General features: G+C 43.8%; 420 protein-coding genes, 5 tRNA genes, 6 pseudogenes, 4 riboswitches and 1 other annotated feature (2 of these 436 only partly in view). Of the genes and pseudogenes, 76 read left to right on the top strand and 355 right to left on the bottom strand.

Annotation, left to right across the window (positions count from 1 at the left end; all coding sequences use genetic code 11):
* Positions 1–336, top strand: the 3' portion of a protein-coding gene (locus tag AC6I1H_RS16745) for a hypothetical protein (protein WP_497738653.1). Its footprint begins 30 nt before the window's first position; the window shows 336 of its 366 coding nt (coding positions 31–366); its start codon lies beyond the left edge, outside the window; the stop codon is at positions 334–336.
* Between the two features lie 390 nt (positions 337–726).
* On the opposite strand, the gene AC6I1H_RS16740 is transcribed toward AC6I1H_RS16745, so the two are convergent.
* The 20 genes from AC6I1H_RS16740 to copZ form a co-directional block, all read right to left on the bottom strand.
* Positions 727–2,424, bottom strand: coding sequence for an Rne/Rng family ribonuclease (locus AC6I1H_RS16740; protein ID WP_497738652.1), 1,698 nt, complete (start codon positions 2,422–2,424; stop codon positions 727–729).
* Between the two features lie 33 nt (positions 2,425–2,457).
* Positions 2,458–3,129 (bottom strand): TIGR03936 family radical SAM-associated protein, encoded by a 672-nt coding sequence (locus AC6I1H_RS16735; protein ID WP_497738651.1) that lies wholly within the window; start codon positions 3,127–3,129, stop codon positions 2,458–2,460.
* Positions 3,107–4,963, bottom strand: coding sequence for a TIGR03960 family B12-binding radical SAM protein (locus tag AC6I1H_RS16730; RefSeq protein WP_497738650.1), 1,857 nt, complete (start codon positions 4,961–4,963; stop codon positions 3,107–3,109). Before AC6I1H_RS16730 ends, AC6I1H_RS16735 begins: the two co-directional genes overlap by 23 nt.
* A gap of 101 nt (positions 4,964–5,064) precedes the next feature.
* Positions 5,065–5,931, bottom strand: coding sequence for a site-2 protease family protein (locus AC6I1H_RS16725; protein ID WP_497738649.1), 867 nt, complete (start codon positions 5,929–5,931; stop codon positions 5,065–5,067).
* A gap of 13 nt (positions 5,932–5,944) precedes the next feature.
* Positions 5,945–6,595, bottom strand: a complete 651-nt coding sequence (locus AC6I1H_RS16720; RefSeq protein WP_497738648.1) for a M23 family metallopeptidase — start codon at positions 6,593–6,595, stop codon at positions 5,945–5,947.
* An 86-nt stretch (positions 6,596–6,681) separates the two neighbouring features.
* Complete coding sequence (rodA, locus tag AC6I1H_RS16715) at positions 6,682–7,779, bottom strand: rod shape-determining protein RodA (RefSeq protein WP_497738647.1); 1,098 nt, start codon at positions 7,777–7,779, stop codon at positions 6,682–6,684.
* Between the two features lie 73 nt (positions 7,780–7,852).
* On the bottom strand, positions 7,853–9,619 hold the full coding sequence (locus AC6I1H_RS16710) for a cell division FtsA domain-containing protein (RefSeq protein ID WP_497738646.1): 1,767 nt from the start codon (positions 9,617–9,619) through the stop codon (positions 7,853–7,855).
* 16 nt (positions 9,620–9,635) lie between these two features.
* Positions 9,636–9,917, bottom strand: a complete 282-nt coding sequence (gene minE, locus AC6I1H_RS16705; RefSeq protein WP_497738645.1) for a cell division topological specificity factor MinE — start codon at positions 9,915–9,917, stop codon at positions 9,636–9,638.
* A complete protein-coding gene (gene minD, locus AC6I1H_RS16700) occupies positions 9,905–10,744 on the bottom strand; it encodes a septum site-determining protein MinD (protein WP_497738644.1) in 840 nt (279 codons plus the stop codon). Before minD ends, minE begins: the two co-directional genes overlap by 13 nt.
* On the bottom strand, positions 10,741–11,388 hold the full coding sequence (minC, locus tag AC6I1H_RS16695; RefSeq protein WP_497738643.1) for a septum site-determining protein MinC: 648 nt from the start codon (positions 11,386–11,388) through the stop codon (positions 10,741–10,743). The genes minD and minC overlap by 4 nt, the downstream gene beginning before the upstream one ends.
* A 105-nt stretch (positions 11,389–11,493) precedes the next feature.
* A complete protein-coding gene (mrdA, locus tag AC6I1H_RS16690; protein ID WP_497738642.1) occupies positions 11,494–13,572 on the bottom strand; it encodes a penicillin-binding protein 2 in 2,079 nt (692 codons plus the stop codon).
* A 16-nt stretch (positions 13,573–13,588) separates the two neighbouring features.
* Positions 13,589–14,086 (bottom strand): rod shape-determining protein MreD, encoded by a 498-nt coding sequence (gene mreD / locus AC6I1H_RS16685; protein ID WP_497740842.1) that lies wholly within the window; start codon positions 14,084–14,086, stop codon positions 13,589–13,591.
* Positions 14,087–14,088: 2 nt separating this feature from the next.
* A complete protein-coding gene (gene mreC, locus AC6I1H_RS16680) occupies positions 14,089–14,943 on the bottom strand; it encodes a rod shape-determining protein MreC (RefSeq protein ID WP_497738641.1) in 855 nt (284 codons plus the stop codon).
* Positions 14,944–14,957: 14 nt separating this feature from the next.
* Positions 14,958–15,992, bottom strand: coding sequence for a rod shape-determining protein (locus AC6I1H_RS16675; RefSeq protein ID WP_497738640.1), 1,035 nt, complete (start codon positions 15,990–15,992; stop codon positions 14,958–14,960).
* A gap of 42 nt (positions 15,993–16,034) precedes the next feature.
* Positions 16,035–16,730 (bottom strand): RadC family protein, encoded by a 696-nt coding sequence (gene radC / locus AC6I1H_RS16670; RefSeq protein WP_497738639.1) that lies wholly within the window; start codon positions 16,728–16,730, stop codon positions 16,035–16,037.
* 19 nt (positions 16,731–16,749) lie between these two features.
* On the bottom strand, positions 16,750–17,328 hold the full coding sequence (locus AC6I1H_RS16665; protein ID WP_497738638.1) for a Maf family protein: 579 nt from the start codon (positions 17,326–17,328) through the stop codon (positions 16,750–16,752).
* Between the two features lie 11 nt (positions 17,329–17,339).
* The gene (locus tag AC6I1H_RS16660) at positions 17,340–17,588 is read right to left on the bottom strand and encodes a DUF4321 domain-containing protein (protein WP_497738637.1); all 249 of its coding nucleotides are present in this window, start codon (positions 17,586–17,588) and stop codon (positions 17,340–17,342) included.
* Positions 17,569–18,123: a Gx transporter family protein gene (locus AC6I1H_RS16655; protein ID WP_497738636.1), complete on the bottom strand. Its 555-nt coding sequence runs from the start codon at positions 18,121–18,123 to the stop codon at positions 17,569–17,571. Before AC6I1H_RS16655 ends, AC6I1H_RS16660 begins: the two co-directional genes overlap by 20 nt.
* Positions 18,124–18,149: 26 nt before the next feature.
* The gene (locus tag AC6I1H_RS16650; RefSeq protein ID WP_497738635.1) at positions 18,150–18,533 is read right to left on the bottom strand and encodes a NusG domain II-containing protein; all 384 of its coding nucleotides are present in this window, start codon (positions 18,531–18,533) and stop codon (positions 18,150–18,152) included.
* 151 nt (positions 18,534–18,684) lie between these two features.
* Positions 18,685–18,924 carry a copper chaperone CopZ gene (gene copZ, locus AC6I1H_RS16645; RefSeq protein WP_497738634.1) on the bottom strand — a complete coding sequence of 80 codons (240 nt, stop codon included), beginning with the start codon at positions 18,922–18,924 and terminating at the stop codon, positions 18,685–18,687.
* A 283-nt stretch (positions 18,925–19,207) separates the two neighbouring features.
* Here copZ and AC6I1H_RS16640 point away from each other — a divergent pair, with 283 nt between their 5' ends.
* Positions 19,208–20,689, top strand: coding sequence for a ThiF family adenylyltransferase (locus AC6I1H_RS16640; protein ID WP_497738633.1), 1,482 nt, complete (start codon positions 19,208–19,210; stop codon positions 20,687–20,689).
* A gap of 94 nt (positions 20,690–20,783) precedes the next feature.
* On the top strand, positions 20,784–21,725 hold the full coding sequence (cysK, locus tag AC6I1H_RS16635; RefSeq protein WP_497738632.1) for a cysteine synthase A: 942 nt from the start codon (positions 20,784–20,786) through the stop codon (positions 21,723–21,725).
* Positions 21,726–21,869: 144 nt separating this feature from the next.
* On the opposite strand, the gene AC6I1H_RS16630 is transcribed toward cysK (AC6I1H_RS16635), so the two are convergent.
* Both AC6I1H_RS16630 and AC6I1H_RS16625 read right to left on the bottom strand, forming a co-directional pair.
* On the bottom strand, positions 21,870–22,796 hold the full coding sequence (locus AC6I1H_RS16630) for an ArsA family ATPase (RefSeq protein WP_497738631.1): 927 nt from the start codon (positions 22,794–22,796) through the stop codon (positions 21,870–21,872).
* Between the two features lie 24 nt (positions 22,797–22,820).
* Positions 22,821–23,108, bottom strand: coding sequence for a DUF7990 family protein (locus AC6I1H_RS16625; RefSeq protein ID WP_497738630.1), 288 nt, complete (start codon positions 23,106–23,108; stop codon positions 22,821–22,823).
* A gap of 336 nt (positions 23,109–23,444) precedes the next feature.
* Here AC6I1H_RS16625 and AC6I1H_RS16620 point away from each other — a divergent pair, with 336 nt between their 5' ends.
* From AC6I1H_RS16620 to AC6I1H_RS16610, 3 genes are read left to right on the top strand one after another with little or no spacing between them, the layout of a single operon-like run.
* Positions 23,445–23,615: a spore coat associated protein CotJA gene (locus AC6I1H_RS16620; RefSeq protein WP_497738629.1), complete on the top strand. Its 171-nt coding sequence runs from the start codon at positions 23,445–23,447 to the stop codon at positions 23,613–23,615.
* Between the two features lie 21 nt (positions 23,616–23,636).
* Entirely contained in the window at positions 23,637–23,891 is a 255-nt protein-coding gene (locus AC6I1H_RS16615; protein WP_497738628.1) for a spore coat protein CotJB, read from the top strand.
* An 18-nt stretch (positions 23,892–23,909) separates the two neighbouring features.
* Positions 23,910–24,482 (top strand): manganese catalase family protein, encoded by a 573-nt coding sequence (locus AC6I1H_RS16610; protein WP_497738627.1) that lies wholly within the window; start codon positions 23,910–23,912, stop codon positions 24,480–24,482.
* 154 nt (positions 24,483–24,636) lie between these two features.
* Here the strand turns inward: AC6I1H_RS16610 and AC6I1H_RS16605 are convergent, their stop codons facing one another.
* The 3 genes from AC6I1H_RS16605 to lipB form a co-directional block, all read right to left on the bottom strand.
* On the bottom strand, positions 24,637–27,048 hold the full coding sequence (locus AC6I1H_RS16605) for a heavy metal translocating P-type ATPase (protein WP_497738626.1): 2,412 nt from the start codon (positions 27,046–27,048) through the stop codon (positions 24,637–24,639).
* A 163-nt stretch (positions 27,049–27,211) separates the two neighbouring features.
* Positions 27,212–28,063 carry a lipoyl synthase gene (lipA, locus tag AC6I1H_RS16600; RefSeq protein ID WP_497738625.1) on the bottom strand — a complete coding sequence of 284 codons (852 nt, stop codon included), beginning with the start codon at positions 28,061–28,063 and terminating at the stop codon, positions 27,212–27,214.
* 11 nt (positions 28,064–28,074) lie between these two features.
* Positions 28,075–28,737, bottom strand: a complete 663-nt coding sequence (gene lipB, locus AC6I1H_RS16595) for a lipoyl(octanoyl) transferase LipB (RefSeq protein WP_497738624.1) — start codon at positions 28,735–28,737, stop codon at positions 28,075–28,077.
* A gap of 381 nt (positions 28,738–29,118) precedes the next feature.
* Here lipB and hydE point away from each other — a divergent pair, with 381 nt between their 5' ends.
* Positions 29,119–30,168, top strand: a complete 1,050-nt coding sequence (hydE, locus tag AC6I1H_RS16590) for a [FeFe] hydrogenase H-cluster radical SAM maturase HydE (RefSeq protein ID WP_497738623.1) — start codon at positions 29,119–29,121, stop codon at positions 30,166–30,168.
* A 42-nt stretch (positions 30,169–30,210) separates the two neighbouring features.
* Here the strand turns inward: hydE and AC6I1H_RS16585 are convergent, their stop codons facing one another.
* From AC6I1H_RS16585 to AC6I1H_RS16445, 29 genes are all read right to left on the bottom strand, one after another.
* Positions 30,211–31,092 carry an NAD(P)-dependent oxidoreductase gene (locus tag AC6I1H_RS16585; protein ID WP_497738622.1) on the bottom strand — a complete coding sequence of 294 codons (882 nt, stop codon included), beginning with the start codon at positions 31,090–31,092 and terminating at the stop codon, positions 30,211–30,213.
* Positions 31,093–31,322: 230 nt separating this feature from the next.
* Entirely contained in the window at positions 31,323–31,460 is a 138-nt protein-coding gene (locus tag AC6I1H_RS16580) for an LDCC motif putative metal-binding protein (RefSeq protein WP_463052554.1), read from the bottom strand.
* Between the two features lie 29 nt (positions 31,461–31,489).
* Positions 31,490–31,792, bottom strand: coding sequence for a YHS domain-containing protein (locus AC6I1H_RS16575; protein ID WP_497738621.1), 303 nt, complete (start codon positions 31,790–31,792; stop codon positions 31,490–31,492).
* Between the two features lie 269 nt (positions 31,793–32,061).
* Positions 32,062–32,799 (bottom strand): prolipoprotein diacylglyceryl transferase, encoded by a 738-nt coding sequence (gene lgt, locus AC6I1H_RS16570; RefSeq protein ID WP_497738620.1) that lies wholly within the window; start codon positions 32,797–32,799, stop codon positions 32,062–32,064.
* 15 nt (positions 32,800–32,814) lie between these two features.
* Entirely contained in the window at positions 32,815–33,156 is a 342-nt protein-coding gene (locus tag AC6I1H_RS16565; RefSeq protein ID WP_497738619.1) for a hypothetical protein, read from the bottom strand.
* A 36-nt stretch (positions 33,157–33,192) separates the two neighbouring features.
* The gene (locus tag AC6I1H_RS16560; RefSeq protein WP_497738618.1) at positions 33,193–33,423 is read right to left on the bottom strand and encodes a DUF2933 domain-containing protein; all 231 of its coding nucleotides are present in this window, start codon (positions 33,421–33,423) and stop codon (positions 33,193–33,195) included.
* A gap of 348 nt (positions 33,424–33,771) precedes the next feature.
* A complete protein-coding gene (locus AC6I1H_RS16555; protein ID WP_497738617.1) occupies positions 33,772–34,956 on the bottom strand; it encodes a trans-sulfuration enzyme family protein in 1,185 nt (394 codons plus the stop codon).
* A 17-nt stretch (positions 34,957–34,973) separates the two neighbouring features.
* A complete protein-coding gene (locus tag AC6I1H_RS16550; protein ID WP_497740840.1) occupies positions 34,974–35,105 on the bottom strand; it encodes an alanine:cation symporter family protein in 132 nt (43 codons plus the stop codon).
* A gap of 38 nt (positions 35,106–35,143) precedes the next feature.
* Positions 35,144–35,250, bottom strand: a riboswitch (SAM riboswitch).
* Positions 35,251–35,357: 107 nt separating this feature from the next.
* Positions 35,358–36,038, bottom strand: a complete 681-nt coding sequence (locus AC6I1H_RS16545) for an amino acid ABC transporter permease (RefSeq protein ID WP_497738616.1) — start codon at positions 36,036–36,038, stop codon at positions 35,358–35,360.
* Positions 36,038–36,880, bottom strand: coding sequence for an amino acid ABC transporter substrate-binding protein (locus AC6I1H_RS16540; protein ID WP_497738615.1), 843 nt, complete (start codon positions 36,878–36,880; stop codon positions 36,038–36,040). Before AC6I1H_RS16540 ends, AC6I1H_RS16545 begins: the two co-directional genes overlap by 1 nt.
* Positions 36,881–36,994: 114 nt before the next feature.
* Positions 36,995–38,131, bottom strand: coding sequence for a bifunctional cystathionine gamma-lyase/homocysteine desulfhydrase (locus AC6I1H_RS16535; protein ID WP_497738614.1), 1,137 nt, complete (start codon positions 38,129–38,131; stop codon positions 36,995–36,997).
* Between the two features lies 1 nt (position 38,132).
* Positions 38,133–39,059, bottom strand: coding sequence for a cysteine synthase A (gene cysK / locus AC6I1H_RS16530; protein ID WP_497738613.1), 927 nt, complete (start codon positions 39,057–39,059; stop codon positions 38,133–38,135).
* A gap of 134 nt (positions 39,060–39,193) precedes the next feature.
* A complete protein-coding gene (locus AC6I1H_RS16525) occupies positions 39,194–40,219 on the bottom strand; it encodes a uroporphyrinogen decarboxylase family protein (protein ID WP_497738612.1) in 1,026 nt (341 codons plus the stop codon).
* Positions 40,194–40,832, bottom strand: coding sequence for an ASKHA domain-containing protein (locus AC6I1H_RS16520; protein ID WP_497740838.1), 639 nt, complete (start codon positions 40,830–40,832; stop codon positions 40,194–40,196). The genes AC6I1H_RS16525 and AC6I1H_RS16520 overlap by 26 nt, the downstream gene beginning before the upstream one ends.
* A gap of 86 nt (positions 40,833–40,918) precedes the next feature.
* Positions 40,919–41,506 carry a corrinoid protein gene (locus AC6I1H_RS16515; protein ID WP_497738611.1) on the bottom strand — a complete coding sequence of 196 codons (588 nt, stop codon included), beginning with the start codon at positions 41,504–41,506 and terminating at the stop codon, positions 40,919–40,921.
* A 374-nt stretch (positions 41,507–41,880) separates the two neighbouring features.
* Entirely contained in the window at positions 41,881–42,879 is a 999-nt protein-coding gene (locus AC6I1H_RS16510; RefSeq protein ID WP_497738610.1) for an ABC transporter permease, read from the bottom strand.
* Positions 42,860–43,825, bottom strand: a complete 966-nt coding sequence (locus AC6I1H_RS16505) for an ABC transporter ATP-binding protein (protein WP_497738609.1) — start codon at positions 43,823–43,825, stop codon at positions 42,860–42,862. Before AC6I1H_RS16505 ends, AC6I1H_RS16510 begins: the two co-directional genes overlap by 20 nt.
* A gap of 2 nt (positions 43,826–43,827) precedes the next feature.
* Complete coding sequence (locus tag AC6I1H_RS16500; RefSeq protein ID WP_497738608.1) at positions 43,828–45,006, bottom strand: NEW3 domain-containing protein; 1,179 nt, start codon at positions 45,004–45,006, stop codon at positions 43,828–43,830.
* A gap of 266 nt (positions 45,007–45,272) precedes the next feature.
* The gene (locus AC6I1H_RS16495) at positions 45,273–46,286 is read right to left on the bottom strand and encodes an RnfABCDGE type electron transport complex subunit B (protein ID WP_497738607.1); all 1,014 of its coding nucleotides are present in this window, start codon (positions 46,284–46,286) and stop codon (positions 45,273–45,275) included.
* 59 nt (positions 46,287–46,345) lie between these two features.
* Complete coding sequence (rsxA, locus tag AC6I1H_RS16490) at positions 46,346–46,933, bottom strand: electron transport complex subunit RsxA (RefSeq protein WP_497738606.1); 588 nt, start codon at positions 46,931–46,933, stop codon at positions 46,346–46,348.
* A 15-nt stretch (positions 46,934–46,948) separates the two neighbouring features.
* Positions 46,949–47,560 carry an electron transport complex subunit RsxE gene (rsxE, locus tag AC6I1H_RS16485; protein WP_497738605.1) on the bottom strand — a complete coding sequence of 204 codons (612 nt, stop codon included), beginning with the start codon at positions 47,558–47,560 and terminating at the stop codon, positions 46,949–46,951.
* Complete coding sequence (locus AC6I1H_RS16480; protein WP_497738604.1) at positions 47,560–48,102, bottom strand: RnfABCDGE type electron transport complex subunit G; 543 nt, start codon at positions 48,100–48,102, stop codon at positions 47,560–47,562. Before AC6I1H_RS16480 ends, rsxE begins: the two co-directional genes overlap by 1 nt.
* Positions 48,099–49,022 carry an RnfABCDGE type electron transport complex subunit D gene (locus AC6I1H_RS16475; protein WP_497738603.1) on the bottom strand — a complete coding sequence of 308 codons (924 nt, stop codon included), beginning with the start codon at positions 49,020–49,022 and terminating at the stop codon, positions 48,099–48,101. The genes AC6I1H_RS16480 and AC6I1H_RS16475 overlap by 4 nt, the downstream gene beginning before the upstream one ends.
* 110 nt (positions 49,023–49,132) lie before the next feature.
* Positions 49,133–50,449 carry an electron transport complex subunit RsxC gene (gene rsxC / locus AC6I1H_RS16470; RefSeq protein WP_497738602.1) on the bottom strand — a complete coding sequence of 439 codons (1,317 nt, stop codon included), beginning with the start codon at positions 50,447–50,449 and terminating at the stop codon, positions 49,133–49,135.
* Between the two features lie 313 nt (positions 50,450–50,762).
* Positions 50,763–52,493, bottom strand: coding sequence for an NADH-dependent [FeFe] hydrogenase, group A6 (locus AC6I1H_RS16465; RefSeq protein WP_497738601.1), 1,731 nt, complete (start codon positions 52,491–52,493; stop codon positions 50,763–50,765).
* Positions 52,480–55,524, bottom strand: a complete 3,045-nt coding sequence (nuoF, locus tag AC6I1H_RS16460; protein ID WP_497738600.1) for an NADH-quinone oxidoreductase subunit NuoF — start codon at positions 55,522–55,524, stop codon at positions 52,480–52,482. The genes AC6I1H_RS16465 and nuoF (AC6I1H_RS16460) overlap by 14 nt, the downstream gene beginning before the upstream one ends.
* 11 nt (positions 55,525–55,535) lie before the next feature.
* Positions 55,536–55,847, bottom strand: coding sequence for a (2Fe-2S) ferredoxin domain-containing protein (locus AC6I1H_RS16455; RefSeq protein WP_497738599.1), 312 nt, complete (start codon positions 55,845–55,847; stop codon positions 55,536–55,538).
* 85 nt (positions 55,848–55,932) lie between these two features.
* Positions 55,933–56,520, bottom strand: a complete 588-nt coding sequence (gene nuoE, locus AC6I1H_RS16450; RefSeq protein ID WP_497738598.1) for an NADH-quinone oxidoreductase subunit NuoE — start codon at positions 56,518–56,520, stop codon at positions 55,933–55,935.
* Between the two features lie 294 nt (positions 56,521–56,814).
* On the bottom strand, positions 56,815–59,442 hold the full coding sequence (locus tag AC6I1H_RS16445) for a sigma 54-interacting transcriptional regulator (RefSeq protein WP_497738597.1): 2,628 nt from the start codon (positions 59,440–59,442) through the stop codon (positions 56,815–56,817).
* A gap of 286 nt (positions 59,443–59,728) precedes the next feature.
* Here AC6I1H_RS16445 and AC6I1H_RS16440 point away from each other — a divergent pair, with 286 nt between their 5' ends.
* Both AC6I1H_RS16440 and ltrA read left to right on the top strand, forming a co-directional pair.
* On the top strand, positions 59,729–60,364 hold the full coding sequence (locus tag AC6I1H_RS16440; protein WP_497738596.1) for a hypothetical protein: 636 nt from the start codon (positions 59,729–59,731) through the stop codon (positions 60,362–60,364).
* A 612-nt stretch (positions 60,365–60,976) separates the two neighbouring features.
* Positions 60,977–62,233: a group II intron reverse transcriptase/maturase gene (gene ltrA, locus AC6I1H_RS16435; protein WP_497740708.1), complete on the top strand. Its 1,257-nt coding sequence runs from the start codon at positions 60,977–60,979 to the stop codon at positions 62,231–62,233.
* A 128-nt stretch (positions 62,234–62,361) separates the two neighbouring features.
* On the opposite strand, the gene AC6I1H_RS16430 is transcribed toward ltrA, so the two are convergent.
* The 14 genes from AC6I1H_RS16430 to AC6I1H_RS16365 all read right to left on the bottom strand — a co-directional run bounded on the left by AC6I1H_RS16430 (position 62,362) and on the right by AC6I1H_RS16365 (position 75,040).
* The gene (locus AC6I1H_RS16430) at positions 62,362–64,110 is read right to left on the bottom strand and encodes an NADH-dependent [FeFe] hydrogenase, group A6 (RefSeq protein ID WP_497738595.1); all 1,749 of its coding nucleotides are present in this window, start codon (positions 64,108–64,110) and stop codon (positions 62,362–62,364) included.
* A gap of 25 nt (positions 64,111–64,135) precedes the next feature.
* Positions 64,136–65,929: an NADH-quinone oxidoreductase subunit NuoF gene (nuoF, locus tag AC6I1H_RS16425; protein ID WP_497738594.1), complete on the bottom strand. Its 1,794-nt coding sequence runs from the start codon at positions 65,927–65,929 to the stop codon at positions 64,136–64,138.
* 31 nt (positions 65,930–65,960) lie between these two features.
* Positions 65,961–66,326, bottom strand: coding sequence for a (2Fe-2S) ferredoxin domain-containing protein (locus AC6I1H_RS16420; RefSeq protein ID WP_497740837.1), 366 nt, complete (start codon positions 66,324–66,326; stop codon positions 65,961–65,963).
* Positions 66,327–66,337: 11 nt separating this feature from the next.
* Positions 66,338–66,886: an ATP-binding protein gene (locus tag AC6I1H_RS16415; protein ID WP_497738593.1), complete on the bottom strand. Its 549-nt coding sequence runs from the start codon at positions 66,884–66,886 to the stop codon at positions 66,338–66,340.
* Positions 66,887–66,891: 5 nt separating this feature from the next.
* Positions 66,892–67,380 (bottom strand): NADH-quinone oxidoreductase subunit NuoE, encoded by a 489-nt coding sequence (nuoE, locus tag AC6I1H_RS16410; protein WP_497740836.1) that lies wholly within the window; start codon positions 67,378–67,380, stop codon positions 66,892–66,894.
* Between the two features lie 54 nt (positions 67,381–67,434).
* Positions 67,435–68,181 carry a PHP domain-containing protein gene (locus AC6I1H_RS16405; protein ID WP_497738592.1) on the bottom strand — a complete coding sequence of 249 codons (747 nt, stop codon included), beginning with the start codon at positions 68,179–68,181 and terminating at the stop codon, positions 67,435–67,437.
* On the bottom strand, positions 68,175–68,525 hold the full coding sequence (locus tag AC6I1H_RS16400; protein WP_497738591.1) for a DRTGG domain-containing protein: 351 nt from the start codon (positions 68,523–68,525) through the stop codon (positions 68,175–68,177). Before AC6I1H_RS16400 ends, AC6I1H_RS16405 begins: the two co-directional genes overlap by 7 nt.
* Positions 68,522–69,856 (bottom strand): [Fe-Fe] hydrogenase large subunit C-terminal domain-containing protein, encoded by a 1,335-nt coding sequence (locus AC6I1H_RS16395; RefSeq protein ID WP_497738590.1) that lies wholly within the window; start codon positions 69,854–69,856, stop codon positions 68,522–68,524. The genes AC6I1H_RS16400 and AC6I1H_RS16395 overlap by 4 nt, the downstream gene beginning before the upstream one ends.
* A gap of 23 nt (positions 69,857–69,879) precedes the next feature.
* Positions 69,880–70,689, bottom strand: a complete 810-nt coding sequence (locus tag AC6I1H_RS16390; protein ID WP_497738589.1) for an ATP-binding protein — start codon at positions 70,687–70,689, stop codon at positions 69,880–69,882.
* Positions 70,686–71,318 carry a redox-sensing transcriptional repressor Rex gene (locus AC6I1H_RS16385; RefSeq protein ID WP_497738588.1) on the bottom strand — a complete coding sequence of 211 codons (633 nt, stop codon included), beginning with the start codon at positions 71,316–71,318 and terminating at the stop codon, positions 70,686–70,688. The genes AC6I1H_RS16390 and AC6I1H_RS16385 overlap by 4 nt, the downstream gene beginning before the upstream one ends.
* 111 nt (positions 71,319–71,429) lie before the next feature.
* Positions 71,430–72,179: an ABC transporter permease gene (locus AC6I1H_RS16380; RefSeq protein ID WP_497738587.1), complete on the bottom strand. Its 750-nt coding sequence runs from the start codon at positions 72,177–72,179 to the stop codon at positions 71,430–71,432.
* Positions 72,176–72,916, bottom strand: a complete 741-nt coding sequence (locus tag AC6I1H_RS16375) for an ABC transporter ATP-binding protein (protein WP_497738586.1) — start codon at positions 72,914–72,916, stop codon at positions 72,176–72,178. The genes AC6I1H_RS16380 and AC6I1H_RS16375 overlap by 4 nt, the downstream gene beginning before the upstream one ends.
* A gap of 51 nt (positions 72,917–72,967) precedes the next feature.
* A complete protein-coding gene (locus tag AC6I1H_RS16370) occupies positions 72,968–73,921 on the bottom strand; it encodes an ABC transporter substrate-binding protein (protein ID WP_497738585.1) in 954 nt (317 codons plus the stop codon).
* 72 nt (positions 73,922–73,993) lie between these two features.
* Positions 73,994–75,040 carry an FAD:protein FMN transferase gene (locus AC6I1H_RS16365; protein ID WP_497738584.1) on the bottom strand — a complete coding sequence of 349 codons (1,047 nt, stop codon included), beginning with the start codon at positions 75,038–75,040 and terminating at the stop codon, positions 73,994–73,996.
* A gap of 421 nt (positions 75,041–75,461) precedes the next feature.
* Here AC6I1H_RS16365 and AC6I1H_RS16360 point away from each other — a divergent pair, with 421 nt between their 5' ends.
* Together AC6I1H_RS16360 and AC6I1H_RS16355 are read left to right on the top strand one after the other, a co-directional pair.
* Entirely contained in the window at positions 75,462–76,181 is a 720-nt protein-coding gene (locus AC6I1H_RS16360; protein WP_497738583.1) for an NAD(P)/FAD-dependent oxidoreductase, read from the top strand.
* A 4-nt stretch (positions 76,182–76,185) separates the two neighbouring features.
* The gene (locus AC6I1H_RS16355) at positions 76,186–76,497 is read left to right on the top strand and encodes a hypothetical protein (RefSeq protein WP_497738582.1); all 312 of its coding nucleotides are present in this window, start codon (positions 76,186–76,188) and stop codon (positions 76,495–76,497) included.
* Positions 76,498–76,543: 46 nt separating this feature from the next.
* Here AC6I1H_RS16355 and AC6I1H_RS16350 read toward each other — a convergent pair whose 3' ends face one another.
* The gene (locus tag AC6I1H_RS16350) at positions 76,544–77,791 is read right to left on the bottom strand and encodes a DUF1015 domain-containing protein (protein WP_497738581.1); all 1,248 of its coding nucleotides are present in this window, start codon (positions 77,789–77,791) and stop codon (positions 76,544–76,546) included.
* Between the two features lie 396 nt (positions 77,792–78,187).
* Between AC6I1H_RS16350 and AC6I1H_RS16345 the strand changes: the two genes are divergently transcribed.
* Entirely contained in the window at positions 78,188–79,045 is an 858-nt protein-coding gene (locus tag AC6I1H_RS16345) for a hypothetical protein (protein ID WP_497738580.1), read from the top strand.
* 37 nt (positions 79,046–79,082) lie between these two features.
* Here the strand turns inward: AC6I1H_RS16345 and AC6I1H_RS16340 are convergent, their stop codons facing one another.
* The 13 genes and pseudogenes from AC6I1H_RS16340 to AC6I1H_RS16280 form a co-directional block, all read right to left on the bottom strand.
* A complete protein-coding gene (locus tag AC6I1H_RS16340; protein WP_497738579.1) occupies positions 79,083–80,057 on the bottom strand; it encodes an ABC transporter ATP-binding protein in 975 nt (324 codons plus the stop codon).
* The gene (locus AC6I1H_RS16335) at positions 80,057–81,046 is read right to left on the bottom strand and encodes an ABC transporter ATP-binding protein (protein ID WP_497738578.1); all 990 of its coding nucleotides are present in this window, start codon (positions 81,044–81,046) and stop codon (positions 80,057–80,059) included. Before AC6I1H_RS16335 ends, AC6I1H_RS16340 begins: the two co-directional genes overlap by 1 nt.
* Positions 81,047–81,058: 12 nt before the next feature.
* A complete protein-coding gene (locus AC6I1H_RS16330) occupies positions 81,059–81,979 on the bottom strand; it encodes an ABC transporter permease (protein ID WP_497738577.1) in 921 nt (306 codons plus the stop codon).
* Positions 81,980–81,993: 14 nt separating this feature from the next.
* Positions 81,994–82,920: an ABC transporter permease gene (locus AC6I1H_RS16325; RefSeq protein ID WP_497738576.1), complete on the bottom strand. Its 927-nt coding sequence runs from the start codon at positions 82,918–82,920 to the stop codon at positions 81,994–81,996.
* A gap of 88 nt (positions 82,921–83,008) precedes the next feature.
* A complete protein-coding gene (locus AC6I1H_RS16320) occupies positions 83,009–84,691 on the bottom strand; it encodes an ABC transporter substrate-binding protein (RefSeq protein ID WP_497738575.1) in 1,683 nt (560 codons plus the stop codon).
* Between the two features lie 340 nt (positions 84,692–85,031).
* The gene (gene gatB, locus AC6I1H_RS16315; protein WP_497738574.1) at positions 85,032–86,459 is read right to left on the bottom strand and encodes an Asp-tRNA(Asn)/Glu-tRNA(Gln) amidotransferase subunit GatB; all 1,428 of its coding nucleotides are present in this window, start codon (positions 86,457–86,459) and stop codon (positions 85,032–85,034) included.
* Positions 86,456–87,916, bottom strand: coding sequence for an Asp-tRNA(Asn)/Glu-tRNA(Gln) amidotransferase subunit GatA (gatA, locus tag AC6I1H_RS16310; RefSeq protein WP_497738573.1), 1,461 nt, complete (start codon positions 87,914–87,916; stop codon positions 86,456–86,458). The genes gatB and gatA overlap by 4 nt, the downstream gene beginning before the upstream one ends.
* Positions 87,917–87,947: 31 nt before the next feature.
* Positions 87,948–88,238, bottom strand: coding sequence for an Asp-tRNA(Asn)/Glu-tRNA(Gln) amidotransferase subunit GatC (gene gatC, locus AC6I1H_RS16305; protein ID WP_497738572.1), 291 nt, complete (start codon positions 88,236–88,238; stop codon positions 87,948–87,950).
* An 85-nt stretch (positions 88,239–88,323) separates the two neighbouring features.
* Complete coding sequence (locus AC6I1H_RS16300; protein WP_497738571.1) at positions 88,324–89,154, bottom strand: NlpC/P60 family protein; 831 nt, start codon at positions 89,152–89,154, stop codon at positions 88,324–88,326.
* A 252-nt stretch (positions 89,155–89,406) separates the two neighbouring features.
* Positions 89,407–90,288, bottom strand: a complete 882-nt coding sequence (locus AC6I1H_RS16295; protein WP_497738570.1) for an HAD family hydrolase — start codon at positions 90,286–90,288, stop codon at positions 89,407–89,409.
* Positions 90,289–90,320: 32 nt separating this feature from the next.
* The gene (locus AC6I1H_RS16290; protein ID WP_497738569.1) at positions 90,321–91,121 is read right to left on the bottom strand and encodes a response regulator transcription factor; all 801 of its coding nucleotides are present in this window, start codon (positions 91,119–91,121) and stop codon (positions 90,321–90,323) included.
* Complete coding sequence (locus AC6I1H_RS16285; protein ID WP_497738568.1) at positions 91,114–92,844, bottom strand: sensor histidine kinase; 1,731 nt, start codon at positions 92,842–92,844, stop codon at positions 91,114–91,116. The genes AC6I1H_RS16290 and AC6I1H_RS16285 overlap by 8 nt, the downstream gene beginning before the upstream one ends.
* An 85-nt stretch (positions 92,845–92,929) precedes the next feature.
* Positions 92,930–93,406, bottom strand: a pseudogene (locus AC6I1H_RS16280) (ABC transporter permease); the annotation flags it as partial.
* Between the two features lie 163 nt (positions 93,407–93,569).
* Between AC6I1H_RS16280 and trpS the strand changes: the two are divergent.
* On the top strand, positions 93,570–94,547 hold the full coding sequence (gene trpS / locus AC6I1H_RS16275) for a tryptophan--tRNA ligase (RefSeq protein WP_497738567.1): 978 nt from the start codon (positions 93,570–93,572) through the stop codon (positions 94,545–94,547).
* A gap of 47 nt (positions 94,548–94,594) precedes the next feature.
* On the opposite strand, the gene AC6I1H_RS16270 is transcribed toward trpS, so the two are convergent.
* The gene (locus AC6I1H_RS16270; protein ID WP_497738566.1) at positions 94,595–95,275 is read right to left on the bottom strand and encodes a DUF6391 domain-containing protein; all 681 of its coding nucleotides are present in this window, start codon (positions 95,273–95,275) and stop codon (positions 94,595–94,597) included.
* A 312-nt stretch (positions 95,276–95,587) separates the two neighbouring features.
* Between AC6I1H_RS16270 and AC6I1H_RS16265 the strand changes: the two genes are divergently transcribed.
* Positions 95,588–96,094 carry a nitroreductase family protein gene (locus AC6I1H_RS16265; RefSeq protein WP_497738565.1) on the top strand — a complete coding sequence of 169 codons (507 nt, stop codon included), beginning with the start codon at positions 95,588–95,590 and terminating at the stop codon, positions 96,092–96,094.
* A 60-nt stretch (positions 96,095–96,154) separates the two neighbouring features.
* Positions 96,155–97,558 carry a CCA tRNA nucleotidyltransferase gene (locus AC6I1H_RS16260; protein ID WP_497738564.1) on the top strand — a complete coding sequence of 468 codons (1,404 nt, stop codon included), beginning with the start codon at positions 96,155–96,157 and terminating at the stop codon, positions 97,556–97,558.
* A gap of 6 nt (positions 97,559–97,564) precedes the next feature.
* On the opposite strand, the gene purD is transcribed toward AC6I1H_RS16260, so the two are convergent.
* From purD to purC, 9 genes are all read right to left on the bottom strand, one after another.
* Complete coding sequence (gene purD / locus AC6I1H_RS16255; protein WP_497738563.1) at positions 97,565–98,824, bottom strand: phosphoribosylamine--glycine ligase; 1,260 nt, start codon at positions 98,822–98,824, stop codon at positions 97,565–97,567.
* Between the two features lie 38 nt (positions 98,825–98,862).
* The gene (gene purH / locus AC6I1H_RS16250; RefSeq protein ID WP_497738562.1) at positions 98,863–100,446 is read right to left on the bottom strand and encodes a bifunctional phosphoribosylaminoimidazolecarboxamide formyltransferase/IMP cyclohydrolase; all 1,584 of its coding nucleotides are present in this window, start codon (positions 100,444–100,446) and stop codon (positions 98,863–98,865) included.
* A 145-nt stretch (positions 100,447–100,591) separates the two neighbouring features.
* A complete protein-coding gene (gene purN / locus AC6I1H_RS16245) occupies positions 100,592–101,215 on the bottom strand; it encodes a phosphoribosylglycinamide formyltransferase (protein WP_497738561.1) in 624 nt (207 codons plus the stop codon).
* Entirely contained in the window at positions 101,203–102,306 is a 1,104-nt protein-coding gene (gene purM / locus AC6I1H_RS16240) for a phosphoribosylformylglycinamidine cyclo-ligase (protein ID WP_497738560.1), read from the bottom strand. The genes purN and purM overlap by 13 nt, the downstream gene beginning before the upstream one ends.
* A 20-nt stretch (positions 102,307–102,326) precedes the next feature.
* A complete protein-coding gene (gene purF, locus AC6I1H_RS16235; RefSeq protein WP_497738559.1) occupies positions 102,327–103,772 on the bottom strand; it encodes an amidophosphoribosyltransferase in 1,446 nt (481 codons plus the stop codon).
* Positions 103,754–105,967: a phosphoribosylformylglycinamidine synthase subunit PurL gene (gene purL / locus AC6I1H_RS16230; RefSeq protein ID WP_497738558.1), complete on the bottom strand. Its 2,214-nt coding sequence runs from the start codon at positions 105,965–105,967 to the stop codon at positions 103,754–103,756. Before purL ends, purF begins: the two co-directional genes overlap by 19 nt.
* Positions 105,957–106,670, bottom strand: coding sequence for a phosphoribosylformylglycinamidine synthase subunit PurQ (gene purQ / locus AC6I1H_RS16225; RefSeq protein WP_497738557.1), 714 nt, complete (start codon positions 106,668–106,670; stop codon positions 105,957–105,959). The genes purL and purQ overlap by 11 nt, the downstream gene beginning before the upstream one ends.
* A gap of 2 nt (positions 106,671–106,672) precedes the next feature.
* Positions 106,673–106,927: a phosphoribosylformylglycinamidine synthase subunit PurS gene (gene purS, locus AC6I1H_RS16220; RefSeq protein WP_497738556.1), complete on the bottom strand. Its 255-nt coding sequence runs from the start codon at positions 106,925–106,927 to the stop codon at positions 106,673–106,675.
* A 35-nt stretch (positions 106,928–106,962) separates the two neighbouring features.
* Positions 106,963–107,670, bottom strand: a complete 708-nt coding sequence (gene purC, locus AC6I1H_RS16215; RefSeq protein ID WP_497738555.1) for a phosphoribosylaminoimidazolesuccinocarboxamide synthase — start codon at positions 107,668–107,670, stop codon at positions 106,963–106,965.
* A gap of 385 nt (positions 107,671–108,055) precedes the next feature.
* Here purC and AC6I1H_RS16210 point away from each other — a divergent pair, with 385 nt between their 5' ends.
* Positions 108,056–108,604, top strand: a complete 549-nt coding sequence (locus tag AC6I1H_RS16210) for a Uma2 family endonuclease (protein ID WP_497738554.1) — start codon at positions 108,056–108,058, stop codon at positions 108,602–108,604.
* Between the two features lie 100 nt (positions 108,605–108,704).
* On the opposite strand, the gene AC6I1H_RS16205 is transcribed toward AC6I1H_RS16210, so the two are convergent.
* Entirely contained in the window at positions 108,705–109,868 is a 1,164-nt protein-coding gene (locus tag AC6I1H_RS16205; protein ID WP_497738553.1) for a pyridoxal phosphate-dependent aminotransferase, read from the bottom strand.
* 165 nt (positions 109,869–110,033) lie between these two features.
* On the opposite strand from AC6I1H_RS16205, the gene AC6I1H_RS16200 reads away from it, so the two are divergent.
* Entirely contained in the window at positions 110,034–110,882 is an 849-nt protein-coding gene (locus tag AC6I1H_RS16200; protein ID WP_497738552.1) for a phosphatase PAP2 family protein, read from the top strand.
* Here the strand turns inward: AC6I1H_RS16200 and nth are convergent.
* Genes nth through AC6I1H_RS16185 form a run of 3 tightly spaced genes read right to left on the bottom strand, consistent with a single transcriptional unit; the run spans position 110,820 to position 113,457 of the window.
* Entirely contained in the window at positions 110,820–111,578 is a 759-nt protein-coding gene (gene nth / locus AC6I1H_RS16195; protein ID WP_497738551.1) for an endonuclease III, read from the bottom strand. The two genes, AC6I1H_RS16200 and nth, sit on opposite strands and share 63 nt — an antisense overlap.
* A 36-nt stretch (positions 111,579–111,614) precedes the next feature.
* On the bottom strand, positions 111,615–112,442 hold the full coding sequence (locus AC6I1H_RS16190; protein WP_497738550.1) for a deoxyribonuclease IV: 828 nt from the start codon (positions 112,440–112,442) through the stop codon (positions 111,615–111,617).
* 16 nt (positions 112,443–112,458) lie between these two features.
* Complete coding sequence (locus AC6I1H_RS16185; protein ID WP_497738549.1) at positions 112,459–113,457, bottom strand: dipeptidase; 999 nt, start codon at positions 113,455–113,457, stop codon at positions 112,459–112,461.
* A 215-nt stretch (positions 113,458–113,672) separates the two neighbouring features.
* Between AC6I1H_RS16185 and AC6I1H_RS16180 the strand changes: the two genes are divergently transcribed.
* Positions 113,673–114,947 carry a glycosyltransferase family 4 protein gene (locus AC6I1H_RS16180; RefSeq protein ID WP_497738548.1) on the top strand — a complete coding sequence of 425 codons (1,275 nt, stop codon included), beginning with the start codon at positions 113,673–113,675 and terminating at the stop codon, positions 114,945–114,947.
* Between the two features lie 34 nt (positions 114,948–114,981).
* Here the strand turns inward: AC6I1H_RS16180 and AC6I1H_RS16175 are convergent, their stop codons facing one another.
* Complete coding sequence (locus tag AC6I1H_RS16175; RefSeq protein WP_497738547.1) at positions 114,982–116,409, bottom strand: S41 family peptidase; 1,428 nt, start codon at positions 116,407–116,409, stop codon at positions 114,982–114,984.
* A 308-nt stretch (positions 116,410–116,717) separates the two neighbouring features.
* On the opposite strand from AC6I1H_RS16175, the gene AC6I1H_RS16170 reads away from it, so the two are divergent.
* Positions 116,718–117,812, top strand: a complete 1,095-nt coding sequence (locus tag AC6I1H_RS16170; protein ID WP_497738546.1) for an NAD(P)H-dependent flavin oxidoreductase — start codon at positions 116,718–116,720, stop codon at positions 117,810–117,812.
* Positions 117,813–117,814: 2 nt separating this feature from the next.
* Here AC6I1H_RS16170 and AC6I1H_RS16165 read toward each other — a convergent pair whose 3' ends face one another.
* The 31 genes from AC6I1H_RS16165 to AC6I1H_RS16015 all read right to left on the bottom strand — a co-directional run bounded on the left by AC6I1H_RS16165 (position 117,815) and on the right by AC6I1H_RS16015 (position 150,999).
* Entirely contained in the window at positions 117,815–119,215 is a 1,401-nt protein-coding gene (locus tag AC6I1H_RS16165; protein ID WP_497738545.1) for an ATP-binding protein, read from the bottom strand.
* A 119-nt stretch (positions 119,216–119,334) separates the two neighbouring features.
* Positions 119,335–120,678, bottom strand: a complete 1,344-nt coding sequence (lpdA, locus tag AC6I1H_RS16160) for a dihydrolipoyl dehydrogenase (protein WP_497738544.1) — start codon at positions 120,676–120,678, stop codon at positions 119,335–119,337.
* A 35-nt stretch (positions 120,679–120,713) separates the two neighbouring features.
* Positions 120,714–121,895, bottom strand: coding sequence for a dihydrolipoamide acetyltransferase family protein (locus tag AC6I1H_RS16155; RefSeq protein WP_497738543.1), 1,182 nt, complete (start codon positions 121,893–121,895; stop codon positions 120,714–120,716).
* The gene (locus AC6I1H_RS16150; RefSeq protein ID WP_497738542.1) at positions 121,895–122,899 is read right to left on the bottom strand and encodes an ATP-NAD kinase family protein; all 1,005 of its coding nucleotides are present in this window, start codon (positions 122,897–122,899) and stop codon (positions 121,895–121,897) included. The genes AC6I1H_RS16155 and AC6I1H_RS16150 overlap by 1 nt, the downstream gene beginning before the upstream one ends.
* An 81-nt stretch (positions 122,900–122,980) precedes the next feature.
* Positions 122,981–123,286: a DUF6506 family protein gene (locus tag AC6I1H_RS16145; protein ID WP_497738541.1), complete on the bottom strand. Its 306-nt coding sequence runs from the start codon at positions 123,284–123,286 to the stop codon at positions 122,981–122,983.
* 32 nt (positions 123,287–123,318) lie between these two features.
* Entirely contained in the window at positions 123,319–124,290 is a 972-nt protein-coding gene (locus tag AC6I1H_RS16140; RefSeq protein WP_497738540.1) for an alpha-ketoacid dehydrogenase subunit beta, read from the bottom strand.
* Entirely contained in the window at positions 124,287–125,243 is a 957-nt protein-coding gene (gene pdhA, locus AC6I1H_RS16135) for a pyruvate dehydrogenase (acetyl-transferring) E1 component subunit alpha (RefSeq protein ID WP_497740834.1), read from the bottom strand. The genes AC6I1H_RS16140 and pdhA overlap by 4 nt, the downstream gene beginning before the upstream one ends.
* Before the next feature lie 49 nt (positions 125,244–125,292).
* Positions 125,293–125,646, bottom strand: a complete 354-nt coding sequence (locus AC6I1H_RS16130; protein WP_497738539.1) for a Lin0512 family protein — start codon at positions 125,644–125,646, stop codon at positions 125,293–125,295.
* Between the two features lie 409 nt (positions 125,647–126,055).
* Positions 126,056–127,981, bottom strand: coding sequence for a sigma-54-dependent Fis family transcriptional regulator (locus tag AC6I1H_RS16125; RefSeq protein WP_497738538.1), 1,926 nt, complete (start codon positions 127,979–127,981; stop codon positions 126,056–126,058).
* A 272-nt stretch (positions 127,982–128,253) separates the two neighbouring features.
* Positions 128,254–128,655: a hypothetical protein gene (locus tag AC6I1H_RS16120; RefSeq protein WP_497738537.1), complete on the bottom strand. Its 402-nt coding sequence runs from the start codon at positions 128,653–128,655 to the stop codon at positions 128,254–128,256.
* A 54-nt stretch (positions 128,656–128,709) separates the two neighbouring features.
* Positions 128,710–129,447 (bottom strand): GntR family transcriptional regulator, encoded by a 738-nt coding sequence (locus AC6I1H_RS16115; protein WP_497738536.1) that lies wholly within the window; start codon positions 129,445–129,447, stop codon positions 128,710–128,712.
* Positions 129,448–129,786: 339 nt separating this feature from the next.
* A complete protein-coding gene (locus AC6I1H_RS16110) occupies positions 129,787–130,794 on the bottom strand; it encodes an SIS domain-containing protein (protein ID WP_497738535.1) in 1,008 nt (335 codons plus the stop codon).
* Between the two features lie 23 nt (positions 130,795–130,817).
* Positions 130,818–131,654 carry a carbohydrate ABC transporter permease gene (locus AC6I1H_RS16105; protein ID WP_497738534.1) on the bottom strand — a complete coding sequence of 279 codons (837 nt, stop codon included), beginning with the start codon at positions 131,652–131,654 and terminating at the stop codon, positions 130,818–130,820.
* A gap of 12 nt (positions 131,655–131,666) precedes the next feature.
* Positions 131,667–132,545, bottom strand: coding sequence for a carbohydrate ABC transporter permease (locus AC6I1H_RS16100; protein WP_497740833.1), 879 nt, complete (start codon positions 132,543–132,545; stop codon positions 131,667–131,669).
* Between the two features lie 58 nt (positions 132,546–132,603).
* Entirely contained in the window at positions 132,604–133,923 is a 1,320-nt protein-coding gene (locus tag AC6I1H_RS16095) for an ABC transporter substrate-binding protein (RefSeq protein ID WP_497738533.1), read from the bottom strand.
* A gap of 20 nt (positions 133,924–133,943) precedes the next feature.
* Entirely contained in the window at positions 133,944–134,756 is an 813-nt protein-coding gene (locus AC6I1H_RS16090; RefSeq protein WP_497738532.1) for a PfkB family carbohydrate kinase, read from the bottom strand.
* 325 nt (positions 134,757–135,081) lie between these two features.
* The gene (locus AC6I1H_RS16085; protein ID WP_497738531.1) at positions 135,082–135,456 is read right to left on the bottom strand and encodes a hypothetical protein; all 375 of its coding nucleotides are present in this window, start codon (positions 135,454–135,456) and stop codon (positions 135,082–135,084) included.
* Entirely contained in the window at positions 135,434–135,802 is a 369-nt protein-coding gene (locus AC6I1H_RS16080; protein ID WP_497738530.1) for a hypothetical protein, read from the bottom strand. Before AC6I1H_RS16080 ends, AC6I1H_RS16085 begins: the two co-directional genes overlap by 23 nt.
* A gap of 310 nt (positions 135,803–136,112) precedes the next feature.
* Entirely contained in the window at positions 136,113–137,138 is a 1,026-nt protein-coding gene (locus tag AC6I1H_RS16075) for a tripartite tricarboxylate transporter substrate binding protein (RefSeq protein ID WP_497738529.1), read from the bottom strand.
* Positions 137,139–137,348: 210 nt separating this feature from the next.
* The gene (locus AC6I1H_RS16070; protein ID WP_497738528.1) at positions 137,349–138,860 is read right to left on the bottom strand and encodes a tripartite tricarboxylate transporter permease; all 1,512 of its coding nucleotides are present in this window, start codon (positions 138,858–138,860) and stop codon (positions 137,349–137,351) included.
* Positions 138,861–138,891: 31 nt separating this feature from the next.
* A complete protein-coding gene (locus tag AC6I1H_RS16065; protein ID WP_497738527.1) occupies positions 138,892–139,386 on the bottom strand; it encodes a tripartite tricarboxylate transporter TctB family protein in 495 nt (164 codons plus the stop codon).
* Positions 139,367–140,368, bottom strand: a complete 1,002-nt coding sequence (locus tag AC6I1H_RS16060) for a hydroxyacid dehydrogenase (protein ID WP_497738526.1) — start codon at positions 140,366–140,368, stop codon at positions 139,367–139,369. The genes AC6I1H_RS16065 and AC6I1H_RS16060 overlap by 20 nt, the downstream gene beginning before the upstream one ends.
* Positions 140,369–140,428: 60 nt before the next feature.
* Positions 140,429–141,589, bottom strand: coding sequence for an iron-containing alcohol dehydrogenase (locus AC6I1H_RS16055; RefSeq protein ID WP_497738525.1), 1,161 nt, complete (start codon positions 141,587–141,589; stop codon positions 140,429–140,431).
* A gap of 17 nt (positions 141,590–141,606) precedes the next feature.
* On the bottom strand, positions 141,607–142,482 hold the full coding sequence (gene dapA / locus AC6I1H_RS16050; protein WP_497738524.1) for a 4-hydroxy-tetrahydrodipicolinate synthase: 876 nt from the start codon (positions 142,480–142,482) through the stop codon (positions 141,607–141,609).
* A gap of 25 nt (positions 142,483–142,507) precedes the next feature.
* Entirely contained in the window at positions 142,508–143,542 is a 1,035-nt protein-coding gene (gene pdxA / locus AC6I1H_RS16045) for a 4-hydroxythreonine-4-phosphate dehydrogenase PdxA (RefSeq protein WP_497738523.1), read from the bottom strand.
* On the bottom strand, positions 143,539–144,807 hold the full coding sequence (locus tag AC6I1H_RS16040; protein WP_497738522.1) for a four-carbon acid sugar kinase family protein: 1,269 nt from the start codon (positions 144,805–144,807) through the stop codon (positions 143,539–143,541). Before AC6I1H_RS16040 ends, pdxA begins: the two co-directional genes overlap by 4 nt.
* 208 nt (positions 144,808–145,015) lie before the next feature.
* The gene (locus tag AC6I1H_RS16035) at positions 145,016–146,908 is read right to left on the bottom strand and encodes a sigma 54-interacting transcriptional regulator (protein ID WP_497738521.1); all 1,893 of its coding nucleotides are present in this window, start codon (positions 146,906–146,908) and stop codon (positions 145,016–145,018) included.
* 292 nt (positions 146,909–147,200) lie between these two features.
* Positions 147,201–148,355 carry a pyridoxal-phosphate-dependent aminotransferase family protein gene (locus AC6I1H_RS16030; protein WP_497740832.1) on the bottom strand — a complete coding sequence of 385 codons (1,155 nt, stop codon included), beginning with the start codon at positions 148,353–148,355 and terminating at the stop codon, positions 147,201–147,203.
* 56 nt (positions 148,356–148,411) lie between these two features.
* Positions 148,412–148,831, bottom strand: a complete 420-nt coding sequence (hepT, locus tag AC6I1H_RS16025; protein ID WP_497738520.1) for a type VII toxin-antitoxin system HepT family RNase toxin — start codon at positions 148,829–148,831, stop codon at positions 148,412–148,414.
* Positions 148,824–149,249, bottom strand: a complete 426-nt coding sequence (mntA, locus tag AC6I1H_RS16020) for a type VII toxin-antitoxin system MntA family adenylyltransferase antitoxin (RefSeq protein ID WP_497738519.1) — start codon at positions 149,247–149,249, stop codon at positions 148,824–148,826. The genes hepT and mntA overlap by 8 nt, the downstream gene beginning before the upstream one ends.
* Positions 149,250–149,703: 454 nt before the next feature.
* Complete coding sequence (locus AC6I1H_RS16015; protein WP_497738518.1) at positions 149,704–150,999, bottom strand: CdaR family transcriptional regulator; 1,296 nt, start codon at positions 150,997–150,999, stop codon at positions 149,704–149,706.
* 287 nt (positions 151,000–151,286) lie between these two features.
* Between AC6I1H_RS16015 and AC6I1H_RS16010 the strand changes: the two genes are divergently transcribed.
* The gene (locus AC6I1H_RS16010) at positions 151,287–152,321 is read left to right on the top strand and encodes an IS110 family RNA-guided transposase (protein WP_497738517.1); all 1,035 of its coding nucleotides are present in this window, start codon (positions 151,287–151,289) and stop codon (positions 152,319–152,321) included.
* Between the two features lie 492 nt (positions 152,322–152,813).
* On the opposite strand, the gene AC6I1H_RS16005 is transcribed toward AC6I1H_RS16010, so the two are convergent.
* Positions 152,814–154,199: a GntP family permease gene (locus tag AC6I1H_RS16005; protein ID WP_497738516.1), complete on the bottom strand. Its 1,386-nt coding sequence runs from the start codon at positions 154,197–154,199 to the stop codon at positions 152,814–152,816.
* Complete coding sequence (locus tag AC6I1H_RS16000; RefSeq protein WP_497738515.1) at positions 154,196–155,407, bottom strand: glycerate kinase; 1,212 nt, start codon at positions 155,405–155,407, stop codon at positions 154,196–154,198. Before AC6I1H_RS16000 ends, AC6I1H_RS16005 begins: the two co-directional genes overlap by 4 nt.
* A 228-nt stretch (positions 155,408–155,635) precedes the next feature.
* Here AC6I1H_RS16000 and AC6I1H_RS15995 point away from each other — a divergent pair, with 228 nt between their 5' ends.
* Positions 155,636–155,881, top strand: a complete 246-nt coding sequence (locus AC6I1H_RS15995) for a hypothetical protein (RefSeq protein ID WP_497738514.1) — start codon at positions 155,636–155,638, stop codon at positions 155,879–155,881.
* Positions 155,882–155,966: 85 nt separating this feature from the next.
* Here AC6I1H_RS15995 and AC6I1H_RS15990 read toward each other — a convergent pair whose 3' ends face one another.
* The 5 genes from AC6I1H_RS15990 to AC6I1H_RS15970 form a co-directional block, all read right to left on the bottom strand.
* Positions 155,967–156,323 carry a carboxymuconolactone decarboxylase family protein gene (locus tag AC6I1H_RS15990; RefSeq protein ID WP_497738513.1) on the bottom strand — a complete coding sequence of 119 codons (357 nt, stop codon included), beginning with the start codon at positions 156,321–156,323 and terminating at the stop codon, positions 155,967–155,969.
* A 116-nt stretch (positions 156,324–156,439) separates the two neighbouring features.
* A complete protein-coding gene (locus AC6I1H_RS15985) occupies positions 156,440–156,862 on the bottom strand; it encodes a MarR family winged helix-turn-helix transcriptional regulator (protein WP_497738512.1) in 423 nt (140 codons plus the stop codon).
* Between the two features lie 44 nt (positions 156,863–156,906).
* The gene (locus AC6I1H_RS15980) at positions 156,907–157,782 is read right to left on the bottom strand and encodes a UbiA-like polyprenyltransferase (RefSeq protein WP_497738511.1); all 876 of its coding nucleotides are present in this window, start codon (positions 157,780–157,782) and stop codon (positions 156,907–156,909) included.
* Entirely contained in the window at positions 157,766–159,280 is a 1,515-nt protein-coding gene (locus tag AC6I1H_RS15975) for a UbiD family decarboxylase (protein WP_497738510.1), read from the bottom strand. The genes AC6I1H_RS15980 and AC6I1H_RS15975 overlap by 17 nt, the downstream gene beginning before the upstream one ends.
* Positions 159,281–159,291: 11 nt before the next feature.
* Complete coding sequence (locus AC6I1H_RS15970; RefSeq protein WP_497738509.1) at positions 159,292–160,257, bottom strand: polyprenyl synthetase family protein; 966 nt, start codon at positions 160,255–160,257, stop codon at positions 159,292–159,294.
* A gap of 202 nt (positions 160,258–160,459) precedes the next feature.
* Between AC6I1H_RS15970 and AC6I1H_RS15965 the strand changes: the two genes are divergently transcribed.
* The 6 genes from AC6I1H_RS15965 to AC6I1H_RS15940 all read left to right on the top strand — a co-directional run bounded on the left by AC6I1H_RS15965 (position 160,460) and on the right by AC6I1H_RS15940 (position 167,298).
* Positions 160,460–161,164 carry an ABC transporter ATP-binding protein gene (locus tag AC6I1H_RS15965; RefSeq protein ID WP_497738508.1) on the top strand — a complete coding sequence of 235 codons (705 nt, stop codon included), beginning with the start codon at positions 160,460–160,462 and terminating at the stop codon, positions 161,162–161,164.
* 63 nt (positions 161,165–161,227) lie between these two features.
* Positions 161,228–162,937: an efflux RND transporter periplasmic adaptor subunit gene (locus AC6I1H_RS15960; RefSeq protein WP_497738507.1), complete on the top strand. Its 1,710-nt coding sequence runs from the start codon at positions 161,228–161,230 to the stop codon at positions 162,935–162,937.
* An 11-nt stretch (positions 162,938–162,948) separates the two neighbouring features.
* A complete protein-coding gene (locus AC6I1H_RS15955) occupies positions 162,949–164,313 on the top strand; it encodes an ABC transporter permease (protein ID WP_497738506.1) in 1,365 nt (454 codons plus the stop codon).
* A gap of 177 nt (positions 164,314–164,490) precedes the next feature.
* Positions 164,491–165,561 (top strand): ABC transporter substrate-binding protein, encoded by a 1,071-nt coding sequence (locus AC6I1H_RS15950; protein ID WP_497738505.1) that lies wholly within the window; start codon positions 164,491–164,493, stop codon positions 165,559–165,561.
* Positions 165,562–165,599: 38 nt separating this feature from the next.
* Positions 165,600–166,517, top strand: coding sequence for an ABC transporter permease (locus AC6I1H_RS15945; protein WP_497738504.1), 918 nt, complete (start codon positions 165,600–165,602; stop codon positions 166,515–166,517).
* A complete protein-coding gene (locus AC6I1H_RS15940) occupies positions 166,504–167,298 on the top strand; it encodes an ABC transporter ATP-binding protein (protein WP_497738503.1) in 795 nt (264 codons plus the stop codon). Before AC6I1H_RS15945 ends, AC6I1H_RS15940 begins: the two co-directional genes overlap by 14 nt.
* Here the strand turns inward: AC6I1H_RS15940 and AC6I1H_RS15935 are convergent.
* From AC6I1H_RS15935 to AC6I1H_RS15870, 14 genes are all read right to left on the bottom strand, one after another.
* A complete protein-coding gene (locus AC6I1H_RS15935; protein WP_497738502.1) occupies positions 167,295–168,989 on the bottom strand; it encodes a B12-binding domain-containing radical SAM protein in 1,695 nt (564 codons plus the stop codon). The genes AC6I1H_RS15940 and AC6I1H_RS15935 overlap by 4 nt on opposite strands.
* 41 nt (positions 168,990–169,030) lie before the next feature.
* Positions 169,031–170,518, bottom strand: coding sequence for a UxaA family hydrolase (locus AC6I1H_RS15930; RefSeq protein ID WP_497738501.1), 1,488 nt, complete (start codon positions 170,516–170,518; stop codon positions 169,031–169,033).
* Positions 170,519–170,731: 213 nt separating this feature from the next.
* On the bottom strand, positions 170,732–172,252 hold the full coding sequence (locus tag AC6I1H_RS15925) for a tagaturonate reductase (RefSeq protein WP_497738500.1): 1,521 nt from the start codon (positions 172,250–172,252) through the stop codon (positions 170,732–170,734).
* A 93-nt stretch (positions 172,253–172,345) separates the two neighbouring features.
* Positions 172,346–173,596 (bottom strand): ROK family transcriptional regulator, encoded by a 1,251-nt coding sequence (locus AC6I1H_RS15920; RefSeq protein WP_497738499.1) that lies wholly within the window; start codon positions 173,594–173,596, stop codon positions 172,346–172,348.
* A 230-nt stretch (positions 173,597–173,826) separates the two neighbouring features.
* Positions 173,827–174,528 (bottom strand): aspartate/glutamate racemase family protein, encoded by a 702-nt coding sequence (locus AC6I1H_RS15915; protein ID WP_497738498.1) that lies wholly within the window; start codon positions 174,526–174,528, stop codon positions 173,827–173,829.
* A gap of 12 nt (positions 174,529–174,540) precedes the next feature.
* Positions 174,541–175,734, bottom strand: a complete 1,194-nt coding sequence (locus tag AC6I1H_RS15910) for an NAD(P)/FAD-dependent oxidoreductase (protein WP_497738497.1) — start codon at positions 175,732–175,734, stop codon at positions 174,541–174,543.
* The gene (locus AC6I1H_RS15905; protein ID WP_497738496.1) at positions 175,731–175,994 is read right to left on the bottom strand and encodes a (2Fe-2S)-binding protein; all 264 of its coding nucleotides are present in this window, start codon (positions 175,992–175,994) and stop codon (positions 175,731–175,733) included. The genes AC6I1H_RS15910 and AC6I1H_RS15905 overlap by 4 nt, the downstream gene beginning before the upstream one ends.
* A 2-nt stretch (positions 175,995–175,996) precedes the next feature.
* The gene (locus AC6I1H_RS15900) at positions 175,997–176,506 is read right to left on the bottom strand and encodes a 4Fe-4S binding protein (RefSeq protein WP_497738495.1); all 510 of its coding nucleotides are present in this window, start codon (positions 176,504–176,506) and stop codon (positions 175,997–175,999) included.
* Positions 176,503–177,597, bottom strand: coding sequence for an NAD(P)/FAD-dependent oxidoreductase (locus tag AC6I1H_RS15895; RefSeq protein ID WP_497738494.1), 1,095 nt, complete (start codon positions 177,595–177,597; stop codon positions 176,503–176,505). The genes AC6I1H_RS15900 and AC6I1H_RS15895 overlap by 4 nt, the downstream gene beginning before the upstream one ends.
* Complete coding sequence (locus AC6I1H_RS15890; RefSeq protein WP_120766217.1) at positions 177,594–177,911, bottom strand: (2Fe-2S)-binding protein; 318 nt, start codon at positions 177,909–177,911, stop codon at positions 177,594–177,596. Before AC6I1H_RS15890 ends, AC6I1H_RS15895 begins: the two co-directional genes overlap by 4 nt.
* Before the next feature lie 368 nt (positions 177,912–178,279).
* Positions 178,280–179,437 (bottom strand): tRNA uracil 4-sulfurtransferase ThiI, encoded by a 1,158-nt coding sequence (gene thiI / locus AC6I1H_RS15885; protein WP_497738493.1) that lies wholly within the window; start codon positions 179,435–179,437, stop codon positions 178,280–178,282.
* 17 nt (positions 179,438–179,454) lie between these two features.
* Complete coding sequence (locus tag AC6I1H_RS15880) at positions 179,455–180,684, bottom strand: cysteine desulfurase family protein (RefSeq protein WP_497738492.1); 1,230 nt, start codon at positions 180,682–180,684, stop codon at positions 179,455–179,457.
* A complete protein-coding gene (locus AC6I1H_RS15875) occupies positions 180,677–181,033 on the bottom strand; it encodes a winged helix-turn-helix domain-containing protein (protein WP_497738491.1) in 357 nt (118 codons plus the stop codon). The genes AC6I1H_RS15880 and AC6I1H_RS15875 overlap by 8 nt, the downstream gene beginning before the upstream one ends.
* 103 nt (positions 181,034–181,136) lie before the next feature.
* Positions 181,137–181,400: a YgaP family membrane protein gene (locus tag AC6I1H_RS15870; protein ID WP_497740831.1), complete on the bottom strand. Its 264-nt coding sequence runs from the start codon at positions 181,398–181,400 to the stop codon at positions 181,137–181,139.
* Between the two features lie 205 nt (positions 181,401–181,605).
* On the opposite strand from AC6I1H_RS15870, the gene AC6I1H_RS15865 reads away from it, so the two are divergent.
* From AC6I1H_RS15865 to AC6I1H_RS15850, 4 genes are read left to right on the top strand one after another with little or no spacing between them, the layout of a single operon-like run.
* Entirely contained in the window at positions 181,606–181,818 is a 213-nt protein-coding gene (locus AC6I1H_RS15865; protein WP_497738490.1) for a ferritin family protein, read from the top strand.
* Positions 181,819–181,870: 52 nt separating this feature from the next.
* Positions 181,871–182,095: a spore coat protein gene (locus tag AC6I1H_RS15860; RefSeq protein WP_497738489.1), complete on the top strand. Its 225-nt coding sequence runs from the start codon at positions 181,871–181,873 to the stop codon at positions 182,093–182,095.
* On the top strand, positions 182,073–183,455 hold the full coding sequence (locus AC6I1H_RS15855; RefSeq protein WP_497738488.1) for an FAD-binding protein: 1,383 nt from the start codon (positions 182,073–182,075) through the stop codon (positions 183,453–183,455). Before AC6I1H_RS15860 ends, AC6I1H_RS15855 begins: the two co-directional genes overlap by 23 nt.
* Positions 183,456–183,752: a ferredoxin family protein gene (locus tag AC6I1H_RS15850; RefSeq protein WP_497738487.1), complete on the top strand. Its 297-nt coding sequence runs from the start codon at positions 183,456–183,458 to the stop codon at positions 183,750–183,752. It begins immediately after the preceding gene.
* A gap of 17 nt (positions 183,753–183,769) precedes the next feature.
* Here AC6I1H_RS15850 and AC6I1H_RS15845 read toward each other — a convergent pair whose 3' ends face one another.
* The 9 genes from AC6I1H_RS15845 to AC6I1H_RS15805 form a co-directional block, all read right to left on the bottom strand.
* Complete coding sequence (locus AC6I1H_RS15845) at positions 183,770–184,630, bottom strand: HIRAN domain-containing protein (protein WP_497738486.1); 861 nt, start codon at positions 184,628–184,630, stop codon at positions 183,770–183,772.
* A gap of 79 nt (positions 184,631–184,709) precedes the next feature.
* Complete coding sequence (gene queG / locus AC6I1H_RS15840) at positions 184,710–185,855, bottom strand: tRNA epoxyqueuosine(34) reductase QueG (RefSeq protein ID WP_497738485.1); 1,146 nt, start codon at positions 185,853–185,855, stop codon at positions 184,710–184,712.
* A 20-nt stretch (positions 185,856–185,875) separates the two neighbouring features.
* Positions 185,876–186,391, bottom strand: coding sequence for a cysteine hydrolase family protein (locus tag AC6I1H_RS15835; RefSeq protein ID WP_497738484.1), 516 nt, complete (start codon positions 186,389–186,391; stop codon positions 185,876–185,878).
* A 142-nt stretch (positions 186,392–186,533) separates the two neighbouring features.
* Complete coding sequence (locus AC6I1H_RS15830) at positions 186,534–189,326, bottom strand: BPTD_3080 family restriction endonuclease (RefSeq protein WP_497738483.1); 2,793 nt, start codon at positions 189,324–189,326, stop codon at positions 186,534–186,536.
* Between the two features lie 9 nt (positions 189,327–189,335).
* On the bottom strand, positions 189,336–191,849 hold the full coding sequence (locus AC6I1H_RS15825) for a site-specific DNA-methyltransferase (protein WP_497738482.1): 2,514 nt from the start codon (positions 191,847–191,849) through the stop codon (positions 189,336–189,338).
* A 29-nt stretch (positions 191,850–191,878) separates the two neighbouring features.
* Positions 191,879–192,397: a hypothetical protein gene (locus AC6I1H_RS15820; protein ID WP_497738481.1), complete on the bottom strand. Its 519-nt coding sequence runs from the start codon at positions 192,395–192,397 to the stop codon at positions 191,879–191,881.
* 158 nt (positions 192,398–192,555) lie between these two features.
* A tRNA-Leu gene (locus tag AC6I1H_RS15815) sits at positions 192,556–192,639 on the bottom strand.
* 105 nt (positions 192,640–192,744) lie between these two features.
* Entirely contained in the window at positions 192,745–192,966 is a 222-nt protein-coding gene (locus AC6I1H_RS15810) for a hypothetical protein (protein ID WP_497738480.1), read from the bottom strand.
* A 41-nt stretch (positions 192,967–193,007) separates the two neighbouring features.
* A complete protein-coding gene (locus tag AC6I1H_RS15805; protein ID WP_497738479.1) occupies positions 193,008–194,630 on the bottom strand; it encodes an ABC transporter substrate-binding protein in 1,623 nt (540 codons plus the stop codon).
* A 230-nt stretch (positions 194,631–194,860) separates the two neighbouring features.
* On the opposite strand from AC6I1H_RS15805, the gene ndk reads away from it, so the two are divergent.
* Positions 194,861–195,271: a nucleoside-diphosphate kinase gene (gene ndk, locus AC6I1H_RS15800; RefSeq protein WP_497738478.1), complete on the top strand. Its 411-nt coding sequence runs from the start codon at positions 194,861–194,863 to the stop codon at positions 195,269–195,271.
* 4 nt (positions 195,272–195,275) lie between these two features.
* On the opposite strand, the gene AC6I1H_RS15795 is transcribed toward ndk, so the two are convergent.
* The 6 genes from AC6I1H_RS15795 to AC6I1H_RS15770 form a co-directional block, all read right to left on the bottom strand.
* Positions 195,276–196,310 (bottom strand): nicotinate phosphoribosyltransferase, encoded by a 1,035-nt coding sequence (locus AC6I1H_RS15795; RefSeq protein ID WP_497738477.1) that lies wholly within the window; start codon positions 196,308–196,310, stop codon positions 195,276–195,278.
* Positions 196,311–196,338: 28 nt separating this feature from the next.
* Positions 196,339–196,884, bottom strand: coding sequence for a lytic transglycosylase domain-containing protein (locus AC6I1H_RS15790; protein ID WP_497738476.1), 546 nt, complete (start codon positions 196,882–196,884; stop codon positions 196,339–196,341).
* A complete protein-coding gene (gene coaE / locus AC6I1H_RS15785) occupies positions 196,878–197,480 on the bottom strand; it encodes a dephospho-CoA kinase (protein WP_497738475.1) in 603 nt (200 codons plus the stop codon). The genes AC6I1H_RS15790 and coaE overlap by 7 nt, the downstream gene beginning before the upstream one ends.
* 25 nt (positions 197,481–197,505) lie before the next feature.
* Positions 197,506–200,091, bottom strand: coding sequence for a DNA polymerase I (gene polA, locus AC6I1H_RS15780; protein ID WP_497738474.1), 2,586 nt, complete (start codon positions 200,089–200,091; stop codon positions 197,506–197,508).
* A 69-nt stretch (positions 200,092–200,160) separates the two neighbouring features.
* Positions 200,161–201,318, bottom strand: coding sequence for a DUF4349 domain-containing protein (locus AC6I1H_RS15775; protein ID WP_497738473.1), 1,158 nt, complete (start codon positions 201,316–201,318; stop codon positions 200,161–200,163).
* A gap of 23 nt (positions 201,319–201,341) precedes the next feature.
* Positions 201,342–201,914, bottom strand: coding sequence for an RNA polymerase sigma factor (locus tag AC6I1H_RS15770; RefSeq protein WP_497738472.1), 573 nt, complete (start codon positions 201,912–201,914; stop codon positions 201,342–201,344).
* 296 nt (positions 201,915–202,210) lie between these two features.
* On the opposite strand from AC6I1H_RS15770, the gene AC6I1H_RS15765 reads away from it, so the two are divergent.
* The 5 genes from AC6I1H_RS15765 to AC6I1H_RS15745 all read left to right on the top strand — a co-directional run bounded on the left by AC6I1H_RS15765 (position 202,211) and on the right by AC6I1H_RS15745 (position 206,942).
* The gene (locus AC6I1H_RS15765; RefSeq protein ID WP_497738471.1) at positions 202,211–202,549 is read left to right on the top strand and encodes a DUF3870 domain-containing protein; all 339 of its coding nucleotides are present in this window, start codon (positions 202,211–202,213) and stop codon (positions 202,547–202,549) included.
* A gap of 267 nt (positions 202,550–202,816) precedes the next feature.
* Positions 202,817–204,448, top strand: coding sequence for an ABC transporter substrate-binding protein (locus AC6I1H_RS15760; RefSeq protein ID WP_497738470.1), 1,632 nt, complete (start codon positions 202,817–202,819; stop codon positions 204,446–204,448).
* A 65-nt stretch (positions 204,449–204,513) separates the two neighbouring features.
* The gene (gene nikB / locus AC6I1H_RS15755) at positions 204,514–205,446 is read left to right on the top strand and encodes a nickel ABC transporter permease (protein ID WP_497738469.1); all 933 of its coding nucleotides are present in this window, start codon (positions 204,514–204,516) and stop codon (positions 205,444–205,446) included.
* Positions 205,446–206,363 (top strand): nickel transporter permease, encoded by a 918-nt coding sequence (nikC, locus tag AC6I1H_RS15750; RefSeq protein WP_497738468.1) that lies wholly within the window; start codon positions 205,446–205,448, stop codon positions 206,361–206,363. The genes nikB and nikC overlap by 1 nt, the downstream gene beginning before the upstream one ends.
* A gap of 186 nt (positions 206,364–206,549) precedes the next feature.
* The gene (locus AC6I1H_RS15745) at positions 206,550–206,942 is read left to right on the top strand and encodes a helix-turn-helix domain-containing protein (RefSeq protein ID WP_497738467.1); all 393 of its coding nucleotides are present in this window, start codon (positions 206,550–206,552) and stop codon (positions 206,940–206,942) included.
* A 34-nt stretch (positions 206,943–206,976) separates the two neighbouring features.
* Here the strand turns inward: AC6I1H_RS15745 and iolB are convergent, their stop codons facing one another.
* From iolB to AC6I1H_RS15675, 14 genes are all read right to left on the bottom strand, one after another.
* Positions 206,977–207,780, bottom strand: a complete 804-nt coding sequence (gene iolB / locus AC6I1H_RS15740) for a 5-deoxy-glucuronate isomerase (RefSeq protein ID WP_497738466.1) — start codon at positions 207,778–207,780, stop codon at positions 206,977–206,979.
* A 48-nt stretch (positions 207,781–207,828) separates the two neighbouring features.
* Positions 207,829–208,761: a transketolase family protein gene (locus AC6I1H_RS15735; RefSeq protein WP_497738465.1), complete on the bottom strand. Its 933-nt coding sequence runs from the start codon at positions 208,759–208,761 to the stop codon at positions 207,829–207,831.
* Complete coding sequence (locus AC6I1H_RS15730) at positions 208,761–209,576, bottom strand: transketolase (protein ID WP_497738464.1); 816 nt, start codon at positions 209,574–209,576, stop codon at positions 208,761–208,763. The genes AC6I1H_RS15735 and AC6I1H_RS15730 overlap by 1 nt, the downstream gene beginning before the upstream one ends.
* Positions 209,577–209,603: 27 nt before the next feature.
* Positions 209,604–210,437, bottom strand: coding sequence for a carbohydrate ABC transporter permease (locus AC6I1H_RS15725; RefSeq protein WP_497738463.1), 834 nt, complete (start codon positions 210,435–210,437; stop codon positions 209,604–209,606).
* A 1-nt stretch (position 210,438) separates the two neighbouring features.
* The gene (locus AC6I1H_RS15720; protein ID WP_497738462.1) at positions 210,439–211,320 is read right to left on the bottom strand and encodes a carbohydrate ABC transporter permease; all 882 of its coding nucleotides are present in this window, start codon (positions 211,318–211,320) and stop codon (positions 210,439–210,441) included.
* A 204-nt stretch (positions 211,321–211,524) separates the two neighbouring features.
* Positions 211,525–212,835, bottom strand: a complete 1,311-nt coding sequence (locus tag AC6I1H_RS15715) for an ABC transporter substrate-binding protein (RefSeq protein ID WP_497738461.1) — start codon at positions 212,833–212,835, stop codon at positions 211,525–211,527.
* Between the two features lie 23 nt (positions 212,836–212,858).
* Positions 212,859–213,551: a FadR/GntR family transcriptional regulator gene (locus AC6I1H_RS15710; protein WP_497738460.1), complete on the bottom strand. Its 693-nt coding sequence runs from the start codon at positions 213,549–213,551 to the stop codon at positions 212,859–212,861.
* Positions 213,552–213,798: 247 nt separating this feature from the next.
* The gene (locus tag AC6I1H_RS15705; protein ID WP_497738459.1) at positions 213,799–221,316 is read right to left on the bottom strand and encodes a 5'-nucleotidase C-terminal domain-containing protein; all 7,518 of its coding nucleotides are present in this window, start codon (positions 221,314–221,316) and stop codon (positions 213,799–213,801) included.
* A 568-nt stretch (positions 221,317–221,884) separates the two neighbouring features.
* Positions 221,885–222,556: a class II aldolase/adducin family protein gene (locus AC6I1H_RS15700; RefSeq protein ID WP_497738458.1), complete on the bottom strand. Its 672-nt coding sequence runs from the start codon at positions 222,554–222,556 to the stop codon at positions 221,885–221,887.
* A gap of 13 nt (positions 222,557–222,569) precedes the next feature.
* The gene (locus AC6I1H_RS15695; RefSeq protein ID WP_497738457.1) at positions 222,570–223,514 is read right to left on the bottom strand and encodes a 1-phosphofructokinase family hexose kinase; all 945 of its coding nucleotides are present in this window, start codon (positions 223,512–223,514) and stop codon (positions 222,570–222,572) included.
* Between the two features lie 14 nt (positions 223,515–223,528).
* Complete coding sequence (locus AC6I1H_RS15690) at positions 223,529–224,896, bottom strand: PTS galactitol transporter subunit IIC (protein ID WP_497740829.1); 1,368 nt, start codon at positions 224,894–224,896, stop codon at positions 223,529–223,531.
* A 21-nt stretch (positions 224,897–224,917) separates the two neighbouring features.
* On the bottom strand, positions 224,918–225,202 hold the full coding sequence (locus AC6I1H_RS15685; RefSeq protein ID WP_497738456.1) for a PTS sugar transporter subunit IIB: 285 nt from the start codon (positions 225,200–225,202) through the stop codon (positions 224,918–224,920).
* Between the two features lie 66 nt (positions 225,203–225,268).
* Positions 225,269–225,751 (bottom strand): PTS sugar transporter subunit IIA, encoded by a 483-nt coding sequence (locus AC6I1H_RS15680; RefSeq protein ID WP_497738455.1) that lies wholly within the window; start codon positions 225,749–225,751, stop codon positions 225,269–225,271.
* Positions 225,752–225,810: 59 nt separating this feature from the next.
* Positions 225,811–226,011, bottom strand: coding sequence for a helix-turn-helix domain-containing protein (locus AC6I1H_RS15675; RefSeq protein WP_497738454.1), 201 nt, complete (start codon positions 226,009–226,011; stop codon positions 225,811–225,813).
* Positions 226,012–226,198: 187 nt separating this feature from the next.
* Between AC6I1H_RS15675 and AC6I1H_RS15670 the strand changes: the two genes are divergently transcribed.
* The 3 genes from AC6I1H_RS15670 to AC6I1H_RS15660 all read left to right on the top strand — a co-directional run bounded on the left by AC6I1H_RS15670 (position 226,199) and on the right by AC6I1H_RS15660 (position 228,957).
* On the top strand, positions 226,199–226,495 hold the full coding sequence (locus AC6I1H_RS15670) for a helix-turn-helix domain-containing protein (RefSeq protein ID WP_497738453.1): 297 nt from the start codon (positions 226,199–226,201) through the stop codon (positions 226,493–226,495).
* Between the two features lie 442 nt (positions 226,496–226,937).
* Positions 226,938–228,053: a carbohydrate kinase gene (locus tag AC6I1H_RS15665; RefSeq protein WP_497738452.1), complete on the top strand. Its 1,116-nt coding sequence runs from the start codon at positions 226,938–226,940 to the stop codon at positions 228,051–228,053.
* The gene (locus AC6I1H_RS15660) at positions 228,037–228,957 is read left to right on the top strand and encodes a pseudouridine-5'-phosphate glycosidase (RefSeq protein WP_497738451.1); all 921 of its coding nucleotides are present in this window, start codon (positions 228,037–228,039) and stop codon (positions 228,955–228,957) included. The genes AC6I1H_RS15665 and AC6I1H_RS15660 overlap by 17 nt, the downstream gene beginning before the upstream one ends.
* 110 nt (positions 228,958–229,067) lie before the next feature.
* Here the strand turns inward: AC6I1H_RS15660 and AC6I1H_RS15655 are convergent.
* Positions 229,068–229,154: transfer RNA gene (locus AC6I1H_RS15655), tRNA-Leu, on the bottom strand.
* Positions 229,155–229,303: 149 nt separating this feature from the next.
* Between AC6I1H_RS15655 and hcp the strand changes: the two genes are divergently transcribed.
* Positions 229,304–230,947: a hydroxylamine reductase gene (hcp, locus tag AC6I1H_RS15650; RefSeq protein WP_497738450.1), complete on the top strand. Its 1,644-nt coding sequence runs from the start codon at positions 229,304–229,306 to the stop codon at positions 230,945–230,947.
* A gap of 48 nt (positions 230,948–230,995) precedes the next feature.
* On the opposite strand, the gene AC6I1H_RS15645 is transcribed toward hcp, so the two are convergent.
* Complete coding sequence (locus AC6I1H_RS15645; RefSeq protein ID WP_497738449.1) at positions 230,996–232,747, bottom strand: sigma 54-interacting transcriptional regulator; 1,752 nt, start codon at positions 232,745–232,747, stop codon at positions 230,996–230,998.
* Between the two features lie 334 nt (positions 232,748–233,081).
* Here AC6I1H_RS15645 and AC6I1H_RS15640 point away from each other — a divergent pair, with 334 nt between their 5' ends.
* Positions 233,082–233,885 carry a L,D-transpeptidase family protein gene (locus tag AC6I1H_RS15640; protein WP_497738448.1) on the top strand — a complete coding sequence of 268 codons (804 nt, stop codon included), beginning with the start codon at positions 233,082–233,084 and terminating at the stop codon, positions 233,883–233,885.
* 41 nt (positions 233,886–233,926) lie between these two features.
* Here AC6I1H_RS15640 and AC6I1H_RS15635 read toward each other — a convergent pair whose 3' ends face one another.
* The 32 genes from AC6I1H_RS15635 to AC6I1H_RS15480 form a co-directional block, all read right to left on the bottom strand.
* Positions 233,927–234,577 (bottom strand): HAD family hydrolase, encoded by a 651-nt coding sequence (locus tag AC6I1H_RS15635; protein ID WP_497738447.1) that lies wholly within the window; start codon positions 234,575–234,577, stop codon positions 233,927–233,929.
* 143 nt (positions 234,578–234,720) lie between these two features.
* Positions 234,721–235,671 carry a sugar-binding transcriptional regulator gene (locus AC6I1H_RS15630; protein WP_497738446.1) on the bottom strand — a complete coding sequence of 317 codons (951 nt, stop codon included), beginning with the start codon at positions 235,669–235,671 and terminating at the stop codon, positions 234,721–234,723.
* A 74-nt stretch (positions 235,672–235,745) separates the two neighbouring features.
* On the bottom strand, positions 235,746–236,069 hold the full coding sequence (locus AC6I1H_RS15625) for a hypothetical protein (protein WP_497738445.1): 324 nt from the start codon (positions 236,067–236,069) through the stop codon (positions 235,746–235,748).
* Entirely contained in the window at positions 236,038–237,423 is a 1,386-nt protein-coding gene (gene lpdA, locus AC6I1H_RS15620) for a dihydrolipoyl dehydrogenase (protein WP_497738444.1), read from the bottom strand. The genes AC6I1H_RS15625 and lpdA (AC6I1H_RS15620) overlap by 32 nt, the downstream gene beginning before the upstream one ends.
* Before the next feature lie 14 nt (positions 237,424–237,437).
* On the bottom strand, positions 237,438–238,754 hold the full coding sequence (locus AC6I1H_RS15615; RefSeq protein ID WP_497738443.1) for a dihydrolipoamide acetyltransferase family protein: 1,317 nt from the start codon (positions 238,752–238,754) through the stop codon (positions 237,438–237,440).
* Positions 238,755–238,974: 220 nt separating this feature from the next.
* Positions 238,975–239,952: an alpha-ketoacid dehydrogenase subunit beta gene (locus AC6I1H_RS15610; RefSeq protein WP_497738442.1), complete on the bottom strand. Its 978-nt coding sequence runs from the start codon at positions 239,950–239,952 to the stop codon at positions 238,975–238,977.
* Between the two features lie 14 nt (positions 239,953–239,966).
* Positions 239,967–240,926 (bottom strand): thiamine pyrophosphate-dependent dehydrogenase E1 component subunit alpha, encoded by a 960-nt coding sequence (locus AC6I1H_RS15605; protein ID WP_497738441.1) that lies wholly within the window; start codon positions 240,924–240,926, stop codon positions 239,967–239,969.
* Between the two features lie 185 nt (positions 240,927–241,111).
* On the bottom strand, positions 241,112–241,798 hold the full coding sequence (gene rpe / locus AC6I1H_RS15600) for a ribulose-phosphate 3-epimerase (RefSeq protein ID WP_497738440.1): 687 nt from the start codon (positions 241,796–241,798) through the stop codon (positions 241,112–241,114).
* A gap of 14 nt (positions 241,799–241,812) precedes the next feature.
* A complete protein-coding gene (locus AC6I1H_RS15595; RefSeq protein WP_497738439.1) occupies positions 241,813–243,360 on the bottom strand; it encodes an FGGY-family carbohydrate kinase in 1,548 nt (515 codons plus the stop codon).
* A gap of 39 nt (positions 243,361–243,399) precedes the next feature.
* A complete protein-coding gene (locus AC6I1H_RS15590) occupies positions 243,400–244,371 on the bottom strand; it encodes an ABC transporter permease (RefSeq protein WP_497738438.1) in 972 nt (323 codons plus the stop codon).
* Positions 244,371–245,879 (bottom strand): sugar ABC transporter ATP-binding protein, encoded by a 1,509-nt coding sequence (locus AC6I1H_RS15585; protein WP_497738437.1) that lies wholly within the window; start codon positions 245,877–245,879, stop codon positions 244,371–244,373. The genes AC6I1H_RS15590 and AC6I1H_RS15585 overlap by 1 nt, the downstream gene beginning before the upstream one ends.
* 82 nt (positions 245,880–245,961) lie before the next feature.
* Positions 245,962–247,068, bottom strand: coding sequence for a sugar ABC transporter substrate-binding protein (locus tag AC6I1H_RS15580; RefSeq protein ID WP_497738436.1), 1,107 nt, complete (start codon positions 247,066–247,068; stop codon positions 245,962–245,964).
* 573 nt (positions 247,069–247,641) lie between these two features.
* Positions 247,642–247,729 (bottom strand) — tRNA-Leu (locus tag AC6I1H_RS15575).
* Positions 247,730–248,030: 301 nt separating this feature from the next.
* The gene (locus tag AC6I1H_RS15570; protein ID WP_497738435.1) at positions 248,031–249,170 is read right to left on the bottom strand and encodes an ISAs1 family transposase; all 1,140 of its coding nucleotides are present in this window, start codon (positions 249,168–249,170) and stop codon (positions 248,031–248,033) included.
* A gap of 297 nt (positions 249,171–249,467) precedes the next feature.
* A complete protein-coding gene (locus AC6I1H_RS15565) occupies positions 249,468–250,373 on the bottom strand; it encodes a glycyl-radical enzyme activating protein (RefSeq protein WP_497738434.1) in 906 nt (301 codons plus the stop codon).
* A gap of 110 nt (positions 250,374–250,483) precedes the next feature.
* Positions 250,484–252,922 carry a trans-4-hydroxy-L-proline dehydratase gene (hypD, locus tag AC6I1H_RS15560; RefSeq protein WP_497738433.1) on the bottom strand — a complete coding sequence of 813 codons (2,439 nt, stop codon included), beginning with the start codon at positions 252,920–252,922 and terminating at the stop codon, positions 250,484–250,486.
* Positions 252,923–253,694: 772 nt separating this feature from the next.
* Positions 253,695–255,146 carry a sodium:solute symporter family protein gene (locus AC6I1H_RS15555; RefSeq protein ID WP_497738432.1) on the bottom strand — a complete coding sequence of 484 codons (1,452 nt, stop codon included), beginning with the start codon at positions 255,144–255,146 and terminating at the stop codon, positions 253,695–253,697.
* Between the two features lie 244 nt (positions 255,147–255,390).
* Positions 255,391–256,404: a 4-hydroxyproline epimerase gene (locus AC6I1H_RS15550; protein ID WP_497738431.1), complete on the bottom strand. Its 1,014-nt coding sequence runs from the start codon at positions 256,402–256,404 to the stop codon at positions 255,391–255,393.
* Between the two features lie 216 nt (positions 256,405–256,620).
* Complete coding sequence (gene hypD, locus AC6I1H_RS15545) at positions 256,621–259,059, bottom strand: trans-4-hydroxy-L-proline dehydratase (RefSeq protein WP_497738430.1); 2,439 nt, start codon at positions 259,057–259,059, stop codon at positions 256,621–256,623.
* 262 nt (positions 259,060–259,321) lie between these two features.
* The gene (locus tag AC6I1H_RS15540; RefSeq protein WP_497738429.1) at positions 259,322–260,284 is read right to left on the bottom strand and encodes an ABC transporter ATP-binding protein; all 963 of its coding nucleotides are present in this window, start codon (positions 260,282–260,284) and stop codon (positions 259,322–259,324) included.
* Positions 260,274–261,299 (bottom strand): ABC transporter ATP-binding protein, encoded by a 1,026-nt coding sequence (locus tag AC6I1H_RS15535; RefSeq protein WP_497738428.1) that lies wholly within the window; start codon positions 261,297–261,299, stop codon positions 260,274–260,276. The genes AC6I1H_RS15540 and AC6I1H_RS15535 overlap by 11 nt, the downstream gene beginning before the upstream one ends.
* A 32-nt stretch (positions 261,300–261,331) precedes the next feature.
* Positions 261,332–262,270, bottom strand: coding sequence for an ABC transporter permease (locus AC6I1H_RS15530; RefSeq protein WP_497738427.1), 939 nt, complete (start codon positions 262,268–262,270; stop codon positions 261,332–261,334).
* Positions 262,271–262,283: 13 nt separating this feature from the next.
* Entirely contained in the window at positions 262,284–263,204 is a 921-nt protein-coding gene (locus tag AC6I1H_RS15525) for an ABC transporter permease (RefSeq protein ID WP_497738426.1), read from the bottom strand.
* A gap of 133 nt (positions 263,205–263,337) precedes the next feature.
* Entirely contained in the window at positions 263,338–264,993 is a 1,656-nt protein-coding gene (locus AC6I1H_RS15520; RefSeq protein WP_497738425.1) for a peptide ABC transporter substrate-binding protein, read from the bottom strand.
* Between the two features lie 32 nt (positions 264,994–265,025).
* On the bottom strand, positions 265,026–266,099 hold the full coding sequence (locus tag AC6I1H_RS15515; protein WP_497738424.1) for a M24 family metallopeptidase: 1,074 nt from the start codon (positions 266,097–266,099) through the stop codon (positions 265,026–265,028).
* A gap of 45 nt (positions 266,100–266,144) precedes the next feature.
* A complete protein-coding gene (locus AC6I1H_RS15510) occupies positions 266,145–268,481 on the bottom strand; it encodes a S9 family peptidase (protein ID WP_497738423.1) in 2,337 nt (778 codons plus the stop codon).
* Positions 268,482–268,920: 439 nt separating this feature from the next.
* Positions 268,921–270,024: a M24 family metallopeptidase gene (locus tag AC6I1H_RS15505; protein WP_497738422.1), complete on the bottom strand. Its 1,104-nt coding sequence runs from the start codon at positions 270,022–270,024 to the stop codon at positions 268,921–268,923.
* Positions 270,025–270,272: 248 nt separating this feature from the next.
* Positions 270,273–271,703, bottom strand: coding sequence for a sigma-54 interaction domain-containing protein (locus tag AC6I1H_RS15500; protein ID WP_497738421.1), 1,431 nt, complete (start codon positions 271,701–271,703; stop codon positions 270,273–270,275).
* A gap of 36 nt (positions 271,704–271,739) precedes the next feature.
* Positions 271,740–274,661 carry an excinuclease ABC subunit UvrA gene (uvrA, locus tag AC6I1H_RS15495; protein WP_497738420.1) on the bottom strand — a complete coding sequence of 974 codons (2,922 nt, stop codon included), beginning with the start codon at positions 274,659–274,661 and terminating at the stop codon, positions 271,740–271,742.
* Positions 274,662–274,772: 111 nt separating this feature from the next.
* The gene (gene uvrB, locus AC6I1H_RS15490; protein ID WP_497738419.1) at positions 274,773–276,794 is read right to left on the bottom strand and encodes an excinuclease ABC subunit UvrB; all 2,022 of its coding nucleotides are present in this window, start codon (positions 276,792–276,794) and stop codon (positions 274,773–274,775) included.
* 350 nt (positions 276,795–277,144) lie between these two features.
* Positions 277,145–277,342 (bottom strand): hypothetical protein, encoded by a 198-nt coding sequence (locus AC6I1H_RS15485; RefSeq protein ID WP_497738418.1) that lies wholly within the window; start codon positions 277,340–277,342, stop codon positions 277,145–277,147.
* Between the two features lie 262 nt (positions 277,343–277,604).
* Entirely contained in the window at positions 277,605–278,348 is a 744-nt protein-coding gene (locus tag AC6I1H_RS15480) for a fumarylacetoacetate hydrolase family protein (RefSeq protein WP_497740827.1), read from the bottom strand.
* Positions 278,349–278,503: 155 nt separating this feature from the next.
* Positions 278,504–278,620: riboswitch (SAM riboswitch) on the top strand.
* Between the two features lie 71 nt (positions 278,621–278,691).
* On the opposite strand from AC6I1H_RS15480, the gene AC6I1H_RS15475 reads away from it, so the two are divergent.
* The 4 genes from AC6I1H_RS15475 (at position 278,692) to AC6I1H_RS15460 (ending at position 282,061) form a co-directional block, all read left to right on the top strand.
* Entirely contained in the window at positions 278,692–279,717 is a 1,026-nt protein-coding gene (locus AC6I1H_RS15475) for a methionine ABC transporter ATP-binding protein (RefSeq protein ID WP_497738417.1), read from the top strand.
* A 2-nt stretch (positions 279,718–279,719) separates the two neighbouring features.
* On the top strand, positions 279,720–280,373 hold the full coding sequence (locus AC6I1H_RS15470) for a methionine ABC transporter permease (RefSeq protein ID WP_497738416.1): 654 nt from the start codon (positions 279,720–279,722) through the stop codon (positions 280,371–280,373).
* A gap of 34 nt (positions 280,374–280,407) precedes the next feature.
* Positions 280,408–281,262: a MetQ/NlpA family ABC transporter substrate-binding protein gene (locus tag AC6I1H_RS15465; protein ID WP_497738415.1), complete on the top strand. Its 855-nt coding sequence runs from the start codon at positions 280,408–280,410 to the stop codon at positions 281,260–281,262.
* 142 nt (positions 281,263–281,404) lie between these two features.
* Positions 281,405–282,061 carry an aspartate/glutamate racemase family protein gene (locus AC6I1H_RS15460; protein WP_497738414.1) on the top strand — a complete coding sequence of 219 codons (657 nt, stop codon included), beginning with the start codon at positions 281,405–281,407 and terminating at the stop codon, positions 282,059–282,061.
* A 12-nt stretch (positions 282,062–282,073) separates the two neighbouring features.
* On the opposite strand, the gene AC6I1H_RS15455 is transcribed toward AC6I1H_RS15460, so the two are convergent.
* From AC6I1H_RS15455 to AC6I1H_RS15415, 9 genes are all read right to left on the bottom strand, one after another.
* Entirely contained in the window at positions 282,074–283,315 is a 1,242-nt protein-coding gene (locus AC6I1H_RS15455) for a PDZ domain-containing protein (protein ID WP_497738413.1), read from the bottom strand.
* Positions 283,316–283,326: 11 nt separating this feature from the next.
* Positions 283,327–284,574, bottom strand: a complete 1,248-nt coding sequence (locus tag AC6I1H_RS15450) for a S41 family peptidase (RefSeq protein ID WP_497738412.1) — start codon at positions 284,572–284,574, stop codon at positions 283,327–283,329.
* A 110-nt stretch (positions 284,575–284,684) separates the two neighbouring features.
* Complete coding sequence (locus tag AC6I1H_RS15445; RefSeq protein ID WP_497738411.1) at positions 284,685–285,827, bottom strand: murein hydrolase activator EnvC family protein; 1,143 nt, start codon at positions 285,825–285,827, stop codon at positions 284,685–284,687.
* Positions 285,828–285,856: 29 nt separating this feature from the next.
* Positions 285,857–286,729, bottom strand: coding sequence for a permease-like cell division protein FtsX (gene ftsX, locus AC6I1H_RS15440; protein ID WP_497738410.1), 873 nt, complete (start codon positions 286,727–286,729; stop codon positions 285,857–285,859).
* Positions 286,719–287,405 carry a cell division ATP-binding protein FtsE gene (ftsE, locus tag AC6I1H_RS15435; RefSeq protein WP_497738409.1) on the bottom strand — a complete coding sequence of 229 codons (687 nt, stop codon included), beginning with the start codon at positions 287,403–287,405 and terminating at the stop codon, positions 286,719–286,721. The genes ftsX and ftsE overlap by 11 nt, the downstream gene beginning before the upstream one ends.
* A 397-nt stretch (positions 287,406–287,802) precedes the next feature.
* Positions 287,803–291,366, bottom strand: a complete 3,564-nt coding sequence (locus AC6I1H_RS15430; protein WP_497738408.1) for a glycoside hydrolase family 130 protein — start codon at positions 291,364–291,366, stop codon at positions 287,803–287,805.
* Positions 291,367–291,378: 12 nt separating this feature from the next.
* The gene (locus AC6I1H_RS15425; RefSeq protein ID WP_497738407.1) at positions 291,379–292,401 is read right to left on the bottom strand and encodes a hypothetical protein; all 1,023 of its coding nucleotides are present in this window, start codon (positions 292,399–292,401) and stop codon (positions 291,379–291,381) included.
* Positions 292,402–293,553 carry a glycosyltransferase family 4 protein gene (locus AC6I1H_RS15420; RefSeq protein WP_497738406.1) on the bottom strand — a complete coding sequence of 384 codons (1,152 nt, stop codon included), beginning with the start codon at positions 293,551–293,553 and terminating at the stop codon, positions 292,402–292,404. It lies immediately after the preceding gene.
* A 264-nt stretch (positions 293,554–293,817) separates the two neighbouring features.
* Positions 293,818–294,303, bottom strand: coding sequence for a hypothetical protein (locus AC6I1H_RS15415; protein ID WP_497738405.1), 486 nt, complete (start codon positions 294,301–294,303; stop codon positions 293,818–293,820).
* 285 nt (positions 294,304–294,588) lie between these two features.
* Here AC6I1H_RS15415 and AC6I1H_RS15410 point away from each other — a divergent pair, with 285 nt between their 5' ends.
* The 3 genes from AC6I1H_RS15410 to AC6I1H_RS15400 all read left to right on the top strand — a co-directional run bounded on the left by AC6I1H_RS15410 (position 294,589) and on the right by AC6I1H_RS15400 (position 297,344).
* A complete protein-coding gene (locus AC6I1H_RS15410; protein ID WP_497738404.1) occupies positions 294,589–294,957 on the top strand; it encodes a DUF2294 domain-containing protein in 369 nt (122 codons plus the stop codon).
* Between the two features lie 243 nt (positions 294,958–295,200).
* Positions 295,201–296,205, top strand: coding sequence for a Nif3-like dinuclear metal center hexameric protein (locus AC6I1H_RS15405; RefSeq protein WP_497738403.1), 1,005 nt, complete (start codon positions 295,201–295,203; stop codon positions 296,203–296,205).
* Positions 296,206–296,255: 50 nt separating this feature from the next.
* Positions 296,256–297,344: a hypothetical protein gene (locus tag AC6I1H_RS15400; RefSeq protein WP_497738402.1), complete on the top strand. Its 1,089-nt coding sequence runs from the start codon at positions 296,256–296,258 to the stop codon at positions 297,342–297,344.
* Between the two features lie 57 nt (positions 297,345–297,401).
* Here the strand turns inward: AC6I1H_RS15400 and AC6I1H_RS15395 are convergent, their stop codons facing one another.
* From AC6I1H_RS15395 to AC6I1H_RS15300, 20 genes are all read right to left on the bottom strand, one after another.
* Positions 297,402–298,334 (bottom strand): transketolase family protein, encoded by a 933-nt coding sequence (locus AC6I1H_RS15395; RefSeq protein ID WP_497738401.1) that lies wholly within the window; start codon positions 298,332–298,334, stop codon positions 297,402–297,404.
* A gap of 41 nt (positions 298,335–298,375) precedes the next feature.
* A complete protein-coding gene (locus AC6I1H_RS15390) occupies positions 298,376–299,197 on the bottom strand; it encodes a transketolase (RefSeq protein ID WP_497738400.1) in 822 nt (273 codons plus the stop codon).
* A gap of 33 nt (positions 299,198–299,230) precedes the next feature.
* Positions 299,231–300,103 (bottom strand): YitT family protein, encoded by an 873-nt coding sequence (locus AC6I1H_RS15385; protein WP_497738399.1) that lies wholly within the window; start codon positions 300,101–300,103, stop codon positions 299,231–299,233.
* Positions 300,104–300,221: 118 nt separating this feature from the next.
* Positions 300,222–300,965, bottom strand: a complete 744-nt coding sequence (locus AC6I1H_RS15380) for a WecB/TagA/CpsF family glycosyltransferase (RefSeq protein ID WP_497738398.1) — start codon at positions 300,963–300,965, stop codon at positions 300,222–300,224.
* On the bottom strand, positions 300,962–302,086 hold the full coding sequence (gene csaB / locus AC6I1H_RS15375) for a polysaccharide pyruvyl transferase CsaB (RefSeq protein ID WP_497738397.1): 1,125 nt from the start codon (positions 302,084–302,086) through the stop codon (positions 300,962–300,964). The genes AC6I1H_RS15380 and csaB overlap by 4 nt, the downstream gene beginning before the upstream one ends.
* Complete coding sequence (locus tag AC6I1H_RS15370) at positions 302,055–303,980, bottom strand: DUF5693 family protein (protein WP_497738396.1); 1,926 nt, start codon at positions 303,978–303,980, stop codon at positions 302,055–302,057. The genes csaB and AC6I1H_RS15370 overlap by 32 nt, the downstream gene beginning before the upstream one ends.
* Positions 303,981–303,983: 3 nt before the next feature.
* Complete coding sequence (locus AC6I1H_RS15365; RefSeq protein WP_497738395.1) at positions 303,984–305,081, bottom strand: glycosyltransferase family 4 protein; 1,098 nt, start codon at positions 305,079–305,081, stop codon at positions 303,984–303,986.
* Positions 305,078–306,982 (bottom strand): O-antigen ligase family protein, encoded by a 1,905-nt coding sequence (locus AC6I1H_RS15360; protein WP_497740826.1) that lies wholly within the window; start codon positions 306,980–306,982, stop codon positions 305,078–305,080. Before AC6I1H_RS15360 ends, AC6I1H_RS15365 begins: the two co-directional genes overlap by 4 nt.
* A 36-nt stretch (positions 306,983–307,018) precedes the next feature.
* Positions 307,019–307,504, bottom strand: a complete 486-nt coding sequence (locus tag AC6I1H_RS15355) for a DUF4330 domain-containing protein (RefSeq protein WP_497738394.1) — start codon at positions 307,502–307,504, stop codon at positions 307,019–307,021.
* Positions 307,501–308,634, bottom strand: a complete 1,134-nt coding sequence (locus AC6I1H_RS15350; protein WP_497738393.1) for a glycosyltransferase family 4 protein — start codon at positions 308,632–308,634, stop codon at positions 307,501–307,503. Before AC6I1H_RS15350 ends, AC6I1H_RS15355 begins: the two co-directional genes overlap by 4 nt.
* A gap of 67 nt (positions 308,635–308,701) precedes the next feature.
* The gene (locus tag AC6I1H_RS15345; protein WP_497738392.1) at positions 308,702–309,154 is read right to left on the bottom strand and encodes a hypothetical protein; all 453 of its coding nucleotides are present in this window, start codon (positions 309,152–309,154) and stop codon (positions 308,702–308,704) included.
* Between the two features lie 164 nt (positions 309,155–309,318).
* Positions 309,319–310,623: a hexokinase family protein gene (locus AC6I1H_RS15340; protein WP_497738391.1), complete on the bottom strand. Its 1,305-nt coding sequence runs from the start codon at positions 310,621–310,623 to the stop codon at positions 309,319–309,321.
* A gap of 191 nt (positions 310,624–310,814) precedes the next feature.
* On the bottom strand, positions 310,815–311,558 hold the full coding sequence (locus AC6I1H_RS15335; protein WP_497738390.1) for a 2Fe-2S iron-sulfur cluster-binding protein: 744 nt from the start codon (positions 311,556–311,558) through the stop codon (positions 310,815–310,817).
* Positions 311,549–313,372, bottom strand: a complete 1,824-nt coding sequence (locus AC6I1H_RS15330) for an NADH-ubiquinone oxidoreductase-F iron-sulfur binding region domain-containing protein (RefSeq protein WP_497738389.1) — start codon at positions 313,370–313,372, stop codon at positions 311,549–311,551. The genes AC6I1H_RS15335 and AC6I1H_RS15330 overlap by 10 nt, the downstream gene beginning before the upstream one ends.
* Entirely contained in the window at positions 313,359–313,841 is a 483-nt protein-coding gene (gene nuoE, locus AC6I1H_RS15325; RefSeq protein WP_497738388.1) for an NADH-quinone oxidoreductase subunit NuoE, read from the bottom strand. Before nuoE (AC6I1H_RS15325) ends, AC6I1H_RS15330 begins: the two co-directional genes overlap by 14 nt.
* A 4-nt stretch (positions 313,842–313,845) precedes the next feature.
* On the bottom strand, positions 313,846–314,115 hold the full coding sequence (locus tag AC6I1H_RS15320; RefSeq protein WP_497738387.1) for a ubiquitin-like small modifier protein 1: 270 nt from the start codon (positions 314,113–314,115) through the stop codon (positions 313,846–313,848).
* A 118-nt stretch (positions 314,116–314,233) separates the two neighbouring features.
* Positions 314,234–316,036: an aldehyde ferredoxin oxidoreductase family protein gene (locus AC6I1H_RS15315; protein ID WP_497740825.1), complete on the bottom strand. Its 1,803-nt coding sequence runs from the start codon at positions 316,034–316,036 to the stop codon at positions 314,234–314,236.
* Entirely contained in the window at positions 316,036–316,515 is a 480-nt protein-coding gene (locus AC6I1H_RS15310; RefSeq protein ID WP_497738386.1) for a 4Fe-4S dicluster domain-containing protein, read from the bottom strand. The genes AC6I1H_RS15315 and AC6I1H_RS15310 overlap by 1 nt, the downstream gene beginning before the upstream one ends.
* 65 nt (positions 316,516–316,580) lie before the next feature.
* Positions 316,581–316,694, bottom strand: a riboswitch (molybdenum cofactor riboswitch).
* 85 nt (positions 316,695–316,779) lie between these two features.
* Complete coding sequence (locus AC6I1H_RS15305) at positions 316,780–317,100, bottom strand: hypothetical protein (protein WP_497738385.1); 321 nt, start codon at positions 317,098–317,100, stop codon at positions 316,780–316,782.
* 94 nt (positions 317,101–317,194) lie between these two features.
* Entirely contained in the window at positions 317,195–317,578 is a 384-nt protein-coding gene (locus AC6I1H_RS15300; protein ID WP_497738384.1) for a VOC family protein, read from the bottom strand.
* A 312-nt stretch (positions 317,579–317,890) separates the two neighbouring features.
* Here AC6I1H_RS15300 and AC6I1H_RS15295 point away from each other — a divergent pair, with 312 nt between their 5' ends.
* The 3 genes from AC6I1H_RS15295 (at position 317,891) to AC6I1H_RS15285 (ending at position 321,405) form a co-directional block, all read left to right on the top strand.
* Positions 317,891–319,015 carry an aminotransferase class I/II-fold pyridoxal phosphate-dependent enzyme gene (locus tag AC6I1H_RS15295; protein WP_497738383.1) on the top strand — a complete coding sequence of 375 codons (1,125 nt, stop codon included), beginning with the start codon at positions 317,891–317,893 and terminating at the stop codon, positions 319,013–319,015.
* Positions 319,016–319,104: 89 nt separating this feature from the next.
* Positions 319,105–320,034: a class II fructose-1,6-bisphosphate aldolase gene (gene fba / locus AC6I1H_RS15290; protein ID WP_497738382.1), complete on the top strand. Its 930-nt coding sequence runs from the start codon at positions 319,105–319,107 to the stop codon at positions 320,032–320,034.
* Positions 320,035–320,049: 15 nt separating this feature from the next.
* The gene (locus AC6I1H_RS15285) at positions 320,050–321,405 is read left to right on the top strand and encodes a transglutaminase-like domain-containing protein (RefSeq protein WP_497738381.1); all 1,356 of its coding nucleotides are present in this window, start codon (positions 320,050–320,052) and stop codon (positions 321,403–321,405) included.
* Between the two features lie 68 nt (positions 321,406–321,473).
* Here the strand turns inward: AC6I1H_RS15285 and AC6I1H_RS15280 are convergent, their stop codons facing one another.
* From AC6I1H_RS15280 to AC6I1H_RS15190, 19 genes are all read right to left on the bottom strand, one after another.
* Positions 321,474–322,019, bottom strand: a complete 546-nt coding sequence (locus AC6I1H_RS15280; protein WP_497738380.1) for a BMC domain-containing protein — start codon at positions 322,017–322,019, stop codon at positions 321,474–321,476.
* Between the two features lie 14 nt (positions 322,020–322,033).
* Positions 322,034–323,359, bottom strand: coding sequence for a 4Fe-4S dicluster domain-containing protein (locus AC6I1H_RS15275; protein WP_497738379.1), 1,326 nt, complete (start codon positions 323,357–323,359; stop codon positions 322,034–322,036).
* 14 nt (positions 323,360–323,373) lie between these two features.
* Positions 323,374–324,762: an aldehyde dehydrogenase family protein gene (locus AC6I1H_RS15270; RefSeq protein WP_497738378.1), complete on the bottom strand. Its 1,389-nt coding sequence runs from the start codon at positions 324,760–324,762 to the stop codon at positions 323,374–323,376.
* 16 nt (positions 324,763–324,778) lie between these two features.
* A complete protein-coding gene (locus AC6I1H_RS15265) occupies positions 324,779–325,759 on the bottom strand; it encodes a cob(I)yrinic acid a,c-diamide adenosyltransferase (RefSeq protein WP_497738377.1) in 981 nt (326 codons plus the stop codon).
* A gap of 5 nt (positions 325,760–325,764) precedes the next feature.
* On the bottom strand, positions 325,765–326,040 hold the full coding sequence (locus AC6I1H_RS15260; protein ID WP_497738376.1) for a EutN/CcmL family microcompartment protein: 276 nt from the start codon (positions 326,038–326,040) through the stop codon (positions 325,765–325,767).
* 12 nt (positions 326,041–326,052) lie between these two features.
* A complete protein-coding gene (locus AC6I1H_RS15255; RefSeq protein ID WP_497738375.1) occupies positions 326,053–326,838 on the bottom strand; it encodes a hypothetical protein in 786 nt (261 codons plus the stop codon).
* 4 nt (positions 326,839–326,842) lie between these two features.
* Positions 326,843–327,673 (bottom strand): ethanolamine utilization protein EutJ, encoded by an 831-nt coding sequence (gene eutJ / locus AC6I1H_RS15250; RefSeq protein WP_497738374.1) that lies wholly within the window; start codon positions 327,671–327,673, stop codon positions 326,843–326,845.
* A gap of 15 nt (positions 327,674–327,688) precedes the next feature.
* The gene (gene pduL, locus AC6I1H_RS15245; RefSeq protein ID WP_497740824.1) at positions 327,689–328,261 is read right to left on the bottom strand and encodes a phosphate propanoyltransferase; all 573 of its coding nucleotides are present in this window, start codon (positions 328,259–328,261) and stop codon (positions 327,689–327,691) included.
* A gap of 85 nt (positions 328,262–328,346) precedes the next feature.
* A complete protein-coding gene (locus AC6I1H_RS15240) occupies positions 328,347–328,973 on the bottom strand; it encodes a BMC domain-containing protein (RefSeq protein WP_497738373.1) in 627 nt (208 codons plus the stop codon).
* Positions 328,974–329,107: 134 nt separating this feature from the next.
* Entirely contained in the window at positions 329,108–329,464 is a 357-nt protein-coding gene (locus AC6I1H_RS15235) for a glycerol dehydratase reactivase beta/small subunit family protein (protein ID WP_497738372.1), read from the bottom strand.
* Complete coding sequence (locus AC6I1H_RS15230) at positions 329,461–331,275, bottom strand: diol dehydratase reactivase subunit alpha (RefSeq protein ID WP_497738371.1); 1,815 nt, start codon at positions 331,273–331,275, stop codon at positions 329,461–329,463. Before AC6I1H_RS15230 ends, AC6I1H_RS15235 begins: the two co-directional genes overlap by 4 nt.
* Positions 331,276–331,289: 14 nt before the next feature.
* On the bottom strand, positions 331,290–331,811 hold the full coding sequence (locus tag AC6I1H_RS15225) for a diol dehydratase small subunit (RefSeq protein WP_497738370.1): 522 nt from the start codon (positions 331,809–331,811) through the stop codon (positions 331,290–331,292).
* Between the two features lies 1 nt (position 331,812).
* Positions 331,813–332,478 (bottom strand): propanediol/glycerol family dehydratase medium subunit, encoded by a 666-nt coding sequence (locus AC6I1H_RS15220; RefSeq protein WP_497738369.1) that lies wholly within the window; start codon positions 332,476–332,478, stop codon positions 331,813–331,815.
* 3 nt (positions 332,479–332,481) lie between these two features.
* Entirely contained in the window at positions 332,482–334,161 is a 1,680-nt protein-coding gene (locus tag AC6I1H_RS15215) for a propanediol/glycerol family dehydratase large subunit (RefSeq protein ID WP_497738368.1), read from the bottom strand.
* Positions 334,162–334,182: 21 nt separating this feature from the next.
* Positions 334,183–334,968 (bottom strand): propanediol utilization microcompartment protein PduB, encoded by a 786-nt coding sequence (gene pduB, locus AC6I1H_RS15210; protein WP_497738367.1) that lies wholly within the window; start codon positions 334,966–334,968, stop codon positions 334,183–334,185.
* A 29-nt stretch (positions 334,969–334,997) separates the two neighbouring features.
* Entirely contained in the window at positions 334,998–335,276 is a 279-nt protein-coding gene (eutM, locus tag AC6I1H_RS15205) for an ethanolamine utilization microcompartment protein EutM (RefSeq protein ID WP_497738366.1), read from the bottom strand.
* A 202-nt stretch (positions 335,277–335,478) separates the two neighbouring features.
* On the bottom strand, positions 335,479–337,056 hold the full coding sequence (locus AC6I1H_RS15200; protein WP_497738365.1) for a response regulator: 1,578 nt from the start codon (positions 337,054–337,056) through the stop codon (positions 335,479–335,481).
* Between the two features lie 4 nt (positions 337,057–337,060).
* The gene (locus AC6I1H_RS15195; protein WP_497738364.1) at positions 337,061–338,272 is read right to left on the bottom strand and encodes a sensor histidine kinase; all 1,212 of its coding nucleotides are present in this window, start codon (positions 338,270–338,272) and stop codon (positions 337,061–337,063) included.
* A gap of 67 nt (positions 338,273–338,339) precedes the next feature.
* Positions 338,340–338,462: a hypothetical protein gene (locus AC6I1H_RS15190; protein WP_497738363.1), complete on the bottom strand. Its 123-nt coding sequence runs from the start codon at positions 338,460–338,462 to the stop codon at positions 338,340–338,342.
* A 215-nt stretch (positions 338,463–338,677) separates the two neighbouring features.
* Between AC6I1H_RS15190 and AC6I1H_RS15185 the strand changes: the two genes are divergently transcribed.
* Both AC6I1H_RS15185 and AC6I1H_RS15180 read left to right on the top strand, forming a co-directional pair.
* Positions 338,678–338,926, top strand: a complete 249-nt coding sequence (locus AC6I1H_RS15185) for a hypothetical protein (RefSeq protein ID WP_497738362.1) — start codon at positions 338,678–338,680, stop codon at positions 338,924–338,926.
* Positions 338,923–339,327: a type II toxin-antitoxin system VapC family toxin gene (locus AC6I1H_RS15180; RefSeq protein WP_497738361.1), complete on the top strand. Its 405-nt coding sequence runs from the start codon at positions 338,923–338,925 to the stop codon at positions 339,325–339,327. The genes AC6I1H_RS15185 and AC6I1H_RS15180 overlap by 4 nt, the downstream gene beginning before the upstream one ends.
* 249 nt (positions 339,328–339,576) lie before the next feature.
* On the opposite strand, the gene AC6I1H_RS15175 is transcribed toward AC6I1H_RS15180, so the two are convergent.
* The 20 genes and pseudogenes from AC6I1H_RS15175 to AC6I1H_RS15080 form a co-directional block, all read right to left on the bottom strand.
* Positions 339,577–339,652 (bottom strand) — tRNA-Glu (locus AC6I1H_RS15175).
* A 9-nt stretch (positions 339,653–339,661) separates the two neighbouring features.
* Positions 339,662–339,735: transfer RNA gene (locus AC6I1H_RS15170), tRNA-Gln, on the bottom strand.
* Between the two features lie 340 nt (positions 339,736–340,075).
* On the bottom strand, positions 340,076–340,564 hold the full coding sequence (locus AC6I1H_RS15165; RefSeq protein WP_497740823.1) for a sodium/proton-translocating pyrophosphatase: 489 nt from the start codon (positions 340,562–340,564) through the stop codon (positions 340,076–340,078).
* A 122-nt stretch (positions 340,565–340,686) separates the two neighbouring features.
* Positions 340,687–342,114, bottom strand: coding sequence for an acetate--CoA ligase family protein (locus tag AC6I1H_RS15160; RefSeq protein WP_497738360.1), 1,428 nt, complete (start codon positions 342,112–342,114; stop codon positions 340,687–340,689).
* The gene (locus AC6I1H_RS15155) at positions 342,115–343,347 is read right to left on the bottom strand and encodes an AsnC family transcriptional regulator (RefSeq protein WP_497738359.1); all 1,233 of its coding nucleotides are present in this window, start codon (positions 343,345–343,347) and stop codon (positions 342,115–342,117) included.
* A 250-nt stretch (positions 343,348–343,597) separates the two neighbouring features.
* Positions 343,598–345,568: a sigma-54-dependent Fis family transcriptional regulator gene (locus AC6I1H_RS15150; protein ID WP_497738358.1), complete on the bottom strand. Its 1,971-nt coding sequence runs from the start codon at positions 345,566–345,568 to the stop codon at positions 343,598–343,600.
* Between the two features lie 69 nt (positions 345,569–345,637).
* On the bottom strand, positions 345,638–345,973 hold the full coding sequence (locus AC6I1H_RS15145; protein WP_497738357.1) for an SPASM domain-containing protein: 336 nt from the start codon (positions 345,971–345,973) through the stop codon (positions 345,638–345,640).
* Positions 345,974–346,165: 192 nt separating this feature from the next.
* A complete protein-coding gene (locus tag AC6I1H_RS15140) occupies positions 346,166–346,369 on the bottom strand; it encodes a 4Fe-4S cluster-binding domain-containing protein (RefSeq protein ID WP_497740822.1) in 204 nt (67 codons plus the stop codon).
* 81 nt (positions 346,370–346,450) lie between these two features.
* Positions 346,451–346,963, bottom strand: coding sequence for an ECF transporter S component (locus tag AC6I1H_RS15135; RefSeq protein WP_497738356.1), 513 nt, complete (start codon positions 346,961–346,963; stop codon positions 346,451–346,453).
* Between the two features lie 120 nt (positions 346,964–347,083).
* Positions 347,084–349,218 (bottom strand): annotated as a pseudogene (locus tag AC6I1H_RS15130) (aldehyde ferredoxin oxidoreductase family protein).
* A gap of 42 nt (positions 349,219–349,260) precedes the next feature.
* Positions 349,261–349,653 carry a 4Fe-4S binding protein gene (locus tag AC6I1H_RS15125; protein ID WP_497738355.1) on the bottom strand — a complete coding sequence of 131 codons (393 nt, stop codon included), beginning with the start codon at positions 349,651–349,653 and terminating at the stop codon, positions 349,261–349,263.
* Between the two features lie 45 nt (positions 349,654–349,698).
* Positions 349,699–351,016 (bottom strand): annotated as a pseudogene (locus AC6I1H_RS15120) ([Fe-Fe] hydrogenase large subunit C-terminal domain-containing protein).
* Positions 350,970–351,839: an ATP-binding protein gene (locus tag AC6I1H_RS15115; protein ID WP_497738354.1), complete on the bottom strand. Its 870-nt coding sequence runs from the start codon at positions 351,837–351,839 to the stop codon at positions 350,970–350,972. The pseudogene AC6I1H_RS15120 and the gene AC6I1H_RS15115 overlap by 47 nt, the downstream one beginning before the upstream one ends.
* On the bottom strand, positions 351,836–352,681 hold the full coding sequence (locus AC6I1H_RS15110) for an ATP-binding protein (protein ID WP_497738353.1): 846 nt from the start codon (positions 352,679–352,681) through the stop codon (positions 351,836–351,838). The genes AC6I1H_RS15115 and AC6I1H_RS15110 overlap by 4 nt, the downstream gene beginning before the upstream one ends.
* 33 nt (positions 352,682–352,714) lie before the next feature.
* A complete protein-coding gene (locus AC6I1H_RS15105) occupies positions 352,715–353,083 on the bottom strand; it encodes a NifB/NifX family molybdenum-iron cluster-binding protein (RefSeq protein WP_497738352.1) in 369 nt (122 codons plus the stop codon).
* A 160-nt stretch (positions 353,084–353,243) separates the two neighbouring features.
* Positions 353,244–353,600 (bottom strand): NifB/NifX family molybdenum-iron cluster-binding protein, encoded by a 357-nt coding sequence (locus AC6I1H_RS15100; protein WP_497738351.1) that lies wholly within the window; start codon positions 353,598–353,600, stop codon positions 353,244–353,246.
* A gap of 228 nt (positions 353,601–353,828) precedes the next feature.
* Complete coding sequence (locus tag AC6I1H_RS15095) at positions 353,829–354,227, bottom strand: DUF5320 domain-containing protein (RefSeq protein WP_497738350.1); 399 nt, start codon at positions 354,225–354,227, stop codon at positions 353,829–353,831.
* Between the two features lie 98 nt (positions 354,228–354,325).
* Positions 354,326–355,165, bottom strand: a complete 840-nt coding sequence (locus tag AC6I1H_RS15090) for a P-loop NTPase (RefSeq protein WP_497738349.1) — start codon at positions 355,163–355,165, stop codon at positions 354,326–354,328.
* 140 nt (positions 355,166–355,305) lie between these two features.
* Positions 355,306–355,752: a Fur family transcriptional regulator gene (locus AC6I1H_RS15085; protein WP_497738348.1), complete on the bottom strand. Its 447-nt coding sequence runs from the start codon at positions 355,750–355,752 to the stop codon at positions 355,306–355,308.
* Positions 355,753–355,777: 25 nt separating this feature from the next.
* Entirely contained in the window at positions 355,778–356,137 is a 360-nt protein-coding gene (locus tag AC6I1H_RS15080; protein ID WP_497738347.1) for a DUF134 domain-containing protein, read from the bottom strand.
* A 175-nt stretch (positions 356,138–356,312) separates the two neighbouring features.
* Between AC6I1H_RS15080 and AC6I1H_RS15075 the strand changes: the two genes are divergently transcribed.
* Positions 356,313–356,687, top strand: coding sequence for an iron-sulfur cluster assembly scaffold protein (locus tag AC6I1H_RS15075; protein ID WP_497738346.1), 375 nt, complete (start codon positions 356,313–356,315; stop codon positions 356,685–356,687).
* Positions 356,688–356,708: 21 nt separating this feature from the next.
* On the opposite strand, the gene AC6I1H_RS15070 is transcribed toward AC6I1H_RS15075, so the two are convergent.
* The 5 genes from AC6I1H_RS15070 to AC6I1H_RS15050 all read right to left on the bottom strand — a co-directional run bounded on the left by AC6I1H_RS15070 (position 356,709) and on the right by AC6I1H_RS15050 (position 360,421).
* Positions 356,709–357,647, bottom strand: coding sequence for a radical SAM protein (locus AC6I1H_RS15070; RefSeq protein ID WP_497738345.1), 939 nt, complete (start codon positions 357,645–357,647; stop codon positions 356,709–356,711).
* A 14-nt stretch (positions 357,648–357,661) separates the two neighbouring features.
* Positions 357,662–358,525 carry a damage-control phosphatase ARMT1 family protein gene (locus tag AC6I1H_RS15065; protein ID WP_497738344.1) on the bottom strand — a complete coding sequence of 288 codons (864 nt, stop codon included), beginning with the start codon at positions 358,523–358,525 and terminating at the stop codon, positions 357,662–357,664.
* Positions 358,526–358,530: 5 nt separating this feature from the next.
* Positions 358,531–358,989 (bottom strand): MOSC domain-containing protein, encoded by a 459-nt coding sequence (locus AC6I1H_RS15060; RefSeq protein ID WP_497738343.1) that lies wholly within the window; start codon positions 358,987–358,989, stop codon positions 358,531–358,533.
* An 83-nt stretch (positions 358,990–359,072) separates the two neighbouring features.
* A complete protein-coding gene (locus tag AC6I1H_RS15055) occupies positions 359,073–359,312 on the bottom strand; it encodes a thioredoxin family protein (protein WP_497738342.1) in 240 nt (79 codons plus the stop codon).
* 41 nt (positions 359,313–359,353) lie between these two features.
* On the bottom strand, positions 359,354–360,421 hold the full coding sequence (locus tag AC6I1H_RS15050) for a permease (protein WP_497738341.1): 1,068 nt from the start codon (positions 360,419–360,421) through the stop codon (positions 359,354–359,356).
* A 444-nt stretch (positions 360,422–360,865) separates the two neighbouring features.
* Between AC6I1H_RS15050 and hydG the strand changes: the two genes are divergently transcribed.
* Complete coding sequence (gene hydG, locus AC6I1H_RS15045; RefSeq protein WP_497738340.1) at positions 360,866–362,278, top strand: [FeFe] hydrogenase H-cluster radical SAM maturase HydG; 1,413 nt, start codon at positions 360,866–360,868, stop codon at positions 362,276–362,278.
* Positions 362,265–362,651, top strand: a complete 387-nt coding sequence (locus tag AC6I1H_RS15040; RefSeq protein ID WP_497738339.1) for a hypothetical protein — start codon at positions 362,265–362,267, stop codon at positions 362,649–362,651. The genes hydG and AC6I1H_RS15040 overlap by 14 nt, the downstream gene beginning before the upstream one ends.
* A 99-nt stretch (positions 362,652–362,750) precedes the next feature.
* Here AC6I1H_RS15040 and AC6I1H_RS15035 read toward each other — a convergent pair whose 3' ends face one another.
* Entirely contained in the window at positions 362,751–363,386 is a 636-nt protein-coding gene (locus AC6I1H_RS15035; protein WP_497738338.1) for a DUF1847 domain-containing protein, read from the bottom strand.
* 317 nt (positions 363,387–363,703) lie between these two features.
* Here AC6I1H_RS15035 and AC6I1H_RS15030 point away from each other — a divergent pair, with 317 nt between their 5' ends.
* Entirely contained in the window at positions 363,704–364,534 is an 831-nt protein-coding gene (locus AC6I1H_RS15030) for an MBL fold metallo-hydrolase (protein WP_497738337.1), read from the top strand.
* Positions 364,535–364,693: 159 nt separating this feature from the next.
* On the opposite strand, the gene feoB (AC6I1H_RS15025) is transcribed toward AC6I1H_RS15030, so the two are convergent.
* The 15 genes from feoB (AC6I1H_RS15025) to AC6I1H_RS14955 form a co-directional block, all read right to left on the bottom strand.
* Positions 364,694–366,673 carry a ferrous iron transport protein B gene (feoB, locus tag AC6I1H_RS15025; protein ID WP_497738336.1) on the bottom strand — a complete coding sequence of 660 codons (1,980 nt, stop codon included), beginning with the start codon at positions 366,671–366,673 and terminating at the stop codon, positions 364,694–364,696.
* Positions 366,674–366,710: 37 nt separating this feature from the next.
* Positions 366,711–367,016, bottom strand: coding sequence for a FeoA family protein (locus AC6I1H_RS15020; protein WP_497738335.1), 306 nt, complete (start codon positions 367,014–367,016; stop codon positions 366,711–366,713).
* Positions 367,017–367,227: 211 nt separating this feature from the next.
* Entirely contained in the window at positions 367,228–367,374 is a 147-nt protein-coding gene (locus AC6I1H_RS15015; RefSeq protein WP_497738334.1) for a hypothetical protein, read from the bottom strand.
* A 46-nt stretch (positions 367,375–367,420) separates the two neighbouring features.
* On the bottom strand, positions 367,421–369,475 hold the full coding sequence (gene feoB, locus AC6I1H_RS15010; protein WP_497738333.1) for a ferrous iron transport protein B: 2,055 nt from the start codon (positions 369,473–369,475) through the stop codon (positions 367,421–367,423).
* Between the two features lie 49 nt (positions 369,476–369,524).
* Complete coding sequence (locus tag AC6I1H_RS15005; RefSeq protein WP_497738332.1) at positions 369,525–369,767, bottom strand: FeoA family protein; 243 nt, start codon at positions 369,765–369,767, stop codon at positions 369,525–369,527.
* The gene (locus AC6I1H_RS15000; protein ID WP_497738331.1) at positions 369,757–370,428 is read right to left on the bottom strand and encodes a metal-dependent transcriptional regulator; all 672 of its coding nucleotides are present in this window, start codon (positions 370,426–370,428) and stop codon (positions 369,757–369,759) included. The genes AC6I1H_RS15005 and AC6I1H_RS15000 overlap by 11 nt, the downstream gene beginning before the upstream one ends.
* A gap of 208 nt (positions 370,429–370,636) precedes the next feature.
* Positions 370,637–371,539: a metal ABC transporter substrate-binding protein gene (locus AC6I1H_RS14995; protein WP_497738330.1), complete on the bottom strand. Its 903-nt coding sequence runs from the start codon at positions 371,537–371,539 to the stop codon at positions 370,637–370,639.
* A 144-nt stretch (positions 371,540–371,683) separates the two neighbouring features.
* On the bottom strand, positions 371,684–373,315 hold the full coding sequence (pruA, locus tag AC6I1H_RS14990) for an L-glutamate gamma-semialdehyde dehydrogenase (RefSeq protein WP_497738329.1): 1,632 nt from the start codon (positions 373,313–373,315) through the stop codon (positions 371,684–371,686).
* Positions 373,316–373,390: 75 nt separating this feature from the next.
* Positions 373,391–373,507, bottom strand: a riboswitch (molybdenum cofactor riboswitch).
* 67 nt (positions 373,508–373,574) lie between these two features.
* On the bottom strand, positions 373,575–373,790 hold the full coding sequence (locus tag AC6I1H_RS14985) for an FmdB family zinc ribbon protein (RefSeq protein ID WP_497738328.1): 216 nt from the start codon (positions 373,788–373,790) through the stop codon (positions 373,575–373,577).
* Positions 373,791–373,864: 74 nt separating this feature from the next.
* Complete coding sequence (gene smpB, locus AC6I1H_RS14980; protein WP_497740821.1) at positions 373,865–374,338, bottom strand: SsrA-binding protein SmpB; 474 nt, start codon at positions 374,336–374,338, stop codon at positions 373,865–373,867.
* A gap of 303 nt (positions 374,339–374,641) precedes the next feature.
* Positions 374,642–377,056 carry an ABC transporter permease gene (locus tag AC6I1H_RS14975; RefSeq protein WP_497738327.1) on the bottom strand — a complete coding sequence of 805 codons (2,415 nt, stop codon included), beginning with the start codon at positions 377,054–377,056 and terminating at the stop codon, positions 374,642–374,644.
* Positions 377,053–377,736, bottom strand: coding sequence for an ABC transporter ATP-binding protein (locus AC6I1H_RS14970; RefSeq protein WP_497738326.1), 684 nt, complete (start codon positions 377,734–377,736; stop codon positions 377,053–377,055). The genes AC6I1H_RS14975 and AC6I1H_RS14970 overlap by 4 nt, the downstream gene beginning before the upstream one ends.
* Positions 377,737–377,821: 85 nt before the next feature.
* Complete coding sequence (locus AC6I1H_RS14965) at positions 377,822–379,069, bottom strand: sensor histidine kinase (RefSeq protein WP_497738325.1); 1,248 nt, start codon at positions 379,067–379,069, stop codon at positions 377,822–377,824.
* Between the two features lie 10 nt (positions 379,070–379,079).
* On the bottom strand, positions 379,080–379,763 hold the full coding sequence (locus tag AC6I1H_RS14960; protein ID WP_497738324.1) for a response regulator transcription factor: 684 nt from the start codon (positions 379,761–379,763) through the stop codon (positions 379,080–379,082).
* Positions 379,764–379,931: 168 nt separating this feature from the next.
* A complete protein-coding gene (locus AC6I1H_RS14955) occupies positions 379,932–380,069 on the bottom strand; it encodes a putative holin-like toxin (RefSeq protein ID WP_497738323.1) in 138 nt (45 codons plus the stop codon).
* A gap of 418 nt (positions 380,070–380,487) precedes the next feature.
* Here AC6I1H_RS14955 and AC6I1H_RS14950 point away from each other — a divergent pair, with 418 nt between their 5' ends.
* Positions 380,488–380,631, top strand: a complete 144-nt coding sequence (locus AC6I1H_RS14950; protein ID WP_497738322.1) for an Rdx family protein — start codon at positions 380,488–380,490, stop codon at positions 380,629–380,631.
* A gap of 100 nt (positions 380,632–380,731) precedes the next feature.
* Here the strand turns inward: AC6I1H_RS14950 and AC6I1H_RS14945 are convergent, their stop codons facing one another.
* The gene (locus AC6I1H_RS14945; RefSeq protein WP_497738321.1) at positions 380,732–381,409 is read right to left on the bottom strand and encodes an Rpn family recombination-promoting nuclease/putative transposase; all 678 of its coding nucleotides are present in this window, start codon (positions 381,407–381,409) and stop codon (positions 380,732–380,734) included.
* Positions 381,410–381,423: 14 nt separating this feature from the next.
* Here AC6I1H_RS14945 and AC6I1H_RS14940 point away from each other — a divergent pair.
* Positions 381,424–381,591, top strand: a pseudogene (locus AC6I1H_RS14940) (hypothetical protein); the annotation flags it as partial.
* A 13-nt stretch (positions 381,592–381,604) separates the two neighbouring features.
* Here the strand turns inward: AC6I1H_RS14940 and AC6I1H_RS14935 are convergent.
* Positions 381,605–381,772, bottom strand: a pseudogene (locus tag AC6I1H_RS14935) (family 1 glycosylhydrolase); the annotation flags it as partial.
* Between the two features lie 225 nt (positions 381,773–381,997).
* On the opposite strand from AC6I1H_RS14935, the gene AC6I1H_RS14930 reads away from it, so the two are divergent.
* The 3 genes from AC6I1H_RS14930 to AC6I1H_RS14920 all read left to right on the top strand — a co-directional run bounded on the left by AC6I1H_RS14930 (position 381,998) and on the right by AC6I1H_RS14920 (position 384,817).
* Positions 381,998–382,564: a sigma-70 family RNA polymerase sigma factor gene (locus AC6I1H_RS14930; RefSeq protein WP_497738320.1), complete on the top strand. Its 567-nt coding sequence runs from the start codon at positions 381,998–382,000 to the stop codon at positions 382,562–382,564.
* Positions 382,551–383,612 (top strand): DUF4179 domain-containing protein, encoded by a 1,062-nt coding sequence (locus AC6I1H_RS14925; protein WP_497738319.1) that lies wholly within the window; start codon positions 382,551–382,553, stop codon positions 383,610–383,612. The genes AC6I1H_RS14930 and AC6I1H_RS14925 overlap by 14 nt, the downstream gene beginning before the upstream one ends.
* 335 nt (positions 383,613–383,947) lie before the next feature.
* The gene (locus AC6I1H_RS14920) at positions 383,948–384,817 is read left to right on the top strand and encodes a metallophosphoesterase (protein WP_497738318.1); all 870 of its coding nucleotides are present in this window, start codon (positions 383,948–383,950) and stop codon (positions 384,815–384,817) included.
* A 509-nt stretch (positions 384,818–385,326) separates the two neighbouring features.
* Here the strand turns inward: AC6I1H_RS14920 and AC6I1H_RS14915 are convergent.
* The 4 genes from AC6I1H_RS14915 to AC6I1H_RS14900 all read right to left on the bottom strand — a co-directional run bounded on the left by AC6I1H_RS14915 (position 385,327) and on the right by AC6I1H_RS14900 (position 389,457).
* Positions 385,327–385,542 (bottom strand): hypothetical protein, encoded by a 216-nt coding sequence (locus AC6I1H_RS14915; RefSeq protein WP_497738317.1) that lies wholly within the window; start codon positions 385,540–385,542, stop codon positions 385,327–385,329.
* A gap of 42 nt (positions 385,543–385,584) precedes the next feature.
* Positions 385,585–386,007: an MFS transporter gene (locus tag AC6I1H_RS14910; protein ID WP_497738316.1), complete on the bottom strand. Its 423-nt coding sequence runs from the start codon at positions 386,005–386,007 to the stop codon at positions 385,585–385,587.
* A gap of 327 nt (positions 386,008–386,334) precedes the next feature.
* The gene (gene rnr, locus AC6I1H_RS14905; protein ID WP_497738315.1) at positions 386,335–388,467 is read right to left on the bottom strand and encodes a ribonuclease R; all 2,133 of its coding nucleotides are present in this window, start codon (positions 388,465–388,467) and stop codon (positions 386,335–386,337) included.
* Between the two features lie 78 nt (positions 388,468–388,545).
* Entirely contained in the window at positions 388,546–389,457 is a 912-nt protein-coding gene (locus AC6I1H_RS14900; RefSeq protein WP_497738314.1) for an N-acetylmuramoyl-L-alanine amidase family protein, read from the bottom strand.
* A gap of 135 nt (positions 389,458–389,592) precedes the next feature.
* On the opposite strand from AC6I1H_RS14900, the gene AC6I1H_RS14895 reads away from it, so the two are divergent.
* The 5 genes from AC6I1H_RS14895 to AC6I1H_RS14875 all read left to right on the top strand — a co-directional run bounded on the left by AC6I1H_RS14895 (position 389,593) and on the right by AC6I1H_RS14875 (position 392,616).
* Positions 389,593–390,243: a coenzyme F420-0:L-glutamate ligase gene (locus tag AC6I1H_RS14895; protein WP_497740819.1), complete on the top strand. Its 651-nt coding sequence runs from the start codon at positions 389,593–389,595 to the stop codon at positions 390,241–390,243.
* A gap of 19 nt (positions 390,244–390,262) precedes the next feature.
* Positions 390,263–391,012 (top strand): N-acetylmuramoyl-L-alanine amidase family protein, encoded by a 750-nt coding sequence (locus AC6I1H_RS14890; protein ID WP_497738313.1) that lies wholly within the window; start codon positions 390,263–390,265, stop codon positions 391,010–391,012.
* Between the two features lie 68 nt (positions 391,013–391,080).
* A complete protein-coding gene (locus AC6I1H_RS14885; protein WP_497738312.1) occupies positions 391,081–391,542 on the top strand; it encodes a pyruvoyl-dependent arginine decarboxylase in 462 nt (153 codons plus the stop codon).
* Between the two features lie 70 nt (positions 391,543–391,612).
* Positions 391,613–392,293, top strand: coding sequence for an AzlC family ABC transporter permease (locus AC6I1H_RS14880; protein WP_497738311.1), 681 nt, complete (start codon positions 391,613–391,615; stop codon positions 392,291–392,293).
* Entirely contained in the window at positions 392,290–392,616 is a 327-nt protein-coding gene (locus AC6I1H_RS14875; protein WP_497738310.1) for an AzlD domain-containing protein, read from the top strand. The genes AC6I1H_RS14880 and AC6I1H_RS14875 overlap by 4 nt, the downstream gene beginning before the upstream one ends.
* 77 nt (positions 392,617–392,693) lie before the next feature.
* Here the strand turns inward: AC6I1H_RS14875 and AC6I1H_RS14870 are convergent, their stop codons facing one another.
* A complete protein-coding gene (locus tag AC6I1H_RS14870) occupies positions 392,694–393,827 on the bottom strand; it encodes an MFS transporter (RefSeq protein ID WP_497738309.1) in 1,134 nt (377 codons plus the stop codon).
* A complete protein-coding gene (locus tag AC6I1H_RS14865; protein WP_497738308.1) occupies positions 393,828–394,370 on the bottom strand; it encodes a Chromate resistance protein ChrB in 543 nt (180 codons plus the stop codon). It abuts the gene before it with no gap.
* Positions 394,371–394,546: 176 nt separating this feature from the next.
* On the opposite strand from AC6I1H_RS14865, the gene AC6I1H_RS14860 reads away from it, so the two are divergent.
* Together AC6I1H_RS14860 and AC6I1H_RS14855 are read left to right on the top strand one after the other, a co-directional pair.
* Complete coding sequence (locus tag AC6I1H_RS14860; protein ID WP_497738307.1) at positions 394,547–394,828, top strand: AbrB/MazE/SpoVT family DNA-binding domain-containing protein; 282 nt, start codon at positions 394,547–394,549, stop codon at positions 394,826–394,828.
* Position 394,829: 1 nt separating this feature from the next.
* Positions 394,830–395,228: a type II toxin-antitoxin system VapC family toxin gene (locus AC6I1H_RS14855; protein ID WP_497738306.1), complete on the top strand. Its 399-nt coding sequence runs from the start codon at positions 394,830–394,832 to the stop codon at positions 395,226–395,228.
* A 42-nt stretch (positions 395,229–395,270) separates the two neighbouring features.
* Here AC6I1H_RS14855 and AC6I1H_RS14850 read toward each other — a convergent pair whose 3' ends face one another.
* From AC6I1H_RS14850 to AC6I1H_RS14805, 10 genes are all read right to left on the bottom strand, one after another.
* On the bottom strand, positions 395,271–397,277 hold the full coding sequence (locus AC6I1H_RS14850) for a sodium-translocating pyrophosphatase (protein ID WP_497738305.1): 2,007 nt from the start codon (positions 397,275–397,277) through the stop codon (positions 395,271–395,273).
* A gap of 66 nt (positions 397,278–397,343) precedes the next feature.
* Entirely contained in the window at positions 397,344–397,571 is a 228-nt protein-coding gene (secG, locus tag AC6I1H_RS14845) for a preprotein translocase subunit SecG (RefSeq protein WP_497738304.1), read from the bottom strand.
* A 328-nt stretch (positions 397,572–397,899) separates the two neighbouring features.
* On the bottom strand, positions 397,900–399,186 hold the full coding sequence (gene eno / locus AC6I1H_RS14840) for a phosphopyruvate hydratase (protein WP_497738303.1): 1,287 nt from the start codon (positions 399,184–399,186) through the stop codon (positions 397,900–397,902).
* A gap of 85 nt (positions 399,187–399,271) precedes the next feature.
* Positions 399,272–400,813, bottom strand: a complete 1,542-nt coding sequence (gene gpmI, locus AC6I1H_RS14835) for a 2,3-bisphosphoglycerate-independent phosphoglycerate mutase (protein WP_497738302.1) — start codon at positions 400,811–400,813, stop codon at positions 399,272–399,274.
* Between the two features lie 12 nt (positions 400,814–400,825).
* Positions 400,826–401,587 carry a triose-phosphate isomerase gene (tpiA, locus tag AC6I1H_RS14830; RefSeq protein WP_497738301.1) on the bottom strand — a complete coding sequence of 254 codons (762 nt, stop codon included), beginning with the start codon at positions 401,585–401,587 and terminating at the stop codon, positions 400,826–400,828.
* Between the two features lie 66 nt (positions 401,588–401,653).
* Positions 401,654–402,838, bottom strand: a complete 1,185-nt coding sequence (locus tag AC6I1H_RS14825; protein ID WP_497738300.1) for a phosphoglycerate kinase — start codon at positions 402,836–402,838, stop codon at positions 401,654–401,656.
* On the bottom strand, positions 402,819–403,871 hold the full coding sequence (locus tag AC6I1H_RS14820) for a sugar-binding transcriptional regulator (protein ID WP_497738299.1): 1,053 nt from the start codon (positions 403,869–403,871) through the stop codon (positions 402,819–402,821). The genes AC6I1H_RS14825 and AC6I1H_RS14820 overlap by 20 nt, the downstream gene beginning before the upstream one ends.
* A gap of 47 nt (positions 403,872–403,918) precedes the next feature.
* Positions 403,919–404,932: a type I glyceraldehyde-3-phosphate dehydrogenase gene (gene gap / locus AC6I1H_RS14815; protein ID WP_497738298.1), complete on the bottom strand. Its 1,014-nt coding sequence runs from the start codon at positions 404,930–404,932 to the stop codon at positions 403,919–403,921.
* Positions 404,933–405,224: 292 nt separating this feature from the next.
* A complete protein-coding gene (gene rpoN, locus AC6I1H_RS14810) occupies positions 405,225–406,616 on the bottom strand; it encodes an RNA polymerase factor sigma-54 (protein WP_497738297.1) in 1,392 nt (463 codons plus the stop codon).
* A 252-nt stretch (positions 406,617–406,868) separates the two neighbouring features.
* Entirely contained in the window at positions 406,869–407,381 is a 513-nt protein-coding gene (locus tag AC6I1H_RS14805; protein ID WP_497738296.1) for a hypothetical protein, read from the bottom strand.
* 161 nt (positions 407,382–407,542) lie between these two features.
* Between AC6I1H_RS14805 and AC6I1H_RS14800 the strand changes: the two genes are divergently transcribed.
* Positions 407,543–408,130: an exonuclease SbcC gene (locus AC6I1H_RS14800; protein WP_497738295.1), complete on the top strand. Its 588-nt coding sequence runs from the start codon at positions 407,543–407,545 to the stop codon at positions 408,128–408,130.
* A 93-nt stretch (positions 408,131–408,223) separates the two neighbouring features.
* Here the strand turns inward: AC6I1H_RS14800 and AC6I1H_RS14795 are convergent, their stop codons facing one another.
* Entirely contained in the window at positions 408,224–409,756 is a 1,533-nt protein-coding gene (locus tag AC6I1H_RS14795; protein ID WP_497738294.1) for an FG-GAP-like repeat-containing protein, read from the bottom strand.
* Positions 409,757–409,816: 60 nt separating this feature from the next.
* Here AC6I1H_RS14795 and AC6I1H_RS14790 point away from each other — a divergent pair, with 60 nt between their 5' ends.
* Positions 409,817–409,990 carry a hypothetical protein gene (locus tag AC6I1H_RS14790; protein ID WP_497738293.1) on the top strand — a complete coding sequence of 58 codons (174 nt, stop codon included), beginning with the start codon at positions 409,817–409,819 and terminating at the stop codon, positions 409,988–409,990.
* Here the strand turns inward: AC6I1H_RS14790 and AC6I1H_RS14785 are convergent.
* The 10 genes from AC6I1H_RS14785 to AC6I1H_RS14740 form a co-directional block, all read right to left on the bottom strand.
* Entirely contained in the window at positions 409,987–411,000 is a 1,014-nt protein-coding gene (locus AC6I1H_RS14785) for an aspartate-semialdehyde dehydrogenase (protein ID WP_497738292.1), read from the bottom strand. The genes AC6I1H_RS14790 and AC6I1H_RS14785 overlap by 4 nt on opposite strands.
* 618 nt (positions 411,001–411,618) lie before the next feature.
* A complete protein-coding gene (locus tag AC6I1H_RS14780; protein WP_497738291.1) occupies positions 411,619–412,539 on the bottom strand; it encodes a phosphate ABC transporter substrate-binding protein in 921 nt (306 codons plus the stop codon).
* A gap of 226 nt (positions 412,540–412,765) precedes the next feature.
* The gene (locus tag AC6I1H_RS14775; RefSeq protein WP_497738290.1) at positions 412,766–413,785 is read right to left on the bottom strand and encodes an aspartate kinase; all 1,020 of its coding nucleotides are present in this window, start codon (positions 413,783–413,785) and stop codon (positions 412,766–412,768) included.
* Between the two features lie 29 nt (positions 413,786–413,814).
* Positions 413,815–414,828 (bottom strand): aspartate-semialdehyde dehydrogenase, encoded by a 1,014-nt coding sequence (locus tag AC6I1H_RS14770; RefSeq protein WP_497738289.1) that lies wholly within the window; start codon positions 414,826–414,828, stop codon positions 413,815–413,817.
* 500 nt (positions 414,829–415,328) lie between these two features.
* Entirely contained in the window at positions 415,329–416,675 is a 1,347-nt protein-coding gene (gene aroA / locus AC6I1H_RS14765; RefSeq protein ID WP_497738288.1) for a 3-phosphoshikimate 1-carboxyvinyltransferase, read from the bottom strand.
* 4 nt (positions 416,676–416,679) lie between these two features.
* Complete coding sequence (locus AC6I1H_RS14760) at positions 416,680–417,567, bottom strand: prephenate dehydrogenase (protein ID WP_497738287.1); 888 nt, start codon at positions 417,565–417,567, stop codon at positions 416,680–416,682.
* Positions 417,568–417,592: 25 nt separating this feature from the next.
* The gene (aroF, locus tag AC6I1H_RS14755) at positions 417,593–418,618 is read right to left on the bottom strand and encodes a 3-deoxy-7-phosphoheptulonate synthase (protein WP_497738286.1); all 1,026 of its coding nucleotides are present in this window, start codon (positions 418,616–418,618) and stop codon (positions 417,593–417,595) included.
* A gap of 66 nt (positions 418,619–418,684) precedes the next feature.
* A complete protein-coding gene (pheA, locus tag AC6I1H_RS14750; RefSeq protein ID WP_497738285.1) occupies positions 418,685–419,665 on the bottom strand; it encodes a prephenate dehydratase in 981 nt (326 codons plus the stop codon).
* A 145-nt stretch (positions 419,666–419,810) separates the two neighbouring features.
* Positions 419,811–420,091 (bottom strand) — a binding site (T-box leader).
* Positions 420,092–420,177: 86 nt separating this feature from the next.
* Entirely contained in the window at positions 420,178–420,678 is a 501-nt protein-coding gene (locus AC6I1H_RS14745; protein WP_497738284.1) for a gamma carbonic anhydrase family protein, read from the bottom strand.
* Positions 420,679–420,712: 34 nt separating this feature from the next.
* Complete coding sequence (locus tag AC6I1H_RS14740; protein ID WP_497738283.1) at positions 420,713–421,399, bottom strand: YjjG family noncanonical pyrimidine nucleotidase; 687 nt, start codon at positions 421,397–421,399, stop codon at positions 420,713–420,715.
* Between the two features lie 243 nt (positions 421,400–421,642).
* On the opposite strand from AC6I1H_RS14740, the gene AC6I1H_RS14735 reads away from it, so the two are divergent.
* Both AC6I1H_RS14735 and AC6I1H_RS14730 read left to right on the top strand, forming a co-directional pair.
* Positions 421,643–421,906: a putative Se/S carrier protein gene (locus AC6I1H_RS14735; protein ID WP_497738282.1), complete on the top strand. Its 264-nt coding sequence runs from the start codon at positions 421,643–421,645 to the stop codon at positions 421,904–421,906.
* Positions 421,907–422,158: 252 nt separating this feature from the next.
* Positions 422,159–425,590: a stalk domain-containing protein gene (locus AC6I1H_RS14730; RefSeq protein WP_497738281.1), complete on the top strand. Its 3,432-nt coding sequence runs from the start codon at positions 422,159–422,161 to the stop codon at positions 425,588–425,590.
* 163 nt (positions 425,591–425,753) lie between these two features.
* On the opposite strand, the gene AC6I1H_RS14725 is transcribed toward AC6I1H_RS14730, so the two are convergent.
* From AC6I1H_RS14725 to AC6I1H_RS14710, 4 genes are all read right to left on the bottom strand, one after another.
* Positions 425,754–426,110 carry a hypothetical protein gene (locus tag AC6I1H_RS14725; protein WP_497738280.1) on the bottom strand — a complete coding sequence of 119 codons (357 nt, stop codon included), beginning with the start codon at positions 426,108–426,110 and terminating at the stop codon, positions 425,754–425,756.
* 129 nt (positions 426,111–426,239) lie between these two features.
* A complete protein-coding gene (locus AC6I1H_RS14720; protein ID WP_497738279.1) occupies positions 426,240–427,460 on the bottom strand; it encodes a Druantia anti-phage system protein DruA in 1,221 nt (406 codons plus the stop codon).
* A gap of 7 nt (positions 427,461–427,467) precedes the next feature.
* Positions 427,468–429,504, bottom strand: a complete 2,037-nt coding sequence (locus tag AC6I1H_RS14715; RefSeq protein ID WP_497738278.1) for an ATP-binding protein — start codon at positions 429,502–429,504, stop codon at positions 427,468–427,470.
* Complete coding sequence (locus AC6I1H_RS14710) at positions 429,497–430,678, bottom strand: hypothetical protein (protein ID WP_497738277.1); 1,182 nt, start codon at positions 430,676–430,678, stop codon at positions 429,497–429,499. The genes AC6I1H_RS14715 and AC6I1H_RS14710 overlap by 8 nt, the downstream gene beginning before the upstream one ends.
* A gap of 522 nt (positions 430,679–431,200) precedes the next feature.
* On the opposite strand from AC6I1H_RS14710, the gene AC6I1H_RS14705 reads away from it, so the two are divergent.
* Together AC6I1H_RS14705 and AC6I1H_RS14700 are read left to right on the top strand one after the other, a co-directional pair.
* Complete coding sequence (locus AC6I1H_RS14705; RefSeq protein ID WP_497738276.1) at positions 431,201–431,344, top strand: type II toxin-antitoxin system HicA family toxin; 144 nt, start codon at positions 431,201–431,203, stop codon at positions 431,342–431,344.
* Between the two features lie 47 nt (positions 431,345–431,391).
* The gene (locus AC6I1H_RS14700; RefSeq protein WP_497738275.1) at positions 431,392–431,802 is read left to right on the top strand and encodes a type II toxin-antitoxin system HicB family antitoxin; all 411 of its coding nucleotides are present in this window, start codon (positions 431,392–431,394) and stop codon (positions 431,800–431,802) included.
* An 874-nt stretch (positions 431,803–432,676) separates the two neighbouring features.
* On the opposite strand, the gene AC6I1H_RS14695 is transcribed toward AC6I1H_RS14700, so the two are convergent.
* The 21 genes and pseudogenes from AC6I1H_RS14695 to AC6I1H_RS14595 form a co-directional block, all read right to left on the bottom strand.
* Positions 432,677–433,243 (bottom strand): hypothetical protein, encoded by a 567-nt coding sequence (locus AC6I1H_RS14695; RefSeq protein ID WP_497738274.1) that lies wholly within the window; start codon positions 433,241–433,243, stop codon positions 432,677–432,679.
* A gap of 661 nt (positions 433,244–433,904) precedes the next feature.
* Positions 433,905–434,318 carry a transposase gene (locus AC6I1H_RS14690; protein WP_497738273.1) on the bottom strand — a complete coding sequence of 138 codons (414 nt, stop codon included), beginning with the start codon at positions 434,316–434,318 and terminating at the stop codon, positions 433,905–433,907.
* Between the two features lie 220 nt (positions 434,319–434,538).
* Complete coding sequence (locus AC6I1H_RS14685) at positions 434,539–435,435, bottom strand: IS3 family transposase (RefSeq protein ID WP_497740818.1); 897 nt, start codon at positions 435,433–435,435, stop codon at positions 434,539–434,541.
* A gap of 17 nt (positions 435,436–435,452) precedes the next feature.
* On the bottom strand, positions 435,453–435,734 hold the full coding sequence (locus tag AC6I1H_RS14680; protein WP_497737358.1) for a transposase: 282 nt from the start codon (positions 435,732–435,734) through the stop codon (positions 435,453–435,455).
* Positions 435,653–436,297 carry a hypothetical protein gene (locus AC6I1H_RS14675; protein ID WP_497738272.1) on the bottom strand — a complete coding sequence of 215 codons (645 nt, stop codon included), beginning with the start codon at positions 436,295–436,297 and terminating at the stop codon, positions 435,653–435,655. The genes AC6I1H_RS14680 and AC6I1H_RS14675 overlap by 82 nt, the downstream gene beginning before the upstream one ends.
* Before the next feature lie 35 nt (positions 436,298–436,332).
* Entirely contained in the window at positions 436,333–436,602 is a 270-nt protein-coding gene (locus AC6I1H_RS14670) for a hypothetical protein (protein ID WP_497738271.1), read from the bottom strand.
* Positions 436,603–436,636: 34 nt separating this feature from the next.
* Positions 436,637–438,784: a substrate-binding domain-containing protein gene (locus AC6I1H_RS14665; RefSeq protein ID WP_497738270.1), complete on the bottom strand. Its 2,148-nt coding sequence runs from the start codon at positions 438,782–438,784 to the stop codon at positions 436,637–436,639.
* Between the two features lie 137 nt (positions 438,785–438,921).
* Positions 438,922–443,400: a glycoside hydrolase family 2 TIM barrel-domain containing protein gene (locus tag AC6I1H_RS14660; RefSeq protein ID WP_497738269.1), complete on the bottom strand. Its 4,479-nt coding sequence runs from the start codon at positions 443,398–443,400 to the stop codon at positions 438,922–438,924.
* 58 nt (positions 443,401–443,458) lie between these two features.
* Positions 443,459–444,115: a sugar-binding domain-containing protein gene (locus AC6I1H_RS14655; RefSeq protein WP_497738268.1), complete on the bottom strand. Its 657-nt coding sequence runs from the start codon at positions 444,113–444,115 to the stop codon at positions 443,459–443,461.
* A 31-nt stretch (positions 444,116–444,146) separates the two neighbouring features.
* Positions 444,147–445,391 (bottom strand): S-layer homology domain-containing protein, encoded by a 1,245-nt coding sequence (locus AC6I1H_RS14650; RefSeq protein WP_497738267.1) that lies wholly within the window; start codon positions 445,389–445,391, stop codon positions 444,147–444,149.
* Positions 445,392–445,696: 305 nt separating this feature from the next.
* Positions 445,697–451,888, bottom strand: a complete 6,192-nt coding sequence (locus AC6I1H_RS14645; RefSeq protein ID WP_497738266.1) for a glycoside hydrolase family 2 TIM barrel-domain containing protein — start codon at positions 451,886–451,888, stop codon at positions 445,697–445,699.
* Between the two features lie 96 nt (positions 451,889–451,984).
* Positions 451,985–452,989 (bottom strand): galactose/methyl galactoside ABC transporter permease MglC, encoded by a 1,005-nt coding sequence (mglC, locus tag AC6I1H_RS14640; protein WP_497738265.1) that lies wholly within the window; start codon positions 452,987–452,989, stop codon positions 451,985–451,987.
* 74 nt (positions 452,990–453,063) lie between these two features.
* Entirely contained in the window at positions 453,064–454,578 is a 1,515-nt protein-coding gene (locus tag AC6I1H_RS14635) for a sugar ABC transporter ATP-binding protein (RefSeq protein WP_497738264.1), read from the bottom strand.
* 78 nt (positions 454,579–454,656) lie between these two features.
* Complete coding sequence (locus tag AC6I1H_RS14630; protein ID WP_497738263.1) at positions 454,657–455,727, bottom strand: galactose ABC transporter substrate-binding protein; 1,071 nt, start codon at positions 455,725–455,727, stop codon at positions 454,657–454,659.
* 24 nt (positions 455,728–455,751) lie between these two features.
* Entirely contained in the window at positions 455,752–456,681 is a 930-nt protein-coding gene (gene pfkB / locus AC6I1H_RS14625; protein WP_497738262.1) for a 1-phosphofructokinase, read from the bottom strand.
* Positions 456,682–456,712: 31 nt separating this feature from the next.
* The gene (locus AC6I1H_RS14620; RefSeq protein WP_497738261.1) at positions 456,713–457,786 is read right to left on the bottom strand and encodes a bifunctional phosphoglucose/phosphomannose isomerase; all 1,074 of its coding nucleotides are present in this window, start codon (positions 457,784–457,786) and stop codon (positions 456,713–456,715) included.
* 119 nt (positions 457,787–457,905) lie between these two features.
* Positions 457,906–458,763, bottom strand: coding sequence for a class II fructose-1,6-bisphosphate aldolase (fba, locus tag AC6I1H_RS14615; RefSeq protein WP_497738260.1), 858 nt, complete (start codon positions 458,761–458,763; stop codon positions 457,906–457,908).
* Between the two features lie 16 nt (positions 458,764–458,779).
* The gene (locus AC6I1H_RS14610) at positions 458,780–459,739 is read right to left on the bottom strand and encodes an ROK family protein (RefSeq protein ID WP_497738259.1); all 960 of its coding nucleotides are present in this window, start codon (positions 459,737–459,739) and stop codon (positions 458,780–458,782) included.
* 2 nt (positions 459,740–459,741) lie between these two features.
* A pseudogene (locus AC6I1H_RS14605) lies at positions 459,742–460,931 on the bottom strand (ROK family transcriptional regulator).
* 209 nt (positions 460,932–461,140) lie between these two features.
* Positions 461,141–461,350 (bottom strand): type II toxin-antitoxin system HicB family antitoxin, encoded by a 210-nt coding sequence (locus tag AC6I1H_RS14600; RefSeq protein ID WP_497740816.1) that lies wholly within the window; start codon positions 461,348–461,350, stop codon positions 461,141–461,143.
* Positions 461,350–461,373: the 3' end of a type II toxin-antitoxin system HicA family toxin gene (locus tag AC6I1H_RS14595; protein ID WP_497738258.1), read on the bottom strand. It continues 231 nt past the right edge of the window; 24 of the gene's 255 nt are visible here — the last part of the coding sequence; the start codon falls outside the window, past its right edge; the stop codon is at positions 461,350–461,352. Before AC6I1H_RS14595 ends, AC6I1H_RS14600 begins: the two co-directional genes overlap by 1 nt.

Genomic DNA, 461,373 nt, shown 5'->3' with positions numbered 1-461,373 from the left:
GACCTTTTGACCACGATAATGGATGTCATTCACGGAAGGCATGGTCAGAGTATAAATGAGCTTGTGAGCTTGCTGGCCTTGAGCAACTTGCTGGGTATTATAAGTTTCCTTAATTCTCAAGACATAAAACTTGACATCGGTTCTTCTTCAAAATCCAGCAGTGCAGACCTGAAAGAAATAGCCATGAACCTTTTAGGTTCTATGGGCGGCGGTTCTCCCGACAAAAAGATAAACCCCGCCATGCTTTTAAATCTTTTAAAGACAATGTCTTCCGGGGAAGGATCCTCCTCGGAGGCGAAAAACGGTGAAAAAAGCGAAAACAAGCCGAAGAATTAAAAGATGAAGCCGTGCTTTACACACGGCTTCATTTCAAGTTTAGTTCATCAGTCATCAGAGAAGAACAGGAGAATCAGTATTAAAAATAAGGCAAATGCCATTCTGCTGTCAAATCCGCCAAAGCCTCCCATCTCTATCCTCCTTTCTCTGTTTATTCCGCTTTATTCATATTAATCATCGCCAAAGAAGAGGAGTATCAATATCAGGAACAGTGCAAATGCCATTCTTCCTCCAAAGAATCCATCTGCCATATTTGAAAACCTCCTTTGATTTTAGCTTAATATAATATATGCACTATATATGGAGGCGGTTACTAATGCCTTGTATTTAGACTGAAATCGACCGCATATAAAAAAGCGGTACCTTGTATAACGGTACCGCCTTAAAAAATCATATTAGTCTTGCTCTGGCGTACGTCCGAAAGGTTTTATATATTTCCACCCGAACTTTTTCTCCAATTAGGTCCGCTCCTTCTTCCACATCTATGACATAACCGTCGACCCTAGCAATGCCGTCGTTGGGGTTTGATACATGAACTTCTTCTATGACTACGTCCATGATTTGACCTTCTCGCACCGGCATCGCTAGGTTTTCAAGCTTCGTCCTGCTTCCTACGGCTTTTATCCTGATTTCTTCAGGGTGAAGACTATCATTGCCTTTAATAAAAATATACTTTTCATATCGGCTTTCCATCTGAGATAGCCGGTTCCCACCGCTTCCAATCACCACCGCCGCCACCGAAGGGTGCACTTCCAATAATACCGCTTCTCCTTTCCGTTCACGGAATACTCTGTCAAGTTCCCTTTCCACTTTTTTTGCGACTGTGTCTTCAGATAAGATCCTGCCTCTGCCTTCACAATAAGGACAGATTTTTTCAAGCACTTCGTCCAGACTCTGGCGCACCTTTTTCCGGGTTATCTCCACAAGACCCAGTTGAGTCAGGCCAAGTATGTGAGCCCTGGTCCTGTCTTTTTTTAATTCTTCTGCCAGTGCAGAAAGCACCATTTTTTGATGTTCCTGGGAAGTCATGTCAATAAAATCGATTATTATAATACCGCCGATGTCACGCAACCTCAACTGCCTTGCTATTTCACGGGCCGCTTCAAGATTTGTCTTTAAAACAGTATCTTCCAGATCTACACTTCCTACAAACTTGCCGGTATTGACATCTATTGCGGTTAATGCTTCCGTCCTGTCTATCACAATATATCCGCCGCATTGAAGCCATACTTTACGCTGGAGAGCTCTATCAATCTCCGATTCGATATTAAAATATTCAAAAATTTCTTCCTGGCCTCTGTAAAAGATTACCCTGTCTTTTAATGTCGGTGAAAGTACTGACAACAGTTCCTGAACCTTTTCGTATTCATAGGAACTGTTTATGTAGAACTTGCTGATTTCGGGAGTAAAGAGGTCTCTTACTATTCTCGATATCAGATTCATATCTTTATAAATAAGTTTCGGAGAAGCACATTTTTTTTGTCTTTGCAGTATATCATCCCACTGCTTCTTTAAAAAATCTATATCGGCTTTTAACTCGTCTTTACCGATGCCTTCAGCAACGGTTCTTACTATAATGCCCATATGAGGGGGCCGAATACTTTCCGCCAGGAATTTGAGACGGTTTCTTTCATCATCTTTTTCTATGCGTCTTGATATACCAACATAGTCTACAGTCGGCATAAGCACAACATAGCGACCGGGGATTGTAATGTTTGTTGATACTCTCGCACCCTTGGTCCCGATAGGTTCTTTTACGACCTGTACCAGCACATCCTGCCCCACTTTAAGCATATCCTTAATGGATACTTTTTTTAAGCCTTCTATCAGCTCTTCATCTTCTGGCCCAGACGCCTCGAAGTTTAAATTTATATCCCCGGCATATAGAAAGGCATTCTTGCCCAGACCGATATCTATAAATGCGGCTTGCATCCCTGGCAAAACATTTGCCACCTTTCCCTTATAAATATTTCCGACCACACGTTCATTATTGATTTTCTCCACATAGATTTCCGAAAGTTCCCTTTCTTCCAGCACAGCCAAACGGATCTGGTCTCTGTTTACATCTACAACGATCTCCTTTGACATGAATTTTCAGCTCCTCAAAATGGCAAAAATTTATCATAACGGGGGAAAAGCTTTTCCTTCTTTTAATAAATATAAATCTTCCCTGTGGACATGTTTTACTTTTAATTCTTTCGAAAGATATTTACCCAATTCTTTTACTATCAAATCGGGAGATACGCCGCCCCCCTGGCCTATCGCCATTTTCATCACAAGTAAAATCTCATCGGCATTATTACTCAATACTTCAATGCTATAAATGAGTGGGGCTATATTCACTTTTTTTATTCCTTTTTTTGAAACTTTTTCTACGATTATTTCCTTTTTCTTCATGAGCTCGTCCGCCGCCCTCACTATATCTTCTTTTATAAAATTTCCCGATATTGTTACAGTATATAGTGCGGCGTTAATTTCTGAAAGAGCGTATTTTCCATCGGAACTACCGGTTTTTAATATCTTCAGTCCCTTCGGCAAACTGGAATTTAAACGGTTCAATACCTCCTGGGCAGGAATATCTTCATAAAACTCCGCATCCATGTATTCGCTGCTGCTGGTGACCCCGACGGATAACGCCGGAGAAAAGGTCAATCTGGGATGGGGAGTAAATCCTTCCGAATACGCAAGGGGAAGCTTCGCTCTGCGGAATGCTCGTTCAAACGTGCGCATCATATCAAGATGTGAAATATATTTTACCGGGTCAGCCTTTTCAAATTTTATTCTGAGCTTCACAAAAACCACCACCTTTCAATCTCATTATACCGCAGGCATGACACCGGTTAAACCTGCAATCCGGAGTGGTTACTCCATTTTTTGATTTTTCGCGTTCCTTCAGCAGATATTCTCTATCAATACCGGCATCGATTATTTCCCATGGGAACAGTTCGTCCGTTTTTCTTTCCCTGTTTGCATAAAACTCTGGAGAAATGCCGGCTTCATTAAAGGCAGACAACCACTTTTCAAAGGAAAAAATCTCGTTCCAGCCGTCAAACCTGCAACCTTTCTCATGGGCTAGCTTTAATACCTTCCCCAATTTTCTGTCCCCTCTTGAAAAGACCGCTTCAAGAAAACTCAACCTGCCGTCGTGCCAGCTGTAGGATATGTTCTTTAATTTTAACAATGTTTTTAACAATTTCTGTCGCCTTTCAATCTCGGGAAGTGAAATCTGGGGTTCCCATTGAAAAGGTGTGAATGCCTTGGGAACAAATGTAGATGTGCTCACGGTCACTCGCAAGCCGCCAGTCGACCCTTTAACCTGCCTGTAGACATCGACCACACCCTGAGCAAGCTTTGCTATGCCCTCAATATCTTCATCGGTTTCTGTAGGAAGTCCTATCATAAAATATAGTTTCACAGAATTCCACCCGCATGAAAAGGCATCTTTCACGGAAGCCATCAGGTCTTTTTCGGTAACCCCTTTGTTGATTACGTCTCTCAGCCTTTGGGTCCCGGCTTCCGGCGCAAAGGTAAGCCCGCTCTTTCTTATTTCCTGGACCTTCCTGGCAAGCTGAACAGAAAAAGCATCAATTCTGAGAGACGGCAGCGAGAGCCCGACCTGGCAGTTTCGGAATTCATCGGTCAGGATTTCCGTAAGTTCCTTCAATGAAGAATAATCGCTGGTACTCAACGACGCAAGTGAAATTTCCCCGTAACCGGTCTGTTCAATGATGTTTTTTGCCAGTTTCGTCAGCCGCCCCACAGATTTTTCCCTGACCGGCCTGTAAATCATCCCCGCTTGACAGAATCGGCAGCCGCGGGTACATCCCCTGAAAATTTCCAGCATAGCCCTGTCATGTATGATATCCAGATAAGGGACTATAAATTTTGTAGGGTAATATACCTCATCTAAATTTCTTATGACTCGTTTCTGAACTCTATCAGGAATACCGCTTTTATTAGGAAAAATATTATCTATGGTCCCATCATCATTATATGATACATCATACAATGATGGCACATAAACCCCGGGAACGCAGGCAACCGCTTCAAGAAACTTTCTGCGTTTTTCACCCCTTTCCATGAAATTCTTGTACAAGTCGATTATTTCAAGAATTGCTTCCTCCGCTTCCCCTATAACGAAAAAATCTATTATATCGGCCAGCGGTTCAGGATTATATGCGCATGGACCGCCTGCGATAACAATAGGGTGCTCATCGGATCTATCCTTTGAAAAAATCGGGATACCCGACAGGTCAAGCATATTTATTATATTGGTGTAGCTCATCTCATACTGGAGTGTAAACCCCAAAAAATCAAATTTTTTTAAAGGAGTCCTGCTTTCAAGGCTGAAAAGCGGTATTCCATTTTTCCTCATGAGCTCTTCAAAGTCCACCCACGGTGCAAAAACCCTCTCTGCATAAACATCTTCTTGTTCATTGAGAAGATGATATAGTATTTTAATACCGAGATGCGACATCCCCACTTCATAGATGTCGGGAAAAGCCAGAGCAATATGAACTTTCATTTTCTCTACCGATTTATGGACGCTGTTATATTCGTTGCCTGTATAACGGGTTGGTTTTGATACCTTCAATAGATTTTCTTCTAGCCACCGGTTTATTTCCAAAGTTATGCCTCCCAAAAATTTATATGTATGATTTTGGTGTTAAAAGTTACTCTCCTGCCGGAGATTGCCCGGCACCTCCATTTATTATATATCTATTATTATTATATCAGGTCTTCTAATCTTATGTCCAATCCTTTCCGTATTATTTTGTCAAATATTTCCGTTTCAGTCACATAATTTTTTATTTTCATACTGCTATCCAGTATATAAACAAAATAATATTTGTGAGGCATAAACTCGTAAAGCAGTCGCTTTACCGGAGTATTCCCTACAGCCGCAAAGGCTTCTATGGGTAAAAATCCTTTTTTAAACAGCATTTCTTTTTTTCCTGCAATGTGTTTTATGAAAAATAAAGGAGCCTCCTTTTGTTCTTTTGAAGCATAGGCCAATAAAAAAAATCCGGCGATGACAAAATTGATAAAAAATCTTCCCATGAACAAACCTGTAACAGCAAAGAGAAACATCGCCAGCGCCAGATCCTTGCTGAGACCGGCAGCAATGCGTACCGCCGAAATAAAGTTCATATGCTGTCTGAGCCATAAAACAAAAACCCTTCCGCCATCTAAAGGAAGGGCTGGCAGCATGTTAAAAAAACCTATCATCAACTGATAGTCGATAAAATTTTTGCCAATTTTTGATATTATTTCATTCTGACTAAATAAAAACAATAAAAAGACCGATACAGCAAAATTCGTCATGGGACCTGCCAGTGCAGTTAGCATTTCGGCTTCAGGAGAGGCCTCATCGAGGTTTGCTATCTTTATTCTTCCGCCAAATGGTAAGATGTCTATCTTTTCCACCTTAAGGCCCAAAGCTCCGGCTGCTGTCACATGCCCCAGCTCATGAAACCCAAGGGCCGTCATGGCGGCAAACACATCGGACCACAATCCTGCCATTATGGAAGATAAAATCAATAAGATAAAAAAAAAGTCAATCTTTACTTCTATTTCCAGAATTTTAACAGTCATGTTATCACCTTAATCAAGGTATTTTCAACCATTTCTCAGGGTCTTGGGGAACACCGTTTTTTAGTATTTCGAAATGTAGATGGGGTGACTCCGCCAGGCCGGTTTTGCCCACAGTCCCGATTATATAGCCCTGTTTAACAGGTTCATTCCGACTCACGTAGATATCCTTCAAATGTCCATATACGGTTGTCAAATCGTCATCGTGATTGATTTTTATAACATGCCCGAGTTCTTGGTCTTGTCCCACAAAGAAAACAACACCATCAAGAACAGCTTTCACCGGAGTCCCTTCTGTTTGGGCAATATCGATACCATTGTGCATCCTTTCAACCTTTAAAATGGGATGCAGCCTGCTGCCAAAATGAGATGTTATTTCACCTGACACCGGTAAAATTAAAGATGCGGAGGTCATTTGTTTGAAAGCTGGAATGCTTTCTGCAACCTTTGGGATACCTTTGAGTGTGTCGGCAAGATCACTGAAATCATATGTATATTTAAAGACATAATAGTCTATTCGCAAAAGTGTCGATTTTGTAAAAGGGGTGTCAATTTTCTTAAGTAAAAGGACCATTATCAGGATTAATATACATATCAGTATTTTTTTTAAATCCAGCCAACTTGCCCAATTTTTTTTTGAATTTTGTTCATAATAATTATAATACATTGAAACACCCCCCATACAATTCTTATATATATCTATTTTGGAGAAGGCTCGTTTATTACAAAAAAATGCTCTTTAAAAGAGCATCTTTAAAACAATATTTTCTGTCGTCTCATACCAACATTCAATACAAGACCGACTGCCATCATGTTCATTAGAAAGGAGCTTCCCCCATAACTCATAAAAGGTAGAGGTATGCCTGTCACCGGCATTATTCCCAGTGTCATGCCAATATTTACCAGAATCTGAAAAGTCCACATTGTCGCTATGCCTACCACCATATAAGTCCCCAGCAGGTCCCTGGCTTTAAAAGCCACCTGGATAGTACGGTACAATAACAGGAAAAATAAAATTAGCAGCAACATTCCACCTATAAACCCAAGTTCTTCTCCAAGAACGGCGAAAATAAAATCGGTATGTCGCTCAGGGATAAAATCCAGCTGATTCTGGGTTCCATGGAATAAACCTTTTCCCAGGAGTTTGCCCGAACCGATAGCAATCTTTGATTGAATCACATGGTAACCGGCTCCCAGAGGGTCCAGATTCGGATTTAAAAAAACCAGAATCCTATTTTTCTGATAGTCATGAAGAAAACGCCATAACAGCGGTAAAGACAGTATGCCGCTTCCTATTATGGCGCCGAAAAGCTTGTAACTTATACCCGCCACAAAAATCATTCCAAAAAGTATTGCCAGCAAAACCAGGGAAGTGCCAAGATCCGGCTGTTTCATAATGAGAACCAGGGGCAGACCCACGTGCAAAAATGCCAGAGCCACATCCTTTAAGTTGTTTAAAACTTTTTTCCTTTCCAGATACTTTGCAAGGGTTATAATTACGGCCAGTTTCGCAAATTCCGATGGCTGCAGTCCAAAAGGCCCTATTGAAAACCATCTCTGAGCACCCATGCTTTCCTTGCCAAAAAACATTACTGATATAAGCAATAGAATGTTTACGATATATATTACATTCGACCAATGAGCTATCGTATGATAATCCATGGACATTATAAAAAACATGGCCGTAAGGCCAATACAAAACCATAAAAACTGCATTTTTGCATAATGAAAATTGCCTCCCGGAGAGGTGGCATGAGTGGCACTGCTTATTATCAAAATGCTGATAGTTGTTATAAACAATATCACTATCAATATGGGATATTCTATATACTTCAATAATTTGCGATTCATATATAAGCCTCCCGAAAACTCGATGACCATTATATCATAAAATGCAGGTGATTATAAGCCCTCTTTTTTCCTTTCAAGAGGGTATGTTTTTCCAGTAAATATCTATCTCATCACCGTCTTTTACCGTGCTTGCAAAGCCGGCTTCACATCCGTTTATTTTCATGACAATCTTGCCTGTCATGCTTTCGGGTTTAAAATCGATGATATTAAAAATGTCGCTTAAAATAATATCTTTTGTCTTCATGGTTATCGAGGCATTGTCGACTATGTCTTCTTCGGGAGAAACAGGTTTCCCATTCATGATTATGTCCGGGTCTATGCTGAAATCACGTCCATTTATTTTTATTTTCACTCTATCGGTATCGGAAATAAAATCTGCCAATTTTGCCCTACCGGGTTCTCCGTCGACTGCAGGCTCAAACGTAATTACATCACCATCGGAAATCAGGGAATCAGTCTCAGCTTTTTTACCGTTTACCATGATTTTTGCAGGTTCTGCCATTTTGCCTTTAACTACTTTTAATTCTCCATTAATTTTAAATGTTAATGCCATACCGGGCATGCCATAAACTAAAGCCGGTGTAAAACCGGCATGAAGCAATGCTTTTAGCACCGTCGGCTTGTCCTGCCCAAGAAGATTTACAGTCAAATCATTTACTTTAACATTAATAAAAGAAAGGGTAGTGCCTTCTAGCGCATTGACGGCAATGCCCAGCGGAGTCACGGCAAATGGACCCGAAAGTTCTTCTTGACCGCTTATGAAGGTAATGCTCTCTCTACTTCTTATGCCCACCCGTTCTTTCGGCAGATCCAGTTGAGATGCTATACTTTCCGTAAGGCCGGGCAACAGGCTCCCGCCTCCGACACATATAACCGCCGCCGGAGCTCTGCCGTTAAGACTTATTATCTTCCGGGCTATCTCGGAGGATAGCTGGTATGTAGATGTTTTTATCGTATCGAGAATATCTTTTGCGTCAAGCTCATGATTCTGCCCCAGAATATCCTGAAAATGTACTTTTTTCATTGTCAGAAGTTCCCGTTTAACCCTCTCGCCCTCACTAAAATCAAGAAGGTACGTTTCGCAAATCTTCTCGGTTATTTCATCGCCGGCTAAAGGGACCATACCGTAAGCAAAAATGCTCCCTTCTTTTGATATGGCGATGTCCGAAGTTCCCGCGCCGATATCCACAAGGGCTATATTGAGCTTCTTCATTCCCGGAAGAATGACAACGGATCCCGCTGCTATCGGCTCCAGCGTAATGCTGAAAAGCTCAAGCCCGCACCTTTTTAATACGGTCAGTAGGCTTTCTACCACAGACCTGGGAAGGAACGTCGCCACGATTTTTACCGAAATCGATCTGCCCTTCTGACCTATAAGATTATCCAGTTCTTCGTCTTCCAGAAACCATTTCACAATGCTGTATCCTACACAATGATAATCCGAAAAAGATTCCGTAACATTTTTTCCGGATAGTGATTTTATGGCATTGGCAAGAGCGTCGGCTTTCAGGCTGTCAATATCCTGCCGGGTAATTTCTACAAAAGGCGACGTGTTTTTAACCGCTACGGCTTCCACGGTATAAAGGGCTCTACCTGCAGCCGCAACCGCAGCTTTTTCCAATTTTTTGCCCAATTTTTTTTCAAGAGAATCCTTTATTTGCCTGACGCTGTCCGCCACAGCCTCCACGTCATGTATCTGCCCGTCGTACATAGCCCTTCCCTTATGTTCCAGGACGTTATGGGCGACAATTTCATAGCCCTTTTCATGTTTTCTCACCACCACTCCCACTACTGTCCTGGTCCCAATATCCAGGGCGAAAACTTCCTGTCCGATCTTCACGAAAAAATATCCTCCTTCAAATTTTGGCCAGGTGTTTCATCCTTCTTATGGGGATATTTGCCACCAGGGCCGGCACTGTTATTTCTTCATCTTTCTTCATTCGTGTAAGCTTAATCTCCATACCCTCTTCTTCGATCTCCATGTAATCGGAAATGATGTTTATCAACTGGCTTTTAATCATTTCAAGAAATTTTGGCGATACATTTGCTCTGTCATGTACAAGAATCAAGCGCAGTCTTTCTTTGGCAATGTCTTTGCTGGAAACATCTTCCCTGCCAAAAATTTTTAAAAAGTCCATTTGGCTCCCTCCCCTTTTGCTGTACGGGTTTTTAATCCGAACAACATGCGAAGCTTATCCATAAAAGTGGGTTCAACTTCTTCTATTGTCATCAGAGGCACTTCTTCTCCCTCGATGCGCCGTGTAATATTCCTGTAAGCCTGACCCGCTCTTGAAGATTCGTCAGCCACAGCGGGTTCTCCGCGATTGGTGGATACCACTATCTTCTCATCTTCGGGAACTACCCCCAGTAATTCTATCGCCAGAATGTCTATCATATCGTCGATACTCATCATGTCTCCGCGCTTCACCATATCGGGTCTTATTCGGTTTATCAACAACCTGGGCTCTTCAAAACCCGACGCTTCCAGCAGTCCCACTATTCTGTCCGCATCTCTCACGGCGGACACCTCAGGGGTTGTTACAATTATGGCCTTGTCCGCTCCGGCTATGGCATTTTTGAAACCCTGTTCTATTCCGGCGGGACAGTCTATCAGCACATAATCAAAATCCTTGCGAAGTTCGTCACACAGCTTTTCCATCTGCTCCGGCGTCACAGCCGTTTTATCCTTCGTCTGGGCTGCCGGTAAAAGATAGAGGTTTTCAAAGCGCTTGTCCTTTATAAGCGCCTGTTTTAACCTGCATAAGCCATGAGTCACATCCACCAGGTCATACACTATCCTGTTCTCCAATCCCATTACGACATCCAGATTTCTCAGCCCGATATCCGCATCCACCATTACAACCTTTCTTTGTTTGTAAAGAGCAAGTCCTGTCCCGATATTTGCGGTGGTAGTTGTTTTGCCAACCCCTCCTTTTCCCGAAGTAATTACCAATACCTGACTCATTTAATCCCCTCCTGTTTTCGTTTTATGTTATCAAAACTTAATTGGTAATATGGTTCTATAACAATGGTTTTGTCTTTCAAACGCGCAATTTCCGGAAACCGTGGTATTTCCTGGTTTTCCTCCGGAGGCCTGGATATGACGCCCGCAATGCGGAGTTGAGTTGGTTGAAGGCGAAAAGCCGCTACAATTGCCGAAACATCGCCGTCGGCTCCCGCATGTGCCATTCCTCTCAAAACACCCATTACCAGGATGTCCCCGCACGCTACGATCTCGCTTCCCGGATTCGCGTCTCCCAGAATTACGACGGTTCCTTTATAGGATATTTTTTGGCCGGATCTTACGGTCCTCTTTAAAAGTAATATGGGATTTCGGGATTGTCCTGGAAATATGTATGTTTTTGGAAGCGGTTGCTTTTTCAGGCTCATATTAAAATCTTCAAGAAGCCGTTCAAGCTCCAGATATTCCTCATCGCTCAAAGAGCCGTTTTTCACTTTCACGCGCGCCATGCCCCCGGCAAAGAAATCTTTACCGTTTTCCAGTTTTTCATAGATGAAGTTTTTGACTTTTTCAAAATCGGCATATCTTTCTATTATTATAGTAATACCATCCCGGGTGCCTTTTATTATAACCGGTTCTAGAGCCATAGCAATTCCCTCCAACGCTCATATAACATAATTATTCTTCAAAAAACAGGCAAATCCTTCTTTTTTAAATGAAAAAAACCAGAATCTGTAAAGATTCCGGTTTTTTTACGGCTGAACCAGGAAATCTTCTTGGTTGGTATTTACATTAAGATGAAAGTATGTTTCCAATATCGCTTTTGCTACGGGACCGCCCGTATTTCCACCGGAACCAGCCTGCTCTATAAATACGACTATGGCAATTTCGGGATTATCAAAAGGGGCAAAAGTAACAAACCAGCCATGGGGATCTTTCGTCACATCCCATTGAGCCGTCCCGGTTTTCCCGGCCAGCGGGATAGGAAAGTCGGCAAATACCGAATAAGCGGTGCCTCCAGGCGATACGACTCCCTTCATGCCCTTTTTTATTATTTCAAAGGTTTTTGCCGATACGTCCAGCTTTCCCGCAATTTCCGGTTTCTTTTCCAGCACCACTTTACCGTTGGCGTCCACAATGGATTTAATTATGTGAGGCTTCATCCAGTAGCCGTCGTTCGCTATCGCTGCTACATAGTTGGCGATCTGCAGCGGCGTGTAACTATGAAATCCCTGCCCTATAGCCGCATCCAGGGTTTCGGCGGGGTACCATACTTTATCTTCCACCCTTTTGAAAGCGCCGGCTTTATAATCTCTGCCTGCCACGGTTCCAGCCTTTTCTCCCGGAAGTTCAATTCCCGTCAGCTTTCCCAAACCGTACATCCTGGCGTAATTTTCTATATTGTCTATCCCTAGGCGTCTTCCCATTTCATAAAAAAATATGTTGCACGACTGGGCAAGAGCTTTCACGATATTTACATTGCCATGTCCGCCGGGTTTCCAGTCTTTTTTGGGAGCTATGGTCCAATAGACGCCAGTATCATAAATATATTCGTTTTCTGTTGTTACTTTTTTTTCCAGAGCAGCCGTGGCAGTCACCATTTTAAATACAGAACCCGGAGGATACGTCCCGGATATGGCTGTATTGACCATAGGTCTCAACGGATTGTTGACAAGGCTCTGCCATTCTTTCTGGGTAATCCCCCTGGCAAACATATTGGGGTCAAAATCCGGAACGCTCACCATCGCCAGAACTTCTCCGGTTTTTACATTGAGAACCACCACAGCGCCTTTTTTTGCATTCGGAAATGGGTGAACTTTATCTGTCTGCAGTTTTATTAACTGCCCTTGCAGGGCGTTTTCAGCCACCTGTTGCAACCTTGCATCGATGGTAAGATTTACCGTATCTCCGGGAACCGGCGGTTCTTCGCCCAAAACTTTTATGGGTTTGCCAGTCGATGTCACTTCTACCTGTTGACCACCGTCTTTTCCCTTTAAATAATGCTCCAGCTCTTTTTCAAGCCCCATCTTGCCCACCAGGTCACCCGGCCTGTAACCTTTATCTTTAAGGGATTGAAGTTCTTGCTGATTGATTTCTCCCACATATCCATATATGTGAGAACCTATATTTCCATATAAATAGTTGCGGATCGGCTCCACTTCAATAACTACTCCAGGCAGACGGCTTTCCTCTATCATTGAAATGGTTTGAAAATCCACGTCGGTTTTCAAACGCACAGGCATATATTTTTTATATCCCTGGTCCCTTATTTTATTTCTAAATGTGTCAAAACGATATGTGACAAGCACCTTGGTACCCGGTTTCAGGTTCAAACTTATTTTACCGGTAGAAAAATCTATTTTATGCGGTTTTACCTGTTTGCCCGAAACCTCTTCAACGACCTTGATATCATTTTCATCTCGTTTTCCGTCGCCGTTCAAGTCTACCACGGGTATCTGATTCAATATAAACTCTCCGTTATTGTCAAGTACATATTGTTCGTTTGAAACATCAGTGAAAAGAGGTATCTTTAAAATCCTGCTCAATGTTTGAAAAACATTGTCCTGTTCATCTGGTTTTGAATTTACATTCATATAAGATACCGTAAAACTGGGGCGGTTGTTGACAAGTTCCCTGCCGTACCTATCTTTAAATACTCCCCGAGGAGCCGTAACAGGAATTAGCCTTATTCGGTTTTCCTGAGCCAGTTTTTCATATTCGTCACCCCTGACGATCTGAAGCGTAGAAAGGCCAGCAGCCAAAAATAAAAATACACATACTACGGCGCCTATGAAAATATATAAACGTTTTTCCAGTTTCTTAACATCCACAGGTATCCCCTCAAGCTCAGTATTTCACATTAAAATAATAATCAAAAAATTTTTCTATTTTAATAACCGCACAATATACAAAGGGTGAAACAACCATATTAAAAAGAGCCGAAGGCAGAACAATCGGCATTAAAAAATACCATGGGTTTGCAATCTCCCCGAAGATTAAACTTAAAAAAATAAAAATGATATTGTAAATCAGAGTTCCCAGAAAAGTAAAACTCATGGTTAAAATGACAGGCCCCTTGAATATATCTCTGGTAATATATCCCTGAATATAACCGGTGAGGAATTTTATAAGGGCAGCAAAACCCAAAAACCTTCCATATATTATATCTTCCAAAACACCGTTGATAAAACCCATAAAAGCGCCCATACTTTCCCCTTTTACAAGTGCTGTACATAAAGCAAAAACTAAGGGTAAGTCCGGTTTTATTCCACCTATTTTTAAAAGTTCCATCGCAGTAGATTGAAAAACCACAAGTACACACATAATTAAAACATATGCCGCCATTCTCAAGGATTGTTACCTCCCTGATTACCATCATGGCTTTTTATTACGAATACCTGTTCAAGCTTCTGAAAGTCAACCTCGGGTCTTACAATGGCGTATTGCATCAGATCATAAGGTTCCTTCCGGGCCTCGATTACTTCTCCTATTATAATGCCCTTTGGAACGAGCCCGCCCAAACCCGAAGAAATTACCACATCGCCCTTTACGATATTTGCTTCCTGGGGCAGGTAAACCATTTTTATATATCCCCTGGGAGCCGGATCTATGGTCCCTTTCAATATGCCGTTGTCACGGGTGCGTTCTATCATGGCGCTGACAGAGCTCCGATCATCGGTAATAAGTATCACTTTTGCAAAATTTTTCCCCACACTCAGGATATACCCGACCAGCCCCTGGTCAGTAATAACGGCCATGTCTTTTTTTATGCCGCTTTCTTCTCCTTTGTCAATCAAAATCACATTAAACCAGTTCCCTGGATCCCGGCCTATAACTTCCGCCGCTTCCAGCTCGTATTGAAAATTGCGCTGTTTTAAGCCCAGCATACTTCTAAGATTTATGTTTTCTCTCTGGTATTCCAGAAACTTTTGTTTGTATTGTTCTAGTTCTCTGACCTGTTTTTGGAGCTCTTCATTTTGTTTTTTCAGGGTGAGCATATCGGGAATGGTGCTGAAACCCTCTTTTATGGTAACACTCACTGAGGATAAGACTTTTTGCGCGGGGCTCAACACCGTTATTACCGGAAACCCCAATCTGTTTAAAAAATATTCATTCTTAGCTGTATAATTAATAGTAAATATAAGCACAGACAAAACGATGCCCAGAAGCCATAATCTTTTGCTTCTGAAAATATTAAACAAAAATACCACGTCCTCTAACCTACTTTTTTAGGAGAAATAAGCGCCCTTCTCCATGTGTCCAGGCCTTCCAGCACCTTCCCCGTTCCCATGGCCACACAATCCAGAGGTTCTTCGGCAATATGCACCGGCATTCCTGTTTCTTTGCTCACTCTTTTATCCAAACCTGACAGGAGGGAACCGCCACCGGTTAGAACTATGCCCCTATCCATTATATCCGCCGCCAGTTCCGGAGGAGTCTTTTCCAGAGTTACTTTTATGGCATCAATAATATTATTGACGGGTTCTGCTAGAGCGGCCCTTACTTCTTCGGAAGTAACCTTGATGGTTTTAGGAAGTCCCGTTACAAGATCCCTTCCTCTGACTTCCACGGATTCTTCTTTTTGCCTGTCCGCAGCGGAACCGATTGAAATCTTGATTTCTTCCGCCGTGCGCTCGCCAATCATAAGATTATATTCCTTTTTAATGTAATATACAATGGATTCGTCCATCTCATCTCCGCCAATGCGAATGGACTTGCTGGTAACTATGCCGCCCAGTGAAATAATAGCCACTTCGGTAGTCCCGCCGCCTATATCAACTACCATATTCCCGGTAGGTTCGTTTACTTCAAGCCCGGCACCGATGGCTGCGGCCATCGGCTCTTCAATAAGATAAGCCTCTCTAGCACCCGCTTGAAGCGTAGCGTCAATTACCGCTCTTTTCTCCACCTCGGTTACACCGGAGGGAACCCCTACCACTACTCTCGGTTTTATAAATGTCCTGCTTTTGAGTGCCCTTGAAATAAAATATTTTAACATGCTTTGAGTCGTATCAAAATCAGCAATAACTCCGTCTTTCATGGGGCGGATAGCTATGATATTGCCCGGCGTACGGCCAATCATCTGCTTTGCCTCATCGCCCACAGCCAGAATGGCTCCAGTATCTCTCTGGATGGCCACGACTGAAGGTTCCCTCAGGACTATGCCCTTTCCTCTAACATGAACCAGCGTATTTGCGGTCCCCAAATCAATACCCAGATCTCTTGACAGCATATTGAAAAAAGAAACCATGAAAAATTTTTCTCCTTTCTACTCGCATCATGTTTTTATTTATTATATTATTCCTTTTTCTCTTAGGCTAATATAAATCCCGTTGCCTATTATAATATGATCAACAACCTCGATCCCCAGTATTCTGCCTGCTTCCACCAATCTTCTGGTTATATCCACATCCTCGCGGCTTGGCGTAGGGTCACCGCTGGGGTGGTTGTGAACCAGAATTATGGCGGCACTGCTTCTTCGAATGGCCGGTTTAAACACTTCCCGGGGATGCACGATGGAAGAATTAAGGCTTCCTATGGATATGTCTTCCACTGAAATAACATGATTTTTTATATTCAGCAAAATAACTTTGAAATGCTCTTTTTCTAAAAATCTCATCTCTTCCATGAGCAAATTTTTAACATCAACAGGGGTGTTTATAATGGTCGGATTGTGCCCCGCATATGAAGAAATCCTGCGGCCTAGCTCTACGGCAGCTTTTATCTGGACGGATTTTGCCAGCCCGATGCCGCGAATTTCGGACAGTTCTTCGATACTGCTCTCTGCCACAAAAGCTAGACCGGATTTTGCTCCATTTCCTTTTAATATCCTCTGGGCCAGGACCAATGCCGATTCGGAAGGCGTACCGGTCCTAATCAAAACCGCCAGAAGCTCTGCATCGCTTAATACCTGCGCTCCATAACGTTCCATGCGCTCCCTTGGGCGTTCTTCTTTTGGTAAATCTTTTATTGTAAAACTTTCCGTCAATTATGACTTCCTCCCGATATTAAAGTATTTCTATTCCGAATTTCAAAAGCATGGAGTTCAATTTGAACAGAGGCAACCCCACAATATTATAATAACATCCTTCAATTTTCTCAACAAGCAGCGAACCTTTCCCCTGAATCCCGTAAGCTCCGGCTTTATCAAAGGGTTCACCGGTATTGATATAGTTTTTTATTTCTCTTGCTGAGAGATATTTAAATTTTACCTTGCTTTCTTCATAATCCTTGATTTGCCTTCCAGTTTCGGCATCAATAAGGGCAACTCCGGTATAAACGGAATGCCACCTTCCACTCAGAAGGGAAAGAATCTCCATCGCCTGTTCGCTATCTCTGGGTTTTCCAAGAATTCGGCCATCTATTACTACTATTGTATCGGCGCCAAGGACAAGGCTGTCATTATGTCTCAATGCAACATTCCTGGCCTTGTTTTCCGCCAGGTTAACCGCTACAACAGCTGGCGGCAGGTTAATATCGATATTTTCTTCACCGATGCTGGGCTCTACAGTAAAATCAATCCCAAGTTGCGATAAAAGAAACTTCCGTCTTGGTGATGCCGATGCAAGAATCAACTTTTTCGACACGTTTATCGCCTCTACATGCGCTGATACAAGATTACGCCAAGAATCAGACCTATGGCCGCCGCAAGATTCAGGGTAATGTTGAAGCCAAAAGTAAGCGTAGCAATGCCCAGATCCAGTTTTGCAGGGGAAAGGCCTATACTTTTTCCATAAGCAAGAAAGGGCGCATATTTGCCTAGGACCTGCCCCAGAACACCTCCTATTATCATACCTACCATTAATATTATAACCAGCAAGGCAGTACTACGATAACTTCGTCTCATTGTTTATCCTCTCCTCTCCCGGCAAATTGAATTTTGTAAGTACAACAAAAAGGTTTTGACATATAAATGTGGCTGCAATGCCTGTGAAAAAACCGGTAAAAAGCCCGATTATCATTAAAAACGGCAAGTACACGTATAATCCAAAAGTGGAAAGAACAATCCCTGCCACGGTTACCTGAGTAAAATTATGTGTAACCCCACCGACAATGCTTATCCCCACCAGGCTGAAAACTTTTTTAAAATATTTATAAAACAGGGCCATCATCAAGGTGCTCAGGATGGCTCCCGACAGACTGTATAAGAGACTTGCCATGGAACCCGTCAGCAATGCCCCTATAAGGCATCGAAGGATATTTACCGTCAAGCCTTCTTTAACACCATACATCACTATAGCCAGGAGTGAAATAATATTAGCCAGGCCAAGTTTTGCACCGGGGATTGGAAAAGGCACAGGTATCATGTTTTCTATGACGTGAAGCGCAAGGCCAAATGTCACAAGAAGGGAAAGATATATTATCTTCCGGTGTTTAATCAAGTGTATTCATCCTTTATATCTATGTTTTAAAAGCTCACACCGTCCAGGTCGTTTTTAGTTCTGTCGCTTTCAATTTTAATCACGACTCTGTTCGGCAGACATACTATCATCTGACCGGATCGGCTTACCCAGCCCTGGCGCTCGCAATCTTTATCGGGACATGGCGAATAAAGCATCCTTACCTTATCCTTATCGATTTCCACTATACTTTCCCCTAGGATTCCCGGAACCTTAACCTGGAATTCCGGGCCGTCCTGCCCCAGGGATATCTTCTGGTAAGGTTGTCCATTTACCTCTATGACAGCATAGGTTTTGTCGCTGCCAAAGCCGCACACTTGAAATCCGGCAAATATTAAAGCGGCACTGATCAGTATAAACACTATGAGTACCTTGTCACCTTTTGTAACCATGAAATACTCCTGCCTGCTTTAATCTAAACATAGTGTAACATTTTATTCCAACCAAAACAAGTGGAAAAATTCCCTAAGGAGACAATATAAAAAAAGATTTTATGAAGTAAACCAAAAAACTCCATAAAATCTTCTCATGCATCCCCTGAACCTATTCTTTCACATCATACCCTGCGTCTTGAATTGCTTTTTTTATATCGTCCAAATTTACTTTTGAAGGATCGAAAGATACATTTACTTTGCCAAGACTAACTTCAGCTTCCACTTTGGATACGCCGGGCAAAACTCCAACTGAAGTTTCTATGGCCTTCTTGCAGTGGGCGCAGGACATACCTGCCACATTGAGGGTAATATCCGACCTGATCGGATCGTGACCACAGCAATGAGACATTTTCCCATACCTCCAACATTTTAAATTTATGATTTTAATATCCCCAAAGTAAAAAATTAAATTCAATATACTCTATGGGGGTATATTAATTTTAATTCAATTTAATGACGAAGTCAAGTTGATTATTGTGATTACTTAATCTTGGGAGGAATTTTGATTGTTTATAGCAGTAGCATTTCATTTCAAAGATTTCATTTCAAGCTGTTGAAAAAAATGTTGCACAGGTATAAAATAATGTACAGTAAATCTATCTATTAAATATATTTTTGTGGAGGAGGTTGAATTGATACTTCCTGAAGAAAAGATTTACAGGTACATGAGGCACATTATAATGCCGGAAATCAGCGGTTCGGGTCAGAAAACCCTGTTGGAATCAAACGTGGCTGTATTCGCAAAGTCGGCCCGGTTTGCGGCTACGATGATGTACTACCTGGTATCTTCCGGTATAGGGGGTATAAAATGTTATTTTGATGACTATGAAGATATGGAGCCTCTCATGGAAAAGTTGCGAGATTTAAACCCGGATGTATTGATTGAAAGGATGGAGTTCTCGGAGATAACCACAAAATTTCAAAATACTTATGAAGGCCCCGAAAAAAAGCTGTCGTGCCGTATAATCTTTGGAGATTGTAATTTTATAAAAAACATGATTGACATTACAATGGAGCCATTCAATATTCGTACAAGTTTCACCGCTAAACCACATTATATTCCGACCATTTTTGCCGCAACAGAAAATTGGCGGGGAGTTATACAGACCGTTAAAAATCCCGAAAATGCTTCTCCATTCAACAGCTTATTTTTTGGGCAGACCATTATTTCAACAGACGGGGAAAATAGTCCGACTCTGGGATATTTGTTTTCCTGCTTTCTTGCAGGCACCCTGACCGCAATTGAATCCATTAAACTCTGTCTGAATCTGGGCAATTTGTCGGAAAAACCGCTTTATTTTGATCTCCTGACTATGAATTTTGAGAGGCTCAAAGACAATGACAGTATGGTTTTTAACGGCCCTGCACATCTTCCGTCGGAAAAAAAGACGGATGATATTCAAAAGAAAATGTCCGACGCAAAGATACTCATTGTGGGCACCGGCGGTCTCGGCTCTCCTGCGGCTTATGCATTGGCTCTGGCCGGAGTGGGCACTTTAGGACTTGTGGACAGCGACAGCGTGGAAATAAGCAACCTTAACCGACAGATACTTCATTCCACTTCCCGTATAGGAACTCCCAAAGTAAAATCCGCGGAAGTATTTATCAGAAAGTTGAACCCTGCAGTCAATGTAATTACATATGAAACCCGTTTTACAAAATCCAATGCCCTGCAAATAATAAGGGATTTTGACGTGATAATAGACGGTGTAGACAATCTCCCCACGCGATACCTTTTAAACGACTCCTGCTTTTTTGCAGGAAAACCGCTGGCCGAAGCAGGAGTTCTCAGGTTTGACGGCCTGGGCACGACAGTAGTTCCAAAAAAAGGCCACTGTTATCGTTGTATTTTCCCCGAAATACCGCCGGCCGGCAGTATTCCGTCCTGCTCCGAATCCGGTATACTTGGACCCGTGCCCGGAGTGATGGGATTTATTGAAGCGGTTGAAGCCGTTAAACTATTGACAGGTATAGGAAACACTTTACAGAACCGTTTAATAATATTTGATGCAATGGATCTGGATTTTCGACTCACAAATGTGCGCCGGGATGCAAATTGTCCGCTATGCGGCGAAAATCCTTCGATAAAAGAGCTCATAGAATATGAAATATAAAACTATGCAGCATCATTTGCTGGTGCAGTGGTCTTTCACTCGCATCATCTTTAAATAGTAATTCTTTTTAAAACTATTAAAGGAGATGAGGTAAATGAATAATAAATACAGCAGTATCAATGATTCCATCCTCGATCTCGTCGGTAAAACGCCCATGGTAAAACTGTCCCGTCTTTCGCCGGAAGGAGGCGCCATTATAGCCGGAAAACTTGAATCCTTCAATCCCGGCGGCAGTGTTAAAGACCGTATAGCTCTTAATATGATAAATGCCGCAGAAAAAAAGGGCATTTTAAAGCCCGGTTCCACTGTGGTGGAGCCTACCAGCGGCAACACAGGAATCGGTCTTGCCATGGTTTGTGCGGTGAAGGGGTATAAACTTTTACTTGTTATGCCGTCATCCATGAGCATCGAACGCAGGAAACTTCTAAAGGCTTACGGCGCCGATTTCGTCCTGACGCCTCCAGAATTGGGGATGAAGGGTGCCGTTGATAAGGCAATGGAACTCGTAAGTCGGAACAAAGACTATTTTATGCCCCAGCAGTTTGAAAATCCTGCAAATCCCGCCATACACGAAAAAACTACAGCAATGGAGATTCTGGAACAGACCGGCGGCAAGATCAACGCCTTTGTAGCCGGCGTTGGAACCGGCGGAACTTTGACAGGAGTTGGAAGGGTTTTAAAAAAACAGATTCCGGGTATTAGAGTTATCGCTGTAGAACCTGCCGCTTCTCCCGTGCTTTCCGGAGGAAAGCCCGGCCCTCACAAAATTCAGGGTATAGGCGCAGGTTTTGTACCCGGGGTTATGGATCTTTCGTTGGTAGATGAAGTTGTTACTGTCAGCAACGAAGACGCCTATGAAACCGCCCGTAAACTTGCCGTCACCGAAGGCATTCTGGCAGGCATATCCTCTGGAGCCGCGGTTTTCGCCGCGCAAAAAACGGCGAAAACTTTGAAACCAGGCGATCTGGTAGTGGCCGTACTTCCGGATACGGGAGAAAGATATCTGAGTGTGGAAGATCTATTCTATGAAGAGTAAGATTATGATGCCACTTCATTAATAGTGCGCAGAATTTCTTTTTGGTTCCAGGTTATAACCAAAATGCGCAGGTTGAATAACTTAGAGAATGACCGCGGCAGAAACTCGCCCATAACATGGCATGTTTTCTGCCGCTTTTTTTCATCAGACCATATTTTTGAAATAATCGGCGATTCGTTGGATGTCATGTACCCTTACATCCGAGTTTAATAAAGGCAGATAGATGATAGTTTTTGTGGGAAAGGTGGACTTTATTTCATCCAGGTATTTTTCCTCAAGGGCTTTTCTTGATACCCAGAATTCATCCTTAAAAGATTCAGGCATCACTTTATTTACCACCAAGTAGTTCACCGGTATTTTATATTTATCAAGTATGTTTACAGCTTTTTTCGTCTCTTCGATAGGCAATTTCTCCGGATTCAGCACAAAGACAAAGCTTATCATCCTGTCATCTATCAATATTTTTCTGACTTTCTCCAGGTTCTCCTTTCTTGTACTCAGAATTTTAATGATGGGGTCATCTATCAATTTCCTGGACTTGTCAAAGTTCGCCATTTGCTTAAGTTCCAGCGCTCTTCTGCGCTTGTCCAGCAAACGGTCGAGCCATCCGCCGAGAAGTTCCGGAAGGGATAACAGTCTCAATGTATGACCCGTAGGGGCAGTATCAAAGACTACAGTGTCAAATTCATTTCCATAAGAATTTATTATTTCCACAAATTTATCAAAGATGGCTGATTCCTCGGAACCTGGTGATACTGAAGCCGCATCCAGTTGTTTTTCCACTTCGTCGATTATGACCGGGCTCAAAATAGTGGACATGTTGCATTTGATTTTTTCAATATATTTTTTACTTTCCTGCTCCGGATCGATCTCCAGTCCATACAGGTTCTTTTGTATTTCTTTTATTTCCGGGCCTAAAGGAATTTCAAAAATATCCCCTAAAGAGTGGGCGGGGTCTGTGGAAACAGCCAGGATCTTTTTACCCTTTTGTGCGCAGAGCCACGCAAATGAAGCTGAACATGTTGTCTTTCCCACTCCGCCCTTGCCACCGAAGAACACAAATTTATTCATAGAACCCCCCTCTACAAGCTTATTTTAACAGCAAAAATCTCCCCACCTGTCTCCCAGGACATCTTTCCTCCTTAAAATCCTGTTCTCCCAGCCATCCAGTTCTTGAGCAACATAAGGCAGGATCTCTAAAGTATAATAAGACGTAGGGGTAGGCAAACCCAATAAATCTGGAAACAATAAGAGATAGAAATTATCCGACTCATCCATAGCTTTCTTTTTCAGATGAAAGGTGGCCTGATTTTCCAGGTCAAAAGCCCCTTTAAAGAATAACTTTATATTTTCCAACGAAGTTTTTATTCTGTCAGACTTCATGGTTATTCCACCCCTCCCGGAAAAATTACAGGATTTTGGTGTGTAGTTCTTATTACTCATAAGATAGTTTTCTGTCTAATTTGAATTCTTAGCATAATTATATACCTTTATTTCTTTTATAAGTTAAAACTTTCCCTGAACGGCCTTGTTTTGGCTTTGTCCGGTCAAAAATCAACTCTGAATGGAAGCAGACCGTTTATCCGATCATTTTATAAAAATGGCAATCCAAGGCAGGATGCATACTCATTTGTAGAATGATTTCTGGAACCGAAAAAAATATCACAGCATAATATACTATTGAAAACAGGTATAAATAATGTGATGGGAGGAATCGGTATGAGCAATTTGGATGATTTAAATAGAGACTACCACATGGATATGAAACTTGCCGAGGCCTATGTGCCCATGCAGATATATGGCGACATTTTTGATTTGAGGACAGCGCTATGTTACGGCACGCTTTTCCCCGAATTATACAGGCCGTATCCGAGAAGAACTACAGCGTAAAATAATCTGGAGGTGGACAATATGCCGGGCAACAATATGGTGGAGATGATAAAAGAGATACAGGCAGTGGATTTTGGAGTATACGAACTTGCTCTTTTCCTGGATACCCATCCCGAAGACCGCCAGGCTTTAGACGAACATAATAAACTGGCCAGGATGTCTTATCAGTTAAAGGCCAGTTACGAAGAAAGATACGGGCCGCTGCGGCTGGATTCCTTATCTCAATATCCTTATCAATACATCAATGAACCTTGGCCCTGGGAAATAGTCTATTAAAGATCGGAGGGAAACCGAATGTGGTATTATGAAAAAAAGCTGGAATACCCGGCCAATGTTTCCAGGACGGATATGGCTATGGCCAAATATCTCTTTGCCCAATACGGCGGCCCTGACAGCGAACTTTCCGCTGCAGTAAGGTATCTCACTCAGCGATACACCATGCCTATCCCCCAGGCAAAGGCAGTTTTAACCGATATAGGCACCGAAGAGCTTGCCCACTGGGAAATCATAGGCACTTTAATATATAAGCTCACCGACGGCGCCACGCCGGAACAGCTTCGCAGAGCCGGCATGGGCGACCATTACGCCCAGCACGATCATGCTCCGTATCCCCATGATGCCGCCGGTGTCCCATGGACCGCCGCATATATACAGGCGACCGGTGACCCCATAGCCGACCTGCATGAAGATCTGGCCGCAGAACAGAAGGCTCGCACCGCTTACGAGCACCTGATAAATTTAACCGACGATGCTGGTGTCATAGCTACACTATCCTTCCTGCGCGAACGGGAAGTGGTGCATTTCCAAAGGTTTGGTGAAACTCTCATGCTGGTGAGGGAATATATGAATAATAAGCATATATATTAAACTGAAAGTAAAAATATAAGTATATATACATGTAAAACCGCCGAATTGTCGGCGAACCCCTAACAATCAGATGCAGAACGCCAGATGTCAGATTAGGTTGGAATTTGCGGCTCGCAAATTCCTTCTATTTTTTGATTCTCGACCTTCGCTCCTTTCATTTTGCGGTTTCGGGTTTAAACCTTCTGAGCCTTAGAGCGTTTGTTACCACTGACACCGAACTGAAGGCCATGGCACCCCCGGCTATGGCGGGGCTTAAAAATCCTAATGCTGCAAAGGGGATACCCACAGTGTTGTATATAAATGCCCAGAACAGGTTTTGTTTGATATTCCTCATGGTTGCCCTGCTCAGTTTGATGGCGGTGACGATCCCCCTGAGGTCCCCGCTCATAAGGGTAATATCGGCAGTCTCCATGGCCACATCAGTGCCTGTGCCTATGGCTATGCCCACATCGGCAGCGGCCAGTGCCGGGGCGTCGTTGATGCCGTCTCCCACCATAGCGGTTATCTTACCCTCTTTCTTGAGCTTCTCCACTTCTTTAGCCTTATTCTCCGGGAGTACTTCAGCCAGCACGTGTTCTATACCTACCTGTCTTGCAATGGCACTGGCGGTTCGTTCATTGTCACCGGTAATCATCCATACTTCAATGCCCAGTTTCTTCAGTTCATCTATGGCCTCTTTAGAATGTTCCTTCACGGTATCAGCCACAGCAACAATGCCTTCAATCCTCCCGTCAATGGCCATTATCATGGCGGTCTTGCCTTCGTCTTCTAATTTTGTAAGCAGGTTTTCGATGCCCTCTGTAGGAAGGTTTTGTTTTGCCATAAGCCGCCGGTTGCCGAAATATATCTCTCTACCCTGTATTTTTGAATATATTCCATGGCCGGGTATGGCCTCAAAACTCTCAGGGTCCGGAATATCCATATTTGTAGCCTTCGCTCTGCTTACAATTGCTTCACCCAGAGGATGTTCGGAATTCTTCTCGGAAATGGCTGCGAAGGTTATGAGTTCTTCGGGTTTCATATCTCCCAGGGATATTATATCGGTAACTTCTGGTTTTCCTTTGGTGATGGTTCCCGTTTTATCCAGGACAATGGCCTTTATTTTATGGGAACGCTCCAGATGTTCACCGCCCTTGATGAGCACACCGTTTTCCGCCCCCTTGCCGGTGCCCACCATGACTGAAGTAGGGGTAGCCAGTCCCAGTGCGCAGGGGCAGGCTATGACAAGAACCGAAACCGCATTGATAAGGCCTGCAGTGAAGTTACCAAAGATAAAATACCATACCCCGAAAGAAATGGCAGCGATAACTATTACTATCGGAACGAATATTCCTGAAATCTGATCTGCCAGCTTCTGTATGGGAGCCTTGGAACCCTGAGCGTCTTCCACCATCTTTATTATCTGGGATAGTGCCGTATCCTTTCCGACTTTGGTTGCCTCAAACTTGAAAGTGCCGGTCTTGTTCAACGTGGCACCCACCACTTCGTCTCCCACCTTTTTCTCCACCGGTATGCTCTCACCGGTTAGCATGGACTCATCCACCGATGAATAACCTTCTATTATTTTGCCGTCAAGCGGTATTTTCTCCCCGGGCCTTACCACCACTATGTCTCCCACTTCCACTTCTTCCACTGGAATATCCATTTCCCGATTATTCCTTATTACCCGGGCGGTCTTGGCTTGCAGGCCCATGAGCTTTTTGATGGCCTCGGAAGTCCTGCCCTTGGCCACCGCCTCCAGATATTTACCAAGGGTGATTAGAGTAATGATGACTGCAGATGCTTCAAAGTACAGGTAATTATGAATCATTTCCATAGGCTGTGTAAACACATTATACAGGCTGTAGAAAAATGCCGCCGTGGTACCCATGGCAATCAAAACATCCATATTGGCGTTGCCGTTTTTTAAGTTGTGGTACGCACCCCGGTAATACCTGTAACCTATGAAGAACTGAATAGGAGAGGAAAGTGTTATCTGAAACCACGGATTATCGAGGATCCCTCCAGGTTTTCCCATTATCCTCAAAATCATGGACATGACCAGCGGAGCCGAAAGTATAGCTGAAATAACCACCAGTCGTCCCAGGGTTTTTATTTCCCGATCCCGCTCCTGCTTTTCCCGGTCCGTATTTGCTTCGGTTTTTTCGTAGGCATCATATCCTATATTCCGCACGGCTTTTATCAGATTTTTTACATCTATCTCACTGCTGTTGTATTCTACTGTGGCAGTCTCGGCAGCAAAATTGACGGAGGCATTGTAAACCCCTGGTTGTTTTGCAAGGATTTTTTCGATTCTTGCAGCACAAGAGGCACATGTCATATTTTTTAGACCCAGTTCTACTTTATCCAGGATGACATCATATCCTACATCTTTTATCTTCTGGATAAAGTCACTCGCCGCTGTTCGGCACGAATCATATGTTATATTGGCCTTTTCGGCCGCAAAATTCACATTGACCTGCAAAACCCCAGGCATTCTGGAAATGGCCTTTTCTATCCTGGCGGCACAGGCTGCACAGGTCATGCCTTTTATTTTAATCCCCGTCTTACTTGGTGTATCAGGCATAAAAATCTCCTCCTCCATATACCCCCATGGGGTATTTATTGATTATATTATATTCTTTTTTTATTTTTTGTCAAGGGATGTAAAAATATTATATGTATACTTTAGAGCATTTGATAGTAGATTGATAACAGCCTGGCTGATTTTGTCTTTATCCGCATCAAAATTATAAAGGATGTAACATGTTCATCCCTTCCGACGCATGATAAGAACTCCGTACAAGAGGACCGGAAGCAATATATTTGAACCCCAAATTATATCCTATTTCCTTATACCTTTCAAACTGTTCGGGGATTATATATTCAGCCACTTCTATGTGCTTTTTTGAAGGTCTTAAGTATTGACCTATTGTCATCATGTCGCAGTTTACTTTTCTTAAGTCTTTCATGACATTAATGACTTCGTCCTCGGTTTCACCCAAGCCCACCATGATTCCCGATTTTGTATGAATCTTTTCATCTAATTCTTTTACTCTCTTTAAAAGGCTCAGTGACCTATCATAACTGGCCTGAGGCCGAACTTTCGGGTAAAGCCTCGGAACTGTTTCAACATTGTGGTTTATAATTTCCGGTCGGGCCTTGACCACGGTTTTTATAGACTCCTCATTCCCCCTAAAGTCAGAGACGAGTACTTCTACCGTAAGACCCGGTATTTTTTTTAGTTCATCGATGGTCTTTGCAAAATGAGATGCACCGCCGTCGGATAAATCGTCCCGTGTTACGCATGTGACTACAACATGTTTTAATCTCAGTTTCTCCGCTGCCTCTGCCACTCTCTTTGGTTCATCTTCATCAAGAGGCTCCGGTTGCCCCTTACTTACCGCGCAGAACCTGCAGCCGCGGGTACAAATATTTCCCATGATCATAAATGTTGCCGTCTTTTTGGCAAAACACTCACCGATATTGGGACAATCGGCGCTCTGGCATACGGTGTTTAAAGACATGTCTTTCAAGAAGTTCTGCATCAGCTTTAATTCATCGTGAGAAATCTTAACTTTTAGCCATTCAGGTTTTTGCATCCATATACCTCCTATCCCAAATCTTTCAGTGTTATTTCCTCAATTTCAGTGTTAAATACCTGCTTGAATTTATCAATCATTCTATTCAACACTTCGTCTATACCGACTTTTACTCCCAGTTTTTCCAGTGAAGTTACGCCAAAATTCGTTATCCCACACGGATTTATGAATTTAAAATAGGTTAGGTCTGTATTTACATTAAAGGCTATACCATGCCATGTTATCCATTGGTTTATGGCCGCTCCTACGGCACAAATTTTTTCATCCCTTACCCATACTCCTCTGTATTTATCCTTCCTTCCGGCATCAATTGCATAATCCGCAAGAAGCCTTATAATTACCTCTTCAAGCATATAAACATAAAGATGCACATCTTTCTTCCATTTGTTAAGGTTAAAAATTGGGTATACCACAATCTGGCCCGGACCATGAAATGTAATATTCCCTCCCCTTTCCGTCTGATATATCTCAGCTTTTTTCTCAAGTTCGCCAATCGATATTAATATGTTTTCAAAACCTCCAGCTCTCCCTACAGTATATACGGGAGGGTGCTGCAAAGTTATCAATATTCCATCGGAAAAACCATGTTTTACCTTTTCCCTGGCTTTAATCTGCAAATCCCTTGCTTCCATGTAAGGTGTAAGGCCTAATTTCAATAGCTTGACATCATGCAAGTTTAACCATCTCCTAAAAAATAAATATTTTTTTGTTATCTTTTACGATTACCAGCATGGCCAATCCCATAAGCAACAGATATTCCTACATCATTTCTATGATTAGAAGAATGATCCATTATCCTCTCATTAATGCATTGAATTGTAACCTCCTGCCTGTAAATAATAATTATTAATATTCTGCATTCTTGTAAGTATGCCTTGATATCTCTCGAATTAAATATATTTTTATACTGAACTAAAGTCAAGATATTTTATTTACTTTAATGCAAAAAGTGACCGATTATTTATCGAAGCACTTCACAAAAAATATAATAGCTTGAATGCAATTTAAATCTATGTTAAAGTTTATTAGGAGGTTTATATGCAGGGGGTATTCATGTGCTCGAAAACATATGGGAAAAAATAGACTCCGAACAGGATCTTAACCAGCAGGAACTTTGCAGTTTACTGGCGCTGGAAGATACTGAACAGCTGGAACTTCTATACCAAAAAGCGGATAAAATAAGAAAAAAATACGTTGGAGATGAAGTTCACCTTAGGGGATTAATAGAATTTTCCAATTACTGCAGGAACAACTGTCTCTATTGCGGGATCCGCCGGGACAACAAAAAGATAAAGCGTTACCGCATGGAAATCGACGAAATCCTGGATACCGCCGTTCTGGCAGCAAACATGGGCTATAAGACCGTGGTGCTGCAATCGGGCGAAGATATGTATTACACCACGGATAAGCTGGTGGAACTCATAAGGCTCATAAAAAGCAATGCGGATCTCGCCATTACATTGAGCATCGGCGAGCGCTCCTATGATGACTATGTAAGATTCTTTGAAGCCGGAGCAGATAGGTACCTCATGAGATTCGAAACTTCAAACCCTGAACTTTATGCCAAACTCCACCCTGATTCCAGTTTTGAAAATCGCATGAACATATTGAAATGGCTAAAACAAATAGGTTATCAGACCGGCTCTGGTATAATGATAGGGCTCCCCGGCCAAAGCATTGAAGATTTAGCACAGGATATCCTCAAGTTTAAGGAACTGGACCTTGATATGATAGGGGTGGGGCCATATATTTGCCATCAGGACACCCCTCTGGCGGGAAATCCCAATGGAACTGTGGAGATGACCCTCAAGGTCATCGCATTGACAAGGATAGTTACTAAAAATACTCACATACCGGCGACTACGGCCCTTGCCACCTTAAGGCCTGCTGACGGCAGGGAAAAAGCCCTTCAAGCCGGAGCCAATGTAATAATGCCGAATGTGTCTCCGGTGAAATATCGTGAGTTTTATGAACTATATCCCAACAAAATATGCATCCGGGAAAATGCAAAGCAGTGCAACAACTGCATAAAAAGAAGGATTTTCTCCATAGGTCGGACCATAAGTAAAGGGTATGGACATTCTTTAAAGAAAAAAAATGGATGATGTTGCAGAAAGCCGTTGACCTTGAGCCAACGGCTTTTACTTTTACTTATCATATAATTTGAAAAGTGCCTGGGTACCGCTGTTTTCTTCCCCTTCGGCGGCAAGTTTCTCATATAAAGACAGAGCAAGTTCAAGGCCTGGAACTTCAAGCCCCATCTCTTTTGCCGATTCCAGGGCAATCTTCATGTCCTTTATAAAGTGTTTTATATAAAATCCCGGAGTAAAATCACCCTTTATCATCCTGGGGGCAAGATTGCTCAAAGACCAACTGCCCGCCGCTCCCGACTCTATGCTCTTTAATACCGTCGTCGGATCAAGGCCTGCCTTTTTGGCATAGGCCATGGCTTCGCAAACTCCTATCATTCCTGATGCGATGGCTATTTGGTTGCACATCTTGGTATATTGCCCTGCACCTGGACCCCCCTGTAACACTATATTTTTGCCCATGGCATCAAATACAGGTTTTACCGCTTCAAAAGTCTCCGGATCTCCTCCTACCATGATGGAAAGCCTGGCTTCCCGGGCGCCGATATCACCGCCGGACACCGGTGCATCCAGGGCGTATAGGCCTTTATCTTTGGCCGCATTATAAATCCTTTTTGCGAGCATGGGACTTGACGTGGTCATGTCTATCAGATATGACCCGGGTTTTGCATTATTTATAATTCCCTTTTCGCCCAGGTAGACTTCTTCCACATCCCTTGGGTACCCTACCATTGTTATAATGACATTTGCCTCTTTTGCCACGTCAGCTACCGTATCTTTCCATAGGGCGCCTTGTTTTATCAAATCTTCCGCCTTGGACCTGGTTCTGTTATAAACCAGAACCCTGTAACCTGCCTTCATCAGATTTAAAGCCATGCTCTTGCCCATAACTCCTGTGCCGATAAATCCTAAAACCGCATTATCCTTGTTTAGTTTCATATTACCTCTCCCTATTCCAAGATATAATAATTAGTATATTATTATATTCCACAAAGGATCGCTGTTTCCTTTTTTAATTTTGACAACTTTAATTATAAATGTACCTACCATTAGTTTATAAAGTTCTTAACTTTTTTCTCAAAGACAAATGATTATATTTGAGGTTAATAAAACTAAGTTTCATAAAAAAAAGTCAGAGGTTTGTTCTCTGACTCAAATTTTTAAAAACATTAGTGCTTTTCAACTTTGGGTTTATAGTCTTTATCCTGGTTCCTGTGCAACTCACAGCAATCCATCTTTTTGCCGGCAAACTCTTTCTCATTGGCTTTAGCAAGTTTTTCCAGGAATTTGCTGAACCAATTAGCCATGATATCGCCTCCTGTAGTTTTTAGTTTGTTTATCCTTTAAAAGAATCGGCGCAGTCTTTACTACAGAAATAATAGGTTTTTCCATCTATAGTTCTAATAACCGCATCTTTTTTTGAGACCTTCATCCCACATACGGGGTCTGTCGCAAAGTCTATGGTTTCCATGTCATTTTGGTGATTTCCATGAGAATATCCTCCATGGGAATGACCTCCATTTCCGCTATACCCTCCATGTCCTCCATGGCCGCCATGACCTCCGCAGCAACCGCCTCCTCTCATCATAAGAAACATAAAGCCTGCGGCTAAAAGTATCCATATTATATTTAAATCCATAGTAAATACCTCCCTCATGAATTTTATACCCCTAATGGGTATATTTATTTTATACTATTCCGATATATTTTGTCAACTATTTTATTCTTATACTTTACCCTTACTATCCTGAAGTCTAAATGCATTTGGTTCGGGTGAAACTATTTTCCCAGCTATTAATCTTATCAGCCTATCCCCTATTTTTCCAATTTGTGGTTATGGGTGACAAGAATAATGTAGTTCCTGCTATTTTCAGCTTTTGCGATTCTTGAGATATTTCTTATCTCAAGTTATAAATGGTTAGGCGGTAAGTTCTTATATAGAACTTTGCTTATCCTCACCTGATTATATATAACCCCCAGCACCACAATTACCAGGCTCGTCCACTGGGCTACGGAGAGAGGCCCCGCCATCACACTGTCCCTGAAAAATTCGATTATAAATCGATAGATGGAGTAAAGTACCACAAAGCTCACAAAAAGCTCTCCGTCATATCGGATTTTTTTCCGGCGGTTCCATAGTATTATGAACATTGTATAACCCGCCAGGGCGGAATATAGCTGGGCAGGATGCCTGGGAACACCTTCCACCATTACAGCCCATGGAACATTCGTCACTTTTCCGTATATATCGCATCCTATGCGTCCTATGCCATAAGCCAGAGCAAGGGAAGGTGCTACTATATCCGCCAGTTTAAAAAAGTTGATTTTCTTGAGCCTGGTATAAATGACCGCCGCTATCAACCCGCCCAGTATGGCTCCGTGAAAGGATAGACCCCCTTCATTTACATGTAGTATCATGGCAGGATTTTTAAGATAAAAAGGTAAATCGAGGAGGACAAATAGCAACCGTGCTCCTATAAAGCCTGATATAATAATAAGCATGGAAAAATTCAGCACATCATCTTCATTCAGGCTTTTTCTTTTAGCTTCCTTCAATACCAAGTACATACCTGCCAACATTCCCAACGCTACAAAAAATCCCAGTTTATAAATCGTAAACGGTCCCAGTTTAAATAAAATGTTCATTGGACACCTCCATTCTTACATTCCAAAGGGTAATTTATATGGTAAAATTCTGGACAACAACCCAGTTATTTTTGTGAAATTTCCGGTCAGAATCATTATCCCGAAAATAATCATGATTGCACCCAGCACCTTTCGAGGAGTTCCCCGGCTCATCAATGACTTTAACCTATCATAATATTTGCCGAAGGCCACCGAAAGGATCAAATACGGTATCGCAAGGCCCAGTGAAAATATGAACATCAGCATCATTCCCTGTTTTGCCGCCGAGAGGGAACCCGCAATGAGCAGAAAATAAAAGAAAATCAAAGCTGTTGCTGCAAATGCAATTGCCACAACCCATGTTATGATCTTACGCATTTCCCTTCAACCTCTCTATTTTTTGCGGTTCATCGCTTAACTTCTTTTACTTTCGAAATTTTTATCTCCATGACAGCTTTCCTTATCGTGCCCGCCAAACATACCCCTCATCATAAAGATGTGCATCAGTGGGCAGAGCAATAGAAAACCGTATGATAAGACACTCCTGGCGCCGAACCTGGAAAAAGCGAAAATCAAAACCAGAGGAAGCAAACAACACAGCATCATCAATAACTCATGAAATAAACCACCGTGTTTTTTATCCATTTTTACCCTCCTTTAGATTTTTATACCCCAATGGGGTATATTTTTATTTTATACTATTCCTATGTTTTTAGTCAACTTATCTCGAATATATTTCACAAAAATATCAAAGACATCACGAGCAGGATATTTAATTTTTTGTTAGAAATACTATAATAGAAGTGAAACCTATGGCTATTCTTAATGTCAGATACACTGTTCTAAAAAAAGACCTGAGAGAAACGAAATCTAACACAACAACAGTTGGTAGACTATAAACCATAATATTCTCCCCAAAAAACAAAAGGAGACCAAGTTATGTTTTTATAACATGAACTTAGTCTCCAGTAAGTCTGGCCAATTAAATAAAATCTATATTTTTTTCAAAGCTCTATCAAACTCTGAAATTATATCATCAATATTTTCCAGGCCCGCAGAAATTCTGATCAGTCCTTTTGATATACCAGCGCTTTTAAGTTCATCATCATTCATTGCTCTATGGGAAGTCTTTACCGGATAGGATACTGAAGTAGTCACTCCGGCAAGGCTAGGAACAAATTTTATTGTCTCAAGTTCTCGTATCAGATCATATGCACCTTTCTCACCATTTTCCAGGTCTATGCTGAGCATTCCTCCAAAAAGATTGTTGTTAAAGATCTTTTTTGCCACATTATATGACGGAGATGTCGAGAGGCCCGGATAGTATACTTTTTTTATTTTATCATGATTTTCCAAAAAAACGGCCAGCTTCATCGCATTATTCGAATGTTGGATCATTCTCAACTCCAGCGTCCTGAGACTTCTTATCAAAAGCCATGCATCGAATGGACTCATAGTTGGTCCATAAAGAACTCCGGTCGAGCTAACTCTCTTTATCGTCTCTTTATCCGAGACTACTACACCTCCCAGGATGTCACTATGTCCGTTTAAAAATTTTGTGGCACTGTATACAACCACATCGGCTCCCAATTTTAACGGCTCACATATGATGGGTGTGGCAAAGGTATTGTCAATGATCACTTTGGCATTATGTTTATGCGCAACTTTTGCAATAGCAGGTATATCAATTACTTCCATTAAAGGATTTGATATGGTTTCCACATATACTATCTTAGTATTAGGTTTGAAATACGGTTCTATATCGTCATGTACAGGGTCTACAAAAGTAACTTCAACATTAAATTTCTTAAGTTCATCCTTTAAAAACTGAAAACTTCCTCCATATAATACATTGGCAGCTATGATATGATCACCGGATTTTATATGTGCCAGAATCGACATAGTGATTGCGGCCATACCTGATGAATAAACCTGGGCGTCTTCTCCGCCATCGATGTCGGACATTATTTCTTTTAATGCATCATGGACGGGGTTACTCATTCTTGTGTAGACATACCCTTTAGCTTGACCTTCGTATACTTTGTCCAGGGTCTCAACATCATCAAAAGTAAACACCGAACTTAAAGAAATAGGTAGTGATTTGCTCCCGGAAACTGAAGATGGGTTTTTCTCGCCCAAATGAGTAAGCTTTGTCATGAAGCCTTTTAGCATCATCATTTCCTCCAAATTTAATGTCATTTGTACCGGTTTTTACTCACGTCAGTACCGTGGACCCCTGTCTGCCAAATGCCTGTGACCAGGATTACTAAAGCTGTGAAGGTACAGACTATCTTAATATCGATGAAGACGTCGGAAATGCCATAGATTCCCTGTTACACAGGGTGTTTTACCCTGGCAACGGCGTGAGCCATCTCTCAAGACATCTCTGTTCTGCAGGAATTAGCACCTTCGGCTCTTCACCGGGTTGCCGGGCATCATCGGGCCAGTCCCTCAGCCTACTCTTGATAAGAGTTTTTAATATTCGTTTGTATGGAGTATTTATAGTACTTATATAAGATTATTTAAAATTATGGTAATAATATATTACTTTTAATCACTATTGTCAAGGGATATTCTTATTATTCAAATTTCTTTTCCATCCATCCCTGAAACATGGAAAGAACTGAACTGAAAATGAGATATATGAAAGCTGCTTCACTATATAGCCATAAAGGCTCGTAGGTAGCTGCAGTAATTTGCTGGGCTTTTTGAAACATCTCGGTCACGGTGATAGTAGCCGCAAGGGACGTATCTTTTACAAGACTAATAAAGGAGTTAGACAGCGGAGGTACAGCTACCCGCATCGCCTGGGGAAGAATTATATATACCAATATCTGTGCACGTGACATGCCTAGAGCCTGACCGGCTTCCCATTGTCCTTGTGAAATCGACAAAATGGAGGCTCTAAAAACTTCCGAGTTATATGCTCCTACATTTAGCGTAAAACCTATTATAGCCGAGGTAAAAGCATCCAGGGTGACACCGATACTAGGCAAGCCGTAAAATATGATGAATAATTGAACGAGCAACGGGGTACCTCTTATGATCCAAACATAAAACCTTGATATGCGTTCCAGCATCTTAATATCAGAGATCCTGGCAATAGCAGTGAAAATGGCTACAACCAATCCCAGAAAATAGGAAATAATGGTCAATGGAACCGTAAAATAGATGCCGGCCTTTAATAGAGGAAAAAAAGAATGTACCAGGATACCCGCAACCCTTAAAAATCTCTCATTGTTTACTATAAGATCCATCATTATTTAGACACATCTTCCCCAAACCATTTTTTAGATATTTCAAGATAAGTTCCATCATTTTTCATTTCTTCTAAAATCTTATTTATCTCCTTTATTAACTCTTCATTCCCCTTTCTGAATAAAAACGCACTTTTCTGTATATCTTTCTGTTCGTCAACTACCTTTATAGGTGAATCTGGTCTCTGTTTTTTAAAATCAAGGAATGATAGGCTGTCATTTATTGTTGCATCAATACGCTTCGACAGTAGTAAATCAACCGCTTGATTAAATCCTTCCGTCTGAATGACCTCAGCTCCATAAGATTTAGCCAAGTCAGCATAATTGCTCGTTAAAGACTGACCTGACTTTTTGCCCTTTAAATCTTCAAATTTTTTTATATCGTTGTTGTCTTTATGGACTATGAGTACCGCTTTGGAAACGATATATGGGTTTGAAAAATCGTATTTTTCCTTCCTATCGTCTCTTATGGCTACTTCATTTGCAACCACATCAAACCTTTTTGCGTCAAGACCTGCAAACATTCCATCCCATTTTGTCTCAATAAATTCAGGCTTCACTCCCAAACGTTTTGCCACTTCTCTGGCAATATCCACATCAAATCCGGTCAATTCCCCCGATTTATCATGAAAAGTAAAGGGCGCATATGTGCCTTCGGTACCTATTTTTATAACTCCTTCTTTTTTTATTTTTTCCAGGAGATTTTCCGTTTGAGCTGTTTGTGCTTGACTGGAACTCTGATTTTGTCTATCGGGTCCAGTGGCTTTTTTAGTACCACATCCGATAATAAATAGGGTAGCCAATACTAATACCAATACCGATACCGATACAAAAATTCTTTTCATTTGCAAGTCCTCCTTAAAATCTCATTTTTATTTACAATATTTTAACTTTCAAATACCATAAAACAACACCACTGAAAGCACCTGGCGTTTAATCCTTTCATCAATAAATTGGTATTATAAACCCAAAGCGAAAAGGATATCTTCCTTCAGGTCTTCTACATTTTCTATACCTACCGAAAGGCGCACCAGGCTGTCGCTGATACCTCTGGCCTTTCGTTCTCCTTCGGGAATAGAGGCATGGGTCATTTTAGCCGGAAGGCTTATAAGGCTTTCAACCGCTCCTAAACTTTCGGCAAGAGTAATGACTCTTACATTCCTTAGAAGTTTATCCGCAAGTTCTGGAGTTTGAAGCTCGAAAGATATCATGCCCCCAAATCCTCCGGCTTGCTTTTTCTGGATTTCATGGCCCTGGTGACCCGAAAGTCCAGGGTAGTATACCTTTTTTACATCCGGTAATGTAATAAGCCATGACGAAAGTTCCCTGGCATTTTGTTCATGGCGTTCCATGCGGACTCCCAGAGTCTTTATGCCCCTCATCAAAAGCCATGAGTCAAAGGGGCCAAGGATTCCTCCGGTAGAGTTTTGTATAAAATGAAGCTTTTCTGCCAGTTCTTTTTCTTTTACTACCACTAGTCCTGCTACTACGTCACTGTGTCCGCCAAGATACTTGGTGGCGCTGTGAATGACAATATCCGCCCCAAGGGCTAAAGGCTTTTGCCAGTAAGGGGTCATAAAGGTGTTGTCTACGATAACTTTAAGATTAAACTTTTTTGCAAGCCTTGAAACTTCATTAATGTCGGTTATTTTTAACAATGGGTTTGTGGGGGTTTCTATATATATCGCCCGAGTGTTTTTTTTGATAGCCCTTTCCACCTGATGTAATTCGCTAGTGTTTACATAAGTGGCTTCTATCCCTAGATTATCGAAGATTTTGGTTAAAACTCTATAAGTCCCGCCATAGACATCATCGGAAACTATGATGTTATCCCCTTTTGTAAACAGCATGAAAACCGCCGTGATGGCTGCCATCCCGGAAGCAAAGGCAAAACCTCTCCTGCCTTCCTCCAGGCTTGCGATCACATTTTCCAAGGCTTCCCGTGTTGGATTTCCCGTGCGGGAATATTCATAGCCCGAATGCTCCCCCGGCTCTTTTTGTCTGTAAGTGGAAACTTGATATATAGGATAACTTACCGCTCCCGTCCTGTCATCTATTTCAAAGCCCGTATGAAGAACTTTGGTATCTTCTCTCAATTTATATTCCTCCATGGTAAATCTTTTTGCTCAAATACCGCTCACTACCATCAGGAAAGATGGTTACTATGTTTGCCGGTGAGGTAAGTTCCCCAGCAATCTGTAAGGTCGCATAAAAAGCGGCACCTGAAGAACTACCTACCAGCACCCCTTCTTTTTTTGCCAGCTCTTTTACCATATTAAAAGCATCCTCATCAGAAACAGTCACTACTTTATCAATGAGTTTAACATCCAGAGTTTTGGGAATAAAATCCACGCCGATGCCTTCAGTTTTATGTGGTCCTTTGGGCCCTCCTCCAAGAATGGAACCCACAGGTTCCACAGCCACCGCCTTTATCTTGGAGTCTCTTTCTTTTAAAAACCTTGCAGTTCCGGTAAAGGTACCGCCGCTTCCCACTCCTGCTACAAAATAATCTATCTTACCGTCGAGCTGCTTATATATTTCCGGGCCGGTAGTTTTATAATGGGCCAGGGGATTTGCCATGTTTTCGAATTGATTTGGTATAAAAGAGCCCTCGATGTTTTCGGCCAGGTCCTTCGCTTTCTCAATGGCTCCTTCCATGCCCTTATCGGTGGGAGTATGAATGATTTCAGCCCCCAAAGCTTTCATGAGTTCCTGCTTTTCTACGGAAAACTTCTCCGGTATTACGAAAATGACCCTGTATCCCCTGTTTAATGCGGCCAGAGCAATGCCGATACCCGTGTTGCCTGCCGTGGGCTCTATAACTGTTCCCCCTTTTTTGATTAATCCTTGCTTTTCGGCTGCTTCCAGCATGAAGTTTCCAATCCTATCTTTTACACTGCCACCGGGGTTGAAATATTCCAGCTTTGCATAGATATTTACTCCTTCCGGCAGTGAAAAATTATTGATTTTTAGTATTGGTGTTTGACCTATAAGTTCTCTTATGTCGTTCACAACTTTACTCATTTCAATTCCCCTCCAATAATTGATTAGTGTAAAAACTCTAAGGCACTCAAAATCGACTTTTTACACCGGAATATTCATACCTCAAATCGTCACAAGCAGAAATAAAATTTCCCAATGGAAAAGTTTCATCCCGATCAATCTTTATTTAACTTTGATGAATGTCCAATTTTAAGCATCTCCTTTATATTTTCTAGCGGCGTTTCTCCAGAAATTTCGCATCCCGGCATCAGTATGAACCTTCCATGCCCTGCTTTTTTAATGCACTCCTTGGCTGCCCTGGCTACATCGGCAACGCTCCCGTATTCCATCACCGATGAAGGGTCTATGTTTCCCGCCAGGATCACTTTATCTTCCAATAGTCTTTTCGCTTCGCCAATATCTATTTTGTGGTCTACAGACATAATATCCGGTCCGATTTCCCTTATCAAATCCAGGCGGTCTCCTGTATCACCACAGATATGAAAAAAGGTTTTAGCCCCTTTGCTTTTTATATATCGGTTTATCTTATCAAGATAAGGAAAGGCAAACTTTTCAAAATGCCTCTTTGATATCAAATCCCCTGACGCCGAAGGGTCGGATATATATATCATTTCTATCCCGCTTTCTATAAAGAGAGTAACATATTCCAGGAAAATCTCGGTGGAAAATCTTAAAACTTCATTTGCAAAATTCTCATCTTTCCTCAGCATTCTCATAAATGTATCCGGGCCCACCATTTGTGCAGCCTGGGTGAAAGGTGCACGGCAGTTGACCGCAAGGATAATTTTTTCTTTTACCTTTTCATTTATGAAATCTGCTATCTGCCGTAGAGAATTTACATTCCTATCGGATTTTATCTTATTTATATCAAGTTTAAATAAATCCGATTTATCCCTAATGAGCGGATTTTCCATAAAAGGCGCACCCTTTTCGGGAAATTTCAGTTCGCCTCCCAAAGCCATGACAGGTACAGATGTAAGGCCCGCCAACAGGAAAAATATATCCGAGTCAATATTCAGAGCCTCTTCTATAACCACAGGAGCAAGTTTAAAAGGATTATCCAGAAATTCCTTTATGGTATACCCCCTCCGGTTTAAAGCCCAGAACTCGGTAGCAAAAGCCGAAGCGGCGGCTGTATTTTTATCAAGGAACATATCAATTATCCTCTGTCTGCCGACCATGACACATATCCCCCTTCGGAAATTTCAAGCTTCGGGTAAACACCCTGTCAAAATCAGGCAGCATGGAAAGTTCTACATATTTTACTTTATCGGTAAGCTCCTTCATTTCTTCCCTTATCTTTTTAGAAAGCAAGCACATCGCTGCACCGGCCTTTGAGGTGTTGCCAACAAAAATTATCTTATCTTTCCACTCCATGGCCGCCATTCCGATACCTATCAGGCTTTCCGGTCGAAGATGGGCACCGAAGGCTCCTGCCACATACACCTTTCCCAAATCCCCGGGTTTTAACCCCTTTTGTTCTAAAAGTGCGGTTATCCCTGCCCACAGAGCGCCTTTGGCCAGCTGGACCTGGCGTATATCCCGGGAAGTTAAATAAATGGCCGGTATATCTTCCCTGGGTTGTGTTACCATAAAGGCCGGCTTTCCATCATATTCAACGATACGGACAGCTATATCCATCAGAAGTGACTTCTCACTGTTTTTATGCATGCCGGTGGCAAGAACACCCGCGGTGATGTCGGCTCCTACATATCCTGATATGGATGGTAGACAATATACTTTCCCAAAAGGGGAGATCATAAGTCCCAGGTCCTTTTGAACCTGCAAGGTCATCAAATATCATAATGCCGTCAGCGCCTTTTTCCAGAAGTTCCAGAACAATTTCAAGATGCCTTTTACCTAAACTTCTCATATAGTTTCTAAACTCCAGCGGACTTCCGGGCAAAACTTTCGGATATGGGGCCCCCGCCCACCAACACTTTGACCCTATCGCGCAATCTTTCTTCTTTCAGTAGCTCAATTACTTTTTTCATTTCTCCCATAGTTGTAGTCATCAGTGTGGAAAGGCAGATGAGATCCGCATCTACTTGCTTTGCCTTGTTTACAAAGTCCCGAGCAGGAACATTCCTCCCCAGGTCGATAATTTCAAAACCCGATGCCTGAAGCAGTACTTTTACCAGATTTTTCCCTATATCATGGGTATCTCCTTCTACAACTCCTATGACAACCCTTCCCAAAACATGGGTTTCCTCTTTTTTAATATGGGGAGTCACCACTTCAAGTCCTGCGTACATGGCATCGGAGCATAGCAGCAGTTCCGGCACAAAATATTCATTTTCCTCAAAGAGCCTGCCCGCCTCATTCATGCCGATTACCAGCCCTTGATTGATGATGGTGAGCGGATTGATATTCATCTCTAATGCTTTTTTTGAATTTTTTGCCGTAAGTTCTTCTTCCATCTCCACTACATTATCGGCAATGGTCTTTAATATATCGATGTCTTTCAAAATGATTCCCCCTTATATTTTATTTCCGAGTTAATTGATTGGATTACTTATATTTATATTTATATTATCCTTCATTCTATTATTTGTCAAGATAAAAATTTCTTATTAAACAATATTTTGGCCGGTTTTACCGGCCTTTAAATTTTGTTTTTTGGAGTCGGATGAGTCACAGAACCGTCACCTGACTCACCTGACTCACTTTTTTGGGCATAAAAAAAGGAGATACTTTTTACCAAGTATTCTCCTCTTACGTCAGGATAAACTAAATTTTTCAATATTGAAACTGGCTTTGCCAATTTCCTCTATTTGTCACCTATAACCTTGTACTTCCTGCCTCTCATTTGGCTGCATTACAGACATGCAGACGTTTCATTTTATGCCCGGATTTCCTGGCGCAAAAATAAAGTATACGTGACGGCAAAGATTATAAGGGTCGCTGCGACCAATCCGGTAAGATGCGGCCATACGAGCAAAATGCTCTGGCCCAGAGGCAAAAATCCCTTTATTGCTCCTGATGCTTGTTCCGCAAGCACCGGTCCCAGAGTTCTGACGTCAGGGGAAAGAAGCGTTACAGAAGCTTCACTGTATAAAGTCGATGGAGATAAACGAGCCAAGCCCTGCTTTAATTCGATATTGTAAAGCTGGGTAATTGCCGGGGATTGATCATCTATTGGAAATACGGCGTCGGCCACCATTCCCGCCAGAAGCGGAATGAATATGGAAAACAACAGCCAGAGGGCTATTCCACCAAGTGCAGATGTGGCGCTCTGTCGAAAAAGTAGAGAAAACAGCATCGAGAGAGCCAACCAGAAAGCCATATAGACTACGCTTAAAGCCAGATAAAGCAGGAGCCGTGCGATTTCTTCTCCCGTCGGTGCTACACCCGTCATGAGTATTCCCATGCCGCCGACAAAACCTCCCAGGGCAAAAGTCTCAACGGCAAGCACTGCGAGCCTTGCCAGAAACTTGCCGTTTATAACATCATCGCGATATACGGGTTGAGACAGCAATCTGCTCATAGTGCCTCGATTTTGTTCTCCATTAATTGCGTCAAATCCCATAGCAAGACCAACCAAAGGGCCAAGCAGGGATAAAAACCATGTAAAAGGTGGCAGAGAATTGCCCGCCTTGGTAAAAATTCTTATTAAAACAAACTCATTATCCCCCGTTGCGCCGCCTGAGAGGTTCTGAACCGCTGCATAGAATGAAACCGCGCCGGTTATCATAATAAGAAAAAAAAGAATGAAAAAACGGCTGCTGGAAAACTGATCCGCCAGTTCTTTTCTGAATACCGTTTCAAGATTTCCGCTTCTGCGGCTTATTACTTTTTCTTCAACCTCTTTATTTATTTTACTAGAGCTTGCTGCTGCCATTTTGTTTCACCTCTTCCCCCCGAAAGTATTGCTGGTAAATGTCATCCAGGTTATATTCTCTGACTTTAAGATGGTAAACTGCCATGCTGCGAGCGGCAAGCTCAGCGACGATGCGAGGCGCCAGATTCTCTCCATCCCCTTTGACAAGCAACATATCGCCTTCCATTTCGATATCCAGGACTCCAGCCACCGATTTGACAGCATCGGCCAGCCGCTCCATAGGTTCGGCTCTAACTTCAATCACATTGCAACCGCTTGATAGTCTCGCTGCCAGATCCCTTATTCTCCCTTCTACGATTAGTTTCCCTTTTACAAAAATCCCGACCCTGTCACATACTGACTGCATCTGAAGGAGCAGGTGTGATGATATAATCACGGTCTTTCCTTCTTTTCGGCCCATATCTCTTATCATGTCCAGCAATTCTTTTGCCCCTTCCGGGTCAAGGCCAAGAGTCGGTTCGTCGAAGATTATAATCTTCGGGTCCTTCAAAAGCACATCTGCAATCCCAAGCCGCTGGCGCATGCCTCTGGAGTACTCCTTAACCTTTCTATCAGCCGATTCCGCAAGCCCCACATTTTTCAGCAGGCTTTGTATTCTGGCTTCAGCCTCCCTCTCGGAAATATGATTCAGTCTTGCAGTATACCGCAGATTCTCCCGTCCTGTCAGGTCATCATAAAACCCGATATTATCCGGCATATATCCGACTATTCTTTTTACATCAAGAGCATCTCTCATCGGATCATATCCACCCACCCGGAGGCTGCCTGACGTCGGTTCTGTCAACCCCATCAACATGAGTATAGTGGTGGTTTTCCCCGCTCCGTTGGGACCCAGAAGGCCGAAAATCTCTCCGGAGTTTATCACCAGGTTCAGGTGGTCCACAGCAGTTATATCTCCGTATGTTTTTGTGAGGTCAACGGTCGTAATTATGCCATCCTGTCCCATCTCTATCGCCGCCCATACTTATTAAATGTCCATACAACCCATAAAATTACGCCTATAACCACTGCGGCACCCACCAGACCCCAGAGCGTGGATGTATGCACCGTTACCCGAATATCCGCACTGGTGGAAGTTTCTTTGGTAGAAGCAGTAATGCTCAACGCATAATCTCCGGCGATGGCCTTGCCATAAGGAGTTATGAAGGCTGTCACCTGTCTTTTTTCTCCGCTCGCCAGTCTATCTATGCTGGTGGGTTCAAAAGTCACCGACCAGTTGTCAGGTGCCTGGGCTGAAAAATTAATATTTTGAAGGTCGGCACTGCCCTTGTTTTCCAATTGCAGTGTTACTGCTCCTCTCTGGCCCGCAATAGTATCCGCATTCAAACGTCCCGAGGGAGTTGTTAAATTTAATCTATATGTGCCTGTTATTACCACTTCCAGGTTTGTTTTGACAGCTTCATTTCCAGAAACAGCAGCTACGGTGATACTGTATTTGCCCGCTTTGACTCCTTCCGGAGGCTGAACTTCTACATCAAGGTCCTGGGTTTTGCCTGCTTCTAGGCTCAGGCTTGTTATCTGATTTTGCTGGTAAGCCGGCTTGAAAGAAACCTGCCACCCTTCTGGAGCGTTGGCACCCAAACTGTAGAAACGACCGTGACCGCTGTTATTATACAAAGTTGCACGAAAACTGTAACTCGCTGTGTCAGGACCGCTCAGCGAAGGGTACTGTACATCGAGCTTATCCCCACCGCTGGCACCCGCTTTTATCTTTATATTTAACGACAAATATGCACGACTATTTGAGCTGACGGCTTCAATCCGAAGATTATAATTTCCGTCCTTTTCGTTCTGAGGTATCTGAACCCGGAGCTCCGCCTGGGCCGTGTCATTGGAGGGGATAAATACTTCATGAATTTCCATACCATTTCCGAAAATTTGCCCGGTCCATCCGGCAGGCAGGGATGCTACCTTTAAATTGACATAACCGGATGGTCCGCTTATGGTGAGAGGAAACGATACACTGCTTCCCGGCTGTGTCGTTATTCCCGGATAATTGGTGAAAATCGTAAGATTCCCGGCCGCATTTGCCGGCGCTGAATACATTACAGTAAAAATAAAAACCAGAGAAAACAATAGGTACAACATTCTTTTAGGAAATTTTAAAATATAAAACCGATTAATCATCAAATTCACCCCTTTTTTTTATTTTTTGTTGACCCTATTTCCAAAATAAGTTTAAGGTAAAAATTTATAAAAAGTATGATAAATTTGTGAAGTTTTTTTGAAAAAATTTTTTAGTCTGCGGCTCATTAATCCACACCTGAGTATAAAAATCAAAAAACCTCTCCTTGTATAAGAAGAGGTTTAAAACGGTTTGCACTCATATTTCATTACCGCTTGTTATATAATACGACGCGGGTTGCTTTCCTTCCATTCCTTGCCTCATTGCATTACGAGCAACTGTATTCTGCCTTCTGTCCCGCCCTTACCATAGTTATGGCGTCCTTTGGGCATTTCTCCTCACAAATGCTGCAGCCGATGCAGAGCTCTTGATTTACTACATGTTTTTTCTTTAATTCGCCCTGTATGGCGCTGACCGGGCAATTCTTCGCACATATAGTGCAGCCTATGCATTTGTCGTCAATGACGGCTTTTTTCCGCTCGGTAAAAGCTGACGTTATGGTCTTTGTGGGACATACCTCAACACACTTCATGCAGTTTCGGCATTTTGCATAATCTATTACAGCCACATTGTTGACAACATGAATCGCATCAAAGGGGCATGCCTTTTCGCAGCGCTTGCATGCTATACATCCTATGCTGCAGACATCGCGGGTATCCTTGCCCTTCATCGTCGTCCTGCAGCGCACGTGGACTTCATTTCTTTCCGGCGTAAGGGCTATAACAAATTTGGGGCATTCTTTAACGCATAAGCCGCAGCCCGTGCATTTTTCTTCATCTATTACTGGTAGGCCATCATCGTTCATGGTAATGGCGCCAAAAGGACAAACTTTTGCACAATCCCCAAATCCAATGCAGGCAAATGGGCAACCTTTCGGGCCGCCGTTTACCAGGGAGGCTGCCCGGCATGATTTCACTCCGTGATAGTCCGATTTTAGTTTTGCCTCTTTATTTCCTCCCTGGCACAGAACCCGGGCGATTTTTTTATCCGCAGAAGCTCCCATATCTGATACACCCATGATACTGGCCACTTTTTGGGATACCGATGCTCCTCCCACTGCGCATGCATTGACCGGCGCTTTCCCTTCCACGATGGCCTTTGCAAGCCCGGAACATCCCGGAAATCCGCAGGCGCCGCAATTGGCGCCAGGCAATGCTTCAAGAACTCTGTCAACTCTGGGATCGTTTTCCACGGCAAATTTTTTAGACGCAAGCACCAGTCCTCCGCCCAAGACAAGGCCGAGGCCTGCCATACTCAATGTTGAAATTAAGATTAAATCCATGTCTTCACCTCCGGTATTTAACACGCTTCACAATTTTCATTCAGTCAATATGTGTTATATCATAGCGGCACAAGCCCGGCAAATCCCAAAAATATCATGGCAAGCAGACCGGCTGTAATAAACACTATTGCCGGCCCTTTCAATGCATCCGGCACATCGGAAAATTCCAGGTCTTCCCGAATGCCCGACATCAGAATCAGAGCCAGGGTAAATCCAAGGCCGGCCCCAACGCCAAATACGGTGCTTTCAATTAAATTGTAATTTTTTTGCGGAATTAAAAGCGCTACCGCCAGCACTATACAGTTTGTGGTTATCAAAGGAAGATATATGCCAAAAGCATTGTAAAGTGCGGGACTTATCTTTAAAACCACCATTTCCACCAGCTGTACAAGCGAGGCGATTACCAAAATGAAAGATACTATCTGTAAAAATGGCGCCAGACCAAACGGCACAAGTATAAAATTCTGTATAAAATAAGCTGCAACCGCTGTCATGGTCAAAACAAAAGTGGTGGCCATGCCCATGCCGACAGCGGTTTCCGTCTTGCTTGAAACCCCCAGGAAGGGGCAATTGCCGAGAAATCTGGAGAATACAAAGTTATTGACCAGTACTGAACCTATGATAATGAAAAATAATTCTTTCAGCATAAATGCACCACCTCCCTAGTGGGAATGCGTATTTTTAACAGATTTTCTTGTGATCATATTCATTATGCCTACCAGGATACCCATAACCAGAAATGCTCCAGGAGGCAGCAGCATGATTACCCAGTGAGTAGCCCGGCCCATCACATTTATCCCAAACAGGGTCCCGGAGCCCAGCACTTCCCTCACCACACTTATTAACGTAATCGCCCATGCATATCCGAGCCCCATCCCCAGAGCATCGGCGATAGATCTGGCCAGGCTTGCTTTAGATGCAAAGCCTTCAGCCCTCCAGAGGACTATACAGTTTACTACAATCAGAGGAATAAATATTCCCATAACCTGGTATAAAGGCGGGAAATAAGCCTTCATAAAAAGGTCGACCATAGTAGTAAAAGTTGCTATGACTATAATATAGCACGGTATCCTAACTTTTGGCGGAATGATATTTCTTAAAAGCGACACAAGAATGCTGGAGCATGTAAGCACAAATGTAAGTGCAAGGCCCATGGCAATACCGTTTTGCCCTGCCGTTGTCACCGCCAGGGCTGAGCATATGCCGATAACCGCCCTGAATATTGGATTTTCATTCCATAATCCATTTGTAAAATCTCTTATTAGTTGTGTCATCAGAAATCGCCTCCCACGGGAAATATTTTAGTGACTTCTGCAAGGGAAGTTTTTATGGCTTTTGAAACCGCCGTAGGAGAAATGGTCGCACCTGTTATAACCTTAACATCCTTCTTGGGAATAAATTCATCATTGACGGATTTGTTTTTAAACTGGTCTGTAAAAGCCGGCTCTTTTATTCTGGCTCCAAGGCCCGGAGTTTCGGACATGCTTAAAATTTCTATACCGGTGAGTTTGCCTTCCCGGGGATTATATCCAACCATTATTTCAATAGAACCGCTGAACCCCGATCCCGTTGTTTTATAAGCAATCCCTTTCTTGTTCCCCTGATTATCCGTGCCGATGTAAAATGTCATTCCTCCCTTTTCAACTGTGGTCATTTTTTCTGCACCGGGAATGACCTTTAAAACCGCCTGCTGAAGAGCCTGCTGGGCCTGCTCCTGAATCTTGGGGTTCGTCACTTCATAAGAAAAGGCCAGTACTGCTCCAGCCGCTAGGGAAATAATCGTAAGGACAACTATCATTCTCGCATATTGATTCATCTTGCCTTCACCTCCCCGTAAATCCTAGGTACTGTGTATCTGTTTATTACAGGAGTAAAGGCGTTCATTAATAGTATGGAAAAGGACACGCCTTCAGGATACCCGCCGTAAAATCTGATGATTACAGTAAAAATGCCGGCTCCCAGGCCAAAAATTATCTTCCCCAGCCTGCTGATTGGTGACGTCACCATATCGGTAGCCATGAAAAAAGCCCCCAGCATCAAACCGCCTGAAAGAAGTTCAAACACAGGATCCCGGCCTAACAATATGGATAGAACCGCTACTGTCCCCAGATAAAATGTTGGAATTCTCCATTCTATATATCCTTTATACAATAGATACAATCCTCCCAAAATTATCATCAGTGCCGAGGTCTCTCCCAGAGAACCGCCTATATTTCCTAGGAAAAGTCTGGCATAGTCGGTGGACACGCCCTGCATTTTCATCATCTGAAGCGGTGTGGCGCCAGTGGTGCCATCCACCGGATTTATCCATGTAGTCATCTGTACCGGGAAGGTAATCATCAAAAACACCCTGCCAATGAGAGCCGGGTTAAAGGGGTTCATTCCGAGGCCGCCGTAAACCTGTTTTCCCAGGGATATAGCTATTGCAGCGCCCACCACCGCCATCCATAGTGGAAGTCCCGGCGGAAGGTTCAATGCCAGAAGAATCCCAGTTACCACGGCACTGCCATCCCAGATGGTGATGGGCTTGCCCCTGAGTTTTTGAAAGATAGCCTCTGTCAATACTGCTGCCAGTGTTGTTATGATAACAAGAACTAAAGCTCTCATCCCGAAAAAATATATACCTGCAGCTGCTGGCAACATTAAAGCACCTGCCACGTTGAACATTATTTTCTGAACACTTTCTCCCGAATGAATATGGGGAGATGAAGTGGTAATAAACTTATATTCTCCCATCCAATTATCCCTCCTGCCTTTGCTTTATATATACATGTTTCAAATTTACACAATTTTTCTGGGTTTCTTTCGCACCATTTTAAGTGCTTAAATTTTTTCCTATATTAATATTATTTTTTCTTTGAAGCAACTATGTGATTTTTAGCAAGTCTGATAAGCTGCGTCAAAGGAATATGAGCAGGGCAAACATATGCGCAACATCCACACTCTATGCAGTCAAGAGCATGATATTCTTCGGCTTCGGTCCACATGCCTCTTTCTGCAAATTTGCCCAATGTAGTGGGCAACAGATGTATCGGACATGCATCTACACAGCGAGCGCAGCGTATGCAAGGCGATTGCTCTGATAAAACAACATCATTTTTAGCCAGTACAAGTATACCTGAAGTCCCTTTTATGGCAGGTACATCCAGCACCGACTGGGCAAGACCCATCATGGGGCCCCCCATAATAACCTTGCCCGCTTCTCCCTTAAATCCTCCACACTGTTCAATAATTTCGGAAAAGGGTGTTCCTATTCTTATTAAGAGGTTCTTGGGTTCATTTACTGCTGTGCCTGTTACGGTAGCTATCCTTTCCACCAGAGGCATGCCGGTTTTGATGGCATTGGCAATGGCAGCACATGTGCCGGCATTGTCAACTATAACATGCACATCCATAGGAAGACCACCCGAAGGCACTTCCCGACCGGTGACAGCATTTATGAGCTGTTTTTCTCCGCCCTGAGGGTACTTGGTAGCCAGTTCTACCAGTTCGATGCCATCTTTTGCTTGTATGGCCTTTCTGATGGCCTCAATGGCATCGGGCTTGTTCTCTTCGATGGCAATATATCCATTTTTCACTCCTGTGGCCTTCATTATTGCCTCAAGACCTAATACTACATCATCGGGTCTTTCAACCATCAACCTGTGGTCCGCCGTGAGATACGGTTCGCACTCGGCACCGTTTACTATGATGGTATCAATGGTCTTCCCGGGCGGTGGTGACAACTTTACCTGAGTGGGAAAACCTGCACCTCCCATACCTACTATGCCCGATTCCCGGATAAGGTTTTTAATCTCGTCAGGCGAGAGCTCTGCCAGGGGTTTCGGAGCATTTATACCTTCAAACAGCTCGTCCTTGCCATCGGACTCTATCACCACCGACATTACCATGCCTCCACCGGGATGAGGCCTTGGCTCCACAGCCGTCACCTTGCCTGATATGCTGGCATGAATTGGTGCTGATACAAATGCCCTGGCTTCACCAATCTTCTGGCCTTTTTTTACCAGGTCCCCAACTTTTACTATGGGTTCGCATGGAGCCCCTACATGCTGACTCATGGGGATTATTACCCTGTCGGGCAATTTTGCCGTCTCGACAGGTTTATGCTTTGTAAGGTCTTTATTGTAAGGAGGATGTATACCTCCTCTGAAGGTTTTGAGCATCGTTTCACCTCTCCTTTTAAAGTAAAACCTAATAATAGTTCGACATTTTTTTTTAAAAACCTTTTAAAATAATCCTTTTTAAGCTAATATTTCTTTTCACAAGTATATAGTATACATTATTACAACGGTTATTGCATACAATTTATTTAATTCAGATACCAAAAAAATTTTTAAAGTTGTCAATAAATATAGCAGGATGATTATAAAGCTAATTTCACATATTCATTATACAATAAAAGAAGCCCGTGTTCTATAATTATATGTTAGAATTTGATTGTAATATTTTTCAAATTAATACAAAAAAGCCCGGGGATTATTCCCGGGCCAAAACCCTGGGTCTTGGGGTGTAATCGGTATGGAGAAGTTCATGAGCCCTGTGGCTCAAGGGCTTTATCAGAAAATCCCTGTAAAGCTGCTGTACTGCCGGATTTTCATGGGATTTCCTTAGCCTCATGGATTTATCGGCCTCATATATGGCCTGCATGCGCTTTTGTCTTACGTCATTATCCGTGGGAATAATCTGGCCTCCTCCTCCCAAACAGCCGCCCGGACATGCCATAACTTCTATAAAATGGTATGTTTTTTGTCCGGCTTTCACGGCTTCGAGAAGCTTTCGCGCATTGGCCAGGCCATGAGCTACGGCGGCTTTTAAAATGGTGCCGTTGATAGCTAGCTCCGCTTCTTTTATACCGTCAAGACCTCTTACCGGAGTAAAATTAATGTCTTCCAGCTCCTTACCGGTCACCAGTTCATATGCTGTTCTGATGGCCGCTTCCATAACCCCGCCGGTAGCTCCGAATATGACGCCGGCACCGGTGGATATGCCTAGCGGGAGATCGTATTCCTCGGGTTCCAGTTTGGAAATATCTATTCCCATTTCCTTTATCATTCTGGAAAGTTCCCTGGTAGTTATAGCTATATCCACATCGATGTATCCGCTGGATACCATTTCCCCTCTCTGAGCCTCGAATTTTTTGGCTGTGCACGGCATCACCGACACCACAACTATATTTTCAGGATTAAGCCCTGCTTTAGCGGCATAGTAGGTCTTTATCAGAGCGCCCATCATCTGCTGCGGAGATTTGCAGGTGGAAAGATTGTCGAGGAATTCCGGATAAAAATGCTCGCAGAATTTTATCCATCCCGGGCTGCAGGAAGTGATGAGGGGCAATTTCCCTCCGGCTTCAAGGCGCTCGATGAGCTCACTGCCCTCTTCCATGATGGTGAGGTCTGCAGTGAAATCTGTGTCGAATACTCTGTCAAACCCCAGCCTCCGAAGGGCTGCCACCATCTGCCCTGTCACAATACTGCCGGGTTCCAGACCAAAGGCTTCTCCCAGGGCTACTCTTACCGCCGGAGCCGTCTGCACCACTACAAATTTATTTGGATCTGCCAGGGCTTCAAAAACCTTTTCCGTATCGTCCCTTTCGGTCAAAGCGCCGGTAGGGCATGCCATGACACACTGGCCGCACTGGCTGCATGGCATACGGTACAACCCCTCGCAGAAGGATGGGTCAATGGAGGTCTTGAATCCCCGGTGGTGGGGTTCCAGTACACCTATACCCTGGATGTCATTGCACACATTGACACAGCGCCGGCAAAGAATGCACTTATTTGGGTCCCGAACAATGGCGGGGGTGGTTTCATCTTTTTCGTAACGGGATCTTTCTCCCTCAAAGGGCATTTCGGTAATATTGAGTTGGCTTGAAAGCTTCTGTAGTTCACAATTTCCGTTTCTGAGGCATGTAGGACATTCCATTGGATGGTTCGACAGAATGAGTTCCAGGATGGTCTTCCGTGCTTTTCTTATAAAGGGAGTATTGGTTCTTACTTCCATGCCTTCCGCCGCCGGTGTGACGCAGGACGCCTGTAGGGTTTTGGCCCCCTTGACTTCCACCACGCAGAGCCGGCATACTCCCATGGCCTTCAAATCCTCTCGATGACAGAGGGTGGGAATGTATATCCCGGCCTTTTTAGCTGCATCCAGGATGGTGGAGCCTTCTTCCACCTGGACATCTACACCGTTTATTTTAAGATTCAGCATTTTTCACCCCTCCTTCCTGGGATTCTTTAACATCGCATCTCAAGCAGCGGCAAGCTTCCTTATATGCCATTTCTTCCGACATGCCCCGTTCCACTTCGGCAAAGCTCTTTGTTCTTTCATCCGGAGAAAGTTTTTGTACTGCGTATCTTTCCATCGGCTGTTCATAAATTTCGTATTCGGTTTTCCTAACATATGTCCTCTTTCTCCTGTACATCTCTCCTCCCAGGAATTTATCTATGGACAGTGCCGCTCTCCGCCCAAAATCTATGGCCTCTATAACTGTGGCAGGGCCAGTTACGCAGTCGCCTCCGGCAAAGACGCCGGTCAGGGATGTTTCCAGGGTATCTTTATTTACCTGAAGGGTCATATTCTTATTTACCTCAATCCCAATATTATTTAAATCAGGCTGTTGTCCTATGGCTGCGATGACACTGTCGACCTTCACCGTAAATTCCGAATCTTCGATAGGGACTGGTTTTCTCCGGCCGCTTCTGTCGAATTCCCCGGGTCTCATCCTCTGTATCCTGATTTTATCCACCTTTCCATTGTCGCCCAGGATTTCCACCGGAGCGGTGTAGTGGTGGAATCTGATGCCTTCGGCCAGAGCGTCTTCAATTTCCTCTTTTTGAGCCGGCATCTCTTCCCTGCTCCTGCGGTAAAAGAGGTGAACCTCGCCGGCTCCTTTTCTCAGAGCAGTCCTCGCTGCATCTATCGCCGCATTGCCGCCGCCTATGACTGCTACCCGTTCCCCGAGAGGTACTTCCAAACCTAGATTTACTTTCCTCAAAAACTCCACGCCTGAAAATACTCCAGTCAGTTCCTCGCCGGGAATCCCCAGCTTCATGTCCCTGTGGGCTCCTATAGCTATAAATATGGCTTCAAAGTTCTGTTTCTTTAAATCTTCCAGGCTAAAATCTCTTCCGAGGGCCTGATTCAATTTTATCTCGACCCCGACGGATTTTATATGCTCGATTTCCGCCGCCAGGACCTCCCTGGGAAGCCGGTATTCGGGAATCCCCACCGCCATCATGCCTCCGGCCACCGGCAGAGCTTCAAATACCGTAACATTGTATCCTTCTCTCGCCAGGTAATAGGCCGCGGTAAGCCCCGAAGGACCTGCACCGATGATGGCCACTTTTTTACTTTTAAGCGCTCTCAAGACGGGCTTTTGTGGATTTTTCATATCATAGTCGGCGGCAAATCTTTTCAATGCCCTTATGGCCACAGGATCATCTATCTGGGATCTGCGACATTTAGACTCGCAGGGATGGTTGCACACCCTGCCGCAAATGGCCGGGAAGGGGTTGTTTTCCCTTATTATTTCCACCGCTCTGGAATAATCCTTTTGCCTTATGGCGCTTATATAAAGCGGCACCTCTACTCCGGCGGGACAGGCGTTCTGGCATGGCGAATCAAAAAGGCTGGCGCAGACCGATGCCGGGCATTTCTTGTATTTTATATGGGCTTCATACTCGTCTCTAAAATACCTGATGGTGGAGAGTACCAGGTTCGGAGCCGTTTGCCCCAGGCCGCACAGAGCGGTTTCCTTTATGATATTGCCGGTATCTATGAGCCTCTCAATATCCCCTTCGCGGCCTTCACCCCTGGTGATGCGTTCCAGAATCTCCACCATCCTCTTGGTGCCCAGGCGGCATGGGGCGCACTTGCCGCAGGATTCGTCCTGCACAAACTGTAGGAAGAATTTCGCAAAGTCCACCATACATGTATCTTCATCCACTACGATAAGGCCGCCGGAACCCATGATGGTGCCCAGTTCCTTCAATGTCTCATAATCCACAGGAGTATTCAAATATTCCCTGGGTATGCATCCCCCGGAAGGCCCACCGGTCTGGGCAGCCTTGAATTTTTTCCCGCCGGGTATTCCTCCTCCGATATCGTATATTATATCCCCCAGACTCGTGCCCATGGGTACCTCCACAAGGCCTGTGTTGTTGATTTTTCCGGCCAGGGCGAATACCTTGGTCCCGGTATTGTTGGAAGTACCGTATGAAGCAAACCATTCGGCTCCATTCAAGATAATCGGACAGATATTGGCATAGGTCTCCACATTGTTTATAAGAGTGGGTTTCCCGAGATATCCTTCGTTGGCCGGAAATGGTGGTTTTGGCCTGGGCTCCCCACGCTTCCCCTCCACCGATGCTATAAGGGCCGTCTCTTCACCGCATACGAAGGCTCCCGCCCCCACCTTTATATCAAGCTCGAAGTCAAAACCGGTCCCCAGGATATTCTTGCCCAGTAGGCCCCACTCTCTGGCCTGGGAAATGGCATAGCCCAAACGTTCCACCGCCAGAGGGTATTCTGCCCGGACATAAACATACCCCTGATTTGCACCTACAGCGAAACCTGCTATGGCCATGGCTTCTATCACGGAATGGGGATCTCCTTCCAGGACACTTCTGTCCATGAATGCGCCGGGATCTCCTTCATCGGCATTGCACAGTACATATTTGGGATAGCCTTTAGCCCTGGCGGTAAAGCTCCACTTCAATCCTGTGGAAAACCCTGCGCCGCCGCGACCCCGAAGGCCTGACTTTTTAATGACATCTATCACTTCTTCGGGTTTCATTTCACTCAGTACTTTGGTCAATGCCTTATACCCGTCAACAGCTATATATTCCTCTATACTCATGGGGTCTATAAGGCCTGTGTTTCTCAGGGCAATTTTTACCTGTTTTGCGAAAAAAGGGTTTTCTCTTAACGTGGGGGCAAGCCGACCGTCGTGTTCCCGGGCCACCAGTTCCTCCACTACCTCCCCCATATAGAGATGTTTTTCGACTATCTTTGCGGCGCCTTCCGGCGTAACTTTGGTATAGAGCACGCCCTCCGGATACACTAGCACCATGGGGCCCAGATGACAGGGGCCCATACACCCCGTTACCACTACTTTGATTTCCTGCGAAAGGCCCATCCGATCAATACCTGAAAGCATTGCTTCCTTTACTTTGAGGCATCCGGATGACATACATCCCCCGCCGCCGCATACCAGCACATGGCTTCTGTAAAATTGCATTTCTCTCCCCCCTATACGTTTGGAATTACCCATTCATTGATTATGGTGCGGTTTTGAATGTGGTAAAAAACGATGCCCCTTGCCATTTCCGGTGTTACATGGTGATAAGTTACATTCGGAAGTCCTTCCACATGAACATCCACCAGGGGTTCCATAGAACAGAGGCCTATACAACCGGTGGTTTTTATCCTGACATTGTTCAAATTTTTATCCTCTATCTCCTTTTGAAAGGCCGTAAGTACATCTTTCGCTCCCACCGCAATGCTGCATATGCCGTATCGAAGCACTACCTGTGCCTTTGGAGATTCTCTTGGACCTTCCATAATGATCCTCCCTTCACGTATTAATTAAAGCGTTCTTTCTATCAAACCCATGATAAAATTCAATTTGAGAGCTGTCCCTATTTTTCTAAATCGGTGCAAGTCTCCTGCTGGGTTCGACTGCAAATTTTTCTTTTGTTCTGGCCTCTTCCCGCTGCTGCCTCATCACCTCGCTGTAATCCCTGAACGGCGGTTCATAGCGGGAAATTATTCCTGTTATATCTTCGGGTTTGAGCCTGGCGTAAACGTCATCATTTATAATCATGACAGGACCCAAACCGCAGGCTCCCAGGCATCTAATCACATCCAGGGAAAACAGGCCGTCATCGGTGGTATCGCCAGGTTGTATTTTGAGATACTGGGAAAGTTTTTCGATGATTTTTTCCGCTCCCCTGACATAGCAGGCGGTACCCTTGCAGCAGCTTATCTGGTACTTCCCCTTGGGTTTTAAAGAGAAAAAGGCATAAAAGGTAACAATACTGTAAATCTCGCTCAGGGTCACGTCCAGAAGTTCTGACAACCGGACCTGGACCTTTCTTGGTATGAATCCAAAATGTTCCTGGACATCCCTCAGAATCTGAATAAGCTCACCCTTCTTTTTACCGTGTTTTTCTACCTGTTGTTCCACCCAAATGAGATCTTCGTCACTGACATCAAAGATATTTTTATCCGGCATTTTACTCCCTCCTGTTATAGGTTTCGATGAACACACCCAACAAACTTTAGTGAGTATAGCGTTTTTTTTGTTCAATCAGGACGGTCCATCGTTCCTTAAGTTATTGCAAACCTCATGCCACAAGATAATCCGGCAAAAATAAAGAGCATTGAGAAATCATCAAAATTTCTCAATGCTCCTGTGCATTAAGCAAATTTACTTTCACTATTAACTCATTTTCTCAGACCTTTAATTAGCAGCTAGAAGTCTTAAACCTTTCCTTAATGCTCTCCTGCATTAAAATGCGGAAAAACATTAAATTTGCTTATCTTTGAATCGCTGGAGCTTCCTCACAATGGTGGACTGGTTTACCCCTAGAAGTTCCGCCATTTCATAGGTGGTTTTGCACTGTTTTACCGCCAGTTCCAGCAATTGATGTTCCACCAGTTCCTGAGCTTTCTTTAGAGGCATAATTCCCTCCACCATTATTTTTTGTAATGGTGGCTTTTTACCCCTGATAAATTCAGGAAGTTCCTGAATGGTTATACAATTTCTTTCAGAGGTTACCACAAGCCTTTCTATAAGGTTTTCCAGTTCCCTGACATTGCCCGGCCAGGAATAGTCAACGAGGGCTTTTATGGCATCATCAGTTATAGATTTTGTCATTCCGTAATTTTTATTAAAATAGGCCATAAAATAATCTATCAATGGTTCTATATCTTCTTTCCTGTCCCTCAATGGCGGCACCACCAGAGGTACCACATTTAAGCGGTAATATAAATCTTCTCTAAAAGTGCCCTCTTCCACCATTTTTCTCAGGTCTTTATTGGTGACTGCAATGACCCTTATATCCACTTCAATGGGTTTTGTGCCGCCAATGCGGGTAAGTTCCCTTTCCTGCAGCACCTGCAGGAGTTTAACCTGCAGGTTAAGGGGAAGATCGCCTATTTCATCCAGAAGAAGGGTCCCTTTGTGGGCTATTTCTATCAGGCCGGGTTTACCTTCCCGTCGGGCTCCGGTGAAAGCACCGGTCTCATAACCGAAGAGTTCGGACTCCAGCAAACTTTCGGGTATGGAGCCGCAGTTGACCTTTATGAAGGGACCTTTTTTCCTGGGACTGTTTTCATGGATAAACCGTGCAATAAGACCTTTGCCTACACCGGATTCGCCCAATATTAAAACCGTAGAGTTAACCGCGGCAACCCGCAAAGCAATTCGCAGCAGTTCCTCTATCACGGGGCTGATAGATACTATTCTTGGTAATGGTCCTTGATCTCGTTCTAAATAACTTTGTTCCATATATGTTTTTAATTTCTCAAAATCCAACGCCTCTCTGCTTAAATGGTTCAGTTCCGCCATATCCCGGGCGTTTATGACCACCCGGACTACCCTGCCTTCCTCATCAAAAATGGGATTGCCTGTAGCCAGCACCTTTTTGCCGGTTCCGGTTTCCTGTATAAGTGTCAGTCTGCGTTTTTCTTTTAGCACCAATTTTGTCAAAGATGGATATATGATGCGGCTTTTTTCAAGGTCATCGGCTTTTAATCCGATAACACTCTCCGGCGATTTCCCTAGAAAACGGGCAAATGCCCTATTTAAACGTAAAGTTTTTCCCTCTCCGTCAGATACGAATATTCCATCATAAGACGAATCTATAATGGCATTCATTTCACGGTTAAATTCTTCAGTGCGTTTTTTTTCTTTTATCTCCTTTGTCAGCAAAAACGGAAGGCACATGTCAATTTCGGCAATACCGTTATATACCGCCACAGCCTTTTCCCGACAGGAACTGTAACCACATGCCCCGCAATTTAATTCATCCTGTAGTGAATACTTGTTTGTATAATTCAAGATTTTTCTGATATCTTCTTCCGATGGAGATTTCAAAAAAACAGCCTTATTTGAATAACGCCGTGTGAGATCCAATTCCTGTGCATTTTTCATATGCATCAGATATTCAGAAACCGTATCCCGGTCTTTATCATTTTTATCCCCTTGCAGTAAAAATTCCTCAACCTTCTCCCTGTTGGCAAAGTAATTGGTATCCTTGAAATACGGACCTTCCACACACCCGCCGCACATGAGAATATCCACAAAATATGGGTTATATTCTCCACTATCTATACTTTCAAGACACGGCAATACATCTTCTTTCTTGTCCACAATCACAGTCTTGCGGGAAAAATTGAAGGGGTCTTTTAAAGAAAGAAATAACCCGCCACTTACCGGAAAACCACGGAAGGCTTTCTGCGGCAATGGACCGTCAAAGCATGAAGGCTCCAAACGGGTTATGTCTATATTTTTTGTAAAAATCATATCTTCCAGTTCTTTAAAAGTGAGTACCGCATCCACTCCTTTCACCTGTTTCATCTCATCTTTTTTTGCAACACATGGACCAATGAATACTACCAATGCTTCTGGATATTCCAGCTTTATCAAACGGCCCGTGGCTATCATGGGAGAGACTACGGGTGAAAGGTGGGGGATAAGGCCGGGAAAATGTTTTTCAACGATATTGACTACCGCGGGACAGGCGCTGGAAATTAGCGGAGGCTTGAAGCTGCCGTTCAATAGTTCCTCATATTTTTTTCCGATTAATTCGGCCCCTACCGCCACTTCCCATACTTCATCAAATCCCAAGGTTTTTAAAGCGGCAATGATTTTGCCTGCCATGCCTTCTGTGAAAGCCGCAGGAAAGCTGGGAGCAAGAATCGCTATTTTATATTCTTTTTGATGTAAAATATCCAGTGTTTTTTCTATGCCGTTTTCTATAGTCTTTGCGTTTTGGGAGCAGACTTTTACACAATTGCCGCAGGCTATGCATCTTTCGCTTAAAACCTCGGCCTGGCCGTCTTTCACTCTTACCGCTTTGACCGGACAATGTCGAACACAGGAATAACACTGCTTGCATTTGTTTTTTTCCGTCCATACGATACCCGGCAAGGTCTTTACCCCCTTTATATTCAGGGTCATTCTCGTAAAAAATTAATAAATGAACTTTTATCCAACAGCCACGATAGCTAATGAGCAATTAAAGCTATTGTCATGCTAGTATTAATTGCTGACAATTTTATATTTAATTATTATTATAACAGCTATTTATAAAAAATTATAGCTACTATATGAATTTAATGACCAAATAAATCAACAAGAAAATAATCATTGCTGATATAGGAATGTTGAGATATAATTATTTTTGATGGTAAAGCACGGTAAAGGGAGGTCTATTATGACTTACGAAGATAAGATTTTAACGGTTCTCGAACGCATCCAAGAAGACATGAAAGATCTGAAAGAAACCCAATCTTCCATGCAGGCAGATATCCAGAGCCTTAGAGAAACTCAGTCTTCCATGCAAGCCGATATCCGGAACTTCAAAGAAACTCAGTCTTCCATGCAAGCCGATATCCGGAACCTCAAAGAAACTCAGTCTTCCATGCAGGACGATATCCGGAACCTCAAAGAAACTCAATCTTCTATGCAGGACGATATCCGGAACCTCAAAGAAACTCAGTCTTCTATGCAGGACGATATACATAACATTCAAACAGATATCAGAAATTTGAAAGAGACCCAGGATAAAATAGATAGTCGACTGACCAGACTGGAGGTATATCAGGAGCAAATCACAAAGAAAATAGAAACTCTTGTGGAGGTCCAGCAGACTTATCAGGAAACCAATGAACGTCAGCACCAGGATATTCTCTCAGCCGTAAACAAGAGGGCTGAAATCATCGAAATGGCAGTTAAAAACAACTCCAAAAAACTGAGCAAAATTTCGGTAGATGTGGATTTTTTGAGATATAAGATGTTTGAAAATGAACGGGACATATATGTTATAAAGAAAAACATAAAATCGGTCTAAACTTATAAATTTAAATGTATATGGGCTCCTTGCGGAGCCCTTATACATTTGGTGTGCCCGGCATGGGTAATAGCTCGGCAGTGAAAGTCTGCTATGGGGCTGGCAGCGGCGACCATTAGCCAAACAGCAAGGGTGTCTATCGTGAGATAGAATCTGAAGGAAGCTGTAAGCAAAGCCACGGCCTGAGGAACACGAACCGCATATAAGGCTATACAGTTCGGATGAGTTTGCCAAACAAAACGAAATCCAACACTGCCAAGGGGCTGTGTAGTAAATGCGGCAGGTATACGGGGCGAAGGCTATTGCTCTTACCCGGGGAGGTCTGGCGGAAACGTTAGGGAAACTAACAACCCGGGCCGAGAGACCCGGCTGAACCGTCAGAAGTCAGCAGAGGCCATAATAGTCGGCATAGACGTCATGCCGACGAAGGGCCGAACACGAAGCGAGGGATAAAACTTGGCAAGTTCGAGAAACATACAACGACAGCAGAAAACCCCGCAAGGGGCCTACCCTGGGAAAGAAGCGGTGAAGCCGCAAGGGTCCCAGGGAGGGCCGAGTATGTATCCGGCACAACCCGAGAAGATATCCCCGAAGGACCATGATATCCACCTGATGGAGAAGGTAGTATCAAGAGAGAATATGACAAAAGCACTGCGACGGGTAGAAGAAAACAAAGGAGCGCCAGGCGTAGACAGTATGCCGGTAGAATCCCTCCGGACATACCTACGAGAAAACTGGCCTCACATAAAAGAACAACTTCTTACGGGGACCTACAAGCCTCAACCAGTGCGCAGGGTCGAAATCCCGAAACCCAGTGGAGGAGTGAGACTGTTAGGAATCCCCACCGTCACAGACCGCCTAATCCAGCAGGCTCTGTTGCAAGTACTAACACCCATCTTTGACCCGGAATTCTCAGAATCAAGCTACGGATTCAGGCCCAACCGAAGAGCCCACGACGCAGTAAGGAAAGCACGCCAATACGTAAACCAAGGATATAACTGGGTAGTGGACATGGACCTTGAGAAATTCTTCGACAGAGTAAACCATGACATACTCATGGCCAGAGTAGCTCGCAAGATAAAAGACAAACGCATATTAAAGCTCATACGCAGCTATCTTGCGGCAGGAGTAATGATAAACGGAGTAATCATGATTACCGATGAAGGAACACCTCAAGGCGGGCCCCTAAGTCCACTTCTTGCAAACATAATCCTTGACGACCTAGACAAAGAACTAGAGAAAAGAGGACACAAATTCGTAAGATACGCAGACGATTGCAACATCTACGTCAAAAGCAAAAGAGCCGGGCAACGGGTAATGGAAAGCATAACAGCTTTCCTGAAGAATAAACTAAAACTCAGAGTAAACGAACAAAAGAGCGCAGTGGACAGACCATGGAAGAGGAAATTCCTTGGCTTCAGCATGTATATCGCCAAAGATGGAACAACCAAAATAAGAATCGCACCACAGAGCATAGACAAAGTCAAGAATAAAATCCGAGAAATAACCTCAAGAAGCAACGGACACGGAATAACACAGAGAATAGAAAGACTAAACACATACCTTGGCGGATGGCTGGGATACTTCGCGCTATCAGAAACACCCAGCAAACTTGAAGAACTCGACGGATGGATAAGAAGAAGACTACGCATGTGCCTGTGGAAACAATGGAAGAAGGTTAAGACAAGATACCGGGAACTGAGGAATCTGAAACTTCCGGAATGGGCGGTCCATAAACTTGCCAACGCCCGAAAGGGATACTGGCGTATGTCGGGGGTATTAAACACAGCCCTCAACAACGCCTATTGGCAGGGTCAAGGACTCATGAGCTTAGCAAAGAGATATCATGAAATTCGCAAAGCTTGGTGAACCGCCGTATACTGAACGGTACGTACGGTGGTGTGAGAGGTCGGGGGCTAATCGCCCCCTCCTACTCGATTACCAAAAGTTCATTATTTTATTCAGTCTGAATAATCTTTCCTTTATTCCCGTGTTCCTTAAACCTCAGGGTACAGCGGCCGTTTTGTGTAATGAGTGTGAAGCAGGTGATGAGATTTTTCGCTCAGGGGTTTGCCTAGAAATTCCTTGTAAAGGGTCTGTACAGCCGGGTTTTCATGGGATTTTCTGAGCTTCATGCTGCGGTCCACTTCATATATGGCATTTCCTCTTACCTCACGGTAATCCGTATCCCAACGCTCTTCGGAGCTCAGGATTGGCTGGCCGCCACCACCCACGCATCCGCCGGGGCAGCACATGATTTCTATGAAGTGGTAGTTGGCTTCACCGTTCTTAACGCGATCCAGCACCTTGCGTGCATTGGATAGGCCGTGGGCTACCGCCACATTGACCTTAGTACCATCCACATCTATGGTGGCTTCCTTGATCCCTTCCACGCCGCGGACACTCGTAAATTCTATATTCTGGAGTTCTTTGCCGGTTACTACTTCATATACGGTCCTCAAAGCAGCTTCCATGACACCGCCGGTAGCTCCGAATATGGCACCGGCGCCGGTGGATATACCCAGCGGATCGTCGAACTCCTCGTCGGGCAGCTTGCTGACATCTATCCCGGCCTCTTTCAGCATCCTGGAAAGCTCTCTCGTAGTCAATGCCACGTCCACATCCTGATAACCGCTGGAGTTCATTTCCGGTCTCTGGGCTTCAAACTTCTTTGCAGTGCAGGGCATTATGGAAACCACAAATATCTTTGATGGATCTATACCCATTTTCTCAGCATAATAGGTCTTGGCTATCGCACCGAACATCTGCTGCGGGGATTTGCATGTGGAAAGGTTATCCAGAAGTTCGGGATAATAGTGCTCACAGAATTTAATCCAGCCCGGGCTGCAGGATGTTATGAGCGGAAGTTTGCCGCCATGCTGCAGTCTCTCAAGGAATTCATTTCCTTCTTCCATTATAGTCAAATCGGCAGCAAAATTTGTGTCAAACACCTTGTCAAACCCCAGCCTTCTCAGAGCGGCAGGTAATTTCTTGGTTACTATGGCTCCCCTACTTTCACCGAACTCCTCGCCCAGAGAAACCCTGATGGCAGGAGCAGTCTGGACTATCACATGTTTGTCGGGGTCGGCCAGGGCCTGCCACACTCTGTCGGTATCGTCCTTTTCTTTTAGAGCTCCCACCGGACATGCCATTATACACTGGCCGCAATTGACGCAGGCCACTTCCGCAAGGCTCAAGTCAAACACCGGTGCAATTACGGTATTAAAGCCACGGTGGTTCGGTGAAATGACTCCAACGCCCTGCACTTTGTGGCACACACTCACGCACCTGCGGCAAAGGATACATTTGGATGCATCCCTGACGATAGATGGAGAAAAATCATCATAGCGGGGCGCATGTTTTTCTCCCGGGTACCTGATAGATTTTATTCCTAGTTCTTCGGAAAGCTTCTGGAGCTCACAGTTCAGGTTCCTGACGCATGTGGGGCATTCCAGATTATGATCCGAGAGCAACAGTTCAAGGGTGACCTTTCTGGATTCCCTTACCGCCGGTGAATTTGTTATTACTTCCATACCCTCGGAGACCGGCAGGACGCAGGAAGCCTGAAGGGCTCTGGCTCCTTTTACTTCCACAACGCACATGCGGCAGGCTCCGATTTCATTTATTCCTTTTAAAAAGCACAGGGTCGGTATTTTAATATTGGCTTTGTGAGCTGCTTCCAATACTGTAGACCCTTTTGGGACCTCTACCTTTTGACCGTCTATGGTTAATGTAACCATTTCCATGATTTCACCTCTCCCTTCCATCAAATTAAGCCTTTTTTATAGCACCAAACGGACATCTATCAAAGCAGCTGTTGCATTTAATACATTTTTCCTGATCTATGACATGGGGTTGTTTTCTTTCACCGCTTATTGCTCCTGTGGGACATACTTTGACACAGAGACCGCAACCCCGGCACTTGTCGGCTACAACCTCATAATGTATAAGAGCTTTGCATGCTCCGGCGGGGCACCTTTTTTCCTTTATATGAGCCTCATATTCGTCCCTGAAATAGCGAATGGTAGAAAGCACGGGATTCGGAGCGGTCTGCCCCAATCCGCACAAAGCTGAAGCCTTTATGCTTTTTGCCAGATTTTCCAGAAGCTCTATATCTCCTTCCTTGCCTTCCCCATTTGTTATGCGTTCAAGAATCTCCAGCATCCTCTTGGTGCCGATGCGGCAGGGTGGACATTTGCCGCAGGATTCGTCTTGGGTGAATGTCAGGAAGAACTTTGCTATATCCACCATGCAGTTGTCTTCATCCATGACTATCATTCCGCCGGATCCCATCATCGAGCCTGCCTGTATAAGCGTATCATATTCAATGGGCATATCCAGAAGCGACGCCGGAATGCATCCGCCCGAAGGGCCTCCGGTCTGAACCGCCTTGAATTTCTTTCCATTGGGGATACCACCGCCAATTTCATAAATAACTTCTCTTAAAGTTGTCCCCATAGGGATTTCCACGAGGCCTGTATTATTAATCTTGCCGCCTACAGCAAAGACTTTCGTGCCCTTGCTCTTTTCTGTGCCGATGCTCGCAAACCAATCGGCTCCCTTTAAAATTATCTCGGGGATGTTTGCATAAGTCTCCACATTGTTTATGATGGTTGGTTTGCCCCACAATCCCTCATTGGCCGGAAATGGCGGTCTGGGCCTTGGTTCGCCGCGTCTGCCTTCGATCGAAGCCAAAAGCGCAGTTTCCTCTCCGCACACAAATGCTCCGGAACCTAACCTTAAAAATATATCAAAACTAAAGCCTGTGCCCAGAATATTCTTCCCAAGAAGTCCGCGTTCTCTTGCCTGGTTGATAGCTATTTCCAGCCTCTTTACAGCGATGGGATATTCAGCCCTTACATAGATATATCCTTCCTGGGCTCCTATAGCGTAGCCTGCGATTTCCATCGCTTCCAGCACCGAATGGGGGTCGCCTTCCAGAACGCTCCTGTCCATGAAAGCGCCAGGGTCACCTTCATCTGCATTGCAAACCACATATTTTATATCGCCTTTGGCATTGGCCGCAAACTGCCACTTGTTGCCTGTTGGAAATCCTCCGCCTCCGCGGCCCCTGAGTCCTGATTTTTTGACCTCGTCTATAACCTCCTGTGGCGTCATCTGAGTCAGAGCCTTAGCCAGCGCTTTATATCCATCATTGGCAATATATTCTTCAATAACTTCGGGATTTATCAGACCGCAGTTTCTGAGGGCTATACGCTTTTGTTTTTTATAAAAATCAATATCCGTGAGCGACCTCAAACGTTCTTCTGTAAGGTGTTCTTTGTATAAAAGCCTTTCCACAATGCGCCCTTTAACAAGGTGCTCTTCCACTATCTCGGGTATATCTTCAGCTTTTACCCTGCAATAATAACTTCCTTCAGGATAAATCAATACATTGGGCCCAAGTTCGCACAGCCCCAGACAGCCGGTCTGTACAACCCTGACTTCCTTTGAAAGACCTCGCCTATCTATTTCCTTTTGAAAAGCATCCATTACATTCTCGCTGCCGGAAGCCGTACAACCGGTCCCTTTGCAAACGAGCACATGGGCTCTGTAAATTTCCATATTAATCCCTCCTAAGCTCTTCCTGTTATTGTTAAATGTTGGGGATTACCCAATCATCTATTATTTGGTTGTTGATAATGTGCTTTACTACAATCTGGCGGGCCTTCTCTTCATTGACATTCACATAAGTCACTTTCGGCTGGTTTGGCTTGATTACGTCCACCAGTGGCTCATATTTACAAAGGCCAATGCATCCGGTTTCCGTAACTATGACATTATCCACATTTCTTTTTTTCAGCTCATCTAGAATAGCCAGCATTGTCTGCCTGGCTCCGGCGGCTATGCCGCATGTTGCCATTCCTACAACCACTCGAGTTTTTGTCTCATTGTCTTTTCTTAAGTTAATCAAATCCTTTGCCTGTTCTCTAATCTTCTCCAGTTCCTCTATGGATTTTATCACGGCCATTTTTATACACCTCCGCTGATTTGCTTTAAATTTTCCTCCACAAAGGTCTTTATCCAGTCAAGCACCATGGGATTGGATATGGGCACATCCTGCAGGGTTTTTTTTATTTCCCTGGTATCCAGCGCAAATTCATTGTTGTCAACCCGGTGTCGGTAAATAAAATCCATTCCGGGATTCGTCGCCACCAGCAAGACCATGGTATCTGCCATGCTGCCCAGCGGCGGCCTATCTATATGGCTTCTGATAAAACTTGCCCGGATACTTGTTCCCTCTCCTACCCTGGAAAATATATCAAGCTCGCCCCCACAGCTTTTTGCGGCCTGCTCAAACAGAGGTACCCCCAGGCCCACTTTTCTGGTGGTCCTTGTAGTGAAAAAGGGGTCTTTCACTTTTTTTAAGGTGCTTTCATCCATTCCTCTGCCGTTGTCCTTTATTTCTATGGTCATGAGGTCATTTTTTGTATCCTCGGCAACAATTATTTCTACAAGCGTAGCTCCTGCGTTTATAGAGTTTTCGACAATATCCAGAACATGTAAAGAAAGTTCTTTCATCATGGTCATTCGTATTTTTTTAGGATTTCAGGTACTTTATCGGGCGTCAGTCTTCCGTATACTTCGTCATTGATTATTATGGTCGGCGCAAGGCCGCAGGCTCCCACACAACGGCAGGCATCCAGGGAGAATTTGGTGTCGTCGGTGGTATCTCCGACTTTTACACCCAGTTCTTTTTCAAGCCTGTCAAGAACTTTGTTGGCGCCTTTGACATAACAGGCTGTGCCGAGACAGACTCTTATCTGATATTTGCCTCTGGGTTTCAAATTGAAGAAAGAATAAAAGGTAATGGTGCTGTAGACTTCACTCAGGGTTATATTCAGGGCTTCGGCAACCTTTTTTTGCACCTCAAGAGGCAGATATCCAACTATGCCCTGAGCTTCCTGCAGCGCCTGAAGCAGCGCTCCTTTCTGCCCTTTATACTTTTCCAGCATTTCGTCGACTTTTTTTAACTTTTCCTCCAAATCAAGGTCCTTTTTAACAGCAACTTCCATTTTCATCCTCTCCTCCTAAAGTAATAGTATTCTTTTTCACATTTTTCTTCATATTCACCCTTTTATTATTACGCGCCTCCCTTCCAATGCTTCAAAAGCCATTCTAACTTCTGCAAAATTTAGTGATTCAAGATATAAAAATGTTTTTTGAAAAACCATTTCCTGCAACCTGTGAGCATCAGAAGATGTTATTATACAGTATCTATTCGATATGCCAAATTTCTTTCTTGCCTCGATTTCAGAAATATTTCTTGAAATTTCTATCGCATTTATCTTTAAACCTTCAGGAATAAATCCCAGCTGCCCCCATAAACTGAAAGTCTTTCTGTCGATATGGGCAGGAACAAGCATTCCTCCCATCTCGAACACCTTTTGAGATATCTCTTCGGCAGTAGCAGAAGTGGCTGATATGAGCATACGGTCTTCTTCTCCTATGACATTAGAATCCTTATCCACAATTTGCTGCGATCCAAAGAATTTAGGATTGTTCTTTCTTGCAGGTAAATGTCTGTAAACATAATCCTGCCACTCTAGCATTGTGTTTAAATCCTCAAAAAACACGAGCAAATGAGCTTCCTCGGCGCTTTCCACTTCCATTCCGGGAATTACCATTATATCATAATTTTTTGCGGCTTCCTGCACAGGTTTAACATTTTTAGCGCTATTATGATCACAGATACCTATAATTTTTGTTCCCATCAATTTTGCCATATTCAAAATATTTGCAGGGTTCATCTCTTCATCCGCGCACGGTGACAGGCATGTGTGGATGTGTAAATCCGCCGGATATTGTTTTAACATTTTTCCCGGCTCCCCGATAGCAAATTATACAGTATACCACAGATTTCATAGATAGATTTTTGTGTGGCAAATATGGGAATATTTTCATCTTCGGCTTTCTTTATTGTATTTTCATCAACTTCCACTCCCTCGGCCACTATTACCCCCGAAAGGCCCAGCAGTGAAGCAACGGCGATTATATTTTGATGACTCTGAATCGTCACCCAGACTTGATTCTCGCGGGCGTGGGCCATTACCCAGCTTAAAAGGTCGGAAGCATAACCGCCCTCCACCTGCCTATTTTCATCCATTCTGCTTGTAAGTAATTTAAGTTCAAGTTTTTCCTTCAATTCAAGTAAAGTCATTTGTGCTCACCCCCCTTGCTTTTTTCCATGGTAGGAGGCAATTTCTGAGAAAGGGCCAGCATTTCCGACGCCAGCTGTTTGACCTTGTCCCTTAATTTGAACAGACAATCTGTTTCGTTTGCCTCACCCTGAACTATATCTTCTGCGAGGGCCCGGCAGTTTGGAGAGCCGCAGCTGCCGCAGTCCAAACCCGGAAGTTCCTTCAGGGTTTTTTCAAGCTGCTCCATTTTCTGAATCGCCTTTACTATATCGTCGTCGAGTTTTAGAGACGGCTTTGGAAGGATTTTTTCCTCAAAATTGTAATATCCTTTTTCAAGTCCGTCAACAACATCTTTTATATTTATCGAACTTTCACATCCCAATTTTTCAAATAGCCTCCTGATTCTTACCCGGGCTACAAATTGATTTTCCACCGTCAGGGCTCCCCCGATACAGCCGCCTATGCACGCCTGGCACTCAATATAATCGATATCCGAAAGTTTGTTTAATTCTATTTCCTCCAAAACTCCGATACAGTTGTGAATTCCATCCACCGCCAGGTGGTTCTCCCCTCCGATGGCCAGGTTTTCTCCGCCCGCTCTTCCCCAACCTATACCAAGACCGGAGGCTCTATCAAAAATGGATTTAAATTCATCGTCGCTTAAATTTTTAATTACTTCACCATATACGCTTGCGATCGATAGCACACCATCAACGAAAGACCTTTCTATGCCTATGGGCTGTTTCACCGAAGTGACCTTGGCCGGACACGGGCTTATAAAAAACACACCTATTTCTTCGTTTTTTAAACCGTATTTATCGGCAAGTATTTCCTTTGCCCTCTTTGCGGCAATTTCCATAGGCGCTTTGATGGGGATAATATTCTTTATAAGCTCCGGAAACCTTACCTGTATAAGTCTCAACACCGCCGGGCATGATGATGAAATTAGAGGCCTTACATCTTTATTACGTTTTATATATTCCTTTATGGCGACTGAAACTTCTTCAGCCGCCAGCGGCACTTCATATACTTCATCAAACCCGATTCTTTTGAGGGCACTCAGTACACTATCTAAGGATATTTCTTCTTTAAATTGACCATAAAAACTGGGTGCAGGCAATGCGACCCTGATTTTGAATTGTTTAAGCCTTTCAAAACCGTCTACAGCCGCATATTTTGCATGATTTGGACATACTCTTATACATTCGCCGCAGTCGATACATTTATTCTCCAGTATATGGGCTTTCCCATTTCTGACTCTAATCGCTTCGGTTGGGCAGCCTTTTATACAATTCGTACAGCCCTTGCACTTTTCTAAATCAAGAGTTACCGAGTGGTAATACTGCCACAAGGGTTTCACCATCTTTCATTAAGTTACAGATTGATTACCATTCTTACTTTTGTTCCTTTTCCGACAACAGAACTTATTTCGAAAGTGTCTGAAAACTTCTTCATATTCGGAAGGCCCATACCGGCTCCAAATCCCAACTCCCGTATGCGGTCAGGTGCGGTAGAAAACCCTTCCTGCATGGCTTTTTCGATATCAGCTATTCCGGGACCAGTATCATCGGCAATGACTTCTATATATCTGGGCGTGATGTTAAAGCTCAAATTCCCCTTTTCAGCATGAATGACAATATTCATCTCAGCTTCATATGCGACAATTGAGACCTTCCTGATGGCTGCTGAATCCGCTCCAATCTGTTTTAATATCTTTTTTGCCTGTTCTGTGGCTTTACCGGCATTGTTAAAATCATTACCTACAATTTCATAAGAGAGCTTCATGACCTGGAGATTTTCCTGTTCTTTCGGTGCACCTTTCGGACCGGAAGCCAATCTGGTCTGCTCGCCTTTCAACCCTTCCTGGTATAATATCCCGCATGTTTCGTAAAGCGGATATTTAGTCCTCAATAGCGGCAGTCTATGCTGTTTTGCGAGCTCTATAATATCCTCCGCTGGAATTTTACCCCTTACAAAAACTATAGCCGCAAAATCCGACATGCTGGCAGTTTGTATTATCTGGCGGTGGGTAAGCCCCGTAAGAAGGATGGCGTTTGTTTTGGTGTCTGCCAGTATGTCGCTCATGAGATCAGCGCCGCAAGCATTAGCCACTTCTATATCCAGGAGTTCTTGCCCCCAAAGTATTTCAGCCTGCAGTAAATCTTTAATTCTGGAAAGTTTCATCTGGTATCCTCCAGATAATATGTCAAGTATTCCAGCTGTGCGGCGAGATCCACCCTTCTCAGCATTACGTTTTCTCCGGTATTAATATTTACGGGAGCGAAATTTATAATGCCTCTAATTCCGGCTTCGATCAGTTTATCTGCCACTTCCTGGGCGGCCGAAGCCGGCACGGCGATAATACCCAATTCAATGTTATAAGCTCTGGCTTTTTCACCCAGCAGATCCAGAGGGCATATTTCTATCCCTGCAAGTTTTTTACCTATCTTGTTGGGATCGGTATCAAATATGCAGGTTATATCGAATCCTCTTTCAGAGAAACCTTTGTATTGTGATAAAGCTTTGCCCAGATTGCCAGCGCCCACTATAGCCACCGGCCATCTTCTTCCGAGGCCGAGGATTTTCATTATATAATTGTACAGCTCTTTTGAATTATATCCTACTCCCCTTGTGCCAAATTCGCCAAAATAAGCCAGATCTTTTCGCACTTGTGCAGGAGTTACTCCGGTGGCTCTGGCTATTTGCTGGGAGGATACTGTATTAATCCCTTTTTCATCAGCTTCTTTTAAATACCGAGAGTACAGCGATAATCTTCCAATCGTGGCATCGGGTATCTTAAATTTTTTAAACATGTAAATAAATCACTCCCTTGATTTGATTTTAGCACAGTACTTTGGTTTTTACAATAGATATAAGAGAAAAAAATCACAAAGTTATAATATTGTCTTTAGATTGTTAATATTTTAACATTCTTTGGTTTCAATATACTTCCATCTGCAGATGTTTTTTTCCATTATATCCAAAAATAAAAATAATAAAAGGCCGATAAGACTCATTCCCAGAATTCCGGCAAAAAGTTCATCGTAATCCGCCCGGGTCCATGCATCCATTATGAAATATCCTATTCCGCGGGTAGTCGCAAATGTCTCTGTAAAAAAGAGTACCGAAAGAGCCGTACCAAGACTTATCCTAAGCGATGTGAAGATTTGGGGCATGCATGCGGGAATCACCACATGTTTGTAAATATCACTTTTTTTCCCGCCCAGGCTTTTTATAGAATCCATGCTCCGATGCGGAAGATTTTTCACCGCATCCCTTGCGGTGACCGCCATATGAAAAAAAATGATTATCGAAATGAGCAGTATCCTCGGTAAATCTCCTAATCCGAGCAGCATCAACAGTACCGGCAGGAAAACTATTTTCGGCACGGGATAGAGCAAAAGTATGATAAATGAAAAAAACTCATCAGCTTTTTGCTCCATGCCGAGAAGCAAGCCGAAAGGAACTCCAATACAAAAGGCGAAAATCATGGCGGTCAAGATGCGGTAAAGACTTACCGCCATATGTATCAACATGCCATCCTTTAAGAGATATGCAAATGTCGTCATTGTGGTGCAGGGCGAAGGTATGATAGGGCCGCTTGTTCTAGAAAGCCCCCACCAGAATAACAATATAAAAATACCAGCAAAAACATAATGTTTAATCCTATTCATTCGATATACTCCAACATTATATTTCTAATAAGATTTACTGTGTTGTAATACTCCACACTTTGCCTGAGTCCACATCCGTTGTTGGATATGATGTCTAAAATTCTTCCGGGTGACGGCGAAAGTACAATGATCTTTTGCCCTAGAAAAACGGCTTCTTCAATGCTGTGGGTTACCAGCAGTATTGTCATCGGATTTTGCCGCCACAGGTTCAAAATCTCGCACTGCATATTTTCCCGCGTTATAGCGTCAAGAGAAGAAAAGGGCTCGTCCATTAAAAGCAGAGAAGGAGAAACTGCAAGTGCCCTGCCTATGGCGACTCTCTGTTTCTGGCCTCCGGACAATTGCCCTGGATAGTGCCGTGCAAAAGGCTTGAGAAACAATTTATCCAGAATATCGTCTACAATTTGTTTTGTTTTAACCGGATTTTCTTTTCGAATAATCAACCCCAAAGCTATGTTCTGCGCCACAGTTTTCCATGGAAAAAGCCCGAAATCCTGAAATATTACCGCAGTATCCAGGGATGGGCCATCAACCATTTCCCCTTTTATAAATACGCCGCCTTCGGACGGTTTCAGGAGGCCCGCGATGGCATAAATTAGAGTCGTTTTTCCGCTTCCTGAAGGTCCGACCAGAGTATATATTTTCCGGTCCTCAAGAGCAAGATTAATATTGTCCAGCGCTTTAACCCTTGCGTTTTTCGCGGAATACTCGACCGATACATTTACGATTTCTATCATTTTTATCGTTCCTCTAAAGTTTTTGAACTTTTATAACGATTGAGGATTCTTTTATTTTATAACCGAATCATCCACGAGATCTTTGTACTCCAGCTGTTTCTTTAGCAATCCCCTCTTTCTCATCCAGGCCAGCACCTGTTTTATGTCGCTTTCCGTCGGAACCGAAAGCTTTGTATATTGCGGAAACTCGAAAGTACCCGCAACCTCTTCCGGAAAATGAGCGACGTCAAGAACATCTCTGAAATTTTCAGGGTTGGCATTAATGTCTGCGGTCACTTTCTCATATGCAGTATATACTTTTTTTATGGAATCCCTTTTATTATTTATAACATTCTCAGTAAACAGCATGACGCCCGGCGCAAGTAGCGAATCTTTTGTGGAAATCAATACTCTTGCTCCGGATTTTACAGCAAGACTCGATAGAGGTTCCGGCAGGCAGGCCGCATCCACCTTGCCTGATTTGAGCATTTCAAGCCTTACAGGCATCTGGGATACTACAATTTTTTCTATATCATTGTAGGAAATGCCTTTTTGCGCAAGCATACTGTCCACAGCATACTCTATTATCGTATTTTTTGACAGAGCCACTTTTTTACCTGAAAGCCCGCTCACATCCTTTATCCCCGAATCGGGCGCTGCCAGGATATCGTATTTGCCGCAGGTTACGGATGTAATTTTTACATCAAGTCCGTTCTGAACGGCAAACACAGCCGCCAGTATATCTCCCACTTCGCCATCTATGGCTTCGCTCTGGAGGGCTGCGTCTCTTTCCACCGGATTATTAAAGGATACAAGTTCCACTTTTACTCCTTCTCTGCCAAAGTACCCTTTTATAGCAGCTGCAATAAAAGGAATTGAGTCAACATCCGGCAGGATTCCAATTTTCACCGCCGGAGTGTCCGGGACGGAGGTTTCGACTTTTCTTCCGGTCTCGTTTTTGCTAAAATTGCAGCCGTTTATCAAAAAAACATGGGCAATCAACATCAGAATCAACAGCTTTTTCATACGTTCCTCCTGTAAAAATTTTAATGCAGAAAATTAATTTTCCAATAAATTATTACTACGGCTAAATAAAATTTATTCATTAAATTTTTCCAGTTTAAACCTTTCATTCGTAATCTTGAATTCATACTGCCCAATGCCGGAACTTGTGTATACCCTGCGGTCTTCCGTGACAAACACAGCCTCAATGTGAGGCGTCTTTTCCACATACTTCATGCCATCTTTCAACCCCAGCGCAAAAACCGTGGTGGAAAGGGCATCGGCATCTATGGAGCTGTCAGATATGATGGTAACGCTTACCAGCCCATTGTCTACCGGATAACCTGTGGAGGTGTCCAGAATGTGATGATATCTTTTTCCATCTTTCATAAAATATCGTTCATAAACTCCGGAAGTCACCAGGGTTCTGTCCGATACATCCATCGTGGCAAAAGTGTTTCCTCTGGGCTCAAAGGGGTCCTGGATACCTATTTTCCATGGAGAACCGTTGGGTTTTTTGCCAATCACATATATATTGCCACCCAGGTCGGCGGCTGCGCTTTTTATGCCGTTTTCTTTCAGTATTCTGACCGCTTCGTCGGCGGCATAACCTTTTGCTATAGCCCCAAGGTCTATGGCCATACCCGGTTCTTTTAGCATGACGCTGTTTTCATTTTCATTCAAGACTGCATTTTTATAGTTTACATGTCGCAGGGCAATTTTTATTTCTTCTGAAGAAGGAACACGGGCTTTATCTGTCCCTATACCCCACAATTTGACAAGAGGACCTATTGTTATGTCAAACCTTCCATGGGAACTTTCGGAATAGTAAATTCCTTTTTTTATCACATAAAAGGTATCGGGGCTGACCTTTTGAAAATCTTTACCGGCATTATTGTTAATTTCAATAACTTCGCTGTCATCGCCGCCTGCGGTCATCTTTTTTTGAATGTCATTTATCCTGTCAAAAGCCCTGTCAATAGCGCCTGAAGCATTATCTCCATAAGCTGTTATCTGAATCAATGTATCCAACAAAAAATTGTTTTTTGTGATGGGGCTTTGGGATTTTGTTTTCCCGCAGGATGTAAGAAGTGCGGCTATCAATATTACCACGAAAATTTTTACATGTGTCTTTGCTGTCAACAATGACGGTTCCGGCAAATAATGTGTTTACCGGTGCCTTACCCTCCTTCAAATCGGAATTTTTAATAAATGTTTGTCAGTGCAGCTGCAAGGATACTTAAACATAATTCTACAAAAATTTATAAATTCCTTCCCATATATTTTGAATGTATTACTTTTTATACAGTTTGTTGTCATATATGAACATGTCCTGGATACAATTAAGATTTTATTGCATACTAAGAAGGAAAATGCAATTTTCCATCGAATATATAAATTAAATACAAAATATATTGTATCACAATTGTATTAAAAAATGAACATGTTGTACCTTCACACTTCAATCAATAACGTGCATAATATGATTGAATTAATGACTATTTTCATTTTTGTTAATATTGCTAAAACAAACTATTATAATTAAAAACGAGGAGGAAAGGTAATGGAAGAAAAAAAGAAAATTGTTGTTCTGGGAGATGGATTTGGAGGTCTTACCGCCGCTCAAGCTCTGGATAGGTTTTTAAGAAGAAATAAAAATGTGGAGATAACTCTCATCAATAAGAGCCCAAATCAAATTTATCTTACAGAACTGCACGAAGTCGCAGGAAACCGCATACCGCCGGAAGGCGTTGAATATTCATTGGAAACCGCCCTTGAAAAGACCCGGATAAAACTTATTGTCGATGAAATTCAAAAAGCAGATTTAAAGGAAAGAAAACTTTACGGCATTGATGGAGTATATTCTTTCGACTATCTGGTTCTGGCCTGCGGGAGCGAACCGGCATTTTTTGGGATACCGGGAATGAAAGAGAATGCATTCACATTGTGGTCTCATGAAGATGCTTTAAGAATAAGGGAACAAATTATAAAAATGTTTAAGGCTGCGAGCAGCGAACCCGATGAGCAAAAGAGGCGCGAATACCTTACCTTTGTGGTCGGCGGCGGCGGATTTACCAGCATTGAAATGGTCGGTGAACTGGTGGAATGGGTTGAAGACCTATGCCTTGAATACAATATAAAGCATAGTGAAGTCTCCCTCATGGTCATAGAAGCACTCCCGAAAATTCTGCCCAACCTTTCCGACAGCTTAATCGAAAAAGCCACCAATTACCTGAAGAGAAAGGGAGTGCACATTTTGACCAATTCTCCCATTAGACAGTAAACCCATGCCCGCACTAGTAGAATCGGCAATGCAGTCTGCTCGCTGTGCCGCATACAACATTGCCGCGGAAATAAACAACAAGCCCAAAAAAGCACTAAAATTGCAGCTACATGGGAATATGGTTTCGATAGGTGCGGAGTATTGTGTAGCATATGTCATGAGATTTAAGCTTACTGGCTTTCTTGTGTCCGCAATAAAACATCTGGCCGATATACATTACCTTTTCGGTATCAGCGGTTTAGGTTTCATTATGGACTATAAGGTGGTATTTCCATACGCTCTGTTCTTCCAGGTGTTGTTTGCTTCAGTTTTATAACATATCAGCTCTGTAAGATGTACAGCAAAGCTCTTTTTGATGCTTCTTAATCAAGACAGTGAATAAATAAGCCGCTTCTCAGTTTGGGTTCAAACCACGTGGATTTTGGGGGCATGATTTGTCCCGCATCGGCTATGCTCATCAAATCTTCCATAGATGTGGGAAACATGGAAATTGCTACCTTCATCTCACCGCTGTCTACTCTGCGTTCGAGCTCTTCCAATCCCCTTATTCCGCCGATAAAATCTATCCGGTTGTCATTTCTGGGGTCTGCTATGCCGAATATGGGAGAAATCAAATTGTTATGAAGTATGGATACATCAAGTCTTGCCACAGGATCATCTTCATTAAATGTCCCAACTTTTGCGCGAATACCGTACCATTTCCCGCAAACGTACATGCCAAAAGTATGTTTTTCTGCAGGTTTGAACGGCGCCTTTCCCGTGTATATAATGTCAAATTTTTCGGCCATCATCCGTAAAAGTTCCACCTCGTCCAGACCATTCAAATCCCTTATGGCCCTATTGTATTCCAGTATGGTCAGTTCATCATCCGGGAAAACAACAGATAGGAAATAATTGTATTCCTCACTGCCGGTAAAATACGGATTTTCAATTCTCCTCATCTGTCCCACCCTTACGGCGGCTGCTGCCCTGTGATGGCCGTCAGCAATGTATAATGACTTCACTTGTGAAAATAGCGCCACAAGCTTGCTTATTGTGCAGTCATCATTTATCACCCAAACAGTATGCGAAATGCGGTCGTCCGACATAAAATCATACACCGGTTCATTTTCGCCTGTCCATTCATCCACAATAGCGGCAATTTCCGGATTCCTGCGGTATGCCATCAGGATCGGGCCGGTATGTGCTCCGGTATATTTCACATGATTTACTCTGTCCTGCTCCTTGGGAGCCAGGGTATTTTCGTGCTTTTTGATTATGTTATTCACATAGTCATCTATGGAAGCGCATGCTACAATGCCCTTCTGGGCTTTTCCCTCCCTTACCAGCCGGTAAATATAAAGGGAATCCGCATCTTCCTTTATATAAATTCCACCTTGCATCATACTGTTCAAATTCTCCCGGGCTTTTTCATATACCCTGACATCATGGGGATCGATGGAACTGTCAAGGTCTATCTCGGGTTTGTCCACATGTAAAAAAGATATGCTGTTATCTTTCACCATTTCGCGGGCCTCTTCGGTGCTCACCACATCATATGGAAGTGCGGCGACTTTTACCACAAGTTCAGGCAGGGGCCTAAAGGCTTTAAATGGTTTTATGACAGCCATGGTATTCCTCCGTTTGCTATTGATTTATTTTGATTTGTTTTAATGATCATATGGTAATTATAAAATATTTTGCTTGTATCGTCGAGTTAAATTTGAATTTATGTAATAATTATTTTGGCTATGTTTTGTCTGTATGAATTATTAAAATCAATGCAATTGTGCATTTAAATAGTTTTGACAAAATATTGTAAAAATAATTCTTGAATTTCCATGAGTACAGTGATAAAATATTATCAATGGAAAAATATCCTAAAAATCATAAGGGGAACGTTGAATGAAAAAGGGTTATTTCGTCTTAAAAGTTGCGTTTTTACTTATCTTTATTATCACCAACGTGTCCACTATAGTAAACGCTGCACCAAGATTTTATTGTAAGGCAACATAATATGGAATGTGTTGATCGGAAAAAATAAAAGCACCAACAGTATCCAACCGGTGACGGCGGTCTGCATTTCAAACGACGAAGGCCTCATAATAGCGGCGAGCAGTTTTACCGAGTATAACCCGGTGTATGGAATAGATGCCGGCACGGGGGAAATCAAGTGGGAATACATAAACCCAAAATTTAAATATGTTTCTTATATAACCAAAGACGGATTCAACAATATCATACTTGCAGCCAATGATCCCAAGCAAAGCGACATATGGTATTCTACTGATCCTGACGCGCCGGATCCTCCCTTTGATAAGATAAATTCAATAATAGGGGGTTCTATAATACTCCTGGATTCAAACGGGAATGAAAGCAGCGTATTGGAAATCCCTAACGAGGTGGGTATAGAATTAGTTAAACCAGATCCATTGCATAAACGTCTGATAGCAATATGCAGCACCTATGTAGAAGAAGAAAGTCTATTGGCACCATACATTTTATTCATTGCCGATTATGAGGGAAATATTATTAAAGGCAAATCTGTTGATACGTCAATGGAAGTATTGGCTCGTAAGAGCGAGGATAGCATAATAGTAGACGGAGATACTATTTACGTCGGATCCGATGATGGTTTGAAGAAGTTTGACATAGATGGAAATTTGATAGACACGTATGATATCCTCATGGATAAAAAAATTAAAACGCGCATATTTCAAACCGATCCCGAGGAAAAAGCCATATATCTTACCGGGACCGGAGAGCAGATTTCAGACGAGCAGGGTCGTTCTTCAAGGATCTTTAAATATTATTATGGTGAAACGGTCTCGGAAGATGAAATTGAACCTTTAACCGATGAAGAATTAAATAAAATTCCCAACTAATGGCAAGAGCCGGAAAAACTCCGGCTCTTTTTATCTATCAATACAGGTGGCAAGCCACGAAATGTTCGCCGCCCACGTCCTTTAATTCGGGTTCTACTTTGCTGCACTCCGGCTTTGCATATTTGCAGCGCGTATGGAAATGGCAGCCGCTGGGCGGATTCACCGGGCTTGGAACATCGCCTTCCAGGATTATCCTTTCGCGCTTGACCTCGGGATTCGGAATGGGGATGGCCGAAAGAAGCGCCCTAGTGTACGGATGCAAAGGTTTGTCATACAGTTCGTTCTTTTCCGCTATCTCCACCACCTTGCCCAGATACATTACCGAGACCCTATCGCTGATGTGTTTCACCACGCTGAGGTCGTGAGATATGAAGAGATACGTAAGGCTAAATTTTTCCTGTAATTCCTGCATGAGGTTTAACACCTGGGACCTTACCGAAACATCCAGGGCGGAAACAGGTTCATCACATATGATGAGTTCCGGGTCCACCGCCAGCGCCCGGGCTATCCCGATCCTCTGCCGCTGACCACCGGAGAATTCATGGGGATATCTCCTTATATGCTGGGTCCCCAGCCCGACTACATGTAATAGATCCAGGACCTTTTCTTCTTTTTCGCGACCGGAAGCCAGCCCAAAGATGTCCATTGGTTCTCCTATGATATCTCCGATGGTCATTCTGGGATTTAATGAGGCATAGGGGTCCTGGAAAATGATCTGCATTTTCTTGCGCATTTCCCGCATCTGTTCTTTTTTGAGCTTCAATATATTTTTGCCGCCGTAATTAATTTCACCTTCGGTAGCATCCAGCAGTCTTAAAATAACTCTGCCCAGCGTTGACTTGCCGCATCCGCTTTCACCCACAAGGCCCAGGGTTTCTCCTCGCTTTATAAACATATCCACCCCGTCTACGGCCTTAACATAACCCACGGTTTTTTGCAAAATACCGCCAGTGATTGGGAAATATTTTTTTACTCCTTTGACTTCCAACAATTTCTCCTGGGTATTTGCCATTATCTGCCGCCTCCTTTCCACTCATCGGTATATTTCCAGCACCGCACCTGGTGGCCATCAAGCTGCAGCAACTCCGGCTCTCTCGTTCTGCATATTTCCCGGGCTTCCGGACAGCGCGGATGAAAGCGGCACCCCGAGGGCATGTTGAAAGGATTCGGAACCACGCCTTCGATCACATAAAGTTTTTCTTTGGGCTCGTCAAGTCGCGGAATAGAACCAAGCAATCCCACGGTATACGGATGTTTAGGATTCCTGAAAATGGTCTTTACATCGGCATATTCCACCACTTTACCTGCATACATGACCAGTACGTTTTCCGCCATCTCCGCCACCACGCCAAGGTCATGGGTTATGAGCATTATCGCCGTGCCCAGTCTCTCTTTCAAATCCTTCATCAGTTCAAGTATCTGGGCCTGAATGGTAACGTCAAGAGCGGTGGTAGGTTCGTCGGCTATGAGAAGGGCGGGGTTGCAGGAAAGAGCCATTGCTATCATCACCCTCTGCCTCATACCGCCGCTCATCTGGTGGGGATACTCATGCACTCTCTTTTCAGCCGAGGGGATGCCCACCAGTTTTAACATTTCAACAGCTTTTGCCATGGCATCCTTTTTATTCAATCCCTGATGGAGCTCTATGGCTTCGCTTATCTGCTCGCCGACGGTAAATACCGGATTTAAAGATGTCATGGGCTCCTGAAATATCATGGATATATCGTTTCCGCGAATTTTGCGCATTTCACTCTCGGTTTTATCAAGGAGATTTTCGCCTTTAAAATACATTTCGCCTTCGACAATTTTGCCCGGAGGATTCGGAACAAGCCTGAGCAAAGACAGTGATGTGACGCTCTTGCCGCACCCGGACTCTCCAACAATGCCAAGAGTCTCTCCTTTTTTTATGCAAAAATCTACTCCGTCTACAGCTGGAACCACTCCATCGTCGGTAAAAAAGTAAGTTTTAAGATTTCTTACTTCTACAAGATTTTCATTCATAATTCCACCTCCCTACTGTTTCAGCCGGGGATCCAGAGCGTCCCTCAGGCCGTCGCCGAAAAGATTGAATCCCATTACCAGCGCCATGATGGCAATTCCCGGAAATACCGACCACCACCACTGGCCTGAAAGGAAGAACTGCTTTCCTTCACTTATCATAAAGCCCCATGCCGGTTTCGGCGCCTGAACACCAAACCCTAAAAAGCTCAAGGAAGATTCCAGCAAAATAATGCTTCCTATCTCCAGTGTGGCCTGAACTATAATGGGTGCGAGAATATTGGGAAGGATATGCCTGAATATAATGCGCCAGTCTCCACCGCCTATCGCTGTGGCTGCCTCCACATACTCCATTTTTCTGACCTGTATCACCTGCCCCCGGGCGACCCTGGCAAAAGAAGCCCAGGAAATGATGCCTATGGACATATACATGAGCGGAAGGCTGGGCGGAAGGTAAGCCACCAGCGCCAGCACAAAGAGCAGGAACGGGAAGGCAAATATGACATTGGTAAGCCAGCTTATAAAATCATCTATGAATCCACCGTAAAACCCTGCCAGGCTTCCCAATATAACTCCTATTACAACAGCTATTCCTGTTGCAGCAAATCCTATCTGAAGTGAAATCCTGGCACCATAAACTACCCTTGTATATATGTCCCTACCGTATACATCGGTGCCAAACCAGTGTTCGGCGCTTGGGGGAGCAAGTTTTGCGCTTGGACCTTCTTTCCATATGAGCTGATCATAAGGATCGTATTTTGTAATATATGGCGCAAAAATAGCCGCAAGGCATATTACTATTACCAGAGTCATACCGAACATGGCGGATTTATTTTTCCTCAAACGAAGCCACGCATCCATCCACAGGCTTCGGCCTTCTACTTTTCTCTTCGCTTCACCGGGAACCGTATTATTTATTTCTGTTTTTGCTTCCATTGCTTCCCCTCCCATCAATCGTATTTTATTCTTGGATCAAAAAATGGATAAGAAAGATCTACTATCAGATTGGCAAATACGAAGAGGAAGGCCATAAACAATACTGTGCCTCTTATTACAGGAAAGTCCCTGTTTACCAGTGCTTCTACGCTTAATCTTCCTAAGCCCGGTATGGAGAAAATTTGTTCAGTTACCACCACCCCGCTCAACAGGCTTGCAGTCTCTATTCCGATAACTGTTACAACCGGAATCAGAGCATTCCTGAGAGCATGTTTCATGATAACTACTCTTTCGGCAAGGCCTTTGGCTCTGGCGGTCCTTATATAGTCCTGATGAATTATTTCCAGCATGCTGGAGCGCGTAAGCCTGGCGATAAGTGCTCCGGGACGCAGACCCAGTACAACCGATGGCAGGACATAGTATATCAATTCTCCATTGCCGACACCGGTCCCCGGAATCCATCCAAGTATCTGGCAGAAAAGCACCACCGAAAGCAATCCTGCCCAGAACACCGGTGCGGATATACCGAGAATGGCAAAAATCATGGCTGAATAGTCTATCCATGTATATTGTCTTACCGCAGAAAGAATCCCCAGCGGAACACCTACAATAACTGCAATAATCATGGAAAATATTGCAAGCTTAATGGTAACTGGAAGTCTAGTCAATAATGCATCAACAACAGTCATATTGTTTCTGTAAGATTTTCCAAGATTAAACGTAACGGCATTTTTCATAAAATCGACAAACTGAACTACAAGAGGTTTATCAAGTCCCATTTCATGTCTTATTTTTGCAATTGTCTCCGGATTCCCCCGCTGACCTACCATTAATCGGGCCGGGTCACCTGGTACAATGGTTGTAAGAATAAATACTACTGCTATAACACCTACAATAACGGGAATTGCTCCTATGAGACGCCTAATAATATAATTCAACAAACTTTTCCCCTCCTCAAGCTGCCGTACATCACATTTGACCTGGCTTTTCTTTAAAAAGAAAGAAAAGCCAGGTCTTTTAAATCAATCATTACTTTTCTATCTTTACTTGAGTATATTTCATAGAAAATTCACCCATAAATGGCTTTATTGCATTTTTCACATAGTCCTGCACTAACATGTGATCCGTATAATGGTATATAAATAACCATGGAGCTTCTTCACGAGCTATTGCTTCCGCCCGCTTGTATAGCTCTGCCCGCTTCGCCTGGTCGGTTTCTATTCTTGCCTGATTTGTCAGATCATCAAATTCCTTATTGTTAAATCCTGAGTAGTTTCCCCTGGCTCCGCGATTAGCGGAATTTAATAGCACATACAGGAAATTGTCGGGATCAGGATAGTCCGCTACCCAGCCCATACGGAAGAATGGAATTTCCATCTTGTCTGTGCCATCGAGCAAAGCGCCCCAGTCAATGTTTTTAAGCGAAACATTGATGCCTACATTTGCAAACTGAGCTTGTAATGCTTCAGCTATGCTCTTATGAGTATCACTCGTATTGTAAACCAGTTCCACGTTAATACCGTTAGGATAGCCTGCTTCTTTCAAAAGGGCCTTTGCCTTTTCAGGGTCAAAAGTATACTTGGGCTGAATGTTTTCATCATATCCCATTATACCGGGGGGCAATACACCTGTTGCAGGCAATGCTCTGCCATTTCTTACCATATCGATAAGCCCCTTACGGTCTATGGCATAGTTAAATGCCTGTCTTAAAGCTTTGTTGCCTTTGAAAGGAGCTTTTTCCAGGTTAAAGCCGTAGTAGTAAGTAGCAGGTTGGGCGGTTTCCTGAAAACCCGCTTTTGTCTTTGCTTCTGCATAGTAAGGGTCCGCTACTTCTTCTATTTGATCTACATTTCCCAGATTGAATTCGGTCCATTCCATGGCAAGGTCAGTTATTACTCTGAATTCCAGGCCATCTAGATACGGCAATTGATTTCCATCTTTGTCTTTCTGCCAATAGTCTTCATTTTTGGAAAGGACAATCTTGTCGTCCTGTACCCACTGTTCAAACTTGAAGGGGCCTGTTCCTACGGGATGGAAATTGAACTGCTCTTTGCCGTATTTTTCAACGTCTTCCTTGGGAAGTACGTTAAAGGTGTTGTAAGCGAGCACGCTCAGGAAAGGTGCGAACGGATAATCTATTTCAATCTTCAGGGTGTAATCGTCGACCTTGGAAATACCGGCGATATGGTCGGTTTTGCCTTCCTGATAATCCTTGTATCCTTTAATCATGTCCAGGAAGTATGCCCTGGGTGAGTTGGTTGCCGGATTGAGAATATAATTGAACGACCAAACCCAGTCATCGGCCTTTACCTCGCGGCCGCCGTTGGCCGTAGGTTTGCCCTCGATTGTCTTATGGAAATGTACGCCTTTTCTGAGATGGAAAGTGTAGGTCTTCTTATCCGAAGAAATATCCCAGGATTCGGCCAGTAACGGCTGTACATTGCCGTCTTTGTCGTAATCTACCAGTGTCTCAAATATCTGATAAATAATCCTTGAGGAGGCTGTATCTGTGGCAAATACAGGATCAAGCTTCGGCGGATTGGACATTATCGCCATTCTCAGTATATTCTTGGGCGCTTCTGCTGAAGGCTGCTGAGTCGTTTGCTGTTGTTGCTCACCGCCGCTCTGCTGTGTAGTTTTTTGCCCGCAACCGGCAAGAGTCGTAACAACAAGTAACAACACCACTAATAAAACAAGGCTTTTTTTGAACATTAAATCCCCTCCCAAAAAAATGAATTAAGATAAAATGGTCAAAAAAAATCTACTTTATTCTATCTGTAACGATCCCCCCTTTCATTTTTACAAATAAACAATATTTCTGCCTTGTCTCTTCTAATCTTGTATCTAATTTTATTAAGACATTTAAATATTCGATAATAAATTAAAAAATCCTTCTATTGTAAGCTTCATTTTAATAAATTAAAATAATTTTTCTTAATTGTATAATTATTCACTTCTTTTAACGATTCATAAGGTATGGTATTTTTTGCTTTCCTATGCATTATGGAACCCCCTCTCATATTATTGAGAGGGGGTTGTTTATTGCTTTAATTTATCCAAGTAACTTTTTCAATATATCATTGACCATCTGCGGATTTGCTTTTCCCCTGGTTTCCTTCATCATCTGGCCTACCAGGAATCCCATGGCTTTTTCCTTGCCGTTTTTGTAATCCTGAACCGATTTTTGGTTCTGCTCGATGACTTTTTGGGCAATTTTTTCAAGCTCATTTTCATCGGATATTTGTACAAGACCCTTTTCTTTCACTATAACTTCGGGGTCCTTCCCGGTTTCAAACATGTCCCTGAATACTTCTTTGGCAATTTTACCGCTGATGGTGCCTTTGTCTATCATGCTAAGCATTGCCGTCAGTTGCTCGGGTTTGAATTTAATTTGCTCGATTTCCATTCCCTTTTCGTTCATAAGGCCCATCATCTCAACCATCACCCAGTTGCTGACGGTCTTGGGGTCGTGGTAGTGGGCGATGCACTCCTCATAAAAGTCGGACAAAGCCTTGGAGGAAGTGAGGACTCCTGCATCATAGGCGGGAAGCCCGAACTCTTTCATATATCGCTCTTTTCGCACATCCGGCAGTTCCGGGAGATTTTCTTTGATTTCGCAAATCCAATCTCTATCAAAAATCATGGGAACAAGATCGGGGTCCGGGAAATATCGATAATCATGGGCCTGTTCCTTGTTTCTCATAGATACCGTAACGCCTCTTATTTCATCCCACCGACGCGTTTCCTGAACAAGTTCGCCGCCTTCTTCAACCACTTCCCTCTGCCTTTTTTCCTCATATTCAAGACTGCGCCTCACGGCTTTGAAAGACCCAAGGTTTTTTATCTCCACTTTTGTCCCAAATTTATCCGAACCCTCGGGCCTGATGGAAATATTCACATCGCACCGGAGGGAACCTTCCTCCATCTTGCAGTCGGAAACTTCTATATACTGCAAAATAGATTTCAATTTGTTCAGATAAAGCCACGCCTCTTCAGGAGAGCGTATATCGGGTTCGGATACGATTTCTATTAAAGGCACACCGGTGCGGTTCAAATCCACCAGAGAATTGTTTTTCCCTTCTTCGTGGATAAGTTTGCCGGCGTCTTCTTCGAGATGCACTCTGGTAATCCCGATACGACGTGTCTTCCCGCCTGCTTCTATCTCAATGTATCCATTTTTTGCAATAGGTAAATCATACTGGGAAATCTGATACGCCTTTGGCAGGTCCGGGTAAAAATAATTTTTTCTGTCAAATTTTGAAAATCCCGCTATTTCACAGTTCAGAGCAAGGCCGGCTTTAATGGCATATTCCACCGCTTTTTTATTCGTCACTGGAAGAACTCCGGGCATTCCGAGACATACGGGGCAGCAGTGGGTGTTGGGATCCCCACCGAATTCCGTGGAACATCCGCAGAACACCTTGGACTTTGTAAAAAGCTCCACATGCACTTCAAGACCTATTACTGTTTCGTAATTCATTCTATCACCTCTATGCCGGGTTTATTTTTGTGAAAATCGGTGGCCTGTTCGAAAGCATAGGCAGCCCGCAGTATCGTCGGTTCGTCAAAGGGCTTGCCTATGATCTGAAGACCTATAGGCATTCCTCCGGAAAAGCCGCAGGGCAGAGAAATGCCCGGAAGGCCGGCCATGTTCACAGGTATGGTACACACATCGTTCATGTACATCTTCAAAGGGTCATCGGTGTTTTCCCCTATCTTAAAGGCCACCGTAGGTGCTGTAGGAACCAGTATGAAATCGTATTTTTTAAAGGCTTCGTCGAAATCTCTTTTTACCAATGTCCTCACCTTTTGAGCCTTTAGATAATACGCATCATAGTAGCCCGAGCTCAGAGCATAGGTGCCCAGCATGATGCGTCGTTTTACCTCAGCTCCGAATCCCTCGCTGCGGGTCCTTTTATAAAGGTCTATGAGATCATCATATTCCTTTGCCCTCACACCGTAGCGGATACCGTCATATCGGGCAAGATTGGAACTGGCTTCTGCCGGAGCAATGATATAATAAGCCCACAGAGCATACTCGGTATGCGGAAGGGAAATCTCTTCAAAAAAAGCCCCCATCTTTTCAAAAGTTCTGGCTGCCTCCATCACCGCATCTCGAATCTCGGCATCAATCCCCTCACCCATGTATTCCTTTGGAATTCCTATCTTCATGCCCCTTACGTCGGGTTTTAAGCTTTCGGTATAATCCGGCACGGGTATATCTGCCGATGTTGAGTCCATTTCGTCATGTCCCGCAATGGCATTCAATACAATGGCACAGTCGGTGACATCTTTCGTAATAGGTCCAATCTGATCCAGGGATGAAGCATATGCTACAAGGCCAAAGCGCGATACCCTGCCGTATGTTGGTTTCATCCCTACCACACCGCAGTAGCCAGCAGGCTGACGGATGGATCCTCCGGTATCGGACCCTATGGCAAAAATACACTCATCGGCAGCCACCGCCGCTGCGGAACCGCCTGAAGACCCGCCCGGAACCCGTTCAAGATCCCAGGGATTTCTGGTGGCAAAAAAAGCAGAGTTTTCAGTGGAGGAGCCCATTGCAAATTCGTCCATGTTGGTCTTGCCCAGGACTACCACATCCCGGGTTTTCAACTTTGATGAAACGGTGGCATCGTAAGGTGGTACAAAATTTGCGAGGATTTTCGACGAACAGGTGGTCTTTAGGTCTTTTGTGCAAATATTGTCTTTCACGGCTGCCGGAATTCCGGTGAGAGGATGTGAAAAATCACCCTTTTTATCTATATTCCGGCTCACAAGCAGGGCTCTTTCTTCATCAAGAGTTATAAAAGCCTTTACTTTATCATCTACATTTTTTATCCTTTCAAAGAGAGCTTTTGTGAGCTCTTCCGAAGAAATCTCTTTTTTCTTCAAAAGTTCATGAGCCTCATGGATAGTAAGCTTATGTAATTCCAAAACACTAACCTCCAATCCGATATTCTTATTGCTATTCTTCTATAATTCTAGGTACTCTGAAGAAGTTTCCATCCCTGTCAGGAGCATTTTCCAGCGCTTTTTCCAGCGGAAGGCTTTCCTGCACTACGTCTTCCCGAAATACATTTTTAATGGGTATCACGTGGGCCGTAGGTTCTACATCGCTGGTATCGAGCTCGTTGAGTTTGTCCATGTAATCCAGGATGGAGTTTAATTTTTCCGTCATCTCGGCCTTTTCTTCTTCCGAAAGATAAAGCCTTGCAAGATTCGCCACATGCTCCACCGTTTCTTTTGCAATCCTCATGATTTCACCTCTTTTAAAAATTTTTATGATGGGGACATTCCTCCGCCTACCTAAGGCGCACTCCTCAGAAAAGGAGGTGTGTCCCCTAACCTATAATCCGCTTCGCCCCGATGTATTTTTTATCGAGGTCTTCGCGGTAATTTTCAGCTTCGGGGTTAAAGCTGTTTATGGCAACACCTGTTTTGCCTGAACTATGGATATATTCCCCGTTTCCCATATATATGCCTACGTGGGAAGGGCCCGGCGCATAAGTGCTGAAAAATACAACATCACCTTTCACCAGGTCTTCGCGCTTTTCTACTGCCTCTCCCACCTCGAACTGCTGGTTCGCATCCCGGGGAAGTCTATATCCATTCATCAAAAAGAGAGTTTGTACAAATCCCGAACAGTCAAAACCGTAAGGAGTGGTGCCTCCCCAGAAATAAGGAAGGCCTATGAATCTCTTGCCAGTTTCTATGATGTTGTCATAGCTTCCCTTAGGAATTTCACCAAAAGACGATATTACAAATCCCGCCTTTTTTGACAGCAAACCCGCCTGACCACCGGGCAAAGCTACGATGTAATACCCGGCATTTTCTCCGATCAGCCTCAGCATTGAAGCCATCACTGCGCCGTTTACGGGTCTTAAATCCATAACAGACAGTATCGGTGAAAAGCTTTCGGTTACCAGCACATGCGGACTATCCAGCCATCTTCGCCAATTATCTTCATCCATTGTGTCGACATCCTTTGAGTGTATCCATCCTCTGTATCCATCGGACATTTCTATGTAATACCAGCTATTTTCTTCCTTGAGGATCCTGACTGGTTCCGAAAGCCTGGCCTGAGTAACCACACTTTCTCCCAGAATCCTGTACGGTTTTTCACCAAGATTACAAAATTCCTGCATGATAAACCCAAAATCTACCCTGCTCACTCTTCGACCCCCTTCTACTTTTTATTTCAATGGGGACATTCCTCCGCCTACCCCAGAGGAATACCCTTGAAAAGGAAGCATATCCCCATACCTTTAACTTTAATAATTTTATCATTTTACGCCATTTTATACAACCGAATGGCATCAATTCGATGGATAAACTTATTAGTGGAATATTTCATAATAGTTCTGTTTCCTGATTTTAAACCATTATTCTATAAAAAAAGTTCCCTTCGTCGGGGAACAAACAATTCATGATCCAAACATAACTCGATTATTATTTAAAAATAAGGTTTTTTTACTATTTTTAAGTACCCGTTCGTAATCTGGAATAACTTTATTGATCAAATGATAGATTGCATGTTCATCATTGCTAACAGTAGTTATATTCGCCGCATTCTTTACCAATGGGTGTGCATTAGCTGTGGCAACTCCCAAACCTGCATTTTCAATCATTTCTATGTCATTGCAGTAATCGCCTATAGCAATTACCCTATCGCGCTCAACTTTCATAATCCGCATTATATCCAATAACGCACTGCCCTTAGAAATACCATACGGTAAAAGTTCAAGATAAGTCGGCGAAGAAAAAACACTTTTTATGATTCCAGATGTAATGCTATTGTTCAGGAACTGGTATATGCTGTTTAAAACTTCATTTGTATCATACAGCATTAACTTTATCCATTTTTCACCTATTACATCATCAATACGGACAGTTTCGTAAGGCTGATTTTCTCTTATAACCACCGGGTCTTTTACATAACCGTTATTTACAACATACATTTTACCTTGAGTAAATATCTGTAAACATAAATTTCTATATTTTTTCAAAATCTCTTTTAACAGTTCATATAAATGCTTATTATCCATAAAAGTAACTTTTATAAAACTCTGTTTTTTTAGATCGTAAATTACAGCTCCATTATAAAGTATGCAAGGACAATTAATTGTAAGATCTTTTATAAATGGCTTCACATTGAGTTCTGTTCTCCCAGTAGAAATAGTAAAAAGTCCGCCTGATTTCACATAATCGGTTATTGCTTCTATGTTTTTTTTTGATATTTCCTGCCTCGAATTAATCAATGTCCCATCCAAATCCGATACAATAAGATAACCTTTATGATGTTGCATTCGGTTTCCTCCTCATTATTTTATAACAGCAATCAGTTTATTAATTTTATCTGTGGAACACACTCATTGACAAAATCCGTCGGCGTAGTTCCCGTATATTTCTTAAATACCCCGTAAAACTGCTTATAGTCGCTGAAACCAACCATATAAGAAACTTCGTATATTTTATATTTACCTGCATTCAGCAGTTCAGTAGCTTTTTGCACCCTGTACTTATTGAGCACTTCAAGAAATGTTTGGGAAGTCACCTCTTTAAACTTTCTGCTCAAATAGCTTGGACTTACACCCAATTCATCAGCAATTGATTCTATACTGATTTTTTTATTATATTTTTCCTTTATACGCTGTAACGTTTCTTTTACATAGAAGTTTATATTCTCCCCTGTATACAACGCCAGATCAATTAAGGCTAACTCTTTTTTTGATTTTATCTTCTTTAAAACGCTGCTGTAAACCCTTTTTTCCTCAATACTCATTTTTAACTTCTCAATAGTCTTTAATAAAATCTCTTCATCGACAGGTTTCAATATATAGTCAAACACCCTTAAAGTTATAGCCTTCCTGGCATACTCAAACTCAGAATAACCTGTCAGTATGATGCTTTCAAAGTCATTATTCTTGAGAGCATTCTGTATCATCTCTATGCCATCCATTTTTGGCATTCTAATATCCGCAATCACTATATCAGGCTTATATCTTTCAATTTTTTCCAACCCCTCTATGCCGTTTGAAGCTTCAGCGACTACGGTACAGTCCATTGAAAGCCAGTCTATGGTACATACAAGACCTTTTCTGATAATTTCTTCATCCTCAGCTATTAATATCTTAAACATCTATGTCACCTTCTTTTTGAAAAGGAAGAAATATTTTTACGATCGTCCCCTTACCCTTCCAGCTCTTTATCATTAAACCGTATTTTTCGCCATACATAAGCCTTATCCTTCTTTGGACGTTATACAGCCCAATATGCTCTGTGTCATTCTTAGTCTTACTGAGCATGGCTTTTATAGCATTTAATTCCTCCGCACTAATTCCATCCCCATTATCCCGTACGGTTATGACTAGTTTATCTTCTAATAATTTTGCATTTATATTTACCGACAGTTGATCGCATCTGTCCATATTGTGCTGAATTGCATTTTCGATGAGCGGCTGGGTTATTAGTTTCGGAACTACGCAATCCCTGCATCTTTCGTCTATATCTACAAAATAATTAAATCTGCTGCTGAAGCGAATCCTTTGAATAAACAAATAGTTTTCTGTGTGTGATATGTCTTCCTGCAAGGTCACATTCGATAGTGAGCCGTTCATACTGTAGCGAAGCAGGTTGGAAAGCTTGACTATAATTTTTGATGCGGCTTCCCCATCAAATTTCACCATATATTTCAGGGTTTCCAAAGTGTTATATAAAAAATGAGAATTAAACTGCGATTCCAGCTGTTTTAATTCGGAGATAATACTCTGTTTTGCTTCTTCCCTGTTTAATTCAATCAGTTCTTTGATGTCCTGCAGCATCTGGTTGAATGAATCACCTATAATTTTAAACTCATCATTAGTATTTATGTAAAGCCTTCTATTAAGGTTGCCGTTCTGGACATTGTGTATCGCTTCAACGATTTCGTCTATCACCGCTGTCTTTTTATTTGCTATGTATCTTGCAACAAAAAACATAGAAACAGCCAGTGCTGTAAAAACTAAAATAAGAAAAGAACCGCTCACAAAAAAAACAGTATCCAAAAAATCAATGGCAGTGAATGTATATATATACAGAACGCCGCCAGCAATCTCATTTCTTATGACAAAATAACTGTCATCGCCAGTCCTGATAAAGCCCTGCCTTTTTATAAATTTTGTATTAAGCTTTCCAATAGGATCCGTAAAATTTATATTGGTCGTAAAGGCAATGTGATTATATTTATCTGTTATTACTACATTCCATAATGCTCGTTCACCTAAGATTTTTTCTATATCAGATCCGGAAATATCAAATAAAACATAACCAGCAATCTTGTCATGCAACTCTATTGCCTTCCCTATCATCACCACACCCAGATCATTTTTAGGGATTATTGAATGGTCAGTCATTATCAAGACATCATCCGGGTTTTCATTCAGATCTCTTATCATGTTTCTAAAAGAACCGAGCTTATCGGTAAAATATGAAGGTAGCGAATAGAAATTGGTCATAACCGGTTTTAGAGCACTGTCTAAAATTAGAAAATGACACCGGGGATTCTTTTTGTTTGCAATCTCATACATCTTATAATAAAGTGTATTTGTCACTTTTTTATCATAAACCACGTGTTTTATTTCATCATTCCGAGATATTTCCACTGCCATTTCATTGTAATAGGAAACAGCTTCATTCAATTTTGCAGAAATATTCCTGTTATAAGACAAGTTTTGAGTCTTGATAATGTGAGACCATATGAAATAGAACGAAACATATGTTACCAGGGTCAAAACTATTATAGGGATAAAAGCATATATAAAAAAGGTTTTCCTTATTTCATCTTTAAAATGACTTTCCCTTTTATCCCGTTTAAGGTAAGACATTTACTTATGTCTCCTTCGTACAACAAAACTACCTTTTAATCATTACAGACCATATTCAAAGGCTGCGGTGGTCAATCACAAATTTTTATATCTTTATTTCCTTGTCACCGGAAATCTTGAGGAATATAAGCAGGGAAATGACTATGGTTATTGTAAGTATTGTAGATAATGCAGCCGCCGTCCCGTAGCTCGCTCGTATTACCTCCGTATATATGGCGACCGACATGGTTTTGGTTAAACCCGTATAAAGTATCACCGATGAACTAAGCTCGGTAATAGCTGTAATCCAACTCAATATGGCTCCAGATATCACGCCCGGCATCATCAATCTCGCCGTGATTTTGAAAAATGTCTTTGCCGGAGAATAACCCAAGCTTATTGAAGCTTCTTCAAGACTTGGACTTATTTGATACAGTATTGCTGAGCTAGACCTTAAGGTGTAAGGGAGGCGCCTTATTATAAGTGACATAACAATTATAGTCCCCGTTCCGCTTAATATCAACGGCTCGTGATTAAAGGCCAAAAGAAGAGCTATACCCAAAACAGAACCAGGTAAAACATAACACCTCCATCGGAAAATGAAAATATTCTAAGGATTTTGTCGGTTGATACCGAAAAAGCTCACAAAGCGAAAAGCTTTGTATAGAATGATATTGAAATGCCAGGGAAAATATAGTTATAATAATATCAAACGATAAAAAGATTTACGCAAGGAGTTGAAATAAGTGACAAGAGTTTTTTCCGGAGTACAGCCCACAGGCGATATTCATATTGGAAATTACCTGGGTGCCATGAAGCATTTTGTAGACCTGCAGGATGCGCACGAGTGCTTTTTCTGCGTGGTGGATTTGCATGCCCTGACAATTCCTCAGGACCCCGATGTGCTGAGGCGAAAAACAATCGAAGTTGCGGGCATATATCTTGCCATAGGCCTAAATCCCACAAAAACCACGCTTTTCGTCCAATCCCATGTGCCCGCCCACAGCGAACTTTCGTGGCTTTTGGAGTGCATCACATATTTTGGAGAACTGAGCAGGATGACGCAATTCAAGGATAAAAGCGCCGGTAAAGAAAACGTATCCGTGGGGCTTTTTACCTATCCCGATCTAATGGCGGCGGATATCTTGCTGTATGATACAAACTATGTGCCCGTAGGCGCCGATCAGAAACAGCATCTTGAACTGACTCGGGATATCGCCCAGCGGTTCAATAACAGGTTTGGAGAAACCTTTGTGGTCCCCGAACCTCTCATAAGCGAAGTCGGAGCAAGGATAATGTCCCTTTCAGACCCAGAAAAAAAGATGAGCAAGAGCGCAGAGGATGAGATGGGGCGCATAAATCTGCTAGATACTCCTGAGATTGTAAAAAAGAAAATCATGAAAGCTGTGACCGATTCTGAAAACAGTATTTATTACGACCCGGACAAAAAGCCGGGATTGAGCAACCTTTTAACCCTGATGAGCGTCCAGACAGGCAGGAGTATCGAAGAAATAGCGGCGGAGTACGACGGAAAGGGGTACGGTCTTTTGAAAAAAGACCTGGTAGAGGTCACCGTGAATACACTGAAGGAAATACAGGATAAGTACTATGGCCTATCCCAAGATGAGATAAAAAGGGTGCTTTCCGATGGTGCGGCACGAGCCGAAACCATAGCCACAAAGACTCTACAAAAAGTGCAGCAAAAAATGGGGCTTAGGTATTGAAAGAAGCCGTTTCTCAAATATGGCTTCAACCTTCTTCCCCGGTATTATCATAAGCCTGAAACAGTCCTTATGAAATATGTGCGGTTGGGGTTTACGATAATTTCAAAAGGAAAGCCAAAAAGTGCCGGTTTTCCGTAAATATCAAGGATTTGTATGTCTCCTACATCCGGATAAGTGGTAAAGTATTTCTGGAGTGTCATGCCAAAGGGCTTTGACAGAAGGTTGGCCGCCAGAAAGGCCAATATCAAATTCAATAAGGAAAGATGATTATAGAAAAACAGCACCAGTATAAATACCAGAGAAAACAGAAAGTTGGCTGCAGCTATGGATGTGCCGCACCTGGGATGAATGGCAAGATCTGCCTCTCCCCTGAGCATCCTGAAATGACCTTCTCTTACAGCATCCATTACCTCATACGGCGAGGGCAAGTCTGGACCCGACAGCGAAAAACCGTTTGTATATGCAAGACCGCCGATCCGAAGGTTTCTGCCGTAGCGCTTTTCCAGAATGTTTACCGTGGCATGTTCCAGGCTGTGGTTTTTTCTTATGCGTTTATCAACGGCGATTTTCAGGATTTGCCAGGGTATAGTTATAACATTATAAAAAGAATTAAAAACCAGCACATAGGGCAGCAGAAACAATATCCCTATTCCCAAAAAAATCAGTATGGGAAGAAGAAGATATGGAAAAAACATCAGCAGTATAAATAATATCAATAAAAATGGCATTTTTTTCACCCTTTCATGAAATTTACATAAAAATCAACCGTCATCACTATGCAACAGTTATTATTTACATCAGCTAAAGCATACAGTAATATCAATGTCTTTTACAAGTAAATCTTTCATTATTATAACAAATATTCAACCGCTTATAAACCCTAAATAATGCGATAGAGGCGGTTTATAAATCTCTACATGAACAATCCCCTGGCTATGAAGTAATTTTAAGATATTTTATTATCATGAAATAGTGGAATACTGTACCTGAATGGTTTATAATTAATACTAGAGTAAATTACATAGCAGGAGGTAAAAAATATGGAATACTTTGACCTTATCAGGCAAAGGCACAGTGTGCGCGCATATAAATCCGACCTGGTGGAGGAGGAAAAATTAAACAAAATCCTGGAAGCGGCCAGGCTTGCACCCACTGCCTGCAACCTGCAGGCTTTTAAAATCATAGTAATTCATACAGCAGGCCGTCAACAGGAAATCAGCAGGATATACGGCAAAGAATGGTTTTATAAAGCTCCAGTTGTGCTGGGTATTTGCGCAATCCCTAATAAAGCCTGGTTAAGAAGCGACGGTAAAAATTACTGTGACATAGATGCCGCCATTGTTATGGACCATATCATACTTGCAGCAACGGACCTGGGACTTGGCACATGCTGGATTGGCGCTTTTAACCCAACCGCCGCAAAAGAAGTTTTAAAACTCGGACCAGATATGGAACCCGTAGCATTTACACCCATAGGCTACCCTGAAACCCGTGAGTTCAAAAAGGTTAGAAAAAATTTGGATGAGCTGGTTATAAGAATTGATTGACACACCCAATTATTAATACAAAGGCCCAACGCTTATATAAATCTTGTGAATGAGGTAAAAATGGTATATTGTTTGGAATTGCCTCCTCTTATTAACGATATATGCGAAAAGTTAAATGCCGCCGGTTTTAAAGCTTATGTGGTGGGCGGCGCGCTCCGGGATATGATTCTGGACCGTAAAAACTTTGATTACGATATTACTACCGACGCTTTGCCGCATGACATAGCATCCGTATTCCCCGACGCAATACCTTACGGGAATTTCGGTACCATGCTGGTGCTAAGGGAAAAAAGTGATAGACTCATTGATTCGGGAAATCAAGAATTACAAAAACACAAAGGCCTCGAGCTCGGGTTTAAAAACCACACTGATAATCTTATAAAAATAGAAATCACCCCTTTCAGAAACGATGCTCCCGGCCGAAAGCCCTATTACACCTTTGGCGGCACCATTTACACCGACCTTGCCCGCCGGGATTTTACCATAAACTCTATCGCTTTTGACCCCGTATCAGGAGAATTCATCGACCCATTCGGCGGAGTGAAAGATATCAAAGCGAAAGTCATTAGGTGCACCGGCTCTACTCAAAGGATATGGGAGGACCCCCTGAGGGCCATGAGAGCCGCCCGTTTTCAGGCTCAGCTCGGCTTCTCAATTGAGCCTTCCACCCTCTATACGTTAAAGGCAAGGGCTCCTGAACTGGCCGATATTTCCCGGGAAAGGATCAGGGATGAACTTTCAAAGCTTGTAACCGGAGACTATGCCTTTGACGGCCTTGTAACTCTGGTCATAACCGGACTCATGGATTACGTCATCCCCGAACTCATGGAGGGCATGGGAATGATGCACTTCAACAAACCGGTTGACGTACTGGAACATAATCTTGCCGCCTGCAGGGTTATCAGAAACACACTGCCGCTGCGCCTTGCCGCCCTGCTGCACGATGTGGCAAAGCCCCGCACCGCTTTCCATGGTGAAAATGGGCTGGAATTTCCCAAACATCACGTAGCCTCGGCAAACCTCGCTGAAAAAATACTGACAAGACTCCGTTTCGATAAAAAAACCATAAAAAAAGTGGCGCTTTTAATCAAATACCATATGTTCCATTACACGCCGGAATCCCCGATATCCGATGCCCGCCGCCTTATATCAAAAGTGGGATGGGAAAATATTTATGACCTCATCGATTTAAGGGTGGCCGACAGGCTGGCCAGCTGCTTTGAAATGGCTATAGGAAAGGGACTAAAAAAGCTGCTGGCCGATTTGGAGATGTTAAAGCCGGAGCACAGCGATTACAGAGTAAAAGATCTGGCCGTCGACGGCACCGATATTTCGAGAGAGCTGGGCATTCCCCCGGGCAAAAAAATAGGAGACATTTTAAACTATCTCCTGGAAAAGGTTATTGAAGATCCGAATATAAACAATAGAGAAACACTGCTGAAAATTGCCCGAAATAATTTATAATCAGCATTACAACACTTTGCCGATGTCTTTGCGGTAATGCATCCCTTCAAATTCTATCTTTGAGACGGCGCTGTACGCCTTCATTCTCGCTTCTTCCTCGTCTTTGCCCAGAGCTGTAACACCCAGCACACGTCCGCCGGATGTGACCAGCATGCCATTTTTTTCCGCAGTGCCGGCATGAAATACGATCGCTCCCTGCCTTTCCGCTTCCGAAATCCCCTTTATTGCTTTTCCTTTTTCATATGCGCCGGGATATCCTTTTGATGCCAGCACCACGCATACCGCTCTGTCATCTTTCCACCGTATGCTCAATTTATCAAGGGTTCCATCTAGGCAGGCTTCTATAATATCGATAAGGTCGGTTTCCAATCTCGGCAGAACCACCTGGGTTTCAGGGTCCCCGAACCTGCAATTGTATTCCAGCACTCTGGGCCCTTTATTCGTGAGCATAAGCCCCGTGTATAAGACGCCTTTGAATGGAATGCCCTCTTTGGCCATGGCATCGATGGTTTTTTGGATAATTTGCTTTTCTACTATTTCCGCAAGTTCCATGCTGTAAGTCGACGCCGGAGAAACCGCACCCATGCCTCCCGTGTTGGGCCCTTCATCATGGTCAAAGGCCCGTTTATGGTCACGGCTCGATACCATCGGCACACAGGTTTTGCCATCGCAAAACGATAACACCGTAACTTCGGGACCTTCCAGGAATTCTTCAATAACCACCCTTGAACCTGCATTGCCAAACACTTTTTCTTCCATTATTGATTTTACGGCCGATACGGCTTCGCCCTTTTCTCTTGCCACTACGACACCCTTGCCTGCCGCCAGCCCTTCGGCTTTGATGACCAGGGGAGCTCCAATTTCATCAATATAATTTATGGCATCTGCGGAATTGTTAAAAATCCTGAAACCTGCTGTTGGAATATTATATTTTTGCATAAGTTTTTTGGCGAAAACCTTGCTGCCCTCTATTTGAGACGCCGCCTTACTCGGCCCGAAAATCCTGAGCCCCCGGCCTTCAAATTCATCCACTATACCGAGCACAAGGGGAACTTCAGGCCCTACCACCGTTAAATCGATCCGCTCTTTTTCTGCAAAATCCGCCAGAGTCTTGATGTCTTCCGCAGGTATATCTATGCAGCGGGCAATGTTTTTAATGCCCGCATTGCCGGGGGCGCATAAAATCTCTCTTACATTCGGACTCTGTGATATCTTCCATACTATGGCGTGCTCCCGTCCCCCTCCGCCTACAACCAGAACTTTCAAGGCCTCACACCCCTTCATTCTTTTTATGAACTTATGTATCAATGCCTGAAATGGCGAACGCCGGTAAATACCATGGCAATGCCGTATTTATCGGCAGCTTTTATGGAATCCTCATCTTTAAGTGAGCCGCCGGGCTGGATAATTGCAGTTATTCCGGCAGCGGCAGCCGCCTCAACCACATCGGAAAACGGGAAAAACGCATCCGAGGCAAGTACGGACCCCTTCGCCTTTTCCCCGGCATGGGCTATGCTCTGCTCGGTGGGCCATATGCGATTCACCTGTCCTGCTCCGATCCCGACTGTGGTCAGGTCTTTCGCCAGCACGATGGCATTCGATTTCACGTGCTTTACCACTTTCCAGCCGAACAAGAGATCCTGCATTTCGCTTGCGGAAGGCGCTCTTTCGGTCACAATCTTTAAATCATTTTCACTGAAATCCATTATATCGGCATCCTGCACCAGCAGCCCTCCGGAGACTCTTTTCATATCCCATCCTGCTCTTTTTCCGGATGAAAAAGATATGTTAGACATGTCTATTTCCAGCAGCCTCAGATTCTTTTTTGTCTTTAAAATCTCCAATGCGTCCGGATCATATCCCGGAGCAATGATGATTTCCAGGAAGATTTTTACCAGTTCCTCGGCAACAGCTTTGTCTACTGGGCGGTTCAAAGCCACAATACCGCCGAATATGGATACCGGGTCGGCTGAATACGCCTTGAGGTATGCTTCATGGATGTCTCTGCCGCATGCAACGCCGCAGGGGTTGGTATGTTTTACACCCACCGCAGCCGGCATATCGAATTCCATTACCGCTTTTAATGCCGCATCAGCATCATTGATATTATTAAATGAAAGCTCCTTACCGTGAAGCTGTCGTGCCCCGGCCAACGTGCCCGATACACTGCCGATTTCCCTGTAAAATGCCGCCTTCTGGTGAGGGTTTTCTCCGTACCTCAAGTCCTGTACTTTCTCAAAGGCCAGAGTAAGATTTTCGGGAAATTCGATTCCCTCCCCGGCCGCTTCTTCGCCATTTTCCTTATCCCCGACTTTTCTCAAATAATCCGATATTACGGCATCATAATGCGCAGTGTGTTCAAAGACCTTTAAAGCCAATTTTCTCCTGTAGTTTTGATCTACGTCACCTTTCGATTTCAAAAATTCTACCACTGCAGAATAGTCCTGCGGGTCGCATATCACTATCACATCCCGGTGGTTTTTTGCAGCGGAACGGAGCATGGACGGGCCGCCAATATCTATATTTTCTATAGCCTCTTCAAAAGTCACGCCGGTCTTTTGCACCGTCTCTTTGAATGGATATAAGTTTATAGCCACAAGATCAATTGGCTCGATGCCAAGATTTTTAATCTGTTCCATATGTTCATGATTGCTGCGAAGGGCCAGAAGCCCTCCGTGAATTTTTGGATGGAGGGTTTTTACCCGCCCGTCCAGAATCTCGGGAAAACCGGTGACATCGGACACAGGCGTCACTTTTATACCGGCACTTTGCAGCGCTGCTGCTGAGCCGCCGGTGGAAATTATCTCCACTCCCATATTATAAAGTTCTCTTGCAAAATCAACAAGCCCCGTCTTGTCAGAAACGCTGATGAGCGCTCGTTTTATCATGAAAATTCCTCCTTTTATATTGGTATAACATTTCACCACTTCAGGAAGCTGAGCTGCGGTTTTATAGCGAGCGACTTGTGCAGTGTTGTCGGTGCGAACTTGGAACGAGCGAAAAACCGCCGTCTCAGCGCATGATGCTGAAACGTTACTTTATCATTACCCGCCTGCCGCGTATTTCCAGGCGGCCTTCCGAGTAAAGTTTAATGGCTTCGGGGTATACTCTATGCTCTTCTTCCAGGACCCTTGCAGCCAGGGTTTCCGGGGTGTCGTCGTCTTCGACGGGCACCGCTTTTTGAAGTATGATTGGCCCCGTATCGGTGCCCTCATCCACAAAATGCACGGTAACTCCGGTTATTTTCGCTCCATAATTAATAACGGCTTCATGAACCTTTTTGCCGTAAAAACCTTTCCCGCAAAAAGATGGTATCAGTGAAGGATGAATGTTCATTATCCTGTCAGGAAAAGACCTGACGAAGTGAGGAGAAAGAACTTTAACAAATCCCGCCAGCACCACCAGTTCTACACAGTGCTTTTTCAGCAGATCGATAATTTCGTCCTCGTATTTTTCCTGTGAATCAAAATTTCTGCGCTCCACCGCATAAGCGGGGATATTATGCCTTTTTGCCCTTTCCAGGGCATAAACGCCTTCTTTACTGGAAATCACAACCACAACTTCAGCCTGCAGATATCCTGATTCTATACTGTCAATAATGGATTGCAGGTTGGTTCCGCTTCCGGAGACAAGCACACCCAGCTTCAGATTCTGCACAATACCACCCCGCTTTTTCCGGCGGTAACTCTTCCGATAATTATAGCTTTTGTATCCTCCGCCGCCATCATACTGTCGCACCACTTATCTCTGCCTGCGCTCCCCTGATTTTCATTTCTTGACGGTTTATTAATTGCATTCAGAATCCCTTCCGCCTGGTTTTCCGGAGCCACTATCACATATCCTATGCCCATATTGAAGGTCCTGTACATCTCCGTTTCATCCACATTACCTGCTCTTTGAATCATTTTGAAAATGGGCGGCACTTCCCAGGAGTTCTTATATATCTTAAATTCCAGCCCCGGAGGCAATATCCTAGGAAGATTTTCAATAATGCCTCCCCCGGTAATGTGTGCCATTCCGTGAATATCAAAACTTGAAAGTCTCCGGACCGTTTTTACATATATGCGGGTGGGCGTCAGCATCTCTTCGCCCAGCGTTTTGCCCAGTTCGCCTATGTATTTTGAAAGAGACAGTTTCTCTTTTTCCAGCAGCGCTTTTCTTGCAAGGGAATATCCGTTGCTGTGAAGGCCGGAGGAAGTGAGGCCTATAACCGCATCGCCTTCCCGAATCCCGGAACCGTCAATTATGCATCCTTTTTCAACTACCCCTACGGCAAAACCCGCCAGGTCATATTCATTTTCTTCATATAATCCGGGCATCTCGGCGGTTTCACCGCCGATGAGGGCGCATCCGGCCTGTCTGCATCCTTCTGCAACGCCGCTTACGATCTCTCTCACCTTTTCGGGAATCAATTTCCCCACCGCCACATAATCCAGGAAAAATAACGGTTCTGCGCCATGTACCAGAATATCATTGACGCACATGGCGACACAATCTATTCCAACGGTATCGTGTTTATCCATGGCAAATGCTATCCTGAGCTTTGTGCCGACACCGTCTGTACCGGCTACCAGCACCGGCTCCCGGTATTTTTTAATATCCAGCTGGAAAAATCCGCCGAAGGCGCCAATTTCCCCCAAAACACCCGGGCGAAATGTGGACTTTACGTAATCCTTTATGAGCTCCACAGCCCTGTTGCCCGCATCCACATCCACCCCGGCTTCCTTATATGACATTTTCTCTGTCATAATATCCTCCCTATCAATCGCTATCTTTTCTCAAATAAATACTTTTTCCCTTCCCCGGGAACTTCCATGGGATATGTGCCGCAAAAACATCCCATACAGAATTTTGCTGCGGGAAACCCTGTAGATTTCACCAAACCTTCCAGGCTTAAATAACCCAGGCTGTCAGCGCCGATAAATTTTCTTATCTCCTCCACCTGCTGCCGGGCGCCGATGAGCTCTTTCTGCGTGGAAGTGTCGATGCCGAAATAACAGGAATACCTTATTGGCGGGGAACTTACTCTGACATGCACTTCCCTGGCACCTGCGTCTTTTAACAATTTTACTATCTGGCCACTGGTGGTCCCCCTGACAATAGAGTCGTCCACCATCACTAGACGCTTGCCTTTTATCACTTCTTTCATAGCGTTCAGTTTGAGCCTTACCCCCAGCACTCTGGATTCCTGACTGGGTTGTATGAAGGTTCTCCCGATATACCTGTTCTTTATCAAACCTAAGTCAAAAGGAATGCCAGAAGCTTCCGCATACCCCATGGCCGATACCGTGCCGGAATCGGGCACTCCAATCACGATATCCGCATCGGCAGGATGTTCCAGCGCCAACTGCCTTCCCGCCTTCCATCTCGCCGTATGGATGTTCATTCCGTCAATATTGCTGTCCGGCCGGGCAAAATACACGAATTCAAAAATGCACAAAGAAGAGTCGGTATCTTTTTTTGTTTTAATGCTCTTAATACCTGATTTGTTTATTACTACTATTTCTCCCGGTTCTATATCCCTTATAAACTCCGCTCCGACAGTATCCAGCGCGCAGGATTCCGATGCCAGCACATAGCATCCGTTGTATTTTCCCAGGCAGAGGGGTCTTATGCCTTTTGGGTCCCTGACCCCAATAAGGCTATCTTCCGTCATTATGATTAGCGCGTAGGAGCCTTTGATTTTTTCCATACATGCCACAGCGGCTTTTTCTATATCTCCTGTTGGCTCCCGGGCAATCAAGAATGCGATGACTTCGCTGTCCACTGTGGTTTGAAACACTGCTCCGTCTTCTTCCAGCTCCCTCCGGATTTCCAGGGCGTTCACTAGATTGCCGTTGTGGGCCACAGCCAGCGAACCTTTTTTGTATTTCACGACCAGCGGCTGAGCGTTGATTAAAGTATTTGAGCCGGTGGTGGAATAGCGGACATGGCCAATCGCAATATGGCCCTGCAACTTGTCAAGTATGCCATCGTCGAATACCTCCGAAACAAGGCCGAGACCCTTATGATAATTTATACCGTCTCCGGAAGTTACGGCAATCCCCGCGCTTTCCTGACCCCGGTGCTGAAGGGCATAAAGGCCGTAATATACCGTTCGGCTCAAAGCAGAATCTTTGCTCAAGCTGTATATTCCGAATACTCCGCAGGCTTCCTTCGGTTTATCATTTTCAAAGGAATTTTCCCCGCAGAACTTTAATTCTCGACTTTCCATTTTATAGCGTTCCCCCAGCTTAAAGCTAATTTATCCACCGGAATATCTACCTTCCCGACATTTTGACCTTTCATCTTTACTTCCAATTTAAAATTCCCGGATTTAACAAATCCAAGAACCGTTATATTTACATCCAGTTCTTTCGCAAGCTGTTGAAAAAGAGAAAGGTTTTCTTCCGGAAGGCTCATTATTATCCTTGACTGTCCCTCTCCAAAAAGTAGCGCATCGGGGCGAATTTCTGTTTCTATTTCTCCTGAAAAACCGATGTTTCCGGCTATGCAGCTTTCCGCCAGAGCCACCGAAAGCCCTCCTTCGGTAACATCATGAGCGGAGCGGATAAGCCCCAGTTCTATGGCCTTCAGGCAGCAATCCTGGACTTTTTTCTCCACATCAAGATTCAACCTGGGCGGTCTGCCGCCGCGCAGTCCGATTATTTCCTTCAGATATACGGAACCCCCCAGTTCGTCCGTATTATCTCCCAATAGCACTACCACATCGCCCTCTTTCTTAAACTCCATGGTACAGCGCTTCTCCACATCTTCAAGCAGTCCCACCATTCCCACCACCGGTGTGGGATATATGGCGTTGTCCTTCGTTTCATTGTAAAAACTCACATTTCCGCTTATCACCGGAGTGCCTAAAAAAGAGGCTGCTTCTGCCATGCCGTCCACGCACTTTTCAAACTGATAATACACCTCCGGTTTTTCCGGATTACCAAAATTCAGGCAATCGGTAATGGCAAGAGGTTTCGCGCCGCTGACCACCAGATTTCGGGCGGCTTCGGCCACGGCCTGTTTGCCCCCCTCATAAGGGTCCAGGAAGCAGTAATAGCCGTTGCAGTCGGTGGTCAGAGCAATACCCTTCTTCGTCCCCTTTATGCGCAACACCGCCGCATCGGAGCCGGGGGGAACCACCGTATCGGTCCTTACAGTGTGGTCATACTGCTGATATACCCATGCCTTGCTGGCAATGTTTGGTGACGACAGAAGTTTCAGTAAAACGTTATTGAGGTCCTCGGGGATTTCAATTGAAGATAAATCTATGTCTATATTTTCCATATAAGAAGGTTTTCTGCTTTCCCTTTTGATAGATGGAGCGCCATCTGCCAGAGATTTTGCCGGGACTTCGGCCACCACGGTCCCGTTTTCCAGGATTCTAAGCATACCATCGGCGGTGACGGTACCTATTTTTACCGCATTCAGATCCCATTTTTCAAAGATTTTTCTGACATCTTCCTCATGGCCTTTTTCTACTATAACAAGCATTCGTTCCTGGGATTCAGATATCATGACCTCATAGGGGTTCATGTTCTCCTCCCTCCTTGGAACCAGGGACACATCCAGCTCAATGCCGCTTTCGGCCCTTGCTGCGGTTTCACAGGAGGCTGAAGTAAGTCCTGCGGCCCCCAAGTCCTGGACGCCAACCACCCAGTCATTCTGTAAAAGTTCAAGACACGCCTCCAAAAGCAGTTTCTCCGTGAATGGGTCTCCCACCTGCACCGAGGGTCTTTTGGCCACAGAGTCCTCGGAAAGCTCCTCGGATGCGAAACTGGCTCCGTGCATACCGTCCCTGCCGGTGGCGGAACCTACCAGCATGACGGAATTCCCAACCCCCGCTGCTTTCCCCCTGACAATGCGGTCGCAGCGGATTATTCCCACACACATCGCATTTACGAGGGGATTGTCCCTGTACGAGTCGTCAAAATACACCTCGCCTCCCACGGTGGGAATGCCCATGCAGTTACCGTAATCCGCAATACCGGATACCACCCCTCCAAAGAGGTACTTTACCCTCGGCTCATCCGGATTGCCGAATCTCAAAGAATCTAGCAGTGCGACCGGCCGGGCTCCCATGGTAAAAATGTCCCGGATGATTCCTCCTACGCCTGTTGCGGCCCCTTGGTAGGGTTCCACCGCCGAAGGATGGTTGTGGCTCTCAATCTTCATAACCACAGCCAGATTATCCCCTATATCTACTATGCCGGCATTTTCCCCGGGACCCTGCAGCACCCTCGGGCCTGAAGTGGGGAACCTTTTCAGGACCGGTTTGGAATTTTTATAGCTGCAGTGTTCCGACCACATCACGCTGTACATGCCCAATTCCAGATGGTTGGGTTCGCGGCCGAGAGTTTTCACTATTTCGTCGTACTCATAATCGGCTAAACCCAGCTTTTTTGCGTCTTCTCTACCGGCCATAAGTCGTCCTCCCCTCGATATGCCTCAAAATAGATTCGAATAATCTTTTACCGTCAGTATTGCCAAGTATTTCTTCCGAAGATCGCTCAGGATGAGGCATCATGCCGAGTATATTCCCCTGTTCATTGATAATGCCTGCAATATTTTCCACCGAACCGTTGGGATTGGCTGCATCCGAAACATTTCCGTCTCTGTCACAGTAAGTAAAAACGACGCGGTTTTCGGCTTTGAGTTTTTCGATTGTTTGAACATCTGCATAATAATTTCCTTCGCCGTGTGCGATGGGGAGCCTGATAATCTCCCCTTTTTTGTACAGCCTCGTAAAGGGCGTTTCATCGTTGTCCACTCTCAAATATACGTCATGGCAATGAAATTTAAGATCCCTGTTCCTCTTCATGGCTCCCGGCAAAAGCTTTGCCTCAAGCAAAATCTGAAAACCGTTGCATATGCCTATGATCAGTTTCCCCGCTTCGGCGGCTTTTAGCACCGAATCCATCGCCGGCGAAAACCTGGCAATGGCGCCGGCCCTGAGATAGTCTCCGTAAGAAAACCCGCCGGGCAAAACGATGAGGTCAAAATCCCCGGGACCGAATTTTTCTTTGTGAAACACATATTCCGTAGGCTGCCCCAGCACTTCGCTCAAGACATGGTAGCAATCTATATCACAGTTGGAACCTGGAAACATTATTACGGCACATTTCATGGTCAAACCTCCAGATTCTGAGTTTCAAAGCTGTAGTCTTCTATCACCGGATTTGCCAGGAGTTTTTCGCACATGGATTTTATTTGCTCTTTTGCATCTTTTTCATCGGCAGCATCCAGTTTCACCTCTATCAGCTTTCCCACCCTAACATCCACCACATTTTCAAAGCCCAGGTGCTTCAGGGCTCCTTTGACGGCGGTACCCTGTGGGTCGAGAACTCCGGATTTAAAACGCACGTGAATCTTGGCATTAATCATAATTAAATCTCCTTTCTCTATTTACAATTGGAAGTCTACTTTCCAATCACTCTTTTCAGAATTTCCTGATAGGCTTCCTCCACCTTCCCGAGGTCTCGGCGAAAGCGGTCTTTGTCAAGTTTTTCTCCGGTGCCGGCGTCCCAGAAACGGCAGGTGTCCGGAGATATCTCGTCAGCGAGAAGTATTTCGTCGTCGAACGTGCCGTATTCCAATTTGAAGTCCACAAGTATTATGCCCTTCTGAATGAAGAAGTCTCTTAAAATTTTATTCACTTTAAAAGATGTTTCCTCAATAAATTTTAACTGCTCCTCTGTAGCGATTCCCAGCGCCATGGCATGATAATCGTTTATCATTGGGTCCTGCAGCTCATCATTTTTGTAACACAGTTCCAGAACCGGCCTTTGCAATTCTTCTCCTTCTGCCAAACCCAGTCTTTTTGCCAGGCTACCCGCGGCAATGTTTCTCACGATGACTTCCAGAGGCAGAATCCTGACCGCTTTAACCAGCATTTCCCTATCGTTTAAAAGCTTTACAAAATGAGTCTTTATTCCGTTTTTCTCCAATAGTTCAAAAAGAAAGGCCGAAATCCTGTTATTCATAATTCCTTTTTCATGGATTTTGCCTTTCTTTTGTCCGTTGAAAGCCGTTGCATCGTCCTTGAATTCCATGATGAAATATGATTTATCCTCTGTGCTGTATACTTTTTTAGCCTTGCCTTCATAAAGCATGTCCATTTTATCCACTCTTTTACACCTCCCAAAAATATATTTTTACCTTTTTGTTAAAAATATGAACAATTCCTGAATTATATAAGGGTCTATGAAATCTTATTTATTTTTTAAACTTTATATTACAATCTTACCATAATGTAATTTATTTGACAACAGGTTTTCCGAACATTTTTGATTATTATTCAAGAATTATACGGATTTTTAATAAAAAGCTTGCATTATAAAAGCATAATGCGTCAGGAAATCCTGATAGAGCAATCAGACAATTGTTTTCACTTTCACTGCAGTGTGATATAATAGGTGCGGGGACACTCTTCCTCTTCTGGGGTATGCATCTGGGGTAGTCGGAGGAATGTCCCCAATGTAGAAAATCAGAATTTTTTGGAGGTGACTTTCATTGAAGCCTCAAGAGAGATTGCTGGATTATAATGATTACCTGAAACTACCCGATGACGGCAAGAGATATGAAATTGTAGAGGGGGAATTGTTTGTGGCTCCAGCACCGAATCCTGTTCACCAGCGGGTAACGAGAAATCTTGAGTTCATACTTCATAAGTTTGTTTCTGAAAAAAATTTGGGAGAAATATTTTTCGCGCCTCTGGATGTAATACTGGGCCCCCATGCTATAGTTCAGCCGGATATCATTTTCATATCAAAGGAACGATTAAATATTATCGGCGAGGCCAATATACAGGGCACACCCGATTTGTTGATTGAAGTGCTTTCGCCCTCCAATAAAAGAATGGACCTTAAAACAAAGCTCTCTCTTTATGAAAAATATGGGGTTGAAGAATACTGGGTGGTAGACCCTCATGAAAGATTTGTGACGGTATTTACGCTGAACAATGGAAATTACAGGATTTTCTGCAATGGAGCCGACGATGAAACCATAACCTCTCTTGTGATAAAAGGCCTGGAGATAAATTTATCACAAATCTGGAGTTGAATTTGATCGGCGCTGTCTGACAAATACAAAAAATGGTGCAGGCGGTTTTAAGTTCGAAGAATTGCCGCTGCACCGGAAAATAATTGTGTACGGTAACAAACTATAGCCCGGCCATAAAATTTTTTATTCTTCTCACTGCTTCTTCAAGATTTTCCATGGAAGTAGCATAGGCCATCCTGACGAAGCCCCGGCCGTTTTCGCCGAAAGCAGTGCCCGGAACAACCGCCACCTTTGCCTCGTACAAAAGCCTTTGTGCGAACTCTTCGCACGGGATGCCGGTCTTTTCTATGGAAGGAAATACGTAAAAGGCTCCCCTGGGTTCAAAGCACTCGAGCCCCATATTCCGCAAACTTGATAAGAGAAAGAGCCGCCTCTTGTCGTATTCTTCTCTCATCCTTGCGATATCCTCGTCGCCGTTTCTTAGGGCTTCAATGGCAGCGTACTGACTCATGGTAGCCGCACATGTGACGCTGTACTGGTGGACCTTAAGAATCTCTGCGGCAAGTTCCTGCGGAGCGGCGATATAGCCCAGCCTCCAGCCCGTCATGGCGTAGGATTTCGAAAGGCCGCTTATGGTAACGGTCCTCTCCCACATACCGGGTATGGATGCAAAAGCCGAATGTTCCACACCATAAGTAAGGTCCCAGTAAATCTCATCTGAAACCACAATTAAATCATGTTTTTCTACCACTTGGGCTATAGCCTCCAGCTGCTGCCTGCTCATTACTGCTCCCGTGGGATTGTTGGGATACGGCAAAACCAGTATTTTTGATTTTGGGGTAATATATTTCTCCAAAACATCAGGCCTCAAAGCAAATTCGTCTTCCATGTACGTGGGCACATATACCGGCTTGCCTCCTGCCAGTATGGTGCAGGGCCCATATGCCACAAAGGACGGTTGGGGTATCAAAACCTCATCCCCGGATTCCGTCAAGGTTCTTATAGCCACCTCGATGGCCTCGCTTGCTCCAATGGTGACGATTATTTCAGACTCCGGATTGTACTCAAGTTTAAAGCGCCTCTTCATATATCCCGCAATTTCCTTACGGAGCTCTAAAAGCCCCGCGTTGGGAGTATAGAAGGTTTTTCCGTCGTTTAAGGCCTTTATGGCGGCTTCATTGATATGCTCCGGAGTGGTGAAATCCGGTTCCCCGATACATAAAGATATGGCGCCTTCCACCTGGTTCACCATATTGAAAAAATATCTGATGGTGGAGATTTCGATGGATTTTACATTTTTTGCCACATATTTTTGATATTCCATACAAACCTTCCTTTCCATATTATCGTTTTATATTTTTGCGCCGGGTCTGACCGGCGTGGAGGCCAGCAAAAAATTGCTTTCCTGCCGGAGATGGCCCGGCACCTCCGGCAGCGGACTTTGTTTCTACACTGCAATTAATTATTCAAATCTAATAGGAGGAGCCCTATGGAACTTCAAGCGGATATTATCAAATTCATTCAATCCATCTCTTCGCCTGTCTTTGATTACTTCTTCATTTTCATCACAAATCTCGGCAGTGAAGGTTTTTACTTTTTGCTCATCCCCATTTTCTACTGGAGCATTGATAAAAGAATGGGAATCAAACTGAGCAGCTCTCTTCTGCTGTCCATGTATGTAAATGCGACTCTCAAGGAAATCACCGCCGTAGCGCGGCCCATCGGGTATCCGGGCATAAGGTCAATTTACACTTCCTCGGCCGGCGGATATTCTTTTCCCAGCGGCCACGCCCAGGGCAGCACTACAATATGGGGCATAATAATGTTCCATTACAGAAAGATTTCTGTCTATATACTGGGTACCACCATAATAATTCTGGTCAGTCTTTCAAGGTTGTATCTCGGGGTGCACTGGCCCGTTGATATCGCCGGGGGAATAATTGTGGGGCTTATAATAGTGCTGCTGACGCTCGTCAGCGGCAAATTTATTCTCCCGGCAGACGATTTTATAATATGTGCCGCCGCGCTGGCCGGCCCTGCAATACTTCTTGTCATATTCCCTCACCCCGATGTATTTAAATATATGGGAATGCTGTCGGCTTCATGGCTGGGATATTTAATTGAAGAAAGGTTCATAGGTTACGAACCTAAAAAGACAAACGCGGTGATAACTATTGTAAAGTATTCCACAGGCGCCGTCGGGTTTCTATTGATATATGCAGGATTAAAAGAAATTCTGCCTGCCGGAAATATTTTCTCCGCCGCCAGGTATTTCTTATTGGGTCTGTGGCTTACCGCCGGGGCGCCGTATCTTTTCAAGAAATTTTTTGGGACATAAATCATTCAACGGGCATTCCTCACACGCGGGTTTTTTCGCCCGGCAAACCCTTCTGCCGTGATATATCAGCCAGTGATGGGCTTTTATCCACATTTCCTGGGGAACTTTTTCCATAAGGTCTTTTTCCACGCCGAGCACGTCATTTTTATCGGAAAAACCCAGCCTTCTAGCCAGCCTGAAAACATGGGTATCCACCGCAAAAGCAGGTATGCCGAAGGCATTGGCCAGAATAACATTGGCTGTCTTGCGGCCTACTCCGGGAAGTTTTAAGAGCTGCTCAAAATCCGCCGGCACCCTGCCGCCATGTTTTTCCACTATTTCCCGGGATGCATCAATTATGCTTTTGCTTTTGTTTCGAAAAAGCCCGCATTCTTTTATGTCTTCCTGCAGTTCCTTAATATCGGCACCGGCAAAATCCTCGGGTCTTTTGTATTTTTTAAATAATCTTTCGGTCACCATATTTACTCTTTTATCGGTGCATTGAGCGGATAAAATCGTAGCGACCAGCAGTTGGAAAGGGGTTTCATAGCGAAGGGCAACAGATACACCGGGATACAGTGTTCCCAGAGTCTCAAGAAGTCGCGACAAACGCTCCCTCTCTTCCAAATTCCCCGGGTAGTTAAATCGAATTCCCGATTTGTCTGTTTTTTCGTTGCCTGTCATGTTAATTTTTGAGCCATCCGCATTTTTTTCCAAAATTCATCACTCGTTTTCTTTAACATATATATTTTCTTAATCTGTCATGCTTTTAAGCATATCTATTTCCTTTTTATAATTTTCAATACCTCCGGGAGTCTCAAGAAGAAAAGGCTTATCTTTTAATGCCGGATGAGTTATTATGTTTTTTATGGCTTCACTCCCCAGCTCTCCCTCCCCCAAATTGGCGTGACGGTCTTTACGGCTTCCAAGGGGAAACTTGCTGTCGTTGAGGTGAATCGCTTTAATCCTTGAAAGCCCCAGAATCCGGTCAAATTCAGACAGAACCTCGTCCAATCGGCCAATTACATCATATCCAGCTCCCAGAAGGTGACATGTATCAATACATACCCCGAATTTTTCGGGCATGCCTGTCCGGTCCATGATATCATACAATTGTTCAAAAGTGTATCCGACTTCGCTTCCTGCTCCAGCCATGGTTTCAAGTAGAATCATCATCTTTTCTCGCCCAGTCATTATATGTTTGAGCCCAGAGGCTATTTTTTCAGTGCCCTGTTCAATGCCGTCCCCCAGATGACTTCCTGGATGAATTACCATGTAAGGCACTTTTGCCTGTTCCAGCCGCTCAATATCGTCTTTTAAAACCATAAGCGCAAATTCCCTCGCTTTTTCTCTGGAAGACGCCAGGTTGAGGGTATATGGCGCGTGAGCCACCAAGGGACCAAAATCCTGCTTTTTACATAATTCTTCTGCGTTTTTAATATCCACAAAGTCCAGCGCTTTTGCCGCGCTGCCCCGGGGATTCCTGGAAAAAAACTGCATTGTATTGGCCCCAATGGAAAGAGCCTCTTTTACAGCATGTTCATAACCTTTCGAAATAGAAATATGGGCGCCGATACGCACGTCGCAAAACTCCTTTCTATGTGAGGGGTTGGAGGCCGCTATATACTCTTAAAAAGTTTCCTCCCAGTATTTTCTTTATATCCTCATCAGAATATCCTCGAAAGACCAGGCCTCGGGTGAGATTTATCATCTTTTCGCACGATTCGAGCCCTTCCACATTGCCGTCATATCCGTCAAAATCGGAACCGATCCCCACATGATCTATCCCGGCAACATCTACAAAATAATCTATAACATCCAGTATATTTTCGATGGAGCCCTGCCGCCCCCCGTAACTTGAGAAGTAAAAGGTGGCGCCTATGACCCCATTTCTTTCTGCCACGGCTTTAATCTGCTCGTCATCAAGGTTCCTCGGAATATCCATGAATTTTCTGGGCATGGAATGGGACACAATGAGAGGCTTCCTTGCAACATCCAGCACATCCCAGAAACCCTTCGGGGATATATGGGCGATGTCTACAAGCATGCCGAGTCTTTCCATCTCCTTTACTACCTCCACACCAAAGTCCGAAAGGCCGCCGCCGCTTCTTAGATCCTGGGCACCGTCTGCAATAGCATTTCGGCGATTCCATGTCAGCACTATAGAACTTACGCCCAGTTCCCTGTATATCCTCAGCATGTGGATGTCCCCCTGCAGAGCCTCGCCACCCTCGATGCTGATCAAAGCGGCTATTTTACCGTCTTTTGCGGCCTTTTCGACATCCGCCGCAGAATATGCAATATCCACTTCGCTGCCGTTTTGCTCCATCTGGCTTTTTAATATGGATATCCCTTTCATTGTCATGTGAACTGCATCATAATACCATTCGGGCCGGACAAAGACCGCAAACACCTGCGCGTTTACGCCACCGCTCCTGAGCCTGGGTATATCTATATGCCCTCTGTCCGATTTTTCGCCTAGGCTTCTCTCCCCTTCAATGACCGACAAAATTGTGTCACAATGGGCGTCAAATACGATGCTCTTTGCGTGTATCCGACGGGCCCTCTCCTCCTGTTCCCCGGTTAGCTTAAACAATAAAATCCCTTCCTCCCTCGAAATTGTAAAAGAAGCAAATAATAGAAAATATAACAAGCATAGATAAATTTTATCAGAAAATATATCGGTTTAAAAGTAGTCTTTTAACGTATGTCGGTTTTTTATGTATAAAATGTTGAAAACAATAGACAATTAATTTATATTAATCAATAATGGAATAAAAATCCTACATAGATTTTTAAAGGAGATTTGCCATGGACAGAATAAAAATTCTTGAATTTATTCGGGATGCCGAAGGCGGTATGAAAAAGCATGTTGAATCCATACTCTCGGGGCTTGATAAAGACATGTTCGATATAATCCTTGTATGCCCTGAAGGGCAATATGACAGGAACAGTGTGAAAAATAAAATAAAAAATCTTTATGAAATCGGCGTGGGCGATCGGAGAAATCCATGGTCTATGCTCAAATCCCTTTTGAATCTGATTCAAATCATAAAAAAGGAAAAAGTAGACATTATCCATTGCCACGGCATTGCGTGCTGTATCATGGGCACCGTCGCAGGGATATTATCGGGCAAACGGTTGATAGTGACTACTATACACAACTTTCCCGCTGTAAAAGAAACGGGAACAAAACAGCGCCTTTCCAATTTCCTTGCGGGTTTTTGCATCAAATTCAACCGACAGGTAATTGCGGTATCCTCGAGCTTAAAGGACCATGTATCAAAACTGTGGGGTATATCTGAAGGCAATATTCGGGTCATATACAACGGAATCGATATAAAAAAAATTCGAAACAGCGCAAATAAAAGCGCATATAACTCAAACGAGTCGCCGGATTTAATAATGCCCGGATTGCTCTCCGGAATGGATAAAATAGATGATACAAATAATCGTTCTTGCATACATAAACAAATAATAATATTGAATATAGCCCGTCTGATTGCTTCCAAAGGCGTAGACGTCTTTTTAAAAGCAGCAGCGGTTTTAACAGAAAAAGTTGCCTGCAAAGAAGTATCACGTGTTGAAATACCGCAGAATCCATCACAACCTGTTATCCAGCCTTTATTTCTTATTGCTGGCGACGGCCCGAAAAAAGCAATGTTAAAAAAAATGGCCCGTCAGTTGGGCATTGAAAAAAATGTGGAGTTTTTGGGATTTCGAAATGACATATATGAACTGATCGATTGCTCAGATATAGTGGTGCTCTCATCCCGCAGCGAGGGCCTGGGGATTTCAATCCTGGAGGCCCTCGCTTTGGAAAAACCGGTCGTTGCCACGAATGTGGGCGGCATCTCCGAAATTGTGGACCACAGGAAAACAGGCCTGCTGGTGCCCTCCGATGACCCTGAAGCCCTCGCCGAGGCAATGCTTTACTTTATCAATAATCCTCAAGAAGCAAAGGTAATGGCGGAAAAAGGCTGCCGAATGGTATTTGAAAAATTTACCATAGAAACAATGATAGATAACCTGCAGGAATTATTCTTAAATCTGCATAGAAATACGTTTATAAAAACAGCTCGATAATGCATTGTTCAACTCGAAATTCATCTATTGTGTATTACGCTGCCTTCTTATAGGCAGTTTTTATCTTTTGCTTTAAAACATCAATTGCCGTCCTGAGCTGGTTATCCTCCCGCGAATTCAGATAATCATAAACTGCTTCGTCAAGCGCCTTATAAAAGGCTGCATCCACTATTCCGGTAACGGGAAGTCCTTTTTGCTTCTGGAGCGCTTTTACCGCTTCAAGAGTTCTGGGGCCGAACACACCGTCGGGCGTTGCTTTTAATAAATTCATTATGTTCAACCTCTGCTGGATGCCCAGCACATCAAGGCCGATATTCCCATATTGAAGGGTTTTGTCTCCCTTTAAAGAAACAACATCCTTCAAAAGATTTTCTTTATCGGATTTTACAATAATATCGGGCATAATCCCGGTTTTATTTATATCTGTGCCATTTGGCGTTGTATAGCGGGCTATGGTCAACTTTATGCCTCCAAGGACTCCCAGGTTCAGAGTGCGCTGCACTGTAGCTTTTCCGAAAGTCTTCTCTCCTACCAGCGTCCCCACTCCGCGGTCTTTGATGGCTCCGGATAATATTTCCGCTGCGCTGGCCGAGCCTCCGTTCACCAGCACCACCAGTTTAAATGGACAATCTTTTGAATCCGAAGAAAAAGTTTCCATTTTGCCGTCCTTGTAAACCACATGGACTATCGGGCCTTCCGGAATAAAGCGTCTGGCCACTTCAATAGCCTGATCCAGCAATCCGCCGGGGTTGTTTCTCAAATCCAGGACAATGCCTTGAACGCCGCCGTTTTTAAAATCTGCAAGAGCTTTATCGATATTATCGGCGGTATTCTCGTTGAACTCGCTTATCTTTAAATATCCTATACCCTGGCCCAGGATTTTATATTCTATCGGATTCACTTTAATTATGTCCCGGATTATATCGATCTTCAATATTTGCTTTTCTTCATTCCTCATAATGCCAAGACTTACTTTCGTCCCTTTTTCCCCTTTTATCAGATTGGAAACCTCGGCCGTAGATAGGCCCGACACATCTTTTCCATCCACTTCCACAATCCTGTCGCCGGCTTTTAATCCTGCACTTTCTGCGGGAGTTCCTGGCAGGACAGATACAATTGTTATATTTTTTTCTTTTGAAGTGATCACAACGCCTATTCCGCTAAAATTTCCGCTGGTGGACTCATTGAAGTTTTTAAAATCTTCGGGAGTAAAGTATTCCGAATAAGGGTCGCCCAGGGATTCGACCATGCCCTTGACGGCTCCTTTTATCAGATCCAAATCCTTGATTTCATTCACATAATTATTTTTTAAAAATTCATCCAGCTGTATCAAAAAGTTTATTTCCGGTGAGATCTTTTGAGAAGTATTGTCTGCGGCTTTCAGCGGCTTTAATGTGACAGGGTTTACAAGCAAAACGGCTGTAATGAGGAGCGCAATTAATACTGAAAAATATTTTTTCATCGGATATCTCCTTTCAAATGACTACTGTTTTTCTTTGCTGTCTCGTGATTTCATTTTAGCACAAATTAAAAATACATGCATCATATTTTTATGTATGTATAGTTCTATATTTATCATAAAAATCCTGCTAAATTTTTCCTATATATATTAACTTTATTTATATTAACTTTAAAGTTAGTAACTCATAAGTTAGTATCTTTATTTTATTTTCCACTTTTCTTTTTATAAAACAAGTAATATACTATAAGAAAGCTATAGCAACGAGAAATGCATTTTGTTCCAATATTAATTTTTGAGGGGGATATTAAGTGAAGTTACCAGAGTTGAAAATAGGAAATCTTATAGCAAAAATTCCCATCGTTCAGGGAGGAATGGGCGTCGGAATATCGCTTTCTTCCCTGGCAGGAGCGGTGGCGTTAAACGGTGGCGTGGGAGTAATATCCGGAGTGGAAATAGGATTTAATGAACCGGATTATTATAAAAATAAAAAAGAGGCTAATATCAGAGCTCTTAAGGCTCATATCAGGAAAGCCCGCGAAATATGTAAAAATGGTATTATCGGAATAAATATAATGTCGGCGCTGAATAATTTCGAAGAAATGGTGATAGAATCCGTTAAGGAAAAAATAGACGTTATTTTTTCCGGAGCAGGACTTCCTTTAAAATTGCCCCAGTTTACAAAAGGCTCGGATACAAAAATCGCCCCCATAGTATCTTCCGGACGGGCTGCCGCTCTCATCTGCAAAACATGGGATAAACATTATCAGGTAGCTCCCGATGCGGTGGTAGTAGAAGGGCCCTTGGCAGGCGGCCACCTCGGCTTTTCTGCCGATGAGCTCGATAAACCGACTCATCAATTAAAAGAGCTTTTGCGGGATGTCCTCGAAGCATTGAAACCGTTTGAGGAAAAATTCAGAAAAAAAATTCCGGTCATCGCTGGAGGAGGAGTTTTTACCGGAAAAGATATAGCAGATATATTGAATGCTGGCGCTTCCGGCGCCCAGATGGCCACCCGGTTTGTGGCTACCGATGAATGCGATGCTTCGCCCGAATTCAAACAGGCTTATGTAGACGCAAGGGAAGAAGATGTGGAAATAATCCAGAGCCCTGTGGGCATGATAGGCAGGGCCATTCGAAATGAATTTCTGAATGATGTAAAGGCTGGGCTCAAGAAACCCATCCGCTGCCTTTGCAATTGTTTAAAACCATGCAATCCCCTCAAGGCCCCGTACTGCATAGCCGAAGCTCTGATAAATGCCCAGAAGGGCAACCTCAAAGAAGGTTTCGCATTTGCCGGGGCCAATGTCTTCAGGATAAAAAAGGTGGTGCCGGTAAAAGAGCTGATGGAGGAGCTTGTATCAGAAGCGGAAAGATATATGGTTAAAAGAAGCTTTAATGACTAATCTTAAAAAGGCGAATCATCTGCGATATCATCAAGTGAATAAAGCTTTATATTATCATTGGCTTTTGCTCTTGCAACAACTTCATCACAGAAGCCGGATTTCGAAAAAAAGCAGTAATATTTATCTTTAAAGCTGTTGAATATTGCGCTTTTTTCCATGAGTCCATCGACGATTCGATTATCCATTAGCTCATTTGTCCATTTGCACTCTCCAAAAATGGCTTTGTCTCCGGAAAATGCTATTATATCGATTTCTTCCTCCTGCTTTTTCACCGGATTGTTCCCCCACCACCTGCCGATTCTGTCAAATACAAACGGCAAAGCCATTTTTTTGTTCATCTTTGCTAGGAATTCAATGCATATTTCTTCAAATATTGGAGCAATATAGTGATTCAATTCCTTTTTTATATGAGTTTCATACAAGTAATCATACATTCCCTGCTCAATAAGTTCGGTATTCGGAAAAACAAACCTATACCAAAATCTGAACAGGTTGTCTTTTATCTTATAAATGCTTCTTTTGGACGGATTTACTATTGGCGTTTCTTTCTCTATGATTTTTAATTCCAGCAGCGTCTTTATGTACTTTGCGCATTTGTCATTATCTTCGCCGATTTTTGCAGAAATTTCATTAAGTTTTGACGCTCCCTTTGCAATAGCTTCGATTATCGAATTATAAAGCGCCGGTTCTCTAAGTTCCTGTTTCAATAGATTTTTGGGCTCTTCATGAAGATAAGATGTTTTATCTAAGAAGTTCATTATTATGTTTTCCTTAATGCCCACGTTTTCGTCAAGCTTTAAAAGATACTGGGGAATGCCTCCGGCTATTGAATATGCTTTAACCTTGTCTTCAGCAGAATACGACTTGAAAAATTTAATACTGTCATAAAAACCGAACGGTTCAATTGAGAATTGTGAAGTTCTTCTTCCGTACAAAGGACTTTTATAGCTCAATACTTCTTTTTCCATAAAGCTGAGCGAAGAACCGCAAACAAGCAAGAAAAGTTCGGAACCGATTAAATGATGATCGATTAAATTCTGCAAAATCGATGGTATGCTTTTATTTGCAGAAACAATGTATGGAAATTCGTCCAGCACAACCACCAACCGCTTATTCACGGCCTGCTTTGCAAGAAAAAGAAAGGCTTTTTCCCATGTTTCAAAAGGAGACATGAAATCATTGATTTTGAAAAACTCAAATATCTTTTCAGAAAACTTTTGAAGAGCTATTTTATCGTTATATTCTTCGGCTACAAAAAAGATAGAAGGCTTATCTTTGCAGAATTCAAGCATAAGGGTGGTCTTGCCGACCCTTCTTCTCCCATACATTATTACAAATTGGAAACCCTTTTTCCTGTAAAGCATTTCAAGTTTTTCGAGTTCCGTTTTTCTTCCTATAAACATCAATATCACCACTTAATATAAATTAACTCTAGAGTTAGTAACTTTAAAGTTAGTAACTCTAGAGTTAATTATAACACAGATAAGATTTTTTATACAATGGTTTGTTGATTATATACTTTTTACCCTGTTATTTTTTCGCATGCGTCCTTTATTGATTCGGAAAATGTCGGATGGGCATGTATGGTTTCCGTTATTTCTTCCAGGGTAAATTCATTTTTTATGCTGAGTGCTCCTTCGTGAATCATCTCGGTGGCGCACCTTCCTATTATTTGCATGCCCAAAATCTGCTTGTATTTCGGTTCGGCTATAACCTTCACCAGACCCGTGTCATCACCGGTTGTCAGCGCCCTGCCCGATGCGGAGTACGGATATGTCCCCACCTTAATATCGCCATACTTCATCCGCGCCTGTTTTTCGCTCATCCCAACCAACGCCACTTCGGGCTCCGTATAAATGCAGCTCGGTACCGATTTCAGATCCGCCGGTTTTCTCTGGCCCAGTGCATTCATTGCGGCTATGACGCCCTGATATGATGCCGCATGAGCAAGCTGTATGCCTCCGGTTACATCCCCCACGGCATATATGTTATCAATATTCGTTTTCATGAAGTCGTCGACTTTTATTCCCTTTTTATCAATATTTAATCTTAAAGCCTCTACTCCGTTGATGTTGGCAACCCTCCCCGCTGCGACCAGCACCTGATCGCAGTCAGCTTCCATGACCTTTCCGCCGCTTGAAAATACAACCTTTAAACCTTCTTCGATTTTTTCCACTCGGCTGTCCAGATACAGCTCAACGCCTTTTCTTTCAAGGCTTCTCTTCAGAATCCCCGCAATATCTCCATCCAGCATAGGAAGCAGTTCAGGCAGCATTTCTATAATCCTGACCCTGCTTCCCAGAGCGCTGTAAATGCAGGCAAATTCAAGCCCTATCACTCCGGCTCCGATTATCACAAGGCTTTCGGGGGTTTTCTCCATCTCAAGCGCCCTTTCGCTCGTCATGACCTGCGGCAAATCCGCGCCAGGTATAGGCGGAACGAAAGTCTTCGATCCGGTGGCGATGATAAATTTGTCGGCCGTAAATCTCCTGCCGTCTGCTTCCGCGGTCTTCTCATCGATAAAGCTTGCCTTTCCCCGGATGACATCTATGTTGTGTGCTTTCATGAGGAAACTCACTCCGTTTTTGAGCCTTTCCACCACATTTTCCTTCTTTTTTCTGAGTCTGTCGATCCCCAGCCTGTATTCGGCGTCGATCCCGAAATCTTTTGCATTTTCAATCTCATTTATCAGCACCGCTGCATGTGCATAAACCTTTGTGGGGATGCATCCTCGGTTTAAGCAGGTGCCTCCCAGAGCCTGTTCTTCAACCACGGCGGTTTTTGCCCCGAGCCTGCTTGCCTTTATGGCCGCCACGTATCCCCCGGGGCCGCCTCCGATTACAGCCACATCATAATCGTATCCCATGTCCTTCCTCCTTTTGAAATGATGTTAAATTGCGATTACAGCGCAAACAATTCCGGGTTTTCAAGCATCTTTTTGATTTCCGAAAGAAAAGCCGCCGCCGTGGCTCCGTCTATGAGGCGATGGTCGAAAGACAGGCTCAGGATCATGACGCTCCTTATGCATATGCTCCCGTCTTTTACAGCAGGCTCCTGACTTATGGCATTCACACCGAGTATCGCGCTCTCGGGCGGATTTATTATGGGAGTAAAGCTGTAAATGCCGTACATCCCCAGATTTGTGATTGTAAATGTTCCACCTGATATTTCTTCCGGCAAAAGTGAATTTTCTCTTGCTCTGCTCCCAAGATCCTTTATTTCCCTGGAAATATCGAGCAGGGTCTTTGCGCCGGCGTCTTTTATGTTGGGCACCATGAGGCCGTTTTCAACCGCCACCGCTATCCCCAGGTTTATGGTGCCGTTCTGGATTATGCTGTCGCCCTCGATTGACCAGTTCAGGGCAGGAACCTTTTTAAGCGCCTCCACGCAGGCCTTCGCTATAAAGTCCGTCACCGTGAATTTATGTCCCGTAAGCCCTGACAGCCTGTCCTTCCATCCCAACAACTCCGTAACATCTACCTTTATGTTTTCTGTGACGTGAGGCGCGCTGCTCCAGCTCATTTTCATCCGTTCCGAAATGGTCCGCCTCATTGCATCCATGGGCACCCTTTTTGTTTGGGCATCGTCCTTTCTCTCCGCTGCTTTTTCACACATGGGCTTTTCAGTTTCCTCAAGCCTTTTTTGCTCATCTATCTTTTTCTTCACATCTTCTTCCGTTATTCTTCTTCCGGGACCCGTTCCGATTATGGAGGAAATGTCTATGCCGTGCTCTTTTGCGAGCTTCTTCGCCACAGGCGTGGCCTTTACAAATGCCTGTTCAGCCGCTTTTTCCCCTGATTCATCACTTTTTTCAGCGGGGTGATGCTGTTCCTCGATTTTTTCTCCCTCTTCGTATATGATCCCGATTATCTCAGATACCGCAACAACATCGCCTTCGGCGGCGATGATCCTGCCGAGAATGCCGTTTGCGGGCGACGATACGGTATTTGTTATCTTATCGGTGGAAATCTCCGCTATTTCTTCATCCTTTTTGACCGGGTCTCCCTGTTTTTTGAACCATTTTTCCACCCTGCCCTCTTTCATTGTCAGCCCAAGTTTTGGCATGAGAATGTTTACAGCCATTATATGCACACCTTTCTGAAAAATTTTGTCTTCAATGCTGCCCTGAGCGTTTTTTCCACATTCAATTGATAAGGCCCGTTTCTCGTCACAACAAAGTCTACGGTGCAGCTTTTTTTGAGCGGTATTTCCCTTTCACCGTCCAGCGCTATCATGGAATTTTGCTTTGCGCAATGGCGGTAAGGCCTGTCAAGTTCAAGCCTGAACATACTCTTTACCGGAACCGGCCTTACAACTCCCGGAGCAATCGGCGCTACAACCGTTTCTCCGGGGTGTCCCAGCTTTACCCATCCCCCGAAATCATCGCTTTCTTCTATCACATCGATGTAGCCCGGCACCGAAGAAAACCCTATGGCATTGGGTCGCGATTTGGTAACGATGATATCGGATATTGTTTCGCAGGACCATACGGCTCTCGCTCCTACAAATGTTTCATTGCAGATTACGGCATCCACAAGGGCGATATCAAGCAGGCCGCCTTCGTTTAAAATCTCAATCCGCTTGTTTTTAATGCATATATCCTTCAGGTCAAAAATCTCCGAGGCCGCCACAGCGGCAGCTATGCCTGCTACAGTGCCTTCTATCACATCTGGGTAGACATTGTTTGTGCCTGTTGATATGGGAAGAAGCGGAGTCTGTTGGAGTGCTTTGGCAATGGCCCTGTTTGTCCCGTCGCCTCCGAGAGAAATAATGCACCCTACATCAAGCTGCTGAAGTATTTCGGTCGCCCTGATGGTATCCTTCAAGCTCGCCGTGATCTGCATGTCAAGAATATATACTTTTACTGCAAGCTGCCTTGCGCTTGCAAGGTCGTCCCTTGCCTTGAATCCAATATTGAATGTGTCCGGCATGATGTATATTTCTTTTACGCCCAATTCCTGAGCAGACAATATGATTCTTTTTACGATGTTAACCTTTTCATTGTTGTCAATTATTGTGGCGTGAGCCACCAGCCTCCTTATGTCCTTGCCGGAAGCGGGATTCGCAATGATTCCGATGCTTTTCATATATTCCCCCATTGACGGGGAGGTAGCAGTAGCTGCTACCTCCCTCATTTTTATTTGCAATCACCCGTTACTCTCTAAAAATTATAAAAACACCTCGTCGCCGCTCTTGAAGCCGAGGCCCGGATGGTTGTCAAAGCGCACAGCTCCTACTGCCACCTTACTCCCGGCTGCCTTCTTTACAATCGCAGCGCCTTCCGTGCCGAACCCCCCGCACAGCTCTATAGCGCCTATCCCCTCCTCGGCCAGCCGGGAGGCTGCATCGGCGGCTGTCTGATAGTTTTCAACGCCAACCACGGTAAGCTCTACTTCGGGCGTCTTTACAACGGCCCTGTGCTTGTCGGGATCCGCTCCCGGAGCAATGAAGATAAAAGCTGCTTTGAACGTCATGATTTACCTCCTTTTCCGGCGCATTCGCCCTGTCACAGTATTGATTTCACCTGATTTATAATATCCACTTCCGAAGGTATTACATAGTCCTCAAGATTTTTTGCAAACGGAATCGGTGTATTCAGAGCACCTATCCTCACGATCTGGGCATCCAGATAATCGAATATCTCCTCGGCTATCTGCGCCGCAAGCTCGCCTCCCCATCCTCCTCTTTTGGCTTCTTCCGTAACAATAACCGCTTTGTGCGTCTTCTTGATGGAACCGTAAATGGTATCCTTGTCAAGAGGGAAAAGCGTCCTGGGATCCACAACCTCAATTTCTATGCCTTCTTTTGCAAGCTGGTCAGCCGCTTTCAAAGCCTTTGCAACCATATATCCCGTGGCTATGACAGTTGCGTTTTTGCCCGGCCTTTTCACTTCGGCCAGCCCCAGCGGGATCGGCTCGTTTTCATCAGGCACTTCTCCCTTCACGCTGTAAAGCATCTTGTGCTCTATAAATGCAACGGGATTGTCGTCTCTTATGGATGATATGAGGAGACCTAGGGCATCCTTCGGTTCGGACGGATATACGACCTTTATGCCGGGAACGTGGGTGAGCCATGCCTCCAGGCACTGGGAATGCTGGGCCGCAGCCTGAATGCCGCCGCCCTCGGGCAATCTCACCACCATGGGCAATGAGATATTGCCGCCGAACATGTACCTCATTTTTGCTGCCTGGTTTACAAGCTGATCCATTGCGACCGTGACAAAGTCTATAAACATTATTTCCGCCACCGGCCTCATTCCCGTCGCTGCAGCGCCGATAGCAGCCCCCGCTATGGCTTCTTCGGAAATGGGAGTGTCTCTTACCCTGTCCTCTCCGAATTCCTCCACAAGGTTTCCGGTGACCCCGAAACACCCTCCGAATCTTCCTACGTCTTCGCCCATAATGAACACCCTGGGGTCTTTTTTAAGTTCGTTCCTCATGGCCTCTCTCAATGCTTCGGCATATGTCATTATTCTCATCTTGCCCTGCCCTCCTCTACCAGGTCTGAATATACGTCGGTAACGGCATCAGCTTCATCGGGAAGGTCGCTTTTTTCCGCAAAGTCTATAGCCTGCTGGACTTCGCTTTCAACCGAACGCTCTATTTCTTCGAGCTCCTTTCTCGAGGCATAGCCGTTTTCTTCAAGATAGCGTGCGAATCTCGGGATTGGGTCCTTTGCCATCCATTCCTCCAGTTCCTCTTTCGCCCTGTAGGTGGTCGGGTCCCCCTCGAAATGCCCCCTCCACCTGTATGTCTTGCACTCTATAAGCGTCGGGCCCGCCCCTTCTCTTGCGCGCTTTACGGCTTCGTGCGCAACCTCGTATACCGCCAGCACATCGTTGCCGTCCACGGTTATGCCCGGAAAACCGTACGCCTGCGCCCTGTCGGATATGTCCGCAATCGCTTGGTGCCGGTCCTGCCTCATGGAAATTCCGTAGAGGTTGTTTTCACAAACAAATATGACGGGCAACCTCCATATGGACGCCATGTTCATCGCTTCATGAAAGGTCCCCTGGTTCGACGCCCCGTCGCCGAAAAAGCACACGGTAACCTGGTCTGTCCCCCTCATCCTTGCAGACAGCCCTGAACCCACAGATATGGGAAGTCCGGCGCCGACGATGCCGTTTGCCCCGAGAATGCCTATTTTGGCATCCGCAATGTGCATGGAACCGCCTTTGCCCTTGCAGTAACCGGTTTTCCTGCCGAAAAGCTCGGCCATCATATACTTCAATTCTCCGCCTTTTGCGATGAGATGCCCGTGCCCCCTGTGGGTGCTTGTTATATAATCCGTATCTTTCAAGTTTTCACAAACCCCCACCGCTGTCGCCTCTTCGCCGATGTAAAGATGCACAAACCCGGGCACCATGCCCTGAGCGAAAAGTTCGGACACCCTCTGCTCAAACTTCCTGATTTTCATCATCTTGCGATACATGCTCGCCAGTAATTCCTGTGAAAGATTCACAACCACACCTCTCCCTTCATCATAAGATACTTACTGTGATACAGGCCACAGCCACCTCGATTGAATCGCACCTGTCCCCAAACATGGGCAGGTCCAGTCCGGATACTGTCATCCCCCCTTTCACTGCTCTTATAGTTTTTTTGCCAACTGGCAAAACCTTTTCTATCTTTTCAGCTATAATTTCTTCGGGCCGCGAACAGGCAACAGTAACGTCGACAAGGACCTCGTCAAGATCCTTGATGCCGCATATTTCCACCAGGCCGCTCAGACAACTGTGAGAAATCGCATCCTTCACCGCCTTTGCCGCTGCATTGTTCACGTCCTGCCCGTGAAGGTCGACGCCGTAGCCAAACTCGATCACAAACCTTCTCATGCCAACTTCTCCCCCCCAGCAATATATTTTCATTCGAACCAGAATTCCGTTTTTAAAGAGACTGCTCTGCAACTTGCTCATCCCGCAAGTTGTGTTTTGCCCGCTTTTATAGCAATTTGCTGACATGCATCCGTACATGATGCCCCTGATTCGCTAGTTCCGGCCTCAAAAGCGGCTAAACCTCACTTTATGGTGCCTTTGGCCGTTACGTAATGTATATTGTCTTTTAATATAATTAATTGCAATAACCGTGCCAAAATAAAAAACCCGTTTTTAACGGGTTTTATCGGTCAGAATTCTCATTTTGAGACAGATTATTTTCATTCAATTGAGATATATCAGCCAAAAAAGGCTTAAGCATTTGTAATTAATGTTCTTGGGAATATTCTCATTTTGATACATTTATCATCTAAATCTCAATATTGTATTTTTTTATCTTTCGATAAATCGTTGCCCTGCTTATCTTGAGCATCTCCGCTGCCTTCACAACATTTCCGCCGCAGGAAAGCAGGGCGTTTTTAATGGCGTCGCGTTCAATGGATTTGAAGGGGTACACGCTTCCAGCGCCCCAGTTTTCTTTTGTAAGGGCTCCGAGTATGCTTTCGGGAAGATATTCTTCGGTAATAACAGAACTTTCGCACAAATAATATGACCGTTCCACTGCATTTTGCAGCTCCCTCACGTTCCCCGGCCAGTCATAGCGTCTCAGCGCCATAACATATCCATTGCTGAAAGATTTGGGCTTTTGCGAGTTTTTGCGGTTCAGCCTTTCCAGAAAATAATTTGCCAGTAGTTCTATATCTTCCTTTCTTTCGACAAGCCTCGGAAGCTTTATCCGTATGACATTCAGCCTGTAATAAAGGTCTTCTCGAAAGTTTTTCTTTTTAACCTCTTCCTTAAGGTCTCTGTTGGTCGCTGCAATAACCCTGACGTTCAGCTTCTTTTCGTATACGCCGCCGATTCTCGTAATGGTGCTGTTGTCAAGCACCCTCAGCAGCTTTGACTGCAGATCAAGCGGCAGCTCGCCTATCTCGTCCAGGAAAATGGTCCCGCCGTCGGCAAGTTCGAACTTGCCAGGATGGCCTTCTTTGCGCGCACCCGTAAACGCTCCCTTTTCATAGCCGAACAGTTCGCTCTCCATGAGGTCTCTGGGTAAAGAAGCGCAGTTTACTGCAACAAACGGGCCTTTGGGGTGGGCATGGTTGTGAATGGCCTGAGCAAAAAGCTCTTTGCCCGTGCCGCTTGGCCCTTCTATGAGCACGCTGCATCCGCTTAGCGCGGCTTTTTTCGCGTCCTCTATGATGGAAAGCATTACAGGATCTCTGGTCTTTATATCATCAAAGCAGTAGGATGACTCAAACCCCGCCACTTTATTCACCACATTATGGATATATTTTTCTTCCTTGAAAGTGATTACCATGCCTGAGGACTTGCTGTTTGAAGCAATGGGTATCGCATTTATGGTGCACGTTATTCTCTTCTTGTTTGCATAAAAATTGCAGTCTATTCCATAATACGGCTTCCCGGAATTTAAAACCTCCGACTGCAAATCTATTTCCCTTACCAGTTCCCCTATGTCAGCCTTAAGCAGCTCTTCATGAGAAAGCCCGAGGATCTTTTCGGCCATACTGTTTGCCTTCTTTATATGCATTTTTTCATCGGTTATTATTATGCCTTCAAAAATCGAGTCAAACGCAGTATCGATTAGCTTATGCGAATCGATAAGGTCCATCTGCTTTTCTATTGAAAATGCACCCGCCAGTACTATCCCAAGCGTGTGGGAATGGGCGTCATAACAGCTCCCGGACATGTTCAGGCATCCTATCAAATTTCCGTCCGCATCGTGGACGGGAGCCGCAGAGCATGTCCATGGATGATGCTTTCTGCAAAAGTGTTCCGCGCCTATTATCTGGATGGGCTTGTCCAGAAAAAGGCATGTGCCGATGGCGTTCGTTCCCACTTCTTTCTCGGTCCAAAGCGCCCCCTGTATAAAGTTTAGCTCTCTGGCCCTGTCCAGCACGCTGTCGTCCCCGATTACATCTATAAGATAACCCTCTTTGTCTGTGAGAATTATCACGAAGCCCGAGCCGGCCACCATGCTGTAGATATTTTCCATAATTGGATGGGACGTTGCAATGAGATCGCGGTTTTCCTCGAGCTTCCGCTGAAGCCTGAACCGGTTCAGGACCTTGCCCTCCCCTCCCTCCGGGTTTACCCCGTATTTTTTGCATCTTTGCCACGACTCAGCCACAATCGGATTCACCGCGCTTTTTACACAACCGGTTGCGACAAATTTTTCCCAGGCGCTCTTTATAAACCTAAGATAATCCTCCATGCAGCTTCCTCCAGTCCAGGTTTTTGCACACACAGGATTTATTTGTGAATTTTTGCATTATTACAATAATAAGGAATGCTCTATTATATGCTTTTTTAGTATTTCTTGAGCTGATTTTTCAGCGATACGATCTTTGATAAAAAATGATAGGAATTTCTTAAGGCTTGCTTTTTTGTGCTTTTTTTGTGTTTTATGACATTCGTTGCCAGGTTTTATTTTAATTTAACCGCAGGAGATTTAACTTCGCTGACAATTCCTGTATACATCCCGGACTAATGGATCGCCGGAAGCCTTGCTGAAATCCACGTGGCAAACCATCCCACTGCTGCCAGCAAAATCCCCACGACTGCCCCTATGGACCACAAGCGCAAACCTCCGACCTCCTGACTCAGTGCCGCTATTTCCTGTTTCAATTCCGAATGCATTGAGTTCATTTCCTGCTTGAGTTCGGATCTAACAGAATAAACCTCCTGCCTCACAGCAATGATCTCCTGGCGCAAACTCTCATCTGTTTTCTGCACCTGATTTTGAAGAGAGGCAATCTGCTGGTTTATGGAGCTGAGCTGCTGTGACAGCAGGAAATAACCCATCTCGGGCATTTTGGCAAATTGCTCTTCCGCTCCGCTTGCAGCCTCTTTTTTTGCCTTTTCCAATTCTTCCATAGGCATGCTCATCACACCTTTCCTCCTACCTCAATATTACCATATTTTTTCCTCGCAAACAACAACTCATGTTTCTGAATTCTTCCAGAGTTCCGTATAAAACACGCACCTGTCCCCTCTGGTAAGGGATCTTGTGGCCTCCACCGGCCTATCGTTTGAATCGTAGGTGATGGATTCAAGTATCAAAATGGGCTCTCCAGGCGCTATTTCGAGAATGCCCGCCTCGCTCTCGTCAGCCTTAGCAATGCTGACATACTGTTTCGCAAACTTCATCTTAATATTGTAATGTTCCTCTATCAGCCGGTAAAGCGATTCATTATGAAAGTTGTAATTTAAAAGATTGGGAAAAAGCTTTACAGGCAGGTAGGAATATTCCAGGGCAATAGGTACATTGTTGCCGCAGCGCAGGCGAACAATCTGATACACATTTTCACCGATTGACAGGTTCAATTTTTTTGCAATGAATTTGTCCGCTTCGAGCACCCTTGAATTGATAACCGTATTTGTCGGCACAAGACCTTTTTCTTTCAGCATCTGGGAAAAGCCCATCAATTTCATCAAATCCCTTTCAATCTTCGGATTTGCCACAAAAGTGCCTTTTCCCTGCTGTCTGAAAGCCCATCCTTCGTTTACAAGCGCAGTCAGTGCGCTTCGTGCAGTCATTCGGCTTATATTGTACTGCTGGCTGAGTTCCCTTTCAGAGGGCAGTTTGGAACCGGAAGGAATTTCACCGCTTTTTATTTTTTCCAACAGCATCTCTTTTACCTGTTCATACATGGGCAATAAATATGCATTGTCCACCATTTTTACCTCCAATTCTACCACTGCAGCTTGCGGCGCGAATAGTAATAAATATTTTTAAGCTATATTTTCTCTGTATGGTTTATGGTATGTACCATCCATAGCAGATGACATCCGATCCTTTACAAATGGACATACTCATCACGTCCTTCCTTCTGCCTTTATCTTACCATATTTTTTCTTCGCAAACAACGCTCGTTTTGTTCTCCTGCCAAAACAAGGCATGTCTTGATGCTGGCATTATAAAATTACTTGGAATAAACATAATCAGCAGGGGCTGACCCTTTCATAAAATATCGGGCGGCCCCTGCTGAACATTCAACTATATCAACAAACTTGCCATCAATACTCCACTTTGCCCATATACCTTCTTGTTGAAAGCGGATGATTCCTTTCATCCGCAAGGCGGTTGGCTAAGCGGTCCAGCACCGCAGAAAGCACGAATGGCGTAAAGTAGCCTCTGTATGCCTCGGATACTCCCGGCAGCGGATATTGTTTCGTGTCGATGATGACCAGCCTGTCCGTGTACTTCTTCGAAAAATCGATGACTCTATCGATAAGCGGCCTGCTGAAGTCCTCGCCTTTTAATATGATAAGATTCGCATTTTCGTCCACCACTTCAAAAGGACCGTGGAAGTATTCGCCTGCGTGGATGGGCTGTGCGGTAAGCCACTGCATTTCTTCCAGTATGCATATGGCAAATGCATAAGCCTCTCCCCATCCCAGGCCCGCGCCTAAAGTGTAGAATATCTTCTCATTTTTATACGCTTCGGCGAATCTTTTTGCCTCTTCCTCGGCACTTTCTTTTATTTTTACAAGGCTGTCGGGCAATGTATCGAGGCATTTTGCTATGTCTTCATACCTGTCAAAATCGTTCATTTCCTTCATCAACTTGAACACTATCTGGTAAAGCATTATTAGATTCGCATCGGTCGCACCGACTTTCGCATTGTTTACAAAAACATTGTCAACAGTCTTGCTGAGTGGGGATTCCATCTTCCCCGTAAACCCGATGGTTGCAGCGCCTTTTGACTTTGCGATATTGACAGCCTCTATTGTTTCCGGCGTTGTCCCGGAATATGAAGCAGTAATTACAAGAGAGTTTTTTCCGAATTTTTTGTGCGTCAGTTTGTTGAACTCACCGGCATTTAATATAAACGACGGGATATCGGAAAGTTCCTGCATGATGTACCAGGCGGGATACATGACCGCCAGCGAACCCCCGCATCCCACGAAAAACACATTTTCCACGCCGTTTTGAACCAGTTTTTCAACGGTAGACGATATCTCATCGCGCCTTTCTACCGCATTCAATAAAGCCTCTCTGTAGTCCTTAAAGTTGTCAGTCATTTATGATTCCTCCTTTATATATCTCAGCCTTTTAAGCTGCCGGCTGTCAAACCTCTTATAAATTGTTTCTGGAACAATATGAATGTAACAATCATGGGTAGAGCCGAAAGCGCAAGCCCTGCCAGCAAAACAGGCCAATTGGTGGTCAGTTCCCCTCTCATGTTCATAAGGCCCAGCGGGATAGTGCGAAGATTTTTATCCTCTATGAATACCAGGGCAAACATGAACTCATTCCATGAGAACATTGCCGTAAGAAGCGCCGAAGTTGCGAGAATCGGCTTGCTCATGGGCAACACTATGTGCCAGAAGACTTTAAAACTGCCGCACCCGTCGATATACGCCGACTCTTCGACCTCCCTGGGCAGCGACAAAAAATACGAGCGCATTAAAAATACGGTGAATGGCACTCTGTATGCGACGTAAGGTATTATTAAAGCAAGATAAGTGTTATAAATCCCGAACGTGTGAAGAAGCCTGTACAGAGAAATCAATCCTACCTGCGGCGACAGCATCAAGCCGCCCACTATGACCATTAGAAACACTTCCCTGAGCCGAAACTCAAACCGGCTCAAGGCATAAGCCGCAAAGGCGCTTACCAGAATTGTGAGCAGGACTGTAAAAACCGTGACCAGTATGCTGTTGAAAAAATATTTTCCTACGCCGATTTTCCAGGCCATGGCGTAATTTTGCCATTTGAATTGCTCCGGGAGGGACCATGTGCTTATAAACAGTTCCCTGCTTGTTTTAAATCCGCTCAAAAACATCCACAAGAGCGGATATATAATGCATACGGCATAAAATGAAAACCATATAAAAATAATAATGCGGGTGATTCTTTCCGAAAACGCCATTTTGTTCATTTTTATCCCTCCCTAAGCGTCTGCTCCCGTCCTGAACAGTTTAATCTGCAGAAAGGACAGAACAAATGTGATAACAAAAATTACAAAGGCGATAGCCGCCGCATATCCCATCTCATCATTTCTGAAAGCGGATCGGTAAAGGTAAGTCGCCAGCACCTCCGAGGAGCGGCCGGGGCCGCCGGCTGTCATTACATAGACTTCGTCGAATACCTTAAAAGCCCCTATTATGGTTATTGTGGTACAGACGAGAATCATTTCCTTTACCTGCGGAACGGTGACATTGAAAAACATTTGCAGGCGGTTTGCGCCGTCAATCATCGCGGCTTCGTACAGCTCATAAGGTATCTTTTGAATCGCCACCAAAAACAGAATCATGATATAGCCGGTGTACTGCCACTGGGATACCGCAATCACCGCATATATAGCAGTTTTGCTTGAGCCGAGCCAATCCTGAGCATAGTTTCCGAGGCCGATTAATTTTAAAAATGCGTTAACTATGCCGATGTTGGAATTGTATATGAGCTGCCACAATAGCCCCACAACAGTCAGAGAAATCACTGCGGGAGAAAAATAAACGGTTCTGAAAAAAGCCTGATATCTTCTCATAAACTTTTCTTCCAGTATTGCCGCTATTATCAGGCCAAAGCCCACCTGAAATACAATCGATATTACGGCATACAGGACATTGTTTTTTAAGGCCACATAAAAGACAGGGTCTTTTAAAAGCCTGTTGTAATAGTGCATACCCACATAAATCTTTTTTTCGGAAAAAGCGCTCCATCTGTAAAGGCTGTAAAAAATATTCAAAACAGCGGGATAATAAATAAACACCAGGACTAGAATGACTGCGGGAAAAAGATAAGTGTAGGCCAACCGCCTGTCGGCATACATTTTCACACGATATTCCCCCTGATGGGGATGCCTCAAGAAAAGGCATCCCCGTTTTTCTTCAATCAACCTCTCCTTGAACCGTCTTCGCCGCCTGGCTGACTTCTTTCATAATATCTTCAGGAGACTTGCTGCCGTTTAATAGTTCCTGCAGCCCGGCAAGATAGGTTTCCGCCACTTTTATGTGCACATCGGTGTCAAGCCATAAAGCCATACCTTCCGCACTTTCAACGGCGTGCATGCCTTCAACAAGGAATTTCGGGGCATTGGTTTCATTAACCGCGCCGATTACTGGGCTCGGCCAGCCCAATGTTTTAACCAGTTTTTCCGTGCTTTCCTTGCTCACAAGAAATTTTAAGAATTCTATTGCTTCCCGGGGATGTTTTGTTTTAGCAGAAATCATAAAGCCGTCAGGGGCTCCCGTCAAAAACTTCTGATTCCCTTCGCCCTCGGGTATTGCCGGCATGGCGAAGAAATCCCACCTGCCAGACATATTTTCTTCGACCTGTGCAAATTCTTCCAGCTCCACGTAAATCATGCCCGCCTTGCCCGCATAAAACAGCTGGTGAGCCATATCATGGGAAGTGGAGTTGACTCCGTCGTTGAAATACCCTTTGTCTTTTAATAATTTCAAATATTCGAGGGCTTTTACATAGCCCGGATGGGTAAATTCGCCTGTCTTGGGGTTATAATCTTTCATCCGGACGTCCTGCGGCACCAGCTTCTGGTTAAATGTCGTGAGGTAATGGCATGCGGCCCAGGGGAACTGATTGCCCAGCGCTATGGGTGTAATCCCGGCTTTTTTCAGGGTTTCGCATATGTTCATGAAATCCTGCCATGTCTGGGGCTTTGTCAGGTTGTATTTTTCAAAAAGATCTGTGTTGTATACGAAAAATTTGCCGTTTATCCTGAAGGGCATGCCGTAGACTTTGCCGTCAAACGTGAATGGCTCTATCCCCGCCTTCATGATGCTGTTTTTCCATTCGGAATCGGAGTTGAAGGCATCGGTTATATCCAGCACGCTGCCAACCCGCACAAATTTTCTGGCGAATTCCCCGCTCCATGAGAAAAACACGTCAGGTTGATCATCCGAGCCCATAACAATGCGGAGTTTGTCTTTTATAGGCTCATCTGCGACGGCTTCCATTTCAATCTTTATGTCGGGATGTTTTTCTTCAAATTCTTTTACGATCTGTTCAAAGTATTCCATGTTCTGAGGTTGCGGCCATTTATGCAAAAATTTCAGCACAACCTGCTCTCCGGCGTTTTTTTGTGAGTTTTCATCTGTCTGAGCGTTGTTGCCCTTTTGCCCGCAGCCTGTAATTATCGAGGCGAGCAAAACCGCAATCACTATCAGGGAAAAAATCTTTTTGAACATCATAACTTTCTACCCCTTTCTTTTTAATTTTCAAACTTTATTCCGTAACCAAAAGCCCCGTAATGGCCGCATGTCTCTGCGGCTGCATTGGCGGCGGCATTTAAAGCCTCTTCAACCCCCTTTCCGTTCAAAAGATTAACCATAAGGCATGCAATAAAAGCGTCGCCTGCTCCCAGTGTATCTACCACTTTAGCGGGAACGCTTGGCTGCAAATAATACCTGCCATTGTAATATAAAACGGCTCCTTCCGCTCCGCGCGTAATGAGGATGAGTTTCGGACCTTTTTTTGAAAACTCTCTCTGCAGATATTTAATCTCATCAAGGCTTTTATGACTTCCCGAAAAAAATGCAAAATCGACATATGGAAGAATCTCGTTTAAATAATCATCGTCGTATTTATCCGAGAAATCAAAAGAAACCATTCGGGCTTTCTCTTTCAGTGACTTCATTTCATTTTCAATGCCGCTATACACGCTGCTGTGGACAATGTCAAAGCCGCTGATAAAGTCATAGTCTTCACAGGTAAGTGTAAAATCAAACGATACTCCCTTGTCGCCGCCCACAAAAACCCTGTCGCCGTCTTTCAGCGTCACTGCAGCATACGCATTCGGGCCATTGATTACTTTCATATGCGACACATCGACGCCTTCGCTTTTTAAGGCATTACAAATATGCCGCCCTGCTTCATCGCTGCCGACGGCTCCGATGTAAGCGGTCCTGGCACCGTGCCTTTTCGCAAGCACCGCAACATTCAGGGCATTTCCTCCGGGAAACATAAGGCCCAAATCCAGATACTTATCAACCACATTGTCGCCCACGCCTATTATGCTTGCCAATTGAATGCACCTCCTTATCTGGATGAAGAACATATCTTTTTTCTTTTTTAATAAAGGCTCTTGCTGAATTGAAACCGCGTATTTGGATGAATATATTCATACCGTGAATTTATTTTTATCATTTCCATACCGTTTTATGGTTTGTGGTATATACCATTTGTTTTATAATAATTCTACATTAATATCAAATTTCCTTCTTTGTTAATAAATTATTTTATTCTCAAACGTCCCAATTTTATAAAAACAAAAAAACAGCGGCTTTTGCTCGCTGTGTTGTAAGTTTGTTCTAAGGAAAAATTGGCACTTTGTTCCTGCGAAAGTTGAGTTAATTATTTTTAAAAAGCTGATCAACAAATTCTTCAAACTGCCCTTTTTGTATAGATGCTAGTTTATATGCAATCATGCCGTCTCGCTCTGCTATCCTAGCAATAATAGCAACTTCTACTATATTCCCTTGGGCAACTTTCCATATAATTCTTATAGACTTATTGTTTACGTAAATACTTCGGTAACCCGAAAGAGGTCTGCCTGCTTGATTCTCTAGTTCTTTCCCGAAGCTCGAAGGAGCCCTTGATATTTTTTGCAGCGCTTTGATTATCTTTATTTGGCGGTTTTTGTCAAAAGTAAGGAAATCGTCAACGGCAGCAGGAAAAAATATTATGTTTTCCGGTAAAATATCAGTCAGTTTCAAGTTCGACATCGGGGGCGCCCTCCAGGTCTTCTGCAGTTATGTTTGCTTTTGAAACTACATCAGCAAAAGATACATATTCTCTGTTATTTTTTACGTTTTCTATCATGCGACACAGTAGTTCCATTTTTAATTCGATTTCAGAAGCTTCTTTTACCTTCTTCCATAATTCTTCAAAGCTATCATAGCTCAAGATAGTTGCTTTGGGTTCCGTTCCGGAAAACATCATTAAGAAGGGAAATTTGCTTAATTTTGGTTCAATTACACTTCTCCATTTCCTTTGAATGTCACTTATACTGATAATCTGATCGCTTGAGAAAAGCGGTTTTTTATTCATTTGAAAAACATATCCTCCCATGTTTTTTCTCCTTTCTATTATATGTTGATTTATTCAATATTATTATCGCATATTTTTTCGTATAATGCAACGTATAATAGTAAGTGGATTTGCTCCAGTTCTTTATAAAGTCGAAGACGTTTTTTCTATAGTTAATAATGTATAAAAATAAAGGGTTTGCAAACACTTGATATTTCCGGCGGCTGAGTTGCCGGAGGTTTCAATGACAAAAGCCTTGGATAATAATGTTAATTACGCTAAAAAAAGTAAAGAAGGACAATTCTCCTTCTTTACTTTTTTTAGTAGTTTTATTTTTATGAATAGAATATATTTATTTTCCTAGAATCATATCTTTCGCATCTTCAAATTCTTTTAAGGCACTATCAAGATATGCCTTTGTATCAGCAGTATTCATATAAGCAGGCTCAACACAATATGCTTTCTTGATATCCTCTGCATATTCAGGTTTCTTTGAAACCTCTTCCATAGCATTGGCAACTTTCTCTATTATACGCTGATCTGTTCCTTTCGGAAAAGCCAGAAAATATGCTCTATGTGCAATTATATCATATCCGAGTTCTTTTGCTGTAGGCACATCAGGGAAGAGACTGCTACGCTTTTCAGAAAAAACGGCCAAAACTCTAAAATCACCCGAATCGATATATGGTTTCATAACACCATATGGGTTAACATTAGTATCTATCTTTTGCGCAAGCAGTGCTGCATTCCTATCAGCTCCTCCTCCCGCATCAACTATGTTAAAATCGGCTCCTGTCAATTCTTCAAGCTTGCGACCAACATAATAAGTATAACCACCCACAGAAGAAGCGTATTTTATTTTGCCAGGATTTTCTTTTGCATCCTTTATTAAATCATCAAGTGTCTTGTATTTACTCTTTGAATTGACTGCAATAATGTACGAATTATCCATTATCCCTGTAGCGCAAACATCAAACGCCTCATGTGCAAAATCTGTTACACCTACGACCTTATTCATTAACATTGAGTCATGAAAGAACAGCGCCGTATATCCATCGGGTTTTGCATCACGCACTTGAATACTACCCACACTGCCATTTCCTCCATCTACATTCACAATTACAATAGGAGCTCCTAAAATTTTTTCCATATATTTAGCATAGGTACGTGCATGAAAATCAGTATCCCCACCAGCTTTAAATGGAACTACTATTTGAATTGTTTTACCGTCAGGCCATTTAAGTTCATCTGATGTTTCAGCAGTAGGAGCTTTTTCCGCTTTTTCTGCTTCAGGTGTTTTTTGCGCAGAGTTTGTACAACCTGCTAATACTATGCTCAATAGTATTAGCACAATTAAAAGAATAGTAAGCTTTTTCATTCTTAATCCTCCCTGCTTTTTGCTTAATTTTTGCATAAAATTGATTAGAGTACTTCTTTAAATTTATCCTCTATAACGTTCCCCCCTCGATTTTAAATATTTTACTAATTGTTTAATATGTTATTTTTTGTAATATCTATCAGTAGCTAAACTCAATTTAAAAGATGTCAACCTGTTCTTTTAAGATTAAAATATCATTTCGCTTTTTTGCTATTTAGAGACAATTGCACTTTTTTGTTTTTTATATTCGCCGTATACAGTATAAACAATAACGAGGAGTGCAGCTATAAGAAACAATGCTGAAATAGGTTCTGTTAAAAATGGTAAGAAACTCCCCTGCGAAAACATTAATCCACGCCTCAAGTTAATTTCCATCAATGGCCCAATTAAGAAACCCAGTATAAAAGGAGGGGCAGGAATTTCTACTTTATTGAAAGCATATCCTATTGCTCCAAAAAGCAAGACAGTCCAAACATCAAACATTCTATTATTCACTCCAAAGGCGCCAATAACACAGAATATGAATATTCCTGGCAATAAAAACTGTTTAGGTATTTTAAGCATTGCCGCAAATACTCGAAGCCCATAAAACTCAATAAACAGCATTGCGAATGAACCAATAATCATTGTAAGAAAAATTGCATAAACCATATCCACATGCTCTTTGAACATCAGTGGTCCTGGCGATATTCCCTGCATAGTCAAGCCTCCGAGAAGCATAGCGGTTACAGTATCTCCAGGAATACCTAATGACAGTAACGGCACTAACGCTCCACCGATCGCTGCATTATTAGAAGTTTCGCTTGCAACAACACCATCAATGATACCTGTCCCAAATTTTTCAGGATACTTAGATCTATTCTTAATAACACCATATGCTAAAACATTCGCAACTCCGCCACCAATGCCAGGCAAAATGCCTATCCCGATTCCGATTAATCCTGAAATCAGCGCATTCCACTTTTGCTCAAAAAACTCTTTTAACGAAAAGCCAAATCCTCGAATGCTCTTGAGGTCTACTTTTATTGTTTCTATTTGCTGAGCGTGTTTTGCTTTTTCTGCTGTAATCAATATTTCTGAAATAGCAAATAGTCCTATTAACACCGGTAAAATGTTAAAACCGGAAGCCATTTGGACATTGCCAAATGTATATCTTTGTACACTTGCTATAGAATCCATGCCAACAGTTGCAAACACACACCCTAAAAATCCAGAAATCAAACCTTTAACTAATGATTTCCCCGATAAACCAGCCATCATTGTGAGTGAAAATAAAGCTACTGAAAAATATTCATATGCGCCAAATTTTATGGCTATTCTTGCCAACCATGGTGCCATAAATATCAACACAACAGTAGACATAATTGTTCCTATGAAAGAAAACACTATGCCAACACCCAAAGCTTTTGGTCCTTCGCCTTTTGCTGTAAGCGGATAACCGTCAAAACATGTGGCTACAGACGAAGGTGTGCCAGGTATGCGTGTTAAGATGGCGGAAATCAAGCCGCCTGAAATACCGCCAATATACAATGATACCAGTAACACTACACCTGCTATAGGATCTAAACTATATGTTATAGGTAAAAATAGTGCCAGTGCCATCGTCGCAGATAGCCCAGGTATTGCACCAAATATAATACCGATTACGATTCCAATAATTATCAGCGAAATGCAAAGAGGATTTAAAATTGCTTGCGCGCCTATCGCAAAAGACTCAAGCATTGTTGTATCACTACCCTTTCAACATTTTATCTTAAATTATCCCTTTAGGAAGAGGCATAAACATGAAATTATGAAATAAAACATATATGCAAATTGATAAAATTATTGAATAAATCATTGATAAATAATAATTAACCTTTGCATTTGCTGGAGAAAGCAAGAAGCTCATCACAAAAAGAAATAATGCCGATGATAAAATAAAACCTAGAACTTCCATCGTCGATATATACAACAGTATCAAAAGAAATGTTAAAATAACGTTTTTTGTATCTTTATTATCTTCTTCAGCTTTAAATTTTTCTTCTGTGATTTTGTATTTTTTAACATAAATTAATCCTTTGTAAATTTGCAGTAACGCTAGTATAAATAAAATTAAGCCATATAATCTAGGCATAAATTCTGCCCCTATTGATACAACTTTATTTTGTTTAATTGAAAATGAACCGATAAAATATACAATTGCAAAAATGATTATGACAATCCCTATTATCAGCTCTTTGTACTTTTTAAACAGCTGTTCCTTCATTTTTTGTACTCCCTTTCCATCTTAAATGTTGGTAAACTTCTGGATTGCACACATGCGGCCATTTTTCGCCTCGCAAAACAGCTAATGTTCCTTCTACTGCCATCATCACCACTTTTCTGGTTGTTTCCTGAGTTTGGGCTGCCATATGAGGCGTAATTACACAATTCGTAAGTTTCATCAATGGATGGTCTGCCTTCATTGGTTCATCTACTAATACATCTAAACCAGCACCTGCAATGATGCCTTTTTCCAGTGCCTCTACAAGCGCAGCCTCATCGACTATATCTCCGCGAGCACAATTTATAAAAAATGCCGTCGGTTTCATTGCTAAAAACTGTTTTTTCCCCATCATGCCTCTGCTTTGTTCTGTTGAAGGCATATGCAAAGATACATAATCGCCAACTGAAATTGCCTCTATAAGATCCATACTGTATTCACATCCCATGGCTGCAGCAATGTCTGCCGAAACATACGGATCATAGACCATTACCTTCATTCCAATGCCAAGACACATGCGAGCCAGTTCTCTACCTATATTCCCAAAGCCCAATATGCTTACAGTCTTGTCTTTCATTTCCACTGCAGCATATTTATTTCGAATTCCAAAATTGCCTTTTTTCGTCTCAATATCACTTTCAACGATATTTTTGCTCACCGCAAACATCAGTGCCAGCGTGTGTTCCGCAACCGCACGAGCATTTGCAGAAGGGCATATCACCACCGGTATACCTTTTTCAGTGGCAGCCACTACATCAACATTATCGACGCCGACACCCGGTCGCGTAATAACTTTAAGTCTATTACACGCTTCGATTGCCTTGCGATCGATTCTGCCAATTCGCAGAATGAAAGCATCTGCTTCTTTAAGTATATCAAGTATTTCAGCACTATTTCCATTATTAGTTATAACAATATTTGCTTTGCCTTCAAGAGCTTCCATCCCCGGTTTATATAGTTCATGCGATAAAACAATGTTATACAAGGATTTTGACTCCCTTCTTCTTATTAAAAACAATTTCCCTTTTATTTAATGATTTGTATTCTATATTATCTTCCTGTATATTGCTTTCATATCTTCTTTGCTCATCTTCTTAGGATTATTGTCCAGCAGCCTCGTGACCTTGGACGCGCTTTCCACGATTTCGTCAAGTTCGCTTTCGGATATATTCATTTCTTTTAGCGGTGACTTGATGTTCAAATCTTTTGTCAAATCGTACAGGCTCTCCACCATTTTTTGCGCGGCCTGTTCGTCCGAAAGGCCGTTTATGTCGATTCCCATGGCTATTGCCATATCCCTGTATCTTTCTATTGCTGCTTCCATGTTGAATTCCATGACATAGGGCAGCAGTATTGCATTTGAAAGCCCGTGCGGTATCCTGTATATGCTGCCCAAAGGATATGACAAGGCGTGCACCGCCGCGGTCCCTGAAGCAGCTATGCATACTCCACCGTAAAACGAACCTATTAGCATGTCATTGCGAGCATTAATATCTTCACCGTTATTAAAAGCTCTGCGGATGCTGTTTGAAATCAACTTTATTGCTCTGAGTGCGAAAGTATCGCTGAACGGATTTGCTTTAAGCGATATATAGCATTCCATAGCGTGTATCAATGCATCCATGCCGGTGTTTGCCGTTATGGCAGGCGGGAGTTTCACAGTTAAGCTCGGGTCAAGGATCACGTAGTCGGGTATCAACTTGCTGCTTACTATGCCGATTTTAAGCTTTTCCTCAGGTACAAGCACGATTGCGTTGGGTGTGGCTTCCGATCCCGTTCCTGCTGTAGTGGGAATCATCAGCGTCAGTATACCTTTGTTTTTTATCCTGTCAGTTCCAAGTATTTCTCTAACACTGCTGTCATTCGTCATTAGCACCGATATGATTTTTGCCGCATCCATGGAGCTTCCGCCGCCGATTCCAATAATCATCTGACAGTCCATGCTTTTTACACTTTTTAATATTTCCTCGATCTGTGAAACTTCGGGTTCAGGCGGCGTGTTATTGATTACCTCAACAGTACAGCCGCAAGATTTTAAAATTTCTATTGGTTTTTCCACCAGCCCTGCATTCCATACCCCCTTATCCGTAATGATTAATGTTTTTTCTACTTTTTCATCTTTTATAATATCTTTCAGACTTTCTATGCTGCCTACACCTGCTATTACCTTTCCCGGAATTTGCAGGGAATATATTCCTTTAAACATTTTTAACTCACTTCCTGTTATTTGTATAGTTTTAATACTCTTTCAAGTTCCTCTTCTATTTTAGGATTAAGACCGCTCACAGGCCTTCTGGCTGGCCCGACATTATATCCCAAAAGATTCATTGCTCTTTTGACAACTGAATTTGGATTACCCATTTTCATGACATCTCTAAATGGCCTCAATTTTTTCTGCAACTCGTTCGCCTTTTTAATTTCTCCTTTTTGCCATAGTCTGTAAATTTCAACCAAAAGTTCCGGGAATAGATTTGCGGTTCCCGCTATGGCGCCATTCCCTCCTGCCAGAAGCGTCCACAGAATGAGCGAGTCGTTTCCTGAAAGTACCGATATTCTTTCATGCGTATCTTCTATATATCTCAATGTATTGTCGAAATTGCCGCTGCTGTCTTTTATGCCCACTATGTTCTGATATTTTGAGAGCCTGGCCACTGTCTTGTAGTCAATGTTGTTGCCGGTCCGGGCAGGAATATTGTAAAGAACAATGGGCAAATCCACGGATTCCGCAATTTCAGCAAAATAGCTATATATATCATCCTGTGTTACGGCGACATAATACGGGGATAGAATAGACAGTGCGTCTACTCCCAGTTGTTTTGCCTTCAAAGAAAGCCTTATGGTTTCTCTGGTGCTGATGCAGCCTGTGCCCGCATATACTGGTACTCTTTTTGCGGTCTCCTCAACGGTGATTTCTATAACCCTCAATTTTTCCCCTTCAGAAAGGGCATACGATTCTCCATTAGTACCCAAACAGAATATCCCGTGTATGCCGCTGGATATCATTCTGTTTATCTGGTTTCGAAGCTCTTTTTCATTTATCTCTTCGTCTTCCGTCATGGGTGTGATGATTGGAACAATAATCCCCTCAGGTTTTAACATTTTTCGTCCGCCTTTCATCATAAATTTATTTCAAATCAAACTTCACCTTTGCCATCCTTATTGCCATTTCAATGGCATCCACCAGGCTTTCCTCATTCGCCCTTCCTTCTCCCGCCTTGCCGAAGGCCGTCCCGTGGTCCACGGATGTGCGAATGATCGGAAGGCCGAGGGTGCAGTTGATTCCGCTCACAGATGTATATTTGTTTGTTGCAATGTCCAGTTTAAAGCCTGTCAGTTTAACGGGAATATGCCCCTGGTCGTGGTACATGGCCACAACTATATCGTATTGCCCCGCAAGAGCCTTTACAAACACGGTATCTGGAGGAACAGGGCCGTCCGCGTTTATCCCCTCACGCTTTGCCCTTTCGATGGCAGGTATGATGGCCGTTGCCTCTTCGCTTCCGAAAAGACCGTTTTCCGAACTGTGGGCATTAAGCCCCGCAACCCCTATTCGCGGCTTTTCAACGCCCATCATTTTTACGGCATCGAAGGCCAGGCGAATAACCTTGTATACCCTTTCTTCGGTTATCAAATCGCATGCTTTTCGCATGGAAACATGCGTCGTGGCATGGACCACCTTCAAACTGCCGCTTGCCAACATCATTGCATAGTCCTTTGTTCCCGTCAAGTCTGCAAATATTTCCGTGTGGCCCGAATAGTGGTAGCCCGCAAGGTTGATTGATTCCTTGTTGATGGGTCCGGTAACCACCGCGTGTATTTTGTTCTCCAGCGCAAGCTCGATTCCTTTTTTCACATAGTTGAACGCCGCCTTGCCCGCCAGAGCGCTTACCTTCTTGTATTCCCAGCTTCCCGGCGAAAGCAGATTCAAATTCAGGTAGTCCACGGTTCCGAATTCGCCTTTTGCCTGATTAATCCCGGATATTTCATTCATTTTTAAATTCAGGCTGGTAAATCTGTTTGCGTCTTTCAACGGTTCGGCATCTCCGATGATTACGGGAATGCATTTTTCATAAATATGCTCTTTTGCCAGCGCTTTTATTGCTATCTCCGGGCCTATTCCCGCAGGGTCGCCCATGGTTATTCCGATTATTGGCTTCATTTCAACTTTTCTCCTCCCGTGTTTAAATAATTTACTATATTTATAAATGAATCCTTATCTCCGAATCCTCCGGCTTTTGTAACCACATGCAAACCGTCAAATTTTCCTCCGATAAGTCTGCCGACAGGTATGCCCGGCAATATCTCATTTTCCAGTATTATTCCTTTTGCCTCCATGGTGTCAAAAACATTTATCGCTACATCGCCGCCCGTTACAACCAGGGCTTTAATCATCTTATCGGAAACAACATTTTTTGCCACAACACCAAAGCTCTTTGCGACTTTTTTAGCGTTTTCCGATGAAATCTCCTGGTTATAAATTTCTTTTTGGCTTTTCAGCAAGCTGTCGATTGCCACTACGACGATTTTGCCTTCATGCAATGCTTTTTTCGTTTCATCTGTGACTCTGTTCAATTCTTCATCGTTTTTCCCTTTGATTATTTCTTCAGAATTCATTTCTACAACTTTCACCGAGCTGAAAGCGGTAAGCGTTTTAATCTGTTCAGCAGTCACCATATTGCGCGTTCCTGCCAGAAATAATATTGGCTTTCCACCGGGATATTGACGATACTCCTTCACCATATCCCACATCAGAGGGATGCAGCTCGCCAACCCCGCAGACCCCGCAATCACGGATTGTGTCGCATAATCTTTGACGGCAAGGGCTATATTCATCAGATCATCGTTTGTCACTGCATCTATTACAAATATCTGTTTTTTCAATTTCCTCAGTTCATCGATTTTTTGTTTTAAATTGGATGCGCCTTTTCTCACATCTTCGATTTCTATTAAAGACACCGGTTTATCTTTTTTATTTTTAAATATATCCGGCACAAAACCTATGGATTGAAAATTGTTTTGTTCTTCTTTCAGATTTTTATCAATATATAGATAGCCTTTTTCCACTTTTCTTCCGTTTGCCGGAAACGATGGAACTATGAATGCCATCTCAAAACCCAATTCATCCATCATGGCTTCAATTTCGACATCGGGCTGGCCGCGTAGAGTGGAATCTATTTTTTTATAGTACAACTTAAAATTCATACCACTCAGAGTCCGAACTATATCTTTTACCCTTGAATAGGCCACTTCTCTATCGATATTGCGCGTTCCGGCATTAATGGAAACGATATCGAAGTCGAATGTCAAATCTTTAATCGTCAAATAATTGAAGACGACGGCTGTGGATATTCCGAACTTGCTGAATTGAACACCGGTGTCGGTCGCTCCCGTAAGATCATCGGCAATGATGCAAAGTTTTTCCATTAACTTATCACCTGTTTGCTTAATATAATTGAGGAATGTAAATTTTTGAAACTGTTGCCTTAATTTTATCTATTGATTCATGTCGCTATATTTTTAAAGCAATTATCATGCCAGGTGTAAAACATGGTTATGATTTGTTTATTTCAAAAAAAATGTTGCAAATTACAATAGAATATATTGTAATTTGCAACATTTGATGTATTTTGCATCACTGCATCAAGCCTGATTCCTTAATCTTTCTCCAAATGGTGGTTCTGTCCACGCCCAAGAGCCTGGCCGCCTCGGAAATATTGTTCTGTGTCTTTGCCAGCGTCTCTTTTATGGCCATGATTTCTATTTCTTTTAATGTGAAGTTTCCTTTAAATATATCCCGGGATATGGTATCACTTTGCTTTGCGGCCTGGTTTGAAATCCCTAAATCGGCTTCTTCTATATATTCACTCTCGGCAAAGGCCACAGCCCGTTCGATGACACCCTTTAATTCCCTCACATTTCCAGGATAAGCCAGATTCATAAGCAAATCCAGAGCTTTTTGGGTAACTCCCTTTATATTCTTGCCAAGTCTTGCAGAATATTTCTCAACGAATAAACTCACCAGCAGCGGTATATCCTCTTTTCTTTCTCTCAGAGGCGGAATAATCAGCTTTAATACATTCAATCTGTAAAACAGATCCCGCCGGAAGGTGCCTTTTTCTATATCTTCCTCCAGATTTCTGTTAGTGGAAGCTATTATCCTGACATCCACCGGAATCACTCTATCGTCGCCAATCCTCATAACTTCCTTTTCCTGAATTACTCTCAGCAGCCTCGACTGAAGATTCAGGGGCATGTCCCCTATTTCATCAAGAAAGATTGTACCCATGTGTGCCATTTCAAAAAGGCCGATTTTCCCTCCCCGGCGGGCGCCGGTAAAAGCACCCTCTGCATAACCGAAGAGTTCGCTTTCGAGAAGATTCTCCGGAAGGGCGGCACAGTTTATAGCCACAAAAGGTCCCTTCGCCCTGGGGCTTTCGTTGTGGATGCTGTGGGCGAAAAGCTCCTTCCCCGTTCCGGTTTCTCCCAGTATAAGGACCGTCGTAGAATCTAGTTCGGCATATTTTTTTGCTCTATATATAAGGTCTTCCATTATTTGGCTTTTGTGAATGATATCCTTAAAACTGTATTTGGCCACCAGGCCTTTTTGGTGCAGCTCCCTCCTTATTTTCTGCTCCATCTTCTGTATCTGGGTCACATCCTGAAAAGTAGCCACCGCACCTTTTATTTCGCCGTCCACTATAATCGGGACCCGATTTGTGGCAATCACCACATCCCCAACCCTCTGCAGCTCTCCAAGTTGGGGCTCTCCGGTTTTTAAAACCTCCGGCAGTTTGGTGGTTTCCAGCAATTCGGATACAGGTTTGCCCACGGGATTGTCACTCTTTTTGAATATCTCTCCTGCTGTTTTATTAAAAATTGTAATACAGCCTTTTTCGTCCACCGCTATTATGCCGTCATGGATAAAATCCATTATAACTTTAAATCGTTCGGCTCGGGCCCTTTCTTCCCGTCGTATCTCGAGCACCCTTCGGGCTTCATAGATAGCCGACAATACGGCTTCTTTCCCTGATTCTATGAGTCTGCCTCTAAAACCCATGCTTTTTACCGTCTTTATACCAATAGTATCCCCTACGAATTCTCTCACGCCTTTTGACGCCACTTCAAAAACCTGTCTAGGCGCTTCACTCTCATCCTTAAAGATGACACGTATCAAATCGAGCCCCAGTACATCAATCAAAGTATCTATCCCAAAAACCACATTTTCATATCCCACTATTCCAATGGGGCCCCTATAATCCAACAAATCTTTTAAAGCCCTTAAAATGTCAAAGGCACTTACCTGAATTTCCACCACGGGTATGTTGACAGCATTTTTTATTACCTGATATGTACCTCCCCGACTGATAATAACTTCTACGCCCTTTTCTTCTGCATGTTTTGCTATTATTGCTCCATCACTTAAATTCCCCTGGATAACATCTACTTTGAGATTATATTCTTTAATCACATCCTTTGCCGTTTTTTCCAAATCCTCATAAGGTGCAATCAATAAGATATTATTCATATTTTCCGCCCCAAAGGCAATTTCACCCCCCAAAATCATTTCAGTATAATAAAGCATATTAAAAATAAAATAAAGTTCAAATTAAGTATATCACATACTAAAATGATACAATTATTATGTTTCAATAGGTTGCTAAAAAATTAACCTCTTCTCCTTTTTAGAAGTTGAGGTTATGCAATCAAAATTGCTCTATTAAATCATTCTGGACCCAATTATAAAAGAATTCATGCGGGCTTTGATAAAAACTTATCTCAAAGAGCATGACAAGATGTCACGCTTATGCTTATTTGAATTAAGAGCATAAATAAATTTTTTCTGCAAAGGTTTTTCCAGGGGAAATCGGAAGTGAATATTTAAAGTCCCGTAAAGTTTTCTCAAAGGCTGTAAAAAATCTAAACACCTTTTCTTCCCTTGCGTTTTCTCCCATGTGGCCTATGCGCCATACTTTACCTGATAGTTTTCCCCAGCTTCCGGCTATCATAACATTGTATTTATCCCAAAGATGCTTTCGAAACTTTTCATCATCTATCCCTTGCGGAATATAAAAGGCGGTCACGGTATTGGCTTCAGCTCCTTCTTTGGGAAATATCTTAAAACCTGCATCTTTTAGAGTATCCCTCACGGCATTAGCTATGCGGGCATGTCGGATATAGATATTTTCACTCTCTTCTAAAACTACATCTACCGCTTCTGAAAGGCCGTATATATCCGATATGGGCTGCGTATACGGGAATACCCTGTCTTTGTACCACATTTGCTTCCATTTTAAAAGATTGGTGTAAAACCCAGGTACGGGTGTCTTTCTTTCTTCCATGCAGTTCCATGCATCTTCGCTTATTGAAAGAAAAGTAAGACCTGGAGGTGCCGAAAGGCATTTCTGGGAACCACCCAGGACTATGTCTATACCCCAATCGTCGGTCATAACTTTCTGTCCTGCAATGGACGATACAGCATCCACCACTGTAATTATGCCCGCTTCTTTTAAAACCGGACATATTTCTTCAATGGGATTTATCATTCCTGCCGGTGTTTCGCAGTGAACCACTGTAGCAAGCTTGAAACCATTGTTTTTTGCCAGAAACTTTTTTACATCGTCAACGGTAAAAGCATCATCATATTCTTTTCTTAAATAAACAACTTCCGCCCCATATAATTCAGCAAACTCTCCAAAACCCTCACCAAAAACACCGTTGGCAAGGCACAGCACCTTATCTCCCGGTTCTATCAGTGATGCCATGGCTGCATCTAACCCCAGGATCCCCTCTCCACTCAGTATAAATACATCATTTTGGGTTTTAAGAATCTTTTTCAACTTTTCACACGTCTTATCATAGAAATCAAAAAAGTCCGGGTCAAGGTCCGGGTTTGTTATTGGCCTTGCCATTGCCATCCTCACCCGCTCATTAACTTCCGTAGGCCCCGGCGTCATTATAAGTCCATTCTTAATGGTCATCGTTGATTGCCTCCAAATTAAAGTTTTCTTTGAATTAGAACCAGGAATAATTATAATTTAGCATAGTCAATAATATCCTCCAAAAATGCATATACATCCTTTAAATCATTCTTTGCGATTTTATATATAGTCTTAAAATCTATGTCGCCATACTGATGAGCTATTATATTTCTTAAACCGATCATGTCTTTTAATGGCTTTTCAAGTTCCTTTCTAATGACTTTTTCTTTTACAAGAATGTTCGCCATATCTGATAAAAAAACAGGTTCTTCGAATCCTTCGTCAGATATAATATGTGAGCAGATATCTATAATATATTGAAGCGTCACGAAAAGGTTATGACATATAATATCTCTCTCATCCTCATTATTTAAAAACTCTTCGAGCGAAATATTGCTTTTTAAAGATATCCGCTCTAAATGATGCCTGATCAGATTTACTTTTTTCGAAATTATTTCCCTCTTAACCATTTGTCATCACTTCCCTGATCTTTTCTTTAGTCCTTTCAAGATACTTATTTATTATATACATTTGATCAAGATAAAAATAAAAGTTTTTAACTCGAAATTGAGAAAGTATGGAAGGGTTACCGTTCTTTAAAATAATGCCATTTTTAAATATTTCATGGTTTAACAAAGGTGGAGCACTGTTCATAATTATTAAATCCACAGGGAGTTTCAAAATATTTTCAAGCTCGCCTTTATATTTTAATTTGAATTCAAAATATTCTTCAGCTTTCATGCCTGCTACGTAGGCGGCGATGTCGATATCGCTGCCGGCTCTCACCTTCCCTTCGGCATACGAACCGAAAAGATAAGCAAAAACAACATTGTCATTTGAAAGGAAAAATTCCTTTAATTCTTTAATTAAAGCGTTTGCATCCACCATTCTCACCCAAAGCAATTATATCACATATTTTAATTCTGTCATAGGAAACTCGTTTTTTCTATAAGCGCCAAAAAGCAAAAATTTAATCCGCCAAAATACCTTCGACGACTGGAAATGAAAGTCAATTTCTTATGCTTAGAAGCAGACATTTGCAAAATATTGCAACGCGATGATGTCGATGTCATAAATCTCAACAGCTCCTCAATTGATATTCAATTTCAGGTAATTTCCACCGGGGATTTGCTGTATTGTAGTAATGAATTATTATTAGCCGATTTCAAGGAGAGAGTATTTAATATATATATATATGGCGACTATGGTTATACATTAAAACGTTTTTATAATGATTACGAGGAGGGATTAAAAATAAAATATGGAAATCGATAAAGCAAAAATATTAAACAAGATAAATATAATCGATACTTCCCTCAATAAATTGAGGCAACTTTCTGCTTTAAGAAAGCCCGAATTCTTCTATCAAAATCAGCAATTCCAGTTTCATGGCATCGAAAAATTTCCTGGGGTCGTAGCCGGTAATTTCCTTTACCTTGTCAAGCCTGCCTGACAAGGTATTGCGGGTTACGCCAAGCTTTTCCGCTGCGGTGCTAATATTCATATCGTTTTTAAAAAAGGTTTTTAGTGTATCAAACAGTTTTTCGTGATTTATGATTTTAAGCTGCGGATTGTGAGATAAAAGCAGTTTTTTAAATCTCTGAAGCATGTCCTGCGGTATGTTGGCGAGCAATATTTCAAGGCTTACATCCTGGGCTAATGTTATAGTTCCTTTTTCTTTATCGGCTTTTTTAATCTGTTCTTGAATTTCCAGTGCTTTAAAGGCTTCGTCGTAAGATTTTTTCAAACCCGAAAGCCCAGGATAAAAAGAACCGACGGTTGCCAGGAAAGTGAGATTATATTTTTCAAAGATATCCTTCACAGAAAAAATTGAATTCCAAATTTCTTTCTTTAATTTAACGTTATCCAAATTTTTTATGGCGTAGAAGATGATAAAAATATTGCTTCCGCTGTAGCTGAACATGTTCTGCGGATTTGAAAAAGCCTGTTTTATTCTATCCAATATCTTTTCCCGCCGTTTCTGTAATCTTAATTCATCTTTTTGAGCAAACAGATGATTAACATACACACTATTTTTCTCATTTAAGAGCTCGGTTTTATTTTCACTTTCAACTTTTTTTATTTCACCATTATTAACTTTGCCATATATTTTTTCATTCAGGCCATATATTTTTAATACTACTGCTACTCTAGGTATATTCATATCAAATCCCAATACTGTACCTTTTGCCAGAAAAATATCCTCGTTATCTATAAAGTTTCCGCGTATTATGTCATCTACATAAAGCTCCCGGGCATTTTGTTCCATCCTGAGCTGTTCGGAAAGAAATGCCTGCTGCAGCATGGTTTCTACCGAAATCTTTAAAAGCTCTCCGTAAGGGCGTACCTCATTAGGTTCACCGGTGATCCCTACCACTCCCGCTATTTTTTCATTCAAATAAATGGGGAGGTTTACTCCAGGCTTTACTCCTTCAAGTTTCTCAGCCTGGTCCGAAGTAATCTCCAGGGGTTTTCCAGTTTTAATAACTTCGGCCGCCCCCTGGTGAAACGTATTTATTCTCTTTTTATCCCCGCTGCCTACAATGATGCCAATACTATTCATTATATTTATATTGTATCCCAGGACTTTCATAGTCCTGTCAACAATACTCTGTGCGTACTGATGGGTAATTTCCAATGAAATCCCCCCGTTTGAAATAAATTTACATTAACCTCCACGCCGGGCAGCCCGGCACAAAAAAGGATGAAACATAGCTTTAAATCCTGTAAAATATATAAAGACACAAGGTATAGACCACGGTTTTAGTACCGGTGCCAATCCATTTTCCTGGATTAGCCCGAGCATTAACATGTTTGCAGCAGCCTTTAAGCACAAAAAAGTATTGCTTCGAGCATGCATATTAAACATTGCTTTCTTCGGGCTGCCATACCAAGTGTCGAGTATACTATACAGGGGGTCTATAATTGCCAAAAATACTCAATGTCCTAAACAAATCCTGCTGTGGGATTGATGTCCACAAAAGGAATGTAGTAGCCTGCGTTTTAAAAGCAGACGAATTCGGTGAATATACCGATAACATCAAAACTTTCTCAACGATGACTTCGGACCTTGAAAAATTAAAAAACTGGTTAAAGGAACAAAACTGCGAAAAAGTAGCTATGGAAAGCACCGGAGTATATTGGATACCCGTTTTCAATGTACTAGAAGGAGAATTCGATATCGTTCTTTCAAATGCCAGGCAAATCAAAAACGTGCCCGGAAGAAAAACAGATCCCAGCGACTCAAGATGGATTGCCAAACTCCTAGCTTTAGGCCTTGTTAATGGCAGCTTCATTCCACCGAAAGATATCCGGGAACTCAGAGAAATGACAAGATACAGGGCAAAACTGGTATCCATGCGCACTTCGGAAAAGGACAGGGCTCATAATATACTTGAAACCTGCAACATTAAGCTTTCCTGCGTTGCAACAGATATCTTCGGTGCATCCGGAACAGCCATTATGAAAGCTCTTATCGAAAACCCTGAAGAAGCAGATCCTGAAGAACTGGCTCAACTTGCTAAAGGAAAACTTCGCAGAAAGATTCCGGAGCTTATGGAAGCTTTGAATGGAAAAATGGACAAACACCATGCAATGATGCTGCAAATGGTTCTGGAACATCTTGCGTTCATTAGTGAACAAATCGAGGAACTGGATAAACTGCTTGAAGAAAAATGCAAGCCTTATCAGCAAGAAATCAAGCTCCTCACCACCATTCCAGGTGTGGATAAAACTTCCGCACAGGCGATAGTCGCAGAAGTGGGCATAGACATGTCAGTCTTTGAAACTCCGGAACGTCTAACATCATGGTCAGGCTTAAGCCCGGGGAACAATGTCAGTGCTGGTAAAAAAAAGTACAAGAACAAGACCAGGCAACCAATACATAAAGACCATAACATGTCAATGTGCCCATGCAGCATCTCGCACAAAGGATACTTACCTTTCCTCAAAGTTCCATAGCATTAAAGCCCGACGAGGGCCACAGAAAGCAGCCATAGCTACTGCAAGACATATCATGATTGCCGTATTTCACATAATCAAATACAAAGAACCTTATGAGGAACTAGGCGGAGATTATCTCTTGAAATTAAGGCCTCATAATGTAGCCAAAAGCATGATAAGGCGCCTTAAATCCTTAGGTTACGAAGTCATCGATAAAAAGTCTGTTTAATTTTAAAGGTGCATATTTTTCTTCGGAAACCTCTAAAAAGTTCGTATTTAGAGGCTTATTAAGGTGTTGCTTTTTTGCGCTTTTTTGGGGTTCGGGTTGCTCGTTACTATGTTTCATATTAAGAGTAAAAGTCTACATGAGGATCTGTACAATCCTTTCGGCCAATTCTTTCGAAACTCGATATCGGCTTTCCATGAATTATTCCTCCAAAAAAGTTTGTAAAGATATAAAAAAGCGGATAAAAATCCGCTTTTCATTGAATCAAAATAAAGCACAATATATCAATGGAATATCGCAAATAGTATTAAGGTTGTCACTATCGTTACTATTCCTTCTAATAAAGTTGCCATAGTTTGGGCCCTGTAAGCATCGGTAACCTTCAAACCGGAAAATTGGGATACTACCCAGAAGTAACTGTCATTTACATGGGAAACGGTCATGGCTCCCGCCCCGATAGCCATTACTGTCAAAGCTAAATCCATAGGAGATGTTAATCCAAGCTGAGGCAACATTGGGGCAAGCAAACTCGACGTTGTGACAAGAGCTACAGTTGAGGAACCCTGGGCCGTTTTCAGCAGAGCTGAAATTAAAAACGGCAAAAGAAGCACAAAAACTCCGTCCGCTATGCCTCCACCTGCGAATGTTTTTATATAGTCGGCAATTGGTGTGTTTGAAAGTACATTGCCAAGAGACCCCCCTGCTCCGGTAATGAGTAGGATTATCGCTGAATCTTTTAGGCCAAGACCGACCCAGTTCATCAGTGTTTCTTCATCATATTTTGGAAGTAGAGTCAACGCAAGCAATACACCTATCATCAAAGCGTTGACCGGAGTGCCTAAAAACACTATAAAATTACTGCCTATTCCTGTATATTTTGTAAACTTTACAAAAGAAGCAAGAGCGATTAAAAGTATTGGTATAACAATAGGAGCAAAGGATTTAACCGCACCAGGGAGCTGTTTAAATTGTTTCCTTAATTCATCGTAACTTGCCCCTGTTTGATCCACTTCGGTAGTAATATTTTTCCCTATACGGTAAGCCCACCAAAGTCCTACGAGTGCTGCAGGAATTGATACAACCATACCTATTAGAATAACCAAACCTAGATCGGCTCCTACATTTCCAGCAGCCGCTATAGGACCAGGGGTCGGAGGTACCAGTGTATGGGTTGCGTAAAGACCCGTTGATAAAGCCACTGCCATGACAGCCATGGGGATCCCGGCCCGTTTTGCCAGTGCTTTGTTTAGCGGTGTAAGGATAACAAAACCCGAATCGCAAAAAACCGGAATACTTGTGATGTACCCAATGATACTCATGGCTAAAGGCGAACGTTTAATACCGACAATATTTAGAACAACCTCGGCCATTTTAAGGGCAGCTCCGGATTTCTCCATGATTGTTCCGATTATAGTGCCGAAAACTATTACGAGGCCTATCCCTGTCATTAAATTGCCGAATCCTTGCGCAATTACATTACCAATAAACTGAACTGGCATATTGCTTAAAAAACCAACTCCATAAGCTGCAATCAATAATGCTAAAAAAGGATGTATTTTAAGTTTTGCCGTGGCATAAATAATAAACAAAATTGCAAGGACTACAATTACGAGCAGCATAGGCCCATGTACCATTGCCTGTTTGGCAGCTGCAAGTTGTTCTGGAGTCATTTTTCTACCTCCCTAAAATATATTCGAAATACATTTTGCGATATTTGTTCCAGCAGCTCTCCCCCCCTTTCCATGGCTTCTTCCAGGGCCATGGGTCTGTTGATGATGCTGAATAGGGCGGTAATTCCTGCATCATATAATTTTTCGTAGCCTTTCCCCAGGCTACCGGATATGCAGATTACCGGTTTGCCATATTTTTTTGCCACCTGGGCAACACCGAAAGGCACCTTGCCGAACATGGTCTGAAAATCGGTGGAACCCTCGCCAGTAATTACTAAGTCGGCACTTTTGACCTTTTCTGGAAAGTCGGCAAGATCCATTATTATATCTATTCCCGGTTTCATATCGGCATCTAAAAATGCCATTAATGCTGCTCCAAGGCCTCCTGCTGCACCGGAGCCTGGGATCTGGGATATGTCTTTACCCAACTCCCGTTTGATAACTTCCGCAAGATGTCCCAGATTCCTGTCAAGGATCTTTACCATTTCCGGTGTAGCACCCTTTTGAGGGCCGTAGACAGCAGATGCTCCATCAGGGCCGCAAAGTACATTTTTTACATCGGAAGCTATAGTAAATTGTGTTTTTTTAACCCTGGAATCCAAATCCGAAATATCGATTTGCTCTATCCTGGCAAGTTCACCTCCTCCAAAGCCTATTTCATTGCCCTTTTTATCTAAAAACCTAACTCCCAAAGCCTGGGCCATTCCTGCCCCGCCGTCATTGGTGGCACTCCCGCCAATGCCTATGATGATTTTTCTGCAGCCTTTATCGAGAGCTGCTTTTATCAGCTGGCCTGTCCCGTAGGTCGTAGTTTTCAGCGGATTCCTCTCTTCAGGTTTTACAAGATTTAATCCCGATGCCGCAGCCATTTCGATGATGGCTGTACCATCCGGTAGTATGCCGAAAAAAGAATCTATTTCTCTCCCCAGAGGATCGAGGGCTCTTGTTACAATCGTATTCCCTCCCAATGCGGTGATCAGTGCTTCAACGGTGCCTTCTCCCCCGTCAGCCATGGGGATTTTTATTATTTCGACATCACATTTAAAATCGGAGTCGGGTAATCCGCCATTGTATATCATATTTTCTGCGAAGTTTTGAGTTTCTTTTTTATTCTTTAACGCCCTTTTTACTCCTCTTTCTATGGCTTCTGCCGCCTGAAGGGCGGTCAAACTTCCTTTGAATGAATCTGGTGCTATAACAATTTTCATAAATTCCTCCGATTTATGATTTCAAATTCAATTTTATTTTATCAGAAACTTTTATTAATATACATTGTCAAAGTGATTAATTTAATATGATTATACAATTATTTTTTTAGCAATTTGTTTAAAGCAACTTTGTAACTTTTGCTGTTACTTAAATAAACCGAAAAATATTATTTCTTTTTTAATAAACTGGTATAATTTAGTAAAAGTCTAAATCTTGAAGGTGATTGTTTGAAAAAAGATAACTTTAATGAATATATATCGGACCTTAAAGAAAAATCTTTAAAAATATATAGCTTAATGGAATCTGAAAACAAAGGTTATTCCTCTAAACGGACCAAAAGATTGAGGGATCCGGAAGAAGAATATGTTCTTTTTTTACTTGACTACATGAGATGGCAGAGAGCATTAAAAAGCGGTGCTGTTGCAAAAACCGGACCTAGGAGGTACAAGTTAGATTGGACGAAAAAATTTTAAAAGAGCGTTTACAGGAATTGTTAAAAGAAGAAAACAACCTTAAAAAATCATGTAAATAAGAGCAGCATAATTGCTGCTCTTTTGGTTATTTTTTGAAATCTTTCTCAAATTCATCTATGGAATCTTTTAATAATGATACGCTGTAGGCCATGGATGGACCTCCACCAAACGCCACCGCCACCATAGCTGCTTCCATGATTTCTTCACGGGTGGCGCCGGCTTCAAGGGCTTTATATACATGGTAAACTATGCAGTATTCGCAGCGGTTGTAAGCGCCGATGGCTACACTTATGAGCTCCTTCATCTTTGTGTCCAGTGCCCCGGGTTTGTAAGCTGCGCCCAAAAGATTCATGAAAGCCTTTACCTGCTCTGCATTGGTCTTGGAAACTTCTTTCAAGCCGCCCATAAATTCATTTAGCAGTTCTCTGGGGTTTTTTGTCATAAAAAAGCCTCCTTCAAATTTTATGTTGCTATGCTAATAATTAGTATAGCAACTATTATGTTATTATTCAATACTGAATTAGGATTTTCACAATTTATTTATTATAATATCCTTTTTTAGCTTATATTATCCACCATTTTTTTTAATACTCTTTTAAATATTTCTATTTCCTCATCAGTAATGCCTCTTGCAAAAATTTTGCTCATTTTTTCGCATTCGGGGAGAAATTTCTCCCTCAATTCCTTTCCCTTTTCCGTGAGCTTAAGTCTGATTATCCTTTTGTCCTGGGGGTCGCCTTCTCTTGCTATAGACCCTTCTTTTTCCATTCTATCTAGAAGCCTTGCTACGGTTGAGCCCTTAACATTCATCTTTTTTGCCAGATCTTTTTGACTAATGCCTTCATACTTGCCCAGATAATACAGAGCAATCCACTGCACCCGTGTAATGCCGAGAGAAATCAATCTTTCATTAAAGGCGTCGGCCAGCATTTTTGAAGCTTTGTTTGTAACAAAAGCAACACACGTTTCCAAATCAAACATTTTTATCCTGCTCCCACAAAGTTTTTCCAAGATTATACTATAATTTATGATAACATATCCGCTAAAAAAAACGCAAGCAGCGTTATCCCCACAACTTCATTTACATTGTACGATGCTACTTTTGCATGGGTAAGATTGGCGGGGGATACGATGGAATGCTCGTAATAAAGTAGAAGGGCTACGGCGATGATACCCGCAAAAAATAAAGGCCCGAGGTGCATCAATAGCCAGAACCATACCAGCAGCAGAACAGAAACAACATGAAAACCCCGGGAAATTTTCAGGGCCTTCTCTATACCGAAATCCGCCGGTATGGAATGAATACCGTTTCTTTTATCAAAGTCCACATCCAGTGTGCCGTATATGATGTCGAAGCCCGCCACCCAAAGGCCATAGACAGCCCCCAGCACTACGGCAGGAAGCTCTAACTTCCCCGTGACGGCTATCCAGCTTCCAACAGTAGCCGCACTGCTGGCAAGGCCCAGAAACAGATGGCATGCCCAGGTGAACCTTTTTGTGTAAGAATAAAAAATCAGCAAAAATCCCGCCAAAGGCAGGAGTTTGACACAAAGGGAATTCAGCATAAAAGCCGCCAGTACAAGAAGAGACAGACATACGGCAGCAAAAGTCATGAGTTCCTTCTTTGAAAGGATGCCGGCCGGTATGTGCCGCTCCCGGGTCCTTGGATTTTTCTCATCTATTTCTGCATCTATTACCCTGTTCAATGCATTTGCTGCGTTTCTTGCGCCGAACATGGCCACATTTATCCAAAAAAAGTCGTAAAAGCTCGGCAGCCTTCTAAAAGGCGCAATAGCCGCTATATACGCAAAAGGCAGGGAAAAAATCGAATGGCGGAACATGACGGCTTCCCCAATCAAACGTATCTTTTCGAAGTACTTCAGGTTAATCGGTAAATCCATATTCCTTCCACCTTCTTGCGACGAGGTCCTTTATTTCTTGCGGCATCTGTATCTCTTCGGGCCATATCCTCTGATAACCTTCGGTTTTCCACTTCCTTGTAGCATCTATTCCCATCTTACCACCATAACCTATCAGGCTAGGAGAGTGGTCCAGCACATCCAGCGGCCCTCTTATAATTATTATGTCCCTTTCCGGGTCCACATTATTAAAAGCTTTCCATGACACTTTTGAAATATCATGAGGATCGGTGTCATCGTCGATGACCAGGATAATCTTTGTGAACATCATCTGACCCATACCCCACAGTGCGTTCATAACCTTGCGGGCATGGCCTGGATAGGATTTTTTTATGGAAACGATGGCAAAGTTGTGGAAGGAACCTTCCACAGGCAAGTTGATGTCCACGATTTCCGGCAGAAACATTTTCAGCAGGGGCAGGAATATGCGCTCGGTGGCTTTTGCCAGGAAACAGTCCTCCATGACAGGCTTGCCCACAACTGTGGCGGAATATATTGGAGATTTTTTCCTGGTAATGCATTCCACGTGAAACACAGGGTAATCATTAGCAGGCGAATAAAACCCGGTATGGTCTCCGAAAGGCCCTTCCCGTCGAAGCTCCTTAAAATCCACATATCCTTCCAGAATAAACTCGGCATGAGCGGGCACGTATATGTCCACCGTTTTTGCTTTAACCATTTCCACGGGAGCATTGCGCAAAAATCCGGCAAAGAGCATCTCATCGATGTTCCGTGGAAGCGGAGCGGTAGCGGCATATATGAGGGCCGGGTCTCCGCCCAGGGCTACAGCCACTTCCATTATGCCCCCGGCTTTTTGTCCTGCCCCCGGGCAGGGCCCTCCTATCGCTTTATCCCCACAACTTTCCAGACCATCGCTCTTCTCGCAGGCCCGCCGGTAATTTTCAGCGCCGTCCTTGTGCATGTGCCAGTGCATGCCTGTGGTGGATTTATCAAAAACCTGCATGCGGTACATCCCCATGTTCTGTCGGCCGGTCGCAGAATCTTTTGTAAAAACCAGGGGCAGGGTGATGTACCTTCCCCCATCCTGAGGCCAGCACTTCAATATGGGAAGTTTAAATAAATCCACCTCATTTTCTACCACCTGCTGGCAGGGAGCTTCCTTAACCTTTTTCGGGAAGATCCTTGCAAGGCTGGCGAGCTTTGAAAGACTCTTCAGCTTTTCCGTAAATCCCTCCGGCATGGTGATATGTATGAGTTCATCGATGCGTCCGGCAATGTCGTCAAGATTTTTTACTTCCAGTGCAAGGTTCATCCTCTCCTCCGTCCCGAAGGCATTTATCAGGAGGGGAAAACTGCTTCCCTTCACATTTTCAAATAAAAGGGCAGGCCCTCCGGATTTTACCACCCTGTCATAGATCTCGGTAATTTCCAGTTCCGGGTCCACTTCCGTTTTTATCCTTTTTAGAAGCCCTTTATCTTCCAGAGTTTTTATAAAATCCTGTAGATCCCTGTAAGCCATTTTATCACCCTTTAATTTTTCCGGTTGTAAATATATTCAGCAATATCCGCCAGCACTTTTTTCATAGGAATGTTCGGCAGGTTTTTTAAAAAACCGGCGGCTTTTTCAACGTATCTTCCGGCAAGCCATCTGGTGTATTCAACCCCGCCTGAGTCTCTGACTATTTCCAGGGCTGTTTCCGTATCTTTGACAGTTTGTTTTTGCTTTTGCAATATATACCGAAGCTCGTCCTTCTGCAAAGATTTTTGAAGGGCATATATGACCGGAAGCGTTATCACTCCCTCTCTTATATCCGCTCCTCCGGGCTTGCCCATGTCATATTCATCGCAGGTTACATCCAGCAGATCATCGATAAGCTGAAAAGCTATCCCCAGTTTCATCCCATACTGGTTAAGGGCCCGTACTATTTTTATATCCGCTCCGCAAGAGGCTGCTCCAAGTTCGCAGCTCAAGCCGAACAGCAGCGCCGTCTTCCTCTGAATTCGATAAACATAGTTTCTAAAAGTGACATCGGTGTTATATAAATCTTCCCTTTGTTTTATTTCTCCCTCACAAATTTTGTACAGCACGCGGGAAGTGCGATGGAGGACATCAAAACTATTCATCGATGCCAGCAGTTCAAAAACCCTGCAAAAAATAAAATCCCCAGCAAAAACTGCAACATCCTTCCCTAACCTGGCCTGGATACTGGGGGCCCCCCTTCTTAACGGCGAATCATCGACAATGTCGTCGTGCACCAGCGTCGCGGTGTGTATAAGTTCTACCGCCGCAGCCAGGGGTTTTGTTTTTTCAAAGTCATATCGGCCGAATCGTGCCGAAGCCAGGACAAGAACAGGTCTTAGCCTCTTGCCTCCGCCGCTTACCATTTCAAATAACGGTTTGTTTATCAGATGAACATTTGTATAAATTGCCCTTTTCAATTCATCATCCAGAATTTCCAGTTCCTTCTCCAGTTCTCCCGGAATGAACTTTTGCACCTTATCACCACGCCTATTATTTTACCAAATCACTTCTATTACATAAGTATAAACATTTTGTTCAAAAAATAATTTCACTTTTTTCAGAAGGAAATTTTTATGTATTTCTCGAAAGTAATAGTAAATTTTTTTTGAAAAACATGGAACTTTTTTTTATTTTTTTCGTCTATATATCAGGAACATATTTGAAGGGGGTTATATTTTGCCTTTGCTGGAATTATCAAATATATGCCGCACTTATAAAAACGGCCAGATTCACATCGAAGCTCTGAAAGATATCAACTTATCAATTGAGGAAGGAGATTTCATATCCATCATGGGGCCTTCGGGCTCCGGAAAATCGACCCTGCTCAACATTATCGGCTGCCTCGACAGACCCACTTTGGGCACATACACCATCGCCGGGAACAGGGTTGAAAAGATGAGCGACAACCGGCTGGCAGATATCCGCAATCAATTGATCGGGTTTGTGTTTCAGAGCTTCCACCTGCTGCCGGACCTTGATGCCAGGGCCAATGTGGAATTGCCCCTCATATACCGCGGCATGGGAGGCAGGGAGCGAAGTCGAAGGGCGATACAGGCTTTAGAAGCCGTTGGCCTAGGCGAAAGGGTCCATCACCTGCCTTCCCAGCTTTCCGGCGGCGAACAGCAACGCGTTGCTATAGCTAGGGCCATTGCAGGCGAACCCAGGGTGCTTCTGGCCGATGAACCCACAGGGGCGCTGGATTCAAAAACCGGCGAAAATATAATGGCCATATTTGAAAAATTAAACAGAGAAATGGGAATAACCATAGTCCAGGTGACCCATGAAGAAAATATCGCAAGATATGGTCACCGCATCTTCCGTCTTCGGGACGGAAAGATAGACCGAATAGAGGAGGTCCGAAATACAAAAGCGCTAAATTAATCAGGAATAAATGAATAAAATCGGATGTCATAAAAACTATATTGATATCAGGAGGTCTTATCAATGACACAACGGATTTTAATGATCTTTCTCATACTGACCATTGTATTCGGCGGCGGCTTTTATGCCTACAGGCAGTTGGTTCCGCCTCCTGTACAGGAAGCCCAGGGGCCGGTTTATTCTACAAAACCTGTAACGAGAGGCGATATATCCGTAGGAGTGGATGTTACGGGCACTTTAAATCCATCAAGGAGCGGCGGCATACAGGTGCCGGGTTCGCGGGAATATTCGGCGGATAATGTTCAATATATATTAAGTGAAATCCTCGCGCAGGAAGGCGAAGAGGTCAAACAGGGCCAGGTTATAGCAAAACTTGTGGCACCGGGGCTTCAGTCACAAATAGACAGTCTGGATAGCGAGATTCGGGCTAACAAAGATTACCTTTCGGAACTTACAGGCCTGCCGGCGGATAGGATATATGAAATAAAGCCGGGCAGCGGCATCACTCTTCGGGCTCCTATAGACGGCAGAGTCACGGAACTCAGCATAAAGGAAGGCACCGAGGTGCCCCAGGGTCAGATAGTGGCAAAAATAGTCGACGACTCTACATACAGGATAAAAGCAAAACTTTATCCCAATGAATTCGAACAGGTTAAAAAAGGCCAGAAGCTGGCTATAAGATTCACCGTATTCGACGGAATATATTACGGATACATAACGGAAGTCAATCCAAACCCCATACCGGACGGAGATGATGAGAATCCAGCCAGGGGGTTCGTTTACTGGATTACTGTTGAAGGAAAAAATCCCGGTCTGGTGCGAGCCAATCTGGAGGCCTGGCTGGGCATACCGTCGCCGGACAATGACGATACGAAAGTAAAATGGTTTGCAAACAACGCAACGGTCGACGGCTTTGCAAAAGAAGAAAAGGTCCTGGCCACCGCCGAAGCCATTGCTTCAACGGTTTATGTGCGACAGATGGACCTTGTCAAAAAAGGAGATCCGCTGGTTCTGCTGTCCGGATCGGATATAGAAGATACTATCCAGGAAAAACTCGATAAAATAAGAGAGAAAGAAAAGGAGCTTGCGAATTTGCTGGCGAAAGCCGGTCAAACGGAGATAAGAGCTTCCATGGACGGTGTCATAGCCGAGTGGGATAAGCAGGTTGGTGAAACAGTGGGCCCCAGAGAATGGATCGGGTATATTTTCAACACATCCGATATGGAAATGTGGGCTCAGGTGGACGATGTGGATGTGTTGCTGGTAAAACAAGGGGCTCCCGTCAAAATAACGTTGGATGCTCTTCCCGGTGAAACTTTTGAAGGAGAAGTCACGCAGGTAGAGACAATGGGAAAGGCGGAGAATGGAATCCCGCAATTCGGCATATATATCCGCGTAAAAGGCGGTCCTAAGCTTCGCCCCGGAATGCAGGCTCACGCCCACATTGATGCGGGCAGTGCAAAAAATGTGCTGCTTGTCCCGCTGGAAGCCATATTTGAGGAAGACAACACTCCAAAGGTGGAAATTTTGAATAAAGACGGAACCACAAAAATAGTAACCGTAAAGTTGGGATTGATGAATGACAAAGTGGCAGAAGTCAAAAGCGGTGTAAATGAAGGAGACCTTGTTATAACAGGAAGCAGTGCAGATGTGCTGCCCAGCCAGCATATCGGCTCAAAAGATACTCTGCTGCCCGGAAATAATAAAGAAGAAAATGGTAAGAAAGACAGCAGTAATGAAAATAATAAAAATAACGCTCCTGCAGGCAAATGAGGAGGATAAAAATGAGAAAAAATCATATATTTTCTTTCTTTGTCCGAACTCTTTTTGCTGCAAAAATGGCGTGGCACGGAGTCCTGGCCCATCCAATGCGCTCTGCCCTCACAATACTGGGAGTGGCCATAGGAGTGACATCGGTGGTAAGCCTTATGGGAATAGGCGAGGGTGCCCGTCAGGCGGTGGTGGCTCAATTTAAAAGCCTGGGTTCCAATGTCATAGCCATAAAGGCCAATGATCCATCGGTGGAGTTTGATCCCGAAGAAGCCGGGGATTTGGTGGAACGGGTCAGCGGTCTGAAAATGGCCACGCCAGTAATCAATACAAAGGCAGTAATGCGCTGGCGAAGAGCACGGGGCACCGCCAGCATAATAGGCGTAAGCAATGAATTCCCTCAGATAAGGGATCACGCCCTCATCTCAGGCCATTTCTTTACAAAATGGCATGTGCTGCAGCGTTCTCCGGTAGCGGTGCTGGGATATAACATAGGTCACGGCCTGCTGGGAGGAAGGAGCCCCGTAGGCCAGACATTCACCTTAAATGGTGAAACCTTCAGGATAGTCGGCGTTCTGGCACCAAAGGGTTCCGACAAAGCTGAAGGCATCGATGACAAGATTGTCATTCCATATACCACCGCATTAAAAGTAGCGGGCAAAAAGAAAGTCGATGAAATCTGGGCGAAAGCCAGCTCCACACAGGATGCTGATTTGGCGGTAGTGCAGCTGGGAAGGATTTTCAAACGCAAGCTGGGCCTCGATCAGAGTGCTCCTACCCCTTCTGCGGGTAGTGAAAGCGGAGAAGGACAGTCTGCCGGAGGTGGTACCGCTGTTTCGTCTTCTGAAGGAGCAATAGTAGAAAAAAAGGAAGTCTCAATGGGTTCCAGTTCAGATGAAGGTCGAGCCCAACAGCCCATCATTCCCGGCGGAGAGGATTTAATTACCATAACCAATTTAAATCAACTGGTCGAAGAAGCCGATCAGGCCAACAGGGTCATGACGCTGCTGCTGGGCGGAATAGCGGCGGTGTCATTGCTAGTGGGCGGGCTTGGCATAATGAATATCATGCTGGTATCGGTAACCGAGCGCACCGAGGAGATAGGCGTAAGGCGTGCCATAGGCGCAAAACAGATAGACCTTTTGATCCAATTCCTGCTGGAAGCGCTGTATGTCAGCGCTATAGGTGCCATCGCTGGAACCGCCGGAGGGATATGGGGACTGAATGTCTTTACCCGCTACGGTTTTCATACCGCCATAAGCCTTCAGGCAATAAAAATAGCGGTTGTGGTTGCCCTTACATCCGGCCTGCTGTTCGGCATCTATCCGGCCATATCGGCTTCCTCGGTTCCTCCTATAGAAGCTTTGAGGCGCCAGTGATTTATCAATAAACTGCCAGAAAAAACAGGTTGACAGCTATATATATATAATTGTATAATTATAAAAAATAAAAATTGTAGCATGGTAGTCATGGTAGGAGATATGTTAAAAACACTCTTACTTGAGTGTTTTTTGTTTTGCTCCCCATGCTGACCGAAATAAAAGGGGGTTTTTATTGTGAAAAAAATATTGGCGGCAACCGTATGCTTATTGCTCATCTCTGCTCTGATTCTGGCAGGATGCAGCCAAAAAACTGCAAGCACGAATTCCGACACTTCCTCATCCAGTTCAAATCAATCTCAATCCTCTTCAAATTCCGGGCCTTCTTCGGATCAATCTCAATCTGGAGATAAGGTTTTCAAAATAGGTATTTCTCAATTCGTGGAACATCCGGCCCTGGATGCGGCTCGAAAGGGTTTTATTGATGGGCTTAAGGAAGCCGGCTTTGAAGAGGGGAAAAATGTTACCTTTGAGTTGGAAAACGCCCAGGCCGACTTCCCCACCACCCAGACTATCGCTAGCAAGTTCGTTGGGGAAAAGGTCGACATGATTCTAGCTATCGCCACTCCATCGGCACAATCGGCAGCTAACGCCACCAAAGATATTCCCATTTTGATCACAGCCGTAACCGACCCGGTTTCGGCAGGCCTTGCAAAAAGCCTTGAGAAGCCCGATACAAATGTCACCGGCACCACGGATATGAATCCCATAAAAGAACAGCTTCAACTATTAAAGCAAATCCTTCCCAATGCTAAAAATGTCGGCATCCTTTATAACGCAGCCGAAGCAAACTCAAAGGTTCAGGTAGACATAGCGAAAAAAGCTGCAGAAGAGTTGGGCCTTACCATACATGAAGCTACTGTAGCCAACAGCAGTGAAGTAAATCAGGCAGTCCAATCCATTTCCGGCAAAGTCGACGCTATCTATGCGCCTACAGATAATACCGTGGCTTCTTCCATCGGTGCCGTTGTAAAGGTTTGTAATGATGCCAAAATTCCCGTCATTGCAGCCGAAAGAGGCATGGTAGACGGTGGAGCTCTGGCCACTTTAGGAATTGATTATTACCTTTTAGGTAAACAAACTGGGAAAGTCGCAGCCAGGGTTTTAAAGGGTGAAAAACCTGGGGATATTCCCATTGAAGGTTCCAAGGACTTAAAATTAATCATCAACAAAAAATCCGCTGATACACTGGGGATAAAAATTCCCGACGAATTGATGTCAAAAGCCGATGAAATCGTAAATAAATAATGTAAAACCATCATAATATTTTGAGGTGTTCTAAATTAATGTGGCAAACAATGTTGTTAAAGTCCATCGAACAGGGCCTTGTCTTTGGCATAATGGCCCTGGGAGTATACATCACATTTAAAATCTTAAATTTTGCTGATCTATCAGTTGACGGTAGTTTTCCGCTGGGAGCTGCAGTGGCCGCTTCACTCATCGTGGGCGGCCATAGCCCATTTACCGCCACCGTTGCGGCAATCCTGGCGGGAGCTCTGGCGGGCTATGTCACGGGGATTTTAAATACATCAGGTAAAATAAGCGACCTTTTGGCAGGCATTCTTACCATGACTTCATTGTACTCCATAAACTTAAGAATTATGGGAAGGCCGAATATTCCGCTGTTAAACCAACCTACTGTTTTTTCTATAATCCAGGATGCCGCTAAAAAAATATTTCCCGGTTTTCCGGTACAATATATGTACCTTATCCTGTTTATCATCGTCGTTCTTATTATTAAAGTGCTTTTAGATGCATTTTTGAAGACTCAGCTGGGTTTCTCCTTAAGAGCTACCGGCGATAATCCCCAGATGATCCGTAGCCAGGGCGTAGATACCGACATGACGAAGAGAATAGGCTTATCTCTTTCCAATGCATTGATTTCCCTGTCCGGAGCTCTGGTGGCCCAGTACCAGGGTTTTGCTGATGTGGGGATGGGCATTGGGACCATCATAGCCGGCCTTGCTTCTGTCATAATCGGCGATGCCTTGCTAGGTGAAAAATCGATCTTTATCGCTACTTTGGGCGTGTTGTTCGGCTCCTTTTTATACAGGTTCAGTATTTCACTGGTACTATCTTTCAGACTTGCCCAAGCGTCAGATTTGAAGCTCTTGACAGCCCTGGTCGTAATATTAGCCCTTACGGCACCACGCTTCAAAAAATCACTGAATCGTAAAAGGAGTAATATATATGCTGGTTCTTGAAAATCTTTCAAAGACATTCAATCCCGGCACCCCCAATGAAAATCAGGTATTTAACGGCCTTTCGTTGAAAGTGGAGGACGGAGATTTTATCACTGTCATCGGCAGTAATGGTGCAGGTAAATCCACCCTGCTTAACGCCATAGCAGGGGTTTTCCCCATCGATGGTGGAAAAATTTATCTGGACGGCAGTGATATTACCGGGCTGCCGGAATATAAGCGGGCGGCATTCATAGGCCGGGTTTTTCAGGACCCCATGCTGGGCACTTCACCTTCCATGACCATTGAAGAAAACCTTTCCCTGGCTTTTTCCAGGGCAGAGAATATCTCTTTAAGGTGGGGACTCAACGCAGAAAAAAGGAAATTATTTTCAAAATATCTTTCAACCATTCCTTTGGGGCTTGAAAACAGATTGAGTACAAAAGTTAAGCTATTATCCGGCGGACAGCGGCAAGCTCTAACTCTTATCATGGCTACTATGAAAAAACCAAGACTTCTTCTTCTTGATGAGCACACGGCGTCTCTAGACCCCAAGACAGCTATGCTTGTAAATGAGCTGACAGAAGAAGTCATCGAAAGGGAAGGAATCACCACAATCATGGTGACCCACAACCTGGAACATGCTATCAAGATGGGCAACCGCCTCATCATGATGCACAAGGGCAGGATTGTGCTGGATATAAGAGGCGAAGAGAAAACATCCATGACCATCCCGCGCCTATTGAACAAATTCGAACAGCTCCAGGGCGAAAAATTTGCGGAAGACAGGATGATGCTAGCTTAAAGTGGAAACTTTGCATAACGTGTTTCACCATCTTTTCGAAAAAATATGATTCCAATTTCTTTACAATCGGTATTTTCCGGAACGTCGTGTTTAAAATATCCTACTACGGCATGTTTTACCACTTCATATGCCGGCATTACCTGTGCCTCCGGAAAATAGTTTTCAAGCCACTTGCGGTCGCCTGCATAAGCCCGGACCTTTTCCATAAGGCGTTTGTTTCCGGGTCTGCGTGTATTAACCGGCGGGGCCTCCTTACCGTTATGAAACAAGAAGTCGAAATTGACCAGATCTCTGAACAATTCATGGTCAACATCGAGCGTGCGGGCGTATTCAAAGAGCAATTCATACCGCGATCTCAGCGAAAGGCTTCGCCTCAGGAAGCCTTTTTTGTTGCAGTAGTCGTAAAATGATAAATACATTTCAAAAGGACTCTTGAATTTTTTTATTAGATAAGAAAGGGAATGTTGAAACCTGCCGTCATTGTAAAACCTCTCCAGCAGTTTTGAAATCCCCTTCAGGATTCTGAGCTCTTCATACGCCATATCCCGGGTGTACAAAACTTCGTAGGGCGGTTTTGAGCGGTAGCGGATACCGTATTCTTCCGCCTCCCTCCGCAGGCGTGTTCCTTTCAGAAGTTTCAAAAACCCCAGCTGTATCTCCTCGGGGCCCAGGCTGTACACTTCATTGAAAGAGCGGGTAAAGCTTGAAAAATCTTCATGGGGCAGGCCGGCGATCAAATCCAGGTGAAGTTTTATGCCGGCTTTTTTCAGCAATTTTATGCCTCTCAGCGTCCTTTCAACATCCGCCGTCCTTGAAACGGCCTTGAGGGACTCGGGGTTGGTGGTTTGAACCCCCACCTCAAACCGGAGCCTTTTCTCAAGGCCTTTCAGGCTTTCTATAAACCGGTCATCCACCAGCTCGGGGTTTATCTCGCAGTGAAAGACCGTCTCTCCGGGCAGAGTGCGTATTATATCAAGGATTTTAACGGCCCTCTCTGCATCGCAATTGAAGGAACGGTCTACCAGCTTGACCACACTGATACCTTTTCTTGCAAAAAATTCAAAATCCCTCTTCACTTTATCAAGATCCGCTTTTCGCACGCTTCTTTCCAGAGAAGAAAGGCAAAAGGCGCAGTTAAAAGGGCAGCCTCTCGATGTTTCATAATACACCAGTTTGTTGCTCAGGTCTTCCTCCTCGCCGTATGAAAGGGGGATTTTGTTTAAATCCAGGCAATCCTGCAGGGGTGGGTTTACTGTCACTCTTCCATTTTCCCTGAAAGCTATTCCATCTATGGTCTCGACCGTTCCCCTCCTTTTCAGAGCCATGAGCAGCCGCCTGAAGCGTTCCTCCCCCTCCCCGAGAATGACGCAGTCAATATACCCGTTTTTCTCCATTATGGCGGGGACGTCATATGAAACCTCCGGCCCTCCCAGTACTATCATAGTCTCTGGCCTTATCTTTTTGATATTTTCGGCCAGGTAAAGCACCTGCTCAATGTTCCAGATGTAGCATGAAAAGCCAATCAAATCCGCTTCACAGGAGACCAGGTCTTCCAGCACATCATCCATATCGTCATTTATTGTTGCCTCATACAGCAAAATTTCTTCTCCCTTGCAATATGCCGCTATGTTCCTTATGGCGAGATTGGTGTGGACAAATTTAGCGTTAATACCCACAAGAAGTGTTTTCACCTTCGTTGCCCTCCCAGGCGGCAGTTGGAACGCTCTTACATTTACAAAGTCACCCCGTTTTTAAATATGGCTATTTCTCTAAATCCCATTCTCTCAGACCTTGTAGGCATACCCGAAGCTACTTTTATTACATATTCCATGAGTTCATCAGTAAGTTTTTCCATAGATTCTCCGGTAAGCAGCCTTCCCGCGTCGAAATCCATCCAGTGGGATTTCCTCTTGAAAATATCGCTGTTGGTGGCGATTTTTATAGTAGGAACTGCAGTCCCCAGGGGAGTTCCTCTGCCGGTGGTAAACAGGATTATCTGGCATCCCGATGCCGCCAACGCAGTAGAGGCTACCATGTCGTTGCCCGGTGCACTCAAAAGGTTTAATCCCTTTTGTTTTACGGTTTCGGCATATTCCAGCACATCCACCACATTGCTTGTGCCGCCCTTCTGGGTACATCCCAGGGATTTTTCCTCCAGGGTAGTGATACCACCTTTTTTATTGCCCGGAGAAGGATTTTCATATATGGGCTGGTTATATCCCATGAAATATTCTTTAAAGTCATTGATGAGCTTTACTGTCTTTTCAAAGACTTCCAAATTTTTGGCCCTATTCATGAGAAGAATCTCGGCTCCGAACATCTCCGGCACTTCCGTAAGCACCGTGCTCCCACCGCAAGATATGAGTTTATCGGAAAAGCTCCCCACCAGAGGGTTGGCGGTAATGCCTGAAAAGCCGTCGGACCCTCCGCATTTTAGGCCTACGGTAAGTTCCGATACAGAAATTTCTTCTCTATTAAATTGAGAAGCATATTTTACAAGCTCGCCTATAAGTCTTACGCCTTCCTGAATCTCGTCTTCCACTTCCTGAGCTACCAGGAATTTCACTCTTTCTGAATCATACTTTCCCAGCACTTTCTTAAATTCCGGGATGTTGTTGTTTTCACATCCGAGGCCCAGCACCAGCACTCCGCCGGTGTTAGGATGGTTTACCAGGTCGGCCAGTATCTTCTGAGTATTTAGATGATCTTGTCCCAATTGAGAACATCCGTAGGGATGCGTGAATTCATATATTCCTTCGATATTCCCGGCCCCCAAAAATTCTTTCGAAGCTTGCCGTGCAATTATCTGGGCATTTCTATTGACACAACTTACTGTAGGGATTATCCAGATTTCGTTTCTAACTCCTACCCGCCCGTCTTTGCGGCGATACCCTCTGAATGTCTTATTACATTTAATCGGTGCCTGGTGTTTTAATTCCGGATGATATTCATAATTCAGAATTTCGCCGAGATTTGTCTTTAGGTTATGAGAATGCACCCATTGACCGGCTTTTATACCGGAAATGGCATGGCCGATAGGGAAACCGTACTTTATAACATTTTCGCCTTTTTGTATATCCTTTACGGCCATCTTGTGCCCTTTGCTTATATCCTCAAGGGCTGTAATGGATAAAGACCCTATGGTCAGGATCTTTCCCTTCTTTATATCATCGACGGCCACTGCCACATTGTCCCTCTCATGAATCTTTAATATTGACATCGAAACCCTCCCTGTGTGAGGTGAGAAGCGAGAAGTTAGATGTAATACTTCTCACCTCTGATATTAGTAGTTTATAGTTACTATATCAGTTTTCCAATAGCAGGATTTGCCGAAAAGGCAAATCCTGCTTAATCCGACCCACGTCTTCTATTTCTTAAAGGGGCAAAATCCAGATTTTAACTTGTCATCAAATGTAACTTTTTACATAAAATCTTAAATAAGTTTTTTTACCGTAGCTTGTACGCCATCCTTTGCAATCTGGTACAGATAATCGCCAACTTTCTCCGCAAGGCCTTCCACATTGTTCAAGTCTTCGCCCCACATGGAGGTATTCGCTAAAACCTTTTCCGCAACTTTTACTGCAGACTCCCTACTTCCATCAAAGCTCCTCCACGTTTCTTCGAAAAATTCCAGGACAGGGAGGTCATCCTTCATGGTGAATTCGCCCTTTTCCCTCCTGGCCTTCATGGCGCTGCCCTCCACACGGCCGTCTTTATAAACGGTGATGAGGGCCGCCAGTGAGAAGGTGAGCTTTTCTGGAAGTACACCTTTCAATTTTTTGTATTCCAATATAGAAGGCAAAACCCTTGTCTTGAACTTAGAAGATGAATTCAGGAGAATGCTTATAAGGTAATGCTTTATATACGGATTCTGGAAGCGCTCCACCACCGAATCGGCAAATTCTGTGAGCATTCCCTTATCAAGGTCTATAGATGGAATTATTTCATCATATATGATTTGTCTTGTGTATTTGCCCATGACTTCATGGTCCATCATTTCGCCTACGGTCTCAAGACCATACAGGAATGCGGCCGGCACCGAAGAGGTATGGGCGCCGTTTAAAATGCGCACTTTTCTGGTCCTGTAAGGCGTCATGTCATCAGTCCATATAACATTGAGCCCAACCTTTGTGAAGGGCAGCCTTTCGGAAAGCTCCCTGGGGCCTTCGATTACCCACAGGTGGAACAATTCTCCCGTGTCCACTAGTTCATCTTCATAGCCGAGTTTTGCCTGTATGTCTTTTATTTCATCCCTTGGGTAGCCCGTCACAACTCTATCCACAAGGGTATTTAAAAAGGTGTTGTGCTCATTTACCCATTTTTTGAATTCTTCTGGAAGGTTCCAGTCGTCGGAAAGCTGGAGGACAATCCTCTTCAGGTTATCGCCATTCCTGTCGATAAGCTCGCAGGGAATTATTACCATGCCCCTGGCAGCATCTCCGTTGAAATGCCGGAACCTGTGGTAAAGGTATGCCGTGAGCTTGCCCGGATAGGATACCGGTGGCTTGTTTTCCAGGCTATCGTTTTTATCGTAGGCGATACCGGCCTCGGTGGTATTGGAAATCACGAATTCAATATTTGGGTCTTCGGCACATTTGAGGTATGAATCCCAGTCCTTATACGGGTTGATTCCTCTGCTTACGGAGCTGATTATTTCCTTGAGCTCAGTGGGCCTGCCCTCCTTTAAACCCCTCAGTATCAGGGTATAAAGGCCATCCTGCTCATTTATTTTTGGTACCAGGCCTTCGGCTATGGGCTGAACAACTACAACGCGCCCATTGAACAATTTGTTTTTGTTCATCTGATGGAACATCCAGTCCACAAATGCCCTTAAAAAATTGCCTTCACCGAACTGGATCACCCTTTCCGGCAGGTTTTCCGGAAACTCCTGTACTTGCAAATCTTCCGGAAATTTGAATCCGCTTTTTAATAATTCTTTGTTCAATTTTGGCATATTACATCCCTCCAGAAATTTTTTATTATAACCTCAACTTTTTATTTTTTTACATAATCATGAGCATACAGAGTAATTGCTATAGTATATCTCTTATTTGTCTGCATAAGCTTGCATGTCTTCCAAAATACTGGAGTTTGGTTTTAGCAATTCCCGCAGCGCCAGGGCGCAGGCTCCTATCACCCCGGAGTTTCCGTCAAGGGCCGAAAGTTTTATTTCTGTGGACCCCGCTATTTCTGGAAAAGCATGCGAATTCACCGTTTGCTTTAAGATATCCATGAAGGCTGATGCCGCTTTTGCCATCTTTCCGCCTATGAAAACCGCCCCGGGATTATATAGGTTTATCACATCCGCTACTGCAAGGCCCACATATTTACCCATTTGTTTGAGCAATTCATTGGAATAAGTTCCTTCAATCGAAGCCGATTTTAATATGTCATTTATAGAAATCTTCCCGTTTATTTTCCATATCTCTTTGAGCGGGTCACCTTCTTTTATAAACGGCATTTCAGATACAGCTTTCCTGACAATCGCCGGAATCCCGCATATGCTCTCCAGGCACCCACGGTTGCCGCAGTTGCACAGGGGGCCACCTTCAACCATGACAATGTGGCCGATTTCACCGGCATGGCCCTGAAACCCCTGTAGTATCCGGTCATCCATAATGATGCCGGCGCTGATGCCTTCTCCGAGATTAATATAAACTAAATCTGAACATTCGGTCCCTCCCCCAAACCATCTTTCCGCCAATGCCGACGCATTGGAATTGTTTTCTATATAGACCGGAAGGCCGATTTCTCTTTCGATGGCACTTTTTACAGGGAACCCGTTCCATTTGGGCCCCAGATTTATGGAGCGCTTAACTATGCCTTCTTTTAAGTTCAACAGCCCCGGAAAAGCGACCCCCAGCCCCAAAAATTTTTTATCCCGATATTTTGAATTATTTATAACCTGCCTTATAGTTTCTGACAGTTGGTGAATGCCGGCTTCAGGGTCTGTCATGTCCAGTTCAAAAGTCTGGATATCCGTCGGGTGGTTTTTTAAATCCGCTATGCCAAGAGTGGTTTCATGCCTGGTTACTTCCAGACCCAACACAAAACCTGCTTCTGGGTTAAATTGTAACTGTACCGGTCTTCTGCCGCCGCAGGATTTCTCCAACCCCACTTCCTTCACAAAGCCCATATTAATAAGTTCCCTGATTATCTGGGTTATTGCCGGGGGCGTGAGTCCGGTCATCCTTGCCAGTTGCTGACGGGATATGGATTCGTTATCTTTTATTATATTCAAAACAGTCATGCGGTTAAGTTTTTTAACGTACTTACTATTTCCAGGCCATTTCGGCATTATTTTTCACCTTATCATGTTATACTCATTTCATGTAACCGTTTAATGTCGGTATTTCCGAGCAATTGGTGTTTTCCCGCAACATTCTTTTTTTAAGTTAATTAATTATCTATATATTACTATTCTACATAAATATAAAAATTCCTGCCGGCAAAATAATTTTAAAGAAAAAAATAAAAAAGAGGTTGGCTGCCCTCTTTTATATACACATTACTTATAAGACCGAACAATTACATTATAGAACTGTACACATAATTTGTAAGCGTTACAATATCAAACACCGGAAGATTTACCGCCTGCTGGACTGCCCTGCGGAATGGCGGCATGTTGGTGCATTCGAAAACTATTGCTCCTACATCATGGTTTTCGCCAATCATCTTTTCCGCCACCCGCACCATTTCGTTTTCCGCTTTCTCCACATCCAGGGTTTCCTTCTGGTCCAGAAACACCGCCGGAAATTCCTCCTGATCCTCCATCCCATATATCACCATGGGTATATCTTCTATCCCCACGCCCCTAAAATGTTTTTCTGTAAGGTGGGGTTTGCTGGCGGTCATGATTCCCACTTTTTGCCCTTTTTTCAACATTCTATAGACAATCGGCACCTGAAGGAGGCTGGATGTAAATACAGGAATGTTTACAGCATCAGCCAGATACTCGTGGAATACGGCAAGAAAGCCGCAGCTAGTAGTGATGGCTAATACTCCTTCCTCTTCCAGTTCTCTTGCAGCCTCTATAAAGGGGGCTATGAGCGATGGGTCCGCCTCCCGGACCACCCTCTGAGATGTGGCTCCTTTTACTTTCTTATATTTTACCGGAAAATCGAAAGTGAGGGCGTTTCCAATATCACCGGGAATCCTGGGGAACTTTGTATCCAGCATGAGGATACCTATGGCTTCCCCATAATTGGTCCTGCCGCCTTTTACTATCACCCGAATGCCTCCTCACGATACGGCCTTTATTTTCTCCATGTTGCCGAACCTTCCCGGGCTCAAAGGTGCTATATCTATAAATGTCTTGCCGTCCAATATTATATCGGAAATGATCTTGCCTGTAATAGGCGACAAGGCTATTCCATCACCTTCATGACCCGCTGCCATGATGAAGCCCTCTATACCCTCCACAGGGCCAAGAAGGGGCAAACCGTCCGGCGTATACGGCCGAAGTCCAGCAAAGGACCTGATGGCATGGATTTCCTTTAAAGCCGGCACCAGCCTTGTAGCATGTTTTAATATGGTGGTTAAGACTTCATGAGTGGTACTTCGATTATATCCCACAAACTCTCGGCAGCCGCCGATAAGTATGTTGCCGTTTCTGGTCTGGCTCAAAGATAACCCAACTCCGAGGCGGGTTTCGAGATCATCGGAGCTCTCCAGCAGTTCCGGATTGTATTTTGCTACGATATATTTGGCACAGAGCACGTCTCCCATGATTAGTTTCGGCACTGGTTCTGTGACTATTATCTGCCCCCGGCGGGGCTTTATGGGCACGCTCATCCCAACCATGGCGCAGATCTCCGGCGCAAACACGCCGGCGGCGTTTATAACCATGCCGGTCTCTATTTCTCCCTGGTTTGTCACAACAGATTTTACCCTGCCTTTTTCAACTTTAATATCCACCACGGCAGTATCCAGGTAAATCTCGGCTCCGAACTTTGCGGCAGCCCGGGCAAAACCAAGGCATAGCCTTATGGGATTTACATGGGCGTCTTGAGGACTGTATGTGGCTCCTACCAGATGAGGAGCAAGACCCCCTTGAAGCTTTAAAGCCTCCTTTAAATCCAGAAGTTCCACCTGAAGTCCTATAGCCTTCTGTTTTTTCACAAATTCCTTCATTACCTTCAATTGCTCTTCATCTTCTATGAGTATCATACCACCGGTATTCTCATATTCAATGTCAAAATCCAATTCCTGGGACAGGCCTTTATAAAGCTCAGCGCTGGCCATGGCAAGTTTCAGGTGAATGCCGGGGTTTTTGGACTGGAGGATTATGTCTATGTCACAGGCGCCTGAGGAACCCGAAGCCAGGTCATCTCTTTCTACCAGCACGACTTTTTTGCCTCTTTTTGAAAGAAAATAGGCTATGGAGGTGCCTATGACGCCTCCGCCTATTACTACGATCTCCGCTGTTTTTTTCAATCGTCTTCTCCCTCCACTATCTCCCCGATTTTAATAGCCCTTACCGGAGGTCTGGATGTGGGCGGCGTTATCTCCGCCGGGTCCTTCACTTTAGACAGCATTTGCGTGATAAGCCGACGACAGGTCCTACCCTGGCAGAGACCCATGCCGGCCCTGGTCCTTTTTTTTATCCCCGAAAGGGTGGTAGCTCCGTCAGTGATGGCTTTTTCTATCTCTTCCCGTGTTACTTCCTCACACCGGCAAATATATTCTTCTTTCATTTTCAGGACCTCCCCAGCCTTTTTATGCTGCGAACAATTTTTATATATTTTATGGGCACTTCCACCGTTAGTACAGCTGTGGCATCATACCTGGGGGATTTTACCACCCGGAGCACCGTACCCTTTACCACGAGTTTGCCTTCCCGGTCCACACAGTCCACTACATCTCCCTTTTGCGGAAGCGGATAATACTCGTACGGAAAGCTCACTTCAGCCTTTTGCTTTGATCCATTCAGCATAAATATAGCAAGACCGGGACATACGGCTATACATGTGCCGCACCCGATGCACTTTTCTTCATCCAGTTTGGGCAGATTAGTTATGGGCTTGCCAACGGTTATGGCTCCGTAAGGGCATGCCTCCTCGCATGGGTTGCAGGGAATTTCCTGCACGCACTCTATAAATGCTACGGGCCCCCTTTTGATGCGTTCATCGGAAGGAACCCCCGGCGCGTTCGAGAGTTCCTGCTCGGAAGGGTATCCCTGGTATATTACGCCGGTTTTTTGTGTCATGCCAGCAACCTCCTTGCATTTAGCTGTTTTAATTTCGCCGAAAATCTTCCTTCTCCGAAGGGGCCTGTCCTCAGGGCATTGAGCCTTTCCCAGATTTCCTTCTTCAATTCTTCCGCTTTTTGCGCGTCGATATATCCGAGGCTTTCCGCAGCAGCCACCCCGGCGAGGCGACCTTCCTCCATGGCCGAAGAGGCTTCCTCCACCCCGGTGATATCTCCTGCCACATATATTCCCGGCAGAGTGGTTTCCATGTTCCTGTCATGGATGGGCACATGACCTCCCAGTGCAGGAATATAGGTAAATTCACAGCCGGCCATCCAGGCAAGTTCGGTAAGAGGCGAGAGCCCCACCGCCAGGCATACGGTGTCAGCCTCGAACTGCTTTTCTGTGCCATCCACCGGTTTCCACTTTTCATCCAGCTCCACGGTAATGACACCCTCAACCTTTTCTTCTCCCAGCACTTCTTTAATGGTTGTTGATACAAAGATTGGAACTCCAGCCCTCCGTATCTTGGCTGCATGAACCCCGTATCCACCTATTTTGGGCGCAGCCTCTATGAGGGCCACCACATCGGCGCCAGCCTGCATGAGCTGGTATGAAACTATGAGTCCCACATTTCCGGAACCCACCATAATAATCTTCTGCCCCGGCAGCACCCTGTTTACGTTAATCATGGTCTGGGCGGCTCCTGCTCCCATGACGCCTGGCAGGGTGCATCCCGGGAAAGCCAGGGCGTTTTCCGATGCCCCGGTGGCTATTACTATCTTCTTTGCCTTCAATGTATGATCTCTGCCGTCCTTTATATAGGCAATGAGTTTATCCTCATACAACCCGTAGACCGTGGAATTTAAAAGCACTTCCACACCAAGTTTCTCGGTTTCTTCCAAGAGCTGCTCTCCTATGCGGAATCCTCTTATGCCTGCCTTGTGTTCCCGGGATCCAAAAAACTTGTGGATCTGCTTAAAAAGCTGGCCTCCGGGTTTTAGATTCTCATCGAGAACCGTAACTTTTACCCCGGCCCTGGCGGCTTCCACCGCGCAGGAAAGCCCCGCGGGTCCTGCCCCTATAATTGCTATCTCGGTAGTATTCATCGGGCATCTCTCCATTCTCCCAGTCCTTTCTGGGTTTTTATGACCATGCCATCTCGAACGGGAGTGACGCATGTCCTAACATTAGGGATGCCGTCCACGGTCATTATACAGTCGGTACATCTTCCGATGGCGCAAAAGATGCCCCGGGGCTTATGATGTTTGGGCGTCTCCCGGAATTTTTTGATACCCGCCGCAAGAAGCGCCGCCGCAATGGGCTCACCTTCAATAGCGGGGATTTGCTTGCCATCCACCGTGATAGTGGCATTACACACCCTGGTTTCATCTCCCAGGATGGGATGATGAAGTACACGCAATTTTATCCCTCCAGATTCGCCAATATGTCAAAACCAGGCTCTGTATCTTTCATTGCAAGAAATGTACCCGGGATTTTTTGTCTTCCTGCTGCTTCCTATGATCCTGAGGATTTTAATATTTAGAAACATTATAATATGCCTCCCGTAATAGCGTCAACAGGGAAAACAATTAAAATCAAAAAAAGCGGCTGCTGCCGCTGTAGAAAAAGGCCTTCTTATTTTTAGAAATATTATTATATATATTAGAAACAGTGTTTAGAAATTTCCAGCTCTCCTGCACAATATGATATTTAGTTATATTTCCCATAAAGCCCTATGGTATTCATACCCCTTCCGGAACGAGATAGAAGCCGTGACCATAATTTTTATCATACAACTTCGATTACTTCTACATCCTCAAGGCCAGTCTTAGTCAATTCCTCTATATCAAACTTTTCCTCCGCTTCATGCACCGCATCAATTTCCGGACGAGTTTTGGGATGCTCGGGGACAAATACTGTGCAGCAGTCCGCATATGGCTCAATGGAAATGTCGTAGGTGCCTATTTTCTTGGCCAGGTCCATAATCTCCACCTTATCAAATCCTATTACAGGCCGGAAGATCGGCATTTTGGCCACTTCGTTTGTGGCGATTAATGCTTCCATAGTTTGACTTGCCACCTGCCCCACACTCTCGCCGGTTATTAGGGCTTTTGCCCCAACCCGGGCCGCTATTTCCTGGGAAATCCTCACCATCATCCTGCGCATGAGGATAGTAAGAAGCTCATCGGGCCCCTTTTTCCCCAGCTCTTTCAAGACATCGGTAAAGTTCACCACATGAAGCCTCAATCTACCGGAGTACTCGGCCAGGACCTTGCACAGATCTATGACCTTTTCCCTGGCCCTGTCGCTGGTAAAGGGAAAGCTGTGGAAATAAACCGGTTCTATCTCAACACCGCGCTTCATTATCATATAACCCGCTACGGGGCTATCGATACCACCTGACAAAAGCAGCACCGCCTTGCCGTTGCTTCCCAGGGGCAATCCTCCGGGGCCAGGTATCCTTTCGCAGTATACGAATCCTTTTTCTCTTATCTCCACATCCACTTCGATATCCGGATGATGAACATCAACCTTTATTCCCTTAAAATTCTTCAAAATATGCGCCCCCACCTCCCGGCTCACATCGGGAGATTTCAGCGGAAAAGATTTATTGGGGCGCCGCGTTTCCACCTTAAATGTCTTCCCATTATAGTCCATTTCTTTTAAAGCCGAAAGAGCAGCAGCTTTTATGGAATCCATATCAAGTTCGCAAGGGTATGCTGGACTTATGGCCACAATGCCGAAAACCTTTTTTAAACGGCCTATGACTTCTTCTTTTGGGCCGTCCACAAAACAGTAAATTCTCCCATGAGTCTTACGGATGAAGATATTTTCAAAATTACTGAGCGCCTGTTTTATTCTCTGAATCAATATCCTTTCAAAAAACGGTCTGTTCTCGCCCTTGAGCGCAATTTCTCCGAAACTTACCAGATATAGGTTTGACATCTTATACCTCCATAATTTTACTTTCGCACAAATTTTCTTATTTCCGCCACTTCCTTTTTTAGAATTTCCACCGTATAGTCTATGTCGTCAATCGATAAAAAAGGCGAAAGGCTGAAGCGTATGGCTCCATCGATTTCTTCGGCTTTTTTTCCCATAGCGGACAGCACATGGCTTTTGCCCGATTTGTGGGAAGAGCAGGCGGAACCTGTGGAAACATATATGCCGTGGGCCTCAAGGGCATGCAGGAGAATTTCGCCTCTGACGCCCAGAAACGAGATATTCAAGATATGCGGAGCTGCGGCATTTACATTAAGAGATACACCGGAGCCTTCTATATCAGATTTTATGGAAGTTTTTGCCAACACGCGGGAACAATCTCTGCGCGGTCCGTTCAGGACCGTGTCGGGTATCTCCTGCAAGATTCTGTCGCAAAGCCTTTTTTTTAATTCCTCCATAGCCTTTCGCCATTCAAAAAGGTTGTTCATCGCATCTTCCACGGCAACACCAAGGCCTGCAATACCCGGCAAATTTTCGGTGCCGGACCTTACGCCCTTTTCCTGCCCGCCGCCGTTGAACAGAGGATGTAACCTCACATTTTCTCTCACGAATAAAGCTCCGATTCCTTTTGGGCCGTATATTTTATGTCCGCTTATGGAAAGCATATCAATTCCTTTAAGAGCGCGCACCAGCGGAATTTTTCCAAAAGCCTGCACCGCATCCACGTGAAAAAGGGTGCTTTTATTACGATGAATATAAGCTGCGGCTTCTTCTACAGGCTGTATGGAACCCACCTCATTGTTCACATACATGATACTTACCAGGGTGGTTTCGCGTCTTAATGCCTCCCGCAATTCCTCGACATCTATAAATCCTTCTTTATTTACGTCAAGATATGTAACCTGAAACCCTTCATTTTCGAGTTCTTTGAAGGTATCAAGCACCGACGGGTGTTCTATGGTGGTGGTGATGAGATGTTTTCCCATCTTCTGCATACTGTATGCCGCTCCCTTTATGGCAAGGTTGTTGGATTCAGTGCCTCCGGATGTAAAATAAACCTCCGCTGGTTTTACTCCGAGGGCCTGTGCGATGGTTTCCCTTGCCTTTCGCATCAGTTTTTCCGCCTCAATTCCCTTGCCGTGAAGGGAAGATGGATTTCCATATTGTTCTGTCATAACTTCATATACGGTCTGAGCCACCCGATCCGACACCCTGGTGGTAGCGCTGTTGTCCAGATAAATCTCACGCATTCAAATCACCTGCATGCAAGTATTTTTCAAGCTTTTTTGATACCGGCTCAAGTAGCATATCCATATCTTCCAATAATTTTCCATACACTTCTACAAGCATCCTGCCCTGAGGGGTAAGATTCGCTCCTCCTCCGGATTCTCCCCCTTTGCGCCGCTCCAGCAGCTTGACTTTAAGCCGGTCTTCAATCTGTTTTATCTTGCCCCAGGCCTGCCGGTAAGACATTTTTTCCGCCTGGGCTGCCTGATTTATAGAACCATGTCTTTCTATAAGTACCAGGAGGCGGTATACTCCGTCTCCAAATACCTGTTTTCCGTCTGCCTCCAGCCAGATTTTATATTTTAATTCCATTTTTCCTCCCCCGGTTTAACCTTCCTTGCTTCTTCTCAGTTTTATCTTAATTATATCATAGTCTTTTTAGCCTGAATACTTTTTTTCAACTTTAAAATTGATGTCATTCAGCCTGAATCATTTCAGGCTTCCTGCTCTGGAGTTTCAAGCCTGGTTTTTTTTCCATATGCTCTATCCTGTTGTTTACAGTGGTAATCCCAAGCACATACAGCATAGGACAAAATCTGGTGATGCCCTCGGCTATTTTTCCCGCACCCAGCAGAATCATCAAGTCGGACTTTTTAGCTATTCCACAGCCTAGCATCGAAAATCCCAGCGTCAATCTCAGGTAACTGTCAAGCATTCCCACATTTTTTCCTATTTTCATCACACATTTCCTCCTTTTAGCCTATTTTTTCAGTTTAAAGCTTGCCAAATTAAGCTTTAAAGCTATCAATATTATTATTTGCACGACAAATCTTTTTAAGCCTGAACATGAAAGTTGTATTTTTGTTAATTTATTCCACAAGTATAGCAACACATCAGGAGGAAACAATAAGAACGGAATAAATATTTTCCGGGAGGTGATCATATTGCAGTTAACTCAAAAGGAAAAATTACAGTTGCAGGACGCCATAAGCCATGAAAAAATATGCATCATGAAGTACAACAATTATGCCAACCAGGTACAGGACACCGAAATTGCTTCAATGTTTAAGAATCTTGCCAATCGTGAACAGCAGCACGCGGATACGCTGACAAAACTTCTGCAGCAAGGGGGAGTTCAGGCGGCCGAGCGGCGCTAATTTAAACTAACGCAAGCTCAATACACAGACCATCTATGATAGGAGGGATAATATGACATTACAACAAAAAACTGTGGGGACCACCGCAGACAGGGACATACTGAATGACATGCTCATGACGGAAAAATACGTATCGGGCGCTTATGAAACAGCCATAATGGAGTCCGCTAATGAATCCGTGAGAAACGCCCTTCGCCAGATTCAGGATGAAGAACAGCAGCATGCCAAGATGATTTTCGATGCTATGAACCAGCGTGGATGGTACAATCCTCAATAAGTATTTCGACAATGCGGCGGGAGATTGTTCTCCCGCCATCAGAGGTGAAACCATGGGCAATGACAGGTATGACGCCGTAGTAGTGGGAGCAGGACCCGCCGGAAGCTCCGCTGCCTTAACTATGGCCGAAAACAATATGTCCGTTTTGCTTTTGGAACGGGGAGAATACCCCGGGGCAAAGAATGTCTTTGGCGGCACCATATACCGTCAGCCGACAGAAATTATTGTCCCCGCTTTCTGGGAAGAAGCTCCTCTTGAGCGCCCCGTAACAAGTGAAGAATTATGGCTTCTGGATAACGACTCCGCAGTAAAGATAGGATTTACGGGCCTCAGATTCGCTAAACCTCCGTATAATAAGTTCACCGCGCTCAGATCCAAATTTGACCGGTGGTTGGCAGACAAGGCCCAAAAAGCCGGTGCGCGCCTCGTTACCAATGCTCTTGTAAAAGACCTAATTTACGAAGAATACGGCGCTAGAAATCGTAAAGTCGGCGGAGTGCTGCTGGAAAGCGGAGACAGGATATATTCTGATATAGTCATACTCGCCGAAGGAGTTACCGGTAATCTAGCGGAAATTGCCGGGCTTCGAAAAAAAATAACTCCGGATAGTTTGACCCTTTATGTCAAGGAAATCGTGGAGCTGCCTTCCGACAAGATTGAAGAGAGGTTCAACCTGGAAAAGGGTGAAGGGGCCATCCTCGGCATGGTAGGATATCCCTCCTCCGGTGCCATCGGCAAAGGTGCCGTTTTTACAAACAAAGACAGTATTTCCATCATGGTGGGAGCATACTTAAATCAGATAATCGAAAAAGGTTTAAACCCGTTTATGCTGATGCAGAGATTAAAAAGCCACACAATTATCAAAAGACTCATTGAAGGTGCAAAAACCATGGAATTTCAGGCTCATACCATTCCCAAGGGCGGCTACGGGCAGGTCCCCCGTTTATCCGCCCCCGGATTGATGGTGACCGGCGATGCAGCGGTAATGATTGTAGGCCGCAGGGGGACAGACCTGGCAATGCTGGCGGGGAAATTTGCCGGCGAAACCGCGGCCCAGGCTAAAGCTGCTCATAACTTTTCCGAGTCTCTCGCGGCTTATGAAAAGAAAGTCAGGAGCAGCTTCTTCATGCACGATATAAAGGCGGACAGAGGTACAAAAGATTATTACAGGCGGTATCCAGATGCGGATTTTCTTTTGACCAAAGCCGCCAACGACATGGCTTATGAATACTTTACGGTGGATATGCTTCCATTCAATCAAAAATTTGAAAAAATCATCGCCAAAATCGCAAATCTGCAACCTCTGCCTAAAACACTTGCCGACGTATATCAAGGATTTTTTCACTGGGGAGTATTTTAAATGGATAATTTCATAAAAAATGCGGATATCCTTCTTGATCTTGTGAAAATAAAAGCCGACGGAGTGTCACATATTTTCATAAGAAACCTCCGCCTTTGCAGTGAACAATGTGAAAACAAACCATGTACTTATTATTGTCCTACCAGAGTCTTCTATTGGGACGATGATGCCATGAAAATACAGATAACCTATGCCCGCTGCGTGGAGTGCGGGGCATGCCCTTACGGCTGTCCCCACGGCAACATAGACTGGCGCTTCCCTGCAGGAGGGTACGGAGTGCTGTACAGATATGGTTGATGGATAATGGCCAGCTGTCAGGCGGCCTCATCCAGCAGCATCCTTGCTTTAAGCACAATCCTCTGGTCCGGGTGGAAGGTTTCCGGCAGCACCAGAGAAATCAGGGCTTCATAATGCGCCCCCCTTCTCATATTGAAATTCATTATGGAAGCAATGCATCTCGGAATGTATCCCAAATCAATTCCCTTCTCAGTATATATATGGACCGCATTTGGGTCGTGAATATTATTCTGCTCGCGCTCGAACACGACCTTTTCGCCGGACTTTAAAAAATCGATAGAATTATACCGCCGTTCATGGCAAAGGCCTGTGGGATGAATGTAGAAAGAAATTCCGGGCTCGGAATATATGAGCTTTGGATCCAACTCCGGAATCTTAAAAAATCCGATGTTAAACCCTTCATCAGCCTCTTTTATAGAATTTCCGTAGAAGTACTCAGCCGCTATATTGGTCCTCAGGATGGACGGCAGCATTCTTTCTAAAAACAGGCTTTCCGATAGATTAGCGTCCATCAACCGCAACATCGCGAGGCCCGGCCCTATCGCGCCATTTTTAAAAAAGCATACCGATTCCGCCAGCTTTATCAATTTTTCCTCATCCTTCAGTTCATTGTGAAGATGCGCCGGCGCATCCACGACTACAAATCCGGAAATAGCTGGAAAATATGCATGTTTCACAGGACTGACAATGTTTGTTTTCAGCACATCATTGTAATGTTTGAATGTGAAAACTTCCTCAAAAACCTCCATGCTTAAATCCTGAACCGAAAAAGAATCTTTCGCTGCTAGCTCCATTTCTATTCTAAAGAGCTCCCCTTTCTTTTCCGCGATGTCGGAAACCCCCAGCCAGATATTAAATATAAAAGTCCCATTCTCCATAAAAATACCCCCTGAAATGTTTCTTTTAAAATGATTTTACCACTCATCCTGTACATTTCAGGGGTATAATAGAATAATTCTAAAAATCATTTAAAAAATTGCCAGGAAAAATCCCCTTCATGGTCCATCTGGCCTGTTCTCTTATTATTTCGGACGGGTCTGCGGCAAGCTCACTCAACAGCGCTACCACATCTTTTTCGCATATTCTTCTGAAATCATCCGCCTTTTTTTCTCCGAGATATACATTGATAGCTATTGGACTGTTTCCGCGTTCATAATTTGTCCATATATTCCCCAGAGCGCAAATGGCGTTCCTGCGCAGCACATTTCTCCCCCGCCAGCCTGCGGCGGTGGGCTTGAAAATCCTTTCGAACCCAGTTTTATCAATGACTGCCAGCTCCGTCAAATCGGTTATAAGCGGAAAATCCGGCACAAACTCCGGGTGATGGGGGATCCTGACGCTTTTGTTCTTGGGGCATGCTTCCTGGCAGGTATCGCAGCCGAATATTCTGCTGCCAAGAAGTTTTCTGAATTCCTCCGGAATCGGTCCACGCTTCTGGGTTATATATGAAAGGCAGCGGTGAGGATTCATATGGTACGGCGCTGTCAATGCACCGGTGGGACAGGCCTGCACGCACTTTCCGCAGTGGTCGCAAAGATCCGGAGCCGGTTTATCGGGTTCAAATTCGATATCGGTCAATATTTCTCCCAGGAAAACCCATGAACCCAGCTCCGGCGTAAAAAAGCAGGTGTTTTCTCCAATCCAGCCGATTCCCGCCCGCCGGGCCGCCGCTCTGTCCAGGAAAGCCCCGGTATCTATTAAAATTTTAAATCGGCCTTGTTTTCTCTTTGAAATAAATTCCATAACGGCGGTCAATTTATTATCCAGTATTCCGTGGTAATCTTTTACCCGGGCGTAACGCGAAATCCTGCCATTCGGACTTGTCTCGTATGGGCATCTTTCTAAAATTAGCGTTTCCCCCGGTTCAAAGGAATAGATGAGGTATCCCATAGCAAAGCATATAATAGTCCTGGCGCCGGGTAAAAGTTTCTCCGGATAACATCTGCGCTCGATGTCCGGATCTTCGAAAGGCGAAAGCATTCCCCTTGCTTTTTTCTCCAGCAGGATTTCCTTTTCCTGTAAAAACGGCTCCGCCGACGCAAAACCAACGGCGTCCAGGCCTATTCCCTTCGCGAATTTTTTTACATCCTCTTTTAATCCCATTCGATGCATCTCCGTTTAAGTTACAGTATCCGGCATCCCAGCGTCTTTTCCATCTCTTTAAGAGCAAATCTATGGGCATCTTCGTCAAAGGAAGCAACACCCTCTCTATAAACATTTACCTTATATCCCAGGTTTCTGGCGTCAGCTGCGGTATAGAGCACGCATATATTGGTACAGACTCCCACAAGATAAAGTTCATCGATTCCCTTTTCTCTTAAAAAAAGGTCCAGATCCGTACCAAAAAAGGCACTGTAGCGTCTCTTTCTTATTATCTTATCGTCATTTTTTACATCAAGTTCACGTATGATATCGCTTCCCGGGGTACCGGCAATGCAGTGGGGTGGAAACATTTCAAACTCTCTGTCGTCCTTTTGATGATTGTCACAGATGAAGATAGCCGGGTTTTTCTGTTCTCTAAATTCTTGAATTTTCTGCCTGACAAATGGTACGATGGCCTCTCCGGAATGGCCTACATATAAAGTGCCTTCTTTGTCGATGAAATCCTTCAACATATCGATGACAAGCAATGCTTTCACAATGGTCACCTTCCTATTTGGTTTTATATACTTTCTTTGTAACTTATTTATTTGACACTATAAAATTCTATATAAAATTATTATATACCGATGCCTAGGTTCTATATAAATACTAAGGTCAATTATGCTTCTTATCAATCTTCTACCTTCCTGAAAGTCCCTCCAATATAGCCTCAAGGTCTCCCGGCATATAAGATACCGCCCAGTTCCATCTGCCAAACCCACCATGGGCATTTACCGCTTCCACCCACTCAGCAAGGCTGGCATGTTTTGTTTTGGCTACTATATCTTCTTTCCCTTTTACCTCAAGAATCAAGTATTCTCCATTTACCAACCTGACAATAAAATCCGGATAATATTTCCGCACAATGCCTTGATAATTGTAAACAATATTAAACCCTAGATGATCATTTTTCACAAATGACTTAACAGCAGGGTGTTTATCGAGTATATATGCTTCTGTAGCCTCCCAGCTACTGTCAATTACAACGTGGCTGATGTGGGATTTTTGCGTCCACTCGCATGGTTTGCTGGTATACCATGCTCGCATATCAGCCGTAGAACGGATAGGATTTTCGCTATCAAAAACGGGTACACGTTTCTCGAAATTTTCAGCTTTTAAAGCCTGCCATATGTGCTGGATAATTTTATTCATATTCAGGATAATCAATACCTTGCGCCGCTCTTTTGAACCATTGAAGCGCTCGCTGGCTATGACTATTCTGTCCGATTCGATAAATTCCCCCACAATCTTTATTAGCTGGGCAAAGAAAAGTTCCTTGCTTCCTTTCCAATTCGGCTTATTAATATTATAAATTCTTTTAGCTGTTTCAAAAATAATCGTCTGGGTACGGTATCTATCTGCTATTTCTTTCAAATCAATATCAGAAAGAACAGCAGGGTTAGGCTTCCCCGCTATAATTGCGGCCAGTTCTGCTTCTGTTATGCTTGCAAAAGGATCCAGCACTATCGGCTCCACCTTGCATAAATCTAAAGTCAGTTTCGGCCTGTAAACAGTATCTATCCTAATAATATTTGGCCAAGAAATTTCGTGTTCAATTTTTTCTGGTACTGGTTCAATTTTTGTCTTCGGCTTTGGCGGTGGCGGCGGTGCACCTTCTCCTCCTTCATGGGGCAGGAATGTAAAAGGCACTCCAAAAATATTGACATACTCTGGTTCAAAAAGCCCATCCTCGCCAACATCATAACTGACACGGCGTAATCCTCTTCCGACCACCTGTTCGCAGAGGAGCTGACTGGAAAAAGCCCTGAGACCCATGATATGGGTTACGGTTTTGGCATCCCAGCCTTCCGAAAGCATACCCACAGATATAACGTTTTGAATCTTTTCGCCCAATTTCCCAACTTGGCCGACAGTATCAACGGTTTGACGCAGAATTTCAGCCTGTTGATTCTTGGTTAACTTTTTCGTAGGCGCTCCATCTTCTTGATCATCCTGGTTAATATCTACAAAAACTTCTTCTTCGCTCGACTCAGCCTCGTCCAATACCTTGCTGTCAATTTGTAAAATGCCCTCAGGGACGCAGAGTTCAGGTATCATGATTTCGTTGTGAATAAAAGCATATTTAATTCTTGCAGAGGTTTCAGTACGGTTAGCAACAGTAATCATCACCGGAGGTATCTTTTGTCCTGCCTCTTCCCATGCCTTTTTTGTTTCCAACCAGTCCTTCCCCAAAAGATAATATGCATTAATAATCAAGTCAGGAAGTGGCTCGCTTTCTTGCGCCTTTCGATTTATGTCATCCTTTACATCAGGATCCATGTAAATGTGATAAAGTCTCGATTTAAGCTCAGATGTTCTGGCCGAATCGTCTCGGATTACCACACGTGGTGTTTTGATCAACCCAGATTCAATGGCATCGTTTAAACCGAAATCGCTGACAATCCAGCCGAAAAGCGCCTCTTCCTGGGCTTTTTTCCCCGACGGTGCAAAAGGCGTGGCCGAAAAGTCGTAGCAACAAAGAATCCCCCTTGCCCGATGAATACGATCCAAGCCGCCAACCCATACCGTGGCCTGAGCTTCCTGTTCCTTGAACTCCCTTTTTACCTTAAGTTCCGGATTAACGCGCCAGGCGTGGTGAGCTTCATCATTGATCACAATAATATTTTTGGTGCTGGCCATATCGCCCAGCACTTCGCGGACATAAGCCTCATCGCTCTTGGCCCCTCGCTTATCCACACTTTTCTTCTTTTTTAATTTCTCATCGTCTTCCCATGCCAATGTGTGCCAGTTGGTAATGAGGATTTTCCCTTGCCGGAGGGAATCCATAAGACCCGGCGGAACAATGTTAAACACTTCATAATAGTTATTTATATCGGACGGATTCAGTACACTTAACCGGCTCTTTACCGTCAGCCCGGGAGCGACAACAAGTACGTTTTTGGAAAACCTGGTATCGCGGGGATTAGCCACCTTATTCAGCACATGCCATGCGATTAGCATAGCCATGACAATAGTTTTACCTGAACCGGTGGCCATTTTAGAACAAATCCTTTTAAAATCCCCACCATCCGACGGAATGTGTATGCCAACTTTTTCTGCATCCGGTGCTTCTAACAGCCAGATCAGCGTTTCAATTGCCTCAAGCTGGCAGAAAAAGAATCGCCTGTCCGCTCTTTCTCCCGGATCCCTCCAGTAAGAAAGCAGCCGCTTCGTCATCCCGGTCACTCCGGGATATCCGGCTTCCCGCCAGGCCTTTACCCTTGGCCGTATGTCATTTACCAGCTTGATAGGCACAAATACACCAGGGTCATCAAAAGATTTGCTGCTTTCCGAGGCGACGACGTATCCGGCAGGCCTTCTGCCCTTCCGTTTTTCGAATGTTCTCGTTTCTCTATCATAATGCCAGTAATATTTCGGTTCCTCATACGGCGAGTTTATAATCAGCTTATCAATAGTCTTCTGTCCAGCCATAGTTCCTCCTTATAGCCTAATTACTCGCAGGCTTTCAATCCCTCTGTCATCAATAATTTTTACGGCAATGGTCTTGTTGGGACCCGCTTCAAAAGGCAAGCTGGCAGTCCCTCTGAAGGCCTCCATCCGTTCCTCATCAATCTCCGCCTTCAATGTCCTTGCCAATTTGGCCCATCCTCCACCCGCACCAGCCATTGGAAAAAAGACCTGAGTTGGGAAAAGGCTGCGCCCGTCGTAATTGGTATCCAGCATCCACATGGCAATGTTGTTTTTGCCACCTGATTCCACATTGCCAGTCTTGGTGTTGTAATAATCGAAACCTAACACCTCAACCTGATATTTGCCTTTATCTTCGCCTTTAGCTATTCTCTTTACTTTTACATCGGGCTGGCCGATGAGCCAGAAACTGTCATTGCCAGAACGTTTTTTCTTCAAATCCTCTGTAAACAGGTCGGCGTTCATCTGTACCTTTAAAAGCTGCATCCCGGCTATCTCCGGTTTCAATTCGTCAATATCTTTTGCAGCTTCCTCGTCGAACTGGAAAGCGCAGAAAAGGAGTATATCCGGTCGGAACATCCGCGCCTCTTGCCATGCCTGCTCTACCTGCTTCTGCTCAAGCGGCGCGTACTCAGGGCCAAAGGAAATCAACACTCGTTTGGGCACATCTTCTTTAGTCTCTCCCTCTGCCTGAATCCATCTTGACCCCTGGAAAGGCTCCACCCGGGAAAATTCGATGCGCTGTCCGTTCTTAGCCCGGATACCGGTCCGCAGCAGTTCCTGGCGCCATTCCGCCTGCCGCAATGTTTCGCCGGATCTGACTACTGAAATATCGGAAGCCCCTTCATCTTCGCCCACATCATCCAGCGACTTAACGGTGGGGGCCGGCACGGCTTCCACGGTAAACGGGCCGGTAACGCGAATCTTCTTACGGTCGATATAAGGCTGGTCATAGAGAATCTCTTCGGCTGGCGGTTCATTGTTGGCGATAGATTTTAACGTGATATGCGGTACCGTCTTATATCTAAACCCACTTCCTACCCCTTCTTCCGGGCGGGCAAGCTCATAGTAGTCGAAAACCGCCGTCATCAGCCGCTGCTTAGCTAAGGCAATAGCAACCCGAGAAGTGTCGCAGGTAATCCAGCGGCGCCCCCACTGCTCTGCTACATAGGCGGTGGTGCCAGAGCCGCAGGTAGGATCGAATACCAGATCGCCCGGGTCGGTGGTCATAAGGATACAGCGTTCTATTACCTTATGATTAGTTTGTACAATATAAACCTTTTCAGATGCACCAGATGTATCCAACCAAGGATTTGTTAGTTTCTGATAAGGAAAATCATCATGATACAAAATATATCTTGGTAAATTTCCATCTACTTGCAACCTTCTATTTGCTGCTAGTCTTAACATTTTCTCTTTTGTTGTAAGCCAACATTGTCCTTTAGGAGGACAATATATTTTTCCTTCAAATTCCAAATCATAAACATTAGATTCAGAATATGAAGGCGCTAATTGAGAAACTGTCGTATAAACTTTTGAGCCTTTTGGAAGTTGTTTATTGCCCTTTCTTTCGTCATATGTTAATTGTCTTCTTGTCCCATCAGGTAATTCTACAAATCGCCATTGTGTTCCAATAGGTTCAACATATATGTAAAGATGATGATATTTAATAATTGAAATATTTTTTGCATACCATAATAAATAGTCACACATATTTTCAAGCGTTTTTGCGCCTAATGGCATCAGTTTTTTTCTAAATGTAATTAATGAAACAAAATTCTCCCTACCAAACACCTCATCCATCAAGCATCTTACGAGATGCACGTTTTCATCGCTGATCTGTACAAAAATGCTCCCACTTTCGTGCAGCAACTCCTTCGCCAAAAGCAGTCTGTCCCGCAGGTAAGTTAAATACGAATGAATCCCCAGTTCCCAGGTATCCCGGAAGGCCTTGATCATTTCCGGTTCCTGAGTCAGATCCTCATCCTTGCCATCCTTGACGTCCCGCTTGTTCACAAACGGCTGAAAATTGGAGCCGTATTTTATCCCGTACGGCGGGTCTATGTAAATCGTCTGTACTTGGCCTGCCAAACCTTCTTTCTCAAGTAGGGAGTTCATTACCAGCAGACTGTCACCGGCAATCAGACGGTTGGTCCAGTTGTGGCGGTGTTTGTAGAACTCCACTGCCTCCCGCATGGGAAGGTACTCCTCTTTTGTTTCAAATAATGAAAGCTGTTCGTGTTTTGGCCACTGGTAGTTACGGAACTGATCGATTATCTTGCGTGGATCAATCCGTTCATGGACATGAAGGGATACAGTGGGAACTTCAAAAGACATATGCTCTGCCTTTCCGGCCCACTGCAGGGAAGGGTCTATATGCGGATCATATTGATATTTCTTCTTGCCGCTTTCTCTTTCGGTCTGCGGTGTGACCAATCCCACTGGCGGGTTGTTGAGTCTTGTTTTTCCCTTATGTTCATATTGTTCGATATGCCTTATATCCTCATCAATATAACTTTTAACCATTGAATATCCCCCTTATATAACTTCAACATTTATTTCCAGGCGCCTGCTTCCCGGAATAAAGTTGCCGCCCAGAGAAAAGCGTTTTCATAAATCATATCCCACTTTAACGGCTCCATTAGTGCCACCTGTTTTATTCTCTCATGCACCTCTTCCAGGCTCACCAGTTTTACAGGTAAACCCTCCTTTTGGGCGGCGGTTATGGTTTCTGTAACAAAATTATTTGGCGGTAAAAAGCACCATATCTCATAAATCGCCTTGTATTCAGCTCCAGTTTGCTTCTCTGCAAATTCTGTATATTTCGCGAGTTCTTCGATAATCCTCTTTACCCTGCGCAACCTGGTTTTAGATTTTTGATTTTCAGTAAAATGATACTTGCTTGAAAAATCCATGGCATAGATTTCCCCTGGTTTATGGGCAAAAGCCACTACCGGAATAATATTCTCTCCGGGTATATCCAGGCTGACTTTGCAACCTTTTACCAGTTCATAATACGCTAGAATGAATCCCCGTTCTATATCGGCTTTTAAATACCTGGATAATCTAGGCATAATTTCCCTCCGTAAATTTTATATTTATTCCTACTTACTTACTTAATATATCATAAAATCATACTCTTTAAAATATTATCCTTTAAATATGCCATGGATCCAGTGCCTTAAATTGCAAAAAAAAAATAAAGCCCTTTTAGGCTTTTATCTTCATTTTATGGTGCGGAGAGCGGGAATCGAACCCGCACGGTCGTCCCATACGCCCCTCAAACGTACGCGTCTGCCAATTCCGCCATCTCCGCATTTGACAATAAATATTATAAACCGTTATCGCTTTAATGTCAATATGATGTGAAAGTCTTTATTTAATTTAACTTTCACTCCCGGTTAAGGCTATGAGACCGACCCTAATAGCCTGACACCAGCTTCAGTACGAAATAAATTAGCAACACTACTCCAAACATCATCAGAAGTGGAGGAAGCACCAGTTCAAAAGCGGCTATGATCATGGCAATAATGTCCTTCGCACCAAAATCTGCTTTTCTCCCGAAGTTTTCTCCATGTTTCCCCTCACCGGTATCGTGTTCATGATAAAAATAATATCCATCGCCGCCGACATTCTTTTTCATAAACACAGCTCCTTCGCTAGAGTTGGGCTTTTCTTGTGATTTTACTCCACCCACCAGCCATCAATATTGTTAAAGATGTTAATAGAATCCGTTTGAAAACCCTTTATCCTCTTATTTACCGCAAGCAGGGCATTGGGGCTGTAAAGAAAGATGTACGGGAGTTCGCGGCTGATAATTTCCTGGGCCTTATAGAGCAGCGCTTTCCTGTCTTCTTCCAGATTTGACGACTGCGCTTTTATCAATAATTCATCAAGTTGAGGGTTAGCGTAAGATACAAAATTATATCCGCTCTTTATTTCATCCTGCGAAAACATGAACCTTAAGTCAGGATTGGGCGAAAGCTTCCATCCCATGATCGCCGCATCATACTTCTTCCTCATGACCCTGGTTTTCAGTTCTTCCCAGGAAACATTCACCACTTTTACGGATATGCCCACTTCTTTTAAATCTTTCTGTATATCGGAAGCAGCCTGGTATCGGGAGGTATTCGATGTGTTTACCAGCAGTTCGAATTCAAATTTTATCTTTTTGCGGTTCAATTTTTTCTCCAGTATGCCATCGCCATCTTCATCGCTCCAGCCTGCCTCTTTCAACATCTGTACGGCTTTGTCCTTGTTGAAAACCTGGTGCTGCAGTTGAGGATTATAAGCCCACGAGAACGGTAATATCGGGCTGTCTATAACGACGCCTCTGCCCAGGGTGGTATCCTGCAATATCTTACTTCTATCTATGCTCATTAGAATGGCTTGCCGCACACGGACATCGCTGAAAAGATTATTTTTTAGATTGAGAGCCATAAATTCAAAATAGCGGGAGGGATAGTGGAGAAGATTGACATTTGTCATGTTCTGAAAAATACCCCAGTCCTGAGCCTCTATCGGCATCATGTCAATCTCCTGGTTTTTAAAGGCCTCTTTCATAGAATTTATATCCGGAAAGATGCGTACAACGATGTCATCTATATAAGGTTTTTTGCCGTAATAGTCCTCATTTTTCTTCAGTTCGACGGTATCGCTGTCCCGCCTTACAACCTTATATTTGCCCGTTCCTATCAGATTCGATTTCTGCTGGGTTTCGGAAGATTTTTGCGAAATGTTAGATGCGGGCAGTATCCCTACGGTCATATCATATAGGAAACCCGCATCGGGTTTGAACAGGTTTACGACGAATGTGTGAGCGTCCGGAGCAGAATAACTCTCTATATTGTCAAATTCGGGGAACACTTTTACCTTATTCTGCTTTTCCTGTTGAATTTTTATCTGTTTTATCTCATTAAAAGTAGCAATTACGTCATTTGAAGAAAAAAATTCACCGTTATGCCATTTTACATTATTCATCAATTTAAAAGTGTATGTCCTTCCATCCGAAGAAATTTCCCAGGCAGAAGCCAGTGCCGGTTTTATCCGAGCCTGCCCGTCAATACTGACCAATCCTTCATGTATTAGTGAATCTATGGATTTTTCCTCATCGGTTTTTATCTGTAAGGGATCAAGATTTATCGCAGAAGTTACTCCAATAGTAATCTTCCCGCCGTTTTTTGGAACTGCGGAAATGCTGTTTTCAGATTTTTTCTCCTGAGCGGGCTTCGCAGGTCTGCCGGAACACCCGGTTAGTAAAAAGGCGAATATTAAAAAAACTGTCAAAAAAGCCTGTAACCTTTTCATGGTTTCCTCCCGCGGATTTTTGGGACATTCCTTCAATTTTCACAGACTCTGCCCCGGAAAAGGAGGTGTATCCCCTTTCATAAAATTGCTTTTCAAAAAAGATTATAATATATCCCTTATCCGAGGTCAATTTCCAATGGTTGGAGATTTCAGCTTGTAATGGTTCCTAATTTTTGTTAAAATATTGAAACGAATTACTTTTGCCATTCTGTCTAAATGGAGGGTTGTTTATGTTAGAAAAAACTTTCGCAATGGTAAAGCCTGATGGCGTCAAACGCGGTCTGGTGGGGACGATTTTGCAGAGGTACGAACAGAAAGGGCTAAGAATAATCAAAGCAAAACTCATGAAAGCGTCAAAGGAACTGGCTGAAAAACATTACCAGGAGCATTCTTCAAAACCCTTCTTTCCGGATCTCATCGATTACATCACTTCCGGGCCGGTTTTTGCCATGGTGCTGGAAGGTGACAAAGCCGTAAGCCTGGTGCGGCTGTTGAACGGAGCAACAAAGGTCGAGGAAGCGCTTCCCGGCACCATTCGCGGGGATTTTGCCACCTCCACCACTGAAAACCTGGTCCATGGTTCCGACAGCGCTGAAAGCGCCGAGCGTGAAATATCACTCTGGTTCCCCGATGAAGGGTGAGAAACTACTTTATCCTTTTTAGCTTGGGGTTGTCAATGAGCCCGGGAATCCTGCCTCTTTTTGCTATGGGAGTGCCATCCACCATCTTCAGATCCAGGGTCATGTCAATAGGAGATGCTCCGGATATGTAACTTCCCACTCCAAAAGCGTCCGCTCCGGCGGCGGAAAGTTCCCGGATCCTTTCGGGAGTTAAGCCGCCCGATACGAATATTTTTACATAATTGTACCCTTTCTGGTTCAGCCGCAGTCTTACTTCATTCACAAGTTCCGGAGTCACTCCTCCCCTCTCGCTGGGGGTGTCCAGTCTAACCCCTTCGAGAGTTCTTCCCAGGGCTTCCGCGACGGCCAAAGCTTCCTCAGCCTCATCCTTAAAAGTGTCCACAAGTATAATTCTGGGAGAGTCCGGCGGCATGATCTCATCGTAGGTCCTGGCGACAGAAACCGTATCGCCGGCTACCAGGATGGCCGCATGGGGAATGGTGCCCGATGGTTCCCGGCCGAGCAGTTTTGCAGCCAGAATGCAGCTGGCATTGTTGGCTCCGCCGATTACAGCAGCCCTCTCCATAACGGGCGCAACCGCCGGGTGGACATGTCTCGCGCCGAAACATATGTACACCTTGTCGCCAGCAGCTTCCCGGCAGTGTCTGGAGGCGGTGGCCCATGCGCTGGAATGTGCCAACATTCCCAGCAGCACCGTTTCAAACATGCCGAATTCTTCATAAGAGCCTATTATCCTCATCACCGTATCTTTGGGCTCAAAAGACTCCCCTTCCGCAAGGGAATATACCTCGATGTCTTTATCTTTCAATAGGTTCAACACCTCTTCAACTCCGCAGAGAACACCCGCTCTCCTGGCGAATATTTCTGCCACAACCTTCTTTTTGGAAAGGCCCATGTGCCTCAAAATTTCCATGGTCTTTATAAAATATATATCCGTTGTCAGCCCGGCTTTAATTTCATCGTGATTTGCCGAGTAGAAGCGCCTTTCGGACTCTATTTTAAAATTTTTAACATCTGCTAAATTTTTGATTTCATCCATAAAATTCAATCGCTCCTTTAATGTTTTATTATAATTTGTACAATTTCCTGTACCATTTATATGCTTTTTTTACCTTTAAGACAAATGACTTTGTTTCCGCAAATGGTATGGCATCTTCCATACTTTCCTTTAATACGCCGGATTTTATCCACTCCTGCACATTTCCTCTTCCGCCGTTATACGCGGCCAGAGCCAGAGTCAAATCTTTGTTAAATTCTTCAAACAGTTCGGCCAGATACCAGGTACCTATTTTTATATTCGTTTCCGGTATCATGAGTTCTTCAATTTTAAAATCCTTCATATTCATTTTTTCCGCGGCCCACTTTGCCGTATCGGGCATTATCTGCATAAGTCCGACTGCGCCTTTATCGGATACCACATTCGGGGAAAAGCCGCTTTCCACCTTTATCACCGCGGCGATCATATATGGGTCCATGCCGTATTCCTTCGCATATTTTACAATATGTTCCCTGTAATTCAACGGATAAAGATACTTCATAAACCATAAGACATTGTTGTAAAGAGCTACAAAACCGATTGCTACTATGAGTACTGCTGCAATTTTTTTTACCACCGCCGGCTTATATCCCTCCATAACGCATCTATCTGCCGCTTTGTTTCTTCGATGCTTCCGCTGTTTTCTATTATCCTGTCCGCCATTTTTATTTTTTTGTCAAGGGGCAACTGAGCCCTTATTCTATCCATCGCCTCTTCAACGCTCATCTTTTTTTCTCTATTCAAAAGCCTTGCAAGCTGTGTTTTTTCATCCACTGCCACCAGCCAGACCTCGTCCACCATAGAATCAAGGCCTATTTCCAGCAGCAGGGCGGCATCTATCACCACTATTTTTTCTCTTTTTTGCCTGTAGTAATCAAGTCTTTTTTTTATCTCCTCCAATATGGCCGGATGAGTGATGCGGTTCAATTTTTCCAGCATGGCCCTATCGGAAAAGACCATGCGCCCCAGCTTCTTTCTATCTATATTTTCTCCGTCCAGAAGTATTTCCCGGCCGAAACAATCTATTACCGCATTCCATGCAGGTTTTTTCGGGCTCAGTATTTCTCGCGCGATCTCATCCGCATCTATTATAACAGCACCTTTGTCGCGAAGCAACATGGAAACGGTGCTTTTGCCGCTGGCTATACCGCCGGTAAGACCTATGACTTTCAAAATAATTCCTCCCCGGAAATTTAGTTTAAAGTTCTTCCCAGGTGTAACCCGTTTTAAAGTCGACTACCAGGGGGACTTTCAAAGGTATGGCATTTTCCATATCATATCGGACAATTTCTAAAACAGCCGCAAGCTCATGCTGCGGAACATCCAGAATAAGTTCGTCGTGGACCTGTAAAAGCATTTTGGACTTTAATCCCGCCTTCTTTAAATCTCTGTACACTTTTACCATGGCCACCTTAATTATGTCCGCGGCACTTCCCTGAATCGGCGTGTTCATGGCCACTCTTTCGGCAAAAGACCTCAGGTTGTAATTCCTGCTGTTTATATCCGGAACATAGCGGCGCCGGTTCATAATCGTGGTCACATACCCTGAAAGCCTTGCCTTCCTGATGGTTTCCCGCACGTAATCCCTAACTCCGGGATATCTTTGGAAGTATGCTTCTATGTAATCCTGGGCTTCTTTGCTGGAAATACCCAGGCTCTGAGCCAGGCCGAAATCGCTGATGCCGTAAACTATGCCAAAATTTACGGCTTTAGCCCTGTCTCTCAACAAAGGCGTCACATCCCTGAGCGGTATGCCGAATACTTCGCCGGCGGTCCTGGTATGGATGTCTTCGCCTTTCACAAAAGCATCTATCAGGCTTTCATCCCCGGAAACATGGGCCAGGACCCTTAGCTCTATCTGGGAATAATCTCCTGACAGCAGCACATGTCCCGGGCCGTCCGCTTCGAAAACTCCTCTGATGCGTTTTCCTGCCTCGGTTCTTACAGGGATGTTCTGGAGATTGGGTTCAGTGCTGCTGATGCGCCCTGTGGATGTGACCGTCTGATTGAAGCTTGTATGTATTTTGCCGCCGCTTTCGTCTACCATGGCTAGCAGCCCGTCAGCATAAGTTGATTTCATCTTCATCAAGAAGCGGTATTCGAGGATTTTTTCAATTATGGGGTGCGCCGGCTTTAATTTTTCAAGCACTTCCGCATCGGTGGAATAGCCCGTTTTTTTCTTTTTTACCGCCGGTAGGGACATTTTTTCAAAGAGCACTTCCCCTAGTTGTTTTGGGGAATTTAAATTAAATTCCATGCCTGCCATGTCGTAAATCTCACGGCTCAATTTATCCAGCTTTTCTCCGAACTCCCGGGACAACTCTTTCAGCTTTTGAGGGTTCACCTTAAAGCCTGATTCCTCCATGTCGGCCAGCACCACGCTAAGAGGCATTTCCACTTCAAAAAACAGTTTTTCCATTTCATAATCCTTGAGCCTGTCTCGCATGAGCTGCATCAAAGATTGCAGAGCTGCAGCAGCCGCACCAGCATTTTCTTTTAAATTGAAATTGACTCCGAGGTGCTCGTATAAAATGGTATCCAATTCGTAACGCGATCTGGATGGGTCCAGAAGATAAGCCGCCAACATGGTGTCAAAGCCGGGATAAAAATCAATATTTATTTTCCGCAGCACATTCCTTGCCAGCTTTCCGTCATGAGTCACCTTGAGAATGTTTGGGTCTTCCAGTATTTTTTTTAAATCCTCTCTTAGGCGGATATCCTTATTGACGAGTTCTAATTCAGCATAATGAAACCGGTCCCCACCGGCAAGGTATATGCCATTTGCAGACGGCGCGTGCGAAATCCCGGCCATATCGACGAGCAAGCATAAAACCCCCGATGATTTCACTTCTTCCAGTATGGAATAAAAATCCGCACCCGTTTTTGCCGCCTGCTTCATTTCGCCGGAAGCTCCGGTTTCAACCGTCGGGCGCTCAATTTTATTCAAAAGGCTGTAAAACTCCAGCTCCCGGAATAAATTTACAAGCCTTTCGTACTCGGGCTCTTTCTTCACAAAATCCTCGAAATCAAAATCCACGGGCGCATCTCTCACGATTGTGGCGAGATGTTTGCTTATCCTGGCCTGTTCTCCGTACTTTTCTAGAGTTTCCTTCAATTTGCCTTTAAGGTTGTTAATATTTTCCAGGAGACTTTCCACCGTGGCATATTCCTGCAAAAGTCTGCAGGCGGTTTTCTCCCCGATGCCGGGGACCCCGGGGATATTATCCGAGGCGTCCCCCATCAGGCCTTTTAAATCCGGTATATATCCGGGCAGTATTCCGTATCTTTCCTTTACTTTTGCAACATCGTAAGTTTCCATCTCGGTAATGCCTTTTTTCGTCAACATGACATGAGTGCCGGATGACACCAGCTGCAGGGCATCCCTATCACCGGTGACTATCAGCGAAAAAATCCCTGCCTCCTCGGCCCTCCGCGATACCGTGCCCAACACATCGTCCGCCTCGAAACCTTCCGTTTCGAGGTAGCCGATATGGAGCGCCTTCAATATCTCCTTCAATATGTCAAATTGCTCCGCAAGCTCATCCGGCATCTTCGGCCTGGTGGCTTTATATGCCGCAAACTGTTCATGACGGAAGGTGGGCCCTTTTTTGTCAAAAGCGACAGCTATATAATCAGGTCTGTGTTCCTTCATTATTCTAAACAGCATGTTGCAAAATCCGTAAACCGCATTGGTATGGACCCCTTTCGACGTCATCAAAGGCGGCAGCGCATGAAAAGCCCGGTGCAGCAGACTGTTCCCGTCAATTAACATTATTTTCTTCATCCAATTCACTCCCGGTACTATTATTCACCAAAAAACCGCAAATACCTGCAAAAAAAATAAAAAAAAGACTTAATTTGATTGTGGCTGGGCCGTCTTCTTTTCAATTATGTTTATCTGAATTATGGCCGTTTCATTTTCTTCCGTCGCACTTTCGGTTTGCGGTTCTTCATAGTTTTTTTCTATTTCGCCCAGGGCTTCGATTTGCTCCAAGGCAGAAGCCATGCTTTCAGACGGCACTTTCATCACGATATATGCTGTCCTGGAATTGTCCCCACTTTGCGTGGTTATTTTACTCTGCTGAATATCCCCGCCCAGTTGATACGCCAGGCTAATAGTGAAAACCACTTTCTTATCAAAATCATTCACCAGTATCGTAATATTACTGGTCTCGCCATCTTTCTGCGATAAAGAGGGGGCGGCAGCCGCCTTCGGATCGCTTTCTTGCAGGGCTTTATACTGTACCCCGCCCCTTGCGGATGCGATATCTTTGGCGGCGCCATTCCGCGAACTCGTGGCAAGTTCGGCCGAACGGCCGGTAGTGTCGCCTGCGGCGCCAGCAGCGGCATCTTTTTTAACTGCTTCATGTTTTTCTCTCTGAATTTCCTGAGGCACATCCTGTTTAACATCTGCATCGCTTCGTGATGCGCTCTCCGCCACCATCAACCTTTTTTCGGAACCGCCGCCGGTATCAGACCGTATTCCGTTATCCTCAACAGAATTCTTTTCGAGAGAATTCTGTTCAGATACCACTGGCGATTGCGGCGTACTCGCAGCTGCATCTGTAAATTGGTTTTTTGCCATCTTTTGCTCGACGGTGGCATTTGTTCCGGCTTGATAGCCGTTAGGCATGACGGAAAACCGTCCAAGGAAAAAACTTATCAAGACAGCGCAAATACCTGCCGCCAGAACTTTCGAATTGAATCGATAAAAATTGTATAATAATGCCGTGACATTTTTTATTATATCGGAAACAAATACCCTTCTCTCTTTATCTGTGTATTCTGCTCGTACCTTTAACAACCTCTCGTGAAGAGAAGGCATGAAGTCATCCGGCAAATCCATACTTTCAAAAGAATTAAAAGCTCTCAATATCTTGCCGATGTCTTCCACTTCGCTCCTGCATTCGTCACATGTTTTCATATGCTCTTCAAGGTCCGTTTTTTCTTCAGGAGACGCTAGATTTTCCACGAATTTATCTATTATGTCCCTATATGTTTCGCAAGCCATTTCATATCCCTCCTTCTACCTGTTTAGACGTTTTTTTTAATAAAAAGTTCCCTTTGCTGCAATAATTCTCTCAATGCCCGGCGGCCCCTGCTTATCCTGGACTTGACCGTCCCCTGTGAACAATTTAATATATTGCCTATTTCCATGTAACTGAATCCCTGTATATCCCTCAGCACCACGCACATCCTCTGGTCTTCCGGCAGGGATTTAATGGCCTCGTTGAGGGCTTTTTTTAATTCTTTATTTTCCGCAGCGGTATCCGGTCGATCTGAATATTCTCCTATTCCTATGCCGTTCTCATCCAACTCTTCCTGAAGAGGCAATAAGTCATCCTTTTTTTTTCGACTAAAATCTATACACGTGTTAACAGCTATTCTATAAAGCCATGTTGAAAAAGATGAACCTTCCCTGAAGCGCTTCAATGAGGTGAATATTTTTATAAAGATTTCCTGGGTTACATCCCTGGCGTCTTCAGTATTTTCAAAAAAACGGTAGACCGTATTGTATACCTTTTTTTCATAGCCGGAGACAAGTTCTTCAAATGCGCGCACATCGCCCATCCGTGCACGGTGGATGAGGTCTTTTTCTTCGCTCAAGTCCTCCTCTCCCCCTTTCTCATAATGGAGACATTTCATTATTATTCGATTCTTACGTTTAAATTCCTTCAAGAACACGGCGGAAATATTTTAGCTTATATTGCGATAAATCTGGCTTGAATAATTAAGTTTTTATGTTTTACAATTGATTAAGAAGGATTTCTATGTTTTATGTAGAATTAATATATTTAAATAATGGATGACCTTAAGAAGAAATCAAGCATTCACCGTTCCTTTCATGTAACGCAGCCTTCCCGGCTAGCTACGCATGAAAGGCCAACAGGAGGACTGCATTGATGGTTTATCCCAGAAACACCATATATATCATAGGCAATTCCAAAGCGCCTCAAAACAATCCCATAACACATATGTACAGCATGTTTTTCATAGGCCTTGTGATTGAAAAAGATACGGGCCGTATAATTGACGCCGGAGCTTCAGGAGTTCTTCCGCTGACATCGGAATTCATCAAATCCATTTTTATAAATAAAAATATCGAAGGCGATATATCCGAGTTCTCTAAAGAGATCGAATCTAGGTATTTCGGCTCCTCCCAAAAAGCTCTCATAGTGGCGTTTAAGGATGCCCAAAAAAAATATTTCCAGATAAAAAGCGGTAAAAATGTTGAAGAGTAGCTGCTTTGTCAACTTTCCGTTGATGAAATCCAGCGAAAACGCGATTGTGTTTTCTCTGGATTTTTTAATTAAATCAAAATTTTATTTTGATATTTATCGACTAAAACAATCCGGAAATCTGACAATAAACAGGACTTTTAAGAAAAATGTCGAATAAATTTCTCTCATATATTCTTAAAACTAAGCATACCATGTGAAAGGAGGTTTTGTAAAGTTTTAAAAATTTATTGCATCAATCTCAATTTCCAATTTTTAGGGGGGACTTGAATGTCGGTTTATAAAAAACTATTGGCGGTAATGTTGGTAATGTTGGTAGTGGTTTCACTGGCAGGCTGCGGAGGAGGCCAGAAAACCGGGCAAAACCAGGACCAGGGCCAACCGGCGGATACAAAACACGGCGGGACATTGCAGGATGCCCTCGGCGGGGATCCTCCGGGGCTGGACGTGCAGCAGAACTCAATGCTGGAAACATACTATCTGGCAAGGCTTTTGTTCAGCACCCTTGTCAGATATAAGGGCGGTACCACCGACCTTGAGCCGGAACTTTTAGCGGAAATGCCCACGGTCAGTTCCGATGGGTTGACCTATCATTTCAAATTAAAACCCGACCTTAAATTCAGCGACGGTACTCCTTTAACTTCAAAAGATGTAAAATTCACCTTTGAGCGCATGCTAAAACCCGAAACCAAGGCCATCAACCAGTGGGTGTTTGATCCGATAAAGGGTGCAAAGGACATGGAAGACGGCAAAGCCACCGAGCTTTCAGGCTTCAAGATATTAAACGACCAGGAATTCGAGATAACCCTGGAAGCTCCGTATGCGCCTTTTGTGCAGAACCTGGCGGTTCCCTGTGCTTCCATCTATCCCGCCGAGGCCACCCAAAAGGCCGGTGAAGAATGGACCTTAAACCCCATCGGCAGCGGGCCGTACAAAATTGCCGAATGGGTGCATGACGACCATATAACCCTGGAGAGAAACACCAATTACTTTGAAAAAGATCTGCCGTACATCGATAAAATCCAGATGAGGATTATTGAAGACGAAGCCACGATGACTATGGAGTTCGAGAACGGAAACATTGACATCCTTGCCATTCCCGACTCCGAATATCCAAGGCTTTCTTCGGACCCGAATTTCAGCAAAATGATAGTGGAAAATACTCCGCTAAACACCTATTTCTACGTAATGAATGAAAACGTTAAATTCTTCCAGGATGTAAGAGTGAGAAAAGCCATCGCCATGGCCATTGATAAAGACAAGATATTGAAGGAGCTGTTGAACAACAGGGGTATTGTTGCCAAAGGCCTGCTGGGCCCCGGAATCCCCGGATACAATGAAAACAACCCCGGTTTCCCCTATGATCCGGAGCAGGCCAAGAAACTCCTGGCGGAAGCCGGTTATCCCAACGGCTTTGAAGTGGAAAACTGGCAGGCAAAAAATGAAACTTTCTACAAGAGGAACGTGGCCATCCAGGCCATGTTGAAACAGGTCGGCATCGACATGAAGATTAACCAGATGGACAGTGCTTCCTGGAGACAATCGAGAAACAACGGCAAAGTGCCTATCTATCTTGCCAACTGGTGGGCTGATATACCCGATCCAGACAATTATATGTACAACATCCTGCATTCTACCCAGACACCAGGATGGTCCATCAACTACAAAAATCCCAAGGTAGATGAGCTCATCGAAAAGGCCCGGGTCTCCACCGATATGAACGAGCGCATAGAGATGTACCAGGAAGCCGAAAAGATTGCCATATACGACGATGTATCGATTATTCCACTTTTCCATATAAAGGAATACTACATCGTTCAGCCTTACGTGAAAGATGTCCAGTTCCATCCCACCGGAATCGGCAGCTACAATTACAGGACCATGTGGCTTGAAAAGAAGTAAAAATGGGGGGTTGGGCGCCGGAGCGCCCAACCGTTTATTTATGATACATCGGAGGAGGTGCGGTTTTGACTTCATATATCATACGCCGGCTTATATCCATGATTCCGGTGCTGATAGGCATTACACTCATAACATTCATTCTGATTAATGTTGTCCCCGGCGACCCTGTGGTCAATATGATGGGAAAAAGAGTTGACGCGCAGACCATAGCAAACATCAGGCACCAGCTGGGTCTCGACCGGCCTCTTTACATTCAGTACTTCGATTTTTTGTTTAAAGCTGCAAAAGGCGATTTAGGCAGATCCTTTTACAACCATCAGGACGTGATGGAGACCATACTGCAGCGGTTTCCCGCTACGGTGAAATTATCTCTATCTTCCATGGTTGTTGCAATTGTAATAGGGCTTACCGTGGGAATTATATCATCCGTCAAGCAGTATACCTTTTTTGACCATTCCAGTATGATAATAGCCCTGATGGGGATATCAGCCCCTGTCTTCTGGGTAGCCATCATCCTTCAATTAATCTTCGGATTAAAATTGAAATGGTTTCCAATTTCGGGTTATTCGGGCATAGAATACATGGTACTACCCGCCATCGCTCTCGGAACGAGGTTTGCTGCCACCATAGCCAGGATGACCCGCAGCAGCATGCTGGAAGTAATACGCCAGGATTTCATACGTACCGCCCGGGCAAAAGGTTTGAGCGAGAGAGTGGTAATATACAAGCACGCATTGAAAAATGCCATGATTCCCGTAATAACCATCATAGGCCTTCAGGTCGGCGGACTTCTCACAGGCTCCATCCTTACCGAAACAGTATTCGGCATCCCCGGTCTGGGAAGGCTTTCCATCGAAGCCATCAATAACAGGGATTTTCCCGTAATACAGGGCACCGTGCTCTTCACAGCCCTGGTATTCGTATTTACTAACTTGATAGTGGATATATCATATTCCTTCCTGGATCCAAGAATCAGGTATGACGGGGGTGAAGGCTGATGGCCAGGAGTCAAACACTCCTTAATAAAAACCCGAAAAATAGAAAAAATGCCGCGAAAAAAAGCCCTCAGCAAAGCAGAAGCCTATATTACGACGCATGGCTCAGATTGAAGAGAAATAAAGCTGCGATGGTGGGATTATTTTTCGTGGCGGTTCTGGTGGCGGTAGCCATATTTGCAGAGGCCATCGCCCCTCACGACCCTTATGTTCAGGACCTGGAGTATCGCTTAAAACCCCCTACCATCGAACATCCGCTTGGGACTGACGATTACGGCCGGGATATCCTGAGCCGCATCATATATGGCGCACGAGTCTCACTGATGGTCGGCGTAATCTCCGAAGGAATCGCCCTGGCAATCGGCGTGCTGCTAGGAGCTCTTGCAGGCTATTACGGCGGTAAAGTGGATAATCTTATTATGAGATTCTGTGATATCATGTTCGCTTTCCCCGAACTGTTATTCTGCATAGGCATCATGTTCGCCCTGGGTCCTGGAATTTATAACGTCTTTATTGCAATTGGCTTTGTTGGCTGGGCGGGCTACGCCCGGCTCGTGCGCGGTCAGATTCTTTCTCTCAAGAAAATGGAGTTTGTGGAGGCGGCCCATGCGTCGGGAGCAAAAGATTTTCGCATAATCTTAAAGCATATCCTACCAAATACACTGGCTCCCATAATAGTAATGCTGACATTGAGCATACCGGGTGCCATCATGTCGGAAGCCAGTCTCAGCTTCCTGGGCCTTGGTGCCCAGCCACCTATGGCAAGCTGGGGGTCGATGATCTACGACGGGAGGTCGTATCTCAGGACCTTCCCCTGGTTCAGCATCGCGCCCGGGATTGCCATTATGCTGACGGTGCTTGGATTCAACCTGTTCGGAGACGGCTTGCGGGATGCGCTGGACCCCAGATTAAAAAGATAGGTAAATACCTATCTTTTTTAATTGATATGTATTGGCTTTTTTGTTATACTGAATATAATATAATAATTATAATTGGCGCTCGTCAAATTATGACATTTTTTGACTTTACAATAATACCTATTTTCTCTTTACTTTTTTTACAAAAAATTGCAACATATATAAAGAAGCTATGGGGAGTTGATGAGTTTGCCAACAGATGAAATCTTTAGAGACATAGGCAAAAAAATCAGACAGATCCGGCGGAAGCAGAACCTTACTCAGGAAGAATTGGGAGAAAAAGCAAATCTGCATTACAGCTACATTGGTCAGATGGAAAGGGGTGACAAGATACCGTCTTTAAAAACATTAAATAGGATAGCAAAAGCCTTGAATGTGGGTCTGGATTATATTCTGGAAGGACCACTGAAATATAGCCCTGCATCTTCAGCCGAAGATGCTATTAATGAATTTGTTCACATTTTGAGGACAAGGCCTGCTCGTCAGACAGAAATGCTCATCTCAATCTGCAGAAACATTATCGAAGAGCTCGATGCCTGCGAAAAAGATGAAAAAAATAAACAGCAAGCCCCGAATATTTAAAACTATTCGGGGCTTTTTTATAACTTTTTTATAATTAGAGGCTCATGTTGTTTACAATCTGCGAATCATCTTTTGGAGTAAGTTTCCTTCCATGCGGCCCGGCCATAACCCAGAGATAATATATCTTAAAACCGGGCGCAGCCGCCACAGGGTGATATCCTTCGGGTATCGCAACCACATCACCGTCTTTTACGATATAAGCATTCCTCAAGGAAAAATCATCATTATACATTACCTGTACGCCAAAACCTTCTTTCGGTTTCACTTTAAAAAGATATATTTCTTCCATTTTTGTTTCCTGAGGCGGATCATATCTGTCGTGTTTGTGAGACGGATAACTAGACCATTCTCCCGGATACGAAAAAGTCTCTCCAACTATTATCCGATCCACTTTACCTTCTCCATTATCAACGATTATATCGTGCACATCCCTCCGGTATCCCTGCATTCCACGATGATTTACTATTACCTCATCGGGTTTTACCACGAAAGGCATGAATTTCCTTTCCGCCGGTGATGACAGCACGGCAATTTCCACCTGTCCTCCCTGTGCTTCTATCACTTTATAACTGCTGTCTTTCGGTATATATATTGCCGTAGCTCTTCCGGAAAACACATCTTTTCTTTCGCCGAGATTTTCAAAGTAATTATCTTCGACCTGAACACAGGCTTTGCCGGATAAAATCACAAGAACAATCTCATTGCCTTCAGATTTTGCACAATAGCTTTCATTTGCATCCAATGTCAATAATCCTGCTCCAACGTATTCCATCGTGTCTTTCGCTTTAATAATATCTCTATAACCTTTTTGTTTCTTGAAAGGATAAAAATACTCCATAATTTGTTCCTCCTGCCCGTTTTTGAATTTTTGATTCTGATTTAGAAACTAAAACATTTCTTTTGCAACTTTAACGATATGCTCAGAAGTAAGGCCGTAATGCTCCAGCAGTTCATCCGGCGTTCCTGATTGACCGAACATATCATTAATTCCGATTCTCATAATTTTTACCGGCATGTTTTCTATCAAGACTTCCGCCACTGCGGAGCCAAGCCCGCCTATTATGGAATGCTCCTCCACAGTGATTACTTTTTTCGTTTTACCAGCTTCCCTCAGAATTGTCTCCACGTCCAGCGGTTTTATCGTATGAATGTTTACGACAGAAGCGCTTATACCCTGATTTTCAAGCTCTGCTGCAGCTTCGAGGGCTTTTGCCACCATCAGCCCGGTGGCAAATATCGTCACATCGCTGCCTTCTCTGATAACATTTGCCCTGCCGGGTTCGAAATTATAATCCTCATTCGTTATTATGGGGGCCACGGGCCTTGCAATCCTGATATAAACCGGGCCGTCTATTTTACTCGCCGCATAAACCGCCTTCTTTGTCTCTACGGCATCGCACGGAACGAGCACCGTCATATTTGGCAGACTTCTCATCAACGATATGTCTTCGACTGCCTGATGGCTCCCGCCATCTTCGCCCACCGTAACTCCAGCATGTGTTACCGCAATTTTAACGTTCAACGAATTGGGGTAACATATCGTGTTTCGTATTTGCTCAAACGCCCTCCCCGCCCCGAAAATTGCAAAAGTGCTGGCAAATGGAATAAAACCGGAGAGTGCAAGGCCCGCCGCAACACCCATTAAATTCTGTTCAGCTATGCCGACATTAAAAAACCTGTCTTTGAACCTTTCCGCAAACATGGCGGTCTGAGTGGCGTGGGCCAGGTCTGCATCAAGCACCACTACTTTTTCATTTTTTTTGCCGAGCTCTACAAGAGCTTCTCCGTATGCGACCCTGGGTGATTTCATGTTTTCCATTATATTTCCCCTCCAAGTTCGATAAGTGCTTTCTTTACTTCCTCGGCATTGGGCGCTTTGCCGTGCCACCCTACCTGGTTTTCCATGAAAGAAACGCCTTTGCCTTTTACAGTATTTGCTATGATGAATTTGGGCTTCCCTAGCATATTGCCCTTTCGAAGATTACTAATCAATTCTTCAAAATCGTGTCCGTCAATTTCATATACATCAAATCCAAAAGCTGCCATCCTTTCTTTTATATTGCCGAGAGACATTACCATATCGTTTGGCCCGTCTATCTGAAGTTTATTGTGGTCCAGAATAATCGTCAGATTATCCAGTTTATAATGTATCGACGACATTAAAGCCTCCCATATCTGGCCTTCCTGCATTTCCCCATCGCCTATTATACAGAAAACCTTATAACTTTTTTTCTTTAATTTCGCTCCCAGCGCCATGCCTACTGCAACGGACAGCCCTTGCCCTAAAGACCCTGTCGAGGCGTCTATGCCAGGAGTTTTTTTCATATCCGGATGACCCTGCAATATAGACCCCAGTCTCCTCAACGTAATCAGTTTATCGGTGCCAAAGTATCCTTTGTGCGCCAGGACCGAATATAGCGCCGGGCAGCCGTGCCCCTTGCTCAACACCAGCCTGTCTCTATCCTCCCAGCAGGGGTCTTCGGGCTTTATGTTCATCACCTCATAGTACAGTGAAACCAATATTTCCACCATTGAAAGGGAGCCGCCTGGATGGCCCGAACCGGCTTTGCCTATCATTCTGATAATATCCTGTCTTACGGTCTTGCTGATTTCCTGCAATTCTTTCAGATTCATTTTTTGCTCCTCCTTAAGTTACAGATGTTATCCCTTAACAGCTCCAGCAGTTAAACCTTCCACAAGCTTCTTTTGCACCAGCATAAACATCACGACCACCGGTATCGTTGTAATTACGCCTCCCGCCGTCAGCAGGCCCCATTGTATATCATACTGCCCGATAAAAGTCTGCAAAGCAACAGGCAGTGTTCTTGTCGCCTCATTTGTGAACATCAGAGCAAACACGAACTCATTCCACGCGGTTATGAAAATGTATATCCCCGTCGCCACAATCCCTGGCGCAGTAAGCGGTAGCGTTATCCTGAGAAAGGCCTGAATCCTGCTGCAGCCGTCCACCATGGCGGCTTCTTCCAGAGAAACGGGAAGGTCCCTTATATACCCCGTCAGCAGCCATACGGAAAAAGGTATGGTAAATGTCGAATACGCCACAACAAGGGAATACGGCGTATAAAGCAGCCCGATTTTGCGCATGGTGACAAAAAGCGGAGTCAAGAGAAGTACCGCAGGGAACATGTTTATCAATAAAAAGGAAACCATGAAATATAGCTTGCCTTTAAAGTTGAACCTTGCAAAAGCATAAGCCGCCAGGACCGAAACGATCAAACTTATTACGGCGGTAACAGACGCCACAAAGAAGCTGTTCATCATATTTTTAATAAAATTGGACTTTTGGAACAAATCCACATAATTTTTTAATGTCGGGTGTTGAGGGAAATACCTCACTGTCGATGTATAAAGTTCATTATCCGGCTTGATGGAAGTTAAAAATGTCCATACATAAGGAAATACTGCAAATGCAACCAGCAAAGCAAGCGGGATGTAAAAAAACACCATATTGTGCACAGCATTTGATTTTTTCATCCTACCTTACCTCCTTCAAATTTAAATTCCTAAGGTAAAAGTAAGCTACTGTCGAGAGCATTAAGGTAAGGTAAATGGCGAGGGTTGAAGCGTAACCGAAATCCATAGCCTTTTGAGCTTTCATGTAAGTGTAAACGCTCAAAGTGAGAGAACTATACCCAGGCCCCCCACCGGTCATTATATATATTACATCCACAGAGTTTGCGACCCATATAACCCTGAGCAGGGTAGACACGAGTATCGTCGGTTTGAGCATGGGCAAAGTGATTTGCCAGAACGTTTGCCAGCCGGTTGCTCCGTCTACCTTTCCCGCTTCGTACAGTTCTTCCGGTATCGCCTGAAGACCTGCCAGCAGCATTATTGCAAAGAAAGGTATCCCTTGCCATACAATTGTGATTATCACCGCAAGAAGCGATGTTTGGGATTTTGCCAGCCATGGAATATAGTTTTGAATTATATGCAATCTTGCAAGTATATCATTGATGACGCCGTAGTTTCCGTCATACATCCATTTCCACATCAGGCCGATTAAAACCCCCGGGGTGACCCATGGAATTAATATAATTGACCTTATGAAGCCTCTGCCATTAAAACTCCTGTTCAATAACAGTGCCAGTATCAAACCGAAAAAAAACTGGAAAAACACTCCCCCCGCTATCCATAAAACGGTATTCGCCAGGGATTGCCTGAATACCGGGTCCTTCAACACATTAAAATAATTCGCAAGCCCTATGAACTCCACATCTTTCGGTTTGAAAAGAATGTATTTTAAAAAGCTCATGCGCACGGAATTGGCTATCGGGTATGCTATAATCAGCATCATCAATAAAATGGCAGGGGCGATCAACAAGTAAGGGGCGGATTTTGACCAGAAATTTTTCATAGGTACACTCCTTGCGAAACAAAATCGGATGCCGGAAATCAGATGTCGAATGCTAGATTAAGTATAAATCCGCAAACTCCAATTCTAAATTTGTATCTGGACTCCGATTTCCGACTTTTGGGCCTCTGAGTTCCGGCATCTAAAATATTATAAAATCCTGATATTTTAAGTTTGAGGGGGTCTTGCAATTGACACTATCTGTGATTACTTTTTGGTCATGCCTTCGGCAAGTTTTTTCATCATTTCTTCGCTTGTTATCTTGCCTTCCAGCGCCTGCTGGGTTACCGCAGGCCACAACGATTCAATCCATTCTCCCATATTCTCGTTTATAGGATAAATGTGCGCAAAAGGCATGGACTCAAAAGACGCCTGCATAAATTTGTTGTTTTTAAAGTAATCCACTTCCTGCAGGGATTTGAGCACAGGCACATTGCCGGTGGCTTTATCCCATCTCAGCAACTGCTCTTTTTCGGAAAGCCATGATATGAATGTGAAAGCTTCTTTCGGGTGTTTCGTGGATTTATATATAACATTTTCGGTATCGCCAAGAGAGGTCCACCTGCCGTTGGGACCTGCCGGAACCGGGAATGCGTCCACGTCTTCCCCGAATTGCTCAATCATGCCATTGGAAGATTTTATGTGGTGTACAACCATTGCTGCTTTGCCTGATTTAAAGTTTGCAATGATTTCATTGAATCCGTCTGCCGGTGCCGTTGGTGGCACAACCTTGTATTTTCTGTACAGATCTATGAAGAATTGATTTGCCTTTACAGCTTCCGGCGTTGTCAAAGTGCAGTTTCCGCTAGCATCAAAGAAGGTATTCCCCGGCACGCTGGCAAGTACGAAGCTTGCCCACGGCTCATGACCGCCTCTTGCTCCTCTCATGGCAAAGCCGTACTGGTCAATCTTGCCGTCTCCGTTTGTATCTTTTGTGAGTTTCTGCGCAGCTTTCAAGAATTCATCCCATGTCTCGGGAACCTTGTCTATACCTGCAGCTTTGAAAAGGCTCGGCCTGTAGTACATGTAAAGCACCTGAAGTTCCCATGGCATCACATAATGTTTGCCATCGCTGTACTGCATGACATCCCACAAATTGTCCACCACGTCATCCTTGCCTGCCCACTCATTCAAATAGTCATCCAGAGGAAGCAGCGCATCCTGCCCTATGAACTCCGGCTGCCAGGTCAGCTTAAAGGAAGATGTATCCGGTCCGCTGCCGCCCGTAACGCTGCTCAGCAGCTTCGTATGGAAATCGTTCCACCCGATGACCTCCACATCCACATGAATATTGGGATGCGTATCGTTGAATTCTTTCACAAGCTGCGAAAAGGTAGGGTCGTTCGGGTTGTCGAGCCAGACCCAGTGTTTTAAGTTTACAACTTCGTTTTTGTTCTCCTCCTGCTTTGCAGGTTCCGAACTGCTACCGGAATTGCCTGAGTTGCCGCAGCCTGCCAGCAGCACAAGCACCAGAAAAATAGAAACCGTCACGGATAATGATTTAAAATATTTTTTCACACTTTTCCCTCCCGTTTTTTGTTTCAAACCGTAATTTTGTCCTGCGACCAGCCGATGTCTTTTAATGCTTCCTCCAGGTGAAGCCTCATTTCCCTTTCCGCTGCCGCAGCATCATGATTTTTAATTGCCGTATAAATTTTTTCGTGACTTGAAACAGCTTTTTGCGCACTGCCTGGAACGTTTATTGTTTCGTAATAACCCTTGGTTATTGATTCGATGATTATCGGCACAATTCTTTCGATTATTGGATTTTTCATTGCTCTAGCGATTTCGGTATGAAATTCTATATCCTTTTCTTTATGGCTTTGTTTCCCGCTTATCACCTCCTTCATTTCATCAAGATGCTCTTTTATTTTTTTGATATCTTCTAGAGTGGCTCTTTTCGCGGCAATTGATGCGACTTTTGGTTCGATTAATATTCTTGTCTCAAAAAGGGAGTACAATAGATTTTTATCTTCTATAAACCCTACTCCCAGCGGGTCCTTTATTAAACCCGGCATCTCGCTGACAAATGTGCCCCTGCCTCTTATTATTTCTACAATATTGTTCGAGGCAAGCAGCTTAATCGCTTCTCTAACCGTTGTCCTGCTGACATTCATCATTTCCGAAAGCTCCGTTTCATTCGGCAGCTTGCTGCCGGGCAAAAATTCTTTGTTTTGTATCATCTTTTTTATTTCACCGGCAACCTCATTGGATAAATTTTTTCTTTTAACCATTGTTGACAGCCCTGGCCTCCCATCATATTACGTAATACGTATGACGTATGATGTCTTTTTATATAATATTTATTCTACATCAAATTCAAAAATCCTTCTTTTTTATAAATCTATTTGATAAAATTATAAAATATAGAGTAACCATCAGTCTTGCTTTCTTTAATATCGCACCAGTTCCAAAATTCGACAAGGCTCCATTGATGGCTTTTCGGAGGAAGGCTTGATTTATACCTTCCTCCGGTTTTCATTAATATAGTTCTAAGGTATCCATCAATCTCTTTAACATCACAATAGCCTGGGCTCTAGTAGCTGTCTGTTTCGGTGCAAACAGATTGCCCGCCATTCCCTCGACTATCTCAAGTTTATATACTCCTTTTACCGCATCTTTTGCCCAGGGACTTATGTTCATGCTATCGGCAAAGGGTAAGCCGTCACCGCTCAAAGTCTTACCAGTAGCGTAATTGTATGCCCTTGCTATCATGGTAGCCATTTCTTCCCTTGTTATTTTTTGGTCAGGGAAGAAGTGATTCTTATCCTTGCCTGTGATTATACCGGCCTTGTATGCCGCAGCTATGTTGTTTTTAAACCAGGCATTATCAGGCACATCCTGGAATATGTTTTCTGATGCCGTGCTCTCCAGTTTCAACATCCTCGTAATCAGTGCGGCAAACTGGGCACGGGTTATGCTTTGATCAGGGTAAAATTTAGTGTCTTCGATTCCTTTAGCAATACCCCTGGCGGCCATCAGTATTATATCTTGCTTTGCCCAGTGTCTGTCAATATCCGTAAACTTACTCTTGAACTCCATTACGGTGTATTTGCTGAGATGCCCCAAGTCGATTCCGCAGCCGATTACTTTGCCATTTTCATCTTTGACGGCTTCTCCACCTAAACATTCGAGGGTTTCATCTTCTTTGATGCGATAGATGAAGAAGTTTCCCTGACCGTTCTTATTTAATTTCATTATTAGTCTTATGGGTTTTTTAAATATTTTTTGTTCTTTATCTTCTACCGTTACATTCACATCTATAACATCACCGGCCAGATCAAGGTTATCCGGCAAGCTCTTCAAAAGCTGCTGCACTTCTTGCTTTTGTAATTGCTCTATAGTAATTCCGACTTTGGCTCCCGGAGTGGTACCCTGGCTGTCGATAGATGACGGATTTACCGTAACTTGAGCCCACGGTGTGGCTACGGTGACCTTAATGCCTTTTTGAGCCAGTTTTTCCATGGAAGTTGCACTGATGCCTACATTTACCTGAGTCCCTTCGGCCTTTTGCTGATCAATTACCGCAGTAAAACCTTCCTGCTTTAAAACTTTATCTATAGCTTCATCAGTAACTTCCACTTTCACCCGACCATCGGTAGTTGTTACATTAAGTTCGGATTCAGGGATGACTCCCGGGCTGGTGGAAGGTTCTTCCTTCTTTTTATCTTCTTTCTTCTTATGATCCTCATCGCTATCATCATCTTTTGATGGTGAATATATTGATATTCTTCCTTCAATCACCGGATTTACAGGACTATGTTGCTGCAGGTATTCTTTAAATACTTCATAATCCACAAACCCTATATCTATTACCTTGCTTGCTTCCTTAAAGGAAGTGTAGCCGTCTCCGCCTCCGGCCATGAAGTTATTTGTGGCTACCAGGTACTTGGCGCTTCTATTTATGGAACTGTAGCCTTCCGAGGTCTTTACCTTAACGTCAACGATGCGCTGTCCTACCGCTTTTTCAGGGTCCCATGTGAATTTAAGTCCTGCCACCTGGGGGAATCGACCGGCTTTTTGTTCAACCTGGCTTACGCCGTTTTCCAGTGCAGCGATGATTTGTTCACCGGTAAGCTCCAACACTACCAGGGTATTTCCAAAGGGCATTACTGTAAGGACTTCTCCCAGGGTAATATCACCTTTATCAATGGAAGCTCTTATACCGCCGCCATTAGTAATAGCCATTGAAGCTCCGCCTAGTCTCGAGGCTTTTTCCAGCATAGCATCGGCGATGAGGTTGCCGAGATTTGTTTCTTTTGTCCTGACATTATCCCTCGCGCCGTCAAGGGCTACCTGGGTTTTACCTACCACTGTGTTTTTGAGTTCTTCCAGAGGTGCTTTATAGGTTGCAAGTTTTTCAGCGACTTTCTGATCTTCCGCATAGACATAATTTCCATCTGCATCTTTTGCCGCTACATCAATCAAGCGGCCTTCGTATTCCTTAATTAATCCCGCATCATCAAAGTCCACATCGAGTCTACCCAGATACTTCCCATATTCATTAGCCTGCACCACAAGGGTGGGAGTATTATATTGCGCATCCGTAATCACCGTAGGATAGTCTGAAGGTTTGGTATGGCTGTGACCACCAACTATAATGTCAATACCTTCTACTTGTTCGGCTAATTCCTTGTCCTTATCCCAGCCCAGATGGCTGATGGCTATGATTTTGTCTATACCTTTATCTTCCAGCATATCTACTGCAGAAGCCGCCGATACAAAAGCATCATTGATCTTTATCTTGTCACCGGGGCTGGAAATCTCGCCGGTATCTTCTGTAGTAACCCCAATGAGACCTACCTTTTCTCCATTTACATCAACTATGGCAGCGGGGTAAATACTTGCTTTAAGGGATTCCCCTACGGAGCCTTCTCCTACACTATTTTTGAATAAAGAACTCAAAGCAGGTTCGTTACTAAAATCAAAGTTTGAGTTTATTATGGGGAATGCGGCTTTATTGATAAATTCGGCCAGTGCAGTGGGGCCCTTATCAAATTCATGGTTGCCGAGGCCCATAGCATTATATCCCAGCATATTCATTAAATCTATATCGGCCTGGCCTTGATATTTGGTAAAGTAAAGGGTTCCGGAAAACACATCGCCGGCATCTAACAACAGATTATTATGAGCTTCTGACCTAATAGTCTTAACCACTGTTGCTCTCCGGGCTATATCATCCAGATGTGCGTGGGTATCGTTAGTGTGCATGATGGTGAGGCTCCAATATTGTGGCTCTTGTGTCGTTTCTCTAACCAGGTCTGCGGGGAAGCGCACCCTTACTCTGGGGCCGGCGGCACCTATAGAAGCTATGCCTGTGACCGTATATTTATCTCCTACTTTAAGGCGGCTCATGTCTATGCCCAGGTAGCCGTCCACATGGATGTAGGCTTCTCCCGAACCGTCATCTATCTTGAAGTAGCTGGCAGGTTCGTTAACGTCAGTTATAGTACCTCCTGTCTGTACCAGCATGCCAGTATACTGAGAGTTCATGGCATCTTTAGTTGAAAGCTTCCTGGGCTCTACTGGAGTCCCGGGGCCCACATACAGCACTTCCATATCGGCATTTTCATAGGCAAGTTCCATTTCGCCTTCAAACATCTGCACTCCGCCGGTGGCGATAACAACAGTACCTACGGGCAATTCTTTGCCCTGGGTGCCGTAGAGGGAAATGCCGCCGGTTTCATCTTGAATGTATACGGTATCAAAGAAGTTGTTTGTGGGTGATGTCACTACACCCTGAACCGTTACAATATCTCCTATTTTCGCATTCTTTCGCACATCAGCTATTGTCCTTATGCGATCATTTTTAGCCAGCCAATCGATGAGCCGCAAGATAAAAGCGGTGTTGCTCACATCATTTACTATTTCATAATCCGAGTAGAAGTATCGCCCCGCCACCACCAAGCGGCCGTAGCCGATATTTTCTTTAGCTATAAGGGGGATCTTGTCACCGTCGGGACCTGCAGTCTGGTTCGAATCATTTTCCCCGCCTACTGCATTATTATATGTGTAATATCCTGGCTTTACATTGAAGTTATAGGATGTCTTGTTGCCTGCCACAAGGATTTCAATGCCGCTAGCCGGGTCATTGGTTAAGGCCTTTAGGTTCTCATCCACCAGGGAGCAGCCGCTGAAATAGCGTATGGCTTCCAGGTTCTTATTGAGGCCGCTGGGAGCATCGGGTATGGTGCGGGCATATACCGACCATTTCATACCTCCGCTGTAGTTTTCTGAACTGTTGGGCTCATATACGTTATCATTGTTGAGGCGGATGCCGGAATTCATTTTCGCAAGCAAGGCATTTAGCATGGTATTGCCATCATGGTAGTTGTTACCGGCACTACCTTCAAACTGATAATTTGATTTTGATGCTAACAGCAGCGAACCACCGGCCTTTACCCATGCAGCAACAGCATCCATTTCCTCTTGTGTAAGGTTTTTACTATAATCGGTCGGAGTGTTGAGTATCAGTACATCTGCATCTTTTAGCAGGTCAGAAGTCAATGTCTTTGTATTAAATGAAGCATTGTATCCATATCGCCTCAAAAGTTCCATGAGGTCATTGTGCGTGCCGGGCACTTCGGAATTTGCATGGCCCTGGTCAACGAGTATCTTTTTGCCGTTAGATTCCACCACTTTTACAGCTTTTGAAAGTTCCGTCACCGTAGTGACATTCTCTATGGGGGTTAGCACTGCGTAGATCCTGGTCTGGCCTGCTGCCGAAGGCTTCCACGTCACACTTGCCTCTTTTTTATCCCCTGCAGCAATTCTGTCTATGGTGACGGTGTCGATAAGATTACCGGCATCTTTACTGCCTTGATAGAACTTAACTTCCAGGTTTTCTACAGGGCGCACACCCATGTTGGAAACGGTAGCCGTAAGGGTAGTATCAAAGTTTGGTAATGTGGGTTCGGGATTTATCTTGAGCTCTACGAGTTTCACATCATTTTCTCCACCGGCCACAAATATGGGGCTTGAAAAGCCAAGCTTTCCGCTCTTATGATATACCTTTACCACATACCAGTGGGAACCGGAACCTGGAGTAACACTCGGATTCCATGATACGTCGGTTTCCCCGCCTGCCTGATACGTATCTATTACTTTCCCACCATTGGTAACAAGTTCCAGTTTATCTATGGGTTGAATTTCATCTTGGGCTGTTATTTCAAAATTCAGTTTCCCATCTGTTATGTCCTTGGAGTCCAGAACACTTCCCATCCAGTAACCGTTAGCTTTCATAATAAGTTCCAGAGTCCTGGTTTCTGTGGAGTAGACTCTTCTTTCCCTCAAAGCCTCAATAAATTCATCATGACTCAATTCATCTGCCACTACCACGGTGAGGTTGTCAGGATCTCCCCAGTTCATGGAGTGGTTATCCTGGGCGTTTACCGCTCCCACGTGCCAGCCGTTGTCAAGGGCCCTGTAATACCATTCTTCTGCACGAGAGTAAGAATATGGAGGAGCACCGTTTCCGGTTTCTATGAGGTTTAATATGCGGTCCACTTCGGGAACATATCCCAGGTTATTAAAGGAATCGCTGGGCCAGTTGGGATGGTTAAATTCTGCTACCGCATCGGGCTGATTTTCCAGCCAGTTGTAAAACTCCCTCAACCCTGTCATGGTCTTTTTAGCTTCTACATATTTATCGGTGTTGTGGACATTTATGTGGCCCCAGTCGCTAGAAGTCATCTCAAAGCCGCGCAGGGCAAGGAAATCGGGATGCTGTTGATTGAAAGCAGCAGCCATTTCGCCGGTCTTGGTCCATTCGGAATTTTCCTTAGCAAGGAATTCTTTGGTTTCCTCTATATATTCATCACCCTGGAGGGAATTGGAATGATCCGTTACCACAAGAAAATCGAGCCCTTTGCTGCGTGCATGCTCATATGCATCTGCCGGAGTGCCTTGACCGTCGGAATAAGATGTATGTGAATGGGGGATACCGTAAAAGAATTTCGGATCCGTCACGCCGTCGTCGACATTGAAATACCAGGAATATTCCGCTGTCCTATATACCGCATCGGTCACGGAAATCGTGACATCATGCTCGCCATAGGAAAGTTCGGTAGAAGGTGTATATGTTACCGACCCTTTTTGGGTTTCGGGTTTGAAATCTATGGTAGCGGAACTTGTAACATCGCTGCCATCAAGTTTTATAGTTACATTTCCATTCAACGGATTTATGTTCGCCCCGCCCCTTTCAAAAGTGGCGGAAATGGTGGGCTTTTTGTTATAGGTAAAGGCCATGTTTGCAGGGTGAACATTATATATCAAAGGTTTATCTTCCACAACCTCTTGCTTTTCCACAATATCAGCAGAAGAACGGGGGAATATCTGGTAACCAGTGGTGTAAGGACTTGAACTATCATATTGACTTACAACACCTGTAATGTAGTAGGTTTTATTAACTGTTAGCTTGCTGACATCAATTCCTGCTGTACTCATAATTCGAAGTGTTATTTCATTGCTTCCATCTACATCAGTGATTTTAACATTATAGCCCCCGCCTGTATCCGGGTTTGAAGGAATATTTGTTATTTTAGCTTCCGTCACTATCAAAATACCCTCTAACGGCTCGGCTGATGAAAAGGAAGTGAGCTCTGAAAGTTGTGTTGTCCTCGGTTCAGGCAACGTATTTCCGCTGCTCAATACTTGAATGAAATTTTGGTCCGCTCCGGGGCTAAATTCAGTCAAACCTCTGTAAAAGGCTATTTTCCCTGTTGCACGAACCTTGTCGCCTTTTTTTATTCCATTTAATTTGCCGCTCCCGTCATAAATTGCAATACCACCTGTACTATCCTGGACATAAATTGTCTTATTGGCATCAAGGATTCCAGCGCTAACCAGCACAATGCCCTCAATGGTGATTTTGTCTTCATTAAGTCGAATCGGATTCCCGTTTGCATCCACTGTATCCACTTGATTTATGGGTGTTATAGTTGGCCCTGCCTCACTTATAGTAGTAAAACTCCATGTAACGTCATTAGTAGTAGCATTATATACCGTATCCAGAACTGCCCCGGTAGGAATAGTAACAGTGTATTGGGTGTTATATGAAAAATCATCATGGTTAATGGTAAGCTTATTGGCACTAATAGAATATGTTACACCAGAAACAGTATTATCATCACTATCTTTAATGGTTATATTATTTATTGTATTTCCAGCTGTAATATGTTCATCGAATGTTACACTGACTTCCGCATCAAGGCCTACATTATTTGCTCCATCGACGGGAATCATATTTAGAACCGTTGGGGGTGTTGTATCTGATAAGGATGAACGCAGGCTATTAATCCAGCTTGTATTTCTACTGTTATTTCCGCTGCCAGGAGTAGTAACAGGATTCGCGCCATCATCAATTATAATCCAATTTTCAGGAGCATTAACCTCTGCAGCGTCATCTCCCTGGAATGCGGCTGCCTTCTCTGAATTGACAACAGGGATTCTTGGTGACCGTGTAGTATCGGTTCCATAAGAGATACCGTCAACAGCATTATCCGAAGCATCTCTCAATACCACTGCATCACCGCCAGAGTTATTCAGAGCGCCCCATGACCCTGAAAACAAAGTTTCATTGTTGTGAGGAATGACTGCATTATAATCACCATTTCCAAAGTTCACGTCATCAGTAGGAAAATTGGAAGTTTTCCCACTAACATTATTGTAAATGACAATAATTGTACCTGCAGGAACGGCAGACCATTTATTATCATTGCTGAAAGTCAAGTCTCCAGGGGTGTTATCCCCTAGATCCCATCCCCTCATGTCAACTGTGGATTTGGGACCAGTGCCTATAACTACCAGTTCGATCCATTCAAAAGAATTTCCACTGGTGCCTTGTCCAAATTCATTGATTATTACCTGACCTGTTTCTGCTGCCCTTGCCGCCTTCATCCCCACCGACCCTACCGGGACGAGGCCTAACCCCAAGGCAAATACCAGCAGCACTACCAGTAAGCGTTTCCAATAAAAATACGCTTTTGAAGCACTTATCAAGGTTATTCCCCCTAAATATTTATTCTAAAAAAGGTCGGAACATTTTCAAATAATTACATATTACGTTTTTTACACAACTTGAAATTTATATAATTTTTTTGTGTAATTATCCAGGTGTTTTATTTTTTCCTCTCCCCCCTTTTCTGGTTTTTTAATATTTATTAAAATCCCTTGTTGCACCCCCTCTCATAAAAACAATTTTTAGGCAAAGCCTTCCGCCAGCGCATAGATAACGCTCCATTATAATAATAAAATATCTTTGTTAATGTGTAGTTAATTTTTAGTAAACTTGAAGTTAAGTTTGTCTTTTTAATTGTCCGACATCAGACTTTTAGATTTTAACATGCCTTATGAAAGTAAGTTAAGTTAATTTCGCCTTTTTTCTCTTTTCTTTTTTTGATATGTTTCTCGTTATTTTGTATATCGATGTCAGGAGATGATGAATTTTACAATTTAATGTTCTTTTTTCAAACTAAAAATTATGAAAAAAAACTGCGGCTTTTGCCGCAGCTAAATGTTATTGATTGATCGATTATGTATGCAAACCATTCGTTTCTCCTCGGATTCATCAACCTTTAGTTTCCATAAACACGGCCGGTTTGAATCGATCCTGAAGATTCGAAGCCTTTAACACGGGGTTGTCGTCCAGCAGCTTTCCAGCCAGGACTATATACGCATTGGATTCCAGCCTCTCAATTACATTGTAGGCTTCGTAAAGGCTCCTGCCTATCGCCACAATCCCATGCCTTGCCAGCATCACCGCCATGCCGGAATGTTTGATTTTTTCTTTTTTTGCATTGAAATATTCTATGACCTTTCCTGCAAGGTCCGGCGTGCAGGCTTTTTGATACGGCAGCACATCCACAACGCCGTATTTCCTTGTGGCTTCCGTCACAGAAGGCAGCGGGACTTCCAGGCAGGCAAATACCAGAATGTTTTTGGGGTGGGCGTGTATGCACGCGGCTGCTTCCGGCATCTTTTTCAGAATTCCGCAGTGCATGTCCATCTCGCGGCTCGGCTTTCCGTTCCCCTCCAGAATATTCATGTCAAAGTCCACCAGCATGATATCTTCGGGACTCAGGCTGCAGAATTTTTCTTCAGCCATCAGTGCAGGGGTTATCAGTGCCAGATTTTCCCCCACCCTCATAGAAACATTGCCGCCCACTGCATTCGTGACGAACCTGTCAAACATAATCTTCACTAATTTGCACATCTGTTCTCTTTCTTCAATATATTGCAAAAAAACTCCTCCTTTATGTCCATTCTTCAATTTTTATTTTTTTAATAAGTTCTTGCGCCTTTTTTAAGTCAAATTTGGAAGTTTTAATCTGCATAGCTTTAGTTGCACTTAGAGCAGTAGCGAATATGAAACTTTCATCGAGGCTATTTTTGTCAGCGATTTTTTTCAGTGCGGCAGCCAGAAATACGTCTCCGCAGCCTACAGTGTTCACAGTATTGACCTCAGGAGGATATATCCGCCATATTTTTTCTTTTGTAACAATAAGCGAACCCCGTCTGTCCAGCGATACGGCAACCACATGTATCCCTTTCTCAAGCAGTTGCTTTGCATAATCGGCTATTTCCCGCTCGTCTTGCATATTTTTTTCAGCTATTTGTGAAAACTCGTCACAGTTCGGTTTTATCATATAAGGCGCTGAGATTATGCCTTCCTTTAAAAATTCTCCGCTTGCGTCGAGCACCGATTTTGCACCGTGTTTGTTAGATATCTCTATAAGTTCTCTGTAGATGCTTTTGTTAAAGCCTGGTGGGACCCCTCCTGAAAAAACCATGTATTCGCACTTGCGAGAAAGCTCTTGGACTTTTGCCTTTAGTCTGTCAATGGTTTCGCCGTCGACTTCTGCCCCTTTTTCCGTAAGCATAAAATGCCTGTGACGCCGGAATTCTATTACGATATAGCTTGTCCTTGTCTCATAATCCTGTTTCCATACGAAGTCGCAGGCGACGCCTCTGTCCGTCAAAAGCCGCTGCAATTTTCGACCGGTGCTCCCTCCAAGAATACCGGTCGCAACATTATCAACCCCCAGGTCCGACAATACAGCGGCTACATGTGTCCCTTTGCCTCCCACATCTATTTTAAAATCGGATAATCTGTTGTTTTCGCCTGGCCGTATTTCATCTATAATCAGGATTTTATCCAGCGCAGGATTTAACGTAACGGTGCATATCAAAGCCATCATTCTCCTTTATAGCATCAGTTTCCCGCATCCAGCCTTTCTTTTGCCTCCTTTTCACGCAGGCTCATGTGTTTCCAGTAATACCATATGAGTAGAATATACAGCGGTAGTATCAATATCCCTGGGAACAGATGTCCCTTGAAAATCAAACCTATCTGGCTCATAAAATATCTGAATTCTGGACACTCCATTCCGTTCCACGTAATCATCTGTCCCGCCGGGATATTGATGGTACCCACTTTTTTTGCCAGATCGGTTATAATTGGGGCAAAGTAACTGGCTACCCAGAGATATAACGGAGTGGATATAATCCCCAGTATAATCATACGGAACAGGTCGCCCTGTGTGATAATCAGGGCTGTGGCGGCAAAGCATATATTGAGGATACCGCCAAAAGGCAGTGTGGTGTTCCCAGGCAAAACCACTGACATAAGAAGGATGAAAGGAACGAGAATGATAGTAGTCACCCATAAAGAGGGCTGCCCTGCCAGAAAAGGCCAGTCCAGGCCTATGTAAAACTCCCGCCCGGGGAACCGCGACTTCATGAAATCGGCTGCAGCTTCAGAAATGGGGGCCAGCGCCTTCATAAAAAGTGCCGCAACCATAGGGAACAGAACCAGGGCGGTCGCCGATTGTACCGCAAGAGTCAGTGTCCCCTTCAAATCGTATTTTGCAAACAGTGCTATAATCAGGCCGACAATAAACCCCAGAATATGATTCTCCCCAAAGATACCCAGTTTTTCTTTAAGCGCGTCGGCATCAAATTTTACCTTATTGATGCCCGGCACAAAATCCAGCAGCCTGTTAAGAGGTGCCAGAATCACGCCTGTGAGCGCCATGCTGTGCGGCAGGGCGATGCCGGGAATGTTTGTTATTTCATAAATCTGCTTTTGGGTGAGGTCGGCATTTTTCAGTTCAAACACAACCATAATTGCGCATACAATAAAGGCAATCGGCAGACTCCCGGTTACGCCGGCCACCAGAACCCCGGTAAATACCTTATTCCAGACATTCCACATATCCACATTCAAGCAGCTGGTCCATCCCATTGCCAGCATAATTATATTAATCGTTATCTGAAGGGGAAACATGAAAAAGGCATAGGGCCAAGCCCATGCGATGGCTGCATTGGGCGTCCAACCCAGGTCCAGGGCGTTTAACTGCAGACCGGTATTTTTGACAAAGGCGTTGGCGGCGGGAGAAATGGCTCCCATCATAAAATCCAGTATCACCGACATGCCCAGAAAAGCGACACCAAGGGTTAAAGCCGAGGAAAAAGCCTTTGAAAACTTCATCCTCATAACGAGGCCCAGAATTATCATCACAAATGGCAAAAATATGGATGGCCCGAGGTCAAGGATATATTGAATTACATTTTTAAACATACCCATTTAGCAAACCCCCTTTTATTTTTTCAGCAGATTTTCCAGTTCGAGCATGGCCTCATCACATTTCACGCCCGTGAGGAAAGGTATGCCGCTTATGGTGGGCACACCGTAGTCCGTCTTGTCGTATGGGGCGATGGAAATAAATACATCGGCGCCTTTCAGATAGTCTTTCAATGACCGAAAATCCACCGCCTGGACATCAACTTCGATTTTTCTTTTCTTGCACAATTCTTTCACCTTTTCCGCAACGGTATTCGAAGTGGCGACTCCCGAACCGCATGCGACAACTATTTTTTTCTTCAAACAGCATCACTCCTCCAAAATTATTTTTGAAAAACACATGCCGATTATTGCTTTATCCAGCTCCTTTCATGAAATTTTTTCAACAAGAATTCGAATTATCTTTTTGCTTTCAGGCTCACAGGCAATTTCTTTTAAGTTCCGTCCATCTACAAAAAAATCCATCAGCCTTCTTAAAAGGTCCAGATGATTTTTCGAGTCATTGAGGGCAAGCAGAAAAATCAATTTGCACATGATTTGCCTGTCGCTTGTGCCCATTTCTCCGAAAGCCACCGGTTTTTTTAGGACCCCCACCGCTACGGCGGGCTTTATCACATAGTCCGGATTTGCATGAGGTATGGCAGCCTTAATGTCTCCTTCCACCGGCAGCCCTGTAGGGAAACTTTTTTCCCTCTCCACCAGCGCCCGATAAAAATCATCTTTTACATATCCCTTTTCTTTCAGCCGGCCGCTGAGAATCTTCAATGCTTCTTCCCAGCAGTCCGCCTCCATGCCGGTTATCACCAGGTCTTCATCAAGCCAGGATTGTAAAACATTCCGCTGTAAATCCATCACTGAACCCCCAACCATTTTATTTGGCCGAAAAGAGCTCGAGAAATATAGCTCTTTTTTCAGGCGGGTCTGTCCACAAGCTCTATTACCGCCACCCCCAGCGCATCCGCTATAATCTTCAACTCGTCGGCCTTCAGATACCTTTCATTGTTTTCTATTTTGCTGATTTGAGACTGATTAAAGATTCTGGTTCTCACCCCCAGCTCACGCTGCGACATCTTCTTTTTTTCCCGCAGCTTCTTAATTCTCTGGCCAATCACAAGCAACCCTCCTTTCAATTCTATTATAGAATTAATTATTAATTAAATCAAATTTTTAATTCTGTTTTAAACTTGTTATGACTTATTTACCTTTAATTTTCTTAAATTATCTTGATGTTTCTTAAACTTTCTATTACAATTTAAGAAGAGAAATTCTATTTTAGAATTTTTTATAGGAGTAATGTTTATGAATATAGGAAATCGCATCAAACACATAAGAAATATTAAGAATATCTCAACATATAAGCTTGCAGAAATCACCGGTATTTCACAATCTGTAATAAGCAAGCTCGAAAATGGCTCACGCAGGGCTGACATAGAGACCATCGAAAAAATATGCAATGCGCTGGGTATCACGCTGGCAGATTTTTTTAATTTCGATGGCGAAAGAACTAATCCCGAATACCTTGAACTGATTAAAAATGCCAAAGACCTTTCTCCAGAACAGCTTAAAATATTGAACGACATCATAAAAAATTTCTAAATCGACTATATTAATCACTGTTTCGGGTATAGGACAAAAATAGCCGCGTTTTAACGCGACTTGAATATATATCTTTTATAAATCTTTTCACACCGTCTCCTCCTCTTGAGAAAGCCAATCTTTGGTCAAACTGCTTTCACTGATTACAGCTGTTTCATTCTTTTCCAACATCGATTTTGTCTTAAATAAATCTAATAAAATCAAAAACTTCTTCTAAGTCGATATTCCTCTGCCCTTTGCCTATCCTGCTTATGGACCAGGTATGTGGCTGAAGCTATATTGTACCGTTTTCCACCACTACGGAAATTCCGCTGCCAAATTGGGTCTGGCTTTCGTACTCGGGGTGTATAGCACTTGGTAGTAATTCCACTTTTAAAGATTTTGTGATATAATATACTTGCAATTGTTTGATTCTTAAACTTTTGTTGGAGATGGTGGTTGTATGACGCTTACTCATAGGGAAAAAGAAGTATTGAAGCTGATTCAGGCAAATCCCATGATATCGCAGGAAGAGCTGTCAAACATTGTCGGCATAAGCAGGTCCGCTGTTGCTGGGCATATTGCAAGCCTCGTTAAAAAAGGATTTATACTGGGTAGAGGATATATGGTAAAAGGCTGCAGAGGAGTAACCGTAATAGGCGGCGCCAACCTTGACATCAAGGGAAAGCCCTATCAAACGTTAAAGAAGTATACATCAAACCCTGGCCATATTGATGTGGCGTCAGGCGGTGTTGGAAGGAATATCGCCCATAATCTTGCGCTCTTAAATGTGCCTGTGACACTTTTAACCGTCGTTGGAAACGATGAGGAGGGCAGAAGGCTTCTTGAGGATACACGAAAATCCGGCGTAAATTGCGAACATATTGCCTTATCAAATGCGGGCCATACGGGAATATACATTGCCATTCTCAATGAAGCGGGAGAAATGGACGTGGCCATATCGGGCATGGACATACTTGAAGAGTTGAATATAAAGTATCTGGAATCAAAGAGAGATATAATAAAAAACAGCGGCATAGTAGTTATTGATACCAATATACCCCGACAGAGTATAGGTTACCTTCTGGATATTTGCAACAAAGAGAAAATACCGGTGCTGGCAGAGCCCGTATCGGTGGAAAAGTCGAAAAAATTGAAAGATGTGCTCGGTAAGATTGAATACATTACGCCCAACAGAGAAGAACTGGAATCCATATCCGGCATTGCCGTGAAAAATGATGGCGACATGATGAAGGCTGTAGAAAAAATTAGAAATGAAGGCGTAAATAATGTGATAGTCACGCTTGGGGAAAGAGGAATATATATGAGTTGCGGAGAATTTGGCAAATTTTTGGATCCATATAAATGCGATACGATAGATGCGACAGGGGCGGGCGACGCTTTTACCGCCGGCTTTGTATATGGAGTTTTCAACGATTATTCTGTTGAGCTTTCGGCGAAATTAGGCCTTGCAGCCGCATCCCTAACCGTATCGTCAATTTATACCGTAAATCCTCTTTTAAACGAAGAAGCACTAAAAAATATTGTAAAGGTGGATGAAAATGAACAGCTACATTGACTTGTCGGATGAAGTAAGAGCAGCATTTGAAGAAGACCTTCCCATAGTGGCGCTTGAATCTACGATCATATCCCACGGCATGCCTTATCCTGAAAATATGAAGACGGCTGAGACGCTTGAAAACATCATAAGAGAACAGGGCGCCGTCCCGGCCACCATCGCCATAATTGATGGAAGAATCAAAATCGGCATAAACAAACAAGAACTTGAATTTATGGCGACATCCGAAAAAATTTTAAAGGCCAGCAGGAGGGACCTGCCGGCCGTAATTGCAAAAGGATTGAATGCCGCCACGACAGTATCCGCCACCATGATTTGCGCCAACCTTGCGGGAATAAGTATTTTTGTAACAGGCGGAATAGGAGGAGTTCACCGGGGAGCAGAGCAAACATTTGACATTTCTGCAGACCTGCAGGAGCTTGCGAATACGAATGTGGCGGTGGTATGTGCGGGCGCCAAATCGATACTGGATCTACCTCGCACCCTTGAATATCTCGAAACCCACGGTGTGCCCGTGCTCGGGTTCAGGACTGATGAGTTTCCCGCTTTTTATACTAGAAAGAGCGGGCTTAAAGTGGATTACATGGTGAGCGACGAAATGGAAGCGGCAATGGCGATTAAGATAAAATGGGACCTGGGACTGCGCGGTGGTCTATTAATCGCAAACCCGATCCCTGAGGAATATTCCCTTGATAAAGATTATATCGACGGCATTATTAAACGGGCACTGAAAGAATCTGAAAAAAACGGCGTTAAGGGTAAAAACATCACGCCATTTTTGCTTGGCAGAATAAAAGATTTGACAGGCGGAGAAAGCTTAAAAGCAAATATTGAACTCGTAAGAAACAACGCATGCGTAGGTGCAAAAATAGCCGTAGAATTGAATAAGTTAATGAGACGATAATTAGCACGAACAAAAATTAAAAAGAGCCCAACGGGCTCTAATCTTAGACAAATTTTTTATGGCTGTCACCGACGCAATATAGTAGAATACACAAGGCTTTAAAATAAAAATGGTGCCGAAGGCGGGAGTCGAACCCGCACGGTATCGCTACCACTGGATTTTGAGTCCAGCGCGTCTGCCAGTTCCACCACTTCGGCACATTTGCAATTAATATATTAGCATATCCTCCAAAATATTTCAAGCCTTCGATACATGTGATTTTAATCACAGACTTTTCGGTGAAAATCAGATATTATGACCATGAAGACGTTGATAATTAAAACCATAATAAAAGGAGGAATTTTTAATGGGCATGTTTTGCTATCAGTGTCAGGAGGCGTCAAAAGGCACGGGATGCACTTTAAGGGGCGTATGCGGCAAAAGGGATGATGTGGCAAGGCTTCAAGATTTATTGATTTATGTTCTGAAAGGGATTTCCATTTATACCACAAAAGCAAGAAAAGCAGGCATTGTAAGTGAAGAAGCCAACAGATTCATAATGGAAAGTTTATTTTCAACAATAACAAACGTAAATTTCGACAGGAATTATTTTGTGGAGAAAATAAAAGAAGGTCTTGCGCTGCGCGAGCGGATAAAGAAACAGTTGGCAAATGAAGGCGTCAAGTTTGAAGACCATCGGGACTGCGCTGTGTGGCATGCGGATTCAGTAGACGAATTCGAGAAAAAAGCCGAAAAAGTTGGCGTGCTTTCCACTGAAAATGAAGATATAAGGTCTTTGAGAGAGCTCCTGACTTACGGCGTAAAAGGCATGGCGGCATACGCAGAGCATGCGTATGTTCTTGGGTACAGGGACGATAACATATTTGCGTTCATGCAAAAAGCGCTGGCTGCCACCTGCGATGACAGTCTGACGGCGGATGAACTGGTGGCTCTTGTGATGGAATGCGGAAAATTCGGCGTGGATGTCATGGCTCTACTGGACAGGGCCAACACCTCCACTTACGGCAATCCGGAAATTACAAGGGTAAACATAGGGGTAAGGAACAATCCCGGGATACTCATAAGCGGCCACGATCTGAAAGACATGGAAGAACTGTTGAAGCAGACGAAAGGCACGGGAGTCGACGTTTACACCCATGGTGAAATGCTCCCCGCAAATTATTATCCCGCATTCAAAAAATATCCCAATTTCGTAGGAAACTACGGAAATGCATGGTGGCAGCAGGATAAGGAGTTCGAATCCTTTAATGGCCCTATCCTGATGACGACCAACTGCCTGATTCCTCCGAAAGATTCCTACAAAGACAGGGTATATACCACCGGTGTGGTAGGTTTTGAAGGGGTAAAGCATATCCCGGCGGGCAAAGACGGCAAGCCCAAGGATTTCACGCCCATAATAGAACATGCCAAAAAGTGCAGTCCGCCGATTGAACTGGAAAAAGGCGAAATCATAGGAGGATTTGCCCACAATCAGGTGTTGAGCCTTGCGGACAAAGTGGTGGATGCGGTAAAGTCCGGAGCCATTAAGAGGTTCTTCGTAATGGCCGGCTGCGATGGAAGGATGAAGAGCAGGGAATATTATACCGAATTTGCAAGACAATTGCCGAAAGATACAGTTATACTAACCGCCGGCTGTGCCAAATACAGATACAATAAACTTAATTTAGGAGATATCGGCGGAATCCCCAGGGTCCTTGATGCGGGCCAGTGCAACGACTCCTATTCCCTGGCCGTGATAGCCCTAAAACTAAAGGAAGTTTTCGGATTAAGCGATATAAATGAACTGCCCATTTCATACAACATCGCCTGGTACGAACAGAAAGCGGTAATCGTACTGCTCGCATTGCTATACCTCGGCGTCAAAAACATACACCTGGGGCCCACGCTTCCGGCGTTCCTCTCGCCTAACGTGGCAAAGGTGCTGGTTGATAAATTCGGTATAAGTGGAATATCAAATGTTCAAGACGATATAAAAATGTTCATGGCATAAAATGCGGTGGTGGGTTTCAATCAACCCACCACTTCTTTTGCATTCATGTTATTTTACAAGATTATATTGCTTCATTTTGTTATAAAGTGTGCTGCGAGATATTTTCAACGCCTTTGCTACTTTCGTCTTGTTATAGGCATATTTTTTCAAAGTTTCCAGTATAACCCGTTTTTCGGCAATATCAGCCGCTTTGTTCAAATCAGTGACTTCAGGAATCGGACCGATGACAGCATCATCATGCTTTAGATACTTCGGCAGCAGCTCTTCAGTGAGCTCTTCCTTATTGGCAAGTATTACCATGCGTTCAATGACATTTTTAAGCTCCCGCACATTCCCCGGCCAGTCATGGTCCATAAAAGTTTTCAAGACCTGGGATGATATGCCTTTAATTCTTTTATTATAAAAATTGGCGTATTCATTTGCAAAGTTGTTGGCAAGCTCCACAATATCTTCGCACCGTTCCCTTAGAGGCGGTATTTCTATTGTGTTCACACTTAGCCAGTGGAAAAGCTCTTCATTAAAAAGTCCTTCCCCTACCATACTTCCCAAATCTTTACTGGTAGATGCAATTATCCTTACATTCACACGGATAGACCTGTTGTCCCATGATTTATATAAAGTCTGTTCCCGCAAAAAATCAAGCAGTTTAAGCTGCATGCCTTCCGGAAGTTGTTCGATCGCCTCAATGTAAAGGGTGCCCTTATCCGCCAATTCCAGCAGCCCGGTTTTGCCGCATCGTCCGAAATCGGCATTTTCTCCATCTTTGCAGCCAAAAAGTTCATATTCAAATAAATTGGAAGGCACGGCGGCACAATCTACTTTAATAAAGGCAAAACTCTTTCGATTACCGTTTTCGTGAATGGCGTTTGCCAGCATTTCCTTACCGGTTCCGTTTTCACCTCTTATGAGAACAGGATCTTCGGAAAACGCAATTTTCTTCGCCTTTTCAATAGCCTTAATCATTTTAGGATTCCTGCTCATAAATTCTCCGAAACAGTATTCCTTATCCTTGAAACCTTTCATCTGTTTCTCCAGAAATGAAAGTTTGTAATAGGCTTTATCGAGTTCAGCAATCAGATTTACGGCATCCGATATTTCCTCCATGCTCAGTATTATGCCATTTAAATTTCCCGTCATATTAAATCTGCATATTTTCACGGTGAATTTCCTGTTGTCTTTGCTTTCAAAATATATCTCCTCAAGCGGCTGTTCTCCTTTTTTTATCCGTTCCAGGAGCGGTGCCGGTAAAAAATTCGCCGGAGTAATTTTTATAAACCTGGATGGTCTGAACAATTCTTCAAAAGCTTTGTTGTATGACAGTATCTCGCACTCGTCATCGAGCACACAGACGGCCGTCTTCACACTGTCAAGTATTAGTTCGTGTAATTTTACAACATTTTCAAGTCTGTTTAAAAAACTATCGCAAATACTTTTTGCCGTCAGCAAACCGAGCAAATTTCCATCATTGTCGAGTACCGGCGCCCGGCTGATACCCAGCTTTCTCATCTCAGCCTTTGCTTGCGGCAAAAACTTATCAGGCTGCATAAAAACCACATCCGGAGTCATGATGTGTTTAACCTGAGTTTTTCTGTCAATGCCCCTGGCAAGGTTTTTGGCAAGATCGTTTCTTGTAATTACCCCTACAATCTTTTGATTCGTGTCTGTTACTAGAGCTTCTTCCTGCTGTTTCAACAGCATTATTTCATTCAATTTTTCAATATCCGTGTCGTCTGGTACCAGGAAGACCTCTTTTTCCAGTGCGTCCTTGACTTTAATATTTAAAAGGTATTCGGCCTTCAACTTGAGTCCCTCCGGATTTAAAAGTAATGTCTAAAAACTGATACATATTTAATAAATTCTACAAAATTTATTAAAAACCTTCTTAATAAAAAAATCCCTACTTTTTTGTAGGGATTTGGTATATTAATAACTCTTTTGCGGAATTAAATATATAAAACTACAAAAAATATATTCGTATCCTTCAGCAAAAGGTGATAGCATGTCAAAAATACGGATAAAGAAAGTTTTTTTATTTATAATAACCATTCTCCTAATTTGTCGGCCGGGTCATATTATCTGTGCACCCCGCTGTTCCTGCGGTGAAGACAGAACTCTCAAGCTGCAGACTCCTCCCATGACAGGCCCTGACGTCAGGGAAATCCAGTATCAGTTGAAAAAATTCGGCTATTATAAAGGCACTATCAATGGCGTTTACGACAAAAAAACTTTCGAGGCTGTCAGAGCTTTTCAAAAGTCCGAGGGGCTTGATCCGGATGGAATCTTTGGTGTAAAAACACTTTTAAAAATGGCACAAATTTACGAAAAGCCGGCTGCCAGAGTGCCTTCAGAAAAGCCCCGCGGAGAAGTTTCAATAATTATTTTTACCCTGGAAAGAAAGCTCATGGTCATGTCTGACGGAAAGCCCTTTAAATCTTTTCCCGTAGCGGTAGGAACGTTCGATACGCCAACGCCTATAGGCCTTTTTACAATAACCCAGAAGGATATATGGGGGGAAGGCTTCGGTTCACGGTGGATGAGGCTTAGCGTTCCCTGGGGCATCTACGGAATACACGGCACCAACAAGCCCTGGTCTATCGGAAATTTTGAATCCCACGGCTGCATTAGAATGCATAATCAGCATGTGGAACAGGTATATGAGTGGGTAAATATAGGTACAAAAGTATACATTATCGGCGGAGTAGACGGCCCTTTCACTTTCGGTTTAAAACCCCTGACTCAGGGTTCAAAAGGTTCCGATGTGGTGGAAGTTCAAAAACGTCTTTCGGGGTACGGATATTACAACGGCCGAATCGACGGCATATATGGTTGGGGTGTCAAAGAAGCCGTAAAAGCTTTCCAGAAGGATAACGGTTTAGACCCATCGGGTAATGTGGACGATAAAACTTATAAAGCTCTGGGAATAATGTTGTTTGAGTAGTGAAATCGCTTATTAATATGCTATTTATTATTCATTATACTTTATAAAATGCCCAATAAATCCATAGGGCTTTTTATGAGTACTTTTGCCCCACTTTCGATGAGTTCATCCGCTTCTCGGAATCCCCATAGGACGCCGACCGCATACATTCCGGCGGCATTGGCGGTTCTCATATCTGTATTTGTGTCGCCAAGGTAGACAAACCTTTCGGGAGGTATTTTCAACTTATCGGCAATTTCAAGTGCTGCCGCCGGATCAGGCTTTTTGGGCACCCCCTCCCTCTGCCCGAGCACTGCATCAAATTTCCATCTGGCAAGCAACCTATCCACTATCAGTTTTGTAAAATCATGAGGTTTATTGGACAGAACAGCCTTTTTCAATCCCAACTTGCCGAGCCTGTCCAGCAGTTCCGGAATACCCTCATACGGTCTGGTTGTATCGGCCCATCTTTTACCGTATTCATCGTTCATTTTAATCAGGCATTTTTTTATTATGCTTTCTTCTCTTTTATCCGAAGGAATAGTCCTTATAACAAGATTGTACATTCCGTCTCCCACGAAGTATTTATATTTTTCTACATCGTGGACTGGAAAGCCCATACTCTCGAGCGTACTGTTCATCGAATCTGCAAGGTCCCTTAGAGTATCAAGCAGGGTTCCGTCCAGGTCAAAAAGCACTGCCTCGAATTTCACTCCAGATCATCCTTCCTACTTATTTCCTATTAATAGATATCTTGGGATATTAAAAGTAAATATTTAGTTATCTATTGAAATCCTTTTAAAAATAGTAGAAATAAGAATTATAAATATAAGGGGAATCTATATGTTTTCAAAATTTAAAGTAACTTTTCAGCTGTCCCTACATCTGTAATAAGTACATCTAGCCACTTTCCATTTAAAGCAGCACGAATAACATCTACTTTATGAAGCCCCCCAGCAACACCAATAACTTCCCTAGCATTATTTTTAACTTTATTTAAATCGCTGGCTACTAATCTTTTATGAATATCATGTGGAATAATCTCTCCATCTTTATTTATAAAGCGAAGTGCTATATCCCCTACGGCTCCTAATTTTGCCAACTCTTCAATTTCTGATAATGTAATATATCCACGCTGCAATATTGTAGATTTCCAAAGAGAGCCAAGGCCAAATATAGCAACGGTTGTTTGTTCTCCTTTCTTTATCGTATCTTTTATTAGTGGATCACTTAGAAATATGTCTCTTTCAGCTACTCCAACTGTAAATGCAGGTGCATGAAGTAAAAAGCATTGACCGTTCAGTGCAAGAGCTATTTTTGAAGCGATTTGATTGCTTAATAATTCCGGATCCTGCCCCATACCTCCTAGAAGTGGAACTACTGTAATTCCCGGATAATGTAGATGTATTAATTGTTGTGCCATCATAGCTAATGTTTTTCCCCAGGAAACTCCAATTATATCATTGGATTTTAAGACAGATATAAGATAATTAGCAGCAGCTCGTGCTAAATGAATAATATCATTATCTGTTTCAATTGTTTGCTTTATTACTCTTGCATTAACAAGAGAATAACGTTTTATCAATTTCTTTTCAAGCTCTAATATGCCTGCAGTAGGCGTTAATACTTCGATTCTTACTATTCCGATGTCTTCAGCACGTTTTAACAATTTTGATACCCACGGCCTTGATACCCCTAATTTTTTCGCAATTTCTTGCTGCGTAAGATGATATGTATAGTAGAGTTCTGCTGCTAGAATAGTTTTTTGATACATAGGATCTGCCAATTGTATGTTTTCTGCTTCCACTTAACAATGCACCTCATATTTTAAATATATTAAAAAATCACATGCAGTTACTTTTTTAAAAAGTTTAACAACACCTAGATTCTAATTACATCCTTTATAGCAATATTCTTTTCCTTCAATTTATCGAGATCAATTTTAGAAAGTTCTTTAGTAAGGTTTATAGATTTATCTCTTTTTGAGTTTACAATACAGAAAAAAACAAAGGACTCATCATTTATTTCTGCTGCAAGGACTTTCTTTCCTTCGGGTAAGAAGAAAGCCAAACAAAGGTTTTTAAAGATGAATTCTCCATACAATATAATAATAACGTTAAATCTTAAAAGTATCAATATTAAAATGATAAATGAAGAGGGAGAACCCCTTCTCCTACATCTTGTGAATAGGTTCTCCCAGGACATCAAAGGAGGCTTCCATGACCGCTTCCGAAAGGGTTGGATGAGCATGGATTGTCTCGGCCAGTTCCTCTGCGGTGCACTCCAGCTTTATGGCAAGAGCAGCTTCGGCGATAAGTTCTGTAGCGCTGGGGCCGAGGATATGGACGCCGAGGATTTCGTTGTATTTTGGGTCGGATATTATCTTCACAATACCCTGTCTTTCTCCAAGGGTCAACGCTTTTCCGCTTGCTATGAAGGGGAATCGGCCGATTTTGATGTTGTCTTTATATTTCTGTCGTGCTTCTTCTTCGGTAAGGCCAACCGATGCCGCTTCAGGGCTTGTATATATGCAGCTCGGTATTACTATATAATCCATCTTTTTGTTTTGTCCCAGGATGTTCTTGACCGCATTTAAGCCCTGGTGGGAGGCCACATGAGCCAGCATGGATTTTCCGGTGACATCTCCTATGGCATAAATGTTCTGTATGTTTGTTCTGAGGTAATCATCTACCATTATGCCGGTTTTTTGTATATCAATGTGAAGATTCTCCACTGCCTGGGTATTGGGTTTTCTTCCTGTGGCCATGAGGACTTTATCTGTTTCAATCCGTTTTGTGCCTTCCGGGTTTTCAAAGGTCGTTATGAGTTTTTCATTCTGCTTTTCTATGGTCTTTACTTTTGAGTCGGTGTATATTTTTATGCCCTGTTTTTCGAGAATTTTTCTCAGTTCTTTTTGTATTTCTTCGTCCTGTCTCGGGAGTATCCGGGGGAGCATTTCCACTATTGTGGTGTCGGTCCCTAAAGTGTTATATATATACCCCAGTTCTATGCCTATGACTCCACCGCCTATTATGAGCATGGACTTCGGAAGTTCTTCTAAGGATAGCGCTTCATCGCTGGTGATGACCCCCGGCAGGTTGTGGCCCGGTATGGGAACTATCGCCGGGGTAGAGCCTGTGGCAATTATTATGTTTTGCGCCGTTATGGTTTCTTTTTGTCCGGTATGGTATGTTATTTCTATGGTATTTTTGTCTAAAAGTTTTGCCTCTCCCTTATATGTTTTTACACCATTTGCTTTAAGGAGGTTTTCCACTCCCCTGGTGAGGGTCTTTACTATGGTTTCTTTGTTTTTCTGGATAGCATTCCAGTCTATTTGTACATCCCGGGCTGTTATGCCGAATCTTTTTGCCTGTTTTATTTCGTTTACTATGTTGGCGCTATGGATCAGGGATTTTGTGGGGATGCAGCCGCGGTTCAAGCATACTCCACCCAGCTCGCTTTTTTCTATCAGGGCGACTTTTGCTTTTTTCTTTCCGGCGTATATGGCGGCCACGTATCCTCCGGGACCGCCGCCTATTATCGCGATGTCGTAGGTCATGTAAAACAGCTCCTTTACATTAACATCTCCAGAGGTTCCTCCAGAATCTGTTTGAGCATTTGGAGGAATCCGGCTCCCTGGGCGCCGTCTATGACGCGGTGGTCGCAGGAAAGGGTGAGGTTCATCATGGGTTTTATAGCAATCTGGTCGTCTATCACAACCGGTTTTTTCATTATTTTGCCCACCGCCAGGATGGCGCTTTCAGGCTGGTTTATGATGGCCTTGAAGTTTTCTATATCGTACATCCCCAGATTAGTAATGGTAAATGTGCCACCCTGGTAATCGTCGGGCAGGAGTTTGCCGGAGCGGGCTTTTTCTATGAGCTGTGCCGTATCTTTCGATATTTCTCCAATGCCTTTTTTATCGGCGCATCTTACCACAGGAACTATGAGGCCGTTTTCCAGGGCTACCGCAAGGCCGATGTTTATGTCTTCTTTTATTATTATTTCATCTCCGATAAAGCTTGAATTTATTATGGGGTTTTGCTTTATTGCCACAGCCGAAGCTTTTATGAGAATGTCGTTGTAGGACAATTTGCAGCCGTACCGGGCCTGTATGGCCGGAAGCAGTTTTTCTCGAAGCTCGATGACTTTTGTCATGTCGACTTCCAGAGTAAGGTATATATGGGGAACAGTGGCTTTGCTTTTTGCCATCCTATCGGCTATTATTTTCCTCATGCCGGCCACCGGGATAACCTTCTGTGTACCCGGGGCGGGGGAGGCTTTTTTGTCCTCCTGTGGCATGAGGTCCTGTTTTGTTATTCTTTCTCCCGGAGCCTTGTGAATTGTGGCAAGATCAATCCCCTGTTCTTCGGCCATCTTTATTGCTGCCGGAGTGGCTTTCACTTTGTGTGTTTCGATGAAATCCAGCACGTCTTTTTCTATTATGCGGCCGTCGGGGCCGGTGGGGGTAACTTTTGAAAGGTCCACACCGTTTTCCCGGGCTACTCTTTTTGCTGCCGGAGTTGCTTTTATTTTGCCTTCTGCGATTTGTGTTTGTTCCGGTGGTTGTTGTATTTCTTCGTATGCATTCTGGATGGGTGATGTTTCGGTTTCTTTTTGTTTTTCTTTTCCTATTTCGGGGAGAGGCTCGTCGGCGCCGGCAATTATGGCTATTTCTTTTCCAACGGGCACAACGGCACCTTCAGGTATGAGGATTTTCCTCATTATGCCTGATTCCGGAGCTTCGTCTTCAAGGTTTACTTTGTCGGTCTGTATTTCTACGTACGCTTCGCCTTTTTCTACTGGGTCTCCTTCTTTTTTAAGCCATTTTATTATGGTTCCTTCTTCCATGGTGGTACCGAGTTTGGGCATTGTCAGAATTGTAGCCATTTAATTCTCCTCCTTTATAATGCGCAGGAAAGCATAAATATACCTTAATATATGGCTTTCCGTAGCACATTTCAAAAAAGCTACCGCTGTTTTATTGTTTTTTTAATGAAAGCTTTTTTATAATGCATAGGAAAGCAAAAATATGCCTTAATATAGGGCTTTCCGTAATGCATTTCAAAAAAGCTACCGCTGTTTTATTGTTTTTTTAATGAAAGCTTTTTTACTTCAGGATGTCTTTTATTGCTTTTACGATATCTTCCACCTGCGGAACGGCGTGTTTTTCTAGGTTGGGGTTGTAGGGAATCGGGATGTCCAGGCCGGCCAGGCGCTTTATGGGGGCATCCAGGTAGTCAAAGGCGGAGCTTGATGCGATTCCTGCGGCAACTTCCGCTCCCCATCCGAAGCTTATGGGGTCGTCTTCTACTATGATTACTCTGCCGGTCTTTTTTACGGAGTCCACTATGGTGCCCATATCGAGGGGTTTTAAAGTCCTGGGGTCTACCACTTCTACGTCTATGCCTTCTTTTTCAAGTTGTTTTGCGGCTTCCAGCGCTCTTATGACCATGATGGATCCGGCCACTACGGTGATGTCTTTCCCTTTCCTTTTTATATCGGCTTTGCCCAGCGGCACTATATATTCTTCTTCGGGCACTTCGCCTTTTACTTTATACAGCAGTTTATGCTCTGCAAATACTACCGGATTGTCGTCTCTTATAGAAGCTTTGATTAATCCTTTTACGTCGTACGGTGTGGAAGGCATGACGACTTTGAGGCCCGGGAAGTGGGCAAATACCGCCGGGAAGCTCTGGGAGTGCTGGGCGGCGGCTCCAGTGCCGCATCCCATGGGGCCTCTTATCACCATGGGTACTTTTGCTTTTCCTCCGAACATGTAGCGGTTTTTGGCTCCCTGGTTTACAAGCTGGTCCATTGCTATGGTGAAAAAGTCGAAGAACATTATCTCCGCTACCGGCCTCATGCCGCACAGGGCGGCTCCCACTGCGGCTCCCGCTATGGCGGCTTCGGATATGGGGGTGTCTTTTACGCGGTCTTCACCAAATTCCTGAAAAAGGCCTTTTGTGACTCCAAAGGCACCGCCGTATAGGCCCACATCTTCGCCGATTATGAATACGTTTTCGTCGCGCAGCATTTCTTCCCGCAGGCCTTCTCTTAAGGCTTCGATATATAGTTTTTCAGACATTTTCTTTTCCTCCTTTATGCGTATACGCCGTCCATGATGTCTTCTACTCTTGGCTCGGGGCTGTTTTTGGCGTATTCTATGGCATCTTGTATAGCTTTTTCTACTTCTTTTTCTATTCTGTCCAGTTCTTCCGCCGATGCCACGCCGTCATTTATGAGTTTTTGCCTGTAGCGCTTGATGGGGCATTTTTGCTTCCATTCTTCTATTTCTTCTTTTGTCCTGTATACGTTGGCGTCGCTCTTGGAGTGGCCCAGCCATCGGTATGTTTTGTTTTCTATCAGGCTGGGGCCTTCTCCTCTTCTTGCTCTGTCTACGGCTTCTTTTACAGCTTCGTATACGGCTTCTACATCGTTGCCGTCCACCACCTTGCCCGGCATGCTGTATGCTGCCGCTCTGTCGGCGATGTTTTCCACTGAGCTTGCTTTTCTGAACGGCACAGACATGCCGTATAGGTTGTTTTCACAGATATATACTATGGGAAGTTTGTTTATTGCGGCAAGGTTTGCCGCTTCATGGAAACAGCCCTGGTTTGCCGCTCCGTCTCCGAAAAAGCACAGGGTTACTTTGCCGTCTTTCTTCATTTTGGAAGCTAGGGCCGCGCCTGTGGCAATTGGTATGCCTCCGCCAACTATACCGTTGGCGCCTAGGTTTCCCTTTTCCAGGTCCGCGATGTGCATGGAACCTCCTCTGCCCCGGCAGTAGCCGGTTTCTTTTCCCAGAAGTTCGGCAAACATTCTGGGAAGTTCTCCACCCTTGGCAAGACAATGACCATGCCCACGGTGGGTACTTGTTATCATATCGCCGTCTTCCAGGGCTGCGATGGAGCCTACGGCCGAAGCCTCTTCGCCCACCGACAGGTGGCAGGTGCCCCATATCATGTTGGCTTTAAAAAGCTTGTCTACTTCCAGTTCGAAATGCCTTATTTCCAGCATCTTGCGGTACATCCATAATTTCTTGTCTCTGGCAAGAGACATGTTATCAACTCCTCTAATTTTATTATAATAAGCAAGCAATAGGTTTTTAAGGCAAAAATTTAAGAAGTGGAAAATATTATTAAAAATGCATATTGTAATAAATTAAAATTATAGTTCACATTCTTTTCCCCACTTCTTAATTATTTAATTTTAATATTTTTAACAAGATAAATAAAAAGCGAAAATTAAAGGCTAAGATCCAATAGATTATCTTGATCAGTTTCACCTTTGAACTTTCGAATTGTGCTATATAAATCCTGCTGTGAAAATAAGCCTGAACCTATCACCAAAATTTCTGCCCCTGATTGTTTTATTAAATCAGCATTTTGTAAATTGATGCCACCATCTACGCCTATCGGTATATCATATTTAAGTTTTTTCAGCAATGATTTTGCTTCCCTAATTTTATTAATTGTTGTACCTTCAAAAGTCTGGCCTCCAAAACCCGGTTCAACGCTCATTAAAAGTAAATAATCTATATATTCTCCAAAATATCTTATCTCATCGATATTCTTACAAGGATTAATCGCAAGACCGACTTTTTTGTCATATGTCTTTATTGATTTGAATATCCTGATGGGGTGAATACAGCAATCTAATTGTACAGTAATTATATCTGCCCCTGCATCAGAAAAATCCGAAATATATTTCTCAGGGTTAAATAATTCAAAATGAACTTCTATAGGGAGTTTTGTAATCTGTCTCAAATCCTTTATTGTCTGTGGGCCAAAAGTTAAATTGTTTACATAATGACCATCCATTATATCCACATGTATAATGTCGGCTCCGGCTTTTTCCAGATTAACGACATTTTCTCCAAGATAGGCTGTATTGCACGCAAGAATTGATGCTGATATTTTTGTCAAAGCCATCACCTCGCGCTACTCTATTGATGTCTTGTAACATCATGCATCCAATCTTTTAAAATTGGGTAAACTTCAATATATTTGTCTACATAGAACTTATATTCTTCGTGTTTTTCCTTGTTTGGCACTATTTTATCAATAACATTTACCATATGATGAGCAGCCTCAGGTATACTACGATAGACCCCCGAAGCAATTGCCCCTAATATAGCTGAGCCAAGGCTTGCAGCTTCAGAAACCTCAGGTATAAAAATAGGTAAATTTGATACATCTGAATGAATCTGCATCCACAATTTACTTTTTACTGCCCCTCCACAGGCATATAATTCATTAACGTTAAATCCAGATTTTCTAAAAGTACGTAGAATGTGTTCTGTTCCATAACTTATCCCTTCAATTATTGCTTTATAAATATGCGCTGGCGTGTGTTTCAAAGAGAGACCATATATCATACCTCTAATATTCGAGTCAGTAAGTGGTGTTCTATTACCCTGCCAATAATCCAAAAGTATTAATCCTTCAGAACCAGGTTGAATACGAGAGGCTTCTTCATTTAAAATATCATAAATACTGCAACCTTTTTCCTTCGCAAGCTTTTCCAAACTTCCACAAAAATTATTTTTAAACCAGTTAACTATAGACCCGGTAGAAACTTGCCCACCTTCCACTACATTAAGGTCTGGCACTACTGCATCCGGATAGCTGCCGAAAATTCCTGGTGCATGTAATTCTTCTTCAGATAATCCTAAGAGCAAATGCGAAGAACCGGTGATAAAAGCTACCCTTCCCGGTTCTACAACATTCAATCCTATCATAGCAATGAGAGCGTCAGCTCCGCCCTCGCCTACCGGAATTCCCTCTTTAAGTCCAAGATCTCTAGCTGCTTCTTTTGTAAGAACTCCTATATTTTTCCCTAGAGGGTAAACATTACTTGGATATTTATCTATAATATCATCTAATCCAATTTTTTCATAAAAATCTACAGGCCATCCGCCGCGTTTATTATCGTAATATCCTCTGATTGAAGCAGTATTGATACTTGTTGTCCATTCACCAGTGAGCTTATAATTAAGCCAGTCAATACATTCAATAACTTTAAAAGCTTTTTTATAATTTTCAGGCTCATTTTCTTTTAACCATAAAGCCTTACATGGAAGCCATTCTGCTGAAACATTCCCAAAGCCATTATATTTTAATGCAGGATGCTTAGTAGCAGCGATTCTTTCTGCCTGATCTGTAGATCTGACATCCATCCATAATACTGCTGGTCTTATTGGATTACAGTTTTCATCTACCAGCAGTACAGTGCAACTTGTTGTATCGGCGCCAATACCAACAATTTCTTCAGGTTTTACTTGACCTTTCTCAATGGCACTTCTTACAGACTTGCAGATAGCAAACCACCAATCCTCTGCACGCTGTTCTGCCCATCCCGGGTTTGGTGTATATAGCGGGTATTCTTCTGTTCCGTATGCTATGGGTTTGCCTTTTAAATCAAATATACCAACTTTTACACTGCTTGTACCTAGATCTATACCAATAACATATGGTGGTTTTAAATTGCTCATAAAATACCTCCTCCAAACAATTTTTATTTTATAAATCTTTTATTTCTGGTTTCTATATACTGCTGAAGCAACGGCAAGTATCATTATGACACCTTTCCCTATATCTTGAACCCAAAACGGAAGCCCGAGTAAGTTAAGACCATTATTTATAACACCAATAATAAATGCGCCGACCATTGTACCTAGGATGTTGGGTTGGCCTGGCTTGATTGTAGTCATGCCAATAAAAACAGCGCCAAGACCATCCATTAAAAATGCTTGTCCTGCAGTAGGTTGACCCGACCCTAAGCGCGATGCCAATACTATTCCGGCAAGAGCTGCAGTAATACCCGAAATAATAATAGCAATACTGCGATAATATCTAACCCTTATACCGGATAGCCTTGCCGCATTAATATTTCCCCCCACGGCATAAACATATCGCCCAAAGACGGTTCGGTTTAAGAGAAAATATGCAGTTATCAAAACTATTGCCATAATAATTATTGGTGTTGGTATACCAAAAAAAGATCCTCTACCAAAAAAATAAAAGAAATCCGGTAAACCTCCATATACAGCCCGACCACCAGTATAACCGAAATTTATTCCCAAAATTATTGAAGAAGTACCAAGTGTGGCTATCATTGAGCCAATCCCTATATAAGTTATTAAAAAGCTGTTGATTAAACCTGCTAATATTCCAACAGAAAGACCCGCTGCAATAGAAAAGAGCATTGAATGTTGAGTAACGAGGAGTCCTGTAGTTAAAACACCAGCCAAGCCTGCCACATTTCCTACTGAAAGATCAAAATCGTTGGTGGCCATACATATTGTTAATCCAACAGCAACAATAGTTAAGGTAGATATTTGTCTTAAAATATTTATTAAATTATCCGGAGCCATAAATCTATCTGATATTACGGAAAAAATGACAATAACGGCAAGTAAAGCAAAAACAGTTCCATATTTGCTTAAAGATGAATTCTTATTGATTCTTATTTCTTTTTCGATTTTCTTAGTGTTTGCTCCCATTATTTTCTAACCCCCACTTCAGTTCCCATTGCCATACTTAAGATTTTTTCCTGCGAAAAATTTTCACGATTTATAGTACCGACACTGTACCCTTCATGCATTACCATTATTCGGTCTGAAAGACCTATTACTTCTTCAATATCAGACGATACGAGTATAATTCCAGCTCCCTCGGAAGCTAGTTTCCCAATAATGTTATACATCTCCACCTTTGCCCCCACATCTACACCTTCTGTGGGCTCATCAAAAATAAAGACTTTGTTTTTATGGTTGCCAAACAACCACTTGCCAAAAGAAACCTTCTGTTTATTTCCCCCGCTCAAATTATTTACTATATTATGGGGGTACGAGGGGACAATATTAAGGTTATCAATCAATTTTAAAGAATTTTTTACTTCAGCTCGACTGTTGATAACTCCAATTCTTGATATTGTATTTAAATATACCATGCTAAGGTTTTCCATAACACTATTTGATAAAAATAACGCATTAGACAATCTGTCCTCTGGTATAAGCGTTACCCCTGAACCTATAGCCCTATATATATTATAATTTTTCATAACTTTCCCGTTTAAAATAATATCACCCTTTATAATACGCCGTGCCCCAAAGAGCGCTTCAACAAATTCTGTCCTTCCAGCTCCTACAAGGCCAAATATCCCTATTATTTCACTTTCTTTTACATCTATTGAAGCATCTATTACGGTTCCATCTGCAGTTGCAACATTCCTAGCCTCTAAAATAACTTTACCTGGCGAAACTTGAACTTTTGGAAATTGATTTTTTATATCTTGATTAATCATCATTTTAACAATTTCAGGTTCTGTCACATTTTCTTTATTACAGGTTGCCACTTTCTTTCCATCTTTTAAAACGGTTATTCTATCACACATTCGTAATATTTCATCCAAGTAGTGAGATATAAAAATAATGCTCGATCCTGACTTGCGGAGTTTATCCATTACACTAAAAAGATGTTCAGTTTCATTCTTTGTCATGGCTGCTGTCGGCTCATCCAAAATCAGAATTCTAGGATTGTAATTCAGTGCACGGAGAATTTCAATCAATTTTCTCTGGGCAGGATTTAACTCCCGTACTGGTTTAGAAAGTTCTACATCTACACCCAGTTGTTCCATCAATCTTTTTGCTTGAGACTCCATGGTTTTGCGGTCAATTATACCAAAATTTGCTGCTTCATTACCTAGAAATATATTCTCTATACCATCAAAATAGAAAATCAAATTACTTTCTTGAGGTACTATTGAAATTCCTGAACTATAGGCTTCTCGCGGATCATTAAAAGATACCTCTTTCCCATCAATGAGGATTTGCCCTCGGTCAGGAGACAGTGCTCCGGTTATAATTTTAACCAAAGTTGATTTGCCTGCTCCATTTGCGCCTACAAGACCATGAATTTCTCCTTGGTTTAGATCTAAATCCACATTCTGAAGCGCAAGGGATCCCGGAAATGCTTTTGTTATTCCTTTTGCTTCTAACAGGCAGGGCATATTTTCCTCCTCCTAGCATATTTTTTGAAAGGGCCCTTGTAAAAAGGGCCCTGGTTATTATTTATGATACTAACAGTTGATACTATTGTTCGTAAAAATCTTTACCCTGCCATGGTAAAAGGCCCTGGGCTGGTATATTCTTATTGGTAATAAGTGGTGACTGCAGATAGACTGTTGTAGAAGGTACGACTTCACTTGCAGGTTTCTTTTCTACAACAATAGAATTGATATATTCCGCAGCGCGTTGACCCATCAATTCGAATGCCTGCGCCACAGTAGCTGAAAATGCACCGCCTTTAGCTATTTCATCCACAGCATCAGGATGACCATCAATTCCTACAACAAATACTTTTTTATCAAGCCCATGCTGTTGGAGAACAGAAGCTGCTGCCATAGCGGGTTCATCCCAACCCGCCCATACTGCATCGATTTTATCACCAAAACGGGTAACATAATCTTCCATTGTTTTTAGTGTGTCTTCATAAAAATTAGTATAATCGATATTATGATCAGCCAAAACTCTTATACCGGGATTTTCTTTAATCATCACATCAAGAACCTCGCCCCGTTTGCGAACTCCATGATGTTCAGCCATTTTAAACAGAATCACATTGCCATGACCACCTAAACGGTCTATCATATAAGCAGATACTTTTGCCGACATTAGATAGTTGTTACTGGTAATATCTACAATCACACCAGGGGTCCAGCCTGAATCAATAGTTATTATAGGGATACCTGCTTTGCTCGCCTCATCAATCGAAGCTTGTGAAGCTCGTAAATCAGCCATAGAAAGAATAATCGCATCAGGTTTGCGTTGAACAGCATTTTCTAGGAAACTCGCTACATTCGCTCCGGAGCCCTTGCTATCTGAATAAGAAATATTCCACTTCCAACCTTTTTCCTGGAGAAACTTTTCGAAACCGGCTTTTGCTCTCTGTTCAGATTTTGCCGCTGCATTTGAATGTATCCAAGCTATATTAAGTTCTTTAGATTGACCAGAACTCTGATTTGCATTCTGATTTGACTGACTTGAATTCTGGCTCGTTTGATTGTCATTTTGTGCCTGTTGCGTGTTTTGAGCAGTTGACGACTGTTGACTGCTGCTTCCTGTTTGTACCCCAGATGAACAAGCGGTTAATACCAACAAGACCAGAATTAATAAAATGACCACAGAAAGTTTTTTCATGTTTTTCCTCCCTTTCATTAATTTTCTTTATAAATTACCTTAGAATATATTTACTCCCTTATCACCTCCAATCAAAAAATTTAGGAATCTACCTTTGTCTTATATAGGCACTTATGTGCTTATATATTACTTATGTAACTATCTTAATATTACAGCTTGTAGTAATATATTTTCAAGTTATTCTTTTCCTCATATGAGTTTAATTTTATATAATATGACTTGTCTTTGCTATTTTTATCAAAATTGCTAACAGATACTTGATTTTTCATTATAAGTTAAGTTTAAAATTAGGTTCTTTTATGAAAATAGATAAACTTCTATATATGCGTTCAGCAATTAAAATTATTTATCTTCTCGAAACAAAAGTTTCTTTATCATTTCTGCCATTTTATATACCTACACCCTGGAACAACTATCTCAAGGAAATCATCCACAGCAAATCTTATTAACACAATAAAAACCACCTGCCCTTTTCAATCTCTTTTTGAAAAAGGCAAGTGGTTGATTTCATGAAATAATGTCTAATGTGCACCGCCGTTTATAATCAGCGGACAAGACTATTAATTTTGCAATTGGTGCCGAAGAGGGGATTCGAACCCCTACGTGCGTAATGCACACTAGACCCTGAATCTAGCGCGTCTGCCAATTCCACCACTTCGGCACTACGGTCAATGCATTATATATATTAGCATATCATTAAAAATAATTCAAGACCATCTGCCCAACTTTTCACGGCAAACGCATGAAAATATAACTGAATCAACAATCCAAAAAAGGATTTTTAAAAAAATGCCGGGCGGCATGTAGTATAAGAAATACAGTATGGTTGGGGAGCCCTAAACTCTGCTGATATGGCTTTAATAACGTTTAGAGCATCTATTTATACTGGATTTTCTCAATCAAAAACCAAGCAGTCCTTTTTAAGGATATGCCCAGTTAGAAAAAATCCAGTTATAAATCTATCAGTCAATCAACAGAGATGATAATACTTTATCAAGGTATTTTAAGCTGCCTGATGCTTTAAAACGCTTGGCTTTCAAGCTTTTCTTTTGTGTTTTTTCCAGCTTTAATATGTTGTATGCAAATTTATGCAGCACTGAAAGGTTTTCAGGTGCGTTGTCTTTCCTTACTCTCTTTGAGTCTTCGTTGAATGTGACATCCAGTGACCAGTGCATGCTTTCTATGCCCCAGTGTTTTCTTACTGCATTGGCAAATTTTTCGGCATTATCTTCTATGCTGCACAGGAAATATCTTTTCTCATTTTTCTTTTGACCATTTTGTTCGCTGTGATATATGACCATGCCTATAGAAGTTAGCTTCTTCCATTCTTTTTTTGCATCCATCCAGCGAATATTGGATGTGATGTAATAGTCTCTGCGTTCTATCCGGCCGTGGCCTTTATCATGGTTTTGATATGTATTTATACTATGTTCTTTTCGGTATTTTTCATCTTCTGCTTCTTTGAAGAATTCTTCAACTTCTTGATATAGTAGGGGATGGTTACCTTTTAGGGCTAATACATAATCGCCTTTCTTTTTGATTATTTTTTCGGCAATATCTTTTTGTGTTCCCATTGCATCGATGGTTACTATGCAGCCTGTAATATCAAGTATGTCTAATAGTTCCGGAATTGCTGTTATCTCATTGCTTTTTTCGGTGGTCTTTACTTGACCTAATACCATGCTTGTTTCGCTAAACCATGCGCTGACTATATGGAGTGCTTTTTTTCCTGTGGCAGAGTCAAATGTTCCGCACATGGTCTTACCGTCAATTGCAACGATTCCTCTTTTTATTATGTTTGCTACTATCTGTGTCCATTCCATGAAGCACTTCATGAATATTTTAGGGTCTATTTGTTTGAATACCCGTTCGATGGTATCGTGGGAAGGAACACCATTAGTTAGTGGTATATACTTCCTAAACCAATCTACATGGTCTTCGGCAAATATTTGCATACAGACCCAATCGTCAGCACCTGCTATGGATGCTACTATGGCTATAAATACAATATCTACTAGTGAATGTAATACTTTCCCTTCCTGGCGAACATCTGGTATACGGCTTAGAATATTAATAAGTTTTGCTGATGTATTATTTTCCATTTTGTTCCTTTAAATCCTTTAATTATGTATTCTTGAGTCATGGCTTAAAACATTCAATACAATGATACACTAAATTGAGGAAAAGTACAAGGAAATATTTACCAATTACAGTGTTTTTATGAAGATTTTATAATAATTTTTTATATTTTCTTTTATGGATTCTGCCCATTTGAAACTTTGTACAGTAATTAAGTGGAACAAACCCGTCTTATGTTGTTCCACTTATCTATATTTATCAATATATACCATTTTTCCCATTTTATGTCTTCATGCGTTTACCGTGCCCAACTTTTTTTATCAAATCTTTACATACAGCCCGATTTCCTCAAATCTTTGCTTTATTTGCTTTAATTTTTCCTGTGATGGAGCATGATGAACCGTCATCCTGTATTCCATGTCGAGTCTGCGGTACTTCTCGCTGATATCATGGAAAGGAAGCAGGTCTATTTCGCGTATGCCCTTCAATGAAGAAACAAACTCCGCAAGACCATCAACATTTTCCTCAGTATCGGTTATCCCAGGGATTACGGGAAAGCGCAAGATGACATCATGACCTCTGCCTGTGTCCACCAGCATCCGCAAATTATCTTTAATCAGGCTGTTTGAAACTCCGGTGTATTTCCTGTGTTCTTCATCATCAGCCAGCTTCAAGTCAAAGAGGAACACGTCGACATAATCCATGACCTGGGAAAATACGTCAGGGGAAGCATAGCCCGATGTATCCAGCACGGTATGAATATCTCTATTCTTACATTCTCTCAATGCTTCCCTTAAGAATTTATGCTGTAATAGCGGCTCTCCTCCGGAAAATGTCACGCCTCCCCCTGAATTATCGTATAACAGAACATCTTTTTCAATTTGCTTCATCAATTCTTCAATCGTGATTATCTCGCCGGCATGTCTTAAAGCTTCAGTAGGGCAAGCGTCGGAACAGATGCCGCAATTATTGCAGCGGATGCGGTCGATATGGTGAACGCCGTTTTCAAAAGATATCGCGCCGGTTGGGCAAATACCGGCACAGGTTTTACACTGCATGCATTTATATTCAAAAAACATAAGCGATTTTTCTTGAGAAATGCCTTCGGGGTTGTGACACCACCAGCATCTCAGTGGACACCCTTTAAGAAATATCGTTGTCCTGATTCCGGGACCATCGTGGACAGCATATCTTTTTATGTCGAAAATAAATCCATTATTGACCATTTAGTTGCCCCCATCCTATTCAGCCGTTTCATGCTTTTATATAGCCCCTGAAACTTACATTACTGCCGGAGACGGCCAGGCATCTCCGGCAGGGTCAGGTTATATTTTAATCAAACTTCTTTATGCTCGGTCCTTGCAATTATTTCCTCCTGCAAGCCTTTGGGTAAATTCACAAAGTAGTCGCTGTACCCGGCAACTCTGACCATGAGATCCTGGAAATCTTTCGGACGCTTCTGCGCCTCCCGGAGTAGTTCCACGCTTACCACATTGAACTGGACATGATGTCCTCCCATATTGAAGAAGGTTTTTATTAGCTGGGCGAGCTTCCTCAGATTATCTTCGCCTTCGAGCAGATCCGGTGTCAGTTTCTGGTTCAGGAGCGCTCCGCCGGTTCTGGCCCAGTCGCACTTTGAAACGGACCTGAAAACCGCTGCTATTCCTTTTTTGTCGCTGCCCTGCACAGGCGAAATGCCTTCTGATACAGGGAAACCGGCTTTTCTTCCATCCGGTGTCGCTCCAGTAACTTTGCCGAAATAGACATGGGCTGTAGTAGGCAGGAAGTAAACCCTCTTCGATGCTTTTCTGATCGGAGATGGCGGGTAGCTTTCAATCATCTTAACTAAACTATCGACTATCCTCTTTGCAATTTCATCAGTATAGTCATCATCTTCTCCATATCTGGGTGTCTTATTTAAAATGATTTGCCTCATCATTTCATATCTTTCTTCGAAGTTCTGTCTGAGAGCCTCCAGAAGTTCTTCCATCGAAATAGTCTTCCTATCAAAAATGTGGTACTTTATGGTGGTCAAACTATAGGTCACAGTGCCCAATCCTACCATCTGGATATACTGGGTGTTGTACCTTGTTCCACCTGCGTTATAATCTCTGGCTTTCTTTACGCAATCATCTGTCCAGAGCGAAAGGAAAGGTACCGGCATGTATTTCGCAAAAAGCGTCTCTATGATGTCATTGCCTTTCATTTTTATATCTATGAAATGCTTTATCTGCCGGATAAAAGCCTCCCAGAGTTCATCAAAGGTTTTGAAGTTTTTCGGATCTCCCGTCTCTATGCCCAACTTCTTCCCGCTTTGCGGGTCGATACCGTTGTTCAGTGTAATTTCAAGGATTTTGGGAAGGTTGAAATATCCCGTAAGAATATAGGCTTCCTTTCCGAAGGCGCCCGTTTCAACACATCCGCTGACCCCTGCGGTGCGGGCATCTTCCAGCTTTTTGCCCTGCCTCAGCATTTTGACAATGGCTCCATCGAAATTGAAGAACGGCGGCTCTCCGAATCCCGGACCTACAACTTTTAACGCCTTCAGGAGGAAGCGTTCGGGGTTTTTATCGCTCACCAGCACGGCGGTATTGGGCTGCAATGTCCTGATCTCGTCAAGGACCTCCAGGAGCAAATATGAGACTTCATTTACGCCATCCGAACCGTCTTGCTTCAGCCCGCCTATATTGATTTTTGTAAAGTCATTGTATGTGAAACTTTCTTCCGCCGTGACCCCGACCTTCGGCACTGCCGGCTGATTGTTGATCTTTATCCAGAATGCTTCCAGGAGCTCTTTAGCCCTTTCTCTGGTAAGGTTTCCCTCGGCCACATCCTTTTCGTAAAACGGGTACAGGTGCTGGTCCATGCGGCCCGGGTTGTAAGAATCCCACGGATTTGTCTCATAGACTACGCCCACATGGACAAACCAGTAATGCTGGAGGGCTTCCCAGAAGCTTTCCGGAGCGTGAGCCGGAACACGGCGGCATATTTTTGCCATTTCCTCTAATTCTTTTTTTCTTTCTATGTCGTTTTCATCTTCAGCCATTTTTTCTAATTTTTGCGCATATCGTTCGGCATAAATCAGCATCGCATCCGCCGCAATATCCATAGCTTTAAGTTCTTCCATTTTATCGAAATATTCCGGGTCGCTGGGCTTCAATTCCTGCATTTTCTGCTTTATTTCATCTTTTATTTCCAAAAGTCCTTTTTTGAATATTCTTTCGCCGCCGGCCGTATGGCCCGGTGCCCTCTGTTCCATGAATTCCGTCCAGATCCCCGCTTCATAAGCTTCTATCCACTCGGCGGGAAGATTGTCGAAGATGATATCCCTCAATGTGGCGCCTTTCCATGCGGGGATAACTTCCTTTTCGTACAATTCCCTGGTTTTTTCGTCCACCTTATAAGGCATGTTCTCTCTGGAGTTCAATATTTCCAGGTCCTGCATGCTGTGAGTGCACATTTCCGGATATGTCGGAACTTCCTGTGGTCCGGTCCCTCTCAATCCTACAATCAGCTGTCCATCCTCCACCGGCAGGCTCACACGCTCCATCAGGTATTTGAAGGCCATGGCGCGCTGAACGGGAAAGGATTTGCCTGCAGCAATTCCACTTTTGTAGAATTCGGTAATTATTCTTGCCCTCTCATCGGATATTCTGACTTCGGCCCGGACGCTTTCTTCTCTGAGCTTTGCAATCCTTTCATTCATCGGTCTTATGGCAGCCCTTTTCCTTTGCATTTCTTTTTCAATGGCCACACACCCTAAGGAATCACTCATGGTTTCCGCCTCCCTGATATTATTATTATAAAAGTATAAACATCTTTCTCATTCCATAATTTAATGCATATTTTATGCCAGTATATTCATATTCAATTTCTTATAACAACTGCGGCAGAAAACTTATTTTCGCCGATTTTATCCCACTTTGAAATTTGGATATTTTACGGCGATTTACAAACGTATCAAATAAAAGCACATCATTATGACCATTTTAGAGACTATGTCTCATTCTAGATACATTATATCTGTTTTATCTACCTTGGTAAAGCCTTAGCTTTTCCAAAGATAGAGCCAGTTGGCGGCTTTTTTGTAGCATGTGCCTTTGTATTTGTCTATATATACAAAGGTTTCCACAAGATATGGAGTTTTCAATGTTCAGCTTTTTTATTCTATATTGTAGTATTAATATTGACATAAAAAATACCACCTTTCAACATATTTCTATTATACTAAAGTAAAAGGTGGTAAATGTATATTATGAAGTTTTGAGATCAAAACTACCGTTAATGGTGGCTACTGCGAAGCGTTTTAGTGCAATAGCCGTGGGTGACCCTTCTATCTCTGGATGTTTGGTGTTACTTAATTGATTCAATATTGAAGAGGGTCACCCTATTTTTCTTGGAGCCATTTTTTATTCTTTAACCCTAATACCACTCAACCGCAGCTAAATTCATGCCTTTGGCGGGACAAAATATTTTCCCATACACCTTCAACCCGTTTTTAATTTTTACTCTTGCGTCAGAGCAAACCTCTCAATAGATGGAAACTATCAACTACTATGGTCCAAATTAGATATCGTTGATGCTGCTGATGTGGTAAACAAGTTGACGAGTAGTAAGACAAGCGTTGTTACTACAATTGCCGGGATAATTCCGCCTCCCAACAATTTATTGAGTGACGGGACCCCCTCGAATAGTACTGCTACTACCGCTCCTGCGGCAAGACCCGCACGACTTGCAGTTGCAGACAAGCCCGACTTAAACTCCTTAGAATTCTTATCCTTATAAATATAGGCAATAATGAAGTAAGGAATTAATACACCGCCACATATCGCATATCCAAACATCCCCAGATCAAGAATGGATGGGAAAGTAAGAGCAGCACCTATTGAAAAGAGACCAGCTATTGTAGTTACTATTCTAGAGTATTTTACCTGCTTCTTTGCTTCTATTCTCCCATAGGGATCAATAATATCACACATTATGTTAGCTCCTCCATTATTGAGGTGTGTATCTGCAGTAGACATACAGGCAGCCATAACACAAACCATTGCCAAAGCCTGTACAAACATCGGTGTATGGTTGAATATAAACCAGTAGGTAGCCTTATCTCCGATTTGGGGATTTACTGCTCGCGCATATAATCCCATAAACACTGTGAACGGTACACATATGGCGGTTATAACCATAGCCATTTTGAATGCTTTTACAGTTTCGACATCCTTAGCAGCAAAAGCCCTATTCCACATCGGTGGATTAGAAAGTGCCCCAAAAAATCCAACTAGAAACCCGGATAAATGTGGTAAAATACCTTCCGGCGTCCACTGCCACAGTTTTGGGTCCTGAGCTACAAGTTGTTTGCTAATCCCTGAAACGTTCAGACCGGTTACCTTCACAATATAAGTGATTATAAAGACAGCAAGCGCAAGTTGCATAATTCCCTGGAAAAAGTCTGTCTGCACAACTGCTTTAAACCCGCCGCTAATAGTATAATAGATAACAACCGCGCCAACTATTATCATAATTATTTTAGGATTAATATTAAACACCATGCTATAGATATACGATAATGCCATTATTTGGCCGCCTACCCAGCACACATTTGGCAAAAGGGTAGCAGCACCTGCAATTCTTCTTACAAATATATCTCCACCAGCGAGATAGTCTGAAAGATAGTGAGCCATAGTTATATAATTAAATTTGGCAAGATGAGGTGCAAGAAGGAACGCGACCGTGTTATAACCTAATAATACCTCTCCAAGATACACCCAATAAGCGGAAATTCCATGCAACGCAGCCCTACCAGCGTAACCGACAAAATTACCGGCACCACTAAAGGAGGCCCAACACGTAAAAAACAGGAACCAAAAAGTTACTGTTTTACCTGCTAAGAAATAATCATAAGCATCTTTTATGTCAGTGCGAGTTTTATATCCTACCCATACGCACACTCCAAGATAAATTGTAGTCATAATAATTACCAATGTTTGAAGTGATGTCATCTTCTATTTAATCCTCCCTTTTATTAACTTTTACCTTTTCTAATTGTTTTAACCTAAAAGAACCAAAAGTATAATTTTCACCTCCCTTATTTGGGTTTTTCACCCTTTTGCCTTGGTGAACACCAGATCATTTACCTCCATCCTCACCCCCCTTCACCTTATTGGCCATACAATCTATACCACCCCCCTTTCTATATGTTCTATATGATTTACAAGCAAATAAGGTCTCGGATTAACGCTCCCATTAGCTTGGAATCAGAAATCCCATCTTCAATGGATCGTCGGGGTCAACTACAAACTGGTGGATACCTGTTATATATGCACTTCCAGTAATTTCCGGTATAATCGCCTTATAACCAGCTACTTCGCATTCTTCAACAACTTTTGCCCTAAACAGACTCCCTATAATGCTTTCATGTACAAATTCCTGCTTAAGAGAAATCTTTCCCTTCGCATATAGAACAGCAAGTTTTGCAGAGGTACCAGTTCCACAAGGTGAACGATCCAAAGCATCATGTGTAATTAATACCGTATTTTTTGCGTGCGCTTCCTTGTGAGTAGGAGGTCCAGAAAATTCAACATGTGTTAAACCTTGTATATAAGGCCTTTCTGGATGTTGAATAGTGTACTGACTATTTACTGCATCCTTAATCAATCTACCCACTCGTATGATCTCCCTTGCATTTTCAGGCGTAATAGTCACTCCAATTTTTTCAGCATCTACTATTGCATAAAAATTACCCCCATATGCAATGTCTAAGGTAAAATTGCCCAACTCTGGCACTTGTAATTCAACATCCGCCATATACAGGAACGAAGGAATATTCCTAAACGTAACTGACCTCACAATCCCGTTTTCAACAGTTGCTTTTGCAGTAACAAGACCCGCTGGTGTTTCTAAGGTGATTGTAGTTATAGGTTCTGATGCTGAAATCACTCCCATCTCAATAAGTGCGGTACAAAAGCCTATAGTGTCATGCCCACACATTGGTAGGTATCCACCTGTCTCAATGTAAATAACGCCTATATCCGCACTGGGATCGCTCGGCTCCGTTATTATGGCCCCTGACATGACACTATGACCCCTCGGTTCATACATGAGCATGGTACGGAGCCAATCCATATGTTCGCGCATGTACACCATCTTCTCGCTAACCGTCTTCCCCGGTATGCGAGGCAAACCGCCTATTATGGTGCGCGTTGGTTCTCCTCCTGTGTGAGTATCCACAGCAGTAATCATTCTTTCAAACCTTAACATCACAAAACCCCCTATATAATTTTAAGTTTAGAAGTTATCAGAAAACCCAAGCTAAGAATAAGCTAAAAGGTTCTTGTTGAGATCGCTGCAAAAACTGCAAGTTCTTCATATCGCCTATAGCTATGGCTGATTCCGTTAATCTGACTATAACATCAAGTATTTGCGTTAGTGCAATCCAGCAAGAGCTTAAATCTTTAAGTCATGGTTATATATATATTACACTTCTTTATGTTCAGTTCTTGCAATTATTTCGTCCTGCAAACCTTTTGGCAGATTAACAAAATAATCGCTGTAACCCGCTACTCTTACCATTAGGTCCTGGAAGTCTTTCGGTCGCTTCTGGGCCTCCCGGAGCAGTTCCACGCTTACCACATTGAACTGGACATGATGTCCTCCCATATTGAAGAAGGTTTTTATTAGCTGGGCGAGCTTCCTCAGATTATCTTCGCCTTCGAGCAGATCCGGTGTCAGTTTCTGGTTCAGGAGCGCTCCGCCGGTTCTGTCCCAGTCGCACTTTGAAACGGACCTGAAAACCGCTGCTATTCCTTTTTTGTCGCTGCCCTGAACCGGGGAAACACCTTCAGAGACCGGAAAACCGGCTTTTCTTCCATCAGGTGTCGCGCCCGTAACTTTCCCAAAATATACATGGGCGGTGGTGGGCAGGAAGTAAGCCCTCTTTGATGCTCTTCTAACCGGGGACGGCGGATAGCTTTCAATCATCTCCACTATATTGTCGACTATTTTCTTTGCGATTTCATCGGTGTAATCATCGTCTTCCCCGTATCTTGGGGTTTTATTTAGTATGATTTGCCTCATTACTTCATATTTTTCTTCAAAGTTTTGTTTGAGAGCCTCAAGAAGTTCGGGCATAGAAATGGTCTTTTTGTCAAAAACATGGTATTTGATTGAGGTTAAACTGTACGTAAGGGTGCCGAGGCCGACTATTTGAACATATTGAGTGTTGTATCTTGCGCCCCCGGAATTGTAATCTTTGGCTTTTTCAACGCAGTCATCAGTCCATATTGAAAGGAAAGGAACGGGCATGTATTTTGCAAAAAGCGCTTCTATTATGTCGTTGCCTTTCATTTTTATATCCAGAAAATGTTTAACCTGTTTTATAAAAGCCTCCCAGAGTTCATCAAAGGTTTTGAAGTTTTTCGGATCTCCCGTTTCTATGCCCAATTTTTTCCCGCTTTGCGGGTCAATGCCATTGTTTAATGTAATTTCCAGGATTTTGGGAAGGTTGAAATATCCCGTAAGAATATAGGCTTCCTTTCCGAAGGCGCCCGTTTCAACACATCCGCTGACCCCTGCGGTGCGGGCATCTTCCAGCTTTTTGCCCTGCCTCAGCATTTTGACAATGGCTCCATCGAAATTGAAGAACGGCGGCTCTCCGAATCCCGGACCTACAACTTTTAACGCCTTCAGGAGGAAGCGTTCGGGGTTTTTATCGCTCACCAGCACGGCGGTATTGGGCTGCAATGTCCTGATCTCGTCAAGGACCTCCAGGAGCAAATATGAGACTTCATTTACGCCATCCGAACCGTCTTGCTTCAGCCCGCCTATATTGATTTTTGTAAAGTCATTGTATGTGAAACTTTCTTCCGCCGTGACCCCGACCTTCGGCACTGCCGGCTGATTGTTGATCTTTATCCAGAATGCTTCCAGGAGCTCTTTAGCCCTTTCTCTGGTAAGGTTTCCCTCGGCCACATCCTTTTCGTAAAACGGGTACAGGTGCTGGTCCATGCGGCCCGGGTTGTAAGAATCCCACGGATTTGTCTCATAGACTACGCCCACATGGACAAACCAGTAATGCTGGAGGGCTTCCCAGAAGCTTTCCGGAGCGTGAGCCGGAACACGGCGGCATATTTTTGCCATTTCCTCTAATTCTTTTTTTCTTTCTATGTCGTTTTCATCTTCAGCCATTTTTTCTAATTTTTGCGCATATCGTTCGGCATAAATCAGCATCGCATCCGCCGCAATATCCATAGCTTTAAGTTCTTCCATTTTATCGAAATATTCCGGGTCGCTGGGCTTCAATTCCTGCATTTTCTGCTTTATTTCATCTTTTATTTCCAAAAGTCCTTTTTTGAATATTCTTTCGCCGCCGGCCGTATGGCCCGGTGCCCTCTGTTCCATGAATTCCGTCCAGATCCCCGCTTCATAAGCTTCTATCCACTCGGCGGGAAGATTGTCGAAGATGATATCCCTCAATGTGGCGCCTTTCCATGCGGGGATAACTTCCTTTTCGTACAATTCCCTGGTTTTTTCGTCCACCTTATAAGGCATGTTCTCTCTGGAGTTCAATATTTCCAGGTCCTGCATGCTGTGAGTGCACATTTCCGGATATGTCGGAACTTCCTGTGGTCCGGTCCCTCTCAATCCTACAATCAGCTGTCCATCCTCCACCGGCAGGCTCACACGCTCCATCAGGTATTTGAAGGCCATGGCGCGCTGAACGGGAAAGGATTTGCCTGCAGCAATTCCACTTTTGTAGAATTCGGTAATTATTCTTGCCCTCTCATCAGATATTCTGACTTCGGCCCGGATGCTTTCTTCTCTGAGCTTTGCAATCCTTTCATTCATCGGTCTTACGGCAGCCCTTTTCCTTTGCATTTCTTTTTCAATGGCCACACACCCTAAGGAATCACTCATGGTTTCCGCCTCCCTGATATTATAGTATTATAAATGCATAAACATATTTCTTTTTTGATGTTTATGCATTTTTCATGCCAATATGCCTATTAATTTAAATCGACGCCATTATTCTAAACTAAAAGCACTTTTATATATTTGAAAGTAATTTTCAACGTACCATTTTAAATATATAAGGATGACCATTTATGAGACTATATCTCATATCAGATACACTTACATTATGAGATTTTTAGACAAAATGCTCATCAAATCTTTAATTTTAATATAGATGGCACGCTATAAAATGCTCACCGCCTGCATCTTTAAATTCAGGCTTTACTTCTTCACATATCGGCTTTTTAAAACTGCATCTTTTTTTAAACAGACAGCCTTGTGGAGGATTTATGGGACTTGGAACGTCTCCTTCAAGGAGCAGTCTCTGGCGGTTCCTTTCCAATTTAGGGTCTGCAATCGGTATTGCTGAAATGAGAGCTTTTGTATATGGATGCAGAGGATTGTCATATAACTCAAGGCTTTCGGCAAGTTCAACAATATTGCCCAGGTACATAACAGCAACTCTATCCGATATGTGTTTCACCATGCGCAAATCGTGCGCTATAAACAGGTAAGTAAGCTTTAATTCCTGCTGCAGCGTTATCAAAAGGTTTATAATCTGCGCCTGAATCGATACGTCTAACGCCGAGATGGGTTCATCGCAAACGATAAACTTGGGCTCTATGGCAAGAGCCCTGGCGATTCCTATTCTCTGCCTCTGGCCGCCTGAAAATTCATGAGGATACCTGTCTGCATGTTCTTTGTTTAGCCCAACAATATTAAGCAATTCGTATATTCTTTGCACTCTTTCTTTTCCTCTATATAAATTGTGTATATCAATGCCCTCTCCAATTATATCCCTTACAGTCATCCTGGGATCCAGAGAAGCATAAGGATCCTGAAATATCATTTGAGCTTTTTTACAAAAATCCCGAGCTGCACGCCCTTTTAGCCGATGCACATTTTCTCCTTCAAACAGCACTTCGCCATCTGTGGGCTCATATAATCTAACCAGCACCCTTCCTGTAGTGGATTTGCCGCATCCGCTTTCGCCTACAAGACCTAAAGTTTCACCCTCTCTTATGAAAAAGTTGACATTATCTACAGCTTTCAACGTTTGACCATATCCAACATCAAAATACTTTTTCAGATTTTTAACTTCTAGCAGATAATTACCCTCAAATCCCATCGCTCTTGCCCCCTGACTGTAAAGACTGCCGAATCTTTTGAGCCCTTTCATGAAGAAGCCAGCACGCGCATTGATGCCCTCCACCTAAATCTATCATTTCAGGATATATGGATTTGCAGACTTTCATAGCATAAACACATCGTGCTGCAAAACCGCATCCGGCAGGAGGCGAAAACAAATCTGGCGGCGTACCTTCTATTGATATCAGCTTTCCTTTCTTGTGCGAATGCAATCCGGGAACAGAATTTAAAAGTCCCCACGTATATGGGTGTTGAGGATTATAGAAAATATCATCAACATTTCCTGATTCAACTATTTTGCCGGCATAAAACACCAGCACTCTGTCTGCCATATTTGCCACGACACCAAGGTCATGGGTAATCAACATTATTGAAGTGTTGAACTTTTTTTGAAAGGATTTCATTAAATCCAAAATCTGTGCCTGTATGGTTACATCCAATGCAGTAGTAGGTTCATCTGCAATTAAAAGCTTTGGATTGCACGCCATGGCTATTGCTATCATGACACGCTGCCTCATCCCTCCTGAAAACTCATGGGGATACTGGCGCATCCTCTTATCGGGATTAGGTATGCCGACAAAATTAAGCATCTCTCTTACTTTTTCTATGGCTTGTCTCTTGTTTAATTTTGTATGTCTTTCTATAGCTTCCTGTATCTGTCTTCCAATAGTCATTGTTGGATTTAAATATGTCATGGGATCCTGAAATATCATGCCTATTTCAGAACCTCTTATTTCCATCATGTCTTTTTTACTCAATTTTAGCAAATCGGTATTTTTAAATATTATCTCACCATCTGTTATCTCACCGGGCGGCGAAGGAATAAGTTTCATTATGGCTTTTGAAGTTACGCTCTTGCCGCAGCCCGATTCGCCGACAATAGCTACGCATTCTCCCTCATCCAAATAAAACGATACTCCCCTTACAGCATTTACCTGGCCACCATAAGTCTTAAAATTTACTTTAAGGTTTCTCACATCCAATAATCTGCCCATTTTTTACCCCCTGCTTCAAGTCTGCATCATTATCATCTTGTTGTCCCGCGCATTTTGGGATCCAATGCGTCTCTCAAACCATCACCAAGCAAATTCAGGGAAAGCATCGTAGTGCTGATGAAAAACGAAGGCAGGAACATTTCCCACGGGTATACTCTGAAAGTTTGTGAACCCGCCTGTGCAAGCTGCCCCCAGCTTGTGTCCGGAGGCTGGATTCCTATACCGATATAACTCAAAAAAGCTTCTCCAAATATCGCTCCGGGAATCGCCATTGTTATATTTGTAATTAGAAGCCCCATCATATTGGGTATGAGGTGCTTCATAATGATTCTCATGCTACTTGCGCCCAGCACTTTTGATGCCAGTACAAATTCCTGATTCTTTAATTGAAGTACCTGCCCTCTTACAAAACGTGCACTTCCTATCCAGCCTATAATTACCATGGCTATTATTAGACTGGTCATACCGGAACCGCCTCTGACCATCATGACAAGTATTGCCACAATCAATGAGGGTATTCCATAAAGTACATCAATAATTCTCATGATAATCATATCCAATGTCCCGCCAAAATAGCCTGATATGCCACCTATAATGATACCTATGAACTGATTGAGTAGAGTAACGGCAAATCCAATAGTAAGTGAAACCCTGGCACCCAGCCACAGTCTTACCCAAAGGTCACGACCCAGAGAATCCGTGCCAAACCAGTGCTTAAGGCTTGGAAGCTGATCCGTGGCAGTTGAATCGGTTGTCCTATAATCCATAGAATTTAGATATGGACCAATTATTGCCATAATAATATACAATACGATAATAGAAAGGCCCAGCATTGCTACTTTATTTTTTTTCAATCTCATCCATGCATCCTGCCAGTATGTTAGGCTTGGCCTGGTTATAGTATTGTAATTTTCAATATCGTTACCGACAACTGTAAACATATCATCGTTAATAATAATTGGATCCTGCATCGTCTGATTCACCTTACTTTCCGGATATTCTTATTCTTGGGTCGACTAATCCATAGATTATATCGACGATAAAATTGGCTGCTACAAGAAATACTCCGTAGAAAACCGTCATGCCAAGTATCATACTATAATCAAGGTCATTAATACCCGATACATAAAACCTTCCCATGCCCGGTATAGCATATATTTGCTCTATCACAAAAGTCCCAGTCAAAATCCCTGCAGTAATGGGACCCAAAATTGTTACTATAGGAAGTATGGCATTTCGAATTTGATGTCTTGTGATAATCTGCCACTGTGACAGACCTTTCGCCTGTGCAGTCATAATATAATCCTGATTTATCACTTCCAGCATACTGGCCCTCATTGTCCTCGTTATAACTGCAAGAGTATATAGCGACAGTGCAAAAACCGGAAGTATGGTATATCTAAATCCTTCCCATCTTGCTATCGGAAACAGCTTGAGCTTCAAACCAAAAATATATTGAAGTAGTGAACCATTTATAAAATCAGGTACAGATACTCCGACTATAGCTATAAATACACAAAAATAATCAAAAAACCTCCCATTATTTAGGGCTGCCATTACTCCAAGAAAAAGGCCAAGTATTGTTGCAAGTATTATCGATCTTATACCCAAATCCGCAGAAACAGGAAAGGTTTGAGCAAGTATGGTATTTACACTTCTGTTGCTGTATTTTAATGAAAGACCTAAATCTCCACGCAAGAGATTGCCGATGTAGTGAAAGTATTGCACGTAGAGAGGCTTGTCAAATCCATAATATGCCATCATATTTGCTTTTATTTCAGGAGTCATCTTTTCACTAACAAACGGATCCCCCGGCATTAGCCTAATGAGTATAAAGACTGTAGTGACGAGCACCAGCACCGTAAACAAAGATACTATAAATCTTTTCAATATATATCTTCCCAAATGCCTGCCTCCCTTCGAGGTTTAAACGATGCTAATGTAGCAAATAACTCAATTCACTTTTATAAATATATGAAGGGCACTCTTTTATCCGGGGCTAAATGAAACCTTAGATAAAGAGCGCCCCAATAAACCTTTATTCAAAATATGCAAACACGAAATCTATATCAGAACCGACAAAGTATCTTGACATACCTTTCAAATTATCCTTTTCAAGATACCCAAGCCTTCTGCACTGCAGAGGTACAAATGGAGCCTCATCAACGAGTATCTTTTCAGCATCCCAGAAATACTGCTGTCTCTTGACCGGATCAACTTCGGTTCTCGCAGCTTCTATCAGCTTGTCATACTCTGCATTACTCCAGCCGGTGGAGTTCTGGCTGTTATTGCTTTCAAACAGCTCAAGATATGTCATCGGGTCGTCATAGTCAGGCATCCATCCATTGTATACGGCATCATACTGTTTGGCTGTATCATCAGCCAATTTCTGTTTATAGGTAACCAGCTTTATAGTAACTGTAATGCCAAGATTTCTTGTCAACTGGTCCTGCAGCACTTCTGCAAGTGCTTTATCGGCAGCCGAATCGGAAAACTTCAATTCCAAAGTTATATCTTTAGGATCCTTGATATTAAGAGCAGCCATTGCTTTGGCAAGATATTCCTTTGCTTTTGCGCTATCACCGGTAGTAGGATAAATGTCAATGGGGCTTTCTTCAGTATATTTTCCTCCTTTTGCACCTACAACCATCGGAAGCACTAGCCTTGTATACGGGAGATAAAGACCCTTAGTGGCAGTATTAACGTATTCTTCCCTATTGATTGCATAGTTTAAGGCTTTTCTGAAGTCTTTGTTTGCCAGCCATGGTTTTCCCGGAGCATTAAGATTCAGCCTCAGCCAATCAATTGCTCCATTCATGATGAGCTTGGTTTTGGGATTATCTTTATATTTATCCCACAATGTATTCGGTATAGAAACGAAGTCAAGCTCTCCATTCTCATACATGCTAAGGGCTGTATTTGGGTCAGTAATCTGCAGTATATTTACTTTGTCCAGCTTTATAGCATCTTTGTTCCAGTAATCCGGATTTTTTTCCAGAGTTACACCTGATTCATGCTTCCATTCCTTCAAAATAAATGGTCCATTATAAACATTGTTTTCGGCTTCAAGTGCAAAGTTGTTGCCATATTTCTCAACGATATCTTCCCTGGTTGGCATGAAGCACGGAAGGCTAAGATAGCCCAAGAAATAAGCCGCAGGATTGGCCAGCTTTATTTCCAGAGTCTTTTCATCAAGAGCCTTTACTCCCAGCTTGCTCACATCAGTTACTTTTCCAGTGTTGTATTCATAACCGTTTAAAATGCCATATCCTGCAAATGCGTAAGCTGAACCTGTTTTTGGATCGAGCAGTCTTCTAATGCCGTATTCAAAATCGTAGGCTGTCACTGGTTGTCCGTCAGACCATTTTGCATCCCTAAGATGGAAAGTATAGGTCTTTCCATCGCTTGAGATGTCCCACTTTTCCGCCATGCCCGGCTGAACCTTGCCATCATGCAGTCTCACAAGACCCTCAAAAATTGCATTTGTTACCTCAAATGATTGCATTGAGTTTTGAAGCTGTGGATCAAGGCTAGGTATTTCAGCCGTCTGCGCAAAAGTCAATACTTGAGATTTTCCAGCAGATTCCGCATTGCCTTTTTCCTCTGAATTTTTGCTCCCGCAACCCACGAATGTGGTGCTAGCTATCAGTATAACCAGCAATAATGCTATAATTGATACAAATTTCTTTTTCATTAATGCTAAGCCCCCTTGTTTTAAATGAATTTCTATATTATGATTAGATGCTTTGGCGACTTTGTAATGATTTCACATCCATCTTTTGTTACTACGACTGTATCCTCGATTCTGACACCCCCCCATCCTGGTATATATATGCCAGGTTCGACAGTTACTACATTGCCTTCTTCAAGGATTAAAGTAGATTTGGCTGACATAAACGGCTCTTCATGAATTTCCAGACCTACGCCGTGTCCTAATCCATATTCAAACACCTCCTTGATTCCTGCTTCTATGATAACATCTCTTGCCAGCTTATCTACAGCCTTGCATTCTACCCCTGCTTTTATTATCTTTATGGACTCCTCCTGCGACTTTTTTACGATGTTGTAAATGCTTATTTGTTTATCACTTGCCTTACCCAAAACCACGGTACGGGTCATATCCGACCTGTACCCTTTATACATGGAACCTACATCAATAGTTATGAAATCTCCTGCTTCTACGGACTTGTTGGAAGGAATTGCATGAGGCTTTGAACTGTTTTTCCCTGATGCAACGATAATTGAAAACCCTATATCATCGGCTCCTCTTTTTCGTATAACGTATGCAAGCTCCCTTTCGATATCCCTCTCAGTCACTCCGGGTTTTATATATTTTAAAATTTCGTCGAAGGCTTCATCTGTAATCTCCGCTGCTTTCTTTATGCATTCAATTTCATCGCTGTCCTTTACACTTCTTACCTTCTCAACCAATCCTATGGTACCTACAAGCTCTACATCGCCCAATCCATCCTTCAATTTTTCGTATAGATCCACGCTGACGCAGTTTTTCTCAAAGCCCAATCTTTTGATGCCGAACCTAGCGCACACTGACTTGATCGTCTCCGGCAAATCAGGATTAGGCGATCGCCATTTGATTACTTCGAATCCAGGACATTCCTGCTCAGCCTGCTCGGTGTACCTGGAATCCGTTATAAAAGCTCTTCCTTTTTCAGATATTACCACATATGATTCGGAACCGGTAAAGCCGCTCAAATAACGTATGTTGGCATCCTTAACCAGAAACATCCCATCCAAATTCTCTTTTTCCATAACATCCAGCAATTTTTCTATACGCTTCATAATGTTACACGCTCCTTAAATTATACTTTGTATAACTCTAGCTTATCAACAGTTTTTTATGATGTAGCCGTGCGGCGGCGTCGCTCCAAGCAAATGCTGAACAAAATAATCCCACCTTTTGCGAGTTACATACGGATGATTCCCGGAACCGTGAACACCATTCGGGAGAATCAGGAAATCGAAATCTTTATTGGCTTTAATCAAGGCATCTACCAGTTGAAGCGTTGCCGCCGGAGGAACATTTTCGTCCATTTCGCCGTGCATCAGGAAAAGCTTGCCCTTCAAATTGTGAGCAATGCTTGGATTTGCCTGTTCTTCATAGTGGCCTCCTACCGGAAAGCCCATGTACCGTTCCACCCAGCTTGCCTTATCGATTCTATGGTCGTGATTGCCGGCCCAGGTTACTGCAACTTTGTAAAAATCGGGATGAGCCAGGATAGCATGGGCGGCAGCGTACCCACCGGCTGAATAACCGTAGATCCCCACTCGATTAAGGTCCATGTACGGATAGCGGGCCGCCAGCTGGCGAAATGCCGCTATATGATCTTCAAGACCTGCATCGCCTAGGTTCTTATATGAAAAGTCCTGAAAAGCCTTGGAACGAAATGCCATTCCCAGACCGTCAACAGAGACCACTATAAACCCCAGCTCTGCAAGAGCCTGATCGTGCCAAAACTGTGTTTTCGCATGGCCTCCGGCGAATGCCTTTGGTACCCGGATGGTATGCGGACCCGAATAATTGCCTTCAATAACAGGGTATTTCTTGCTGGGGTCAAAATTAGACGGTCTTATAATGACGCCATAAATATCCGTGACCCCGTCCCTCGCCTTTGCGCAGAACCTTTCGGGAAATTTCCAGCCGGTGGCAAGTAGGAGTTCTATATCAGCCTCTTCGAGCTTTCGCACCAGCTTGCCGTCAGCATTTCGCAATACAGTAACCGGAGGCAGATCAACTCTGGAGTATGTGTCTATAAAATATTTCCCCGTAGGTGAAAAAGTAACTTCATGTTCTGCGTCCTCGGGTGTAAGCAGCTGCAAATTGCTGCCGTCCATCTTAACCCGATACAGATGTCGATAGTATGGATCCCGTTCTGGCTCTCGCCCTCCGGCAGTGAAATAAATAACCCCTTCTTTCTCGTCCACGTATTTAATTTCGCGGACTACCCATGACCCCGACGTAATCTGTCTTTTTAGTTTTCCAGTCAATCCATCATACAAATACAAGTGTGCCCAGCCGTCCTGCTGAGAAATCCAAATAAACTCCCTTCCATCATCAGCTATCCATCTTGCATGTTCATCTATGGACATTGAGTTTTCTTCGTTCCGATTCATCTCACAAATAGTCGGAGGTCCGCCCCAGGCCCAGGGGAGCACCGGTTCAGAAAGTGTAGCAAGCAATTTGCCTGCCCCGGTCTCGGGGTCCAGCACATAAAGTTTAAGGGCTGTAAAACCCCGTTCGGGTTTTAAAAGGTAAATTCGCCCAGGTTTGCCTTTTGCCCAGTGTACCCAAAAGTAAGGCCCTTCATAGTAAAACAATGAGATGGGCTCCATTTCGACCCTTATCTGTTCCCGCTTTTCGACGTCAATGATAACAGGCTCCACCTTTGGCAGGTTTTCATCCCCGGGAAGCGGATAGACATACGGATGACACTTAGGCCTCTTGCTGCCATCCTTCGGAACGGATTGGATTAACTGAAGTTCATTCGCATCGCGGTGATCTATTTTATACGTTAATAATTTCGTAGAATCGGGCGACCAGATGATGGCAGGCCCCTGAGGCTCTCTGAGGCCCGCTGAAACCAGTGGAGACTGAAGCGGCAATCCGTAATGGCATTTTGGTTGCCCGTCGCTGGTTAGCTGAATTTCTTCACCGGTGATTTCAGAACGCACATACAGGTTATAATCTTTAATGAACGCATCCCATCGACCATCCGGCGATTTTACCCCATTGCCACTGCTCTTTATCTGTACATGCTCGGCCGTTAATTCATAGGTTTTAAGATTGCATTTCCAGCGTATATCCCCCAGGTCAAAGGCGATAGATTCCCTGCCGTCAGAGTAATCAAAGCGCTCAAAAGGAAGATTCCATTGTGTATACGGAACGCCCGTTGACCGCGAAAGCTCGGCTGCAAGCCGTTCATGGTCAAAAGCCTCTTCGTGAATGTCTGCTTCCGGATTTACAAACATGAATTTGTTTCCTCGACGGGTATCAATTCTGTACCAAAAGCAATCGCTTTTATCTATCCAGTTTGGCTTGACATATAAGCCAAACATCAACTTGCAGGCACCTTTCGGCAAGAACATGTCCGCCCGAGCGTAGTCCTGCCATGTCACCGTTGATTTTGAATTATAATGGTCTAAATAATTGTCCTCAATTGACATTTTTACGCATCGCCTTTCTTAAAAATGTATTTATTTTTTTATATGTCTTTGTATAATACAGCTCAATTAATGTTAAATATTTCGCAAATATTATGCCAAACGTGTTTTAAACTTCAGATTAAGTTCTCAGTTTGTCTTTATCTCTATAAATAAGCATCAATATGGCAGCATGGCGTAAATACTGTTAATAAAACGTCCCATTTCAAAGACATATCAAGCCCACTTTTAAGACATCTTCTTAAATTATGTACCTGCTCTAGGCAGTAGCCGAAACGTTTTTAATGCTTTCAATTATAACCAGTATTCTGCATTAAATCAATCCTAAAATTATAACCAGTGTTATGCATTAAATAAAAACCTTAAAGCTTGTATCCTCTGAACTTTATTTTATTCACAATAATAAAAGATGTCCTGTTTCAGGACATCCTTGAAAATCTTTTTATGAGCGTATTATTATCATCTCTTTCGAAGCATTATTGAGCACCTCGCCCCTGCCGTCATTTATCAGGACTATATCCTCTACCCTCATCCCGAATCTGCCGGGTATATAAATTCCCGGTTCCACGCTGAAAGCCATGCCGTTTTCCAGTACCTGTTTGTTGCCTTCCATAATGTAAGGCGCTTCATGTACACCCACTCCTATGCCGTGGCCGGTCCTGTTTAAAAAAAACTGCCCGTAACCTGCTTCTCTTATTACATTTCTTGCTGCCAGGTCCACTTCTTCCGCCGTAGCGCCCTGCCTTGCACAGGCTTCCGCTTTGCTGTTCGCTTCAACTACAATGCCGTAAATTTTCTTCTGCTCATCCGTCGGTTCACCCACAAAAACGGTCCTTGAAATGTCTGAACAATATCCGTTATATCTGCATCCAAAATCCATTATTATTACATCTTTTTTCTCGATTGCCCTACCGCTCCCGTTATAATGGGGCTTGGAACTGTTGGCCCCCGACGCCACAATGGTTTCAAAAGCCAGTTCCTGGCCGCCACTTTCCAAAAGGAGCTCCTCCAGCTTACCTTTGATTTCTCTTTCCGTAATCCCAGGTCGGATATGTGTTATGATTTGAGCTGCCGCCTTATCGGCGATTTGAGCCGCTCTTCTCAGGTTTTCCATCTCTTCCTTCGACTTTATGATCCTCATTTTTTCCATTATGCGGCAACCGTTTTTAAAATTTATATTTAAAATATCTCTCATTTCGATTAAATCTACAGCCCTTATTCCATCGTTTACTCCTATAGTTTTGCCATTTAAATCATAATTTTTATTTATTTTGCCGAATGCTTCAAGAAAACCTTCGGAATCGCTCCATGTGAATATATCTACATTTTCGCCGAGCACTTCCCTGGTCTCTTCATAGCACAGTTCAGGAGAAACATAAAAATATCTCCCGTCCGATAAAATGAACAGTGCTTTGAATCTTTCATCAATCAGAGGGTGAAGTCCAGTCAGGTATTCGAGATCCGGTGAAGGCCCTACTACCAGTATATCTGTTTTGTTTTCTTTCATTAGACTGACTAGTTTATCGATTTGTTTTTCTAAAAGCATTTTTGAACTCCTTCCATCACCTAAAATAATTAGTACCCTTGAAAAACGCAATTTTATATCTTACCCCTTTTTCGATGGACCTTGATAACCTAATCTATATTTATTTATTTTCCAATACCATGCTATTTTTCATATTTAAAGCCCCATAAAACAAAGAAGAGTATTAGTTGAAAGTCAAAAATAAAAAGGTGTATCATTTAATTACACACCGACCCATTTTTGAGACACTTTTCTTAAATGTGTTACGTCTATTCTGTTATAAATTTTTTTGTAATGCCGTATTTTTTTATTTTATTGTGAAGGGTCTGCCTCGGAATCTTAAGGAGTCTCGCCGCCTCGGCATAATTGCCGTTAGCTTTACTTATGGCTTTTTGAATGAGGTTCTTTTCAAAATTCTCCATTGTCTCTTCCAGGGGAGGCACACCGAATGAGTTTTTATTCTGAAGCTGAAATTCCATTCCTTCGTAAGCCGTAAAATAATTGGAATTTTTTGTAGCAATCTCTTTTACGGTAATTATATCTCCATCCATAAAATTCATTATGCTTTCGATCCTCGATTTTAATTCCCTTACATTTCCAGGCCATGAGTAATTCATGAGCAAGTCCATTGCTTCCCGGGTAATTCCTTTAACATTTTTACATAATTGCCTGTTATAAAATTTTATAAAATGCTCCGTCAGTACAGGTATATCTTCTTTTCTCTCTCTCAGGGGAGGAATTGTCAAAGAAATAACATTTAATCTGTAATATAAATCCTCTCTTAAAAGTCTTTTTTCAACGGATTTTAATGGGTGTTCATTGGTTGAAGCAATCACTCTCACATCAACAACAATAGTTTTTACCCCTCCCAGTCGCCTTACTACTCCATCCTGAAGTACCCTCAACAATTTTGCCTGGAGCTCGATATCCATTGAATTTATTTCGTCTAAAAATAACGTCCCTCCATCTGCCAGCTCAAAAAGACCGGGTCGGTCTTTTGCACCGGTGAAGCTACCTGCGGTAGTTCCAAAAAGTATACCTTCCAGAAGCGTTTTCGGCAAAGCCGCACAGTTCTGGGCTATAAAAGGTTTGTTCTTCCTTGTAAAACTTGCGTTATGAATAGCCTGGACCAGGAGTTCCTTGCCGGTCCCAGTTTCTCCGTAGACCAGGACAGGAGAATTGCTCTCCGCTATCTTTTTTGCTTTATCTTTGAGCTCTTTTATGGCAGCGCTTTCGCCGATAATATCATCTAATGTATATTGGGCCTGATTTTCAATGTAGACCTTTTGACTTGAAGCCTTCCTGAATAATTCCCTTTGCAGCGAAATAATCTTTTCGGACAATTCACCGATCGTGGCCACATCTCTGTAAAGTTCAAACGCTCCTATGATCCTTCCGTCTTTTATCAGCGGCATGGTAGAGGTCAGTGTCGTAACCTGCTCTCCGCGATAATTAAAATATGTTTGAACATAATCAATCAGCGGCTTTCCTGTCCTCAATACATAATAAAATGTGCTTGTATCCGGAGTTAAACTCGGGAATATTTCCAGAATATTTTTGCCTATGGCATCTTCGGCATCAATCCCCGCTATATGTGTCACAGGTTCATTGTAGAATATTACATTGGCATCGGGATCCACAACCAGGATGCCCTGTCTTAAGTGGGTAAGCATGGATTCAAAAAGAAATTTGTAGTCCATAGTCCTTCCCCCTTTTATCGGGAAAAAGATTTATTTTTATTCTACTGCCATCTGTTTCTTTTTCCGGGAGTTTTTCGGAGCCTTTACAGCTTTGGATTCTGCGGTTTTGGATTCCTTAATTTTTGACCCTGCAGCCTTTACCTCCAGTACTTTTTTTAAAAACTGTCCCGTATAAGAACCATGGTTCTCCGCCACCTCTTCCGGGGTACCGGTGGCTACCACTTCTCCGCCTCTGTCCCCTCCCTCGGGGCCTAAATCTATGATGTAGTCGGCTGTCTTGATGACATCCAGGTTGTGCTCTATGACTATCACGGTGCTGCCGCCCTCCACCAGCCGGTGCAGCACATTCAAGAGGTTTTGTATATCCGCAGGGTGCAAACCGGTAGTAGGCTCGTCAAGAATATATACTGTGCCACCGTTGCTTTTCCTGGAGAGTTCGGTAGCCAGCTTCACCCTCTGGGCTTCCCCACCCGATAACGTGGTGGAGGATTGTCCCAGCTTGATGTAACCCAGCCCCACATCTTTTAAGGTTTCCAGCTTGCGCTTTATTTTTGGAATGTTTTGGAAAAATTCCAGGGCTTCTTCGACTGTCATGTCGAGCACCTCGGATATATTCTTGCCCTTGTATTTTACCTCCAGAGTTTCCCTGTTGTAACGCTTTCCCTTGCATACCTCGCAGGGCACATATATATCTGCCAGAAAGTGCATCTCGATTTTGATGATGCCGTCTCCCTTACATGCCTCGCATCTGCCTCCCTTTACGTTGAAGCTGAAGCGCCCGGGCTTGTATCCCCTCATGCGGGCCTCCGGGGTCATGGCGAATACTTCCCGGATGTCGTTAAAGACATTTGTATAAGTGGCCGGGTTAGACCTCGGGGTCCTCCCTATAGGAGACTGGTCTATGTCTATCACCTTTTCTACATGTTCCACCCCCAGAATTTCGTCAAAATCACCTGGATTTGACCGCGAGTTATACAGTTTATATTTAAGCGCTTTGTAAAGTATTTCATTGATTAATGTGCTCTTCCCCGATCCCGACACGCCTGTTACGCATATGAAAAGCCCCAGCGGAAATCTCACATCGATATTCTTTAGATTGTGCTCCCGGCATCCTTTCAGCTCCAGCCATTTATCGCCCGGCTTTCTCCTTATGGCTGGCACCGGAATTCTTTTTTTGCCGCTGAGATACTGCCCGGTTATGGAAGTGTCGCACTCCACTATGGCTGACAACGGTCCTGCCGCCACCACACGGCCGCCGTGCTCTCCCGCTCCGGGGCCGATATCTATAATGTAATCCGCCGCTCTCATGGTATCCTCATCATGCTCCACCACCAGTACCGTATTCCCGAGGTCCCTCAGTTCCTTTAGGGTCTTCAGCAACCTTTCGTTGTCCCGTTGGTGAAGTCCTATACTGGGCTCGTCCAGGATGTACAGCACTCCCACCAGCCGGGAACCGATCTGAGTGGCCAGCCTTATCCTCTGGGATTCGCCGCCGGAAAGGGTACCCGATGCCCGATCCAGAGTAAGATAATCAAGGCCCACATCTACCAGAAATTGAAGGCGGTTCTTAATTTCTTTTAATACCTGATGGGCTATCATTTCCTCCCTCCTGGTGAGGGGAAGATTTTCAAAAAAACTCATGGCCTCCCGGATGGATAAGGCCGTAACTTCCGCTATGGACTTGCCTCCCACCGTCACTGCAAGGCTTTCGGGCTTTAGCCTCGCACCCTTGCAGGCCGGGCATGGCTTTGTGCTCATGTAGTCTTCGATCTCCTCCCGGGACCATTCCGAGCCTGTTTCTTGATACCGCCTCTTCAAATTATTCACAACACCTTCAAAATATCCCCTGAAATGCCTGGTGTTGTCTCCATAGCGGCTTTCATAGTAAAACTCTATAGGTTCTCGGGAACCGTAGAGAAGTACATCTACCACTTCCGGCGGCATATCCTTTATGGGAGTGTCCACATCGTACCCGTAATGATTCAATACAGCCTTCAGCATCTGATAATAATATCCATCGGGCGAACTGTTCCACGGCTCAACGGCGCCCTCCAAGATGGATTTGGAACGGTCGGGGATGACTAGATCAGGGTCTATTTCCATATTGATCCCCAGGCCGCTGCATACTGGACACGCACCGTAAGGGCTGTTGAAAGAAAACATGCGGGGAGTGAGTTCCTCAAGGCTCACACCGCAGTCCGCACAGGCAAAATTCTGGGAAAACAACATTTCCTGATCATCGATGACATCTATTATCACCAGACCTTCTGCCTGGGCTAGGGCCGTCTCTATGGAATCGGCCAGCCTTGATTCTATTCCAGGCTTTAACACAATCCTGTCCACCACGATTTCAATATTGTGCTTCTTATATTTGTCCAGTTTGATTTCCTCGCCGGCCTCCTTTATCTCCCCGTCCACCCGTATTCTGACAAAACCGCTCTTTTTTATCTGGTCAAAAAGTTTCTGGTACTCACCCTTCCTTCCCCGCACCACTGGAGCCATCACCTGAATTCTGGTACCTGCTGGCAGTTCCATAACGGCATCCACCATCTGGTCTATGGTCTGCTGGGTAATCTCCCTGCCGCATCTAGGGCAGTGGGGCTTTCCTATCCTGGCAAAAAGCAGCCTGAGGTAATCATATATTTCCGTCACGGTTCCTACCGTTGACCTGGGATTTTTGCTGGTTGTCTTCTGGTCTATGGAAATGGCCGGAGAAAGTCCCTCAATGTAATCTACATCTGGTTTGTCCATCTGGCCAAGAAACTGGCGCGCATAAGCCGAAAGAGATTCCACATACCGCCTCTGACCTTCGGCGTAGATGGTATCAAAGGCCAGCGTGGATTTCCCAGAACCGGACAGGCCTGTAATAACTACCAGCCTATCCCTGGGAATCTCCACATCTATATTCTTTAAGTTATGTTCTCGAGCACCTTTTACAATGATTTTATCTGCAGACACCGATTATCACTCCAAAAACAGTTTTCTTTTTTCACGCATACTTTATCATATCAAGGATTTGCCTTCTTGGTTAATCCAACTCAATCTGACCTCTGGTCCCAGAGCTCGCTTTTAGTCCGATTTCCGCCCTCCAACTTCCACTTTCCGCACCACACTGAAAGCTTCTGCCTGCAGCTCGAATATGAGGTCCCTCAGCCTTGCGGCCTTTTCGAATTCGAGATTTTTTGCTGCTTCCTTCATATCCTTCTCAAGTTTTTCAATATAGTTTTTCAATTCCTTTTTGCTCAACCTGGCCACATCTTTGTCCGGCAGATATTCGGTGCCGTCTTCCGCCACTTTTGTGGCTTCAATGATATCTCTCACCGCTTTTTTGACGGTCTGGGGGACTATACCATGTTTTCTGTTGTAATCCATCTGAATCTTGCGGCGCCGGTTGGTCTCATTTATAGCCCTGGCCATGGATTCGGTGATGGTATCGGCGTACATGATGACCTTCCCCTCCACATTGCGGGCGGCCCGGCCTATGGTCTGTATAAGGGATGTCTCTGATCTGAGAAAACCTTCCTTATCCGCATCCAGTATGGCTACCAGGGACACCTCCGGTAGGTCAAGGCCTTCTCTCAAAAGATTTATGCCCACCAGACAGTCAAACTTTCCCAATCTCAGGTCCCTGAGTATCTGCAGCCGTTCCAGAGTATGGATTTCCGAGTGAAGGTACCTCACCCTGATGCCTGATTCTTTAAGATAATCGGTAAGGTCTTCCGCCATCTTCTTGGTAAGTGTGGTCACTAGCACCCTCTGGTCTTTTTGAGCCCTTTTCTTTATCTCGGCAATGAGGTCATCGATCTGACCCTTTACCGGTCTTATCTCCACTTCGGGGTCCACCAGGCCCGTGGGGCGTATGATCTGTTCCACCACCTGCGAACTTTTCTGCAGTTCATAGGGCCCCGGTGTGGCCGAAAGAAAAACCGCCTGATTTATACGTTCCTCGAATTCTTCGAAAACGAGAGGCCTGTTATCAAAGGCCGAAGGCAGCCTGAATCCGTGTTCCACCAAGGCTTCCTTCCGGGACCTGTCCCCAGCCCACATGGCATGCAGTTGCGGCAGGGTAACGTGGGATTCATCAATTATTATGAGATAATCCTTTGGAAAATAATCCAGAAGGGTGAAGGGCGCTTCTCCCGGCTTCCTTCCGGTAAGATGCCTGGAGTAGTTTTCTATGCCCTTGCAGTAACCCATCTCCCGGAGCATTTCTATGTCATAATTAGTCCTCTGTTCCAAGCGGGCTGCCTCCAGTACTTTACCCTTTTCCCTGAACTCTGCCAGCCGCTGTTTTAATTCTTCCTGGATGGATTTTATGGCAGCCTCAATCTTGTCTTTAGGTGTCGCATAATGGGATGCGGGGAAAATGGAGACATGGTTTCTCTGCCCTATTATTTCACCAGTTAAGGTATCCACTTCTGTGATCCTATCGATGGTATCCCCGAAAAATTCCACCCGGATGGCCCTTTCCGTAAAGGATGCCGGGTATATTTCCAGCACATCACCGCGCATCCGGAAGGTCCCCCGCTGGAAATCGTATTCGTTACGGCTGTACTGGATATCTATCAGTTTGCGGACTACTTCGTCTCTCTCCCTCTCCATACCCGGCCTGAGAGAAATAACCTGATTTTCGTAATCTTCAGGAGAACCCAAACTGTATATGCATGAAACGCTGGCAACTATGACCACATCCCTGCGTTCGAAAAGGGCAGCCGTGGCCGAGTGTCTTAATTTATCGATCTCGTCGTTTATGGAAGAGTCTTTTTCGATATAGGTGTCTGTCTGGGGGATGTACGCCTCGGGCTGATAGTAGTCATAATAGCTCACAAAGTACTCTACCGCATTGTTGGGCAGGAACTCTTTGAGCTCGCTGCAGAGTTGTCCCGCCAGGGTCTTGTTGTGGGCTATTACAAGAGTGGGTTTCTGGACCTCCTGGATGAGGTGAGCTATGGTAAAAGTCTTGCCGGTGCCGGTAGCCCCTAAAAGCGTCTGGAACTTAAATCCCTTTCTGACTCCTTCGGCCAGCTCTTTTATGGCTCTGGGCTGGTCGCCCCGCGGAACATATTCAGAAATTACCTGAAAGTTCCCCATAAAAACACCTTCTTTTCGTTTCAGTATCATCATTTTTAATATTTTCGGCGCTATATTCTATCACTAAACCATATCGTTAGATTATTATATCATATAATAATTTCCATGAAAAGAGAAAACACGAAAATATGTTCGGTGCAGAACCAAAGCTTAATTAAAAAGGAAGCAAGGGAACTATCCCGGTGCTTCCTAAAAAGGGGAGTTTATATATAAACCTTTCGGTTGTTTTCGGCTCCTTCGGCAGCCTTTTATGTTAAAGGTAGGGAAAACTTTATTCATGCTTATAATAGGCTGAAAGAAAGTCCTGATATTTTTGTGGCAAAATGTAAAAACCGGGGGCCTCCCGGTTTTTAGTTCATGTAAATGATCTTGTTTCTGCGGCGGGTGAAAAAACCACTGGATTTCCTGCCATAAGTATCCTTGTCGCCGGCTTGAGTATCTATGCTCATTATTTTTAGCATGATCTCCCGCTTTTCATCGCCAGTTGCGGTGGTATAGGCTTTCAGCAGCATATCTCTTTCGCGGTCTAAGTACTCGTTTCTTGTCATCGATTTCCCTCCTTTTTCTGCGTATTTTTTATATATGAGTATAGGAAAATTAGTACAATAATTATAAAGACTGTTAGTTCTTTCACAAACATTATAACATACTGTAAACTTCCGTTCAAGTATATAAAGTTAAAAAAATCGTATAATTTTCGAAAAATTATCTTTTAATCTCTATTCTTCTTTATTTATCTATGTATTTCATCTAAATATTATTTTTTCCTAATTCCTGTTTTTTATACAAAAAACCCCGAAGTTTTCGGGATCATAAAACATAATTCTTCAACTTACCTATACCTTCTATAACAACCTCCACAGTATCCCCCTTTTGCATGGGGCCGATACCCTCGGGGGTGCCGGTCATCACCACATCGCCGGGTATAAGGGTCATTACCCGGGACATGAAGCTTATGAGTTCATAAACAGGAGTTATCATCATCGCAGTTGAAGAACTCTGTTTCAGTTCACCGTTTAGATATGTCTGTATTTTTAGGTTGTCAGGATTTAGCTCTGTTTCGATCCATGGTCCCAGAGGACAGAAAGTATCAAAAGATTTGCCCCTGGTCCACTGTATATCCTTTTTCTGCAGGTCCCGGGCCGTGACATCATTGCCGCAGGTATACCCCAGGATGTATCGGGGAATATCCTCAGGCGGCACATTTTTACATACTGCCCTTATAACCACAGCCAGTTCACCCTCATAATCCACCCTTTGGGACATGTCGGGATATACGATTCCATCGCCGGGGTTTATAACGGCTGTTGGCGGTTTTAAAAATAATATGGGTTCTTCAGGAATCCCTTCCCCCATCTCCAGTGCGTGTTCTCTGTAGTTTTTCCCCACGCATATTATTTTGGAAGGAGCTGTGGGGGCGAGTAATGTTACTTCCGAAATACCGTAACAGTTTTTGTCTGTTTTAAAGTCACCGAAAACATTTCCTTTTATTTCTGAAATAGAATCGGTATCCAGAACTCCGAATTTTATCTCATCATTAAACCTGAATCTCACAATTCTCAATCTAAGGCCCTCCTATTTTGATTATATCCAGCTTTTTACATTTTACTATATTATTTGACATTAATCAATAGGTTATTTTCTGATACACTATTGACAAATCAAATAAATCATGCTAACATGTTAATCAATAAAAATGAATATTAAAACTCTTATCAAGAGCAGGCTGAGGGACTGGCCCTATGACGCCCGGCAACCGGCAGTGAAACAATTCCCGCTGCATCGGTGCTAATTCCTGCAGAACTTTATGTTCTGACAGATGAGAGGGTTTGCGATGCCTCTTCTTATTGTCAGAAGGGGTTTTTTTATTTTAATTTTTTGGCGGGGGTATTTAAAAATGATATTAATAAAAAATTTGACCAAAGTATACCATTCGGATGCAGGGGATGTAACGGCGCTGGAAGGGGTCAACCTCCACATTAAGAAGGGAGAAATCTTCGGCGTGATAGGATTAAGCGGCGCTGGCAAGAGCACGCTGCTCAGGTGCATCAACATGCTTGAAAAACCTACTTCGGGTTCGGTGGAAATAGACGGCGTGGAAATGACTTCTCTCGCTCCCAACCAATTAAAAGAAATGCGCAAGAAGATAGGCATGATTTTCCAGCATTTCAACCTTCTCACTTCCAGAAACGTAAGGAACAATGTGGCTTTTCCCCTGGAGATAGCCGGCGTCGATAAAAAGACTATCAATCAAAAAGTGGAAAGACTACTGGACCTGGTAGGGCTTTCAGATAAGGCCGACAGCTTCCCCTCACAGCTTTCCGGAGGTCAGAAGCAGAGGGTGGGCATTGCTAGGGCTTTGGCCAATGACCCGAAGGTGCTGCTGTGCGATGAAGCCACTTCAGCCCTGGACCCCCAGACAACCCTTTCCATTTTAAACCTCCTGAAGGATATCAACAAGAAATTAGGAATTACCATAGTGCTTATCACTCACGAGATGAATGTTATAAAGCAGATTTGTAACAGTGTAGCAGTCATCGAAAAGAGCAGAGTTGTGGAACAAGGGCCCCTGCTGGAGGTCTTTGCAAATCCAAAAACAGATACCGCGAGAAATTTCTTAAATTCAATCACCCTATCTGAGCTGCCCGAAGAACTGAAACAGAGAATACGCAATTTAGGCAGCCGCCAGCTGGCCGGCCGAATCGTGAAGATAGGCTTTTTTGGAGAAGTCACTGCCGAGCCCGTCATATCCACTCTGGTGAAAAAGTTCGATGTGGATGCCAACATTCTGTACGGCAACATTGATCACATGCAGGATACTCCTTACGGCACACTGGTAGTGGAACTTCGAGGCAAAAACGGAGGCGCCGACAGTGCCATTGAATATTTAAAAAATCTGGGGCTTAAATTAGAGGTGATATAACAATGACTGATACGATAAATCTCCTTCTCATATCGACCTGGCAAACAATCTATATGGTTCTGATATCTGTAGCCATTGCTACGGTATTCGGTATTCCGCTGGGTATTTTACTGATGATTACGGATAAAGGCCAGATATGCAAAAGCCCAATTCTTAACACCATTTTAGGGTTCACAGTAAATGTATTTCGATCTGTGCCATTTGTAATCCTGCTTATTGTATTGATACCTTTTACAAGGTTTTTGGTGGGAACTTCCATCGGGACTACTGCCGCCATAGTCCCCCTTTCCATAGCCGCTATCCCTTTTATGGGGCGGCTCACGGAAACCTCCCTTCGAGAGGTCGATCGGGGTCTTATAGAAGCGGCACAGGCCATGGGGGCTTCCTCACTTCAAATAATCTCAAAAGTACTCATTCCGGAGGCTCTTCCATCCATAGCTTCCGGAGTCACCATCATGACCATCAACCTGGTGGGATATTCCACCATGGCAGGAGTCATAGGAGGAGGTGGTCTTGGAGATTTAGCGGTAAGGTACGGATACCAGCGTTTCATGCTATCGATAATGGTGGTCACAGTCATTATCCTCGTGATAATGGTCCAGCTTATTCAACTTATTGGAGACGCCATAGTAAAGCGGCTATTAAGAAACCGTTAGGTAATGAAAAATAAGTAAAATGGAGGAGATACACTTGAAGAAAATTCTAATTATTTTTTTGCTTCTCAGTCTGATAATAATTTCCCTGGCCGGATGCAGCCAGAAGCAATCACCAACTTCCGATAATTCTCAAAATCAAACTTCTTCTCAAAGCCAGAGCAATGATAAAATGGTTACCGTCAAAGTTGGAGCTTCGCCGGTTCCACATGCAGAAATATTGAATGTAGTAAAACCTTTACTCGAAAAGGAAGGAATAAAACTCGAAATAGTTGAATTTACGGACTATATTCAGCCAAACCTGCAACTGGCGGATAAACAATTGGATGCTAATTATTTCCAGCATATTCCATATCTTGAAAAATTCTGCAGTGACCACAATCTGGATTTAACCTATATCGCCAAAGTTCACATAGAGCCAATGGGAATATATTCCCAGAAGATAAAAAAACTCGATGAACTAAAAGAAGGCGCCAGCGTGGCAATACCAAACGACCCCACCAACGGCGGCAGGGCTCTGCTGCTTTTGCAAAAAGCAGGCGTTATAAAATTAAAAGACGGCGCCGGCATCACCGCTACAATTAACGACATTTCTGAAAATCCTAGAAAAATCAAAATAAAAGAGCTTGAGGCCGCCACGTTACCGAGAGTGCTTCAGGATGTTGATGCGGCAGTTATAAATACCAACTATGCCCTTGAGGCAAAACTTGTGCCCACCAAAGATGCCCTGGCAATTGAATCTGCCGACTCTCCCTATGTGAACATTCTGGTCGTGCGCAAGGGAGATGAGAATAGGCCCGAACTCAAAAAACTTGCGGAAGTTTTAAATTCTCCCGAGGTGAAAAAATTTATAGAAGATAAATACCAGGGAGCAGTAGTGCCGGCATTTTAGTGCTGATTTCAGCATTATAAATATGATGTCGATGAACAGGATTTGCTTTATAATAGCAAATCCTGTTATTTAAAAAAAGTCGCAAATGTTCATTAGTTGCAAAAACTCACGCTCCCCTTCCATTATTCCGGAGGTGGTCTTCTTGATTCAGAAAAAACATAAAATCGGCGTCATTGCAGGCACACCAGTAGATACTAAAATGGGAGTGGATTTTATAACAAATAAAGGCCATGAAGCATTTGGTATCCCAACTGCCGCCAGTCCCCATGAACAAAATTTGTTGCAATTTTTTAGTACTTCAGCTCTAACTGAAAAAGTAAAGAATATAATCCAGACATTTCAGCAAAATAATATTTTCAGTATTATGATCTATTGTAATTCTCTTTCATCGGCAGTGGATCTTAATTACATAAGAAAAGCCTGCCCCCAGAGCCGTATTACAACCCCCCTGGAAATATATGCCAATCTTGCTTTACAATATAAAAGTATTATAATCTGGGCCGCCAATGGTCAGTGCCTTGCTGCAATAGAAAAAATTTTTTATGAAAACAACCCTTCCATTGAAATAATGGGTGTTACCATGCTTCCAGTGATAAAAGCTATAGAAGCTCAGGAACCACCGGCAGCCATAATCGAAAAGTTCAATATATCAGACTTAATCTATTTTAATGGTAAAGCCGAATGCCTCGTTCTGGGATGCACCCACCTTCCATACCTGAAAAATGATATACAGAAAAAGGCCGGGTGCCCCATTATCGACCCGGCGGAAGAGATGCTGTCTAAATTAATGTTGCTCTAACTTTGAGCAACTTTAATTTTTTTTGCGCAAAATCCGCTTTATCCATTCGAAAAAGCCGACTTCCTCCATAACGACATATGCGGCATCTTCATTTCCGGGAACCAGAATCGCACCCAGGGAATTTACACCTTCCGGGTACGCGTTCATTTCAGCATTTTTTATGCCGCCGTCCGGCTTTTTCACCGTCAGCCAGATGTAGGTCGGGTATTGTGAAAATATATCCCTCAGGTCTTCAGAATGCAATATCTCCCTTCCGTTGACCGACAGGATAATATCTCCGGGGCTAAGACCCATTCTCTCTGCCGGGGAGCCTTTCATGACATCCAGCACCCTTTCGCCTTGCTGTGGACGTGAGAAGAGGGGCAGACGGCTTTTTTCGGTCTTCTTGCCGTATATTATGAGAAATTCATGCGCAGCAGGAGCGAAAATTGCGGCTGCAAAAGCAAAAACTCTGTATCTCGACGCCAGCACCGACAAAATCAGCAAAATGCCGCTGAATGCCAGCAGATTCAACGCCGAAGATCGGCACCGTTTTTTTGGCGTGCCGGCCAGTGCAATGTCGCCGTAACCCAGGGCAGCAACGACAGGAACCATCATAAAAATGACGTCTGGATTTTTCATAATGTCGGAAAAAGGTCGAATCAAAGGCCACCACTCGGGCATCTGTATCAGAGTCTGTTCCGGTATCTGCGCTGTTATGACTGTTAGAAGCATTATAGGTACGGGCCAGAATTCTTGAAGGGAAAAGCCGCCTATAATACCATAATTTTCACTTTTCACAAAAACTGGTGCCGCATTTATATATCCGGCAAAATATATGAGAGTGCTTTCCACAAGATGTAAAACCGCCACCAGCCCCATGAGGCCGGCCACGTCTACTCTGGGATATCCGAATATGAGAGAAAAAAGCGATACTATGCCCCCTGCATAGGAAAAGCACATAAGATGGGGATGTATCAGCATCAATATCAGTGCCAGGGGCCAGACGTAAATAAGACCCGCTTCGGTTATGCTGATGCCGAGCAATATAACCGCCAGGCTGCCCACAAGACCTCCGACACAACCATAAAAAACTGCATAAAGCACTTTTTCCTGCGGCTTTATCTTTACAGCGCCGAACATCTTCTTTTCCATCTCGGCCGTTCTTTTATATTGATTCCATACGAGAAAAATTACTATCCAGAAAAATGGATTAAGAATAGCCTGCGGCAATCCCTGCAGTATAAGATAAATAATTTTTAAAAATGGAAACATTAAAATCGCCTCTATCTTGCGGCAGTGATGGAAGCTCTGAGGACTTCCACGGCTTTTGCCAATTGATTATCTTTTTCTTTCGGAACTGAAATGGGGTTTAGCCCTTTGTTCAACTCCACCTTTACATTTGGCTGGATTCCGACACCGTCGATGCTCCTCCCGCTTGGGATATAATACCGGGCTATGGTCAATTTCAGTCCTCCTCCGTTCTCAAAGGGTTCCAGTTCCTGAACAGACCCTTTGCCGAACGTCTTCGTCCCCACGAGTATCCCGGCTTTGTAATCCTGAATGGCGCCCGCCAGTATCTCTGATGCGCTGGCACTGTTCTCGTTTATAAGCACTGCAAGCGGAATGGATATTCTATCTTCGTCTGAATAATATTCTTCCAGTTTGTTTTTATTCCGGTCCTCGGTATAGACCACAAGACCTTTGCCAAGGATTCGATCGGCTACCTTTACGGATTCATACAGGGAGCCTCCCGGATTGTTTCTGAGGTCTAGCACAAGCCCTTTTGCTCCCTCTTTTTTCAATGCGTTGAGGGCATTGTTGAATTCATCTGAAGTGTAGGAATCAAAGGATGATATTTTTATGTATCCGATATTCCCGTCTAGCATTTCATGCCATACTGTCTTCAATCTGATACTGTCCCTGACCAGTTCAAACTTCAGCGGGCCTTTTACTCCCGCTCTCTCGATATAAAGAGTCACTTTTGTGCCTTTAGGCCCCCTGAGTAGTCTTACTGCATCGTCCACACTTTTCCCCGTCATGTCGACGTCATCCACTTTTATTATTCTGTCCCGCGGACGTATGCCCGCCTTTTGAGCGGGAGTACCTTCTATAGGCGAAATGACTACGATTGCACCCGATTTTTCGTCAAAACCGAGAGATATGCCTACACCCTCAAAAGATCCGTTTACTGAAATCATAAAATTCTCGAATTCATCAGGGCCCATATAAACGGAATAGGGATCTTTCAGGGACTGAACCATCCCTCTGATTGCTCCATCCACCAGAGAATCGTCGTCAGTATCCCTCACATATTTGCTCTTGATCAATTTCATAACATCGGCGACGGGCTTCAGCTTTTCAAGGTCGCTTGATTCTCCAGCCTTTTCGGATAAAGCCGCGTCTTTATGAGTTTTATTTAAAACATAAGAGGGCACGCTTGCAGATCTAGCCCCCAGAATAAATGAAAGCAGCGATACTGCCGTACACAGCACCGCCACAAGAATAACATTTTTCCATCTTTCAGCCGGCATATGATTTCCCACCCTGTAAGGTATGCATAATGTCATACAGATATTATATCACTTATTCTTTTAAAATTCAGCATTAATAATTCATCTTCCACTTAAAATCGTGTATTTACTTATTTTAGCCAGTTCCAGGGGTCGACAGTCTGCCCGCCTTTTCGGACTCCAAAATGCAGGTGAGGGCCTGTCGACAATCCTGTGCTGCCTACCAGACCGATTTTGTCTCCCTTTTTCACTTTATCCCCGTCGTTTACCAGAATTTTTGAAAGGTGGGAATACTGAGTGGAAAGCTGACCGCCATGGTCTATGATTACCGTATTGCCATAGCCGCCATACCATCCGGTATAGATTACCACGCCGTCATCGGCGGACACTACGTCGGATCCGGTCGGAGCGGCAATATCCACGCCGTCATGAAATCTTCTGGTTTTCAATATGGGATGTATTCTCCATCCGTAATCTGAGGTTACCCTGGTAGAGCTCGGTACGGGCCATCTGAACGCTCCGGTCCCCATGTACGCTCTCTTGCTCTTGGCCTGGAGTTCCTGAATCATTTTTGAAAGGCGCGCCGCATCTTTTTGGAGCTCTTCTTCCTGCCTCTCGTACTCTCTTTCCTGCGCTTCCAGCTCCGCATAAAGTCTCTGCCTGTCGGCCTGCCTGGAAGCTATGGTAGCTTTCTGGCGGCTTATGTTCTTTTTATGTTCCGCAATCAGTCTTTTTTGTTCCTCCAGCTCGGCCTTCTTCTGTTCAACAACCTCTTTCTTTGCCCTGAAATCCGCCAGCAGATTCTTATCGGAATCGATAACCCTTTTCACCATGTCCAGCCTTGTCAGAAAATCTGCAAAGCTGGTAGATGCCATCAAAACTTCTATGTAATCCACCGGCCCGGTCATATACATGGCTTTCATACGTATGTTAAGGGTTTCCCGCTGGTCTTCCACCTGGGCCTGCGCCACTTCCAGCTGCTGCTGGGTATTGACGAGTTTTTGCTGGGTGTCTCTGAGTTTTGCTTCGGTAGCCGCCAGCTCCTTCTGTGCTTTTTCCAAATCCTTTTCGATAGCTTCCAGTTCCGATGCCACATCCTGCTTCTGGTTTGTTACGTCTTTGAGATTCTTCCGGATATTGGCTAGTTTCGCTTTAATTATATCCTGCTGTTTTTTCAAGTCCTGCAGATTTATGGCAAATGCGGGAGCTGTATTGATACAAAAGAATATCAATATAAAAAGTATCGACAGCAATCTGCATTTTTTCTTTATCAATTCTATCCTCCTTCCTCCGGCCAGCATCATCACACGTGCAGGAAGCGCCTGATGGAAAAGCTGCTTCCGAAAGCCCCTATGAACATGCCTATTGCTAGAAATCCCAGCGCATAATCATAGAATTCATTTATTGGGATAAGCGATATCATGGGTACGTTCAATTTTACGACATTGTAAAGATAACTGTATCCTCCGGCAAGGATGCCTACAGCAATAGCCGAACCGATAAAACCCAGCATCATGCCCTCTATCAGAAAAGGCCATCGTACAAACCAGTCGGTAGCTCCTATATACTTCATTATGTTTATTTCTCTGCGTCTGGCAAACACCGTCAACCTGATGGTGTTTGAAATGATAAAAACGGATACCGCCGCAAAAACGGCCATTATAGCCAGGCCGAGAAGTCTTACCCAGTATATGATATTAAATAATTTCTCTACTACTCCCTTGCCGTACTTCACTTCCTCTATCCCCTGAAGTTTCTGGATTTCTCCGGCCACGCGGGCTACATCCTGTGGGTTGTCGACTTTTATCCTGAAGGAATTGGGCAGCGGATTATCAATGCCTTCAAGCAGTTCTTTCCCCACCTGCTGTTTGAATTCTTCCAGGGCAGCCTCTTTTGATACAAACTTGATTTGTTTCACGCCGCTGATAGATGATATCTCTGTGTTCAGGCGTGCAATGCTGCCGGTATCTACAGTGTCTTCAATGTACGCCGTTATTTCCACCTGAGATTCCACATCTTTTAATATATGGTCGAAATTAACCGACAAGAGAAGAAAGGAACCGAATATAATAAGAGCCGAAGCCACCGCACCTATAGAAGCCAGACTCATCCACCTGTTCCTGGCAAAGCTGATAAAGGCCTCTCTGAAAAAATAGTTGAACGTCCTAAGCCTCATTGCTGTAAACACCTCTCTCTTCGTCCCTTACCAGCACGCCTTTATCCAGTTGCAAGACCCGTTTTCTCATACCGTCCACCAGTTCCCTGGCATGAGTGGCCACTACCACCGTTGTGCCGCGCTTATTGATGTCGTTCAACAATTTCATTATTTCCCAGGAAGTGTCCGGGTCAAGGTTTCCTGTAGGTTCATCAGCCACCAGCACATCCGGGTTATTTACCAGCGCCCGGGCCAGCGCCACCCTCTGCTGTTCTCCCCCCGAAAGTTCCGACGGCTTTGCACCGGCTTTGTCGGCCAAACCCACCCTTTCCAGAACATAAGGTACTCTTTTTTTAATTTCCCTGCTCGACGCTTCAGTTACTTCCATGGCAAAAGCCACATTTTCGTAGGCAGTCTTTTCCGGAAGCAGCCTGAAATCCTGAAACACAATACCTATACGTCTTCGAAGAAGCGGGACTTCTCTGCTCTTCATCCTGGTGATATTCTTACCGTTGAAAAAAATCTGACCCTTTGTGGGGAGCTCCTCCCGGAACAGCAACTTAATAAAAGTAGACTTGCCCGCTCCGCTGGGGCCTACTATGAATACAAACTCTCCCCTTGAAATCTTTATATTTATATCCTTCAAGGCGGCAAGACCGCCCGGATATATTTTTGTAACTCCGTACGTCTCAATCACACAAACCACTCCCCATGTACGCACCTTTTATAAAACTTCGACGTCAATCTAAAAATTCCTTCATAAAAAACAATAAAAATATGGAAAATATCAAACTTCGCCGGCTTTTTTAGTTTACCATCAAAATATCCCGTTTTTCAACTCTATCTGCTGATGTATGGTGCTTTCAGGGGGAAAAAGCTTGTTTTTCGACGGTAAAACACTTGTAATCCATAAAAATTTGTCCATATCCCATATTAAGCCAAAAAAATAGAAGGATTTACTTTTTCAGCAAATCCTTATTGATTCGACTTTGGTAAATCAGCGGAGATGAGTCAGTGAGTCAGGGGACGGTTCTCTGACTCAAAATTTGAGTCAGAGAACCGTCCCCTGACTCATCCCCTGACTCACTTTTGACTCATGTCACTTTCTGTCTTAATCGCTTCCGAACTTCCTCGGGTATCAGGTCCTCCACCCTGCCTGTCGCAAGGCAGATGTTTGTATCGGCTGCTCCATAGTAAACCAGGATTTCGTCGTCATCGTCCAGTATTTCTTTATCCAGTGCGGGTACCGCACCGCAGGTGAAAACCACATTGGGCACCCAGCATTCACCGTCTATTCCTATTTCGCATTCGGTTTCGGGCGAAAGTACAGGATTTGGAGAACGGTAGAGCAGCCTTCCCGGGTCCTTTAAATCCACCAAAATGACCCCGAGCCTGTAAACCATTTCTCTATCCACTCCGTGGTATATGAGGAGCCATCCGTATTTCGTCTTTATAGGCTGGGCGCCGGCCCCTATTTTCAGGGAGTCCCACATCATGCCCGACCTCGGCCCCATGATTATCTTGTGACCGTCTCTGGGCCAAGGAAACACCAGTTCATCGGAATAGGCGATCCATATACTGGGTTCTATACGATGATATATCACATATTTGCCTTCGATTTTTTCCGGAAACAGAAAGGCATCTTTATCCCACAGGCCGGGAAACGCAAGTCCTCTTCTCTTCCACTTATCGAAATCCCTGTTCAAGAAATCTTTCACCGGGATGGACGCTGCCGCTATCTGGGCCACCACGCCGTCATAGGCGGTATAAAGCATAAAAATTTCATTGTCTATTATAACGGCCCTTGGGTCCTCACATCCTTTTCTTTCCTGTTCCATTTCCGGGATAAAAATCGGCTTATCCAGCCTTTCGATAATATTGTAACCGTCCGATATTGCAAGACCTATCCTTGAAACGCCGTCCTGTCCAAATGCCCTGTACAGCAGGTAAACCTTATCTTTTATCCTCAAAGCGGCGGTATTGAGCACATATTTATTTTCCCACCAGTGTTCCTTGATGGGATCAAGCATGGGATTTTTGTCGAATCTTCTCAGTGCCCGGGCTTTGGGCCAATTTTCCAGTTCCTGAATCACAATTTCCTCTTTGGGGGGCTTTACACCCAGAAGCACCACTGTCAGATCGCTGCTCTCGCGTCCCTGACTTACCAGTTGAAACACCTGTTCCAGGATTTCTCCGGGATCGTATCCCATTTCTTTATAAATTTCTTCCAATAAATCATGATTGAACCAGTCCCTCTCAATGTGCAAAAACAGCGGTGTAGGAATGCCTTCGCCGCCTTTGAAACTGTAACTGGCCCAGGTCCACGCGGAACAGGGGAAGAACGTACCGTCTCCCAGCACCAGGCTGAGGCCGTACCCTTCGGCCATTGCCGCTACTCTGGCCGAATCTTCCATTTTGTTTTCATCCGCCAATTTTGCGGCCAGTTTTTTTAACCTAGCCGCAAACTGTCGTTGATGCCAGTTTTCGAATATATGATGAGCGGAAAAAGTGGCTTTGCCGTAATGCCCCAGGATGGAATTGACGAATTTCCTTCCCACTTCTTTTCTTTCCCTGGCGTAGGTCTTCCATATATCAGAAAAATGTTCCGCCTCCACTATACTCTTTGCAACTCTTGTAAAATATCGGAGTTTTGGATAATCGCCGCCCATCCCCTTGCCCAGATTCATTATGGCTATTCGGGCAGTGAGACGGTTGAGATCCGATATCTCCCGAAGCTCGTTCAATACCGGGAACTTATTTCTGCTCACCACCATAGGAGAAAGCTCAACTTCTTCAAAACTGTCGGGCCGCAGATTGTCCTGCAGCCAGTAGAAGATGCGGTCAAAATAATCTTTATCCTCGGTAAATTGGGCCAGAGTCAGTATGTCCCGGACATCTACATTATCCAGAAGCTGACGCATATTTCTGAAACCCAATCTTATTATAAGATTTCTTGGAGGATATTCGTATAAAAGCTTTCTAAGCACTTCCCACTTCACAGCGGTGATTTTTTTGTGTGGGAAAATTTCGAAAAGCCCCCTGACCATGTTCATTGTGCCCTCTTCGGTGTAAAGGTTGCCGGGGCATAAACTATCTATGGTATTTTCGAGCTGCGCCATGAAACCGGCATAGTTTCTGAATATCTCCTCCGATGGAGCGCCGCTGTCTATGCCGAGCATATGCATGAATTCTCCAAATGAGATTTCATATTTCTTTTGTAATTTTTTAAATATCTCACCGGTGTGAATCTCCCTTTTATCTGCGCCGATGAGTTTTTTGGGAAGGACTATTGGGACACCTGGAATAAATTCAAGGTAGTCCAGTGGTGTCAGTAACGGTTGTGTTTCCTGGACTTTTTTTCCCCATTTTTCAATAAAATCATGCTTGAGTTCAAGAAAGGCGTTCCTTTGTTCTTTATATATATCCCGCATCCTGGAAAATATTATTGGATCAGCATCTATTCCGCCCATCGCCAATACTTTCTTAAGATCCGTCATTTTTTTCAAAATCCCGGCAATCACGCCATCATAAACCGCCAGCATGGATTCCAGCGTATCTTTTTTTTCCGAATCCTTTTGAAAACCGTAGCTTATTAGAAACTCATACACCATTTTAGCCCAGGCAATGGGCGATATATAAATGCTTTCAAAGGAGTCTTCCAGCAAGTTTTCCAGAACATTAATTGATTCATCGCTTAAAAGCGCGCGCAAAAAATTCTGATAATGATAATAACCTTCTCTAAAAGAATTCACAAAATCTAAATAATTACACATGATTTCATGTGGAAGCTCTCTGCTTTCCTCTCCTATCATATGGGGAGTTTCGACAACGATCGTACGGTTTGACCAGATATCATCATCCCTTTTTATACATTCGAATAGTGTGCCGGCCATCTGCTTGAAGACAAAATTTTTCTTGCCGAAATCAGCCGGAGAAAGCTTGGCGCCGAGATTCACTTCACAAATCTTTTTCTTCCACCTCAAGGCAGTTGTAACGAGCCATGGATCAAAACCGTATCCGCCGGCCAGATCCCTGAACTGGTCAAACTCCACGCAAAGATCTTCCACTAGGTCATGGGATATTGAATAAACGCCGCTTAAGGGATCTGAAAATTTTACATTGTATAGAGCGGCAAGCAACGGGGAAACTAGCAAAGCCCCCGTTGTATCTTCAAATGGGTGTCGCCGAAAGGACGCGACAGCCATGTCATACTCATTAAATATGGGTTTTGTGAGTCTGTCGATCCATTCAGGCTTGATTCCCTGATTGTCTCGGCTTTCTAGATCCGCTTCCAGAAGCGTTACATCTGCTTCGTAAAAGCGCGCCAGTTCAAATATGGCTCTGATGCTCCATCCTCTACCATTCATTCCCCGCGGCATTACGAAAGCGGCAAGAGGTGCGTTTACAAATTCTTTTTTGAGTATGTCAGGTATACGGGCCCCCTGGGGGTCACCAGCACATACCACTAGCTTGCGGCTGGAACCGTTCTTGAGGCTGTCCAGAGCCGTTTCTACTACTTTAAGCAGCGTTTTCTCTTCATTATAAAAAGGAATGCCGATTATAATATCCACCTCATTGATTTGCTCCACCTGATTTTTGGCCTGGTTTACGGTTTTAATAAAGAGGTCTTCCAGGTTAATATTTTCGTTTTTTTTCACCAGATCCACTCCTTAAACCGCAGGGATTAATTTTTGCCGTTTTTTCTCCATTACATCTTTAATGATCTGATGGGCCATGAGGAAGGATACAACCGCTTCAGCTCCCTGGTTCAGGTTCACACCGTCAGGAACCAGCGCGTCATGGCATCCCTGAGTGTCTTTATTATAAAGAGGTATGCCGTTGATGTTTTTTCCCCAGTACCAGTCATATGCGGTCTTAGCTTTATACATATATTCCGATTCACCGGTAACGGTAAAAGCCTCAAGGCATGCCAGCACTACCGAAGCCGCATCCACCGGTTGTTGATCGAAAGGCGGAATAAAGCTTTGCTTATGCCACCATCCCCGGTTTCCCACAATGTTCAGGTAACCTTTTTGAAAAAGAGAGTCTGTCAGGAAGTTGAGCGTGTCTCTGGCAACCTTCAGCGCCCTGGCGTCGCCGCTCACTCTGTAAAAACCGAAAAGAGCATGCGGGATTACCGCATTACAATATGTCAATTTATCTTCAAACCACAGCCAATCGGGGCTTCGATTCATTTCGTACAGGTTTATCAGTTTATATGCCATACGTTTTGCATGAGGCATAAGCCATATACACCCGCCGCAGTTTATCAGGTTTGCCACCCCCAGCAGCGCATAGGATACGGCCCTTGGAGAATTGAATTGGAAAGCCCTGGGAAGAGCCTTTTTCAACATATTTTTTGCCATTTTCTCAGTCTCTGATATGCCGCAATCCAGTGCGAAGCTCGCTGCGAGAATCCCCCTGCCCATACTGTCTTCGGAATTTATGACAGGCAAAAATTTTCCGTCAAGCTTTAAATTCTGCCATATGCCCCTGGAATCCTGTGCTTCGTCCAGGAAACGGATGTATATGTTTATGAGCCTTTCCTTTTCCTCCGTTTCCATATCCATAGCCACCAGCAGCGCCCTAGCGTTGTCATCCACGGTATATCCGCTTTCTTTTTTCGGCTTTGATTTGTCTGCAAACTGTATTATGCCGGTGGAATCGGTCATGTTCAAAAAATGTCGGTACATCTAGTACACCTTCCTCTCGGCATTTACTTGAAGAATTCCCTGCATAATACGAACATAACTTTTTGCCACTTCGGGCCATAACATGGTCCTGCCGAGTTTCATAGTCCTTTTTTCAAGTTGCGCTTTCAATTGCGGATTTGAAAGGATTCTGTCAATCAAAGCCGCCAGCTCTTCAGGATTCGTTTCCGACGCTACGAGGCCTCTTCCGTCCGCCAGGATCTCCAGAGAATAATCATACGGCGTCGATACAATGGCTCTTCCGCATCCGACGGCGAACGAGAGGGTACCGCTTACAGCCTGATTTCGGTGGGGATAAGGCGTCAGGTATACGTCGGTCATATACAGTATCTCACCCAGTTCCTCCAAGCTGATATATCTGTTGATAAATTTAATATTGTCTTTTACGTTCACTTTTTCTATTAAGTCCAGCAGGGAATCACGGTAAGTCTCTCCCATCTTTTTCTTCAAATTGGGATGAGTCTCTCCCGCCACAAGATATATTATGTCTGGATATTTTTCTTTTAAAAGTGATATGGCCTTTATCCCCAGTTCTATTCCCTTTCCGGGACCTATAAACCCAAAGGTCGTAACCAGAGGCCTTCCGGCAATATTGTAAGACTTCTTCAGCACTTCCCGGGGTCTTTCCTTGAACATTGGCACCCCGTGTGGAACTACATATATCTTCTCGAGAGGAATCCGGTACACTCTGTTTAAAAGCTCGGAAGACCTGCGGGTCATACAAATGACCGCCAGAGCCTTTTTCCCCAGCTTTGCCAGAATGCCCCTCTGGCGGAATCCCGGATGAGGCAAAACGGTATGAGTATTCAATATAAAAGGTTTGTTCAGATTGGAGGCAAACTCAAGAACAAAACCTCCGTCCCGCCCTCCGAAAATGCCGTACTCATGTTCTATGAAAACCGCATCAACTTCAGCCGAGTTTAAAAACTCCGCCGCAATATGGTAGTCATCTTTTTTGTCTTCCCTCAGTTCAAATACTACCTCCGGCGGATAATTATACGAAGAATTTTTATCGGTAATAGCAAGAATGGATACATTTTGCCCCCAGATGGCGAGATTGTTTTTTAGATCTCTTGCAAATGATGCAATACCGCATTCTCTTGGAGGGTAAGTGGATAATATGGCTAGATTCATAAGCATATCCCCTCTCTATTATTTATTATATATTTTTGTTTTGCATGTCCAATGTCATATTAATATTATTTTATATTAAGCCCTGTATTATCCAAACGGGATATTATCAATTAGCCGTTATCTGATATTTCTTTATTAATGATAATTTTATCATCAATTTTAAGCCTGTTCAAACATAACAAAAAAGTGTAATTAAAAGAAAACCGTCCTGAGATTTTTTCAGGACGATTTTTTTATAAATAATGGTTATTATTAGTTTTATATTTAAAATATTTCTCTTATTTCACATCTCCTTTTATACAATTCTCCGACAAAATCTGCAATATCCACCACAAAGCATCCCCTCCGCGGCCATTCTATTTTTACATCGGGCCTGATGAGCGGAATCTCCAGCGTCGCGCTTTCAGAAAAAAGTTTTAAATAAAGACACTGTATCAGTTCTCCGGGGTCCAGCCAGATATTGGTTTCTATCCAGAGCTTTATGTCATCTTCGCCGTCTATGAATAAAATATCCAGCGGAACTGCCGCATCCGCCTCAAAAATGCCAGCAAGATCCCGGTAATCGTAGGACCTTTCCCTTCCTGCAGCCGCCAGCCTTTTATCCCCCGTGACCGTGCCGGAAAATTTATATGTGTCATTTGATACGCTCTCTTCCAATATCCTCCCGTTAAAAAGAACCTTCATACTCACTTCGTACCCAGGATTTATTGACACCGCTGTTTGAGTATAAAGTTCAATCCCCACTTGCATAAAAATCACTCCCGTTAATAAGTTAATAATATGATAAATATTCAACCGTTCATATTAGTATATTCGGCAGGCCGCACAGTGGTTACTTTTCATATGACCCGGATATAGATTAAAACTTGACATATGTTAACTTCAGCAGGAATATATGGAGAATGCATAGAATATAAATTATAATGATTATCTAATTTCTACCCTGAAAATAGATTTTCATTTATCTGAGAGTGTCACGAAGTGGCATGGGCGTCTAACTACACTTTTCATATTATCAAAGGGGAGGGAAAATCCTTGAAAAACATAGGCGAATTCAAACAGGAAATCATTAAAATAAACAACCAGGTAAATGAAGAAATGTACGGCAGAGGCCTGGACTGGCAAAAAATAGAAATCATCGGAGACAAGATAATAATACTTGCTTTGAACCGCAGGATATCGGTATTGAAGCACATCGACGGAAAAGACTCCCTCACCGCCAGGCTTATGGATCTTGCGCTGCTCAATGAATTTAAAGTTCGATTCAAGACTTGTTTCGAAGAAGTTTTTGGATTAAAAGTCAGAAGTGTGCTGAAAGATTACGATCCCGTCAATCAACTGGCCGGCACAATCGTCATAACCGTTGAACCCGTGGAGGAATTCCTTGCAAGAGAAAATTCATAATAAATAAAAATTAAATACTACTCTTGACAAACTCATCATAAGTCTGTATATTAATTATAAAATAAAACTACAAAATATTATACTGGACTGGATAAGAAAGATCCGAGAGGATAGTTCGAGGCCGTCAAATAAATACTTTTAAAGGGAACTGTTTTATCATTTTCCTTTGGGAATGATGGTGAAATTTTCCCATGTTGAAGTATTTATTTGGCGGCCTCGTTTTATGTCCAGAAGGAGGACAAGATGAAGGTAAAAGATCTTGTAAATGTGCTCAATAAAATAACAGGAGGGAGGGTAGTATGCGAAGCAAAAGACATTTTTTCGGGTAAAAATCCTTTTGTGGTGATGAAATCGTCCAACATCCCTGGCAAATCGGTGGTCGAAATCCCAGGCCTGGTTTTCGGCAATCCTGACGCAGAAATTCATAAAATAGCCGTCACCATGACGCTCACTGAGGGGAATATAGAACTGGCCGGAGCGACCGGAGTGGATGTCATTGTCGCCCACCACCCCATTGCGGATGCCACCAATTCAGGCGGCGTCACATTGAATCATTATCTAAGCCTGTATAATATTTCGGTTTTTGAGCTTCACGAGGCTTTTCACGGGCTGCATCCCGGTATTGCTTACATTCACGGCCACAGGGCCTTCCGGGTGGATATAAGGTATGGAGGAATCCCAGGCAATATCATGTATGTGGGCAAAGCCCTGGATGACGTCAGAACTCTCGGAGACATACTTTGCCGCTTAAACCGAATGATGGACATGGATAAAGAGTTGAAGATAACAGATGTGGAAAAATCCCTCATGGACTGCGGAGATATCAAAGATTCAGCCACGGCTGTGGGAGGCGAAATTTATCTTGGAACTCCCGCAAGTCCAGTGAACACCATTCTTCATATCTTCCCGCACACGGGTTTTACCGCTGAGCACCTGGAAAAGGCGAAGAATGAACATCCCGAAATAGACACAGTGCTGGCCACCATCAGCCGGGTGAAAAAGGACAGTGAGCTGGTGAAAAGGGCAGATGAACTGAAGCTCAATTTCATCTGCGGCAATTCCCACGCTCTGGAAATTTTCGAAAACGGCCTGCCCCTGGCCTATGCCCTGAGGCACTATCTTCCTGAAGATGTGGAGATAGTGATATTCCGGGAGAGGATAACTTCAACCCCTCTTGAAAAATTCGGGTCAAAGGATATTCAGGAATATGCAAAGTATATTACCGAGAATTACTTGATAGAAAAATGAAAAATAAATTTTCCCATAATATAATAAAATAATCAAAAGGAGGTTTTTCAATGGCTGTCAAAGAAAAAGAAATTGCGCAAACCGGGCGCAAGGTTGAGACAATCGAGTATGTCGGTCTCACTCTGTTATTTCTTTCACTGGCAATTCTCTTTGTAAAACCTTCTCTCATCGGTGGCATTTTCGACGCCATGATGGGAAGGGTCGTCCCAATAGTGGTAAAAGTATACCTTACCGGAACCCTGGGCAGCGCCATAATACTTTCTGTCATGACGGGACGCATTCTGGAGCGCCTTGGTTTTACCGATGCGCTGGTGCGCGTCTTCACGCCTGTGGCTAAATGGCTGAAAATAACTCCGCTGGTGATAGTTCCCGCTATATACAATATTCTGGGCGATATCAACGCTTCCGGCAGAATAACTGCTCCTTCGCTGAAAAAAGCTCAGGCCACAAAAGACGAGCAGAAAATAGCAATAGCCACCATGTGCCAGGGTAATCAATCCTTTTCCACCTTCATGCTTGGTCTTCTGGCCTTTACCAAAGGCGGGATATGGGCTTTCCCCATCGTGGTTGTAGGGCTTTTCCTGCCGGTTATTCTGGTGCCGCTGATCCTCAGCAAGACCATTTACCGGAATGTAAAATACAAAGATATCAACGAGATGCCGCGATTTACACCCAATACCCCAGCAATTCCCACCATTTTCAACGGTGCTCGGGAAGGGGCTGAGCTCCTATTCCTGCTCCTGATACCGGCGGCTGCAGTGGTGTTTGCCCTCATAGGCGCCCTGGATTTTATAGGGGTATGGAAACCAATCGAATCGGGCATTACGGCATTTCTTTCGGCACTTTCAATTGACCCTGCGACAGGCATACAGTCGGTGCTGGTGTCCCCTACCCTAGCCATGAACACACTGGTTGAAACCATTGGCAAGGTTCCGGTGCGTTTTGCCATCGGTTCGTTCATCATTGCGGCATCAGGATTCCCGTTGCAGATACCCCTCGCCCAGATACCGGCCGTATGGGCTCAGAATTCGGATCTTTCCGCAGGTGAAGCCATGCAGGCTTCCATAGTGGGTATGATAATCAGAATAATATCAGCCTTCGCTCTGGCATGGATACTGACACCTCTGGTAGTAAGATAGTCAAGACATAAAAGGCCATAGAATTTAAGCTATGGCCTTTTTTCTTACCGCCAAATTCTATTTCTCAGCCTTCAATTCCTTTGCCGCCTTTGCTATGTCATCCGCCGTGAGATGGTACAGCTTCAAAAGTTCATCCGGATTTCCCGACTGCCCGAACTCATCGGCTATGCCTATCCTCTTCATTGGTGTAGGCTTTGTTTCTGCCAGCACTTCGGCCACGGCGCTGCCCAGGCCTCCAATGATGTTGTGTTCTTCTGCTGTGACTATCGCGCCGCATTCTGCCGCTTTTATTATCATTTCTTTATCGATAGGCTTTATTGTAGAGATGTTCACCACCATGGCTTCGATTCCATCTTTAGCCAGTATTTCCGCAGCCTTCAGGGCTTCTCCCACCATTACTCCCGTTGCAATTATGGCCACGTCTTTCCCTTCTCTCAGGATAACTCCTTTCCCTATTTCAAACCTGTATTTATTATCAAATATAGTCTCCACCGGATGACGGCCGAATCTCAGATACACCGGGCCTTTATGCAGGGCTGCGGCTCTCACGGCCTGTTTTGCTTCTTCTGCGTCAGCAGGATTTATGACAGTCATATGGGGGATGGCCCTCATAACGGCCATATCCTCCACCGACTGATGCGTGGCTCCGTCTTCTCCCACGGTGATGCCTGCATGGGTGGCGGCTATTTTAACATTCAAATTGGGATAACAGATGGAGTTTCTTATCTGTTCAAAGGCTCTGCCGGCGGCAAAGATCGCAAATGTGCTTGCAAACGGTATCTTCCCGCAGGTGGCAAGCCCCGCTGCGGTACCCATTAAATTTTGTTCCGCTATGCCCATGTTGAAAAATCTTTCAGGGAATTTTTTGGCAAAAACGCTGGTTTTGGTAGATTTTGAAAGGTCCGCATCCAGGACCACTATATCCTTTATTTCTTCGCCAAGTTCTGCCAGAGCCTGGCCGTAAGCCTCGCGGGTTGCGATTTTTGGCATTTTCATCACTCCTAAATCAGTTTTTTGAAATCTGATATGAATTACAGAACTTTAAGTGCTTCTTCTGCCTGCTCCTTTGACGGAGCTTTACCGTGCCAATCCACTACGTTTTCCATGAAAGGCACGCCTTTTCCTTTGACGGTCTTCGCTACTATGACGGTAGGTCGCTCCTTGGTGTTTTTTGCTTCTTCCACTGCATTTAAAATCTCCCTGAAGTCATGGCCATCGATATTTATTACGTGCCATCCGAACGCCCTGAATTTGTCTTGAATCTTTTCCGGCGACATGACCTGAGTGATGGGGCCGTCTATCTGCAGGCCGTTGTGGTCCACAAACGCCGTAAGATTGTCCAACTTGTAGTGAGCCGAGGCCATGGCTGCTTCCCAAACCTGGCCTTCCTCGGTTTCCCCGTCTCCCAAAAGCACATAAACTCTGTAGCTTTTTTTATCTAGTTTCCCCGCCAGAGCCATGCCATTGGCGGCGGAAAGCCCCTGACCGAGAGAACCTGTGGTCATGTCGAGACCCGGAGTGCCTTTCATGTCGGGATGACCCTGGAGCATCGCTCCGGTTTTCCGGAGTTTCATGAGTTCCTCTTTGGGAAAATAACCTTTTTCAGCCAGTACAGCATAAAGAGCGGGAGCTGCATGCCCTTTTGAAAGTACAAAGCGGTCTCTTTCCGACCATGTGGGTCGTTTTGGGTCCACGTTGAGGACATTAAAATACAGAGCTGTCAGAATATCGGAACAGGAGAGGGACCCGCCCGGGTGTCCTGAGCCCGCTTCCGCCGTCATCTCGATAATATGCCGCCGCACGGTGCGGGCTATTGAAGTTAATTCGTCGATTCTTTCTTGAGTTAAACTCATGCTATCACTCCTCTTTTTTGTTTAAATTACTTTTTAAGGTTTGTTAAAGCTGAATCCTTCACCCAAAACCTCGTGCACGTCATGGACAATTACGAAAGCTTTGGGGTCAATTTCATGGACTATATTTTTCAAGCGGGAAAGTTCCATGCGGGTAACCACACACATGAGCACATTTTTATTTTCTCCCGTATACGCCCCCTTTGCTCCAAGAAAAGTCACCCCCCGTTCCATTTCATCTAATATTTTCCGGGAAATATTCTCGGCTTCATTGGAGATTATGTATACGGCTTTGGCGAAATTCACGCCTTCCTGTATGACATCAATCACTTTACTGCTGACAAACAACGCTATCCAGGAATACATTGCCAGTTCCCAGTTGAAGGATACGCCGTCGAGGCCTATCACAAAAAAATCTACAAAGAGGATGCCTTGCCCTATGCTTACTGCCGGGATGAAGCGGTTTATAAGCATGGCCGCCAGATCCGAACCCCCGGTGGAACCTCTTGCCCTGAAAACTATACCCAGACCCACACCCAGAATGAGACCGCCGTATACCGTGGAAAGCAACAAGTCATGGGTGGGTACAGGGAAATTTTTCGTAGCTTCCGTAAAAACCGAGAACAGCAGGGCTCCCACCAGAGTCTTTGCACCGAATCCCCCGCCCAAAAAAATTACCCCTGCCACAAAAAGCGGGATATTCAAAGCCAGCATAGTCCATCCTACCGGCAACCCAAAAAGATAGTGCAGCACCGTGGCAAGACCGCTCACACCGCCCGCCGCTACTTTATTGGGAACAAGGAACATTGTAAGCCCCGCCGCGCCTATAAAAGACCCTACGGCTATCTGTAAATATTCCAGCAAAATTGACTTGACTTTCACATATATCACCACTTCTGCCGGCTGCATTTTTGCCCGTTTAAATCAAGATATCCTCTATGGCCATACTCTCATTTTATTATTTTATATAAAAAAATACAAGCGTTCATATCGTTTGTCATAATAAAATACATCGACCTTATTTACTCTAATGCCTGTATTTTGACAGTATCGCCTCTATTAGAAAAAGAGGGAGCACAATCATTCTTCTCATTCTCGCGGGTTGGGTTACAAGGCGGTAAAGCCATTCAAGACCCGCTTTCTGCATGAAAACCGGTGCCCGCCGGACCCTGCCCGCCAGCACATCCAGACTGCCTCCAACTCCCATAGCTATACTGCATTGAAGCCTGCCCCGGTTTTTCAACATGAAAAATTCCTGCTTTGGGGCGCCCATGGCCACCAGGAGAATATCGGCTCCGGAACTGTTTATTTTCTCCACAATCGCTTTTTCTTCATTATCATCAAAATATCCATGATGAGTGCCGGCTATTGCGATGCCAGGGAATTTAAGCTTTATATTGGTTGCGGCTTCCTCCGCCACTTTTGGCCTTCCTCCCAGTAGAAAAACCGATAAATTGCGCTGGGCAGCAATATCAAGAATCCTCTCCATCAAATCATAACCCGCAGTCCTGCCGTAAAGAGGCTTCCCAATTATCCGGGATGCCAGAACAACCCCGATGCCGTCTGGAAACCGAATATCTGCGCTATTAACTGCCCTCCGCAATTTTTCATTGGTTTGTGCAGCCATAATAATCTCCGCATTGGGAGTTACTATGACTTTTAAACTGTCCGATTCTAGGAAGTTTTCAATTTTTTTTAGCGCCCCTTCATAATCCACCTTATCCAGAACTATCCCCATAATATTTACTTTATCTTCGGTGTACGAAGTCATACGTGTCCCTCCAGCAAATCCAGCGCAAGTATTGCGTTTTTAAAGGCCTTCTCTCTGAGTTCTTCTTTTATATTCAACAGGAAGTTTCGCCTTTCTTCTTTCTGCTTCAGGGTCTCCTCCAGCAGGTGGCAGAGCTTTATAAGGTCAAGTTCACCGGGTCTTCCGGCGGATGGCTGGTTTACCCTAGCCAGAAAATGTTCGACTTTCGGGTCATATATCAAGCCCACCAGGGGTACTCCCATCATGGCTCCGAATATCAATGCATGTAGCCTCATGCCAAAAATGAGATCCATTTTACCGCTGAGCCATAAGAGTTCCCTGGGGTCCATGGGTTTTTCCAGTATGTCTGCCTTGCTTTTCATTAGTTTCATGACTTCAAGGGATTCATTATAATCCTTTGGAAACTGCATGGGCAGAAACACGATATCGGCATTGACGGTTTTTGCCAGATAGTCGCAGGCCCCGGCTATAATCTCGCGGCTTTTGCCAAGATTCCACGGCCGCAGAGAAATCCCCACTTTAATTCGGGAGTCATCCAGAAAAATTTTGTTCTCATTCAGGATTGAAAAACCCTCTTCATCCTTTACAGGTTCAAGGACAAAAGCCGGATCAGCCGTCACCACCAGCGGAGGATTTTTTACTCCCAGATTCTCCAGTTCCTTTTTTGAGTGCTCATCCCTCACGGTAATAAGGTCCACGGTGTTTCCCACCAATCTTATCAAGCGTTTGTTTATGTCGCGAAAGACCGGCCCGACACCATTGGCATAGAACATGACCTTTTTACCCATCTTTTTTGCCATGTAAACTATGAAAAGATAGTAAGGGATAGACCTGGAACTGGTAACGTCCTGAAGAAGACCTCCCCCTCCGCTTATTACAAGGTCCGCCCCGGCAATTTCTTTTAAAATATGCAATGGGCTGGTCCTTTTTACCGAGAATATGCCGTGGAGTTTTGTGGTTATATCGGGATCGGCGGAGAGTGCGGTAATCTGTATATTACTATTCAATTTTTTCAAGGATTCCACAATAGCTGCAAGGATAGCCTCATCGCCGGTATTTCCAAACCCGTAATACCCGGAGACCAGCACTTTATGCATTGTATCCTTTTCTCCTTTTTTCATATAGATAAAATCCTCCCAGCGCTGCGGACCCGAGAACGGCTCCCAGAACCATTCCCTCCAGCGACCTGATCACGGATACCAGGGCGGCTATGTGGAAATGACTGAAGGTGTTCATCATTGAAACTTCCCCCAGCAGTGCCGCCATATAAAGCCATCCGGCCCACCTGTCGTATCCCATGGAGCCCAATCCTCCGGCCGCCATCAGAGCCGGAAACCCCAGAAGGAATTCCTTTGTGCGGGGTCTCACCCAGAGCGTGTTTTCCAGCCATATCCGGAAAGAAAGTTCCCATTTCGGTATGGGAATTACCGAGTAATTTCCGGTACGGTTTATAAGTACAAACAGCACTGCTCCGAATAACGATAGTATAATAATGCTTCCGATAGACAGAATTGGCTTTCTCAGGGATATACCGCCGTAGTTGTCCTTTAAATAAAGCAGTAAAATGATTCCATATGAAAATATATATAACGCTTTGATACCGCGGAATTTTTCCAGGCCCAGAAGCGCACCGGTCCCGCCAAATATCCCCCACAGTATCATAGTACCCATTAAAGTGACGGCGGAAGCCCGAATATAACTATATACAGCCATGCGCCATGTGCGCTTGAAATCCTCGGCTGCCGGAGATTTTTCCCTCTTCATTTCCGCATATATGCCCAGCACTGGGAAACTGACCGCTGCAAGCAACCCCGCGGTATCTCTAAATAGAGGGAAGTTCAGGATTGCAACCCCATTTAACATCGCCAGCACCAAAAGAATTATTTTTGCGGCCGGGCCGTCTTTTACACCGGCAATTTTCATCAGTCTCCACAGAGCCCATAATATCCCGAGGGCCGAGAAAATGGAAAAAAGTTTGTTTGTGTAGAAAGGTTTAAAACTCTCGACCCTGTCGGGTGAAACGGCCGGCTTGAAGCCCTGGGAAACCATCATATCCCTGATCTGGTCTATGTGCTCCTTATCGTATGCCAGCATATCTTTCTGCCCCGACAGGAAAAGGTGCAAGTACAACAGTCTGTCGTTCCTGTCTCTTACCGCCAGGAGGTACTCATCCATCCATTTGTGCGGCGGTCGATTGTACACTCTTACGGCCAGATAATTTATTTCTTCTATGAGCTCTTTGAGCCGCCCTGAGTCCTGGAATTCGTCAAATCCCAGCTTTATACGCCCAGCCGCCAGGTAATTTTTCAAGATACGGGAACTTTCAGGGTTAGCCGGAGCTTCATTTGCTTGGGGAATTAAAACCGAAATGTTTCTTTCGGCAAGCTCGCCAATTATAGCGTTCATTTCTACGGGAGTTTTTTGTCTCAAATCCTTCGGCATTACCGCCGTATTCAAACCCAGGGATTCAGCCAGATCGAGAAATTTATCGTCAAATCCCATTCCCATTACCGAAAAGCCCCCCAGCCCTTTCACTTCCTGAACTATATACAGGCTGTTTTCGGCATAGGATTTAACTTCATAGCCCCGGGCTTCCATGAAGGATATCATTCTTTTAAAAATATCCGCATCCCTGGTAAATACATAATAGCTTCTTGGGTTAAAGTCTTTTCTTGAAACGAACTCCTGAAGTAATCGGGAATCCACGCCCAGAAACCTCTTATGGTCAAGGACCTGCCATCCGTTCAATATCAATATCCTGCCGCTTTCCTGCAGGTCCTTCACAGTGGTTTCTTCCACCGCAAGAGTCGTAAGACCTGAAGCTTTCAGTTCCTTCAACACGTCTTCCGGGCTTTTATTCACCGCTGCCGCCAGCATGGAAACCTCCCTTGCCGGCACAGAAATCTCCACTGCTTTTTCTTTCCCCTCCGCAGAAATTTTTAAAGCCAGTAGACCTGCTGATATTAAAACAGATATTGTCAACAAAACAGCCAGCGTTCTTTCTACTGTTTTCATTAATTATTCTCCTGTCTTTTGGAGTATTTTATCATATATCTCCAATGTCTTTTCAGCCATAGTCCGAGCCGAAAATTTTTTAAAGACGGTGAACCTTGCGGCCTGGCTTAAAGAAATAGCCGTTTGCCTTGACGACAATATATTGATTATGGCTTCTGCCAGGAATTTTTCATCTTTCGGCGGCACCAGAAGGCCATTTACGCCGTTTTTTATCACTTCCGGAATCCCCCCGGCTTCCGTAGCAACCACCGGTTTCTCAAGAGCCATGGCCTCTAGCAGCGCAAGGCCCATGCCTTCGCTTACCGAAGGAAGAACAAAGACGTCGAAGTCGGCAACCAGACTCTCAACATTCTCTTGATAACCCAGGAAAACCACGTTATCCGTTATGTTCAACTCGTCTGTCACTTCTTTTAATTTCCATTTCAGCGGTCCATCTCCAACGATGACCATGCGCGCCTCCGGAAATTTATTCAGCACTCGGGCCATAGCCTTTATGGCGAATTCATGACCTTTTTCGGGCACAAGCCTTGCAACTGTGCCGATTATCGGTCCTCCGGTAATGCCGAATTCCCTCTTCAGCCGTGGTTCAATCCTGTTGAACTTCGACAGGTTTATCCCGTTGTACACTATTTTAATCATATCCGCCGGGACACCGGTTTCGATAAGGCTTATCTTTACCGCCCTGGAGATGGCTATAATGCAGTCTGTAAAAACCCTGGAAATAATACTCGTAACGATCCGGTGAAAAAAATCCTTTTTCCCGGCGCCAAGGCCGTGGCGGGTTAGCACCACTTTGCGCCCCGACAACCTGCCGGCTATACGCCCGGCAAAGCTGGCGTGAGTGTGGACAATATCGATTTTTTCCGCGAGAATAATATCTCTGATTTCCTTAATATGTTCCAGTTTCATTGAGCTTTCTCCGCCGGAAATCGTAAAAACTCTAATACCTGTTTTCCGGAGCTGTTTTTCCAACTCTCCACCTTTCGGACAGGCCGCCACAACTTCATAGCGCCCGAAGTCCCATGCAGAAAGAAGATTTAAGAAATATCGCCCGGCGCCACCTATATTTGTATCGGTAAGGACATGAAGAACTTTTTTCATGCCATTTCTCCCTTGTTCAAAACTTTTTCTGCTCCCCGACTTGACAGTGCAGACATCATGCCGAAAAACAGCCAGAATGCCAACACTATTCTGGGGCTGAACCATACATAGTCGAACAGGCCGTGTAAAAGGTGGCCGCTGAGAGCCCCTATCACTCCCGCCAGTATGAAAGAACTCCATGTGTCTTTCTTGATGCTGTTCATCGCTTTTGACAGGCCTGCGGTTATCATCCACAGAAATACCAGAAGCCCCACAATTCCCATCTCAATCCCCATTTCCAGGTAAAGGTTGTGGGCGTGAAGCGCGGGAGTCCCTGCTATCATGTAATCCCTGTAAACTCTGGAAAACGCCGAAAGGCCAAGGCCTACGCCGGTAATCCAGTAATCTTTTATCATCCTGAGGGCCGCTATCCAGATGGTCACCCGAAAGGCATTGGAACTGTCCTCCAGGCTTCCTATGCTGGCCACGCGGTTTATTACCACGGAAGGCATGAAAAGCGGAGAGATGAGAGAAATCAAAATCAGCAATATCAACAGCCTCGGCTCCTTCAACGCGGCAAACACCACCAGTGCTAAAACAAGCCCCAGCCAAGCTCCCCGCGAAAATGTAAGAACCAGGCAGATTGTAATTATTCCGGTTATTATTGAAAAAATAAACTTTCGGCTGAAACTTTTGCCAGCTAGCAGCATCCCCAAAGCCAGCGGAAGCACAAGCATAAGGTACTCCGCCAGGACGTTCGGATTTTCCAGAGTGGCATAAACCCTGGTGGCAAGCTCCGGAAACTGTTTTACATCCACCCATGCTATGGCTGTGGGAACCTTGACGAAAAAATACTGGTAAATTCCATAGACTGAAAGCAAAAGTGCCGACATAATCTGAAAAAAAAGCGTTGTCTTCAATATCACTCTGTCTTTAAATAAAATGGCGGACGAATAAAACACCATGAAATACGCCGCATAGAGCGGCAGGGTTTTCAAGCTTTCGGCCCTCATGACGGAAAATGTCGCCGCCAGCGCTGCCACGGCTATAAACATGAGAGCGGGAATTGAAGCTGCAGGTATATCCACATCGAATCTATCGCAGTTCAGCAAAAGGCTTGCAAAGACCAGGCCTATCACCGCCACACTGTACGTGGTATCGGTGAACGGAAGTATGAAGGCTGCCGTATAAAGCCCCCACCATGGCTTAATATATATGAACACGGGCAAGAATATGAACCCCAGAAGCTTCACGAAAGTAGTCGCCGGCAAGAAATAATAAAATAAACCCACTATAATTCCAACCGCGGCAAGCAGCAATCGGGCAGTTATATTAAAAGCATCATTTCGCTTCTGAACCCCGGTTTCAAAAATTACTTCACTCTTTTCGTCTATCATAATGCATGCGGCTTTCATTAAAGTGCTTCCGGACAAAAGTGTCTCAAGGGGCAAATTCAAAAAAGCCATTGCAAACGATACGACCATCAATGCGAGCCTAAAAGCCAGAGCTTTCAACGTAAAGCTGGAAAAAATGGCTTTGAGCGCCGTTGAAGAAAAGGCGGCTGGAAACAGAATATATCCCAAAACTACCAGAGGCCTTTCTATAAAAAGGCTTTCTACTCTCAATATGGCCTGGTATAACAGGCTGCCTCTTATCATACGGTTTATATGATTTATCACTTTTTTGAACAGGGGCTCCGTCATTGACACGGCCCCTATAAACCGGCTGCCGCAGACGGCGGATTTCTCCCAGTCGCTGTCAACGTACAGAAGACGAAGAAAGCTTCCGCGCATTGCAGCCGACAGATATTTTAAAACCAGGGCGATAAAATTGCAGAAAAAGCTTCCCTCATATATCTCAGGCTTCGTAGTCGCTGCTATTATTCTCATGATTAAGCTTTCTTTAGCCCACCGGTCTATCATTTCCACGGATAAAAACTCCCCGTCAAATTAAATTCTTCAATCGAGCACCTTTATACCCATGACAGTGGTGAGCACCGCATAGATATTCGTCTTGACGCTTAACTGCGTACCTATGCGGACTTCGCTATTGCCCACCACAACGGCATTTTCTCCTGCAGTCCCGGTACCTACCAGAGTGACATATACATCCTTCAGCACCGGATTCGGATAATTTACCACCCGCCCGTCAGCGGTATTTACCAGAGTGTCGGCGGGCTTCACTTCAACCTTTGTCACCTTTCCCAGAACAAGATTTGTCTTTGTTTCCCTAACGATATCCCCTTCTTTTATCACCCCGGACGTAGCTTCCCTTACATCCTTTACAAGTAGTGTTATCTCTATATTTTTTGTCTGGACCCCGGCAGGTTTAATCTGAGATTTGATCGCATATCTGCCCACCACGCCCACTATAAGTAAAATTACAAGCAAATCGATTATATTGATAATCCCAAAAACCCTGCCCTTGCCGTCAATCAATCTCATGCTTTTTCCTCCTCTAAAACCTGAAGGTACACTTCCATTATTTTGTCGGTCATTGCTTCGATAGAAAAATACCTGCTTACCGCCTGTCTTCCAAACTCGCCCAGCTTGCGGCACTCTTCGGCATCCGCCAGAAGCCGCTTTATCGCCTCCGCCAGCGCGGGAGCCTCGGTTTTCCGGTCGGAGCCCCTGCCGCTGAAATTGTGCTCCCTGGCCTGTTCAAAATTCTCAGGCGTCAATATCCCCGCAAACCCTGCTTCACCGGCTATAATAACCGGCTTTTCCATGGCCATGGCTTCCAGCGCCACCCTTCCTACTCCGACCGCAACATTTGCTAGATTCATCAGATGCGGCGTGTCCAGCCTGGCTCCAGTAAGAATTACTTTTTTATCCCCCATCCTGTCGTTGAATCTTTCTGCCATGGCTTTGATAGCTTCGTACCTGTCCCCTTCGCCAACCACTATCAGTTTTACCGAAGAAAATTCCTTTTGAACTTGAGGAAGGGCTTCGATAAGTCTGAGGGCTATCTCTCCCCTGGCTCCCATGAGCCTGCTGACGTATACGATTCTATAATCTTCGGGTCCGATTCCCATATCCCGTGCCACAATGGTAGAATCCACCCCGGGATTGAACTTTTCCAAATCTATTCCGTTCGGTATAACAGAGATTTTACCGGCGTCCACTCTGAAGTTCTTAATAAGATGTTTTTTTACATCTTCGCTTACGGCAATGATTCTTCGCCCCCAAACGGTGAGAAAACCCATACCCCAGCTAGTGGAGTATATACCGTGAGAAGTGGTAATGTACGGACAGCCGGTATAATATGTAACCCATTGGGACACCCATGCCGGTATTCGGGCATGGGCGTGAATTATGTCCACTCCGTATTTCTTTACAATACCGGAAAGACCCATGGCGGAATAAATCAGACTTGAAGGCGATTTGCTGTCCAGGGGCAGGGTAAAATGTCTGATGCCGCTCTTTTCAAGCTCTGTGGTTAACTTTCCCCCGTGAGACGCAATTATCACACGCACTCCACGTTTTTTCAGTTGTTGAGCCAGAGAAACGGCATGAGTTTCAGCTCCGCCGGCATCAAGGGCCATCAAGGCCAGCAGTACCGTAAGCCTCTCCATTAAAAAAGCCTCTCTCTCGAGAAAATTTGCTAGAAAAAGTATATCATCATAACGTATGAAAGTAAAGTTATTTGACAATCGTAAAATTACCCCTTATCAACAGCACCACATCAGCCTGGGCTGCAAGCCCGCGGCCGTCGTCCCTCGGAACGAGAAGAAGATGGTTTTGAGGGATTTTTTCACCTTTTTTTAAGTCTTTCCCCGCCGTCAAATCCGACAGACCGCCACCGGCACTGTCAACCACCACCGCCTGACCGCTTCTCAGAATGATTTCCGTGCCTTTTCCTCCGGTGAGCCTTTCTCCCTTCTTAAGATTGATCACTTCAAGATTTGCCGACCCGCCAGTCTTTGAATCCACATATTGTTTCATATTCAATATTAGTTTTTCCACATAACTCTTTGTCACAAGAGGGTCGCTCTCGGAGCCCGGTGCGCCGACATCTGCTCTAACCGCCAGTGCAAAAAAAGTAAAGGCCGCAATAGTTATTGCAAGAATTATAATTCTTCCATATCTTCTCATCTTTACACCTCCATCAGCTATTCGACATCATTCACTTGTACAGTGGTTTTTTGCCCGCCCACTATTCTGTTCAAGTGGTTGCAGAATAATTCCTCAAAATCAGCATGACATATTATCTTCGACATAAACATGCAAATTTCCTGTCAAAAAAAATATTATTTTTCTCAATTCAGCAGCCCTGCTATGGCGGCTCCAATCAAAGTCGCATTTTCAGCCCTTACAAATTCAAAGTAAGTTTGTTTTTTATCATTTAAAAATGTTTTCATATAATATTCAAGCTTATTTTTAAACAGCTTGAATTTATAAAAGGTCGTTCCTTCGGCCGTTATGCACACGGGCTTACATGGGTTTTTGCCCTTCCCGATTTTAAGTATTATAGAGGACAGGTTTATCGCTGCAAGCTTTGCCGCTCTTTCCACAATGGCATCTATGATGTAGAATAAAGTGAAATAATCTTCTTCCTCAGAACAGCACTTTGAAAGCACATTTTCGGAGTAGGGATAATACAAAAATTCGTTGATATCTTTTGTATCAATATAATCAATATAATTAATCTTGTCGGCAAACTGTGCAGAAAACAATCCGTCTTCAGCCGCTTTTTTTATGACCTTCAGCAAAAGACCTCCCTGATATTTGCCGGCCATCATCTTTTCAAATTTATATGCGCCGGGATTTGCGGTTTCATTGTCAAATTCTTCATCCATCGAGCCTTGCGGCACTTTATCATAACCACCCGACTCTATGTTTATTATGGTGGAGCCCTCTTGAGGCATTAAATCACATGCTTTCTTTATGTTGCAATTTTTTTCGATATAGCATGTATTTGTTCCCGTACCCAAAATAAATCCTATATAACTTTCAAACACCCTATCCGGATATGCTGCTCTGCCCCCCAGCAATGTGGCCACTGTATCATTGAGCAGCACAATTTTTTTATCTTCATTGCATCCCATGTTTTTCATTGTTTTCAGAAGACCTTCCCCTATAATCTCACCTACCAAATCTTTAACCTGGACTTCCTTGCTGAACTGCAGCAGTCTCCCGTCTTTGTTGGGGAGTATTTCAGCGGGATATGAAAAACAAAAACCTATTTTCTGGCTCTTATTCAGCACTGGTTTAATATATCCGGCAATAGTCGCGAAAAATTCTTCTTTTGATATTTCTCCCTGCGTTCCAGGCATAGGATACAACCTGTAATTTTCCATAATCGGCTTACTGTCTTTGCCAAAATGGATGACAGCCATTCTAAAGTTAGTGCCGCCCGCATCCATCACTATTACCGGCTCTTCTAAGGGTATCTTGCCGTCCATTGTTATATACGTGGGCAACATTTTAAGGGAACTTTTTTGACCTTCGAGCCCCTTTTTCATTTCTTCCATAAAAGTTTTACAGCTTTGCTCCATGTCTATACTTTCATAGTCCATGCCGTAACTTTTTAAAAAATTCTTTACTTGTATCTGCTTGTGCATAAATAACCTCCCCTTCTATGTTACAATTACAATCATTTTTGCATGAATAACTTTCGCTATTCAACTCGGAATTCCTTCTTTTAAAATGCAACTTTTCAACATCATTTTTGCATTGCTGCTTTTATCCGAGGCTGATGTTGACATTCTTGTTCCGGTGATAATGTCTATAAAAAAAGGACCTGAAAGGTCCATCATATTCGATAGGATTCCGCCATCTTTTCTCCCGCAGCCTTTTTCCTGCATTTTTCGCAGAATGAGTAACATTTATCTTCTCCAAATTTTTTCTTCATATACTCAATATGCTCTTGCGTGGTAAAATACTCCCCGCATTTTTGGCACTTGACCAGCTCAAAGTCTTTGTTCCACAGATGCCTTATACCATCTTCATCCAGTATCTTTATCGCTCCTGTGGGGCACACGAAAGCGCACGCCCCGCATCCTATGCAAACGTCGGAAGCTTCATCAAAAGGTGTGGAAACTTTCTTGCCAATCCCCCTATTCACGGTGGATATGGCCGATATGCCCATTTCGTCGCAGGCGCGGACGCACAACCCGCACAGAATGCAATTTTCTTTATCGTCCCCAGAAAACCTTGTCTCGGGCGAAAGACCGTATTCCTCCCGCAGTTTTTTTATATACTCATTTTTCGGAGCCCTTGCAGAGAGCAGTCGGATTATGGTTTTCCTCATGCGTTGAATTTTTTCAGAGTTCGTCACCACTTCCATCTCACCCGTCACTGGAAATATGCAGGATGTGACAACTTTATTCCTGCCGTTTTCTATTACTTCCACTATGCACAGCCTGCAGGTGGCCTGGCCCGGAAGAGCTTCGGAATGGCAAAGGGTGGGGATGTGTATGCCGTTCCTTCTGGCAATGTTTAGAATATATTCCCCATTTTTTGCAACACATTTTTTACCGTCTATGATTATTTCCACGATTCATCTCTCCCTCCGGTCTTTACTGCGCCAAATCTGCAAACATCCATGCAACTCCCGCATTTTATACATTTTGATGCATCTATGGTGAAGACTTTTCCGGTGTACCCATCCACTGCTTCCGACGGGCAGTTCTTCTTGCAAAGGCCGCATCCTTTGCACAGGGCTTCATCTATATAGTATACCGTCAGATTTTTGCATACGCCGGCGGGGCACCTTTTTTCATTTACATGGGCCAGATATTCGTCTTTAAAATAACGAAGAGTTGTCAGCACAGGATTTGGGGCCGATTTGCCCAGTCCGCACAGAGACGCTTCTTTCAACGTTTCGCCGAGTTCTGAAAGAGTCTCCAGGTCATCCGGCTGCCCCCTGCCTTCGCATATGTCGTTCAATATTTCCAGCATCCTTCGTATGCCTTCCCGGCAGGGCACACATTTGCCGCAGGATTCCTCCGAAAGAAATGTCAGGTAGAATCTGGCCACATCCACCATACACGTCCTGTCGTCCATTACTATCATGCCGCCGGACCCCATCATCGAGCCCACCCGATCCAGAGAGTCGAAATCCACCGGAATATCTATGAGACTTTCCGGTATGCAACCTCCTGAAGGCCCTCCGGTCTGAACGGCTTTGAACTTCCTGCCGCCTGCTATTCCCCCACCGATATCGAAGATGATATCCCTGAGAGTCATTCCCATGGGTACCTCAATGAGGCCGGTGTTTTTTACCTTGCCCACCAGTGAAAACACCTTTGTCCCTTTGCTCTTTTCAGTACCTATGGAACCGAACCATTCGGCGCCTTTGTTTATAATCACTGGGATATTGGCCCAGGTTTCCACATTATTCAGCACCGTAGGTTTGCCCCAGAGCCCCTTTTCTACCGATCGGATATATTTTGCCCGCGGTTCACCCACCTTTCCTTCAATGGAAGCCATGAGGGCGGTGGATTCTCCGCATACAAAGGCTCCTCCGCCTCTCACAATCTGAACGTCAAAATGAAACTTCGAACCCAGAATGTTCTTTCCCAAAAAACCCCTCTCGCGTGCCTGCTCAATGGCCCGTGACATGTTCCTGATGGCAAGAAAATATTCATCCCTTATATACATGAAGCCTTCATGGGAACCCACCGCGTATGCGCCAATCACCATGCCTTCGATGACGCTGTGCGGGTCACCTTCCATTATGCACCTGTCCATAAATGCTCCGGGGTCTCCTTCGTCTCCGTTGCAGATGACGTATTTGGGGAAATCTTTCATGCGGGCGCACTGCCGCCACTTGCGGCCCGTGGGAAAGCCGGCTCCGCCCCTGCCGCGAAGTCCTGATTTTTCTATTTCTGAAATGACCTCATCCGGGCTGAGTTCAGATAAAACCTTCTCCAGTGCTTTATAACCGTCTCGCAGTATATAATCCTCTATGCTGGATGGGTCAATCTCGCCCACATTTCGGAGCGCCAGTTTTAGTTGCTTTTTATAAAACCCCGTCTCCTTCGGCGAAAGCACCTTTTTATCCAGTAAAGGCTCATGATAAAGGAGCCTTTCAACGACCTGACGGTTTAAAAGAGTTTTCTCGACTATTTCAGCTACATCGGAAACTTTTACACCGGTATAAAAAATATCATCCGGTTCTATCCTCACCAGAGGCCCCTTCTCACAAAGGCCCTGGCAGCCGGTCGCCTTTACCGCCGTTTTGACGTCGGCTTTTATTTTAGCCTCACAAACCTTTGCTTTCAACTCCTCGTACACATCCATGCTGTGATTGGAAAGGCACCCCGGGCCGCAGCATACCAGCACTGTCCTTTTGTCACACGTGCTCATCTTCAATCCTCCCATACTCCGCCAGGATATCCCTTACAACGGACGGCGTTACCCTGCCGTAAAACCTGTCATTTATGACCATGACCGGCGAAACCGCACAAGAACCAAGACAATTTACAGTCTCCAGGGAAAATTTACCGTCCCCGGTGGTGGTTCCGGGGACGATGTTCAATACTTTTTTTATTTCATCTATTATCACCTGGGAAGCTTTTATATGGCATGCAGTGCCGTCACAGACTTTAATGACATACTTGCCTTTGGGTTTCAGGCTCAAAGCCCTGTAAAACGTTGCCATGCTGTATAGCTTGCTCAAGGGAATGTGGAGGTAATCTCTGACCATCTCAAGGGATGCCCTTGGAATATAGTTGTAATGCTTCTGTATATCCTGAAGTATTGCCAGCAGGAAGCGGCGTTCCGGGGGATAATTTTTCAGTATGGTTATGGTGTATGAAAAATCTTGCCGTTCCATGATATTATCCTCCTGCTACGACGGGAAATATGGACACTTCATCGTCTTTAGAAAGGACAGTGTCAATCCCGCCTGTAAAGTAGATATTTCTACCGTTTACAAGGACTATGACTTCGTTTGTTATATCATTGTCCCTGAGAACCTTATCTCTGAAGGCTTTGCCGTATTTATCGCAAAGTTCTTGCAACAGCTGTTCTAGATTCGCCGCGCCTTTAATTTGAATTTCCTTTGTTCCTGTTATGTCTCTTATATTGCCGAAAAACTTCACCTTCATGCTGTTGTCCTCCATCCGATCAGATGCCCGAGGCCGGAATCCGGATAATCTGGATATGCCGCACAACAAAGCAGGAAATCAGATTTCGGACCTCTCACTTCTGATCTCCGGCTTCTCTTTATATGGACAGCTCCGCCAGTTTCTCTTCTGTCGGGACACCTTCCTCGTTCCACCCGCGCACGCGGTAATATTCAGGAAGCATTTTGTCAAGCTCCACCACTTTGCCCTTTGCCGGTCCTGAAGGCAGAGGCTCCTTTAAAAGCCTGGGCGGCAGAGTGTCGTCGTCAGAGGTAAATCCTGCGGCAATATTGAACAACCTTTCCAGATTCCATATCCTTTCGCCTATTTTCAAGACTTCCTCATCGGAAACATCCCAGCCAAGGGCGCCCCTCAACATGGATGAAATCTCCGGAAGTCCTATGGCGAATGTTGTAAAAAGACAAATGCCTGCAGAATCCACTACCGCGGTCAGATCCTGGAAAACTTTGAGCCACGCGGCTTTATCGGTAGTCACCAGGGGATCCAGCTTCTCGGGTATCCCAAGAATCTCCGGAGAAGTCATATAGCCCCTCACATGGCATCCGCCTCTATTGGAGGTGGCGTATTCAAGGCCCATGCCCTGGGCGCCTCTGCCGTCGTAGGCCGGCATTTCCTGCTTCTTCACCGACATGGAAAGTTCGGGGTGCCCGAAGCTTTCCGCCATCCTGTAAGACCCCAGGGCCAATCTATCTCCAAAACCTTCCCTCATACCCGTAAGCTTGGTCAGTTCCACGATGGCGTCCGCATTACCGAATCTCAAATCCATTCCGGCGATTTCCCGGGAAATGATTCCCCTTTCGTAGAGTTCCATGGCGCATGCTATGGTAGTGCCCATGGTGATGGGGTCCAGACCCAACTCGTTACAGATGAAGTTTGCTTTGCTGACAGCCGCCAAATCCCTTACGCCGCAACTGGCTCCATATGCCCATCCAGGCTCGTATTCGGGCCCTTCTCCGAAACTCTTGAACCTGCCTTCGGGTATTCTGGTAACCCTGCCACAGCCTATCGGGCAGCCAAAACACGCTTTATTCTTAACAAGATACTTTTCCCGAAGTGTCTCACCGCTGATATCTTCCGCATATTCAAACACGCCCCCATCTCTCCAGTTCCTGGTAGGAAGGGCTCCGGCCTGATTCACCACATTTATCAGAATTTCGGTCCCATAGGTAGGAAGCCCTGTTCCGGTAACCGGATTCTCCTTTATCTTCTTTCTGGCCTCCATGCAGGCTTCTAAAAAAGCTTCTGGTTTTGCCACCTCTACCGATTTTGATCCCCTCACGGCAACTGCTTTAAGGTTCTTTGAACCCATAACCGTTCCCATGCCGGAGCGCCCCGCAGCCCTATTCTTATCGTTCATCACGGTGGCAAAGAGCACCATTTTTTCGCCGGCAGGCCCTATACAGGCAATCCTTGCATCCTCCGCAGTCTCTTTTAAAAGTTCGTCGGTGGTCTCATGAACATTTTTCCCCCACAGGTGTTCAGCGCTTCTTAATTCTACACGGTCATCATCTATCCACAGATAGACAGGCTTTTCAGCCTTTCCTTCAAAGATAATTCCATCGAAACCTGCGAACTTCAGTTCTGGGCCGAAGTGCCCTCCGGAATTGGATGATCCGATGGTGCCCGTCAGGGGCGCCTTCGAAACAACCACATACCTGCCCGAAGTAGCTGCAAAAGTCCCGGTAAGCGGCCCTGTCATGAAAATGAGCTTGTTGTCGGGGCTCAGCGGATCTACTTTGGGATCCACTTCATTCATCATTATCTTTGTGGCCAGGCCTCTTGCACCGAGATAAAGGTTAGCGTCTTTCGGATTAATAGCCTCCTTTTTTATTGTCCCGTCACTTAAATTCACCCTGAGTATGGTCCCGGTCCATCCGAACATCATTGAGTCACCTCCCCGAATAATTCCTTGAATCTTTCAGCAATAAACTTTTTTCTGGAAAGATTTGCGGGAGTGGCCTCTTTGTACTGAATGGCTCCCGACGGGCAATTTTCAGCACATTTCGGCTCTCCTTTGCACAGGTCGCATTTTACGACCTTTCGCTCCACGGTGCTGAAGCTGATGTTGCCAAGCGGGCACGCACTCACGCACATCTTGCATCCGATACACTTAGCGTCGTCGATGAGCACGGTGCCTTCAGGCGTTCTTGTTATGGCAGATACGGGACATACCTTCATGCATGAGGGCTCTTCGCACTGCATGCACATCACGGGCACCGATACCGCCATGTCCTCAAATGCAAGCACCGAAACCCGGGAGCTTTTGGGATTAAACGCCTGGATCTTGCTGAAGGAGCATATTAGTTCGCAGCTCCTACAGCCTGTGCACTTGTCCGGGGAAATGGTCAGGATCTTGCTCAATTTTCACTCCTCCTTTTTTTATAATCCTGGTATTTAAGTAAAAAAGTTCACCCACTTTTAATTTAATTAAAAGCAGATGAACTCCTTTGCAAACCGGCAGGTATGGGGATTTCTCCCGCATGCCCTAACGGCCCATAAAACCTTCGCCAGCTTTTATGGGCTCGGAGAACATTAATATTTTATTAATCTATGTTTCAATTCCATAGTATTTATATTCTACATTTTTTATAATATTCCTTTTTTTGATTGAAAATTATTCAATTTTTAAGGTGTATGATTTTTATGAAAAAATTCTTTCGCGTTAAACAGCTCAAACACAGCCGACTGGTCTTTAATATCCCAGCCGTCACATCCCGGAGAAATAGGGCGGGTAACGCCATAGCCGGATTCCCTGGCTTTCTTTGCCAGCTCAACCAGAAACCTGTGGCTTATATCTTTTAAAACAGAGATACCGATGCTGTCGAAAATCATCCCCCGCATATAATCTCCGTTCTCGAAACATGATGCGGATTTTTCATCTATACCTGACCCCAGGGTCATTATCACTACAATAAATACGGTCGACACCTGTAAGATATCCGACATTCCTTAAAACTTCAATTTTATTGGGCACGGCGGCCATCTTAATTATGGGCAAATCAAACACCCCGGCAAGCGATCCGATGCACTTTAAATAACATCAACATAAAGGCTGAGGCCTTTGTATAAAGTGAATTATGTTCCCCTCGACATCTTTGAAAAAAACGGTTTTGACACCCTTTGCATTAGTGCTCAATTCGGTCACGATTTCTACATTATTCTTCAAAAGATTTTCATATTCCTTTTCTATATCGTCTGTACCAAAAGCCAGGTGCCTTATACCCTGACAACTGTTATTAACGCTTTCGCTTGCGGTTTCCGCAGGATATATTTCAATTAAGCCCCCATCCGGCAAGAGAAGAAAATAAGTGGGTTTTTCCTTTTTGTTATCATATACGATTTTAAGATTAAAAAGCTTTACATACCAATCTTTCAATGCTATTGGGTCCCGAGCACAAATCCCCACGTGTTCCAGATTTAACATACGCATCATCTCCTTTTATGATAATGGAAGATTCATAATATGAAACCATGTCTCAATATAATATACATTCGACGTAATTTAATAAAATCCTTCTTATTCTGGAAAATATTATCCTAATTTAATTCAATGTCGATTCAGATGTATAAACTTAATGCTATATAATCAACCGCTCGCCGGACCTTATCCAGCGGGAAATTATTTTATGAAAAATCATCCTTGTATAATAATAAATTTTAGCATATAATGTATTAAAATATGAATCCAGGTTTTTTAAAAATCATGCATACAATACCTGACAAGGAGTTGATATATATGAACATCAAGACTTTCGGAGTAGAAAGATGGATAAATTCTTATGAACACGGCGCTTTTTACAACCTGGCGGAAACCGATGCCAAGGCTTTCACTCTTGACGAACTTCTGTCCCTGGGAAAGAAATTTGAAGTTCTGGACGAACTGCTTCGCGTAAAGATAAGTTACAATCCCACCACCGGTAGTCAATCCCTGCGGGAAATAATCTCGTCATTTTACGAAAACACCGGCCCTGAAAACATTCTCATCACCACCGGAGCCATTGAAGCGGATTTTCTTGTGACTAACTCCCTGGTGGAACCCGGCGACACGGTCATCGTTCAGTTTCCGGCGTATCAAGCCCTGTATTCCACCGCAGAAGCCAGAGGGGCCCGCATAAAGTACTGGAATATGAGCATTGACAGAGGATATGAACCTGATATCGACGAACTCAAAGCCCTTATAGACGATAATACGAAAATGATTGTTCTCAACATTCCCCACAACCCCACCGGTGCGGTAATATCCGAAGACCAGCTTAAAACCATTCTTTCATGGGCCGAGGAACAGGATTTCTGGGTGCTCTGCGACGAGGTATACCATGATTTCGCTCTGGAACCCGGTGCGGTGCCGCCTTACGGTCGCACTTTAAGCAAAAAAGCCGTCAGCGTAGGAAGCATGTCCAAGGCCTATGGTCTATCTGGATTGCGCTTAGGATGGATAGCGGCTCCAGAGGACCTGGTCAACCGCTGCTGGTGCTGGAAGGATTACACCTCCATCAGCAACTCGCCCATAAACGATTTTCTGGCCGCCTTCGCCCTGAAAAACATTGAAAAGGTCATGGACAGAAACCTTGGCATCGCCCGGCAGAATCTCGAAACACTTTTGAAATGGTTTAAAGAACATTCGCATTTCTTTGACTATGTCACGCCCAGAGCCGGAGTTTTAACTTTCCCCCGCGTCAAGAACATATCAATGACTACAGAAGAACTTTGTAAAAGGCTTTTTGAGAAAGAAGGCCTTCTCATGGTGCCAGGAGAATGTTTCGAAATGCCGGGCTACCTGAGGATAGGATTTGGTAATGACAGCAAGATGTTCCAGACCGGGCTTTCCATATTCTCGTCTTTTTTAAACTCATTGAGCTAAAACAGGTTTACATTTGTACCTTTCATTTTTAATTTTTTTGTAATATACTTGTTATTGGTATTTAAAACTTAAAATCGGGAGGTTTTATCATGCCATTGGTAACATCAAGAGAAATGTTCCGGAAAGCTTATGAAGGCGGGTATGCCGTAGGCGCCTTCAATGTAAACAACATGGAAATCATCCAGGGCATCGTGGAAGCGGCGAAAGAAGAAAAAGCCCCATTAATCCTGCAGGTTTCCGCGGGGGCCAGAAAATACGCAAAGCCTGTATACCTCAGGAAACTCGTGGAAGCAGCCATAGAAGACACGGGCCTTCCCATAGTGCTGCATCTGGACCACGGTGAAAATTTCGAAATCTGCAAAGCCTGCGTGGACGACGGTTTCACTTCGGTCATGATCGACGGTTCCAAACACCCCTTTGAGGAAAATATAGCCATTACCAAAAAAGTCGTAGAGTACGCCCATGAAAGAGGCGTTGTAGTCGAGGCGGAGCTCGGAAAACTGGCAGGCATAGAAGACAACGTAAACGTATCCGAAAGGGAAGCTACCTTTACCGACCCCGACCAGGCCGTGGAATTTGTGGAAAGGACAGGCGTGGACTCGCTGGCGGTGGCCATAGGTACCAGCCACGGGGCATATAAGTTCAAGGGTGAACCGAAACTTGATTTTGAACGTCTGGAAAAATTAACAAAGATGCTCCCCGGATTTCCTCTGGTGCTCCACGGGGCCTCCACCGTGCTGCCTGAATTTGTAGAGGCATGCAACAAATACGGCGGCAGTATCCCCGGTGCAAAGGGTGTACCCGAAGAAATGCTAAAGAAAGCTGCAGGGATGGGGGTCTGCAAGATAAACATAGATACTGATTTGCGCCTTGCCATGACCGCATCGGTTAGAAAATACCTAGCGGAAAATCCATCGGAATTTGACCCGAGAAAATATCTGGGCGTGGCCCGGGATGCCATAAAGGAAATGGTGCGGCATAAAATTAAAAACGTTCTGGGCTGTGATGGAAAAATATAAAGTGAAGGTGATTGGATGATTAATCTGGATTTTTTAATGGTAAACCTTCCGGAAGACATTCAGAATCTTGTGATTTACGGCGATTTCGAAGGTGCACGCAGGCTTATCGACTTGAAACTTAAAAAAAATATAGGCGATATGTTGAGGGATAGGCTTATTTTTGAAAAGGAAAGGCTAAGCAGGCTCGAAAACGAATACATATATCCCTTTGAAGAAGCTTTAAAGCTTGCCGCTTCCGAGATAAGGGATTTTACCAGAGAGGAGCTGGAATCTTTAAAAGACGAAGGGTATGCTGATTGGGCCTTTGTAAACGGCAAATTGATGTTTCACAGGAGATTCCTGGAAAATGTAAAAAAGACCCTGCCAGGAATTAAGGACCGGTTGATTAATTCCGACAAAAACTCGGATAAAGAATCAGACATCCTGGATACCACAGTTAAAAATATCATTGAACATGGCCAAAAGAGCTATCATATACATGTAAAAACCGGCGTGAAACTTAAAAAAGAAGCCGAAAGGATAGGAGAAACCGTCAGGGTTTACCTTCCTATCCCGGCTGCCGAAAAAGGGATTAAAAACATCAAAATATTAAATACATCTCATAAACCCGCTTTTATATCCCCCGACTATCACCCGTCAAGGACCGTTTACTTTGAAGAAAAACTCAAAGGCGGCGATGTATTCACCGTGGAATATTCATATGAGAACCATGTTTGTTATACAAAGCTTGACTATTACGAAGTCAAGGCCGACCAGCCGGATTTTTATACAGATGAACTGTTGCCGCATATTGCCTTTACGCCATATCTGAAAAACCTGGCGGCCAAAATTGTGGGAAATGAAAAAAATCCTCTGAAAAAAGCCAGAATGATATATGATTACATAACCTGCAATGTAAAATATTCTTTTGTAAGGTCCTATTCGGCAATACTGAACATCACCGAATACGCAGCGCTGAATCTTAAGGGCGACTGCGGTGTCCAGGCCCTGCTTTTCATAACTCTTTGCAGGATTTCCGGCGTCCCCGCAAAATGGCAGTCGGGCCTCTATGTCAACCCCCACCGTATCGGCTGCCACGACTGGGCCCAATTTTATATAGAGCCCTACGGCTGGCTGTATTCAGACCCGTCCTTCGGCGCAGGCGCGCTGAGAAAGGGCAGTAATGAGGTGTGGAATTTCTATTTTGGAAACATCGACCCCTTCAGAATGCCCGCCAACTCCGAATTCCAGCAGGAATTTACACCGAAAAAGGCATTCCTGCGTTCCGACCCTTACGACAACCAGGTGGGAGAAATAGAATACGCGGATGGAAATGTGTATTCAACGGATTTTGAATCAATAATGGAGATAATTGATATACATGAGATATAGAATTTAAATTTTCCCCGCTTGAATATGTAAAAATGACCATGTTAATGGTCATTTTTTTATGGCGTTTGTTAAATTAGCTGATTCATCAGTGCTGGATTGATGTTGCTTATGACGGCATGGGATACCAGAAGCCCTTCCTCCACATTTTGAATTCCGCTGGAAACTGCCGCTTTTACGGCGTCGATTTCTCCTGTCAGAATAACAATGGACTTTCCTCCCATTCCCCGGGCTATCCTGATTTCCGAAAGATGGACATTTCCGCCTTTGACGGCGGCATCCGCCGCTTTTATTGCCGATGCCACGGTAAACGTCTCTATAAATCCCACCGACCTTGCTATTTTTTCGCAAGCCGCAGTGCCTGAAAGCGCAGGAATTACCGATGGATGTACGTTGGGCAGAACGAATTCGTCCACTACTCCGTCTTTAAAGGCTTCTCTGCCCGCCGTGATGGAGTTTTTAACGGCACTCACATCGCCGGAAATCAATATAATGAATTTCCCCGGACACACACTGGTGGCCAGAAGAAGTTCCACCTGTGAGGCTTTCATCATGGCGTCGGCAGCTTGCACTCCCCTGCTTATTTCTCTGAATTCCAGCAATCCAATGGTCTTCAAAAGATCGCCTCCGATCATTTATTGGAGATTGTTATGCATTCCTGCCCCACCCTGGTAACAACGCCGCTGATGCTGGCATGAAGGTTGGCTCCGATTTTTCCTTCAGGGATTTGCGCTATTATATCGCCTTTTTCAACCTTCTGCCCTTCCTGAACTGTGGGATAGACTGGAACTCCAATATGCTGTTTTAAGGGCAGGGTTACTTCGTCTACCTTTATTTCTTCCTTCATCAGCGCCGCATGATTTACGGCATATTCATCCAGGCCTATTCTAGCCAGCAGTTTTTTTGCGGGATATTTCCGCCAAGCCCTTTCCTTAATTTCTGTAAGCACCGGTCTTTTCTCATATTTTATCCCTTTTTGCTGCATGGTTTTTTTGATTTCCACATTTATTGCCCTGGGGCTGAGCCCCATGGGGCACACTATTTCGCAAAGCCCGCACTCCGAACATATTAAAGCCGTTTTAAGAGCGGTCACATCGGAAATGCTGTTGGCCACAGCGCGCATAATCCTGTGAGGCTCCAGCGAATGCCCCAGCAGGCGCCTGGGGCACAGTTCGGTGCATTCGCGACACTGGCAACAGGCGGATCTGGCCCTTATTATCTGGACATGTAGATTTATTTTTTTTGACAGCCAGGGATGGGTGCCGGCAGGAATAGACAGCAATCCAGATGTTGTTTTTGTGACCACGCTGTCTAGGCCGACGACTTTTCCCATCATCGGTCCGCCGTCGAAAAGCACAAATTCTTTTGCAGTTGTGCCTCCTGCCATTTCCAGCAGCTTTTTAACAGGTGTTCCCAGCGGAACCCTGGCGGTAAACGGATTTTTCACCGCTCCGCTCACGGTCACATATTTATCCGTAACTGCCATTTGCTTTGCGGCGCGGGAAATGTTGTACAGCGTCTCCACATTCTGCACCACCGCATTGACGTCAATCGGTATCCCGGCTTCCGGGATTTTTCGGCCCAGTACATCATAAACTAGCACATGCTCATCTCCTGCAGGGTAAAAATCGTCAAGCAAAAAAATGCTTATTCGGGCTTGTTCTCTTATTGCATTCTCTATTGCTGCCAGGCTTTCCCGGTATTTCTTTTTTATGGCTACAATTCCCCTTTGTGCCCCTGTAGCCTCCATGGCCAGGTTTAAACCGTCTATCACCGCACCCACACTGTTTTTTATCAGTACCTGATTATTTGTCAGCAGAGGTTCACACTCGGCAGCATTGGCTATGACCACATCACATGCGGCTTGCAGCTTAATGTGGGTTGGAAAGCCCGCTCCCCCTGCACCCACGACTCCGGCAAGTTTTATTGCCTTTGTTAATTCTTGTCTTTCAGCCAAATTAAACCCTCCACTCATACAATCCTGAAGCCATCCACCAGCACGCATCTCCTCTGCCTGGTGAATGTCCTGGCGGATGTTACGCCTTCTCCGGTGGGCCCTGCTATGGTAAAGGTGGCAAAGCCCTCTCCGCCCGCCCCTATGCCGGCGTAAGACGGCGCATTCTTGACGAAAACGGTGGTTTGAATTCTTCTGGCAAAATTGGTCATGTTGTCTACATTCTTTGAATGCATGACGGCGGTGTGTTTATTCCCGCCCTCAGCTCGAACCGCCAGCTCAATGGCATCCTCTACAGTGGGAACCTTTACGACGGGCAGCACCGGCATCAACTGTTCATGATACACCAGCGGATGGTCCGGCCCTACTTCCATCACGACAAGGCGCACGTCCGGGCCCACTTCGATTCCGATTTCCCGCAGAATGACAGTTGCATCTTTGCCTATCAGTTCTTTGTCTATTTCACCGGACCCGATTATTCTTTCAGTCAGTGCGTCAATGTCTTTGCCGCGGAGGATATATGCCCCTTCTCTCGAAAATCTCCCCATGAGCTTTTCGGCAATGGATTCCACTGCGATCAATTCCTTTTCCACAATACACGGCAGGTTGTTGTCGAAACTGGCACCGCACACTATGTCGTGGGCTGCCTTCACAAAATCGGCTGTTTCATCCACTACCACCGGCGGGTTACCAGCACCGGCGCCTATAGCTTTTTTGCCCGATGACAGAGCTGCCCTTACAACTCCCGGACCTCCTGTGGCGGATATCAGCTGTACTCCGGGGTGGGCAAAGAGTCTGCCAGCGGTTTCAATGGTCGGCTCGCTTATGCTGCAGACCAGGCTGTCGGGGCCTCCTGCCTTTGTAATAGCATTGTGGATGATTTCGACGGTTTTGTTGCAGCAATTTTTAGCTTTGGGGTGAGGATTGAATATCACTGCGTTTCCAGCCGCAATCATGCTTATGCTGTTGTTTATCACAGAAGCGATAGGGTTGGTCATTGGAGTTATCGATGCTATCACTCCAAAGGGGGCCATCTCCACAAGGGTCAAGCCGTGGTCGCCGGTCCAGGCTGTGGTCTTTAAATCTTCGGTGCCCGGGGTTTTTTGAGCAGCCAGGATATTCTTCACCACTTTATCCTCCACCCTGCCCATGCGGGTTTCTTCCACAGCCATTTCGGCCAGAACTCGGGCGTTGTTCAGACACGCTTCGCGGATTGATTTAATGATTTGTTCCCTTTTTTCCAGATCCAGTAAAGCAAATCTTTTTTGCGCCCGCACAGCCGCTTCGACGGCGTCGTCCACATTTTCATATATAGCTTTATCGGACCGGGTATTTCGCGATTTTGCTTCAATTTCCTCCAAAATCTTTTTTGCCACTATTGAAACAAATTTTTCATCCAGAGCCATCTAGGTAAAAACCTCCTTATTTTAAGGTTAGCAAAATTTCCAATCCCGCCCGTGCCACCTCGATATCTTCACTTACACTTCCGCCGCTCACTCCTATTGAACCTATAACTTCCCCGCTGGAGCAAATGGGTATACCGCCGCCGAAGGTTATAATCCTCCCGCCGGCGACAGAGTTAATACCGTAAAGCTGCTCTCCGGGGGCAGCTATTTTTGCCAGTTCTTCGGTGGGCATTTTCAGCACCGCCGCTGTGAAGGCTTTGTCTTTTGCTATCTCCACGCTCGCCAGCAGGGCTTTGTCCATGCGGTGAAGCGTTATCAAATATCCGCCCTGGTCCGCCACCGCTATTACCATGGGCTTTTGAATTTCTTCCGCCTTTTTTCTAGCGGCGGCGGTTATTTTCAAAGCAATGTCAAGCGTCAAATTTTTTATATCACCGCTCATTTCCAGTGCCACCTTGACTTTTTTTGTTATGGTTAATATCATTTCTTCCTGTTCTTCGAACAGGGCAAGAGCGTAAATAAGATCCGACAACCTGTTGAGATATTTTAATAATTCCGGCCTGATTTTGCCGCGGACTTTCAAGACCGCCGCCCGCCGCTCCGCTCTGCGCACTGCGGTCCTTGCCATATGAAGCAAAGCCGAAGAGGCATAAGGTCCCGGGACAATGAAATCTCTTTTAAAGGCAATCCTGCTCATAATTTCATCTATGGTTCCTTCCATCCATTCGATTTCGGAAAGCTCAACCTTTTTTTTGAGAAATTTTTCCGGCGCCGGACAGGCCAATTCTGCAGCCACTAAAAACAGTTCTTCTTCCACTTTTTTTAAAATATTTTGGGCAAGTTCGCGTTTTGCCTGGCTTCTAGCCAGGGCTAGAACCGACACCGCCTCGTCGACGGTACCGTAGGCTTCTACTCTGCTGTCGAACTTGGCCACTCTTTTTCCCCCGATTAAACCCGTCTGACCTTCATCCCCGGTTTTTGTGTATACGGTCGTCATCGCATTCACCCGCTTATCTCTATATCGTCGATAATGCCTATGACGGCGGCGTTGACAGGAGCGTTTGAATCTGCCATAACCTTACCCGCGGCACTGCCGGTCACAAGCAATACCAGTTCTCCTTTGCCCGCACCCACGGTGTCCACCGCCACTACGATATCTTTTGAATCATCCTCTTGAAGACTAGTGTTTAAAGGCTTCACTATGAGGAGTTTGGAACCGATTAACGCATCGTTCTTTCTAGTTGCCACCACCGTGCCTATCACCCTGGCAATTTGCATGGTTTTCCTCCTTCATTCCCTGATTACCTGTAAATTGTTTTCTCTTATGACATAAAGGGCTAGCGGCGTGATTACGGCATTTTTCGGTATTGTAATCCCGCACCCTTCCTTTATGTGGGGGATTATATCCCCGCGGGTGATGATTTTTCTTTCTATTCTTATGGATTCATCTTTCATTCCAGAGAAAATATTTTGTTGAGGCTTGCCATAAAATTGGGAAGTTATGGCGCCGTATAATTCTTTTGCTCTGCAAAATTTTACGCCGTACCCGGAGAGTGTATTTATATTTTCTTCCAGTGCCGTTTTTAGGGCACCGTTGGACCATATGAATCCTAGTTTTTCCCATGCCTCCAGCCTGGGGTCTGCCGCATCCAGGGCGCAAGTCACCGGAATGCCCATCATGAGCGAGTCTATTATGGTCTGCGCCGCGTATGTATCCAGAAATAATCTGGCGGCCTTTGCTGCCGTATTTCTGGTGAGCAATCCTACCACCACCAGAGTGTAGGGATTTAAAAAATCTTTAAAAGATTTTATGCTGTCTTTTCCTTCGACTATGACCTGTCCGGCATTCAGTTCTTTCGAAATCGAAACCACATCGTGAATTTCCGCAGCCGCTCTTGAAAAAAGGATATCGCATTTCAATGCATTGTCGGAAACCGCCTTTTTTATTTCATGTACGGCATCGGCAAATCCTCCCATGCCTCCGGTAAAAACCACAAGCAGTCTTTTGTTCAGATGCCTGAATACAACTTCTTCCACTATCTTTCTTATCTTTTGTTCGATTTCTTTCGAAATCATTCAATCACTCCCCCTTCGGACACAAAAGCGCTATCCCCAGCGGCGTGACATACAGGGGATGATTCGGAATATATGTCTTAATCCCCACTCTTTTTTCCACTACATCTTTCAATCCTTTTAAGGAGCTGGTGCCTCCTACAAGGTAAATCATATCTATATCAAACTGCGACACATGTCTTTCTATAATGCTCGCAACCTTCTCCATAACGGGATGCAGAATTGGAAAAAGTTTCGCCTGGTTCGACTCATCAAGCTTTATATCTTCGGCTTTTTCAAAAGAAATATTATAATACCCTGCGATTACCAAAGTAAAATGCGTGCCGCCTGTGGGTTCGTCCGCCGTATAAATTTCCTTCCCGTCTTTAATCACAGAAATGCCCGTGGTCCCGCCTCCTATATCCACCACCGCTCCATCGGTGATGCCCAGCACCTTTGCCGCCGCCTGCGGTTCCCCAAACACATCCAGAACCTCCAGTCCGCTGGATTCCACCACGTACTTAGTAGATTTGCAATCGGCAAACGTGGTACCAGGAGGCACGGCACAGGAAGCGTACCTGAGCGGCTGGCCCAGTTGGGTCTCCAGCTCTTCCACCATTTTTGAAACGATGGTCCTCGCTCCCACAAAATCCACTACCAGGCCGTCTTTTACGACCTGAGCTCTCCGAATTCTGCCTGCAACTGGGTTGTCTTCACTGTCAAGGACCGCCGTCACGATATTCGCAGTCCCCAGGTCTACGCCCACTCTCAAATTCCTTGCAGGCCGGTTAACCTTACCCGCCAGACAATCAGCAAAAGCCTGACATAGCCTTTCACCGCAACTTACATCCACCTTCATACGCTCATCCTTTCCTTATAAAAGCAAGCATACCGTGTCCCCATTTTCAATTCCGGCGGCGTTGGCTTCATCCGTATCCACATGCATTTCAAGAACATAGCGGGGAGATACCCTTAGAAGGACATTATCAAAGATGACCTTTCTTTCTCCATCGGTCCTGACCTTCACCAAATCTCTGTCTTTAAATCCCATTTTTTCTGCCATATCCTGCGGCATGTGTATATGCCTTTCAGCAAGGATAACCCCTTTCTCTATCCTCAATCCTCCCATGGGCCCCACCAGTATGCAACCCGGCGTGTTTTCATGGTTCCCAGAATCCCTCACGGGCGGGTTTAGACCGAGTATATATGCATCGGTCCGGGATATTTCCACCTGAGTCGCTTTGCGGGGCGGCCCCAGCACCCGCACGTTCTGGAGTATACCCTTTGGCCCCACCACGATCACTGTCTCCTTGGTAGCATATTCGCCGGGCTGCATGAGCTCTCTTATAGGTGTGAGCTTGTAATCCTTGCCGAAGAGGTGTTCGATATGTTCCGGACAAAGATGCACATGGCGCGCAGAAACATTGACTGGCAGATTTAAACACATGGATTGTTTTTCCAGTAAATAGCACTTGATTGTTTCTTTTATCGCGTCTTTTAAATCTGAATCCACATCCAAACCCACTCACCTCTTAGTCGTTCCTATAGTGAATGCACAGGGATCGGGGCTCTCCCTTTTTCCTCGGGCATTTCGGGTCTTTGCACAGATTGCAGGTGGCCGTTTGTTCATTTTCTTCGCCAATCTTATTCAGGATTTCCTCTTGAACATCCTCTTCCTGAATATTTCTTTGTTCGTTATTTATTCGTTCATCTCTATATGATTCCAATTCGTTTCCATCCGAATCACATTTTGACTCTTCTTTTACTTCTAGATCCTGTCTTGTTGCTTCTTTTGCATCATTTCCATTTTCGTCGCATTTTTCATATTCAGCTTCCCATCCTGCTGGAACCCCGGCAGGAGTTGTTTTCTGGATTTCTCCTGATTTATCTTCGGTAAACATGCCCAGTTGTTCATGGGGCCTGGGAATGACATGAACCGCCGCCACAACTCCCACGCGAGAAGCTGCCGCTTCTGCGGCAGCTACGGCAGCTTTCACTGCTGAAACACTTCCCTCCAGTTTTATAGTGGTCAGCCCCTGCCCTTTTGCCAGTTCATAACCTAAAAGTCTCACATCCGCAGCCTTTAAGGCCGCATCGGCTGCTTCCACGGCCGGGATGAGACCTTTTGTCTCTATCAACCCCAATGCTTCCGTCTTCACACTTTCCCTCCTTTTGCTAATATTAGGGGACATGCCTCCTCTTCAGATGTTAAGGGACGAGCCTCCTTTTTGGCAGGAAACTTGCGGGAGGCAGAGGAGTATCCGCATCATATGGAGTAGTAGGAGGAATGTCCTTAATATAATTTCAGCGGCATTATCTTGGCGAGGCGGGCCGCATTGCACCCGATTAAGCGGTAATCTTTGCCATCCTGCAGTCCAGGGAATATTTTCATAACGGGATTGCCCGGAGGCATGCGCCGATGCTGTAGAAGACACTTCCCATCAGAAGTAAGGCCGATCCCGATCCCGAGCCGGGACTCCCTTGCGGCACTCACTGCCATGGATTCGGCGTCCCCATCCGATATCTTTATTTCCACCGGGACTCCCTCCTCTTCCAGCCCTTGTTTTATAAGCCTGAGTTCGGCGGAACTCATTTCCGGATTTTCACAGTATATTATTACGGAAGGTTTTATCTCTTCAAAACCTCTCATGCTTTTTCACACCCCGATAAAACAAGACCTGTGGCCACAGCATTTCGGGGACCTTCAGAACCCCTGATATTGCCCCGGCCGGCGACTATACCGTATCCCGCCAAGGCGTCGGAAATCATTTCCGGAATCTCGAAATCCAGGGCAGACCCGCCCACCAGGACCACAAAGTCCACCAGTCTGATATTGCCTGCCGGAGCTACCTTTGAAAGAGCTCTCAGGGCATTTTTTATGAAAACCTGTTCTTTCGCCTTCCTTCGAACATTTCTTATTTTTTCCAGGTTCAGTTCCGGCGGAAGCGGCACCAGACCATTCTCCTTAAGCAGCACTACTCTCGCGAACACCTTAGGATCCAGGGGCTTTTCAAAAAATCTTACCGTGCCGTCTTCCAGTCTTATGGAAAAAAGGCTCTCAACTTTTGCCGCAGGATACCGTTTTATATCCTCGACAATGCCTCTATCATTTACACCCAGTTCTGCAGCAATAAGCATGTTTACCATTTCTCCGGCCCCGGCCAGATGGACTGCCCTGATTTTATTGTCTTTATTTATAAACGCCGCGTCTGTGGAACCTCCACCCAAATCAAGTATAGCCAGGGGCGAGGCTGCACCCGGGGTGGTCAGGGCTCCCAGAATGGCCATATGGGCTTCGATACCGCCTATCTCCACAGGCACGCCTATCTCGTCTTTAATCTTCTGCGCAACTCTTTCCATGGGCAGTCTGGAACTTTTTACCATGGCCGCCAGAGCCACTGCATCTTCTGAAAAGAATTCATTGGCCAGCCCGCCTTTCACCTTCTGCTGCACCAGGGTATCGACCGCAAGGATATCCTGTATTTTTATATCTTTCGCATCCTGGCCCGTAACAGCAGACATGGTCTCGCGAACTTTGGCCAGCAGGCCGCCCACATTGGTCCCGGCGCTCCCTTCCACATCCGCAAGCGGCCACAGCCTTTCGACCAATTCCATTATCGCATCTGCTCCATTTTCCACATCTATAGTGCCTTTTGTATTCTCGCCCTTGATCAAAAGGCTCCCCGCAGGAATCTTTCTTTCCTTCACGTCTCCCATAGGCGTCCTTATGACCACCGCGGACCTGTTTCCTATAAGGGCTCTGGCTATGGGTACAATGCTTTTTGTTTCCTCAGAGTTCAGGCCGAATTGGGCGGCTATGCCGTACGGATTCGACAGAGTCCTGATGGTGAATCCCGGTTCCGCCACTTCCACGACCGCCGTCATGTTTAAAGGCACTTTCTCAATAAGGCTCACTTCGTCAACTATGGGTATTCTTTTTATCAATCTGTTGGCTATGAGCACGCCATCGTCCTTTTGAACAATGGCGCCGTTAACATTGACACCTCTTGCCAGAGCATTGTTTACAATGCCTGCAGCATCTTCAAAATCAACATTTTTAGGTATAACAACTATTATATCCTCACCGGGTACGCACTCATCAAGTTTAAAAATGGGGGTAGTCGCCCCTACCCCCAACCCCACTCCGCCCGGCGTGGACGGGTTATGCCCTATCATTGTGGATTCCGTAATAATCGTTTCGGTTATGGCTTCCATGGCCACATCGGCAATGACAGGAGTGGCTTCATTTATCCTGAGAATATCTATATCGCTGATTTTTATACCAGCCTTTGTTACTGCGTCTTCAAGGGAAAGCCTCACTCCTACCACGTTGTCGGGTGTCCCTTTAATTCCCGTGGTGGCCGATATGCCGCTGGCCATGAACACGGGCCGGTTTCCGCTGACTTTTGCCAGCGCCACTTCCGTGGTGTTATTGCCGATGTCGGCGCCCGCAATTATCATGCTTTCATCCTCCGTTATTCCATGCCTTTCAATCTTTTTCTTTTCTCATACACATCCGCCGCCTCTCTTACAAGAGCAGCACAAACGGAAGCATTATATTTTTTATCCAGCTCTTCAGCTATATCCAGCAGTTCCTGCTTACTCGATCTGTAGGGTCGAAGAGCGGTGTAAATCTCCAGGATGCGCTCATCGGGCACCTTTGTCAGTTCAGCGGCCCTTCTCAAATTGCCGGCGAACTGTTTTCTACCGGCAGCTTCGGCGACTTGTGCCTGTAGAAGCAGCGTTTCTGCGGTTATCCTGAAATCATCTGCACTGACGTTTCCTTTCATGACCTGCTCCAGCGTTATATCGTCCATACTTTTGCCGGTGGATGTTTTTATCAGATCTTTCCTCTTTTCGCCGATGGGATAGTCAGATTTAGGATCGAAGTTTTTGCCCTTTTGCATAATAGGTTTTTCTTTAGCTGTTACCCCCGCGGCATTTACTTCTTTTAATACTTCCCTGATTATTTCTTCTATCATCTTTTCATCTATCATTTCAATTACCTCCCCTGCCGAATGAAACTTTTAATTCAACAGGTTTTGCACCGGGGGTCACGTAACTGGTTTCAAAATTGTGCATGACTGCAGCCTTGGCCTGGAACTTTGGCCTTGCCATCTGATCGTTCTCCACCGGAACAGGGGTTGGTGACTCTCCTTTAGCATACCGGGCGGCATTTTTGCCGATCTCTCTATAAGTATCCAGGTTTAAAACCGGACATTGTGGAAACAGTTCGAGATTGTTGAGCGGCTGCAGATCTTTCTGGTGTATGACGGTGGTTCCTCTGGATTGAATGCCTATGCCGATGCCCGAACCCGAAAGTTTGGCTGCAGTATGGGCAATAAACGCCACATCGGCGGTATGTTTCACCCTAATTAGCCTGGGGCTCAGCCCTTCTTCGGCAATCCCCGCTAGAATCTCCCTCAAAATTTCACTCAGAGGGATCCCCAGTATGTTTTCTTTAAATTTTATCCCAAAAGCCGGCGATATGCCGACCACCACTTCGTCTTCTTTTGTTCCCGCCTTAGCTTCGCCGATTTCTTCAAAGCCTATATGTACAGGCTTTCCGGTATTCGCGAGCGGGGATGAAACTTTGGTTTTTCCCTGCAATCTTTTTAATACTTCATTTACGACTTCTTCGACGAGGGCTTCGCTGCTCATCATATCCTATGCCCCCTCCTCTATATTAAATGATTCAGGCTTTAACGCTTGTGGAATTTCTTTTATCTCTTGCCATCTTTCGGGTGACAGGCGGTAGCCTGTGCCTGGGCCGGTATAATCGTTGGGATTGTTCACGGCTGAATCGATGTTGAACGATTTGTCCAGGACCGCCGATGTATGCAGGTAATCCCCGGCTATGCGCTGTTTCAGCATATTCAGCACGTTCTGGGCTACATCGGTATAACCACTCTCCGCCAGGGCACGGACTACATCAAGACCTGTGATTCGCCTCTGCATCATCTCCGTGGCCGCCTTTAGATCCTCATTTACATCCCGGGCGGGCATATCCCTGGAACCGTTGGCCAGTGTGGCTGCTTCCACTTCTTCATCGGTAATCGGAGGAAGCCCCAATTTTTTAAACACCGCCTGAAGCGCTTTTGCGGCCTTGTTCCTTACAGCTATGGCCTCCTCTTCCGTGACAGGCCTGAGGCCCCCGTCCACCATCAAATCCCTCTGGATGGCAAGGTAATCGTCCACATCCTCTATGTCAAAATTGGAACCGGCGAACATATTATCATAATTCGGAACCGCACTGTATCCGGAAAAAATAAGGTCCGTTCCGGCCAGAAGCTGAGGCATCAATCTTGCAGTCCTTCGTATATCAGAATGGGAGAAGGTCTGATCATTCCCGGACGCCACTTCCAGATCGAGCATCATGGTTATTAAATTTTCGCCTGCGACAACCCGAATACCCGACGGCACGGCACCGGGGACGCCGATACAGCTGATAGAACCGTTTTGCAGCCCCTGAACTCCTGCGGCTTTGGTTATCATAACGCATTTGGCTTCCAGGTACAGCATGGACTTGCCTTCGGCATAACCCATCTGCACCTCGGAACCGGTGCCGGACGTAAACCGCATTTTAAGTCCTCTTGAAGCATATGCCGACGCCAGGAAGGCCTTAGACCAGGGTGTATCATCTCCGTCGACGAAAACCTGCTCGGTCCCGTATACGGATATGGTTTCCGCATATGAAGTCAGTCCCCTCATCCCAATGGTCAATTCAAAGGCTTCTTCCAGGGCACACTGAGTCAATACGCCGCCCCTTCCCGTCTGAGCTCCAATCAAAAGGGCCAGGGCGTTGAAAGGCGCGTATCTGGTTATGCCGACGGTCGTTTCTTCTTCATCGAAGCCTCTCAGGGCGCCTTCGGCGGCATCCGCCGCAATAAGCACCGGATTATCTCTGACATTTGTCACATGGCACTGGTTCCCCGGCCTTTTTCTCGCTCGCATCTTTAGCATGGCCATCATGATCTCCAGGATGTTCATCTTATCGATCACATCCACTATCTTGGCCGGAGTCAGGCCTTTAGATATCTCCAGCACTCTCTCTCTGGGGACATTTATGTCTACCAGCATTCGTGCGATTTCCACACTGTCCATGGACATGGCTTTTTCCGCCGCTTCTATATCTATGGCGTAATCGGCGATAAACCTCTCTATCATGTCGAAGTCTTCCCGCCGTTTTCCATCCATCTCGACGATTTTTCCGTCCTGGATTTTAATGCTGGGTTTTGGATCGTTCGGGCTCCCGATGGCTATGAGTCCCACTTCGGGCCATTCCGCCACGAATCCGTCCTTATTGACGGGTCTTTCAGCCAGGGTTTGAAACCTTTTGGACTTCAATGTTTTCCCTCCCTTCATGTATTAAATATATGGGACTCCGGAGGATGATTTCGGCTCTTCTCCCAGAGTAGACAGCAGCTTTTTGCCCACCTCTCTGGCGGCTATCAGAGCCTGGCGCACCGCTCCCGAATCGCCGGAAATGAAGAGTATTGCTTCGTTGGTAAAGCTGGTCCCCTTTGCCGGACTGGCATATCCGATAACATTTACTTCAGCGGCTTTCACCGCAGTATCGCAGCATACCACCCCAATGGCGGCGGGTGCTCCCACTATCAGTCCGAAAGCCTTGCCGAGAGGAGCACCAAAGGCCTTTTCAAGGGCGAAGCTTGCACGGGCCGTATATTGAAACTCAAGATGCCCGGCGTCATTAGCATAAACGTCGCCGAAAGTCCTGGGGAGTTCTTTCAGGCATACTTCCACCGCCCTGCGGGCATCGGAAACTTCTTCGGCTCCGAAAATCACCAGGCAGCCGTGGCCGGCCCCACCTTTTGTGTCTCTTGCCAGTTCGATGGATACTATCTCCGTGTTCGTAGCTTTGACCGCCTCATCCGCAGCCATAATCTGTGGACCGGCACCGGTTCTGGCGCCTATTATGCCTATGGAACGGTACTTTTTGTCCAGACCCATTTTTTCATGGAGCGTCGAATCCACATTTGCTATGACAAGGCCGATGGTGTCGCCTATCGCCGTGCCGACAAACTCCGTAAGGCCCGGATTGGAACAGGCCGGTAGTTTTTCTCCGCTCTTTTCAGCGACCTGTACCTTGCTCAAAACCTCCTGCACCACCTGTTTGATTACCTGATCCTCCATTCTTCCACCTCCTTGAAAATCTTTCGGGATTACTCTGCCTTAGGAAGTATCTTTTCAACATCGCTGTGAGGCCTGGGTATCACATGGACCGACACAACCTCGCCTACTTTCCTGGCAGCGGCCGCTCCCGCATCAGTGGCGGCTTTGGTGGCTCCCACATCTCCTCTTACCATAACGGTTACAAGGCCGGAACCAATCCTTTCATACCCGACGAGTTTTACATTGGCGGCTTTGACCATGGCATCCGCCGCTTCTACAGCGGGAACCAGGCCTCTGGTTTCCACCATTCCCAGAGCTTCTCCACCCATATTGAATTTGCACCTCCATGAATTAATGTATTTTATATGTTTTATATCATTATTTCTTTTTTGAAGTTAATTTCCCTCTGGACTAAAATGTGTTGTTTCTGTATTTTCGCTCAATAAAAAAAATCCCTGCAAATATCTCGCAGGGGTAATCTGTAATTTTCCGATATATTCAGTAATTTTTTGATATATTTAGCATTTTTATTTACGATTTTTCCGTGATCCCTATCCTCTGGCGGTATTCCGTCGGGGGCAATCCCACAATTTTTTTAAAAACCTTGCTGAAATAATTTGGGTCGGAATAGCCCACTTTTTTGCCTACTTCCGCTATGGTAAGCGAAGGGTTTGTCAAAAATTTTCTTGCTTCTTCCACCCGTATTCTTGTCAGATATTCGGCATATGTGCATCCCATTTCTTTTTTGAACAATTTGCTGAAGTAGTCGGGATTTATATATATAAGCCCGGCTATCTCCGTCAGGCTGAGCTCCTGGTAGTAATTTTCTTTTATATATTGGGCCGCCTTTTTTACTACATTTCGTTTTAAAGGCTCCCGATTGTTCTCTGCAAATACCTCTTCGATAAAACTCCTGCACCACGCCCTGAGGCTGGATATGCTCTGGCACCTTCCAAGTTTTTGCAAATGAGAAAAATCCAGATGCCAGTTTTTTTGATTGATAAGGCCCGCCTGGCGCGCAGTCCTCCATATAAGGCCGGTAAGCTCCGCCAATCTTGTCTGGCAAAAGATGATCGAACCGTGGCTGGATGCTACCAGCTTTCTCAATATTTCTTCCAGAATTTCCTTGGCGCGATCTTCCTGCCACCGGCGTATAGAGTCCAGGAGCTCTTCTTCTTTTTCAAAAGTTATGCTTTCTTCAGAACCCATCAGGTCATCGAGCATATCCCTGGTTATTATCCTGTTGCCTCCAAGGAAAAACTTGCCGAGTTTTGCGGCCATGCATGCTTCCCTGTAAACTTTTTTCAGGTTTCCCGCATCTTCGCCGACTCCAACGGTCACGGTAGTCTGCATTTTTTCTTCAACATTTTTGCGTATCTGCTCCGCCATATATCGCGGCTCGGTTTTAGACGAGGTTATCCCTATCACCATTTCTTCACTTAGCGGCAGAATAAATTCAATATCAAGCCCGACAGATATTTGCTCAATCTGCCTGAATATTTCATATCGCTCCAGCTCCGCGCCGGGCGCCGAAGGGTCTATGTCAGGTTCTACAACAAGTATCGAATCAGGGAGCTTTTCTATCTCGAGAAGTTCGGCCTGGGCTTTTATGACCGTATCGTCCTCATACTCTCCAAGAAGCATTGTCGCAAGAATAGATGATCTGAGCAGCCTGCCCGCTTTTTTTATAGCATCTCTCAATTCCCTGTCACGCACCTGCTTTTTCTTTTCCTCGTCATAAAGCGCGATGATTTTTTGCAGAACCGTGCAGATCTCTTCGGGTCTGACAGGTTTTAAAAGGTAATCTGCGGCGCCCATCCGAAGAGCTTCCTTGGCAAAATCGAATTCATCATATGCGGTGATTATTACAATTTTAATATTGGGATTTATATTTTTTATCTCATTGGATGCGGAAAGACCGTCTCTGCCGGGCATTTTTATGTCCATCAGCACTATATCCGGATGAAGTTCCCGGGTTTTTTCCACTGCTTCATAGCCGTCCCTTGCCACCCCGACCACCTGCAGCGGAAGATCCGACCGCTGTATTATGATGGACAGCACTTCTCTTTCCAAAGATTCATCATCGCAAACAAGCACTTTATAAGACAATAAATCACCCTCCTTTCATGGTCTTCGGAAATCTAAGCCGGACTTTTGTGCCCATATTCTCCTTACTTACTATCGTAATTCCATAATCCGAACCAAAGTACCGCTTAAGGCGCAGATCCACATTGGGTATACCAAGGCCGGTGGTATGGCCGTTTTTTTCATGCAAAGGGTTGTTGATTTCTTCCAGCTTTTTGGGACTCATACCGACACCGTTGTCTATAATATCAATGGCAATGGTATTACCTTCATCAATAGCTTTGATGACCAGCATTCCGCCCTCTTTTTTGTTTTCCAGGCCGTGTTTTATGGCATTCTCCACAATGGGCTGCACGCTCATGACCGGGATGAAAAAATCCAGAAGGGCTTCCGGTATGTCCACTTCCGCCTGTATGCGGTCTTTATACCTAATCTGCTGGATATAAAGGTAGTGTCTGATGTAGGATATTTCCTCCCTTAAACTCACAAATTGATCCAGATTTCTTATGGAATACCGCAGCAAACTGGCAAGAGAATATATCACATCCGACGTTTGCCGGGCGTTTTCCAGATATGCAAGGCGGGCAGCCATATTCAGGGTATTGAAAATAAAATGGGGATTCACCTGGGATTGCAGCGCTTTCAATTCCAGTGATTTTACTGCGCTTTCCAGCTCGGACCTTCTATATTGTTCTTCCATCAACCTCTGCTGCATCAAGCTATTCACACCGAGCTCCACTATATAATTGGAAAAAATATGGAGCATCTCTCCGGCCGCAAGCACCTGGCTCTGAGGTACCAGCTTTATTTCCATAAAGGCTTTTAAATATTCGTCGGGGTCCAGGCCAAATAATTTGGCTCTTTTTCTGGCGCTTTCAATGGATTTGTCATCCGGCGGCCCGATAGACACCTGTCCGCACAGGACATAACCATAGCATCTTCCCTCCACTATAAGAGGGGCTGCCAAATCAACAATCCCGCAGTGGCACGGTTCAATTGCGGGGCCGCCCTTTTTCACCGAGAGCTTGCCCAATCTGGCGTCGGACGCATAGCATCCCAACTTGCCCCGCTTTGTGGACCTTACCAGCATGCAGTGTCTTGTGAAATTGCTGGGGTCGGTGATGTTTCTCCCGCGCCGGTCGGTCATTATGGCGGCGAGCCCGGTGGCTTCCGTAAACTTGTCCAGGATCTCCCGCAGCTTGTGTCTGTTGATTACATCTGCCAGATCATAGCTATTCAATGATTAGACCCTTCTTTGCAAATTGATTAATTATTGGCGGTATATATTTATATCAATTTTATATATTCTATAAAATCTGTGAAACTCCTTTTTCAAAATATAAAGTTTTCCGTAACCATACTCCCATCCGTAGCAATAGACCGCAGCCGTTGCACTTTTCTTCATCGATTTTCACAATTTTTCTTTTCATTTTTATCCTCCTTCCACCTGCTTCATTGTTTTTACATACACATTATACTATAATTTACTGAGAGATTCGGTATCCCCGGCAACAAAAATGAAGGGGCGGTAAAATGTCGAAGCCCAAGAAACGTGCGCCGTATTTTTTTATCGAGAATGCAAATTGCATGCATTATGTTTTTTTGATATACTATATATACAAGAACAATGAAAGGAGGGATTGCAATGCCTTCTTTACAGGTGCGCGATTTGCCGGATTACATCTACCAACAAATCATTCAACTGGCAGAAGCTGAAAGACGAAGTATTACCCAGGAAACAGTGGTATTATTAGAAAAAGCATTACAACTAGAAAAACAAAATAAAAAACGTCGTAGATTACTTTTTAACCATATAATCCAGGAGACCAACAATAAAAATGATAAAAATAATTTCGATCCAGTAAAATTAATACGAGAGGATCGTGAAAGATGATCGTTACAATCGATGTAAGTGCTGCAATTGAAGTTGTTATGGGGCGGCCAAAGCAGAAACAAATAATAGATATTCTTGAAAAAGCGGAGTGGGTTATCACCCCTTCTCTTTACATATATGAGGCATCCAATGTAATGTGGAAATTTCACTTGATCCAGAACTATCCTGTTGATGAACTGCTTCATAAAATCAGGCATTTAATTGAAATGGTTGATCAGTTTATAAAAGCTGAGGAGCTTTATGAAGAAGTAATTCCATTGGCATGTAAACTTAAACATCCTGCCTATGATATCATGTATTTAGTTGTAAGCCGTAGAAAAAATGCCACATTGGTAACATTAGATTCAAAGTTAATAGATACTGCCAAGATGTTGGATATTCCAGTGGCAGTGATTGACTGAGTAATATACTGAGTAATATAATATTGATTCCAGTGTAAAAACCCTCCGATATAATCTACAGAGCAAAACCATCGGAAAATGAAAGCAAACTGGAGATGCTCCTGAACCTGTGCCTCAATGTTAAGAACATCATAGAAAAAGCTCCTGAAATAAAAGATCTCGATACCTTGATGATACTCACAAGATTCATATCAGAACAATCCGTATTTGATGAACAAAAAAAACCGTTCTAAAACGGTTTTATTTCTTTGGTAGCCATAGGGGGATTCGAACCCCCGTTACCGCCGTGAGAGGGCGGCGTCCTGAACCCCTAGACGATATGGCCATACAAAAATGGCTGCGGGACTAGGATTCGAACCTAGACAACATGATCCAGAGTCATGCGTGCTACCGTTACACAATCCCGCAACACTATATTGTTTTACGCAAAAAATATAATAGCATATTTTTATAGGGAAGTCAAACCACTTGTCTTTGAATTTAGCTATTTTTATTATATAGTGGTGTAGATAAATTTGCAAGTGGTTTTTTAAGTTTGCGCTATGATGAACGGCCCTTTAAATCATACATTGTAATAATGGAGAGTCTTTCTGATAAAACGTGGCTCACATGGCTTTCTGCAATGCAGCCTGCTATTTCATCTTTGTAAAGGCTGTATGAGCATATGCCATCCCAGTTGTTATTGATGCAGACCCGGCATTTTGTTACCTTGTGGACGATCCTGATTTTTTCCAGTATTGGTTGTATACTATCTCATAAACAGCGGTGCGAATACCAGCGCCACAATGGTCATCAGCTTTATCAGTATGTTAAGAGACGGCCCGGAAGTATCTTTAAATGGGTCGCCCACGGTGTTTCCCACCACCGCTGCGGCATGGGTGGGTGTGCCTTTTCCGCCGTAGTTGCCCGATTCAATGTATTTTTTGGCATTGTCCCATACTCCGCCGGAATTGGCCATCTGAATGGCTATCATTACGCCTGTTACAAGAGCGCCGGCCAGCACCGAAGCTACGGTACCCGTTATGTAGCTCACGGCCGTCTGCCAGTTGATGAATATGCTTATCACGGCAAACATCACTATTACGAACATGGCAAGAGCCCTGTATTCCCTAAAAAGAAAAGCCATAGCTCCTTCGTGTATGGCATCGGAAATTTCTTTCATCCGGTCGGTTCCTACAGGGCTTTTAACCACACGCATGGCAAGCACGCATGCAAAAGCTAAAGCTGCGATTCCCATGATTGGTGCAAGTGTTATTAGATTTTTCATTTAGTTGTCCCTCCGTAATTCAATCTGATCAGTTTTATTTATTAGCCCCGCCGTTGAATGGCGGGGCCAGTTTATTCGGTTTCTATTTATTTTTATTTCTTATTGCAAATTGCGTTTTTTATTTTAGAATATTTACGCAGAGCCACCATGGTGTTTACGGCCTGTTCCGGCGTAGAATAAGCCGGTATGCCATGATCTCTGAGTTTCATGATTGCTTCATGACATTCCGCTCCGCCCTGGCATTCCATTATAAAAGGTTTGCCTAGGTGTTTGTATTCCTCATAGATTTCAATTACAATATCGGTGACAGCAGGCACATCGGTTACGGCTGTTGGGCAAATAGACCCTATTATTCCGTCTACATTTGGGTCACGCATAGCCTGTTTAAATGCTCCTTTATATTGAATAGGAGAAGCGGTACCGGCTATATCCACAGGATTTAGCGGAGAACCGAACATGGGCATATAAGCCCTGATCTTCCCCGGCAGTTCGGGAGATATTTCTCTTAACTCTTTCAAAGGCATACCGATTCTCTCAAAATGGTCACAGGCCAGTAAGCCCGAACCGCCACCGTTCGTTATCATGACGACATTGTCGCCTTTTAATTCCGGCTGCATTCCAAGCGCCATTGAAATATCCAGAAATTCTTGCCATGTAGTAGCCCTTAATACCCCTGCCTTTGCAAAAATCTCGTCATAATAGGCATCATCAGTACCTTCATTTTCTGAAGCTGTATGGGCAAATGCAGCCTTAATTCCTATTTTGGAACCTCCGACCTTTATAGCAACCACTGGTTTTTCGGGGACTACGGATCGGCAGGCTTCAATATATGCTTCGGGGGAATCAAGGCCCTCAATGTATGTCGATATACATTTTGTATGAGGATCTTGACCGCCATATATAATAAATTCGCAAAAATCAACATCGGCTTTATTGCCAAGACCCACAAAAAAGCTCATACCAAAGTGCAACATCTGTGATGTTCCAAGAGCCGCGAGTAGATTTGCTCCTGATTGTGAAATCATAGCCACCGGCCCTTTTACGGGCAAATACGGGATAAAGCCACAGTTAAAATTAAGATAAGGACTCCCCATACCCACCAGGTTTGGGCCTATCAGGGGCAGTTCATTGTCACGGCAGAACTGTGTAAGCTGGTTCTGAAGCTTTTCCCTGCCTATTTCCTTGAATGCACTGGTAGCAATAACCACGATCTTCGCTTTTTTAGCAACAGCATGTTCAAGAACCATTTTTACTAAATGCGCTGGAACCGCCACAAACACCAGGTCTATTTCACCGGGTATGTCTTTAATGGTCCTGTATGCCTTAAGGCCAAAGACTTTGTCAGCTCTGGGATTGACGGGATAGATGGTCCCCTTATATCCCCATTTCATCAAACCTTCGATAACCTTATAGCCCACTTTATTTTTATAACGTGATGCACCTACTACGGCAATTGAAGAAGGATTTAGAGCATACTTCAACTTTTCGACAACATATTTGCGAGGGGCTTCAATTCTCATTTAGTTTCCCTCCTTTCCATTATTGCAGCATTTGAATGATTTTTTATCGGTACGGTCCTGAAGGAAATCGTCTGTAAATACGCACTCCTCCCAAAATCCGTTTTGTTCATCCAGTCTGCAAACCCAGCGCCTGAATTGTCTTGTTATATCAGCCTCTTTTATATCTTCAATTTCGCTGTAAGACAGAAGTTTTTGTTTTAACGCTTTTATATCTGATATTTCGTTGTACGCCCAGACGCAAATATCGTAGAAAGAATCACTGAATTCGAAAACCGTGTTAAACTCGGGGATTCCAGCCAGCTCATCCGCTATTCTGGCCTTTCTAAAACTGGGTGTATTTTGGAATAACCTTATAGTAAACATATGGTTTGTAATCCCGAGTTTCATAAAATTAAGGTAAAACAGTGGAACTATAATGCGCTTGTTTTCTACCACATTTTTTATTCCTTCCAGCATTTCTTCAGGGTCGAGTCCAGAAATATCTGACAGAACTTTAAAATCAAACATTTCTTCCACAGGTCTTTTCATATTTAAAGCTTGAACAAGTTTTAAATCAGTAATATCCATCTTGTCCTGGATTTTAGATAATTGTTCGAGTTGACCTTTCCCCCACACTACCTCACGGTAAGAATCCATGGGTGCATCCCACATATTGACGTGAGATTCGCGTATGTCCCTGCGGATTGGACAAATGTGAACAAATTCCACTTCAGGGTTGTTTTTCCAGGGTTCAATTACATCAGCTAATAAATTATCCAATACCCTCATATGGTTGCCGTTATAAAAGTCAAAGTCTCCATTGCATACGTAACCTGTACATATATCGTCTTTATTCTGGAACCAATCAGCCAATTTTGCCTTACTATCTTCGGAAGTTCCGTCTTTTAGCTTCACAAACCAGTAATAAAGACCCCATCCGTAAACCTGTGTAGCCGGGTTCATGACGAACATTATCAAATGTTCATCATACAACCTGTGCATTCTTCTTACAATTTCCTTTTTATCCAACCCCAGAACTTTTGTTAGATAGTCCATGTTAAAAACTTCCGGATGAATTTGGTAAGACGATTTTGCCACGTTATAAGCGCTCATCGCCGCCGAGTCCAGTGATACCACTCCGGGCTCAAGGAATCCAACACCTCTAGGAGCAAAAAAGTATTCTTTCATCCATTTTTGTTGTTCAGAACTTCCAAGCAAATAAGGAACCTGATTTTCTTCTTTCTTACTTACCATTTATAAACCTCCCCTTTTTTAAATTTAACGACGTCGTTAAAACAAAATTCTCGACAAAATCTCGACAAAATATATATAGCAACAATAACATATAGCAATAATAATGCCAGGGTGTAAGACCTTTAAAAATAGGAACTCCCCTGGCATATTTAAAAATAATATCCGTAATTTTTGTCCTAAAACAGAGCATTTTTTTAATATATATGTATGTGAGTTAGCTTTATTATATTTTTGTTAATTGTCCTGAAATCTAACAACTGTTAGATTTCTGAATATTTATTTGATATTTTTTAATTTTACAGTAGAGTGTATTACGTGCTATCCCGAGAATTTTTGCGGCTTTTGTTATGTTACCGCAGGTGTCGAACAGAACCTGCTGTATGGTTTGTTTTTCGGTCTCTTCTAAAGAAAAACCTCTATGAGGAGTAAGATTCTTCACCTCCATGACAATATATTCGGGAAGGTGATGCGGTAGTATGACACCATCCTCGGCAAAAGTTACGACCCTTTCTATGACATTTTCAAGCTCTCGAACATTTCCGGGCCAGTGATATTCCAAAAGCATTTTGAGGGCCTTATCATCCAAAGTATATTTTTTATTTTTTAAAGCTGAATGTTTATTTAAAAAGTGTTCTATTAACAATGGGATATCATCGCGGCGCTGCGCTAGGGGAGGTATTTGTAATGTTATAACATTTAATCTCCAGTAAAGGTCCTGCCTGAAACTGCCTTTTTTAACTTCCTCTGCGAGGTTTTTATTTGTAGCGGCAATAACTCTTACATCAATTGGGATGGGCTTAGACCCTCCTACGCGCGTAATTTCTTTCTCCTGCAGGACTCTAAGCAACCTCGTTTGTAAAGCATATGGCATTTCGCCGATTTCATCTAAAAACAAGGTTCCACCCATCGCCAGTTCAAATTTGCCTGGCTGCCCTCCTTTGAGCGCCCCCGTGAAAGCACCCGCTTCATAACCGAAAAATTCGCTTTCAATTAATTCTCTGGGTATAGCGCCACAGTTTACCGCTACAAAAGGGCCTTCGGCTCGATGGCTGGCATTGTGAATTGCCTGGGCAAACATCTCTTTTCCAGTGCCGCTTTCACCCATAATCAATATATTACATGTACTCCTGGCCGACATGACCGCCATTTTTTTAACTTGCTTGATCTCCTTGCTCGCTCCTATTATGTCATCAAAAGTGTATATTGCTTTCCAGCCATCCTCTTTCTGATCTGCACGACAATTCTTTTTTTCATTGGTTAAAATGTTTACCACTCCGGCTATTTCGCCACTTTCTCTTAACACAGGTATTGCACTTTTAATTTTATATCGAAATCTATCATTCTTGAAATCAAATAATACATCATTGTTCCCATAGAATTTACCTGGCTGCAGCCTATTCATTACAACCGGTTGAAAGCCCAAAACTTCTCCGGCAAATTTCCCAATAATTTTTTTTGAATCCACCTGCAGAAGGACCTGGGCATTTTTATTTATATCACTTATTATACCATTAGCGTCAACTATAACGATTGCATCTGAAACCGCATCAAAAATTGTTTTATAATAATGGCTTATCACACTGAGTTGTTCACGCGTATTCATCATCCTAAAATGGTTCTCTACGGCCATCTCGGCAGCTATCAGCATTCCGAAAATCTCGTTATTTGCGCCCGGAAAACAGGCGGCTACGCCAAGAACACCTATTATAGACCCATCTATATCTTTAATAGGCACTGCCGAACAGGCAAACTGTTTTAATTCAAGACAGTATTTTTCTTCAGCCATAAAACTGACGGGAACACATTCTGTTAACGCTATTGATATGGCTGTTGTACCTACTACGCTCTCGCTCCACGTCGCACCCACTGTAAAATTTATGTGTTCCCGCAAGTGTGCCAGTGCTTCTTTGTCACCTTTAAGATATAGCAAATTCGCCTCTTTGTCCGTAAGAAAAACCACATAATCGGAGTCTTTAATAATTTTATAAACGCTATCTATATACGGTTTTGCTACGTCTATTAATTTTTCATTTTGCTTTATCCTTAACTCAAGTTCATGGCCGGAAAGTATTATATTGCATTTGCCTCCGTAAGGGTTGATGCCTAAGTCCTTACACCTTTCCCACGACTTTAAAACAGCTAATCTGACTCCTTCAGGTTTTTCCCCTCTAATGAATTTCTCCCATTCCGTTCTGATTTTTATTTCCGCTTTAATCTTCATTACGCATTTACACCCCCTCTCTCAAAATTATTAATCAGGTCTTTCGCCACCTCAGTTCAAAAATAATGTTTAACACATGGTATTCACATATTTCTTACCTGCTGCGCCATGTTTTATGCCCAGGTATATGGCATACTCTATTCTCTTTTTTTGCAACTTACAGGTCATTTCATAGGGAACGTTCATATCGCCGTTTATCAAAAAGTTGTTGGCATTGCACCCGCCGCTGCAGAAAAACCTTGCCCAGCAGCCGGAACATTCGGGTTTTACAAACACATGCGTATTTTTGAACCTCTCCACTATTCTTTCATCTAATCTTTTCTCAAAAACATTGCCCATGATAAATTCATCAAAGCCCACAAACTGATGACACGGATATATATCTCCGTTCGGAGTTACCGCCATATATTCCCTTCCGGCACTGCAGGCAGAGAGTCTTTTGTATATGCACGGCCCATCATATATGTCTATTCTATATTAAAGTGATAAAATCTGAAAGGATTTTTTCCCGAACTTTTTCTCTGCAAATACTCCCACGCTATTTTTTCATATGCTCTTTTTCTCTCAATGCCACCATTTTTTTAATGTTGGGAACAATCATATCATATGACCCAGCACCATCAGCTGTTCTCCGCCGAAAAAATCTATCTCCAGGTTTTTTATATTTCCCAAATGCTCCACCAGAAAATCTACGGCATTTCTGCCAACTTCTTTTGACATCAACTCTCTCCTGCCGTGATAATCCCCCTTGGCCGCAAAACAGTACTTGCACCGGAGATTGCAGTCGTGGGCTACATTCAGGCAAAGAGCTTTTACATACCGCCTGTTCCGAATCTGGTCTACGGCAGAAGAAAAGGCCGCCTCGGTGTATATAGGGTGGTTTTATTTTACAACCGAATTCAGCGCCTGTTCTACGATTAAGGCAATAATACCACCGAGGATGGCCGTAAACAACTGCGGTGTCTGCATGGCCTTTGCTACTGGAGGCGGCACGCTCACTATAAGTCTTACTGCATAGGATAATATTAAAAATTTAACAATTGCCCCAACAACTATTCCGATGCCTGAAGCCGTATAGCCTTTACCTAATAAATTCCTTGATATTGTATACGCTATTACCAGAAAAGCATTTCCAGCCATGATAAAAGGTATCATGGACCCCAGCGGTGATGCCAGAATGCCTCTGGCAAATGCTATCCAAGGTGTAAGTAACCCGATAATTATTCCTCCCAGTACACCAACATAGGTGCCGGAAAGGAGCAGCATGGCGTTTACCGCGGGACCGGTTATCATCTGCGGAAAGCCCAGCATCTGAAAAGCAAGGGTTATCGCCAAGAACAGGGCTGTGCGGGTAAGCCATCTCAAGCTGAATGGTTTAACAACATTTTTATCCATAAAAAACACCCCTCTTACTTAAAGTTTATTATTATCTCTTCAGGCCCGTGTCAAGATTTTGTGACATTCTCCCCGGCATGAATTATAGGGCTTCATGCGAGAGGTTGTGAATCCATGCTTTTATTGGTATCTACTTACTAATTCCACGACATCGGGAAAATCTATGCCCAGGCGTTTTACAGTCTCAAGGGTAGGCACTCCGTTGGAATTCCAGCCCCTGCGCTTATATACCGCATCACACAGTTTTTGATACTGGGATTCCCTGTATTCCCGGAGGATCTTCATTTTTTCTTCGGTGGTTTTTTCCTCAATATCATATCCCAATTCCTTCAGCTGTTTGTCATATCTTTCTTCCCGTGATTCATATTCTTCTTTGGTCACAGGCCCTACGGAGCGATAGGGTATGGCGTCATACTCCCGGGTGCCAAAACCCATCTTAAGGTTGAATATCCTCTGGAAGTTGTATACCCTTTCGGACTGCATGATCAGTTCTTCTTTAGTTATGTTCTTTCCCGTAACACCGTTAATATGTCAACATAGTTTTTCACATGTTCCGGAACTTTAGCCGGTTCGCTGGTTTGGCCGTTATCGGCGGGCTCTATGTCATTCCACGGCAATTTACACAGACCGTTTAAACCAAACCATGTGCGGAACATGGGGAAATAGTGCAAAGCTTCAGCCTTATCCTCAAAGGTGGGGATTTGCTTATTAACCATGTCCATAAATATGAGCCATGCTTCATCGTGCTGAGGGCCCTTGAGGGCAAGGCCGTAACCGCCCTGCATTGCAAGGGACTCTTTTGTCACATATTCAGAATACTCCATTCCTTTAGCTTCCGTTCCAATATCATTTAATATCTTCGGGTCGGCCCCGTATTTCTTGACAAAAATCTCTTTCAAACGATGAATGCCCTTGCCGGCAATCTTGCCAAATCCTTCTCCTCTGGCCATCTGATGAATGAGCTCCATGGCTGCTTCTTTATTGCCGAATTTAAGCTCCAAACCGCCGGTTATATCTTTATTTATAATACCCATTTCATAACATTCCATAAGAAAAGCAATAATGGTACCCGTAGATATGGTGTCCAATCCGTAGGTATCACAGTAAAAGTTGGCTTCTATAATATATTCGGGGTCGAAAATTCCACAGTTTGAACCAAGGCCCGCTATGGTTTCATATTCCGGACCGTCCACGCATACTCTCTGACCCTTGTAGGGACCGGTCTTTAATTCGAAATTATCCACGGCCTTGGCGCATGCCATGGAACAGCCGTACCAGCATCCGTCGGGCATGTTCTGAGTATAATACTTTTTGAATACTTCAGAAGACAGCCTACAAGCTTCCGGATGAGAACCATATTTATAATTCATCGTCGGCAGGAGATCGTAATCGTTCATAATTTCTACCAGATGAGAAGTACCAACCTTTCTCATCCTGTTTTGTAAATCGTCAAGTTCTTTTATTTCCCTGTGAAGCCTGAGGCCTGCATCAATAATTTTTTTCTTATCGGCAGGACCGTTGGTATCACCTTTTACTCCGCTAAATTTTACAATTAATGCTTTAATCTTCTTGTTTCGAAATACGCTCCCTGTGCCGCCTCGACCCGCCTGTTTAACCCTGGGCACTCCCCTTTTCACATCAAAAAATGAAAAATTCAGCATTCCGATAAGGGTATTATCCGCAGCACTGCCCGAAGAAACCACAGCTATATTTCTTTTATCTTCTTCTGAATCGGCATACATATTTGTAAACTGTTCAACAGCTAAGTGCGTGTCTATAGCTTCTTCCAGAGCTTCTTCGATGGTAACATAACCTTTATTTCCATCTATGTATACTATTACGTCTTTTTCTGCTTTCCCCTGGATCTCGATGGCATCCCATCCGGCAAATTTCAATAGAGGCCCAAAGTATCCTCCCACGTTGCTGTCCACTACAGAACCGGTAGTTGGAGACAAAGTTACAACTATCGATTTACCCGCTCCCGGGTATTGTGTAATGCCGCCTATGGGGCCCGAGGATATGATTATTTCATTTTCCGGATCGTCCCACTTTGTATCGCCTGAAACGGCATTCCATAACAACCATAATCCGAAACCCCTGCCACCTGTAAATATATCTTTCATCTGCTGGGTTACGGGTTTTGACTTTATGGTGTTATCCGAAAGATTTATGTAAAGGGTACGGTTTGTATAGCCCCTTTCCACTTTTCCCAGCTCATAATCTATCCTGGCCAGGAGCCTGTGTGCCCTTTTCATCTCCATAATATTACCGGTCATTCTTTAGCACCTCCATTTAAATTATTTTTCTTCCATGTAAATGGCCCCGGTGGGGCAGACCCGCGTACAAGCTCCGCAGGCTATGCATTTAATCGGTTGATTAATTTGTGCATTTACGAATATCGCATTATTCGGACAAAATCCCACACAAATATAGCATCCAACGCATTTTCCACCATCTATCCAAACAGCTCCATTTTTGGCCCGATATAATGCGCCGGTGTTGCATACGGAAATACATTCACCGCAGTGATTGCATACATAGATTTCGTAGCTTCCCGGTTTTCCCACCTTCTCTTTTATTCTGATAGCCGATTTCTCCGGATCTGCTACTTTATTGAAAAGTATAGAGCATTCCGTCATACAGGCTCCACACCCGTTACACAATTCTGGTTTTGTCTTTACTATTTTCATTAAGTCACCCCCAATACATTTTAAATACATAAAAATTTTTCGTCTTTAAGAAGAACCCATTGTCGGCGGCAATTTCTGTGAAAGATCCAGCATCTGAGATGCTAGCATTTTCACCTTCTCCCTCAGTTTAAACACACAATCTGTTTCACTTGCCAGCCCCTGCACTATATCTTCCGCCAGAGCCCTGCAGTTAGGGCATCCACAGCTGCCGCAATCAAGACCGGGCAATTCTTTTAATACTTTTTCTAAAAGATCCATCTTCTTGGATCGCTTTTACGATATCTTCATCTAACTTTATAGAAGGTCTCGCACTAATTTTTTCTTCAAGACTATAAAACCCTTTTTTAAACTCATTAATTACGTCCTCAGCTTCTATTTCAGTCTTAAACCCCACATTTTCCGATATCCTGCGCAGCTTTGAGGTAGCCACGAACCTGTTTTCGACGGTAAGTGCGCCGCCTATGCATCCGCCCAAACATGCCTGACATTCGATGTAGTCTATATCTGAAAGTTTACCAAGTTCTATTTGTTCCAGAACATTTATGCAGTTATGAATACCATCAACAGAAAGTATATTTCCTATGCCAATTGCAAGACTCTCTCCGCCGGACCTGCCCCAATTTATGCCTATACCGCAGGAACTTTTGAATATGGATTTAAAATTACCATCATCTAAATTTTTTAAGAGCTCGCCATAAATGCCCGCCATAGAAAGTACGCCATTAATATGAGATTTGCTCATGCCAATGGGTTGTTTTGTAAATGCCACCTTGGCGGGACATGGGCTTATGAAAAACACTCCAATTTCTTCTTCTTTATATCCATAGGTTTTAACTATGGCTTCTTTTGCCCTCTGGGCGGCCACTTCAGTCGGAGGTTTAATAGGAATTATATTTTTTATTAGCTCTGGAAATCTGGTTTGTATTAGTCTTAACACTGCAGGGCAGGCTGAAGATATAAGCGGTCTTATGCCATTGTTTTTTTCCAGGTATTCACGTATAGCCAAAGATACTTCTTCTGCTGCCAACGGCACTTCATAGACCTCATCAAATCCGATTTTTATGAGGGCATTCATGATGTTTTCTTTTGTAATGCCCTCTTTAAACTGGCCATAAAAAGCCGGGGCCGTCAGTGCCACTTTGAATTTGAACTCCCTCAGCTTTTCAAGCCCATCTGTGCTGGCGTATTTGGCATTATTGGGACATACTCTTATGCACTCACCGCAATCGATGCACTTATTTTCCTGTATGCTGGCCTTTCCGTTCCTTACTCTTATGGCCTCTGTAGGACAGCCTTTTATGCAATTTGTGCAACCTTTACACTTCTCTACATCCAGACTCACCGAATGATAATAATGCCACATTTCTCAAAACCTCCGTGGCAGGGCCGGAGGAGTACTCAACCGGCGGAATGCCCTTTGATATCGCTTTTACAACATTTTCGTCAAAGGGGATTTTTCCTATAACTTCAATGCCTTTTCTGCTGCAATATTGTTCTATCTCCCTGCTTTTATCTTCCGCGAGATCGAATTTATTTATCACTACTTTTACGGTCACTTTAAAATTCTCTGCCAGCTTCAATACTCTCTCTAAATCATGCAATCCCGCGGCGGTAGGCTCCGTTACAATCATTGCCTCATCGGCTCCGGAAAGAGTGGAAATTACCGGACAGCCTATTCCCGGCGGGCCGTCGGTGATTATATATTTATATCCCTCTCTTTCGGCTATTTCCCGGGCTGTCTTTTTTACCAGCGAAACCAGTTTGCCGGAATTTTCCTCGGCTATTCCCAGCCTGGCATGAACCATGGGGCCGTATCTGGTGTCGGAAATATACCAGTGGCCTGAAAGAGTGTCAACCATGTCAACAGCTTTTTGTGGACATATATTATAGCACACCCCGCAGCCCTCGCAAAAAGTGGGGTTTACTTTAAAATCTTCGATGGCATCAAAGCGGCATACTTTTTCACATTTACCGCACCTGATGCATTTGTTTTCATTTATGCGGGCCTTCTGACTTCCCCAGAAATTAAAGGTATCTTTAATTTTAGGTTTTAAAAGCAAGTATAGGTCGGCTGCATCCACGTCACAGTCGGTTAAAACCGCATTTTTTACTAAAGCCGCAAGAGAGGCGGTGACGGTGGTCTTTCCCGTGCCTCCTTTACCGCTTAATACAACTATTTCCTTCATGCCTTCACCTGCCTTTCTATAGCCTTCCATAAGTTGTTAAAAGACTGTCTGAGTTCGGGAAATTCTTCTACGAGCAGTCCTCCCCGGGCACAGCAGGCCGCATACCGCCGGTCAAAGGGGATTTTCATCAGCAGGGGAATACCCTGCTCCTGCAGATATTTTTCTACTTCATCATCTCCCATACCCGCCCTGTTTATCACGACGCCGAAGGGAATCTTAAGTTCCCTGACAACTCCCACGGCCAGCTGCAAATCGCTTAAGCCGAAGGGCGTGGGTTCTGTCACCAGCACACAGTAATCGGCTCCGGATACAGCATTAATCATAGGACACGATGTGCCCGGCGGAGAATCGATTATTACCGCAGGGCCACTTTTTATCCGGCTTTTCACTTTCTTGATTACCGGTGGGGCTGAAACCTTGCCGATGGAAAGGGTCCCCCGGACAAATTCTATACCTTTCGCAGTGCCCCGTTCCACAAGCCCTATTTCTTTATGTATTTCCGTTATGGCTCCCACCGGGCAGAGCAGGCTGCATCCCCCGCAGCCGTGGCAGAGTTCCTCAAATACCAGTATCTTTTTGCCCAGATCTGCCAGGGCGTGATAGGCGCATATTTTTGTGCAGATTCCGCAGTGGGTACATTTATCGGAATCTATGGAAGGCACCGGCAGGGCAACAGACTCCTTTTCAGTAAATTCGGGCATTAAGAAAAGGTGGGCATTGGGCTCTTCCACATCGCAGTCCAGCAGTGCCACCGGCATATTATCTTTTAATGTAACGGCAAGATTGGCGGCCACCGTGGTCTTCCCGGTGCCGCCTTTCCCGCTGGCAATGGCAATTATCATGTTTTCACCGCCATTTGGAAATTATCTTGAGCTTCAGTGGGAGCAGTGTCCGCAATGGTCTCCTTCTCCGTGATCGCACAGGTTGCCGCTGCCCGCAATATTTCCTTTGAGATATTCCTGTATTACATCGTCCACTCTGCCGGAAACACCGGTTATGGTTTCTATATTATTCTGGGCGAACAGTTCCTGAGCCCTTGGGCCCATGCCCCCGGCTATAATGCAGTTGACTCCTAATTCTGCCAGATACCCGGGCAGGAAACCCGGCTGATGACCCGGGTTTTCAATTATCTTTTTCGAGTTTATCTTGTTTTGTTTTTCGTCCACATCATATATGGTATACTGGGGACAGTGCCCGAAATGGGCTGAAACTACATTTCCTTCGGTAGCTATGGCTATTTTCATGAAAAATTCCTCCAATCTATAGATTGATTAATATGAAACGTCACCTTTCGAAAATTCATTCTTGTTTGTGCCACATTTTACGGCATGGACAATATATTATAGTGTGGAACTTAGTGTAGAAAGTCGCTCTTCTGCCAGAAATGACTCACTTTTTGTCTTTTTACATATGCGGTTTTGTCGTTGGACCAGAAGCCATGCTCAATTTGCCTTTTTCAAAATGTTCCAGCGCCTCTTTTACGCTCATAGAATGGGCTGTATATACTTCTATTCCGGATTCCGTCAATACCCTCATGGCGTTTGGACCCACGTTCCCGGTTATAAGGGCGGAAATCCCCTTATCTACTATGAACTGCGCCACCTGAACACCCGTGCCGTGGGCGCCGCTCGCATATTCATTTTCCACGGCTTCAAATTCTTTTGTATCAGAATCCGCAAAAATAAAAAACCTGCAGCGGCCGAATCTTTCGTCCACCATGGAATCCAGATCTTTGCCTGCGGCTGTAACAGCAACTTTCATAAGTTAAATCCCTCGCTTTTTTAATTTAGGGCTTCCATACTTTTATGAAAATGCCCCCTCTTTTCCGACGGAGAAAATTTAGATATTTGGCTCAAAATATGTTATAAATATGTTATAATTATAATAATATAATATACAGCTAAATTTTAAATATCTTTTTGTTTAATTGTTTGTAAAGATGTGGCAGGGCAGGCTGCTACCTGCCTCTGCCAATGAGCCTGATTTTTCTTAATCCTGGCCTTTTTCTTCATCAGGGCCTTCTTTTTTTGCCCTTTTGAGCTCTTCCAATCGCGCTTCTATTTCTTTTAGCTGCTCCTTTAAGATTTTGGCCTCCTGAGAAAGGGCTTCTGCCTCATACTTTTGTTCATCCTCGACGGCAGGATATACCGCCGCAGGGTCAAAAGGGTAATATCCCCTTGCCCAAAACGGCAGTCCAGTGGCATAGTAGCGCCACCTCCATCCCCGGCCGGCACCAAGCCCGAGGCCACGGCCATAACCTATCGCTCTTCTCCAGAATCTCCCGACAGGGTTCATATAGCCCGGTACCGGAAAACCGGCGCAGAAACCGGCGGCTCTGCCGGTCATGGGGCCAAGCCCCAGGGGGCCCGTTCCATCGCCTCTTGGCATGTTTTTCACCTCCTTTCGAAGAATCTCAATTTGAGTCTAAAATACTAAGTTAGCTGCCGAAGGCGCCGGCCATCTCCGGCAGTCAAGTGGCTTTTTATTTATCTCTTTTTAAGACGTTCCAGATCCCTTACCCATTCTGCCATACCTTTTATTTCATCGCTATTGTACATTTCTATGCTGCCGCTATCGCACAACTCGGCAAGTTTGTAATCTAATGGCAGGGAACCCAGATATGGGATTTGCACCTGCTCTGCAGCTTCCTTTCCGCGGCTTTCACCGAATACTTTTATCTTCTCGCCACACTTTGGGCAAACCAGGTAGCTGTAATTTTCCACAAGGCCCAATACCGGAACTCCCATCATTCTTGTCATATTTATTGCCTTCTTTACCACCATCACAACCAGATCCTGAGGTGATGAGACAATAATCAATCCGTCCACAGGCAAAGACTGCATGACGGTAAGCGGTGCATCACCGGTGCCCGGAGGAAGGTCAATGAGCAAAAAGTCAAGGTCTCCCCAGATCACATCGGTCCAGAACTGCTTTATCGCGTTTGCAATAAGAGGACCTCTCCATATGACAGGGTCATCTTCATTTTCCAGCAACAGGTTCAGCGACATTATCCGAATTCCCGATGAGCTTTCGGGCGGCATTAATCCAAAACCTATACTCTCAGGGCGTTTTTTTACACCGAACATCCTGGGTATACTGGGGCCGGTAATATCGGCATCAAGGATGCCCACTTTATACCCTTCCCTTTGCAGGCTTACAGCCAAAAGCCCGGTGACCGTGGACTTGCCCACCCCGCCTTTCCCGCTCATTATCGCTATAACGTTTTTTATGCGGTTTAATTCGCCTGCAGGGATTTTGTCTACTCCCGGGGCAGTATGGGTTGTTTCCTCTCCATCTTTTTTAGTTGCGGCTTCATTTTGATTCATTCAAATACACCCTTTCTTTTATAATTATTTAGGATATTCGAACCGCAGATACAGCATTCAGCATATGGCAAAAATGTCACGGTACATTCTAAATTAATAAAAGCTATTTTCGATTTCTAAGTGTAACAATTTGCCAGTTGCTATTTTATTTTAGCTTTATCAATACAGTTTTTGCAGTATCCAAAATACCAACATGATCTGGTCGTTATTGTAAAATCTTTTATGACATCATTTTCTGCATCTGATGAGGATGAGTCCTTTTGTAAAGGCATTTCGAAAATCTTACCGCATCCCAGGCACACATAATGGCAATGAGCGTTATTATCTTCCTCCAGTAACTCATACCTGGCAGGCTCATTTGGTAGATTAAATTTTTGTAGGATACCTTCTGTACAAAATAGTTCTAAAGTCCGGTATACGGTTGCCAATCCTATAGTTGGCATAACTTTTTTCGATATCAAATAAATCTCTTCTGCCGTAAGATGTTTCTTTCCACTGTTTGCAATAACTGAAAATACGGTCTTGCGCTGAGGCGTCCATTGCCATGTTTTCCCTTGTATTTTTTCTGCAACAACAGATTTCATCATTCTTTCACTGCCTTTTATCCCAGGTTTAATCTAAATAACCAAACGGCCCTCTTTGGCGGTGGCCATGGCACCATCCCCGGCGATTTCCTGCTGGTGAAAACTGATATTTCCCACCTTCTATTCTAATGGCCTTTCCTTTTACGAGGGCCTCGGCCACTTTGCTGCGGGCTGAATTTATTATCCTGAAGAAGGTGGGCCTGGAAATGCCCATCCTCTCGGCACATTCTTCCTGCTCCAGCCCCTCCAGATCCTTTAATCGAATGGCTTCCAGCTCTTCAACCGTCAGGATAACTTCTTCCAGCTGCCGGAGCGGTACTCCCGCAGGCTTAAAATATGTTATGTCGGGCAAAAACTCCACTCTGCGCCATTTCGGTGGTCTTGGCACTTTTTCTCTCCTCTCTTGTTATGGTCACTTGTTCATAACTCTTTGATTTTATTATAATACTATTATGAACTTATGTCAACAATAATATTCTTTATATTATTGACATATGACCAATATAGTATTATATTGATAATGAACATTATAAATTTCATAAATAATTCGAGGGGGCAAAATTATGTATACCGATAAGGTGCTCGATCATTTTTTCAATCCCAGAAATGTGGGTGAAATTCCCGATGCGGATGGTATAGGGCAATACGGCGACCCTTCATGCGGCGATTTTTTAAGGGTTTATATAAAGGTAAAAGATGGGCGTTTAGTAGATGTTAAATTTCTCATTCAAGGCTGTCCTGCCGCTATTGCCACCAGCAGCATCATGACGGAGCTTGCCATAGGCAAAACCCTGGAGGAAGCGTTAGAAATTACGGATGACGATATCCCGGAGGCCATCGGCGCTCTTCCGGAAGAAAAAACTCATTGTTCCAATTTGGGGGCCGGAGCTCTTCATCTTGCCATAGAGGATTATTTAGATACTCATCCGGATAACTAATTGTAGTTATTTTCGCTATCTTCAGTTTGATAATTTTCTCATATAAAATGTCTCATTTCGGTATTCAAATTTTATCAGTTTCTGTTCATCAATCAGCTTATTGATGACATCCCAGTCACAATTACATTTTTGTAATAGTTGCTCAATCGCAGGTTTTTTCATGGGATGCACTGCTGTTATATTCAGCAAATCTTCTTCGATACTTCCTGTTGAAGAAAATTCATTTCCTTCATAGCCTATCAGATATTCTGAGCTTATACCCTTCTGCTTAAAAATCTGATAGGCAATATTTATTTTATATTCTTCCGGGGGAAGAACCTTTTTTTCTGCAGGGGGTCTTGTGGGTATAGAAATATATGCCTTATCGGGTTTTAATTTAGCTAAAACTTTTGCTATTTTTTCTAATTCTTGCTCGCTGTCGTTTATTCCTTTCACAAGCATTGTTTCTGTAGCAAGAAACCCTTCATAATTTTCGGAAAAACGCATCATGCCGTCGAAAATATCATCATGGCATAATTTTCTATAGGGCCTGTCAATCTTATGCCATATTTCATCGGTTGCGGCATCTACTTTTAAAGAAACCCAATCAGCTTTTGATAGTTCTTTTCTCACATCCTCCCGCCATATCAACGACGAATTAGTTATGACGGCTATTTTTAAGCCCAGAGGCTTCAAAGCTTCAATTTCATTTCCAATGTTTACATCCAGGGTCGGCTCGCCATCGGAAACAAATGTGAGATAATCTATTTTCTCACCTCTCTCTTTTAATTCCTCAATCTTTTCCCTTACTTCTTTTGCGATATCTTCCACATTATAATAGGCTTTTCTTTCTATCTGCATTTTTAAAGTTCTCCCCAACTGACAATAAACACAGGCATAGCTGCAGATTTTTGGAGGAATGTTGTTTATTCCAACACTTCTTCCCAACCGTCTTGATGGAACAGGCCCGAATACTATCAATGTTTTTCTCTCCCTTATTGACATTTTATAACTGTATCCATAATATTAACGCCGAGCTCTTTCGCTATTACCGGGCATTTTGCCATTAACATGAAACATATACCGCTATTTTCGCTCAAACCTTCAAAATTTCCCTGACCTTTGGAAATCACCAGATCGTGCTGCCTGATCCACTCTTTTACATCATCATCCCGCCGGTTAGGCCCAGTACATTCTTGGCCGTTTCCCAGCCTATAAAAAACCACATTGGGGAGTTTATTTATCCCGACCTCATGTGCATCATCCATCATGGCATCATTGATTATAGGACCGCCCTTTACTACGAATGAAATATATTTAAAAGGTTTTTCCCTTGCTTCTAACATTTCTTCAATAAATATCTTATCCAATACTATTTCTCCAGCATTGTCCGCAAAATACAGAAGGCTCTGGGACGACATAATCTTCTTCAGCAATATATCAAAATTATCAATAGCCGGTTTTTTATTCAATACCTCTTCTATGGTTTTTTCCAGATCAAACTCGAACGCCGGACCAAAATCTATGATATTCCCGGCTATAGCAAGATTTACAGCAATGTAAAGCCGATCTTTTTTTCGAACTTTTTTCAATTCCATTTTCAGTTTAGAATACAGTTCCAGTGCCGTTTCATTGCTCTTTTTTTTAATTTCTTTATATGGGTCTGCTATTCCTGTCTCTCCCCGGACTAAATTGTATACTTTATGGGCAATTTCATCCGGTGTAAGTTCCCAGCCGATGTTATATAAAAGATACATGACTTTTTTTAATATCTTTGCCCGCAATTGATTATCCAGATCCTTTGTCGCATATAAGGCCTGTTTTTGAAAGCACGGTATGCAGTCTAAATATAGTTTCATTTAATTTAACTCCTTTCATGGTTCTCAGGTGAGTTTATTATCCTAACTTCATCTCCCACTTTAACTCTGCCGCTTTTTATCACCCGACAGAAGATGCCTTTGTCAACCAACAGAGCCATGCCATGAAAGGAAAACGTATGGTTCTCTGCCCCGTGCTTGCCTATCTCAATCACTTCTATCTCACTTTCTCCCAACTGCAAATGAGTACCTGTCTTTACATTTGTCAGGTCAATTCCCTGTACAGTTATATTTTCCGCAAAATCCCCGGGTCTTATATCAATATGTTGTTTTTTAGCCATTTCTTCAATTTGTTCGGCCATAAGCAAGCTTACTTGGCGTTCTGAACCTGCATGAGCATCTCCGACCAACCCATAGTCTTTTAGCAGATAGCCTTTCTCAATATTCTTTTTGCTTGTACCTCGGGTGGAGCTAACGCAAACACCTGATATTTTACCGGTTATCAATCTAAGCAGCCTCCTATTCTAAGTTCAGGCCTTCAGCCAAAACTGGCTGAAGGCCTGAACTTAATTATTCATTTTGCCATTTTCTATAAATTCTCCTTAAGCAGTTTTATTATATCTTCCTTATCCGGCACTGACCCCGCAATTTTTAGCTTACCATCAATGACCAGAGCAGGAGTGTCCGTAATACCCTTTTTAATTGTAGCAATCTTGTCAAAAATTGGAATTACTTCTGCTTCAACCCCTAGCTCATCCACTGCTTTTTTGGCATTTTCCAAAGTCTTTTTGCATTTGGCGCAACCGCCTCCATAGACTTCAATCTTCATAATTTTTATTTCTCCTTTCAATTAGTTTTTTTATTTGAAAACTATAATATTACAACCGTGTTGAGATAAACCAACCCTGCAATTGCAGCTACGATAATTGACAGTACCGCATATCTTATAACCAAATTCCATCCTACAATTTTTGAGACACCCATCATAGAAGGTATTGATGCCATTGGAGCACCTATCAGGAAAGCAAGAGCTGCAGCCGGTTCCATTCCTAACTTCAGCATGGCTTTTATTAAGAACACTTCAACTAAAGTAGGAGTATACGTAGGGACACCAATAACCGCACCTAAAACCACTCCCAATGTTCCTTTAAGATAATGAGCAACTAACTGAGGTGGTAAATAAGCTTCAATAAAACTTACTACAAAAACTCCTGCGAATAAATATGGAATGACCTTTTTCGCAAGGTCCCAGGCTTCTAATAATGCTTTCCATGATTTTTCTTCAAAACTCTTTTTTACAATATTATCTGCAGTCATCTTCTCTATCCCTGAAAACTGCTCCTCTACTTTTTTTCCAATTTGGGTCTTAGAAAGTATCCAGCCAATTAAAATTGCACCGACAAATGAAAAAACAAATCTAAAGACAGCAATTCTCCAAGAAATTATTTCCCATGTAAAAATTAAAGCAAGAATATTTGCAGCAGGAGCCATTAGCAAAAATGTTAAAGCAGGGCCGATACCTGATCCGGAGATAAGCAAACCTCCAAAAATAGGAATCATGGCACATGAACATACGGTCAACAAAGGTGCGGCCAATGCAGCCAAGAAATACGAGCTTATATTTTTGCTAGCCATATACTTGGTCATTTTATCCCTGGGTACAAATCCGCTGATTATGCCTCCAAGCATGAAAGCAAACAATAAAGCTCCCCATGCCCGTGTGCAATAACTGTATATATACACAAAAGGAATTTGCCAGAAAGCAAAATCTCTTAAATTACCGTATTGATAAACAGGAAAAAGGGGATGATTTGTAAATCTTGGATATATTACAGTTAACAAACCTAATGTAAATAATGTCCACGGGACTAATATTTTATATGCATTAATTTGCTTATCTTTGTTATCAAAAATATTCACATTTTCGTTTTCATGCACTTTTATCGCCTCCAAAATCATTTAACTTTACTTTTTAAAGACTATATAATTAAAAATCTAAATTTGCTTTAAAACAATATTTGTTTTATGTCCCATGCCACTTGCAAGTACATCTCTTTTTTTTCATTTTTTCTCACCTTGAAAGTTTCATTTAACGGTCATTTGTTCATAACTTGCAGATAATATTATATTATTGTTGTGAACATATGTCAATAATAATTATTTTAAAATTTGTGATAAAATGTTGGAAACCCTTGACTGAAACGGCAGCTCGTGCTATAATGAAAATGAATTGCACAGACATTCTGAAAGGGAGGCTTTGTGCCAACCTCGAGGAAATGGCTTATTATTCTGAAACCGTGGAGTAATTCTGAGGTTGAGGAGGTTAAACATCATAAGCTTATTGCTTAACCTCCGGTTATTAAAAAAAAGGAGGTTTTTTTAATGAGTGAGGTCAAAGACTTTATCAATGACGAGGAAATCGAAAGGCTTTTAAAAGAAGCCGAACATCCAGAACCTGCGGAGATTCGTGAAATTCTCGCCAAATCCCAGGAAAAAGTCCGGTTAGAACCCAGGGAAACGGCAAAACTGTTGCAGGTAGAAGATCCGGATTTGCTGCAGGAAATGTTTTCACTGGCAAGAAAGGTGAAGGAAGAAATTTACGGAAACAGGATTGTATTTTTTGCTCCGCTTTATGTTGGGAATAAATGCATTAACAATTGTCTTTACTGTGGTTTTAGGCGGGATAATAAATCCATTGAACGAAAGACTCTAACTGATGATGAATTGAGGGAAGAAGTCAGAATACTGGAAAGCAAAGGCCATAAAAGGTTAATACTGGTCTATGGCGAACATCCCGATTATGATGCGGATTTTATAGCCCACACCATAAGGGTGGTTTATGATACCAAGGTGGGCAGAGGCGAGATCCGCCGGGTAAATATCAATGCTTCCCCCATGACGGTGGAAGGTTATAAAAAATTACACGAAGCAGGGATAGGAACATTTCAGATATTCCAGGAGACATACCATCATGAAACCTATAAAAAACTCCATCCTAAGGGAGACATAAAGAGCGACTATCAGTGGAGACTTTACGGCCTTGACAGGGCTATGGAAGCAGGCATAGACGACGTGGGTATTGGAGCACTTTTCGGGCTTTACGATTGGAAGTTCGAAGTCATGGGGCTACTCTATCATACGATCCATCTGGAAAAAACTTTTGGCGGCATAGGACCGCATACAATCTCCTTCCCGCGCCTGGAACCGGCGCTGGATACGCCATTTATACAAAATGCGAAGTATAAGGTGTCGAATGATGATTTCAAAAAACTGGTAGCCATAATCCGCCTTTCGGTCCCCTATACAGGCATGATTTTGACAGCCAGGGAAAGCCCGGAGATAAGAAGAGAGGTTATCCCTCTTGGAGTTTCCCAGATAGATGCAGGCTCCAGGATTGGCATAGGCGGCTATGCAGAAGCGGAAAAAGGGTATATCCCCGAAAGGGAACAATTCCATCTGGGGGATATAAGGTCTCTGGACGAAGTGATTCGAGAAGTTTGCAGCATGGACTGTATTCCATCCTTCTGTACGGCTGGTTATAGGTCCGGCAGGACCGGGGAACACTTTATGTCCCTTGCAAAACCGGGTTTCGTTCAAAAATATTGTATGCCCAATGCCGTATTGACCTTTAAAGAATATCTACTGGACTATGCCTCAGAAGAGACGAAAATTGCAGGAGAAAAGGCTATTGAAAATCAACTGAAAGCCTTTGAAAAGGAAAGCCCTGAGAGAAGGCAATTTATACAAAAGAAATTGGACCTCATAGAGCAGGGCCAGCGTGATGTATATGTTTAGAGCTGATTTTAAGGAGCTGTTGAGGCAAAATCTGAAAGACGCCTTGGATGCCCCCAACTTAAAGAGTTCTTTGCAAAAAATGGCCGAGGCGGTCTCCAAATTTTATCCCGGCACAAAAATATGGTTTGCCCGGCGCTTTGGGAAACGATGGGCGTATATAGCGGGAGCTGGAAAAGAAACGTATAATCCACCGGAAAAAATAATTTATCTTGACGATTATGCTGTGTTTTTACAAAATTTTACAGCCATATCTCCTGAAGAAAAAGCAGCTCTATTAGATCTATTCAGACTTGTTACCATTGTTCAGGATACCCATGGCGAATTTCCGGCAGCCGACAGCGGTGTTGCGCCTAGATTCTGTTTTATGTCATGAGATTTAATGGACCTTTATAATATATAGACCACCGGACGGGAACATTCTTTGTCCCGACCCAGTGGTCTATATTTTTTAAGCCTCAGTTGACGGTTGCAGTTATTTTCCCATGTTCTCAGGAAAAAGTTTGGTTTTGTAATAACCCTTCGAAAGGTAAATGGCAGCTAACGGATTATGACCCAGCACTCTATCCTTAACCGCCAGGACTGTAATCGGTGCCTCTGAATACTTTATGAAAAGCGAATCATGCCCGACACAAAGGCCTAAAATTATGTTTAAATCGGTTCCGGCTTTATTTAAGAAAAACGCCTGGCCAATAGGGTTGCACATTGGTTCATAAGTATTCGGATGTACTTTTTCATTTTCTCTTATATTTATAGTTTCTTTAGGAATACTACAGTTTTTGCAAGCAATCGAATTAACCTCAAATCCGTTGGCGGTCAGTATTTCAGCTACTATTTTAGCTTCCTGGCTAAGACCTATACAGAATGCTATTCCTAAGTTTCTAAATCCGCATTTCCTGGAAAAGTCCATAATCTCTTCTATTCTTGTTTTTTTGCAGTAACCCTCGCTTTCAACCAATGCCGAAGAATAAGCTAATTTAAGATTTCCATCTTCGAAATACTTTTTTAATATTTCATCCTTCTCATTTTCAAGGCACGGACAGTTTTTAGGAGCTTTTGACATATCGCCGGTTCTGCATGAATGAATGGCACATTGGGCACAGGAATACATTTTCTCCACTCCTTCGTGTTATATTAATGATTTTCCCCATCTTTTGTTAAATACAAATACACAGACACATTTTTATACAGACGATTATTACCAACAGCAACCTGACAAGATTATAATAACATTATAATATTATTATGGACATATGTCAATAATAATTATCCTGAAAAAATAATCTTTTCAGTAAATCAATATCTACAGGTAATTGACTTACACCCATAGGAGTGTTATTATATATTTGGATATAATGAGCATATGACCATAATATGCCGGGATTATATCTATCAGGCCGGAAATTAAAAAAAGAAAGGGTTACTTTAATGAAATTAAAAGCTACGGTTCTTTGTGAAAATTACGTGACTAGCAATGTCGGCGCCATAGCCGAACACGGATGGTCCATATTTCTGGAAACCAACCATGGCAATTTTCTTTTTGATACAGGGCAGGGCAAAGCAATTATCAACAATGCGCGAATTTTTAAAATCAACCTGTCAACGATTAAAGGCATTATACTCAGCCATCATCACTATGATCATACGGGAGGTCTTCTGGACGTCCTGTCGGTTACGGGGCCGGTGGATGTATATGCTCATCCCGAACTTTTTAAAGAAAGTTTCTCCATCAGAAATAAAAAAGTAATACATATCGGGCTTCCCTTTTCCCGTTCAGTCCTGGAAAATAGAGGTGCTCGTTTCCACTTCAATACGGCCTGGCAGGAGATTGTGCCAGGATTATCGCTGACAGGAGAGGTGCCCAGAAAGACCGATTTCGAAAAGGGAGATAAAGATCTTGTAATTAACACAGACAACGGTTTTGAGCGGGATCCTATTATGGATGACCAATCATTAGTCATTGAAACCGAAAAGGGTCTTTTTATCATACTCGGTTGTGCACATGCAGGCATAATAAATATTATCAACCACGCCATTGAGCGAACTGGCCAAAATCATATTTGCACCATTATCGGCGGGACCCATCTGGGGGCAGTAAGTGAAGAACAGCAAGAAAAAAGCATCAAGGCTTTAAAGGAATTTGATATCGAACACATTGGAGTTTCCCATTGCACAGGATTAAAAGCCTCGATGCGCCTGGCACAGGAATTCGGGGAAAGATTTTTCTTCTGCAATGTGGGAACTGTGATAGAGTCTTAAAAATATTATGATATGTCTTGTTGTTATGTGGCTATTTTAATGTTACAATATGTCTACATGGAGTGGAGCATGTAGGCATTCGTAAATATAGCCCTCAACAATGCTTTTGGGCCGGTTGAGGGCTTATCCATAACTTTATATTAACGGCAGAATCAAGTTTTAAACTGAAATCAGGTTTAGAATCTGGTTCAATATGCCTCCTATCAGTATGGCGCCGAAAATTTCTATAAAAACAATCAATACGGTCTTCATCCACCCAACTGTCTTTTTTAGCGCTGCGATCGTGGCAATACACGGTATATAAATCATGGTTATTATTCCAAAAACCAGCATCTGCTGCGGCGTCAGGACGGCGGCGGCCGATGTTGCTCCGGAAAGAGTAAGAAGCATTATGAGAGTCAGTTCCTTTCGGAGCAATCCGAATATCAGGACAATGCCTGCCACCGAAGGTAGCCCCAGCCATCCTTCAACGACAGGGTCTGTAAGGGCGGTTATATATTTGAATACATTCAGGGCTTTTAATATTTCAAGCGCAAGGCTTCCAGTGACTATAATTGGAAGCGCCACATACAAGAAATCCTTAATCCTGAACCACGTCTGCTTTAATGTGGGTTTCAAGGCCGGCATCCTGTAGTCCGGAAGTTCCATGATGAGGTCGTACGCTTTGCCCGGAACCATTTTATCTGCAAAAAATGCTGCCGTATAGACAATTAAAACATCCAGAGCAAAGACCAAAAGCGCATACTGAGGCCCCATAAAGACGCCTATGGTGCCCAGGATGATTACCAGCCTGGCCGAACACGGCACAAGAGTAGACATAAACGATGCAATAAATATTTCTCTGTCGGTTTCGAGAATTTTCGCCCCGAGCACTGCCGGCACATTGCAGCCTAATCCCATGAGTATTGGAATAAGGGCTTTGCCGTGCAGCCCCACCTTATGCATTATTTTATCCATTAAAAATGCTATTCTTGCAAGGTATCCCGAATTCTCAAGTATTGCAAGAAAAATATAAAACGGCAATATATACGGCAGCACAATTGTGACCGCAGAGACAAATCCTTCAATTATTCCGGCCCACAAAATATCTTTATAAATGCCGGAAATGTTTGCATTGTACACGAGCGGCCTGAACCGTTCGAAAAAGTCTGAAAGCACCCCCGAAAAATATTCTCCAAACTTGAATATGCCGTAGAATGACAAAAATATAATAAATGCCATCAATACATATCCCCACAGTTTATCCATTGCCACATTGTCTATCAAATCATTGAATATGATTTTATTTAAAATTCTTTTTGTGCTATTTTCCGCAATACGTGAGGCAATCCTGTATCGGTCCGATGTCACTATGGTTGAAAGAGGTTGGTCAAATTTCTTCTGCAACGTTGCAATTTCAGTTTGAATTTCCATGTATGCCCTGTCTTTACCGGCTTCTCTTTTTATTTTTTCTTCTACATATTTGTCCTGCTCTATCAGTTTCAATGAGAGCCATAGGGGATGATACGATTTTAAAACATCGATATTCTGCCTAAACAATATATTGCAGATTTTCTTTACTGCATCATTAATTTCTTCCCTATATTTAAGCAATTTTTCCTTACCGATATCGTAAGTTCCCATATCGGCGGCATTCCTGGCCGAATCCGCAACTTCCAAAGCCGTGCTCAACAATGCGTCAAGCCCTTTTCCTCTTGTAGCGACAGTTTTCACGACGGGTATGCCTAGCATTTCAGAAAGCTTTTTGGCATCTATTTCAATCCCCTTATTGCGCGCAAAATCAATCTGATTTAAAGCCAGCACCATGGGGACATGTAATTCCAATAGCTGAATGGTAAGAAACAGATTCCTCTCAAGATTCGACGCATCTACAACGTTTATAACGACATCCGGTTTCTCGAATGCTATAAACTCCATTGAAATAATTTCTTCCTGCGAATAGGCAGAAAGCGAATAAATTCCTGGCAGGTCAATGATTCTTACAATCCTGCCCTTAAATTTTAATATGCCTTCAGCTCTTTCGACCGTTTTGCCGGGCCAATTGCCGATTATCTGGTTTAAACCGGTAAGGTGATTGAATATCACACTTTTGCCTACATTAGCGTTGCCTGCCAGCGCTATTACGATCTCTTCCTTCATAAATTTTAGCCCCTTCTACATTGCAATTTGAATAACTTTAAATAATCCTTATATATATTTTTGAAGCAAGGCCAGCACCTATTATCAGGCGTGAATTTCTCACCCCGATTTCGATCGGGCCTTTCAATGCGCCTTTTCTCAAAACCTTTATCCTCGTTTCCGGCACAAGGCCCATCTCATTGAGCCTCTGTGTCGCTGCCCTGCCTGCTCTTATAACCGCAATCTCCCCCTCATCGCCTTCTTTTAAAGATGTAAGCTGAACATAGCCGTTATTGCGGACATCATTTATATCTTTATGCATAAGTGAATAATTTTCACTTTTTTGCTTTACATCCGAATCCATGCATATACACCTCCCCGTAATTGAAAACAATTATCAATGTTCTCAATAAAATTGTAACACTCATTATCGTTTTTTGTCAAATAATCGTTTTCATATTATGCTTAAAAAAGTTTTATAAAACCCGCTTACAAAAAAGGCCTGCGCTCATTTTCATAGGAGTCGCAGACCACTGACTATTGCTAACTATATCTAACTATATATAGACCTTATTTCATTTTTTATCCTTAAAATTTGTCCCGCACGCCTTTCCGCATCCGGGGCATCCGGAACATCCCGAGTTTCTGAACTGCAATGAAAAGCGGCGTATCAGAAAGATACCCGCCAAAGAAATAATTCCAATTAAAAACACCATTTTCATTATTTTTTTCCTCCATGCACCGTATTTATCAAATTCATCATTTTAATCAACTAAAACCCAAAAGCCTGCCTGCCTGAAAAACCAATACCGCCAAGAGCCATCCCAGCACCAGGCTGTAGCCGATGGCAAAGGCCGTCCACTTCCATGAATTGGTTTCCCTCTTTATAGCGCCGATGGTGGCCACACACGGGATATATAGCAAAGTCATAACCATAAATGCATAGGCTGAAAGAGGTGTAAAATGCTGGCGGATTACTTCTACAAGGCCTGCCTCTTCCACGCCGTATACTACAGCCAGTGTTCCGACCACCACTTCTTTTGCCAGAATTCCGAAAATGAGCGATGCCGCAGCCTGCCATGTGCCAAACCCAGCGGGCGAAAGTACCGGTGCTATCATAGCTCCCAGCCTGCCGATTAAACTTTCACTGCTGGCATATTCTACCCCAAGGGGCAGGTTTGAAAGGGCCCATATTAGCACAACCACCGAAAAAATTATTGTTCCTGCCTTTTTTATAAAGGAACTTCCCCTTTCCCACATATGAATAAATAAACCTTTTAAAGTAGGTACACGATACGGTGGAAGCTCCATCACAAAATGCGATGTCTCGCCTTTGAAAAGGTATTTCTTGAAGATCTTGCCCATAATTATGGCAAGAACTATTCCTAATAAATACAATGAAAATATTACCCAGCCCTGATATTCTGCAAAAAATGCCCCGGTAAACAATACATATACTGGAAGCCTTGCCGAACATGACATAAACGGATTTATCAATATTGTAATCAATCTATCCTGTTTATTTTCCAGCGTCCTGGTAGCCATAATGCCGGGAACATTGCAACCAAAACCGATCAACAGGGGTATGAAGGATTTGCCATGCAGGCCTAGTGCGTGCATCAATCTGTCCATGACATAAGCTGCGCGGGCCATGTATCCGCTGTCTTCCAGGATCGATATGGCAAGAAACAGCAGGAATATGGGCGGGATGAACACCAGCACAGACCCTACTCCTCCTATGACGCCGTCGACCAATAAAGAGACGACCAGATCGGGAGCGCCAATGTTTTCTGCGACGCCTGATACTATATCGCTCAGACCCTCAAACAGCGTTTCAACCCATCCTATCATAGGATCGCCAAGTTTGAATGTAAATTGAAATACAGACCACATGGCAAAAAGAAATATGGGAATGCCCAGATAGCGGTTTGTCACGACTCTATCGATTTTGTCAGACAGAGTATATCTCTGTTCCGCGGTCTGATACTTCCTGACAAATTCCTTTTCTAAGCCTGATATAAAGCCGTATCTTCTATCCGCTATGATTGTCTCGGCATCCTCGCCGGAAATCTCCATTAAATGGCTTTTGCTTTTTTCAAGTTGATCTGACACATGTTTTATAAAATTGTCTTTATTTATTTCTTCTAAAATACGCTTGTCTTCTTCAAGCAGCTTGACTGCCAGCCACCGCGGCGGATACTTATTTGCGATTTCCGGGTAAACATATATAATCGATTCAATTTTTGCTATTTCTTCTTCTATATCCCGACCGTAATTTATTCTGAAACTGCTTTTTGCTGCTTTTTTAGAGGCTGAAATTGCCTTTTCTATCAATTCCTTGATGCCTTCATTTTTTGTGGCTACGGTGACAGCTACCGGCACATCCAGTAAAGCCGATAATCTGGCCGCATCAATTTCTATCTTTTTGGCCCTGGCTTCGTCAAACATATTTAATGCCAGCACCACATTCGCGTGCATTTCCAGAAGTTGAACGGTCAAGTATAGATTTCTCTCCAGATTGGTGGAATCTATCACATTTATGACCACATCGGGGCTTTCTTTTAAAATATAGTCACGCGTTATGACCTCATCTTCGGAATATGCGCCAAGGCTGTACGTGCCCGGCAGGTCAATCACTCGAACGGCCGTGCCGTCGAAATCCAGCCTGCCTTCCTTTTTTTCAACCGTCACTCCCGGCCAGTTTCCCACATGCTGTCTCGCCCCAGTCAATGCATTAAATAAACTGGTCTTGCCTGAATTGGGATTCCCCACCAGAGCAACGACAATTTCCTTTTCTTTTTTAACGGTGTTCAGATTTTCCATCAATCTTCCCCCTTATAGTTAGGTTAGCCTAACATATGCTTAAAATTTTTTAAGCCTCCTGTACAATCACTTTCTGAGCCATCCCGTGGCCCAAAACCATACGGCTTTCTTCCAGCGCTACAATGAGCGGGCCGTTTTCGTTCGCGATGACTCTAACGGTCGCTCCTCTGTTAAAACCCATTTCAATTAATCTCCTGCGCATGCATTCCCCTCCGATTATATCTTTTATTACGACCCTTCTCCCTGCGGGCACCAGCCCCAGCGGCAATACAGCTCCGGTATCAGATATCATCTCGCATCACCTCGACAAAAATGCTTGAAGCCTCGTTCTTCCTCAGGGTCAGATGGTACCCCCGAACCCTTATTTCCATCGGGTCTCCAAGAGGTGCTATACCTTCCACGAAGATTTCCGTGCCGGGCACGATGCCCATATCCATGATGCGGCGGCGGATTAGGTCTTTTGCGGCAACCCTTATGACTTTTGCCCTGGCGCCTGGAGTAAGTTCGCTCAATGCCTTTGCATTAATGACCTCCACATTCTCCATCTCCTTTTCAATTATATTTTTTTCATTAAGCTCGGTTTCAAGAAATTCCACCAGCTTTCCCATTGTTACCTGGCTTATCACATGTTCCATGAGGCATGCGTCCTTTTCTGCGATTCGGGGGTCTACTTTTAATACTTCGATGAGAAACTTTTTTAAAATGCGGTGTCTTGTTCGAATTTTTTCCGCCTCTTTCTTTCCCATGGGTGTCAGTTCTATGGGGCCATACTTTTCATGTTTCAGCAGCTTCAACGATGCGAGAGTGCTCACTGCCTGAGTCACGCTGGCCTTTGCCATGTTCAATCTTTCTGCCAGGTCCGTGATTCTTACCGTATCGTTTTTTTCCGAAAGATTCAATATTACCTCAAGGTAATCTTCCAGTGCCGGTGAGATAGAAATTGCTTCGCTCATCATCTCATCTCCATGTTAGGTTAGGCTAACTTTGTGATTGATATTCATTCTCATTGCTTTAATTAAATATTATAGTAAAAAAACAATTTTGTCAATAAAAAAATGATATAAAAAAGACCGGCTACATATAATCCTGTGCCTATGGTGAAAGTAGAAATAACAAACATAAGTTTTTAATATCCGATATGCTCCTGAGACCAGGTCTTTTTCATTCAGTCAAAGCCTTTTTAAGGTTTTCGAGATTTTCCTGCATAATTGAAAAATAATCCTCACCGGCCTTTATTTCTTCAGATGTAAGCCCGCCTATGGGGTTTAATACCAGGGTTTTGGCCCCCACCTCCCGGGCAAGGCTTTCGGAAAGTTTTGGGCTTACCAGGGTTTCAAAGAAAATGTATTTTATATTCTTTTGCCGGCACACTTCGATCAGCTCTGCCATTTTCTTAGGTGAAGGTTCCTCCTGAGGCGAAAGCCCTGAAATTGGTATCTGTACCAAACCGTACCTTTTTGCCATATAGCCAAATGCCGCATGGGATGTAATAAACTCTTTTCTCTTCAGGTTTGCCAGGTTTTCTCGATAGCTTTTGTCCAGTTCATCCAGTTTTGCCAGCAGTTCATTGAAGTTTTCTTCATAATAGGATTTGTTGTTGGCATCTGCGGCAGCCACCGCATCATATATACGGCGGGCTATTTCTTTAGAAAGGATGGGATCCAGCCAGATGTGAGGGTCATGATTTTCTATAAGGCCTTTTCCCGCTTCCACTACAGTTATCCCCTTATCCCTTAGCTGGCCTTCCAGCTTTTGGGCCCAGGGTTCCATGACATCTCCAAGAAATACGAATACCCTGGCATCATAAATCCCGGCTATTTGCTTTGGGGAAGGTTCATAATCATGGGGTTCCACTCCTGCCGGTATAATGTTCTCTACCTGCGCTCTGTCCCCTACTATCTTTTTAGTAAAATCATACAGCGGATAAAAGGTAGTATAAATGACATGACGACTTGAATCAACTTTGGCAGGAGCATAATCGGCTCTTTTTGCAGCACAACCGGCCACTGTAAAAATCAGGGAAAAAATTGCAATGAATACTAACGCTTTTTTAAACCTTTTCATAAGGACCTCCTAATTGCAAATTATTTGCATTTGCTTTTAATATCATTATATATAATTTCCATCCGGTGTCAATAGTATGCAAAAAAGCCGCCCCGTCTTCAAAACTTGAAAACGGGGCTTATTTTTCCAATGTAAACTAATCAATTATGCTTCATCCATAAAGGGATATCTGTATTCCATTGGCGGAGTAAAAGTTTCACTTATTGTCCGCACGCTCGTCCACCGCAATAAATTTATTTTACTGCCTGCTTTGTCGTTTGTTCCGGAAGCTCTGCTACCTCCGAAAGGTTGTTGCCCTATCACTGCTCCCGTGGGCTTGTTGTTTATATAAAAGTTGCCAGCTGCATGACATAGCCTCCGCTCCATTTTAATTATTGCACTCCTATCCCGCGCGAAGATGGAACCAGTAAGACCGTAGGGCGAAGTGGTATCACATAGTTCCAGAATCTCGTCAAGTTCATCATCTTTATAGACATATATTGTAAGGACCGGCCCGAAAATCTCTTCTTGCATGGTTTTAAACTTCGGGTTTGTGGTAAGTATAACCGTCGGCTCTATAAAAAACCCTTTGCTGTCGTCGCACCCGCCGCCGCAGATGATTTCAGCATCCGAAGAGTTCTGGGCAAAATTGATATAGGATTTAATTGAATTAAAAGCATTATGATCGATGACAGCACTCATGAAGTTGGTGAAATCTTCCACATCCCCCATCTTTATGTTGGATATATCCTGAATCAGCTTTTCCTTCACCGCAGGCCAGATGCTTTCTGGAATATACGCTCTCGAAGCTGCGGAACACTTCTGACCCTGATATTCAAAAGCACCTCTTATTAAGGCCGTCACCAACGCTTCAATGTCCGCAGAATTATGGGCAAATACGAAGTCTTTGCCGCCGGTCTCCCCGACAATTCTCGGATAACCCCTGTATCTTCTGATATTTGCGGCCACAGTTCCCCACATGCTGCGAAAAACTTCCGTAGAGCCGGTGAAGTTTATTCCCGCAAGCCATTCATTGCTCATAGCCGGGGCACCCACCTCCTCTCCCGAACCCGGTATGAAATTTATAACTCCATCGGGCAGGCCGGCTTCCTGCAACATTTTCATAAGATAATATCCAGAATAAACCGCCGTAGATGCGGGCTTCCACAAAACCACATTGCCCATCATTGCCGGTGCGGTTATCAGATTGCATGCTATTGCGGTAAAATTGAAAGGAGTCACTGCAAAAACATACCCTTCCAGAGGCCTGTACTCCATCCTGTTCCAGGCATTTTGTGATGGAAACGGCTGCTCGCCATATATTTGGGTCATATAATAAACATTGAATCTCAAATAGTCTATCAATTCACACGCAGAATCTATTTCCGCCTGGTAAACGGTCTTGCTCTGGTTCAGCATTGTGGCGCCGTTGAGAACAGGCCGCCATGGTCCTGAGGCCATTTCCGCCGCCTTCAGGAATATTGAGGCTCTATATTCCCATGGCATATTTTCCCATTCGCTTTTGGCCTTCAGGGCCGCATCAATTGCCATTTGAATTTCTCTTTTCCCGGCTTTATGATAGGTAGCCAGCACATGGTGCCTATCATGGGGAATGATGCATTTCCCTGTATTTCCGGTCCTGATTTCCTTGCCTCCAATGATAAGGGGGATTTCAATTTCTTCCGATCTCATCCTTTTTAGTTGCTTTTTTAAGACTGCTTTTTCATCACTTCCGGGTGCATAATTTAAAGTCCGCTCATTTTGAGGCCTTTCCAGTTTAAAAATGCCGTTTGCCATTTAAAAATACCTCCTTTTTTTAAGATAAAAAATCCGCCCTGTGGAAATCACAAGGGCGGACTACTCTTTTCCCAAATGTTATCCGCACTCTCTTCTTTCCACACCGGGAGGCGCAACCGTTTCCAGCTACACCCTATCGGTCTTAGAACCCTGGACTGAATCTGTAGGTTGAAAGACTCGAAGAGACTGAAACAGATGACAAATATTTAATTTTTTTAATTTTATTTTAATATACTGAGTGTACCATGTCAAGCGTTTTTTAATGGCAGCCGCCGCAGGTGCTGCAGCTGCCGCCGCTGCAACCTCCGGAGTCCGAGGAAGTTGACCCGCTCCCGCTAATATACATAAATCCGGTAAAGCGCTGGCTGGCCGTTCCTCCACATTCGGGACAGCGGACTTTGTCTTTGTCTTTTATAGAAACAAAATCGCTGAACCTGTGTCCGCACAGATTGCATTTAAAATCAAAGGTCGGCATATAAATCCCTTCCTTAACTATTTATATCATTAATCGCCAAATAAGCCAAATAAAAATACTTATAAAAATTCATCCTACTTCATATTGTATTCTTTAAAAGCTTTTTCCATCTCGCGCTCGGCATCTTTCCGTTTTATGTCTTCCCGGCGGTCGTAAAGGGTTTTTCCTTTTGCCACAGCCAGTTCAACCTTCACAAGACCCCGCTCGTTAAGGTAGACCCTCAGCGGAATCAAAGTTACACCTTTTTCCTTCACAAGGCCGAAGAGGCGGTTTATTTCCCGCCGGTGCATGAGGAGCTTTCTGGTGCGCAAAGGGTCTTTATTGAAGATATTGCCCTTTTCGTAAGGGCTGATGTGCATGTTGTAAAGAAGCAGCTCTCCCTTTTCCACCCCGGCGTAGCTATCCTTCAGGTTGCCCTTCCCCGCCCTTAGAGATTTTACTTCAGTCCCGGAAAGAGCAATACCAGCCTCATATGTTTCCAATATATGATAATCGTGCCGGGCTTTCCTATTTGTCACCAGATCCCTGGACTTTTTCTCCACTGCCATACCTCCGCTTATATTGACTGTCAAAAAATCTTTCATTCTTCCGCCATCGCCATTAAAGCAGCATAGGGCTGTTCACCAGTTGCCGAATATGTGCGATGGTTTTGGGTTCTTGTTTAAAAGATTTCCCATTAATTATATCATAGATTTTATGCCGCCGCAAAAGATTTACATTTGTTCGCTCAGGATTTTCCGGTAAACCTCATTTTGCCTGGCTTTGCTGGAAAAAGCCAGCTCAAAAACGTATATAATATATAACCTTAGCGTTGGGAAATTTGGTTCTGATTTGAGGTGAAATATATATTGCTACAATGACCCTATGACCTCAGAGATGCCTCTGGCCTTGATGCGCTTCAATGGGCTTATGACGGAAAGGGCCGTCACGAGCAGGGTGAGAATCCATATCAAGATGATCTGGGCCAAAGGAAATCTCCAGACGATGCGAAACGATGAAAGCAAATCCGCAATGAGTGCTCTCTGCAGCATGACTCCCAAAACGCACCCGGCGAGGCATCCGGTCAGGCTGTACGTTGCCGCTTCCGCCAAAATCATTTTATCCATTTGGGCACCCGACATGCCGACAGCCCGCATGACCCCCAGATACCTGGTCTTTGACGCGACGCTGGTATTCATGGTGTTGATGATGTTCAGAATACTGATTAAAGCAATGACCGCCACAAAACCGTATACAAAAACCGCCATTGTAAGAAAAGCCTGGTCAAGCTCGGCATTTTTCTGGCGCGCATCATGGAGCGTTATGGAACTGTCCAGCATGCCTTTTATTTCTTTCACCGTTTGCTCCTGATTTCTCTTTTTAAGCTGTATATCTATTATCTGGTACGGTGATTCTCCGGCCAGCTCCGTGAACAGTTTTTCCGTTACGATAAAAGTTGCAAGGTTCAGCCTGGAATCATTGAAGGGCACCGAACGCAGCCTGCCCATTACGGTCAATTCTCTAATCCCGGCAGGGGTTTTAATATAAACCTTATCACCAAGCTGCAGGTTAACGGTATTTATTGTGATACCTTTTCTTACATTGGTCATAACCGCTATGATGCCGTTTCGGGCATTCAGCTTATCTTCATCGAGGGTGCCGTCGATCAAGTCCCGTTTTGCCCAGTTCAATTGATTCCTGTCATAGGAGATGAGCCAGGAGTTTTCAGGAGGAACAAAAAGGCCGTTATCTTGTATCTTGATTTCTCCCACCTGCTTTTTATATGCCTCGGTCAATCTTGCCACATCAAAGGCAGCCTCCACATAGGCAAACCTTCTGCCGTACGCTTTCTTGACCCCATCCATATCCGACAGCTTTTTATACAGATTGCCGCTTATACCCTGTTCTGACGTCAGAGAAATATCAGGAGTGTATGGTTTAGTGGTTTTCATGCCCGCATGCATAAAATCTACGAATACTTGAAATCCCAAAAACAAAATGATACTGATCGCAATGGAACAGGACATCAAAAAAAGTGTCTTCTTTTTCATGACGGCGTTATTTATCCCCATGGCGATCTCCACACGGAACACTTTGGTCAGAAGGCCGCGTTTTTTGCTTCTGGATATTTTTATGTCGCCTCTTCCGGTCACAGCATTGATAGGAGATACCATCGCGGCTTTCTTGGCCGGCAGGAAAGAAGCTATGGATACGGTCAGAAATCCCGTGGCAATTCCCGCCCCGATTCCTGAGACGCTGATATTAAACAACGGCATTCCGGCAAAAAGGCTGCTGTTATAAAACTTCAATATGGCCGAGCATACAAAAGCAACGATTATGCCCGAAACTACACCGATAGGAATGGCCCTCAGCGTTATGGCAAGCCCTTCTCTTTGCACAAGTTTTCTGATCTGATCCCGTGACGCGCCGATGCACCTTAAAAGCCCAAACTGCCTAACCCTTTCCATGACTGAAATATTGAAGGTATTATATATCATCATGACGCCGGCGATCAGGACTATCAAAAACAGGATGGCTCCTGTCGTATAAATTCCGACAGCCGCCTTGTGCTTGCTCTGCCCTATGACTGCGAGAAGGCGTTCGTTGCGCTCAATCCTGCCATCGGCTATCTTTAATGTGTCTTTTATTTCCTTTTCTGCATTTAATATCTTTACCCCGCGTTTAAATAAAATTATGTATGATAATTCTGCCTCGGGCTTCACCATAGCAGCGCCATCAATAGACATCAATACTCCCGGAACGGCCTTGGCCTTCATATTGGCCAGGTCATTGTATATTCCGCTGACTTTAAACTCTCTTTCCACATTGTCCGGTGAGGAAATCCTGACGGTGTCGTTTATTTTCACATTCAGGCGATGGCTTTCAACCGCCCACTGTTCCAGCATTATTTCATTTTCAGCCGAAGGGTATTTACCGGCAATCACCTTTATATTTAGATTGTCCGCAAGATTTTCGTCAAGGGCACCCACTGCACATCTTACGCCATTTATATTTGCCTGTCCAAGTTCTATCCACCTTCCGGCCTCTTCCACATCGATCCGGCTTGCAATGGCCTGCATTTCTTGAGCGGAGGCGTCTTTAATCAAAAGGTGGTAATTCCCATAATCATGGATCACCTGTATTTTTTCAAACCGCAGGAACACGTCCAGCATGGAGAAGATACCGGTCACAAGAGCCACGGACAGGGCAACACTGATGATGGCAAGGCCGGTCCTCTTTTTATGGGCAGCCATGTATTTGGGGACAAGGGCAAGATAATTCCTCATTTTCCCTTACCTCCCAGTTCGGTTACAATACCATCCTCCACATTGAATATCCTGTCCGCAAGGGCAGCGAAATTCGGGTTGTGAGTAATCATAATGAGGGTCTGTTTATACTTTTCAACGGACAGCTTCATCAGATTTACTATCTCTCTGCTGTTTTTGCTGTCAAGGTTTCCTGTGGGCTCATCCGCCAGAATAATCGCCGGTCTGCTTGCCAGTGCCCGACCTATGGCAACCCGCTGCTGCTGCCCTCCCGACAACTGGTTGGGAAGGTGGTGTTTCCTGTCCGAAAGGCCCAGCAAATCCAGCAGCTCATTAATGTACTGCTGGTCCGGCTTCCTGTAGTCCAGCAACAGCGGCAGAATTATGTTTTCCTCAACATTTAATTCAGGGACCAGGTTGTATGCCTGAAAAACAAAGCCTATGCTGCGCCTTCGGAAAACCGACAGATCCTCTTCTTTCATTGCGAATACATCCCGGCCGTCTATGAACACCCTGCCGGATGTCGGAGTGTCCAACGCGCCGATCAGATTAAGAAGTGTGGTTTTCCCCGAACCCGACGGGCCGACGACTAAAACAAATTCGCCTTTTGAGACGGAGAAGGATACATTTTGCAGAGCAATCACCCTTGTTTCACCTTCTCCGTACGTTTTTGACAAGCTTTCGACTCTAAGTATTTCCATTCTTCCACCTCAGCTTACTATTTGGATTTTATCCAATAACAAGCATAGAATATCACCGAAACCTTACAATATTATGAATTAAATCTTACTGTTTTGTAAGCCTGGGCAGATGAACGGTGAATGCGGAGCCTTTTTGAAGTTCGCTTTCGACGGATATAAAGCCTCCATGCATCTCAATTATTGTTTTTGCCAGGGCAAGGCCTATACCTGCGCCCTGCGTATTTTGTGAAAACCTGCTTCGATAAAATCTTTTAAAGATATGGTTTAGATCATCCGGATGTATGCCTTCGCCGTTATCCCGCACGGTTATCTTTACCATCAAAGGTGTTTCCTCAATGAGCGCCGAAATATGGCCTCCTGCTGCAGTATGCTCCACGGCGTTCTTTATAAGGTTGCTGAGGGCTTCGAGCATCCACTCTCTGTCGCAGGGATAATAAACTTTTCCGCCGGCCTCCAGCTCAAAGGTTTTTCCTTCTCTTGCGAGCCTGGTTTCAAAGCTTTCAGCCGCCTGCTTTATAATGTCATTTAAAATATGGTTACCTTTATTGAGTTCAATAATTCCCGCATCCAATTTGGCCATCTTTAAAAGATTGGCTATCAGGGTTTGCATGCGGCAAAGCTCCTTTTCGCTTTTATTTAAAAAGCTTATTATGGCTTCATTTTCGACATTTTCATCTTTCATAATTTCGTTATACATCATAAGTGCCGATAGAGGAGTCTTTAGTTGATGTGACACATTTTCCAGGATATCCTTCAGGAAGGTCCTGTCATGTTTTTCTTTTTCGATGTGGGCGTGCAGCGCCGAAGTCATGTTATTTATGGATGCCGCCAGTCTTGACAGGCTTCCTTCTTCCGTATCCTCAAGCCTTGTCTCAATTTGTCCCTTCATTATTCTGTTTATATCCTCATTATACCCGTCTATTTTTTTATAATGGGCTGCCAAAAACAGATAAATCGGAAGCAATATTGCGGCACCCATAAAAAAGGAAAAGATGAAATTTGTTGTCATATTCGATTTATAAAACGCGTTTGCCCTGGGTATCAAATGAATTTGCACACTGTTTATATAACCTGCCCTTTCAAGCAGCTTTCTGCCTTTGTCAAGATCGGTCCCCGTTTTGGCCGATGTGAAAATGGCCGGAATCTGAGAAGCCATTTCAGGATACTTCTGGCTTAAGAACCCCGCAAGCTCATAGTCGTGCTGTATCAATTCATTTTTAAAGCGGACGGCATACACATAACCAATTAGCTGGGCCAGCATGAATCCCAGAAGCAAAACCGATATTATAAGTATTAAAAATTTTTTTGCGCTTTTATTTATCAGAAGGGCCATGGCAAACACCTCAAAGAATGTTCCATTTATACCCCATTCCCCTGACAGTGGTTAAAAAAGAGGGGTGTCTGGGATCATCCTCTATTTTTTCACGCAGCCTGCTGATATAGACGGCCAGAGTGTTGTCATCGATAAAGCTTTCACGGCAGTCCCACAGCTTTTGCATTATCTGCTCCTTTGATAATATGACTTTCGGATTTTGCATGAAAAGGCAAAGCAGCCTGTATTCGGCGGATGTAAGTTCCAGGTCGATTCCGTTTTTTATCACCCTTCCTTCCAGGAGCTTCACCGTAATCCCGTTTGCCTTCAATTCCGCAGCCTGCTGATTTGCCGGATCGCAGCGCCTCAGTACGGCGTTTATCCTGGATATGAGCTCATTCAGTTTGAAGGGCTTTGTGATATAGTCATCGCCGCCTATGTCCAGGCCCATAACGATATTTACCTCCTCATCGGAAGCCGTCAGGAAAATGATCGGAATGTCCGATACTTGCCTGACCATTTTGCAGACATCAAAACCGCTGCCGTCTGGAAGCATTAAATCCAGCAGAATCAAGTCATATTCATTTTTATCAATACAGGCTCTGGCTTCCTTTACTGTCCTTGAAACGGTTACATCAAAGCCATGCTTGGAAAGGGAAAATTTCAAGCCTTCGATCAGGCTTAAATCATCTTCCACCAACAATATCTTTCTCATAGCCGTTCCTCCATGTCTCTCTACAGGTATAATCTGGAATTATTGGCTGATATATGTTACTTTCATATTTACTTTCATGTTTACTTTTTTAAATTTTGTGCTATAATATAGTCAGATGTAACCGGACCCGCAAAAGTGCGGTTGCCACATAGGGTAATTAAAGAATAATCACCCGCTGGGACATAGCAGGGTGATTATTTTTTTTCCTTTACTTTTCGCCTTAATCAGCACGACAATTAAGGAAATCAGCGATACGGTAAGCATAGAGGATGCAATCATTAATGATAGAGCCTCGTATGTACCCATACCGCACCACCTCCTTCCTTCTGATATAAAGGAGGTGGCAACCACACCCTGCTCATCCAGTTACCTGAAATACATGGTATCATATTCTACATTTTTATTCAATTTGCAATTTATTTTTTCTTTCAAACAAGCAGAGGAAAATAGCCGGCCGGTCACGCGGCACTCCAAGCAGGCAAGGCACTCGGCAATGAATGGCGCTTTTACATCGGTCGCCGCAAGCGGCGTCAACCCGAATTTCTTAAACTTGTCCACCTCCGCACCAGAGATTGCACAGGGCAAAAAAGAGCGGAAAGCTGGAATAAATACAGAGGCCTTTTGACCAAAGCGGCAGTCATCTTCATCGTAGCCACATGGATCTTAGTAGCCAAGGTCGAAGCTGTCAGAGTGCCGGTGATGAACTTTTAAGCATTATGATGTAATGTTTTCCCTTTACACCGACGATGGTGAAGAAATAAGAGAAGTATCGGGAAAGGTAACGCTGGACGGGAAGCTGATTTTTTCCAAAGAAGAGACAGGCAGATTCCCTGAGCTGGGCGAAGTGGAAAATAAAATAATATGGTGAGAGCATAAAATAGGGGCTGTTTTCAAATTTTTTTGAAACAGCCTCTGTTTATTCAAGCCTGGCTCCTCATGAATAGCCTATATCATGCTTATGCTACGCTTTAATTTGCTTGCAGTCTTAATATTTCTTCTTCTGGCAAGCCGGTAATTTCCATTATTTCTTTTACATTTCTGCCTTTACTTAGCAGTTTTCTTGCTATTTCTAACTTGGCTTCCAACATGCCTTTTTCAATGCCTTTTTCAATGCCTTTTTCAATGCCTTTTTCTATCCCTTTTTCCATACCGATAATTTCTCTTTTCTGAAATTCTTCCTGTAAAGCTCTTTCAAGATTATATATCATCTCATCCACCTCCTCGCTTTCTTCTATTACTTCCGAAAGCTCTCGCTTTTCCTCCTCGGGCAGTCCCCTTACTATGACTCTTTTCAACCATGTCTTGAACAGAAGAAATTCTTCGGGGCTCAATTTTTTCAGAACATCTATGAGTTTCCGCAATCTTTGCTTTAGCTTTTCTATATCGGCTTTCTGGTCGATTAGAAATACCGCCCCTATAAGGTTGGACAGTCCCATAAGTTCTTTTTCGCTATATCGGTTTACGTCTATCAGGATGTATTCAAAGTCCAGCACCTGTTGTTTGAAAATCTCCTGGCCATTCAGGGTGTTTCTAAAGTTCATAGACGCTGTCCAGTTGTTTTCACCGTTGTATAATACTATTGGAATAATGGCGGGAAGTCTGAAATCTTTTTTATGTATTATATCACAGATTTTATGCTGCTGCAAAAGCTTTTCATGCTCTTTTCTCCACAGTAATTAACTTTCTCTTCCCTGACGGGTGGGAGCTTGTGAGAAGCTCCAATACGGGACCCGAGCTTATCGTTCGCTGCGAAGCAAGTACCAAAGAAGGTTTGGAGCGTATCAAGTCGGAGATGAAGGAGGCGTTAAAGCCGCTGCAGCTTTTCTGATTGCGGTTCCTCTTCAGTCCAGATCCTCTCCATTCGATCGAATCACCTTTTTGTACCAGTCAAACGACTTCTTTTTTAAACGCTTATAAGTTCCATTGCCAAAATCGTCCGCATCCACGTAAATGAAACCATAGCGCTTGCTCATCTGGTTAGTGGACAGACTTACGATATCAATACAGCCAGGGGGCTTTCAACTCAACGACTGTTTTTTCCACTACTTGATGTGGAAAAGGTTGCTTGCAAAAAAAAAACTGTATGCTAAGATTTAGAAAGATTGTATTTTGCAGTACAATGCAAATCATAAATTCTTGATAGATTTGCGGTTTTTCATGTGAAGTAATAAATGAGAGGGCGCTTAAAAAATCATCTGCAGATGAAAAATTATTAACAGGGGAGGTGGTGCCCGTTGAAAATAACGGAAGAAAACTTCATCCAGCAATTGAAAAAGAGAAATGAGAAGGCCCTTGAATATGTTATAGACAATTATGGATGGATCCTCAAGACGGTCATAAAAAAGCATCTCTGTTACCTTCCGGATTATTATGAAGAGTGCATGAATGATTGTCTAATGGGTATCTGGGAAAATATTTGCTATTATGACCCTGGCAAATCCAGCTTTAAAAACTGGGTGGCGGGAATCGCAAAATATAAATCGCTCAATTATGCAAGAAAATATTTAAAGGACCTGGAGAATGAAGATATTGAATCTGTGATAATCCCAGCGGAAGACAATGCTCTAAAAGATATTCTGGCAAAAGAAATCAGCGAGGAGACCCAAAAAATGCTTCGCAGTCTGTCGGAAGAAGATAGGGACATTTTCTTAAAAATTTATTTTGAAGATAAAAGCGTGGATGAAATATCTGATGATACGGGCCTTACCAAAGCCGCAATCTACAACAGGCTTTCAAGGGGTAAAAAGAAAATGCGCAAAGCTTTCAGTTTAAAAGGAGGTTCGGGCAATGAAGGGTTTTAAAAACGTTTATGAACTTTTGAATTACATGGACGTTGACCTTGGGGATTATCATAAAGAGGATCTGAACGAAATGGAAAAGCAAAGTTTAAAAAACAATTTCAGGAAGAAAAGCAGGAAAAAAGGCATTAGCTTTAGAAAATTTGGAACTATTGCTGCTGTTGCGGTTTTATCCATTGGGCTTTTAAGCCAGACAAATTTTGGGAAAAATGTTTATGCCGCTGCCCAGTCAAAGGTTTCGGAGATTTCTTATTCCATCGGCAAAGCCCTGGGTATTGAAAGAAATATTGAACCCTATGCAAATGTAATTGACCAGACCGTTGAAGAAAACGGCGTGGAAGTAAAATTGAGCGATGTTATCATAGATAAAGACGAGTTGATCTTCTCCACACTCGTCAACACAAATAAACCTGTGGATGGTTTTTTCTTCGACTACGACATTTTCATCAATGGCAAAAAATTGACAAATTATGGCGGATCCGGCCGCGCCGGGAGGATAGATGATTCCAAAACGGTTTTTTTTTACACCCGTGCCGTCGATACTAAAGGGATTGATTTAAAAAAAGACATAGACGTAAAAATCGTGTTAAAGGATCCGTATTATATTATAGGCACTTCAGAAGAAAGGGTAAAAGGAAAGTGGGAGTTTGAATTCACGGCAAACGGCAGCGAGTTAATGGCAAATTCGCACTCAGTACCCCTGGATTATTCATTTAACATAGGTGACACAACCTATAGCCTGGAGGAATTCAGGTATAATCCCGTAAATCAAAAGATTTTCGGAAAAGTAAGGGGCAAATCAAACGTTTCATATGATGTTTCCTTAAGGGGACATGACAATCTGGGAAATGACGTTGTATTTTTCCTGACCAGTGTATCCGGCGAAGATTTAGTATTTAAATACGAAAACATACAGGGGGATTTATCCGATGAAATCACATCCATTACTCTGACTCCTTATGCAGCAAAACTTCCTGAAAAGAGCGGGAAAATGAGCGATGATTATAAAAAGGTGGGAGAAGAATTTACAATATCTTTAAAGAAAAAGTGATTTGCCTGTAGGATTCAGTCCATTGAAACAGAAGAATATTCATCTCGGTTTTTTGAGGCCTGCTTTGATTTTTTAAAGCGGGCTTTTTAGTGATAAAATAATCTTAGGATTTTGGGCAATAGATCCCCGAATATAATTCATACTGCCTCGCCGTCGGTCTCCCCTAAAGCTGTCATGGCATTGAGTTCACGGTAAATCTGACTTGCCTGTGGAAGATCGAAGTATTTAGTGATATAATTTCTACTGAGCAGATGATGGTCACCTTGAATCGGTCGTAGATTGTGAACATAATTTCCGTTTAAAATTAATCAGCTAGATAAGATGTGGTGTGAAACATGCTAAAAAAATACAAGAGAATTAGAGTTTTGCTTGTTGTGGCATTTGTTATTGCAAGCATGTCATTTTTTTGTGTATGGCAGAACAATGATATAACAACAACATACATTAATTATAGCAACACTAAGATACCGCATGAATTTGACGGATACAGGATCGTCCATATTTCAGACTTGCATAATAAACAATTTGGCAAAAATCAGGAGCGTTTATTGAAGAAAATCAGAGCAATTTCTCCGGACATAATCGTGGTCACAGGAGACTTGATTGACAGAAGAAAATATGACCTTACCACTGCGATGATATTTATAGAAGGAGCGATGAAAATTGCCCCGGTTTACTATGTTTCCGGAAATCATGAGGCATGGTCCGGTGATTATGATAATATCAGCCATAAACTGTTGAGCTGCGGCGTGCAGATACTTGACGACAATAAAGTTAAATTGATAAAGGGCAGAGCCGAAATTGATATATTAGGCTTATCTGACCCGGATTTTCTTACATCTTCCTACATGGACGGGACAAATTCGTCTAAATTGGAAGAACATCTCATGCGCCTATCAGATGATTCTGTTTTTCAGATTTTGCTTTCTCACAGACCTGAACTTTTTGATTTATATGCAAATGAAAATATAGACCTCATCTTTTCAGGACATGCTCACGGAGGACAGTTCAGAATCCCTTTTGTCGGGGGATTAATAGCACCAGATCAAGGCCTGTTTCCTAAATACACAAGCGGTGCCTATACACAAAATCAATCAACGCTCATCGTCAGCAGAGGACTTGGCAATAGCATCATACCAATAAGAATATTTAACAGGCCGGAGATTGTAGTGGTAACCTTGCAAAATGTAAAATCATCTATTTAAACTTAACAGTCGCACAACTATATGATCTTTTTTGTAAGTTTCACGGTGTATCGCCCACAAAAGCAAAAAAACACAATCACCCGAAAACATTCAGGCAATTGTGTTTTTTAAATAGTTTCCATTGAAAAATAAACCCCTCAAACCTGCAAAAAACCTGCATCTTCATCTCCATAATATGGACATTTATGGTATAATATCGCAAGAAGGAGAGGGATGAAGAATGCTGATAATTAAGAACGAAGACTTCAAACAATTAAGCATATTTGACCAATTACTTCCGAAAAACAGTAAAAGAACTGGTAGAAATAACGAAGGATGTATTACACTCGGCCAGTAAGGTTTCCGCCATGGAGAAAAATAGCACTGGCAGAATCAGAAGAAGGTTTGATAGTTTCAAGCTATGTTGAAGAAGGCAATCCTTGCGACAAAACCCTGGCCGTACCAATGGTGAAGAAGTCAATAGAGGTTTTAAATAAAGCTCCCAAAGAGGTTGCCGCATATAGAAGTTTTTACTCCAGCGAAAACGAAACAGAAATACAATGCCTTAAAGTAAACTTGGCTTCCAACATCCTTTTTTCCATCCCCATAATTCCCCTTTTCTGAAATTCTTCCTGTAAAGCTCTTTCAAGATTATATATCATCTCATCCACCTCCTCGCTTTCTTCTATCACTTCCGAAAGCTCTTTCTTTTCCTTCTCGGACAGTCCCCTTACTATCATCGGCATAAATTAAATTCCAGCCTTTGTTATGCTTAATGCGAAATGTTATCAATAACCCAGCCCCCCTGACAGAGCATTGTCTGCCTTTCTATAAATAATCATAATATAGATAAAAGCAATAATAACCAAAAAAATGCTGAGACTACTGGCAAAAAAGGATGCCCGGATCCCAAATTTCTGTGCCACCCAACCAATGCCGACCCCACTAATCACCTCGCCGGCAGATCCGGCCATATTATAAACCGATAACACGGTCGCCCTATATTTATCTTGAATGTGAGCATTGATAAAAGTTTCCTGTATAGGCTCATATACACCGGTCAGGATCTTATAAATAATATAAACAATTATTGCCATAATTGGGTTAAAAGACATGCCAAATGCAAAGATGCAGGTTAATAGCAGGATGTTGATAGTAACAAGAGCTCCTGCATTCGACAAATACAGTTTTAAATATTTTTTTGATTCCAAATTCCGGCCACTCGGTCTCGGGCCCGGATCTTTCCTCGTAATGCTGCTCCTTCATCTTAAAAAATGCATAGAATAGAGCAGCAATATTGATCCCAATATAAATTATCCACACAGTGTTCATTTTGGTCAACCCCAGATGACCGCCAAAAATACTCCCGATTAAAAATCCGGCAATGCAGGAACAGCAGTACCGGATAGGGCCTGACATAATTCGGCAAATCAAATAGCGTCAGTCCGGATCTTTTTGTCATTATTAGCGCACTCCTTCACACTTTGAGATAAGGATTTGAGATGTTGTCAACAACTCCGTCCCTCTGACACTCATAGCTACGGCGCTTGAGCCTTTTTGGCTTCTACCAGTTCAAAATCTATCTGCCTCTCGGGCACATTTACTTTCGATACTCTGACCCTGACAGCATCTCCAATGCGAAATACCCTGCCTGTGCGCTCGCCCCGCAGAGTAATACTCTTTTCGTCAAAGTGATAGAAGTCATCTTCCAGGTTGCTCACATGGACCAGACCTTCCACGGTGTTTTCCAATTCCACAAACATTCCGAAGGGGGTGACGCTCGAAACAATGCCTTCATAAATTTTTCCTATGCGCTTTGCCATGTATTCGGCAATTTTCAAATCCGTGCTCTCTCTTTCAGCTTCTTCTGCTACGCGTTCCCGCTCTGAAGATATCTTTGCCACCCTGGCCACAATATTATTTAATTTTTCCTGCCTTGATTCATCCAGCCTCCCCTCCAGGTGTTCCCGGATGATCCTGTGTATCATGAGATCGGGATAGCGCCGGATGGGGGAGGTAAAATGCGTGTAAAAGTGGGCGGCAAGACCAAAGTGGCCCAGGTTTTCTTCGCTGTAGCGGGCTCTTTTCAATGACCTCAAAAGCACCGTATTCACCACGCGCTCTTCGGAACGGCCTTTTACCTTTTCCAGAATATCCTGCAGGGCCTTGGGCTTTATATTTTTTATGCCCTTAATGGTATAGCCCAGGTTATACAGAAATTCCCTGAGAGAGAACATTTTCTCCTCATCGGGCACCTCGTGGACTCTGTAGACGAAAGGTGCCTTTAGCCAGTACATGTGCTCGGCTATTGCCTCGTTGGCTGCCAGCATAAATTCCTCGATGATGCGATTGGCGATTCGCCTCTCCTCCTTCACTACATCCACCGGGCTGCCGCTTTCATCCAGTATTACCTTTGCTTCTTCGATGTTAAAATCTATGCTTCCCCTGGAAAACCGCTTTGCCGTAAGTTTTCTGGCCAATTCCTCCATGAGCCTGAAGTCTTCCACCAGATATTCATAGCGCTTAATTGCGTCAGCATCATTTTCCTCCAGGATTTTCGTGACTTCGGTATATGTCATCCTTTCGCAGGTCTTTATCACTCCCGGAGTTATCCGGTAACTCTTTACATCCGCATTTTCGTCAAAGTCTATGATAATGCTCATCGTGAGACGATCGGTCCTGGGGTTCAAGCTGCAGATGCCGTTAGAAAGCTTGGAGGGAAGCATGGGGATGACCCTGTCCACAAGATAGACGCTGGTGCCCCGCTTCATGGCTTCAATATCCAGGGGGCTTTTTTCCCTAACATAGTAGCTGACGTCGGCTATGTGAACACCCAGCCGGTATCCGTCTTTTGTGCGCTCTATCCCCACCGCATCGTCCAGATCCTTTGCATCTTCACCGTCTATGGTCACTATCTTCTTATCCCTGAAATCCTCCCTGCCCTTCAAATCCTCGGGCCTTACTTCATCGGGTATACTTTCCAGTTGGTTCAATACTTTTTTGGGAAATTCCAGAGGAAGGTCGTACTTTTTTATGATGGAAAGCACATCTACGCCTTTTTCCCCTTCATACCCCAGAACTTCCACCACTTCACCCTCGGGGTTGCGCCTTTTTTCAGGCCACCGGGTTATTTTCACAACCACTTTCTGTCCGGATTTTGCACCCATGGTTTGATCCTTTGGAACGAATATGTCATAATAAAACCTTTTATCATCGGGTATCACAAACGAAAAATGCCTGTCCCTTTCAATGGTGCCCACCACCTTTTTGACAGCCCTCTGCAGAATTCTTATCACTTCACCTTCAGTTTTACCCTCATGTCTTGCGGGCAGCTTGGGACGGACTACGACTTTGTCGCCGTGAAGGGCACCGTTCAAATCCTCACGGCTTATATAGATATCATCTATCTCCTGACTTTCAGGGATTAAAAAGGCATAACCTTTCGGATGGCCCTCTATTTTCCCTACTACAAGGTTCATTTTTTCTGGAATGCCGTAACGGCCACGCCGCGTCCTTATCACAAGACCTTCCTTTTCCATGTGAAGCAGAACTTTAAGCAAAAGGTCAAACTCCCCAGCCTCAATATTCAGTGCCTGTGCCAGTTCACTTTCCGTCATGGGTTTATATGCTTCCTGTTTCATGAATTCTATGAGCTGTTCTTTAAATGGCATACTTTGCCTCCTGTTTAATATAATCTATATTATACCTTATTTTATGCTTTTCTGGCATATTTTACAAGATGCAGAAATTTATCGGAAAATATTTTTGTATTCTTCATACCGACAGCTGTCAAAATATCTTGCAATGCCATTGATTATGGCCTGTGCCGCCCTCTCTTTAAAAACCGGGCTCCGAAGCCAACCTTCTTCCACCGGATTCGATATGGTGCAGACTTCAATGGTCACAAAGGGTATATTGCCCTTTGTTCTAATAAAATCGAACCTCTCAGAAAGGCTTTCTTCGTATACGCCCGTGTTTTCCAGTTTCAATTTTTTACCAATTTCTTCAAGAATATATCTGCAAAGCAGTTCGCCCTGCTTGGAATGATACAGCGCGCCGGCTCCGCATTTGCTTTTGTCCCGGTCCCAGCGAGTGTGAATGCTTATCCATATATCCGCTTGCAGCAATTCGGCGGCTTGCAGCCTGTCTACCAAACTCAGGGATATGTCCTTCTCTCTTGTAAGTACTGCCCTGCCTCCTGTAGCAATAATTTTTGATTTAAGAAAATCCGCAATATGCATCACTACATTTTTTTCCAGAAGGTTTATATAGCCCCTGCGCCCGGAATCGCCGCCGCCGTGACCCGGGTCGATTACTATCATTTTATCTTTCATTATTTCTTTTACAAATGCTCTGTCAAAATATATTTCAAGTCTGTCGGGAATACCCCGGACTCGTTTTAAGCGGCATGACGACGGGTACTGGAGCACGGTGGAAACCTGACCGGCTCCATTTTTTTCAGAAACCTTAATTGTGTTTATCAGCCCGTCATATATATTTATGGTATCCTGTGCCATTATAAGTTCCCCATTCAGCAAAACCTCATAAATATGGTGAGAAAGCTTTTTTACGGTATGAGAAAGCGGTGCGGTGGATTCCAGTATCATAGTAGAAAAGTCGGAACCGGTCCTGACATATAAGTTTGTCAGACCTCTCTTCATGCCAATCCCCCTCAAACCCTATATTTTTCTTCATCAGATTTATTTTATTCCGGCATTTTAAAAATGGTTACTGAAAACAACATTCTAAAATACGATAATGTTGAATAAAAATGTAAATGGAGAGAAGGGGTGAACATGGAATTATCCGCCGCAGGATGGGCGCCGGTGCCCATCAGGACTCATATTATAACAGAAAAAGACGATATCGTGGAGGTCGTAGTAAAATACGCTCGTCCCGTGGCTGAATCCGGAGATATAATCGTCATAGCCGAGAGCCCTGTGGCAATAGCCCAGGGAAGGGCGGTTTTATCCAGTTCCATGAAAAGCGGCCTTCTAGCGCGTTTTTTATCCAAATTTCCGGACAAGGATGGGAGCCTCGGCACTCCCGAAGCCATGCAACTGGCCATTAATGAGGTGGGCAAAATTCGCATTATCCTGGGAGCCGTAGCGGCAGCCCTGGGGAAATTGTTGGGTCGAAGGGGCGATTTCTACAGGGTGGCAGGAAGAGAGCTGGCCAAGATAGACGACATAGCGGGAACTCTCCCTCCCTATGACCATTACATAGTGCCGGGACCAAAAAAATCAAAAGAAATCACGGATAAGATATATAAAAAAACCGGTATAACTACCGTTATTGCAGACATAAATGATTTAAAATGCGTCGATATTCTGGCCGTATCGGGAAAAGTAAAAGAAAAGGAACTGGTCGAAATTTTAAAAAACAATCCCTTGGGCAATGACGACCAGCAAACTCCCATCGTGGTGTTAAAGCGCATAAAATATTAAAAAGGGGAGGCGCGGTTTAATGAAAAACGCCGTCCACAAACTTTCCGGTCTGTTTAAAAAAATAAATGTAAAAGTTTTAAATCCAAAATTGCCGGCTGTAATTTTTCTGGTAATACTTCTGGGTTTGAGCTATCATATGTTTATTACAGGCAACATTCCAGTGTTTAAGCTGCTTATTCCCCGCAGGACCGTTATTATAGATCCCGGACATGGTACCATTGACAGGGGGGTGGTCCACCGTGACAGCGGTGTGGCCGAGAGCCCAATTAATCTTGCAGTTTCTTTGAAACTGAAAGAAATCCTTGACCGGCAAAAATTCAATGTGGTTCTTACCCGGGACCATGAGACCCAGGAACAGATGGCAAACCACAAAGAACTCAAGCGCAGAATTGACATGGCTGTTTCAAACAGAGCGGATATATTTGTGAGCATACATGTCAACCAGTATCCCGACCCGTCCTGCTTTGGAGCTCAGTGTTTCTACAATCCACAAAAACCCGAAAGCAAACTGCTGGCTCTGCTGATTCAGGAGGAATTAAAAGCTCTGGAACCTGAAAATTTCCGGGAAGCCCTGCCACAGGACTTGTTCATACTGCGGGAATCTCCTATTCCTGCGGTGCTGGTGGAAATGGGGTTTATATCAAATCCTTCGGACCGTCAGAAACTTCAGGACCCTTCTTACCAGGAAAAGATAGCCAAAGCCATATCGTCAGGTATAAATCGGTACTTTAATAAAGATACTCCCAAACATACTCCTGAATACAATTAAAAAAATGTAACGCATCTTTTCTCCCTCTCATATTATATTTTGTAAAATCAGATGAGAGGGGTTTTTTTATGCTGCCAATGCCAACAAAATACAGGATGGTAGCGGGTAGTTCGGAAGGAGCTACTGAACTCAATGCCTTCGATGGTGCGCTGCTTTCGGCCGGAGCTGGAAACCTTAATCTCCTCCGGGTTAGCAGTATTTTACCTCCAGGTGCGGTATATGATGAAACTCTGGTTATACCTCCGGGGAATCTGGTACCCGTAGCCTATGGTTCCATCGTGAACAGCAGGCCCGGGGCCGTCATATCTGCTGCGGTGGCGGTGGGAATCCCGGAAGACGGTGATTACGGCGTCATTATGGAGCTTTCCGGGGAATTTGACAGGTTCACTGCCGAAAGCAGGATAAGGCAGATGGTGGTGAATGCCTTCAAAATTAGAAACAAGCCTCTGGCCGACGTAAGAATCTGTTCTGCCGAGCACATGGTGGATAAAATCGGTTGCGCCTTTGCAGGAGTTCTTCTATGGTATTAAAATATGTTATTGACTTGTGAGAGCAGTTTTTGTTATATTTTTATTAAATTAATGCACAAGAGGAATCGTCATGACATCCACTGAAAAAAATCAACTCGCATTTGGCATTAAGCGTGCTATGCCCATAGTGATGGGTTACATTCCCGTGGGATTTGCCCTGGGGGTGCTGGCGTCGGGCAACGGTCTTTCTCCGTTCGAAACCGGAGCCATGTCTATTCTGGTCTATGCCGGTTCGGCTCAATTTATAGCCGTAAATATGCTGGGAGCGGGCATAAGCCCACTCCCCATTATTATTACCACGCTACTGGTAAACTTAAGACATATTCTGTTCAGTGCTTCCCTGAGCCCTTATTTCCGGGAAGTAAACAAAAAGCTTATCCCGCTGATTTCCTTTTACATCACCGATGAAAGTTTTGCTGTAAGCATCACCGATGTTAAAGAAAAAAGTTTAAATCATACTTATTTTCTGGGGCTTTACATAACTTCATATTTGAGCTGGGTGCTGAGCACCATACTGGGCTCGGCTTTTGGAAGCCTCATACCGGATACAAAAGCCCTAGGTTTCGACTTCGCCCTGCCAGGCATGTTCCTTGCACTTTTATGCATGCAGTTGAAGGATATGAAAACCATCGCCGTGGCTCTGGCGGCCGGTGCGTTGTCCATGTTTTTCTTTTTCACTGTTCCCGGCAACTGGAACGTGATTCTGGCCACCATCGCTGCAGCGTCACTGGGGGTGTTTCTTGAAAAATGAAATTGAGTTATGTTTATCTCATTGTCGGCATGGGAATAGTGACATACCTACCCCGCATGATACCGGCCACGGTGCTCTCTCAGAAAAAACTGCCGGATATTTTGATAAGGTTTTTAAACTACATCCCTGCAGCCGTACTGTCGGCCCTGCTTTTCCCCAGCGTGCTGGTGACAGGGCACGAAATCAATATAGGGATGTCAAATCCCCTTTTTATAACGTCGCTGCTTACATTTCCCATAGCATACAAAACCAAAAATATGTTTTTAACCGTAATCATTGGAATGATAATAATTATAATTTTAAACAACCTTGTATATACGTAAGTGTATCCCATCATTCTTATCCGTTATATGCGGGTGATGGCCCCAGGCCAACGGCTTTACAACGGCTTTAGGTGTTGTTAGATTAAAACCCATATGCCGATGGCTGCCAGAATCCCCATAAACCCTCCGAAGTAAAAGGGCGCAGCAGCCCCGAACATGTTCCATAAGGCCCCGGCCAGAATGGAAGCAGGCAGAAGGCCTATACCCACCAGAGTGGCGTGCAGGCCTATTAATGTCCCCCTCAAGTTTTCCGGCGCTATATCCGTCACAAAAGCCTTTTCCACGCCTTCGGTGAAGGCTATGTAAAGCCCGTAGACTCCGAATAAAACCCAGATGGCGGTAAACGTCCGGGCCAGGGCAAATCCGAAGTATACCAGGCCGTAAACGAGATAGCCCGCTACAAGCATTTTCTTCCTGCCGATGCGGTCCGATATCAATCCTGCAGGATAGGAAAATATATCGTATATTACATTATATAAAAGGTATAGAAGCAGCACAGTCTTTGCATCAAAACCCACATTCTGGGCTTTTAAAAGCAGGAATTGGTTGGATGAATTTCCAAGGGTAAATATAAACATCAGAATTAAAAAGGATTTCAAGCGTTTATCCAGAGCGTTCCAGTTCAGGGATAATTTTTTGGATGCATTTTTAACCTGAGTGACCTTTTCTTTTACCAGAAAGAGTGCCACCACACCCAGCACTGCCGGAATCAGGGAATAAAGGAACACGCTGTAGTAATTGCCGGGGTGTCTGGTCAGAAAATAGTAGGCCAGCACAACACCTATGGCTGCCCCCAGGGTATCCATGGCCCTGTGAAGTCCGAAAGCCCTGCCCCTGGCATCGGGGGCCGCCGACTCGGCAATAAGCGCATCCCTCGGTGCTGTACGTACTCCCTTCCCGAAGCGGTCCGCCACCCTGCCTGCCAGCACGAAAGGCCACGATGAGGCAAGGTACAGCAGCACCTTTCCTATGGTGGAAAAGCCGTATCCCATTATGGCGAAGGGTTTCCGCCTTTCCATTTTGTCTGAAAAGTATCCAGAAAAAACCTTCAAAAGGCTGGCCAAGCTTTCAGCTATGCCTTCAATCGTGCCCACAATCAGCGGCGTCGCTCCCAGCTTTGTGGTTAAAAATATGGGGAGCAACGGATACACCATCTCGGTGCTGATATCGGTTAAGAGACTGGTTATGCCCAGAATGATGATGTTAAACAATTATATCGTCCCCTCTTTTTTATATATTTTGTCCGCAAACTCCATCAGGAGTTTGCGGCATCCAGCCATCATTTCCTCGGCTTTTTGCCTCTTCTTTGAGCCGAAAAAATCCCTTTCCCTTATTTTTGAAAACCAGCGCGACAGCTTGTCAATTTCTTCATCGTTTTCTTCCAGCTCCGCAAAAGTGAAATTCTGTTTTGCGGTCTCTTTTTCTATTTCTGAATAAAAGTCATTGCATTTATCCATCAATTCCTCATATTCCAGATCTCTTTGCTCGTTGAATTTTGAGATAAGATAATTTTCATCCTCGTCAGAAAGGGCCGTCACTTGAAGCAGTAGAGCCTCTCCCCCCGATTCCTTTATATCTTTTGTCAGGATGCGGATCTCATCTTCGAGATTGTTTATGCATGGATATATGGCTGCCGATTGCTGAAGATACAACGCACCCAGCTCTTTTAATTTTCTCCATGCCTTCACCCGCAAAGTCGAAGGCTCCGACGGAACCCTGTATATGATCAGAAACCACTTTAATTTTTCGGACATATGGTTCGCCTCTTTGCAACATATGTTTATTTTTTAATATTGTAACATATGTTTTTGACTAATGCAACATATGTTGCTAAAATATATGTTGCATTATATTTTGATATTGACATCAATTCTAATGTATTTTACAATGTGTGTAAGAATTTATTACTTTAAGTAAGGAGGTTGGAATTGTGAATTATAATATTGTAAAGGTAACAAGTAAGGGTCAGATGACTATTCCACATCTCATTAGAAAAAAGCTGAATATAAAAAAAGATGATTCTTTAATCGTCTATTTACAAAATGACGAAATCAGGATAAAAAAACTGTCAGTAGTAGAACCATTGGGAGACAATGATCCTATATGGAAATTCGCAGGTACTCTGGCTGATGAGCCGGATGTAGCCGAAAATCACGACAAATATTTAGTAATGGAAGAAAAGAAGCATTTAGAATATAAAAAGGATGGATAAGATGAGCAAAAAGATTCTGGTTGATACCAGCGCCTTATATGAAATCTTCAATAAAACTGGTTATTATCATGAATCTGCTATGAATATCTTAAATAATATGTTTAGATATAAAATGATTCCAATACTGACTAACTTCATCGTAGCGGAAATATATACATTGATTTTAGTCAGGGTCGGAGCCGATAAAGCAAGGGCCTGGATAAAAAATAATATATGGCATATTGAAAGAATAACGGAAGAAAATGAAAAACGTGCGATAAATATTTTATTAAGCTATACTGATAAAACCTTTTCTTATACTGATGCAACAACTTTTGCATTAATGGAAAGGTTAAATATTGATACAGCCTTTACTTTTGATAAACATTTTGTACAATACGGATTTAAACAACTACAATAAAAAAGCTTCTACTTTATTTATCAAGTAGAAGCTTTTTTATCTCTATCTCATAAAAAGCGGTGCAAACACCAGTGCCACGATTGTCATCAGCTTTATCAATATGTTGAGCGAGGGCCCTGAGGTGTCCTTGAATGGGTCGCCCACGGTGTCGCCCACCACGGCAGCTGCATGGGTGGGTGTACCCTTGCCTCCGTAATTGCCCGACTCGATGTACTTCTTTGCATTGTCCCATGCGCCGCCGGAGTTTGCCATCTGAATGGCTATCATGACGCCGGTCACCAGCGATCCTGCAAGAAGGCCGCCCAGAGCTTCTTTTCCGAATATCAGGCCCACCGCCAGAGGCGCAACCACAGCCATGAGACCCGGGATTATCATTTCTTTAAGGGCGGCTGCGGTGCTGATATCTACGCACTTCGCATATTCAGGCTTGGCCTTGCCTTCCATGAGGCCGGGAATGGTCTTAAATTGTCTTCTTACCTCTTCTATCATCTGGAAGGCCGCCTTGCCCACGGCTTCCATTGTCATTGCAGAAAAGAGGTAAGGCAGCATGCCGCCTATCAATAATCCCATTATTACGTCTGCCCTGAGCAGATTTATGCCTTCTTTTAATCCCGCCGCAGTGGTATAGGCGGAAAACAGGGCGAGGGCCGTCAACGCGGCGGAACCTATGGCAAAGCCCTTACCTATAGCCGCAGTGGTATTGCCCACGGAATCGAGCTTATCGGTTATCTTTCTCACAGCCGGGTCCAGTTCCGCCATTTCTGCTATGCCTCCGGCGTTATCCGCTATCGGACCGTAAGCATCGACTGCTACAGTCATCCCGGTGGTGGAAAGCATTCCTATGGCGGCCAGCGCGATGCCGTATAATCCTGCAAATTTGTAAGCTATGATTATTGCAAATGCTATGAACAGGACCGGCCATGCGGTGCTCTTCATACCTACCGCCAATCCGGAGATGATGTTGGTAGCCGGGCCTGTTTGCGAAGATTTTGCAATGCCCTGAACCGGAGGGTTGTCGGAAGAGGTATAGTATTCGGTAATCATGCCGATAATTATTCCTACGACTATCCCTGAAGCTGTGGCGTAGAAGACGCCCTGCTCTCCCAGAATGTATTTGCTTAAAAAGAAGGATGCCAGTATTATGAGCGCACCGCTGGCAAAGGTCCCGTTCATCAGCGCTTTCTGGGGGTTTGCTCCTTCACCGGTTTTGACAAAAAGAGTGCCGATAATGGAGCTCAGGATCCCCGCAGCGGCTATTATCATGGGGAAGATGATGCCTTTTATTCCGTAAGACTGTCCGGTGGCGGTACTTACCGCTACAGCTCCGATGGCCATTCCGGAGACGATAGAGCCCACATATGATTCAAAGAGGTCGGCGCCCATTCCTGCTACATCGCCTACATTGTCACCCACGTTATCCGCAATTACCGCTGGGTTTCTGGGATCGTCTTCCGGGATTCCGGCCTCAACCTTGCCCACCAGGTCCGCCCCTACGTCGGCGGCTTTCGTATAAATTCCTCCTCCGACTCTGGCAAACAGAGCTATTGAGCTTGCGCCAAGCGCAAATCCGTTTATCACGTCAAAACTCTTTATATCCGCAGGATTGCCGAAAATAAAGTATAATATTCCAAGACCCAGAAGTCCCAGCCCCACCACAGACATGCCCATAACCGCCCCGCCGGAAAAGGCAATGGCAAGAGCCTTGTTCTGGCCTTCCCTGGCTGCATTTGCTGTGCGGACATTGGCTCTGGTGGCAACGTTCATGCCTATGAAGCCTGCAGTGACCGAGGCTATTGTCCCTGTTATGTAGCATATTGCAGTCTGCCAGTTGATAAAAATGCTTATCACGGCAAACATGACAATGACGAATACGGCCAGGGTCTTGTATTCCCTGAAAAGAAACGCCATAGCCCCTTCATGGATAGCGTCGGAAATTTCCCTCATGCGTTCGCTTCCCGCAGGGCTATTCACCACGCGCATAGCCAGCATATATGCAAAAGCAAGGGCTATGATGCCCATTACAGGGGCAGTTATTATAAGATTTTCCATAAATATCCCTCCATTTTGTGTTGTTATGATGATTCTATTGAAAAAAAGCCGCTTTTGCGGCATTTACTACTTTAAAAATACCATCATTATGATTGACATCGTCAGAAAGCCCACAGCCAGAAACTCTGTATACCGTGCCAGTTTCTCATCAATGCCCTTCTTCTTTCCAAAAAAGGTTTCGGCACCGCCGGCAATACTTCCAGAAAGGCCAGCACTCTTACCCGATTGAAGCAGAACCGTTGCAATGAGGCCCAGGCAAATCAAAACATAAATAATTGTTAAAAATATCTCCATCGGTGCACCTCCAGAAAAATTTACGAATGTTATTTTACCACAAAGTCTATAAAAACTCAATATACATCGAAATAATTATGGCATATTTTTTAATAAAATCCGGAATTGTTGTGGCTTATTTAAAATATTAGTACACGTTACAATCCAATTAACCGGTAACATGATATACTTATTCCCTTCAATCAAATCTAATAAATAAATAATTTTAAAGCACTTATCATTATTATCTACTTTATTTACTTTCATATCCCAAAAGGTGGGGCGTCATAAGCCGCAGGTGGCCGAAAGTTTCGGCCACCTGCAGAATTTGGTATCGTTTCATTTTGAGTCACCGCTTGATATTGTAGAATGCGCTCAACCCCAGATATTGAGCCGCCATGTCCAGCTCTTCTTCTATCCTTAACAGCTGGTTGTATTTTGCCACTCTATCTGTGCGGGATGGGGCCCCGGTCTTAATCTGGCCGGCATTTACCCCAACCACCAGATCGGCGATGGTGGTATCTTCAGTTTCTCCTGAACGATGGGAAACAACCGCCGTATATCCTGCCCTTTCGGCCATCTGTATTGTATCCAGAGTCTCGGTGAGAGTGCCTATCTGGTTTAATTTAATGAGTATGGAGTTGGCTACACCCATTTCTATACCTTTTGAAAGTCTCTGGGTGTTTGTGACAAATACGTCGTCTCCCACCAGCTGTACCTTGCCGCCCAGAGCGTCGGTAATGAGTTTCCAGCCTTCCCAGTCTTCTTCGGCCATGCCGTCTTCTATGGATATTATTGGATATTTTTCGACAAGGCGAGCATAGTAGTCCACCATCCCGGCGGCATCATATTCAAGTCCTTCGCCTTTCAACTGGTATTTGCCGTCGCTGAAAAACTCCGACGATGCGGGATCCAGAGCCACATAAATATCTTTTCCGGGGGTGTACCCGGCTTTTTCAATGGCTTCCACAATGAATCGAATGGCTTCTTCGTTGGAGGAAAGGTTCGGCGCAAATCCTCCCTCATCTCCCACAGTTGTGGAGAGGCCTTTATCCGCCAGTACTTTTTTGAGGGTATGGAAAGTCTCAGCCCCCATCCTCAAAGCGTGTGCGAAATTCCTGGCACCGACAGGCATTATCATGAATTCCTGGATATCTACATTGTTGTCGGCGTGCTTTCCGCCGTTTAAAATGTTCATCATGGGTATGGGCAATACTTTGGCGTTCGCACCTCCTATATACCTGTAGAGGCTAAGCCCGAGGAAATTGGCCGCAGCTTTCGCTGTGGCAAGAGAGACGCCCAGTATGGCATTGGCTCCAAGTTTGCCTTTGTTGGGAGTGGCATCCAGATCAATGAGCACACGATCTATGCTCACCTGGTCCAGAGCATCCATTCCCTTTATTTCCGGCGCTATTTCATTGTTTACATTTTCTACAGCTTTCAGGACGCCCTTGCCGTTAAATCTTTTTGCATCTTTGTCTCTCAGCTCCACGGCTTCAAACTGCCCGGTTGAAGCTCCCGAAGGCACGGCCGCCCTCCCCACAGTACCGTCTTCCAAAACAACCTCCACTTCAACCGTCGGGTTGCCACGAGAATCCAGTATTTCTCTTGCAAATACATCCAAAATCGACGACATTTTTGCATACTCCTTTCTATATTTAAAATCGGATGCCGGATTTATCATCTTTAATCAGCTGTTGAATATTTACCTTGTCCGCATATTATACGGAATCTATCAGTGATTCTCCTGTCATTTCTTCCGGTTTCTCGATATTCAAAAGCTCCAGCATGGTAGGCGACACGTCAGCTAGTTTGCCCGGATGCAGCCTGTAGTGTTTATCGCTCACCAGTATAAAGGGTACGGGGTTACTGGTATGGGCGGTATGAGGTTCGCCCGTGGCGTAATCCACCATCTGTTCCGCATTGCCGTGGTCCGCTGTGATAATCACGGTACCGCCCTTTCCCCGGATGATTTCCACTACCCTGCCAATGCACCTGTCAACGGCTTCCACCGCTTCCACCGCAGCCTCAAAAACTCCAGTATGTCCCACCATATCAGAATTGGCATAGTTCAATATGATTACATCGTATATTTCTTCTCCGATTTTTTCGATTACCTTATCCGTGACCTCATAAGCGCTCATTTCAGGCTTCATGTCATAGGTGGCCACTTTGGGCGATGGAATCAGAATTCTATCTTCGCCGGGATATGATTTTTCCACGCCGCCGTTGAAAAAGAAAGTAACGTGGGCGTACTTTTCGGTCTCGGCGATGCGAAGCTGCCTCAAGCCTTTCTTTGAAATCACTTCCGCAAATATATTTTCAAGTGACTGAGGTTTGTAGGCGATTTGGGCGTTTTTTACTTTTACATCGTACTGGGTCATGCAAACATAAAATACTTTTAAAAAACCGCTTCTGCGCTCAAAACCCTGAAAATCTTCATCGCAGAAAGCATAGGTGAGCTGCCGGGCCCTATCAGGTCTGAAGTTGAAAAAAATGATGGAATCTTTTTCTTTTACTGTGCCTTTCGGATTTCCATTTTTGTCCGTTATAACCGTAGGTACCACGAATTCGTCGGTTTCTTCTCTGGAGTAGCTCTTTTCAAGAGCTTCCAGAGCACCGCCGGCTTTCATCCCCTCGCCGAAAACAATTGCGTTGTACGCCTTTTCGGTCCTGTCCCATCTCTTATCCCTGTCCATTGCGTAATAGCGGCCAGCAATGGTGGCAATTTCACCGATGCCAAGTTCATCCATTTCTTTTTCAAGTCGCTTTATATAAGTCCCGGCATTTGCGGGGGGAACATCCCTGCCATCCAGAAAAGCATGGACATAGACCCTAGTCAGGCCCTGCTGTTTTGCCATTTTTAACAATGCCAGAAGATGGTCTATGTGGCTGTGCACGCCTCCGTCGGACAAAAGACCCATCAAATGAAGGGAACTGCCGTTTTTTGCAGCATTGTCCATGGCATCCAGCAAAACCGGGTTTTTAAAAAAGCTGCCCTTTTTTATGTCCTCGCTTATTCTGGTAAATTCCTGATAAACAATTCGCCCGGCCCCGAGATTTAAATGACCGACTTCCGAGTTGCCCATCTGACCTTCCGGCAGGCCTACGGAAAGGCCGCTGGTTTCCAGGATAGTATTGGGATAATATCTCATTAGCCTGTCAAAATTTGGGGTTTGAGCTTTCAGGATGGCATTGCCCCGGGCATGCTCGTTGATTCCCCATCCATCCAGTATCATCAACATCAATGGCTTTTTTGACACTGTTTTCAACTCCTAGCTCCGATTAAATGCCGCAATCAGATAAAATCCATCGGGTTTGAGGCTGGCGCCGCCCACAAGAGCCCCGTCAATGTCGGGCTGTGCCATGAGCTCTTTTATATTTTCGGGTTTGACGCTTCCCCCGTAAAGCACTCTCACCTTCTCCGATACGACGGCATTGAAAAGTTCCTCAATCTTTTTTCTGATTGCCCCTATAACATCCTGAGCGTCCCGGCTGGATGCGGTTTTGCCCGTACCGATAGCCCATATGGGCTCATATGCAAACACAACCTTTTGCGCTTCTTCGTCACTCAATCCTGACAGGGCATTTTCCACCTGCCCCAGGACCCAGGACATGGTAACGCCCTGCTCCCTTTGCTCCAGGGTCTCGCCCACGCAAATAATGGGGGTCAATTCATATTTTAAGGCAGTCTTTACCTTTTTATTCACTGTTTCGTCGGTTTCCGCAAAATACTGACGCCTTTCCGAATGGCCTATGATCACGTAATCGCATGGGATTTCTTTGAGCATGGCCGCGGAAATTTCTCCGGTGAAGGCGCCTTTTTCCTCCCAGTGCATATTCTGAGCTCCGAGTTTTACCCTCGAACCCCGAATCTTTTCCGCCGCCGCCCAGAGGTCCGTGAAAGGAGGGCATATGGCGACTTCGGCCTCCAGGTCTTTAGCCTTCGGCAAAAAGGCTTCAAGAAACTCCAGAGTATCCTTTCTGTTGTTATGCATCTTCCAGTTGCCTGCTATCAACGCTCTTCTATTACTCAAGAAAACACCTCCCACATTATAGACAGATAGTAAAATAGTAACAGTTCAGCACATAACAGGGAGCCATTACTTGTCGTTCAGCACCGCCACTCCGGGCAGCTCCCTGCCTTCCAGGAATTCCAGCGATGCGCCGCCGCCGGTGGAAATATGGGTCATAGCGTCGGCAAATCCCAGCTGTTCCACCGCAGCCGCAGAGTCTCCCCCTCCTATTATGGTCACGGCTCCGGATTCCGCCATGGCCCGGGCTACGGCCAGAGTCCCTTCGGCAAACTCCCGGATTTCAAAAACTCCCATGGGGCCGTTCCATACTACGGTCTTCGCACCCTTTATGACTTTTGCGAATTTTTCCCGGGTTTTCTCGCCAATGTCAACTCCCATCAGTTCCTGCGGAATTTCATTTACGGGAACCGTCCTGTAAGGCACACCTTCCTTTATCTCCTCTGCAACAACCACATCGTCGGGCAGAAGCAGGTTTACTCCCCTTTCTTTGGCCTGCTTCAAAAGGTCCGCCGCCAGCTCGATCTTATCCTGTTCCAGCAGAGATTTGCCTATTTCATAACCCATGCTTTTCAAAAAAGTATAGGCCATGCCTCCTCCGATGAGCAGAGAATCCACTTTGGACAGCAGGTTCTGGATAACGCCTATCTTATCTCCGACCTTAGCGCCTCCTAGAATGGCGACAAAAGGTCTTTCGGGAGCTTCCAAGGCTTTGCCCATGATCTCGATTTCTTTTTTCATCAAATACCCTGCTCCTGCGGGCAGGAACTCCGCCACCCCTGCCGTGGACGCGTGGGCTCTATGAGCCGTGCCAAAGGCGTCATTTATATAAATATCGGCAAGATTGGCAAGTTTTTTTGCAAATTCCCTGTCGTTCTTTTCCTCCTCGGCATAAAATCTGACGTTCTCCAGTAGCACTATATCTCCCGGCTTCATGGCCGCCACTGCTTTTTCGGCGGGTTCCCCTATGCAGTCCGGCGCCATTGTCACATCTTTTCCCACGAGCTCGGAAAGCCTTTTTGCCACAGGGGCCAGGCTGTATTTCATATTAACTTTTCCCTTGGGCCGTCCCAGGTGGGAAGCCAGTATGACTTTCGCTCCATGCTCCGAGAGATACTTTATCGTCGGCAGCGCCGCCCTTATGCGTGTATCGTCCGTAATGCGCCCCTGTTCGTCCATCGGCACATTGAAGTCCACCCTTACCAGCACCTTTTTGCCGTTTACATCAAAATCTTCAAGAGTCTTTTTGTTCATTCCTTATCCCTCCTTCAATATCGAGAAGCCTTCGCGCGGCTCCTTCGTCTGTGATTAAAACCGTCGGCCGGTGGTACCTCAGAAAAGCTTGTATGGCCGGTGCTTTGCTGGCTCCGCCGGCAATTGCAATCACTGTCCTGATGTTTTTCAAATCCCTGACCGAAAGCCCCACGCTCGTTGTTGCGTGAACTATGTTGCCTTCTCTGTTAAAGTAAAATCCAAAGGCTTCCGCTACTGCGCCTTTATTTAGTATTTCTCCAATTTCCTGTTCGGCAAGGCCCCGGCGCCTCGCCATCTCCTCGGCGCCGCCTATGCCGTGCAGCAGAATACTGGCCTGACGGATTGTGGCGATTACCTCTTTAATGCCGGGTTCATTCACTATCGACTCCATGGCCTCCGACCCCAGATTGTCCGGAACGTATAAAAGCCGGTACTGGGCTCCCAGCTTTTGTGCAAGCTCTGCGGCTATGGAATTGGATTGAAGCTCTACTCGCTCGCCCAGGCCGCCCCGGCCGGGCACTACGATGACTTCATTAAACCCCGATGTCGGAGGTATGCTGCGCGGCACCTGAGCCATAGTGGTTCCACCTGTGACCGCCACGATGTCCCCGTTCTTTAAAAACGATAGAAGATTTCTGGCCGCTTCCCTGCCGAGCTGTTTTTTTATAGTTTCATCCTGATCCGAATCTCCTGGAACGATTATGACATGTTTACATTGAAATTTTTCCTCGACGCTCCGGGCGACGGGGCTCAAGCCTCTCAGATAAAATATGAAATCTTCAAGCCGGTTGATTACATCTTCTCCTTCACCGGAAACTTTCATGCCCTTTTGCTCAATCTCTACCAGCCCCTGTTCTTCCAGCTTCTTTATCTCGCTTCTGAGAGGCCTTTCGGACCAGGAGATTATTCCGGCTAGGGCCCTTCTGCCGATAGGCTGGTTGAAATATATATTTTGCAGAATGGTATAGCGGTTTTCCACCTCTCTCACAATTTCAGGCGCAATCTTTTTAAGCAGCTCTGCTACCTGTTCCATGTATAATCTCCTCAGTTTAAAATAGCCCGAAAATGGGCTATTTTAACTTAAAATCCTTTATTTGCGATATACTCTACAAGATCCATTACCCTGTTGGAATAACCCCATTCGTTGTCGTACCAGGAAATTACCTTCACAAAATCGTCCTCTATGACCATGGTGGAAAGGCCGTCCACTATGGAAGAAAGTTCGCAGCCCTTAAAGTCCATGGACACCAGGGGTTCTTCTGTATAACCGAGAATACCCTTCATCTTCCCTTCGGCAGCCTCCTTGAGGGCCGCATTCACCTGTTCGGCGGTGGCACTCTTTTCCAGTAGGCAGGTGAAATCAACTATGGAAACGGTAGGAGTGGGAACTCTCAGTGCAAAACCGTTCAGCTTGCCTTTGAGTTCGGGGATAACCAGCGCAACGGCTTTTGCTGCGCCTGTGGTAGTCGGAATGATGTTCAGGGCAGCGGCTCTCGCTCTTCTCAAATCTTTGTGGGGCAAATCCAGTATCCGCTGGTCATTGGTATAAGAATGGACGGTATTCATAAGTCCTTTTTGAATCCCGAAGTTGTCCATCAAGACTTTTGCAACGGGCGCAAGGCAGTTGGTGGTGCAGGAAGCGTTGGAAATCACATGATGTTCTTTGGGATTGTATTTTTCCTCATTAACTCCCATAACTATGGTGATATCCTCACCCTTGGCCGGTGCACTTATGATGACTTTTTTGGCTCCTCCCGCCTCGATGTGCTTTACTGCTTTATCCTTTGAAGTAAAAACTCCTGAAGATTCCACAACTATGTCCACACCCAAATCTTTCCATGGAATATTAGCGGGATCCTTTTCGGCAAATATCTTGATTTCCTTGCCATTTACTACCAGCGATGAATCTTTGGCCTCCACCTCCGCATTGAAAGTCCCGAAGACCGAATCATACTTTAGAAGGTGGGCCAGAGTCTGGGTGTCATACAGATCGTTGACGGCTACTATTTCTATTTCAGGATGTTTGTTGAACGCCGCCTTGAAAGAATTCCTCCCTATTCTACCAAATCCATTGATACCAACTTTGATGCTCATGAAATTCTCCTCCTTTATATTTTTATTCTGCCTGGTGCAGCGTTTTAGCCGCACAGCCATTTGCAGTCATTGAACAGTTGCCCTACTTAAAGAATTGGTTAATAATGTAGATTTTATGCGCGTTTGATTGTGAAATCAATGCGGGACGATTTAAGACCCATAATATTGTTTTATGTCCCATATGCTCCAAAAAATCAGGGTTTCGTTGAAACCCTTATATTTCTGTTTTATATAATTCTACACCTTTTGGCAAATTCCTGCTATATTAGAAAATTTTTTTCCTTCCTCACGGTTAATACCTCTTCCTCTTGGCTGAAGATGGAATGCCCAATTCTTCCCTGTATTTTGCCACAGTCCTTCTTGAAATGATAATTCCCTTCTTCTTTAAATCATCGGCCAGCTTTTGATCGCTGAGAGGATTATAGGGGTCTTCCTCTCCCACCATTTTTTTGATCATTTTTTTTATGCTCTCGGAAGAAATGGACGAACCATTTGTATTATCAAGGCCGTTTTTAAAGAAAAACTTCAGTTCAAAAACTCCTCTCGGAGTTTGAACATACTTGCCGCTTATAGCTCTGGATACGGTAGACTCATGTATACCTACCCGCTCTGCGATCTGCTTCATGGTAAGGGGCTTAAGACAAGTAACTCCATAATCAAGGAAATCCCTTTGAACTTCTACTATGCTGTTTATTACCTTGTTTAAGGTGAGGCGGCGCTGTTCTATGCTTTTAATGAGCCACATGGCCGAATCCAGCCTTTGAGACAAAAACTTGGATATATTTGATTCGCGGTTTTCAGAATAAAGCAGTGAACGGTAGTAGGAATTTATTGAAAGCCTGGGCGATATGTTGTCATTCATAATCACCACATAATCATCGCCCACCTTTTCAATAACCGCATCCGGAACAATATACTGCGTTTCGTTAGCGGAAGAAAAGTTCCTGCCGGGTTTTGGGTCCAACGTCAGTATGATGTCTTTTAACTGCTGGACCTCCGACAGCGAAATATTCAAAGCCTCAGCTATCCTGCTGTAACGGGCTTCCGCCAGGTCCTTCAAATGGCCTGTTATCAATTCCCGGATTTTGGGTGTATTGATATTCCTCTGTTCAATCTGTATTAAAAGACATTCTATCAAATTTCGTGCTCCGATTCCCGCAGGCTCGAAAGTCTGAATGATTTTTACTACATCCTCCACTTCCTGCTCGGATACTTTCAAAATCTTTGCCGCTTCGGCGGAACTGATTGTCAGGTACCCCTTTTTATCGATATTCCCTATCAAAAACTCCCCGATTTTAAACTCCGTGCGGGAAATGGAACAAAGGTGCAGCTGCATCATCAGGTGTTCCTGAAGAGTTGGCGTTGAAGATACAAAGTTTTCAAGCCCCGGCTCTTCTTCCTTTTTTTCCCTGGGGAACCTTAGAAAATCAAGATCTGCACAATCCTGAAAATAATCCTCCCAATCGATGGTATCGGAATCTTTCTGCTCTGATTTTTCTATAACGTCGTCATTTTTTGAAATATCTTCATTCAAATCTAACAGGGGATTCTCCAGTAGCTCCTGTTCAATATATTCGTCAAGTTCCTGTGCGGACAGCTGCAATATTGTAATGGCCTGTCTTAATTCAGGTGTCATGACCAGTTTTTGTGTTTGTGTAAGTGATAGGCCATAACTCATCTGCATTTTATAACCCCCCTTCAAAGGCCGCAAGATGATAAAAACACATCTTTATTTATATAATATATATTCTATAAAACATCAATTTTTCCTCTTTTTTTTCAATAAATCCCTTAATATAATAATTCTTAGGATAAATCTGTTGTATTATACTTTCCTTGCAATTATTATACCATAAAACAGATGTGCAGTGAAGATTCCAAAAAATAATTATATGTGATTTATAAAAAGCAGGGTTGTGTTTACCCTGCTTTTTGCTCAATGTGTTTCGACATCTTTTGCTCCGTTTTGTCTCATTATCGCGGCTGCGTTGTCCACTTTCTGCTCATGCGCCCTGACTACGGCCAGTATCCTGCCTTTTCTGACTTCACCCTCGTAATAACGGCCCCTCTCTTCGGGAATCCCCCAATCAAGCAGGCCGCCCGCCACGCCACCGGTCGCGGCTCCGGAGATCAAACCCGCTATGGGCCCTGCGGCGATAATGGGCCCCAGGCCGGGCACGGCCAGCGCCCCGGCTCCCAGAGCAAGTCCCGCAAGCCCTCCCAGAACTCCGCCCGTAGTGGTTCCATCGGCTACAGTATCCATGTCCAGAGTGCCGCCGTCTTCATCGTCTCCGCTATTTCCATTACCGCTCTCTCCGTTCCCGCCACCTTTCCCACCTTTGGCCACAATGGATATTTCATTGGTATCAAAGCCGGAATTTCTCATCTGGGAAACGGCTTTCTCCGCCTGTTCCTTGCTGTCGAACACTCCTATGACGGTTTTTACCATTTGTAAATTCCTCCTCTATCATTATTGAACAATTTTATTTTAACCCCATTTCTTGAAGGTATACGCAAAACAGGGCCTTTGATTTACAATAATCATGAATTTTTATTATGAACCCGGGAAATATTAAAAAAGAAAAAAATTAAACGCAAGGAGGAAGCAATGTGGCCGATAAGATTGATGTAACTCAAAAGAGCAAACAGGACAAGACCATGAGCGAAATCAGTGAAAGGCTCGGGACGGAAACTGTAAATCAAATCCAGGATATAGTGAACCAGCAGCGTCAACAGAATGCCAAACAGTACCAGAATGCTCAACATAAGCAGTTTTCAACCAGCGTTGAATGCCTGGTAAATTCCGCCCGGGAACAGCAAATGGCATCGGAGCAGCAAATACAGAGCACCTTGAATCAGGCATCTACCAGCCTCATGGATGCCCGCAGGCTGGAAAATCTTTATACTAGCGCTCAGCAACTTCAACAGGGAGCACAATTGGGAATATCAAACCTTCAGATGAACGCCAAACAGTACAAGCAGACCATCGAGCAGATGGAAAAAGATTGCCATGAACAACAGGTTGCCATGGATATGCAGGTAATCCAGGCCATGCAGCAGGCTGTTTCGGCTCTGGCCCAGGCTCAAAATGCCATTCTTCAGAGCCAGGCCATCAATAAGATGTTCGATTCCATAACAAAATGCGAGGACAGCCTCACGCAAATAGAGCAAATGGGGAAACCTAGCGTTACTATGTAAGAACAGTGTAATAACTTCTACTAATAATAAGATACCTCGAGCCTTATGCCCGAGGATTTTTAATAAAAGATTCAATTTTTTCCACAGGTTTTTTTACCAGTCATCGTGGTAATTATCGTGATATTTATCATGGTATTTATCATAGTCTTTATCCGGACAAGGCTCGTGGAACTTATCATGATGCTTGTCGTGATATCCGTCGTCGCACCAGCATGGCTTGACAAGTTTTACCAGCATCTCGAACAGTATTGTCACTTTAATTCTTCTGGGACTTACCACATCCACATTAATATGTTCCACTTTGAAAAAAACCAGGGCTTCCATTCCGGGGTCCGCACCATGCAAATGAACAAACTGCAGGAACGGAAATGTAGCTTCAAAAAAGTGCACCGGCTGGGATGGAATTGCTGCAACGTATAGAATTTTTGCAGTCACTTCTCCGTCCACAATAACCTTATCGCAGAGCACTCTCACTTCATCTACCGTAAAAGCGACTCTAGCTTCCACGCCCCTTTCGGCGTCGGGCTTGCCTTGCGGAATCTCTACCGTGTCCTGTACTATGGCCTGAATCTTGCCCACCCATAATTTCCCCCGCTCCATATCCCTGCGGGCTTGCATTACATATATATAGCCGTACACGGTACCCAGGCAAATTTCACCAAAACCTCTCATGTTTAATTCTCCTACATCAACACATATGGCGCCATTCGGTATGGTCTGCTTCCACTCCAATATGATGTTTCGGCCCTTCCAGCCGTAGATATATACGGTGTTGAGGCAGGTGATGACAAGTTCTCTTCGACCGTCTCCATCTACGTCAAAAACGGCGGCATCCTTGGGGTCCTGATCCAGGGCCGGGCAGCTCCACATGGTTTCATATATTCCGCCTTTAAAATGCAAAATCTTTACGGTTCTATCGGCACAATCATAGATAATTTCATCTTTCCCATCCCCGTCAAAATCATCCACCACGATAAAATCCTTATCGGCATCCGGTATGGAACCGCTCCATTTTTCCGCTTTTCTGCCACCCATAAAACATATCACATGAATGACACTTTCGCCATAACCGCGGGTTTTAAATACGACCTCGCAAGTTCCATCGCCATCGGTATCACCTGAATCCACGCAGTAAACGTTGTTCTTGAAGACTTCCTGCCTTAAAAAAATCAGCTTTCCCTCAAAGCGAAAAATGTGAACATGCGTCTTCCCTTTTATTGCCGCTACAATTTCAATCTTTCCGTCTCCGTCGATATCGGCTATGGCCAGCGAAACCACTTCTCCACCCACTGCGGTGCTTTCGGCAATTTTTATCAATTCTTTGCCTCTCATCTTATAGATGAAAATATGTCTGTAACTGCCTATTATTATCTCATCTCTACCATCGCCATCAATATCATAAACTTTCATGCAGCGTACATCATTTTCTCCAAGAGCAACTCTAGCCATTTGATGGTAGGTTTCCCTTTCAAATCTGAACACATATAAATGAGCGTCTCCGGAAGATGCTGCGGTAGTTCCCGCCACTATATTCATCCTGCCGTCGCCGTTTATATCCCCCAGGGCTATCCTGGTCTCCTGCCCCAGGTCCTTGCCGGCCCATTCCAGCTGATAGGTTTGACGCATCATACCCCCTCCTTTTCGGTGCCAAATCTTCTTTTACTATAATATTCCCGGGAAGGAGGGATGGTTCATAACGGAGGTCGGAGGTCAGAAATCAGATTAAGTTGGAATTTGCGGCTCGCAAATTCCTTCTATTCCGACATCCGACTTCTGGCCTCTTATAAGAGCAGCAGAGAGCTGCGGTGCCGGGCCATCTCCGGCAGGGAAGTGACTTTCTACACCAGAATCATACTTTAAATAAGTGAGTGCTCCACCATGTATTCCGCAATCTGTACCGCATTGTAAGCCGCTCCTTTTCTCAAATTATCCGCCACTATCCACATGTTCAGACCGCATGGAATCGAGAAATCCTCTCGAATTCTGCCCACAAAAACATCATTCTGGCCGGATACATATTCCGGCAACGGATAAATCCTGTTTTGAGGATCATCCGCCACCTTCACTCCAGCGGCTTTTGCTAGAATGCTGCGAGCTTCTTCTGCGGTGAGCTTTTCAACCGTTTCAACATTGACAGCCTCCGAATGGCCGTTGAAAACAGGGACCCGCACTGTTGTGGCTGTCACCGCTATGCTTTCATCTCCCATTATCTTTTTTGTTTCTCTCACCATTTTCCATTCCTCTTTGCTGTACCCCGTATCGTCAAATACATCTATATGGGGTAGCACATTAAAGGCTATCTGATGAGGGTAAATCCTGGGTTCGGGCTTTTCTCCATTTAACAATTGCCTGGATTGGAGCTTCAATTCTTCTATTGCATCCATACCGGTTCCTGATACAGCCTGGTATGTAGATACCACTACCCTTTTTATTTTTGCCCTGTCGTGGATTGGTTTTAAAACCACCACCATCTGGATGGTAGAACAGTTGGGATTTGCGATAAGTCCCTTATGCCGGTGAATGTCCTGCGGGTTCACTTCCGGAACCACTAGGGGAACTTCCGGATCCATTCTGAAAGCATTGCTGTTGTCGATCACCACAGCCCCTCTTTTGACGGCCTCCGGCGCCAGTTCCATGCTAACGTCCTGGCCTGCGGAAAAAAGGGCGATATCAATGCCCTCAAACGCAGCCGGGACAGCTTCCTCCACCGTTATTTTTTCACCCATGAACTCTACCGTATGTCCGTTTGACCTAGCAGAAGCCAAGGGTAAAATCCTTTTAACAGGAAAACTTCGTTCCTGTAAAATTTTAATCATCGTCTGGCCAACCGCACCGGTAGCCCCTACCACCGCCACATTGTAACCTTTCATATAAGCCTCTCCTTTAAAAAAATATAAATATGAAGACTCGATGAGCAGCCTTGCTCATCATTAATAATTATATGCAAAATATAATATTATAGTTACTGCCCCTGTGTCAATATGTATAATGGAATATAAAAAAATTTAACTAAAATTTAACACTTTAAAATACAAAAATCATGAATTTGTCTTTGCTTAATGGATATTTGTTCTTTATAAAAAGACAGTTGAGATAAAATATTCTACAAACATTTCAATAATCCTTTTTTCTGAAATTATTTCCTAGCGAAAATATAATGAATAATATTGTTATGAGTCAAAACGAATATAAATTTAAAACGGCAGGTGGAACTGCCGTTTAGGGGAGTTATTTATATTAACAAAATGAATTGTCCTCGGCTGCTTTTAAGCAGCCTTTATGTTAAAGGGAGGGTCAACATTTTTTATCGATTTTATTATCGCATATATAATTTAAGAAAATATTAAGCTCATATTAAATATTTGTTAAAACTTACACAGACTGAGCTTTTTGTAAAGATGAATCTGCAAATGCCATTCCCCCATTTTTATTTTTTGCAAAATAAAAGCCGGAGAAAATCTATCATCTCCGGCAGAGGAAGTATTTTGCTATCTCGAAACCTTCATATCGGAAATTGGTATATATCCCAGTTCTGTCACCAACGATTTTACCTCGTCGCTGACCATGTAATCCAGGAATGCTTTTGTCAGGCCGGTGGGTTCACCTTTCGTATACATGTGTTCATAAGACCATATGGGATATTTGCCGCTTGTTATGTTTTCTACAGTCGGTTCGATGCCATCCAGCTTTAAGGCTTTAACGCTGTTGTCCACATAGGATAAAGCAAGGTAACTGATGGAACCCGGCGTATCGGCAATGGCTTTCTTAATGGCTCCAGAGCTTTCTTCTGTAAGAGCTATGCCTTGAGCTTCTTCCTGGCCGTCAAGTGCGTATTTTTTGAAAGTGGCCCTTGTACCGGAACTGGCAGGTCTATTGAGGATAACTATTTTCTGGTCGTTGCCGCCAACTTCTTTCCAGTTGGTAATCTTGCCCGTGAAAATGTCAACCAATTGCTGTTTTGTCAGATTATCAACTTTAACGTCCGGATTTACAACCGTTGCAAAACCTACTACACAAACTTTATGGTCAACCAGCTCTTTTGCCTTATCGGCGTCCAATTTTTCTTCAGCAAAGATATCAGAGTTTCCAATTTCTACAGTGCCTTCGGATACCAACTTGAGACCTGTTCCGCTGCCTCCGGCCTGGACGTTTATTTTGGCATTGGGGTTCTTGCTCATGAATTGTGATGCAGCCTGTTCCACCAGAGGCAATAATGCCGAAGAACCTGCTGCTGTTATGCTTCCAGATACTTCACTGCTCTGACCTGAGCCCTGATTCTGGCTTTGACTCTGACTGCCGGAATTCGAGTTTTGATCGACGGATTGCTTTCCGCAACCTGCAATTGTTAGAAGCCCGACAAGAAGAATTGCTATCGCCACGAAAATACTTTTCTTTGCTCTTGACACCAAAACCACACCTCCATAATTTTTTTGCTTACAAAAAAAGTATACCAGCATATTGTAAAAATGTTATTAAACCAATGTTAAGAGTTAGTAAATTCTTTTAAAATACACACGCACAAAAAAGGAGTTCAGGTATTAAAACCAAAACTCCTTTATCATATAGGCTATCGTGACTGTTCGGTCTGCATCGTTACAACGCTATTTCCAGAAACTGCAATATGCTTTTCTGATATCAACCGGCTTCTTTTACTTCCTGCGCGAAGAAACCGTCGAAAACGGCTCTAACAGCCGGCCTGGCATAATTTTGAGGTATTACCGCATAAAAACAATTTGAAAATATTTTTCGATCTTTTACCGGAATATTTGCTTCCGCCAGCAGAGATTCTATCTTCAGGCTTATGGCGCCGGCATTAACCGCCGCATCGCATTCGTTATATATCACCGATACTGCGGAAAGTCCATTTTCTAACTCTTGAAGGGATATGCCGGAAACAGGGTAATCATTTCCTTTCGGCCCCACCAGAGTTCCATCTCCATCATCAAAGGTGGATTTTATCCTGAAAGGCATGTTAAAGTTCATGGCGGCTTTTACAGCCCTGGGATGTATGACTTTTGCACCGTTTACCGCCATGGTGAGCATCTCCTTAAAGGATATCTGTGATAAAAAAGGAGCCTCCGGGATAATGCGCGGGTCCGTCACTGCCACTCCAGGGACATCTGTATATATCTCCACAAGGTCTGCCCTGAGATAGCCTCCCAGCACCACAGCAGTGGTATCGCTGCCGCCCCGGCCCAGCGTAGTTATCTCGCCCTTTTCGGTCTGTCCCTGAAAACCGGCTACCACTACCACTTTTCCTTCTTTTAATTTATCAAGTATGGGTTCAGGATCAATATCAATTATATCGGCATTGCCGAACTCCCCGGTAGTCAGTATCCCCGCTTGAAATCCGGTCATCGCTTCTGCAGGGATACCGGCAGCTTCAATATTCGCAGCCATGACTGCCGAAGAAATAATTTCTCCGCAGGCCATTATAAGGTCTTTTTTCTTCGGACATTCAGGGCCGCCCTGAGATTCCAGAAGCTGTATCAGGGTATCGGTGGCGTAAGGGTCTCCTTTGCGCCCCATTGCTGATACCACTACGACAACATCGTTGCCTTCATTTTTTGCTTTTAAAATATGTCTTAACGCCGCTTTTCGATTTTCATGAGTCCTTACGGATGTTCCGCCGAATTTCTGGACTACAATTGCCATCGTTTTCCCCCTTTCGATATGATAGGATTTTAAATCAAGCCCATTTTCACAAGAGTTTCGGCAATCTGAACGGCATTGAGTGCGGCTCCTTTCCTCAGATTGTCCGCTACCACCCACATATTGAGGCCGTTTTCTATGGAAATATCTTTCCTGATCCTGCCTACGTAGACGTCATCCGTGCCGACAAGCTCCGCGGCAAGAGGATAAAGATTTCTGGAAAGGTCGTCCAATACTTTTACTCCCGGGGCTTTTTCCAGGATTTGTCTTGCTTCCTCTATTCCGACAGGCTTTTCGGTCTCTATGTTGATTGCCTCCGAATGGCAGCGTATCACCGGGATTCGGACTGCAGTAGGGCACACGGCTATGCTGTGGTCGTGAAGCATCTTATGGGTTTCGTTCACCATTTTCATTTCTTCCCTGCTGTAGCCGTTTTCCAGGAATACGTCTATGTGGGGCAGGGCGTTAAAAGCAATCTGATGGGGATACACCCTTGCTTCCAGCGGTCTTTTCTCCACATAGGCCCTGACCTGGCCTTCCAGCTCCGCTATGCCCGGCAGACCCGTTCCCGATACAGCCTGGTAAGTGGAAACCACAATCCTTTTTATCCTGAAACGGTCGTGCAGAGGTTTTAAAGCCACCAGCATCTGGATGGTGGAACAGTTGGGGTTTGCTATAATATTCCTGTGCCAGTTGAGGTCTTCCGGATTAACCTCCGGGATTACCAGCGGCACATTCGGATCCATGCGAAAGGCATTGCTGTTGTCGATAACTATGCAGCCTTCATCTGCGGCCACCGGAGAAAGCTTCAGGCTTGCGGCTTCACCGGCTGAAAAGAGAGCGATGTCCAGGTCTTTAAAAACCCCTTCCCGGGCCGCTTTTACTTCGACTCTTTCTCCTCTGAACACGACTTCTTTGCCTTCGTTTTCGACTACGTCAAGCGGTTTTATATTTTCTACGGGAAAATTTCTCTGTTCAAGCGTTTTGAGCATTTCTGTTCCTACCGCGCCAAGCGCCCCAACAACACCCACACGATATTTCTTCATATATGTTCCTCCCAAGAATATATTTTAAAATTAGCCGGATATAACCGGAAAATTGTAACCGGACAGATTCATCGCACACTTGTGCGACTTTTAAAAGAGGAACATCAGCAATATATATTCGACATGCTGTTGCCAAGTCCTCTTTTTCAAAAATACTCATAATTTAGGTTAGGGGAAACACCTCCTTTTCTGGGGTAGAAAACCGTGGGAGGCGGAGGAATGTTCCCAATGAAGGGCTTTTTTGTGATTATATTTTAAGTACCCATATAGGTCAACAAAAAATGATGAAAAAAACGCTCAAACCCTTTATCCTCACAGGTTTGAGCATTTCTAATTATTATATATAAATATTAGAATGACACATCATCTTAAAAAGTATCATTTGACCTATTGCACGCCTTACACCCGTAAATAAACGCTTTCCAGCGCGTAATCCAGGCAGCGCAAAAGGCAAGATTAAAGTCTCACAGGATTTTAACACTCCGCTTCCTGATTCCATTTTAAAGGAGTCCGCAAAGCGTCTTAAAAAATTCAGGGTAAGATATTCTCACGCAGTCCACATTTTCTATGACGGTTTCCCCTTCGGCTCCAAGAGCCGCTATGGCCAGCGCCATGGCTATGCGGTGGTCGCCGAAGCTCTTCACTCTGCCGCCCTTCAGTCTGCACGGACCTTCGATTATCAGACCGTCCTCCGTCTTTTTAATGCGGGCCCCCAGGCATGAGAGGCCGTCCGCCATGGCTTCAATCCTGTCGCTTTCTTTTACCTTCAGCTCCTCCGCATTCCTGATGACGGTGACACCCTCAGCAAAGGCTGCTGCTACGGCAAGAATCGGGATTTCGTCTATGATACGGGGGATGATGGCTCCTTCTATTGTAATACCCTTAAGCCTGCCGCTTCTTACTCTTATATCCGCCATCGCCTCGCCGTTTGTTATTCGTTCATTTAAAATTTGAATATCCGCGCCCATAAGCCTCAGGGCGTCAATTATTCCGGTGCGGGTGGGATTAATCCCGGTATTTTCGATAATCACCTCCGAATCCGGCAATATACATGCTCCTGCAATGAAAAATGCCGCCGAAGATATGTCTCCGGGTACGCTTATCTTCTGAGCTGTCAATTCTTTTACGGGCGCCAATCTGATTTTGTTGTTTTCCCGGGAAATATTTGCTCCGAAGGCCTTCATCATTATTTCGGTATGATCCCTTGATTTCTCAGGTTCTTCTATGACGGTTTGTCCTTCAGCGTAAAGCCCCGCCAGAAGCAGGGCTGATTTCACCTGGGCGCTGGCCACCGGTAGTCTGTAGTCTATGGCTTTCAACTTGCCTCCCTTTATCTTCAGGGGGGCTTTGTTCCCGCCGTCTGCGCCGTCGATGCGGGCTCCCATCAGCCTCAGGGGCTCGGTCACCCTCCCCATGGGCCTTAGCCGGATTGATTCGTCTCCCGTGATTTCCGTCTCGAAGTCCTGTCCTGCCAGTATGCCCAAAAGAAGCCTTATGGTAGTGCCGGAATTGCCAACGTAAAGCGGGCCGCCCGGTTTTTTAAGGCCAGATAAACCCCTGCCGAAAATTCTCACCCTTGCACTTTCCGGCCGGGGATCGCGACCTTCACATCCTGCTTCATCTTCATCGATACGACCTTCATTTTCATGGGTTATCTCTATGTCAACGCCCATTTTTCTGAAACAGTCAATGGTGGAAAGGCAATCTTCCGCCATCAAAAAACCTTCTATTTCTGTAACACCCTCGGCAATGGACCCGAGCATTACGGCACGGTGCGAAATGGATTTGTCGCCGGGCACCGATATCCGGCCTTTCAGACTTCGGATTCCTTTGATTACTTTATCCACGGCTTCACCTCCTGCTTTTATACGCCCTGGCATTCTGAAATCTTTCTATAATTGCGTCTCCGTCGGAAGTTCCAATGGCTGACTCCAGAAGCAGAAGCTGCTCTTTAAAGGTTGATATTAGAGGCAGTATTTCGTCTTTATTGTAAATGAGTATGTCTTTCCACATGAAGGCATTGGAACCGGCTATGCGTGTGGTGTCGCGCCATCCGCCTCCTGCAAGCTCCATAACGCGATCTTTCGGATATATTTCGGACACCGCATTTACCAGGGTAGTGGATATGATCTGTGGCAGGTGGCTTGCCGCGGCTGCCATTCTGTCATGTTCCTCGACTGACATTATTACAGGCTTTCCCCCCAGGTCTTTCACCAGTTTGATCATGGTCCACAGGGCTTCGGCATCGGTGCGGGCGGTAGGGGTAAGCACATACGGCGCTCCCCAGAACATGTCTTCCCTGGCCCATTCGAAGCCGGAATTTTCCGACCCGGCCATGGGATGGCCGCCCACAAAAGCCGAACCGTCAGGCAAAATAGCCTCTATTTCACTGACGATGGCCTTTTTCACGCTGCCGGTGTCGGTGATTATGGTGTTTTGAGGAATATATCCCGCTATAATCTTAACGGCATCAACGATACGGGATACCGGCAGCGATACAAATACTATATCGACATCAGCAAAAATATCGGGTATGGCCGTTTTATCGGCCATACCTTGCGTATCGAAAGGATAGGTTTCAATCCCTTTCTGTCGGGCAAGTTCCAGTACGTTTTCATCCGAATCCAGGCCAAATACCTTCATGCCATTCTTCCTTAACGCCATTGCGATGGAGCCTCCGATAAGGCCCAGGCCGACAATCACTACCTTCTTATGACCGTTCCCCTGTATATGCGTCATTGCGTAAGACCCCCTGCGTATTGTTTCAATCTCCATCCCTGAAGTATCTTCCTACTATGGCCGCCGTTTGTTTGAGCTCTCTGCTCAAAGCCATGAGGTTTTCGGGGTTGAGCGATTGCGGCCCATCGGACAGGGCCTGTTTTGGATTCGGGTGAACCTCTATTATCAGCCCGTCGGCTCCAACAGCCACGGCGCCGCGGGAAAGCGGGACAACCCAGCGCCAGTTGCCGGCGGCATGGCTTGGGTCTACGATTACAGGAAGGTGGCTTAAATGCTTTACAATGGGGACCGAACTTAAATCTAGCGTATTTCTGGTCATGGTTTCAAAAGTCCTTATGCCTCGTTCACACAGCATAACGTTGAAATTCCCTTCATTCATGATGTATTCTGCGGCATTGAGCCATTCCTCGATGGTTGAAGAAAGGCCGCGCTTTAACATGACGGGTTTGTTCGTCTTGCCCACCATCTTCAAAAGGGGGAAGTTCTGCATGTTTCTTGCCCCTATTTGCAGTATATCAGCATATTCGGCCACAAGGCCGACCGTTTCTGTGTCCATTACTTCGGTTATCACAGGGAGGCCCGTCTTCTCCCGAGCTTCAGCCAGAATCTCCAGTCCCTTTTCTCCCAGCCCCTGGAAGGAATAGGGGGAGGTTCTGGGCTTGAAAGCCCCTCCGCGCAATATCCTGGCTCCAGCCTTTTTCACGATTTCCGCCGTTTCCAGAAGCTGCTCCCGGCTCTCGACGGCGCAGGGCCCCGCCATCAGAACGACCTCGTCCCCGCCTATTTCCACATCCTTAACCTTTATCACCGAAGGCCCGGGATGAAAACTTCGGCTTGCCAGCTTATACGGCTCCATAATCGGCACCGTTTTCTCCACGCCGTCCATCAGTTCTATGGGTTTTTCCGCCAGCTTTCGCCTATCGCCGATGACACCGATGATGGTTACATCTTCACCCTTCGATATGTGAACCCCAAGTCCTGCATTTTTTATCACCTCACACACATTTTCTATATCCTTCCGGGTTGCGGTTTTTTCCATTACGATTATCATTTACAATTCCTCCCAACCATGCTACACATTTTTTAAAATAGAATTTTAAATACCCTTCCTACCGTTCTACATTGCTTCTTCTCCCCCCGCAGGGGGATAGTCCGGCTTCACCGGTGCACAGACAAAAACTTCAGGAACTTCTTCGTTTCCTTGCAGGCGAGCAGAAGTCTTTTTCCCAACCTCAATCCCGGATAAAACAGCTTCGTCAAATACCGGGTATGATCCCAGCAGTTTGATAAATCCGGTATATTGTTTAAGCGTTTCCAGAGCCTGTTTCAATACCCCATCTTCCCTGTGCCCCTCCACTTCGACGAAGAATACATATTCACCCAAAATTCTTTTTGACGGCCTTGATTCGATCTTTGTCAGATTCAAATTCCTTTTTGCAAAAACCCCGAGACTGTTGAAAAGGCTGCCCGGCCTGTTTTCCGTGGAAAATACCACAGCGGTCTTGTCTCTGCCTGTCCTGGACGCGTCTTTCGATGAAAGCACATAAAATCTCGTCATATTGTTTTTGTGCCCCTGTATATCTTCCTCCAGGATCTTCAAGCCGTATATTCCTGCAAGGCGACGGCTTCCTATGGCAGCGGCGTTTTTGCCCAGCTCCGCCACTATCCTTGCGGCCTCGGCAGTACTGAGAGTCTCCCTTACTTTAGCCTGCGGCAATTTATCATATATGAACTTTATGCTCTGATATAGCGCCTGGGGATGCGAATATATTTCTTTCACATTTTCAAGCGGCACATTTTCTTTGGCCAGTAGGCACTGCCTTATGGGCAGTATAAATTCACCTTTCACCATTACATCCACTTCGTGTATCAACATATCTACAGTAATATTCACAGAACCTTCAAGGGAATTTTCAACCGGCACCACGGCCTCATCCAGTTCCCCATCGTCCAGAGCGTGTATGAGCTTAGGAATGGAAGAATATTCGATTCTTGTATATTTTTTTATTATATCATGTTTTTGGTTTTCAATCCACATTTCCATGGCTTCTTCCGTAAAAGTCCCTTTTGGGCCGAGATATCCTATTTTTATGGACATGGCATCCCTCCTGTTTATTCTGTTTTAGAGCCTATCAATCACTTTTTCGGCGCCTCTCTTAAAAAGTGATTGAGAGTCTCTTTAAAAAACACAAGCCGGCCTGCATTTTTACATTTTTATATATTAAAAAACCTCTCGACCCCTACAGAGGGGCGAGAGGTTATGCTTTCCCGCGGTACCACCCAATTTGGCCTGCGAACAAACAGGCCCGCTCATAAAGGGTACGAGACACGAAATGTCTTTATACCCCCTTCCTTTTTACGGTGGAAGTTTCCGGTCACGCCTAATAGCTTTCGGGAAAAAAACCCGCGCATTCAGGTGACAGCTCCAGGGGGAACTTCAAAGGATTCCTTCATACCGGCTTTCACCTTCCCGGCTCGCTTTAAATCCGATAATCCATCTACTTTCCCCTGTCATTGCTATTAAACTTTATAAAATATATTGATTGAAAAGATTATAAACTACAGATAAGCCGTTTGTCAATAGGGAAATTTATTGAACTCGACTATATCTTATTGATATTCCTTGGCCAGATCTGCATATTCTATAGCCCGGTTTTTTGCCATCTCTATGTATTCCTTTGGGAGCTCTTTCACTGCTTTTGCCGGAACTCCCATAGCTAGCGTATATGGAGGTATTTCTTTTTTCTCGGTTACCAGGGCTCCAGCTCCAATCAGGGCACCTTCGCCTATCACTGCTCCGTCCAGGATGATGGCCCCCATGCCGATAAAGGCATTGTCTTTTATAATACAACCATGGACAATAGCACCATGACCAATTGTGACATTATTTCCTATGATGGTGGGATACTCTCCAGCCACATGCACTATGGTACCGTCCTGAATATTGGTGCAGGAGCCTATTTCTATCCTGTTTACATCTCCCCGCAGCACCGCGCGGTGCCATATGCTGGAGTTTTCCCCTATGGTCACATCTCCAATCACGTCGGCAGAAGGTGCAATAAAAACCGTCTCGTGAATCTTTGGATTTTTATCCTTGAAGTTTGTTATCATAGAATTAATCCCTCCATAATCATATATTCGAAGCCTACAGAATCAATTTGACAAGTTCCCGCAAATCCTTTATTTCATAGTCGATTCTAAGCCCTGTATCGTTTATGCGGTTCGTCGGGTTATACCAGCACGTAGCAACTCCGAAATCCGCACCGCCCTTTATGTCCGCGCTCAACGAGTCTCCCACAATAATTGCTCTGTCTCTATCCTGATGTCCGCAAACATTGAATGCATACTGGAAAAAACCCTGATGGGGTTTTTGATATCCGGCGTCTTCCGAAACTATCAGGTGTTGTATATACGGAGCGATGGCAGAGTTCTCCAATCTTCTTTTTTGTATTCTGGAAACGCCGTTGGTTGCGATTGCCAGCGTGCAGTAATGGGATAATTCCCTGCATATTTCCAGCGCACCGTCAATAAGGTAGCCACCTTCCGCCAGGAAACCAAGATACATCGAATTGAAAGCGCTCTCATCAGCTCCAAGATTGTATTCTTTTAAAAGTCTTTTGAACCGTTCAGTCTGGAGTGTATTTTTATCAATTTTTCCCTTCTCAAATTCCATCCAGACATCATTATTGATTTCACGGTACCTGCTTCTTACGTCGTCGCTGTATTTAAATCCATGGTATTCAAACGCCTTTTTAAGGGCTATAGCCTCAGCCGTATCATAATCAAATAATGTGCCGTCGGCATCCAGCAACACTAAATCGTATTTTGCCAAATCCATCACCTACTTTAATATTATTCAATCTGATATATGAATTCCATCAAGTTTTAACTGTGATAAGCGGATATAGGAATATATACAATTCTTTGTTTTCAAATGATTTAATTCAACTTTTTTTTGCATATTCCTTCTTTGTGTTTCGATTTTGATCAAAGCTTTTTTGTGCAGAATTGCTTTATTGGAATGGGTCAATTATAATAAATGTATAACCCTGACACTTTAAAAGAGGCGATATTTTTGAGTATCAGATATAACACATACATTACCTTTTCTTCCATTCATGACGTCCTTGCAATGGAAAAAGCGCTCAAAAATATCAGTGAGGCTGGGATATTGTTCGAAATTGTACCTACACCGCAGTCCATCAGTAAAAGCTGCAGCTCGTGCATAAAGACCGATGAAAATAATAAAAAGGCGATCCTGGAAATCGCCCGCAAAACAAATATTCCTGTAAGCGGTGTTTATTTGATGGAAGACAAGTTTAGCCAGACTGTACTTTGAGGCTTGTCAAATTCGAGATATTACCATAAATTTCCATGGAACTTTATTTGATTTTTTTCGTCTATATTATTAGGGCAGAACTCTCCAGAACTTTTCAGCTTCCAGAAGGAAGGATTTTCGGCTTTTGCTGCGAATAGTATAATAATCCGGGGGGTTGTAATAAAAGGAGGGATAATACTCACCGGGGTAGCTGCCCGTCATCATACTGCTTTCAAACAATTTTAAACAGCTTTTACATATGGAGGGAAAATCATGCTACATAATATGTACTGTTCCAAACCCTGGAGAAAACGTATTGTTTCGATTCTCCTGGCAGTTTTGCTTGTGCTGGGTCCGCTTCCGGCCTTTGCCCAGGAAATATCCCTTTATGAGGATTCCCAGATATTCACTGTAACTGCAGGAGTAACTTATGAGGGGAAGACGCTTTTTACCTCTCTTGGATGGCAAAAAATTCATATATTGAAGGTCGACCTTTCTTCGGAAAATATAATCATTGATTCGCTTTTGCCCGCAAAAGGCCTCTCGCAGAGGGATACCCTCGGCAGGATGGTGCAGGAAAACAATGCTGTGGCGGGCATAAATGGCGATTTCTTTATAATGGCGACTCCTTCCGCACCTATAGGAGTCCAGGTGAAAGACGGCAGGTTGGTTTCATCGCCTTCCAACCGTCAAGACATGGCTGCTTTCGGACTTACCTTGGATAAATTGCCGGAAATCCTCCGCATGGAATTTTCCGGAAAAGTGGAAGCCCCCGACGGAACAACATTCGATATTGGGGGAATAAACAAGATTGGAGATGGTTACAGTAAGATTTTCGTATATACCCCGGATTTCGGAGCGGCCACTCCCGCCGTTGCCGATACTGCTCCAGACCTTACTTTCGCCATAATCAGAAACAACCGGATAGAAAATATCGTAGATGGAAAAGCCGTCGATATCCCGAAAGACGGGCTGGTGCTTGCTGCCAGAGGAGACGGTGCCAATTTTCTTAAAAGTCGTTTTAGCGTTGGGGACCCGGTTAAGCTGGACCTCAATATCACTCCGGATATTTCAAACCTCGAGATGGCCCTAGGCGGTGGAGCTGTTCTGGTTGAAAACGGAGCTGTTCCTGCCACCTTTTCCCATAACATATCCGGTACCAATCCCAGAACTGCCGTCGGATTTTCTGCCGACAAGAAGATTATGTTCCTGGTAGTGGTAGACGGCCGCCAGGCGGCGAGCCGCGGAATGACTCAGAAAGAACTGGCGGAACTCATGGTGAAACTCGGGGCTTCTTTTGCCCTGAACCTTGACGGAGGCGGCTCATCCACCATGGTTGTTAGGCCTCTGGGAGAAAAACAGCCTACTGTTATAAACAGCGTTTCCGAAGGCGTCCAGAGGTTAATTGCCAACGGCATCGGCATTTTTTCCAGGGCTTCTGCAGGCGATGTCTACGGTATCAGGATTGTATCCAGCTCATTCAACATTCCTAAAGGCGGGCACAGGACGTTTGAGGTGCGGGCCTATGATAAAAACTATAACCCGGTGGAAATAGATCAGGATAGCGTTAAATGGAGCGTTACCAATAATCTGGGCGCTTTCAATAAAAATGTATTTTATTCTTCAAAGTCCGGATACGGCCAGGTAACAGCCACTCTGGGCGGTATTAAAGCGACTCAGGAGATAAAAGTGCTGTCCGACGGCGCAGTGCTTTCGGTGAGCCCCGGGAAAGTTCAAATGAATTGCGGTGATAAAAAGACCTTTGATGTCATTATAACCGATGTACAGGGTTTTAAAGCTCCCGTAGAACCTATGGACATAAAATGGGAAATACAAGGCAATATCGGTAATTTCAGTGCTGGTGAATTCGTTGCAGGGCAGACTCCCGCCAGCGGCGCCGTCATCGCCGGTTTTTCAGGTCTTAGAGCTGGAGCCCTGGTGCAGGTAGGCATGGGTGAAAAAATTCTGGAAGACTTTGAAAAACCGGATGGCAAGGAATTTTCTTCATATCCGTCTACCCTCGGAGGTTCCTTCTCGATTGTGACCCAGCCGGAACCGGTAAACCAGGGCACTTCTTCGGGAAAACTCGCCTATGAGTTTCCCGTAGGGGACAGCACGAGAGCCGCTTATGTAAACTTCAACAGCCTTTCACTTCCCGCAGGCACCGTGAAGCTGTCGCTGATGGTGTACGGTCAGGCAAAAGGACACTGGCTCCGCGGCACGGTGACTGACGCCGACGGAAATGACTACAATATCGATTTTTCAAAAAACATTGACTGGCAGGGATGGAAGAAGGTAGAAGCGGAACTCCCCGACGGCAAGGAACCGTTCAGCTTAAAACGCATATATCTGGTAGAAATCGACCCAACCGACAGCGATACAGGAGTCATATATCTGGATAACCTTTCTGCAGTTGTGGTCGGAAAATATGATGACTCTTTGCTGCCAGCTTCATCTCCCTGGTTTGATCCGGCCAACAATCCTTCGAATGCAGGAAATCTTATCTTCAGCGCTGTTGGGAGCTTAACAACATATTCCGGCACAGAAAGCCAGAAAATGACAAGCCTTGCGGCGTCTCTGGTAAATCGGTATAAACCGAAAATAAATTTAATAGCCGGTAATTTTTCAACAACAGGCAAAATATCATCTACAAGTCCACTGGCAATTTTCATGAAAAATATGAAGACCACAGGCTCGGGTTATCAAACCCTGGCGGAAAAGGAAGCCTCCTTCATCTTCCTGGATTCCTCAAAAGGAAGTATCAGACTTACAGATTACAACCAGTGGATAAAGCTTCAAAAGGACCTGAATGCCCTGCCAAAATTCAGGACCGTATTCATAACAATAGATAGAGCGCCGGAAGCTTTTTCGGACCCGCTTGAAGGCAGCCTTCTGAAAAAAATACTTTCAGACTATGTGAAAAATAAAAACCTCAATATCTGGGTGCTTTACGGAGGAGCTAGCCGGTTCGGCGCCCGGATGGAAAATGGTGTCCATTATGTTTCACTCCCCGGAGCCAGTGCAAAAGAGCCTTCGGTTGCTATTTTCAATATCGGAGGAGGCAAAGTTTATTACAGGGTTTTGCCGGTAATAGAAAAAATTATTTCCGAAACCCCTGCCGTAAAAAAGGGCGTTGCCGCCAATCTGAAAGTCTACGGCATCTCCCCGGCAGGCCAGAAGATACTTCTGTCTTATCCCTATGCGGTAGACTGGAAATTTCCTAATGGTATGGGCAGCCTTGATTCCCGGTCACTGGTGCTTACGGCCACAAAAACCGGCACTTTTAATCTGACCGTCAAAACCGCCGGGATCTCATCCTCATTCAGTCTGACTGTAGTGGATATGACGGTCAAAGTCAACGGCAAGGAGATTTCCTTCCCGGACCAGCAGCCTTATCTCAATAAAGACGGGCGCACCATGGTGCCGGTGAGGTTTATATCCGAAAGTCTGGGGGCAAAGGTCGGCTGGGATGAAAAGACAAAAACAGTAACTATAGCTGGCACAGATAAGTCCGATAATACCATGCTTGTCAAGCTGCGGATCGGAGAAAATAAAGCCAATGTCAATGGCAAGAACGTAACGTTTGACACCAAAGCCGAGTTCAAAAACGGCAGGACCATGGTTCCCTTGAGGTTCGTCAGCGAAGTCCTGGGCGCAAAGGTAACCTGGGACCAGAATACAAGGACCGTAAATATCAATAAATAATCTTCATTCCCAGATCCAGGGCCTGGGATGGACAGTAAAAACCACCCTGTTAATCGAGTAGGAGGGGGCGTTTAGCCCCCGTCCTCTCACACCACCGCACGTACCGTTCGGTATACGGCGGTTCACCAAGCTTTGCGAATTTCATGATATCTCTTTACTAAACTCATGAGCCCTTGACCTTGCCAGTCGGGGCCCACCGAAGGTGGGTGTTGTTTAAGGCTCTGTTTAATACCCCTGACATACGCCAGTATCCCTTTCGTATTGCCCTGAACCTGGCTCCGCTGCAGTTGGACTCTTTAAAATGAATAAATTCAATCACATGGCAAAGCTCGTGTTCAAACACAAGTTGAAGCGCTTCAAGGCTGCTTTTAGTCTTAATACCGCAGACTGGATTGCACCCTTTAATCGAACCGTATTGAAAAAAGAAATCTACTCCTATTTTGATTTCAATGACGAGATCCTCCGGCTTTATTTTATCTATGTTTTTTGGACAAAGCGTCAAACCCGCACTCTTTGTCATTCATCCTTGGCCTCCATCAATTCCCTGTTTCTTTTCAATATTGTCTGAAGGACTTCGTGTTCAGGATTGATTCCGAGGCCCAGGATGTGATAATTTCGGCCGTTATAAGAAGTGCTGACTTCGCCTGTCTTAGTACACAGAAAAGCTTTCTGGGCGAAACTGTAAAACCTTATGTACGATATCAAGCCTCGTTTTTCGGTTGTTTAGCCAACGTTCTTTCCAGAAATTAATCAAATCTGTCATTGGATAGTCGTAATAGTCTGGTTTTTTGGCATTTCCATTTAAGAATTCTAGGGTGTTTTTCGCCAAAGGGACATAATAAATTTTTCGTTTAAAAGAATGATGAAGTAGGAAATCAGTGTCAAATCCAAGAATATCTCCAGCTGCTCTAATTACACGCATTCGCCAACTCGGGCCGTCTCCAAAATTGTTGCCAATTACTATTCTCTTTTCCTCCAGCAGCTTTCGCATAAAGTGAAGTGTTTCATCTGTTAAATGAAGAGTTCCGTAACCTCTGGTTTCACCGATTGGTTGATATAACAACCTACCTTGATATTTTAGTCTGTTATATTGCGAACTTCGTCCATATAAACTCGTTGTAAAAATGCCGACCAAATCCTTTGCTTTGCGCTTTTCCATTAATGTAATGGTATTTTCGTATTTTTCTCTATAAATTTTCCTGATCTCATTAGAAACCAAAATGTACGCAATCAACTTACCTCCCAGCAACAGATTATAAGGAGGAACGGCACCTACAACATAGGCATCCATTAAGTATACAAGATTTTTGGTCCTAGTTTTCTTATCCCAACCGATAAAATCATCTCTTTCAGGAATATGAATTATTGGACTGCCAAGGGCTGCTATTCCAATTACTGGCTGTTTTTTTATTGCAGCATCTCTGATAATCAGTTTAATTCTTCGACCAACATACTCACTGTAAGGTGATGACCAGTAATAGCGAAATATCCGAAACAGGTTATGCTGACTCTGAGACTCGCAGACTTCAATGATTGGCTCTATTTTTGAATTGAGTGCTTCATACCCATTGGCCAAATTCTCTCTCGCAAAGTTAATATGTTTCTCAATCCAACTCTTGTTTTTAGAGATAATCTCATTCCTTCGAATCGCCATGGATTGTTTTATCGTTTCTTTGTCGTAATAGGCTGGGGGAACAACTTCTACCTCATCATTCTTAAAGTTTACATTCCAGTTCAGTCGTAATAAGTCTCGGAGAATCAGGAGTTTTACTTGCTCTTCAAGAGGTTTATTTGAAATATCTAACTCAAACTTCTCTGGGATTTCTATGTAATGACCGATGTTTTTGCTTTTTATCAAGATGTTAAGCATTGTAACACTAAATCCTTTCCCAGATTTCTTTTTTTGCACAAAAGTATTCTTTGCCGTCGGAGTGCTGAATAATTGTAACGTTTTCCTCTCCGAAAATCAAATTCATGAGAATTAGCATTAATTGATTCTCATTTAGGATTTCGTTGTCAGGCTTAATATCTACAACTAAGTGGTACAAATGCCCTTTGTATAAGCCATATAAATTATCATCGATTTTTGTATATGATTTTTGACCTTTATGGATTACTTCCTTAATTTTTACAGTTAAATCTTCTGCCATTTTCCTCAGTCTTTCGTCTGCTCGCCGTTTAATTTCAATAGCAGGAGAATTTCCATAAGGAGGTTCGTTTTCATTGGTTCTTATATTCTCTCTATATAGATTCTCAAAATTTCTAATTCTGACAGGTAGAACAAAAGGTTGTGTAGGAGCACTCCACATGTAACAATTTCCTCGGATTGGTTCCCCTATAAGATGGGCCAAAATATCGTGAGAAAAATGAGAATTGTACTTACCTAATGTTCCTGCATCCCCTTCGGAAAGCAGATGAAAACAAAACCAGTTATCAGCCTGACTCAACAGTTCAGGAGCCAAAGAGCCCGGTTGCTGCGTAACCAAGATTGCACCTAAATCGTATTTCCTCCCTTCTTTGACCCATTCAACAAACGGGCTTGTTTCATCTAAATTCCACCCTAATACACTTTGTGCTTCTTCTATAACCGAAATTACTGGAATAGGAGCTAATCCACCTGTGAAATTTTCTTGGTTATAGGAAAAGATTCTTCTCATCAATAAGCCAGCAATATTGTAACCAGCGGTGGAACTTAATAGGCTTATATCAACAATAACAATATGACCTTGTCGTAGAGCATCAATTGTACCATTGATTAATTGGCTATCTGGATCATGCAAATGTTGAATCACGTTATACATATTGCTTCTGGCGGCTGCAATTTCAGCTAAATTGTTTGTAATCTGGCTGGAACTATATCCAAGCAAACGACCGACCTCATTATCTGAAGCCTGGAGTTTATTTTTATAAATCAAATCAACTAGCTGTCTCCAATTTGTATCATAAACGCTTTTTAGTTTCAAGACATTCTGTTGATTTTGTCTGTCGGCTGAAATTGCAATGCCGATTACATCTCTAGCCGGGAGATTTCGAATATCAAGTTTTACTGATCCAGCCTTCCAACTATCATAATATTCATTAATCGCTTTTCTATTTGTGAATACGACAATATGGTCCTGAAGGTGCGGAACGTCACAAAGTCCGGGTCTATTTCTAAAGTCTGGCCAGAAGTACTCGCCGTCAGCATCAAAAATAAGAGTCCCAACGTGTTGCCCTTTTTCAGTTTTTGGTATTCCATTTCTATACAATTCCGAGATGAGATATTTGATAAGATTTGACTTTCCATACCCAGCTCGTGCAAAGACTACTGACCGCCTAGAAACCAGATTATTTATATTAAAGTAAACTGTTAGCTTGGGCGTCAAATGCCTGAACATATCATCAGACTTATGGCCACCTTGATTACCATCATACACAAACTCACCTAAGACGTAATCGCCTAAATCAGTTTGCCCTTGGCTGAGACTACAAATTTTCTTCAATACTTCGTCACTTGGTAAAGCTACCTTTGCTCCCAAATGTGGAAGTCTCCGTTGAGAGGGAACAAAAACAATATCCTCCTTACCATCCCTTTTGACTATCTTTACGGCGCCGAGCAATTTTACTTGTACACGATATTTCAATTTCTGCTTCTTCAGATCTTCTGGAACAGCTTGGCCCCGGCTCTGCATTGTGTTGATATAGTCTTCGCCTTCCGCTGAGGCAAGTATACCAGAAGGAACATACTTTGTAATCCTACCAAGTGAAGCTTCCTCTTCACTCTCAAGTTGGATTAGAAGAAACTGTCCTAGCTGGGGTCTTTCCAGCATTGAAGAATCATAAGGAACTATAATTTCGGCTGCAAATTCCAATCCTTTTTCATTGAACCCTTTAAAGGTTCCCATTACTTGAGATTTGGCGAACAACTCAGGCATTTCTATACCTCCGATTTGCTAGATTTTCCCCAAGGTATTTCATACGCAATATTCTTTCTTTTTCTTGATCATTTAATTTTTGTGTAATTCCCTCAAACAGAATATCTTGAAGAATTGAAACCTCTATTCCACTAACTTTTGCATAATCGTGTGCTTTTTGAATGCACATTGGGTAATCAGGGATGGGGAATCCATGTTGTGCATCCACAGTCAGTTGTCCAATAATTCTATCGGCATAAGGTACTTGCCAAGAAGCAATGTCCACTGGCCAGATGGGATCAAAAGTTCGATCGCCAAATTTAACTAAATACATTTGCCCCATTGACTGAAATAAATATGGCTTTTCGGGTTCTCCTTCTTTCCGGGCTTGATTATCTGCTTGGATTGACTCATAGGTATCCAACCATGTACGGTCGAATTTATAGCATTCCTCTTCAATTTCTTTAGGAACTTTAGCATAGCAAGGATATGGTTTGTGGAATACGCCCTCCAATTCCAATGCAACAGCCAATCGACTTAATACCGCGCTTTGCTTTGCTACTCCAACAATAGAGATATTTACATTTTTGCGACGGTGCTTTTCGATGCCTTCCCTAATTTTGGCATCAATTTTGGGAAATAATTCTCGTTTGAAGGACTTGGTTCGTAATAAACCATCTCTAACGATTATAGTGTCACTTCCCCACTCATAGTTCACTATCAGATCATAAAGAACTGCCCATTCAACAATATCACGATAACACCTAATTACACCAGTACTTTTACCTTCTTCTAATCCACTAAGTAAATAGGATAGCTGTTCTACTTCTTGAATACCAAGATCTTCACATAATCTTTTTAATGGTTCAACCAAAAGAGGACTGTCAGCTTTAACACGTTCATTTAAATCTTTGGTCTTAGTATTACTTGCGATTGCATCTATGGCGCACTGGTTTCCCCTAGAATCGACCACCCTTACAAGCTCTATTACTGCAGGATTAAAAAAAAGGCGATTATCACCACCGTCTGATGATACAAATGATACTGCGTTGACAGAATATGGCCGTATAGGTTTAATAAGGTCAGCAAAAACCTTGGCGTGTTTTCTAAGTTCCTCCATAATTGGTTCTTCTTTTTGATAAGCCTCATAGATTCGCTTTCTGAATTCGTCCAAATCATAATCTGCAAGAGCCATGATTATCACTCCTAAATTTTATCACGCCATTATGTATCTGATTGATATCAATTTTGAGTAGTCATAATGTCACCGAAATTCAACTTTCAGTTATGATGATGGTACACGATTCTTTTGACAGAAAGCAGTAAGCTTTCATATGATGGGTTGCCTTCCCATAAATCATAATGAGTTATTATACGTCCTTCGCTTTCACAAATAAGCAATTTTCCTCCAAATTCAGTCGGGGCTTTCAGTTTACCTTTTCTGATCGGTCTTGCCTCGGTATCAAAGATGCTTATAATACGATTTGGAATATAACGATTTTCTTTATTCACTTCCAGGGTTTGCTCGATAACTTTTTCAACGGTTGAGATAGTTTCTTCAATGGATTTTAGATCATTCCTGAATATCTACTTCTGACATGGGTATATATTTTGAACGTTTTTTTAAAATTAATTTATGGCTGCAATAATACATTTATTTTAATAATTCGATAGTAAATACCTAATTCCTTCAAAATTGTGTAAAATTAATTTAGCCATGTTCGGCTGCCATTGCACAAGCCACGCGGTTCGCACCCATCATTCAAAACCTGGTAAAGTCACAGTAACACACCCCGTAAAGGATATAACAATCCAAACTCTTAAAAGTATCGAAAAGCAAACGGGAATTAAGTTTCCCTAATCCCTCCTCTTCCCCCATTTTAATTTTTCATGAAGGAGTTGATTCTTTTGGTAAAAGACATTTACGTCTTTCCAGCGATATTCGATTATGCAGAAGACGGTATTTCCATCGAATTCCCCGATTTGCCTGGGTGCTTACCGTGCGCCAAAACAACTGAAGAAGCCATTAAAAACGCCAAAGAAGCTATGGCTCTGCATCTTTGGGGTATGGAAAAAGACGGGGATTCCATACCTGAACCCACTCCTGTAGATAAAATCCAGGTGAGAGAAAATCAGGCTGTAATGCTGATTGAAGTATATATGCCTCTTTACAGAGAAGCAATTGAAAATCAGTCAGTAAACAAGACCTTAACCATTCCTCAATGGCTGAACAAATTGGCCGAAGAAAAGAATGTTAATTTCTCTCAATTGCTTCAATCAGCATTAAAAGAACATTTAGGTATTCACGATAGGCCGTAATGGCCTTTTTTATTTTAGGCATGAAAAAAGAGCCCATGGGCTCTAAAATGTATAACACATATTCCGCACCCCTTCAAAAAACAAATTATTCTAGCTGACATCCTTCACAATAGTAGATACACTCTTCATTTGAAAGTGTTAATACCTTCCTTTTGGGATGAAGTTTTGCATTGAATAATACATCCTGTAATACTCCATTTAAATCTTCGATGATACATTTTGATCCACCTTTAATTTTTACGCCCCCGCTTTTCCGACGTAACCCGGCCTCAATGCGCTATTCTCAACTTATTTATTTCTCTAAATCTGCTTCTTCATCTATGCAATTAAAAAGTTTCGAACCTCAATTCCCACACTTCTCACTATACCAACTAAAATTTAAACCACACTCAGGACAACTCCACCTGGATTTTTGCTCTCTTAACCAATATTCAACCCCGTGTTTTTTTATGAAATCTAGATTTTTTATCACTACCGAGTGGTGAGAATATTTATCATGTCTGAAATCTATGAGTCTCTGGCAAGGATATCATGTTACCTCGTCATAGAGATTGTCAATTATACAGCAAAGCTCATTCCAGATTTTGAATTTTTCACTGCCTAATAATAATGATAATTCCTCATTTGATGGTATTTGTTCTAACAAACAAATGCACCTTACTATCGTAAATATAAAATTCTCTTACTTCAACTAACATTTACTCATCTTTTGTGTCCAAAATTCTGTCCACTCTCGATCCATTTTGTTTAAACGGTTCTTTTTAAGGTTCTCTTTGATTATCCAAATAATATCTTTGTCTGTAGTTGATGTCCATTTTTCAAATATTTTCTTGCCTTCTTCAGGGTTCCCAACTATCGCGACGCTCCAGCAATATCACATTCCCTTTTTCAGAGCTTTAAAACTTTCGTCTTTTCTATCCGGGGTTTTTTTAATTGAATCTGTAATGTCATCCAATATTTGCAGCACTTTCAATACTTGCTCTTTTTGTTTTAACAATTTGGGTTCACAAAGTGCTGCTGCCGCAGCTCTTTTTTCATAGTTGTTACCCCTTGCCCATTCTTCCATTTGTTTTATTAGTTCTTCCATATGATTTTCGCCGTAAATCTGCAAGGCCATTGCTACCGCTTCACGAATTCTCCACCTGGTGTCTGATGCAAGTAAACGTAATTTTTCAAGGTATTCTTTTTTTTCTTCTTTTATGAGCTTACCTAATCCCAGCGTTCCGCAAAAAGCCAAGAATTCCTGTTGTGAATTTACTGGAGCTTTTTCAGGTGTATAGCTGAGCAGGTGCAAAAATTTTTCTTCATTTCCTACCTCTGCAACGGCCTGGGCTAATTCTATGTTGGCGCGGTGGCCAGGTAGTCCCGATTCTTGCATCAGGTAAGAATCCCAATATTCTAAGCTTTTCAATTTCCCAATATACGCTTCAACTTTTTTCATACATTTTCTCCTTTGAGTCGGCATTGTTTTCCTTTTACCATTCTATCAAGTTTTTGCTTATTCAACAATGCCATAGAAATATTAATTCTTACTCAGTATTTGTTCCACTTTTCCTTCAGTATTAACAGGTTTGGTTAATGTCGGCATATTCCTGCCCATATTAATATGCAAGCAACGGGCGTTATCCTTCTGAATACACTTTCCCCAAGTTTCTTCCTATATACTTTTAATGCAATATTTCCTTCTACTGAATCAATCGGTAGTCCACTTTCACCTAGTCTGTAGTTAATGGCATTACCCCTTATCGCTCTTCCCCTTTTTCATGTAAAAGTCGAACTGTCTCAATAAATACCTCCCAAGGCAAGAACTGACTAGAACCCAAGTTATCAACATAAATACCTTTTTCTGATAGTTTAGCTTGAAATGTTTTATTGCCTTTCAACAAAGGTATTCTTGCTGGATTTCCTTCTGACTCAAATTTACTTTTTATAATACTAATTATTGATTCCAGTGTAAAAACCCTGTTTTTATACCCCTTTATCCGAACCTTGAAAACTTCATAAGGTATAAACTGGAAAATATTTTAGCTTCGAGAATAATTTTTGCTATATTCACCTCTAATATCCGGTATTTTACTACCCTTTCCGGGACCTTTTACCATTTATTGGCTTAAAATGGGCAGACTTATCCCTGTATCTTGAGGCATGAGTTTTTTGGTCTGCTCTATCATGTAATTTGCAAACCTCTTGAAGTTGTGGGCTAATACCTTAAAGCCTACAACCATGTTACATTTTACAAAGCCTCTTACTTTGAGTTTGCCAAGCTGGTGGCCACGCTTTAATGCCGAGTTGGTCCCTTCTATGGCTGCTCTCATGCTGGTGTTTTCTTTGCGGCATTCTTCGATTTTTTGACGCTGTCTTGCTGTTTCTATGGCTTTTAGATTTATACGGACTACATAATCTTTCTTCTGCTTTTTGCAGTAACAGTCTTGTCTATGTTTACATGCATCGCATATATTCAAGGCAAAATGAGCTACTGTCTGACCTTTGGTGATGCCAGTGTGGATAGGGGCCATGCCTTCAGGACATTTTGTTATTATGTTGGTGGATTCATCTATTTCAAACTGTGTTATGGATAATGTCTTTTGAGGTTTTTTGCCGTTGAGGTTGGTGAAGTGAAGTTCAATTTCGTTTTCTTTACCTTTTTCGATTACTTCAGGACAGTAGTATCCACCATCAAAATAGAGGTGTTTGCAGTCGGTGTTTTCTTTTGTACTGGCCCCCTATTATTTGGACTTAAACGACCAACACGCCACGATTCACAGTATTTCTTAAAAATGCTTCATAAAATGCTGAAGGTGTCATATAATTCAAAGATTCATGGGGCCTTTCGCAAAGATAAAATTTTATATAATCATCCAGGCCTTTAAAAAATGAACTATAACTGGCAAAATCATTTAAATTAACATATTCTTCTTTCAAGGTTCTATGAAATCTTTCAATATTTGGGTTTCTTTCAGGCGACCTTACTGGTATTCGCTCATGCAGTATACCCTGTTTAGTACAAAATTCCTGAAATTCTTTTGACTTAAACTGCGGCCCATTATCGGTTCTGATTGTTAAACTATCTGTTATATGCCTTGATGCAATGGCTTTTGTTACGGTTTTTATCACATCGCTCTTTGTTATCGAAAAACCAGCCTTATAGCCTACTATCTCTAAGGTATATGTATCTATTATATCCAGGATAAAGATTATTCTAGGGAAAATGGTCACATATGTAATATCCATCTGCCAGTGGGTATTCGGGGCCTCGACAGATACTTTTTTGAAAACTATTTCAGTATTGGAAGAAGCGTAGTGTTTAATAACTGGCAAAAGCAGATCCATTTCTTTGCATAGTCTGTAACCCTTTTTCTTGTTGATAATAATTCCAAACTTTGACCTTAAGAGAAATGTAAGTTTTTTATACCCAAAGAATGGGAATTCCTCAGCTAAATCAAAAAGTAGGGTCTTTATCATTTCATCGGATATATATTCACCACTAAGTGTTTCTGAATAACCCGGCTTTGAGCATCCCCGCTTTGAATCCGTACTTTCTTGTCGAGGTTCATAGAAAAATGTGCTTTTGGGTATATTAGAAATTTTAAGTAGAAAATCTAGATTATAGCCCTCAGAATATAAATGCTTTATTAGATCGATTTTATCGGCTATAGACGGTTGGTTTTTTTTAGAAGCTCTTTTAGATAAGCAATTTCGAGGTCTTTATCAACGATGATAGAACGAAGCATGATGTTTTCTTTTCTGAGATTTACTTTTTCGTCATCATCGTTACTATCGTTAGGGTTTAAAAGCTTTTTTCTCCAGTAATCGATTGTAGTTTTTGATATGCCGTATTTCCTACAGACAGCTATTTTAGTGGTACATGAACTCTGAGCTTCGGATAAGATAGCGAGCTTTTCTTCCGTAGTAAAATTCTTCCTCGCTGCCATAGAAAAATTCCCCCTTCAAGAGTTATTTTATCATGTTGTGCGTTTTGGTCCAATTCTCTTGAGGGGCCAGCAAGTTTGATAACGGGTATTCTTTCCTGACCTACTTCTGCATCGCTTTTGATGTTTTGATCTGTCTTGTAGTCTGTGATCATCTGGAATGGATTGTTCTTTGAACAGGTTTCTGTAATGGTTAGTGTATATCCGCTTTGGGCTTTATCTCCCTTTTTTCTGTATGTGGCATCTTCATCATAAGCTGACTGCAAGGAGTTGGTAGGAATATCTTTATTGTCTTTGGCTTTGAGTTTGTTTTTTTGTTCATCAAATACGGATTGCTCTGATATGAATCTTGTGAGTATCCTCAAGGTATTGGGATCTTTTATTTCAGGAGCTTTTTCTATGATGTTCTTAACATCAAGGCAAAGGTTCAGGAGCATGTCCAGTTTGCTTTCATTTTCCGATGGTTTTGCTCTGTAGATTATGTCTGTTTTGAATTCGGGTTTTAAGACTTCTTTGAGGTTTGGTGTAAGAAGGTCTTCAGGTACGGATTTTACTGCCCTTTCCAAAACGTCAAAGGCTAATGCTATTCTTCCGGCTTTCTTTAGTTTTTCATGAACATGGTGGAGTCCATGCGCTGTTCTTCAGTAGATATGCCGGCTTCTTTGATAAAGTTTTTTGTAAGGTTTAGAAAGGAGGCAAAGATTAAATCTTCCTGTTCAGGGTGTTGTACCAGATAGCGATATACTCTTGCTCTGAAATCATATAGGGTTTTTTCTGCCAGATTTATTTCTCCCAGGACCCGGATTCCCACTGCATAGTTTACCAGGTAATTGAAGTAGAAGTTGTCAATAAGTTCAACATTAAATAGCATTCCTGTAATAATTTAAAATGAAAATCGTAATTGATTAACTGATTTTAGTATTTTCGTACACAGATACATTCATCCTGTTGATTTCAAAAGTCCCCGTGTCTTCAAAAGCTGGAATAGGTTTACCCAACATCAAGTCATTGAGCCTTCTTACAACCAACTCACCCCATAATCTGGGTCTTTGGGCGATTACCGATACTAATTTGCCCTCTTTTATCAGCCTTACAGTATCAGGAGTTTTATCAAACCCTACACACTTTATACCTGTTTTCAGCTCATCATGTAACTTTTCCACCAGCAACCCCGCTTCTGAATCCAGGCACACAAAACAATCAAAACCAGAATGCTTCCTTATTATGCTCTTCAAATTTTTAATCCTGTTATTTATATTCCCCGCATCCGATAAATCAATATCAAGAATTTTGATGTCGGGATATTTTCCAATAGCTTCTTTAAAACCTTCCAGACGTTGTTTCATATTTAATTGGACTAATGCACCACTAATAGTTACAATTACCCTGCCCCTTCCATCCAGTATCTTGGCCACAGCTTCTCCCACTGCTTTCCCCGCTTGAAGATTGTCGGTGCCGATGAACGATTTTGTACCCGAGTCGGGCAGGTCCGTATCAAAAACAATAACATTGATGCCTTTTTTTATTGCTTTACTCACCGCATTTCTGACTTCCGGAGCATCTATGGGCCCTAGTCCTATTCCCGATATGCCTTTTTCTGTGAATTCTTCTATGAGTTTTGCCTGTTCTTTTGCATCTAGTTTTTTGGGTGCTGCACATAATATATCGATGCCTAGCTTTTTTCCAGCCTCCCGAGCCCCATCAAATGTATCTTTGAAGAAAGGAATGTCCACGCCGGGAATCACTGCAAAACATGCAGTTTTCTTTTCTAATTTATTAAAGTTGAACATTTCTATTTGCTTATCAAGGTTCTTTATCAGTGTATCCAGATTCGATGCCAGTTGCACCATTATCTCTACTGAATTTGTCTGAGTATACATAAGGGATACGATCTCTTCGGTTGATGCAGCAGTCTCCTCCGAAACAGAAGCAATATTCGTAATTGAATCGAATAATCTCGTTTTATAATCGCCAAGTTGGTTAATGCCTTCTCTAACTATCATTAACTGGTCGTATAATTCTTTAATGGCATCCGATATACTCTTAAACACTTCCTCTGTTTTATGCACGGAGTCAATCTGAGTCACAATTGCTTCCATGGTTGAATGGATAGTCTCGGTAGTGTTCGCCACCCGCTTTTGAATATCCGATATAATTTTTACTATATCGTTGCCGGATGTTAAACTCTGGTCGGCAAGTTTTTTAATCTCTCCCGCAACAACTGCAAATCCTCTGCCTGCTTCGCCTGCCCTGGCCGCTTCAATTGCCGCATTCAGGGATAAAAGATTGGTCTGGCTGGCAATAGATGTCATTACTTCTGTTATATGTGTGATATTTTGAGCCATGTTGCTCAACTCTTTAACTCGCTCAGTTATGTCTCTTATATTGCTCTCAGACAACCTGCTTTTATGTATGAGCTCGCTAATGTTTTGTTTGCCAAATTCGGTCATCTGCTGCACAATATCCGCTTTCTTTGACATTAACTCAGCCGAATTTGCTACTGATTCCATTTTTTGGATAAGCTCATTGGATATTGCAAGACAAGCTTCTGCATCCTCTGCCTGCTGGCCTGCTCCTTTTGCCACCGATTCAGATGCGGCGGAAATTTCCCCTGCTGCATGTGAGGATTGGCCGGCAGTATCATTTACAACACCGGTAAGGTGCTTTACCTGTTCCATCGATACAAAGACATTTGCCATGACATCGTGGAACTGCTTTATTATTGAACAGACACCCTGCGACAATTCGCTTAATTCACTATATGAATATTCGCCTGGTGCAGTGGTTAAATCCCCCTGCTGAACCCTGCCGACTGTTTCTATAATACTCTTTATATTTTTTGAAAAAGTTCTTGATACAACCAATTGAATAATCAATCCTGCCACTGCCAGGCCCTCGAATATACACATAACCGGCCGGACAGTGCCTTTGATTTCCGCTGGAAGTTTGGGCGACACAGTAAAAAAGATAATGCCGAGAATTGCAACTGGCAGAAAGCCGAGAAAAAAATAAACCAGATTGAAAAGAGCCCTGATTGAAATACGCCTCTTCATCGCTATCCCCTCTTAACAATTAGACTTTATGGCATTTTGATACAAAACATATGCATGTTAATAGCGCTATCAAAGCATAAAAAAAATTAATCAAAGGTGACAGCACCTTATCTTTTGTGCCGCCACCTCAGGTTTTTTTATTGCAGTTCTATAGGCTCAGCCAGGCTCTTTGGCGCAGCGATATCACTGTTGAATTCATCCAATGCAAAGACTTTTACCCGGTAGGCACTGTTTTGCGGATCTATTATGTTGAAGTGGGCTATGACTTCTTCTTCTTCTGGCCTTATGTCTTTTTCTACTGCTATTATGCTTATCGGTGTTGTGCCTTTCATTAGCTGGAACACTATTGCTTCTTTGCCTTCATGTGTCGTTATCCCTTCTGTTGGTCTTATTTTTACTGTCGCTTTGATGCCGGTTGTCCTATCCAGATTGCTTTCAGTTATGATGGTAAAGGGTTTTTCTTCTTCCGACTTAAGTTCCAGGCTGTTTATGGCTTGCTGCAGCCCTGATAGAGCCTCATTTATTTGTTCCTGGGTCGCATCAGGATTGTTATATACACTTTTTGCATGGCTTAGTGCTTCCTGGAAGTTTGCCCACGATACGGTTGTATAATCTTCTTGATTAAGGTTTTCTGCGTAGTCTATTTTTGCTTTAAGTTGTGTCTTGTCTGTTATGTTTTGTCGTGGATTGATTTGTACGGTCTTGCTTGAAGCAGTCGCATTTATCACATCGCCTTCTGGAGTTTTTATTTCGGCTTTTGTTATGTTTATTGCTCCTTCTTCTGTTTCGTTTACGTCTTTTGCTTTAAATGTCATGTCGAATAATTTAATATCTTCATTGGCACTTATGGGTTGGCTGGCAGATAGTGTTATTTTCAGTAAGCCCGGTTCTTGATATACATTGTCTATTATCAGTTTGTCGTTTGATTCTTCGCAGGTGATAAATTCGAAAAGGTCTTCATCGTATTGTGCTGTGATATCGACCGAATAGACTTCGGCATATACGCTTTCTCCCATGCCTCTCAGACCCACGTTGAGTTTGAATTGGGCTTTTGCTTCTACTGTCTCAGGACCATCTATTGTTATTGATCCCTCGGGAAGGTTTGTTTTATCAATGTTCACGATAGCTTTATTTGTTTGAACGGTTGTCCCGTTAAGCGTTATATCGGCCCATACTTCTATCGCATCAATATCTCCTACTAATGATGATATGTTTAACATGACCGGATCGTATTGTGAGTCTACATATGCGATATCCGGATGGCTTACCTGGTATTGGATGATTGCATTAGTTAAATCAGCAGGAGTTCCATCACTCATCAAACCGCTCAATGTTACTACAGCATTGTTGCCAGGCTTGATCTTATTAGGTGTTACCTGTAGATTTGTGCTCTGCAATACTGGTGTTTGGTTCCCTGTTACAATGAGTTTGGCATCTGCCCAGCTTGCATGGTCGTGCCCATTTGATCCATTGGGATCTACTACCAGACGCAGTTCTTTTACGCCTGTAATATCCACGCTAATAAACTTCTGCTCTACTTTCCCTGACATTACTCCGCTATTATAAAGTTCAACTCCATCTCCGTATACTTTGAATATGATGCTTGTATTTGCCGGTTTTGATGCTCCATGGTCTCCTCCTACGTAAGATTCAAAAACGTTGAATCCAAGCCCATCAAGGTTATATACGATTTCTGACAAAGCATGAACGCCCAGTCCTTTTTCGTATGTTATAACAGCGCCTCCTGGGCCGATTAATCTGATTGGGTTGCCTGATACTGCCACATCCTTGCCGATTGTGCCCCAGCCTGTCGTTGCACTTACCCATTCCATGTCGCTTAAATACACGTAAGATGAAGAATTAAATTTAATAGTATAGGTACTTTTTAGCAAACCATCAAGTGTTCTAACATGAATTAAAGCTTCGCCGGGCAATTGTTCCGCATTAATCACTTCTACAATCAAATCATTGCGCGAATAAACTGCTTCCACTACAGGCAACTGCTGCCCGCCCAGATTCGTCAATGTCAGCTCATAATTTAAAATATCGCTGTTAAAACCACTGATTGATTTGCCATTCACTTTTATATCGTCCAACAAATTCAAATTAATTTGACGTTTGCTCAATTCCATTGGATTCATCGAGTTTGTTATCGGTCTCAAAAAATAGCTATAAGAATAAGATTTATTAGTGGGAAGCATGTACTGTGACAGTGCGGTTCCTGACCAACTATTCCACACACCCATCTGCCTGTAATTTACTTCCAGCACAATATCGTTCGTTTTCTTCAAAGAATACGTATGAGTGGCGTCATCTAGATCAGCATCAGTATAGTGCAATGCGCTAAAATCAAACGTCGGCAATCCGCCTATCATCAATCCAAAACCCTCATTATCGGTCAAAGTAAGCCAACGGGCGTCCATCTTGTTTCCTGTATCCTGAGGATTGGGATAAGGGAAATACTGCTCATCAACTGTACTGTTGTAAATACCTACAAATGCTCCGTCATAACGATCCCAATAGTGATCATGCTCGCCGCGACCGTACCATTTTAAATTTTGAAACTCTCCCGGAATCATCATTTCCATACCAATTTCCGGAATTTCGGATAAAGAACTATCAGGTTTTAGAGCACCTCTAACAATCACTTCACCGCTGCCAAAAATATAATAACTCATCCTATATATAGACGATCCGGCTTTTGGCAAACTGGCATCCACTTGAATAACTACCAATTTGTCGTTCATCTTATCAACAGTAATTTTTTCCACATTCATATTGCTGCCTGCATATTTCCATGCTGCATCACGCGTCGTCATTCCATTCATTACATCATTATCTACAGGTGCTCTCCAGAAATTCGGCGCAGGGCCTGTTTTTAACAATTCTTTTCCCTGATATTCAAATGAAGAAAATGTTCCTTTCGTTTTATCAAATACTATTTCAAAATCCGGGCCTGATACATCCACCTGCGTATCAGATTCATCCATGGAAAGCGACGGCATGTTCTGTGTGTCAAATCCTGGTGCCGCCGGTGATTCATACGGCATTTTAAACTGCATTCTTGCAACTTCATAGCCTTTTGGTGCCCAGCTTTTATCTTCTTTCAATCTCACACTCACATTGAGCCAGTACTCCGAACCAGCCTTCAATACAGGCTTTTCAATTGGAAAACTTATTGTTGCAACAGAACCGCCAGGAAGATCAATATTCAAACTCCCTTCCTGGATTACATTCCCGTCTTCAGTCAATGTCCAGTTGGTATCATATTCATTTAAATTAGTAAACAAATTTTGATTCCAAATTTCAATCTGATTCTGTTCAAGATTTGTAGATTTTACTTTAAAGTTTTGATACGCCACTTTAATGTCATAAAGCTCAGGCTGCGGTGTCCTGTCCGGGTTGGTAACCCCATTCATGCAAAAAATTCCATCAGTATTCTGTTCCTTCCAATCTCCTCCATATGAAAAATATGTCTCGCCATTATAACCTTCAGGAATAGGCAATCCGTCGACGCCCCCATCTACGGGGAGTCTTACCGATTGGTCCGACCAATCCCAAATATAACCACCCTGAAGATTGGCATATTTGTCTATCAACTCCCAGTATTCCTTCACATTGCCGCAACTGTTTCCCATTGCATGCAGATACTCACACATAATATATGGTTTTGAGTTTCCGGATTTTCCATAATTCTCAACAGTAGACAGCGACGGATACATCTCACTTTGAAAGTCAGCAATAGTATTGTCCGCCTGAAAATGTATCAATCTTGTCGGGTCATTTTCTTTCAGCCAATTTCTTGCATTAATAAAGGGCGTACCTGAACCACATTCATTCCCTAAAGACCAGAAAATAATCGAAGGATGGTTTTTATCCCTTTCATACATATCATAAATACGCTGCTCCACTGCAGGATGCCAGGCTGAAAACTGATCTCCTGCCGCAAACGGCCTTGCACTGTGTGTTTCATTGTCAGCTTCATCCATCAAATACATACCATACTCATCCGCAATATCGTATAATACCTGTGAATGTGGATAATGCGCCAGTCGGATGGCATTAATATTGAATTTTTTCATCAATAATACGTCTTTGAGTATTTGTTCTTTTGTCATTGCATAACCTGTATCAGGATGAACTTCATGATAATTAACACCTTTTATCCAAATAGGTTTTCCGTTAATTTTAACCTGACCACCGCTCAATTCGATCTCACGAAAGCCTACTCTGGAGCTCAATATTTGAATAACATTTCCGCTTTCATCTTTCAAACTGAGAACCATCTTATATAAATCAGGCTTTTCGGCAGACCATTTTAATGGATTTATCACTTTTTTTGTCTGACTTAATGTTGTTTCACTTTCATTTTCATGCAGATCTGCATTAATTTGCATTGGCGATTCAAACGCGGGAGTATTATCCCAGTTATACAGCATCGCTTCTACTTTATATGATTTATTTTCTCCGCTGTTATTTTCTATTGATACGTTCAAATACAAATCAGCATTTTGGTAATTCTCGTCAAGATCGGTCCTAATATTATAGTCTCTAATTCTTACTTTAGGAGCTGCATACAAATATACATCACGGAAAATACCGCTTAAATCTATCATATCCTGATTCTCCAGCCAGGCACCGTCGGACCATCGATATACTTCAACCGCAAGCGTATTAACCCCTGTTTTTCAAATAGGGCGTGATTTTGAAATCCCTGGCCATAAAACTATCTTCGCTATAACCCACCTTATTTCCATTAACCCATACATAATATGCTGATTTTACACCCTGAAAGGAAATATAGACATCCTGCCCGTTCCAGCTCTCGGGAACGGTAAAAGTGCGGCGGTACGAACCTACTTCGTTATGGTTGACGGGTACTGATTTAGAATCTGAAGTGACTTTAGTTGTCGCTCCCACATATTCACTATAGCCTTCCCAGGGTACTTCCTGATTCATATAGATAATCTGCCCGTATCCCTGGATTTGCCAGTTGCTTGGAACCGGTATTTCAGACCATGCAGAGACATCATAATCCTCTTTATAAAAATCTATCGGTCTTTCATTTGGATTCTCCGACCACTTAAATTTCCATTTTCCATTCAAAGATTGGTAATATGGAGATTGTTCATAACCAAATGTGAGGGCAGAATTAACATCAGAATAAGATATGGTTCTGACGCTCATTTTTTCAGCTCCCACGCTGAAGACGCCAGGCGTCCCATTCCACTCGGTTCCGGTAAAATCTGCTGCCAAAGTAGGAATTACATTTACCAAAGGACCAAATGCGAATAACAATATTAAAACAATGCTTATCAATTTTCTGTTCATATCTATTTCACCCTCATATAAATTAATAGCATCATTTTGTCATCAATAAGTTATAAATCCTGTAAATTATTACCGCTGTTTCCGCCCTTGTGGCATTTCCCCTGGGGTTAATCCTATTGTTATCTGCACCTTTGATAATGCCGTTTTTTATAAGTGCAGCTACTCCCTCCATAGCATAGTCCGACAATTCATTTGCATCAATAAACTTTTTAATATCTTCATCAGTACCGATAGTATTTATATACCCTTTTGCTTTTAGAGCCCGATATACTATTACCATAAGGTCCTGTCGGGTTATCTGAGCTTGAGGATTGAATCTGTTGTTGCCCATTCCATTAATTATACCGAGCTTTTTGGCCGCGGCTATAGCATCATAGTAATAATCAGACTCTTTGACATCAGCAAAGTTATCATTATACTCGGCTTCAAGCCCCATTGCCCTTACTAAAAGCAGGATAAAATCAGCTCTTGTTATATTCTTTTCGGGACTAAATGTATTGCTCGAAGTGCCTTTAATGATACCTTTTGATGCTAAAAATTCTATTTCATCTTTAGCCCACGGAAAATTATTCATGTCATTAAAGTTCTTTTTTTGAATTTCAGATATGGGTTCTTTCTCTACGTTCGTTTCTGTAGTCTTTGAGGAAGAATTTTTTTTGCTGCTTCCACCGCCGCTGCTCTTTTTCGTAACGGTTACTTCACATTTTGCTGTCTTACCACCATCTTCAGTTTTTACTGTAATGGTTACGGTGCCTGCAGATTTGGCTATTACTTTCCCTGTATTATCTACAACCGCTATATTATCGTTGCTGGATGACCAACTTACATTTTTGTTCGTCGCATTTTCAGGATATATCGTGGCTGTAAGTTTATATGTTTCTCCAACTTCAAGGCTTAAGCTTGTTTTGTCCAATCTTATCTCGCTTACGCTTATAATTTCTGATTGTTTTGTTACTTTGAAAGTTACTGTATCTATAATGCTTCCTTGCCCTGCTATAACTGTGTAGTATCCTTCAAGAGCATCTTCAGGAAGTGTAAATTTATCTTGAAACGGACTCCCCTTTATTACATTCAAATACAACACAGTGTTATTCGGTCTCAATACTTTTATAGTAGTTTCGTCGAGTGAAGAATTGCCAGATATAATTACTTCATCACCCGCCTTTTTATCATTAATTGGATTGAGCTTTACAGCCCCCGCAGCCATTGCAGGTATCGGCGCAAGTGTTATCATTATCGCAATTATAGTAATAAGGGTGATTATTCGCCTTTTCATGGTTATCAATCCTTTTTATCTTTTTTCAGAGAAGGTGACGGCACCTTATCTTTAGTGCCGCCACCTCAGGTTTTTTTATTGCAGTTCTACTAGCTCAGCCAGGCTATTTAGCACAGTTATGTCACTATTTCTGATTTTCAATTTAAAAATATTTAATGTGTTATCCTTAAAACTAGCTGGAAACATATTAGGAGGCGCACAATGCCTCACCCATTTTCTCTTTCGGTTTCTCATATCTCCGCTATGAAACCATCTCCGCTTTTAATGCTCTATTTTGACTTTACCTTTGATTCTCGCGACCTTTGCTACTGGCTGAGCATCCTGTATATTATCACGGCTACTTCTGCTCGAGTTGCAGTGCCTTTTGGATTTAGATATGCCCTGTCGCCTTTTACTATTCCAAGTTTAACCAGTGCTGCAACACTTTCTACAGCATAATCCGCTACTTCTGATGCATCCGAATAAGCGGCAAGGTCTGCTCTTGTTCCTGTTTCTGAAATCTTTCCTGCATGTTTCATCACTCTGTATGCCAGCACCATCATATCCTGCCTTGTAATTTGGCCTCTTGGGTTGAATATGTCTTTGCCTGTGCCTGTGGCTATTCCGAGTTCTTTTGCTATGCCGAGGGCGTCATAGTAGTAGTCGTTTTCTCCAACATCTTTAAAATTCGTTTTAAAACTTGCCTTCAGATTGAATGCCCTCACCAGCATCAACATGAAATCAGCTCTTTTTATGTTTTTGCCGGGGTCGAATGTTTTTGCGGATGTTCCCTTTATTATGCCTTTTCCAGCAAGGTCTTCTATTGCCTCTTTAGCCCAGGAATAGCCTGTCAGGTCGGCAAATTCCTGCTGTTCGGCCGTTGTCTGTGTCGTTTGAGTTTCCTGGCCGGATGTTGTTGTCGTTGTTTTGGAACTGCTTTCTTTTTTGTTTTTGCCGCTGCTTCCGCTGCTTGATGTTTGGTTTGTAATAGTCACATTGAAGGTTCCGCTTACTCCTGATCCATCTACAGCCGTTGCTACTACTTTCACTAAGCCGTTCTTTTTTGCAGTCAAAAGCCCTGAAGTACTTATAGTTGCCTTATCAGTTGCTGAACCGTCTTCATTATACACCGCCCAGGTTACTGTCTGATTTGCTCCTTCCGGCAGCACGGTTGCAATCATTTGCAGCGTCCCGCCTTTTGTTGAAATCGAGGCAGCGCCTGAACTGCTTTTTATTGTTATTGATTGAGCTAATGGAGCGGTGTTTTCCTGTTGATTTACGATTGTAATGTAAGTATAGCCTGATACGCCGGAACCATCCGTTGCAGTTGCTACTACTTTAACAACGCCGTCTTTATATGCTTTCAAAAGACCCGTATTACTTATTTCTGCAATATCTGTTTCTGAGCCATCTTCATTGTATACCGCCCAGGTTACTGTCTGACTGGCTTCGTTCGGTGTTATTTCCACACACATCTGTAGTGTTCCGCCTTTTGTATTAATAATATCGACATTTTCTGAACCTCTCACCAATATTGACTCAGCCAGCACAAACTGATTTGTTATTTTTATATCCACACTATCTGATACAACATCCCCATATTCATCGCGCTCTTCTGCTTCCGCATAGACCCTAACTGTTCCGTTGCCTTCTCCTGTTGCTTTTAAAAGCCCGTTAGCATCTATAGTAGCTAAATCAGTATCTGAACCGTCAGGATTATACACCGCCCAAGTTACTGTCTGATTAGCATTGCTTGGCCATACTACAGCATAAAGTTGCAGCGAACCCTTTGCCGAATCTATAGAATACTTGCCGCTTGCACTCTTTAATTGTATAGCCGTTGGTGTATTTGAAGCGGACGATGAGTACCCGTATACCTTGAATTCGTAAAAGGATGCCCATGCGCTTGAAGAAGACATACCCGTAATCGTTATCCTGACAAACCTGCCCTTTGAGCCCTCCGGAAATACGTCATTCTGCACCTGTTGCGCTGTAGTATTATTTGTATTGTCTACAAGCGTCGTCCATTTAGAGTAATCATCCGATGATTCTATCTTATACTTGTATGCAACTGAACCCAATTCCCAGATTGCCTGAGAACCAACAATCCTGCAGCTTGTTCCTAAATCGACCAGCCACCACTGCGGAGTCGACCCGCTCGACGCGCACCATCTCGTACTTGTGCTTCCATCGTTTCCAAAACTCGGTATGTTACCGGATTCATTTGTCAGGGCCATGACCGTCTTTCCCTGAGAAATAACTTTTGCTCCCTGATTCTCGATTGTTATTTCGGCAGTGCCGCATACGCCCGAATCGTCATTTGCTTTGGCCACAACAACCACTACTCCGTCTTTCTTTGCCGTAAGCAGCCCGCTCTTGCTTATTTCTGCAATGTCGCTCTTGTCAGGATTGTCGGCATTGTATACAGACCATGTCACTGTTTGTATTGCGGCATTTGATGGCGATACAGTCGCCTGCATCTGCAATGTTCCTCCAGGCAGTGAGATTTTATTCTGATTGTTTTTCCCACTTACTGTTATACTCGAAACTCTAACTGAGCTATCCGAAAGTATAGAAAGGCTCATCTTGCTTAATTCCATTGGGTCTTCTTCATTCGTTACAGGCCTTAATCTAAAGCTGTAAGAATAAGTATTGCTCGACGAAAGTTGATACTGCGAATGCGGCTTGGCGTTGGAACTCCAGCTATCGTCTCCGCCGACTCCCATCTGCTTGTAATTTATTCTAAGATATACATCGTCGCTCTTTGTCAACTGGAATGGATGAGTCTTACTCTCCAGTTCAGACGCCGAATAATGCAGTGCACTAGCTTCAATCAATGGCTCAGCAGAATCTATGTCTCCAGATACCATAAGCCCAGTTCCATCGTCGTTCGTCAATGTCAGCCAGCGAATATCCGTCCTGTTGCCATTTTCAGAAGGCTGAATATATGGGAAGAACTGTTCAGATACCGTGCTCTCATAAACTCCCACCTGTGTGCCGCTGTTTCTGTCGCAGTAATTTTCCTGCGGCCCTCTGCCGTACCACTTCATGTTTTCAAATTCACCGGGTAATTGCACTTCCATTCCGATTTCCGGTATTATCGGCAGTGATGATGATCCCGGAACAAGTGTTGCATTGACAAGAATATCGCCGCTCCCAAATATCTTGTATGTGTTGGTGTAATTTGATGTCGTGCTTGTGGGAAGCGTTGATGTCACATAAATATCAATCTCTTTGCTTGAAACCTGCTGTACCGTGACACCGGTAACGGTCCTGTTCTGCCCTGCAGTCTTCCAAGTGCTGCACGTATTTGGCATTCCCCAGCCTTTGTCGTTGTCCGTAGGCGCTCTCCAGAAGTTTGGCTCAAGGGCGCTTTTGAATAGTTCCTTTCCTTTAAAGATAAATGAAGTAATGGCTCCTTTTGTTTTGTCAAAAGTCAATTGAAAATCACTGTTGCTTATTACCGCAGACGAAGATGTTTCGTTGAGCGTCAGATCCTGCATTGACGCCTGGTCTACTTTATTCAACTGGGGTGTTTCAAACGGCACTTGCATCTGTGTCGATGCGATAACATAACCCTTCGGTGCCCACCACATGTCTTCAGACAGTGTGAAATTTATTGTCAGCCAGTACTCCGCTCCTGGCTTTGTTTCCTGCGGCATTGTAAACGGAATGGTGACAACCTTGCTAGTAAGAGGCTCTATATCGAGTTTGGGCAAATCGCCTTGTTCTATTATCTTGTCATCTTCCTTCAATACCCAGGAAGCATCGTATTCATTCAGATTGGTAAACAAGAACTTATTCTTTATTTCAACCTGTCCGGACAGAATATCTACCGCACTCACCCCGATGTTTTCGTACACGTGCTTCACTTCCGTAAGTTGCGGTTTGGGCGTTCTGTCTCCGAGTATCAGGCCGTTCGCACAGAAGTTATCGTCATTTGGATAATCTCCCCAGTCCCCTCCGTATGAAAGATATTTAGAGGCTCCGCCCGGGTTATCTTCTGGATTGTTCATTTTGGATTCAAATTCATCAAAATCCATCCACAAAACGACATCTTGATCATCTGGCGAATAGCTGGAAGTTCCATTGTACTCTGCTGAGATTTCTGAACCTGTTAGAGCTTTTTTAAATATGCGGACATCGTCAATCAATCCGCTCATGTAGGTGCTCTTTTCTTCATTTTTCCCGATGGACACGGCGTATGAATTGCTCCCGCTTCCGACTGAGCATGATTTCGTGGCGACCTGCACACCATCCACATACAATCTCAACGTGTTCCCGTCATATGTTCCTGCCAGATGATGCCAGTTTCCAACCCAGTTGGGTATATTTGAAATTTTGTAAGATGCTGTATACCATGTGTTTGATTTATACAAATAAAATTCTATCTGCTGGCTGCTGCCTGAAAAATGCAGCGCGTATTGCGTATCCCCTTTTGTTATATACTCGCTGTTTATAACTGCTGCAGTGGGTTTCACCCAGCATTCAAGCGTTATCGGATTTGTCCCGCTTATGTTGAGCGCCGAAGAATTCGGCAGGGTCATCCATCCGTGAATTGATTTGTCATCAACATTTCCCGTTCTTCCGCTGCTCAAGACTCCTGTCAGCTCCGCTTCAAACCCGTTCTGACTTTTATCCTTGGTTACAGTTGCGGTATCCTTCCACAGAGTCTGATCGACCCAGTCCCATATAAAGCCTCCGCTGCACTTATCAAAGCTTTCATATACTTCCCAGTACTCCTGCAGATTTCCCACGCTGTTCCCCATTGCATGAGAATATTCGCACTGTATATAAGGCTTCGTGTTTGACGGGTTTGAGCAGTAGCTTGCCACTGTCTGTTTTGTGGCATACATGTTGCTGTATATATCTGCCACGCTATTATATCCCTCGTAATGGACTGGCCTTGTGGGATCATTTGCATGGATCCATGCGGCTATGTTGTTGAAGTTGCTGCCGCTGCCCGCCTCATTTCCCAGCGACCAAATGATAACTGAAGGATGGTTTTTGTCTCTTTCCACCAGATTCTTGACCCTGTCCACGCACGAATTGGTCCACTTGGAATCGCTGGCAGGTATTGTGCCGCTTGCGCCGTGTGACTCAAGATTTGCTTCATCCAAAACATAAATTCCGATTCTGTCGCACAGTTCATACCAGTACGGATCATTTGGATAATGCGAACACCTTACTGCATTTATATTGTTCTGCTTCATTAGCTTTATGTCTTTCAGCATCGTTTCTACAGGGATATACTTGCCGGTCTGGGGATCGATTTCACATCTGTCCACGCCTTTAAGCATTATATGCTTGCCGTTTATCCTCAATTGACTGTTTACTATTTCTATTTCACGAAAACCAACCTTGCAGCCTTCGGCTTCCAGCACATTTCCTGATGAATCTTTTAATGTCAGAACAAGATTGTACAGATTTGGATGTTCCGCTGACCATTTTTTCGGGTCCGAAACAATCTTGCTTTTTGATATTGAAGCCTCCGAGGGGCCACTTCCAAGATTGTAATTCATCTTTACAGGCTGATTGAAAACCTGCTCTCCGTTTTCGTCGTAGAGCATGGCTTCCACCGTAAACGACCCGCCGGCATAGTTCTTATCGTAATTTTTCAAAAAAGCGGTTATGGTCATATTTGCGTCTTTGTAATCGGAATCGAGGTCGGTTACAACCTTAAAATCTCTTATGTGAACCTTCGGCGTTGAATAAATGAAAACATCCCTAAATATGCCGCTCAAACGGATCTGGTCCTGATCTTCAAGATAGCTTCCGTCCGTCCATCTGTAAACCTTGACAGCAATTATATTTTCTCCCGGATGAACATAATCCGTTATATCAAAATCTGCCGGCGACATGCTGTCCTCGCTATAACCGACCGCCTGTCCGTTGATCCAGACATAAAAACCTGCGGAAACTCCCTGGAATGAAATGAATACCCTTCTGCCATCCCATTCATCCGGAAGCGTAAATGTCCTCCTGTACATTCCAACCGGATTGTATGCCGTGGGTGCAGGCGCACTTGATGCGTTCAGGCTTTCTGCGAATACCCATGGAAATGTAGTATTTGTATATATCGGGGTATCAAAGTCCTGGGAAACCTTGTTTCCGGGGACAAAACCCTGGGTCTGCCAGTTGCCTGGAACATCGATGTCATTCCATGAACTAACATCGAAATTTTCTTCATAAAAATTATCAGTAGCATCTGCGGGCCTCGGAACTAGTTTAAACTTCCATACGCCGTTCAACAGCCTTAAATAATCTGTCTCCTTTTTAAAGCCTATAGGATTATCCGGGTCTGTGGCATCCCGCATAATCTCGCTCAATGCGGTTTCCGAATCTTTATACGGAATCAGGGTAGCATGTGTGCTTTCCCGATTTACCTGAACGATAGGTACATTCGTTGTTCCTCCGCTCCATTCATTGAATGTTATAACATCCGCAAATGCAACCACAGGCAAGTTTGTCAATACGAAGATGCTGAGCACAAGAATTGTCAACCACTTTTTCCACACAAAGTCTGCCTCCTTCTTAATCCCAAATTTTTCTCTCATAATTTAACCGTTGCATCTTCCCCTCCAAATTCCACCACTGAATCAATGAGCGAATTTCTATTTCTTCGCGAGGTATTTCCTGATATCAATGGATACTGCCACTACGATTACTATACCTTTTAAGATATACTGCCAGTATGGATTAATGCCGATGAAAGTGAGGCCATAGTTTATTACGCCGAAGATGAGCACACCGGCTAATACTCCCGGAACAGTCCCGACGCCCCCGGTCGTGGATACGCCCCCGACAAAGCAAGCTGATATGGCGTCGAATTCATACATGAATCCATAGTTGTTAGTTGCTCCGCCGGTCCTTGCCGCCTCCAGCACTCCAGCAAATCCAAAGCATGCGCCGGCGATGGTATATATGAGAAGAAGCATGAGTTTCACGTTTATTCCGGATACTTCCGCAGCTTGTCTATTGCCTCCAATGGCGTAAGTATATTTTCCGAACGACGTCCTGGTGAAAACTATCCAGGCAACAGCAGCAATTATTATTGCTATAATTACTATTATGGGTATTGGCCCGATGGAGCCGGAACCCAAAAATGTAAAGTCCTTCCTCAAGCCGCCTATTGGCTGAGAGTTGTTTGGCGGCAGGTCGAAATATATAGATGTAATGCCGTATGCTATTACCTGCGTTCCAAGGGTCGCAATAAACGGAGGGACGCTGAATTTTGAAATGATCGTGCCGTTTAAAAGGCCTACCATTACTCCGGCCAGGACGGCAATTATTATCGGCAGCCATAGCGGAAGCTGCGGCATGTCAGGAAAGAATCTCCTCGCATACTCGGGTGTCTGGAGCATCGAAGCCGAAAGCACAGCGGCAAGCCCGATGACCCGGCCCGCGCCCAGGTCTACACCGCCGGTGAGCAGGATGCAGAACATGCCTATGGCGATAATCACCCTTGTCGACGACTGCAGGAGTATATCCCTCAATGTAGTAAGCGACAGAAACATCGGATTTACGATTGCAATCGCTGCTATAAGCATCAGCAAAAATATATATATGAAATTTTGCGAAACAAACTCCGTGGCCTTTTTCACATTCTCAGTCCTCATATTAACCTCCATTCCGCCGCTACCGCTGGCGGCACAAATAGTGATGAGTTCTTATTCATGCTATCCTCTCCCAGTCAGGCTATAAACCTTGTGGTCAACCTCATTATTTCTTCTTCAGTAGCTTTATTGCCATCGATAATGCCGGACAGGCGGCCTTCGCACATGACCATTATTCTATCGGACATCCCCAGGAGTTCTGGCATTTCTGAAGATATCATTATTATGCTTTTGCCCTGTTTTGCCAGATCTGCGATTATTGTATATATTTCATACTTTGCCCCTACGTCGATACCTCGTGTAGGTTCATCCAGCAGGAATATTTCCGGTTCTGTCAGCAGCCATCTGGCAAAAAGCACTTTCTGCTGATTTCCTCCCGAAAGGTCTTTTATCAACTTGCTCAAAGAAGGTGTTTTTACCCTGAGCAGTTCCACAGCTTTTGCAACGTCGCTTTTCATCCTTTTGTCATCCAGCAGAAGATTTGGTTTTACGTATTTTAATATATTTGCTATGGCTGTGTTTTCCAGCACCGGCATCATGGGTATAATGCCTGTAAGCCTACGGTCTTCTGTCAAGAGCGCGATTTTGTGCTTTTTTGCATCTATGGGCGATTTTATATCCACTCTTTCACCGTTTATAAATATGTCTCCATGCTCTACCTGTCTTAACCCGAATATGGCTTCTATCAATTCAGTCCGCTGAGCGCCGACAAGACCGCCGACTCCCAGTATCTCGCCCTCTCTCAATTCAAAAGAAACATTTTTAAAGGAATTGGGAACCGTTGACGTGAGGTTTTCAACTTTCATCTTGACCTTTCCCGGCACATTCTGGCGCTTGGGGAACCTGTTGGTGAGGTCCCTGCCGACCATTTTGGAGATTATCATATCTATGTTGAGCTCCGAAGCAGGCCATGTTCCTATGCGCCTTCCGTCCCTCATTATCGTCACTTCATCGGCCACCTTCAATATTTCCTCCATCTTGTGCGAGATATAAATTATAGAAACGCCTCTTCTTTTCAAGTCATCTATAATCTTGAAAAGATGCTCCACTTCGTTTTCGGTAAGTGACGATGTCGGCTCGTCCATTATGATTATTTTTGAGTCATAGGATATTGCCTTTGCAATCTCCATAAGCTGTATTTTTGAAACAGACAGGCTTGCAACCTTTTCATTCGGCTTTATGTCTATGTTCAATTCTTTCAAAAGCGCCTTTGTATCGTCGTACATCCTTTTATGATCGACAAAATTTACAGGCCCATATTTTTTCTGAGGAAACCGCCCCAGCCATATGTTTTCCATGACATTTCTGTACGGCACGGGATGAAGTTCCTGATGAATCATGGATATGCCGTTTTTAAGCGCATCGATGGGGCTGTTTATCTCTACCCTGTTTTTATTCAGAACAATCTCTCCGGAGTCTGGCTTGTAAATCCCGAAAAGGCACTTCATCAAGGTTGATTTTCCCGCGCCGTTCTCTCCTACCAGTGCGTGTATGGTACCCTTTCTGACCTTCAGCGTCACGTCGTCGAGCGCTTTGACGCCGGGGAATTCCTTGGATATGTTGTTTATTTCGAGTACAAATTCATCAGCCATATATACTTCACCTTTTTGTGTTTTATTGTATTGATAAAAAGGGGGCAAGGCAGGCCCGCATTGCCCCCGACTCAATACTTATTTCGCATCGTTTATGTTTTCCTTGGTTATCTTTTTGTAAGGTATCCATACGTACTTGTTGTCGGTTATTTCATACCCCACGTTGCTGCTGTCAGGAACAAGCCCCTGAGCAAGGACGTACGCCAACATGAAAGTTGCTTTCCCTTGATTCTTGGCATCATTCAGCACGGTGCCCAGCATCGTTCCGTCTTCCAGCGCTTGAAGCCCCGGTGCTGTAGCGTCAACGCCCACGACGGGCATGTATTTGTCGCCTTTGAAGTATCCGGCTGCCTTCAATGCCTCTATAGCTCCGAGCGCCATATCGTCGTTGTTTGCAAATACGACTTCAATCTTGTCTTTCTGTGCTGCAAGGAAGGCGGCCATCTTTTCCTGCCCTTTTACGCGGTCCCACATTCCTGTGTCTTCCGCCAGCTTCTCGGTTTTAATGCCTGCATCTTCAACGGCTTTAATCGAATATTTTGTGCGCAGTTCCGCATCCTGGTGGCCCGGTTCGCCCTTCAGCATGACGTACTGCATCACGCCGTCCTTATTTTTGTCGGCTTCCGGATGAGCCTTCCAGTAATCTACAACGATCTGGCCCTGAATTGTTCCGGACTCTTCCGCCTTTGCCCCTACATAATACGCTTTATCCCATTTCTGCATATCATCAGCCAGCGGTTCGCGGTTGAAAAATACCACAGGGATATTCGCTGTCTTCGCCTTATCGATTATAACCCCTGCAGCCGTGCGGTCCACCGGGTTTATGGCAAGCGCGTTCACTTTCTTGCTTATAAAAAGGTCAACCTTGTCATTCTGGGTGGGCTGAGAATTCTGGCTATCTACGATGTCGACCTTCGCTTTACCTTCAGCAGCTTTTGCGATGGTGTCACGGACCGATGTCATGAATGTGTCGTCAAATTTGTATATAGCGCAGCCGATGTAAGGCTGTGCAGCGCTTTGCTGGCTTTCGCCGCTCTGGGAGCTGCCCGAGCTCTGCTCCGATCCTCCGGAGGTAGCCTTTCCGCATCCCGTTAAAATGATTGAGAAAGTTAACAGAAGCGCCAAAATTAGATATACGGTCTTTTTCATAAATTTTCACTCTCCCTTTAACTTTTATATTTTATTGATTGAAACCTCATTTAACATCATTTCGACATCTTTTCTTTTGCATCCGCCAGTCTCCGCTGTCATTGACTTGGCGGCGGATACCGCAACGCCCAGCTTCAGCATCTGTCTAGCATCATAATTTCTTTTCATTGCCACGGCAAAAGCCGCAATCATTGCATCACCGCAACTTACTGTATTTACGGTATGTACTCTGGGCGCCGGTGCATACAAGATTTCGCTTTCAAATGCCATCACAGCTCCTTTTGAGCCGAGTGATATAACCGGCATTTCTACACCCATATTCTGCAGTTTTCTGACAGCAGCCCCAGCTTTTTCTGGACTTTCTATAATCACATCAAGGAGCTGTTCGGCTTCCTTTTTATTTGGTTTTATCAGTGTTGGCCCTGCTTCTATCCCCCCTTTCAAATACTCTCCGCTGGTGTCCAGTATCACCTTCTTTCCGTAATTTCTTGCTATTTTTATCAGAGTTTTATATATATTTACATCCACTCCCCTTGGAGCGCTGCCCGACATGGTTATCACATCGGCCCGCTGCAGGAGGATTTCATATAAGTTTATAAATCTTTCGACATCTTTGGGTGTAAGAAGGGGCCCCGGCTCCAGCAGTTCGGTATGCACATGGGTAGCCTCATCTATAATGTTCACACAGGACCGGGTCTCGCCTTCGATTCTTACAAATTCATGGGGTATGTTCATTTTTGAAAGTTCATGCTCTATAAAACCACCGGCAAAGCCGCCGATGAACCCCGTCGCCATGACTTCTTCTCCGAGAGCGGCAACGACCTTGGTGACATTGAGCCCCTTGCCTCCGGCGGTGTATACGGCCTCCTTTACCCTGGCCACATCGCCTATTTTGAAGTTTTCGACAACATAGGCCTTGTCGATGGATGTGTTTAATGTCACGGTAAGTATCATAATATCAGCCCGCTTTCGAACAGAGACATAATTACGGTTGGGCCATTTTTTTCTTGAACAGATTAATTACATCCACCGGAGTGGGGTCCACTCCCCGGTAGATGGGTGCGTAAAGGGTAATGAAGTCTCCCAGATATACCAGGGAAAACATGCGGCAAAGCCTGTTTTCGCCTTCGGCAAAGATTTCCTTCACTTTCCCCATCCTGCTCTTCAATATATCCAGAGTTATGTCCTTCCTCTTTTTAATTTTGGGACTATCCAGTAGATCATCCCTCAGCATAAGAAGGTAAAATTTTGAGATCAGCTCCTGCGGCATATCCCACCCCACCGCTTCGTCATGATGCAGGCAGGGGATGACATTGTAAAAAGCCATGAGTTTGCTGTTTTCCCCAAACTGGTTTTTTATCCTCCAGGCCACCGAATCGTAGTAATCCAGGGAACCGTACACCAGGGGTATATAGCCGTATAAGTCCATGGCTATCTGTTTTGCCGGGTTTTGCTCTACCGGAGTCTCGGCTCCATACCTCTTTTTGAGGGTGGATAATAGTTGTATGAGTCCTCGGATTTCTTCTTCCTTATCCTGAATAAGGCCGAGCTTTGATAAAATCACCAGCATAGGAATGAATATATATCCTATATCACGGCGGGGATGACCTATATCGTAGGGTACAATAAGGGTCGGAACGCCGTCATTTCGGCACATTTCTGCCAGTTTCCCGCCCGAAGTAATGGCTATCATGAAAGCTCCTTTTTTTATAGCCTGCTCGTAAGCAGCCAGGGTTTCTTCGGTGTTGCCCGAATGAGAAACCACAAATATCAGAGAATCGCTGTCCACAAAAGCTGGCACATTGTATCCCTGATTTACGATTACCGGGATTTCCAGTTCATCAAAAAGGTATGATCTCAGGAGGCCTCCCGCCACCGACGAACCTCCGCCGGTGCCAAGGATTACAATTTCATGAAATTTTCTGCCGGGGTTTTCTATTTCAAAATTTTTACCCAGATCGAGGCTTTCACCGAATTGAACATCATAGTTTTCGGTGGTAATTAAAGAATCCATAGTATCTATTTGTCGGATTTTTTCTACATCATTTAAGTCTATCAATTGCAGTCCTCCTCAAGAATTTTTGTTTTTTCAACAAATCTGTTTTTTGAATATATTATTATTTATTTTTCTTCATATGTGTCTTCCGGTCGTTTCTTTGCAAAATACTTATATTATCCTCATTTGATTCTGCCACAGCATCCTGCCAGGCGAATTTTGGATCTTACCACATCTTTCACCGCATCCACCGCAGGCTTGAAGTATTTTCTCGGGTCCACCTCCTTCGGATTATCTTTGAAATAGTCTAATAAAGCCCCGGCGAAAGCAATCTTAATATCCGTCGCGATATTTATTTTACAGATTCCCAGCGCTATAGCTTTTTTCACCATTTCGTCAGGAACGCCGGAGCAGCCGTGGAGAACCAGCGGAACCGCCACAAGTTTTTTTATCTTCTCCAGCCTTTCAAAATCGAGCTTCGGCTCCCCTTTATACATGCCGTGGGCGGTGCCTATGGCGACGGCCAGGGAATCAACACCGGTCCTTTCCACGTATTCCGCGGCCTTTTCCGGTTCAGTCATGGCAGCTTCATATTCGCTCACCGAAAGTTCTTCCTCCACCCCGCCTACCCTGCCCAGCTCGGCTTCCACCTGTACGCCCCTGGGCCGGGCATAATCCACCACCTTCTTCACCATATCTACGTTTTCTTCAAAGCAAAGCCTTGAACCATCCACCATTACGGACGTGAATCCGGCGTCTATGCATTTGAAGGCAAGTTTAACATCATCTCCGTGGTCAAGGTGCAGTGATATAGGGATATCCGTCTCCTGTGCCGCAGTATCTGCCATGGCATAAAGAAACTTTATGCCCGCATGCCTGCAGGTGCCGGGGGTTGCCTGTAGAATCACCGGGGCCCGCTCTCCCCGAGCGGTTTCAACCACGGCTTTAAGGGTCTCCAGATTATGTATGTTAAAGGCCGCTATGGCATAATGACCACGCTGTGCCGCTGTTAACATAATTTTTGAAGATACTAAGGGCATTTAACCTTCCTCCTACTTATATTACTCCCAAACCTTCCATGGCCAGGGCGGCGGCGCCTACCATGCCCGACTCGTCTTTCAGCTCGGCAGGTACTATCCTGACCTTTTCACCTGCATTTCTCATGGTCCTCCGCCTGACAGTCTTTCTCAGTGGTTCAAACAGCTTGTCGCCCGCCAGGGAAACTCCGCCTCCTATTATGACCATTTCGGGATTTATGATATTGATGTAATTTGCTATACCGATGCCCAGAATTTCCGCGGTTTCTTCCATTACCATATTGGCCAGCCTGTCACCTTCGTCGCAGGCTTTAGACACTACTTCCGCCGTTATTTTGGAAAGGTCGCCTCCCACCATGCCCTCCATTTTGGAAAAATGTCCAGCCCGGATATACTCCCTGGCCCTCCTGGCTATGCCCGGAGCTGACGCATAAACCTCCAGGCAGCCGCGGTTTCCGCAGTTGCAGTACAGGCCGTCGCTGAATATGGTGATGTGGCCTATTTCACCGGCGCTATAGGTGGTGCCCCTATAGAGCTTGCCGTTTATGATGATACCGGAGCCTACGCCTGTACCCAGAGTTATCAGAATCAGGTTGTCGACGCCTCGGCCCGCCCCAAAGTATTTTTCCCCAAGAGTGGCTACTCTTACATCGTTGTCCATGAATAAGGGCATTTTCGGAAATTCCTTTTCGAATTTTTCCATAACAGGTATGTTTTCCCAGCCCAGGTTTCCGGCAAAGATTGATAAGCCCTTTTCAATATCTACAAGGCCGGGAATCCCCAGCCCGATACCCACTACATTTTCCATGCCCACATCCCTTGCCACCCGTTTTATGGCTTCTATCATGTTAAAAATGACATGTTCGGGGCCGTATGCCGCCTCGGTGGGCCTTTTGTCTTTTTCGATAATTTCACCCTTCTCATTCACCAGGGCTGTCGCTATATTTGTTCCTCCCAGATCGGAACCTACAAAATACATGTTTACAGCACCTCCGCCATCACCATGTCCGCGGCGCCTTTTAAAGTGGCTTCATCGCCCATGGTGGAAAAACTGATTCTCACATCCTGAAAGCAGCTTTCCAGAGCCCGGCTTTTAACCGTGTCCATCATCGTTTCCTCAATAAAAGTCTTCGCCCGGGTGATTCCTCCACCTATGACTATCAATTCGGGATTGAAGGTGTTTATGGCATTCGCAACGGCTATGCCCAGATACCTGGAATCTGCCGAAGAATCCGGCTCGCCAGTATATCCCCGTTTGCTGCCGCTTCATAAATGATCTCCGGCGTAACATCCTCCAGATTGCCGCCCGCCAGGTCCAGCACCATGGAATCCCTTCCTTCTTTTATGGATTTAACCATGGTCTTCACCAGAGCGTTTTCCGACGCCATGGCTTCCAGGCAACCGTAGTTGCCGCATCCGCACTGATGCCCTCCCACATCTATGGTGGTATGGCCTATCTCGCCGGCGCTGTCGCCGACGCCCCGGTACAGCCTGCCGTCCATGATGATGCCCGAACCAACGCCGTATCCCACCTTTATAAACACCATGTTATTTACATCTCTGGCGGCGCCGTAGTAAAATTCACCCAGAGTCATGGCCCTGACGTCGTTTTCCACAAAAGTGGGGATGTGGAATTTATCCTCCACTATGAATTTTATGGGAACGTTTTTCCAGCCTATGTTGGGTGCAAAAATGGATATGCCTTCCCGGGCTTTGACTGGCCCGTGGACCACCACTCCTATGCCCGGCAGCTGCGCTTTTGCCTCATTTTGATATTTCTCTATATATTCATTCATCATATCGATGATCTGCTCTTTATTTAAATTTTTAATTTTCACAGTATCATGTTTCAGTACATTTATATCGCCATCGGTGAGATATGCGAAAAGTTTGTTGGAACTTATGTGTATCACTATGACATTCAGCGCCTCGGGATTTATCTTGAGCAGCACCGGCCGCCGCCCGCCGCTGGATTCGCCCATCATGTATTCCATGATGAGATTTGATTCCATGAGCTTGTTGGTGATATTGGTCACCGTAGGCTGGGTCAGGCCGGTGAGCCTCGCGATATCGACCCTCGATATGGGCCCCCTCTGCCTGATGATGTTTATCACCAGCGACTCGTTCATTCCTTTTAATAACTTGTAGCTAACAGGCATGATGTGTTGCAATCTTTATCACACTTTCTTTATGATTTTAAATAAGTTTGATATATATATTCTATAAAAATTTACAAATTCCTTCTTTTATAAAAAACTTTTTTAAGAAGTTTTTAAAGTGATTTATAAAATATGCCGCCGATGCAGGTAACAAAAATAAAAAACAGGGTATCTCACCCTGCTTTATCGTAAAACTTCTTAAATAAAAGTATGAACCTATTTTATGCGTATAATAAACGTCCTTTAGGTTTGGGAATATCTCGCCCCAATTCCTTTGCAGTCTCTATCCATTCCTTAATTGCTACTTCTGCATTTTTTATTGCTTCCTGATATGTCAGGCCATCCGCAGCGCATCCCGGCAGTTCCGGTACTTCTGCGATAAAAGCCTGGTCTTCTTCGCTCCAGTAAATTAAGATCTCATATTTAAACATCATTCTTTTCCTCCTAATTTATA

The organism is Biomaibacter sp. TOL, assembly GCF_059717795.1.
Note: the sequence above shows the minus strand (reverse complement) of the source record. Positions and strands in the feature narration are given on the sequence as shown.

Coding starts and splice junctions, on each gene's coding strand:
- AC6I1H_RS14655 (WP_497738268.1), bottom strand. CDS start 444,115: ATGAACAGAAAATTGATAAGCATTGTTTTAATATTGTTATTCGCATTT.
- AC6I1H_RS14690 (WP_497738273.1), bottom strand. CDS start 434,318: ATGGCCCCTATCCACACTGGCATCACCAAAGGTCAGACAGTAGCTCAT.
- AC6I1H_RS16440 (WP_497738596.1), top strand. CDS start 59,729: ATGACTTACGAAGATAAGATTTTAACGGTTCTCGAACGCATCCAAGAA.
- AC6I1H_RS14960 (WP_497738324.1), bottom strand. CDS start 379,763: ATGAGAAAGATATTGTTGGTGGAAGATGATTTAAGCCTGATCGAAGGC.
- AC6I1H_RS15860 (WP_497738489.1), top strand. CDS start 181,871: ATGACATTACAACAAAAAACTGTGGGGACCACCGCAGACAGGGACATA.
- AC6I1H_RS15820 (WP_497738481.1), bottom strand. CDS start 192,397: ATGCCTAGATTATCCAGGTATTTAAAAGCCGATATAGAACGGGGATTC.
- AC6I1H_RS16265 (WP_497738565.1), top strand. CDS start 95,588: ATGGAATACTTTGACCTTATCAGGCAAAGGCACAGTGTGCGCGCATAT.
- AC6I1H_RS14820 (WP_497738299.1), bottom strand. CDS start 403,871: ATGGAACAGGTAGCAGAGCTGCTTAAAAAGATTGCGCCTGAAATTGTG.
- smpB (WP_497740821.1), bottom strand. CDS start 374,338: ATGGCAGTGGAGAAAAAGTCCAGGGATCTGGTGACAAATAGGAAAGCC.
- AC6I1H_RS16150 (WP_497738542.1), bottom strand. CDS start 122,899: ATGAAAAGCATCGGAATCATTGCGAATCCCGCTTCCGGCAAGGACATA.
- AC6I1H_RS15055 (WP_497738342.1), bottom strand. CDS start 359,312: ATGAAGATTGAAGTCTATGGAGGCGGTTGCGCCAAATGCAAAAAGACT.
- AC6I1H_RS14760 (WP_497738287.1), bottom strand. CDS start 417,567: ATGACGCATATACAGGGGAACGGTCATAAGAAGGTAGTGATTGTCGGC.
- AC6I1H_RS16475 (WP_497738603.1), bottom strand. CDS start 49,022: ATGGGAGAATATAAGTTTATTACCACTTCATCTCCCCATATTCATTCG.
- AC6I1H_RS16205 (WP_497738553.1), bottom strand. CDS start 109,868: ATGGAATATCAAAAATATGTGGCAAAAAATGTAAAATCCATCGAAATC.
- hypD (WP_497738430.1), bottom strand. CDS start 259,059: ATGAGTGATTCCTTAGGGTGTGTGGCCATTGAAAAAGAAATGCAAAGG.
- AC6I1H_RS15385 (WP_497738399.1), bottom strand. CDS start 300,103: ATGCAGCCGGCAGAAGTGGTGATATATGTGAAAGTCAAGTCAATTTTG.
- cysK (WP_497738632.1), top strand. CDS start 20,784: ATGAATAATAAATACAGCAGTATCAATGATTCCATCCTCGATCTCGTC.
- AC6I1H_RS16080 (WP_497738530.1), bottom strand. CDS start 135,802: ATGGGAGGATATGTTTTTCAAATGAATAAAAAACCGCTTTTCTCAAGC.
- AC6I1H_RS15230 (WP_497738371.1), bottom strand. CDS start 331,275: ATGATAATTGCGGGCGCCGACATCGGCAATAACACCACGGAAGTGGCG.
- AC6I1H_RS15695 (WP_497738457.1), bottom strand. CDS start 223,514: ATGATGGCTTTGATATGCACCGTTACGTTAAATCCTGCGCTGGATAAA.
- AC6I1H_RS16560 (WP_497738618.1), bottom strand. CDS start 33,423: ATGGATAAAAAACACGGTGGTTTATTTCATGAGTTATTGATGATGCTG.
- gap (WP_497738298.1), bottom strand. CDS start 404,932: ATGAGCATCAAAGTTGGTATCAATGGATTTGGTAGAATAGGGAGGAAT.
- eno (WP_497738303.1), bottom strand. CDS start 399,186: ATGTCGTCGATTTTGGATGTATTTGCAAGAGAAATACTGGATTCTCGT.
- AC6I1H_RS15330 (WP_497738389.1), bottom strand. CDS start 313,372: ATGAGCACGTGTGACAAAAGGACAGTGCTGGTATGCTGCGGCCCGGGG.
- AC6I1H_RS16415 (WP_497738593.1), bottom strand. CDS start 66,886: ATGAAAGAACTTTCTTTACATGTTCTGGATATTGTCGAAAACTCTATA.
- AC6I1H_RS15585 (WP_497738437.1), bottom strand. CDS start 245,879: ATGCCCTGCCTGTTAGAAGCAAAAGGAATAACAAAAGCATTTCCGGGA.
- AC6I1H_RS15580 (WP_497738436.1), bottom strand. CDS start 247,068: ATGAAAAAACTTTCTGTGGTCATTTTATTAATTCTGGTCTTGTTGGTA.
- AC6I1H_RS15090 (WP_497738349.1), bottom strand. CDS start 355,165: ATGAATCAAAATGAAGCCGCAACTAAAAAAGATGGAGAGGAAACAACC.
- AC6I1H_RS15165 (WP_497740823.1), bottom strand. CDS start 340,564: ATGGGAATCGCAGCTTTAGCTTTTGCATGCGTGCTTGCCATGCGTGTG.
- AC6I1H_RS14995 (WP_497738330.1), bottom strand. CDS start 371,539: ATGAAAAGGTTTAAAAAAGCGTTAGTATTCATTGCAATTTTTTCCCTG.
- AC6I1H_RS16335 (WP_497738578.1), bottom strand. CDS start 81,046: ATGAATGAAAATCTTGTAGAAGTAAGAAATCTTAAAACTTACTTTTTT.
- AC6I1H_RS16200 (WP_497738552.1), top strand. CDS start 110,034: ATGGAACTTCAAGCGGATATTATCAAATTCATTCAATCCATCTCTTCG.
- AC6I1H_RS15760 (WP_497738470.1), top strand. CDS start 202,817: ATGTCGGTTTATAAAAAACTATTGGCGGTAATGTTGGTAATGTTGGTA.
- AC6I1H_RS14680 (WP_497737358.1), bottom strand. CDS start 435,734: ATGGCAGCGAGGAAGAATTTTACTACGGAAGAAAAGCTCGCTATCTTA.
- AC6I1H_RS15075 (WP_497738346.1), top strand. CDS start 356,313: ATGTATACCGATAAGGTGCTCGATCATTTTTTCAATCCCAGAAATGTG.
- AC6I1H_RS15260 (WP_497738376.1), bottom strand. CDS start 326,040: ATGCAAATTGCCAGGGTGATAGGCACGGTGGTGGCAACTAGAAAGAAC.
- AC6I1H_RS14745 (WP_497738284.1), bottom strand. CDS start 420,678: ATGATAACAAACTTCAAGGATAAAAATCCAAAGATTCACGAGACGGTT.
- AC6I1H_RS15960 (WP_497738507.1), top strand. CDS start 161,228: ATGACACAACGGATTTTAATGATCTTTCTCATACTGACCATTGTATTC.
- AC6I1H_RS15085 (WP_497738348.1), bottom strand. CDS start 355,752: ATGATGAAATCTGTTGTTGCAGAAAAAATACAAGGGAAAACATGGCAA.
- AC6I1H_RS15945 (WP_497738504.1), top strand. CDS start 165,600: ATGTGGCAAACAATGTTGTTAAAGTCCATCGAACAGGGCCTTGTCTTT.
- AC6I1H_RS15570 (WP_497738435.1), bottom strand. CDS start 249,170: ATGGAAAATAATACATCAGCAAAACTTATTAATATTCTAAGCCGTATA.
- AC6I1H_RS16140 (WP_497738540.1), bottom strand. CDS start 124,290: ATGAGAATAATGACATATGCCGAAGCATTGAGAGAGGCCATGAGGAAC.
- AC6I1H_RS15850 (WP_497738487.1), top strand. CDS start 183,456: ATGGATAATTTCATAAAAAATGCGGATATCCTTCTTGATCTTGTGAAA.
- AC6I1H_RS16180 (WP_497738548.1), top strand. CDS start 113,673: ATGGACAGAATAAAAATTCTTGAATTTATTCGGGATGCCGAAGGCGGT.
- fba (WP_497738260.1), bottom strand. CDS start 458,763: ATGCCCTTAGTATCTTCAAAAATTATGTTAACAGCGGCACAGCGTGGT.
- AC6I1H_RS15185 (WP_497738362.1), top strand. CDS start 338,678: ATGCCTTCTTTACAGGTGCGCGATTTGCCGGATTACATCTACCAACAA.
- AC6I1H_RS15515 (WP_497738424.1), bottom strand. CDS start 266,099: ATGAAGCGTATAGAAAAATTGCTGGATGTTATGGAAAAAGAGAATTTG.
- AC6I1H_RS16270 (WP_497738566.1), bottom strand. CDS start 95,275: ATGCCATTTTTATTGATATTATTTATACTGCTGATGTTTTTTCCATAT.
- AC6I1H_RS16085 (WP_497738531.1), bottom strand. CDS start 135,456: ATGTCGAACTTGAAACTGACTGATATTTTACCGGAAAACATAATATTT.
- AC6I1H_RS16115 (WP_497738536.1), bottom strand. CDS start 129,447: ATGGTGGACAATGCATATTTATTGCCCATGTATGAACAGGTAAAAGAG.
- nuoF (WP_497738594.1), bottom strand. CDS start 65,929: ATGGAAATTTACAGAGCCCATGTGCTCGTTTGCAAAGGGACCGGTTGT.
- AC6I1H_RS14965 (WP_497738325.1), bottom strand. CDS start 379,069: ATGGCCCTTCTGATAAATAAAAGCGCAAAAAAATTTTTAATACTTATA.
- AC6I1H_RS14790 (WP_497738293.1), top strand. CDS start 409,817: ATGGTTCATAACGGAGGTCGGAGGTCAGAAATCAGATTAAGTTGGAAT.
- AC6I1H_RS16295 (WP_497738570.1), bottom strand. CDS start 90,288: ATGCAACATCATAAAGGTTATCTTATTGTATCGGATTTGGATGGGACA.
- AC6I1H_RS16360 (WP_497738583.1), top strand. CDS start 75,462: ATGGAAGAAAAAAAGAAAATTGTTGTTCTGGGAGATGGATTTGGAGGT.
- AC6I1H_RS15930 (WP_497738501.1), bottom strand. CDS start 170,518: ATGTCAATATTAAAGATTCATGAGAGGGACAATGTGGCAGTGGCCGTC.
- polA (WP_497738474.1), bottom strand. CDS start 200,091: ATGAAGAAAATAATGTTAATTGACGGGAACAGTCTGCTGCACCGGGCT.
- AC6I1H_RS16105 (WP_497738534.1), bottom strand. CDS start 131,654: ATGAACAAAATGGCGTTTTCGGAAAGAATCACCCGCATTATTATTTTT.
- AC6I1H_RS14865 (WP_497738308.1), bottom strand. CDS start 394,370: ATGTCCGAAAAATTAAAGTGGTTTCTGATCATATACAGGGTTCCGTCG.
- AC6I1H_RS14630 (WP_497738263.1), bottom strand. CDS start 455,727: ATGAAAAAGACCGTATATCTAATTTTGGCGCTTCTGTTAACTTTCTCA.
- AC6I1H_RS16155 (WP_497738543.1), bottom strand. CDS start 121,895: ATGGCTGTAAACATTCTCATGCCAAAACTTGGGCTGACAATGAAAGAG.
- pheA (WP_497738285.1), bottom strand. CDS start 419,665: ATGTCCATAAAAATAGGATATCTCGGCCCAAAAGGGACTTTTACGGAA.
- purM (WP_497738560.1), bottom strand. CDS start 102,306: ATGACAGAGAAAATGTCATATAAGGAAGCCGGGGTGGATGTGGATGCG.
- AC6I1H_RS14775 (WP_497738290.1), bottom strand. CDS start 413,785: ATGGCAATTGTAGTCCAGAAATTCGGCGGAACATCCGTAAGGACTCAT.
- AC6I1H_RS15360 (WP_497740826.1), bottom strand. CDS start 306,982: ATGATAGACCGGTGGGCTAAAGAAAGCTTAATCATGAGAATAATAGCA.
- AC6I1H_RS16540 (WP_497738615.1), bottom strand. CDS start 36,880: ATGAAAAGAATTTTTGTATCGGTATCGGTATTGGTATTAGTATTGGCT.
- dapA (WP_497738524.1), bottom strand. CDS start 142,482: ATGTTAAAACCTGAGGGGATTATTGTTCCAATCATCACACCCATGACG.
- AC6I1H_RS15115 (WP_497738354.1), bottom strand. CDS start 351,839: ATGAAGGAAATAGTTGTATTAAGCGGTAAAGGAGGCACGGGAAAGACC.
- AC6I1H_RS15605 (WP_497738441.1), bottom strand. CDS start 240,926: ATGTCTCTTGCCAGAGACAAGAAATTATGGATGTACCGCAAGATGCTG.
- AC6I1H_RS15625 (WP_497738445.1), bottom strand. CDS start 236,069: ATGTCCTGGGAGAACCTATTCACAAGATGTAGGAGAAGGGGTTCTCCC.
- AC6I1H_RS15550 (WP_497738431.1), bottom strand. CDS start 256,404: ATGTTAAGGTTTGAAAGAATGATTACTGCTGTGGATACTCACACAGGA.
- AC6I1H_RS15220 (WP_497738369.1), bottom strand. CDS start 332,478: ATGATGAGCAGCGAAGCCCTCGTCGAAGAAGTCGTAAATGAAGTATTA.
- AC6I1H_RS15150 (WP_497738358.1), bottom strand. CDS start 345,568: ATGAAGATTAAAGCGGAAATAAAAATCAGAACGGAATGGGAGAAATTC.
- AC6I1H_RS15110 (WP_497738353.1), bottom strand. CDS start 352,681: ATGATAATTGCCATTGCCAGCGGGAAAGGCGGCACCGGGAAGACCACG.
- AC6I1H_RS14795 (WP_497738294.1), bottom strand. CDS start 409,756: ATGCGTCAAACCTATCAGCTGGAATGGGCCGGCAAGGACCTGGGGCAG.
- AC6I1H_RS16510 (WP_497738610.1), bottom strand. CDS start 42,879: ATGGCAGCAGCAAGCTCTAGTAAAATAAATAAAGAGGTTGAAGAAAAA.
- AC6I1H_RS15985 (WP_497738512.1), bottom strand. CDS start 156,862: ATGTTTGATTTGGAAACGTGTGTTGCTTTTGTTACAAACAAAGCTTCA.
- purQ (WP_497738557.1), bottom strand. CDS start 106,670: ATGAAATGTGCCGTAATAATGTTTCCAGGTTCCAACTGTGATATAGAT.
- lipA (WP_497738625.1), bottom strand. CDS start 28,063: ATGCAAAAACCTGAATGGCTAAAAGTTAAGATTTCTCACGATGAATTA.
- lpdA (WP_497738444.1), bottom strand. CDS start 237,423: ATGACCTACGACATCGCGATAATAGGCGGCGGTCCCGGAGGATACGTG.
- uvrB (WP_497738419.1), bottom strand. CDS start 276,794: ATGGGGAACTTTCAGGTAATTTCTGAATATGTTCCGCGGGGCGACCAG.
- AC6I1H_RS15510 (WP_497738423.1), bottom strand. CDS start 268,481: ATGTCAATTGAGGACAATTATTTAGACCATTATAATTCAAAATCAACG.
- pduL (WP_497740824.1), bottom strand. CDS start 328,261: ATGTGTTTAAATCTGCCAGTCAATGTTTCTGCGCGCCATGTGCATCTT.
- AC6I1H_RS16630 (WP_497738631.1), bottom strand. CDS start 22,796: ATGAATAAATTTGTGTTCTTCGGTGGCAAGGGCGGAGTGGGAAAGACA.
- purS (WP_497738556.1), bottom strand. CDS start 106,927: ATGATTAATGCCAAGATTCACGTGCGTTTTAAATCCGGAGTTCTCGAC.
- AC6I1H_RS16285 (WP_497738568.1), bottom strand. CDS start 92,844: ATGTCTTACCTTAAACGGGATAAAAGGGAAAGTCATTTTAAAGATGAA.
- AC6I1H_RS15615 (WP_497738443.1), bottom strand. CDS start 238,754: ATGGCTACAATTCTGACAATGCCCAAACTCGGTACCACCATGGAAGAA.
- AC6I1H_RS14695 (WP_497738274.1), bottom strand. CDS start 433,243: ATGAAAAAAGTTGAAGCGTATATTGGGAAATTGAAAAGCTTAGAATAT.
- AC6I1H_RS14970 (WP_497738326.1), bottom strand. CDS start 377,736: ATGGAAATACTTAGAGTCGAAAGCTTGTCAAAAACGTACGGAGAAGGT.
- AC6I1H_RS16040 (WP_497738522.1), bottom strand. CDS start 144,807: ATGGAAAAACTTTGCATCATTGCCGATGATCTTACGGGAGCGACCGAC.
- AC6I1H_RS14805 (WP_497738296.1), bottom strand. CDS start 407,381: ATGGTAAAAACCGTCATAGGAGTGTTCGACAGCAAGGAACAGGCGGAG.
- gatC (WP_497738572.1), bottom strand. CDS start 88,238: ATGAGGATTGCAAAAGAAACGGTGGAGCATGTGGCGAATCTTGCAAGG.
- AC6I1H_RS15345 (WP_497738392.1), bottom strand. CDS start 309,154: ATGAGAAGATATGGAAGAATTATAATTCTTGCAATAACTATTGCGGCC.
- AC6I1H_RS15795 (WP_497738477.1), bottom strand. CDS start 196,310: ATGGATGAAATCAAAAATTTAGCAGATGTTAAAAATTTTAAAATAGAG.
- AC6I1H_RS15065 (WP_497738344.1), bottom strand. CDS start 358,525: ATGAAACTATATTTAGACTGCATACCGTGCTTTCAAAAACAGGCCTTA.
- AC6I1H_RS15875 (WP_497738491.1), bottom strand. CDS start 181,033: ATGGAATTAAAATATAAAATCTGGCTGGAGGCAGACGGAAAACAGGTA.
- AC6I1H_RS15135 (WP_497738356.1), bottom strand. CDS start 346,963: ATGGATAAAAATGTTGTTAAACCATTCAGCTTGAGATGGCTTACCCGC.
- AC6I1H_RS16075 (WP_497738529.1), bottom strand. CDS start 137,138: ATGAAAAAGCTTACTATTCTTTTAATTGTGCTAATACTATTGAGCATA.
- AC6I1H_RS14610 (WP_497738259.1), bottom strand. CDS start 459,739: ATGTATTTTGTAGGTTCCGATCTGGGAGGAACAAATATAGCGACAGCC.
- AC6I1H_RS16035 (WP_497738521.1), bottom strand. CDS start 146,908: ATGAATAATATCTTATTGATTGCACCTTATGAGGATTTGGAAAAAACG.
- AC6I1H_RS16580 (WP_463052554.1), bottom strand. CDS start 31,460: ATGGCTAATTGGTTCAGCAAATTCCTGGAAAAACTTGCTAAAGCCAAT.
- AC6I1H_RS15690 (WP_497740829.1), bottom strand. CDS start 224,896: ATGTTTAAAAATGTAATTCAATATATCCTTGACCTCGGGCCATCCATA.
- rsxC (WP_497738602.1), bottom strand. CDS start 50,449: ATGCTCAAAACCTTCAGAGGAGGTATACATCCTCCTTACAATAAAGAC.
- AC6I1H_RS16555 (WP_497738617.1), bottom strand. CDS start 34,956: ATGATGATGCTAAAAGGCTTCATGACAAAGCTTACTCATTTGGGCGAG.
- pruA (WP_497738329.1), bottom strand. CDS start 373,315: ATGGCAAACGGCATTTTTAAACTGGAAAGGCCTCAAAATGAGCGGACT.
- AC6I1H_RS15610 (WP_497738442.1), bottom strand. CDS start 239,952: ATGTCTGAAAAACTATATATCGAAGCCTTAAGAGAAGGCCTGCGGGAA.
- rsxE (WP_497738605.1), bottom strand. CDS start 47,560: ATGACACAACTAATAAGAGATTTTACAAATGGATTATGGAATGAAAAT.
- AC6I1H_RS15975 (WP_497738510.1), bottom strand. CDS start 159,280: ATGGCTTACAGGGATCTACAGGATTTTATAAAAACTCTGGAAGATAAA.
- AC6I1H_RS15540 (WP_497738429.1), bottom strand. CDS start 260,284: ATGGGATTTGAGGGTAATTATCTGCTAGAAGTTAAAAATCTGAAAAAG.
- AC6I1H_RS15665 (WP_497738452.1), top strand. CDS start 226,938: ATGACGCTTACTCATAGGGAAAAAGAAGTATTGAAGCTGATTCAGGCA.
- AC6I1H_RS15905 (WP_497738496.1), bottom strand. CDS start 175,994: ATGAAAGAAGAATATATTTGCCGGTGTGAGGAAGTAACACGGGAAGAG.
- AC6I1H_RS15455 (WP_497738413.1), bottom strand. CDS start 283,315: ATGTTTCCATTTTTAAAAATTATTTATCTTATACTGCAGGGATTGCCG.
- AC6I1H_RS16175 (WP_497738547.1), bottom strand. CDS start 116,409: ATGAAAAAATATTTTTCAGTATTAATTGCGCTCCTCATTACAGCCGTT.
- AC6I1H_RS14985 (WP_497738328.1), bottom strand. CDS start 373,790: ATGCCGACCTTTGATTTTAAATGCAATCTGTGCGGACACAGGTTCAGC.
- AC6I1H_RS15450 (WP_497738412.1), bottom strand. CDS start 284,574: ATGCCGGCTGAAAGATGGAAAAATGTTATTCTTGTGGCGGTGCTGTGT.
- AC6I1H_RS15725 (WP_497738463.1), bottom strand. CDS start 210,437: ATGAAAAAATCAAATGCTGTGCACAATATGGTGTTTTTTTACATCCCG.
- AC6I1H_RS15485 (WP_497738418.1), bottom strand. CDS start 277,342: ATGACAAGAAACGAGTACTTAGACCGCGAAAGAGATATGCTGCTGAAA.
- ndk (WP_497738478.1), top strand. CDS start 194,861: ATGTTAGAAAAAACTTTCGCAATGGTAAAGCCTGATGGCGTCAAACGC.
- AC6I1H_RS15145 (WP_497738357.1), bottom strand. CDS start 345,973: ATGGCGGTAACTCCGAACGGAGATATATATCCGTGTCATCAGTTTGTG.
- AC6I1H_RS14730 (WP_497738281.1), top strand. CDS start 422,159: ATGCTACATAATATGTACTGTTCCAAACCCTGGAGAAAACGTATTGTT.
- eutJ (WP_497738374.1), bottom strand. CDS start 327,673: ATGAAGGTGGATGTAAGTTGCGGTGAAAGGCTATGTCAGGCTTTTGCT.
- AC6I1H_RS15765 (WP_497738471.1), top strand. CDS start 202,211: ATGGTTTATCCCAGAAACACCATATATATCATAGGCAATTCCAAAGCG.
- AC6I1H_RS16575 (WP_497738621.1), bottom strand. CDS start 31,792: ATGGATTTAAATATAATATGGATACTTTTAGCCGCAGGCTTTATGTTT.
- AC6I1H_RS15595 (WP_497738439.1), bottom strand. CDS start 243,360: ATGAGCAATTTAAAACCACCATATGTTATTGGTATAGATCTAGGTACA.
- AC6I1H_RS16005 (WP_497738516.1), bottom strand. CDS start 154,199: ATGACTCCAGAACAACTTGCAGCTGCCAAACAGGCAATGGTACATGGG.
- lgt (WP_497738620.1), bottom strand. CDS start 32,799: ATGAACATTTTATTTAAACTGGGACCGTTTACGATTTATAAACTGGGA.
- AC6I1H_RS14890 (WP_497738313.1), top strand. CDS start 390,263: ATGAAAAACGCCGTCCACAAACTTTCCGGTCTGTTTAAAAAAATAAAT.
- AC6I1H_RS14950 (WP_497738322.1), top strand. CDS start 380,488: ATGTTTTCCCTTTACACCGACGATGGTGAAGAAATAAGAGAAGTATCG.
- AC6I1H_RS14975 (WP_497738327.1), bottom strand. CDS start 377,056: ATGAGGAATTATCTTGCCCTTGTCCCCAAATACATGGCTGCCCATAAA.
- AC6I1H_RS15775 (WP_497738473.1), bottom strand. CDS start 201,318: ATGGCTTGCGAAACATATAGGGACATAATAGATAAATTCGTGGAAAAT.
- AC6I1H_RS16465 (WP_497738601.1), bottom strand. CDS start 52,493: ATGCTGAATCTTAAAATAAACGGTGTAGATGTCCAGGTGGAAGAAGGC.
- AC6I1H_RS16260 (WP_497738564.1), top strand. CDS start 96,155: ATGGTATATTGTTTGGAATTGCCTCCTCTTATTAACGATATATGCGAA.
- hcp (WP_497738450.1), top strand. CDS start 229,304: ATGGGCATGTTTTGCTATCAGTGTCAGGAGGCGTCAAAAGGCACGGGA.
- AC6I1H_RS16520 (WP_497740838.1), bottom strand. CDS start 40,832: ATGACCTTGCAGGTTCAAAAGGACCTGGGACTTATGATCTCCCCTTTT.
- AC6I1H_RS16525 (WP_497738612.1), bottom strand. CDS start 40,219: ATGGTCGGCAGACAGAGGATAATTGATATGTTCCTTGATAAAAATACA.
- AC6I1H_RS14660 (WP_497738269.1), bottom strand. CDS start 443,400: ATGATAGATTTAAGCGGTATTTTCCGTGATGTATATTTGTATGCAGCT.
- pduB (WP_497738367.1), bottom strand. CDS start 334,968: ATGGAGGATCAGGTAATCAAACAGGTGGTGCAGGAGGTTTTGAGCAAG.
- AC6I1H_RS16660 (WP_497738637.1), bottom strand. CDS start 17,588: ATGAGACGAAGTTATCGTAGTACTGCCTTGCTGGTTATAATATTAATG.
- AC6I1H_RS14855 (WP_497738306.1), top strand. CDS start 394,830: ATGAGCAAAAAGATTCTGGTTGATACCAGCGCCTTATATGAAATCTTC.
- AC6I1H_RS15535 (WP_497738428.1), bottom strand. CDS start 261,299: ATGGGCAGATTATTGGATGTGAGAAACCTTAAAGTAAATTTTAAGACT.
- AC6I1H_RS14880 (WP_497738311.1), top strand. CDS start 391,613: ATGACATCCACTGAAAAAAATCAACTCGCATTTGGCATTAAGCGTGCT.
- AC6I1H_RS15225 (WP_497738370.1), bottom strand. CDS start 331,811: ATGATAGATGAAAAGATGATAGAAGAAATAATCAGGGAAGTATTAAAA.
- AC6I1H_RS15160 (WP_497738360.1), bottom strand. CDS start 342,114: ATGAGAATTGAAGCCCCTCGCAAATATGTTGTCGAAAAGTTGAAGTAT.
- AC6I1H_RS15265 (WP_497738377.1), bottom strand. CDS start 325,759: ATGACGACCGTATACACAAAAACCGGGGATGAAGGTCAGACGGGTTTA.
- feoB (WP_497738333.1), bottom strand. CDS start 369,475: ATGGAAAATCTGAACACCGTTAAAAAAGAAAAGGAAATTGTCGTTGCT.
- AC6I1H_RS14635 (WP_497738264.1), bottom strand. CDS start 454,578: ATGGCTGATGAATTTGTACTCGAAATAAACAACATATCCAAGGAATTC.
- AC6I1H_RS16495 (WP_497738607.1), bottom strand. CDS start 46,286: ATGGATTTAATCTTAATTTCAACATTGAGTATGGCAGGCCTCGGCCTT.
- AC6I1H_RS15015 (WP_497738334.1), bottom strand. CDS start 367,374: ATGAAAATGGTGTTTTTAATTGGAATTATTTCTTTGGCGGGTATCTTT.
- AC6I1H_RS14720 (WP_497738279.1), bottom strand. CDS start 427,460: ATGCTTAACATCTTGATAAAAAGCAAAAACATCGGTCATTACATAGAA.
- AC6I1H_RS16320 (WP_497738575.1), bottom strand. CDS start 84,691: ATGTTCAAAAAAAGCCTTGTTTTATTAGTGGTGTTGTTACTTGTTGTT.
- AC6I1H_RS14885 (WP_497738312.1), top strand. CDS start 391,081: ATGCTGCCAATGCCAACAAAATACAGGATGGTAGCGGGTAGTTCGGAA.
- purH (WP_497738562.1), bottom strand. CDS start 100,446: ATGATAAAACGAGCGCTCATCAGCGTTTCTGACAAGACGGGGCTTGTT.
- hepT (WP_497738520.1), bottom strand. CDS start 148,831: ATGGTTAAGAGGGAAATAATTTCGAAAAAAGTAAATCTGATCAGGCAT.
- pdxA (WP_497738523.1), bottom strand. CDS start 143,542: ATGAAGCCAATAATCGGAATAACCATGGGCGACCCTGCGGGAATAGGC.
- AC6I1H_RS14825 (WP_497738300.1), bottom strand. CDS start 402,838: ATGAACAAAAAGACTCTTGAAGATTTTGATGTAAACGGCAAAAAGGTG.
- AC6I1H_RS14650 (WP_497738267.1), bottom strand. CDS start 445,391: ATGAAAAGGCGAATAATCACCCTTATTACTATAATTGCGATAATGATA.
- AC6I1H_RS15180 (WP_497738361.1), top strand. CDS start 338,923: ATGATCGTTACAATCGATGTAAGTGCTGCAATTGAAGTTGTTATGGGG.
- feoB (WP_497738336.1), bottom strand. CDS start 366,673: ATGAAGGAAGAGATCGTAATAGCGCTGGCAGGCAACGCTAATGTAGGC.
- AC6I1H_RS15400 (WP_497738402.1), top strand. CDS start 296,256: ATGGCTGTCAAAGAAAAAGAAATTGCGCAAACCGGGCGCAAGGTTGAG.
- AC6I1H_RS16675 (WP_497738640.1), bottom strand. CDS start 15,992: ATGGTTTCTTTTTTCAATATGCTGTCAAGAGATCTGGGTATTGATTTG.
- AC6I1H_RS15660 (WP_497738451.1), top strand. CDS start 228,037: ATGAACAGCTACATTGACTTGTCGGATGAAGTAAGAGCAGCATTTGAA.
- cysK (WP_497738613.1), bottom strand. CDS start 39,059: ATGAGTAAAGTTGTGAACGACATAAGAGAACTTATAGGTCAAACACCA.
- AC6I1H_RS15270 (WP_497738378.1), bottom strand. CDS start 324,762: ATGGCTCTGGATGAAAAATTTGTTTCAATAGTGGCAAAAAAGATTTTG.
- AC6I1H_RS14725 (WP_497738280.1), bottom strand. CDS start 426,110: ATGACAAAGAGTGCGGGTTTGACGCTTTGTCCAAAAAACATAGATAAA.
- queG (WP_497738485.1), bottom strand. CDS start 185,855: ATGGGATTAAAAGAGGATGTAAAAAAATTCGCGAAGGGAATAGGCCTG.
- AC6I1H_RS16720 (WP_497738648.1), bottom strand. CDS start 6,595: ATGTATTATAATTATTATGAACAAAATTCAAAAAAAAATTGGGCAAGT.
- AC6I1H_RS15315 (WP_497740825.1), bottom strand. CDS start 316,036: ATGTTCGGATGGACCGGGACCATACTCAGGGTGAATTTAAGTGACGGG.
- AC6I1H_RS15805 (WP_497738479.1), bottom strand. CDS start 194,630: ATGAAAAGGTTACAGGCTTTTTTGACAGTTTTTTTAATATTCGCCTTT.
- AC6I1H_RS16615 (WP_497738628.1), top strand. CDS start 23,637: ATGCCGGGCAACAATATGGTGGAGATGATAAAAGAGATACAGGCAGTG.
- AC6I1H_RS15370 (WP_497738396.1), bottom strand. CDS start 303,980: ATGAAAACAGTAGAAAGAACGCTGGCTGTTTTGTTGACAATATCTGTT.
- AC6I1H_RS15020 (WP_497738335.1), bottom strand. CDS start 367,016: ATGGATTCGGATGTAAAGCAAAAAAGTGAAAATTATTCACTTATGCAT.
- AC6I1H_RS16145 (WP_497738541.1), bottom strand. CDS start 123,286: ATGACGTTCAAAGCAGCTTTTATCTTCATTGCTCCGGGAGCGGATCCC.
- AC6I1H_RS16290 (WP_497738569.1), bottom strand. CDS start 91,121: ATGTTTAAGATATTAATAGCTGAGGATGAAGAAATTATCAGAAAAGGT.
- AC6I1H_RS16500 (WP_497738608.1), bottom strand. CDS start 45,006: ATGATTAATCGGTTTTATATTTTAAAATTTCCTAAAAGAATGTTGTAC.
- AC6I1H_RS15380 (WP_497738398.1), bottom strand. CDS start 300,965: ATGACTTCGTACACCGAAGATAAAGTAAATATTATGGGGATAGTTCTG.
- pdhA (WP_497740834.1), bottom strand. CDS start 125,243: ATGTATCGCAAGATGATGAAAATCAGGAAGTTTGAGCAGAGGGTGTCC.
- AC6I1H_RS15845 (WP_497738486.1), bottom strand. CDS start 184,630: ATGGAGAATGGGACTTTTATATTTAATATCTGGCTGGGGGTTTCCGAC.
- AC6I1H_RS16385 (WP_497738588.1), bottom strand. CDS start 71,318: ATGTTTAAAAAATTTAAGATACCCGATGCCACGATTGGAAGATTATCG.
- hypD (WP_497738433.1), bottom strand. CDS start 252,922: ATGAGTGATTCCTTAGGGTGTGTGGCCATTGAAAAAGAAATGCAAAGG.
- AC6I1H_RS15100 (WP_497738351.1), bottom strand. CDS start 353,600: ATGAAAGTTGCTGTTACAGCCGCAGGCAAAGATCTGGATTCCATGGTG.
- AC6I1H_RS14665 (WP_497738270.1), bottom strand. CDS start 438,784: ATGAAGAGGCGTATTTCAATCAGGGCTCTTTTCAATCTGGTTTATTTT.
- AC6I1H_RS14785 (WP_497738292.1), bottom strand. CDS start 411,000: ATGAAAGGTTACAATGTGGCGGTGGTAGGGGCTACCGGTGCGGTTGGC.
- AC6I1H_RS15040 (WP_497738339.1), top strand. CDS start 362,265: ATGTATATGTTTAGAGCTGATTTTAAGGAGCTGTTGAGGCAAAATCTG.
- AC6I1H_RS15900 (WP_497738495.1), bottom strand. CDS start 176,506: ATGACACAAAAAACCGGCGTAATATACCAGGGATACCCTTCCGAGCAG.
- AC6I1H_RS15475 (WP_497738417.1), top strand. CDS start 278,692: ATGATATTAATAAAAAATTTGACCAAAGTATACCATTCGGATGCAGGG.
- minC (WP_497738643.1), bottom strand. CDS start 11,388: ATGGCTCTAGAACCGGTTATAATAAAAGGCACCCGGGATGGTATTACT.
- mreD (WP_497740842.1), bottom strand. CDS start 14,086: ATGGCGGCATATGTTTTAATTATGTGTGTACTTGTGGTTTTTCAATCT.
- purL (WP_497738558.1), bottom strand. CDS start 105,967: ATGGCCGGTAGAGAAGACGCAAAAAAGCTGGGTTTAGCCGATTATGAG.
- AC6I1H_RS15350 (WP_497738393.1), bottom strand. CDS start 308,634: ATGGAGAGGCTTACGGTACTGCTGGCCTTGATGGCCCTTGATGCCGGC.
- minE (WP_497738645.1), bottom strand. CDS start 9,917: ATGGACTTTTTAAAAATTTTTGGCAGGGAAGATGTTTCCAGCAAAGAC.
- ftsX (WP_497738410.1), bottom strand. CDS start 286,729: ATGAGGCTTAGGACGTTCAACTATTTTTTCAGAGAGGCCTTTATCAGC.
- nikC (WP_497738468.1), top strand. CDS start 205,446: ATGGCCAGGAGTCAAACACTCCTTAATAAAAACCCGAAAAATAGAAAA.
- AC6I1H_RS15415 (WP_497738405.1), bottom strand. CDS start 294,303: ATGCAAGTGGGGATTGAACTTTATACTCAAACAGCGGTGTCAATAAAT.
- purF (WP_497738559.1), bottom strand. CDS start 103,772: ATGGAAAGTCGAGAATTAAAGTTCTGCGGGGAAAATTCCTTTGAAAAT.
- AC6I1H_RS15355 (WP_497738394.1), bottom strand. CDS start 307,504: ATGAGATTGATTGACGGCAAGGGCAGGGTTTTTGGGATTATCAATATA.
- AC6I1H_RS15155 (WP_497738359.1), bottom strand. CDS start 343,347: ATGGTAAGTAAGAAAGAAGAAAATCAGGTTCCTTATTTGCTTGGAAGT.
- AC6I1H_RS15255 (WP_497738375.1), bottom strand. CDS start 326,838: ATGATTTCGAAAGAAATCGAACAAAAGATAAGAAAGATAGTGGAAGAA.
- lpdA (WP_497738544.1), bottom strand. CDS start 120,678: ATGGGATACGATTATGATGTGGCTGTAATCGGAGGCGGCCCCGGGGGA.
- AC6I1H_RS15030 (WP_497738337.1), top strand. CDS start 363,704: ATGAAATTAAAAGCTACGGTTCTTTGTGAAAATTACGTGACTAGCAAT.
- AC6I1H_RS16070 (WP_497738528.1), bottom strand. CDS start 138,860: ATGCTTGAGTCTTTTGCGATAGGCGCGCAAGCAATTTTAAATCCTCTT.
- AC6I1H_RS16585 (WP_497738622.1), bottom strand. CDS start 31,092: ATGAAACTAAACAAGGATAATGCGGTTTTAGGATTTATCGGCACAGGA.
- AC6I1H_RS15530 (WP_497738427.1), bottom strand. CDS start 262,270: ATGCAGGATCCAATTATTATTAACGATGATATGTTTACAGTTGTCGGT.
- AC6I1H_RS16565 (WP_497738619.1), bottom strand. CDS start 33,156: ATGCGTAAGATCATAACATGGGTTGTGGCAATTGCATTTGCAGCAACA.
- AC6I1H_RS15305 (WP_497738385.1), bottom strand. CDS start 317,100: ATGTCGGATATCTTACAGGTGTCGACCGTATTTATTGTAGTGATAATG.
- AC6I1H_RS14715 (WP_497738278.1), bottom strand. CDS start 429,504: ATGCCTGAGTTGTTCGCCAAATCTCAAGTAATGGGAACCTTTAAAGGG.
- AC6I1H_RS15955 (WP_497738506.1), top strand. CDS start 162,949: ATGAGAAAAAATCATATATTTTCTTTCTTTGTCCGAACTCTTTTTGCT.
- AC6I1H_RS14915 (WP_497738317.1), bottom strand. CDS start 385,542: ATGCCGATGATAGTAAGGGGACTGTCCGAGAAGGAAAAGAAAGAGCTT.
- nuoE (WP_497740836.1), bottom strand. CDS start 67,380: ATGGAAGTTGCTGTTAAAAAGGACCTTGATTTGGAGGAAAAGTTAAAA.
- AC6I1H_RS15190 (WP_497738363.1), bottom strand. CDS start 338,462: ATGAAAAGAAAAATTGTGAAAATCGATGAAGAAAAGTGCAACGGCTGC.
- AC6I1H_RS15810 (WP_497738480.1), bottom strand. CDS start 192,966: ATGAAAAAGAATGTCGGCGGCGATGGATATTATTTTTATCATGAACAC.
- AC6I1H_RS15680 (WP_497738455.1), bottom strand. CDS start 225,751: ATGGATTTACAGCGGAATGTTTTACAATCCTGGCTTGATGAAGACCTG.
- AC6I1H_RS16125 (WP_497738538.1), bottom strand. CDS start 127,981: ATGGAGGATTATCTTAGGTTTATAAAGAGCGCCTGGGAAAAATTTGTC.
- AC6I1H_RS14925 (WP_497738319.1), top strand. CDS start 382,551: ATGAAGGGTTTTAAAAACGTTTATGAACTTTTGAATTACATGGACGTT.
- AC6I1H_RS15565 (WP_497738434.1), bottom strand. CDS start 250,373: ATGGTCAATAATGGATTTATTTTCGACATAAAAAGATATGCTGTCCAC.
- AC6I1H_RS16430 (WP_497738595.1), bottom strand. CDS start 64,110: ATGGAAATGGTTACATTAACCATAGACGGTCAAAAGGTAGAGGTCCCA.
- AC6I1H_RS15830 (WP_497738483.1), bottom strand. CDS start 189,326: ATGGCTGGACAGAAGACTATTGATAAGCTGATTATAAACTCGCCGTAT.
- AC6I1H_RS15470 (WP_497738416.1), top strand. CDS start 279,720: ATGACTGATACGATAAATCTCCTTCTCATATCGACCTGGCAAACAATC.
- AC6I1H_RS16100 (WP_497740833.1), bottom strand. CDS start 132,545: ATGTATGCCGACAGGCGGTTGGCCTACACTTATCTTTTTCCCGCAGTC.
- AC6I1H_RS16095 (WP_497738533.1), bottom strand. CDS start 133,923: ATGATGTTCAAAAAGATTTTTTCCCTGATAGTGATTGCGGTTTTGCTC.
- AC6I1H_RS15285 (WP_497738381.1), top strand. CDS start 320,050: ATGATTAATCTGGATTTTTTAATGGTAAACCTTCCGGAAGACATTCAG.
- AC6I1H_RS15365 (WP_497738395.1), bottom strand. CDS start 305,081: ATGAAAAAAGTTCTTCATGTCCTTACCGATACAAATATAGGTGGCGCC.
- AC6I1H_RS15425 (WP_497738407.1), bottom strand. CDS start 292,401: ATGTACCGACATTTTTTGAACATGACCGATTCCACCGGCATAATACAG.
- AC6I1H_RS16355 (WP_497738582.1), top strand. CDS start 76,186: ATGCCCGCACTAGTAGAATCGGCAATGCAGTCTGCTCGCTGTGCCGCA.
- AC6I1H_RS15590 (WP_497738438.1), bottom strand. CDS start 244,371: ATGGGAGCAAACACTAAGAAAATCGAAAAAGAAATAAGAATCAATAAG.
- AC6I1H_RS16110 (WP_497738535.1), bottom strand. CDS start 130,794: ATGACTGACAACTTTAAGGACTACAGAGAGGCTTTATTGAATGCGGTA.
- mglC (WP_497738265.1), bottom strand. CDS start 452,989: ATGAGGACTGAGAATGTGAAAAAGGCCACGGAGTTTGTTTCGCAAAAT.
- nuoE (WP_497738598.1), bottom strand. CDS start 56,520: ATGCCGGATAAAAATATCTTTGATGTCAGTGACGAAGATCTCATTTGG.
- AC6I1H_RS16610 (WP_497738627.1), top strand. CDS start 23,910: ATGTGGTATTATGAAAAAAAGCTGGAATACCCGGCCAATGTTTCCAGG.
- AC6I1H_RS16650 (WP_497738635.1), bottom strand. CDS start 18,533: ATGGTTACAAAAGGTGACAAGGTACTCATAGTGTTTATACTGATCAGT.
- AC6I1H_RS16400 (WP_497738591.1), bottom strand. CDS start 68,525: ATGACTTTACTTGAATTGAAGGAAAAACTTGAACTTAAATTACTTACA.
- AC6I1H_RS15035 (WP_497738338.1), bottom strand. CDS start 363,386: ATGTATTCCTGTGCCCAATGTGCCATTCATTCATGCAGAACCGGCGAT.
- mntA (WP_497738519.1), bottom strand. CDS start 149,249: ATGGTGGATGCAAACGCTTTAATTAAAGAATTAAAGGAATTTTTCCTT.
- AC6I1H_RS14900 (WP_497738314.1), bottom strand. CDS start 389,457: ATGAAGAGAGGTCTGACAAACTTATATGTCAGGACCGGTTCCGACTTT.
- AC6I1H_RS16120 (WP_497738537.1), bottom strand. CDS start 128,655: ATGAGCATGCCTATGGAAGAATTGGAAAAGGCAAAAAAAGAGGCTGCA.
- AC6I1H_RS15000 (WP_497738331.1), bottom strand. CDS start 370,428: ATGAGCGAAGCAATTTCTATCTCACCGGCACTGGAAGATTACCTTGAG.
- rpoN (WP_497738297.1), bottom strand. CDS start 406,616: ATGCAGATGAGTTATGGCCTATCACTTACACAAACACAAAAACTGGTC.
- AC6I1H_RS15125 (WP_497738355.1), bottom strand. CDS start 349,653: ATGAAAATAGTAAAGACAAAACCAGAATTGTGTAACGGGTGTGGAGCC.
- AC6I1H_RS14875 (WP_497738310.1), top strand. CDS start 392,290: ATGAAATTGAGTTATGTTTATCTCATTGTCGGCATGGGAATAGTGACA.
- gatB (WP_497738574.1), bottom strand. CDS start 86,459: ATGAATTACGAAACAGTAATAGGTCTTGAAGTGCATGTGGAGCTTTTT.
- AC6I1H_RS15235 (WP_497738372.1), bottom strand. CDS start 329,464: ATGAGAGGTTTTGAAGAGATAAAACCTTCCGTAATAATATACTGTGAA.
- AC6I1H_RS15825 (WP_497738482.1), bottom strand. CDS start 191,849: ATGGTTAAAAGTTATATTGATGAGGATATAAGGCATATCGAACAATAT.
- AC6I1H_RS15295 (WP_497738383.1), top strand. CDS start 317,891: ATGAACATCAAGACTTTCGGAGTAGAAAGATGGATAAATTCTTATGAA.
- secG (WP_497738304.1), bottom strand. CDS start 397,571: ATGGAGATATTTTTAACAATTATTTATGTTTTGATTTGCCTGGGCCTC.
- AC6I1H_RS14705 (WP_497738276.1), top strand. CDS start 431,201: ATGTTCGGCTGCCATTGCACAAGCCACGCGGTTCGCACCCATCATTCA.
- AC6I1H_RS15640 (WP_497738448.1), top strand. CDS start 233,082: ATGACAGGCCCTGACGTCAGGGAAATCCAGTATCAGTTGAAAAAATTC.
- AC6I1H_RS15920 (WP_497738499.1), bottom strand. CDS start 173,596: ATGCCGAAATGGCCTGGAAATAGTAAGTACGTTAAAAAACTTAACCGC.
- AC6I1H_RS15390 (WP_497738400.1), bottom strand. CDS start 299,197: ATGAGTTTAACTCAAGAAAGAATCGACGAATTAACTTCAATAGCCCGC.
- AC6I1H_RS16390 (WP_497738589.1), bottom strand. CDS start 70,689: ATGAAACTTTCCAGAATTAAAGATTTACTGCAGGCTGAAATACTTTGG.
- AC6I1H_RS16130 (WP_497738539.1), bottom strand. CDS start 125,646: ATGAGAAGGTTTGTGATCGAGTTTGGCTACGGCGTCGACCTTCACGGG.
- AC6I1H_RS15670 (WP_497738453.1), top strand. CDS start 226,199: ATGAATATAGGAAATCGCATCAAACACATAAGAAATATTAAGAATATC.
- AC6I1H_RS15395 (WP_497738401.1), bottom strand. CDS start 298,334: ATGCCAAAAATCGCAACCCGCGAGGCTTACGGCCAGGCTCTGGCAGAA.
- eutM (WP_497738366.1), bottom strand. CDS start 335,276: ATGGGTGGAGAAGCTCTGGGAATGGTGGAAACCAGAGGCCTGGTTCCC.
- AC6I1H_RS15710 (WP_497738460.1), bottom strand. CDS start 213,551: ATGGTTAAAAGAAAAAATTTATCCAATGAGGTTGCCGGTGAAATAAAA.
- AC6I1H_RS15320 (WP_497738387.1), bottom strand. CDS start 314,115: ATGAAGGTGAAGTTTTTCGGCAATATAAGAGACATAACAGGAACAAAG.
- AC6I1H_RS15095 (WP_497738350.1), bottom strand. CDS start 354,227: ATGCCAAGAGGCGATGGAACGGGCCCCCTGGGGCTTGGCCCCATGACC.
- AC6I1H_RS14600 (WP_497740816.1), bottom strand. CDS start 461,350: ATGTTTAAATATGAGATCTTAATTTACTGGAGCGAAGAAGACCAGGCT.
- nuoF (WP_497738600.1), bottom strand. CDS start 55,524: ATGCAATTTTACAGAAGCCATGTGCTGGTATGCGGCGGCGGGGGATGT.
- AC6I1H_RS15340 (WP_497738391.1), bottom strand. CDS start 310,623: ATGCACAAGCAGATACAAGTAAAGAATTTTTTAAAAAGTTACGGCATG.
- AC6I1H_RS15925 (WP_497738500.1), bottom strand. CDS start 172,252: ATGCCAAAATTGAACAAAGAATTATTAAAAAGCGGATTCAAATTTCCG.
- AC6I1H_RS16605 (WP_497738626.1), bottom strand. CDS start 27,048: ATGCCTGATACACCAAGTAAGACGGGGATTAAAATAAAAGGCATGACC.
- AC6I1H_RS15735 (WP_497738465.1), bottom strand. CDS start 208,761: ATGGAAAACATGAAATCACCCAGGGTCGCATACGGAGAAGCTCTTGTA.
- AC6I1H_RS15005 (WP_497738332.1), bottom strand. CDS start 369,767: ATGATATCTGATACCGGAGCTGTATTGCCGCTGGGGCTGGTGCCCGCA.
- AC6I1H_RS16740 (WP_497738652.1), bottom strand. CDS start 2,424: ATGTCAAAGGAGATCGTTGTAGATGTAAACAGAGACCAGATCCGTTTG.
- AC6I1H_RS15880 (WP_497738492.1), bottom strand. CDS start 180,684: ATGCGTGAGATTTATCTGGACAACAGCGCTACCACCAGGGTGTCGGAT.
- AC6I1H_RS15990 (WP_497738513.1), bottom strand. CDS start 156,323: ATGACAAAAAACCCCAGAGAACTGCTAAATGAATTTATGGGCGGCTTG.
- AC6I1H_RS15300 (WP_497738384.1), bottom strand. CDS start 317,578: ATGTTAAATCTGGAACACGTGGGGATTTGTGCTCGGGACCCAATAGCA.
- AC6I1H_RS15870 (WP_497740831.1), bottom strand. CDS start 181,400: ATGAAAATAGGAAAAAATGTGGGAATGCTTGACAGTTACCTGAGATTG.
- nuoE (WP_497738388.1), bottom strand. CDS start 313,841: ATGGAACGGCAAGATTTTTCATACACCATAACCATACTGAAAAATTAT.
- rpe (WP_497738440.1), bottom strand. CDS start 241,798: ATGGCTTTGACAAAAATATCAGCATCAATTCTTGCGTGCAATACAGCC.
- AC6I1H_RS15895 (WP_497738494.1), bottom strand. CDS start 177,597: ATGAATACTACCGAGATAGCAATTATAGGGGCAGGACCCGCGGGGCTT.
- AC6I1H_RS14955 (WP_497738323.1), bottom strand. CDS start 380,069: ATGGGTACATACGAGGCTCTATCATTAATGATTGCATCCTCTATGCTT.
- AC6I1H_RS16505 (WP_497738609.1), bottom strand. CDS start 43,825: ATGGGACAGGATGGCATAATTACGACCGTTGACCTCACAAAAACATAC.
- AC6I1H_RS15555 (WP_497738432.1), bottom strand. CDS start 255,146: ATGACATCACTTCAAACATTGGTAATTATTATGACTACAATTTATCTT.
- AC6I1H_RS15405 (WP_497738403.1), top strand. CDS start 295,201: ATGAAGGTAAAAGATCTTGTAAATGTGCTCAATAAAATAACAGGAGGG.
- AC6I1H_RS16330 (WP_497738577.1), bottom strand. CDS start 81,979: ATGGAAGCAAAAACAGAAATAAATAATACGGTTCCCGGTGAAGCGAAG.
- rnr (WP_497738315.1), bottom strand. CDS start 388,467: ATGCCATTTAAAGAACAGCTCATAGAATTCATGAAACAGGAAGCATAT.
- AC6I1H_RS16620 (WP_497738629.1), top strand. CDS start 23,445: ATGAGCAATTTGGATGATTTAAATAGAGACTACCACATGGATATGAAA.
- AC6I1H_RS15505 (WP_497738422.1), bottom strand. CDS start 270,024: ATGCTTTTAGAAAAACAAATCGATAAACTAGTCAGTCTAATGAAAGAA.
- iolB (WP_497738466.1), bottom strand. CDS start 207,780: ATGGAGTATTTTTATCCTTTCAAGAAACAAAAAGGTTATAGAGATATT.
- aroF (WP_497738286.1), bottom strand. CDS start 418,618: ATGATAATCGTAATGGAAAAAACCGCAACCCGGAAGGATATAGAAAAT.
- AC6I1H_RS16375 (WP_497738586.1), bottom strand. CDS start 72,916: ATGATAGAAATCGTAAATGTATCGGTCGAGTATTCCGCGAAAAACGCA.
- AC6I1H_RS15105 (WP_497738352.1), bottom strand. CDS start 353,083: ATGAAAATAGCCATAGCTACCGAAGGAAATGTAGTTTCAGCCCATTTC.
- AC6I1H_RS16455 (WP_497738599.1), bottom strand. CDS start 55,847: ATGGAAGGTCCAAGAGAATCTCCAAAGGCACAGGTAGTGCTTCGATAC.
- AC6I1H_RS16165 (WP_497738545.1), bottom strand. CDS start 119,215: ATGTTTATAGGAAGAAAAACGGAACTCGAAAAACTTGAAATGCTTTAC.
- copZ (WP_497738634.1), bottom strand. CDS start 18,924: ATGTCTCATTGCTGTGGTCACGATCCGATCAGGTCGGATATTACCCTC.
- AC6I1H_RS16725 (WP_497738649.1), bottom strand. CDS start 5,931: ATGACTGTTAAAATTCTGGAAATAGAAGTAAAGATTGACTTTTTTTTT.
- thiI (WP_497738493.1), bottom strand. CDS start 179,437: ATGTCAAACCTATATCTGGTAAGTTTCGGAGAAATTGCGCTCAAGGGC.
- csaB (WP_497738397.1), bottom strand. CDS start 302,086: ATGAAAAAAGGAGAAAAGGATACAATGCATAAAGTGCTGGTCTCCGGG.
- rodA (WP_497738647.1), bottom strand. CDS start 7,779: ATGAATCGCAAATTATTGAAGTATATAGAATATCCCATATTGATAGTG.
- AC6I1H_RS16000 (WP_497738515.1), bottom strand. CDS start 155,407: ATGAAAATTGTTATAGCACCAGATTCATTCAAAGGAAGTTTGACCGCC.
- AC6I1H_RS16340 (WP_497738579.1), bottom strand. CDS start 80,057: ATGGCAAATACCCAGGAGAAATTGTTGGAAGTCAAAGGAGTAAAAAAA.
- hydG (WP_497738340.1), top strand. CDS start 360,866: ATGAGTGAGGTCAAAGACTTTATCAATGACGAGGAAATCGAAAGGCTT.
- AC6I1H_RS16350 (WP_497738581.1), bottom strand. CDS start 77,791: ATGGCTGTCATAAAACCATTTAAAGCCTTTAGGCCCCTGCCTGAACTT.
- AC6I1H_RS16480 (WP_497738604.1), bottom strand. CDS start 48,102: ATGAATCAATATGCGAGAATGATAGTTGTCCTTACGATTATTTCCCTA.
- AC6I1H_RS16380 (WP_497738587.1), bottom strand. CDS start 72,179: ATGAATAGGATTAAACATTATGTTTTTGCTGGTATTTTTATATTGTTA.
- AC6I1H_RS15940 (WP_497738503.1), top strand. CDS start 166,504: ATGCTGGTTCTTGAAAATCTTTCAAAGACATTCAATCCCGGCACCCCC.
- AC6I1H_RS14670 (WP_497738271.1), bottom strand. CDS start 436,602: ATGCTATTTAATGTTGAACTTATTGACAACTTCTACTTCAATTACCTG.
- AC6I1H_RS15520 (WP_497738425.1), bottom strand. CDS start 264,993: ATGAAAAAGAAATTTGTATCAATTATAGCATTATTGCTGGTTATACTG.
- AC6I1H_RS15420 (WP_497738406.1), bottom strand. CDS start 293,553: ATGAATCTAGCCATATTATCCACTTACCCTCCAAGAGAATGCGGTATT.
- AC6I1H_RS14895 (WP_497740819.1), top strand. CDS start 389,593: ATGGAATTATCCGCCGCAGGATGGGCGCCGGTGCCCATCAGGACTCAT.
- AC6I1H_RS14710 (WP_497738277.1), bottom strand. CDS start 430,678: ATGGCTCTTGCAGATTATGATTTGGACGAATTCAGAAAGCGAATCTAT.
- AC6I1H_RS16545 (WP_497738616.1), bottom strand. CDS start 36,038: ATGATGGATCTTATAGTAAACAATGAGAGATTTTTAAGGGTTGCGGGT.
- AC6I1H_RS15500 (WP_497738421.1), bottom strand. CDS start 271,703: ATGGACTACAAATTTCTTTTTGAATCCATGCTTACCCACTTAAGACAG.
- AC6I1H_RS16405 (WP_497738592.1), bottom strand. CDS start 68,181: ATGTTAAAACAATATCCGGCGGATTTACACATCCACACATGCCTGTCA.
- AC6I1H_RS15980 (WP_497738511.1), bottom strand. CDS start 157,782: ATGGATTTACCGATTAACCTGAAGTACTTCGAAAAGATACGTTTGATT.
- pfkB (WP_497738262.1), bottom strand. CDS start 456,681: ATGATACTTACCGTGACATTAAACACATCCATCGACAAGGCCTATGTT.
- ltrA (WP_497740708.1), top strand. CDS start 60,977: ATGGAGAAGGTAGTATCAAGAGAGAATATGACAAAAGCACTGCGACGG.
- fba (WP_497738382.1), top strand. CDS start 319,105: ATGCCATTGGTAACATCAAGAGAAATGTTCCGGAAAGCTTATGAAGGC.
- AC6I1H_RS16370 (WP_497738585.1), bottom strand. CDS start 73,921: ATGAAAAAGCTGTTGATTCTGATGTTGATTGCCCATGTTTTTTTGATA.
- AC6I1H_RS15730 (WP_497738464.1), bottom strand. CDS start 209,576: ATGAATCTGAAAGAATTGCAGGAAATCAGCAAGACCGTAAGACAGGAT.
- AC6I1H_RS16055 (WP_497738525.1), bottom strand. CDS start 141,589: ATGTTTAAAGGAATATATTCCCTGCAAATTCCGGGAAAGGTAATAGCA.
- minD (WP_497738644.1), bottom strand. CDS start 10,744: ATGAGTCAGGTATTGGTAATTACTTCGGGAAAAGGAGGGGTTGGCAAA.
- AC6I1H_RS15720 (WP_497738462.1), bottom strand. CDS start 211,320: ATGAAAAATTTCTGGTCAAAATCCGCCCCTTACTTGTTGATCGCCCCT.
- AC6I1H_RS14920 (WP_497738318.1), top strand. CDS start 383,948: ATGCTAAAAAAATACAAGAGAATTAGAGTTTTGCTTGTTGTGGCATTT.
- AC6I1H_RS14770 (WP_497738289.1), bottom strand. CDS start 414,828: ATGAAGAAATATCGTGTGGGTGTTGTTGGGGCGCTTGGCGCGGTAGGA.
- rsxA (WP_497738606.1), bottom strand. CDS start 46,933: ATGCTGAAAGAATTATTTTTCATTATCATAGGTTCAGTACTGGTCAAT.
- AC6I1H_RS14850 (WP_497738305.1), bottom strand. CDS start 397,277: ATGGAAAATCTTATAATAACTGCCCCTGTAATGGGCATCATAGCCCTT.
- AC6I1H_RS16065 (WP_497738527.1), bottom strand. CDS start 139,386: ATGAAGGAACAGCTGTTTAAAAAGTACAAAGAGCTGATAATAGGGATT.
- AC6I1H_RS16625 (WP_497738630.1), bottom strand. CDS start 23,108: ATGAAGTCTGACAGAATAAAAACTTCGTTGGAAAATATAAAGTTATTC.